Annotated in this window: 403 protein-coding genes, 4 tRNA genes, 6 pseudogenes and 1 riboswitch (2 of these 414 only partly in view); of the genes and pseudogenes, 223 read left to right on the forward strand and 190 right to left on the reverse strand. The window is 65.8% G+C overall.

Translation table 11 applies throughout. The features are described from left to right. The 3 genes from AC3WW4_RS02400 to AC3WW4_RS02410 form a co-directional block, all read right to left on the reverse strand. On the reverse strand, positions 1-6 hold the 5' end (the start) of the coding sequence (locus AC3WW4_RS02400) for a hypothetical protein (protein WP_488826800.1). It extends 576 nt beyond the left edge of the window; the window shows 6 of its 582 coding nt (coding positions 1-6); the start codon lies at positions 4-6; its stop codon lies beyond the left edge, outside the window. 342 nt (positions 7-348) lie between these two features. After that, positions 349-2,508, reverse strand: coding sequence for a KAP family P-loop NTPase fold protein (locus AC3WW4_RS02405; protein ID WP_488826801.1), 2,160 nt, complete (start codon positions 2,506-2,508; stop codon positions 349-351). A 302-nt stretch (positions 2,509-2,810) separates the two neighbouring features. After that, a complete protein-coding gene (locus AC3WW4_RS02410) occupies positions 2,811-3,773 on the reverse strand; it encodes a GlxA family transcriptional regulator (RefSeq protein WP_300155405.1) in 963 nt (320 codons plus the stop codon). Positions 3,774-3,889: 116 nt separating this feature from the next. Between AC3WW4_RS02410 and AC3WW4_RS02415 the strand changes: the two genes are divergently transcribed. After that, a complete protein-coding gene (locus tag AC3WW4_RS02415; RefSeq protein WP_020228489.1) occupies positions 3,890-4,192 on the forward strand; it encodes a putative quinol monooxygenase in 303 nt (100 codons plus the stop codon). A gap of 559 nt (positions 4,193-4,751) precedes the next feature. Here the strand turns inward: AC3WW4_RS02415 and AC3WW4_RS02420 are convergent. Beyond that, the gene (locus AC3WW4_RS02420; RefSeq protein ID WP_488826802.1) at positions 4,752-5,342 is read right to left on the reverse strand and encodes a hypothetical protein; all 591 of its coding nucleotides are present in this window, start codon (positions 5,340-5,342) and stop codon (positions 4,752-4,754) included. 260 nt (positions 5,343-5,602) lie between these two features. Here AC3WW4_RS02420 and istA (AC3WW4_RS02425) point away from each other — a divergent pair, with 260 nt between their 5' ends. Together istA (AC3WW4_RS02425) and istB (AC3WW4_RS02430) are read left to right on the forward strand one after the other, a co-directional pair. After that, complete coding sequence (gene istA, locus AC3WW4_RS02425) at positions 5,603-7,126, forward strand: IS21-like element ISJsp3 family transposase (protein WP_488826803.1); 1,524 nt, start codon at positions 5,603-5,605, stop codon at positions 7,124-7,126. Beyond that, the gene (gene istB / locus AC3WW4_RS02430) at positions 7,119-7,916 is read left to right on the forward strand and encodes an IS21-like element helper ATPase IstB (RefSeq protein WP_488826804.1); all 798 of its coding nucleotides are present in this window, start codon (positions 7,119-7,121) and stop codon (positions 7,914-7,916) included. The genes istA (AC3WW4_RS02425) and istB (AC3WW4_RS02430) overlap by 8 nt, the downstream gene beginning before the upstream one ends. Positions 7,917-8,529: 613 nt before the next feature. Here istB (AC3WW4_RS02430) and AC3WW4_RS02435 read toward each other — a convergent pair. The 3 genes from AC3WW4_RS02435 to AC3WW4_RS02445 all read right to left on the reverse strand — a co-directional run bounded on the left by AC3WW4_RS02435 (position 8,530) and on the right by AC3WW4_RS02445 (position 12,336). Further along, positions 8,530-9,489: a hypothetical protein gene (locus AC3WW4_RS02435; RefSeq protein ID WP_488826805.1), complete on the reverse strand. Its 960-nt coding sequence runs from the start codon at positions 9,487-9,489 to the stop codon at positions 8,530-8,532. Between the two features lie 5 nt (positions 9,490-9,494). Next, positions 9,495-11,114 carry a GIY-YIG nuclease family protein gene (locus AC3WW4_RS02440; protein ID WP_488826806.1) on the reverse strand — a complete coding sequence of 540 codons (1,620 nt, stop codon included), beginning with the start codon at positions 11,112-11,114 and terminating at the stop codon, positions 9,495-9,497. A 580-nt stretch (positions 11,115-11,694) separates the two neighbouring features. Then, complete coding sequence (locus tag AC3WW4_RS02445) at positions 11,695-12,336, reverse strand: SOS response-associated peptidase (RefSeq protein ID WP_488826807.1); 642 nt, start codon at positions 12,334-12,336, stop codon at positions 11,695-11,697. A gap of 33 nt (positions 12,337-12,369) precedes the next feature. Between AC3WW4_RS02445 and AC3WW4_RS02450 the strand changes: the two genes are divergently transcribed. The 4 genes from AC3WW4_RS02450 to AC3WW4_RS02465 all read left to right on the forward strand — a co-directional run bounded on the left by AC3WW4_RS02450 (position 12,370) and on the right by AC3WW4_RS02465 (position 17,197). Beyond that, complete coding sequence (locus AC3WW4_RS02450; protein ID WP_488826808.1) at positions 12,370-12,810, forward strand: LexA family protein; 441 nt, start codon at positions 12,370-12,372, stop codon at positions 12,808-12,810. An 11-nt stretch (positions 12,811-12,821) separates the two neighbouring features. Next, on the forward strand, positions 12,822-14,126 hold the full coding sequence (locus AC3WW4_RS02455) for a Y-family DNA polymerase (RefSeq protein ID WP_488826809.1): 1,305 nt from the start codon (positions 12,822-12,824) through the stop codon (positions 14,124-14,126). A gap of 202 nt (positions 14,127-14,328) precedes the next feature. Beyond that, positions 14,329-16,479: a DUF262 domain-containing protein gene (locus AC3WW4_RS02460; RefSeq protein ID WP_488826810.1), complete on the forward strand. Its 2,151-nt coding sequence runs from the start codon at positions 14,329-14,331 to the stop codon at positions 16,477-16,479. A gap of 115 nt (positions 16,480-16,594) precedes the next feature. Further along, positions 16,595-17,197 (forward strand): HAD domain-containing protein, encoded by a 603-nt coding sequence (locus AC3WW4_RS02465; RefSeq protein ID WP_488826811.1) that lies wholly within the window; start codon positions 16,595-16,597, stop codon positions 17,195-17,197. 734 nt (positions 17,198-17,931) lie between these two features. On the opposite strand, the gene istB (AC3WW4_RS02470) is transcribed toward AC3WW4_RS02465, so the two are convergent. Next, positions 17,932-18,729 carry an IS21-like element helper ATPase IstB gene (gene istB / locus AC3WW4_RS02470; RefSeq protein WP_488826812.1) on the reverse strand — a complete coding sequence of 266 codons (798 nt, stop codon included), beginning with the start codon at positions 18,727-18,729 and terminating at the stop codon, positions 17,932-17,934. Next, positions 18,722-20,245: pseudogene (gene istA, locus AC3WW4_RS02475) on the reverse strand (IS21 family transposase). Before istA (AC3WW4_RS02475) ends, istB (AC3WW4_RS02470) begins: the two are co-directional and overlap by 8 nt. A 540-nt stretch (positions 20,246-20,785) precedes the next feature. Between istA (AC3WW4_RS02475) and AC3WW4_RS02480 the strand changes: the two are divergent. After that, a complete protein-coding gene (locus AC3WW4_RS02480) occupies positions 20,786-21,328 on the forward strand; it encodes a flavin reductase family protein (RefSeq protein ID WP_488826813.1) in 543 nt (180 codons plus the stop codon). A gap of 18 nt (positions 21,329-21,346) precedes the next feature. On the opposite strand, the gene AC3WW4_RS02485 is transcribed toward AC3WW4_RS02480, so the two are convergent. The 9 genes from AC3WW4_RS02485 to wrbA all read right to left on the reverse strand — a co-directional run bounded on the left by AC3WW4_RS02485 (position 21,347) and on the right by wrbA (position 29,180). Further along, on the reverse strand, positions 21,347-21,544 hold the full coding sequence (locus tag AC3WW4_RS02485) for an oxidoreductase-like domain-containing protein (protein ID WP_488826814.1): 198 nt from the start codon (positions 21,542-21,544) through the stop codon (positions 21,347-21,349). 59 nt (positions 21,545-21,603) lie between these two features. Then, on the reverse strand, positions 21,604-22,863 hold the full coding sequence (locus AC3WW4_RS02490) for a putative Na+/H+ antiporter (protein ID WP_488826815.1): 1,260 nt from the start codon (positions 22,861-22,863) through the stop codon (positions 21,604-21,606). Between the two features lie 135 nt (positions 22,864-22,998). Further along, the gene (locus tag AC3WW4_RS02495; protein WP_488826816.1) at positions 22,999-24,048 is read right to left on the reverse strand and encodes a DMT family transporter; all 1,050 of its coding nucleotides are present in this window, start codon (positions 24,046-24,048) and stop codon (positions 22,999-23,001) included. 39 nt (positions 24,049-24,087) lie between these two features. Beyond that, positions 24,088-25,344 (reverse strand): DUF3443 family protein, encoded by a 1,257-nt coding sequence (locus AC3WW4_RS02500; protein WP_488826817.1) that lies wholly within the window; start codon positions 25,342-25,344, stop codon positions 24,088-24,090. Further along, positions 25,341-25,835, reverse strand: a complete 495-nt coding sequence (locus tag AC3WW4_RS02505; protein ID WP_488826818.1) for a DUF2844 domain-containing protein — start codon at positions 25,833-25,835, stop codon at positions 25,341-25,343. Before AC3WW4_RS02505 ends, AC3WW4_RS02500 begins: the two co-directional genes overlap by 4 nt. A gap of 69 nt (positions 25,836-25,904) precedes the next feature. Then, the gene (gene modC, locus AC3WW4_RS02510) at positions 25,905-26,972 is read right to left on the reverse strand and encodes a molybdenum ABC transporter ATP-binding protein (RefSeq protein WP_488826819.1); all 1,068 of its coding nucleotides are present in this window, start codon (positions 26,970-26,972) and stop codon (positions 25,905-25,907) included. Position 26,973: 1 nt separating this feature from the next. Continuing rightward, a complete protein-coding gene (gene modB, locus AC3WW4_RS02515) occupies positions 26,974-27,651 on the reverse strand; it encodes a molybdate ABC transporter permease subunit (protein ID WP_488826820.1) in 678 nt (225 codons plus the stop codon). A gap of 24 nt (positions 27,652-27,675) precedes the next feature. Beyond that, complete coding sequence (modA, locus tag AC3WW4_RS02520) at positions 27,676-28,449, reverse strand: molybdate ABC transporter substrate-binding protein (RefSeq protein ID WP_488826821.1); 774 nt, start codon at positions 28,447-28,449, stop codon at positions 27,676-27,678. Between the two features lie 131 nt (positions 28,450-28,580). After that, positions 28,581-29,180 (reverse strand): NAD(P)H:quinone oxidoreductase, encoded by a 600-nt coding sequence (wrbA, locus tag AC3WW4_RS02525; protein WP_488826822.1) that lies wholly within the window; start codon positions 29,178-29,180, stop codon positions 28,581-28,583. A 320-nt stretch (positions 29,181-29,500) separates the two neighbouring features. On the opposite strand from wrbA, the gene AC3WW4_RS02530 reads away from it, so the two are divergent. From AC3WW4_RS02530 to AC3WW4_RS02575, 10 genes are all read left to right on the forward strand, one after another. Next, positions 29,501-30,085, forward strand: a complete 585-nt coding sequence (locus tag AC3WW4_RS02530; protein ID WP_488826823.1) for an OsmC family protein — start codon at positions 29,501-29,503, stop codon at positions 30,083-30,085. A gap of 33 nt (positions 30,086-30,118) precedes the next feature. After that, positions 30,119-31,270, forward strand: a complete 1,152-nt coding sequence (locus AC3WW4_RS02535) for an acyl-CoA dehydrogenase family protein (protein WP_488826824.1) — start codon at positions 30,119-30,121, stop codon at positions 31,268-31,270. Continuing rightward, entirely contained in the window at positions 31,267-32,496 is a 1,230-nt protein-coding gene (locus AC3WW4_RS02540) for an FAD-dependent oxidoreductase (RefSeq protein WP_488826825.1), read from the forward strand. The genes AC3WW4_RS02535 and AC3WW4_RS02540 overlap by 4 nt, the downstream gene beginning before the upstream one ends. A 46-nt stretch (positions 32,497-32,542) precedes the next feature. After that, positions 32,543-33,934: a CmpA/NrtA family ABC transporter substrate-binding protein gene (locus AC3WW4_RS02545; protein WP_488826826.1), complete on the forward strand. Its 1,392-nt coding sequence runs from the start codon at positions 32,543-32,545 to the stop codon at positions 33,932-33,934. A 1-nt stretch (position 33,935) separates the two neighbouring features. After that, entirely contained in the window at positions 33,936-34,802 is an 867-nt protein-coding gene (gene ntrB / locus AC3WW4_RS02550) for a nitrate ABC transporter permease (protein WP_488826827.1), read from the forward strand. Then, positions 34,792-35,679, forward strand: coding sequence for an ABC transporter ATP-binding protein (locus tag AC3WW4_RS02555; protein ID WP_373691926.1), 888 nt, complete (start codon positions 34,792-34,794; stop codon positions 35,677-35,679). Before ntrB ends, AC3WW4_RS02555 begins: the two co-directional genes overlap by 11 nt. Before the next feature lie 54 nt (positions 35,680-35,733). After that, positions 35,734-36,177 (forward strand): cyanase, encoded by a 444-nt coding sequence (cynS, locus tag AC3WW4_RS02560; RefSeq protein ID WP_300155259.1) that lies wholly within the window; start codon positions 35,734-35,736, stop codon positions 36,175-36,177. Between the two features lie 15 nt (positions 36,178-36,192). After that, positions 36,193-37,881 carry a sigma 54-interacting transcriptional regulator gene (locus AC3WW4_RS02565; RefSeq protein ID WP_488826828.1) on the forward strand — a complete coding sequence of 563 codons (1,689 nt, stop codon included), beginning with the start codon at positions 36,193-36,195 and terminating at the stop codon, positions 37,879-37,881. Between the two features lie 66 nt (positions 37,882-37,947). Then, the gene (locus AC3WW4_RS02570; RefSeq protein ID WP_300155262.1) at positions 37,948-38,061 is read left to right on the forward strand and encodes a type II toxin-antitoxin system RelE/ParE family toxin; all 114 of its coding nucleotides are present in this window, start codon (positions 37,948-37,950) and stop codon (positions 38,059-38,061) included. Then, entirely contained in the window at positions 38,058-38,351 is a 294-nt protein-coding gene (locus AC3WW4_RS02575) for an addiction module antidote protein (protein WP_488826829.1), read from the forward strand. Before AC3WW4_RS02570 ends, AC3WW4_RS02575 begins: the two co-directional genes overlap by 4 nt. A 36-nt stretch (positions 38,352-38,387) precedes the next feature. On the opposite strand, the pseudogene AC3WW4_RS02580 reads toward AC3WW4_RS02575, so the two are convergent. The 4 genes and pseudogenes from AC3WW4_RS02580 to AC3WW4_RS02595 form a co-directional block, all read right to left on the reverse strand. Next, positions 38,388-38,618, reverse strand: a pseudogene (locus AC3WW4_RS02580) (class I SAM-dependent methyltransferase); the annotation flags it as partial. 130 nt (positions 38,619-38,748) lie between these two features. After that, on the reverse strand, positions 38,749-39,519 hold the full coding sequence (locus AC3WW4_RS02585) for a hypothetical protein (protein ID WP_488826830.1): 771 nt from the start codon (positions 39,517-39,519) through the stop codon (positions 38,749-38,751). Between the two features lie 48 nt (positions 39,520-39,567). Continuing rightward, the gene (locus tag AC3WW4_RS02590) at positions 39,568-40,569 is read right to left on the reverse strand and encodes a helix-turn-helix transcriptional regulator (RefSeq protein WP_488826831.1); all 1,002 of its coding nucleotides are present in this window, start codon (positions 40,567-40,569) and stop codon (positions 39,568-39,570) included. 41 nt (positions 40,570-40,610) lie between these two features. Further along, positions 40,611-40,844, reverse strand: a complete 234-nt coding sequence (locus AC3WW4_RS02595) for a hypothetical protein (RefSeq protein ID WP_488826832.1) — start codon at positions 40,842-40,844, stop codon at positions 40,611-40,613. A 320-nt stretch (positions 40,845-41,164) separates the two neighbouring features. Between AC3WW4_RS02595 and AC3WW4_RS02600 the strand changes: the two genes are divergently transcribed. Next, a complete protein-coding gene (locus AC3WW4_RS02600) occupies positions 41,165-42,217 on the forward strand; it encodes a sigma 54-interacting transcriptional regulator (protein ID WP_488826833.1) in 1,053 nt (350 codons plus the stop codon). 29 nt (positions 42,218-42,246) lie between these two features. Here the strand turns inward: AC3WW4_RS02600 and AC3WW4_RS02605 are convergent, their stop codons facing one another. From AC3WW4_RS02605 to AC3WW4_RS02615, 3 genes are all read right to left on the reverse strand, one after another. Further along, positions 42,247-43,149, reverse strand: a complete 903-nt coding sequence (locus AC3WW4_RS02605) for a class I SAM-dependent methyltransferase (RefSeq protein WP_488829680.1) — start codon at positions 43,147-43,149, stop codon at positions 42,247-42,249. Between the two features lie 77 nt (positions 43,150-43,226). Then, on the reverse strand, positions 43,227-43,991 hold the full coding sequence (locus AC3WW4_RS02610) for a hypothetical protein (protein WP_488826834.1): 765 nt from the start codon (positions 43,989-43,991) through the stop codon (positions 43,227-43,229). Between the two features lie 51 nt (positions 43,992-44,042). Beyond that, entirely contained in the window at positions 44,043-45,818 is a 1,776-nt protein-coding gene (locus AC3WW4_RS02615; protein ID WP_488826835.1) for a hypothetical protein, read from the reverse strand. 103 nt (positions 45,819-45,921) lie between these two features. On the opposite strand from AC3WW4_RS02615, the gene AC3WW4_RS02620 reads away from it, so the two are divergent. The 4 genes from AC3WW4_RS02620 to AC3WW4_RS02635 all read left to right on the forward strand — a co-directional run bounded on the left by AC3WW4_RS02620 (position 45,922) and on the right by AC3WW4_RS02635 (position 49,459). Then, complete coding sequence (locus AC3WW4_RS02620) at positions 45,922-46,944, forward strand: helix-turn-helix transcriptional regulator (RefSeq protein ID WP_488826836.1); 1,023 nt, start codon at positions 45,922-45,924, stop codon at positions 46,942-46,944. A 127-nt stretch (positions 46,945-47,071) separates the two neighbouring features. Further along, positions 47,072-47,944 carry a glutathione-dependent disulfide-bond oxidoreductase gene (gene yghU / locus AC3WW4_RS02625; RefSeq protein WP_488826837.1) on the forward strand — a complete coding sequence of 291 codons (873 nt, stop codon included), beginning with the start codon at positions 47,072-47,074 and terminating at the stop codon, positions 47,942-47,944. Continuing rightward, positions 47,935-48,570: a glutathione S-transferase family protein gene (locus tag AC3WW4_RS02630; protein WP_488826838.1), complete on the forward strand. Its 636-nt coding sequence runs from the start codon at positions 47,935-47,937 to the stop codon at positions 48,568-48,570. Before yghU ends, AC3WW4_RS02630 begins: the two co-directional genes overlap by 10 nt. A 52-nt stretch (positions 48,571-48,622) precedes the next feature. Beyond that, complete coding sequence (locus AC3WW4_RS02635; protein ID WP_488826839.1) at positions 48,623-49,459, forward strand: M90 family metallopeptidase; 837 nt, start codon at positions 48,623-48,625, stop codon at positions 49,457-49,459. Between the two features lie 7 nt (positions 49,460-49,466). Here AC3WW4_RS02635 and AC3WW4_RS02640 read toward each other — a convergent pair whose 3' ends face one another. From AC3WW4_RS02640 to AC3WW4_RS02650, 3 genes are all read right to left on the reverse strand, one after another. After that, positions 49,467-51,707, reverse strand: coding sequence for an NADP-dependent isocitrate dehydrogenase (locus AC3WW4_RS02640; protein WP_488826840.1), 2,241 nt, complete (start codon positions 51,705-51,707; stop codon positions 49,467-49,469). 223 nt (positions 51,708-51,930) lie between these two features. After that, positions 51,931-55,062, reverse strand: coding sequence for a bifunctional diguanylate cyclase/phosphodiesterase (locus AC3WW4_RS02645; protein ID WP_488826841.1), 3,132 nt, complete (start codon positions 55,060-55,062; stop codon positions 51,931-51,933). A 6-nt stretch (positions 55,063-55,068) separates the two neighbouring features. After that, positions 55,069-55,212 (reverse strand): hypothetical protein, encoded by a 144-nt coding sequence (locus AC3WW4_RS02650; RefSeq protein ID WP_488826842.1) that lies wholly within the window; start codon positions 55,210-55,212, stop codon positions 55,069-55,071. A 103-nt stretch (positions 55,213-55,315) separates the two neighbouring features. On the opposite strand from AC3WW4_RS02650, the gene AC3WW4_RS02655 reads away from it, so the two are divergent. Further along, a complete protein-coding gene (locus AC3WW4_RS02655; RefSeq protein WP_488826843.1) occupies positions 55,316-56,470 on the forward strand; it encodes a GGDEF domain-containing protein in 1,155 nt (384 codons plus the stop codon). A 10-nt stretch (positions 56,471-56,480) separates the two neighbouring features. Here AC3WW4_RS02655 and AC3WW4_RS02660 read toward each other — a convergent pair whose 3' ends face one another. From AC3WW4_RS02660 to AC3WW4_RS02690, 7 genes are all read right to left on the reverse strand, one after another. Next, positions 56,481-56,915 (reverse strand): Na+/H+ antiporter subunit G, encoded by a 435-nt coding sequence (locus AC3WW4_RS02660; RefSeq protein ID WP_488826844.1) that lies wholly within the window; start codon positions 56,913-56,915, stop codon positions 56,481-56,483. Further along, the gene (locus AC3WW4_RS02665) at positions 56,912-57,190 is read right to left on the reverse strand and encodes a K+/H+ antiporter subunit F (protein ID WP_488826845.1); all 279 of its coding nucleotides are present in this window, start codon (positions 57,188-57,190) and stop codon (positions 56,912-56,914) included. Before AC3WW4_RS02665 ends, AC3WW4_RS02660 begins: the two co-directional genes overlap by 4 nt. Then, entirely contained in the window at positions 57,187-57,678 is a 492-nt protein-coding gene (locus AC3WW4_RS02670) for a Na+/H+ antiporter subunit E (protein WP_488826846.1), read from the reverse strand. Before AC3WW4_RS02670 ends, AC3WW4_RS02665 begins: the two co-directional genes overlap by 4 nt. Further along, complete coding sequence (locus AC3WW4_RS02675) at positions 57,675-59,396, reverse strand: monovalent cation/H+ antiporter subunit D (RefSeq protein WP_488826847.1); 1,722 nt, start codon at positions 59,394-59,396, stop codon at positions 57,675-57,677. Before AC3WW4_RS02675 ends, AC3WW4_RS02670 begins: the two co-directional genes overlap by 4 nt. Next, entirely contained in the window at positions 59,393-59,737 is a 345-nt protein-coding gene (locus tag AC3WW4_RS02680; protein WP_290731369.1) for a Na+/H+ antiporter subunit C, read from the reverse strand. Before AC3WW4_RS02680 ends, AC3WW4_RS02675 begins: the two co-directional genes overlap by 4 nt. After that, positions 59,737-62,697 carry a monovalent cation/H+ antiporter subunit A gene (locus tag AC3WW4_RS02685; protein ID WP_488829681.1) on the reverse strand — a complete coding sequence of 987 codons (2,961 nt, stop codon included), beginning with the start codon at positions 62,695-62,697 and terminating at the stop codon, positions 59,737-59,739. The genes AC3WW4_RS02680 and AC3WW4_RS02685 overlap by 1 nt, the downstream gene beginning before the upstream one ends. Positions 62,698-62,762: 65 nt before the next feature. After that, positions 62,763-63,254 carry an Lrp/AsnC family transcriptional regulator gene (locus AC3WW4_RS02690; RefSeq protein ID WP_488826848.1) on the reverse strand — a complete coding sequence of 164 codons (492 nt, stop codon included), beginning with the start codon at positions 63,252-63,254 and terminating at the stop codon, positions 62,763-62,765. 112 nt (positions 63,255-63,366) lie between these two features. Here AC3WW4_RS02690 and leuA point away from each other — a divergent pair, with 112 nt between their 5' ends. Together leuA and AC3WW4_RS02700 are read left to right on the forward strand one after the other, a co-directional pair. Next, positions 63,367-65,046 carry a 2-isopropylmalate synthase gene (gene leuA / locus AC3WW4_RS02695; protein ID WP_488826849.1) on the forward strand — a complete coding sequence of 560 codons (1,680 nt, stop codon included), beginning with the start codon at positions 63,367-63,369 and terminating at the stop codon, positions 65,044-65,046. A 76-nt stretch (positions 65,047-65,122) separates the two neighbouring features. Beyond that, the gene (locus AC3WW4_RS02700; RefSeq protein ID WP_488826850.1) at positions 65,123-65,734 is read left to right on the forward strand and encodes a methyltransferase domain-containing protein; all 612 of its coding nucleotides are present in this window, start codon (positions 65,123-65,125) and stop codon (positions 65,732-65,734) included. A 59-nt stretch (positions 65,735-65,793) separates the two neighbouring features. Here the strand turns inward: AC3WW4_RS02700 and AC3WW4_RS02705 are convergent, their stop codons facing one another. Continuing rightward, positions 65,794-67,404: a methyl-accepting chemotaxis protein gene (locus tag AC3WW4_RS02705; protein WP_488826851.1), complete on the reverse strand. Its 1,611-nt coding sequence runs from the start codon at positions 67,402-67,404 to the stop codon at positions 65,794-65,796. A 198-nt stretch (positions 67,405-67,602) separates the two neighbouring features. Here AC3WW4_RS02705 and AC3WW4_RS02710 point away from each other — a divergent pair, with 198 nt between their 5' ends. After that, positions 67,603-70,176 carry a cation-translocating P-type ATPase gene (locus tag AC3WW4_RS02710; protein ID WP_488826852.1) on the forward strand — a complete coding sequence of 858 codons (2,574 nt, stop codon included), beginning with the start codon at positions 67,603-67,605 and terminating at the stop codon, positions 70,174-70,176. A 7-nt stretch (positions 70,177-70,183) separates the two neighbouring features. Here AC3WW4_RS02710 and AC3WW4_RS02715 read toward each other — a convergent pair whose 3' ends face one another. The 4 genes from AC3WW4_RS02715 to AC3WW4_RS02730 are packed head-to-tail and all read right to left on the reverse strand — an operon-like array spanning position 70,184 to position 74,219. Next, complete coding sequence (locus AC3WW4_RS02715) at positions 70,184-71,134, reverse strand: FAD:protein FMN transferase (RefSeq protein ID WP_488826853.1); 951 nt, start codon at positions 71,132-71,134, stop codon at positions 70,184-70,186. Continuing rightward, positions 71,115-73,322 (reverse strand): PepSY domain-containing protein, encoded by a 2,208-nt coding sequence (locus tag AC3WW4_RS02720; protein ID WP_488826854.1) that lies wholly within the window; start codon positions 73,320-73,322, stop codon positions 71,115-71,117. The genes AC3WW4_RS02715 and AC3WW4_RS02720 overlap by 20 nt, the downstream gene beginning before the upstream one ends. A gap of 21 nt (positions 73,323-73,343) precedes the next feature. Then, positions 73,344-73,814 carry a DUF2271 domain-containing protein gene (locus AC3WW4_RS02725; protein ID WP_488826855.1) on the reverse strand — a complete coding sequence of 157 codons (471 nt, stop codon included), beginning with the start codon at positions 73,812-73,814 and terminating at the stop codon, positions 73,344-73,346. Between the two features lie 51 nt (positions 73,815-73,865). Beyond that, a complete protein-coding gene (locus AC3WW4_RS02730) occupies positions 73,866-74,219 on the reverse strand; it encodes a PepSY domain-containing protein (RefSeq protein WP_488826856.1) in 354 nt (117 codons plus the stop codon). Between the two features lie 142 nt (positions 74,220-74,361). Between AC3WW4_RS02730 and AC3WW4_RS02735 the strand changes: the two genes are divergently transcribed. Together AC3WW4_RS02735 and AC3WW4_RS02740 are read left to right on the forward strand one after the other, a co-directional pair. Continuing rightward, on the forward strand, positions 74,362-75,021 hold the full coding sequence (locus AC3WW4_RS02735) for a response regulator transcription factor (RefSeq protein WP_488826857.1): 660 nt from the start codon (positions 74,362-74,364) through the stop codon (positions 75,019-75,021). Positions 75,022-75,023: 2 nt separating this feature from the next. Next, positions 75,024-76,352 (forward strand): ATP-binding protein, encoded by a 1,329-nt coding sequence (locus AC3WW4_RS02740; RefSeq protein ID WP_488829682.1) that lies wholly within the window; start codon positions 75,024-75,026, stop codon positions 76,350-76,352. A 7-nt stretch (positions 76,353-76,359) separates the two neighbouring features. Here the strand turns inward: AC3WW4_RS02740 and AC3WW4_RS02745 are convergent, their stop codons facing one another. Together AC3WW4_RS02745 and AC3WW4_RS02750 are read right to left on the reverse strand one after the other, a co-directional pair. Further along, positions 76,360-76,947, reverse strand: a complete 588-nt coding sequence (locus tag AC3WW4_RS02745) for a 4'-phosphopantetheinyl transferase family protein (protein ID WP_488826858.1) — start codon at positions 76,945-76,947, stop codon at positions 76,360-76,362. Continuing rightward, entirely contained in the window at positions 76,944-80,921 is a 3,978-nt protein-coding gene (locus tag AC3WW4_RS02750; RefSeq protein ID WP_488826859.1) for a Pls/PosA family non-ribosomal peptide synthetase, read from the reverse strand. Before AC3WW4_RS02750 ends, AC3WW4_RS02745 begins: the two co-directional genes overlap by 4 nt. Before the next feature lie 275 nt (positions 80,922-81,196). Between AC3WW4_RS02750 and AC3WW4_RS02755 the strand changes: the two genes are divergently transcribed. Then, positions 81,197-82,414 (forward strand): acetylornithine transaminase, encoded by a 1,218-nt coding sequence (locus AC3WW4_RS02755; protein WP_488826860.1) that lies wholly within the window; start codon positions 81,197-81,199, stop codon positions 82,412-82,414. Between the two features lie 26 nt (positions 82,415-82,440). On the opposite strand, the gene AC3WW4_RS02760 is transcribed toward AC3WW4_RS02755, so the two are convergent. From AC3WW4_RS02760 to AC3WW4_RS02775, 4 genes are all read right to left on the reverse strand, one after another. Further along, positions 82,441-83,352, reverse strand: coding sequence for a bifunctional GNAT family N-acetyltransferase/nucleoside diphosphate kinase regulator (locus tag AC3WW4_RS02760; protein ID WP_488826861.1), 912 nt, complete (start codon positions 83,350-83,352; stop codon positions 82,441-82,443). A 259-nt stretch (positions 83,353-83,611) separates the two neighbouring features. Then, the gene (locus AC3WW4_RS02765; RefSeq protein ID WP_488826862.1) at positions 83,612-84,133 is read right to left on the reverse strand and encodes a hypothetical protein; all 522 of its coding nucleotides are present in this window, start codon (positions 84,131-84,133) and stop codon (positions 83,612-83,614) included. Between the two features lie 21 nt (positions 84,134-84,154). Next, complete coding sequence (locus AC3WW4_RS02770; protein ID WP_488826863.1) at positions 84,155-84,493, reverse strand: hypothetical protein; 339 nt, start codon at positions 84,491-84,493, stop codon at positions 84,155-84,157. Between the two features lie 63 nt (positions 84,494-84,556). Further along, complete coding sequence (locus tag AC3WW4_RS02775) at positions 84,557-85,450, reverse strand: LysR family transcriptional regulator (protein ID WP_488826864.1); 894 nt, start codon at positions 85,448-85,450, stop codon at positions 84,557-84,559. Positions 85,451-85,554: 104 nt separating this feature from the next. Here AC3WW4_RS02775 and metE point away from each other — a divergent pair, with 104 nt between their 5' ends. Beyond that, the gene (metE, locus tag AC3WW4_RS02780) at positions 85,555-87,846 is read left to right on the forward strand and encodes a 5-methyltetrahydropteroyltriglutamate--homocysteine S-methyltransferase (protein ID WP_488826865.1); all 2,292 of its coding nucleotides are present in this window, start codon (positions 85,555-85,557) and stop codon (positions 87,844-87,846) included. 135 nt (positions 87,847-87,981) lie between these two features. Here the strand turns inward: metE and AC3WW4_RS02785 are convergent, their stop codons facing one another. Both AC3WW4_RS02785 and AC3WW4_RS02790 read right to left on the reverse strand, forming a co-directional pair. Further along, the gene (locus AC3WW4_RS02785; RefSeq protein WP_488826866.1) at positions 87,982-88,464 is read right to left on the reverse strand and encodes a VOC family protein; all 483 of its coding nucleotides are present in this window, start codon (positions 88,462-88,464) and stop codon (positions 87,982-87,984) included. A 350-nt stretch (positions 88,465-88,814) separates the two neighbouring features. Then, positions 88,815-89,248, reverse strand: a pseudogene (locus AC3WW4_RS02790) (GreA/GreB family elongation factor). Between the two features lie 259 nt (positions 89,249-89,507). On the opposite strand from AC3WW4_RS02790, the gene AC3WW4_RS02795 reads away from it, so the two are divergent. Next, complete coding sequence (locus AC3WW4_RS02795) at positions 89,508-90,308, forward strand: alpha/beta fold hydrolase (RefSeq protein WP_488826867.1); 801 nt, start codon at positions 89,508-89,510, stop codon at positions 90,306-90,308. Between the two features lie 6 nt (positions 90,309-90,314). Next, on the forward strand, positions 90,315-91,679 hold the full coding sequence (locus AC3WW4_RS02800; RefSeq protein WP_488826868.1) for a GGDEF domain-containing protein: 1,365 nt from the start codon (positions 90,315-90,317) through the stop codon (positions 91,677-91,679). Between the two features lie 102 nt (positions 91,680-91,781). Here the strand turns inward: AC3WW4_RS02800 and AC3WW4_RS02805 are convergent, their stop codons facing one another. The 7 genes from AC3WW4_RS02805 to AC3WW4_RS02835 all read right to left on the reverse strand — a co-directional run bounded on the left by AC3WW4_RS02805 (position 91,782) and on the right by AC3WW4_RS02835 (position 100,556). Further along, positions 91,782-92,261 (reverse strand): hypothetical protein, encoded by a 480-nt coding sequence (locus AC3WW4_RS02805; protein ID WP_488826869.1) that lies wholly within the window; start codon positions 92,259-92,261, stop codon positions 91,782-91,784. Between the two features lie 139 nt (positions 92,262-92,400). Next, positions 92,401-94,089, reverse strand: a complete 1,689-nt coding sequence (locus AC3WW4_RS02810) for a long-chain fatty acid--CoA ligase (protein ID WP_488826871.1) — start codon at positions 94,087-94,089, stop codon at positions 92,401-92,403. Positions 94,090-94,094: 5 nt separating this feature from the next. Beyond that, the gene (locus tag AC3WW4_RS02815; protein ID WP_488826872.1) at positions 94,095-95,318 is read right to left on the reverse strand and encodes an acyl-CoA dehydrogenase family protein; all 1,224 of its coding nucleotides are present in this window, start codon (positions 95,316-95,318) and stop codon (positions 94,095-94,097) included. Positions 95,319-95,373: 55 nt separating this feature from the next. Next, a complete protein-coding gene (locus AC3WW4_RS02820; RefSeq protein WP_488826873.1) occupies positions 95,374-96,459 on the reverse strand; it encodes a phosphotransferase in 1,086 nt (361 codons plus the stop codon). Positions 96,460-96,474: 15 nt separating this feature from the next. Beyond that, positions 96,475-97,248 carry an SDR family oxidoreductase gene (locus tag AC3WW4_RS02825; RefSeq protein ID WP_488826874.1) on the reverse strand — a complete coding sequence of 258 codons (774 nt, stop codon included), beginning with the start codon at positions 97,246-97,248 and terminating at the stop codon, positions 96,475-96,477. A gap of 16 nt (positions 97,249-97,264) precedes the next feature. After that, positions 97,265-98,443 (reverse strand): acetyl-CoA C-acyltransferase, encoded by a 1,179-nt coding sequence (locus tag AC3WW4_RS02830; RefSeq protein WP_488826875.1) that lies wholly within the window; start codon positions 98,441-98,443, stop codon positions 97,265-97,267. Between the two features lie 22 nt (positions 98,444-98,465). Further along, positions 98,466-100,556: a 3-hydroxyacyl-CoA dehydrogenase NAD-binding domain-containing protein gene (locus AC3WW4_RS02835; protein WP_488826876.1), complete on the reverse strand. Its 2,091-nt coding sequence runs from the start codon at positions 100,554-100,556 to the stop codon at positions 98,466-98,468. A 227-nt stretch (positions 100,557-100,783) separates the two neighbouring features. Between AC3WW4_RS02835 and AC3WW4_RS02840 the strand changes: the two genes are divergently transcribed. The 3 genes from AC3WW4_RS02840 to AC3WW4_RS02850 are packed head-to-tail and all read left to right on the forward strand — an operon-like array spanning position 100,784 to position 103,887. Continuing rightward, complete coding sequence (locus AC3WW4_RS02840) at positions 100,784-102,583, forward strand: acyl-CoA dehydrogenase (protein WP_488826877.1); 1,800 nt, start codon at positions 100,784-100,786, stop codon at positions 102,581-102,583. A gap of 5 nt (positions 102,584-102,588) precedes the next feature. Next, complete coding sequence (locus tag AC3WW4_RS02845) at positions 102,589-103,155, forward strand: PaaI family thioesterase (protein ID WP_488826878.1); 567 nt, start codon at positions 102,589-102,591, stop codon at positions 103,153-103,155. 6 nt (positions 103,156-103,161) lie between these two features. Then, entirely contained in the window at positions 103,162-103,887 is a 726-nt protein-coding gene (locus AC3WW4_RS02850) for a 2-phosphosulfolactate phosphatase (RefSeq protein ID WP_488826879.1), read from the forward strand. A 49-nt stretch (positions 103,888-103,936) separates the two neighbouring features. Here the strand turns inward: AC3WW4_RS02850 and AC3WW4_RS02855 are convergent, their stop codons facing one another. The 7 genes from AC3WW4_RS02855 to AC3WW4_RS02885 form a co-directional block, all read right to left on the reverse strand. Then, positions 103,937-105,103, reverse strand: coding sequence for a phospholipase A (locus tag AC3WW4_RS02855; protein ID WP_488826880.1), 1,167 nt, complete (start codon positions 105,101-105,103; stop codon positions 103,937-103,939). Positions 105,104-105,199: 96 nt separating this feature from the next. Next, positions 105,200-106,000, reverse strand: a complete 801-nt coding sequence (locus tag AC3WW4_RS02860; protein WP_488826881.1) for an IclR family transcriptional regulator — start codon at positions 105,998-106,000, stop codon at positions 105,200-105,202. A 222-nt stretch (positions 106,001-106,222) separates the two neighbouring features. Continuing rightward, positions 106,223-107,389 (reverse strand): ABC transporter substrate-binding protein, encoded by a 1,167-nt coding sequence (locus AC3WW4_RS02865; protein ID WP_488826882.1) that lies wholly within the window; start codon positions 107,387-107,389, stop codon positions 106,223-106,225. 59 nt (positions 107,390-107,448) lie between these two features. After that, positions 107,449-108,165 carry an ABC transporter ATP-binding protein gene (locus tag AC3WW4_RS02870; protein WP_488826883.1) on the reverse strand — a complete coding sequence of 239 codons (717 nt, stop codon included), beginning with the start codon at positions 108,163-108,165 and terminating at the stop codon, positions 107,449-107,451. Next, complete coding sequence (locus AC3WW4_RS02875) at positions 108,152-108,916, reverse strand: ABC transporter ATP-binding protein (protein ID WP_488826884.1); 765 nt, start codon at positions 108,914-108,916, stop codon at positions 108,152-108,154. The genes AC3WW4_RS02870 and AC3WW4_RS02875 overlap by 14 nt, the downstream gene beginning before the upstream one ends. Further along, the gene (locus tag AC3WW4_RS02880) at positions 108,909-109,928 is read right to left on the reverse strand and encodes a branched-chain amino acid ABC transporter permease (RefSeq protein ID WP_488826885.1); all 1,020 of its coding nucleotides are present in this window, start codon (positions 109,926-109,928) and stop codon (positions 108,909-108,911) included. Before AC3WW4_RS02880 ends, AC3WW4_RS02875 begins: the two co-directional genes overlap by 8 nt. 1 nt (position 109,929) lies before the next feature. Further along, on the reverse strand, positions 109,930-110,793 hold the full coding sequence (locus AC3WW4_RS02885) for a branched-chain amino acid ABC transporter permease (protein ID WP_488826886.1): 864 nt from the start codon (positions 110,791-110,793) through the stop codon (positions 109,930-109,932). A gap of 471 nt (positions 110,794-111,264) precedes the next feature. Here AC3WW4_RS02885 and AC3WW4_RS02890 point away from each other — a divergent pair, with 471 nt between their 5' ends. After that, positions 111,265-111,687 carry a GreA/GreB family elongation factor gene (locus AC3WW4_RS02890; protein ID WP_488826887.1) on the forward strand — a complete coding sequence of 141 codons (423 nt, stop codon included), beginning with the start codon at positions 111,265-111,267 and terminating at the stop codon, positions 111,685-111,687. A gap of 48 nt (positions 111,688-111,735) precedes the next feature. On the opposite strand, the gene AC3WW4_RS02895 is transcribed toward AC3WW4_RS02890, so the two are convergent. Beyond that, positions 111,736-112,545, reverse strand: a complete 810-nt coding sequence (locus AC3WW4_RS02895; RefSeq protein ID WP_488826888.1) for an acyl-CoA thioesterase — start codon at positions 112,543-112,545, stop codon at positions 111,736-111,738. A gap of 165 nt (positions 112,546-112,710) precedes the next feature. Between AC3WW4_RS02895 and AC3WW4_RS02900 the strand changes: the two genes are divergently transcribed. The 5 genes from AC3WW4_RS02900 (at position 112,711) to AC3WW4_RS02920 (ending at position 119,096) form a co-directional block, all read left to right on the forward strand. Continuing rightward, complete coding sequence (locus AC3WW4_RS02900) at positions 112,711-114,096, forward strand: response regulator (protein WP_488826889.1); 1,386 nt, start codon at positions 112,711-112,713, stop codon at positions 114,094-114,096. Positions 114,097-114,106: 10 nt separating this feature from the next. Then, positions 114,107-115,024: a YihY/virulence factor BrkB family protein gene (locus tag AC3WW4_RS02905; protein ID WP_488826890.1), complete on the forward strand. Its 918-nt coding sequence runs from the start codon at positions 114,107-114,109 to the stop codon at positions 115,022-115,024. Positions 115,025-115,064: 40 nt separating this feature from the next. Then, positions 115,065-116,744 (forward strand): GGDEF domain-containing response regulator, encoded by a 1,680-nt coding sequence (locus tag AC3WW4_RS02910; RefSeq protein ID WP_488826891.1) that lies wholly within the window; start codon positions 115,065-115,067, stop codon positions 116,742-116,744. A gap of 51 nt (positions 116,745-116,795) precedes the next feature. Continuing rightward, positions 116,796-117,926 (forward strand): HD-GYP domain-containing protein, encoded by a 1,131-nt coding sequence (locus AC3WW4_RS02915; protein WP_488826892.1) that lies wholly within the window; start codon positions 116,796-116,798, stop codon positions 117,924-117,926. A 222-nt stretch (positions 117,927-118,148) separates the two neighbouring features. Next, entirely contained in the window at positions 118,149-119,096 is a 948-nt protein-coding gene (locus tag AC3WW4_RS02920; RefSeq protein WP_488826893.1) for a sensor domain-containing diguanylate cyclase, read from the forward strand. Positions 119,097-119,204: 108 nt separating this feature from the next. Here the strand turns inward: AC3WW4_RS02920 and rbp are convergent, their stop codons facing one another. Beyond that, positions 119,205-119,555 carry an RNA-binding regulator gene (rbp, locus tag AC3WW4_RS02925; protein ID WP_488826894.1) on the reverse strand — a complete coding sequence of 117 codons (351 nt, stop codon included), beginning with the start codon at positions 119,553-119,555 and terminating at the stop codon, positions 119,205-119,207. Positions 119,556-119,658: 103 nt separating this feature from the next. Continuing rightward, a complete protein-coding gene (locus tag AC3WW4_RS02930; protein WP_488826895.1) occupies positions 119,659-119,868 on the reverse strand; it encodes a hypothetical protein in 210 nt (69 codons plus the stop codon). On the opposite strand from AC3WW4_RS02930, the gene AC3WW4_RS02935 reads away from it, so the two are divergent. Further along, the gene (locus AC3WW4_RS02935) at positions 119,867-120,106 is read left to right on the forward strand and encodes a hypothetical protein (protein ID WP_488826896.1); all 240 of its coding nucleotides are present in this window, start codon (positions 119,867-119,869) and stop codon (positions 120,104-120,106) included. The two genes, AC3WW4_RS02930 and AC3WW4_RS02935, sit on opposite strands and share 2 nt — an antisense overlap. A 52-nt stretch (positions 120,107-120,158) precedes the next feature. Here the strand turns inward: AC3WW4_RS02935 and AC3WW4_RS02940 are convergent, their stop codons facing one another. Then, positions 120,159-120,971 (reverse strand): exodeoxyribonuclease III, encoded by an 813-nt coding sequence (locus tag AC3WW4_RS02940; protein WP_488826897.1) that lies wholly within the window; start codon positions 120,969-120,971, stop codon positions 120,159-120,161. A gap of 15 nt (positions 120,972-120,986) precedes the next feature. On the opposite strand from AC3WW4_RS02940, the gene pyrE reads away from it, so the two are divergent. After that, positions 120,987-121,664 carry an orotate phosphoribosyltransferase gene (gene pyrE / locus AC3WW4_RS02945; protein ID WP_488826898.1) on the forward strand — a complete coding sequence of 226 codons (678 nt, stop codon included), beginning with the start codon at positions 120,987-120,989 and terminating at the stop codon, positions 121,662-121,664. A 56-nt stretch (positions 121,665-121,720) separates the two neighbouring features. Then, positions 121,721-122,479 (forward strand): hypothetical protein, encoded by a 759-nt coding sequence (locus AC3WW4_RS02950; RefSeq protein WP_488826899.1) that lies wholly within the window; start codon positions 121,721-121,723, stop codon positions 122,477-122,479. Here the strand turns inward: AC3WW4_RS02950 and gatB are convergent. From gatB to gatC, 3 genes are read right to left on the reverse strand one after another with little or no spacing between them, the layout of a single operon-like run. Continuing rightward, a complete protein-coding gene (gatB, locus tag AC3WW4_RS02955; RefSeq protein WP_488826900.1) occupies positions 122,445-123,923 on the reverse strand; it encodes an Asp-tRNA(Asn)/Glu-tRNA(Gln) amidotransferase subunit GatB in 1,479 nt (492 codons plus the stop codon). The two genes, AC3WW4_RS02950 and gatB, sit on opposite strands and share 35 nt — an antisense overlap. Before the next feature lie 23 nt (positions 123,924-123,946). Next, positions 123,947-125,437, reverse strand: coding sequence for an Asp-tRNA(Asn)/Glu-tRNA(Gln) amidotransferase subunit GatA (gatA, locus tag AC3WW4_RS02960; RefSeq protein ID WP_488826901.1), 1,491 nt, complete (start codon positions 125,435-125,437; stop codon positions 123,947-123,949). Continuing rightward, entirely contained in the window at positions 125,434-125,733 is a 300-nt protein-coding gene (gene gatC / locus AC3WW4_RS02965; RefSeq protein ID WP_306565663.1) for an Asp-tRNA(Asn)/Glu-tRNA(Gln) amidotransferase subunit GatC, read from the reverse strand. The genes gatA and gatC overlap by 4 nt, the downstream gene beginning before the upstream one ends. 293 nt (positions 125,734-126,026) lie before the next feature. Between gatC and AC3WW4_RS02970 the strand changes: the two genes are divergently transcribed. From AC3WW4_RS02970 to coq7, 6 genes are all read left to right on the forward strand, one after another. Then, on the forward strand, positions 126,027-127,070 hold the full coding sequence (locus AC3WW4_RS02970; RefSeq protein WP_488826902.1) for a rod shape-determining protein: 1,044 nt from the start codon (positions 126,027-126,029) through the stop codon (positions 127,068-127,070). A gap of 42 nt (positions 127,071-127,112) precedes the next feature. After that, positions 127,113-128,039, forward strand: a complete 927-nt coding sequence (mreC, locus tag AC3WW4_RS02975) for a rod shape-determining protein MreC (RefSeq protein WP_488826903.1) — start codon at positions 127,113-127,115, stop codon at positions 128,037-128,039. Continuing rightward, complete coding sequence (gene mreD / locus AC3WW4_RS02980) at positions 128,036-128,551, forward strand: rod shape-determining protein MreD (protein ID WP_488826904.1); 516 nt, start codon at positions 128,036-128,038, stop codon at positions 128,549-128,551. Before mreC ends, mreD begins: the two co-directional genes overlap by 4 nt. Positions 128,552-128,576: 25 nt before the next feature. Beyond that, a complete protein-coding gene (gene mrdA / locus AC3WW4_RS02985) occupies positions 128,577-130,715 on the forward strand; it encodes a penicillin-binding protein 2 (RefSeq protein WP_488826905.1) in 2,139 nt (712 codons plus the stop codon). Beyond that, entirely contained in the window at positions 130,712-131,866 is a 1,155-nt protein-coding gene (gene rodA, locus AC3WW4_RS02990; protein WP_488826906.1) for a rod shape-determining protein RodA, read from the forward strand. Before mrdA ends, rodA begins: the two co-directional genes overlap by 4 nt. Positions 131,867-131,933: 67 nt before the next feature. Next, positions 131,934-132,593 (forward strand): 2-polyprenyl-3-methyl-6-methoxy-1,4-benzoquinone monooxygenase, encoded by a 660-nt coding sequence (gene coq7, locus AC3WW4_RS02995; RefSeq protein WP_488826907.1) that lies wholly within the window; start codon positions 131,934-131,936, stop codon positions 132,591-132,593. Between the two features lie 22 nt (positions 132,594-132,615). Here coq7 and AC3WW4_RS03000 read toward each other — a convergent pair whose 3' ends face one another. Next, positions 132,616-133,038 carry an OsmC family protein gene (locus tag AC3WW4_RS03000; protein ID WP_488826908.1) on the reverse strand — a complete coding sequence of 141 codons (423 nt, stop codon included), beginning with the start codon at positions 133,036-133,038 and terminating at the stop codon, positions 132,616-132,618. A gap of 359 nt (positions 133,039-133,397) precedes the next feature. Between AC3WW4_RS03000 and AC3WW4_RS03005 the strand changes: the two genes are divergently transcribed. Continuing rightward, positions 133,398-134,030 (forward strand): PEP-CTERM sorting domain-containing protein, encoded by a 633-nt coding sequence (locus tag AC3WW4_RS03005; RefSeq protein ID WP_488826909.1) that lies wholly within the window; start codon positions 133,398-133,400, stop codon positions 134,028-134,030. 1 nt (position 134,031) lies between these two features. Here the strand turns inward: AC3WW4_RS03005 and AC3WW4_RS03010 are convergent, their stop codons facing one another. After that, entirely contained in the window at positions 134,032-136,143 is a 2,112-nt protein-coding gene (locus AC3WW4_RS03010) for a UvrD-helicase domain-containing protein (RefSeq protein ID WP_488826910.1), read from the reverse strand. A 234-nt stretch (positions 136,144-136,377) separates the two neighbouring features. Between AC3WW4_RS03010 and AC3WW4_RS03015 the strand changes: the two genes are divergently transcribed. Further along, positions 136,378-137,061 carry a PEP-CTERM sorting domain-containing protein gene (locus AC3WW4_RS03015; RefSeq protein WP_488826911.1) on the forward strand — a complete coding sequence of 228 codons (684 nt, stop codon included), beginning with the start codon at positions 136,378-136,380 and terminating at the stop codon, positions 137,059-137,061. Between the two features lie 147 nt (positions 137,062-137,208). Here the strand turns inward: AC3WW4_RS03015 and pcaCD are convergent, their stop codons facing one another. Continuing rightward, the gene (gene pcaCD / locus AC3WW4_RS03020) at positions 137,209-138,483 is read right to left on the reverse strand and encodes a bifunctional 4-carboxymuconolactone decarboxylase/3-oxoadipate enol-lactonase PcaCD (protein ID WP_488826912.1); all 1,275 of its coding nucleotides are present in this window, start codon (positions 138,481-138,483) and stop codon (positions 137,209-137,211) included. Positions 138,484-138,589: 106 nt separating this feature from the next. On the opposite strand from pcaCD, the gene AC3WW4_RS03025 reads away from it, so the two are divergent. After that, complete coding sequence (locus AC3WW4_RS03025) at positions 138,590-139,537, forward strand: septal ring lytic transglycosylase RlpA family protein (protein ID WP_488826913.1); 948 nt, start codon at positions 138,590-138,592, stop codon at positions 139,535-139,537. Between the two features lie 6 nt (positions 139,538-139,543). Then, entirely contained in the window at positions 139,544-140,398 is an 855-nt protein-coding gene (locus AC3WW4_RS03030) for a DMT family transporter (protein ID WP_488826914.1), read from the forward strand. Positions 140,399-140,410: 12 nt separating this feature from the next. Here the strand turns inward: AC3WW4_RS03030 and hemE are convergent, their stop codons facing one another. Then, on the reverse strand, positions 140,411-141,526 hold the full coding sequence (gene hemE, locus AC3WW4_RS03035) for a uroporphyrinogen decarboxylase (protein WP_488826915.1): 1,116 nt from the start codon (positions 141,524-141,526) through the stop codon (positions 140,411-140,413). Positions 141,527-141,670: 144 nt separating this feature from the next. Between hemE and AC3WW4_RS03040 the strand changes: the two genes are divergently transcribed. After that, the gene (locus AC3WW4_RS03040; protein ID WP_488826916.1) at positions 141,671-143,041 is read left to right on the forward strand and encodes a hypothetical protein; all 1,371 of its coding nucleotides are present in this window, start codon (positions 141,671-141,673) and stop codon (positions 143,039-143,041) included. A gap of 99 nt (positions 143,042-143,140) precedes the next feature. On the opposite strand, the gene AC3WW4_RS03045 is transcribed toward AC3WW4_RS03040, so the two are convergent. From AC3WW4_RS03045 to AC3WW4_RS03055, 3 genes are read right to left on the reverse strand one after another with little or no spacing between them, the layout of a single operon-like run. Continuing rightward, a complete protein-coding gene (locus tag AC3WW4_RS03045; RefSeq protein ID WP_488826917.1) occupies positions 143,141-144,238 on the reverse strand; it encodes a GNAT family N-acetyltransferase in 1,098 nt (365 codons plus the stop codon). A gap of 31 nt (positions 144,239-144,269) precedes the next feature. Further along, complete coding sequence (locus AC3WW4_RS03050) at positions 144,270-145,898, reverse strand: GH3 family acyl-acid amido synthetase (RefSeq protein WP_488826918.1); 1,629 nt, start codon at positions 145,896-145,898, stop codon at positions 144,270-144,272. 2 nt (positions 145,899-145,900) lie between these two features. Beyond that, positions 145,901-146,761 (reverse strand): hypothetical protein, encoded by an 861-nt coding sequence (locus AC3WW4_RS03055; protein ID WP_488826919.1) that lies wholly within the window; start codon positions 146,759-146,761, stop codon positions 145,901-145,903. Between the two features lie 298 nt (positions 146,762-147,059). On the opposite strand from AC3WW4_RS03055, the gene AC3WW4_RS03060 reads away from it, so the two are divergent. From AC3WW4_RS03060 to AC3WW4_RS03110, 11 genes are all read left to right on the forward strand, one after another. Beyond that, positions 147,060-147,572: an ATP synthase subunit I gene (locus AC3WW4_RS03060; RefSeq protein ID WP_488826920.1), complete on the forward strand. Its 513-nt coding sequence runs from the start codon at positions 147,060-147,062 to the stop codon at positions 147,570-147,572. Positions 147,573-147,587: 15 nt separating this feature from the next. Then, the gene (gene atpB, locus AC3WW4_RS03065) at positions 147,588-148,502 is read left to right on the forward strand and encodes a F0F1 ATP synthase subunit A (protein ID WP_488826921.1); all 915 of its coding nucleotides are present in this window, start codon (positions 147,588-147,590) and stop codon (positions 148,500-148,502) included. Positions 148,503-148,582: 80 nt separating this feature from the next. Beyond that, the gene (gene atpE, locus AC3WW4_RS03070) at positions 148,583-148,840 is read left to right on the forward strand and encodes a F0F1 ATP synthase subunit C (RefSeq protein WP_488826923.1); all 258 of its coding nucleotides are present in this window, start codon (positions 148,583-148,585) and stop codon (positions 148,838-148,840) included. A 50-nt stretch (positions 148,841-148,890) separates the two neighbouring features. After that, the gene (locus tag AC3WW4_RS03075) at positions 148,891-149,361 is read left to right on the forward strand and encodes a F0F1 ATP synthase subunit B (RefSeq protein WP_488826924.1); all 471 of its coding nucleotides are present in this window, start codon (positions 148,891-148,893) and stop codon (positions 149,359-149,361) included. Between the two features lie 2 nt (positions 149,362-149,363). Then, complete coding sequence (locus tag AC3WW4_RS03080) at positions 149,364-149,897, forward strand: F0F1 ATP synthase subunit delta (protein ID WP_488826925.1); 534 nt, start codon at positions 149,364-149,366, stop codon at positions 149,895-149,897. 120 nt (positions 149,898-150,017) lie between these two features. Then, positions 150,018-151,571: a F0F1 ATP synthase subunit alpha gene (gene atpA, locus AC3WW4_RS03085; protein ID WP_488826926.1), complete on the forward strand. Its 1,554-nt coding sequence runs from the start codon at positions 150,018-150,020 to the stop codon at positions 151,569-151,571. 11 nt (positions 151,572-151,582) lie between these two features. Then, positions 151,583-152,449 (forward strand): F0F1 ATP synthase subunit gamma, encoded by an 867-nt coding sequence (gene atpG / locus AC3WW4_RS03090; RefSeq protein WP_488826927.1) that lies wholly within the window; start codon positions 151,583-151,585, stop codon positions 152,447-152,449. A gap of 34 nt (positions 152,450-152,483) precedes the next feature. Then, the gene (gene atpD / locus AC3WW4_RS03095) at positions 152,484-153,896 is read left to right on the forward strand and encodes a F0F1 ATP synthase subunit beta (protein ID WP_488826928.1); all 1,413 of its coding nucleotides are present in this window, start codon (positions 152,484-152,486) and stop codon (positions 153,894-153,896) included. 173 nt (positions 153,897-154,069) lie between these two features. Further along, positions 154,070-154,489 carry a F0F1 ATP synthase subunit epsilon gene (locus tag AC3WW4_RS03100; protein WP_428020603.1) on the forward strand — a complete coding sequence of 140 codons (420 nt, stop codon included), beginning with the start codon at positions 154,070-154,072 and terminating at the stop codon, positions 154,487-154,489. A gap of 267 nt (positions 154,490-154,756) precedes the next feature. Further along, entirely contained in the window at positions 154,757-155,245 is a 489-nt protein-coding gene (locus AC3WW4_RS03105) for a hypothetical protein (RefSeq protein WP_488826929.1), read from the forward strand. A 1-nt stretch (position 155,246) separates the two neighbouring features. Next, positions 155,247-156,827, forward strand: coding sequence for a GMC oxidoreductase (locus AC3WW4_RS03110; protein WP_488826930.1), 1,581 nt, complete (start codon positions 155,247-155,249; stop codon positions 156,825-156,827). Positions 156,828-156,830: 3 nt separating this feature from the next. Here AC3WW4_RS03110 and AC3WW4_RS03115 read toward each other — a convergent pair whose 3' ends face one another. The 4 genes and pseudogenes from AC3WW4_RS03115 to AC3WW4_RS03130 form a co-directional block, all read right to left on the reverse strand. After that, positions 156,831-159,647, reverse strand: a complete 2,817-nt coding sequence (locus AC3WW4_RS03115; RefSeq protein WP_488826931.1) for an ATP-binding protein — start codon at positions 159,645-159,647, stop codon at positions 156,831-156,833. A gap of 218 nt (positions 159,648-159,865) precedes the next feature. Continuing rightward, positions 159,866-160,504, reverse strand: a pseudogene (locus AC3WW4_RS03120) (hypothetical protein); the annotation flags it as partial. Then, on the reverse strand, positions 160,501-161,901 hold the full coding sequence (locus tag AC3WW4_RS03125; protein ID WP_488826933.1) for a hypothetical protein: 1,401 nt from the start codon (positions 161,899-161,901) through the stop codon (positions 160,501-160,503). The gene AC3WW4_RS03125 and the pseudogene AC3WW4_RS03120, both read right to left, overlap by 4 nt. Before the next feature lie 100 nt (positions 161,902-162,001). Next, the gene (locus AC3WW4_RS03130; protein WP_488826934.1) at positions 162,002-164,527 is read right to left on the reverse strand and encodes a chemotaxis protein CheW; all 2,526 of its coding nucleotides are present in this window, start codon (positions 164,525-164,527) and stop codon (positions 162,002-162,004) included. A gap of 174 nt (positions 164,528-164,701) precedes the next feature. Here AC3WW4_RS03130 and AC3WW4_RS03135 point away from each other — a divergent pair, with 174 nt between their 5' ends. The 4 genes from AC3WW4_RS03135 (at position 164,702) to AC3WW4_RS03150 (ending at position 167,528) form a co-directional block, all read left to right on the forward strand. Beyond that, positions 164,702-165,640, forward strand: a complete 939-nt coding sequence (locus AC3WW4_RS03135; protein WP_488829683.1) for a 1-phosphofructokinase family hexose kinase — start codon at positions 164,702-164,704, stop codon at positions 165,638-165,640. A gap of 23 nt (positions 165,641-165,663) precedes the next feature. Further along, a complete protein-coding gene (locus tag AC3WW4_RS03140; protein WP_488826935.1) occupies positions 165,664-166,833 on the forward strand; it encodes a methyltransferase in 1,170 nt (389 codons plus the stop codon). 56 nt (positions 166,834-166,889) lie between these two features. After that, positions 166,890-167,204, forward strand: a complete 315-nt coding sequence (locus AC3WW4_RS03145) for a hypothetical protein (protein ID WP_428020612.1) — start codon at positions 166,890-166,892, stop codon at positions 167,202-167,204. Positions 167,205-167,333: 129 nt separating this feature from the next. Further along, the gene (locus tag AC3WW4_RS03150; protein ID WP_488826936.1) at positions 167,334-167,528 is read left to right on the forward strand and encodes a hypothetical protein; all 195 of its coding nucleotides are present in this window, start codon (positions 167,334-167,336) and stop codon (positions 167,526-167,528) included. A 34-nt stretch (positions 167,529-167,562) separates the two neighbouring features. On the opposite strand, the gene AC3WW4_RS03155 is transcribed toward AC3WW4_RS03150, so the two are convergent. Genes AC3WW4_RS03155 through AC3WW4_RS03165 form a run of 3 tightly spaced genes read right to left on the reverse strand, consistent with a single transcriptional unit; the run spans position 167,563 to position 172,403 of the window. Next, positions 167,563-170,256 carry a bifunctional acetate--CoA ligase family protein/GNAT family N-acetyltransferase gene (locus AC3WW4_RS03155; protein WP_488826937.1) on the reverse strand — a complete coding sequence of 898 codons (2,694 nt, stop codon included), beginning with the start codon at positions 170,254-170,256 and terminating at the stop codon, positions 167,563-167,565. A gap of 7 nt (positions 170,257-170,263) precedes the next feature. Then, entirely contained in the window at positions 170,264-171,190 is a 927-nt protein-coding gene (locus tag AC3WW4_RS03160; RefSeq protein ID WP_488826938.1) for a histone deacetylase family protein, read from the reverse strand. A gap of 37 nt (positions 171,191-171,227) precedes the next feature. After that, positions 171,228-172,403, reverse strand: a complete 1,176-nt coding sequence (locus tag AC3WW4_RS03165) for a cyanophycinase (protein ID WP_488826939.1) — start codon at positions 172,401-172,403, stop codon at positions 171,228-171,230. A 206-nt stretch (positions 172,404-172,609) separates the two neighbouring features. Here AC3WW4_RS03165 and AC3WW4_RS03170 point away from each other — a divergent pair, with 206 nt between their 5' ends. Then, a complete protein-coding gene (locus tag AC3WW4_RS03170; protein WP_488826940.1) occupies positions 172,610-173,890 on the forward strand; it encodes a sensor domain-containing diguanylate cyclase in 1,281 nt (426 codons plus the stop codon). Here AC3WW4_RS03170 and AC3WW4_RS03175 read toward each other — a convergent pair. The 3 genes from AC3WW4_RS03175 to AC3WW4_RS03185 all read right to left on the reverse strand — a co-directional run bounded on the left by AC3WW4_RS03175 (position 173,879) and on the right by AC3WW4_RS03185 (position 179,285). Continuing rightward, the gene (locus AC3WW4_RS03175) at positions 173,879-177,358 is read right to left on the reverse strand and encodes an MASE3 domain-containing protein (RefSeq protein ID WP_488826941.1); all 3,480 of its coding nucleotides are present in this window, start codon (positions 177,356-177,358) and stop codon (positions 173,879-173,881) included. The genes AC3WW4_RS03170 and AC3WW4_RS03175 overlap by 12 nt on opposite strands. 72 nt (positions 177,359-177,430) lie before the next feature. Next, complete coding sequence (locus AC3WW4_RS03180; protein ID WP_488826942.1) at positions 177,431-178,258, reverse strand: class I SAM-dependent methyltransferase; 828 nt, start codon at positions 178,256-178,258, stop codon at positions 177,431-177,433. 91 nt (positions 178,259-178,349) lie between these two features. Next, complete coding sequence (locus AC3WW4_RS03185; protein WP_488826944.1) at positions 178,350-179,285, reverse strand: histone deacetylase family protein; 936 nt, start codon at positions 179,283-179,285, stop codon at positions 178,350-178,352. 116 nt (positions 179,286-179,401) lie between these two features. Here AC3WW4_RS03185 and AC3WW4_RS03190 point away from each other — a divergent pair, with 116 nt between their 5' ends. Further along, the gene (locus AC3WW4_RS03190) at positions 179,402-180,283 is read left to right on the forward strand and encodes an acyl-CoA thioesterase (protein WP_488826945.1); all 882 of its coding nucleotides are present in this window, start codon (positions 179,402-179,404) and stop codon (positions 180,281-180,283) included. A 15-nt stretch (positions 180,284-180,298) separates the two neighbouring features. Here AC3WW4_RS03190 and AC3WW4_RS03195 read toward each other — a convergent pair whose 3' ends face one another. The 7 genes from AC3WW4_RS03195 to AC3WW4_RS03225 form a co-directional block, all read right to left on the reverse strand. Beyond that, on the reverse strand, positions 180,299-181,741 hold the full coding sequence (locus tag AC3WW4_RS03195; protein ID WP_488826947.1) for a GGDEF domain-containing protein: 1,443 nt from the start codon (positions 181,739-181,741) through the stop codon (positions 180,299-180,301). A gap of 189 nt (positions 181,742-181,930) precedes the next feature. Beyond that, the gene (locus AC3WW4_RS03200) at positions 181,931-183,124 is read right to left on the reverse strand and encodes an acyl-CoA dehydrogenase (RefSeq protein WP_488826948.1); all 1,194 of its coding nucleotides are present in this window, start codon (positions 183,122-183,124) and stop codon (positions 181,931-181,933) included. Between the two features lie 35 nt (positions 183,125-183,159). Beyond that, positions 183,160-184,863, reverse strand: coding sequence for a long-chain fatty acid--CoA ligase (locus AC3WW4_RS03205; RefSeq protein WP_488826949.1), 1,704 nt, complete (start codon positions 184,861-184,863; stop codon positions 183,160-183,162). A gap of 16 nt (positions 184,864-184,879) precedes the next feature. After that, the gene (locus AC3WW4_RS03210) at positions 184,880-186,016 is read right to left on the reverse strand and encodes an acyl-CoA dehydrogenase family protein (protein WP_488826950.1); all 1,137 of its coding nucleotides are present in this window, start codon (positions 186,014-186,016) and stop codon (positions 184,880-184,882) included. A 25-nt stretch (positions 186,017-186,041) separates the two neighbouring features. Continuing rightward, positions 186,042-187,238 (reverse strand): acyl-CoA dehydrogenase family protein, encoded by a 1,197-nt coding sequence (locus AC3WW4_RS03215; RefSeq protein WP_488826951.1) that lies wholly within the window; start codon positions 187,236-187,238, stop codon positions 186,042-186,044. Between the two features lie 21 nt (positions 187,239-187,259). Beyond that, the gene (locus AC3WW4_RS03220; protein ID WP_488826952.1) at positions 187,260-188,462 is read right to left on the reverse strand and encodes an acetyl-CoA C-acyltransferase; all 1,203 of its coding nucleotides are present in this window, start codon (positions 188,460-188,462) and stop codon (positions 187,260-187,262) included. 53 nt (positions 188,463-188,515) lie between these two features. Continuing rightward, positions 188,516-190,633: a 3-hydroxyacyl-CoA dehydrogenase NAD-binding domain-containing protein gene (locus AC3WW4_RS03225; protein WP_488826953.1), complete on the reverse strand. Its 2,118-nt coding sequence runs from the start codon at positions 190,631-190,633 to the stop codon at positions 188,516-188,518. 163 nt (positions 190,634-190,796) lie between these two features. On the opposite strand from AC3WW4_RS03225, the gene AC3WW4_RS03230 reads away from it, so the two are divergent. Then, positions 190,797-191,690 (forward strand): LysR family transcriptional regulator, encoded by an 894-nt coding sequence (locus AC3WW4_RS03230; RefSeq protein WP_488826954.1) that lies wholly within the window; start codon positions 190,797-190,799, stop codon positions 191,688-191,690. A 13-nt stretch (positions 191,691-191,703) separates the two neighbouring features. Here the strand turns inward: AC3WW4_RS03230 and AC3WW4_RS03235 are convergent, their stop codons facing one another. Beyond that, positions 191,704-192,654: a diguanylate cyclase domain-containing protein gene (locus tag AC3WW4_RS03235; protein WP_488826955.1), complete on the reverse strand. Its 951-nt coding sequence runs from the start codon at positions 192,652-192,654 to the stop codon at positions 191,704-191,706. A 5-nt stretch (positions 192,655-192,659) separates the two neighbouring features. Then, positions 192,660-196,946: a CHASE domain-containing protein gene (locus AC3WW4_RS03240; protein ID WP_488826957.1), complete on the reverse strand. Its 4,287-nt coding sequence runs from the start codon at positions 196,944-196,946 to the stop codon at positions 192,660-192,662. 213 nt (positions 196,947-197,159) lie between these two features. On the opposite strand from AC3WW4_RS03240, the gene AC3WW4_RS03245 reads away from it, so the two are divergent. From AC3WW4_RS03245 to AC3WW4_RS03265, 5 genes are all read left to right on the forward strand, one after another. After that, positions 197,160-197,528, forward strand: coding sequence for a hypothetical protein (locus AC3WW4_RS03245; RefSeq protein WP_488826958.1), 369 nt, complete (start codon positions 197,160-197,162; stop codon positions 197,526-197,528). A 133-nt stretch (positions 197,529-197,661) separates the two neighbouring features. Next, positions 197,662-198,591, forward strand: a complete 930-nt coding sequence (locus AC3WW4_RS03250) for a ParB N-terminal domain-containing protein (protein WP_488826959.1) — start codon at positions 197,662-197,664, stop codon at positions 198,589-198,591. A gap of 82 nt (positions 198,592-198,673) precedes the next feature. Next, entirely contained in the window at positions 198,674-200,011 is a 1,338-nt protein-coding gene (locus tag AC3WW4_RS03255) for an efflux RND transporter periplasmic adaptor subunit (protein ID WP_488826960.1), read from the forward strand. A 13-nt stretch (positions 200,012-200,024) separates the two neighbouring features. Next, entirely contained in the window at positions 200,025-201,263 is a 1,239-nt protein-coding gene (locus tag AC3WW4_RS03260; protein ID WP_488826961.1) for an ABC transporter permease, read from the forward strand. 10 nt (positions 201,264-201,273) lie between these two features. Then, positions 201,274-202,077 carry an ABC transporter ATP-binding protein gene (locus AC3WW4_RS03265; protein WP_488826962.1) on the forward strand — a complete coding sequence of 268 codons (804 nt, stop codon included), beginning with the start codon at positions 201,274-201,276 and terminating at the stop codon, positions 202,075-202,077. Positions 202,078-202,080: 3 nt separating this feature from the next. Here the strand turns inward: AC3WW4_RS03265 and pap are convergent, their stop codons facing one another. The 4 genes from pap to ppk2 all read right to left on the reverse strand — a co-directional run bounded on the left by pap (position 202,081) and on the right by ppk2 (position 207,365). Further along, positions 202,081-203,718 (reverse strand): polyphosphate:AMP phosphotransferase, encoded by a 1,638-nt coding sequence (pap, locus tag AC3WW4_RS03270; protein ID WP_488826963.1) that lies wholly within the window; start codon positions 203,716-203,718, stop codon positions 202,081-202,083. Next, complete coding sequence (locus tag AC3WW4_RS03275) at positions 203,711-205,288, reverse strand: NYN domain-containing protein (protein WP_488826964.1); 1,578 nt, start codon at positions 205,286-205,288, stop codon at positions 203,711-203,713. Before AC3WW4_RS03275 ends, pap begins: the two co-directional genes overlap by 8 nt. Then, positions 205,285-206,142 (reverse strand): universal stress protein, encoded by an 858-nt coding sequence (locus tag AC3WW4_RS03280; protein WP_488826965.1) that lies wholly within the window; start codon positions 206,140-206,142, stop codon positions 205,285-205,287. Before AC3WW4_RS03280 ends, AC3WW4_RS03275 begins: the two co-directional genes overlap by 4 nt. A gap of 89 nt (positions 206,143-206,231) precedes the next feature. Continuing rightward, complete coding sequence (ppk2, locus tag AC3WW4_RS03285; protein WP_488826966.1) at positions 206,232-207,365, reverse strand: polyphosphate kinase 2; 1,134 nt, start codon at positions 207,363-207,365, stop codon at positions 206,232-206,234. 229 nt (positions 207,366-207,594) lie between these two features. Here ppk2 and AC3WW4_RS03290 point away from each other — a divergent pair, with 229 nt between their 5' ends. After that, positions 207,595-208,824: an SGNH/GDSL hydrolase family protein gene (locus AC3WW4_RS03290; RefSeq protein WP_488826967.1), complete on the forward strand. Its 1,230-nt coding sequence runs from the start codon at positions 207,595-207,597 to the stop codon at positions 208,822-208,824. An 84-nt stretch (positions 208,825-208,908) separates the two neighbouring features. Here AC3WW4_RS03290 and bioB read toward each other — a convergent pair whose 3' ends face one another. Then, positions 208,909-210,006 (reverse strand): biotin synthase BioB, encoded by a 1,098-nt coding sequence (gene bioB, locus AC3WW4_RS03295; RefSeq protein ID WP_488826968.1) that lies wholly within the window; start codon positions 210,004-210,006, stop codon positions 208,909-208,911. A gap of 140 nt (positions 210,007-210,146) precedes the next feature. Here bioB and AC3WW4_RS03300 point away from each other — a divergent pair, with 140 nt between their 5' ends. Beyond that, positions 210,147-210,617 (forward strand): AtaL-like protein, encoded by a 471-nt coding sequence (locus AC3WW4_RS03300; protein WP_488826969.1) that lies wholly within the window; start codon positions 210,147-210,149, stop codon positions 210,615-210,617. A 14-nt stretch (positions 210,618-210,631) separates the two neighbouring features. Here AC3WW4_RS03300 and AC3WW4_RS03305 read toward each other — a convergent pair whose 3' ends face one another. The 9 genes from AC3WW4_RS03305 to AC3WW4_RS03345 all read right to left on the reverse strand — a co-directional run bounded on the left by AC3WW4_RS03305 (position 210,632) and on the right by AC3WW4_RS03345 (position 221,396). Next, entirely contained in the window at positions 210,632-212,461 is a 1,830-nt protein-coding gene (locus AC3WW4_RS03305; RefSeq protein ID WP_488826970.1) for a sensor histidine kinase, read from the reverse strand. Between the two features lie 129 nt (positions 212,462-212,590). After that, entirely contained in the window at positions 212,591-214,342 is a 1,752-nt protein-coding gene (locus AC3WW4_RS03310) for a bifunctional hydroxymethylpyrimidine kinase/phosphomethylpyrimidine kinase (protein WP_488826971.1), read from the reverse strand. Continuing rightward, positions 214,339-215,160: a thiazole synthase gene (locus AC3WW4_RS03315; protein ID WP_488826972.1), complete on the reverse strand. Its 822-nt coding sequence runs from the start codon at positions 215,158-215,160 to the stop codon at positions 214,339-214,341. Before AC3WW4_RS03315 ends, AC3WW4_RS03310 begins: the two co-directional genes overlap by 4 nt. A gap of 4 nt (positions 215,161-215,164) precedes the next feature. Further along, positions 215,165-215,389 (reverse strand): sulfur carrier protein ThiS, encoded by a 225-nt coding sequence (gene thiS, locus AC3WW4_RS03320; protein WP_488826973.1) that lies wholly within the window; start codon positions 215,387-215,389, stop codon positions 215,165-215,167. A gap of 4 nt (positions 215,390-215,393) precedes the next feature. Beyond that, positions 215,394-216,554 carry an FAD-dependent oxidoreductase gene (locus AC3WW4_RS03325; RefSeq protein WP_488826974.1) on the reverse strand — a complete coding sequence of 387 codons (1,161 nt, stop codon included), beginning with the start codon at positions 216,552-216,554 and terminating at the stop codon, positions 215,394-215,396. Positions 216,555-216,572: 18 nt separating this feature from the next. Continuing rightward, entirely contained in the window at positions 216,573-218,498 is a 1,926-nt protein-coding gene (thiC, locus tag AC3WW4_RS03330; RefSeq protein WP_488826975.1) for a phosphomethylpyrimidine synthase ThiC, read from the reverse strand. 162 nt (positions 218,499-218,660) lie between these two features. Further along, positions 218,661-218,776: riboswitch (TPP riboswitch) on the reverse strand. Between the two features lie 128 nt (positions 218,777-218,904). After that, positions 218,905-219,177: a hypothetical protein gene (locus AC3WW4_RS03335; protein ID WP_488826977.1), complete on the reverse strand. Its 273-nt coding sequence runs from the start codon at positions 219,175-219,177 to the stop codon at positions 218,905-218,907. Position 219,178: 1 nt separating this feature from the next. Further along, complete coding sequence (gene feoB / locus AC3WW4_RS03340; RefSeq protein ID WP_488826978.1) at positions 219,179-221,068, reverse strand: ferrous iron transporter B; 1,890 nt, start codon at positions 221,066-221,068, stop codon at positions 219,179-219,181. A 49-nt stretch (positions 221,069-221,117) separates the two neighbouring features. After that, positions 221,118-221,396: a FeoA family protein gene (locus AC3WW4_RS03345; RefSeq protein ID WP_488826980.1), complete on the reverse strand. Its 279-nt coding sequence runs from the start codon at positions 221,394-221,396 to the stop codon at positions 221,118-221,120. Between the two features lie 307 nt (positions 221,397-221,703). Here AC3WW4_RS03345 and mraZ point away from each other — a divergent pair, with 307 nt between their 5' ends. The 15 genes and pseudogenes from mraZ to ftsZ all read left to right on the forward strand — a co-directional run bounded on the left by mraZ (position 221,704) and on the right by ftsZ (position 239,551). Further along, on the forward strand, positions 221,704-222,135 hold the full coding sequence (mraZ, locus tag AC3WW4_RS03350; RefSeq protein ID WP_488829684.1) for a division/cell wall cluster transcriptional repressor MraZ: 432 nt from the start codon (positions 221,704-221,706) through the stop codon (positions 222,133-222,135). Between the two features lie 4 nt (positions 222,136-222,139). Beyond that, positions 222,140-223,099 (forward strand): annotated as a pseudogene (rsmH, locus tag AC3WW4_RS03355) (16S rRNA (cytosine(1402)-N(4))-methyltransferase RsmH); the annotation flags it as partial. 101 nt (positions 223,100-223,200) lie between these two features. Beyond that, the gene (gene ftsL / locus AC3WW4_RS03360) at positions 223,201-223,521 is read left to right on the forward strand and encodes a cell division protein FtsL (RefSeq protein WP_488826981.1); all 321 of its coding nucleotides are present in this window, start codon (positions 223,201-223,203) and stop codon (positions 223,519-223,521) included. A 62-nt stretch (positions 223,522-223,583) separates the two neighbouring features. Then, positions 223,584-225,446, forward strand: a complete 1,863-nt coding sequence (locus AC3WW4_RS03365) for a peptidoglycan D,D-transpeptidase FtsI family protein (protein WP_488829685.1) — start codon at positions 223,584-223,586, stop codon at positions 225,444-225,446. After that, positions 225,446-226,966: a UDP-N-acetylmuramoyl-L-alanyl-D-glutamate--2,6-diaminopimelate ligase gene (locus tag AC3WW4_RS03370; RefSeq protein ID WP_488826982.1), complete on the forward strand. Its 1,521-nt coding sequence runs from the start codon at positions 225,446-225,448 to the stop codon at positions 226,964-226,966. The genes AC3WW4_RS03365 and AC3WW4_RS03370 overlap by 1 nt, the downstream gene beginning before the upstream one ends. Next, positions 226,963-228,381: a UDP-N-acetylmuramoyl-tripeptide--D-alanyl-D-alanine ligase gene (locus AC3WW4_RS03375; RefSeq protein WP_488826983.1), complete on the forward strand. Its 1,419-nt coding sequence runs from the start codon at positions 226,963-226,965 to the stop codon at positions 228,379-228,381. Before AC3WW4_RS03370 ends, AC3WW4_RS03375 begins: the two co-directional genes overlap by 4 nt. Beyond that, entirely contained in the window at positions 228,371-229,549 is a 1,179-nt protein-coding gene (gene mraY, locus AC3WW4_RS03380; protein WP_488826984.1) for a phospho-N-acetylmuramoyl-pentapeptide-transferase, read from the forward strand. Before AC3WW4_RS03375 ends, mraY begins: the two co-directional genes overlap by 11 nt. 9 nt (positions 229,550-229,558) lie before the next feature. Then, positions 229,559-231,394, forward strand: a complete 1,836-nt coding sequence (gene murD / locus AC3WW4_RS03385) for a UDP-N-acetylmuramoyl-L-alanine--D-glutamate ligase (RefSeq protein WP_488826985.1) — start codon at positions 229,559-229,561, stop codon at positions 231,392-231,394. 38 nt (positions 231,395-231,432) lie between these two features. After that, positions 231,433-232,668, forward strand: a complete 1,236-nt coding sequence (gene ftsW / locus AC3WW4_RS03390; protein WP_488829686.1) for a putative lipid II flippase FtsW — start codon at positions 231,433-231,435, stop codon at positions 232,666-232,668. Beyond that, positions 232,665-233,780: an undecaprenyldiphospho-muramoylpentapeptide beta-N-acetylglucosaminyltransferase gene (murG, locus tag AC3WW4_RS03395; protein ID WP_488826986.1), complete on the forward strand. Its 1,116-nt coding sequence runs from the start codon at positions 232,665-232,667 to the stop codon at positions 233,778-233,780. The genes ftsW and murG overlap by 4 nt, the downstream gene beginning before the upstream one ends. Continuing rightward, positions 233,777-235,186 carry a UDP-N-acetylmuramate--L-alanine ligase gene (gene murC, locus AC3WW4_RS03400; RefSeq protein ID WP_488826987.1) on the forward strand — a complete coding sequence of 470 codons (1,410 nt, stop codon included), beginning with the start codon at positions 233,777-233,779 and terminating at the stop codon, positions 235,184-235,186. The genes murG and murC overlap by 4 nt, the downstream gene beginning before the upstream one ends. Positions 235,187-235,188: 2 nt before the next feature. After that, positions 235,189-236,163 carry a D-alanine--D-alanine ligase gene (locus AC3WW4_RS03405; protein ID WP_488826988.1) on the forward strand — a complete coding sequence of 325 codons (975 nt, stop codon included), beginning with the start codon at positions 235,189-235,191 and terminating at the stop codon, positions 236,161-236,163. 29 nt (positions 236,164-236,192) lie between these two features. After that, complete coding sequence (locus tag AC3WW4_RS03410) at positions 236,193-237,032, forward strand: cell division protein FtsQ/DivIB (protein WP_488826989.1); 840 nt, start codon at positions 236,193-236,195, stop codon at positions 237,030-237,032. Between the two features lie 12 nt (positions 237,033-237,044). Further along, on the forward strand, positions 237,045-238,274 hold the full coding sequence (gene ftsA, locus AC3WW4_RS03415) for a cell division protein FtsA (RefSeq protein ID WP_488826990.1): 1,230 nt from the start codon (positions 237,045-237,047) through the stop codon (positions 238,272-238,274). Positions 238,275-238,330: 56 nt separating this feature from the next. Beyond that, on the forward strand, positions 238,331-239,551 hold the full coding sequence (gene ftsZ / locus AC3WW4_RS03420; protein ID WP_488826991.1) for a cell division protein FtsZ: 1,221 nt from the start codon (positions 238,331-238,333) through the stop codon (positions 239,549-239,551). An 82-nt stretch (positions 239,552-239,633) separates the two neighbouring features. Here ftsZ and AC3WW4_RS03425 read toward each other — a convergent pair whose 3' ends face one another. The 5 genes from AC3WW4_RS03425 to AC3WW4_RS03445 all read right to left on the reverse strand — a co-directional run bounded on the left by AC3WW4_RS03425 (position 239,634) and on the right by AC3WW4_RS03445 (position 247,714). Next, complete coding sequence (locus AC3WW4_RS03425; protein ID WP_488826992.1) at positions 239,634-241,475, reverse strand: long-chain-acyl-CoA synthetase; 1,842 nt, start codon at positions 241,473-241,475, stop codon at positions 239,634-239,636. 108 nt (positions 241,476-241,583) lie between these two features. Beyond that, complete coding sequence (locus AC3WW4_RS03430; RefSeq protein WP_488826993.1) at positions 241,584-242,831, reverse strand: multifunctional CCA addition/repair protein; 1,248 nt, start codon at positions 242,829-242,831, stop codon at positions 241,584-241,586. A gap of 99 nt (positions 242,832-242,930) precedes the next feature. Further along, positions 242,931-243,770 carry a 16S rRNA (adenine(1518)-N(6)/adenine(1519)-N(6))-dimethyltransferase RsmA gene (rsmA, locus tag AC3WW4_RS03435; protein WP_488826994.1) on the reverse strand — a complete coding sequence of 280 codons (840 nt, stop codon included), beginning with the start codon at positions 243,768-243,770 and terminating at the stop codon, positions 242,931-242,933. Then, a complete protein-coding gene (locus AC3WW4_RS03440; RefSeq protein ID WP_488826995.1) occupies positions 243,760-245,157 on the reverse strand; it encodes a peptidylprolyl isomerase in 1,398 nt (465 codons plus the stop codon). Before AC3WW4_RS03440 ends, rsmA begins: the two co-directional genes overlap by 11 nt. Further along, complete coding sequence (locus AC3WW4_RS03445; RefSeq protein WP_488826996.1) at positions 245,138-247,714, reverse strand: LPS-assembly protein LptD; 2,577 nt, start codon at positions 247,712-247,714, stop codon at positions 245,138-245,140. Before AC3WW4_RS03445 ends, AC3WW4_RS03440 begins: the two co-directional genes overlap by 20 nt. 116 nt (positions 247,715-247,830) lie before the next feature. Between AC3WW4_RS03445 and AC3WW4_RS03450 the strand changes: the two genes are divergently transcribed. Both AC3WW4_RS03450 and AC3WW4_RS03455 read left to right on the forward strand, forming a co-directional pair. Then, the gene (locus AC3WW4_RS03450; protein WP_488826997.1) at positions 247,831-248,949 is read left to right on the forward strand and encodes an aminoglycoside phosphotransferase family protein; all 1,119 of its coding nucleotides are present in this window, start codon (positions 247,831-247,833) and stop codon (positions 248,947-248,949) included. Between the two features lie 58 nt (positions 248,950-249,007). Beyond that, positions 249,008-250,555: a DEAD/DEAH box helicase gene (locus AC3WW4_RS03455; protein WP_488826998.1), complete on the forward strand. Its 1,548-nt coding sequence runs from the start codon at positions 249,008-249,010 to the stop codon at positions 250,553-250,555. A 75-nt stretch (positions 250,556-250,630) separates the two neighbouring features. Here AC3WW4_RS03455 and AC3WW4_RS03460 read toward each other — a convergent pair whose 3' ends face one another. From AC3WW4_RS03460 to AC3WW4_RS03480, 5 genes are all read right to left on the reverse strand, one after another. Then, positions 250,631-251,440, reverse strand: a complete 810-nt coding sequence (locus AC3WW4_RS03460; protein ID WP_488826999.1) for a transglycosylase domain-containing protein — start codon at positions 251,438-251,440, stop codon at positions 250,631-250,633. A gap of 26 nt (positions 251,441-251,466) precedes the next feature. Beyond that, positions 251,467-252,333 carry a shikimate dehydrogenase gene (gene aroE, locus AC3WW4_RS03465; RefSeq protein ID WP_488827000.1) on the reverse strand — a complete coding sequence of 289 codons (867 nt, stop codon included), beginning with the start codon at positions 252,331-252,333 and terminating at the stop codon, positions 251,467-251,469. Between the two features lie 18 nt (positions 252,334-252,351). Further along, positions 252,352-253,242 (reverse strand): TonB family protein, encoded by an 891-nt coding sequence (locus AC3WW4_RS03470; protein ID WP_488827001.1) that lies wholly within the window; start codon positions 253,240-253,242, stop codon positions 252,352-252,354. A gap of 39 nt (positions 253,243-253,281) precedes the next feature. Continuing rightward, positions 253,282-255,345: a ribonuclease catalytic domain-containing protein gene (locus AC3WW4_RS03475; protein WP_488827002.1), complete on the reverse strand. Its 2,064-nt coding sequence runs from the start codon at positions 255,343-255,345 to the stop codon at positions 253,282-253,284. Between the two features lie 117 nt (positions 255,346-255,462). Beyond that, entirely contained in the window at positions 255,463-256,071 is a 609-nt protein-coding gene (locus tag AC3WW4_RS03480) for a YqiA/YcfP family alpha/beta fold hydrolase (RefSeq protein ID WP_488827003.1), read from the reverse strand. A gap of 157 nt (positions 256,072-256,228) precedes the next feature. On the opposite strand from AC3WW4_RS03480, the gene AC3WW4_RS03485 reads away from it, so the two are divergent. Beyond that, positions 256,229-256,585 (forward strand): DUF1840 domain-containing protein, encoded by a 357-nt coding sequence (locus AC3WW4_RS03485; protein ID WP_488827004.1) that lies wholly within the window; start codon positions 256,229-256,231, stop codon positions 256,583-256,585. 78 nt (positions 256,586-256,663) lie between these two features. Beyond that, the gene (locus tag AC3WW4_RS03490) at positions 256,664-257,323 is read left to right on the forward strand and encodes a histidine phosphatase family protein (RefSeq protein ID WP_488827005.1); all 660 of its coding nucleotides are present in this window, start codon (positions 256,664-256,666) and stop codon (positions 257,321-257,323) included. A 17-nt stretch (positions 257,324-257,340) separates the two neighbouring features. On the opposite strand, the gene AC3WW4_RS03495 is transcribed toward AC3WW4_RS03490, so the two are convergent. Continuing rightward, positions 257,341-257,976 carry a TetR family transcriptional regulator gene (locus tag AC3WW4_RS03495; RefSeq protein WP_488827006.1) on the reverse strand — a complete coding sequence of 212 codons (636 nt, stop codon included), beginning with the start codon at positions 257,974-257,976 and terminating at the stop codon, positions 257,341-257,343. A gap of 126 nt (positions 257,977-258,102) precedes the next feature. Here AC3WW4_RS03495 and AC3WW4_RS03500 point away from each other — a divergent pair, with 126 nt between their 5' ends. Genes AC3WW4_RS03500 through ubiA form a run of 4 tightly spaced genes read left to right on the forward strand, consistent with a single transcriptional unit; the run spans position 258,103 to position 264,920 of the window. After that, a complete protein-coding gene (locus tag AC3WW4_RS03500) occupies positions 258,103-259,374 on the forward strand; it encodes an efflux RND transporter periplasmic adaptor subunit (protein WP_488827007.1) in 1,272 nt (423 codons plus the stop codon). A 12-nt stretch (positions 259,375-259,386) separates the two neighbouring features. After that, positions 259,387-262,521 (forward strand): efflux RND transporter permease subunit, encoded by a 3,135-nt coding sequence (locus AC3WW4_RS03505; protein ID WP_488827008.1) that lies wholly within the window; start codon positions 259,387-259,389, stop codon positions 262,519-262,521. Beyond that, positions 262,514-264,028, forward strand: coding sequence for an efflux transporter outer membrane subunit (locus AC3WW4_RS03510; protein ID WP_488827009.1), 1,515 nt, complete (start codon positions 262,514-262,516; stop codon positions 264,026-264,028). Before AC3WW4_RS03505 ends, AC3WW4_RS03510 begins: the two co-directional genes overlap by 8 nt. A 7-nt stretch (positions 264,029-264,035) precedes the next feature. Then, on the forward strand, positions 264,036-264,920 hold the full coding sequence (gene ubiA, locus AC3WW4_RS03515; protein ID WP_488827010.1) for a 4-hydroxybenzoate octaprenyltransferase: 885 nt from the start codon (positions 264,036-264,038) through the stop codon (positions 264,918-264,920). Between the two features lie 114 nt (positions 264,921-265,034). Here ubiA and proC read toward each other — a convergent pair whose 3' ends face one another. Both proC and AC3WW4_RS03525 read right to left on the reverse strand, forming a co-directional pair. After that, on the reverse strand, positions 265,035-265,853 hold the full coding sequence (gene proC, locus AC3WW4_RS03520; RefSeq protein ID WP_488827011.1) for a pyrroline-5-carboxylate reductase: 819 nt from the start codon (positions 265,851-265,853) through the stop codon (positions 265,035-265,037). Between the two features lie 51 nt (positions 265,854-265,904). After that, positions 265,905-266,591, reverse strand: coding sequence for a YggS family pyridoxal phosphate-dependent enzyme (locus AC3WW4_RS03525; RefSeq protein ID WP_488827012.1), 687 nt, complete (start codon positions 266,589-266,591; stop codon positions 265,905-265,907). A 36-nt stretch (positions 266,592-266,627) separates the two neighbouring features. On the opposite strand from AC3WW4_RS03525, the gene AC3WW4_RS03530 reads away from it, so the two are divergent. The 3 genes from AC3WW4_RS03530 to AC3WW4_RS03540 all read left to right on the forward strand — a co-directional run bounded on the left by AC3WW4_RS03530 (position 266,628) and on the right by AC3WW4_RS03540 (position 269,830). Continuing rightward, positions 266,628-267,671 carry a type IV pilus twitching motility protein PilT gene (locus AC3WW4_RS03530; protein WP_488827013.1) on the forward strand — a complete coding sequence of 348 codons (1,044 nt, stop codon included), beginning with the start codon at positions 266,628-266,630 and terminating at the stop codon, positions 267,669-267,671. A 60-nt stretch (positions 267,672-267,731) separates the two neighbouring features. After that, a complete protein-coding gene (locus AC3WW4_RS03535) occupies positions 267,732-268,868 on the forward strand; it encodes a PilT/PilU family type 4a pilus ATPase (protein ID WP_488827014.1) in 1,137 nt (378 codons plus the stop codon). 62 nt (positions 268,869-268,930) lie between these two features. Then, positions 268,931-269,830, forward strand: coding sequence for an NAD(P)-dependent oxidoreductase (locus AC3WW4_RS03540; protein ID WP_488827015.1), 900 nt, complete (start codon positions 268,931-268,933; stop codon positions 269,828-269,830). An 87-nt stretch (positions 269,831-269,917) separates the two neighbouring features. Here AC3WW4_RS03540 and AC3WW4_RS03545 read toward each other — a convergent pair whose 3' ends face one another. Genes AC3WW4_RS03545 through AC3WW4_RS03555 form a run of 3 tightly spaced genes read right to left on the reverse strand, consistent with a single transcriptional unit; the run spans position 269,918 to position 271,564 of the window. Next, on the reverse strand, positions 269,918-270,574 hold the full coding sequence (locus AC3WW4_RS03545; protein ID WP_488827016.1) for a BON domain-containing protein: 657 nt from the start codon (positions 270,572-270,574) through the stop codon (positions 269,918-269,920). Next, positions 270,574-271,152, reverse strand: coding sequence for an SIS domain-containing protein (locus AC3WW4_RS03550; protein ID WP_488827017.1), 579 nt, complete (start codon positions 271,150-271,152; stop codon positions 270,574-270,576). Before AC3WW4_RS03550 ends, AC3WW4_RS03545 begins: the two co-directional genes overlap by 1 nt. 37 nt (positions 271,153-271,189) lie before the next feature. Then, positions 271,190-271,564: a YraN family protein gene (locus AC3WW4_RS03555; protein ID WP_488827018.1), complete on the reverse strand. Its 375-nt coding sequence runs from the start codon at positions 271,562-271,564 to the stop codon at positions 271,190-271,192. On the opposite strand from AC3WW4_RS03555, the gene rsmI reads away from it, so the two are divergent. The 23 genes from rsmI (at position 271,557) to AC3WW4_RS03670 (ending at position 286,181) form a co-directional block, all read left to right on the forward strand. Next, complete coding sequence (rsmI, locus tag AC3WW4_RS03560) at positions 271,557-272,474, forward strand: 16S rRNA (cytidine(1402)-2'-O)-methyltransferase (protein WP_488827019.1); 918 nt, start codon at positions 271,557-271,559, stop codon at positions 272,472-272,474. The genes AC3WW4_RS03555 and rsmI overlap by 8 nt on opposite strands. Positions 272,475-272,617: 143 nt before the next feature. Beyond that, entirely contained in the window at positions 272,618-273,550 is a 933-nt protein-coding gene (locus AC3WW4_RS03565; protein ID WP_488827020.1) for an esterase/lipase family protein, read from the forward strand. Between the two features lie 48 nt (positions 273,551-273,598). After that, a complete protein-coding gene (locus AC3WW4_RS03570; RefSeq protein ID WP_488827021.1) occupies positions 273,599-274,576 on the forward strand; it encodes a lipase secretion chaperone in 978 nt (325 codons plus the stop codon). Between the two features lie 68 nt (positions 274,577-274,644). Next, positions 274,645-276,105: a metalloprotease TldD gene (gene tldD, locus AC3WW4_RS03575; RefSeq protein ID WP_488827022.1), complete on the forward strand. Its 1,461-nt coding sequence runs from the start codon at positions 274,645-274,647 to the stop codon at positions 276,103-276,105. A gap of 305 nt (positions 276,106-276,410) precedes the next feature. Continuing rightward, positions 276,411-276,779, forward strand: a complete 369-nt coding sequence (gene rplN / locus AC3WW4_RS03580; protein ID WP_290727977.1) for a 50S ribosomal protein L14 — start codon at positions 276,411-276,413, stop codon at positions 276,777-276,779. 30 nt (positions 276,780-276,809) lie between these two features. After that, positions 276,810-277,127, forward strand: coding sequence for a 50S ribosomal protein L24 (gene rplX / locus AC3WW4_RS03585; protein ID WP_300157563.1), 318 nt, complete (start codon positions 276,810-276,812; stop codon positions 277,125-277,127). Between the two features lie 8 nt (positions 277,128-277,135). Next, positions 277,136-277,687: a 50S ribosomal protein L5 gene (gene rplE, locus AC3WW4_RS03590; RefSeq protein ID WP_300157561.1), complete on the forward strand. Its 552-nt coding sequence runs from the start codon at positions 277,136-277,138 to the stop codon at positions 277,685-277,687. An 8-nt stretch (positions 277,688-277,695) separates the two neighbouring features. After that, positions 277,696-278,001, forward strand: a complete 306-nt coding sequence (rpsN, locus tag AC3WW4_RS03595) for a 30S ribosomal protein S14 (RefSeq protein WP_300157559.1) — start codon at positions 277,696-277,698, stop codon at positions 277,999-278,001. 30 nt (positions 278,002-278,031) lie between these two features. After that, a complete protein-coding gene (gene rpsH, locus AC3WW4_RS03600; RefSeq protein ID WP_300157557.1) occupies positions 278,032-278,427 on the forward strand; it encodes a 30S ribosomal protein S8 in 396 nt (131 codons plus the stop codon). Positions 278,428-278,443: 16 nt separating this feature from the next. Next, positions 278,444-278,977: a 50S ribosomal protein L6 gene (rplF, locus tag AC3WW4_RS03605; protein ID WP_488827023.1), complete on the forward strand. Its 534-nt coding sequence runs from the start codon at positions 278,444-278,446 to the stop codon at positions 278,975-278,977. 14 nt (positions 278,978-278,991) lie between these two features. Then, positions 278,992-279,354 carry a 50S ribosomal protein L18 gene (gene rplR, locus AC3WW4_RS03610; RefSeq protein ID WP_488827024.1) on the forward strand — a complete coding sequence of 121 codons (363 nt, stop codon included), beginning with the start codon at positions 278,992-278,994 and terminating at the stop codon, positions 279,352-279,354. A gap of 29 nt (positions 279,355-279,383) precedes the next feature. Further along, complete coding sequence (gene rpsE / locus AC3WW4_RS03615; RefSeq protein ID WP_300157552.1) at positions 279,384-279,902, forward strand: 30S ribosomal protein S5; 519 nt, start codon at positions 279,384-279,386, stop codon at positions 279,900-279,902. Between the two features lie 16 nt (positions 279,903-279,918). Beyond that, positions 279,919-280,101: a 50S ribosomal protein L30 gene (rpmD, locus tag AC3WW4_RS03620; protein WP_306563604.1), complete on the forward strand. Its 183-nt coding sequence runs from the start codon at positions 279,919-279,921 to the stop codon at positions 280,099-280,101. Positions 280,102-280,124: 23 nt separating this feature from the next. Continuing rightward, positions 280,125-280,559, forward strand: coding sequence for a 50S ribosomal protein L15 (gene rplO / locus AC3WW4_RS03625; RefSeq protein ID WP_488827025.1), 435 nt, complete (start codon positions 280,125-280,127; stop codon positions 280,557-280,559). 44 nt (positions 280,560-280,603) lie between these two features. Then, on the forward strand, positions 280,604-281,914 hold the full coding sequence (gene secY, locus AC3WW4_RS03630; protein ID WP_488827026.1) for a preprotein translocase subunit SecY: 1,311 nt from the start codon (positions 280,604-280,606) through the stop codon (positions 281,912-281,914). Between the two features lie 313 nt (positions 281,915-282,227). After that, positions 282,228-282,341, forward strand: a complete 114-nt coding sequence (rpmJ, locus tag AC3WW4_RS03635) for a 50S ribosomal protein L36 (RefSeq protein WP_035036301.1) — start codon at positions 282,228-282,230, stop codon at positions 282,339-282,341. 41 nt (positions 282,342-282,382) lie between these two features. Continuing rightward, a complete protein-coding gene (rpsM, locus tag AC3WW4_RS03640; RefSeq protein WP_300157544.1) occupies positions 282,383-282,745 on the forward strand; it encodes a 30S ribosomal protein S13 in 363 nt (120 codons plus the stop codon). A gap of 35 nt (positions 282,746-282,780) precedes the next feature. Then, positions 282,781-283,185 carry a 30S ribosomal protein S11 gene (gene rpsK / locus AC3WW4_RS03645; RefSeq protein ID WP_320362193.1) on the forward strand — a complete coding sequence of 135 codons (405 nt, stop codon included), beginning with the start codon at positions 282,781-282,783 and terminating at the stop codon, positions 283,183-283,185. Positions 283,186-283,467: 282 nt separating this feature from the next. Continuing rightward, positions 283,468-284,091 carry a 30S ribosomal protein S4 gene (rpsD, locus tag AC3WW4_RS03650; protein WP_488827027.1) on the forward strand — a complete coding sequence of 208 codons (624 nt, stop codon included), beginning with the start codon at positions 283,468-283,470 and terminating at the stop codon, positions 284,089-284,091. A 142-nt stretch (positions 284,092-284,233) separates the two neighbouring features. Further along, complete coding sequence (locus AC3WW4_RS03655; RefSeq protein ID WP_488827028.1) at positions 284,234-285,220, forward strand: DNA-directed RNA polymerase subunit alpha; 987 nt, start codon at positions 284,234-284,236, stop codon at positions 285,218-285,220. A gap of 96 nt (positions 285,221-285,316) precedes the next feature. Further along, positions 285,317-285,706, forward strand: coding sequence for a 50S ribosomal protein L17 (gene rplQ, locus AC3WW4_RS03660; protein ID WP_320362190.1), 390 nt, complete (start codon positions 285,317-285,319; stop codon positions 285,704-285,706). A gap of 200 nt (positions 285,707-285,906) precedes the next feature. Beyond that, a tRNA-Met gene (locus AC3WW4_RS03665) sits at positions 285,907-285,983 on the forward strand. Between the two features lie 121 nt (positions 285,984-286,104). Continuing rightward, positions 286,105-286,181, forward strand: a tRNA-Met gene (locus AC3WW4_RS03670). 71 nt (positions 286,182-286,252) lie between these two features. Here the strand turns inward: AC3WW4_RS03670 and AC3WW4_RS03675 are convergent. The 13 genes from AC3WW4_RS03675 to AC3WW4_RS03735 form a co-directional block, all read right to left on the reverse strand. Continuing rightward, a complete protein-coding gene (locus AC3WW4_RS03675; RefSeq protein WP_488827029.1) occupies positions 286,253-287,392 on the reverse strand; it encodes an acyl-CoA dehydrogenase family protein in 1,140 nt (379 codons plus the stop codon). Positions 287,393-287,405: 13 nt separating this feature from the next. After that, the gene (locus AC3WW4_RS03680; protein WP_488827030.1) at positions 287,406-288,617 is read right to left on the reverse strand and encodes an acetyl-CoA C-acyltransferase; all 1,212 of its coding nucleotides are present in this window, start codon (positions 288,615-288,617) and stop codon (positions 287,406-287,408) included. A 103-nt stretch (positions 288,618-288,720) separates the two neighbouring features. Then, on the reverse strand, positions 288,721-289,143 hold the full coding sequence (locus AC3WW4_RS03685; protein WP_488827031.1) for a DUF6691 family protein: 423 nt from the start codon (positions 289,141-289,143) through the stop codon (positions 288,721-288,723). A 20-nt stretch (positions 289,144-289,163) separates the two neighbouring features. Beyond that, positions 289,164-289,604: a YeeE/YedE family protein gene (locus AC3WW4_RS03690; protein WP_488827032.1), complete on the reverse strand. Its 441-nt coding sequence runs from the start codon at positions 289,602-289,604 to the stop codon at positions 289,164-289,166. 85 nt (positions 289,605-289,689) lie between these two features. Then, the gene (locus tag AC3WW4_RS03695) at positions 289,690-290,997 is read right to left on the reverse strand and encodes an OmpP1/FadL family transporter (protein WP_488827033.1); all 1,308 of its coding nucleotides are present in this window, start codon (positions 290,995-290,997) and stop codon (positions 289,690-289,692) included. A gap of 147 nt (positions 290,998-291,144) precedes the next feature. Then, on the reverse strand, positions 291,145-291,594 hold the full coding sequence (locus tag AC3WW4_RS03700) for a hypothetical protein (protein ID WP_488827034.1): 450 nt from the start codon (positions 291,592-291,594) through the stop codon (positions 291,145-291,147). Between the two features lie 75 nt (positions 291,595-291,669). Further along, a complete protein-coding gene (locus tag AC3WW4_RS03705) occupies positions 291,670-292,902 on the reverse strand; it encodes a hypothetical protein (protein ID WP_488827035.1) in 1,233 nt (410 codons plus the stop codon). After that, on the reverse strand, positions 292,902-293,654 hold the full coding sequence (locus AC3WW4_RS03710) for a hypothetical protein (RefSeq protein WP_488827036.1): 753 nt from the start codon (positions 293,652-293,654) through the stop codon (positions 292,902-292,904). Before AC3WW4_RS03710 ends, AC3WW4_RS03705 begins: the two co-directional genes overlap by 1 nt. 3 nt (positions 293,655-293,657) lie before the next feature. Continuing rightward, the gene (locus AC3WW4_RS03715; RefSeq protein ID WP_488827037.1) at positions 293,658-294,203 is read right to left on the reverse strand and encodes a hypothetical protein; all 546 of its coding nucleotides are present in this window, start codon (positions 294,201-294,203) and stop codon (positions 293,658-293,660) included. A 7-nt stretch (positions 294,204-294,210) separates the two neighbouring features. Beyond that, positions 294,211-294,486, reverse strand: a complete 276-nt coding sequence (locus tag AC3WW4_RS03720) for a DnaJ domain-containing protein (RefSeq protein ID WP_422198855.1) — start codon at positions 294,484-294,486, stop codon at positions 294,211-294,213. Then, positions 294,483-294,848 (reverse strand): HPF/RaiA family ribosome-associated protein, encoded by a 366-nt coding sequence (locus AC3WW4_RS03725; RefSeq protein WP_488827038.1) that lies wholly within the window; start codon positions 294,846-294,848, stop codon positions 294,483-294,485. The genes AC3WW4_RS03720 and AC3WW4_RS03725 overlap by 4 nt, the downstream gene beginning before the upstream one ends. 126 nt (positions 294,849-294,974) lie before the next feature. Further along, positions 294,975-297,959, reverse strand: coding sequence for an ATP-binding protein (locus AC3WW4_RS03730; protein WP_488827039.1), 2,985 nt, complete (start codon positions 297,957-297,959; stop codon positions 294,975-294,977). 47 nt (positions 297,960-298,006) lie between these two features. Continuing rightward, complete coding sequence (locus AC3WW4_RS03735; protein WP_488827040.1) at positions 298,007-298,351, reverse strand: winged helix-turn-helix domain-containing protein; 345 nt, start codon at positions 298,349-298,351, stop codon at positions 298,007-298,009. Between the two features lie 44 nt (positions 298,352-298,395). Between AC3WW4_RS03735 and AC3WW4_RS03740 the strand changes: the two genes are divergently transcribed. After that, positions 298,396-299,001, forward strand: a complete 606-nt coding sequence (locus tag AC3WW4_RS03740) for a hypothetical protein (RefSeq protein WP_488827041.1) — start codon at positions 298,396-298,398, stop codon at positions 298,999-299,001. A gap of 81 nt (positions 299,002-299,082) precedes the next feature. Here AC3WW4_RS03740 and AC3WW4_RS03745 read toward each other — a convergent pair whose 3' ends face one another. Both AC3WW4_RS03745 and AC3WW4_RS03750 read right to left on the reverse strand, forming a co-directional pair. Beyond that, the gene (locus tag AC3WW4_RS03745) at positions 299,083-300,168 is read right to left on the reverse strand and encodes an alkene reductase (protein ID WP_488827042.1); all 1,086 of its coding nucleotides are present in this window, start codon (positions 300,166-300,168) and stop codon (positions 299,083-299,085) included. Positions 300,169-300,193: 25 nt separating this feature from the next. Continuing rightward, on the reverse strand, positions 300,194-300,787 hold the full coding sequence (locus AC3WW4_RS03750) for a TetR/AcrR family transcriptional regulator (protein ID WP_488827043.1): 594 nt from the start codon (positions 300,785-300,787) through the stop codon (positions 300,194-300,196). Positions 300,788-300,931: 144 nt separating this feature from the next. On the opposite strand from AC3WW4_RS03750, the gene AC3WW4_RS03755 reads away from it, so the two are divergent. The 9 genes from AC3WW4_RS03755 to AC3WW4_RS03795 all read left to right on the forward strand — a co-directional run bounded on the left by AC3WW4_RS03755 (position 300,932) and on the right by AC3WW4_RS03795 (position 309,364). Next, entirely contained in the window at positions 300,932-301,927 is a 996-nt protein-coding gene (locus AC3WW4_RS03755) for a bifunctional enoyl-CoA hydratase/phosphate acetyltransferase (protein WP_488827044.1), read from the forward strand. Positions 301,928-301,943: 16 nt separating this feature from the next. Further along, positions 301,944-303,194 carry an acetate/propionate family kinase gene (locus AC3WW4_RS03760; protein ID WP_488827045.1) on the forward strand — a complete coding sequence of 417 codons (1,251 nt, stop codon included), beginning with the start codon at positions 301,944-301,946 and terminating at the stop codon, positions 303,192-303,194. Positions 303,195-303,267: 73 nt separating this feature from the next. Continuing rightward, complete coding sequence (locus AC3WW4_RS03765) at positions 303,268-304,191, forward strand: branched-chain amino acid transaminase (RefSeq protein ID WP_488827046.1); 924 nt, start codon at positions 303,268-303,270, stop codon at positions 304,189-304,191. Positions 304,192-304,209: 18 nt separating this feature from the next. Then, complete coding sequence (locus AC3WW4_RS03770; RefSeq protein WP_488827047.1) at positions 304,210-304,425, forward strand: zinc-finger domain-containing protein; 216 nt, start codon at positions 304,210-304,212, stop codon at positions 304,423-304,425. A gap of 113 nt (positions 304,426-304,538) precedes the next feature. Beyond that, the gene (locus AC3WW4_RS03775) at positions 304,539-306,368 is read left to right on the forward strand and encodes an AMP-dependent synthetase/ligase (RefSeq protein ID WP_488827048.1); all 1,830 of its coding nucleotides are present in this window, start codon (positions 304,539-304,541) and stop codon (positions 306,366-306,368) included. A 57-nt stretch (positions 306,369-306,425) separates the two neighbouring features. Then, positions 306,426-307,310: a formyltetrahydrofolate deformylase gene (gene purU, locus AC3WW4_RS03780; RefSeq protein WP_488827049.1), complete on the forward strand. Its 885-nt coding sequence runs from the start codon at positions 306,426-306,428 to the stop codon at positions 307,308-307,310. 11 nt (positions 307,311-307,321) lie between these two features. Then, complete coding sequence (locus AC3WW4_RS03785) at positions 307,322-307,777, forward strand: YybH family protein (protein WP_488827050.1); 456 nt, start codon at positions 307,322-307,324, stop codon at positions 307,775-307,777. 7 nt (positions 307,778-307,784) lie between these two features. Further along, positions 307,785-308,789 (forward strand): YheT family hydrolase, encoded by a 1,005-nt coding sequence (locus tag AC3WW4_RS03790; protein WP_488827051.1) that lies wholly within the window; start codon positions 307,785-307,787, stop codon positions 308,787-308,789. 8 nt (positions 308,790-308,797) lie between these two features. Next, entirely contained in the window at positions 308,798-309,364 is a 567-nt protein-coding gene (locus AC3WW4_RS03795; RefSeq protein ID WP_488827052.1) for a DUF2946 family protein, read from the forward strand. 90 nt (positions 309,365-309,454) lie between these two features. On the opposite strand, the gene AC3WW4_RS03800 is transcribed toward AC3WW4_RS03795, so the two are convergent. Then, entirely contained in the window at positions 309,455-309,991 is a 537-nt protein-coding gene (locus AC3WW4_RS03800) for a c-type cytochrome (protein WP_488827053.1), read from the reverse strand. A gap of 138 nt (positions 309,992-310,129) precedes the next feature. Between AC3WW4_RS03800 and AC3WW4_RS03805 the strand changes: the two genes are divergently transcribed. The 3 genes from AC3WW4_RS03805 to mnmH all read left to right on the forward strand — a co-directional run bounded on the left by AC3WW4_RS03805 (position 310,130) and on the right by mnmH (position 312,499). Next, positions 310,130-310,205, forward strand: a tRNA-Arg gene (locus tag AC3WW4_RS03805). Between the two features lie 156 nt (positions 310,206-310,361). Then, positions 310,362-311,396 carry a selenide, water dikinase SelD gene (gene selD / locus AC3WW4_RS03810; protein WP_488827054.1) on the forward strand — a complete coding sequence of 345 codons (1,035 nt, stop codon included), beginning with the start codon at positions 310,362-310,364 and terminating at the stop codon, positions 311,394-311,396. Next, a complete protein-coding gene (gene mnmH, locus AC3WW4_RS03815) occupies positions 311,396-312,499 on the forward strand; it encodes a tRNA 2-selenouridine(34) synthase MnmH (protein WP_488827055.1) in 1,104 nt (367 codons plus the stop codon). The genes selD and mnmH overlap by 1 nt, the downstream gene beginning before the upstream one ends. A 29-nt stretch (positions 312,500-312,528) precedes the next feature. Here the strand turns inward: mnmH and AC3WW4_RS03820 are convergent, their stop codons facing one another. Next, positions 312,529-314,223: an alkaline phosphatase D family protein gene (locus tag AC3WW4_RS03820; protein WP_488827056.1), complete on the reverse strand. Its 1,695-nt coding sequence runs from the start codon at positions 314,221-314,223 to the stop codon at positions 312,529-312,531. A 105-nt stretch (positions 314,224-314,328) separates the two neighbouring features. On the opposite strand from AC3WW4_RS03820, the gene AC3WW4_RS03825 reads away from it, so the two are divergent. The 3 genes from AC3WW4_RS03825 (at position 314,329) to trmL (ending at position 319,396) form a co-directional block, all read left to right on the forward strand. After that, entirely contained in the window at positions 314,329-315,954 is a 1,626-nt protein-coding gene (locus AC3WW4_RS03825; protein WP_488827057.1) for an HDOD domain-containing protein, read from the forward strand. 176 nt (positions 315,955-316,130) lie between these two features. Beyond that, positions 316,131-318,917, forward strand: a complete 2,787-nt coding sequence (locus AC3WW4_RS03830) for a bifunctional diguanylate cyclase/phosphodiesterase (protein WP_488827058.1) — start codon at positions 316,131-316,133, stop codon at positions 318,915-318,917. An 8-nt stretch (positions 318,918-318,925) separates the two neighbouring features. Further along, positions 318,926-319,396, forward strand: coding sequence for a tRNA (uridine(34)/cytosine(34)/5-carboxymethylaminomethyluridine(34)-2'-O)-methyltransferase TrmL (trmL, locus tag AC3WW4_RS03835; protein ID WP_488827059.1), 471 nt, complete (start codon positions 318,926-318,928; stop codon positions 319,394-319,396). A 27-nt stretch (positions 319,397-319,423) separates the two neighbouring features. On the opposite strand, the gene AC3WW4_RS03840 is transcribed toward trmL, so the two are convergent. From AC3WW4_RS03840 to AC3WW4_RS03855, 4 genes are all read right to left on the reverse strand, one after another. Next, the gene (locus tag AC3WW4_RS03840; RefSeq protein ID WP_488827060.1) at positions 319,424-320,428 is read right to left on the reverse strand and encodes an NAD(P)H-dependent glycerol-3-phosphate dehydrogenase; all 1,005 of its coding nucleotides are present in this window, start codon (positions 320,426-320,428) and stop codon (positions 319,424-319,426) included. A gap of 4 nt (positions 320,429-320,432) precedes the next feature. Next, the gene (secB, locus tag AC3WW4_RS03845; RefSeq protein WP_488827061.1) at positions 320,433-320,888 is read right to left on the reverse strand and encodes a protein-export chaperone SecB; all 456 of its coding nucleotides are present in this window, start codon (positions 320,886-320,888) and stop codon (positions 320,433-320,435) included. 198 nt (positions 320,889-321,086) lie between these two features. Then, on the reverse strand, positions 321,087-321,347 hold the full coding sequence (grxC, locus tag AC3WW4_RS03850; RefSeq protein ID WP_488827062.1) for a glutaredoxin 3: 261 nt from the start codon (positions 321,345-321,347) through the stop codon (positions 321,087-321,089). A 136-nt stretch (positions 321,348-321,483) separates the two neighbouring features. After that, entirely contained in the window at positions 321,484-321,900 is a 417-nt protein-coding gene (locus AC3WW4_RS03855) for a rhodanese-like domain-containing protein (RefSeq protein ID WP_488827063.1), read from the reverse strand. A gap of 116 nt (positions 321,901-322,016) precedes the next feature. On the opposite strand from AC3WW4_RS03855, the gene gpmA reads away from it, so the two are divergent. Continuing rightward, the gene (gene gpmA, locus AC3WW4_RS03860) at positions 322,017-322,760 is read left to right on the forward strand and encodes a 2,3-diphosphoglycerate-dependent phosphoglycerate mutase (protein ID WP_488827064.1); all 744 of its coding nucleotides are present in this window, start codon (positions 322,017-322,019) and stop codon (positions 322,758-322,760) included. Between the two features lie 19 nt (positions 322,761-322,779). On the opposite strand, the gene AC3WW4_RS03865 is transcribed toward gpmA, so the two are convergent. The 10 genes from AC3WW4_RS03865 to lysS all read right to left on the reverse strand — a co-directional run bounded on the left by AC3WW4_RS03865 (position 322,780) and on the right by lysS (position 332,558). Then, entirely contained in the window at positions 322,780-323,820 is a 1,041-nt protein-coding gene (locus AC3WW4_RS03865; RefSeq protein ID WP_488827065.1) for an endonuclease/exonuclease/phosphatase family protein, read from the reverse strand. Between the two features lie 15 nt (positions 323,821-323,835). Continuing rightward, complete coding sequence (locus AC3WW4_RS03870) at positions 323,836-324,741, reverse strand: carbohydrate kinase family protein (protein ID WP_488827066.1); 906 nt, start codon at positions 324,739-324,741, stop codon at positions 323,836-323,838. Positions 324,742-324,762: 21 nt separating this feature from the next. Further along, on the reverse strand, positions 324,763-326,142 hold the full coding sequence (locus AC3WW4_RS03875; RefSeq protein WP_488827067.1) for a zinc-ribbon and DUF3426 domain-containing protein: 1,380 nt from the start codon (positions 326,140-326,142) through the stop codon (positions 324,763-324,765). A gap of 9 nt (positions 326,143-326,151) precedes the next feature. Then, positions 326,152-327,096 (reverse strand): 50S ribosomal protein L11 methyltransferase, encoded by a 945-nt coding sequence (gene prmA / locus AC3WW4_RS03880; RefSeq protein WP_488829687.1) that lies wholly within the window; start codon positions 327,094-327,096, stop codon positions 326,152-326,154. Positions 327,097-327,115: 19 nt separating this feature from the next. Then, positions 327,116-328,465: an acetyl-CoA carboxylase biotin carboxylase subunit gene (gene accC, locus AC3WW4_RS03885; protein ID WP_488827068.1), complete on the reverse strand. Its 1,350-nt coding sequence runs from the start codon at positions 328,463-328,465 to the stop codon at positions 327,116-327,118. A 15-nt stretch (positions 328,466-328,480) separates the two neighbouring features. Next, positions 328,481-328,936 carry an acetyl-CoA carboxylase biotin carboxyl carrier protein gene (gene accB, locus AC3WW4_RS03890; protein WP_488827069.1) on the reverse strand — a complete coding sequence of 152 codons (456 nt, stop codon included), beginning with the start codon at positions 328,934-328,936 and terminating at the stop codon, positions 328,481-328,483. Positions 328,937-329,015: 79 nt separating this feature from the next. Continuing rightward, positions 329,016-329,465 (reverse strand): type II 3-dehydroquinate dehydratase, encoded by a 450-nt coding sequence (aroQ, locus tag AC3WW4_RS03895; protein WP_488827070.1) that lies wholly within the window; start codon positions 329,463-329,465, stop codon positions 329,016-329,018. A gap of 140 nt (positions 329,466-329,605) precedes the next feature. Further along, a complete protein-coding gene (locus tag AC3WW4_RS03900; protein WP_488827071.1) occupies positions 329,606-330,268 on the reverse strand; it encodes a TlpA family protein disulfide reductase in 663 nt (220 codons plus the stop codon). A gap of 48 nt (positions 330,269-330,316) precedes the next feature. Beyond that, positions 330,317-330,907 (reverse strand): hypothetical protein, encoded by a 591-nt coding sequence (locus tag AC3WW4_RS03905; RefSeq protein WP_488827072.1) that lies wholly within the window; start codon positions 330,905-330,907, stop codon positions 330,317-330,319. A 124-nt stretch (positions 330,908-331,031) separates the two neighbouring features. Next, positions 331,032-332,558: a lysine--tRNA ligase gene (lysS, locus tag AC3WW4_RS03910; RefSeq protein WP_488827074.1), complete on the reverse strand. Its 1,527-nt coding sequence runs from the start codon at positions 332,556-332,558 to the stop codon at positions 331,032-331,034. Between the two features lie 64 nt (positions 332,559-332,622). Between lysS and AC3WW4_RS03915 the strand changes: the two genes are divergently transcribed. From AC3WW4_RS03915 to AC3WW4_RS03940, 6 genes are all read left to right on the forward strand, one after another. Next, positions 332,623-333,999 (forward strand): polysaccharide biosynthesis C-terminal domain-containing protein, encoded by a 1,377-nt coding sequence (locus AC3WW4_RS03915; RefSeq protein WP_488827075.1) that lies wholly within the window; start codon positions 332,623-332,625, stop codon positions 333,997-333,999. Between the two features lie 123 nt (positions 334,000-334,122). Continuing rightward, positions 334,123-334,782, forward strand: a complete 660-nt coding sequence (locus AC3WW4_RS03920; RefSeq protein WP_488827076.1) for an acyltransferase — start codon at positions 334,123-334,125, stop codon at positions 334,780-334,782. Further along, positions 334,779-335,954 carry a glycosyltransferase gene (locus AC3WW4_RS03925; protein WP_488827077.1) on the forward strand — a complete coding sequence of 392 codons (1,176 nt, stop codon included), beginning with the start codon at positions 334,779-334,781 and terminating at the stop codon, positions 335,952-335,954. Before AC3WW4_RS03920 ends, AC3WW4_RS03925 begins: the two co-directional genes overlap by 4 nt. A 46-nt stretch (positions 335,955-336,000) precedes the next feature. Further along, the gene (locus tag AC3WW4_RS03930; RefSeq protein WP_488827078.1) at positions 336,001-337,101 is read left to right on the forward strand and encodes a glycosyltransferase family 2 protein; all 1,101 of its coding nucleotides are present in this window, start codon (positions 336,001-336,003) and stop codon (positions 337,099-337,101) included. A 21-nt stretch (positions 337,102-337,122) separates the two neighbouring features. Next, positions 337,123-338,301, forward strand: a complete 1,179-nt coding sequence (locus tag AC3WW4_RS03935) for a DegT/DnrJ/EryC1/StrS family aminotransferase (RefSeq protein ID WP_488827079.1) — start codon at positions 337,123-337,125, stop codon at positions 338,299-338,301. A gap of 30 nt (positions 338,302-338,331) precedes the next feature. Further along, complete coding sequence (locus AC3WW4_RS03940) at positions 338,332-338,928, forward strand: sugar transferase (RefSeq protein WP_488827080.1); 597 nt, start codon at positions 338,332-338,334, stop codon at positions 338,926-338,928. Here AC3WW4_RS03940 and AC3WW4_RS03945 read toward each other — a convergent pair. After that, positions 338,885-339,679, reverse strand: coding sequence for a PEP-CTERM sorting domain-containing protein (locus AC3WW4_RS03945; RefSeq protein ID WP_488827081.1), 795 nt, complete (start codon positions 339,677-339,679; stop codon positions 338,885-338,887). The genes AC3WW4_RS03940 and AC3WW4_RS03945 overlap by 44 nt on opposite strands. Positions 339,680-339,830: 151 nt before the next feature. Beyond that, the gene (locus AC3WW4_RS03950) at positions 339,831-340,712 is read right to left on the reverse strand and encodes a metal-dependent hydrolase (RefSeq protein ID WP_488827082.1); all 882 of its coding nucleotides are present in this window, start codon (positions 340,710-340,712) and stop codon (positions 339,831-339,833) included. A 210-nt stretch (positions 340,713-340,922) separates the two neighbouring features. On the opposite strand from AC3WW4_RS03950, the gene AC3WW4_RS03955 reads away from it, so the two are divergent. The 7 genes from AC3WW4_RS03955 to AC3WW4_RS03985 all read left to right on the forward strand — a co-directional run bounded on the left by AC3WW4_RS03955 (position 340,923) and on the right by AC3WW4_RS03985 (position 348,081). After that, complete coding sequence (locus AC3WW4_RS03955) at positions 340,923-341,867, forward strand: SDR family NAD(P)-dependent oxidoreductase (protein ID WP_488827083.1); 945 nt, start codon at positions 340,923-340,925, stop codon at positions 341,865-341,867. 151 nt (positions 341,868-342,018) lie between these two features. Further along, complete coding sequence (locus tag AC3WW4_RS03960) at positions 342,019-343,065, forward strand: sulfate ABC transporter substrate-binding protein (RefSeq protein WP_488827084.1); 1,047 nt, start codon at positions 342,019-342,021, stop codon at positions 343,063-343,065. A gap of 197 nt (positions 343,066-343,262) precedes the next feature. Continuing rightward, positions 343,263-344,288: a sulfate ABC transporter substrate-binding protein gene (locus tag AC3WW4_RS03965; protein ID WP_488827085.1), complete on the forward strand. Its 1,026-nt coding sequence runs from the start codon at positions 343,263-343,265 to the stop codon at positions 344,286-344,288. Between the two features lie 33 nt (positions 344,289-344,321). Further along, positions 344,322-345,164 carry a sulfate ABC transporter permease subunit CysT gene (gene cysT / locus AC3WW4_RS03970; protein WP_488827086.1) on the forward strand — a complete coding sequence of 281 codons (843 nt, stop codon included), beginning with the start codon at positions 344,322-344,324 and terminating at the stop codon, positions 345,162-345,164. Positions 345,165-345,179: 15 nt separating this feature from the next. Next, complete coding sequence (gene cysW, locus AC3WW4_RS03975; protein ID WP_488827087.1) at positions 345,180-346,088, forward strand: sulfate ABC transporter permease subunit CysW; 909 nt, start codon at positions 345,180-345,182, stop codon at positions 346,086-346,088. Further along, positions 346,085-347,143 (forward strand): sulfate/molybdate ABC transporter ATP-binding protein, encoded by a 1,059-nt coding sequence (locus AC3WW4_RS03980; RefSeq protein WP_488827088.1) that lies wholly within the window; start codon positions 346,085-346,087, stop codon positions 347,141-347,143. The genes cysW and AC3WW4_RS03980 overlap by 4 nt, the downstream gene beginning before the upstream one ends. Beyond that, positions 347,140-348,081, forward strand: coding sequence for a CysB family HTH-type transcriptional regulator (locus AC3WW4_RS03985; RefSeq protein ID WP_488827089.1), 942 nt, complete (start codon positions 347,140-347,142; stop codon positions 348,079-348,081). The genes AC3WW4_RS03980 and AC3WW4_RS03985 overlap by 4 nt, the downstream gene beginning before the upstream one ends. A gap of 13 nt (positions 348,082-348,094) precedes the next feature. On the opposite strand, the gene AC3WW4_RS03990 is transcribed toward AC3WW4_RS03985, so the two are convergent. Beyond that, positions 348,095-348,787 (reverse strand): class I SAM-dependent methyltransferase, encoded by a 693-nt coding sequence (locus AC3WW4_RS03990; protein ID WP_488827090.1) that lies wholly within the window; start codon positions 348,785-348,787, stop codon positions 348,095-348,097. A 390-nt stretch (positions 348,788-349,177) separates the two neighbouring features. Then, positions 349,178-349,984 carry a PEP-CTERM sorting domain-containing protein gene (locus tag AC3WW4_RS03995; protein ID WP_488827091.1) on the reverse strand — a complete coding sequence of 269 codons (807 nt, stop codon included), beginning with the start codon at positions 349,982-349,984 and terminating at the stop codon, positions 349,178-349,180. Positions 349,985-350,462: 478 nt separating this feature from the next. Here AC3WW4_RS03995 and AC3WW4_RS04000 point away from each other — a divergent pair, with 478 nt between their 5' ends. Together AC3WW4_RS04000 and groL are read left to right on the forward strand one after the other, a co-directional pair. After that, positions 350,463-350,753 carry a co-chaperone GroES gene (locus AC3WW4_RS04000; protein ID WP_488827092.1) on the forward strand — a complete coding sequence of 97 codons (291 nt, stop codon included), beginning with the start codon at positions 350,463-350,465 and terminating at the stop codon, positions 350,751-350,753. Between the two features lie 83 nt (positions 350,754-350,836). Then, positions 350,837-352,489 carry a chaperonin GroEL gene (gene groL, locus AC3WW4_RS04005; RefSeq protein ID WP_488827093.1) on the forward strand — a complete coding sequence of 551 codons (1,653 nt, stop codon included), beginning with the start codon at positions 350,837-350,839 and terminating at the stop codon, positions 352,487-352,489. A 114-nt stretch (positions 352,490-352,603) separates the two neighbouring features. Here the strand turns inward: groL and AC3WW4_RS04010 are convergent, their stop codons facing one another. After that, positions 352,604-352,771, reverse strand: a complete 168-nt coding sequence (locus AC3WW4_RS04010; RefSeq protein ID WP_373691869.1) for a DUF3149 domain-containing protein — start codon at positions 352,769-352,771, stop codon at positions 352,604-352,606. Between the two features lie 130 nt (positions 352,772-352,901). On the opposite strand from AC3WW4_RS04010, the gene AC3WW4_RS04015 reads away from it, so the two are divergent. Then, complete coding sequence (locus tag AC3WW4_RS04015) at positions 352,902-355,157, forward strand: patatin-like phospholipase family protein (protein ID WP_488827094.1); 2,256 nt, start codon at positions 352,902-352,904, stop codon at positions 355,155-355,157. Between the two features lie 15 nt (positions 355,158-355,172). Here the strand turns inward: AC3WW4_RS04015 and AC3WW4_RS04020 are convergent, their stop codons facing one another. The 3 genes from AC3WW4_RS04020 to AC3WW4_RS04030 are packed head-to-tail and all read right to left on the reverse strand — an operon-like array spanning position 355,173 to position 357,916. Then, positions 355,173-356,312: a protein-glutamate methylesterase/protein-glutamine glutaminase gene (locus AC3WW4_RS04020; protein WP_488827095.1), complete on the reverse strand. Its 1,140-nt coding sequence runs from the start codon at positions 356,310-356,312 to the stop codon at positions 355,173-355,175. 15 nt (positions 356,313-356,327) lie between these two features. Continuing rightward, positions 356,328-357,062 carry a chemoreceptor glutamine deamidase CheD gene (gene cheD / locus AC3WW4_RS04025; RefSeq protein ID WP_488827096.1) on the reverse strand — a complete coding sequence of 245 codons (735 nt, stop codon included), beginning with the start codon at positions 357,060-357,062 and terminating at the stop codon, positions 356,328-356,330. Positions 357,063-357,088: 26 nt separating this feature from the next. Beyond that, positions 357,089-357,916: a CheR family methyltransferase gene (locus AC3WW4_RS04030; RefSeq protein ID WP_488827097.1), complete on the reverse strand. Its 828-nt coding sequence runs from the start codon at positions 357,914-357,916 to the stop codon at positions 357,089-357,091. A 308-nt stretch (positions 357,917-358,224) separates the two neighbouring features. Between AC3WW4_RS04030 and AC3WW4_RS04035 the strand changes: the two genes are divergently transcribed. Genes AC3WW4_RS04035 through AC3WW4_RS04045 form a run of 3 tightly spaced genes read left to right on the forward strand, consistent with a single transcriptional unit; the run spans position 358,225 to position 360,197 of the window. Continuing rightward, entirely contained in the window at positions 358,225-358,935 is a 711-nt protein-coding gene (locus AC3WW4_RS04035; RefSeq protein WP_488827098.1) for a GGDEF domain-containing protein, read from the forward strand. Further along, complete coding sequence (locus tag AC3WW4_RS04040; protein ID WP_488829688.1) at positions 358,935-359,744, forward strand: MinD/ParA family protein; 810 nt, start codon at positions 358,935-358,937, stop codon at positions 359,742-359,744. The genes AC3WW4_RS04035 and AC3WW4_RS04040 overlap by 1 nt, the downstream gene beginning before the upstream one ends. 33 nt (positions 359,745-359,777) lie before the next feature. Then, complete coding sequence (locus tag AC3WW4_RS04045) at positions 359,778-360,197, forward strand: group II truncated hemoglobin (RefSeq protein ID WP_488827099.1); 420 nt, start codon at positions 359,778-359,780, stop codon at positions 360,195-360,197. 4 nt (positions 360,198-360,201) lie between these two features. Here AC3WW4_RS04045 and AC3WW4_RS04050 read toward each other — a convergent pair whose 3' ends face one another. Together AC3WW4_RS04050 and radC are read right to left on the reverse strand one after the other, a co-directional pair. Next, on the reverse strand, positions 360,202-360,903 hold the full coding sequence (locus AC3WW4_RS04050) for a Smr/MutS family protein (RefSeq protein WP_488827100.1): 702 nt from the start codon (positions 360,901-360,903) through the stop codon (positions 360,202-360,204). Between the two features lie 21 nt (positions 360,904-360,924). After that, positions 360,925-361,593, reverse strand: coding sequence for a RadC family protein (radC, locus tag AC3WW4_RS04055; protein WP_488827101.1), 669 nt, complete (start codon positions 361,591-361,593; stop codon positions 360,925-360,927). A gap of 210 nt (positions 361,594-361,803) precedes the next feature. Between radC and AC3WW4_RS04060 the strand changes: the two genes are divergently transcribed. The 7 genes from AC3WW4_RS04060 to AC3WW4_RS04090 all read left to right on the forward strand — a co-directional run bounded on the left by AC3WW4_RS04060 (position 361,804) and on the right by AC3WW4_RS04090 (position 369,302). Next, positions 361,804-362,265 carry an FKBP-type peptidyl-prolyl cis-trans isomerase gene (locus AC3WW4_RS04060; RefSeq protein WP_488827102.1) on the forward strand — a complete coding sequence of 154 codons (462 nt, stop codon included), beginning with the start codon at positions 361,804-361,806 and terminating at the stop codon, positions 362,263-362,265. Between the two features lies 1 nt (position 362,266). Further along, positions 362,267-363,253 carry a 4-hydroxy-3-methylbut-2-enyl diphosphate reductase gene (gene ispH / locus AC3WW4_RS04065; RefSeq protein ID WP_488827103.1) on the forward strand — a complete coding sequence of 329 codons (987 nt, stop codon included), beginning with the start codon at positions 362,267-362,269 and terminating at the stop codon, positions 363,251-363,253. A 32-nt stretch (positions 363,254-363,285) separates the two neighbouring features. After that, the gene (gene serS / locus AC3WW4_RS04070; protein WP_488827104.1) at positions 363,286-364,587 is read left to right on the forward strand and encodes a serine--tRNA ligase; all 1,302 of its coding nucleotides are present in this window, start codon (positions 363,286-363,288) and stop codon (positions 364,585-364,587) included. A 73-nt stretch (positions 364,588-364,660) separates the two neighbouring features. Next, positions 364,661-364,751: transfer RNA gene (locus tag AC3WW4_RS04075), tRNA-Ser, on the forward strand. Positions 364,752-365,292: 541 nt separating this feature from the next. Next, positions 365,293-366,816: an IS21-like element ISJsp3 family transposase gene (istA, locus tag AC3WW4_RS04080; protein WP_488827105.1), complete on the forward strand. Its 1,524-nt coding sequence runs from the start codon at positions 365,293-365,295 to the stop codon at positions 366,814-366,816. Beyond that, positions 366,809-367,606: an IS21-like element helper ATPase IstB gene (istB, locus tag AC3WW4_RS04085; RefSeq protein ID WP_488826812.1), complete on the forward strand. Its 798-nt coding sequence runs from the start codon at positions 366,809-366,811 to the stop codon at positions 367,604-367,606. The genes istA (AC3WW4_RS04080) and istB (AC3WW4_RS04085) overlap by 8 nt, the downstream gene beginning before the upstream one ends. 976 nt (positions 367,607-368,582) lie before the next feature. Next, positions 368,583-369,302, forward strand: coding sequence for a hypothetical protein (locus AC3WW4_RS04090; protein ID WP_488827106.1), 720 nt, complete (start codon positions 368,583-368,585; stop codon positions 369,300-369,302). Between the two features lie 191 nt (positions 369,303-369,493). On the opposite strand, the gene AC3WW4_RS04095 is transcribed toward AC3WW4_RS04090, so the two are convergent. Continuing rightward, entirely contained in the window at positions 369,494-370,396 is a 903-nt protein-coding gene (locus AC3WW4_RS04095; RefSeq protein WP_488827107.1) for a LysR family transcriptional regulator, read from the reverse strand. Between the two features lie 99 nt (positions 370,397-370,495). Between AC3WW4_RS04095 and AC3WW4_RS04100 the strand changes: the two genes are divergently transcribed. Further along, complete coding sequence (locus AC3WW4_RS04100; RefSeq protein WP_488827108.1) at positions 370,496-371,185, forward strand: nitroreductase; 690 nt, start codon at positions 370,496-370,498, stop codon at positions 371,183-371,185. Between the two features lie 449 nt (positions 371,186-371,634). Here AC3WW4_RS04100 and AC3WW4_RS04105 read toward each other — a convergent pair whose 3' ends face one another. Together AC3WW4_RS04105 and AC3WW4_RS04110 are read right to left on the reverse strand one after the other, a co-directional pair. Next, complete coding sequence (locus AC3WW4_RS04105; protein ID WP_488827109.1) at positions 371,635-372,258, reverse strand: tyrosine-type recombinase/integrase; 624 nt, start codon at positions 372,256-372,258, stop codon at positions 371,635-371,637. A 481-nt stretch (positions 372,259-372,739) separates the two neighbouring features. Beyond that, positions 372,740-373,069: pseudogene (locus AC3WW4_RS04110) on the reverse strand (integrase core domain-containing protein); the annotation flags it as partial. Positions 373,070-373,197: 128 nt separating this feature from the next. Here AC3WW4_RS04110 and istA (AC3WW4_RS04115) point away from each other — a divergent pair. Beyond that, a complete protein-coding gene (gene istA / locus AC3WW4_RS04115) occupies positions 373,198-374,730 on the forward strand; it encodes an IS21-like element ISPa65 family transposase (protein WP_086558084.1) in 1,533 nt (510 codons plus the stop codon). Continuing rightward, entirely contained in the window at positions 374,720-375,550 is an 831-nt protein-coding gene (gene istB / locus AC3WW4_RS04120) for an IS21-like element helper ATPase IstB (protein WP_488827110.1), read from the forward strand. Before istA (AC3WW4_RS04115) ends, istB (AC3WW4_RS04120) begins: the two co-directional genes overlap by 11 nt. Before the next feature lie 789 nt (positions 375,551-376,339). On the opposite strand, the gene AC3WW4_RS04125 is transcribed toward istB (AC3WW4_RS04120), so the two are convergent. From AC3WW4_RS04125 to AC3WW4_RS04170, 10 genes are all read right to left on the reverse strand, one after another. After that, positions 376,340-377,032, reverse strand: coding sequence for an SDR family oxidoreductase (locus AC3WW4_RS04125; protein ID WP_488827111.1), 693 nt, complete (start codon positions 377,030-377,032; stop codon positions 376,340-376,342). A 12-nt stretch (positions 377,033-377,044) separates the two neighbouring features. Next, a complete protein-coding gene (locus AC3WW4_RS04130; RefSeq protein WP_488827112.1) occupies positions 377,045-378,271 on the reverse strand; it encodes an MFS transporter in 1,227 nt (408 codons plus the stop codon). Positions 378,272-378,273: 2 nt separating this feature from the next. Next, positions 378,274-381,729 (reverse strand): pyruvate carboxylase, encoded by a 3,456-nt coding sequence (locus AC3WW4_RS04135; protein ID WP_488827113.1) that lies wholly within the window; start codon positions 381,727-381,729, stop codon positions 378,274-378,276. Positions 381,730-381,870: 141 nt separating this feature from the next. Then, positions 381,871-383,076 (reverse strand): multidrug effflux MFS transporter, encoded by a 1,206-nt coding sequence (locus AC3WW4_RS04140; protein ID WP_488827114.1) that lies wholly within the window; start codon positions 383,074-383,076, stop codon positions 381,871-381,873. Positions 383,077-383,082: 6 nt separating this feature from the next. After that, on the reverse strand, positions 383,083-384,030 hold the full coding sequence (locus tag AC3WW4_RS04145; RefSeq protein WP_488827115.1) for a LysR substrate-binding domain-containing protein: 948 nt from the start codon (positions 384,028-384,030) through the stop codon (positions 383,083-383,085). A gap of 61 nt (positions 384,031-384,091) precedes the next feature. Then, entirely contained in the window at positions 384,092-384,964 is an 873-nt protein-coding gene (locus AC3WW4_RS04150; RefSeq protein ID WP_488827116.1) for an HpcH/HpaI aldolase/citrate lyase family protein, read from the reverse strand. Beyond that, on the reverse strand, positions 384,961-386,349 hold the full coding sequence (locus tag AC3WW4_RS04155) for an MmgE/PrpD family protein (protein ID WP_488827117.1): 1,389 nt from the start codon (positions 386,347-386,349) through the stop codon (positions 384,961-384,963). The genes AC3WW4_RS04150 and AC3WW4_RS04155 overlap by 4 nt, the downstream gene beginning before the upstream one ends. A gap of 46 nt (positions 386,350-386,395) precedes the next feature. Beyond that, complete coding sequence (locus AC3WW4_RS04160) at positions 386,396-387,580, reverse strand: CaiB/BaiF CoA transferase family protein (RefSeq protein ID WP_488827118.1); 1,185 nt, start codon at positions 387,578-387,580, stop codon at positions 386,396-386,398. Between the two features lie 18 nt (positions 387,581-387,598). Beyond that, entirely contained in the window at positions 387,599-388,759 is a 1,161-nt protein-coding gene (locus tag AC3WW4_RS04165) for an acyl-CoA dehydrogenase family protein (RefSeq protein WP_488827119.1), read from the reverse strand. Between the two features lie 46 nt (positions 388,760-388,805). Beyond that, on the reverse strand, positions 388,806-389,684 hold the full coding sequence (locus AC3WW4_RS04170; RefSeq protein WP_488827120.1) for an HTD2 family dehydratase: 879 nt from the start codon (positions 389,682-389,684) through the stop codon (positions 388,806-388,808). Between the two features lie 130 nt (positions 389,685-389,814). Between AC3WW4_RS04170 and AC3WW4_RS04175 the strand changes: the two genes are divergently transcribed. Continuing rightward, positions 389,815-390,711: a LysR substrate-binding domain-containing protein gene (locus AC3WW4_RS04175; RefSeq protein WP_488827121.1), complete on the forward strand. Its 897-nt coding sequence runs from the start codon at positions 389,815-389,817 to the stop codon at positions 390,709-390,711. Here AC3WW4_RS04175 and AC3WW4_RS04180 read toward each other — a convergent pair. Further along, positions 390,696-391,709 carry a LysR substrate-binding domain-containing protein gene (locus AC3WW4_RS04180; RefSeq protein WP_488827122.1) on the reverse strand — a complete coding sequence of 338 codons (1,014 nt, stop codon included), beginning with the start codon at positions 391,707-391,709 and terminating at the stop codon, positions 390,696-390,698. The two genes, AC3WW4_RS04175 and AC3WW4_RS04180, sit on opposite strands and share 16 nt — an antisense overlap. Before the next feature lie 226 nt (positions 391,710-391,935). On the opposite strand from AC3WW4_RS04180, the gene torT (AC3WW4_RS04185) reads away from it, so the two are divergent. From torT (AC3WW4_RS04185) to AC3WW4_RS04255, 15 genes are all read left to right on the forward strand, one after another. Continuing rightward, positions 391,936-393,009, forward strand: a complete 1,074-nt coding sequence (gene torT, locus AC3WW4_RS04185) for a TMAO reductase system periplasmic protein TorT (RefSeq protein ID WP_488827123.1) — start codon at positions 391,936-391,938, stop codon at positions 393,007-393,009. A gap of 44 nt (positions 393,010-393,053) precedes the next feature. Continuing rightward, positions 393,054-394,577, forward strand: a complete 1,524-nt coding sequence (locus tag AC3WW4_RS04190) for a sugar ABC transporter ATP-binding protein (protein ID WP_488827124.1) — start codon at positions 393,054-393,056, stop codon at positions 394,575-394,577. A gap of 18 nt (positions 394,578-394,595) precedes the next feature. Beyond that, the gene (locus AC3WW4_RS04195) at positions 394,596-395,612 is read left to right on the forward strand and encodes an ABC transporter permease (RefSeq protein ID WP_488827125.1); all 1,017 of its coding nucleotides are present in this window, start codon (positions 394,596-394,598) and stop codon (positions 395,610-395,612) included. 82 nt (positions 395,613-395,694) lie between these two features. Further along, positions 395,695-397,230, forward strand: coding sequence for a 4-hydroxyphenylacetate 3-hydroxylase N-terminal domain-containing protein (locus AC3WW4_RS04200; RefSeq protein WP_488827126.1), 1,536 nt, complete (start codon positions 395,695-395,697; stop codon positions 397,228-397,230). Between the two features lie 33 nt (positions 397,231-397,263). Beyond that, entirely contained in the window at positions 397,264-398,208 is a 945-nt protein-coding gene (locus AC3WW4_RS04205; RefSeq protein WP_488827127.1) for a VOC family protein, read from the forward strand. Positions 398,209-398,252: 44 nt separating this feature from the next. Further along, the gene (locus tag AC3WW4_RS04210) at positions 398,253-398,666 is read left to right on the forward strand and encodes a RidA family protein (protein WP_488827128.1); all 414 of its coding nucleotides are present in this window, start codon (positions 398,253-398,255) and stop codon (positions 398,664-398,666) included. Positions 398,667-398,703: 37 nt separating this feature from the next. Continuing rightward, positions 398,704-399,237, forward strand: a complete 534-nt coding sequence (locus tag AC3WW4_RS04215; RefSeq protein WP_488827129.1) for a flavin reductase family protein — start codon at positions 398,704-398,706, stop codon at positions 399,235-399,237. Between the two features lie 7 nt (positions 399,238-399,244). Continuing rightward, on the forward strand, positions 399,245-401,617 hold the full coding sequence (locus AC3WW4_RS04220; RefSeq protein WP_488827130.1) for a xanthine dehydrogenase family protein molybdopterin-binding subunit: 2,373 nt from the start codon (positions 399,245-399,247) through the stop codon (positions 401,615-401,617). Beyond that, on the forward strand, positions 401,614-401,922 hold the full coding sequence (locus tag AC3WW4_RS04225) for a YciI family protein (protein ID WP_488827131.1): 309 nt from the start codon (positions 401,614-401,616) through the stop codon (positions 401,920-401,922). Before AC3WW4_RS04220 ends, AC3WW4_RS04225 begins: the two co-directional genes overlap by 4 nt. Before the next feature lie 27 nt (positions 401,923-401,949). Next, complete coding sequence (locus AC3WW4_RS04230) at positions 401,950-402,612, forward strand: SRPBCC family protein (protein ID WP_488827132.1); 663 nt, start codon at positions 401,950-401,952, stop codon at positions 402,610-402,612. Positions 402,613-402,666: 54 nt separating this feature from the next. Further along, positions 402,667-403,170, forward strand: a complete 504-nt coding sequence (locus AC3WW4_RS04235) for a (2Fe-2S)-binding protein (RefSeq protein ID WP_488827133.1) — start codon at positions 402,667-402,669, stop codon at positions 403,168-403,170. 2 nt (positions 403,171-403,172) lie between these two features. Beyond that, positions 403,173-403,982, forward strand: coding sequence for an FAD binding domain-containing protein (locus tag AC3WW4_RS04240; RefSeq protein WP_488827134.1), 810 nt, complete (start codon positions 403,173-403,175; stop codon positions 403,980-403,982). 15 nt (positions 403,983-403,997) lie between these two features. Then, positions 403,998-404,855, forward strand: a complete 858-nt coding sequence (locus AC3WW4_RS04245; protein WP_488827135.1) for a fumarylacetoacetate hydrolase family protein — start codon at positions 403,998-404,000, stop codon at positions 404,853-404,855. Beyond that, a complete protein-coding gene (locus tag AC3WW4_RS04250) occupies positions 404,852-405,595 on the forward strand; it encodes an RraA family protein (RefSeq protein WP_488827136.1) in 744 nt (247 codons plus the stop codon). Before AC3WW4_RS04245 ends, AC3WW4_RS04250 begins: the two co-directional genes overlap by 4 nt. 477 nt (positions 405,596-406,072) lie before the next feature. After that, positions 406,073-407,083 carry a porin gene (locus tag AC3WW4_RS04255; RefSeq protein WP_488827137.1) on the forward strand — a complete coding sequence of 337 codons (1,011 nt, stop codon included), beginning with the start codon at positions 406,073-406,075 and terminating at the stop codon, positions 407,081-407,083. Positions 407,084-407,207: 124 nt separating this feature from the next. On the opposite strand, the gene AC3WW4_RS04260 is transcribed toward AC3WW4_RS04255, so the two are convergent. Both AC3WW4_RS04260 and AC3WW4_RS04265 read right to left on the reverse strand, forming a co-directional pair. Further along, positions 407,208-408,254 (reverse strand): XdhC family protein, encoded by a 1,047-nt coding sequence (locus AC3WW4_RS04260; RefSeq protein ID WP_488827138.1) that lies wholly within the window; start codon positions 408,252-408,254, stop codon positions 407,208-407,210. Between the two features lie 29 nt (positions 408,255-408,283). Beyond that, entirely contained in the window at positions 408,284-409,282 is a 999-nt protein-coding gene (locus AC3WW4_RS04265; RefSeq protein ID WP_488827139.1) for a LysR substrate-binding domain-containing protein, read from the reverse strand. 378 nt (positions 409,283-409,660) lie between these two features. Between AC3WW4_RS04265 and torT (AC3WW4_RS04270) the strand changes: the two genes are divergently transcribed. The 14 genes from torT (AC3WW4_RS04270) to AC3WW4_RS04335 all read left to right on the forward strand — a co-directional run bounded on the left by torT (AC3WW4_RS04270) (position 409,661) and on the right by AC3WW4_RS04335 (position 424,371). Continuing rightward, positions 409,661-410,728, forward strand: coding sequence for a TMAO reductase system periplasmic protein TorT (torT, locus tag AC3WW4_RS04270; RefSeq protein WP_488827140.1), 1,068 nt, complete (start codon positions 409,661-409,663; stop codon positions 410,726-410,728). Continuing rightward, positions 410,725-412,257, forward strand: coding sequence for a sugar ABC transporter ATP-binding protein (locus tag AC3WW4_RS04275; RefSeq protein ID WP_488827141.1), 1,533 nt, complete (start codon positions 410,725-410,727; stop codon positions 412,255-412,257). Before torT (AC3WW4_RS04270) ends, AC3WW4_RS04275 begins: the two co-directional genes overlap by 4 nt. Before the next feature lie 8 nt (positions 412,258-412,265). Then, positions 412,266-413,291, forward strand: coding sequence for an ABC transporter permease (locus AC3WW4_RS04280; protein ID WP_488827142.1), 1,026 nt, complete (start codon positions 412,266-412,268; stop codon positions 413,289-413,291). 202 nt (positions 413,292-413,493) lie between these two features. Next, on the forward strand, positions 413,494-415,035 hold the full coding sequence (locus tag AC3WW4_RS04285) for a 4-hydroxyphenylacetate 3-hydroxylase N-terminal domain-containing protein (RefSeq protein ID WP_488827143.1): 1,542 nt from the start codon (positions 413,494-413,496) through the stop codon (positions 415,033-415,035). 23 nt (positions 415,036-415,058) lie between these two features. Then, entirely contained in the window at positions 415,059-415,607 is a 549-nt protein-coding gene (locus AC3WW4_RS04290) for a flavin reductase family protein (protein ID WP_488827144.1), read from the forward strand. A 50-nt stretch (positions 415,608-415,657) separates the two neighbouring features. After that, on the forward strand, positions 415,658-416,590 hold the full coding sequence (locus AC3WW4_RS04295; RefSeq protein WP_488827145.1) for a VOC family protein: 933 nt from the start codon (positions 415,658-415,660) through the stop codon (positions 416,588-416,590). 13 nt (positions 416,591-416,603) lie between these two features. Continuing rightward, positions 416,604-417,359, forward strand: a complete 756-nt coding sequence (locus AC3WW4_RS04300; RefSeq protein WP_488827146.1) for a ribonuclease activity regulator RraA — start codon at positions 416,604-416,606, stop codon at positions 417,357-417,359. Beyond that, positions 417,356-417,778: a cupin domain-containing protein gene (locus tag AC3WW4_RS04305; RefSeq protein WP_488827147.1), complete on the forward strand. Its 423-nt coding sequence runs from the start codon at positions 417,356-417,358 to the stop codon at positions 417,776-417,778. The genes AC3WW4_RS04300 and AC3WW4_RS04305 overlap by 4 nt, the downstream gene beginning before the upstream one ends. A 35-nt stretch (positions 417,779-417,813) precedes the next feature. Continuing rightward, a complete protein-coding gene (locus AC3WW4_RS04310) occupies positions 417,814-419,343 on the forward strand; it encodes an aldehyde dehydrogenase family protein (protein WP_488827148.1) in 1,530 nt (509 codons plus the stop codon). A 25-nt stretch (positions 419,344-419,368) separates the two neighbouring features. Beyond that, complete coding sequence (locus tag AC3WW4_RS04315) at positions 419,369-419,797, forward strand: RidA family protein (RefSeq protein WP_488827149.1); 429 nt, start codon at positions 419,369-419,371, stop codon at positions 419,795-419,797. Continuing rightward, on the forward strand, positions 419,794-420,648 hold the full coding sequence (locus AC3WW4_RS04320) for a fumarylacetoacetate hydrolase family protein (RefSeq protein WP_488827150.1): 855 nt from the start codon (positions 419,794-419,796) through the stop codon (positions 420,646-420,648). Before AC3WW4_RS04315 ends, AC3WW4_RS04320 begins: the two co-directional genes overlap by 4 nt. A gap of 55 nt (positions 420,649-420,703) precedes the next feature. Then, positions 420,704-422,203, forward strand: coding sequence for a Trk system potassium transporter TrkA (gene trkA, locus AC3WW4_RS04325; RefSeq protein WP_488827151.1), 1,500 nt, complete (start codon positions 420,704-420,706; stop codon positions 422,201-422,203). A gap of 5 nt (positions 422,204-422,208) precedes the next feature. Then, complete coding sequence (locus AC3WW4_RS04330) at positions 422,209-423,669, forward strand: TrkH family potassium uptake protein (protein WP_488827152.1); 1,461 nt, start codon at positions 422,209-422,211, stop codon at positions 423,667-423,669. Between the two features lie 87 nt (positions 423,670-423,756). After that, complete coding sequence (locus AC3WW4_RS04335; RefSeq protein ID WP_488827153.1) at positions 423,757-424,371, forward strand: trimeric intracellular cation channel family protein; 615 nt, start codon at positions 423,757-423,759, stop codon at positions 424,369-424,371. A 30-nt stretch (positions 424,372-424,401) separates the two neighbouring features. On the opposite strand, the gene AC3WW4_RS04340 is transcribed toward AC3WW4_RS04335, so the two are convergent. Continuing rightward, positions 424,402-425,037, reverse strand: coding sequence for a CatA-like O-acetyltransferase (locus AC3WW4_RS04340; RefSeq protein ID WP_488827154.1), 636 nt, complete (start codon positions 425,035-425,037; stop codon positions 424,402-424,404). A 138-nt stretch (positions 425,038-425,175) separates the two neighbouring features. Here AC3WW4_RS04340 and AC3WW4_RS04345 point away from each other — a divergent pair, with 138 nt between their 5' ends. Next, the gene (locus AC3WW4_RS04345; RefSeq protein ID WP_488827155.1) at positions 425,176-425,514 is read left to right on the forward strand and encodes a hypothetical protein; all 339 of its coding nucleotides are present in this window, start codon (positions 425,176-425,178) and stop codon (positions 425,512-425,514) included. 127 nt (positions 425,515-425,641) lie between these two features. After that, entirely contained in the window at positions 425,642-426,031 is a 390-nt protein-coding gene (locus tag AC3WW4_RS04350; protein WP_488827156.1) for a COG4315 family predicted lipoprotein, read from the forward strand. Between the two features lie 21 nt (positions 426,032-426,052). Here the strand turns inward: AC3WW4_RS04350 and AC3WW4_RS04355 are convergent, their stop codons facing one another. Both AC3WW4_RS04355 and AC3WW4_RS04360 read right to left on the reverse strand, forming a co-directional pair. Next, on the reverse strand, positions 426,053-428,863 hold the full coding sequence (locus AC3WW4_RS04355; protein ID WP_488827157.1) for a cation-translocating P-type ATPase: 2,811 nt from the start codon (positions 428,861-428,863) through the stop codon (positions 426,053-426,055). A 66-nt stretch (positions 428,864-428,929) separates the two neighbouring features. Then, positions 428,930-429,385 (reverse strand): Rrf2 family transcriptional regulator, encoded by a 456-nt coding sequence (locus AC3WW4_RS04360; RefSeq protein WP_488827158.1) that lies wholly within the window; start codon positions 429,383-429,385, stop codon positions 428,930-428,932. Positions 429,386-429,475: 90 nt separating this feature from the next. On the opposite strand from AC3WW4_RS04360, the gene ytfE reads away from it, so the two are divergent. From ytfE to AC3WW4_RS04390, 6 genes are all read left to right on the forward strand, one after another. Further along, positions 429,476-430,177, forward strand: a complete 702-nt coding sequence (gene ytfE, locus AC3WW4_RS04365) for an iron-sulfur cluster repair protein YtfE (RefSeq protein WP_488827159.1) — start codon at positions 429,476-429,478, stop codon at positions 430,175-430,177. Between the two features lie 147 nt (positions 430,178-430,324). Continuing rightward, on the forward strand, positions 430,325-430,972 hold the full coding sequence (locus tag AC3WW4_RS04370; RefSeq protein ID WP_488827160.1) for a DUF47 domain-containing protein: 648 nt from the start codon (positions 430,325-430,327) through the stop codon (positions 430,970-430,972). Between the two features lie 16 nt (positions 430,973-430,988). Further along, a complete protein-coding gene (locus tag AC3WW4_RS04375) occupies positions 430,989-431,999 on the forward strand; it encodes an inorganic phosphate transporter (protein ID WP_488827161.1) in 1,011 nt (336 codons plus the stop codon). A 189-nt stretch (positions 432,000-432,188) separates the two neighbouring features. Then, positions 432,189-432,827 carry a Spy/CpxP family protein refolding chaperone gene (locus AC3WW4_RS04380; protein WP_488827162.1) on the forward strand — a complete coding sequence of 213 codons (639 nt, stop codon included), beginning with the start codon at positions 432,189-432,191 and terminating at the stop codon, positions 432,825-432,827. Between the two features lie 44 nt (positions 432,828-432,871). Continuing rightward, complete coding sequence (locus AC3WW4_RS04385; protein WP_488827163.1) at positions 432,872-433,594, forward strand: response regulator; 723 nt, start codon at positions 432,872-432,874, stop codon at positions 433,592-433,594. Next, complete coding sequence (locus tag AC3WW4_RS04390) at positions 433,591-434,985, forward strand: sensor histidine kinase (protein ID WP_488827164.1); 1,395 nt, start codon at positions 433,591-433,593, stop codon at positions 434,983-434,985. Before AC3WW4_RS04385 ends, AC3WW4_RS04390 begins: the two co-directional genes overlap by 4 nt. A 10-nt stretch (positions 434,986-434,995) precedes the next feature. On the opposite strand, the gene AC3WW4_RS04395 is transcribed toward AC3WW4_RS04390, so the two are convergent. From AC3WW4_RS04395 to AC3WW4_RS04405, 3 genes are read right to left on the reverse strand one after another with little or no spacing between them, the layout of a single operon-like run. Continuing rightward, positions 434,996-436,321 carry a UDP-glucose dehydrogenase family protein gene (locus tag AC3WW4_RS04395; protein ID WP_488827165.1) on the reverse strand — a complete coding sequence of 442 codons (1,326 nt, stop codon included), beginning with the start codon at positions 436,319-436,321 and terminating at the stop codon, positions 434,996-434,998. Positions 436,322-436,358: 37 nt separating this feature from the next. After that, complete coding sequence (locus AC3WW4_RS04400) at positions 436,359-437,375, reverse strand: NAD-dependent epimerase (RefSeq protein WP_488827166.1); 1,017 nt, start codon at positions 437,373-437,375, stop codon at positions 436,359-436,361. 15 nt (positions 437,376-437,390) lie between these two features. Then, positions 437,391-438,494, reverse strand: a complete 1,104-nt coding sequence (locus AC3WW4_RS04405) for a nucleotidyltransferase family protein (RefSeq protein ID WP_488827167.1) — start codon at positions 438,492-438,494, stop codon at positions 437,391-437,393. Between the two features lie 185 nt (positions 438,495-438,679). Here AC3WW4_RS04405 and rfbB point away from each other — a divergent pair, with 185 nt between their 5' ends. From rfbB to AC3WW4_RS04445, 8 genes are read left to right on the forward strand one after another with little or no spacing between them, the layout of a single operon-like run. Then, a complete protein-coding gene (gene rfbB, locus AC3WW4_RS04410) occupies positions 438,680-439,762 on the forward strand; it encodes a dTDP-glucose 4,6-dehydratase (protein ID WP_488827168.1) in 1,083 nt (360 codons plus the stop codon). Next, complete coding sequence (rfbD, locus tag AC3WW4_RS04415) at positions 439,759-440,682, forward strand: dTDP-4-dehydrorhamnose reductase (protein WP_488827169.1); 924 nt, start codon at positions 439,759-439,761, stop codon at positions 440,680-440,682. Before rfbB ends, rfbD begins: the two co-directional genes overlap by 4 nt. Before the next feature lie 7 nt (positions 440,683-440,689). Further along, positions 440,690-441,571 (forward strand): glucose-1-phosphate thymidylyltransferase RfbA, encoded by an 882-nt coding sequence (rfbA, locus tag AC3WW4_RS04420; protein WP_488827170.1) that lies wholly within the window; start codon positions 440,690-440,692, stop codon positions 441,569-441,571. Positions 441,572-441,576: 5 nt separating this feature from the next. Continuing rightward, positions 441,577-442,140, forward strand: coding sequence for a dTDP-4-dehydrorhamnose 3,5-epimerase (rfbC, locus tag AC3WW4_RS04425; RefSeq protein WP_488827171.1), 564 nt, complete (start codon positions 441,577-441,579; stop codon positions 442,138-442,140). 36 nt (positions 442,141-442,176) lie between these two features. Continuing rightward, the gene (locus AC3WW4_RS04430) at positions 442,177-443,148 is read left to right on the forward strand and encodes a lysylphosphatidylglycerol synthase transmembrane domain-containing protein (protein WP_488827172.1); all 972 of its coding nucleotides are present in this window, start codon (positions 442,177-442,179) and stop codon (positions 443,146-443,148) included. Between the two features lie 15 nt (positions 443,149-443,163). Beyond that, on the forward strand, positions 443,164-444,582 hold the full coding sequence (locus AC3WW4_RS04435) for a UbiA family prenyltransferase (protein ID WP_488827174.1): 1,419 nt from the start codon (positions 443,164-443,166) through the stop codon (positions 444,580-444,582). 7 nt (positions 444,583-444,589) lie between these two features. After that, complete coding sequence (locus AC3WW4_RS04440; protein ID WP_488827175.1) at positions 444,590-445,942, forward strand: FAD-binding oxidoreductase; 1,353 nt, start codon at positions 444,590-444,592, stop codon at positions 445,940-445,942. Then, positions 445,939-446,676 carry an SDR family oxidoreductase gene (locus tag AC3WW4_RS04445; RefSeq protein ID WP_488827176.1) on the forward strand — a complete coding sequence of 246 codons (738 nt, stop codon included), beginning with the start codon at positions 445,939-445,941 and terminating at the stop codon, positions 446,674-446,676. Before AC3WW4_RS04440 ends, AC3WW4_RS04445 begins: the two co-directional genes overlap by 4 nt. A gap of 22 nt (positions 446,677-446,698) precedes the next feature. On the opposite strand, the gene fcl is transcribed toward AC3WW4_RS04445, so the two are convergent. Both fcl and AC3WW4_RS04455 read right to left on the reverse strand, forming a co-directional pair. Then, a complete protein-coding gene (gene fcl, locus AC3WW4_RS04450) occupies positions 446,699-447,628 on the reverse strand; it encodes a GDP-L-fucose synthase (protein WP_488827177.1) in 930 nt (309 codons plus the stop codon). Positions 447,629-447,696: 68 nt separating this feature from the next. Beyond that, entirely contained in the window at positions 447,697-448,509 is an 813-nt protein-coding gene (locus tag AC3WW4_RS04455; RefSeq protein WP_488827178.1) for a WecB/TagA/CpsF family glycosyltransferase, read from the reverse strand. Positions 448,510-448,921: 412 nt separating this feature from the next. On the opposite strand from AC3WW4_RS04455, the gene xrtB reads away from it, so the two are divergent. After that, positions 448,922-449,803: the 5' portion of an exosortase B gene (xrtB, locus tag AC3WW4_RS04460; RefSeq protein WP_488827179.1), read on the forward strand. Its footprint extends 105 nt past the window's final position; only the first 882 of its 987 coding nucleotides appear in the window; the start codon lies at positions 448,922-448,924; the stop codon falls past the right edge of the window.

Below are 449,803 nucleotides of genomic sequence, written 5' to 3' on the forward strand. Positions count from 1 at the left end.
TGACATGTCAGTGATCCGATGAAGAAGACCTAGTTTCGAGGCGGCGGAAGATGGCACTCTTTCCAGCGGATATATGCTGCCCACTATACCGGCGGGCTACAAAGCTGACGAAGCGCTGCTGCCGTCAACCTGCGGGAGGCTCTAAGCGCGGTGCCCATGATCTCTCTTCGCCGAACCCAATTAACGATTTCGCCCCTGAACTGACGATCCCCCATGCGACGCTGACCGACCGGGAACACGTAGCCTAGAGTCGTCGTTGCCTGGCGAGCAGCAGTTATGCAGCGATAGCGGTCAGTGAGATAAGTGGGTAGCCTTGCCCATCCTTTCAGGTTGAGGCAGCTGCGTCGCTCAATGCTCGGTTACTGAACCATCTCTTGCATAGAGGGAGCGCTCCTCTACCACGGCTCGCCAAGCAGCGCGCGCGGGATACACCAGCGCGTCGTCCTTCAACCGTTGAGCCCCAAACTTCTTGAGCGTTGCAACATCCACGTACTTCTCCAGTACGTCACGCTCTTTCGGTAAAGCATAGGTCTGCCCCTTATGGCTGTCGAACGAGTGTTGAACTATGGCTTCCACAAACTGGTCGAGCCTCTGCTGATGTGGGGCTATCGCCTGGAACACAGCCTTGCATTGCGCAGGCACGAGACGCGCCACAGCCCAAAGCAGGCTGCCGCCGCCGACCTTTTCCAGAAGCTCACCGCGCTCTGCAGCACGCAGGATGTTCCGACCAAATATTGCGAGCGTCCGGTCGCGGCTCGCTTCAGGCGCCTTGAGTTGGCATCCTCGCTCGCGTTTATGAGCACCAAAGTTCATCACTGCCAAGTCAGCGGCAACAGAGAGGCCAACTTCATCGCCGATGAGCCGTTCTGCCAAGGCTTGCGCATTTGCCTCATCCATTCGCTGCGCAATCTGTCCGATGGTCCGGGCCGCCGCGCTCTCCCCACGGAGATGCCAAACCTCGTGACGCTCTCTGGCCCGGCGAACGAAAGGCTCGCGGTCGACCAGCCTTGCAACAGCAATCGCTAGATCTGCAGAGTCGATTGTGATGTCTGCCCCTAGACCCTCTACCCAATCGCCGACATTGACAACGAAATCAATGCTGTTCTCAGCATCAAGACCTGCCGCAAGTCCTTCTCGCTTTTCTGGCTGCAGCACAAACTGCCGCACCCGGACCAAGCTCAAGTCTCCCGGCCGCGTGCTGAGCTGCAGTGCGACGAGCAAACGGTCGGGATGAGCGAGATGTCCCTCCGAGAACACCACACGGTCAAACATGAATGCCTCGTCGGCTTTTGCCGTCGCTGGGAACAGCCAATGGACCACCCTCCGGACGGCTCTCGAATGGCGGCATGTGTCAATCGCGGCATCGCGCTCAGTCGCGTGTTCCTCAATCACCTCATCGGATTGCTTGAAGTCCGAGCGTGCCCCCGGCCTGCGCCCAACAAAGGCCTGAGGCGCACGACAGAGAAGTTCGTAGACCGATGGCGCCTTGGTCATCAAGCTGGCCAAACCGATGATGTCGGCCAGGTGAATCTCACCCCTCAGGCCGGGCTCGATTGATTGGACGACATCGAAAAGACGAACCACATCGCGCGGATGCTCAATCAGTTCACTCAAGCCGTAGTGAAAAAGTGAGCCGTTGCGCTCATCGCGATTGGGAAAGTATTCGGTGTGCGCAGCGCCGGGCAACTCATTCAGTGCACTGTTCATGAGCTTCAAGCGCTGAGGAAATGACAGCGGCGGAACGGGCAAGCGCACCTGCACGACCTTGTCCAGATAGCTCCCCGCGTGAGGTACGTTCAACTTCTCAAGTGCGGCGCTGATGTACCTCTCGTCCCAGGCTAGCACGTAGCCCACGTTAGGCAAATCGCCAACGGCTTTCACGATGCGCACCATTTCGTACGCTTCGGCCGGATACAAACGGTCAAGGTCGTCAAGAAGAACGACTATGCGACGCGGGAACTTGCGAAGAGCGGCCTCCAGCGACTGCTTGCTCGCCTCCACGTCTGGCGTCTTGTAGTCGAAGACCGCCTCGCTGGCGTTCCCCATGGACTCCACCACGGACTTCACGATGCTGGCCCAGGGCTCGGCCCCAGGGATGAGCTTCAGGACATCGAATGCCTTGGAGTAGGTCTTGAGCTCCTTGGCAACCCGCTTGCCCTCCTTGGCATGCTCCGTCAGCTTGACGGCCTTGGCCATGCTGGCCAGAAACTGGCGCAGCAGGGCATCCCGGTCGCCAATCAGCCAAGGGTTAAAGTGGACAACGACGGGGCGCTCGTCTTTTGTAGCCTCATTCAACAACTCCTCGACCATCGCGAGTAGCGAAGTCTTGCCGCTGCCCCAGGCGCCCTCCACCGAGACCACCAAGCCGTCTGTGGACGTGACGCGCCGCAAGACTTCAGTCACGCGGGTCGCAAATGCGCGGCGGTCCAGCGCGTCCGCTTTCAGCGCCGAGCCCACTTTTAATGGATGGTCCAGGCGGAGGTCCGCCGTTTCCTCTAGCTCTGTCATATCTCTCCCAGAGAAGTCACACGCCAATAGTCGGCAAGATGACGCTTACGTATTGACCAGGCGGTGCTCAAAAAATAACCAAGCGGCGCAAGCATACCCGGGGCAAAGTCTCGAAAGACTGCCTCGCGTCGGTATCGCGCTTTGCGATCAATACTCTCCAGCGATCGCCTTTGAGCAGCCTGAGCCCTCAGGTGTAAACGCTTGCGCGCCGCTTGAGCCAGATGTCTGCAATCAGCCTGGAGCCGCTGCAACCGACCGTTTTCCGGCGGCATCGGGCTGCTAATAGCACCAAAGACACGTGTTCATGCCCCCCGCCGCAACTCCCTGACTCCACGCCCCAGTTTGCGACGTAAGAGGGCCCGCAAGGTGACCCCATCCGAGTACCCGACCTGGGCGGCAACCTGGTCGACACTTGCATTCCCGGTGCGCAGCAGATGGACGGCATGCTCGACGCGCAGGTCCTGAAAGTACGAGAGTGGCGTCTTTCCCAACACGCTTTGTAGCCGCCTCGCCAAAGTCCGTTCGCTTGTACCCGCGGCGCTGGCCGCCTCGGCCAGCGAGAAACCACACGCTAACCGACGTCTGGACCAGCACTCGAAGCGCTCAACGATCGGGTCTGCATGCGCCAGGTGGTCGGGAATCACGAACTCGGCTTGCGAGCTGCGTGTCTCAACCAGCAGGTAACGCGCCACCAGGGCCGCCAGCGATGGACTGTGTCCTCGGATGATGCGCAAAGCCAAGTCGACGTGGGCCAAAGCGGCACCCGCTGTGGTGAAGCGTGTCGTGTTCACGATCATGCGGGACTCATCCAGCGTGACGTTTGGATAGCGCTGCCGAAACATTGGCCCCAGCCACCATGACGTGGTCGCCTGGTGGCCGTCGAGCAGGCCACTCTCTGCGAGCAAAAAACCACCAGAGCAGGCGGTGCCGAGGTGTGCGCCAGCGGTGGACCACTGCTGCAAGGCCGCGACCGCGTCAGGCACGTCGGGTCGTGCGAGTCGCGCAGCGAGTGTGTCAGGCATCTTGTCGCCAAACGCGGGCATGAGCACGACGTCAGGTTCAGGCACATCGCGCGCAGGGACGACGGGGACCGTCAATCCTTGCGCAGTCCGGATGCGACGCCGCACGGCCACCAGCGTGATCTCGATGGGTGCGGGAGCCTGTGGCAGCGAACCCGCCATGGCGTTGGCCAAGCCGAGGGTGTCAGTCAGCGCGGCAAGCCCCAGATCAAACACACCATCAGAAACAAGCAAATGCACCTTCATGGCAGAAATGATATCAATATTGTCATTCCTGCCGATAGATAGAAATACCAGCCAGGCCTAGACTGCACACCAATCCATTCCTTCACCCACGTTCCCATTGACCAAAGGATCACACCATGACCAAGCTCGCCCTATTTGTTCGCCTCGAAGCCAAACCCGGACAGGAGGCTGCGCTGGCCGACTTCCTAGCCAGCGCACTTCCGCTCGCTAACGCCGAGTCCGGCACCACCGCTTGGTTCGCATTGAAGTTTGGCCCTTCGACCTTCGGTGTGTTCGATGCCTTCGCCGATGAGGCAGGTCGCCAGGCACACCTTGACGGTCAGATCGCAGCGGCCTTGATGGCCAATGCAGCGACCTTGCTCAGTTCTCCACCCAACATCGAGAAGGTCGAACTGCTTGCCGTCAAGCTGCCTGCGTGATGACAACCCACTTTGACCGCATCAGGGCGCGCTGAATGTTTCAGCTGAGCGTTGAAGCGCGCGCGCGCGCGGGACATCATTCGGTGATTGACCGCAAGTGGCCGAGAGCCGACCTTTGTAGCGAGTTAGCTGACCGTCTCCAACCGCTGCAAAGCCGTCAGCCGGATTGGTGGCACTAGGCCGAGAGCTGACCTTCTCTGTGCACGTCTCACTGACTGGAACCGCTGCATAGTCGCTATTCGACTTGATGTAGCGAACGGCAGGTCTGCAGCGGTTGCAGACGTCCGGCGCGCACGCGTCCGTGGTCGGCTCCCGGCAACAGTTGCCGTTCGCGACTTTTCAAAAGTAGCCACCTGCATGACCGCTGTGCCCTGAAAACGGCCGGAAAGCCAATTCGTGCTCTTCGGCCCCTGCCGCCGTTCAGTTTGAAGTACAGCTCGGTCAGCGATGTGCCGGAAAACTGCCATTCAGGGAGCGAACGCGATCAATGAACTGCTTACCAGTGCGGATTCAATTGGCCATCGCAACGCGACTCGCAAACGAGTTATTCAGACCATTCCTAGCAAATATTCTCCATTGCATACCGACGCAACATACTTATTTGCTCAGAAGTAAACCTCTTTTCGCCATCACCCCAGCCATTTCTACCCGCCGCAAAATGAACTCGCGGTGTGATGTCATAGGTGGCCCCAGCCTTGTCGGTCACGATAATATAGTATCGTTCAGATCTATGCCCCCTCCCCGAATCTTCTTTTGGACAATGAACGGCCACCGTCTCCATGGAAGACTCCAAGAATACTGAATTGCCTTTCCGCCTAGGATTAGAATCAGTGTCAGGGCCGTTTTGGGATTTCACTTGCTCAATAGCTCTAGAAAGTTGAGCGGCATTCCGTCTTCTTTTTTCTTCCTCTGCCCCCCCAAATCTCTCGCCGTTATATTTGCTCTCACGCTCTTCTTCAATGCCTACCCACTCCCCCCGTTCCTGCTTATACCCAACGGAGCACTTCTTATCTGTGAGATAAGTTGATTCACCATTTCTACACTTATAGACCTTTGCAGCAGTCGAATTATTTACACCCACACCATCTACAGCAATAGCTGGAAAAAAAATCGCCGACAACACAAAGGTGCACACTATCTCTTTTTTCATTGCAATAATCCAGTAGACTGGAGGACAGGCCCAAACAAAATAAAACTGCACTCACTCTACCGGTCTCAATGCTCTAATGCAATCGTCTCAGTAGGGGGTGCGAGGACTGTATCGGCATATCTTTACGCAATTTGCCATAACGCTGTTGGCGCCGACCGAAAACTGAGCCACTTATGAGGGGTGTGCCGATCTAAAACTGAGCCAGGTGTTCAACCTACCCTGCTGCTTTTTGATGCAGCGGGGTTCGAGGAGTGATCACCATGGACATGATCGGCAGAATCCGGCGGCTGCACAGCCGAGGCAAGAAGTCAGAGCGGGAGATCTCGCGGATGACGGGGCTGTCGCGCAACACGATAGCCAAGTGGCTCAAGGCGCCATTGGATGGCGAGCCCAAGTACCGGCGAGGCGAGCAACCGGGCAAATTGACGGCCTTCCACGAGGTTCTCAAGCAGGCACTCAAGGCCGATGCCCATCGGCCCAAGCACGAGCGCCGCACGGCGCGGGCGCTGTACAGCGAGCTCAAATCGGCAGGTTATGGAGGCGGCTACAGCCGCGTGACGGACTTCATCCGCCAGTGGCGCCAAGGCGAGGGCCAAGCGGCAGCGACGCGAGCCTTCGTGCCCTTGTCGTTCGAGCTGGGCGAGGCATTCCAGTTTGACTGGAGCGAAGAAGGCCTGGTGGTGGGCGGCATTTACTACCGCCTGCAGGTCTCGCACATGAAGCTGTGTGCCAGCCGTGCGTTCTGGCTGGTGGCGTATCCCAGCCAGGGGCACGAGATGCTGTTCGATGCGCACACGCGCAGCTTTGCGGCGCTGGGCGGGGTGGCCCGTCGGGGCATCTACGACAACATGAAGACGGCCGTGGACCAGGTCAAGAAGGGCAAGGGCCGAGTGGTCAACGCCCGCTTTGCGGTGATGTGTGCGCACTACCTGTTCGACGCCGACTTCTGCAACGTGGCCAGTGGTTGGGAGAAGGGCGTCGTCGAGAAGAACGTGCAAGACAGCAGGCGGCGCATCTGGATCGATGCTGCCAAGCAGCGCTTTGGCTCCTTTGCCGAGCTCAATGCCTGGTTGGGCGAGCGCTGCCGCAGCCTGTGGGCCGAAGTTCGCCATCCAGAGCACCAGCAGTTCAGCGTGGCCGAGATGCTGGAGCATGAACGTGCCCACTTGATGTCGATGCCTCAGCCCTTTGACGGCTATGTGGAACGCCCGGCGAGGGTGACCAGCACCTGCCTGGTCTCAGTGGCACGCAACCGCTACTCTGTGCCCTGCGAGTTGGCCGGGCAGATGGTCAGCACCCGGCTGTACCCGACGCGGGTGGTCGTGGTTGCCAACGATGAGGTGGTGGCGCAGCACGAGCGATTGACTGACCGAGGCCAGACCCGCTACGACTGGCAGCACTACATCCCGCTGGTGCAAAGAAAGCCCGGTGCGCTGCGCAATGGCGCCCCCTTCGCCGACCTCCCTCCGGCCTTGCAGCAGTTACGCAGAGGGCTGCTGCGCCAGGCTGGTGGCGACCGGGTCATGGCGCAGGTGCTGGCCATTGTGAGCACGGCGGGCCTGGATGCGGTGCTGGTGGCAGTGGAGTTGGCGCTGGAGAGCGCGCCACCGTCTGGCAAGGTCAGCGTCGAGCATGTGATCAATGTCCTGAGCAGGCTCAATCCTGCGCCCACGCCAGAGGATGCACAGACCTGTCTGCAGACGACAGTGGCCCCACTGGCCAATACAGCGCGCTACGACAGCTTGCGCGGGCAAGGCGGCACGGAGGAGATCAACCATGCGTGATATCGCCGCAGAGCTCAAACAACTGCGCCTGCACGGCATGGCGGGCGCTTGGGCTGACCTGATCGAACAAGGGGCCAGTACGGGCTCGGAGGAGGCACGGTGGTTGATTGAACACCTGCTGCAGGCCGAGGCCACAGACCGAGCCATGCGCTCGGTGAGCCATCAGATGCATGCAGCCAAGTTCCCTGTGCACCGAGACTTGGCTGGGTTCGACTTCGCTGTGTCCCCCGTTGACAGCAAGCTGGTTCACACGCTGGCAGAGACAGGCTTCACAGAAGTGGCGCACAACGTGGTGTTGGTGGGAGGGCCTGGCACCGGCAAGACCCACCTGGCCACAGCCATTGGCGTGGCCGGCATCACCAAGCATGGCAGGCGCGTGCGGTTTTACTCCACGGTGGATCTGGTCAACGCGCTGGAGCAAGAGAAGGCACAAGGCAAGGCCGGACGCATCGCGACGAGCTTGTTGCGCCTGGACCTGGTGATTCTCGATGAGTTGGGCTACCTGCCGTTCAGCCAGGCAGGCGGTGCGCTGCTGTTCCACTTGCTCAGCCGGTTGTATGAGCACACCAGCGTGATGATCACGACGAACTTGGACTTCGCGGAATGGTCGCGTGTCTTTGGTGATGCCAAGATGACAACGGCACTGCTGGACCGGCTCACGCATCACTGCCACATTCTGGAGACGGGCAACGAGTCACATCGGTTCCTGCACAGCTCCAGCACGGCCAAGAGGCGCATCAAGGCACGCGAGCAGTCTCGGATGCAGGCTGCAGCAGAGGGCAAGGCCTGACACTCAAAGCAAAGGGGGAAGCCGCTGCGCGGCCTCCCCCTTGATGATCAACCAAGCCAGCCGAAGGGATCAAAACCCGGCAAGGCTCTACACTTATCCACAGCTGACCACCCTTTGGTCGGCTACCAGCCCTGGCTCAATATTGGATCGGCACGGTGGCTCAGATTTGGATCGGCGCGCACAGTGAAGGCCCGCTTTGTGTCGATCGCCGCCCTCAGCGGGATAGGTGCGACCGACCGCAACCAGCCTTGAGCAGCCCTTGCATGGTGAGTCACTGTATACAGCGGGTGCAGCCTTTCGCGGTCGACTTGCGCACTCACGGTCAGCGCGCAGAAGCCGACCTTCAGTTCGGCCGCAAGTACGGGCCCGAGCGACCGTAATGTGAGGTGCTGCAGACAACGCCAGCGCCAGCATGGGGCCGGCACCGGTGCAACCCGGTCAATGACCGCTGTTCACTGCGCCGACCTCACGCGGCCGACCAAGTACCGTCGGCCGTGCCAGTCATTTCAACGACTCTGGAGTTGTCAGCAAACTGCGGGCCGCACACAGCCGTCAAGTCGGGCCAACAAGGAGCGCAGGGCACATCCCAGAGTCAGGCGCCTACGGGCTGGCCTCAGCCCTTCATGGTCATAAACAGAGCTGCGAACGCGATCAGCGACGCGACTAGGGGCACCAGGTTGTGCAAGAGGACGGACTTCGGTGAGCGCAGACGCTGATTCTCCGACGCCAGCGCAACGACTTGCTGCCGCAGCTCGGCGATCTCGGCAACTTCCTTTTCAAGGGCGGCCACTCGCTGTTGTTCGCCCAGCACCATGGCCTGCAGATGCTCGGTGCGGTTCACGAGGTCGGCGTGCGCTTGGATCTGACCATGACGCCATTGCGCGTGGTCCTGAAGCGCTGCCTCGTGACTGTCGACTTCATTCTCAAGGGCGACCACGCGCTGTTGTTCGTCCAGCGCCACGGCCTGCAGATGCTCGGTGCGGTTCACGAGGTCGGCGTGCGCTTGGATCTGACCATGACGCCATTGCGCGTGGTCCTGAAGCGCTGCCTCGTGACTGTCGACCAGATCCTGCTGGCGGATCTGGTCGTCGATCTGCGTCTGCAGTTCCTCAAGGAAATTTAGGGCGGCCGCCTTCTGATTGCCGTCCAGCGTGTTGGTGTCCTGCTGGATCTTGAACATCTTATTGACCAAGGCGTCGCTGAAGTCACGCAGCATCCGGTTTTTTTGGGTCTGGACTTTCAAGATCACGCGCAAAACGCTTTGGGTCAGTCCAAGACTCGAGCCCAGATCTTCCACCATCATGGCCAGGCCCTTGTCGGCCTCGCCGGTAAAGCTGGATTTCAGCGTACCCCACCAATTCTGGCCATTGAGGTCCTCCTTGAGTTGCTTGACCTTCTCGGCAGTCAGCTTACGATCCTTGACGGACTTTTCTAGATCGCGGAGCGCTGCTTCCAGATCGTTCGAGAAGTCAGCCAGCGCCTGCTCGTCTCGCAGCTGAAGCCCGCTGGAGGTAGCAACGAGTGAACTCTTCGGTTCGATTCGGATGGATGTGGTCGTGGGCACAGTTTCCATGATGTTTAGCGACGGCGAAGAAGAAGCACGGGGGCAGTTTGCGCCTCGATGAATTGATGGGTTGAGAGTGTCGCAGTATGAGCCTGAAGTTGCGTCATCAGCTCCTTCGAACTGGTTAGGTAATCCCGAAGATCGGACATCAATGCTAGTTCCCGCTCTGCATTGCTGATCAACTGCGCACAGACGGCCTTGGCGGCATCGAGCGATTCCTGCAGGCCCATCTTGAAGGCGATAACGGCATCGATGGCCGTGTTGACGATGTGCTGAAGGTAGTGGCTCGAAATACCGAATCCGATCGCGACAATCATTGAGGACAGATAGGGCGCGAAGACGCCAGCGAAGGGCGTCAGTTTGGCTTCGATGACCGGGTCCAGTCCGTCCCACAGTACGAGCGAGCCGCTGACGATGACGGTTTCGCTGATCTTACGGACCAGCTCCTCGCGCGACAGGGTGTCCGCGCCGCGGTACAGATTCCAGGCGTTGCTGGCGAGATCGAAGATGTTGTTGGCCAGGTTGTAGATCTGGCCAATCGACTTCGACAGCGCGTTCACGATGAATTGGACGATGCCGCGTGCCAGCTGCATGGGCTTTTCGAAGAAGCCCTTGATCACCGCGACCAACTTCTTCAGCACGCGTCTGATGCGCACGACGATGGGTGTCGGCGCGCCTTGCAGATGAAAGATGTCGACCAGTTCGTCCCTGACAGCCTTGATGGCGGTAGTCGTCACGCGATGGAGAACATCGAATCCAGCGTTCTTGAATGCCTCGCCAGCCGCACCCTTCAGCAGTGCTGTTGTGTTCTCCAGCCGGTCCTTCATCTTCTTCGCTTCGATGTTGGACCGCTTGCCTTGCTCTGTGGCCAACTCCTCACGCTGATTCTTCAGCATGCCTTGGTCAAGCGCCTCGGCACGCTCCTTGGCCTCTTCCTCAGACAAAGGTTTATCGGCGCGGCCTGACTTCTTGGCGATGTCTTTGAAATCAGAGAAGTTCTCCTTGATCAGGTGCGCCTCCAGCGCTGCGGCGCTTTCCACCGAATCCATCTGGATGAACTTGACGGTGCATCCTTTAGACAACTCTTCATCCAGCTTGTAGGGGTTGCCGCTGCGCTGGCCTTGCCTGTGCTCATTGAGGTGCCCGGCATGCCACCGCTTCTGCATCTTGCCGCTGTCACCGACGTAGACAGGCTTGGGCGGGTTGCCTTGATCGAACACCACATACACGCCGGGCGTATTGGGCAGGCTCTTGAAGTCCTGATCCGGGATTCCGTCCTTGATCGTGAAGCTGCCATCGAACTGCATCGTGGCAATGGAAGAGATCCCGGCCGTCAGGCTCTTCGTGATCAGCTCCTTCCAGGCCTGACCGCGGTTGGCGACGTCCATCACCGATTGGGCGGAGGTGGCCTTCACGGCCTCCATCGCCTCCGCGCCGACGTCGACCTTCTTCGCATTCGGTTTGGCCACGGACTTGTTGCGATAGCCCGCGATAAGCTTGCGGGTCATGTTATCGATCGCAGTATCGACGATCGTGTTGGCCAGAGGAGGGAGGGCAATCAATGCGGCTTCGGTAGCTTCCGGAATGCCCGGGGTCGATCCGTCATCGAAATTCAAGTCGTCTTTTCCGTTCATTGCCATTTCTCGATTAATTGATTCGATTTTGCGCACTGATTGCCACTTCTACGCTTCGCGGACCAAGGATTTTTGGGGCGGCGTGAAGTCATTAACGGAAGCGCCAATCCACGTCGGCATCACGCTTCGCGCGGTGCTGGAGCCAACGCGGATACAGGGCGATGGATACTGTTGCGGTGACGCCGAGCGCGACGCTGGTTACCGTGGAGACCAGGTGCTCAAGCGGGGAGTTGTTGCCATTCATTTGCAGCCTTTCAGTCTTCAGCGTGGGAGACAGAGTGATCGTACAGATCGACTAGCTCACCAAGTGATCCAGCAACCGCGATAGTGGGCGGGAGACTGCAACGGGTCGGCATGAGTCTAATGGGGCACGCAACATCGGTCGTTTGAACCGGTACGCGGCGGGCATCGAACTGTAGTGCCTGCGCCGAAGGTGAAGCGGCCGGTCAGGTGAGGCTGCACTCAACGACCGGTGTATATGGATGCTGGCGTTCAGGCACTGGGCCGTGAACGACTCAGATCAGCCTGTACCTGCCCATCACCGTGGATGGGCCGTCGGGTGCTCGTGGCCGACGGCAGATCAAAACGAAGCTGCCAATTTGGCGGGGTCGAGCTGCCTCAGCAGTTCATGTGGCTCACCATTTCGCTCGTCGAGCCAGGCGTCGTACTCCGCCTCATCCAAGATCACCACCATCCGCTTCTCATCCTCCGGTCGGTGAAAGTTGCGCATCAGCGGATGGTCGTCAGCATTGACCGTCAACATGCTCATGCTGCGGATGATCGTGCCATCAGGCGCACGCCAGCCTGTCCAGATGCCGGCGATCCCCATGGGCTGACCGTCAGTTCGTGCAATCCGCGTGGGCACTGCGCGCCCTGACCGCCAGTCAGGCTCGTAGAACGCCTCTGCCGGAATGATGCAGCGCCGTCCCAAGCGCCAGGCATCCCGGTAACTGGGCTTGGTCGCCACCGTCTCACTGCGTGCGTTGTAGGTGCGCTTGGCAATCGTGGTGTCTTTGGACCAGTGCGGAATCAAACCGAACGAGCCGACCATCGCTTCACGCCACGGCGCTACACCTGCGTCTTGCATGGCTTCCTTCGGACGTCGGATGAACAGCCCCGTGTAGCCAGGCCAAACATCGGCCTTCGCCCCCTCGGGCATCGTCACCTGGAACGCCTGCTTCAGACGCTCGGGTTTGGTCACGGCTTCGTAGTGGGCGCACATGGACAAAATGGTAGGTCACCTTATACTGGACGGATGTACAGTGTTTTTGATTTCAGCCAGCCCGTCCCGCTTGCAGATTCTGGACTGACGCTGCCCTTGGCGGGCGACAAGGTGTGCGCGGGCTTCCCGTCACCGGCTGAGGACTTTGCTGTCAAACGCATCGACCTGACTCAGGAACTGGTCACCCATCCCCAGGCCACCTTCCTGCTGCGGGTTAGCGGCGAATCCATGCGCGAAGCGGGCATCTTCGATGGCGACATGCTGGTGGTCAACAAGGCGCTCAAGCCTCGTCACGGCCAGGTGGTCGTGGCCGTGGTGGACGGCGAGTTCACCGTCAAGTACCTGTACCAACGCTCCGGTCGTGTGAAGCTGAAAGCTGCCAACGCCACCTATCCCGACATCACCCCCAAGGACGGCCAGACGCTGGAGGTGTGGGGCGTCGTCACTGCCAGCATCAAGCGTTTTCCAGCCTGAAGAGGTGAGCGATGTACGCGCTGGTCGATGGCAACAACTTCTACGTGAGTTGCGAGCGGGTGTTTCGGCCCAGCCTAAATGACAGGCCTGTGGTCGTGCTGTCGAACAACGACGGCTGCGCCATTGCACGCTCCAACGAGGCCAAGGCACTCGGCATCAAGATGGGTGAGCCCTGGTTCAAGATCCGCCATCTGGAGGAGCAAGCCGGGCTGGTCGCCTTGTCGGCCAACTTCACGCTCTACGGAGATATGAGCGACCGCATGATGAGCCTGGCTGCAGGGCTGGGTCCCACTCAGGAGATCTACAGCATCGATGAGTCTTTCATCGGTTTGCATGGCGTGCGGGGTGGCTTGGTCGAGAGAGCCTGGAAGATCCGCGCCCGCATCAACCAATGGATCGGCATTCCCTGCGGCATCGGGATCGCCCACACCAAGACCCTCGCAAAGCTGGCCAACTTCATCGCCAAGACGGCTGAGCGTAAGGCCGGCAGCTACCCTGATGAGCTCGCGACGGTGTGCGACCTGTCTCGACTCGGAGTAGATCAACTGCGGGAGGTCATGGCTTCCACCGACGTTGGCGAGGTATGGGGCATCGGCCGACAGATCAACACCCAACTCAAGGAGCGCGGTGTGAAGTCCGTGCAGGACTTCGTTGACCTTCCCTGCTCGGTGGTGCGGGGCACCTGGGGCTTGGTGCTGGAGCGCACCTGGCGCGAGCTCAAGGGCGAGGCCTGTATTGAGTTTGCGGACATGCCCGTACCCAAGAAGCAGATCGCCTGTACCCGCAGCTTTGGCCAACCCGTCACCGGGCTGGACGAGTTGCGGGAGGCGATCAGTGAGTTCACGTCACGGGCAGCCGAGAAGCTGCGCAAGCAACGCCATCTGGCTGGGCAGGTGCTCGTGTTTGCGAGGACCTCACCGTTCAGGGATGGGCCACGGTTCTCTAAGAGCGTGGTCGTGCCGTTGGTGCGGCCCAGTGCCGACACCTCAGCGCTTGCCAACGCAGCGGTGAAAGGGCTGCGGAGCATCTACGCGCCAGGCTTCCAACTGGCCAAGGCCGGGGTGATGTTGCTTGACCTGGTGCCGGACACCTTTGTCCAGGAAGAGTTGGACTGGGAGGCGCCATCGCCCGAACAGCGAGACCGTTCCAAGTTGATGCGCGCGATGGACGACGTCAATGACCGGTTTGGCAAGCGGACGGTTCTGTTGGGCAGTTCGGGCTTCACCCAAGGGGCTGACACCTGGGGTATGCGTCAAGTTCGGCGAACTCCCTGCTACACCACTCGGTGGAATGAGGTGCCGACGGTGAGAGCTTGATTGGCATGTTTCGGCTAAGAGCCGACGGTTGACAACGACTGCTTCCGGACAACGAGGCTTCTCCGCCTAAGAATTTTCTGCCCCAAGCTCGATGAGAAAACTATCGCATTGGAGCGCCCCTCGTGTGTTCCGCTGGTACGCTTCATTCGGTTTGATGACCAACTCGAACGCGTCTCCTCAATATCTCGGATCTCGCTGAACCATGAAACCATTCACCCGGTCGATCATCGATTTGTTCGACGGTAAGCGTCGCTACTTGATTCCGCTCTACCAGCGTCAGTATTCATGGCGCGAGACCCCGCAGATCGGGCTTCTTTGGGAAGACATTGAGCGTGCCGTCAAGCGAATTGAGGTGGACAGATCTAGTTTGATCCCGCATTTCATGGGCGCCATTGTCATCAGCCAGGTCAAGACCTTTGGAAAGCAGGTTCAAGCCTTCGAAGTCATTGATGGCCAGCAACGATTGACAACCTTCCAGTTGTTGCTCGTTGCCCTGCGCGATGTGGCCGAGAGCCAAGGATCCAACTACGCCAGGGAAATTGGCAAGTACCTCCTGAATGACGGCGTCATGGAAAAGGAGGAAGAGCGATACAAGCTGTGGCCTTCGATCACGGATCGACGCGCATTTGTGAAGCTCCTCGATTCCACCGCAGACCTCACAGGTGTCGCAGGGCTTGCTGAAGACGACGAGCTAGTCGGCAAAGCGGCGACCGCTGCATATGACGCATTTCGCAAACGCATCGATGTTCACGTCAACGTTGGCGGCGCCTACCAGGAAAGCAGGCTCGAAATTCTCTTTGAGGCGCTGAAGTCCGGGTTGGCCGTTGTGTCGATCGAGCTAGAGGGTGGCGACGATCCCCAGACCATCTTCGAGACGCTGAACAGCCGGGGCATGCCACTATCCCCCGCTGATCTACTGAGAAATTTCATATTCCAGCGAGCTAAGGATCTGGGCCAGAGCAATGGCAGCCTCAACGTCGACAAACTCTATGAGAAGCACTGGCTGCCTCTCGATAGGAACATCTGGAGACTTCAGGAGTCGCGAGGCCGTCAGACCCGTTCGCGCCTTGACTGGATGCTGACTGATCACCTCGCGATGCATATCGGTGACATCGTGTCGATTGAGAATCTTTTCTCTGGCTACCGGAAGTGGACCCTGGACAAGGCGCCCTTTGCGTTGGTGACGGATGAACTCGAGGCAATCTCAACAACCGCTGCGGTCGAGCAACGCCTCTTCGCTCCCTGCGAAGACGATCCAGTCGGACGGTTCGGGCGAGTCGCGAACGCGTTCGACGTTTCGACCGCGATGCCCTTGGCGATCTACCTCGCGACGGAGCCATCTGTCGCTCCGCGGCTCACCGAAGCTTTCAGCGCACTGGAGAGCTACATCCTTCGCCGCGACATCTGTGGCCTGACGACGAAGAACTACAACCGCTTCTTCGCTTCGTTGATTCCTAGACTCCGAACGTGCGACGGTGACAAGGTCGATGAATTGATCGTGTACTTGTCCAGCCGCCTCGCTGACATTGATAGATGGCCCGACGATGCGGAGTGGCAACGCAGTTGGGTCATGCGCGAGCAGTACCGACCCACCCGCCAGCCGCGGTTGCGCTACATCTTGGAAACTATCGAGCGTGCAAAGCACACGGCGATGACGGAGGACCTTCAGATTCGTTCAACGCTGACCATCGAGCACATCATGCCGCAGAAGTGGCAAACGAAATGGGCTCTGCCCGGCATGGACGGGGTGGCCGAAGCTGATTACGGGCCAGATCTTTCGGAGAGGGTTCGCGCTCGAAACAGCATCGTCAACACCATCGGCAACCTCACTCTGGTCACCGGTGCGCTTAACACGGCGGTGTCAAACGGGCCTTTCTCAGTGAAGATGCCAGCGGTTCGGGCATTTGCCGCACTCGCCCTGAACCGTGAGCTCAATGAGTTCGAACTATGGGACGAGTCCACCATCCGTCGACGAGGTACTGCGTTGTTTGAATTGGCTCGCGCAATCTGGTCGTCACCGAAACGCACCCGTTCTGCAACGCAGGGGCTCGATGCAGATTTTGATCTGACTTCTGGCACCAACGTGTTTCCTGCGAACGGATCGGCGTGTCGCTTCACCTATGCAGGGAACGATTACGCAGCAACCGTCGTCGACCGTGCCATCGTCATCTCCGGTATAGAGGGGAGGCACGGCTCGTTCTCCGCAGCGTCGAAAGCGGTGACTGGGACGAGCAGGAATGGCTGGAACGACTGGTACATCTATCAGCAGGAACGCGGCTGGGTACTTGCGAACGACTGGCGCAAGGAATCCGGGGCAGGACAGCTGTCAGGGGATACTGGTGGATCCCATTGAGGAGACATGAGTGTTGATGACTGCGACGCGAAGATTCGTTCACGGCAGTCTCCTTCTGCAATGGGTCGCTATGGGACGGTAGCGTCTGGTGACTACCCGCCAGGAGCATGGCGTCGTGTATCCGCTTGATGAGCTTCCTCTCCGCAGCCGTTCAAGTCCGAACACGGAAATGACTTTTATAGGCGAGGTTATGAACCACACCCGCACACTGTTCCTTGATTACGATGGGGTATTGCACCCGGATGCAGCCTACATGGTTGAGGGACGGCCAGTACTGCGTGCCGACGGGACTTTGTTCATGTGGGCAGAACATTTGGTCTCAGCGTTGGCCGACCACCCTGATGTGCAGATTGTTCTGAGCACCAGTTGGGCTAGAGAGTTGCGGTTTGCACGTGCTCGCAACTACCTCCCTGACCCTTTGAAGGAAAGAGTTATCGGGGCCACTTGGCACTCGGGGATGAAGATGAGCGAAGAGTTTCGCCCACTTGGTCGCTTTACCTGGTGGGACCTTTCTCCTCGCTATCAACAGATCAAAAGATATGTTGATCGAGCCCGGCTAACGAAGTGGCTTGCAATCGACGACAAGCCTGAAGGATGGTTGGATGTGGATCGGCATCATTTGGTGAGAACAGATGGTGACAAAGGACTTTCTGACCCTGTTGTACAACTCCAGATCAAAAATTGGATGGACTCACATCAACGACCCTGCCGCAGCTGATTCCGGCACCAGCGCTCGGCCGCGACCGCAAGCAAGCAGCATTTTTTAGTTGCAACCTAGAAGTTAAGTTGCAACCTTCTACATCACCGATCGTCAAAACGCTGAGTGATGCGATGCACTCTTTGCAGGCAGCGGTAATCGGCTGAACTTAATGCTTGCGTATTGAATATTTGCTCCGCGAAAAGGCCGCGTTGACACCCGTGTTCGGATGTGTTGCTCGATGGTCAATCATCTCTCTGAGACATCAAGATGACGCTTGCATGATCGCTTGCGAACCCAGTAGCATTGCGCTAAGGAGGTTGCTCTCCGACAGTCCATGCAGGGCTTGAACCGCAACCATTGTTCTACCCAGGAGGTGCAACATGGAAGCGGCAGACGGCCAAACCAAAGACTTTTCCTTTCTCGAACAGCACTCGTTCACACACATCTTGCTCGCAGCTATGCCCTATCCAGAGGGCGCTCATGAGCGACTGCTGCAACTGCAGAGGGCTGTGACCGATGTGCTTGACCCGCGGCGATCCGCAGAGGAGCGAACCGGTGCGGTCAGAGCGTGTCCGCGCCGATCCAAATCTGAGCCACCGTGCCGATCCAATATTGAGCCAGGGCTGGTAGCCGACCAAAGGGTGGTCAGCTGTGGATAAGTGTAGAGCCTTGCCGGGTTTTGAGCCCTTCGGCTGGCTTGGTTGATCATCAAGGGGGAGGCCGCGCAGCGGCTTCCCCCTTTGCTTTGCGTGTCAGGCCTTGCCCTCTGCCGCCGCCTGCATCCGAGACTGCTCTCGTGCCTTGATGCGCCTCTTGGCCGTGCTGGAACTGTGCAGGAACCGATGTGACTCGTTACCCGTCTCCAGGATGTGGCAGTGGTGCGTGAGCCGGTCCAGCAGCGCCGTGGTCATCTTGGCATCTCCAAAGACGCGCGACCATTCCGCGAAGTCCAGGTTCGTCGTGATCATCACGCTGGTGTGCTCGTATAGCCGGCTGAGCAGGTGGAACAGCAGCGCACCGCCGGCCTGGCTGAACGGCAGGTAGCCCAGCTCATCGAGGATCACCAGGTCCAGGCGCAGCAAGCTCGTCGCGATGCGTCCGGCCTTGCCTTGTGCCTTCTCTTGCTCTAGCGCGTTGACCAGATCCACCGTGGAGTAAAAGCGCACGCGCCTGCCATGCTTGGTGATGCCGGACACACCGATGGCCGTGGCCAGGTGGGTCTTGCCGGTGCCAGGCCCGCCCACCAACACCACGTTGTGCGCCACTTCTGTGAAGCCTGTCTCTGCCAGCGTGTGAACCAGCTTGCTGTCAACGGGTGACACAGCGAAGTCGAACCCAGCCAGGTCTCGATGCACAGGGAACTTGGCTGCATGCATCTGATGGCTCACCGAGCGCATGGCTCGGTCTGTGGCCTCGGCCTGCAGCAGGTGTTCAATCAACCACCGTGCCTCCTCTGAGCCCGTACTGGCCCCTTGTTCGATCAGGTCCAGCCAGGCGCCCGCCATGCCGTGCAGGCGCAGTTGCTTAAGCTCTGCGGCGATATCACGCATGGTTGATCTCCTCCGTGCCGCCTTGCCCGCGCAAGCTGTCGTAGCGCGCCGTATTGGCCAGTGGTGCCACTGTCGCCTGCAGACAGGTCTGCGCATCCTCTGGCGTGGGCGCAGGATTGAGCCTGCTCAGGACATTGATCACATGCTCGACGCTGACCTTGCCAGACGGTGGCGCGCTCTCCAGCGCCAACTCCACTGCTACCAGCACCGCATCCAGGCCAGCTGTGCTCACAATGGCCAGTACCTGCGCCATGACACGGTCGCCACCAGCCTGGCGCAGCAACCCTCTGCGTAACTGCTGCAAGGCCGGAGGGAGGTCGGCGAAGGGGGCACCATTGCGCAGCGCACCGGGCTTTCTTTGCACCAGCGGGATGTAGTGCTGCCAGTCATAACGGGTCTGGCCTCGGTCAGTCAATCGCTCGTGCTGCGCCACCACCTCATCGTTGGCCACCACGACCACCCGCGTCGGGTACAGCCGGGTGCTGACCATCTGCCCGGCCAACTCGCAGGGCACAGAGTAGCGGTTGCGTGCCACTGAGACCAGGCAGGTGCTGGTCACCCTCGCCGGGCGTTCCACATAGCCGTCAAAGGGCTGAGGCATCGACATCAAGTGGGCACGTTCATGCTCCAGCATCTCGGCCACGCTGAACTGCTGGTGCTCTGGATGGCGAACTTCGGCCCACAGGCTGCGGCAGCGCTCGCCCAACCAGGCATTGAGCTCGGCAAAGGAGCCAAAGCGCTGCTTGGCTGCATCGATCCAGATGCGCCGCCTGCTGTCTTGCACGTTCTTCTCGACGACGCCCTTCTCCCAACCACTGGCCACGTTGCAGAAGTCGGCGTCGAACAGGTAGTGCGCACACATCACCGCAAAGCGGGCGTTGACCACTCGGCCCTTGCCCTTCTTGACCTGGTCCACGGCCGTCTTCATGTTGTCGTAGATGCCCCGACGGGCCACCCCGCCCAGCGCCGCAAAGCTGCGCGTGTGCGCATCGAACAGCATCTCGTGGCCCTGGCTTGGATACGCCACCAGCCAGAACGCACGGCTGGCACACAGCTTCATGTGCGAGACCTGCAGCCGGTAGTAAATGCCGCCCACCACCAGGCCTTCTTCGCTCCAGTCAAACTGGAATGCCTCGCCCAGCTCGAACGACAAGGGCACGAAGGCTCGCGTCGCTGCCGCTTGGCCCTCGCCTTGGCGCCACTGGCGGATGAAGTCCGTCACGCGGCTGTAGCCGCCTTCATAACCTGCCGATTTGAGCTCGCTGTACAGCGCCCGCGCCGTTCGGCGCTCGTGCTTGGGCCGATGGGCATCGGCCTTGAGCGCCTACTTGATGCCCTCGTGGAAGGCCGTCAATTTGCCCGGTTGCTCGCTTCGCCGGTACTGGGGCTCGCCATCCAATGGCGCCTTGAGCCACTTGGCTATCGTGTTGCGCGACAGCCCCGTCATCCGCGAGATCTCCCGCTCTGACTTCTTGCCTCGGCTGTGCAGCCGCCGGATTCTGCCGATCATGTCCATGGTGATCACTCCTCGAACCCCGCTGCATCAAAAAGCAGCAGGGTAGGTTGAACACCTGGCTCAGTTTTAGATCGGCACACACCTCATAAGTGGCTCAGTTTTCGGTCGGCGCCAACAAAGACGCATGCGCTTGAGCATTCAGGGCTTTCCAAGATGAGTGTGTTCAGAAGAGGCTTTGACAGCACTATCGCGAGGCGGACGGGCTCCAGCAAGTGCCGTTTCGCCATTTCTTCTATGAGAGAGATGCATAGCTGGTCGTGTGAATTTTCAAACCTCGTGCATCGTGGCCGGCCAGGCATCGCAAGCCCGGCTGCCCGTCGTGACCCATGCGCGCGAACGCCCACTCATCACGCCGCTGGAACAGGCCCTTCTGCAAACCACCATTCGAGCCGGCATGTTGCATGCCTGTCAAAGACGGCGCTCGGCAATACACCCTAGGCTTCACGCACAGCATGCTGCTGCGTGGCGTGGTGAAAGCCTTGGCCCATGGCTTGCGCAGCGAACCGGGCTCGCCGCATACTCTCGTGCATGGTCACGCACATGCATCCGTTGAACCTGAACCAGGCGTTCACGCTGATGGAATCAGGGCCTGTGGTGCTGGTCACCACCCGTGACGGAGACCGCGCCAACGTCATGACCATCTCCTGGACCATGGTGGTGGACTTCACGCCGGTGTTTGCGATCACCACGGGGGAGTGGAATCACTCCTTCGCGGCATTGCGCAAGCATCGGGAGTGCGTCATTGCCATCCCCGCCGTGGACCTGCTCGACAAGGTGGTGGGCATCGGGACGTGCACGGGGGCCGACACCGACAAGTTTGCCAAGTTCGCGCTCACCCCGTTGCCGGGCAAGCTCGTTGGCGCGCCCTTGATCCAGGAGTGCCTCGCCAACATCGAGTGCAAGGTCATCGACGTCATCGAGAAGCACCACATCGTGGTGTTGAGCGGGGTGGCCGCCTACGTTGATGCCGCGCGCAAGGAGCGGCGCATGGTGCACGCCGTCGGGGATGGCACCTTCATCGTTGATGGACGCAAGCTGGACCGCCGGGCGATGATGGCCGCCAAGCTGCCACCTGGCGTCTAGGTCGGGCTGGCCACCGCCTCAGGGATGCTCTGACTGGGTGGCGTCTTGGCGGGCCTGCCACGCCCGCAGGGCCTGGCGGTATTCGTCCATCGCCAGGTCATGCAAGTCAAAAATGCAGGGGTCGCAGCCGTTGCCGCAGCAGGCATCAAGGTCGGGCGGCTCGGGCGCTTGTGGCTTCGGATCTGGGTCGGTGGCAGGTGGGTGCGCGGAGGTCATGCCCACCATTTTCGCGCAGACGCCATGTCAATGCACGAGGTAGGGGCCACCATCGCGACTCACAACACCCGGAAAGCCAGCACGGCCACCAGAGTCGGTGGCAGGGCCGCAATCAGCAAGCCCAGCGGCTGGATGGCGTGGTCCGAGAACTTGTCCTTGAGGATGGCGGCACCCGCCGGGTTGGGGGCGTTGGCGATCAGGGTCAGCCCCCCCCCGGTCACGGCCCCGGCCACCAGGGCGGTCTTGAAGTCGAGGCTCAGCCCTTCCACCAGCGAGCCCAGGTAGGTCAGCGCCGCGTTGTCCGTGATGGCCGTCAGCGCGGTGGCGCCAAAGTACACGGCGTTGGCGTCCATGCTCATCAGCACGGGCTCCAGCCACCATTGCTGCAGGCCGCCCAGCACCACCAGGCCAGACAGGAAGAAGGCTACCAGCAGGGCTTCGCGCAAAATCAGCGGGTTCTGGTGACGCTGGTAGGCGGTGGCAAAACCCAGGAAGAACAGGAACAGGCCGAGGAAGACGGCCGGGTGGTGGGCAAACACCACGACCAGTGCCAGGAAGGCGATGTGCACGGCCACGACGGCCAGGGGCACCGAGGGTGCCGCCTCCTTGGGGCGTGCCGCCATGTGGCCGAGCTCCTTGCGGAACAGCAGCATGGCGCAGCCGGCGTTGATCAGCACCGCCACGCCGGCCTTCCAGCCGAAGTTGGCGATCATGAACCAGATGTCCCAGTTCCATTTGGTTGCCACCATCAGCACGGGCGGGGCGGCAAACGGTGTCAAGGTGCCACCGATCGAGATGTTCACAAACAGCACGCCCAGGGTGACGTACTTGAGCTTGGTGGACACCTCACGGGAGAACAGCGTGTCGCGCAGCATCAGGGCGGCCAGCGTCATGGCCGCCGGCTCGGTGATGAAGGAGCCCAGCAGGGGCACGATGGACAGGATCAGGAAGTACAGCGCCATGCCCTGGGGCAGCGGCACATAGCGGGCCACGAAGCGCACCAGTGCCCCCGCAAACTGCAGGATGGGCCGCGTGGCCGCGATCACCATGATGGCGAAGACAAACAGCGGTTCGGTGAAATTGCGGCTGTCGAGGTAGGCCGTGGCCTCGGTCTTGCCGAGGATGCCGAACATGAAGAGCATCAGCACCAGGGCCCAGAAGCCGAAGACGACTTCCACCTCACCGAGCAGGTGCCAGATGCCGGCATGGCGCGGTTGGGTGTGCGCGAGGCGCTCGAAGAACTTGGTGGAGAACGTGTGAAGGACGGCCACGCCAAACAGGGTGGCGCCGATGATCTGGATCAGGGTCGGTTCGGTCATGATGGGGCCGCAACAAAGCCGCGAGGCGGCCCGACCATCGCATGAACCTGCCGCACCGCCCGAATCCGCTTCGGGGGTGGCGACACCCGTGGTGATTGTAAGGGGCGGCGGCGCAGGCTTCAGGCCTGGATGACCTCAGTGCCGGTGGGTGTGGTGCAGGTCGGGCACATGCGGGTGGGTGTGCTGCATGGGCTCGTGGTGGTGAAGATGGCTGTGTGATCCGGTGGGCATCGGGTCGTGGGTGTGCAGGTGGTGCCTGTCGTCATGGCGATGGGCATGTTCATGCGTCATCGCCTCGTGTGTGTGGGCATGGCTGTGCGCCTCCATCAGGTGCAGCACCACGCCAGCGAGCATGAGGAGGCCGCCCACCGCCAGCCACAGGCTCCAGGCCTTGTCGCCCAGGGATACCGCCATCGCCGCACCAATGAAGGGGGCGAAGGCAAACACGGAGCCGGTGCGCGCGCTGCCGAAGGTGCGCTGCGCGAGCAGGTAAAAGCGCAGGCTCAGGCCATAGCCCGAAGCGCCGATCAGCAGCAGGGACAGCGCAGGCAGTGCCGCGGGCGCGGCCTCTCCTGCCAGCCAGCCGGTGAGCCCCGTGAGGCTGGCCCCCAGCACGGCCTTGCCGAACACCACTTGGCCGGGATCGCGGTCCGCCAGCCCTCGGGACAAGGCGTTGTCCAGCCCCCAGGCCAGCGTGGCAGCCATCACGGCGAGCAGGCCCCACAGTTGTGCCTGGCTGGCTTGCCCCTGTTCCAGCACCAGCGCGATGCCCCCGGCCAGCAGCAACAAGACGGCGGCCCAGACCCGAGGGCCCAGGCTTTCGCCATACAGGGCACGGGCCAGCATGGCGGTGAACACGGCTTCCAGCGTCAGCAGCAGAGAGGCGCTGGCGCCACTGGTGTGTTGCAGGCCCCAGGCCAGGGCCACCGGCCCGATGCCCGCACCGACCAGGGCCATGGCCGACAGGCGCGGCAGATCGGTCAAGCGCAGCCGGGCTTCCTGATGGGGGGGCCGGCGCGTCAGCAGGCCGACCAGGGCGGCACCCGCATACAGCAAGGCCGCCGTGCTGAACGCCCCGATGCTGTGGCCCGCGCGCTGCACCAGCGGGGTGCTGATGCCAAACAACACGGCCGCCAGCAAGGCCAGTGCGCCACCGCGGATGGCTGGCCACTGTGCGGCGCTCATGTCGTGGCACCGTGGGTGGGGGCGATCATGGCCGCGGCATCAGAAGGCCACAAACGGGCCGCTGCCCAATCCCGTGATGGCTTCTCCTTCGATGGCGGTGTACACCGTGCGCCCGTAGAAGAAGGGGAGGCCGAAGTCGAAGGCGGTGTCGTCGCCGATGGGGCCTGCCAGGTTGCTGTAGGCATGAACCGCGGTATTGCGGAACAGTTGATCGGCATTGGCCACCGAGAAATTGACGGTGCTGGTCTGGCCGCCGCTGTTGGCAATGGCCTGCGCGGTCTGGGTGCTGGTGGGGCAATACCATTGCGGCGCGAGGCTGCAGGTGGGGTAGCTGGGGGTGCCTGGGGCATTGAAGAACCAGCCATTGGAGCCCGAGTCCACGAAGCCCTTGGTCAGCATGCGTCCTTGGAAGGTGGTGGTGAAGTAGCGACCGCCCGTCAGGGCCATCACCCGAACCCCACTGCTGGGCTGGTTGTTGCTGGCCGTGCCGATGCCGAAAATCAGGTAGCCCGATGCAGACGCCGAGCCGGTGCTCACCACCTCGGGCAAGGTGATGATCACGCCGTTGTTGTCGGCGCTGAACTGGCTGACGGGTTGCCGCAGTTGCTCCGCCAAGGTGACCGTGGTGCCCGTGGCAGTGCCACCGTTGTTGACGTGGTAGTAGGCGTTGTTGGGGTTGGTGACGCAAGCGTCGCCGCAGTCCTCTCGCTCGGTGCCGACGCCGAGAATGCCATTGGCGCCCAGATCGTTGATGGTGAGGTTGGGCGTGAAGCCGCTGGCCGCGCATGCCGCGGGTGCACTGGGGCTGCCTGGCACGCCTGCCAACTGGACGCGCAGGTTGGCCGCGCGCTGGCCATTGAGCTCCGCGCCGCCCAGGTAGACATCGGCGACGGCCACGGGGCCCCACATGTAGCTGTTGTCAATGAACTGCACGCAGTTGTAGAGCGACTTGCCGCCGGCCTGAGCGCTAGGCAGGGGCAAGCTGACGGCCGAGTTCAGCAGGCGCAGCCCGGTGGAGCCGGTGTCCACCAGCACATGGTCGATGGTCTGGCAGGTGGTGGTGCCCGGCAGGCACAGGCGCACGCTGGTGTACAGCAGGTTGGCCACCCGCACAGTCAAACCTGCGGGCCCTGGGCCCACGCGCACGGCTTGCACGTTCGTGCCCGTGATGGGGGGCACGGACACCGACGATGAACTGGACGAGCCACCCCCACCACCACCGCAGCTGGCGAGCAAGCCCAACAAGGCGCACGCCAGCCAGCGGCGCCCCCAAGAGGAAAAGAGGGGATGGCTCATGGCAGCAGGGTCGTGATGTCGATGCCGGGGGGGACCTGTGCCGGGAGGTAGGCGTAGCCTTCGAAGTGGCCCATGCGGCCCCGTGACAGGATCACCAGGTTGCTCTGACGTGATTGCACGGCGCCCCCACGCTGACCTGCCGCACGCTTTTGCTGAACGGCTTGTTGGTATGCGGTGGCATGTTCCCCAAAGAACGCGGCCAGATCGGGCAGTACCGGGCCTTGCCACACCACGGCAAACACCAGCTGCTGTGTGTTGACGAACTCGCGCACCACGGTGCCCGAGGGCAAGGTGGTGGTGGCGACGGTGTAGGCCGCGCTGGGAGGCACGGCGCGCAATTGCCGGGCGCCGGGGACGCCAGAACTGGCCTCGGTGGCGCTGGCGCTGGGCTGCGGTGCCTGCCCCAGCGCAGCGAAGGCATTCGCGCACAGCAGCAAGGCGACGGTGGCCCCGCTGAGGATGCGCCAGACGTGGGAGGTCGGGTGGGTCATAGGACGATGGCCCTCATGATCAAAGAGCTGAGATTTGGGGACACAGCGTACCGCAGCTTGGCGCCTCGTTCACTCCATCAAGGCCACCGACTTCATCTGGACCCAGATCTCCTGCCCCAGCGCCACACCCAGGTCGGCGGCGGCCCGTCGGGTGAGCTGGGCCAGCACGCTCGCCTGACCGATGTGCAACCGTACCAGCATCAGGCCAGGGTGGGTGTCGTCGCCAATGGCGTCCACCTGCCCTCGCATCACGTTCTGGATGCTGGTGTGGCCCGGCTGCACGGCCAGGCTCACATCGCGAGCCAGTACGCGCACGCGCACCCGCTGGCCCACTTGCAGGGCATGGTCGCGGATCCACAACTGGCCGCCACCAAAGTCCACGCGGGCGAGGTGCCAGGCTGAATCCAGCTCGCTGACCGTGGCGGTCAGGATGACCCCAGCGTCTTCGCCCAGGCGGATGGGCGCCTCCACCCGGCTCAGGATCTCGCCCAAGGCGCCGCTGGCGGTCACGCGGCCCTGGTCCAGCATCACCAACTGGTCGGCCAGGCGCGTCACCTCATCGGGCGCGTGGCTGACGTAGAGCATGGGGATGTCGAGCTCATCGCGCAGGCGCTCCAGGTAGGGCAGGATTTCCTGCTTGCGACGCAGGTCGAGCGCGGCCAGGGGCTCGTCCATCAGCAGCACGCGCGGGGCGACGGCCAGGGCGCGGGCGATGCCGACGCGCTGACGCTCGCCCCCCGACAGGCGATCGGGCTGACGGTCGAGCAGGGGGCGGATGCCCAGCAGGTCGATGATGTGGTCCAGGTGCACCGGGGGCGCGTCGGCGTTGCGGCGCTGGCCATAGCGCAGGTTGCCCAGCACGCTGAGGTGGGGGAAGAGGCTGGCCTCTTGGAAGACGTAACCGATGGGGCGGCAATGGGGGGGCAGCCACTGGCGGCCGTCTTGCCAGGTCTGGCCTTGCACGCGCAAGCGTCCTTGCGGCGCGCGCTCCAGCCCGGCGATGCAGCGCAACAGGGTCGTCTTGCCCGAACCCGAGGGGCCAAACAGCGCCGTGACGCCGCGACCGGGCAGGCGCAGATCGACGTCGAGCGTGAATCCGGGCCAGTCGAGCTGAAACCGTGCCTCGATGTCGCTCATCTCAGCGTCTCCGGCCGGGTTGGGCGCGCCAGGCATACAGGCTCAGCAAGACCACGAAGGAGAACACCAGCATCACCGCAGCGAGGCGGTGGGCCTGTCCGTAGTCCAGCGATTCGACGTGGTCGTAGATCTGCACCGAGGCGACGCGGCTGATGCCAGGTAGGTTGCCCCCGATCATCAGCACCACGCCGAACTCGCCCACCGTGTGCGCAAAAGTCAGGATGGAGGCGGTCAGGAAGCCGGGCGCGGCCAGCGGCACGGCCACGGTGAAGAAGGCATCCAGCGGCGAGGCGCGCAAGGTGGCGGCCACTTCCATGGGGCGCTCGCCCATGGCCTCGAAGGCACTTTGCAGGGGTTGCACCATGAAGGGCAGGGAGTAAAACACCGAGGCCACCACCAGCCCTGTGAAGGTGAAGGGCAGGGGAGGCAGGCCCAGCGCCTGGGTCAATTGTCCGAGGGGGCCGTTGGGCCCCATGGCCAGCAGCAGGTAAAAGCCCAGCACCGAGGGGGGCAGCACCAGCGGCAGGGCCACCACGGCGCCGATGGGCGCCTTCCAGCGCGAGCGGCTGCGCGCCAGCCACCAGGCCAGCGGAGTGCCCAGCACCAGCAAGATCAGCGTCACCACGCCGGCCAGGCGGGCGGTCAGCCACAGGGCCTGCCAGTCACTGCCAGAGAGCATGGGGCGTCTTTCGGGGCACGGGCGTCACTTCCCTGTTGCTTCACCCGGCAGGACGAAGCCGTAGCGGGTCATCACGGCGCGTGCCTGGGGACTGCGCATGTGGTCCGCGAAGCGCTGGGCGAGTGCCTTGCCTTGTGCGCGCTTCGTGATGATGAAGCCTTGCTCCAGCGGGGTGTGGAGATGGTCGGGAATCAGCCAGTAGCCGCCCTGGCGCGACAGTGCCGGGTTCACGGCCAGCGCCAGCGCGATGATGCCGACCTGGGCATTACCGGTTTGGACGAACTGGGCGGTTTGCGCGATGTTATCGCCGTAGACGAGTTTGGGTTCGACCTGGGACCAGACCCCGGCGGCCCGCAAGGCCTCCACCGCGCGCTGGCCATACGGGGCGTGCTTGGGGTTGGCCATCGCGATGCGGGTGATCGTCGGATCGGTGAGGTGGCTCAGGCGCAGCTGGCGGGCATCGCGCGTCGTGCTCCACAGCACGAGGCGGCCCACGGCGTACGGCTGGACCGGCGAGGCTGCAAAACCCGCCTGGGCCAGCGCACGCGGGTAGGCGATGTCGGCCGAGAAGTACAGGTCGTAGGGGGCGCCTTGCTGGATCTGGGTGTGGAACTTGCCTGACGAGCCATAGACGACATGGACCTCATGACCGGGCTCGCGGGCCTGGAAGGCGGTCACGATCTCGTCCAGGGCGAACTTGAGATCGGCCGCTGCGGCCACCATGATCTTGTCGGCATGGGCACTGGGGCCGGCAAGCAGCAGACCGAGGCAGAGCAGGTGGGCGAACAGGCGTGTCATGGCAGGGGTTTCGCGGTGTCGCAAGCGACTCAGCGGGGAGCATACCCCACCCCGCTCAGCACGCTGATCGCACCCCTGATCACATCCGGTTTGTCCCGCGCCGATACACGATTGCGGTGCCGTCGCAGGGCTCAGCCGAACAGCTTGTTGGCGGTCTCGGCCACCGTCTTGCCCTGGAAGCGCGCGCCATCCAGCTCGATCGCGCTGGGCTTGCGCTCGCCCTTGCCGCCGGCAATCGTGGTCGCGCCATAGGGGCTGCCGCCGACGATCTCATCGAGCGTCATCTGGCCTGCAAAGCTGTAGGGCAGCCCCACGATGACCATGCCAAAGTGCATCAGGTTGGTGATGATGGAGAACAGCGTCACCTCCTGACCGCCGTGCTGCGTGGCGGTGGAGGTGAAGGCCGCGCCCACCTTGCCGTTGAGGGCCCCGCGTGCCCACAGCCCGCCCGTCTGGTCGAGGAAGGCGGCCATCTGCCCCGGCATGCGCCCGTAGCGGGTGGGGGCGCCCACGATGATGGCGTCGTAGTTGACCAGCTCGGCCACCGTGGCGATGGGTGCGGCCTGGTCGAGCTTGAAGTGCGCCGACTGGGCGATCTCCTGCGGGACGGTTTCCGGCACACGCTTGACATCGACGCTGGCGCCGGCGCTGCGTGCGCCCTCCGCCACGGCCTGGGCCATGGTTTCAATGTGACCGTAGCTTGAGTAGTACAGGACGAGGACTTTGGACATGGGAGCTCCTGGTGGGTGACAAGGATGTGGCGAGGGCTCACTGCTCAGCCCGGGGAAGTCCATTCTGCGCGGGTGAGGGGGTGTTGGCAATGTGGCGCGAGGCTCAGCACACTTTGTGAACAAAGTGTTCACGTTTGTCTGCGCTCATGGGTTGCCCATCGGGCGGGGGTGATCGCTCAACCCGTGGGTGGGTACTGAAAAAGCACTTCTGAATCAATGGTTTGAGAAAAGTTTGAGGGGCGATTGCGCATCTGGCACACCCCTTGCAATGTAGACATTGCCAAGCCGACATTCTTTCTTCCCCTTGTTCAGGAGCTTTCATGTCCACCGTCATCGCCCCAGCCACGGCCCCTTCGACTGCCGCCGCCCCCACCACCGTGAAGGCCTATCTGCGTCCCATCGATCGCGGTGGGCTCATGGCCTTTGCGGACAAGGGGCGCAATAACCCGTCCTCTCGCGGCACCAACAAAGTGCACACCGTGATGGAGGGGCAATACCGCTCGCTCAGCTATGTGGGCAATCACGCGCCGGTGGTGGTCGATGAGCCGCTGCACCTGTTCGGGCAGGACACTGCCCCCGCCCCCGGGGAGATCGTGCTGTCCGGCCTGGGTGGCTGCCTTGCCGTGGGCATCACCGCGGTCGCCACCTGGAAGCAGGTCAAGCTGACCCGCCTGGAGGTGTTCATGGAGGGCGACATCGGCAACCCCGCCGCCTGGGGCGCCGATGGCGCTTTGCAGAAGACGCCACCCGAGATGGGCTTTCAGGCCATCCGCGTGAAGGTGCTGGTGGAAGGCGATGCGCCGCGTGAGGTGCTCGACGAGATCGTGCAACACGCGAACTACTACTCGCCAGTGGCCAACACCATGCGCAACCCCATCCCCTTCACGATCAGCCTGGCTGACTGAAGCCGAGTGCTGGCTGCCTCAAGGAGTGCCCACATGAACCACGCTGACATGCCTCAGGACCTTGCCTCGCTCCCTGCAGAGGTCCCCTCCGCCTTGATGGCTGCCGTGCAGGCCATTGCCCAAGGCCCCTTGAAGCAGCAGGTCGAGGCCATCGACCGTGGCCTGTATCCGCAAGCGATCTTGCGCGATCTCGCCAGAGTGGGGGCCATGAGTGCTCACCTCGATACCGACACGCAGCCCGCCGACTATGGCTTGGCGATCCAGGCGATGGCCGAGGTGTCCCGCGTGTGCGGGGCCACCGGCTTCATGATGTGGTGCCAGGCCGTGTGCGGGCTGTACCTGCAGCACAGCGGCAACCCCGCCTTGACCGGCCGCGTGCTGCAGGCGCACCTCAGCGGGGAGGGGCTGGGCGGCACCGCGCTGTCCAACCCCATGAAGAGCTACGCCCAGATTGAAGGCATGCTTTTGCGTGCCCGTGCGGTGGAGGGGGGCTATCGTGTCAGCGGCACGCTCCCCTGGGTGAGCAACCTGGGTCCCAAGCAATACTGCGGTGCCATTGCCAGTTTGGAATCAGACTCATCCAGTGAGCCTCATGAAGTCATGTTCCTGCTGCAATGTGATGCACCGGGCGTGGAGATGCGCGAGTGCCCCAGCTTCTCGGGCATGGAGGGCACGGGCACCTATGCCCTGCGCTTGAGCGATCACTTTGTGGGTGCCGATCAGCTCATTGCCGACCCGACGCGCCCCTTCATCGCCAGCATCCGGGCGGCCTTCGTGATGCTGCAATGTGGCATGGCGGTGGGCGTGACCCAGGGCGCCATCGACTCGATGTGGGCCGTGGAGGGGCCGCTGGGCCATGTGAACCAGTTCCTCGAAGACCGACCCGATGCTTTGCAGGCCGAGCTGGACGAGTTGTCGGCGCGGGTCATGAAGCTGGCCGAGACCCCGTTTGACACCAGCAAGGAGTTATTCATCGACGTGCTGGATGCGCGGGCGCATGGTGCCGAGCTGTGTCTGCGGGCCGCGCAGTCGGCCCTGATGCACCAGGGCGCACGCGGCTATCTGCTCAGCTCGGATGTGCAACGCCGCGTGCGGGAGTCGCACTTCGTCGCGATCGTGACCCCCGCCATCAAGCACCTGCGCAAGGAGATCGCGCGCTTGAGCACCGAGGAGATGCCCGCATGAGTGCCATCTTGCCGTTTCAGCAGTACATCTGCGAGGCCTGCGGCTACGTCTACGACGAGGCCCAGGGCGATCCGGACGGAGGGCTGCCCCCCGGCACCCGCCTGGCTGACATCCCTGATGACTGGGCCTGCCCCCTGTGCGGGGTCAGCAAGCAGGACTTCGTGCCCTACACCGCCCCCTGTCTGGACACGCTGCGTGCGCAAGCCGGCCGTGCATCGGTGGTGTGCACGCGCCGTGCGGGCGAAGCCGGTGTGGTCATCGTGGGCGCCGGTCGCGCAGGCTGGCAGATGGCCGAGGCCTTGCGGGCTCGCGATGCCGATCTGCCCATCACCCTGGTGAGTGCGTGCGCCGGCGATGTGTATGACAAACCGCTGCTGTCCGTGGCCATGGCCCGTGGCTTGGCGCCCGAGCAACTGGTCAAGGAGACCGGTGTGCAGGCGGCACGTCGGCTGGGCGTGACCCTGATGGCGCACACCCATGCGGTGCGCGTGTGCGAGGCCACGCACCAATTGCGCACCACACGGGGGCCGATTCCGTACACCCATCTCATCCTGGCGCATGGCGCGCAGCCGGTGTTGCCCGACACGCTGCCGGCCACCTTGTGCTGGCGCATCAACCACCTGGCGGCGTATCAGAAACTGCGCGCCGCGATGGAAGGCTCATCATGTGAGCTTGTCATCGTCGGGGCCGGCCTGATTGGCAGCGAGCTGGCCAATGACCTGGCTTTGGGCGGGCACCGCATCACCTTGCTGGACACCCAGAGCGAGCCGCTGGCACGCTGGCAGGCCGAGCAAGCGGGGCAGCAGGTGTTGCAAGCCTGGCAAGACCTGCCCATCCGCTTTGTGGGCGGCGTGCAGGTGGCCTCGGCCGAGCGGGTGCAGGGCCGCATCCGCGTGCGCACCCGTTGTGGTCAGGTGTTCGAGGCCGATCAGCTGATTGCGGCCACGGGCTTGCACACACCCTCACGCCTGGCCCGCACGGCGGGCTTGCGCTGGGACCAAGGTGTGGCCGTGGAGGCACGAACCTTGCGTACCAGTCAGGCAGGCATCTACGCACTGGGCGACTGCATCACGGTGGATGGCCAGGCCAGCCGCTACATCGAGCCGATTGCGCGTCAAGCCAAAGCCATCGCCGCACAAATCTGCGCGGGTGAGCCGGAGCCCTATCAGGTCCGCCCCATGGTGGTGCGGGTCAAGACCACGTCGATGCCGCTGACCCTGCACTGAGCAGGACGCCGCGCCCCCTTTCATCACTTCTGACCGAGGCCACGCCATGACGAACTCTGACGACAACATCTATCGCCCGTATTCGCCGCTTGCCCGACTGGGCGGTTGCACCTGCGGACAACACGCCAGCAGTGCCGAGCATGACGCCGCCACGCTGGCCGCGACCGAGGCCCGCGCCACCGATGTGGACACCCTGTCGCGCGATTTCATCGAAGCGGCCGCGGTGAAAGCCCTCTTCCCGGTGGAAGCCACCCGCCGCGCCTTCATCAATGCCGTCGGGCAACGCACGGCCATGGCGGCGATCGCCAGCGTGCTGCCCCTGGCCAGCCTGCAGGCCATGGCGCAGGACAAGGGCGCGCTGGAGAAGACCAACCTGAAAATCGGCTTCATCCCCATCACCTGTGCCACGCCGCTGATCATGGCGCACCCCCTGGGGTTTTACAAACAGCAAGGGCTGAATGTGGAACTCAGCAAGACGGCAGGCTGGGCGCTGGTGCGCGACAAGATGCTCAACAACGAGTACGACGCCTCGCACTTCCTGAGCCCGATGCCGCTGGCCATCACGCTGGGCCTGGGCTCAAGCGCCAAGGCCATGCAGGTGGCGACGATCCAGAACGTCAACGGCCAGGCCATCACCCTGGCGCTCAAGCACAAGAACAACCGCGACCCGAAGAACTGGAAGGGCTTCAAGTTCGCCATCCCCTTCGAGTTCAGCATGCACAACTTCCTGTTGCGCTACTACCTGGCCGAGGCGGGCCTGAACCCCGATACCGATGTGCAGCTGCGCGTGGTGCCCCCGGCCGAGATGGTGGCCAACCTGCGTGCGGGCAACATCGACGGCTTCCTGGGCCCCGATCCCTTCAATCAGCGCGCGGTCTACGAAGAGGTGGGCTTCATCCACCTGCTCACCAAGGACATCTGGGACGGCCACCCGTGCTGCGCCTTCGGTACCAGCGCCGAGTTCGTGCAGAAGAACCCCAACACCTTTGCCGCGCTCTACCGCGCCGTGTTGACCGCTGCGGCCATGGCGCGCGGCCCGAAGAACCGGGACCTGATCGCGGGTGTCATCTCCAAGCCGCAGTACCTGAATCAGCCCGAGGTGGTGGTCAAGCAGGTGCTCACCGGGCGCTTTGCCGATGGCCTGGGCAATGTGAAGAACGTGCCCTCGCGTGCGGACTTCGACCCGATGCCCTGGGACAGCATGGCCGTGTGGATGCTCACGCAGATGCAGCGCTGGGGCTACCTCAAGGGCGATGTGAACTACCGCCAGATTGCCGAGAAGGTGTTCCTGATGACCGATGCCCGCAAGCACATGAAGGCGCTGGGCCAGCCGGCCCCGGCGGCCGCCTCGCCCAAGTTCAAGGTGATGGGCAAGGAGTTCGATGCCGCCAAGGCCGATGCCTACCTGAAGAGCTTTGCCATCCGAAAGGAGGTGTGAGATGAGTGTCGCCAAGAACCTGAAAGTGCGCGCCGGTTTGCTGTCGGGCCTGATCCTCGTGGCCATCCTCGGCATCTGGTACGTCGCCACCGCGAGCGCGGGCGGCGCCGTCGCCGGGGCCGGCCTGACGCCCGAGCAGATCGAGTACGCGCAGATGATGGGGCAGGACCCCTCGGCCAAGAAAGCCGATGGCTTCCCCACGCTGGGCCAGATGGGTGAGACGGTGTGGTCGCATCTCTCGCAGCCCTTCTATGACAACGGCCCCAACGACAAGGGCGTGGGCATCCAGCTGGCGCACTCGCTGGGTCGTGTGGCGTTGGGCTTTGGCCTGGCCTGCCTGGTCGCGATCCCGCTGGGTTTCGTGATCGGGATGTCGCCTCTGCTGAACCGGGCGCTGGACCCCTTCATCCAGGTCCTCAAGCCGATCAGCCCCCTGGCCTGGATGCCGCTGGCGCTTTACACCATCAAGGACTCGACCCTCAGCGGGATCTTCGTGATCTTCATCTGCTCGATCTGGCCGATGCTGGTGAACACCGCCTTTGGCGTGGCGGCGGTCAAGAAGGAATGGCTCAACGTGGCGGCCACGCTGGAGGTCAGCCCCTTGCGCAAGGCGCTGCAGGTGATCCTGCCGGCCGCGGCCCCCACCATCCTCACCGGCATGCGCATCAGCATGGGCATTGCCTGGCTGGTGATCGTGGCCGCCGAGATGCTGGTGGGCGGCACGGGCATCGGCTACTTCGTCTGGAACGAGTGGAACAACCTCTCCCTGAGCAATGTGATCTTTGCCGTGCTTGTCATCGGCGTGGTGGGCATGTTGCTGGACCTGGCCTTTGGCCGACTGCAGAAGGCGGTGACCTATGTGGATTGACACCTCGGCCCTCGGTGGCCTCAAGACCGCACCGCCGGCGCCCGCGCCCGACCTCACAGCATCCGCAGGAAAGGCTCCCGTGAAGACCCCTCTGCTTCAGATTGAACGTCTCGGCAAGGCCTATGTGGCCGACAAGCCCGTGTTTGCCGATGTCTCCTTCACGCTGGACCGCGGCGAGTTTGTCTGCGTCATCGGCCACTCGGGCTGCGGCAAGACCACCATCTTGAACGTGCTGGCCGGGCTGGACACCGCCACCGCAGGCCATGTGTTCATGGAGTCGCGGGAGATGGTCGGGCCCAGCCTGGAGCGCGGGGTGGTGTTCCAGGGGCATGCCCTGATGCCGTGGCTGACGGTGCGCCAGAACATCGCCTTTGCCGTCAAGTCTCGCTGGCCGGATTGGTCGGCAGCGCAGATAAACGCGCATGTCGAGAAGTTCGTGCAGTTGGTGGGCCTGACGCCAGCGATCGACAAGAAGCCCAGCCAGTTGTCCGGCGGCATGAAGCAGCGGGTGGGCATTGCCCGGGCCTTCTCCATCCAGCCCAAGATGCTCTTGCTCGACGAGCCCTTTGGCGCCCTGGATGCGCTGACGCGCGGCACCATCCAGGACGAGCTGATGGGCATCGTGCGCGAGACCCATCAGACGGTGTTCATGATCACCCACGATGTGGACGAAGCCATCTTGCTGGCCGATCGCATCTTGCTGATGAGCAACGGCGCCGAGACCGACCAAGGCTACAAGCCCGGCGGCATCGCCGAGGTGGTGGTCAACCCACTGCCCCGCGAGCGCACCCGCGCCACCTTGCATCACCTCGATGGCTATTACGACCTGCGCAACCACATCGTCGACTTTCTGGTGTCGCGCGCCAAGGCTCACTGAGCGAGCCTGATTTTTCTCAACCCTTTTCTTCCTCACATCAAGATTGGAGTTCTCATGAACCGCATGGACGTCACCGAAAAAATCATCAGCACCAAGGTGTCCAAAGGCATCAAGTGGGAAGAGGTCGCCCACAAGCTCGGCCTCTCCAAGGAGTGGACGACAGCCGGCTGCCTGGGCCAGATGACCTTTGATGCTGCCCAGGCCGCCATCGTGGGCGACATCTTCGACCTCAGCGACGAGGAGCGCAAATGGCTGCAGGTGGTGCCCTACAAGGGCTCGCTGCCCACGCCGGTGCCCACCGACCCGCTGATCTACCGTTGGTACGAAGTGGTGAGTGTCTACGGCAGCACGATCAAGGAGCTGATCCACGAGGAGTTCGGTGACGGCATCATGAGCGCCATCGACTTCAGCATGGACATCCAGCGTCAGGCCGACCCCAAGGGCGACCGCGTCAATGTGGTGCTGTCCGGCAAGTTCCTGCCCTACAAGCAGTACTGATCGGTACAGGCGCGCATGCACACCTCTCCCGCGACCCCTGATTTGCCGGGTGCGCCCGGGGCCGATCTTGCCCCGGGCGCCGGCAACTGGCACGCGCAGGAAATGCTCCTGATGCGGGAGGTGATGAAGCACATCGGCAAGAGCCTGGCGCCGGACGTGGTGCTGCGCGAGATGCTGCACCTGTGCTCCGAACTGCTCGGTCTGAACCGGGGGCGGATCGTGCTGGCCGACAACCTCGAAGCCCTCATGGACCTGCCGCCCGGCAGCAGCCTGAAGGTCGCGTCGGCCAGCATCCGCTATGCCTACGGGCTGACGCGGGACGAGCGCGAACGGGGGCACTTTCGGCGCGGCGAGGGCGTCACAGGCCGTGTGCTGGCCACGGGGCAGCTCATCATCGTGCAGGACATCGACCGCGAGCCGACCTTCCTGTGCCGCACGGTGCAGCGGGACGACCTGCCGCCGGGGCCGGTATCCTTTATCGCCATGCCGGTGCGGGTCGGGCTGTCCACCGTCGGGGTGCTGGCCTGCCATCGCATCCGCCATCGCTATCGCTCGCTGGCCGATGACCTGACCATCCTGGGCATCCTCGCCACGCTGATCGGCCAGTTGCTGGAGCTGCGCTTCACAGTGGAGCAGCGCACCCGCACGCTGGAGGCGCACAACATGGCGCTCACGCAGGCGCTGGAGGCCTCGCCCGCGCGCTACGGCATTGTGGGCACCTCGCCGGTGTTGCTGCGCTCGATCGCCGAACTGGAGCAGGTGGCCGCCACCAAGGCCAGTGTGCTGCTGCTGGGCGAGTCGGGCACCGGCAAGGAGATGTTCGCCCGCGCGCTGCACCTAGCCAGCCCGCGCCGAGATCACCCCTTCATCAAGGTCAATTGCGCGGCCATTCCCGAAACCCTGTTCGAGTCGGAGCTGTTCGGCTACGAGAAGGGCGCCTTCACCGGGGCCGTGGGTTCGCGCGCCGGTCTGTTCGAGCAGGCGCACGGCGGCACCATTTTTCTGGACGAGATTGGCGAGCTGCCGCTGTCCATGCAGACCAAGCTCTTGCGCACCTTGCAGGAGGGCACCATCGTGCGCCTGGGCGGCAAGCGCGAGGTGCACATCGATGCCCGGCTGGTGGCCGCCACCAACCGCGATCTGGCTCACGAAGTGACCCTGGGCGCCTTCCGCGAAGACCTGTTCTACCGGCTCAATGTGATCCCCATCCGGCTGCCCGCCTTGCGTGAGCGCAGCGCCGATGTGCATGAGCTGGCGATTCACTTTCTCAACCGCTTCAACCAGGCCAACCAGCGCAACGTCAACCTCAGCCCGGGCGCCCTGCAGCGCCTGCAGGCGCACGCCTGGCCCGGCAACATCCGCGAGCTGGCCAACCTGATCGAGCGCATGGTGTTGCTGGGTGACCAGAGCGTGCTGGAGGCGGCCGACATCGAGCGCTTTCTGCCGCGCACCTCGCTGGCGGACGCGATGCGCGCGCGCTTCACGGCGGACGACCGCGTCCCGCGTCCCGCGGCAATGGACGTGACCCTGGTCCGGCCATACCTGCCCGCAGCCTCCCATGCACTGGCCGATTTGACGGAGGCCTTGCGGCAACAAGGCGGCAACCGCTCCCGTGCCGCGCAGGCCCTGGGGCTGACCTTGCGGCAGTTCAATTACCGGATGGTCAAGCTGAAGGGTGTGGGGGCAAGGGATTCTGGACTTTGACGCGTTGACTTGCTAGGTTGTATCCGTGTGGCTACAGTTGGGAGGTGTTTCGGCCCGGGCTGGCGCATGTACTACGTGGAGCGATCGGGAGCCATCGTGATCATGCTGGGCGGCGGAGACAAAGCCAGTCAGCAGCGCGACATTGAAATGGCCATGGACATGGCCAAGGAGTTGCCATGAGCAAGATCAAGCTGAAGGCGTTTGACGCTGCCGATTACCTCAGTAGCGAAGAAGACATGCAGGCCTATCTTCAGGTGGCGCTGGAAGATGGGGATCCCAAGCTTCTGGCGGCGGCGCTGGGTGACATCGCCAAGGCACGCGGCATGGCGCAACTGGCCGCCGACACCGGGTTGTCCAGAGAAAGCCTTTACAAGAGTTTGTCGGGCGAGCGTGCGCCCAGTTCAGAGACGCTGTTCAAGGTCATGAAGGGCCTGGGCTTCAAGTTGTCAGTGCAGAAAACGCAAGGTTGACCGTGCGCACGCCAAGGTCAAAACGGTTTCAGCCCCTCAATCCGGCGCCCGGTACACCAGCACCTTCAACGCGCGGTCTTCGGCCACATCCGCAAACGCCGCCGGATTCGCCACACGCTCCACAAAGCGCAACTCCGGCGCCTCCACCGCCATCAGATCCTGCAAAAAGCCCGGCCCCAGTTTGGGCGAGTTCAGGCACAGCAGCGCGTGCCCACCGGGCATCAGCAGGTCGGCATGCTTCATCAAATGGGCAACCCGCTCGGTCGAAGAGATCACGGCGTGATTTATTCATGCGATGCTTCCTTTTGGCTCAGATGGTGCCGTGGCGCACTCAATGAACTGCTCGTTAGCAGCCTTGGCCTCGGGCCCGCTCTCTTTGTGAGTGGGTGGAACTAAATTAACGGGCACCATTTTGAGCCCACCAATAATAGGCCGCCATTTCGACGTCAGCAGGGCGCCATGGCTTACGAGCTTTTGTTTCTGAGCAGGTGTAAAAATTATGCGTGCTATTGAGGTGGGTGGCAATGTCCGCCAGTGTTGGCAAATAATTTTCTATGTATTCGTTGAGGTTCTGTTTGAGTTTGCTTTGTGAGTAGATCGCAAGTCGAGACGCGCGATGCTTGCTATTGCTCCACTCTCTCAGGAACTCTGTGGTTCGGACTCCTTGGTTGGAGTATAGGGAGTTGGTGAAGTAGGAAGCGTGTCGATCAACTGCAGCGCCATGCTGAGGATCGCAGAATCGATAGATTTTTGATGCGATGACAAGACTGATGCCAGGGACGGCACAAAGTCCCAGTAGGCCCTGATGCACCGTGCTGGGGGCGATAAGACTCAAAATGCTTGTATGGATTGCAGATTTTATGTGGGGCGACGACATCACGATCTGGTCGTGAGATTTCTTATTGTTGCCAGCCCAAGATGATACCTTTACCGCTATCGTGTGGGTATTTTCGGGTGAGGGGGATTTCAAAAGTTGTGCGACATCGTTCTCAAGGTCTATTATGATATTTTGACTCTTGGCTGCGCCGGTCCCTGATGGCCAGTCATAATTGTTGCGTGCGGTAAGTAGCAGTGAAGTCAAGCTAGGCGAAGCTTTCCATCTGTTATTCTGCCCCATGGACAGATTTGCGGCTTCTGGCAGGCTGGCTGCAAAAATAGGCTGTGACATGTGGTTGCTCCAGTCTCGTAGCGACAATCAAGTGTTGGGTTGATATTTCTAGGTGTAGCGGTTCGCTGCGTCGCGAAGTGTGGAGCTAATTTCACCTCTGAGAGTTGAGGGCTCAATAACCTCGATATCTCCAGATTTCGATAGTATCCACCATTTCAGCCGCCAAGTATTGGGCAGGGTGGCGGTGAGGGTATGGCCATCACTGACGGGCTGCATTTTCTGATCTTTGCTCAAGGGTGTCTCGGCCAAAGATCTACCCAAAACACGGGATACCCACAGTTTCAGCGAGATGGTCCCCTTGCTGCCAAACTGAACGCCTCCTTCTGCCACAAATGCGTCCAGTGAAAACCCAGAAGGTTTGATGAGTGGCGTGTAGGATCTTTTTGCTTGAGAGATCCGGTGCAGGGCAAATGTCAATGGCTGCTCCGTCCCTGAAGGAGTAGCGACCAGATAAGTGATGGGTCCAACCTGCACCAAACCCAGGGGATTCAAGACGTGCTTCTTGGCGTCAACTTCAGGGTTGCTTTGGTAGTCGATCTCGATCTGCTCTTCGGACAGCAGGCACTCTTGAACCACCTTGACGACTTCAGGTTTGACTTTGGCTGGAAGCGTAGGCAGGGTCGCCGGCTCGACAGCCACTTTGCCCACCCATTGGCTCAGCCGGTTTTGCTCTCTGATGCTCTCCAGTTTGTTGGCCGCTTTGTCGAACAGCGCCCTGAACTCATCCGTGAGGGCATTCGGAAGGACGTGGCTCACGTAGCGGTCCATCAAGCATAGCGTCAATGCCGCACTGGTGGTTATTCCCACTGCATCCAGTGTCTTTGGCTTGCCCTTGCACCAACGCTGAGGCCGTGCACCGTCATGTTCGACCCACAGTCGGTCAGCCATCTTGACCAAGTCGCGTTCAACGGTTCGAGTTGTGATCGCGGATCCATTGTTTTCAAGCGCTTCGGCAAGTTCGTTCGCCGTGCGTCCCGGCTGTGAGTTGGGTAGCAACTCGAGCAAGTCCCATAGGCGTTCCAGCGTGTCATGTGGCGATTGTTTGGACATTTGTGCCTTGGTGGGTATGGGTTTCAGGGGGCAAATGTGAGTCAGTCGCAGTCGATCAGGTCGTCCGCTGTCATGGCCGCGATGGGCTTGTAGGTCGTGAGTCCGAGGTTCCAGATCTGCAGATGGCAAGGCTCCTTGATGTCTGCCAGGAAGCGTGTTCTCTCCGTTGGAGTCCATAGACTCACTGAGCCGGTAATGAAGACTTGGTCGATGCGGCTGAACAGTTCATCCCACCGCGCTTGTACGCTGGCCAGAGCTTCAGAAGATGTGTTCATCTTGCGCCCCTCATCAAGACGCCACCCATGCGGCGTTGTGGTGATTGTGTGTCCAGTTGCGACAACATGTGTCGCAACTGTCGATGTACCTGCCGAATGCGTCTTGCGACACATGTCGTCGCGTCCATCGCTATGGTTGCGGTGCTGGTCTGTGGTGACGGCGGCTACCGATTTTGAGTGGGGCAGTCCCGACGTTTGGAATGACCTCTTGGGCTGATGCGGACTTCACGGCAATCTGGATGGTCGTTCTCACCAGCAGGTGTGCAGCGGCGATGGTGCTACGCGGTGATCTGACTGATTGTTGACGAGGGAGGTGAAGGATGGTGGATGCGCTCAAGAAGCCGGCGTCATGGCAGAAGGAGTATTTCGTGGCGTGGATAGGCGCAGCGGATCATGCGGCCGTCCTGGCTTCTGGAGATGGTGGTTTGGGACCGATTGCCGACACCTTGAAGGTGCAGGGCCACTACGCGCAGGTCTCCCTCTTGTGTGGTGCGGACACTCACGCCGCAGAGCGATACCGCGAATGGTTACTGGCGCACACCACCTATCCCGCTGACAGGATTGAGATCAGGCCGTTGTCGTTCACCGATCAAGACGATATCGCGGCGTTGGACCGGGAAGTGGCATCGTGGATGGTGGGCCGACAGTTGCCGTATGGGTCTGTGGTGACGCGCTTGCTGTCGTCGTGCCCGCCCGCCCTGGTCGCGGTCTGGACGGCGCGCGCGGTTCTTGGCTATGGAGGGCGGGTGGTTCGCGTAACCAGCAATGGGGGATTGGAGTCTGTGTCGCGCAGGATTGAGTTGCTCAATGAGACCCTGCCACCGTGGTGGCGACAGGGGGCAGTCGTGCGACACGCGAGAACGCCGTGGAGATGGCCGCAGGAGTCGTTTCTGGCGCCGGAGACATTGCCGATCAACAACTTCTTGCATGAAAGCAAAAAACGAGGTGTGCGCCCCTCGGGCTTGAATGTTCACCTGCTTCTGATCGCCGATTCAAATGAGCATGAGCAGGTGCAATCCTTGGCACAGGTTGTGCACGCACGCAGTGCCTTGGCCGAAGGTCCGCTGGTGAGCCTTGATTGCCGATCGGTGCCACGTGGAGAGCTTCGAGCACGCATCTTTGGCTCGGAGTCCGAAGATGGGCGATTCACCTCAGGTGCGATCGCTCAGGCGTGGGGTGGGACGTTGATTCTGCGTGACCTGGGTGTTTTGTCCGAGGTCGATCAGCGGATGCTGTTGAACACCCTTGAGGTGCATGCGGGCGAGTTTCGCCTGATTGGCACGCTGAGCAAGGACCCGCGCCGAGACACTGGGCCGGTTACCTTGTGCGAGGCTCTTTTTGAGAAGCTGGTCGAAGGCATCTTGGTGGGCTGATCCCTCTGGGGGCTGGCCGATCCAAGCATTCAATCCGGCGCCCGATACACCAACACCTTCAACGCCCGCTCTGGCGCCACATCCGCAAACGCCGCCGGATTCGCCACGCGCTCCACAAAGCGCAGCTCCGGAGCCTCCACCGCCATCAAGTCCTGCAAAAAGCCAGGCCCCAGTTTGGGCGAGTTCAGGCACAGCAGCGCATGGCCACCCGGCATCAGCAAGTCGGGCAGACGGCGCATGAGACGCGCGTAGTCCTTCTCGGCCACAAAGCTGCCCTTTTGGTAAGTAGGCGGGTCGAGGATGATGAGGTCGTAGGGGCCGCTGCGGTTGATCTTGCCCCAGGAGCTGAAGATGTCGTGCGGCAGGAAGCTCACGTCCGACGTGATGCCGTTGAGGTGGTGGTTCTGCTTGCCAATCGACAGCGTCCCGCCGGCCATGTCCACGTTGATGACCTGACGCGCGCCGGCCTGCATCGCCACCACCGAGAAGGCGCAGGTGTAGGCAAACAGGTTGAGGACCTTGTAGCGGTGGCTCGCAGCGCTGGCCTGGGCCACGTGCTCGCGCACCCAGCGGCGGCCCTCGCCCATGTCCAGAAACAGGCCGTGGTTGAAGCCGCGCAGCAGGTGCACCTTGAACTGCGCGCCTTGCTCACTGACCACATGCGGGTCGGGCACCGCGCCGCTGAGCACACGGGTGTCGGCGCGCACCTCGTCGCGGTGCTGGAACACCAGGTTCAAAGGCTGATCGGGCATCAGTTCCGCCCAGCGGGCCGCGAGCGCAGCCTGGATGGGCGCCAGCGCATCGTCGCTCACCGGCTGGTAGCTGGTCAGCAGCAGGACCGGCGGATACCAGTCCAGCGCCCATTGCTCGCAACCAGGGTACAGACCGCCGCGGCCGTGAAAGAGGCGTTGGGCATCCAGGGGCAGCGTCATCGTGGCGATGGCGTCGAGCAAGGCTTGTGGGATCACGGGGCAGGAGGGGGCGGGATGAGGCAGGCGTGCATTGTCGGTTAAGTGTTTGTCGTAGCCGTGCAGCTTGCGCTGGCGCGTGGAGTTTCGTTTTGCAGTAACGACTGACGGATGAAGCTGCCGACCTGTTGAATAGACTCGTTGCTGTTCAAGCCGTTTGCGCCCGCAAAGTGTGGGATGACCACAAGTCTGCGCCAACCGTCAATACGGTAATAGATGTTCTTTTTGGCGTTGTTGACCGAAAATTGATGATGGCTCAATGGTGCGCGCTCTCCAAAGACCGCCTCAGCGAAGTCGTTTACGTGCCGGATGCCCACTCCAATAAAAAGTCGTGGTTGGTACTCATTGATCCATGCATGAATTGTGGGGATTCGTTGTGAGTTACACCATGACTGATATTCTGATTTGCTTGTGAATCCTGTTTCCGATATGGATTGATCAGTCCAGCTGTCAATGGAGCGGCAAGCCATGGGATATAGATTACCCTTGAAGTATCCGTGGCTTCCCTTTACGAAAGGTTGCTTGGTTTGAGAAAAGCTTAAATAATCTGAGCAAGGGCGGCCGTCTATGGCGGAGAGCAGTTTGAAAGCCTTTTGGTTGTACGGCCACTTCAATTGTGTGGCGACAGAGTATTTGTCGTCGGTAACATCGTGCTTGTATGTTTCGTCATGAATACTTCTGAATGTGCCGTGCTCAATCCCGAATAGCCATATCGATGGGTTGGAGGGGGTGCCCGCAGACTGCTCGTCGCAGTCACAGCCAGAGAACTTCTCTAGCGCGTATTGGGAGAATTTTGATTCGCTCATTGATGGGTCCTTCGTGCATTTTTTGCTGAATGGCAGTCGCCTGAGGTAGGGTTACTTCATGTTTTCAATAAGTGTTCTTGAGATGTTGTAGCCGAGGTGCAGGCGTCGCTGAATCAGGGAAATGCTACATGAGTTATGCGCCTTTGCTACGTGGCGTGCACTTGAAAGTAGAGATTCCCATTTTGCAATGTCGTGCGCCGCTTCCTCAAAGCGATGCCAATCAGATTCGCACGTTTCCATGGCCTTGAGTACGGCCTCGCCGACTTTCTTGGCGTCGGGGCCTGGTGAAGCGTTCGCCCGCTCGGCAAAATCCGCGTACTTCAGCTTGAATGCGCAGGAAGTCTCTCGATTGCGCTGGATGGCAAGGGCCGCTAAGGGCGTGCCATGACGGGATATGAGGTAAAGCGCCGCGGCACGTGTCAAGCCTTTGAGCACAGTTTCCGTAGAGGCTAGGCAGTTTCGGAGTTGCCGCCCGACGGTGTGGATGTCATCAAGATGATTGAGACAACGCACCGACAGATGAGCCGGCAGAACCAGTTGTTCGGGGATCTCTGGTTGCAGATGCAGCAAGTCATTGATCCGTTCGGTGACCTCATGGATACCAAGGTCTGAGAGCAGTGACAACAGCAACGGTACGTTGGCAGATGGCTTGCACATCAGCGTGATGACCTGATGACGGCGTGAAGGGGAGGCTTGTCTCAGCTTGTGCATGACTTGCGCCCAGCGCTGCGGGCGTCCAATCGGACCGTCGATTTGTAAGGCAGGGCTGGACAAGTTGCTTGCCAAGCCAAGCAGGTCGTCATGAAGCGTCTTGGTTAGACGGCCTAAACGCCAGACCATTTCGATCATTTGCTCATAGTCCGCCAACCCTATGGCGTGCCGTCGTTCGATCTGCGCCCAGGCATGGGCAATTTGCTGGAGGACGAAGCGGTCTGTGACCATCAGTCTGCCCAGCAACCGCAGCAAAGCGAGCCAGCTTTCATATGGAAGGGGAGAAGCAGACAAGGCGGACACGCTTCGCCAAGCCAGTTTTCTTAGCCAAGACGGCACACATTCGGCGTTCCAGTGATCTTTTGCGCGCCGGGTGCCCAGCACCACAGCTCTGAGTGATGTGTTGGTGTCATGACGAGGGTCTGAGGCCAGGTGCTTGAGCACAGGCATGGGTTCAGTCCTAAGTGCTTGCAGGATGTAAGCACGCTCGTCCTGACGCTTATTTGGGGCAAGCGCCATGAGGCGGCAGACCATGCTCCATGACAGGTTTCGGCGCTCCTCCAAAATCTGACGAACGTCTCGGGGCATCAGTGACACCAGGGTTGTCAATTCCTGTGTCACACAGGACATGTGCTGTTCGAGGATGTTGAGAGCGACAGACTCTGTCCGACTGCCCCATGTTTCCGATTGCACCTGTCCTTGAGTGTTGAGGCTGACCAACCCTGATTGACACGCCTGCCAGACCAGATCATGGGGGGCAGGCGTCCACCAGGCAGGATCTAGCCAGTCAAGAAAGCTCGGGTGCTCGTCCAAGTCATGGATGCGCTGTTCGGACTGCAGGTGTGTGAGGGCTTGAGTCAGTCTGTCGGTGGCACGTGTCCAGAGCACATCAGGGCTCTCTAGGCAGGCATAAGGCATGCGGAATCGCAATGCCAAGGGTGTGTGCACATCGACGAGCGCGCACCAAACGCCTGTTAGGCGATCTGCGGGCGCAAGCCCATGGCAGCCGACACAGGGCAGAACCACATGCAGATGCCGCAGCTCAGGATGTGGTGCGACGACCATGCCACGTGTGCGGCCCCATGAATCCAGGTCGAACAATTCGGTTTGATACATGGCCGCAGTGTCTGCAAACTCAATCCGGACACGGGACGAATTTTGTCTCTTAGTGCGCTGGAGCTCGCGTAAAGTGAGGTTCAACTAACCGCCTGATTGAGAGATGCCTGTCCACCGTCTGTTTGCCTTGCTTCAGTGCATTCCGCGCCTCCCCGATGCCATCAGTCCTCGGTATTTGGCGCAACGTGTATCGGATCGGTTCGAGATTGATGCTTACCTGCCGATCGAGGTATCCGCCGATACCGCCAAGAAGCGCATGCAAAGAGATCTGGCTCATTTGCAGCAACTACTCGGGCCAGAGGTCTTGCACTGTGACCGTACCCAGAGGCAACGTCCCTTGTATGCCCTGGATGCCGATCTGGTGCTGCCTGGCCAGGATCCGGATCTGGCGGTGATCTGGCAGACGCTGTCTCAACTAGGGGCGTTGGCAGCCCCACCCGTCGTGGTCAATGATGCGGAGCGTCGCACCAAGCGCGCAGCGCGACAACTTACGAGTGCTCAGGGACACTGGCAAGACAAAGTCCGATTGCGTTCGCGACTCTGGCTACCGGAGCCGCCAGAGATCGACCGAACTGTATTGAGAACGGTGCAGCAGGCGCTGTTTGAGGACCGGCAGTTGTTGCTGGGTTACATGCCTCGCGGTACGTCAGAGGCCAAGACCTATGGCTATCTGCATCCTCTGATGCTACTGATTCGTGATGGCGTTGTTTACCTTGTCGCTCGACATGAGCAGACCGTCAAACAGTTTGCCTTGCATCGCATGTGTTCTGTGGAGGTGCTACCAGACCCTTGTCATCGGCTCGCTTTTCATCCGGACGAGTGGCTGGCTGCACATGCGGATCCGGGAGACGAGCCGGGGCTGTTGCGATGGGTCTTGAGGGTGTCAGATGATCTTGCTGATCACCTTTGCGAGCAACCTGTCGGGACTAGCGATCAGTGGAGCGAATGCGATGCATCGGGGTGCCGCACGTTGATCACACAAATGCCCTACAGCGAGCGGCTCGTCTGGTGGCTGCTTGGGCTCGGCGCGAATATTGAGGTGATCGAGCCTGTCGAAGTGAGGGATGAGATGAGGCAGAGACTGGAGCAGGCATTGAGTCACTATCAGGCTGACGCAGCTCGGTAGGAGTAACGCCATGCGTGTGTTTCTGATGATCGGTAGCTGGCGCCACAACCGTGGGCTGCACAGAGGCTTTTGTTCAGTGCCATAGTGTGCTCCTGCGAAGAAAGCACACTGCACAGGAGCACAAAGCATGTCGGATCAGCAGGACTACATCCCCCCCGCCGTCTGGACCTGGACCCCAGGCCACGGCGGCCGCTTCGCCAACATCAACCGCCCCATCGCCGGCCCGACCCACGAACAGGCCCTGCCCGTGGGCAAGCACCCGCTGCAGCTGTACTCGCTGGGCACGCCCAATGGCGTGAAGGTGACGGTGATGCTCGAAGAGCTGCTGCAAGCCGGGCACACCGGCGCCGAGTACGACGCCTGGCTGGTCCGTATCAACGAGGGCGCGCAGTTCGGCTCGGGCTTTGTCGAGGTCAACCCCAACTCCAAGATCCCCGCGCTGATGGACCGCAGCGGCCCCGAGCCCATCCGCGTGTTCGAGTCCGGTGCCATCCTGATCTACCTGGCCGAGAAGTTCGGCGCCTTCCTGCCCACCGAGCCCGCCCAGCGGGCCGAGTGCCTGTCGTGGCTGTTCTGGCAGGTGGGCAGCGCGCCCTTCCTGGGCGGCGGCTTCGGGCACTTCTATGCCTATGCCCCGGTCAAGCTCGAATACGCCATCGACCGCTACGCCATGGAGGTCAAGCGCCAGATGGACGTGCTCAACCGTCACCTGGCCGAGCACCGCTACATGGTGGGCGACACCTACACCATCGCCGACATGGCCATCTGGCCCTGGTACGGCGCCTTGTCCAAGGGGCAGCTGTACGAAGCTGGGGAATTCCTGCAGGTGCACGAGTACACCCATGTCGTACGCTGGGCAGAGGAGATCGCGCAGCGTCCGGGCGCCCGGCGCGGGCGCATGGTCAACCGCGTGGTGGGCGACCCGGCTAGCCAGTTGCATGAACGCCATGACGCCAGCGATTTCGAGACGAACACCCAGGACAAGTTGGCATGCCCCTGACCCTTTACGACTGCGCCACCGCCCCCAGCCCGCGCCGCGCCCGCATCCTGCTGGCCGAAAAAGGCATCCCCCATGAGACCGTGCAGGTGGATCTGCGCACCGGCGAGCAACTCAGCGAGGCCTTCCGCGCGGTGAACCCGCTGTGCACGGTGCCGGTCTTGCGCACCGAGAGCGGCCTGCTGCTGACCGACAACGCCGCGATCGCGGCCTACGTCGAGGCGCAGTACCCCCAGCACCGCCTGCTGGGCGTCTCGCCCGCCGAGAAGGCCGAGGTGGCCAGCTGGAACTGGCGCATGGAGTTCGAAGGCCTGATGGCCGTGGCCGAGGCCTTTCGCAACGGCAACCCGGCGATGGCCAACCGCGCCTTGCCGGGCCCGCAGGACCACCCGCAGATCCCGGCGCTGGCCGAGCGCGGCCTGTTGCGCACGCAGCAGTTCTTCGACATGCTCAACGCGCGCCTGGCCGACCGTGACTTCATCGCCACCGACCGCTTCAGCATCGCCGACATCACGGCGGTGGTGGTGGTGGACTTTGCGCGCGTGGTCAAGGTGCGCGTCACCGAGGCGCACCCGCACCTGATGCGATGGCGTGCGGCGATGGCCGAGCGACCGTCCATGTCGCTGTGAGGGCACAATGGGCACGGAGTCGGTTGCGGTGCCGCAAGGCCTTGTTTGAGACGTGAGTGTTGCCAGTCCCCTTCCCTTGTTGATCGTGGTGGTGATGGCCGGGCTGTGGGTGGCCTGGTTGCTGACGCAGCCCCGACGCCTGGCGCAGCGCCGCCGGCGTCTGCAGGCCGCTGCGTTTCCCCAGGCCTGGGAGCGCATCCTGCGTCGTCGCGTGCCCTTGGTGCGCCGCATGCCGGCCGACTTGCAGGCCCAGCTCAAGGGCCACATCCAGGTCTTCGTCGCCGAAAAGGCCTTCATCGGCTGTGAAGGTCAGGCGATCACCGACGAGGTGCGCATCACGGTGGCGGCTCAGGCTTGCCTGCTGCTGCTCAACCGCCCCACCGACTACTATCCCCGCCTGCGCCAGATCCTGGTCTACCCCCGGGCCTTCTGGGTGCAGCACACGCAGCCCGACGAGCACGGCCTGGTGCACGCCCATGACGAGTTGCGGGCGGGTGAATCGTGGGATGAGGGGCAGGTGATCCTGGCCTGGGATGAGGCGCGGGACAGCGCCCGCATCCCGGACGATGCCTTCAATGTGGTGTTGCACGAGTTTGCGCACCAGCTCGATGCCGAAAATGGCCTGAGCAATGGCGCCCCCGAGCTGGGCAGCCCGCAGCGCCATGCCCGCTGGGCCGCGGTGATGCAGGCGGCGTTCGCGCAGTTGCAGGCCCAGGTGGCCCAAGGCGAGCACACGGTGCTGGACCCCTACGGGGCGAGCGAGCCGGTGGAGTTCTTTGCCGTGGCGACCGAGGCCTTTTTCGAGCGTGGCGCCGATCTGGCCCAGGAGGCGCCGGCCCTCTATGCCGAGCTGGCCGGCTTCTATCAGGTGGACCCGGCGGCCTGGTGAGCGCCGATCAGGCTGCCAGCACGCTGGCCAGGGCGGCGTTCAGCGTGGCGCTGGGGCGCATGACGGCTTCCAGCTTGGCTGCATCGGGCATGTAGTAGCCACCGATGTCGGCGGGCTTGCCTTGCACGGCGGCCAGCTCGGCCACGATGGTGGCTTCCTGCGCGCTCAGGGCCTGGGCCAGCGGGGCGAACTTGGCGGCCAGGGCGGCGTCGTCGGTTTGCGCCGCCAGCTCCTGGGCCCAGTACAGTGCCAGGTAGAACTGGCTGCCGCGGTTGTCGAGCTGGCCGGTCTTGGGCGACGGGTTCTTGTTGTTCTCCAGCAGGGTGCCCGTGGCGGCGTCCAGCGTCTTGGCCAGGATCTTGGCCTGCATGTTGCCGGTCTTCAGGCCCAGGTCTTCCAGCGACACGGCCAGGGCCAGGAACTCACCGAGCGAGTCCCAGCGCAGGTGGTTTTCTTCGACCAGTTGCTTGACGTGCTTGGGGGCCGAGCCGCCCGCGCCGGTTTCGTACATGCCGCCACCGGCCATCAGCGGGACGATGGACAGCATCTTGGCGCTGGTGCCCAGTTCCATGATGGGGAACAGGTCGGTCAGGTAGTCGCGCAGGATGTTGCCGGTCACCGAAATGGTGTCCTTGCTGCGGATCACGCGCTCGAGCGTGTAGCGCATCGCGCGCACCTGCGACATGATCTGGATGTCCAGGCCGGTCGTGTCGTGGTCCTTCAGGTAGGCCACGACCTTCTTGCGCAGCTCGGCCTCGTGCGGGCGGTAGGAGTCCAGCCAGAACACGGCGGGCATGCCCGAGTGGCGGGCGCGGGTCACGGCCAGCTTGACCCAGTCGCGGATCGGGGCGTCCTTGACCTGGCACATGCGCCAGATGTCGCCTTCTTCCACGTTCTGCGACAGCAGGATCTCGCCGGTGGCGATGTCCACGATGTTGGCCACGCCGGCTTCCGGGATCTCGAAAGTCTTGTCGTGCGAGCCGTACTCTTCGGCCTGCTGGGCCATCAGGCCGACGTTGGGCACGGTGCCCATGGTGCGCGGGTCGAAGTTGCCGTTGGTCTTGCAGAAGTTGATCATCTCCTGGTAGATGCGGGCAAAGGTCGACTCGGGGATCACGGCCTTGGTGTCCTTCGGACGGCCGTCGGCACCCCACATCTTGCCGCCGATGCGGATCATGGCGGGCATCGAGGCGTCCACGATCACGTCGTTGGGGGCGTGCAGGTTGGAGATGCCCTTGGCCGAGTCCACCATGGCCAGCTCGGGGCGGTGCTCGTGGCAGGCGTGCATGTCCTGGATGATCTCGTCGCGCTGCGAGCTGGGCAGGGTGGCCAGCTTGTCGTACAGGTTGACCAGGCCGTTGTTGACGTTGACGCCCAGCTCGTCGAACAGCTTGCCGTGCTTCTCGAAGGCTTCCTTGTAGAAGATGCGCACGGCGTGGCCGAACACGATGGGGTGCGAGACCTTCATCATCGTGGCCTTGACGTGCAGCGACAGCATCACGCCGGTCTTGCGCGCATCTTCGAACTGCTCTTCGTAGAAGGCGCACAGGGCCTTCTTGCTCATGAACATGCTGTCGATGATCTCGCCTTCGAGCAGCGACACCTTCGGTTTCAGCACGATGGTCTGGCCGCTGGCGGTGACCAGCTCCATCTTCACGTCACGGGCCTTGTCCAGGGTCAGGGATTTTTCGCCATGGTAGAAGTCGCCGTGCTTCATGGTGGCCACGTGGGTGCGCGAGGCCTGGCTCCACTCGCCCATGCTGTGCGGGTTCTTGCGCGCGTAGTTCTTGACGGCGGCGGGGGCGCGGCGGTCGGAGTTGCCTTCACGCAGCACGGGGTTCACGGCGCTGCCCAGGCACTTGGCGTAGCGCGCGCGGATGGCCTGCTCTTCGTCCGTCTTGGGGTCTTCCGGGTAGTCGGGGACGGCGTAGCCCTTGCCTTGCAGTTCCTTGATGGCGCTGACCAGCTGGTGCACCGAGGCACTGATGTTGGGCAGCTTGATGATGTTGGTGTCGGGCTGCAGGGTCAGGCGGCCGAGTTCGGCCAGGTTGTCGGGCACGCGCTGCGCTTCGCTCAGGAAGTCGGGGAACTCGCCCAGGATGCGGGCGGCCACCGAGATGTCGCTGGTGGTGACGTTGATGCCGGCCGGGGCGGCAAAGGTGCGCACGATCGGCAGGAAGGAACTCGTCGCCAGCAGCGGGGCCTCGTCAGTCAAGGTGTAGATGATGGTGGGCTGCTGGGTACTCATAACGTTCTTTCCGGATAGGGATAATGGAAATGCCGCCGGCTGGATCGCAGCAACGGCGGGCATCACAGGGCCATGGTTTTGGCAAAGGCGTAACGATAGCGCTACTTGGGTCAGATTGTGGGCTTCAGGGCCATAAGTCGACTGATGGCCTCGGCCGTTGCAGGGGCAAGCAGGGGGCGTGCCTGGCCGGTGGCGGGCCGGGTGGCCGCATGGCGGTGCGCGCTCAGGCTCGGTCCAGCAGGGTCTGGCAGGCCTCGGCCGGCACGGGGCGGCCGATCAGGTAGCCCTGGGCCTCGTCGCAGCCGATCTCGGCCAGGGCCAGACGCTGCGCCTCGGTCTCCACCCCTTCGGCGATCACCGTCAGCTGCAGGGTGTGGCCCAGCTGGACGATGGCCTTGACGATGGAGGCGCCGTCCGCGTCGGTGAGCATGTCGCGCACGAAGGACTGGTCGATTTTCAGCTTGTCGACCGCCAGCCGCTTCAGATACGACAGGCTGGAGTAGCCGGTGCCGAAATCGTCGATCGAGAGCTTGACGCCCAGGGCCTTGAGCCCCTGCAAGGTGGCAATGGTGCTGTCCACGTCCTGCAGCAGGATGGATTCGGTCAGCTCGAGCTCCAGCAGGTGGCCGGGCAGGCCGGAAGACCGCAGGGCATCGTCCACCAGGGCCAGCACGTCGCCGCGCTTGAACTGCAGGGCCGAGAGGTTGACGGCCACCACCGGCGGCTGGGCCAGGGCGTCGGCCCACAGGCGGCCCTGGCGGCAGGCCTCGCGCAGCACCCACTCGCCCATCGGGATGATGTGGCCGCTGCGCTCGGCCAGCGCGATGAACTGGCCCGGAGGCAGCAGGCCGGCTTCGGGGTGCTGCCAGCGCACCAGGGCTTCCACGCCGACGATGCGGCCGCTGCGCAGGTCCAGCTGGGGCTGGTAGTGCAGGCGGAATTCCTGGCGGCGCACGGCCTGCGCCAGCGCCCCGGTCAGGCGGATCTGGTCGACCAGGCCGGCGTTCATCTCGTGCGAGAAGAAGCGGTAGGCGTTGCGACCGGCCTCCTTGGCGCTGTTGACGGCGGTGTGGGCGTGGCGGAACAGGGTGTCAAAGTCGTCCCCGTCGCTGGGGAAGAGGGCGATGCCGATGGAGCAGGAGGCGTTGAGCGCGTGCTCGCCGACCAGGAAGGGCTCGTTGAAGGCCTTGCTGATGCTGTCGGCCAGGCCGGCGATGCGGGCGAGGTCGTCCGGGCCGGTGAGCAGCACCACGAACTCGTCGCCGCTCATGCGGCTGATGGTGGCACTGGGCGGCAGGCACTGGCGCAGGCGCTCCACACACAGCACCAGCACCTGGTCGCCCACCGCGTAGCCCAGGCTGTCGTTGATGTGCTTGAAGTGGTCCAGGTCGAGGTAGAGCAGGGTCAGCGTGCGCTGCTCGCTGCGGGCCACGTTGGCGGCGTGCGCAAAGCGGTCGCCCAGCAGCAGGCGGTTGGGCAGGTGGGTCAGCGGGTCGTAGTGCGAGAGGAAGTCCACCCGGGCCTTGGCCTCGGCGTGTTCGGCACGGGCGCGCAAGGCGCTGATGCCGTAGGCCAGGTCGTTGGCCAACTCCAGCAGCAGGTTCAGCTCGTTGGTGTCGAAGGCGTCGCGCTCACTGGCGTACAGCGTCAGGGTGCCCAGCACGCGCGCGTCGCAGATCAGGGGCAGGGCCAGGCACGACTGCAGCGCCAACTCGGCCGCCTTGGCCGCCCAGGGCTGCATGCGTGGGTCGCGCGGGATGTCGGTCACCAGGCAGGGCTGGCCGGTGCGGATGGCCGTGCCCACCACGCCGCGGCCCCGGGCCGTGTCGGCCCAGCTGATGTGGACCTGCGCCAGGTAGCCGCTGTGGTCGCCACATTCGGCTGCCACGCTCACGCTGCGCTCCTCGTCCTGCTGGGCAAAGCCGACCCAGGCCAGGCTGTAGCCGCCGCTCTCCACGCTGAGGCGGCAGATCTCGCGCAGCAAGGTGGGCTCGTCCTGGGCGTGGACCAGGGCGGTGTTGCAGTCGCTCAGCAGTCGCAGGTCGCGGTTGAGGCGCTGCAGCGCGTGCTCGGTCTGCTTGCTGTGGCTCACATCCTGCATCGTGCCGATGATCTGGGTGGCCTGCCCCTGTTCGTCGAGCAGGGGCTCGCAGCGCTGGTGGATGAACTTCACGCGCCCGTCCGGGCAGGGCAGGCGGTAGGCGATCTCGCAGGGCGTGACGCTGCGCAGGGCGGCCTGGAAGTCGCGGTCCACGCGCTCGCGGTCGTCGGGGTGGATGAGGGCGAGGAGGGCCTCGCAGCTGGGCACGAAGCGCGCCGGGTCCTGCTCGAAGATGCGGTAGACCTCGTGGGACCACTGCATGGCGTGCGTGCGCAGGTCGAGCTCCCAGTGGCCCAGCTGGGCCAGGCGCTGGGCTTCGAGCAAACGGGTTTCGCTGCGGTGCAGTTCGGCCTGGGTGCGTTCGCGCTCGGCGCTCAGGTCCTGCAGCTTGCGCTGGGTGTCGATCAGGCGGGCCAGCAGCGAGCCGGCCGGCGCATGCTGGGCCGAGCGCGTGGGCGTGAAGTTGCCCTGGCCGATGCGGGCGATCTGCGCGTGCACGTCGTCGACCGAGCCGCCCAGCACGCGGCGCAGCATCTGGGCCGCGCGAAACAGCATGGCCATCAGGATGAGGCCGCAGGCGATCAGGGCGATGCGGGCGTACAGCGCATGGCGTTCGGCCTGGGCCACGGCCCTTTGGGTGCGCTCGCGCATCAGGGTGTGGACCCGGTCGATCGGCGCCAGGATGGCAGCCTTGGCGGCCAGGTAGCGCGCATCGTGCAGCATCTGCAGGGCCTGCGCCCGGCGCATCTCCGCACCGGGACCTTGGAGGTCGCGCAAGGTCATGGCCTCGCGCTCGATCTGGGTGAGTCGGTCGGAGTGCGCCTTGGCCTGGACCAGGATGTCAAGCTCTTCGGGCGGGAAACCGGCCTGGCGCATCAGCTCCATCAGGGGGATGCGCTGCGCGCTGTCGGGGCGCGGGGGCTGGCCATCGACCAGCACCAGGTCCCAGTAGATGCCGCTGTAGCCCCGCGGGCGAGGATGGAGTCCGTCACGGATGTCGAGGATGCGCTGGTAATGCTGGCGCGCCTGGGGGTGATGGCCCACCACGTAGAGGCGGGCCATGCGGGTGAGGTCGTCCGAGGACTGGTGCAGCTCGTCGGCCAGCAGGAAGGCGCGCAGGCGGGCCTCGTTGGCGCCATCGATGGCCTTCTCGGCGATCGTGTAGAACACGAAGGCCACGATCATCGCGCTGAGGGTGGCCAGGGTGTAGCTGATCTGGCGTGCGAAGGAGCGGGGGGCGCGGGCGTGTGGCATCTCAGCTCAGCAGGTCGCGGATGAGAAGGCGCATACGAGGTCGGGGGCGATGCCCGCCCGCTTCAGCACGCGGATCACCCCGATGAGCGGCCAGCCGCGCGCCGAGCCACTGCCCAGGGCCAGGCCAATGCGGGGAGGTCGGGGTGTCATGAGAGGGGGCGTGTGGAAAGTTCACCATTTGCAATGCGCAAACATAACATGTCGCATTCACCCTCAGGACGCTTGTCCGAAGTTCGCATACCATAGGTGCGATATGCACAGCCCCACCTTGTTCGTCCTCGCGGCCCTCCTCATGGGGATCATGGGGGCTGTCTTCCAGGCGGTCTGGCGGTTCAATCGCGACATCCCTGGTTTGCGTGAGTGGACGTGGGCGTACACCGTCGGGTTCCTGTTCTGTCTGGGGCTCCTGCTCAGGCCGCAGGCGCCCGGCCCGGTGTCGGTGCTGCTGGCTCAGGGGGGCATCCTTCTGATGTCTTATTGCTGCATGCGGGGCTGCCATGCCTATGTCGGGCGCCCCCCGGCGGGGCCGCGCGGGGTCGGGCTGTTCATCGTGGGATGGCTGCTGCTGGCCCTGTACTTCACCGTGGTGCAGCCAGACCAGCGCATCCGTTTTCTGCTGGGCAGCGTGGGGCCGGGGGTGTTCTTCCTGCTGGGCGCTCGCGCCATGGGGGCACACCGGGAGCCGGGCCATCCGGCACGCCTGCTGTTTGCCTGGGTGTGCGGTGGACATGGGGTGTTCTTGCTGGTGCGCCCCGGTTTGTTCCACGTCGGTTCGGATCACCTCTCGATGGTGTCCGTCCCGGTGCTGGTCGAGTCCATCGCGGCGCTCAACCTCCTGGGCTTTTGCATGCTCATGCTGGTCAACGAGCACGTCACCTCGGCCTTGCGGCGCCTGGCCGAGAGCGACGCGCTCACCGGGGTCTTCAATCACCGCGCCTTTTTAACCTTGCTGGGCAAGGCGATGAGCGTGGAAGCGCGCCTGGGCCAGCATCTGCAGGTGATGCTGCTCGACCTCGACCATTTCAAGCAGGTCAATGACACCTGGGGACATCAAACCGGCGATGAGGTGCTGCGCCATTTTGTGAGCGTGGCCAACGCCTGCCTGCGCCAGGGGGACGTGCTGGGTCGGCTGGGCGGCGAGGAGTTTGCCGTGTTCTTGCCGCAGGCGAGCGGCGACGAAGCCTTGCTGGTGGCGGAGCGGCTGCGCGCGCAGATCGAGGGCCAGCCTTTTCAGGCGGCCCGCGGCCTCATTCCCTTGTCGGTGAGCATCGGCGTGACGCAGTGCCGGCACGGTGAACGGCCTGAAGCAGCCTTGGGACGCGCCGACCAGGCCATGTACCAGGCCAAGGCGAGCGGGCGCAACCGGGTGGCCAAGCTGGCACCGGGCTGGGCGCCCGCACTGGGCTGAACGCCGCAGCTCAGCGGTCGGTTCGGGCCGTCGAGCCCGTCATCGCAGCGGAGGGCTCATCGGTGCTGCCGGCGTCGCCCTGGGGTGAGGGCAGCACATGGCTGAGTGCCGGCGGGATGTCGGCGCTGGGGGCATCGTGGGTGCGGCGGCGGAACAGCTCGGTGCGCGACAGCAGGATGGTGGTCACTGGCACCGTGATCGACAGCAAGATGATGATCAGCCAGGCGTGCAGGGCCAACTGCTCCTTGCGCGCCGAGAAGTACAGGATGGTGGCCAGGGTGACGCACCACGACGAGAGGCTGAAGGCCAGCGCGGGCGGGTGCATGCGCTGAAAAAAGGTCTGAAAGCGCACGATGCCCACGGCCGCCGCCAGCGTGAAGATGCCGCTGAGTACCAGCAGCAGCGCCACGATGAACTCGACCCCGCCGAACAGTTCGGGGTTCATTCGATCACCTCCCCGCGCAGCAGGAACTTGGCCATCGCCATCGAGCTGACAAAGCCGAACAGGGCGATCAGCAAGGCCGCCTCGAAGTACATCGAGCTGCGGTAGCGGATGGCCAGCACCATCAGCACCAGCATGCCGATGGTGTAGATCAGGTCCATCGCCAGCACGCGGTCTTGCGCCGAGGGGCCGCGGTACAGTCGCAGCAGGGCCAGCGCCATGGCCAGCACATAGCAGCCCAGGGTGAACACGATGGCGCCAAACAGGAAGGGGCTCATTCGAAAATCTCCATCAGGGGACGCTCGTAGCGGTCCTTGATCAGGCGGATCTCTTCCTCCGGGTCGTCCAGGTCGAAGATGTGGACCAGCAGGGCGCTGCGGTCCAGGGCCATCTCCGACCAGATGGTGCCGGGGATCACACACATGATGGCGGCCAGCACGGCCAGCCCGTTGGGGTCGCGCAGGTCGAGCGGCACGGTCACGAAGCCGCCGCGCGGTTGTTTCGCCGACGAGGCCAGGGTGCCGCGCAGCACCCGCCAGTTCCATACGATCACATCCCAGCCCACCATCATGAACAGGCGCAAGGCCACGTCCAGGCGGCGGATGCGCACCGGGGTCGGGCGCAGCGACTGGGTCATCAAGGGCACGATGGCGGCCACGATGGCCCCCAGCAACCATTGGCCGACGCTGTAGTCGCGGTTGAGCACCAGCCACATCGCCAGCAGGGCCAGGGACAGCAGCGGGGCAGGAAACAGGCGTCGCATCATGGCAGGAGCGGGGCAGTGGGCGCGCGCAGGCGCTCGGCATTGGTGGGGGTGAGGCGGGGCTGGGCCGACAGCACGGCGTCGATGTAGCCCTGAGGCTGGTAGAGCGCCTGGGCGGTGTCGCGGGCGTAGCGCATCAGGGGCTCGGCGCGCAGGGTGAAGAACACGCACAGGCCCACCAGCACGGCCACGGGCAGGTACTCCACGCTGCTGAGCATCGGGGCTGCTCGCCCCACCGGCGCCCAGAAGAAGCGGATGCCGGTGCGCGACAGCGCGATCATGGCAAACAGGCCCGAGAGCACGACCAGGGTCAGCAGCATCCAGGTGATGTGGGAGAGTGCGCCGCCGGTGTCGGGCGTGCTCAACAGCGCCGACAGCATGGCGAACTTGCCCACAAAGCCCGACAGCGGCGGCAGCCCCGCCACCAGCAGGGTGCAGCAGATGAAGGCCAGGCCCAGCAGGGCGATGGACGCCGGCATGGGGCGGCCCACCAGCAGCTCTTCGTCGTCATCGAGGTTGCTGCCTTCTTGCAGCTCCAGGTCGGCCAGGGCAAAGGGCAGGTGGTCTTCCTCGTCCTCGGGGCGTCGCTGCGCGCTGGGGTCGGCGCTGCGTGAGCGGTCCATCAGCTCGGTCAGAAAGAAGAAGGCGGCGATGGCAAAGGTGGAGGTGGGCAGGTAGTACAGCGCCCCGGCCGTGACCTCGGGGCGACCCAGGCCGATCATCGCCATCAAGGTGCCCGAGGACACGATGACCGCATAGCCGGCCAGGCGCGCGGGCCGCTGCGAGGCCAGCATGCCCAACGCGCCAAAGGCCAGCGTGGCCATGCCGCCCCACACCAGCCAGGCACTGCCAAAGCCGGCCGACTCGCCCGCCTGCGGCGAGAACCACAGCGTGGACAGGCGCAGCAGCACATAGATGCCCACCTTGGTGAGCAACGCAAAGATGGCGCCCGAGGGGGCGCTGGCGCTGGAGTAGGCAGGGACCAGCCAGAAGTTGAGCGGCCACATGGCGGCCTTGGCCAGGAAGGCCACGCCCAGGATGGCGCAGCCGGCGTGCAGCAGCGGCCGGTCGATGGCGGACACCTGCGGGATCTTGGCGGCCAGGTCGGCCATGTTGAGCGTGCCCACCACGCCATAGATCATGGCCGCGCCGACCAGGAACAGCGAGGAGGCCACCAGGTTGATGCTCAGGTAGTGCAGGCCGGCTTTCACGCGCGCCGGGCCCGAGCCGTGCAACAGCAGGCCATACGAGGCCGCCAGCATCACCTCGAAGAACACGAACAGGTTGAACAGATCGCCCGTGAGGAAGGCCCCGTTGAGCCCCATCAGCTGGATCTGGAACAGCGGGTGGAAGTGCGCCCCGGCCTTGTGCCAGCGCGCCACCGCAAACAGCAGGGCCATCATGCCCACCACGCCCACCAGCAGCAGCATCAGGGCGGAGAGGCGGTCCAGCACCATCACGATGCCAAAAGGCACGTCCCAGTTCGAGGGCAGGTAGACGCTGTAGGTGCCCTGCACATCACCGCGTGCCGTCCACTGGAACAGCAGCACCGCCAGGATCAGGTTGAGCAGGGTGGCGAACAGGCTGACCGCGGTTTTGGTGCGCAGCCGGTGCTCGCTCAGGAAGAGCATCACACAGGCAGACAGCAGCGGCAGCAGGATGGGGGCCAGGCTCAGGTGAGGCATCAGGGCCTCGGTGAGCGGGAAGGTCGACCACCTCATTCGGCATCTCCCTGACCGTCCACATGGTCATTGCCCCAGAAGCCCCGTTGCGCCAGCAGCACCACCAGGAAGAGCGCGGTCATGGCAAAGCCGATCACGATGGCGGTCAGCACCAGGGCCTGGGGCATGGGGTCGGTGTAGTTCTGCAGGGTTTCGGGCACGCCGGGGATCAGCACGGGCTCGCTGTCCACGGCCAGGCGGCCAGTGCTGAAGATGAACAGGTTGACCCCGTAGCCCAGCAGGCACAGGCCCATGATGACCTGGTAGGTTCGCGGGCGCAGCAGCAGCCAGACGCCGCAGGCGGTCAGCACCCCGATGGCGATGGCCAGGACGATCTCCATCAGTGTTCTCCTTGTGACGCGGTGGCGGACGCGCTGGGGGCGGGGGCCGGTGTGCTGCGTGGACGGCGGTGGCCGCGCACCGACTGGTGGCCCAGGGCCGTCAGGATCAGCAGCGTGGCGCCCACCACCAGCGCGAACACGCCGATGTCATAAAACAGCGCGCTGGCCACGTGGAAGTCCCCGATCAGCGGCAGATGCACATGCGCGGTGTGCGTGGTCAGGAAGGGGTAGCCCAGCACCAGGGCCCCCAGGCCGGTGGCCGTGGCAATCAGCAGGCCGCTGGCGATCCAGCGCTGCGGGCGCAGGTGCATGTGCGCCTCCACCCACTGCGTGCCCGAGACGATGTACTGCAAGATGAAGGCCGTGGACAGCACCAGGCCGGCCACAAAGCCCCCGCCCGGCGCGTTGTGCCCGCGCATGAACAGGTACACGGCCACGACGGCGGCCAGCGGCAGCACCAGGCGCACCAGCACGGCGGGCACCATCAGGTAGCCTTGCGCTGGGTCTTTCACCATGTGGGGGTTGATCAGGTCGGTGGCGATGTCGGCCGGCAGCGCCTGCTGCTGCAGCGGCAACACGGTGCTTTCGGGGGCGGGGCGGAAGCGGCGCAGCAGGGCGTAGACCGTCAGCGCCACCCCGCCCAGCACGGTGATCTCGCCCAGCGTGTCAAAGCCGCGGAAGTCCACCAGCATCACGTTGACGACGTTGCGGCCCCCGCCCTCGGGCAGCGCGCGCGCCAGGAAGAAGGGTGAGATGGTCTGCTCGAAAGGCCGTGTCATCAGCGCATACGACAGGGCCGCCATGCCGGTGCCGGCCAGCAGGGCCAGCAGCAGGTCGCGGGCGCGGCGGGCTCGCACCTTGGTGCGTCCCCACCAGTTGCGGCGCGGCACCTGTTCCTCCAGCCGCTTGGGCAGCCAGCGCAGCCCCAGCAGGATCAGCACCGTGGTGACGGCCTCGACCGAAAGCTGGGTGAGCGCCAGGTCGGGCGCCGAGAACCAGGCAAAGGTCACCACCGTCACCAGGCCCGACACGCTCATCAGCGCCAAGGCGGTGAGCCGGTGGTACTTGGCCTGCCACACGGCACCCAGCGAGGCGCCGATGCCCACCAGCCACAGCAGCGCGAACATGGGCGAGAAGGTCAGCAGCGGACGGGTGCCGGTGCTCACCACCGGGCCCAGGCCACGCAGCCACAGGGTGGCCGCCGCACTGCCCACCGTCACACCCAGCAGCAGCAGCAACTGCGGCTGCAGGCGACGGGTGCCGAAGGCACGCAGGCCGCGGCGGCTCAAGGCCGTGAGCCAGGCCAGCACGCTCTGGAAGATCTGCTTGCTGCGGATCTGGCTGAGCAGCGGCGTGCGCTGCAGGTGGCCGCCGTGCATGGGGCCACGCAGCAGCACGTAGAGCACGATGCCGCCGATCAGGGCCACGAAGCTCATCATCAGCGGCAGGTTGAAGCCGTGCCACACGGCCAGGTCGAAGGCCGGCAGGTGCCCGCCCACCACCGGCGTCGCGGCGGCGTTGAGGATGTCCTGCACGGCCCACTGTGGCGCCACGCCCACCAGCAGGCAGGCCAGCACCAGCACCTCGATGGGCACGCGCATCCAGTGCGGCGGCTCGTGCGGTGGCTTGGGCAGGGTGCTGCAGGTGTCACGGCCGAAAAACACATCGGCGGTGAAGCGCAGCGAGTAGACCACGCTGAACATGCCCGCCACCGTGGCGACGATGGGCAGCAGGCGCTCGAACATGGGCGTGGCGGTGACGAACACCGCCTCGGTGAAGAACATCTCTTTGGAGATGAAGCCGTTGAGCAGGGGCACGCCGGCCATGGCCGCACTGGCCACGCAGGCCAGTGTGGCCGTGATGGGCATGGCCCGTCTCAGGCCGCTCAGGCGGCGGATGTCGCGCGTGCCGGTTTCGTGGTCGATGATGCCCACCGCCATGAAGAGCGAGGCCTTGAAGGTGGCGTGGTTGAGGATGTGAAAGACCGCGGCCACGGCCGCCAGCGGGCTGTTGAGGCCCAGCAGCGTGGTGATCAGGCCCAGGTGCGACAAGGTCGAATAGGCCAGCAGCCCCTTGAGGTCGTGCTGGAAGATGGCGGCAAAGCCCCCGATCAGCAGCGTGGCCAACCCGGCGCTGGTCACCAGCCAGAACCATTCGTCGGTGCCCGCCAGCACCGGCCACAGGCGCGCCATCAGGAAGACGCCGGCTTTGACCATGGTGGCCGAGTGCAGGTAGGCCGACACGGGGGTGGGCGCGGCCATCGCGTGCGGCAACCAGAAATGGAAGGGGAACTGCGCGCTCTTGGTCAGCGCGCCCAGCAGCACCAGCACCAGCACCACGGTGTAGAGCGGGTGGGTGCGCACCAGCACACCCGAGGCCAGCACCACGTCCAGGTCGTAGCTGCCCACGATGTGGCCCAGCACCAGCATGCCCGCCAGCAGGCACAGGCCCCCGGCCCCGGTCACTGTCAAGGCCATGCGGGCGCCGCGGCGCGCATCGCGGCGGTGGTGCCAGTAGCCGATCAGCAGGAAGGAGAACAGGCTGGTCAACTCCCAGAACAGCACGATCTGGATCAGGTTGCCCGACAGCACCACCCCGCTCATGGCCCCCATGAAGGCCAGCAGAAAGGAGAAAAAGCGCGGCACCGGGTCGGCCGGCGACATGTAGTAGCGCGCGTACAGGATCACCAGCGCGCCGATGCCCAGCACCAGCATGGAGAACATCCACGCATAGCCGTCCATGCGCAGCACGAAGTTCAGGCCCAGGCTGGGCAGCCAGTTGAACTCCTGGCGGATCACGCCACCGGCGGCCACCTCGGGGAAATACAGCGCGGCCTGCACCGCGCAGACCAGCGCGATCAAGCCCGCGAGGGTCGATTCCGCGTTGCGAGCGTTCGCCGGCAGGCACGCCGCCAGCAGGCTGCCGAGAAAGGGCAGGGCGACCAGAGTGAGAAGAGGCAAGGTCATACCCGGTCAAGTTTAATCGGTATCAAATTTGGGCAAATGTGATGGCGCCGTGGCACCCCTCAGGGGTGGCCCACCGGCAGCGCCGTGCGGTCAACCACCCGGCGCAGAACGAAGCTGGTGTGCACCCCCGTCACGCCGGGGATGCTGGTGATCTTGTTGAGCAGCAGGTCCTGGTAGGCGTCCATGTCGGCCACCACCACCTTGAGCTGGTAGTCGGACTGCTGACCGGTAATCAGCAGGCATTCGAGCACCTCGGGCAGCGCGGTGATGGCCTGCTCCAGGCTGGCGAAACGCTCGGGGGTGTGCTGGTCCATCGAGATGCCAATGAGCGCCATCAGCGACAGGCCCAGCTTTTTGGCGTCCAGCAGGGCGCGGTAGGCGCGGATCAGCCCGGCGTCTTCGAGGGCGCGCACACGGCGCAGGCAGGGTGAGGGCGACAGGCCAATGCGGTCGGCCAGGTCCTGGTTGCTGATGCGCCCGTCTTCCTGCAAGACGGCCAGAATTTGCCGGTCGTAGCGGTCCAGTTCAATGAGATTGCCAGTCGGATTCATGTTTGCGCAACTTTCTGCCAAATGGATGCCAAATCATGGCACACAACGCAAGCACCTGCCAGCCCTTCTTTCATAAGATAGGGGCATTGAGATTCACACCGAGATGCCCACCATGTCCGCTGCCTCCCACGACAAGTACCGCGCTTTTGCCCCGATCGCCCTCACCGATCGCCAGTGGCCCAACCGCGTGATCGACCGCGCGCCGATCTGGATGAGCACCGACCTGCGTGACGGCAACCAGGCTTTGTTCGAGCCGATGAACGTCGACAAGAAGATGCGCATGTTTCAGATGCTCTGCGACATCGGCTTCCAGGAGATCGAGGTGGGCTTCCCCTCGGCCTCGCAGACAGAGTTCGACTTCGTGCGCAGCCTCATCGAAGAAGACCGCATCCCCGAAGGCGTGAGCATCGAGGTGCTCACCCAAGCTCGCGAGCCCCTCATCCGCCGCACCTTCGAGTCGATCAAAGGCGCCAAGCAGGCCATCGTGCATTTCTACGCCGCCACCGACGATTCTTTCCGCGAGACCGTGTTCAACATGGACCGCGCCGAGGTCTTGAAGATGACGGTGGAAGCCGTCGAGTTGATCAAGTCACTCGCCGCCGCCATGCCCGAGACCCGCGTGACGCTCGAATTCAGCCCCGAGCACTTCTCGTCCACCGACCTCGACTTTGCCCGCGAGGTCTGCGATGCCGTGACCGCCACCTGGGGGGCCACGCCCGAGCGCAAGGTCATCCTCAACTTGCCCGCCACCGTCGAGGTGGCCTCGCCCAATGTCTACGCCGACCAGATCGAGTGGATGCACCGCCACGTGGCCCGCCGCGACAGCGTGATCATCAGCTTGCACCCGCACAACGACCGCGGCACCGCCGTGGCCGCCGCCGAGTTGGGCTTGATGGCCGGCGCCGACCGCGTGGAAGGCTGCTTGTTCGGCAACGGCGAGCGCACCGGCAACGTCGACCTCGTCACCTTGGCGCTCAACATGCACACGCAAGGCGTCGAGTCCGGTTTGGACTTCGGCGACATCAATGCGGTGGCCCGCACCTACGAGTACTGTACCCAGCTCCCGATCCACCCACGCCAACCCTATGTGGGGGATCTCGTGTTCACGGCCTTCTCCGGCTCCCACCAGGATGCCATCAAGAAGGGGTTTGCTGCCCACAAGGCAGATGAGCGTTGGGCGGTGCCCTATCTCCCGATCGACCCGGCCGATGTGGGCCGCACCTACGACTCGGTCATCCGCGTCAACAGCCAGTCGGGCAAGGGTGGCATCGCCTACTTGATGGAGACCGAGCACGGCGTGGTCATGCCGCGTCGCTTGCAGGTCGAGTTCTCGGGCGTGGTGCAGCAGCACACCGACACGCACGGCGGCGAGGTCACGGCCGATGCCATCTGGGGCTTGTTCGCCCAGACCTACATCGAGCCGGCCACGCCCGTGCGCTACCGCGAACACCACCTCTATGAGAACGGCGACGCCCAAGGCATCCGCCTCACGGTGGACATCCATGGCCAGACCCACATCCTCACCGGTGAGGGCAATGGCCCGATCCACGCGGCGGTGAACGCCTTCGAGAGCGCGGGCATTGCCATCGAGGTGCGCAGCTACGAAGAGCGCTCGATGACGGGCAACCGGGTCGATGGCAGCGCCCAGGCCTGCGCCATCATCGAGGCGGCGGTCAATGGCAAGGAGCACTTCGGCGTGGGCATCGACGGCCACATCGTGACCGCCTCGCTCAAGGCCTTGGTCAGCAGCCTCAACCGGGCCGGCGCCGTGCCGATGCGCAACGCGGCCTGAGTCTGAGGCACACCACGGGGGGCGCTGCGGTCACGCAGGCCCCCATTTCTTCATTGGATCTGGAAACGAGCACCGCATGGCCGGCCCCAACGCAGACTTCTGGCAAGACAAATTCAACAAGAACGAGATCGCCTGGGACCGTGGCGCAGCCAGCCCGCAACTGCTGGCCTGGCTGGACAGCGGTGCGCTGCAACCCTGCCGCATCCTGGTGCCGGGTTGTGGCAGCGGCTGGGAAGTGGCCGAACTGGCACGCCGTGGCTTTGAGGTCGTGGGGCTGGACTACACCGAAGCGGCCGTGGCCCTGACCCAGGCCTTGTGCGCCCAGCAAGGCGTGAGCGCCGAGGTGGTGCAGGCCGATGCGCTCACGTACGAGCCCAGCGCGCCGTTTGACGCCATCTACGAGCAGACCTGCCTGTGCGCCATCCACCCGGACCACTGGCAGACCTACGCCGCGCAACTGCACCGCTGGCTCCAGCCCGGCGGCCAGCTGTGGGTGCTGTTCATGCAGATGCTGCGCCCCGCGGCCAGCCAGGAAGGCGTGGTGCAAGGCCCGCCTTACCACTGCGACATCAATGCGATGCGCGCGCTCTTGCCGGCAACGCTGTGGGACTGGCCCAAGCCGCCTTACGCCAAGGTGCCGCATCCCTCGTTGCAGCACGAACTGGCGCTGACCTTGGCGCGGCGCTGATACGGCGCTGAAGCCCGCAGGTGCGGGCTCGGCCCGTCGCAGCGGCCCGCCGAGCGGGCTCAGTGCCCCTTGTTCTGACGGCGCAGCTCGACCGCATCCATTTCGGAGAGCGTGCGCTCGCCCGGCTGCAGGCGGAACAGGCGCATCGAGTGGCTCACGCCCTGAACCTGTCCGGTCAGTGATCGAGCGGCCGAAGCCAGCTCTTCCACCAGCGCGGCGTTCTGCTGCGTGATCGAGTCCATGTGAGACACGGCCTCGTTGATCTGGCCGATCCCCAGCTGCTGCTCGCGCGAGGCGCCGCTGATGGCGTCGAGCACGCCACTGACCTTCTGCACCGCGCCGATGGCCTCTTGCATGCGGGCGCGGGCCTCGTCGGTGCGCTCGCCGCCTTCGCGCACCCGGTCGGCCGATTCCTGGATGAGCTGCTTGATCTCGCGCGCGGCCTCGCTGGTGCGGTGGGCCAGCGAGCGCACCTCGGAGGCGACCACGGCAAAGCCGCGCCCAGCCTCGCCGGCTCGGGCGGCTTCCACGGCCGCGTTGAGCGCCAGGATGTTGGTCTGGAAGGCCACGCCTTCGATCAGGTGGATGATCTCGCCAATGCGCGATGACGACTCGGCGATGCCGCCCATGGTCTGCGTCACGGCCAGCACCGCCTCATTGCTGCGCTGCGTGATGTGCGAGGTTTCCTGGGCCAGATGGGCGCCTTGCTGGGCCGCGTCAGCACTGTGCTGCACCGTGCCGTTGATCTCTTCCATCGAGGCGGCGGTCTGCTCCAGGCTGCTGGCTTGCGACTCGGTGCGCGAGGCCAGGTCCTGGTTGCCGGTCGCGATCTGGGCCACGGCGATGCTGAGCTGGTCGACCTCCGTGCGCACGTCCTGCACCACGGTGCGCAGGCTCTGCGACATCTGCTGCAGGGCTTGCTGCAACTGGCCTGAGGCGCCGCTCGCGCCGGTGGTGATCTCGTGCGTGAGGTCGCCCGCCGCCAGGTGGTTGGCATCGGCCACCAGGCGGTGGATGGGGGTGATGGCCAGGGCGCGCGTGCTCAGGTAGGCCATGACGCCCGACAGCAAGGCCACCCCGACCGTCACCAGCGCGGGCAGGCCGGCCAGCGCCGTGCCGCCGGTGGCCGCGGCACCCAGCAGCTGCACGCTCAGCAGACGGGTGCGCGTGCTGGGTTGGGTCAGCAGCTGAAGTCGGCCGTGCCAACCGTTGCGGCGCACGCGACCGCCCTTGAGTACATGCTGCAGCCGGCCTTGCGTGGCCTCGGCCTGCATGGTGGCGTACAGGGCCTCAGCGCCCTGGATGGCCTCGCGGCTGGGCTGGTTGCGCACCGACAGGTAACCGGTGATGCGCCCGCCGTCCATCATCGGGGTCGCGTTGGCCACCACCCAGTAGTGGTCGCCGTTCTTGCGCCGGTTTTTCACCACGCCGGCCCAGGGACGTCCAGACTCGATGGTGGCCCACATGTCGCGGAAAGCCTCGGACGGCATGTCGGGGTGACGCACGAGGTTGTGCGGCTGGCCCAGCAGCTCGTCACGGCTGTACCCGCTGACCTCGATGAATGCCGGGTTGCAGTAGGTGATGCGGCCTTTCAGGTCGGTCACCGACACCAGCGTGCGGTTCGGTGGAAACGGGTACTCGCGTTGGGTAATGGGCAGGTTCTGTCGCATGTCGGGAGAGGGCCGCAGGCGCGGTGGGCGGCAGCCAAAGGAGCGTGGAATTGATGTAGCGCATGAAATTGAGCCACATTCCGAGGCGCGAGCTTGGCACAGCGCGCGCGTTTGTGCCCAGAAGTGCCGCATTGGCCGCGTTTTCCGGTCGGATAGGATGGCGGCAGACCCACTGTGCAGATTGGTTTCATGGCGCCGATGTCCTCTTTTGACGATGCAGGCCTGAGCGAGCAGGTCGCGGGCGAGCTGTTGCGCACGCACGGTCCCAACGAGTTGCCGCAGGCGCGCCCTCGCTCCGTCTGGCGCATCGCAGCCGAGGTGGTGCGCGAGCCCATGCTGCAACTGCTGATCGCCGCCGGGCTGATCTACCTGGTGCTGGGCGATGTGGCCGAGGCGCTGGCGCTGCTGGCCTTTGTGGTGCTGTCCCTGTCCATCAGCCTGGTGCAGGAGACGCGCACCGAGCGCGTCATGGAGGCGCTGCGCGACCTCAGCAGCCCGCGTGCGCTGGTGATCCGCGATGGGCGTCGGCGGCGCGTGGCCGGGCGCGAGGTGGTGCCGGGTGACCTGATCGTGCTGGCCGAAGGTGACCGCGTGCCGGCCGATGCCGTGCTGCGCGAGGCGCACGAGCTGCACACCGACGAGTCGCTGCTCACGGGCGAATCGGTGCCGGTGCGCAAGCAGGCCTGCCCCCCGCAGGCCTGGACCGAATTGGGGGAGTGCACCCCCGGGGGCGATGACCTGCCCTGGGTGTACTCCGGTGCGCTGGTGGTGCGGGGCCAGGGGCTGGCCCAGGTGCGCCGTACGGGCGCGCAGACCCAGATCGGTCGCATCGGGCAGGCGCTCAGCCAACTCGAAACCACCCCGTCGGCCTTGCAACGCCAGACCCGCCAGTGGGTGCGCGCGTTTGCCGTGGTCGGCGTGGCCCTGAGTGTGGGGGTGGCCGTGCTGTACGCCTACGTGCGCGGCGATGTGCTGGGCGCGGTGCTGGCCGGCATCACCCTGGCCATGTCGATGCTGCCTCAGGAGTTCCCGCTGATCCTGACCGTGTTCATGGCCATGGGCGCCTGGCGCATTGCCCACCAGCGCGTGCTGGTGCGCCGGGCCAGCGCCATCGAAACCCTGGGCTCGGCCACCGTGCTGTGCACCGACAAGACCGGCACGCTCACGCAAAACCGCATGACGGTGGCGGCGCTGCAGGTGGGCGAGCAGGGCTGGACCGTCGGTAATCCGGTGCTGCCCGAGGCCTTCCACGCGGTGCTGGAGTACGCCATTTTGGCCAGCCAGCGCGACCCCTTCGACCCGATGGAAAAGGCCTTCTGGGACCTGGCCGAGAGCCACCTGACCGCACAGGATCGCGAGCACCTGCACCCGGACTGGACCCTGGCCCACGCCTACGCGCTCAGCCCCGACCTGCTGGCCATGTCGCACGTGTGGCAGCGCCCCAGCCACCGCAGCCAGGTGGTCGCCGCCAAGGGCGCGCCGGAGGCGGTGGCCGACCTGTGTCACCTGCCTGAGGCGCAGGTGGCCGAGATCCGTCGCGAGGTGGAGGCGCTGGCGGCGCGGGGCCTGCGGGTGCTGGGCGTGGCGCGCGGCGTGCTGCGCGGGCACGAGCCTGGAGGCGACTGGCCGCCCCTGCAGCACGACCTGGACTTCGAGTTCCTGGGCCTGATCGGCTTGATGGACCCGCTGCGTCCGTCGGTGGTGGACGCGGTGCAGATGTGCCGCCAGGCCGGCATCCGCATCGCGATGATCACCGGCGATTACCCGGCCACGGCGCTGGCGATTGCCACCCAGGCCGGCCTGGACACGGCCGGCGGCGCCTTGCGCGGTGAAGAGATCGCGGCCTTGTCCGACGAGGCCTTGCGTGAGCGCGTGCGCCACACTGGCGTGTTTGCCCGCGTCACGCCCGAGCAGAAGTGGCGCATCGTGCGCGCCTGCCAGGCCAACGGCGAGGTGGTGGCCATGACCGGCGACGGCGTCAACGACGCGCCCTCGCTGAAAGCGGCCGACATCGGCGTGGCCATGGGTGCGCGCGGCACCGACGTGGCCCGCGAGGCGGCCTCGCTCGTGCTGCTGGACGACGACTTTGGCGCCATCGCGCAGGCGGTGCGCCTGGGCCGGCGCATCAACGACAACCTGCGCAAAGGCATGGCCTTTGTGCTGGCCGTGCATGTGCCGATTGCGGGCTTGTCCTTGCTGCCGCTGCTGTTTGGCCTGCCCCTGCTGTTCGTGCCGGTGCATATCGCGTTTCTGGAATTGATCATCGACCCGGTGTGCTCGGTGGTGTTCGAGGCCGAGCCGGAGGAGGGCGATGTGATGCAGCGTCCACCGCGACCGCCCGGCGCGCCTTTGCTGAGCGCCGACCTGCTGTGGGGCAGCCTGCTGCAAGGTGGGTTGGTGATGGGGGTGATCGGCGGCTTCTACATGTGGCTGCTGAACCTGGCCACGCCCGAAGCGGCGGCCCGCACGGCGGCCTTTGTCGCGCTGGTGGGGGCGAACGTGGCCCTGATTGTGAGCAACCGCTCGGTGGGCAACCACCTGCTGGAAAGCCTGCGGCGACCGAACCGCGCGCTGTGGACCATGTTGGGTGTGACCACCGCCTTGCTGACCCTGGTGCTGGGCTGGCCGGCGCTGCGCGCGCTGTTCCAGTTTCAGCCCTTGACGGTCGAGCTGGCCGCGCAGGCCGCTGGTGTGGCCGTGGTGACGCTGGCGCTGCTGGAGGTGCTGAAGGCCATGCGTCTGCGTTGGCAGGGGCGACGCGGGACGCTGTGAGCGCGGCTCAGACCGTGTCGAACAGCGGGCCGCAGCCGCGCGCCTGTACCGCGCCCGCTTCATCGCGCATCAGGAACAAGGCACTCAGCCCCTGACGAAGCGCCAGGGCCGACCCGGCGTCGGGGCCGAGCACCATGAGCGCAGTGGCCCAGGCGTCGGCCTCGGCGCAGGTGGGGGCCACCACGGTGACCGAGGCTGGCGACGACCGCAGCGGCGCGCCCCGACGCGGGTCCATGGTGTGAGACAGGTGGCGGCCCTGCACGGTCACCCAGTGCCGGTAGTCGCCCGAGGTGGCGACGGCCGCATCCTGCAAGGCCAGCACCGAATGGGGCGCGCGGCGTTCGGTGTCGGGCGCTTCGACCGCGACGGACCAGGCGGTGCCATCGGGGCGCAGGCCCAGCGCGCGCATCTCGCCGTCGATGCCGACCAGGGCCGCGTCAATGCCGAAGCGGCGCAGCGTGTCGGCCAGGCGGTCCACGCCATACCCCTTGGCGATGCCGTTCAGGTCCAGCGTGAGCGCGCCTTGCTTGCGCACCAGCTGGCCCGTGATCTGCAGCACTTCATGCGCCGGACGTCGGGGCGCTGCCATGGCGCGGCGGATGCTGTCCACATCGGCCGCCTGTGGGCCAAAGCCCCAGGCCTGCACCGCATCGCCCTGGCCGATATCGAAGGCGCCGCCGGATGCGCGACCGATGTGCAAGCCAAGGCTCAACACATGAGCCAGGTGTTCAGGCACCTCGACCAGGGTGTTCACCGGCGCCCGGTTCAGGCGCATCAGGTCGCTGCCGGGCTGCCAGGTGGACATCTGTGCGTCCACCTCGTCCACGGCCTCCTGCAAGGCTGATTGGATCGGGGCGACCTCCAGATCGGGCGCGCTGAAGAACACCGCCGACCAGCGCGTGCCCATGGTGGGGCCGTTCAGCGCGTGGCGTGTCGGCTCAGTAGACGTCTTCGACATAGCGGTCTCCGGCTTTCAGCATCGCGGGCGTCAGCCCGGCAGGTTGGAGGATGTCGGTCAAGGCTTCGGCCACGCCGCGCGCCATGTCCCGGCCGCCGCACACCATGACGTTGGCACCTTGTCGGATGGCCTCGACCACTTGAGGGGCGGCTTGGCGCAGCGCATCCTGCACGTACTGCGGGTGCTCGCTGCGCGACACGGCGAGAGACAAGGCGGTCAGCTTGCCTTCGGCCTGCCAGCGCGACAGTTCGGGGTGGTAGAGAAAGTCGCTGTCGGGGTGGCGCAGCCCGAAGAACAGGTGGATCGGGCGAGCGGGCGTGTTGTGGCGGATGAAGCCGGCCAAGGGACCCACGCCGGTGCCCGCGCCGATCAGGATCAGCGGGGTGCGGTCGTGGTCGGCATGGAAGCCCGGATGGGGGCGCACAAAGGCGCGCACCGTCTGCTCTGGCTCCAGGGAGGTCAACTGCGTTGAGGCCAGACCGCCGACGTGACGCCGCACGACGATTTCGACGAAGCCGTCCCGCGAGCCCGAGGCCAGCGAGTAGAGGCGGGGCACGGTCGAGCCTTCGGGCACGATGCCCAGAAGGTCGCCGGGCTCGAAGCGGGCGAAGCCCTGGCCGGTCAGGCGTTGCCAGCGCGAGGATGGCGGCAGCGCAAAGCGCAGGATGGACATCGGCACCTGCACGGCGCTGCCGTAGTCGCGACGCGCCACCAGGGTCAGCGTTTCGGTGGCGGGCGGCGTGGGCTGGTGGGCGAGGTCCAGGGGCGTGCCCAAGGCTTCGCCCAGCGCACGGCCCCAGCGGGCGAAGTCCTGTGGCGACTGGCGGTCGATGGTGTCGAACGGGAGCAAGGTGGGCCAGCCCTTGGCGCGGGCGGCCGCGTCCACGGCGGCGGCATAGGCGCAGAAGGCCGGGAAGCTCCGGTCGCCAAAGCCGAGTACGGCCAGCGGCGCGGTGGTCGGTGCGTCCAGGGCTTGGAGGCGCTCAAGGAAGCCTTGGGCCGAGGCCGGGGCATCGCCCTCGCCATAGGTGGCGGCGAGGATCAGGTAGCGTTGCGCTTGGCGGTGGCGGGTCGGGGCAAAGCCGCGCAGGGGCGCCACATGCACCGAGTGGCCAGCGCGGCGCAGCGCCTCGGCCAGCGTCGCGGCAAAGCCCCAGGTGCTGCCGCCTTCGGAGCCCACCAAGACCACGGTGTCGGCCTGAGCGGCCGGTGCGTTGCCACGCAGGGTCGGACGGGCGCGCCGACCGGCCAGCCAGACGCACACGCCGGTCACGGCCAGCACGGGCACGCCCAGGGCCATCACGCCCAGGATGAGGCCCAGCACGGCAGCGCCTTGGCCGGTGTGCAGCATGGCGACCGTGTCTGACACGCGCTGGCCCAGGCTCAGGCCTTGCCACGCCAGCAGGGTGCCGGTGCCCGCGTCCACATGGCCCATGCCCTGGGTGGTGCGCAGCGTGAACACATCTTGCGGATCTCCCTGTACGGGAAAGCTCAGCTCGCGCAGGTCGGCCACCGGGGTGGCGCGCAGGGTGTCCATCCGGGCCAGTGCCAGGCCAGTGTGCCCACTGACCGTGGCCGGGGCATTCAGGCTGGCTGACTCCACCGTGATGAGCTCGAAGGTTTCGGCCGACATCCACAGCGCGGTCACCGACGACCACAGCAGGCCCAGCACGGCCACGCGGGCGATTTCGGTGTGCAGCCGGCCGGCCCAAGGTCCGCGCAGGCGGGTGAACCAGCGTCGCCAGCCGCCTGTGCGCCGGGCCACCAGCCAGGCCCCCGTGATGGCCAGTCCCAGCATGGCCAGGGCGCCCGCTGCAGCGAGCAGGCGGCCGCCATCGCCCAGAAAGAGTGAGCGGTGCAAGGTGGTCAGCCAGCGCTGCACCGCGTTCGGGTCGGCGCTGGCCACGTCGCGGCCGGTGGCCGGATCGATCACGGCCGAGCCGGGCTGGTCTCCGTCAAACCACCAGGCGGTGATCCGTCCCGAGGGCGCGCGTTTGATCTGCTCCAGGCCGGGATGGGTCGCCTGCACGCGCGTTGCCAATTCGGCCACGGTCAGCGTGTCCGCCTGCGAGGGGGCCTGCACGGCCTCCAGCGCGGGAAACAGCGACAGGGCGGCGCCGCTCAAGGCCGTCACGAACAGCAGGGCCGCCATCACCAGGCCGGGCCAGCGGTGCAGGGTGCGCATCATGCTTCGGATCTCCGGTTCAGATCACAGTCCGTAGGTGAAGCCGGCGACGTAGCGACGGCCTGCGGTGGGCTTGCCCGCGCCGGCCTTGGTCAGCGGCACCGAGACATCACGCGGGCTGTCGCGCATGTCTTCGGCGGCGGCGTCCACGTTCAGCGTGTAGCCGGCGTCGAACAGGGCGTCGGCCAGTTCCACCGTCACCTTCAGGCTGCGGCCTTCGCCCACGCTGGCGCCGGTGATGCCGTCGATCTGCTTGCGGCCACCGCCGGTGGCGCGGTACCAGTCCGTCAGGTGCTTGTGGTACTTCGACTTTTCACCCGCGACCCACAGGGTGCGCACATGGGCGCCCGAGGGATCGGTGAGGTACAGCGCCAGGTAAGCGCCATCGCCGCCATAGTGCTTGAGCGTGGTGGTCAGGGTGACCGGGCGGGCCGAGGCCAGACCGGGCAGGGCAAGGGCCGTGGTCAAGGCCAGGCCAGAGACGAGTGTTTTCATGATGCTTCCTCAGGAGGGGAGGGAGGCTGGTGCGGCGGCCAGGGCCGGGGCTCAGCGCGCTGCGGGGGCGGGCTTGGTGGCTTTGGCGGCCTGGCCGCGCCCGGCGGGCAGGTAGCGTGCGGTGTCGGCGCCGGGGCGGAAGCGCACCTCCAACTCGATGATGGCGAGCGAGGCCGGGTCGATCTTCAGTTCAACCTGGTTGCCGTCGCCATCGCGGCCACGGACCTCGTAGCAGCCGTCGTCGATGCGCAGGCGCTCGGTCGTGATGCCACGGTCGGCGACATGGGCGGTGACGCTCTCGCGGGACTGCCATTCGGCCATGGGGCGACGGCAATCGTCGCTGGCCAGGGCGGCGCCCGAAGCGGTCAGGGCGATCACGAGGGCGATGGGAAAGCGTGCTTTCATGGTGTGGCTCCTTTATCCTTGATGACGTGAGGATGCTCCGCCAAGCTGATCGCAACCTGAACGAGGCGAGCGGATGCGCTTCAGCTTCCCGTCAGGTTTGTCGTGGCGTGGGCGCGTGCCTGGACGATGGGGGAGGGTGTGAATGCGGATTCTGCTGATTGAAGACGACGCGGTGCTGGGCGCCGCGGTGCGCGACCAGATTGCGGGCGATGGCCATGGCGTGGACTGGGTGCAGCGTCTGGACGCCGCCGACACGGCGATCGCGGGTGTGCCTTACGACCTCGTCCTGCTCGACCTGATGCTCCCCGATGGCCGCGGCCTGCCCTTCCTGCGACGCCTGCGCGCGCGCGGCGAGGCCACACCGGTCATCATCCTGACGGCGCTCGATCAGGTGTCCGACCGGATCGAGGGGCTCAATGCCGGCGCTGACGACTACCTCGTGAAGCCTTTCGATCTGGCCGAACTGTCGGCCCGCATCGGCTCGGTGGCGCGCCGCTATGGCGGCAACCCCAACCCCCTCATCACTCATGGGCCCTTGCAGATCGACCTGGCTGCACACCGCATCCACCGCGATGGCCAGCCGGTGCCGCTGACGGCCCGCGAGTGGGCCTTGCTCGAAGCCTTCCTGGCCCGACCTGGGCAGCTGCTCTCGAAAGCGCAGTTGGAGGACAAGCTCTACGCCTTCGATGCCGAGGTGGAGAGCAACACCATCGAGGTGCATGTCAGCCGCCTGCGAAAGAAGCTGGGCGCCGAGCTCATCGTGACCGAACGGGGGCTGGGCTACCGCCTGGGGCCCGCATGAAGATGCCCCGCAGCCTGCAGCGGCGCCTGGCCCTGTCGCTGGGGGCCCTGCTGACGGTGCTCTGGCTCGGCGCGGCGTCGGTGACGGCGGTGCGGGCGCGCCAGGCCATCGAGGAGGTGTTCGACGCCGCCCTGCAGGAGACGGCGCAGCGCATCCTGCCGCTGGCCGTGGCCGACGTGCTGGGACGCGATGAAGCCGACCCGACCCAGCGCCTGGCGCAGTCCCGCGAGCACGACGAGATCCTGAGCTATGCCGTGCGCGATGCGCAGGGGCGCCTGCTGCTGCTCTCGCATGATGCCGACCCGGCGATCTTTCCGCCTTGGCACGGCGTCGGTTTTGGCCAGTCCGCCACCCACCGCTTCTACAGCGAAGAGGCGCTGCAAGGCTCGGTGCGGCTCACCGTGGCCGAGCCGCTGGCTCATCGCTCGGGGGTGGGGCGCGAGATCCTGATGGGCCTGGCCTTGCCCTTGCTGATTGTCCTGCCTGTGGCGCTGCTGGCCATTGTGCTGGCCGTGCGCGCGAGCCTGGACCCCTTGCGGCGCTTTCGCGAGCGGCTGGCCGCGCGGGGCGCGCGCGACCTGTCGCAGCTGCCGTTAGACGATCTGCCGCCCGAGGTGGCGCCCGTGGCCGACACCCTGAACGAGCTGCTCGCACGGCTGGCGGCGGCCTTCGAGGCCGAGCGCAGCTTTGCCGCCAATGCCGCCCATGAACTGCGCACGCCCCTGGCCGGTGCCATCGCGCAGGCGCAGCGCCTGCAGGCTGAAACGCGCGACGCTGCCGCCCAGGCCCGCGCGGCCGACATCGAGGCGACGCTCAAGCGCCTGACGCGGCTGTCCGAGCGCCTGATGCAGCTGGCGCGCGCCGAAGGCGGCCGGCTGCGCCTGGACCACGCCTCCGACCTGCGCATGGTGGCGCGCATCCTGACCGACGAGCTGGCCCGCCAGGCCAGCGCGGGGCGACTGGCCCTGGTGCTGCCGCCCGGGCCCGTGATGTCCGACCTGGACCCGGACGTGTTCGCGATCCTCTTGCGCAACCTGGTCGAAAACGCGCTGCGACACGGCACGGACGGCACGCCCATCGAGGTGTCCCTGAGCCGCGAGGGCGTGCTGACAGTCGCCAACGGCGGGCCGGTGGTGCCGAGCGAGGCCCTGTCTCGCTTGGTGGACCGCTTCGAGCGGGCAGGCACGCAAGCCGAGGGCAGTGGCCTGGGGCTGGCCATCGTGCAGGCCATCGCTCAGCGCATCGGCAGTGCGCTGGTGATTCGCTCGCCACGGCCTGGGCAGGCCTCGGGCTTCGAGGCGTCCCTGGCGCTGCCGCTGTCGCGCTCGTGACGATGCGTCACGGCGTTGCCTCCCACGCCACGGCCACCACACAGCGTTGACCGGATCCTGCGCCTGCCACCTCGCACGTGCTCAGCTGCATGGTGCGCCCTTGCAAGCGCTGCTGCCGCGCTGCTGACCACTCCTGCAAGCCCAGTCCCAGGCATTTGGAGCGGGCTTCCATCTCCGCCCAGGCCAATGCAAACATCTGGTCGCGCCCCACATCGTCGATCGCGGTGAGGTGTGACAGCGATTCAGGGCCGAGATACAGCCGGGCCACCTGCGCCCAATCGGGCATGGGCGCCACGGTGGTCACGTCGATGCCGATGCGTGCGCCAGGGCAGAGGGCGATCAGGGCCACGTCCGTGCTGTAGCTCATGCTGATCGACAAGCGTGTGCCTTGCCAGCTCGCCGCGACGGACGGTGCCTCACCGGGAGAGAAGCGCAAGGGCACCTGTTCGGGCGCGGTCCGCAAATAGCCCGCCAGCAGCTCCCGCAAGAACGCGCGGGCCTCGCGGCGGAGATGCTGCCCCTGGCCCTGCAGCATCCACATGGCGGGGTGACCCACGCGCCATGCCGGACGCTGGGCAGGGTGCATCGGGGTCATGCGCCTGAACCGCGCCATGACTGGGCTGGCGAGCCAGACCAGGCACTCTCGGCGGGCAGCTTTTCGCCCTTCATGACCAAGGTGAGAGGCCCCAGCAGCACGCCATCGCCGATCACGGTGTCGTACAGAACGGTGCTTCGGATGCCGAGGGTCACCCGCTCGCCGATCTGGATGCGGCCGATCTTCATGACGCGGTCCTCAAACAAATGAGTCTGGGGGCCAGACCAGGCGTTGAGTTCACTGCGATCGCCGATCTGAACGCAATCGAACTCGGTGATGTCGGTCGTGTCCATGTAAACATCGTGGCCGATTTTCACGCCCATCAGGCGCAGCATCGACGGCAACATCGGCGTCCCGCGCAGGTACTCCAGGAAGTTGGGCACGGCGATCGACTCATACACGCTGGTCAGCGCTTCGCTCGTCCAGACGAACGGCGTCCACATCGGCGTCGCCCGGGGCCGGTAGCGCCCGATCAGCAGCCACTTCAACGCCACCACGAACAGGAAGCACCCGACGCCGTAGTAGATGCCAGCCACGCCCAGATCAAACGCCAACGCAAGCCATGCTTCGGCCGCGGCCACCGGCATGAGGTTCTGGACAATCACGTAGCCGGCGCCAATGATGAGCGACAGCGGCATCACGATGCGCATCGCTTCCACCAGCGCCCGGCCGATCCACCGCCAGGTCGAGGGGTGGAAGGTCATCGACTCCGGGAAGCCCGTCAGGATTTCACGCGAGGGCAGGCTGATCGCCGGCGAGCCCACCCAGGTCTGTCCGGGTTGCATCATCTCGGTCTGGGGGGCCTTGGACTGGACGCCAATCAGCACGTCCGATGGCAAGGTGGTGCCGTCCGGCACATAGGCGCCGTTGCCCACAAAGCTGCGCCGGCCAATGACCGTGTAGTCAATCGACATCCAGCCGCCATCCACCTCCTCGTCGCCCAGCATCACCGCATCGGCGATGAAGGACTCGTCGCCCAGCGTCAGCATGTCGGGGATCAGGCCCATGGCGGTCGAGATTTCGGCGTGGCGCCCGATCTTTGCGCCGAGCAGGCGATACCAGATCGGCGCAAACACCGTGGCATACACGCCATGCAGCACATGCAGGCTGGCCACCTGAATCTGGTTGGCCAACCACTTGCGGCAGTACAGGTTGCTGTGCACCGGCCAGGTGCCGGGGCGCAGCTTGGGCAGGACGGCCCAGCGGATCGCGGCCGCAATCAGGGCCGTCCCCAGGATCAGCACGGCACTGGCGGGCAGGGCCAGCAAGGCGTATTGGAAGACCGCGAGCACATAGCCATGCACTTCGAGCGAGGGCGCCAGCACCTGGCCCTCCAAGGCATCGATCAACGCAAATGCCGGAAAAATGGGCAGAAAGAACAACACCGAGGTCAGCGCGGCACCGCCCGCGAAGAACACCGCCTCGCCGATGCGTCGGGCCTGGGTGACCGGCGGTCGCGCCGGGCGCTCGTCGCCCTTCAGGTGCCCGACACACCGCGCGGGCGAGCCATCCCAGACTTCCCGCTCGGCGATGCGTCCGCCACGTGCGAGCGCGGCCAAGCCTTCGAGCCGGCCATCGGGGGCGATGGCGGTGTCGCCCTCCATGACCGCATACGAGCCCACGTAGCCTTCACGGCCGATGTCGATGGCGCCCACCACCAGTTCACCGCGCTCGACGCGCACGTTCTCCAGGTTGACGTTCGAGCCGATGCTGACACCATCACCGATCCGCAGCAAATGCGGCTGTCGGATCGTGACCGAACCGATCACCACATCCGAACCCACTTGCGCCCCCATGGCGCGCAGGTAGCCGTTGTACAGCGACGATCCCGAGAGCAGGTAGGCCGGGGCGATCTGGTGCAGCCGGTCCGCCAGCCACCAACGGAAATAGGTCAGGCCCCACAAGGAGTAGCGTCCGGCCTTGAGCCCTCGCAGCAGCAGCCGGCTGCTGGTGACCGCCACCGCCAGACTGACGAGGTGACTGGCCAGGAAGACCAGCACCGAGGCCAGCACGGCGATGGCAATGCTGTCACCCGGATCGCCGGTGAAATAGTGATACGTGAAGAAGGGCGCCAGCCAGTTCATGACATTGAGGCTGATCATGAAGGGCAGCGTCAGCAACTGTGCCGCGCCGCAGAGCAGCCGGCGCGACCTGGGAACCTCGGCAAACGCGGGCAAGGCGGCGGCGCCCAGCTGCGCCATGCCGGCTTGCATGGCCTCGCTGATGGCGGCAAGGCGCCGGTTGCGGTAGACGTCGTTGACCGTCATGTGCACGAAACGCGCATCTTCCCGCATGGTCGACACCAGGCGCGCGGCCAACAAGGAATGTCCGCCGAGGTCATCGAAGAAGTCCGCCGTCCGGCGGATGGCCTGGCCAGGGAACAGGCGTGCCAGCCCCGCAAACAGGGCCGCCTCCACGTCGTTCTCGGCTTCATCCGATTCGGCGGGCTCGCTGGTCTCGCTCATCGGCAAGGCACGCAAAGCCTTGCGATCGATCTTGCCCGAGGTCAGGCGAGGGATGTCGGGCACCACCTCAAAGTGGCTCGGCACCATGTAAGGTGGCAAGACTTCGCGCAAACCGGCGCGCAGCTCGCCCGGCGTGGGCGCCGTGTCGCTCCCGGGCACGACATAGGCCACCAGCTGGTCCATGTCATGGACAGGCTTGAGCACGACGGCGGCCGTGCCATTGCTCAGCAGCTGGCTCAGCTTGGCCTCGATCTCGCCCAGTTCGACGCGAAACCCACGCACCTTGACCTGATCGTCGGCGCGTCCCAGGCAATGAACCTGCCCCTGCGCATCGATGCGCGCCAGATCGCCCGTTCGGTAAAGGCGCGGCTCGCCCGGGTGCGCCATCCACGGGTTGGCGACGAACTTCTCGGCCGTGAGGTCCGGGCGCCCCAGATAGCCTTGTGCGACACCGGGGCCGATGATGCACAGCTCCCCCGTTTCGCCGGCGCCGAGCAATTTCAGATCCGCATCCACCACCAGCAGACCATAGTTCGGCAGGGGCGCACCGATCGTCACCGCTTGCCCGGCGTGGAGCTCGGCAATGCTGGCGGACACGGTGGCCTCGGTCGGCCCATAGGTGTTGAACACCCGGCGCGCTGGCGTCGCCCAGCGGTCCACCACCGCCTGTGGGCACATTTCCCCACCCAGGTTGATCAGCCGCAAGCCAGGAACATCGATGCTGAAGAGTGCCAACAAGGTCGGCACGGCGTGCAGCACGGTGACGCCGTTGTCGGCCAGCGCGCGCGGCAGGGCATCGGGATCGGCCGTGATGTCACGCGGTGCAATCCACAAGGAGGCGCCCACGAGATAGGAGATCCAGATCTCTTCGAAGGACATGTCGAAGGCCGCCGAGAAGCCTTGGTACACGACGTCGTCCGCACGCACGCCCAGGACGGCGTTTTCGCTGCGCAGGAAATGGCAGATGGCGCCCTGGCTGATGGGCACCCCCTTGGGCTTGCCGGTCGAGCCCGAGGTGTAGATGACATAAGCCGGGTGCTCGGGTCTGGCCCCGCGGCGCCGCAACAAGGGCTCCGACGTCTTGGCGAGCAGGTCGGCCTGATCCCACACGGGACACGCCGCACCATGCAGCTGCTGGTTCAAGCAGTGGCCTGTGACGATCCCCACCGCCTGCGCATCTTCCAGGCAAATGGCCACCCGCTCGGCAGGCGTATCGGCATCGAACGGCAACCAGGCTGCGCCGGTCTTGGCGATGGCCAGTTGGCTGGCGAGCAGGTCCATGCCCCTCGGCACCCACAGGCCCACGATGTCGCCAGGTTTCACGCCTTTCGCCATCAGGTGGTGCGCCATCAAATTGGCGCGCTCATCCAGATCGCGGTAGCTGAGCTGAAGCCCGCCGAAGATGAGGGCCGTTTGCTCCGGTCGTCGTGCCACCGTGGCCTCGAAGATGTCGGCCAGTACTTCGTCGAGCAGAAGGTCAGGGCGAGATGAGCCTCTTGATATCGTCATGAAAAATGGCCGTCTTTGCCGGGGGGGCGGTGGGTTCGTTTCTGTGACTGTACATGCTGCGTCGCAGCACTCTTTCTTGTACGATGTCAGACATGCATCACCTCTCTCGCCCCATCGCCGCCGCCCGAGCCGCACGAGCCCGTCGCTCGTTGCCGTGTCCTGCGCGCGAGGTTGAGATGGTGAAGATGTAAACGAACCACCACTTTCCTCCCCAAAGGCCACGGCTCACCCCCGTGGCCTTTTTCTTTGTCCCTCCGCATGAAAGGCCCTTGACCATGACCACGCTCCAGCCCCACCACCCACCGCAGTGCCAGCATCTGATGTCCGTGACCGCCCGCCCCGCCGACGTTTTCGTGCGCGGCGAAGGCGCCTGGTTGTGGGACCAGGCCGGCCGGCGCTATCTGGACTGGTTGCAAGGCTGGGCCGTCAACGCGCTGGGGCACTGTCCAGCGGTCATCACGCAGGCGCTGCAGGCGCAGGCCACCCAACTGCTCACGCCCAGTCCGGCGCTGTACAACCTGCCGTCGCTGGCGTTGGCTGAGCGCCTGTGTGCGCTCAGCGGGTTCGATCAGGTCTTCTTTGGCAGCACGGGGGCGGAGGCCAACGAAGGGGCGATCAAACTGGCGCGCAAGTGGGGGCGCAGCGGGGGACGTGCGGCCAGACGAGGGGCGGGAGCGGGGGCGTTCGAGATCATCACCTTCGACAACGCGTTTCACGGGCGGAACCTGGCGACCATGGCGGCCAGCGGCAAAGCCGGGTGGGACGCCTTGTTTCCGCCCAACCTGCCGGGCTTTGCCAAGGCCACGCTCAACGATCTGGACTCCGTCCACCGGGTGTTGAGCGACCGCACGGTGGCCATCATGCTGGAGCCGGTGCAGGGCGAAGCCGGGGTGCGCCCGGCCACGCGCGCCTTCTTGCAAGCCCTGCGCCAGTTGTGCGACGAACGCGGCCTGCTGCTGATCTTTGACGAGGTGCAGACTGGCTGCGGCCGCCTGGGCGAGCTGTTTGGCTTTCAGTCCTACGGCGTCAAACCCGACATCCTGACCCTGGGCAAGGGGCTGGGAGGCGGCGTGCCCATCTCTGCGGTGCTGGCCCAACAGCATTGCAGCGTGTTCGAGCATGGCGACCAGGGTGGCACCTATGCCGGCAACCCACTGATGTGCGCGGTCAGCCTGGCCGTGTTGCAGGAACTGAGTCAGCCGGATTTTCTGGCGCAGGTGCGTGAGCGGGGGCAGCAGTTGCAAGCAGGGTTGTTGCAACTGGCGCAGCAGCACGGCCTGGGCGAGGTGCGTGGCGCCGGCTTGTTGTGGGCGCTGGAGCTGGGCTGCGACAACGCCGCCGCGGTGGTCCACGCTTGCCGTGAACAAGGGCTGCTGGTGAACGCCGCGCGGCCACACTGCTTGCGCTTCATGCCTCGACTCAACAGCACGGCGCAGGAGATTCAGACCGGCTTGAGCATCTTGGACGAGGTCATGCGCCAATCCGCTGTCTGAACTCAAGGACAGCGCTGCGGGTGAACCTACAGGTGGAAATGGCCCGCCGCTTCGGGCTGGTACAGCACCTTGTCGATCCGGATCTGGCGGGTGCGATGGCGCATCCGCCAGTTGAAGGCATCGCCCGCCTTGTAGCCCAGGATGGCCGTGCCGATGCCGGAGCACACCGAGAGCTTGCCGGCCTGCTCGTCCGCATCCTCTGGGTACACCAGTGCCACTTCCATCTCTTCGTCGTCCACCTGCAGCAAGGCCTTGGAGTTCATGGTGATGACATCCTCCGCCACGTGCCGTGGATCGACGACGATGGCGCGCTCGAGCTCATGTTCCAGCTCAAAAATGTCCGAGCCCGGTTCGAGCTCGACCAGACTCCTGAGCCGGGCCTGGTCGATTTCGGTGATGTAGATGTTGGAGGTGTGGGCGGCAGGCCTTTCGCGCAAGAGGCGGAGATAGCGCTCCGAGCTCATGACAAACGACTTCATGGCCGGCGTTTCGCTGTCCAGCAAGAAGCCGCTGCGCAGGAAGGCCTTCAGCGAGCGCACGTTGTCCGCGTCGATCTTGGCAATGAGCTTGTCGGCCCGCATGTCGAAGAAGGCGAGCTTCATGCCTTCGCGCAGGGCGCTGGCGCCGAGCTTGCGGCCCCAGTTCTCGCGGTTGCCGATGACCAGGACCATCTCACAGTCCGGGCCCTTCTTGACGAGCCGGACGAAGCCCACGGGCACGTCGTGTCGGTCGTAGGCCATGAAGAAGCGGCCACCCTGGTTGAACAGATGGGTCAGGATCGGCAATTGGACCCGATCCACAACCTGCTCAATGAACCGGGAGACATGGCGTGAATCGCTCAGGTAGCGGGTCACGCACTCGTCTTCCAACCAATCCATGAGAGTCAGCGCGTCTGCCCGAGTGATCTCGGGACACAGCGAAATGAAAGGCTTGTTCATCTTCACCACACTTGGTTGCAAGAATGAAAGCCCTTCATGGCCCCGGCCATGACGGTTCTTTCGAGAGAGTGCTCATTGTAAGGCGGTGCGCGCGCGCGGATGTGCCGCGCTTTGCCAAGCCCTTACGTGACGTGCAGCAGGCAGGGCCCGCCCGTTCCCGGCCAGGAGCTGACCGCGCGACCTGTCATCCATGACTCTCCGCTCAGCGCCTGACTGCGGCCAGCCCTGAGCCGACGTCGCCGCCAAGGTGGCGCACCCGTCAGAAGTTGACCGTCAGCGTAAGGCGCGCGGTGCGCGGTTCAGCCGGGTGGCTGTGGATGCCGCCCACGCCGGCGGCCGGCTCGCCTGGCAGGCGCGAGACATAGTAATAGTCGATGTCGCTGGCTTTGCGGTTGAACAGGTTGAAGATGTCCAGCGACAGCTTGGTGTGGGCATTGATTCGATAGCCTGCGCGCAGATAGGCCAGGGTGGTGCCTTTGGAGCGCTGGCTGTTGTCTTCGATCAGTGGGCGGGGGCCAAAGTAGCGCAGCTGGAATTGCCCGAACCAGGGCCACCACTGGGTCCCACCCTCTGCGCGGCGCAGCCCCACCGGGGCGAGGCGGTCGTGGCGGACCTGCGCGCCGACCTTGTTCGTCATCTCCAGGCCGCCCCAGTCGGCACTCCAGTTGCGTGCCGTATGGGCGCCGTAGGTCTGTCGGCGCTCGGCTTGCTCGAACTGGTCACCCCGGACCGGATCGTCCAGGTAGTAGGTGAAGTTGGAGAACAGGTTCAGAAGCGACACAATCGCGTAGGCGTTGAACTGTCAGTCGCCATCCGGGAGCGCCTGGGTCCGTTGGTAGGACAGGCTGCTGCGTTGCGTGCGGCCGTGGTCGGATGGGTCGATGGCGCCAAAGCGCCCAATCAGGCACGCATCGACGGCGTGCTGCGGCACCTGGTCCGTTGTGTCCCACTGGGCGGTGTAGGCCATGGCCGTGAGCGACTGGCGCACACCGCCTTCGTTCAGGCTGTAGCGCAGCACGCCATTGAGGCGCTTGAAATGCTGAGGGTGCTCCCAGGGGCCGTTGTTGTGGGCCGCTTCGACGGCATACAGCAGGTGGCCGGCTGCCGATTCAGGAATCGAACTCCTGGGCCAGATGGTCATCGATGGAGATGGTGAAGCGTTCCATGCTTGTCGCCTGAACAATGGTGGGGGATGGCCTGCGGCTCAAGCCAGGTGGGCCGAGCGACGGGCCAACTCGACGAAGGCCTTGACGTAATCGATCTCGGTGTCGGCCTCGCGGATGCCGAGGTGAATCTGCTTGGCAATGCCCTTGGCACCCAGTCGCACCGGCACCACGTTCATCCTCTGCGCGTACTCCTGCACCAGCCAGCGGGGCAGGGCAGCCACGCCCCGCTGGCTGGCCACCATCTGCAGCATGATGTCTGTGGTTTCGATGACCTTGTGGCGCTTGGGCGCAATGCCGGCCGGCATCAGGAACTGGGTGTAGATGTCCAGCCGATCGGTGGGTACCGGGTAGGTGATCAGCACCTCGTTCGCCAAGTGTCTGGGATTGACCTGTTTGGCACCCGCCAGAGCGTGGTCGGTGCTGACCACGAGCACCTGTTCGTAGTCGAACACCGGCTCGAAGTGCAGACCGGGTTTGTACAGCGGGTCCGGAGTCACCAGCATGTCGATCTCGTAGCCGAACAGCGCGCCGATGCCGCCAAACTGGAACTTCTGTTTCACGTCCACATCGACATCGGGCCAGGCGGCCAGATAGGGCGAGACGATCTTGAGCAGCCATTGGTAGCACGGGTGGCACTCCATGCCGATGCGCAAGGTGCCGCGCTCTCCCTGCGCGAACTGACGCAGACGCTCTTCGGCCAAAGTCAGTTGTGGCAGCACCCGATTGGCCACGGCCAGCACGTACTGCCCCGCCTGCGTCAGCCGCAGGCTGCGGCCTTCGCGCAACCAGATGTCGGTGCCGAGTTGCTGCTCCAGTTTCTTCATCGAGTGGCTGAGGGCCGACTGTGTGACGCACAGCACCTCGGCAGCAGCTGTCAGCGAGCCTTGCTTTTCAACCTCCTGGACGATGGCCAGGTGCATTCGTTCCAACATGATGGATGAGTGAATCTCATGGATCTGTGAATTAATACCATTTTACTTCATCATCCTGAATCCTTAACCTTGCGGCCATTGTTGAACCCACCCCCGAATTGATCATGGCCATCACACACAACCTGGGCTTTCCTCGCATCGGCGCCAAGCGCGAGCTGAAGTTCGCACTCGAGTCCTACTGGAAGGGCGAATCGTCGCGCGACGCCCTCCAGGAGTTGGGGGCGCAACTGCGTCGCCGCCACTGGGGTCACCAGTCCGCGCTGGACTTCGTGCCCGTGGGCGACTTCTCTTTCTACGACCAGATGCTGGACTTGAGCTTCACGCTGGGCAACCTGCCTGAGCGCGTGCAAGGCTTCCAGGGGGATGCCCTGGACAACTACTTCCGCGTGGCCCGCGGGCGCTCGGCACACAGCGCCGAGCACGCCGGTTGTTGCGGTGGCGGTGTGGCCGCGGGCGAGATGACCAAGTGGTTTGACACCAACTACCACTACATCGTCCCGGAGTTCACCTCGGCCACCACCTTCAAGCTCGACGCTTCGCGCCTGTTGGCGCAACTGGCTGAAGCGCGTCAACTGGGGCTCCAAACCAAGCCCGTGATCGTTGGCCCGGTGACGTATCTGGCGCTGGGCAAGGCCAAGGACGCCTCCGACAAGCTGACCTTGCTGGAGCGCATCTTGCCGGTGTACGCCGAACTGCTGGACACGCTGGCCGCGCAAGGCGTGGAATGGGTGCAGATCGACGAGCCCATCCTGGTGACCGAGCTCGATGCCGAGTGGAAGCACGCCTTCAACACCGCCTACCACCAGCTCAAGGCCTGCAAGGTGAAGCTGCTCCTGGCCACTTACTTCGGTCAACTGGCCGAGAACCTGCACCTGGCGGTGAACCTCCCTGTGGCCGGTCTGCACATTGATGCCATCAACGGGCGTGAGGATGTCCAGCCCATGCTGAACCTGCTGCCGTCTCACAAGGTGCTGTCGCTGGGGGTCGTCAACGGCCGCAACATCTGGAAGACGGACCTTGCGGCAGTGCTGGACTGGCTCGAACCGATTGCCCTGCGCCTGGGTGATCGCCTGTGGATCGCACCAACGTGTTCGCTGCTGCACGTGCCGGTGGACCTGGACAGCGAGCAACAACTCGATGCCGAGGTGAAGGCGTGGCTGGCCTTTGCCCTGCAAAAACTCGATGAACTGCGCGTGCTGGCCAATGCCCTGAACAACGGTCGCGCCTCGGTCAAGGCCGTGCTGGCGGTCAACCAGGCGGCCATCGATGCCCGCCGCGCCTCACCGCGCGTGAACAACCCGGCGGTCAAGGCCGCGCTGCTCAGCATCACGCCGGAGTTGGGTGAGCGCAAGAGCCCGTATGCCGTGCGTGCGCCCAAGCAGGCGGCGCGCTTGAAGCTGCCTGTCTACCCGACCACCACCATCGGCTCCTTCCCGCAGACCGCCGACATCCGCCGCGCCCGCAGCGAGTACAAGGCGGGGCGACTGGACGAAGCCGGCTACCAGGCCGCGATGCGCAAGGAGATCGAACGCGCTGTGCGGGAGCAAGAGGCGCTGGATCTGGATGTGTTGGTGCACGGCGAAGCCGAGCGCAACGACATGGTCGAGTATTTTGGCGAGCAGCTTGAAGGCTACGCCTTCAGCCAGTTCGGCTGGGTGCAGTCTTACGGTTCACGCTGCGTGAAGCCGCCCATCCTCTTTGGCGACATCAGCCGCCCCAAGGCCATGACGGTCGAGTGGATCCGCTACGCGCAGTCGCTGACCAACCGGCCCATGAAGGGCATGCTGACCGGCCCGGTCACCATCTTGAACTGGTCCTTCGTGCGGGACGACCAGCCCCGTTCGGTGTCCTGCTACCAACTGGCCTTGGCCATTCGCGAAGAAGTGCTGGACCTGGAGCAGGCCGGCGTGCGCATCATCCAGATCGACGAGGCCGCCCTGCGCGAAGGCCTGCCGCTGCGCAAGTCCCAGTGGCAGACCTACCTGGACTGGGCGGTGGAATCGTTCCGCATCACCGCCAACGGCGTGGACGACGAAACGCAGATCCACACCCACATGTGCTACTCCGAGTTCAACGACATCATCCAGGCCATTGCCGCCATGGATGCCGATGTGATCACCATCGAGACCTCGCGTTCGGACATGGAGTTGCTGGACGCCTTCGAGAACTTCCAGTATCCCAACGAGATCGGGCCCGGCGTGTACGACATCCACTCGCCCAACATCCCGACGCAGGCGCACATCGTGCAACTGATGCAGAAGGCGGCGGAGCGTGTGCCGGCGGAGCGCCTGTGGGTGAATCCGGACTGTGGCCTCAAGACGCGCCAGTGGCCGGAGGTGATTCCCGCGTTGGCCCACATGGTTGCCGCAGCCAAGGCCCTGCGCCAGGCGGCCTGAGCGACCTCAGCTTCGCAACCCCCGTCGAGGGCGAGCGCCTTGTACTGCGTGCCCGACGTACTTGTCAGGGTGTCACCAGTAGCTTGGGCAGACGGATGAACAGCAGGCACTCACGCTCAGGCTCTGGCCGGCACGTCATGGGCCCCGCCGTGCCGCCTCGATCGTGGCGATGTCGATCTTGCTCATCGTCATCATCGCGTTGAACGCGCGCTTGGCCGCTGCGCGATCAGGGTCGATGACCGCCGCCGTGAGGGCGCGTGGGGTGATCTGCCACGACAGGCCCCAACGGTCCTTGCACCAGCCGCACGCGCTTTCCTGCCCGCCATGGCCGATGATCGCGTTCCACAGGCGGTCGGTTTCGGCCTGGTCGTCGGTGGCGATTTGAAAGGAGAAGGCCTCGCTGTGCTTGAACTGCGGACCGCCGTTCAGTCCGATGCAGGGGATGCCGCAGACGGTGAACTCGACGATCAGGACATCGCCCAGCTTGCCGTCGGGAAAATCGCCCGGTGCGCGGTGGACGGCGCCGACCGCGCTGTCGGGAAAGGTCTCTGCATAGAAGGTGGCGGCGTCAACGGCATCGCCGTCGAACCACAGGCAGACGGTGTTCTTGCTGCTCATGTCGTGTCTCCTCAAGAGTGGGGTGCCCTCCGTCCGCCACTGCCCAGGCAGCGCCAGACGGCCTGATCAAGGGCGTCGTTCTGTCAGATGGGACGGAACGCAGACTGCTTGAAAAACGGCGCTGTACCCCCTGGACTTCAGTGTTCGATCGGCTGGAAGTCCGGATCGTCGAAATGCGTGCCATAGGCATGGAGAGCGCCGATCACCTTGACGGCCCCGTCCACGCGTGGGGAGCCTTTGGATGGGAGGCGGACTGGTTCACCTTACTGCATCCTGTCAGGCATTGCCAATGCGCAGATCACGGTGGGGGCATTCCCACCGGCGCTTGTGCCTGGCCTGGGCGTGTGAGCCTACAGGTGGAAATGGCCCGCCGCTTCGGGCTGGTACAGCACCTTGTCGATCCGGATCTGGCGGGTGCGATGGCGCATCCGCCAGTTGAAGGCATCGCCCGCCTTGTCGCCCAGGATCGCCGTACCCATGTCCGAGCACACCGAAAGTTTGCCGGCATGCTCGTCGGCATCTTCCGGGTACACCAGCACCACCTCCACCTCCCGTGGATCGACGACGATGGCGCGCTCGAGTTCATGCAGAAACGGCCGCTCTGGTTGAACAGATGGGTCAGGATCGGCAACTTGACCCGATCGACAACCTGCTCAATGAACCGGGAGACGTGGCGTGAGCCGCTCAGGTCGCAGGTCACGTCCTCGTCGGTCAACCAATCCATGAGAGTCAGTGCGTCTGCCCGGGTGATCTCTGGGCACCGCGAACTGAAAGGCTTGTTCATCTTCACCACACTTGGTTGCAAGAATGAAAGCCCTTTATGGCCGCGGGCATGACGGTTCTATCGGGCGGATTCTCATTTCAAGGCGGCGCGCGAGGAAGGGGCGCGACGCTTTGCCAAGCCCTGACGTTGCGAGATGCAGGGAGTCCGGATCCCAGTCATCAGTGTCTGACGTGGGGGCGCGTGCGATCCGACCGCTTGCCCGGTGCGCGAAGCCGTCATAATTGATCGCGATAACTTGCTTGAATTGTCTTCTGTCGCGATGACTGCTTCTGAACGTCTGCAGGCCACCTGGAGTGGCACCGGAGATCGAGTGATTTTGCTCAGCCACGGCTTTGGCTCGGACCAGACGTCGTGGGACCACATCCGCCCTGCGCTGGACGCGCATTACCGTGTGCTGTCGTACAACTTGGCCGGCTGTGGTGATGACGGTGCGCACAGCTATGACCCGGATGTGCATGGTTCGCTGTTTGGTTATGCCGACGACTTGTTGGCGCTCCTCGCTGAGCAAGCACTCCAGCGCGTCAGCTATGTCGGTCATTCGGTCAGCGGCATGATTGGCATGATTGCCGCCACAGCACGGCCCGAGTTGTTTGAGCGCCTGGTGCTCTTGCAGCCCTCGCCGCGCTACCTCAACGATGCCGCGACAGGCTATGTCGGCGGTTTTGAGCAAGATGACCTGAACACGCTCTACAACGCCATGGCCACGAACTATCAGAGTTGGGCGGCCGGCTTTGTGCCCATGGTCATGGGCGTGGACGATCAGCATGTGCTGGCCCGTTTCAGCGCCACCCTGTTCAAGATTCGCCCCGACATCGCGCGCCACATTCTGCGCATGATCTTTCAGGCCGACCACCGTGGCGTGGTGCCTCGCCTGCGCACGCCCACCCACTTTGTCCACAGCCGCAAGGACGTGGCCGTGCCGATCGAGGTCGCGCAGTGGTTGCATGAGCAGACGACCGGCAGCGTGTCGGAAATCCTGGAGCTGGAGGGCCACCTGCCCCACCTGACCCAGCCCGAGGTCGTGGCCGCGGCCGTGCTGCGTCATTTGCGGGCCACCTGACACGTCATGCAGATCTCCCCTCACGCGGACGCCCTGCTGGCGATGTTGACGCTGGCACGTCAGCTTTCCCAGGCGAGCATGACGGTCGCACTGCTGCGGCGCGCACCGGATGAGTTGGTGCCGCTCCTCGGCGAGCCGCCGCTGGAGTGGCCCGCCAGCACGGCCTGGCGCTGGCGGATCCCGAGGCGACAGGACGAAGAGCCCGGTGGGTTGCAGTGGCTGCCGCTCTCCAACTTGCCCAGCATGGTGACCGCCGGTTTGCCCTTCGTCCCGGTCGCCGTGGCCTATCTGGACAGCGCCGCCTTGGGCGATCAGCTGGCCGGGGGGGTGCTCTTTTTGTGGGACGCGGCCCAGGCGCACCACGTGACGATGCTCACCGGCAAGGATGCCGGGGCGCATCCGGTCCTGCTGCTGCGGACGATCTATGCACGCTTGCTCGACGGGCGTGATCTGGTGGGGCAGAAGATCGAAGCGGACGCTCAGTTCCATGACATCTTCAACAGCGTGCCGCAGGGCATCGTGGTGGTGACGGGGCAAGGCGCCCATGCTCAGGTGAACAGGGTCATGTCGGAGGTGCTGCAGATGCCGCACGGACAGGTGCCGGTGGACGTGCTGGCCCAGGCCATGCAGGCTGCCCGTTGCCGTTGCAGTAACGCGGCAGAGCTGGACGTGGCCTACCAGCCCCTGCAGCACGTGCTGGATGCGGAGGTGGTTGTCCATTGGGAGCTGGATGAGCGCGTCTGGCGTGTGGACACCCACCCCATCCTCAACAGTGGGCACAACGGCCGTGTCTGGCTGTTCCAGGACGTCACGGCCTCCATCCGGCTTGAACGGATGTTGCGACGCGACGCCTCGTACGATGCCCTGACCGGCCTGTTCAACCGTCGCGCCTTCTTTGACCAGGCTCAAGCCCATTACCAGGCGCAGAGCCCGGCCCGTGCCCTGTCTCCCGATGGCGATGCCGCGCAGCAGCTGGCCTTGCTGCTGTTCGACATCGACCATTTCAAGCAGATCAACGACAGTTTTGGTCACCCGGTCGGCGACCGGGTGATCCAGGAAGTCGCGCGCCGCGCCCAGGCCCAACTGCGCGACGGCGATGTGCTGGCGCGCTATGGGGGTGAAGAGTTCATCGTCTTGCTCTGCGGGAGCAATCAGGCCATTGCGCGTGCAGTGGCCGAGCGGCTGCGCGTGGCCATGGCGGAGCAGCCCGTTCAGATCGATGGCGGTACGGTCAGCGTCCGCATCAGCGTGGGCCTCGCATTGCGGCACGACGCAGACGAAACGCTGGCGCGCACCATTGAACGTGCCGACAGCAATTTGTATCGCGCCAAGCGCGAAGGCCGCAACCGCGTGGTGGACGCCACCGATTGACGCCAGACAAGACGCCCCCTTTTGGCGTGAGCATCGCGTCTTCCTTGCCCACGGGTTCCCCAGGGCCCCGTGTGCTGGCCCTGGGGCAGCATGTCGACAGCCTCAGTGTTCGATCGCGTGGAAGTCCGGGTCGTCGAAATGCTGGCCGTAGGCATCGAGGGCGCCGATCACCTTGACGGCCCCGTCCACGCGTGGGGTGACTTTGACCTTGCCGGCCATCTGATCGGCACCGACCAGCAGCTCGGCGATGACGATGTGCAACTGGGCATCGGCGGCGGGGGGCAGTTTGCAATGGGCCACGATCTTGCCGACCGAAGCTTGCACCTGCTTGGCCAGCTTACCGTAGGCCTGGGCCGACATCTTGCTCTCGTGGATCGCCTGCAGTGAGGCCGCCATCACCTGACGGATCTCGCCCATGCCCGCGCGCAACGGCGCATCGGTTGCCCACTTTTGGCCGGCATTGAGCTGCAGGGTGACCGCTGACGCGCCATGACCATGGTCGTGTGCGTTGCGGGCGGCCAGAGCGGGGCCGGCAGCGGCCAAGCCCAACACGGCAAGGGCAATGAGGAGATGCTGCTTCATGGATACGACGCTCCAGGACGATGAGGGGCAGGAGGGGTCGACTGAGGCTGTCCACCTTACTGCAACAGGCAGGGCATTGCCAATGCGCCAGATCATGGTGAAGGGAGATCCGACCTCCTGCTGCCCCTGCCCCCAAGCCTCAGACTTCCTGCGCCTGCAACTCCCGCCACATCACCTTGCCCGCCGCCGACTTGGGCAAAGACTCGGCAAAGCTGACGATGCGCGGGCTTTTGTAGGCGGCCATGTGGTCGTGGGCCCAGTCCACGATCTCCTGCTCGCTGACCTGGCCACGGAACGCCGGCTTGAGCACCACCACGGCCTTCACCGTTTCGCCGCGCCGCGCGTCCTTGGCCGCGATCACGCACACTTCCTGGATGGCGGGGTGGTTGTACATCAGCGCCTCCACTTCCGCCGGCCAGACCTTGAAGCCCGACGCATTGATCATGCGCTTGAGGCGGTCGACCATGTAGAAGTAGCCGTGTTCATCGGTGCGGGCCAGGTCGCCGGTGCGCAGGAAGCGCTTGCCGTCGATCGTGACGAAGGCCGACTCGGTGGCCGCAGGGTTCTTCCAGTAACCCTGCATGACCTGCGGGCCGTGCACGATGATCTCGCCCACCTCGCCGGGGGGCAGCTCGGCAAAGGTGGTCGGGTCCACCACGCGCGCATCCACATCAAAAATGGGGATGCCCAGGCACTGCTTCATCGGCCGCTCCAGCGGGTTGATGTGCGTGGGGGCGATGGTCTCCGACATGCCGTAGCCCTCCAGGTAGTCCAGGTTGCAGACTTCCTTGAGTTTGGTGGCGATCGCCTCGGGCATGGCCGCACCGCCGCCACTCAGGCGTTTGATGCTGGAGAGGTCGTACTCGCCCAGGCGCGGGTTGGACAGCAGGTCCACCACCATGGTCACGATCATCTGCGTGCCCGTGACCTTGTAGCGCTGGATCAGCTGCGCGGCGGCATCACGGTCCCAGCGTGGCAGCAGCAGAATGCTGGCCCCCACGAAGAGGGTGCCGTTCATGCCGTTTTGCATGCCCGTCACGTGGAAGAGCGGCAGCACCGCCAGCGAGACACCGTCCAGCGGGGTGCCGATCCACTGCGTGCCGGCCACGGTGTTGTACATCACGCTGCGGTGCGTGTGCATGCAGCCCTTGGGGTGGCCGGTGGTGCCCGAGGTGTAGGGCATCACCGCCAGGTCGTCCGGGCCGGTGGTCAGCGGGCCGGGGCGGTGGTTCGCGGCCAGTGCATCGGTCCATGGCACCACGCCCGCATCGCCGATGGCCTGACGCGGCTCGCTCACGAAGGCGGGCACGCGCAGGTCGGTCTCGGCGGGCAGGTAGTCGCTGTAGGCGGCCACGATGGCGTGGCGCAGGCCGGGTGCTTCGGGTTGGCTCGTTGATTGAGCCAGGCCTTCGGCCAGCAGCGGCTGAACCTGCTTGTACAGATCCTGCGGGGCGATGATGACGCGGGCGTCGGCGTCGCTCACATAGTGGCGCAGCTCCTCGGTCATGTTCATCGGGTTGACGGGCACCACCACGGCGTCCGCCCGCAAGATGGCGTAGTAGGCGATGACGAACTGCGGGCTGTTCTGCATGTAGAGCAGCACGCGGTCGCCGCAGGCCACGCCGCAGTCCTGCTGCAGGTAGCCGGCCAGGCGCTGGATCTGGTCGTCGAACTCACGGTAGGTCGTGATGCCGTCGTAGAAGATCAGGGCGGCTTTGTCCGGGTAGCGCGCCGCCGAGAACTCGACGTTGCGGTACAGGTTGGTGGCCGGGACGGTCAGGTGGCGCGGCAGGTTGCTGGGCCAATGGGCGAAGTGACGGTCGGACATGGTGTTCAAGCCTTGTTCTGATAGCGGGCCAGCTCCATCTTGCCGATCTGGTTGCGGTGGACTTCGTCCGGGCCGTCGGCAAAGCGCAGGGTGCGGGCGTTGGCATAGGCTGCGGCCAGGGGGAAGTCGTCGGACACGCCACCGCCACCGTGCACCTGCATGGCCCAGTCGATCACCTGGCAGGCCATGGTGGGCGCGGCCACCTTGATCATCGCGATCTCCTTCTTGGCGACCTTGTTGCCCACGGTGTCCATCATGTAGGCGGCGTTGAGCACCAGGAAGCGCGCCTGGTCGATCAGGATGCGGGCGTTGGCAATGCGCTCGCGCGTCACGCCCTGGTCGGCGATGGGGCGGTGGAAGGCGACGCGGCTGAGCGCGCGCTTGCACATCAATTCCAGCGCACGTTCGGCCAGGCCGATCAGGCGCATGCAGTGGTGGATGCGGCCCGGGCCGAGGCGACCTTGGGCGATCTCGAAACCCCGGCCCTCGCCCAGCAGCACATTGCTCACCGGCACACGCACGTTGTCGAAGCTGACTTCACCGTGGCCGTGCGGCGCGTGGTCGTAGCCGAACACCGGCAGCGGGCGCTCCATCTTGACGCCGGGAGTGGCCATGGGCACCAAGATCATGGATTGCTGCTGGTGGGGGCTGGCGGTGGGATCGGTCTTGCCCATGAAGATCAGGATCTCGCAGCGGGGGTCGGGCGCGCCCGAGGTCCACCACTTGCGGCCGTTGATCACGTACTCGTCGCCGTCGCGCACGATGCTCGCTTCGATGTTGGTGGCGTCCGACGAGGCCACATCGGGCTCGGTCATGGCAAACGCCGAGCGGATCTTGCCGTCCAGCAAGGGCAGCAGCCATTGTTGTTGCTGTGCTTCGCTGGCGTAGCGCACCAGCGTTTCCATGTTGCCGGTGTCCGGGGCGGAGCAGTTGAAGGCTTCCGGTGCAATGTGGGAGCGGCCCATGATCTCGCACAGGGGCGCGTACTCCAGGTTGGTCAGGCCGGCGCCGTACTTGGACTCGGGCAGGAACAGGTTCCACAGGCCGGCGGCGCGGGCCTTGGCCTTGAGCTCTTCCATCACCTTGGTGGGCAGCCAGGCATTGCCGGCGGCGCGGTTGGCGTCCACCTCCGCGTGGTACACGCTTTCGGCCGGGTAGATGTGCTCGTCCATGAAGGCCGTCAGGCGCTGTTGCAGGTCGATGACTTTGGGGGAGTAGGAAAAGTCCATCAGGGATCTCCGGTATGAGGTGGGGGAGTCAGGGGAGGGCGCTCAGGCTCGGCACTCAGGCCTGGCGCATCTGTTCGACCATGCGCCATGCCTGCTCGGCCAGGGGGCGGGCGCGCTTGCCGGTGGCAATGGCTTCGGCGCTGGCGGCGTTGCCCTGCAGGGCGCGCTTCATCACGCCTTGCAGGATGCCGGTGAGGCGGAAGAGGTTGAAGACCATGTAGTACGACCAGTCGCGCTCGGGGATGCCATCGCGGCCGGTGCGCGCGCAGTAGCGCTTCACATAGTCCGATTCAGCGGGGATCATCATCTGAGCCAGTTGCTCTGCACTCAGATCACCCAGGCCGCGGCCGGTGGAGCCGTCCATGCGCCAGGTCATGCAGTGGTAGGCGAAGTCCACCAGGGGGTGACCCAGGGTGGACAGCTCCCAGTCCAGCACGGCCAGGATGCGCGGTTCGGTGGGGTGGAAGATGACGTTGTCGAAGCGGTAGTCACCGTGCACGATGGCGGTCTCGTCCCCGGCGGGCAGGTGCGCGGGCAGCCACTCGATCAGGTTCTCGACGGCCTCGATGCGCTCGGTCTCGGCCGCGCGGTACTGCTTGGTCCAGCGCGCCACCTGGCGCGCCAGGTACTCGCCGGGCTTGCCGTAGTCGCCCAGGCCCGCGGCCTGGTAGTCCACGCGGTGCAGCGCGGCGATCACGCGGTTGAGTTCGTCATACAGGGCGGGGCGATCGGCCGCCGCCACGTCCGGCAGCTTCGGGTCCCAGAAGATGCGGCCCTGCACATAGTCCATCAGGTAGAAGTCGGTGCCGATGACCTCGGGGTCCTGGCACAGGGCGTGGGCCTTGGCCACCGGCACATCGGTGCCCGCCAGCGCACTGATGACCTTGAACTCACGGTCCACCGCATGGGCCGAGGGCAGCAGCACCCCGGGCGGCTTGCGCCGCAGCACATACTGCTGCGAGCCGGCCTGCACCAGGAAGGTCGGGTTGGACTGCCCGCCCTTGAACTGCGCCACCTGCAGGTCGCCACGGAAATCGGCAACGTGGGCGCGGATGTAGGCGGCCAGCTTGCCTTCGTCAAAGGCATGCTGGGGCGAGACCGGACGGGTGCCCGAAAAGGCGCTGTCTGCCGAAGAGCTCATCGCGTGATCCCGTCCTCAGATGACGCTGGCGCCGCCGTCTACCACAATGGCCTGGCCGGTGATGTGGCGCGAGGCGTTGGAGGCCAGGAAGGCCACCGTGCCCTTGAGGTCTTCGTCGCCCCCGAGGCGGCGCAGCGGGGTGCGCGCCACCAGGGCATCGCCCAGCTTGTCGATCAAGCCGCTGGCCAGCTTGGTGGGAAAGAAACCCGGGCAGATGGCGTTGACGCGGATGCCGTAGTGGCCCCACTCGGAGGCCAGCGTCTTGGCAAAGTGGATGGCCGCCGCCTTGGAGGTGTTGTAGGCGATGGTGTTCATGCCCGGGGGCGTGCCCTTGAGGCCGGCCACCGAGGCGGTGACGATGATGTTGCCGCGCCCCTGCGGGATCATGCAGCGGCGGCCCACCTCGCGTGAGAGGAAGAAGGGGGCATCGACGTTCAGGCCCATGACCTTGTGCCAGGCTTCGTCCGGGTACTCCTCGGCCTTGGCGCCCCAGGTGGCGCCGGCGTTGTTGACCAGGATGTCGATGGTGCCGTAGTGGCTCACCACCTGGTCCACCATGCCCGGGATCTGGTCGAGTTTCTGCAGGTCGTTGACGACGGTCAGCACCTCGTAGCCCAGGCCTTCGAGGTGGGCCTTGGCTTCGGCCAGCTCATCGGCCTTGCGGGCGGTGATGGCCAGCTTGGCGCCGAGCTCGCCCAGCGCCTCGGCCATCTGCAGGCCCAGGCCACGCGAGCCGCCGGTGATCAGGGCCACCTGGCCCGTCAGGTCAAACAATGCTTTCACGCTCATGGTGTGATCCTTTGATTCAGCAGACTTCGAACAGGCCGGCGGCGCCCTGGCCCCCGCCAATGCACATGGTCACGACCACATACTTCACGCCGCGGCGCTTGCCTTCAATCAGGGCATGTCCGGTCAGGCGCGAGCCCGAAACGCCATAGGGGTGGCCCACGGCGATGGCGCCGCCGTTGACGTTCAGGCGCTCATCGGGGATGCCCAGCTTGTCACGGCAGTACAGCACCTGCACGGCAAAGGCTTCGTTCAGCTCCCACAGGCCGATGTCCTCGACCTTCAGGCCGGCCTTCTTGAGCAGCTTGGGGATGGCGAACACCGGGCCGATGCCCATTTCATCGGGCTCGCAGCCGGCCACGGCAAAGCCGCGGAAGATGCCCAGCGGTTGCAGGCCGCGCACCTCGGCCAGCTTGCGGTCCATCAGCACGCAGGCCGATGAGCCGTCCGAGAACTGGCTGGCGTTGCCCGCTGTCACCACCCCACCGGGCAGGGCGGCGCGGATCTTGGCCACGGCTTCCAGCGTGGTGTCGGGGCGGATGCCTTCGTCGCGGTCGATCGTCACCTCGCGGGTGGTGAGGCGGCCGCTGGCCTTGTCCACCACGCCCATGGTGGTGGTCATCGGCACGATCTCATCGTTGAACAGGCCGGCGGCCTGGGCGGCTGCGGCACGCAGCTGGCTGCGCACGCCATACTCGTCCTGCACGTCCTTGCCGATGTTGTATCGCTTGGCCACCTGCTCGGCGGTCTGCAGCATGTTCCAGTAGATCTCGGGCTTGTGCTCGACCAGCCAGGGGTCGCGGCGCATGTGGGTGTTGGCCTCGTTCTGCACGCATGAGATGCTTTCGACGCCACCGGCCACATACACCTGGCCTTCGCCCGCGATGATGCGTTGCGCGGCCAGGGCAATCGTTTGCAGGCCCGAAGAGCAGAAGCGGTTGACGGTCATGCCCGCGGTGGTGACGGGCAGGCCGGCACGCAGCGCGATCTGGCGGGCGACGTTGCCGCCGGTGGTGCCTTCGCCGAAGGTGCCGCCCATGATGACGTCTTCCACTTCGGCCGGGTCGATGCCGGCGCGCGCCACGGCGTGCTGCACGGCGTGGGCCCCGAGGGTGGGCCCGTAGGTCATGTTGAAAGCGCCCTTCCAGGATTTGGCCAGGCCGGTGCGCGCGGTGGAAACAATGACGGCTTCAGTCACGTGAATGTCCATAGTCAGTGCATCAGTTGAAGGTCTCGTTGGCCGCAGCCAGACGGGACAGGAGCGCGGCCGGGGTCCAGAAGGCCACATCGGCGCCGGGCTCGGCGGCAAAGCGCTTGAGTGCGCGTTCCACATTGACCAGGCCTACCTGGTCGGCGTACAGCATCGGGCCACCGCGGTGCAGCGGGAAGCCGTAGCCATTGAGGTAGACGATGTCCACGTCGGAGGCACGCTGGGCGATGCCTTCTTCGACGATGCGGGCGCCTTCGTTGACCAGGGCATAGACGCAGCGTTCGATGATTTCCTCGTCGCTGATCTTGCGGGGCGTGACGCCGTGCGCGGCGCGGAAGGCCACGATGGTCTCTTCGACCACGGGGTCAGGCTGGGCCACGCGGTTGCCGGGGATGTAGCGGTACCAGCCCGAGCCGGTCTTCTGGCCGAAGCGGCCGGCTTCGCACAGCGCGTCGGCCACATTGGGCTTGGCCTCAGCGGGGTTCTCGGCATTGCGACGCTTGCGGATCGCCCAGCCAATGTCCAGACCGGCCAGGTCGCCCATGCGGAAGGGGCCCATGGCGAAACCGAACTTCTCCAGGGCCTTGTCCACCTGCTGGGGCAGGGCCCCGGCCACGATCAGGTCGTGCGCGGCCTGGCCATAGCGGGCCACCATGCGGTTGCCGATGAAGCCATCGCACACGCCCGACACCACGGCCTGCTTCTTGATGGTCTTGGCCAGCGCCATCGAGGTGGCCAGCACGTCGTTCGCGGTGGCGTCGCCGCGCACCACTTCCAGCAGGCGCATCACGTTGGCCGGGCTGAAGAAGTGCAGGCCCACCACGTCTTGCGGGCGCTTGGTGAAGGCGGCGATCTGGTTGAGGTCCAGCGTCGAGGTGTTGGAGGCCAGGATCGCACCGGGCTTGCAGACGCTGTCGAGCTTCTCGAACACCTGCTGCTTGACGCCCATGTCTTCGAACACGGCTTCGATCACCAGGTCCACCTCGGCCAGGTCGGCGTAGTCCAAGGTGCCTTGGAGCAGCGCCATGCGGGCATCGAGCTTGTCCTGCGTGAGCTTGCCCTTTTTCAGCGAGTTCTCGTAGTTCTTGCGGATGGTGCCAATGCCGCGCTCCAGCGCCTCGGCCTTGGTCTCCAGCATGACGACGGGGATGCCGGCGTTGAGGAAGTTCATCGCGATGCCCCCCCCCATGGTGCCCGCGCCGATGACGCCGACTTTGGCGATGGCGCGCGTGGGGGTGTCGGCCGGCACGTCGCTGATCTTGCTGGCGGCCCGCTCGGCGGCAAACACATGGCGCAGCGCGCGCGATTCGGGCGTCTGCATCAGGGCCAGGAAGCCTTCGCGCTCGATCTTCTGGCCGGCGTCAAACGGCTGGCTCACGGCTGCGGCCACGGCCTCCAGGCACTTCAGCGGCGCCGGGAAGTTCTTGGACATGGCCGCCACGTTGTTGCGGGCGAATTGCAGGAAAGCTTCGGCAGTCGGCTCGTTCACCTTGCGGTCGCGCACGCGCGGCAGACCGCGGCCCTCGCTCACCACCTGGTGGGCCAGCGCCAGGGCGGCGGGCAGCAGTTCGCTGTCCACCACCTCGTCAAACAGCGCGGTGGCTTTCAGCTGCGCCGCGGGCACCTGAGCGCCCGAGACGATCATGTTCAAAGCTGCTTCCAGGCCGACCACGCGGGGCAGACGTTGCGTGCCGCCGGCACCAGGCAGCAGGCCCAGCTTCACTTCAGGCAGGGCCACGGTGGCGTCGCTGCGGGCGATGCGGAAGTGGCAGCCCAGGGCCAGCTCCAGCCCCCCGCCCATGCACACGCCGCTGATGGCGGCGATCACGGGCTTGGTGCTGCGCTCGACGGTGGCGATGACCGTCAACAGCGTGGGCTCCTGCATCGCCTTGGGCGTGCCGAACTCGCGCACATCGGCGCCACCGGAGAAGAAACGCTCATTGCCGATCAGCACCACGGCTTGCACAGCCGGATCGGCCGCGGCCGCGTCGATGCCGGCCACGATGGCCTGACGCACGGCCAAGCCCAGGCCGTTGACGGGCGGGTTGTCGAGGGTGATCACGGCCACGGGGCCGTGCAGTGAATAGGACGCGCTGCTCATGCTCGCTGAACTCCTGCTTCGGTTGTCGATCAAGTTCCGCATGGCAGAACATCATATTGAAAATCAGAATCAGATTACTGCGCGATATCGCCCCTGTAATTAGGGGTTTCCCATTGGTTGACGCCCAAGGGGCGGACAAGGGATCATGCGCTGACAAATTCTGAATTGCGATCATGTGTTCTGCATTGCAGAATATTGATGCGTGATCCTTGACGAGGACACCCCGTATGAGCGAGAGCATCATCAACCGCCGCCACCTTGACTTCCTGGTGTTCGAATGGCTGCAGGCCGCCAACCTGGTTGAGCGTCCGCGCTATGCCGATCACAGCGTCGAAACCTTCACCGCCACGCTCGACACCGCGCAGGCCATTGCCACCGATCTGTTCGCTCCGCACAACCGCAAGTCCGACGAGCACGAGCCGCAGTTCGACGGCCAGCGCGTCACCCTGATCCCCGAGGTGAGGACTGCCTTGCTGGCCTACTGCGAAGCCGGCTTGCTGGCGGCCAGCCACGATGCCGAGGTGGGCGGCATGCAACTGCCCTCCCTGATCTCGCAAGCCTGCGGCTCGCTGTTCAAGAGCGCCAACATCGCCACTACGTCCTATGTCGGCCTCACCCAGGGCAACGCCAACGTCATCCGCCGTTTCGGCACGCCCGCGCAGCAGCGCAAGTACCTCACCCACCTGCTGACCGGCCGCTTCTTCGGCACCATGGCCCTGACCGAGCCCCAGGCCGGCTCCAGCCTGGCCGACATCACCACCACGGCCGTGCCGCAGCCTGACGGCAGCTACCGCCTCAGCGGCAACAAGATCTTCATCTCCGGCGGCGACCACGAGCTCAGCGAGAACATCGTGCACCTGGTGCTGGCGCGCATCCAGGGTGCCCCTGCCGGCGTCAAGGGCATTTCGCTGTTCATCGTGCCCAAGTACCGCGTGAACGACGACGGCAGCCTGGGCGCGCACAACGACGTCAACCTCGCCGGTCTCATCCACAAGATGGGTTGGCGTGGCACGACCTCGACCATGCTGTCTTTCGGCGAAAAGGGTGAGTGCCTGGGCGAGTTGGTGGGCGAGCCGCACCAGGGCCTGAGCTACATGTTCCAGATGATGAACGAGGCGCGCATCGGCGTGGGCATGGGCGCGGTGATGCTGGGCTGGCGCGGCTACCTGGCTTCGCTGGCCTATGCACAAGACCGCCCGCAAGGCCGCCTGCCCGACTCGAAGAACCCCACCGAGCCACAGCGCAAGCTGATCGAACACGCCGATGTGCGCCGCATGCTGCTGGCCCAGAAAGCCTATGTGGAGGGCGCTTACGGCCTGGTGATGTACGCCGCCCGTCTGGTCGACGAGCACAAGACCCATCCTGACGCCACCGCGCGTGAAGAAGCCGCGCTGCTGCTCGACACGCTCACGCCCATCGTCAAGTCATGGCCCTCGCAGTGGTGCCTGGCGGCCAACGACCTGGCCATCCAGATCCACGGCGGCTATGGCTTCACGCGCGAGTACCCGGTCGAGCAGTTCTACCGCGACAACCGCCTCAACCCCATCCACGAAGGCACGCACGGCATCCAGGCCATGGACCTGCTGGGGCGCAAGGCCGTGATGCGCGGCGGGGCGGGCATCGAACTACTGGCGCGCAAGGTGGCCGACACGATCGCACAGGCGCAGACCATCGAGACCTTGCAACCCCACGCGCGGGCCTTGCAAATGGCCTGGGCCGAGGTCGAAGAGACCCTGCAGGTGTTGCGCCCGGTGCTGGCCACCAACCCCACCTGGGCCCTGGCCAACGCCAGCGTCTTCCTCGAAGCCTGCGGCCACACGGTGCTGGCCTGGATCTGGCTGGAGCAGGCCCTGGTGGCCGCGCGCGCGCTACCGACCGCACAAGGCAGCGATGTCGCGTTTTATCAGGGCACACTGCACACCTGCCAGTGGTTCTACCGCTGGGAGCTGCCGCGCACCCGGCCGCAGCACGACCTGCTGCGCAGCCTGGATGACACCACCCTGACCGCCTCGCCCGACTGGTTCTGACCCGCATGAGCACGCCCGCCGATCTTTCCCAGACTCCTTCGCACGCTTCCTCGCACACCACGTCCTCCGCTGCGACACACGAGGTGCCCGCGGGCTTCGTGCCATTCCATGTGGATTCCGACACCTTCATCGGCCTGTGCGGTCCGATCTACTGGAAAGACGTGCCCGGCGGCACGCCGATCCTGGGCATGCGCTTGCAGTCTCCGCACATGAACCTGCGCGGCCACCCGCACGGCGGCCTGCTGGTGACGCTGGCCGATTCGGGCCTGGGCTATGCCGTCAACCACGTGCGGGGCGGCCCGCTGGCGGTGGTCACGGCCAGCCTGAGCACCGACTTCATCGGCATCGCGCACCTGGGCGACTGGATCGAGTGCCATGTGGACATCGACCGCATTGGCGCGCGCATGGCCTTTGCCAGCTGCCACCTCAAGGTGGGCGAGCGCAAGATCCTGCGCGCCAGCGGCGTGTTCGCCATCGTCAAGCCGGTCGAACCGCCTCCGGGTGGCCATGTGCACGGGCGCCTGCCGGGCCATGCCCCGGAGACCGATGCGCCCACCAACACCTCAGCCTGAAGCCGCATGCGCAAACTCCACGTCCTGATGAAGAAGGAAGAGCTTGACGGCCAACGCCTGGACGGCAAGGTGGTCATCGTGCTCGATATCCTGTTTGCCACCACCACGATCGTGGCGGCCCTGTCAGTTGGGGCCACCGAGGTGTGGCCGGCACTTGATGGCGATGCGGCCCGTGCCTTGGCGGCGCAGCAGGGCGATCAGCCGCACCTGCTGGCCGGAGAGCTGTATGCCGAGACGCTGAGTGGTTTTGCCCCGGCCACGCCCCTGGCCGTGCTGGCGCGCCTGCCTATGCAAGGCCGGCTGATCTACGCCACCACCAACGGCACCGTGGCGCTGACCCGCGCGCAGGGCGCAGCCCATGTGTACGCCGCGGCGCTGCTCAACGCCCAGGCCGTGGTGGACCACATCGCGCACCAGCACCCCGACGACACCCTCGTGATCGTGTGCTCGGGCTCGGCCGATCGCTTCAACCTCGAAGACTTCTACGGCGCCGGCTACCTCGTGTCGCTGTTCCGCCAGGCCGGTGTGCGCGACTTCACCGATGCGGCTCGGGCGGCCGAATGGATGCATGCCGCCACCGACGCCCGCGCCTGCTTTGACGCAGCCCGTGTGGGCCGTCGCATGCTGGAAAAGGGCCTGCCCGATGAGCTGGACTACGCCGCGCAACGCAGCGTCAGCGGCGTCGTCCCGTATCTGGTTGAGGGTGTGTTGCGCCCGGTCGTCCGCGTCTGAGGCGCCCGCCGCAAGCTGACGCGCTCAAGCGGCGCGCACGCTGCGGGCGTCAGAACTGGAACAAGGTCAGGCCCAGCCCCAGGCTGGTCTGGCGGTGGTTGTAGTCCAGCAGCGATTCGCCATAGCCGCTGAACAGCTGCAGGTACCAGCGCAAGCCCAGTGGCTGACTGCTGTCTACCGGATAAGTCCAGTCCAGCTGCACCGAACCGTTTTTCAGCTCCTTGGGGTGCAGGCGCCAGGTGAGTGAGGCGGTGGACTGCCCCGGCAGCCACGAGGCCTGGATCTCGGTGTTGCCGATGTAGCGGGTCAGGTCGGGGTTGTCGTCCTTCGAGCCTTCGCGTGGGCGGCGGTTGAAGCGCATCTGCACCGCCAGCTCGCCGCGCTCGAACGCCGCGCCCGCATACAGCCGGTTCCAGCTGCGCGACAGCGGCTCGCTCTGCCCGTTGGACTGATGGGCAAAGCCCGCCTCGACCATGCGCCACGACCAGCCACCCGGCAGCACGCTCAGGCCATCGGGCACCGGCACCACGTACTTCAGCTCGGGCTGGTAATCGGAGTTGCGAAAGGGGGCCGAGTCGGCCTGGTTCCACACCTGCCACATCGAGCGCTGCGTGTAGGTGGCCCACAGGTCGGCCCGCGGCAGCAGCAGGTCCTCGGCCACCTTCACCCGCAGCGAAATCTGCATCTTCGCCTCCACCGCCTTGTAGTTCGGCTTGAGCGGGGCGGCCCCGCGCGTGGGGCTGGCCGGCTGGCGGTTGATGCTGCTGGTGAGGTGCAGCGGCAGCAGGTAGTTGGGATAGAAGGTGCGCACGACAAAGGCCTTGCGCTTGTCGCTGCGGCCCAGCTCCCAGAAGGTGGACAGGGCGCTGCCCGGTGGCAGCATGGCCGGCGCCGTCGAGGCCTCGTTCGGGGTGATGGCCACGCGCTCGGTCTCGCTCGCTGGTGCGGCCGACGCGTCTGACGCGGACAGGGCCGTTGCGGGCTGGGTCACCGAGCGGGCCGGTGCACTCAGCGGATCGGGCGCCCGCGGGCGAAATACCGCGTCATAGCAGGCCAGCCGCAAGGCGGCATCGGTGTGTGCCGCGCAGTGCTGACCTGCCCGCTCAGTGGCCGGGGCGGCGCCCGGCGCGGTCTGGGCCAGGGCCGCAGGCGCCAGCCACAGGCCCCCGGCACTCAGGGCCAGCCAGCAGGGAAGGGGGGCGGGGGGACGCATCATGGGCAGGGCAGGCAGGCGCCCGCAGGCGAGCCGTCAGGCAATCGGGCGCTTCAGCTTATCAGAAGCCCGTGACCGACGCGGCCCGATGCGCCGCGCTCAGGTACGGCCCGCCGAGGCTTGCAACTTGCGCGCCATCTCGATCAGACGCGGGCGCACCTCGTTGAGCAGAAACTCCTGCGACAGGCTGAAGGCCGGACCGGCGCAGCTGATCGCCATCACCGGCAAGCCGCCACCGGGGTTGAAGGCCACGGCGATGCCGTTGACGTGCGCCTGCAGATCGCCGAAAGAGCGGGTGCAGCCCAGGGCGCGGTAGTCCTCCAGCGCGGTGTTGATCGAGGCCTGAATGCTCGGCCAGGCCTGCTCGTCGTACTCACGGAAGCGCTCGAGCAACTCCACGCGCTCGGACGGGCTGATCTCGGCCAGGTAGGCACGCCCCAGCGCCGAGCTGAGCAGCGGGATGCGCGAGCCCACGTCCACGCTCAAGGTCAAGGCCGCCGAGCTGCGGCAGTTCTCCACATACAGCATCGCCAGCCGGTCGCGCGTGCCCAGCGACACCGTGGCCTTGGCGAACTCGGCCAGCTCCTGCATCATCGGCTTGGCCATCTGCTTGACGTCCAGGCGGGCCATCATGTAGCTTCCCAGCGCCAGGGTCGAGGTGCCCAGGCGGTACTTGCCGTTTTCTTCCAGTTGGATCAGGTAGCCCAGCTTGGTCAGTGTGTACGTCAGGCGCGACACGGTGGACTTGGGCAGCTTGCAGCGCTTGGCAATCTCCTGATTGCCCAGGGCTTTGTCCCCCGTGCGGAAGCACGACAACACCTCCAGGCCGCGCGCCAGGGCGGTCACAAAGTGTCGGTCTTCCTTGCCATCTTCGAGCGCGGTGGCTTGTAGGGTCTGCATGATGGAATAGCGGTTTGTTTGTGGAATCTTGCCACGTTGGCGAGCCGTCCACGAAGGACTGGGTGCCCGCCCGTGCCAGATACCGGGCAAGCCTGGGTAGGCTTGCATCGTGAAATCGGAAATGGGTGTGCGGCGCAGCGGTCTGCGCGCAAAAAAAGCGGGTCACCCCAGCAGGGGGCCCGCCTGAGGCACCGTCCACCGCGTGCGGCGGACGGTTCAGGATCACAGGTCCTTCAGGCGCACGCCCTTGAGCTTGCCACCCTCGACCACGCCGATCACGGTGTTGAGCACCGATCCGCCGTTGGCGTCCACGCCATTGAAGTCGTTGGGGTTGATGGCGTCCGGCAGCTCCTTGGCGGCCTGGTCCAGCTTGGCGCGGATGGCGACAGGGTCGCTCACCGAGCCGGCCAGCTTCATCGCATTGGCCACGATGTGCAGCGACGAGTAGTTCAGCGACGATTCCGACGAGGGGTTGGCGGTCGCCCCATAGGCGGCGCGGTAGGCGGCCACGAAGGTCTTGGCGCCCGGACGCTCGTCGGCCGTCAGCGGCAGGGTGCCGATCGAGCCTTCCAGCATCTGCAGGCCGCCGGTCACCTTGGCCATCTCGTCCATCTTGGCCTGGTCCATGATGATGAAGGAGCCCTTGAAGCCCAGCTCGCGCGCCTGCTTGGCCACCAGGCCGGTCGGCTCGGAGGGGCCGCCGATGAACATCACGTCAGGCTTGGTTTCCAGCACGCGGCTCACGCCGGTGTAGAAGTCGGCCGACTTGTTGTACGACATCGGGTTCTTCGACACCACGGTGCCGCCCGCCTTGGTCCAGGCCGGCTCGAACGCGGCCACCCAGGCCTTGGCGTAGTCGTGATCGGCCGGCGCCATGCCCAGCTTCTTGCCCTTCTTCATCTCGTAGCGGATGAAGGGCTCGATGTAGGTCATGAAGTTCGGCGGAATGCGCATCGTCAGCTTGTTGCCCTTTTCCGTGATGGTGGGCACGCTGGTGTAGGCCATCAGCAGGAAGTTTTCTTGCTGGTTGAAGGCCTGCAGGGCAAAGGCGCCACCGGAGTGGGGCACGTAGACCACGGCGGTTTCATGCTGCTGCTTGAGGCGGCGGGCGTTGATGGCGGCTTCGGCGGGCGAGTACTTGTCGTCCAGCGCGACGATCTCGACCTGGTACTTCTTGCCGGCCACGGTCAGGCCCTTGGCATTGATTTCCTTGGCGGCCAGGTTCAGGCCGTTGAGCACGTTCTTGCCATACAGGGCGGCGCCGCCGCTCAGCGGGGCGGTCAGACCGATCTTGATCACTTCCTGGGCCCAGGCACCGCTGGCGCTGAAGGCCAGGGCCACGGTGGCTGCCAGAGGGGCGAGCTTGAGCGCTTTGGGGATGAATCGCATGGTGAGATCTCCTTGTGAGGGGTGGGGAACGGGAGCAAAAGGGGAGAAACGGTGCGCCTTCAGGCGCCGATGTAGGCCTTGCGGATGCCTTCGTCGTGCAGCATCTCTTCGGGCTTGCCTTCCATGACGATGCGACCGCGTTCGAGCACATAGGCCCGGTGCGCGATGCGCAGCGCCGAGTAGGCGTTCTGTTCAGCCAGCAGCACGGTCACGCCGGTCTGGTTGATCTTCTGGATGATCTCGAACATCTGCTTGACCACCAAGGGGGCCAGGCCGAGCGAGGGCTCATCCAGCAGCAGCGCCTTGGGCCGGCCCATCAGGGCGCGGCCAATGGCCACCATCTGCTGCTGACCGCCCGACAGTGAGCCCGCCGGGTCATGGCGCTTTTGCAGCAGGATGGGGAAGAGCTCGTAGATGTGATCGAGGATCTGCTTGGACGTGGCCTTGGTGTCGGGCGCCTTGCGGTGCACGTAGGCGCCCAGCAGCAGGTTCTGCTCCACCGACATCTGCGGGAACAGCTTGCGGCCTTCGGGGCAGTGCACCACACCGTGCTCGACGATGCCCGAGGGCTTCATGCCCACCAACTCCTGGCCCTCGAACGAGATCGAGCCGCTGCTCGTCTTGTTGATGCCCGAGATCGCCATGAAGATCGAGCTCTTGCCCGCGCCATTGGCGCCCAGCAGCACCACCAGCTCGCCCTTGTTGGCGTGCAGGCTCACATTGTCCAGGGCGCGAAAGCTGCCGTACGACAGCGAAACGCCTTCAAGCTTCAGCATGTTCGGCTCCCAGGTAGGCGTCGATCACCAGCGGGTTGCTGCGGATCTCGGCAGGTGTGCCCTCGGCGATCTTCTCGCCGTAGTTCAGCACGATGATCTTGTCGGCCAGGCTCATGATCATGTCCATCTTGTGCTCGATCAGGCACACGGTCTTGCCGTGGTCCACGAGCTTGCGGATCAGATCGGCCAGGCCCCAGGTTTCTTCCGGGTTCACGCCGCCGGCGGGCTCGTCCAGCAGCAGCAGGTCGGGCTCGGTGGCCAGCGCCAGGGCGAAGGCCACGCGCTTGCGCTCTTCCTGCGTGATGTCACCGGCCAGGCGGTGCGCCACGTGGTTCAGGCCCACGAACTCCAGCGCGGCCTCGGCCTTTTCGCGGCACAGCTTTTCTTCGCGTTTTTGCAGCGGGGTGTGCAGGATCACGTCCCACAGGCCCGAGCGGGTGCGCAGGCGGTGTCCCACGATCAGGTTGTCCAGCACCGAAGCCTGGTCGAACAGGTTGGTGGCCTGGAAGGTGCGCGCCACGCCCAGGCGGGCGATCTGGTCGGCGCGCATGCCGGTCACGTCCTCACCCTTGACGATGATCTGGCCCGACGACGGGGCATGCGTGCCCGCGATCAGGTTGAAGAAGGTCGTCTTGCCGGCGCCGTTGGGGCCGATGATGGCGTTGATGCGACCGGCCTCAAAGTGGGCCGTCACGTTGTTGACAGCCGTCAGGCCGCCGAAGCGTTTGGTCAGTCCGCGGATCTCAAGCATGGCGGGCTCCGTTGGGGGTGGACGAGGCAGCAGCCGGGGTCGCGGCGGCCTGGGCTTGCTCGCGCTGGGCCGCAGCGCGGCGGGCGCGGCGATGCAAGATGGTGCCGACGATGCCGCTGGGCACGAAGATCAGCAGCAGGATCAGCACCGGGCCGAAGACGACCATTCGGTAGTCCTGCAGGAATTGCAGCGACTGCGTCAGCCAGGGCACCAGGATCGAACCCAGGATCGGGCCCAGGATGGTGCCGATGCCGCCCACCAGCATGAACATCACCAGCTCGAAGGTGTGGTGCGTGGCCGCCAACTCAGGGCCCAGAAAACGCACCACGCCGGCATACAGGCCACCGGCGAAGCCCGCGTAGATCACCGACAGCACGAAGGCCAGACGCTTGGTGCGCGCCAGCGGAATGCCCAGTGCTTCGGCCAGGGCCTCGCTGTTACGCACGGCCACGAAACTGCGGCCCAGCAGCGAATGCACGATGCGGTGCATGACGTAGGCGCCGACGATCAGGAAGACCAGCACCAGGTAGTACTGCCCCTTGGCCGATTCGAACTCCAGACCGCCAAAGCCCGTGGGGGCGGGGATGCCCATCACGCCGACGGCGCCGTGGGTCACGTCTTCCCACTTTTCGATCAGCAGGTAGATGATGTAGCCCACGCACAGCGTGAAGATCGAGAACACGTGGCCGGTCATGCGCAGCGACAGCACGCCCACCAGGTAGCCGATCACGCCGCAGACCACGCCCGCGGCCGCAAACGCGGTCCAGAAGCCCCACTGATAGTCGGTGGTCAGCAGGCCGACCGCGTAGGCGCCGATGGCCATGAAGCCGCCGTGCGCCAGGTTGAACTGCCCGGTGTAGCCGGTGATCAGGTTCAGGCCCAGGGCCGCAATCGCGAAGATGTACGACTGCGTCATCACCGACAGAAAGTAGGTGTTGGAGACCATGTAGGGGAACACGAGGGCCAGGGCGATGAGCAGGGCCCAGCCCGCCTTACCTTGAAGGAGCTTCATGTCAGTGCGCGCCTTTCGAAAACAGACCTTGGGGGCGAACCGACAAGATGACCACCAGCAGCACGAAGGCGATCAGGTCCTTGTAGTCCGTCGAGAAATAGAAGCCGCCGAAGGCCTCGGCCAGACCGATGATCAGACCGCCCACGATGGCGCCAGGGAAGCTGCCCATGCCGCCCAGGATGATGATCACGAAGGCCTTGGTGATGACCAAGTGGCCCATCGCCGGGTAGACCAGGTTGATCGGGCTGTAGAGCACCGCGGCCACCGCGGCCAGGGCGCCGGAGATGGCGAACACCAGCAGCGTCACGCGGGTGGCGTCGATGCCGACCAAGGCGGCGCCGTCCCGGTTCTGCGCCATCGCGATGATGGTCAGGCCCGTGGTCGTGCGGGTCAGGAACAGGTGCAGCACCGTCACCAGCACCACGGCGCCGGCGATGATCAGCAGACGCTGGGCCACGGTGGTCAGGCCGAAGATCTCGACCAGCTGGCCGTAGGGCGACTGCATGCGGTGGAAGTCGGCGCCCCAGATGGCCTGCGCACCGGCCTCCAGGAACAGCAAGATGCCGATCGCGGCGATCATGTCGTGCAGCGGCGGGGCATTGCGCAGCTTGTGGAACACCAGCCGCTCGGCCAGCATCGACAGCACGGCCACCACGGCCGCCGAGCCCAGCATCGCCAGCCAGTAGTTCAGGCCCAGCGACTCCATGAAATAGAAGGCCACGAAGGCGCCGGCCATGTACAGCGCGCCATGGGCGAAGTTCGGGACGTGCAAGATCCCGTAAACCAGCGTCAGGCCCAGCGCGACCAGGCTGTACACCCCGCCGATCGTCAGGCCATTCAGCAGTTGCTGAAAGAACAAGTCCAAGATGCGCTCCTCAAACGGTGCTCGGCGCCCCCGATGGGCATGGCCGATGAATGAGAAGCAGTGTGCCCATCACCTGTTTGAGGGGTCAAGTCTATTTCGGGATTGAATTCTGCACACCGGAACATTCGAGGGTAACCTCTAACAGGGATAACCGCATGATGGCGGTTTTGGGGTCCAGGGTTTCCTTTTTGGCAGAACCTGGTTTTGCTTTGCGGAACATTTCAGGGTGGGTTTTGGGCTTTGCGAGGCAGGGTTTGCCGAATGGGTCGGTCCGGGCTAGACTCTCCCTATGTTCTCCGCAGGATGCCTCGCACGCCCACCCCGCGCCTTCCAAGGCTGCGGGGCCTGTCAGCGCGTGCGTCGATCGCTGGCCGCACTTTCCTGAGCCCGGCGATCTCCTGCTTCCTTCCTTTGCGCTTTTTTGAGATCTCCGGGCCTGCTCTGCCGCGCAGCTTTTGCCTGGAGACTCCCATGTCCGTTGCCCCCCGTCCTGTGGACGAGCGCATCCTCACCGAACTCGATCACGCCCGCATCCTGGGCCTCATGCGCCGCACTGCCTTGAGCGAGGCCCAGAAGCACGCCCTCGACGCCTTGCTGGACGCCGCCGACGTCGTCCCCGCCCGCGAGGTCCCGCCCGATGTCGTCACCATGAATTCGCGCCTGCGCCTGCAGGCCGAGGGCGAACCGGCGCCGCGCGACATCACCTTGTGCTATCCGGAGGATGCGAATGCCGAAGCCGGCTTGGTGTCGCTGCTCTCGCCCATGGGCGCCAGCGTGCTGGGGCACCGGGTGGGCGGCGAGGCCGAGTGGCTTTTGCCTACCGGTGCGCTGCGCACCGCCCGCATCCTGGCCTTGCACTTTCAGCCCGAGGCCGCCGGGCAGTACACGACCTGAGACCGGTGGCGCCGGGAGGGCGTGTACGCCCGGCCTCGCTGGCCCAGCTCACTCTTTAAAGTACACCACCTGGTGCCCCACCGCCAGCAGTTCGCCGCGGGGGCTCCAGACCTCGGCCGTCTGGTCGTGGAAGCCCTGGCTGTAGCGCAGGCCCCGGGCACAACCCAGCACGTGCGCGCTGCCCTGGGCGGCCAGCAACGGCGCATCGGCGTGGAAGTAGATGGTCAGCGTGACGGTGCCGGCCGGCACGATGCGCGGGCGACGCACGAAGATGCGCGGAAAGAACGCGTCACAGATCGCACTCAGCGCGAGGAAATCGAGCGGTCGCGGGGGCTCATCGCGGATCCACACACGGGTCAAGGCATGGTCGCGCTCGACACTGCCCAGCGGCTGCTCGCCATCGACAAAGCGCATGTCGTACGCCTGTGGCCAAGCCGTGCGAAACAGGCTGGTGGTGCGCGGCAGTTGATCGGCTGGGGGGACCTGTGGGAACACCGCGTCGGTGGCGCTCCAGGTGTCGCGGCGGATGGCAGTGAGGGCGGTGGCGAACGCGGCCACCTCCCCGTCCTGGTGCAACTCGACCAGCCAGTGCTGGGTGGAGCGGTTGGTGCGCATGGGGCGCGCCTGCACCTCGAAGGCGCCATCGGTGATGGGGGCCGCGTAGTGCACCGTGAGCGACAGCGGGTCGCCCAGGCGCTCCGGGTGGCTCAGCACGCCATTGAGCAAGGTGGCGGCGATGGTGCCACCAAAGGGCCCCACCATGTTGCCGTAGGCCGGATGCGTGTGGCCGGTGAACCGGTGCTCGCCCGCAGGCGTGAGCGCGACCGCGGCATCCAGGGCGTGTAGAGAAACAGTCATGGCAGGCAACTCCTTGTGCGCCGATGGTAGCGCGCATGGCGATTTGTCGCCTTTTGCCCCTGTGGCATCTTCGCCGATTGCGGGAATGAGCGGACCCTGCCCCCCCGTTTCGGCGGGTTAGACTGGTGCGCAAGGCCGCAGGTGGGCGTGGCAATGGAGAGTTCCGTGCTGGTTTATGTTCTGTTGGGTGTGCTGGTTCTCGTCCTCCTGTTCTGGGGATTCGGTGCGTTGCGCCGACCGGGGCGACGCCCTGAGGCACCGGCGCCCGAGACGCTGCAACCGGCATCGCCGGAGGAGCCCCCGGCGACGCTTCCCAGCCCCCCACCGGCCGGGCTGTCCTCCGAGCCTGAGCCCGAGGGTGAGATCACCCAGCCCGCGCTCCTGCCTGATTTCGTCGATCGCGCCACCGAGCCTCTGCCCCTGGACGAGCTGCCGCCGTCGGCCCTGAGCTCGGCGCCGCAAGAGGTTTTGCATGAGGCGTCGGACGTTGAGTTGGCCGTTGTCGAGCCTGAGGTGGATGTCGAGCTGGAGGTGGCGCCCCCACCCGCGCCGAGTGAGCTGGACTCCGCCGAGCCCGTCATCGCGTTGCTGGCCGAACCGGTGGTGGCGCCTGCGACGATCGAGGCGGAGCCGATTCCCGCGATCGACCTCGACCTTGAGCTGGAGGCCGTCGCGCCGCTGCCTGAGCCTGTGTTGCCGGTGATGGAGCCTGCGCCTGCAGAGGAGCCGACACCTGAGGCCGTGCCCGAGGTGCCCGTGATCGAACCGGTCCCGGCCCCTGTCGAGCCGGGGATCGAGCCAGTCATAGAGCCTGAGCCGGAGATTGCTCCGGTGATCGAACCCGAGCCGGCCATCGAGCCCGAGTTGCCGGAGATTGAGCTGGCGCTGGCACCTGAGCCCGTGAGCGAGCCCGACCTCGTGCTTGAGGCGCCCGAGCCTGCGCCTGCGCCGGCCCCCGAACCCGAACCCGAACCCGAACCCGAACCCGATCTGCCCGAGGTCGAGTCGGTCCCGGCGCCGGTCGAGCCGACCGTGATCCCATCGGTGCCGGTGGTCGCGCCCGTCACTGAACCGGTCGCTGCCGCTGTCGTCGAGCCAGAACCCGTCCCCGTCGCGGCGCCCCCTGCGCCAGTGATGCCGATGCCACCGGTCAGCCCGACGGTCTCGGCCGAGCCACCACTGATCCTGGTGGTCGATGACTCGGCGGTCGTGCGCGCCAAGATGGTCAAGCTGCTCAAGTCGGTCCACTACCGCGTCGAGATCGCCAAGAACGGCGTGCAGGCACTGCACTTGTTGCCCCAACTCCAGCCGGCCGTGGTGATCACCGACATCGAAATGCCCGAGATGGATGGCTACGAGCTGATCGCGCGGCTGGACGCCGATCCTGTCCTGCGTACCCTCCCGGTCTTTGCCGTCTCCAGCTTCGAAGACCTGGCCGAGCGCCTCGCGCCGCACGCCAACGTCAAGGGCTGTTTCGGCAAGCCCTGGGACGAGCCGCTGGTCCTGGCGACCCTGTCCAGTCTCCTGGGGACTCCTTCTGCGATCGCGTGAGGTGTGAGCCATGTGGCGTCAACGCAGCCTGTACTGGTGGCGCATCAACCGTGATGCCCTGAACCTCTGGCTCGGCAGCAATGCCTTCAGCCACGCGGCCGCCTTGGCGTTCTACACCCTGTTTTCGCTGGCGCCGGTGGTCATCATCGCCGTGGCCGTGATCGGCCTGGTGCTGGGCGAGCAGGCGGCCCAGGGTCAGATCGTCGGCCAGTTGCGCGGCGTCATGGGGCTGGAGGCCGCGCAGGCCATCGAGCAGGCCGTGGCCCGCTCCCGCCTGTCCGAGGCCGGCTGGATGCCCTCGGTGCTCGGCGTTGCCGCCTTGCTGGCCGGTGCCACCACGGTGTTCGGTCAGATGCAGGTTTCGCTCAACGACATCTGGGGCGTGGCCGCGCGCCCCGACCGCAGCAGCCTCTTCATGTTCGTCAAGAGCCGCATCCTGTCTCTCACCGTGGTGCTGGCCATCGGCTTTGTGCTGCTGGTGTCGCTGCTGCTGGGCGTCGTGTTGCGCACCGTGCTCCACTTCGCCGATCAGTTCGTGCCGGCCGTTGCCGCCTTGCTGACCAGCGCCGAGATGCTGGTGTCCCTGCTGGTTTCGGCCCTGCTGTTTGGCACCATCTTCAAGGTGCTGCCTGACGTGGTGCTCAAATGGCGTGACGTGGTCGTGGGCGCGCTGCTCACCGCCGTGCTGTTTGCCATCGGGCGCGACGCCATCGCCCTGTACCTGGCGCAAACCGCCACAGCCTCCACCTACGGGGCTGCCGGCTCGGTGGTTCTGATCCTGCTCTGGGTTTACTATTCTTCGCTGATCCTGCTGTTCGGTGCGGCCTTCACCAAAACCCACCTGCTCGCACGCGGTCGCGCGGTGGTGCCGCGCAACTCGGCGGTGCTGGTGCACCGCGAACTGGTGATCGAGTCCCCCCGTGCCTGACCGACCCCAGATCACGCCCCTTAGCTGTCCTCGCAACGTCATGACCGATTCCCCGCCGAGTTCCATTGATGACCGTCTCTACGTGCTGCGGACGCGCTGGGAGTGCTACGTCGCCGAAGGGCGTTTCGAGCAGTTCATCGAGTTTGCGGTGGCGGTCAACAGCCTGGCCGAACACCTCAACCGCATGCGCCTGCCAGGCCTGGTGCGCGTGTGCGAGGGCCTGGAAAACGCCGCGCTGGCGCGACTCGGCCAAGACGACACCCATCCGCTGAGCGAGCAGGACATCTCGGCCCTGCAGCGTCAGCTCGACACCCTGATGGGCGCCGTGGCCAGTGCCAAGCCGCACGTGCCCGACCGGGAGCGCCGCAGCGAGGGCGCCAAGGGCGTCAGTGCGCCCGAGATCGACTGGATCAAACCGCGCGCCGTCTGGCTGATCAGCGCCCCTGAGCAGCGCGACCTGGTCGAGGCGCTGGGGCACCAACTGCGCTACTTCGGCTTCCAGACGATTGAGCTGGCGTGGGGCGACGCACCGCCGGCCGGCGATCGCCCGCTGGCTGTGCTCTTCATCCCGGCCCCTGGCGGCATGCCGGCCTCGGCGCTGCAGTTCGTCACCACCGTCCGTGGCACCTGCCCGGCCAGCCAGCTGTTCTACCTCGGGGTGGCCTCGGCCATCGAGCCCATCGTCGAGCTGATGCGCGCCGGCATCGACGTCGCGATCCCGGCCGAAGAACAATCCGCCCGCGTGCTCGACCGCATCCTGGACCTGGTGCAGAACATCGAGCAGGAGAAATATCGCGTCCTGGTGGTGGAGGACTCGCGCGTGGCCGTGGCCCTGATCCAGCGCACGCTGGCCGAGCACGGCATCGACAGCCATGCCATCCGCGACCCCGGCACCCTGTTCGATGTGCTCGAATCGTACCGCCCCGACCTCGTGCTGATGGACATGTTCATGCCGCGCTTCAATGGCGTCGAGGCCACCCGCGTGCTGCGCCAGATGTCGGCCTACAGCACGCTGCCCATCGTCTATCTGTCCGGCGCCACCGATGTCGGCATGCAGGTCGAGGCCCTGCGTCTGGGCGGTGACCAGTTCCTCACCAAGCCCTTCAACCCGGTGCTGCTCGCGGCCGTGGTCAAGACCAAGATCGAACGCTTCCGCGAAACTCAGCGCTCGACCCGGCTTGACGGCCTCACGGGGCTGCTCAACCACACCGCCGCCAAGTCCCGCCTGGTCAGCCTGGTGCAGCAACTGGGCCCTTGCCGCGCCGACGGTGAGTCGGGCGCGCCCGTCGGGCAGGGGGCCTTGACCGTGGCCATGATCGACATCGACCACTTCAAGGCCATCAACGACACCTACGGCCACCCGGTGGGCGACCAGGTGATCCGCGCCCTGGCCTGGCTGCTCAAGGGCCGTCTGCGCGCCAGCGACCTCATCGGGCGCTACGGCGGTGAAGAATTCCTCATCGCGCTGCCGGGGGTGGGTCTGGAGCAGGCCATCGCCGTCATCGATCGCATCCGCAGCGACTTCGGGGCCTTGCCCCATGCGCACCCGGGCGGGGCGCTCCACGCCACCTTCAGCGCGGGCGTGGCGTCCTTCCCCATGTTCGATGCGGCCGCCGCCCTCACCGAAGCGGCCGACGGCGCCTTGCTGCACGCCAAGCGCCTCGGGCGCAACCGCGTCGAGGCGGCGGCGCTGGCGTCCCACCTGCACAGCGTGGCCTGAGCGGCCCTGCCCGCCCGTTCGCACGGTTGACCTTCTTGTCGTTGTTTGCTCATGCGCGTCTGCTCCCTCGCCTCCGTCTTGAACCAGATCGTGCTCGGTGAGCCCCTGCCGTTCAGCGTGCGCGACGCCCAACGGCTGCTGCTGACCCGCGGCGAGGTCATCGCCGATGAGACGCAGTTGCAAAGCTTGCTTCAGCTGGGTGCCGTGGTCGAGTTTGACGAGGTGGCCGACGCCTTGGCGCTGGCGCAGCGCGAGCCGCCCGCCCGGCGGTGGGTCCGCTTGCCCGCCGAGTGGCACCGCGTGACGGGCGAGGTTAAGCAGGCCCTGTGCGGCCCCCCCTCGCAGCTGGTGGGCGCGCTCGACAGCGTCACCGAACAGTTGCTGGTCCTCATCGACCTGTCGCCTGAGCTCGCGCTCTCACAGGTGGTGCGCCAGCCCGTGACCGGCTCCGGGCATTACGGGGTGAACCACTCGATCCATGCCGCCACGGCGTGTCACGCGGCCGCGCGTCAGCTCGGCTGGCCGCCGCACCAGCAACGCCAGGCCTTCCAGGTGGCCTTGACGATGAACCTGTCCATCCTCGACCTGCAGGCCCGCCTGGCCGACCAGGTCTCGCCGTTGACCGCCAAGCAGCGCGAGGTCATCCATGCGCACCCGATCCGCAGCGCCGAGATGCTGAGCGCGGTCGGTATCGCCGACACGGACTGGCTGGAGGCCGTGCGCACCCACCACGAAGTGCCCGGTGGTTCGGGCTACCCCTGCGGCATGACGGACGTGGGTGAGTTGGCCGAGCTGCTGCGTTTTGCCGATGTGTACACGGCGCAGCTCAGTCGCCGCGCGAACCGGGCGGCAATGAGCCCGCACCAGGCCGGTCGCCGGCTCCACCAGATGTCCGCCTCCAGCCCGCTGACCCTCGCGCTCATCAAGGCCTTCGGCGTCTACCCTCCGGGCAGCATGGTCCGCCTGGCCTCGGGCGAGCTGGGCGTGGTGGTCCGCAGCGGCGAGAAAGCACACCTGCCGCTGGTGGCCACGCTGACGAACGCCGCCGGCGAGTCGACGCCCAAATCGGTGCTGCGTGACAGTGCCCGCGATGAGCATGCAGTGGTGGCCCTGCTCTCGCCCCAGGCGATGCCGCTGTGGCTCTCCGACGAGCGGCTCGCCGAGTTGATTGGCAGCATGTGAGCAAGATGCAGGCGCCGCATGCCTGAACCCGAGCGTGGCTCAGGGGCGGTGGCGCCATCCTCTCCCTAGGGTTAACGTGACATGTGACCGTCTGTGCAGCTTGGCGCGATGCGGCAGTGATGGGTGGGCCCGGGGCGCTGCTAGCATGACCGACGACCAGCCCAACCCGCATCATCCGGCGGGCGATGCTGTTCATCCACCTTGAACAGCGAGAGACAGGCCATGTCCGACGAGAATGAGCTCAGCAACGACAGCGCGGTGTACCGCACCCTCCTGGAATCGACCCAGGCCATTCCCTGGAAGATCGACTGGGCGACCAAGCGGTTTACCTACATCGGCCCGCAGATCGAGGCGCTGCTGGGCTGGCGCCCGGAGAGTTGGGTGAGCGTCGAAGACTGGGCGGCGCGCATGCACCCGGACGACCGTGAGTACGTGGTGAACTTCTGCGTCGCGCAATCCCAGGCGGGGGTCGATCACGAAGCCGACTACCGTGCCCTGACCCGGGACAACGGCTACGTCTGGATCCGCGACGTGGTGCACGTGGTGCGCAGCGAGCAGGGCGAGGTCGAGGCGCTGATCGGTTTCATGTTCGACATCAGCGAGCGCAAGAAGACCGAAGAAAAGCTGCTTGCCCTGCAGAAGGAGCTGGAGGCCTTGTCCTTCAAGGACGGCCTGACCCACATCGCCAACCGGCGCCGCTTTGATGCCAGCCTCGAACTGGAGTGGGACAGTGCCCACCGCCTGGGCCTGCCGCTGTCCGTCCTGCTGTTCGACATCGACTTTTTCAAGCAGTACAACGACCTCTATGGCCACATGCGTGGCGACCGCTGCCTGGTGGACATTGCGCAGACACTCGGCCTCGCGCTCGACGGCCCGCGCGATCTGGTCGCGCGTTTCGGCGGCGAAGAGTTCATCGTCCTGTTGCCCGGTGCCGATGCGCCCGTGGCGCGCAAGGTCGCTGAGCGCTGCCAGCGCCTGATTCAGAAGCAGGCGATCCCGCACGCTCACTCGCCACATGACCAGCGCGTCACCGTCAGCGTCGGCGTGGGCACCGTCATTCCCGACGACCACATCAAACCCTCGCAATTTCTGGAGCTGGTCGATCAGCGGCTGTACCTTGCCAAGCAAACCGGCAAGAACCGTCTGGAGGCCGGGCCGGTGACCGGTTGAGCGAGCAGCCGCCCCCCTGCGTGCCCTGCGCACGCCAGGCCCCCCGCCTCCGCACAGGCGAAAAAAAACCGACTCCGAAGAGCCGGTTTTCACAGGAAGCACCTGGGGTCAGTAGCGACCACCGCCGTAGCCACCCGTGCCATAGCCGATGTCCGAGCGCTTGGTGGCGCTGTAGCCCGCCGCGCTGTAACCACCCGAGCCGCCACCCTCTTCACGGGGGCGCGCCAGGCTGACGACAATCGAGCGTCCATCGACGGACATGCCGTGCAAGGCGGTGATGGCGGCCTGGGCCACTTCGGCCGAAGCCATTTCCACGAAGCCGAAGCCCTTGGAGTTGCCGGTTTCACGGTCCATCATGACCTTGGCAGAGGACACGTTGCCAAACTCGGCAAAGTTGCTGCGCAGGCTGGCGTCGGTCACGGAGTAGGGCAGGTTGCCCACGTAGATTTTGCTGCTCATGGAAGAGCCTTTCTGAATGAGGGGGCACCGTGAGGATGCGGGTGTGCGAAGCGGAGTCCGCAGCGACTGGGAGGTGGGGAGGGGATCTGCTGTGAGCAGACCATCAGCACGCGGGCGGGTGTGGCATGCACGTTTGCAGCCAGCCCTGGGTGACAGCAAGGAGCCGGGCGGCGTCGCGCGAGGCAAAGGTCTTGTCCAAACGGAACACACGGGCATCACTGCCGTTGCCCTGTGAGCGTTGGACCGAGAAGGAGGCGCGGAAGCGGCCGCAATCGGTCGGGTGTGTCGCGGGCGAAACGACGTACTTGCCCATGGGAATGGTGGTGTTTGAAATCTTGATCAATCAGGACCGCAGGCATGAATCAACCTGCGTGAGCATCGAGTGGCTCGGTTGGCCGCAGCTCGGCAGGCCAAAAGGGCGACAAAGGTCGCTGAATGCGGTCAGCGTGGGCGGCTTGCTGCCTTTGAGAGGGTCGCCGCCGTCACTGCGCAATGACGCTTTATATCACCCGAAGAATATGTCCGTCAATCAATATTATTTCTGGTTTTGAGTGGCGCCGGGGGGTATCCTGCCCCACGCCAACGCACCCGCCCCCCAGTGGCTCACAAACTGAAGTCGTAATCAATGGTCAATGGGGCATGGTCGCTGAACCACTGATCCTTGAACACCGCCGCCTGCCGGGCCGTTTCGGCCAGGCTTGGCGTCGCCAGGTGATAGTCAATGCGCCAGCCCACGTTCTTGGCGCGGGCCTGACCTCGGTTGCTCCACCACGTGTAGCACGCGTCGGTGGTGTCGGGATGCAGGTGTCGGTACACGTCCACCAGCCGGGTGCTGCCAGCCGGATCCAGCAGACGCGTCATCCACGCCCGCTCCTCGGGCAGGAAGCCGCTGTTCTTCAGATTGCCCTTCCAGTTCTTCAGGTCGGCTTCCTGGTGCGCGATGTTCACATCCCCGATCAGGATGAACTCGCGCTCCTCGCGCAGGTGCGCCAGGTGCGGCTCGATCATGTCCAGGAAACGGAACTTGGCCTGCTGGCGCTCGTCGCTGCTGGAGCCGCTGGGAAAGTAGCAGCTGATCAGCGACAGTTTGCGCCCCGGCTTGTCAAAGCGCAGCTCCACATAGCGGCCCTCGGGGTCGAACTCGCCGCTCGGGTCGGCCTTGCCCAGGCCGATGATCACATCCGAGGGTTCGTGCTTCGTGTACATCCCCACCCCGGAATAGCCCTTCTTCTCGGCGTGATGAAAATGTCCATTCATACCGGCAAAGGCCTTCAGCGGTGCGGGCATGTCATCGACATGCACCTTCAACTCCTGCACACCCATACAATCGGCTGAAACACTTTCAGCCCAGGGCACCAGCCCTTTGCTTGCGGCCGAGCGGACGCCGTTGAGGTTGAGAGAGACCAGACGAAACACGAGACACCATTCATCATGAGCAACACCCCTGCCAACGACACACTCGCTCAGGACTTCGTGGCCTTTGCGGTGCAATCCCAGGTGCTGCGGTTTGGAGAGTTCAAGACCAAGGCCGGGCGCTTGTCGCCCTATTTCTTCAATGCCGGCTTGTTCGACGACGGCGCCAAACTGGGCCGCCTGGCTGAATTCTATGCACGTCGGCTGATCGAGTCCGGTTTGCAGTTCGACATGCTGTTCGGCCCGGCCTACAAAGGCATCACGCTGGCCGCCGCCGTGTCGATCGAATTGGCCCGTCTGGGGCACAACAAGCCCTTCGCCTACAACCGCAAAGAAGCCAAGGACCACGGCGAAGGCGGCACCCTGGTCGGTGCGCCGGTGCAGGGCCGTGTGCTCATCATCGACGACGTCATCTCGGCCGGCACCTCGGTGCGCGAGTCCATCGAACTGATTAAGGCGGCCGGCGCCACCCCCTGTGGCGTCACCATCGCGCTCGACCGCCAGGAAAAAGCCACCGCCAACGGCCAGGATGCCGCCGAGAGCGCCGTCCAGCAGGTCGAGCAGCATTACGGCCTGCCCGTGGTGGCCATCGCCACCCTGGGCGACCTCTTGCGCTATCTGGAAACCCAGTCGGCCCCGGCCTTGACGGCCTTCCACCCCGCGGTGCTCGCCTACCGGCAACAATACGGGGTCTGACACGTTCTATCATGAGGATGGTGGTGCTGCGTGCACCCCACTTTGCCGGAGTTGCCATGTTCAAGTGCCCCTCGATTGCCTCTTGTTCCTCCCGTCGCTCGATCGCTTGGTCGACGCTGGCGCTGGCTGGGCTGGTGGTCTGGGGGGGCGGCATGGGCAGCGCGTTGGCGCAGACGAAGTCCAGCACTGGGGCCATTTACACCTGCACCGACAGCAGCGGCAAGCGTCTGACCTCCGACCGCCTGATCGCCGAGTGTCTGGACCGCGAGCAGCGCGTGCTCAACCGGGACGGCTCCGTGCGCACCGTGATCCCACCGCGCATGAGCGCCGAGGAGCGGGCGGCCGCCGAAGAGCGTAAGCGCGAGCGCATCCAGGCTGAGGCCGCGCAGAAAGACGCGATCCGCCGCGACCGCAACCTGCTGATGCGCTATCCGGACGAGGCGAGCCACCACAAGGCGCGCCAGTCGGCCATGGACGATCTGCACAAGGGCATTTCCCTGTCCGACAAGCGCCTGCAGGAATTGCGCGCCGAACGCCAACCGCTCGACGCCGAGACCGAGTTCTACAAAGGCAAGCGCCTGCCCGGCAAGCTGCGCACGCAGATCGAGGCCAGCGATGCACAGCAGCAGGCCCAACGCGACATCATCCAGCAGCAGCGGACCGAGATGGTGCGCCTGAATGCCCTGTACGACGCAGAACTGGCACGTTTGCGCCAGATGTGGGCCGGGGCCGCGCCCGGTACGGTGCCGGTGGCGACCGTGCCGAGCGCCCCCACCGTCGTCAGCCGACCAGCTTCTTCTTCAGCAGCTCGTTGACCGTGGCCGGGTTGGCCTTGCCCTTGGTGGCCTTCATGGCCTGACCCACGAGGGCATTGAAGGCCTTCTCCTTGCCGGCGCGGAATTCCTCCACCGACTTGGCGTTGGCCGCCAGGATGTCGTCGAGGATCTTCTCCAGCTCGCCGGTGTCGCTCATCTGCTTGAGGCCCTTGGCGGCGATGACGGCATCCACGCGCGCCTGATCGGCGCCGCTGCCCTCACCACTCCACAGCGCCTCGAACACCTGCTTGGCGCCGTTGTTCGAGATGGTGCCGTCGGCAATGCGCGAGATCATCGCGGCCAGCAGTGTGGCGCTGATCGGCGATTGTTCGATGGTCTGCTCGGCCGCGTTCAGTCGGCGTGACACCTCACCCATCAGCCAGTTCGACACCAGCTTGGGTTGCTGGCACGCCTGTGCGGTCGTCTCGAAGAAGGCGGCAAAGGCCTTCGACTGAGTCATCATCGTCGCGTCGTATTCGGGCAGGCCGTAGCCGCTCACGAAGCGCTCGGCCATCACGCGCGGCAGCTCTGGCATGCGGCCCCGCACACGCTCGATCCACTCGGGCGAGATCACCAGCGGCGGCAGATCGGGGTCGGGGAAGTAGCGGTAGTCGTGCGCGTCTTCCTTGGTGCGCATCGCGCGCGTCTCGCCCGTGTCCGGGTTGAACAAGATGGTGGCCTGCTCGATGGCGCGGCCGTCTTCCAGCTCGTCGATCTGCCAGTTGATCTCGTAGTCGGCCGCCTGCACGATGTGCTTGAAGCTGTTGAGGTTCTTGATCTCGCGGCGCGTGCCCAGCGGCGCACCCGGGCGGCGCACCGACACGTTCACGTCGCAGCGGAACGAGCCTTCCTGCATGTTGCCGTCGCAGATGCCCAGCCACACCACCAGGGTGTGCAGCGCGCGCGCGTACTCGGCCGCTTCCTTGCTGGAGCGGATGTCCGGCTCGGTCACGATCTCCAGCAGCGGGGTGCCCGCGCGGTTCAGGTCGATGCCCGACGACTTCTCGCCATTGAAGCCCTCGAAGTCATCGTGCAGCGATTTGCCGGCATCTTCTTCCAAATGGGCGCGCACCAGGCGCACCGTGAAGGGCGTGTCATCGACGAAGAAGCTCACCGTGCCGCCTTGCACGACCGGGATCTCGTACTGGCTGATCTGGTAGCCCTTGGGCAGGTCGGGGTAGAAGTAGTTCTTGCGCGCAAAAATCGAGCGCGGGGCCACATGGGCGCCCACGGCCAGGCCGAACTCGATGGCGCGCTCGACCGCGCCTTCGTTCATCACCGGCAACGTGCCCGGCAAGGCCAGGTCCACCGGGCAGGACTGGGTGTTGGGCGCCGCGCCGAACTGGGTGGACGCGCCCGAGAAAATCTTCGACTGGGTCGACAGTTGCACGTGGGTTTCCAGGCCGATGACGACCTCGTAGCCACGGATCAGGGTGGAGCTCATGGTGTGTCTCTCGTCTCGGTGAATCAGCCCAGGGTGGCGGGCGCGCGCTGGTGCCAGTCGGTCGCCTGCTGGAAGGCGTGCGCCGTGTGCAGCAGCTGCGCTTCTTGCCAGTAGTTGCCAATCAGCTGCAGGCCCACGGGCATCTGGTGTTCGCCGAAACCGCAGGGCACGCTCATGCCGGGCAGGCCAGCCAGCGAGGCGGGCAGGGTGAAGATGTCGGCGAGGTACTCTTGCACTGGATCGGTGGAGGAGCCAATCGGGCGCGCCACCGTGGGCGAAACCGGGCCGGCGATCACATCACACACCTGGAAGGCGGCCTGGAAGTCGTCGGCGATCATGCGGCGCAGTTTTTGAGCCTGCAGATAGTAGGCGTCGTAATAGCCGTGCGACAGCACATAGGTGCCGATCATGATCCGGCGCTTGACCTCGGGGCCGAAGCCTTCGGCGCGCGTCTTGCGGTACATGTCGTTCAGATCGCCGTACTTGGCCGCACGATGGCCGAACTTGACGCCGTCAAAGCGACTCAGGTTGGACGAGGCCTCGGCCGGCGCGATGATGTAGTACACCGGGATCGACAGCTCGGTGCGCGGCAGGCTGATGTCCACCAAGGTGGCTCCCAGGCTCTCCAATTGAGCCAGTGCGGCCCGGTTGGCGGCCAGCACATCGGCGCTCACGCCTTCGCCGAAGAATTCCTTGGGCACGCCCACGCGCAGGCCTTGCAAGGGCTGCGCGGCGGTGGCGCCAGCGCGCGGCGTGGTCAGGGCGGCCACAAAGTCGGGCACGGGCTGCTGGGCGCTGGTGGCATCGCGCTCGTCAAAGCCGCTCATGGCCTGCAGCAGCATGGCGCAGTCTTCGGCAGTGCGGGCCATCGGGCCGGCCTGGTCCAGCGACGAGGCAAACGCGATCATGCCAAAGCGCGAGCAGCGGCCATACGTGGGCTTGATGCCGGTGATGCCGGTCAGGGCCGCCGGTTGACGGATCGAGCCGCCGGTGTCGGTGCCGGTGGTCGCCGCCACCAGGCGTGCCGCCACAGCCACGGCCGACGCGCCCGACGAGCCCCCCGGAATGCGGGTGGTGTCCCAGGGGTTGCGGGCCACGCTGTAGGCCGAGTTTTCGTTGGCGCCGCCCATGGCGAACTCGTCGCAGTTGAGCTTGCCCACCGAGACCACACCGGCGGCCTTGAGCTTGGCCACCACGGTGGCATCAAATGGGCTCTGGTAGCCCTGGAGCATCTTCGAGGCGGCCGTGGTCGGCTGGCCTTGCGTGACGAAGATGTCCTTGTGGGCAATGGGCAGGCCGTCCAGCGGCCCCAGGCTCTGGCCCGCGGCGCGGCGGGCGTCCGAGGCGGCGGCCGTGGCCAGCGCGCCTGCGGCGTCCACATGCAGGAAGGCCCCCAATTCGGGGTGGGCGGCCATGCGGTCCAGTGCATGCTGGGTCAGGGCGACGGAGGTGGTCTGGCCGGCGGCCAGGGCCTGGCTCTGCTGGGCCAGGGTCAGATCATGCAGCGCGCTCATTCGATCACCTTGGGCACCAGGAACAGGCCGCCATCCTGGGCGGGGGCGTTGGCCATGTTGGCCTCACGGTTGTTGGGTTCGGTGACAGCGTCTGCGCGCAGGCGCAGGGTCACGTCCTCGATGGCCGACAGCGGGGTGTAGAGCGGCTCGACGCCGGAGGTATCGACAGCACGCATTTTCTCGACGATGTCGAAAAACTCGTTGAGCTGGGTCAGCATCGCAGCCTGTTCGTCGTCGCGCAGTTCAAGGCGGGCGAGTTGGGCAATGCGGCTGACGTCTTGAGGGGTCAGGGCCATGGTTTTTCCAGGGGTAACAGACGGTTGCACTGCCCGTGAAAGGGCAGCCCATGGGGTATTATCTTAGGTTATCCACAAACCACATTTGTCCAGGGTTGGTCAAGGTGGTTTGAAGGGATGTTTGCCAGATTTTCGGACAGGCGGCCAGGTGTGTCGCGAACCTTGCACAGGTCGCCACCGGGCCGCAGGTCTCACCCATCAGCGGGTCACCGCAACCAGTCTGTGCTGCCTCGTGCGTGAGTCACCCGCATGAGGGTTGGCTGTTTGCGTGGGGCCCAATCGGAGTTCACCGCATGTACGGCATGTTTCGCAAGTATTTTTCCACCGACCTGGCCATTGACCTGGGCACCGCCAACACGCTGATCTACGTGCGTGACAAGGGCATCGTGCTCGACGAGCCGTCGGTCGTCTCCATCCGCCACGAAGGTGGCCCCAACGGCAAGAAGACCATCCAGGCCGTCGGCGCCGAGGCCAAGGCCATGCTGGGCAAGGTGCCCGGCAACATCGAGGCCATCCGCCCGATGAAGGACGGCGTGATCGCCGACTTCACCGTCACCGAGCAGATGCTCAAGCAGTTCATCAAGATGGTGCACCCGCGCTCGGTCCTCAAGCCGTCGCCCCGCATCATCATCTGCGTGCCCTGCGGCTCCACCCAGGTCGAGCGCCGTGCCATCCGTGAGTCGGCGCTGGGTGCCGGTGCCTCCGAGGTCTACCTGATCGAAGAGCCCATGGCCGCCGCCATCGGGGCCGGACTGCCGGTCTCCGAAGCCTCAGGTTCCATGGTTGTTGACATCGGTGGCGGCACCACCGAGGTGGGCGTGATCTCGCTGGGCGGCATGGTCTACAAGGGCAGCGTGCGCGTCGGCGGCGACCGTTTCGACGAGCACATCATCAGCTACATCCGCCGCAACTACGGCATGCTGATCGGTGAGCCCACCGCCGAAGCCATCAAGAAGCACATCGGCAGCGCCTTCCCCGGCTCCGAAGTCAAGGAGATGGAAGTCAAGGGTCGCAACCTCTCTGAAGGCGTGCCGCGCAGCTTCACCATCTCGTCCAACGAAATCCTCGAAGCGCTGACCGATCCGCTCAACCAGATCGTCTCGGCCGTCAAGAACGCGCTGGAGCAGACCCCTCCCGAGCTGGGCGCCGACATCGCCGAGCGCGGCATGATGCTGACCGGTGGTGGCGCGCTGTTGCGCGACCTCGACCGCCTGCTGGCCGAAGAAACCGGCCTGCCGGTGCACGTGGCCGAAGACCCGCTGACCTGCGTGGTGCGCGGCTGTGGCATGGCCCTGGAGCGCATGGACCGCCTGGGCAGCATCTTCACCTCCGAATAACCCCTTCGACCGTTGTACGGGCCTGCGGGCCCGCTTGCCTTCATGCCGCTGGCCACGCTGGATCGCACCCCGCCTGCTTTTTTCAAGCAGGGTCCTTCGGCCTTCACACGTCTGCTGTTTTTCTCGGCCCTGGCCATTCTCCTGATGGTCGCGGATGCCCGCTGGAAGATGACGCAGCCTCTGAGGGCCGCTGCCGCCACCTTGCTGCAGCCCGTGCAGCGCGTGTTGTTGGCGCCGGTGCGGGGCTGGGAGATGGCGGGGCACTATGTGTCGGGCGTGGAAGAGGCGCGGGCCTTGCAAGCCCGCACCCAGCAGCAACTGGCCGCGCAGTCTGAGCGGGTGACCCGCATGGTCCAGTTGGAGCGCGAGAACGACCGTTTGCGCGCCTTGCTGGCGCTGCGCCCCCGCATCGAAGTGGGCACGCTGGCCGCCGAGGTGCTCTACGACGCGCCCGATCCTTACACCCGCAAGGTCGTGATTGACCAGGGTCGTCGCCATGGCGTGACCTTGGGCTCTCCCGTGATCGACGAGCGCGGGGTGGTGGGCCAGGTCACGCGGGTCTATCCGGTCACCGCCGAGGTGACCCTGGTCACCGACAAGGACGCGGCCGTGCCCGTGGTCAATGTGCGCACCCAGCACCGGGGTGTGGCCTATGGCTTGCCCCAGGCCACGGGCATGGAGCTGCGCTTCATGGCCGGCAATGCCGATGTGCAACCGGGTGACGAGTTGCAGACCTCCGGTCTGGATGGCATCTATCCGGCCGGTGTCCCGGTGGCCAAGGTGGTGCGCGTGGACCGCCGGGCCGATTCGGCCTTTGCGCGCATCGTCCTGCTGCCGCTGGCCCAACCCGACAGTTCCCGCCACGTGCTGCTCTTGCAGCCCATGTCGGCACGCCTGCCACCGCGGCCCGAGGCCACTGCGGCCGATGCCGCCGCCGAGGCGGTCAGCGTCTCCAGGAGTCAGCCATGATGCCCCGCGGCAGCACCTTGCTGCTCCCGGTCAACCCGGCTTTCATCTGGTTCTCCTTGCTGGTGGCCTTCCTGCTCAACCTCCTGCCTTGGGGGCGTTGGGCCGGCATGCCTGATCTGCTGGCCGTCACCCTGGTGTTCTGGAACGTGCACCAGCCCCGTCGCGTGGGCGTGGGCGCTGCCTTCGTGTTCGGTTTGTTCATGGACGTGCATCAGGGCGCCTTGCTCGGTCAGCACGCCCTGGCCTACACCCTGCTGAGCTTTTTTGCCATCACGGTGCACCGCCGCCTGCTGTGGTTCACGGTGCCCTCGCAGGCCGCGCAGATCCTGCCCCTGTTTGTGGCTGCGCACGCCGTGTCTCTGCTGGCGCGCCTGATCGCAGGAGCGGCTTTTCCTGGCTGGTCGCTGTTCATTGCGCCGGTGCTGGAGTCGGCCTTGTGGCCGCTGGCGTCCATCGTGCTGCTGGCGCCCCAGCGCCGTGCGCCGGACCGTGACAAGAACCGTCCGCTGTGACCGGTCTGGCCCGACCTGAGCCCGCATGACCGAAATCAAGAACATCGATGCCGAGCTGAGTCAGTTCCGCGGCCGTTTGTGGGCAGCGGTGGCGTTCGTGCTGTGCTGTTTCGGCATCCTGGTGTTCCGTCTCACGGTGCTGCAGATCGATCGCCACGACGACCTGGCCAGCCGCGCCGAAAACAACCGCATCGCGGTGGTGCCGGTGGTGCCCAACCGGGGCTTGATCGTCGACCGCAACGGGGTGGTGCTGGCCAACAACTACTCGGCCTACACGCTCGAGATCACGCCGTCTCAGGTGGGCGATGTCGAGGCCACCATCGATGCGCTGTCCGAGGTCGTCGAGATCCAGGCGCGCGATCGGCGCCGCTTCAAGCGCCTGCGGGAGGAGTCCAAGCGCTTCGAGTCCATCCCGATCCGCACCCGTCTGAGCGACGAAGAGGTGGCCCGCTTCACGGCCCAGCGCTTCCGCTTCCCCGGCGTCGACATCCAGGCGCGCCTGTTTCGCCACTACCCTTATGGCGAGCTGGCCAGCCATGCGCTGGGCTACATCGGCCGCATCAACCAGCGCGAGGCCGAGGCCATGCTCGACTGGCCCGATGAGGAGCAGGCCAACTACCGCGGCACCGAGCGCATCGGCAAGCTGGGCATCGAGCAGAGCTACGAGCGCGAGCTGCATGGCATCACCGGATTTGAGGAGGTGGAGACCAGTGCGGGGGGGCGGGCGGTGCGGCTGCTGCGCTCACACGCCGCCACGCCGGGCAACACCGTGCACCTGGCCATCGACATCAAATTGCAGGGCCTGATCGAGCGCCTGTTTGGCAGCCGTCGTGGCGCCTTGGTGGCCATCGACCCGCGCAACGGCGAGGTGCTGGCCTTCGTGTCCAAGCCCACCTTTGATCCCAATTTGTTCGTCGATGGCATCGACTCCGAAAGCTGGAAGGCGCTCAACGAATCGCCGGACAAGCCGCTGCTGAACCGGGCGCTGCGGGGCACCTACCCGCCGGGCTCGACCTACAAGCCCTTCATGGCGCTGGCTGCTCTGCACACCGGCAAGCGGGCGGCCAGCACCGTGATCATGGACAACGGCGTGTTCGTGTTCGGTGGCAACCGCTTCCGCAGCCCCGCCGGCGAGCGGGGCGGCCCGATGAACATGCGCCGCGCCATCGTCGAGTCCAGCAACGTCTACTTCTACTCGCTGGCCAACGAGATGGGCGTCGACCTGATCCACCAGGAGATGTCGGCCCTGGGCTTTGGCCGGCACACCGGCATCGACCTGCAGGGCGAGGTCACGGGCATCCTGCCCTCGACGGAATGGAAGCGCAAGGCCTACCGCCGCCCTGAGCAAAAGCGCTGGTATGCCGGGGAGACCATCTCCCTGGGCATTGGCCAGGGCTACAACACCTTCACCATGCTGCAGATGGCGACGGCCCTGTCCACCGTGGTGAGCGACGGGCAGCGCTTCGAGCCGCGCCTGGTGCGTCAGATCGAGAACGTCGTGACCCGGGAGCGCCGTGTGCCCGATCGGGAGCCCCAGACCCCTCTGGCCTTCCAGCCCGGCCACACGGCCTTGATCCGTGAGGCCATGTATGGCGTGACCCAGGAGGGCACCTCCACGCGGGTGTTCGCCGGGGCCGACTACACCAGCGGCGGCAAGACCGGGACGGCGCAGGCGGTGGGCTTGCGCCAGAACGAAAAGTACGTGGCCTCGCGGGTGGAAGAGTACCGCCGCGATCATTCGCTCTACGAAGCCTTCGCGCCCGTCGACAACCCGCGTGTGGCCCTGGCCATCATCGTGGAGAACGCAGGCTTTGGGTCGGCGGCGGCCGCGCCGATCGCCCGTCGCGTGCTCGACTACCTGCTGCTGGGACTCTATCCCAGCGAGGAAGACATCGTGGCCGTGCAGCAGGCCCGGGCCGCAGCGCCCATCGGGCAGCGGCGCCCGGTGTCCGAGGTGCCTTTGCCGCCGCGCCGCAATGCCTTCGATGGCGAGGACGGGGCGGCCGCCGCCGCATCGGCATCGTCGGCATCGGCGGCGCTGCATGCGTCGCCCCCGCTGGTGCCCCCTTCGGCCCCTTCTCAACCTGAGCCACCGCAGCCCACGGCGCCCGCGCCTTCGGGTGCCGTGGGGGTGGCGCCCGCCGCGTCCAGGGAGCAACCGTGAACGTCGCCTTTGCCAAACCGTCGTGGTGGCAGCGCCTGGCGCCCATCTTCCAGGGCTTCGACCTGCCATTTCTGGCCATCATCCTGCTCATGTGCGCCCTGGGCCTGGTCAATATGTACTCGGTGGGCTTCGACCACGGCACCCGTTTCGTCGAACATGGACGCAACATGCTGCTGGGCGCCATGATCCTGTTCGTGGTGGCCCAGGTGCCCCCGCAGCGTCTGATGGCGTTGGCGGTGCCGCTCTACACCGTGGGGGTGGTGCTCCTGGTGGCCACGGCGCTGTTTGGCATCACCAAGAAGGGCGCCACGCGCTGGCTCAACATCGGCATCGTCATCCAGCCGTCTGAACTGCTCAAGATCGCCACCCCGTTGATGCTGGCCTGGTGGTTCCAGCGTCGGGAGGGGCAGTTGCGCGGGCTGGATTACGCCGCAGCGGGCGGCTTGCTGCTCCTGCCTGTGGCCCTGGTGCTCAAACAGCCCGACCTGGGCACCTCCCTGCTGGTCCTGTCCGGCGGGCTGTATGTCATCTTCTTTGCCGGTCTGAGCTGGCGCCTGATCCTGCCGGTGCTGATTGCCGGGGTGGTGGGGATCAGCTTCATCGTGGGCTATCAGGACACCTTGTGCGAAGGCGACAAGGACTGGGTGGTGCTGCACGGCTATCAGAAGCAGCGGGTGTGCACCCTGCTGAATCCGACGGCCGACCCCTTGGGCAAGGGCTTTCACATCATCCAGGGCATGATCGCCATTGGCTCGGGCGGCGTCACCGGCAAGGGTTTCATGCAGGGCACGCAGACCCATCTGGAGTTCATCCCCGAGCGCACCACCGACTTTGCCTTTGCCGGCTACGCCGAAGAGCATGGCCTGATCGGCGCCTTGGTGCTGATGGGGGGCTTTCTGGCCTTGATCTTCCGCGGGCTCTACATCGCCTCCCAGGCGCCCACGCTGTTCTCACGTCTGCTGGCGGGCAGCCTGGCGCTGAGCTTTTTCACCTACGCCTTCGTCAACCTGGGCATGGTCAGCGGCATCTTGCCGGTGGTGGGCGTGCCTTTGCCTTTCATCAGCTATGGCGGCACGGCCATGGTCACGCTGGGGCTGGCGCTGGGCCTGCTGCTGTCGATCTCGCGCAGCCGTGGTCTGATGCAACGCTGAGTCAGGGCGGACGCATCGCTGATGCATCGCAAGCAGGGGCCGGGCGCGCGGCGTTAACATCATGGCCATGAACACGACCACGTCTGCTTCGCCCATTCGCCACGACGGCATGGACCGTCTGATCATGTCCTTCGACACGGCCTTGCGCACGGTGTTTGCCGAGCATCAGGCGGCGCGCCCCTGTCCGCAGGCGGCGCAGCCCGATGGTGAGTTGAGCGCCGAAGACAAGCGCCTGTCGGCCGCGCTGATGCGGGTGAACCATGTGGGGGAGGTGTGCGCGCAGGCGCTGTATGCCTCGCAGGCCTGGGGCACCAACGATCCGGTGCTCAAAGCCCAGTTCGACGAAGCTGCCCGCGAAGAGACCGATCACCTGGCTTGGACCGAGCAGCGTCTGAAGCAGTTGGGCAGCCGCACCAGCTTGCTCAACCCGCTGTGGTACGCCGGCGCGTTTGGCATCGGCCTGCTGGCCGCCAAGGCCGGCGACAAGATCAGCCTGGGCTTCGTGGTCGAAACCGAGCGCCAGGTGGAGCACCACCTCAACAGCCACATGGACCGTCTGCCCGCAGGCGACCAGTCCTCGCGCGCCATCGTGGCGCAGATGCGCGACGACGAGGTGCAGCATGCCGATGCGGCCGAGCGCGCCGGCGGTGTGCCACTGCCCAAGCCCGTGCAAGGCTTGATGCGTCTGGCCGCCAAGGTCATGACGACGGTCTCGCATCGGATCTGACCTCGGGCGGGGCGCAGCCTGTTCAGGCGGCGACGATCTCGAAGCTGGTCGTGATTTCGGCGGTCTTGCCGATCATGATCGAGGCCGAACAGTACTTCTCGTGCGACATCTGGATGGCGCGGGCCACGGCGGTCTCCGTCAGATTCACGCCGGTCACCACAAAGTGCATGTTGATCTTGGTGAACACCTTGGGGTCGGTGTCGGCGCGGTCGGCGGTGAGCTTGAGCTGGCAGCCGCGCACATCGTGGCGGCCGCGCTTGAGGATCAGCACCACGTCATAGGCTGTGCAGCCCCCCGTGCCGGCCAGCACGGTTTCCATCGGGCGCGGGGCCAAATTGCGGCCACCGCCCTCGGGGGCGCCGTCCATGTTGAGGATGTGGCCGCTGCCGGTTTCCGCCATGAAAGCCATGCCGGAGGCGGGTTGCCAGTTGATCGTGCATTCCATTGAAATCAGTCCTTTGAGGTGTGCCCGAGGGGCGCCGCTGTATACAGTTGCGCCACTATTTCACACTTGATACACTTCGTCACAGCAGTGTGGAACTTTTCGAAACGAAAAGCCTCACACCACTGCTTGTTTCTTTTGTCTCTCCACTTTACCGTTCAAACGGATTCCGAACCCGAGATTGCGATCTCGGGTTTTTTTTTGCCTGCACACGCCATGTTGCGTCATGGCTGGACAGGGCCTTGGTCTGAGGGGGCGCAAGGGATTGCACGCAGAAGCCGCGCCAGGGGGCGCCCTTATAAGGGGCGCACGGGCAGAAATATGACCCGTTTAACGAATGAAACCATTACAGGGAGAATGAGATGCACTTTTTGCGTACGTTGACCGCCTGCGCGGGTCTGTGGTCGATGGCCGTGGTCCATGCCGCCACGACGGCACCCACGGTCGATCTGGGAACGTTGGCCACCTTTGCCACCTACACTGACACGGACGCTCGCAGCTTCAACCAGTTGTACGACCGGCAGTTCAACTTCACGCTGGCCAGCGACGCCACCGTCCGCATCGACACGCGCCAGATCGGCAACAGCCACTGGCTGGGCAGCTACTACGCCGCTGGTCTGACCGATGTGAGCCTGAGCCTGCTGGATGCCAACAGCCAGGTGATCGGCACGGCGAACCTGGATGCCACCTTCGATGCCACTTCCGCGTCGTGCCTGTCGGGGGGGAAGTGCCGCGTCGAGTTCGCGCGCGGCTACACCTTGACCGCGGCGCTCACTGCGGGTACCTACACGATGGAACTGACGGGTCGTGCCCTGGGCAGCGGCCCGGGCTCGGTGCTCAACCTTGGGGCGCTGGTGGTGGGGGCTGGAGACCAGGCCGCCTACCTGAGCGCGCTCACGCCGGCCACCAATCTGCCGGAACCCGGCTCCTGGGCGATGATGGGCCTGGGCCTGCTGGGGGTGGCGGCCGTGGCTAGGACCAAGCGCCTGACCTGAATCAGACGGGCTTGCTGAGCGTCTGCGCAGAGGCCTTGGCCTTGGCCGCCATTTCCTCGCGCAGGCGCTTGAGCTTTTCGCGCGGGTCTTCCTTCGGGCCGCCACCTTCGTCGAGTTTCATCTCGGCGATGAAGCGGCTGGGCGTGGCCTGCACGTACTCGCGTCCCTTTTTGCGGCGTTTCAGCACGCTCACGCCCAAGGTCAGGCGCGCGCGGGTGATGCCCACGTACATCAGGCGGCGCTCCTCCTCCACCTGCTGCGGTGTGATGTCGCCTTCCTCGCGCGAGAAGGGCAGGGAGCCTTCGTTGACCCCGGCCAGCACCACGTGCGGCCACTCCAAGCCCTTCGAGGCGTGCAGGGTCGAGAGCGTCACCACGTTCTGGTCGGCGTTGCGCTCGGCCAGGCTGGTGATCAGCGAGATCAGCTGGGCGATCTCCAGCACGCTTTTCTTTTCGGCCTCGACCGACATCCCGCCGTCGTTCTCGATCTGCCCGCCGCAGCGCTTGGCCACCCATTCGATGAAGTCGAGCACATTGGTCCAGCGCGCGGCGGCCACCTTCTCGTTTTCTTCGTTGTCGTAAAGGTGCTGTTCGTAGCCGATGTCCTTGAGCCACTCCAGCAGCAGCACCTTGGCCTCTTCACTGCCGTAGGCATGGCGGGCGCGGTACTCCAGGTCGTTCACATAACGGCCAAACTCGTGCAGGCCGTCGAGCGCGCGCTTGTTGAGCGCCGCGTGCAGCGAGTCCGAGAACAGGGCCTCGAACAGGCTGACCTTCCACTTGCCGGCGAACTCGCCCAAGGCGCCCAGCGTCTGGTGACCGATGCCGCGCTTGGGCGTGGTCACCGCGCGCAGGAATGCCGGATCGTCGTCGTTGTTGAGCAGCAGGCGCAGCCAGGCACACAGGTCCTTGATCTCGGACTTGTCGAAAAAGCTCTGGCCGCCCGAGACCTTGTAGGGGATGTTGGCCTTGCGCAGCGCCTGCTCGAAGGGGCGAGACTGGTGGTTGGCGCGGTACAGGATGGCGAAGTTGGACCAGTCCGTCTTGCTGGGGTCGCCCGGATGCCGCTCCAGCAGGCCGCTGCGCAACAGCTGGAAGTGCGCCACCGTGCGCTCGGCCTCGTGCTCCTCGTTGTCGCACATCATCAGTTTGACGGGCTCGCCCTCGCCCAGGTCCGACCACAGCGTCTTTTGAAACAGCTTGGGGTTGGTGGCGATGACGTGGTTGGCCGCGCGCAAGATGGCCGAGGTGGAGCGGTAGTTCTGCTCCAGAGGGATGACCTTGAGGTTGGGGTAGTCCTGCGGCAGGCGCTTGAGGTTGTCCAGCGTCGCGCCACGCCAGCCGTAGATGGACTGGTCGTCGTCGCCCACGGCGGTGAAGATGCCTTCAGGGCCCAGCAGCAGCTTGAGCAGTTCGTACTGGGTGGCGTTGGTGTCCTGGTACTCGTCGATCAGCACATGGCGCAGCTGGCGCTGCCACTTGGTGCGCACCTGCTCGTGTTCGGCCAGCAACTTCATGGGCAGGCCGATCAGGTCGTCGAAGTCCACCGCTTGGTAGGCCAGCAGGCGCTCTTCGTACAGTTTCATCACCCGCGCGGCGATCTGTTCCTCGTCGTCCTGGGCCTGGGCCAGCGCCTGGGCACTGTTGAGGCCCATGTTCTTCCACAGGCTGATCGTCCATTGCCAGCTGCGCGCCAGCTTGGCGTCGGTGGTGTCCCCGGCGTCGCGCAGGATGCTGGTCACATCGTCGCTGTCCATGATCGAGAACGCGGGCTTGAGGCCCAGGGCCTCCCCGTCTTCGCGCAGCAGCTTGACGCCCAGCGAGTGGAAGGTGCACACCAGCAGCTTGCCCGCCGCCCGTGGCCCGATCAGCCCCTTGACCCGCTCGCGCATCTCCGCCGCGGCCTTGTTGGTGAAGGTGATGGCGCCGATTTCGGCGGGCCTCAGGTCCGCCCCCGGGCCCGGTTGCAGCAGGCGCGCGATCTTGTGCGTGATCACGCGCGTCTTGCCCGAGCCCGCGCCCGCCAGCACCAGGCAGGGGCTGTCCAGGTGCTGAACGGCGGCCATCTGGGCCGGGTTCATGGTGGGGGCGGCGGAATCGGCTTGGGAGGACATCAGGGTGGGCGAGGCAGTCGAACGGGCGGGCAGGGGTGCAAGGATAGTGCACGGCACGCGCCGAGGTTTGTCGCGGGATGTTCCATGTGGCAACGATGGGGTGCCCCCCGATCAAGGGTTTCAAGGGTGAACCCGTGACACAACTCTGTTGCGCTTGCTTACCATCGCCTGACGTAATGATCCTGTGGCGTCACCGGCTGTTCTGGTGATGCGGCTTATTCTGAAGGAGTGCACATGAACCAACTTTGCCGTCAGACCCTGGTGGCTGCCGCGTTGGCCGTGCTGGGTTCGGTGTCCTCATCGGCCTGGGCCGATAGCTACACCATCGATTTCAAGACCTTCTTCAACACCGCAACGCCGGACAACGCCTTCGACACCAAGACGCTGAACTACAGCGTGGCCAAGCTGACCATCAGCGACTTGGCGGGGGGCAATGGCGTGCAGCTGACGCTGCAGCAGAACAATCACACCTTTGCGGCCCTGTCGGGGGCCGGCAATTTCGTGGACGCCCTGTGGATCAAGGGGCCCGGCGGCACCTTGGCCAGCCAGTCGGGTGCGGCGCTGGTGGCTGGTGCCGGCTATAACGCGACACCTGCGACCAAAGACCTCGGCTACGCCTACACCTGGAACATCGATTTCAATGGCGCGAGCTTTGCCGAAGGCCAGTCGGCGGTGTTGACCCTCACGGGCGCGGGCCTGAGCGCCGCCACCTTGACCACCATTGCGCAGCAAACGCCCATCATGCTCAGCCTGGGCAATGTCGGGGGTACGTATGGCCTGGCCTCCATGGGCAACACCGTGCACTTCGTGGGGACGCCCCCCGTGCTGGTCACGGCCGTGCCCGAGCCCGCCACCTACGCCCTGATGGGCCTGGGCCTGGTCGGGCTGAGCTGGGCGCGTCGCCGTCACGTGGCCTGAGTGAAGGGCCGTCCGGTGCACGCCCTTGCCGCACCGCTGTGAAAAAACCCGCCTCGGCGGGTTTTTTTGTGGCCGCATGGGCCGGGCATGGGCATGGGCATGCGCCCGGCTGGTGCCGGGCTCCGCGCCATCAGGCCGCCGTTCGGGTCAGCCGAGCTGGTCGACGAAGGCCTGCAGCAGGTCGGTGAACGCCCAGGGTTGTTCCACGGCGCTCAGGTGGGCACAACCGGGCAGGGTCACGCATTCCGCATGGGGCATTGCCGCGGCCATGGCCTGCATGCCGGCGGGCGGGGTGCTGCTGTCTTCGCCACCGGCCAACAACAGGGTCGGTACGCGGATCTGGCCCAGGTGGGCCGTCAGGTCCGCCTCGCCCAAGGCGGCGGCGCAGGCGGTGTAGCCCTCCGGGTCGGTGGCGAGCAGCAGGCGCTGGTGGCGTTGCACGGCCGCGGTCTGGCTGGCGCGGAAAGCTTCGCTGAAAAAGCGCGCCATCGTGCCTTCGGCCACGGCCTCCAGACCCTCTTGCGCCACCGTCCGGATGCGCTGCTGCAAGGCCGCACGGCCGGCCGCGTCGTAGCCGCTGGTGGTGTTGGCCAGCACCAGGGCTTTCACCTTGCCGGGGTGGCGCAGGGCCAGGGCCTGGCCGATCAGGCCGCCCATCGACAGGCCCACCCAGATCACCGGCTCGCCACCGGCCACCTCGTCGATCAGGCGGGCGGCGTCATCGGCGAGGTCGTCCAGGCTCAAGGCGCCGGTGGGCAGGGCCGAGCGGCCATGTCCGCGCGTGTCCGGGCAGATCACGCGGCAGGTGGCCGCCAGCTCGTTGGCCACCAGGTCCCACATGGCGCTGTCTTGGCCGAGGGCGTGGCTGAGGATCACGGTGTGGCGCGGCGTGTCGCTGCGGGCGTCGCGCACGGTGGCGTGCAGCTTGGGGCGGCTGCGCGTGAACACCGAGCGGCCCACGCCGGGGTGCCAGGACTGGTCGGCCGGGTGCGGCGGGGGCTCAATGCCGAGCTCGCGCATGATGCCCAGAGCCTTCGAAAAGCCCGTGTTGGCGGCCGGCACGCCCGCGTAGATGGCGATCTGGAACAGGGCTTCGCGCACCTCGGCCGGGCTCAGGGGGTGGGCGTTGCCCGGCGTCAGCGAGCCGCGCATGTGGATCTCGAACTCGTCCCAGCGGCCCAGGGCGCAGGTCACGGCCATCACCAGCACACGGCGGGTCTTCCAGTCCAGACCGGGCCGACCCCAGACGCCATGCCAGGCGTAATCGGTGATGAAGTGCTGGAAGCCAGCGTTGAAGGCATTGGCCTTGGCCACGGACTTGTCCACCCAGGCATCGCCCAGGGCCGCGCGGCGGTTGCGCATGCCGCGCTCGAAAGGATGGTCGAAAGGGTGGTCGACGAGGCGGTCCGTTGGCTCTGACATGGCGTGTTTTCCCGAAAGATCGATGACGGCGACATTGTGCCGCGTGGCACTGGGTCGCTGACGGGACGCAGGGCATGTGACGCCCAGATCGGTTATCGTGCGAACCATGCAACGTTCCACCGCTCACATCCTGACCTGGGGGTTGCCACTGTGCGTGGCCGCCCTGCTGGCCGGGTGCGCCAGTGGCCCCGGGCCCCGCACGGCCACCCCGTCCCAGCGCGACGGGGCGCCCACCCAGGCCCCTTCCGACCTGGCGGCGCTGCCCGATCCGGTGCCGCGCATCGAGCCCATCCGCAAGGGCGGGCCAAACAAGCCTTACGAGGTCTTGGGGCAGTCGTACGAGCCGATCGCCGAGGACGTGCCGTGGCGCGAGCAGGGCGTGGCCTCCTGGTATGGCACCAAGTTCCACGGGCGGCGCACGGCCAGTGGCGAGCTGTTCAGCATGTATGGCCTGACCGCGGCCCACCGCACTCTGCCCATCCCGAGTTACGCGCGGGTGCGCCATGTGAAAACCGGCAAGTCGGTGATCGTGCGCATCAATGACCGCGGGCCCTTTCACTCCTCGCGGGTGATCGACCTGAGCTATGCCGCGGCGGTCAAGCTGGGCATGGCCTCAGCCGGCAATGCGCAGGTTGAGGTGACGCGCCTGACCTTCGATGACATCCGCCGTGGCGTGTGGGACACCGATGCCACGCCGGGCCGTGAGGGCGCGCCTGAAGTGGCGGCGGTGGTGGCCCCGGCGGACATCGTGTCGGAGCGGGTGAGTCCTCCCGCCCCGTCCACCACGTCACTGCCCTCTCGCGCTTACACGTCAACCCAACGCGGGTTTTATGTGCAGCTGGCCGCCATGCGCCAGCGCGAGGGCGTCGATCGCCTGCAGCAGCGCGTGTCCAACGAGCTGGCGGGGCTGATGCCGATGTTGGCCGTGTTCCACGAGGCCTCTCTGTACAAGCTGAAGGTGGGGCCGTATGCCACCCGCCAGGACGCGGTGCTGGCTGCCGATCAGGCGCGGGACGCGCTTCAAGTCACGCCCATGGTGGTGGAGCGCCGCTGAGCCCGCATGCCGTATCTGGGTTTGTTGTTCAACGCCCTCGTCTGGGGGCTGTCGTGGTGGCCGCTGCGCCATCTGCAGGCCCAGGGTCTGCACCCCTTGTGGGCCACGCTGCTGTTTTTCCTGCTCGGTGGGGTGCTGATCGGCGTGACGCGGCCGCAGGCGTGGGCGACAGTGTGGCGCACGCCTGCCTTGTGGGTGCTGGCGCTGGCCTCCGGCGCGACCAATGCCGCCTTCAACTGGGGCGTGAGCACCGGTGAAGTGGTGCGCGTGGTGCTGCTGTTCTATCTCATGCCCTTGTGGGCGGTGGGTCTGGCCTGGTGGCTGCTGGGTGAGCGCATCACCCGCATGGCCCTGGTGCGGGTCAGCCTGGCCCTGTGCGGTGCTTTGCTGGTGCTGCGGCCTGCGGAGGGCGGCTGGCCCGCCTTCCATGGTCTGGCCGACTGGCTGGGTCTGCTGGGCGGCATGGGCTTTGCCATCACCAACGTGATGCTGCGGCGTCAGGCCGCGCAGCCGGCGTCGGCACGTGCCTTGGCGATGTTCCTCGGTGGCATCACCTTGCCGGCGGCGCTCGGGGCCGTGCTGGCATCGCAAGCTCTGATCCCGCACTGGCCGCCGTTGCAGGCGGCCTGGCTGGTGCCGGCGTTGGCGCTCGGGGCGCTGTTTTTTGCCGGCAACATGGCCTTGCAGTACGGGGCGTCCCGCTTGCCGGTGCACATCACCTCGGTGGTCATGCTCACCGAGGTCGTGGTTGCGGCCAGCTCGGCGGTTTGGCTGGGCGGCGAGGTGTTGCGCCCGACCATCCTGGCCGGTGGCGCCTTGATCATGGCGGCGGCCCTGATGGCCTCCCGTGATCAGGCCTGAGGCGCGTGCAGGTCAGCCGCGCAGCTGACGGCTGTGCGCGTGCACCGTGTCCACCAGCACCTTCACGTTGTCGGGCGGCGTGAACTGGCTGATACCGTGGCCCAGGTTGAAGATGTGGCCGGACGTGGCCGAAGGCTTGCCAAAGCTGTCCAGCGTCTTGATGACCTCGGCTTGCACCTGCTCGGGCTGGGCGAACAGCACGTTCGGGTCCAGGTTGCCTTGCAGGGCCACGCGGTCGCCGACGCGGGCACGGGCCTTGCCCAGGTTCATCGTCCAGTCCAGGCCGACCACGTCACAGCCGCTGTCGGCGATCTCGTCCAGCCAGATGCCGCCGCCCTTGGTGAAGACGATGTGCGGGATGCGGTAGCCGTTGTGCTCCTTCTTCAGCTGCGACAGCACGCGCTTCGTGTAGGCCAGGCTGAATTCCTGGAAGGCGCCATCGGCCAGCACGCCGCCCCACGAATCAAAAATCATCGCGGCCTGTGCGCCTGCTTCGATCTGGGTGTTCAGGTACAGCGCCACGGCATCGGCGTTCACGCTCAGGATGCGGTGCATCAGGTCGGGGCGCTGGTACATCAGCGTCTTGACTGCGCGGTAGTCGTCCGAGCCGCCACCTTCGACCATGTAGCAGGCCAGTGTCCAGGGGCTGCCTGAAAAACCGATCAGCGGCACCTTGCCCACGCCGTTCTCATCGGCCAGGGCCTTGCGGATGGTGCCGACCGCATCGAACACATAGCGCAGCTTGTCCATGTCGGGCACGGCCAGCTCGGCCACGGCGGCCTCGTCGCGCACGACCTTGGCGAACTTCGGGCCTTCTCCGGCGGCAAAGCTCAGGCCCAGACCCATGGCGTCGGGCACGGTCAGGATGTCGCTGAACAGGATCGCGGCGTCGAGCTCATAGCGGCGCAGCGGCTGCAGCGTCACCTCGCAGGCCAGCTCCGGGTTCGTGGCCAGTCCCATGAAGCTGCCGGCTACATCGCGCGTGGCGCGGTACTCGGGCAGGTAGCGGCCGGCCTGGCGCATCAGCCACACGGGCGTGCAGTCGGTGGGCAGGCGCAGGCAGGCCCGCAGGAAGCGGTCGTTGGCCAGGGGCGGGAGCGAAATCGCAGGGGTGTGGGCAGCAGTCATCCCCAGATTGTAGGCAGTCCCCACGCCAGCGATCTCCGGGCGATGTCCAGGCCTGCGGGCTGCTCAAGCTGCCTGCTCATTCAGGGGGGCTCTCCGCACAAGCCATGAGCCGCACGTCCGCCGGCTTCTGCCAGCATCGAGCGCATGGCATTCCTCACTGGCGACATCGTTCCCCTCAACCGCACCGAGCACGGCTACGCTGCCATCGAAGGGCTGGCGGCCACCATGGTCCAGCCCTACCTGATCCGGCTCGATGGCCCCGTGGACGCGGCCGAGGTGCGCCGTGTGATGCGCGAGCTGGTCACGGCCTACCCCAAGCTGCGCGCCAAGCTGGAGCCGGGCTGGCACCGCTACCACCTGCGCATCCTGCCCGATGACGACATCGTCGATCAGCTCTTCGACTGGGCCTTCCGCATCGACACCCAGGTGAACCTGGACGACCCCGAGCAGGTGGAGGCCTGGCAGCGCCAACTCATCAACGAGGTGCTGCCGCTGGAGCGTGGCCTGGGCCTGCGCGTGCGTTTTGCCCCGCACCCGCAGCAGCCTGCCTTGCTGTTCGGCGTGCCCCACATTCTGGCCGATGGCATGACCATGGTGCAGCTGGTGCGCCAGATCCTGCGCGGGCTTAATGGTCAGCCGCTGGAGGCCATGCCGCTGGAGGCCCCGGCCATGATCGGCTCGATCGCGCCGCATCGCTGGTGGCAGTGGCCGCGCCAGCTGCTGAAGGCACGCCAGCACAAGGTGGCCGAATCGCGTCGGCTCGCCACCTTGCACATCCAGCAGGTGCCCACGCGCCTAGGGCTGCACTATTCCACCACCGGTTTGCGCCTGTATGAGGCCTCAACCGGCACCGCCCCCTTGCGCGCCCTGGCTCGCCAGTCCGGCGTCTCGCTCAACACTTTGCTGATTGCCGCCCTGGCCCAGACCTTTCTGGAGCAGGCCCCCGACGACCCGCAGGCTGCCGCCGTCATCCGCATCTCGGTCAACCTGCGACGTTTCTATCCACCGGAGGCGGGCCACGGCCCGCTGTGGGGCAACCATGTCGGCGCTTGCCTGGTCATCGAGCAGGACGCGCACAAGCCCTGGCCCGAGCGGTTGCGCTCGGTGGACGCCAGCATCCGCGAAGGGCAGGCGCGCTACGAGCGCCGCGAGATGTGCTGGACCTATCTGTGGGACGAACTGGTGCCCTGGCTGGGCCGCACCCTCATTGGGCACATCGGTGTGCAACTCAAGCGTGCGCAGCGTTTCCCCGTCATCAGCTGTCATGCCACCAGCCTGGGCGATGCCAACGCCGTCAACGAGCCCGGCGCGCGCCTGCGTGCCGCACAGCTGTTCGGCGTGGTCAACAGCATCTCGCCGTTGCCCGTGCTCACCGAGATGAATGGCCGTCTGTTCGTGCCCACCGCCTGGCAGCTGTCGGAAACCACCTGTGCCGAGATGAGCGACTTCTTGCAGCGCTTCGACCGGACCTTGGCGGGCCTGGTGTCCGAAGCGGCTCCCCCTGCGCAGCCTTGAGGCGCCGCAGATCGCACCCTGGCGTTGCAAGAGGCGCCATGTCTTGCGACACTCACCCGGTGCCGGCGCGCGGGCGCGCCGTTGGCGCCAGGCGTGTTTTTACAGTCGACCCAATTCCGCGTACAGCGGTCGCGCGTCCATGCCGGGGCGCGGGTCCTCGCCGTAGCTCATCCAGAAGTTCTCCGATAGCAGCTTCTGGCGCTTGTAGCCGCGCGGTACCTCCACCAGCGGGTCGCCATGCACCACGGCCGTGGCCAGCGCGTCATAGCGCTGCCCCTGGTGGGTCATCACCCAGTCGATCAGCGCCTGGTACACAGCCGGGTCATCGCCCGCGATCAGCACGTTGTACAGCGTCAGGTAGTTCAGCGCGCCCCCAACGGGCGGTAGCTTGAAGCCCCCCACCAGCCCCACATACAGGTTGTAGAGCGGACGCAGGGCCTGCACCACCGGCTTGAAGCCCATCACCCGTGTCTGCTTGTAGGCCTTCTGGTCCCAGCCGGCCAGCATGCCGATCAGGGTGTCGCCGCGCCAGGCCAGCGCATAGTCGCTGATGCGCAGCCCCGCGTAATACGGGTCACCCGCCATCAGCTTCTGGAAATCGTAGACCGGGTAGCCGTGGCGACGCGGGGCCTCGCGGTCCTGAAAGGCCTGCATCTGCGGCGCATCGGCGGCCGTGGCCGCGCGGATCGTCACCCCGGCCGGGATGCGCGGCGCCTGCTTGCGCACAAAGAGGAAACTCGTCTCGATGGTGTGCGTCACCCAGTACTGAAACAGGATGCCATCGGCCATGTTGGCGGCCGCATCCAGCGGCGCCGTGTTGCCCTTGATGACCACGCCCTGCAGCAGATCATCGGTGTTGCGATGGCGCTTCTGCTCGGTGAACAACTGCCCCGCAATGCCGCGGCGCCGGTAAGCCGGGTCCACCCGCGTGTCGCCAGAGTAGTACACCCGCCTGGCTTGGCCACTGATGTAGAGCGTGCGCCCCGAGATCATCGTCAGGCCGGCCAGCACCTCCGGGCGTTCCGAGTCTTCGGCCACGGCCAGCACCTGCTCGTCACCGATCACCTGGGCGCCGACAAAGAAGTCGGGCTGGCGCTGAAAGCACAGCTCGGCCGGCCCGGGCATCGTGATCTTGCTGATGAGGTCGTGGATACGCGGGTTGTCCGACGGGGTGCCGAGGCGGATGGTGATGCTCATGAGGCGTGGGGGTGCAGCAAAAGGGAGAGGGTCAGACCATGTCCAGGGCTTGCCTCAAGGCGGCGGGGGCAGCGCCAGACCAGTGCCGCAGCGGCTCGATCTTGATGTTGCCCTCGATCATCCCGCGCTCACGGCATTGCGCCAGGTACAGGTCGCGCATGCGCGGCAGGGCCACGCAGGCGGCCGGTTGCAACTGGCCCAGGTCGCGGGCCAGCTTGTAGTGAAAGTGCTGTTGCAGCGCCTTCTCCACCTGATCGGCCAGGTCACGCTGCAAAGCCCCACGGGGCGCATCGGCCTGACACTCGACCAGCAAGGCGTAGCCGGGCGTGCGTCCACGCGCTTCGTCCAGCGCCAACAGCGTCACCGGCAAGGTCCCTTGCAGATTCAGCTCATCGATCACGGCCTGCGCGGTAGTGGCGCTGGTCTTCTCGCCCACCAGATCGACCCCATCGTTGCGCCCGAGGAAGGTGAAGCAAGGCACCTGGCCTAGCGGGGCTTCCACGCGCAACACGTCGCTCATCTGATACCGGGCCAGACCGCTGCCCGTGGTCAGCAGCGGGATCACGTCCTGCCCCTCGCGCAGCGCCCAAGGCGGCAGCACCCGGCCATCGTGGGCATCGATGAACTCGTAGACATGGCTCAGGTAGGCCAAGGGGTAGCGCCCCTGAAACGGAAACGTCACCACCCCTTCGGTGGCCCACAGCCCCTTGCCCTGGAAGCCCGCCTGCGGCAGTTGCGCCTGCAACTGGCGCGCCCACGGCGCAGCTGCTGCGGTGTCCCATGCGCTGATCACGTTCAGATTGGGCCACAGCTGCTGAAAGAAGTCGGGGTCCAGCCGGCCATCCCAGCCCTTCAGCAAACGGGCGGCACGCGCCGACGTCGGGCAGGGCAGGCCCGCCATCCGGGGCGCGCGCGCGCCCCAGTCGCCGCGCGACAAAGCGCTTGCCAGCTCCTCGCGCCAAGTCGCCATCTGCTCCAGCAAACCCAGGCCGAAGGTCGGGCTCCACACCGAGATGAAGCCCAGCGAGGCGTCCGAGGTCAGCCAGGCGATCGTGGCAAACAGCGAGTCCTCGGACGTCTCGGCCAGCGCGATCTCCTGCGGCGCCGCCTGCGTCAGATACGCCAGCAGGCGCTTGCCCCAGGACAGGATCTGCATGTCGTCATTGAGGTCGCCCGTGGTCTGGGCGCGCATCTCGGTGGGCACCCACGACAGCGACCAATAGTGCGTGCCGCTCCCTTGTCGCGGAAACTGCCGGTACAGATCGCTCACCCAGGCGCTGATGACCTCATCGAGCTCTTCCAGAAACAGCTTCGTGTACGGCACCCACTTCACCGCCGACGTCGAACCGCTCGTGGGCTGGTAGCGCATCACCGGCGAGTCGATCAGCAGGGCCTGCTGCGTCTCACGCTGGCGCGTGATTGTCGCGGCATGATCCGCGTAGTTGCTCACCGGCAGTTCGCGCGCGAACGTTTCCCAGGACCAGTCGGCACGGATGCCCCGCCGCTGCCCCTCGGGCGAGCGGGCCGCAGCGGCCAGCCAGCGTGTCAGCCGGGCGCGCTGCACGCCCTCCAGATCATGCAGGTGGCGCTCGAAGCGCCGACGTCCCGGTGCGACAAGTTGGCGCAGCAGCAGATGTCCAAGGGTGGTCCCGATCCCCATGCTCAGGATGCCCGCTGGCCATCCAGGGCGTCGTGCATCACGTCCGTGTCCTGCCAGGGCGTGGCCCTGGGCGAGGACGGCGCCAGATCCAGGCCGGCTGGCCGGTGCGTTCTCAGCACATGCTTGCGGAACCACTTCAGCGGCATGTCCACGCACGAGCGCAGCACGCTCTCGTAGTCACACGACCCCACGCAAGGCAACTCGGTGCCGCGGCGCCACTCCGGGTTGACCTGCTCGAAGAATGCAATGTGCGGGTTGGCGGCCTTCAACTCCGGTGTGATCTCGGCCACATCGCCCTTCAGCCGCACATAGTCATGGCCAAAGTCCAGCACCATCCGCTGACGGTCGAAGGCCTCCGGGAACAAGGCCTCGCAATACGCTTCGGTCACGTGGCGATAGCGCTCGTCGCCCCCCCGCACGTTCGGGTAATAGTTGTAGAAGTTGTTGGTCAGCAGCAGATAGGTCTTGTAGCCCTTGGAGATCAGGAACCAGTAGAAGGGCGTGAGCGGCTTCTTCAGTCGCTCGATCATGACGCGGCGGTGGAAGGTGGCTGCCAGCGCGTTGTTGCCCCAATACGCGGGCTCGATGATGGTGTCGCCGCTGAAGATGCCTCGCACGGCCCTGCCCTCCACCTGCAGATCGAAGCAGGTGAGTGTCGAAAAACCAACAACCTTGTCGTCCGACTTGCGCGTCACCAGAATCACGCCCGACTTCTGGCTCAGGTCATGCATGAACACATCCAGCGCCGTGTTCTCGTAGAACGAGGCATACAGGTCGTACATCTGCTTGATGTGCGTGACCGTGATGCCTTGTATCGGGCGGTAGAAGGTGTTGACGATTTCTTTGCGGGTTGTCGAAGACATGTCGGGATCTCCAGCTGGGTGCTGACATCGAGGGCGCCGGCAGAGGCCATCGACAGGGTTGCACTCAGCATGACGATCCCGCTTCGCGTCAGCCATCGGGCTTGCCCCAGGGCTTCCCCCGGATGGGGGGATCGCGGAACAGCCGCATTCGTGGGGCTGGCAGCAGCAAATCGGACGGGGCACTTGGAACCGTGCGGGTTACTGCGTATAATCTTTAGGTTTTGCCGACACCAGGGTCGGTGTGTTTGTGCCAGGTCGGTGCCAAAAGCGCCCCACCATCAGCTGTAGAGCGAGCGACATGTCAACGCCTCAAAGTCCCAGGCCACGAGGCGGCGAGAAAGCGGTACACGATACCGACTTCGATGTGTCCGACTGGTCCAAAGACATCGATCCACCTGTTGAGCCGCTGACGCGAGAAGAGGCGCAAGCCTTGCTCGCCAAGCACCCGTCAATGTCTGTGTGGCAGGTTCTGGCCGCGCAAACGCTGTTCGGTGTGTTGGTCGCGCTCATCTGGGGTGGGTTGTCGCGCGATGTGTCCGCCTTCTGGTCCTCGCTGTATGCGACGGCCGTGGTCGTGGTGCCCGGTCTGCTGATGGCGCGCGGGGTGTTCGGACGCAATGCGCGACGCGGGGTGGGGCGCCTTCTGATCTGGGAGGTGCTCAAGCTGGGCCTGATCTGTGCTCTGCTGGCCATGGCGCCTCAAGTGGTTCAGCCACTGAACTGGGCGGCGCTGCTGGTGACCTTGGTGCTGGTTTTGAAAGTTGTTGGGGTGGTGCTGCTCGTCGGGCAGCGCCGCTGTGAAAAATCTTGATTACGAGAGTTGCTGATGTCTGCTGACGCTGTCGCCGCTACGGCTGAACAAGCGGCCCACCACGGGCCAACCGCTCCGGAATACATCGGGCACCACTTGCGCCATCTGCAGAACCATGCAGAAGCGCAGTCTATTGTGGACTGGTCGTACATCAACCTCGACTCCATCTTCTGGGCTGCGGTCCTGGGGCTGTTGGCAGTCTTCGTGCTGTGGAAAGCGGCCAGCCGTGCCACCTCCGGCGTGCCGGGGCGTTTCCAGGCAGCGGTTGAAATGCTCGTCGAGTTGGTCGATACGCAAGCCAAGGGCATCGTTCCGAATGCCACCTCTCGCAAGGCCGTGGCCCCTGTGGCCCTGACTGTGTTCGTGTGGATCTTCTTCATGAACGCGATGGACTTGCTGCCCGTTGACCTGCTCCCCCGTCTGTGGGAAGAGTATTACAAGGTTTCCGGCCATGACCCGCACCACGCTTACATGCGTGTGGTGCCCACCGCCGACCTGTCCATCACCCTGGGCATGTCGATCTCCGTCCTGCTGATCTGCCTGTACTACAACATGAAGATCAAGGGCGTGGGCGGCTTCATCAAGGAACTGTTCACGGCGCCTTTCCATGCACACGGCGTGGGTGGCACGATCGCGCTGGCCTTGCCCAACTTCTTCCTCAATCTGGTGGAATTCGGTGCCAAGACGATCTCTCACGGCATGCGACTGTGGGGCAACATGTACGCTGGCGAATTGGTCTTCATGCTGATCGCCTTGCTGGGTGGCGCTGTTGGCGCGGCCCTGACCATGGGTGGCGCCGGCCTGTGGATCCTGGGTGTCCTGGCAGGCTCGGCCTGGGCCATCTTCCACATCCTGATCATTGCCCTCCAGGCCTTCATCTTCATGATGTTGACCCTGGTGTACATCGGTCAGGCACATCAAGGTCACTGATTTCGATCGGTGTGACCTGAACGAGTTTTTCTTTCCCTTTCCCTTTCCTTTCTTAACTTACCTTTCTTTTAGGAGCAATCATGGAACTGGTGTTGGCTAACGTCGCTATCGCTTGTGGTCTGATCATCGCACTGGGCGCCATCGGTGCTTGTATCGGTATCGCCCTGATGGGTGGCAAGTATTTCGAAGCAACCGCTCGTCAGCCTGAACTGATGAACGAACTGCAAACCAAGATGTTCCTGTTGGCCGGTCTGATCGACGCTGCCTTCCTGATCGGCGTGGGTATCGCCATGCTGTTCGCTTTCGCGAACCCGTTCATCGCCCCCCTGGCCAAGTAATCGGTCCCTTCTCGACTGAACATTTCAATTAACCGAGAAAGGTCCGAGCCGTGAATCTGAACGCAACATTGTTCGCGCAGATCGTGGTTTTCGGGATCCTGTGGTGGTTCACGATGAAATTCGTGTGGCCCCCGATCACGAAGGCACTCGACGAGCGCGCAACCAAGATCGCGGACGGTCTGGCTGCGGCTGACAAGGCAAAGCTGGAACTGGCGAACGCTAACAAAAGCGTCCAGGAACAGCTCAGCCAGTCCCGCGACGAAATCGCTCAACGCATTGCTGACGCTGAAAAGCGCGCAGCCACCATCGTCGACGACGCCAAAAAGCGTGCTGGCGACGAAGGTGCCAAGATCGTGGCTGATGCCAAGGCAGAAGCCGATCAACTGGCGACCCAAGCCCGTGAAGCCTTGCGTGAGCAAGTCGCTGGCCTGGCCGTCAAGGGTGCCGAGCAGATTCTGCGTCGTGAGGTCTCAGCCGAGGTCCATGCCGACCTGCTGAGCCGCCTGAAGTCGGAGCTGTGATCATGGCCGAGCTTGCCACCATCGCCCGTCCCTACGCCGAAGCCTTGTACAAGGCCACCTCCGAGGCTGAGCAATCAGTTTTGGTCGAGCAAGTGGGCGCGCTGGCTCAGATCGCTAGCGATCCTGAACTGCGTACCTTTGCTGACAACCCCCGTGCCACCGTGGACCAAATCTACGGCGTGATCACTGGGGCGGCCAAGGTGGCTTTGGCTCCGGCTGTGGCCAACTTCCTGCGTACCGTGCTGGACAACGGTCGTCTGGCGGCTTTGCCGCTGATGGCCGAGATGTTCCAGGCCCTCGTGCATGCCCGCCAGGGCGTGGCCGAAGCCCGCGTTTACAGCGCCTTCCCGATCTCCGAGGCCCAGTTGGCCGAGATCGTCGGGCCGCTGGAAAAGCGTTTCGGTCGCAAGCTGGAAGCCAAAGTTGAGGTCGATGCCGGCCTCATCGGCGGTGTGCGCGTGGTGGTCGGCGACGAGGTGCTCGACACCTCTGTCAAGGCCCGCCTCGAACGCATGAAGTCGGCTCTTCTGGCCTGATCCAGAGCCCCGGCCTCCATCCGAATAGTCGCTCAACCCTCTACCGGTGGTATTGCGCCACCGGTTGTTGTCAACGAGGTTTGCCTTCGTGCAGCCCTTGACCAGCCTGGGAGCAAAGCAATGCAACTGAATCCCGCAGAAATTTCCGAACTGATCAAGAGCCGCATCGAAGGTCTCGGCGCGGCTGCCGACATTCGCAACCAAGGTACCGTCATCTCCGTGACCGACGGTATCGTCCGCGTGCACGGCTTGTCCGATGCCATGCAAGGCGAAATGTTGGAGTTCCCCGCGGATGCCTCCGGCGTCCCCACCTACGGCCTGGCCCTGAACCTCGAGCGCGACTCTGTCGGCGCCGTGATTCTGGGGGCCTACGAGCACATCTCTGAAGGCGACGTCGTCAAGACGACCGGTCGCATCCTGGAAGTGCCCGTCGGCCCTGAGCTGATTGGTCGCGTGGTGAACCCTCTGGGTCAGCCCATCGACGGCAAGGGCCCGATCAACGCCAAGCTGACTTCTCCCATCGAGAAGATCGCTCCGGGCGTGATCGCGCGTCAATCCGTGGATCAACCCCTGCAGACCGGCATCAAGTCCATCGACTCGATGGTGCCCGTCGGCCGTGGTCAGCGCGAGCTGATCATTGGTGACCGCCAGACTGGCAAGACCGCTGTCGCCATCGACGCGATCATCAACCAGAAGGGCCAAGGCGTCACCTGTATCTACGTCGCTATCGGTCAGAAGGCTTCGTCGATCAAGAACGTCGTGCGTGCTCTGGAGCAAGCCGGCGCCATGGAATACACCATCGTCGTCGCCGCCACGGCCTCTGACTCGGCTGCCATGCAGTTCGTGTCGGCCTACTCCGGTTGCGCCATGGGCGAGTACTTCCGCGACCGCGGTCAAGACGCCCTGATCGTGTACGACGACCTGTCCAAGCAAGCCGTTGCCTACCGTCAAGTCTCGCTGTTGCTGCGTCGTCCGCCCGGCCGCGAAGCTTTCCCTGGCGACGTGTTCTATCTCCACAGCCGCCTGCTGGAGCGTGCCGCTCGCGTGAACGCCGACTACGTCGAAGCGTTCACCAACGGCGAAGTGAAGGGCAAGACCGGTTCCTTGACCGCCCTGCCTATCATTGAAACGCAAGCCGGTGACGTGTCCGCTTTCGTTCCGACCAACGTGATCTCGATCACCGACGGTCAGATCTTCCTGGAAACCAACCTGTTCAACGCTGGTATCCGTCCTGCGATCAACGCCGGTATCTCGGTGTCTCGCGTGGGTGGTGCCGCTCAGACCAAGGTCATCAAGAGCCTGTCCGGCGGTATCCGTACCGACCTGGCTCAGTACCGTGAACTGGCTGCGTTCGCGCAGTTCGCTTCCGATCTGGACGCTGCAACCCGCAAGCAACTGGACCGTGGTGCCCGTGTGACCGAGCTGCTGAAGCAGGCTCAGTACCAGCCTCTGTCGATTTCCCTGATGGGCGCAACGCTGTTTGCCGTCAACAAGGGTTACATGGACGACATCGAAGTCAAGCAAGTGCTGCCTTTCGAAGCTGGTCTGCACCAGTTCCTCAAGACCAGCCACGCCGCTTTGCTCGCCAAGATCGAAGAGAAGAAGGCCCTGGACAAGGACGCTGAAGCCGAACTGCAATCGGCCATCGTCGCGTTCAAGAAGACCTTCGCCTAAAGGAGCGCACCATGGCCGTAGGCAAGGAAATTCGCAACCAGATCAAGAGCGTCGAGAACACCAAGAAGATCACCAAGGCCATGGAAATGGTCGCGGCTTCGAAGATGCGCAAGGCGCAAGATCGCATGCTTGCGGCTCGTCCCTACGCTGAAAAGGTGCGCAACATCACGGCAAACTTGGCCAAGGCCAACCCCGAGTATGTCCACCCCTTCATGCTGCCCTCTGCGGGCGGCAAGAAGGTGGGCTTCATCGTGGTGAGCACAGACAAGGGTCTGTGCGGTGGCTTGAACACCAACGTCTTGCGTGCCGTGACCACCAAGCTCAAAGAGCTGGACGGTCAAGGCATCAAGGCGGACGTGGTCTCCATCGGCAACAAGGCCACGGGCTTTTTCAACCGCATTGGCGCCAACGTGGTCGCTCAAGTGGTCGGTCTGGGCGATACGCCCCACCTGGAAAAGCTCATTGGCCCGGTCAAGGTGCTGCTCGACGCTTACACCGCAGGCGAGTTGAGCGCTGTCTACCTGTGCTACACCCGCTTCATCAACACGATGAAGCAAGAAGCTCAGGTTCAACAGCTGCTGCCTTTGGCAGCCGACGAATTCGCGGGCGAAACGACTCATGCATGGGAATACATCTATGAGCCGGACGCCAAGCTGGTGATCGACGAGCTGATGACCCGTTTCGTTGAGGCGCTGGTGTACCAGGCAGTGGCAGAGAACATGGCTTCGGAGCAGTCGGCGCGCATGGTGGCCATGAAGGCCGCCACCGACAACGCTGGCAATGTGATCAAGGAACTGAAGCTGGTCTACAACAAGACCCGCCAAGCAGCGATCACGACCGAGCTGTCCGAGATCGTTGCCGGTGCGGCCGCGGTCTGATCCGAAGATTTTGAATTGATTGAAGGAACGAATAATGGCTGACACGCAAACAGTGGGCAAGATCGTTCAGTGCATTGGCGCCGTGGTGGACGTGGAGTTCCCGCGCGACCAGATGCCCAAGGTGTACGACGCCCTGAAGATGGACGGCTCCGCGCTGACCCTCGAAGTGCAACAGCAGTTGGGTGACGGCATCGTCCGTACCATCGCGCTGGGTTCGTCTGACGGCCTGCGCCGCGGCATGCAGGTGTTCAACACCAACGCTCAGATCACAGTGCCTGTGGGCACTGCGACCCTGGGCCGCATCATGGACGTCTTGGGTAACCCCATCGACGAACGTGGCCCCGTGGACCAGACTCAAACGGCTCAAATTCACCGTAAGGCTCCGGCCTACGACGAACTGTCGCCTTCGACCGAGCTGCTGGAAACCGGCATCAAGGTGATCGACCTGATCTCGCCTTTCGCCAAGGGCGGCAAGGTGGGTCTGTTCGGTGGCGCCGGTGTGGGCAAGACCGTGAACATGATGGAACTCATCAACAACATCGCGAAGGGCCACGGCGGTCTGTCGGTGTTCGCTGGTGTGGGTGAGCGTACCCGTGAAGGGAACGACTTCTATCATGAAATGTCGGACGCTGGCGTGGTGAAGCAGGACAACCTGTCTGAATCCAAGGTTGCCATGGTCTACGGCCAGATGAACGAGCCACCAGGAAACCGTCTGCGCGTGGCCCTGACCGGTCTGACGATGGCCGAAGCCTTCCGTGACGAAGGCAAGGACGTGCTGTTCTTCGTGGACAACATCTACCGCTACACCCTGGCCGGTACCGAAGTGTCCGCGCTGCTGGGTCGTATGCCTTCGGCTGTGGGCTATCAGCCGACGCTGGCCGAGGAAATGGGCCGTCTGCAAGAGCGCATCACCTCGACCAAGGTGGGCTCGATCACCTCGATCCAGGCCGTCTACGTCCCTGCGGACGACTTGACCGACCCGTCGCCTGCCACGACCTTTGCTCACTTGGACTCCACCGTCGTGTTGTCGCGTGACATCGCTTCGCTGGGTATCTACCCCGCTGTGGACCCGCTGGACTCGACCTCGCGTCAGCTGGACCCGCACGTGGTGGGTGAAGAGCACTACCAAGTGGCCCGCGCCGTGCAAAATACGCTGCAGCGCTACAAGGAACTGCGCGACATCATCGCCATTCTGGGCATGGACGAACTTGCTCCGGAAGACAAGCAACTGGTGGCCCGCGCTCGCAAGATCCAGCGCTTCCTGTCGCAGCCTTTCCACGTTGCCGAAGTGTTCACTGGCGCGCCTGGCAAGTATGTGCCTCTGAAGGAAACCATCCGTGGCTTCAAGATGATTGTGAACGGCGAGTGCGATGCACTGCCTGAGCAAGCGTTCTACATGGTCGGCACCATCGACGAAGCCTTCGAAAAGGCCAAGACGATCCAATAAGCGGCGCGTTTGGTCCTGACTCGGCGTTGCCGTGCTCGCCGTAGCCACGCTACGGCTGTGCGCGGCGCCTTGATTCAGAGCCAACCGCTTGCTTCTTGCACCGTTTTTGTTGGCCGTGTGAAAACTGTCTGTCAAGACGGTGCAAATCGTTGAACCTCATTTGAAAGCTCGATATGTCCACCATTCACGTTGATGTGGTTTCTGCCGAAGAGTTGATCTTTTCGGGCGAAGCCACGCTGGTGTCCCTGCCGGGTGAGGTGGGTGAGCTTGGCATCCTGCCGCGTCACACTCCGCTGATCACCCGTATCAAGCCGGGCGCCGTGCGCATCCAGCGCGCTGACAACAACGAAGAAGAGTTCGTCTTCGTGGCTGGCGGCATTCTGGAAGTGCAGCCTCATTGCGTGACCGTTCTGGCCGACACCGCCATCCGTGGCGCCGACCTGGACGAGGCCAAGGCCTCCGAAGCCAAGCGTTTGGCCGAAGAAGCCGTGCAGAACGCCAAGGGCGAACTGGACCTGGCCCGCGCGCAAAGCGAGTTGGCCGAACTGGTGGCTCAGTTGGCTGCCATCCGCCGCCTGCAACACAAGAAGTGATCCGCCGATGGGCCGGCTCTCCAGCTGCCCTCCGCACCGAAGCCCGCAGCTCATCCCTGCGGGCTTTTTTTGCATTCAGGGCTGGCGAGGGTGGCCATCCATGGCTTCGCGCGTGAGGTGCGCGGCTCGGTTTCTTGTGCAGCGCCTTGCCCTGCGCTTGGGGTGCGGCAAGGGGGTGACGAGGGTTATCCATTCGGGGCTTGATCCGATGGCCGATGACGCCTGGGCCTCTAAGCTGGGGTCAGGCAGGAATCGGAGGGTGTCAGCATGGCCGCGGTATTCATGGATGGGGCGTCGGAGCGCGTGCGCCGGTTGGGGTGGTTGCAGTACCCCGCGGTGTTTGCCGCCTTGCCATCGCCGTCGGCGATCCCGGCCGAGGTGGATTTTGGGGCGGAGTTTGTCGGCCCCGCGTGGCTGCGCCTGAGCGCAGGTCCGTCACTGAAGCTGACGGCTTTGGCAGGGTGGTGTGGCAAGCGGTTTGCCGACGGTCGGGCGGTGAACCTGTTGCGACCGCATCGCAACGGCCCCCTCCTGGTGTCGCTGGCCATGCAATCGGCACTGGCACCGTCGACCATCGATGGCCGGACCACCTTGCGACTTCAGTATCCCCGTGAGGCCGGTGTGCCGTGGCGATGGGCGGTGGACGAGTTGCGTCCCTTGGCCGATGGCGGCTGGTTGGGGATGATGCACCTGGAGTTGCCTTTGCTGCGGCGTCTGCATTTTCCGTTCTTGCTGACCCCCACCGAGCGGGCGTGACATGCAAGAGGTGGATTGCGTGGTGATTGGCTCGGGCTTTGGCGGGGCCGTGAGCGCCTTGCGCATGGCCGAGAAGGGCTATGGCGTGGTCCTGCTGGAGCAAGGCCGGCGCTTGCAGCGTGAAGACATCGAGGCCGGTGGCCGCAGCGTGCGTCGCCTGATCTGGGAGCCAGCGCTGGGTTTGAGGGGCTATTTTCGGCAGTGGATCTTCTCAGACGTGGCGGTGGTGGGTGGGGTGGCAGTGGGTGGCGGCAGTCAGGTGTTTGCCGGGGTGTTGCTGCGCCCGTCGTCGGCCACGTTTGCGTCGGTCGACTGGCCTCGGGCGGAGTCGAATTGGCTCAACGCCTTGGCGCCCCACTACGCGAGCGCCGAGCGGATGCTGGGGGCTGCGGCCAATCCGGCGCGCGGTCTGCAGGATCGGTGGTTGGATGAGACGGCCCAGGCCATGAAGGCCGGCGGCAGTTTTGGCGGGATCGCGTCACAGGCCATCTACTTTGGACAGCGTGGCGAAGGGGTGGACCCCTTCTTTGGTGGCGAGGGGCCCCAGCGGACGGGGTGCCAGCATTGCGGCGAGTGCCTGTCGGCATGCCGGCATGGCGCCAAGAACAGCCTGGACCTGAACTACCTGTATCTGGCGGAGAAGAAGGGCGCGCGCGTCGTGCCAGAGACGATGGTCACCGACATCGTGCCGCTGGCCGATGGGCGTTATCGGGTGCTTGTGCGGTCCAGTTTCGGCGGCGAGGCGCTGCCTGCCTATGTGGCCCGCAAGGTGATTGTGGCGGCAGGTGTCATCGGGACGGTGGACTTGCTGTCGCACTGCCGGGAGGTGTCGAAGTCCTTGCCCCGGCTCTCGGCGACGCTGGGACAGCGGGTGCGCACGAACAGCGAGTCGATCGTGGGCGTGTTGTTGCCACCGGGACAGGTGGCCAATGCGGATGGGGCGGCGATCACTTCGCACTTCTATCCGGATGTGGCCACGCACATCACGCAGAACCGCTTTCCGGCCAGCTTTGCCTACATGCGCTGGACCTGTGGGCCGCTGGTGGCGGCGACCACGCCCACGGCACGGCGTTGGCAGACGCTGGGGGCCATGCTGCGCCAGCCCGGACGGGTCTGGCGCAACTGGGCGGCCCGCGACTGGCCCGCACGGGCGGTGATGCTGACGGTGATGCAGAACGTGGACACGCAACTGGCGCTGGTGCGGGCGCGTCACCCCTTGCTGCCTTGGCGAACCCGTTTGACGACCCGTCGCCCAGCGGGGGCGCACTCCCTGGCCTTCATCCCGCAGGCTTTGCAGGCGGCGCAGCAGCTGGCGCAGGTCACGGGCGGGGAGGCGATCTGTCCTTTGCTGGAGAGTGTCGGCAACAAGGCGGTGACCGCGCACGTCCTCGGTGGGGCGGTGGTGGCCGACAGCCCGGCGCAGGGCGTGATCGACCATCGTCACGAGGTCTTTGGTTATCCCGGGCTGTATGTGGTCGATGGCTCAGCGGTGCCGGCCAACCTGGGCGTGAACCCAAGTTTGACGATCACGGCGCTGGCGGAGCGGGCGATGAGCCTGATGCCGGCGCGCGAGCGCCACTGAGTCTCAGATCACGTCGGGCGGTGGGCGGCGTTGCAGCACGCCAATCGGCGGGGCCCAGCGTGCGCCCTTGGGCTTCTTGGCCGTGACAAGGGTGACGTCGGCTGGCTCGAACACCTCGACGTTGTGCGTGATGGGTGTGGTGAGCACGTACTGCGCGCGCGTGGAGCGCAGGAAGTGGCCGACGAGCTGGATGTTGCGCACGTCCAGGTGGGCGAAGGGTTCATCGATGAAGACGAAGCCGCCGGTGCTTTCGTCGTCCTTCATCAGGCCCACGAGCAGGATCAGGGACTTGATGACCTGTTGGCCGCCGGACGCTTCGCCGTCGTTGAGGCCGATGCTGCCTTTGCCGTCGAAGTTGAAGTGCACCTTGAGTTCGGCCTGGCGCAGCAGACCGTCGTCGCCATCGAGGTGCGGCATCTCGGCGTTGACCTCGACGCCGGCGAGGTGGCCCAGTTCGATGATGTTCTTGCGGTAGCGGCGCACGGTGACCTTGAGCACGTCGGTGTAGCGCGCGCGGGCGTTGTCGACGGCGATGGCGGCAGCGGCGTTGCTGGCCTTGCGCTGGTTGAGCTCGTCTTCCTGGCGCAGCACGTTGGCGTTCATCAGCGTGAGTTGCTCCAGCACGGTGGGGTCGGTTTCCCATTGGCCTTCGTTGAGCTCGCGGTCGACCGCCTCAGCGCGCAGGCGGGCCTGGGTGACGTTGCCGTACTTGCCTTGCATCTCGGTGATGCGGGCCGGTTCACGCCAGCGGCGGGGCAATTGCAGCTTGACTTCGCGCGACATGAGGGCCTGGGCCATGATGTCGTCAAAGCGGATCTGCCAGTCGCGTTCGTGCTGGGCGCTGCGGCTCTCCAGGTGAGCCAGTCGCTCTTGCGCCTGCTTGTAGGCGTGCTGGGCGTTGGTCTGCGACACCACCGCGTGCTTGAGCTGGGCTTCGGCCTGTTGCCAGCGCTCGCCGGCTTGCATGCGGGCATGTTTGAGCGTGGGCAGTTGTTCGCGGGCCTCGTGGAACTCGGCGGCACGGTCGGCCAGTTCGGCCGCAGCGGTGAAGCCCTGCGCAGCCTTGCGGGCGTCCTGCAGCTGGCGGTCGAAGAAGGCCTGGTCGCGCACCAGGCGGGTCATCTCTTCGTCGAGCTGGGCCAGGCGGGCTTCGATGGACTGGCGACGGCCCGCGATGGCTGCGGCGCCGAACTGGTGCTGACCGGGATCGACCCAGACCGAGCGGCCGCCGCGGTTGTCGCGGTGGTAGGCCTCGGGGGTGATCCATTCGCCACCGACCTTGACGCCGGCTTCGGTGCTGGCGACGCGGCGGATGTTCGACAGCTGGCGCAGCAGCCAGCGCGGTGCGGGCGCCGAGAATTTCAGGACGGCCAGCAGGCTGTCGGGATCAGGTTGGGCGGGCGCGTCTTCGGCGTCGGCGACGATGTAGTGGCGGAAGCGCTCTTTCTCGGCCAGGGCCATGGCCTGGGCTTCGTGGCCCGGCTTGGCCAGCACCACGACCCAGCGGCTGCCACGCAGCACGCCTTCGGCCGCGGCGCGCCATTTCTCGTCGCTGATCTCGATGATGTCGGCGATGAGGTGGTGGGCGATGCCAGCCTCCGCAAGGGTGCGGGTGAAGCGGGCCACCTCGGGGGGCGGCGGGGCCTGGCGCTGGCCTTTGAGGGCGTCGTAGGCGCGCTGGGCGTCGTCACGCTGGTCCTTGAGGCGCTGCCACTGGGTGGCGAGCTTTTGCTTGTGTTCGCTGAGCTCGGTGATGCGGGTGGTGAGCTTGTCGGCGTCGCCTTCGACCACGGCCAGGCCTTGCAGCTCGTCGGCGCGTTTGACCAGGGTTTCGACGGGGCGCTCGGCGTCGCGGGCTTCTTCCTGCAGGCGGCGGGCGGTGCGGACCTGGGCTTCGAGCTCTTCGACGCGGGCGGCGGCATCGGTCTGGTCCTGCAGGCGTTGCAGCAGCTCGGCCTTGACCTGGGCGTGCTGGCGTCGGTCGTCTTGCGATTGCAGGCGCTGGCGGTGCAGTTCACGCAGTTTGCCCGCGAGCACCCGGCGGGTCTCGTGGCTGCTCAGCACGGGCACGACCTCGGTGGCGAGGGTTTCGCGCTCCTGGCACTTGAGCTCGTACTGGCGATAGGAGTTGACGCGGATTTCAAGCTCGGCGCGCTGGGCCTTGCCGTGCGAGAGTTCGCGCTCGGCGGCTTCGACCTCTTGGCTGAGCTGACGCTGGTGGTTGCGCGCTTCGTCGTAGCGGTCGAGCACGTCCTGGTCACCGAAGACGTCGAAGACCAGCTTGAGCAGCTCCTTGGGGCTGTATTCGCACAGGCGGTCGGTCTGGCCTTGCTCGAGCGCGAGGACCTTGGCGATGGCCCGCGACAGGCCCGCGCCTTCGAGGCGTTTGCGCCAGTTGTCGATGCCCAGCCAGTCTTTGTCGTTGCGCTCGATCAGCTGTTCGATCGAGACATCGCCTTCGACCATGATGTAGCGGCGCGTCCAGTCGCCGCCGTTGCGGTCGATGCGGCAGACGAGGGTGACGACGTCGCTGTAGAGCAGGCAGCGGGCAAACGGGCGGTTGGAGGACTGGCGGTTGCGCGGTCGGTTGTCGACGGTGGCGCGCAGCCAGGCGCTGTCGGCGTTGGCGTGGCGGGCGTAGGTCTTGTAGTTGCGCCCGCCCGAGCAGTCCAGGCCCAGCAGGGTGCGCATGGCGTCGAGCAGGGTGGTCTTGCCCGAGCCGTTGGGGCCGGCGACGGTGATGATGCTGCCGTCGAGCGGCAGGGTCAGGCGCTGGCAGTAGTCCCAGTGCAGCAGTTCGAGGCTTTGCAGGTGAAACATTCGGGTCAGGCCTCGTCGGGGTCGGCAGATTTCAAGGGCTCAGTGGGTGAGCCTGTGGTGGCGCGCGTGTCGGGATGGTCGGCGTGGGCGTCGTCGTGATCGCTACCATTGCCTGCATCGTCGGCCAGCAGAGCGGCGTCTTCGGCGAGCTCGTCGTCGGTGGGCAGCTCTTCCAGCGGGGGCTGGGTGAGGGCCAGGGGCAGGTTGCCGGCGAGCTGTTTGGCCTGCGCCAGCACGTCGCCCAGGGCGCCTTGCAGGATGCGCTGGGCGAGGGCGTCGTAGTCGAGCAGCAGGTCGAGCAGGGGGCCTTCGGCGATGTCTTCGCCCTTGCGGACGATGAAGCCGTGGTTTTCCAGGCGTTTGAGGTTGGCGTCCAGGCGGGTTTTCTTGCCGAGTTGCACGCCGAAGTCTGCGAGCAGGGCGCGGTAGGAGACCAGCGGGCTGACGCTGGCAGCGGTGGGCAGCGGGCGGTCCTTGCCGAACATGTCGTTCTGGTCGTCACCCTGGGCGTTGGCGGCGCGGGCGGCCTGGCGTTCGCGCTTGGGCAGCACGATGAGGGACCACAGCACCACGAGCAGCGAGACGGCGTCGCGCGGCAGGTCGATGTTGTTGTGGCTGTTGAGGCCGGCTTCGCCGAACACGGCCGTTTCAGCTGGGCGCAGCAGGGCGACGCTGACGTGGTCGGCGTAGAGGTTGTCGATCAGGCGCAGGCCGACCTGGGCCAGGCGGTCTTGGGTGGCAGCCCACAGGTCGGCGTCGATCAGGGCGCGCTTGACCTTGGGGTGCTGGCGGGGGAGCCAGCGGCGGGCCAGCAGTTCGGCGGCCAGCAGGGCCGCGTCGTCCAGTTGAGAGCTCATGGGGGCGTGGGGGTGTCGTCAACGGGGCGGGGGCAGATCAGGCCTTCGCTGATCAGGGCCACGGCCTCGTCTTGGGTCGGGAGGTGGCGGGGGCTGGCCTGCCACTGCCAGGGGGCGCGGGCGAGGTCGCCGGTGGCGCCTTTGAGGGTCTGGGCTTGCGCATCGCCGAGCAGGGGCATGAGCTGCAGGCGGTAGGCGGCCTGGGCGAAACGGCCGCCCAGGATGGCCTCGTGCAGCGGGCGGGTACCGGGCGGGGGCGCGTTCTCGTCGGTGGGGTCGCTCTGCGGGGGCAGTTCGCTGAGCTGTTCGGACCAGCGGTCCAGCAGGTGGATGAGGCCGTTGAGTTCGGGTGGCAGGCTGAGGGTGTCGAGCGTGCCAGCGGCGGCCTCGGCGGGCGGGGGCAGGCCCACGCTGCGCTCGGGGTCGGGGCGGTCGCGCTCGAATTCGCCTTCGGCCACGTCGATGAGGTCGTGCGGGCTGACGAAGACCGGGCGCACGGGCACGGCCAGGGCTTCGCCCATCAGCTCGTGGAGCGCGGGGTGGGCGCGCAGCCACGCACGCACGTCCGACGTGGTCAGGCCGGTGGAGCCGAGGGTGACGCGCTGGCGGTCGGCCTGTTGCAGGGCGCGCGTGAACTGGCTGGCCATGGACAGCAGGCGGGCCTGCTCCTGCCCGATGGCGCGGGCTTCGCGTTCCAGGCGCGGGTCTTCGTGGTCGGCGCGGATCAGGGCGGTGAGGGCCTGGCCGGCGCGGTCGACCAGTTGCAGGGCGCGGTCAAAGCGCGGCTGGGCGGTGCGCAGCTGGGCTTCGGAGCCACTGGCGATGGCCTCGGCGAACTCGTCGTGCAGGCGGGCCAGCGAGGCGTGCAGGTGGCGCAGCTGGTTGGCGTTGACCAGGCCGAGTTGCTGGGCGCCGGCGACCTGGGCCAGCAGGGGGGCCATCTCGTCGTCCTCGTCCGCCGTGGGCGGGGTGGTCAGCGGCGCGAGCAGACCCTGAACCTGCTGGGCCAGCGGGGGCAGTTGGTAGTCTTGCGCGGTGGCGTCCCAGGCCAGCAGGTGCAGGTCGCGCAGGCGCTTGAGCACGGTCTCCAGCGCCTCGGGCCAGACGGCGTGGAAGAGCTGCTGGATGTCTTCGCGCGAGAGGCGGGCCTGGGGTTGGCTGCACAGCTCCATGAGGCACCACAGGCGCAGCTGGACCATGGCGGCGGGGCCGTGAAAGAGGCCGCGCAGGGCGTCGAGCAGCTCGGTGCGCGCGCCCAGCGCCCAGGCCAGAGGCTGGCTGGGGGGGAAGTCGGGGTCGCGGAAGTAGCTCTCGAAGCTGGGGCTGTCGGGCGACTCGGCGTGCGGAGGGCCTGCACGCTCGGGGCGCAGCACGTCGGGAAGGGGCGCTTCGGTCATCCTGCCATTTTGCCGGATGGGAAGGCCCCCGCCATCCGGCACCGCCCACCCCTTGGTAAGGGGACGTCACACCGCTGTGGGGCGGGGCGACGTGACGGGCTCAGCGCACCGCCAGCGTGGCTTCGGGCTTCAGCCGGGCGGCCAGCGCGTTGGGGTCCAGCAGCTGGATCAGCAGCTTGCCCTGGTTGGCGCGGATCAGGTGGCTGATGACCTGGCCCGCGCTGCCGGGCAGGGCGGGGGCCTGGGAGATCTGCTGGGCCTCGAAGGCGGGGACCGCGTGCAGGTCGCCCACCAGCAGCCCGACTTCGACGCCCTGGTGCTGGAACACGATGACCTGGCTGCCGAGCTGGTCGCTTTCGGGCAGGCCGAGCAGGCCGAACAGGTCGAATACCCACAGGTATTTGACGATGCGGCCGTCGCGGTGGCGGGCCAGCAGGCCGACACGGTGCCGGGCCGGGTCGGCCGAGACGCGCTTGAGCTGGGTGGCCGGCAGGGCTTCGAGCACGGCGGTGGCGGGCAGGGCAAAGAGGCCGTCGTCCACGAAGAAGGTGGCGAACTGCTCGCAGTGGGGCAGCACCTTGCGCTCGAGCAGCGCGGCTTCGCGGCGATGGGCGGGGTCCCGCTGCAGGGAGCGGACTTCGCCCAGCGGCCAGTAGCACACGGCCAGCACATCGTCTTGGTAGCCGTCGCTGACCTTGAACTCGCGGTAGCCGCTGGAGACACAGGCGGCCATCACGACGTACTGGCCATCGCGCACGACGATGCGGGCGCGGGACTCGCCGCGCTGGAGTTGGTGGAACTCGGCGGGCAAGGCAAAGCGGGTGCCGGTGGCGACCTCGTTCAGGGTGCTGGCGAGGACGAGGCCGTTGCGGTCGACATAGACCGCCTGGGCCTGGGCCATGAGCGGCAGGCCACCCTGGAGCATGGCGTGCAACTCGACGGCCGAGTCGAACACGATGCCGATGCCCCCGACGACCTGGCTGGGGTCGTCCAGATCGCGGATGGCGGCGTGATAGGTGTAGGTGCGCCGGCCCTGGTAGAGCGGCGAGGGCTCGAAGCCGCTGACGTGGTACTGCTGGGCGTGGCTGAGGGACAGCGTGGCGGCGAGGGCCGTGGCATCGATGCTCGACCCGATGACCGGGTGGCCATCGGGTGTGGTGGGGCGTGAGGAGGCGACGACGCGGCCGTGCTGGTCGTAAACGACCAGCTGGGTGTAGACGGTGTAGAGGCCGTTGATGTGCGCCAGGATGGCGTTGAGCTGCTGCAGGTCAGCCGCCGTGGGGTGGGCTTGCGCCAGCGTGCGGCGCAGCTCGGGCGTCATCGCCCACCAGCGGCAGTCGTTGGCGCGCTCGTACAGGTTGCGGTCGAGCAGGTCGACCATCAGGCGGGTGGTGAAGTCGGCCGCTTCCAGGTTGGAGGCCAGCGCCGCGTCGTAGAGGTCGCGGATGGCGCCCGAGAACAGCTGGTTGCTGCGCGCGCCGTTGTCGCTGATTTGGGCCAGCACCGATTTGAGCTGGCGCAGGTCGCGCTGGTCACCGGCGGCCATCACCTCGCCGTTCCAGACCACGCGGCGCACGGTGTCGGCGGCCTGGATGATTTCGTAGAGCGGCGGGCAAAAGGAGGCAGCGTGCGACAGCAGGCCCTCGGCGATGGCCTCGTCGAGCTGATCAAGGATGCCCGCGCCGCTCTGGGTGAAGGCCACGTCCAGTGGCACCATCACCTGGCCTTGCCAGCCCGGCGGGCCGGGGTAGCCCTGGTAGCCCTGGGTGGCAAAGGTTTGCGTCAGGTACTTGCGCCCGCCGTGGATGCACAGCTCAGGCTGGCCCGAGCGGTTGACGGGCACGCGCACCCCGCGCGGAATCCAGGCCTCGTCGGCGCTGGCCAGCACGCGGTTGGCGCCATCGAGCAGCAGGATGTTGTAGCGCGCATCGTCGCGGTGGCGGGCCTCGAAGATGCCGCGCATCTCGTCTTCAAAATGGAAGACCAGGCACAGCACGCCGACCACGGCCTGGGTCTGCGGGTGCAGCATGCGCTGGGAATAGACCAGCGCGGGGCCGGCGCCGGGGCGCAGGTCGGTGGCACGGAAGGTTTCGACGTGGGTCTCGCTGGCCAGCGTGGCGGGGATCAGCGGGTCGCGGCTGCCCTCGATGGGCGAGAGCGGGTCGATGTGGGCGAGCACGGCGCCCTGGGTGTCCAGCAGGATGATCTCCTGGTACACGGTGTACTTGTCGCGGTAGGCGCGCAGGCGCTCCACGGCACTGTCGCGGTCGGTGCGCAGGCCGGCGACGTACTCGCACAGCTCGCGGTCGGTGGCCAGAAAGCCGACGTCGGCGGTGCGCTCGTAGAGGTTGCGCACGACGATGTCGATGACGTCGCGCGCCTGGGTGCCGACCTCGGCCATGACGTTGTCCACGCGCTGGCGCACCAGGCTGTCGACGAGGTCGCGCTCCAGGCGCTCGAAACCTTGGCGGGTGGCCGCGATCATGGGCAGCAGGCCGCTGGCGTCGTCGCCGCAGTTCATCTCGGCCATGGCCTCGATCACGCGCCACATCAGGTTGAGCTCGCGCAGCGAGGCTTCGCAGCGCACCACATCGCGCATGTAGGGCAGGTAGTCGTCCAGGTTCATGCTCGGCGCTTTCTCATGGGTCGGTGCCCATGTTCTTGTGTCAGACATGAGCGGGGACGCACGCAAGAGGCGGGCCAGCTGTGCACCCATCTTGTGCATCCGGACCGATGAGGTGTGATCTTTTGCCGCTGCTCGCTTTAGGATGGCGGTTGCCTTGTGACCTTTCCTTTGCGCATGTCCGACATCCTCACCCTCACCATGAATCCGGCCCTGGACATCTCCACGGCCATCGACCGGGTCGAGCCGGTGCACAAGCTGCGTTGTGGTGCGCCCCAGACCCATCCGGGCGGCGGCGGCATCAATGTGGCGCGGGTGATGCACCGTCTGGGCAGCCGGGTGACGGCGATCTACACCGCTGGCGGCCCGCTGGGTCGGGAGCTCAGCACCTTGCTGGACGCCGAGGGCGTGCCCTCGCAGGTCGTGCCCATTGCAGGCGAAACCCGCGAGAGTTTTTCGGTGCATGAGCTGAGTTCAGGGCAGGACTACCGCTTCGTGCTGCCCGGCCCGACGCTGAGCGAGCCCGAGTGGACGGCCTGCCTGGACGCGGTGGTGGCGGGCCTGGCGCAGGCGCGCTATGTGGTGGTCAGCGGGGGCTTGCCGGCGGGCGTGCCGCTGGACTTCTATGCCCGCCTGGCGCGGCGTGTGCGCGAGGTGGGCGGCTGGCTGGTGCTGGACTCCAACGGGGCGGCGCTGGCCGAGACGCTGGCCGCGGGCGTCTACCTCGTCAAGCCCAGCCTGCGTGAGCTGCGCGAGCTGACCGGCCAGCCCTTGCCGGACGAGGCTTCGTGGCGTGATGCCGCGCGCCAGATCATCGCGCAGGGACAGGCCCAGATCGTGGCCTTGTCCTTGGGCGAGGACGGGGCCTTGCTGGTGACCGCTGACCAGGCTTGGCGGGCACGCAGCCTGAAGGTGAGTTTGGCCAGCACGATTGGCGCGGGCGACAGCTTCGTGGGCGGTCTGGTGTGGGCGCTCAGCGAAGGCAAGGCCCTGGACGAGGCCTTCCGCTACGCGATGGCGTCGGGGGCGGCGGCCTTGCTGTCGCCGGGCACGAACCTGTGCGATCCGGCCGATGTGGCGCGCCTGCGCCATGAGGTGGTGGTGACTGCGGCCTGAGGACGGGCTACCATCGCCCCCTCATGAGCGACCACCCCACCCTGACCTGGACCGACGCGAGCGGCCTGACCCACACCGCCCGCTGGCGCAGCGAATCGGGCGTGCCCGCGCCGCGTCGCGTGGTGGTGGCCGACGACCAGACCCCGGCTGACCGCGCCTACCGCCTGGCCTGCGAGGGCACGGCCCTGCTGTGGCAGGGCGATTTCCACAACGCGCGCCAGCTGCTGCAGGCGCTGGTGCGCCGCCTCGACAAGCGCGAGACACGGGGCCGTGAGGGGGCCCCTGACCCGGCGCAGGCCTTTCACCTGCACCGCAAGCGCCAGGCCGAGCGCGCGCGCATTTTGGGGCAGGTGCTGATCCCGGTGGAAGCCGGCCACCGCATCGCCTTGCGCCGTGCGCCGGACGTGGCCGCGGCCTGCACCGAAGCCGATGGCCCGGCCGACGAGGCCTATGTGCTGTCGCTGCGCGAGCTGCAGGGCCTGATTGGCGCCCACGAGTGGCGCAAGAAAGGCGTGGCCATCCCGGCGCTGCAGGCCGCCATCCACCCGCACTACGGTGTGTTTTCACCGCTGCGTGGCGAGTACCTGGACCTGGTGGCCAATGCCCCTTTGCCGGCCGCGCTGCAGCCCCACAGCGAAGCCTGGGACATCGGCACCGGCACCGGCGTGCTGGCGGCCGTGCTGGCGCGCCGTGGCATCCAACGTGTGCGCGCCACCGACCTGGCCCCGCGCGCCTTGGCCTGCGCCCGCGAGAACCTGCAACGCCTGGGCGTGCTGCCCCAGGTCGAGTTGCTGCAGACCGATCTGTTCCCAAGCGGCCGCGTGCCCCTGGTGGTGTGCAACCCGCCCTGGGTTCCGGCGCGGCCCCATTCGTCCGTCGAGCAAGCCGTCTACGACCCTGACAGCCAGATGCTGCGCGGTTTCCTGCAAGGCCTGGCGCCGCATCTCGCCCCGGGCGGCGAAGGCTGGCTGATCCTGTCGGACTTGGCCGAGCACCTGGGCCTGCGCAGTCGCGCCGAGCTGCTGGGCTGGATCGAGGCCGCCGGCCTGCAGGTGCTGGGCCGTCTGGACATCCGCCCCCGCCATGGCAAGGCCAGCGACCCCGCCGACCCGCTGCACGCCGCCCGCGCCGCCGAGGTCACGTCCCTGTGGCGGCTGGGCCTGGCGGTGGCGGCCGCTGCCCCAGCTGCCTGATCCATGCCAGAATCCGCCCCCCTGCCCCTCATTTTTCTCCCCCAAAAGGTATCCCCGTGGACTTGAAAGTGCCCATCAACATCGTCGAAGAGTTCAGCGAAGACGACGAGGTCCATGCGACCGGCCTGCTGGACATGGCCAGTGGCGATATCAGCCGCGTCGACTACGAAGACTACGACGTGGACACCCAGGGCCTGCCCTGCGACCGCGAGGACTACGAGTTCAGCGTCGGCATCCTGCGCAACCGCGGCAAGGAAGTCGAGTTCCGCGTCGACGTCAACAAGACCACCGGCCAGTACTCCGTGAGCGTCAACGAGCTGCTGGAAATCAAGACCCGCGCTGCCGCGCTGTTCGCGGCCGGCCCGAACTGAGACCGTGATCCACGTTCCCTGTGACATGGGTCACAGGGTGGCCCCCTCGTCTCGTGGGGGCGCTCTTGTTTTGGCGCCACGTCAGCCCCACCTGTGCGATAGTGGAATCACATCGGAAAGGAGGGTGCCATGATGTTGCTCGACGAGATGCTCGCACTGAACCTGCTCACCGCAGACCAGCACACCGAAATCGGTGCCTGGGTGCGCCAGGCCCGCACCCCCGATCGCATCCTGCAGATGCCCACCCACCTGTGGAAGGTGCTCGAAGGCGCCAGCGTGCTGATGGATTTCGATCCGGACGGTGCGACCGCCACGCTGCACTGAACGACCAGGGGGCCTCACGCCCCCTTTTTTCGCCTCACAGCGTGTGGGTGACCAGGCGGAAGTCCGGGTCCTCCGGATTGGGCTTGACCGTGAAGCCCAGGCTGCGCATCAACTTCAGCATGTTGCCGTTGTTGACCAGCACCAGGCCGATGATCTCGCTCAGGCCCTTTTCGCGGGCCACGTCCATGACGCTCTCCATCAGGCGTGAGCCCAGGCCCTTGCCGGCAAAGTCGTCGGCCACCACCAGCGAGAACTCGCAGGTCGACTGGTCCGGGTTGGTGATGTAGCGCGACACGCCCACCACACGTTCGGTTTCGGTGATCTCGCCCTCGGCGTCGGCGTGGCGCTCCTTGACCACGGCCACCAGGGCCATCTCGCGGTCGTAGTCGATCAGCGTGAAGCGCGAGAGCATGTTGGCCGGCAGCTCCGTCATGGCCGAGGCAAAGCGGAAGTAACGGCTCTCCGACGACAGGCCCTTGGCAAAGGTCTGCAGCATCTGCGCGTCATCCGGGTGGATGGGCCGGATCGTGTACTCGCCCCCGCCCCGCAGCGGCCAGACCTGTTCGTAGCGCGCCGGGTAGGGCAGGATGGACAGGTGCTGGTAACTGTTGGGACGCCCGGTCAGGTTCTGCGGTGCATGGTCGATGACGATGCGCGCGTCCACCGCCACGGCGCCATCCTCGTCGATGATGATGGGGTTGATGTCCATCTGGCGCAGCTGCGGCAGCTCACACACCATCTCGGAGACGCGCAGCAGCAACTGCTCGAGCGCCTCCATGTTCACGGCATTGGCGCCGCGCCAGTCGCCCAGGGTCTCGGCCACGCGGGCTCGGTTGATCAGGTGGCGGGCCAGGAACTGGTTGAGCGGCGGTAGCTCCATCGCGCGGTCGTTGATCAGCTCGATCATGGTGCCGCCCGCACCGAACACGATCACCGGGCCGAAGGGGTCGTCGGTCACCACGCCGATGTGCACCTCGCGGCCACGGCGGTTGCGCGCCATTTTCTGCACCGTCACGCCATTGATGCGCGCGGTCGGCTGCGCGCGGCGCACGCGCTCAACCATGTCGGTGAAGGTGTCACGCGCCTGGGTGCCGTTCATCACGTTGAGCACCACGCCTTGCACGTCGGATTTGTGGGTGATGTCGGGCGAGTCGATCTTGAGTGCCACCGGGAAGCCCAGCTGCATCGCGATCATCATGGCCTCGGGCGCGGTGCGCGCCAGGATGGTTTCGGTGACCGGGATGTGGAAGGACGCCAGCAGCGTCTTGGACTCCATCTCGGTGAGCACCTTGCGGCGCTCGGTCAGCACGCTCTCGATGACCAGGCGCGCGCCTTCGATGTCGGGCTCGGCCAACGTGGAGGCGGGCGGCGGCGTCTGCTGCAGCAGCAGCTGGTTTTGCGCGAAATTGGCGATGTTGCCAAAGGCGCCCACGGCCGCTTCCGGCGTGCGGAAGGTCGGGATGGCGGCGCTCTTGAGCACGGCGCGGCCTTCGCCCACCGAGGCCTCGCCCATCCAGCAGGTCAGCAGGGGCTTGCCCATGGTGCGGTGGACGTCGGCCAGCACCTTGGCGACCTCGGCCGCGTCCACCCCGATCTTGGGCGAGAAGATGACCAGCACGCCGTCGATCTGGCGGTCTTTGGCTGCAGCTTGCAGGGCGACGCGGTAATGCTCGGGGCCGGCCGTTTGCGACAGGTCGATCAGGTCGGTCAGCGAGGCGCCTGTCGGCAGTTGCGGCAGCAGCGCAGCAGCCGAGTCGGGGGACAGGCGGCCCAGTTCCAGCGAGATCTCGGTGACCCAGTCGGCCGCCAGCACGCCGGGGCCACCGCCATTGGTGATGATGGCGAGGTGGCGGCCCACCGGGCGGTAGCGCGAGGCCAGGCACTTGGCGGCCGAGAACAGCGCCACGAAGGACTGCACGCGCACGGCGCCCGCACGGCGCAGGGCCGCATCGAACACATCGTCGCTGCCGACGATGGCGCTGCTGTGCGTTTGCGCCGCCTCATTGCCGGCCTGCTTGCGGCCCGCCTTGAGGATGACCACCGGTTTGGCGGTGGCGGCCGAGCGCAGTGCGCTCATGAAGCGGCGGGCGTTGGAGATGCCCTCCATGTAGATGATGATGCTGTGGGTCTGGCGGTCGGCGGCCAGGAAGTCGAGCACGTCGGCGATGTCGAGGGCCGAATGCGGGCCCAGGGACACCACGGACGAGAAGCCTACGGCGTTGCTGGCCGCCCAGTCGAGCATGGACGAGGTGAGCGAGCCCGACTGCGACACCAGCGCCAGGCTGCCGCTGCGCGCCAGGGGGCCGGCCACGCTGGCGTTGAGCTGCGAGGGCGGGCGCTGGATGCCCAGGCCGTTGGGGCCCAGCAGGTGCACACCAGCCTGTTGCGCGACCTTGTGCAGCCCCTCGGCCTGCTCGGCGTTGATGCCCGAGGACAGCACCATCACGGCTGTGCAGTCCATGCGGCTGGCCAGCTCGATGGCGGGTGCGATGTCGGCAAACGGCAGCGCGATGATGGCCAGGTCGGCCTTGGCCGAGGCCAGGTCGGCCAGGGTGCCGCTGGTGGCGCGGATGTCGATGAAGCGGTAGGTGCCGGTGAAGCGCTGAGCCCGCAAGGCCGGGTGCAGCAGGCGAGCTTGTTCGGTCAGTTGCTCGGGGTCATCGGACGGGCCGGCAAAGATGGCGACCGTGCTGGGGGCGAACAGGGGGGTGAGGAAATGTTGGTCCATGGGGGGGTCAGTCGGCGCCGATGAGTGAACGGACGTGGGCTGCGGTACTGCGAGCGAGGGCGCTGAGGGCATAGCCGCCCTCCAGGCAGGAGATGACCCGACCGCGGCAGTGGCGGTCGGCCAGGCGCATGATCTGCTGGGTCACCCAGGCGTAGTCGGCCTCGACCAGGGCCAGGTTGCCCATGTCATCTTCGCGGTGCGCATCGAAGCCAGCGGAAATGTAGATCAGTTCGGGCTGGAACGCCTCCAGCCGAGGCAGCCATTGCATGAGCACGGCCTCACGGAACGCGTCGCTGCCCACACGTGCGGGCAGGCCCACGTTGACCATGTTGGGGCCGTCATGGGCCTCGCCCGAGTCAGGGAACAGGCCTCGCTCGTAGATGGAGCACATCAGCACGCGCTCGTCGCCGCGCAGGATGTCTTCGCTGCCGTTGCCGTGGTGCACGTCAAAGTCGATCAGGGCCACGCGCGACAGGCCATGCACGTCCAGCGCGTGGCGGATGCCCACGGCCACGTTGTTGAAGAAACAGAATCCCTGGGCCGAGGCGCGCTCGGCATGGTGACCGGGCGGGCGCACATTGCAAAAGGCCGACGGGGCCTTGCCGCCCAGCACCAGGTCGGTGGCCTGCACCACGGCGCCTGCGGCGTGCAGGGCGGCCTGCAGCGTGTGCGGGTTCATGCTGGTGTCAGGGTCGACGTGGTGGTAGCCCTCGGTGGGGGAGGCGGCAAACAGCTCCTGCACATACAGGGCGGCGTGGGCACGCTCCAGATTGGCCACTGTGGCCGGTTCGGCGTCGTAGGGGGCCATGTAGTCGAGCAAGCCCTTGGTCAGCAGCATGTCGTTGATCGCGCCCAGGCGCTCGGGGCACTCTGGGTGGTGCGGGCCCATTTCGTGCCGGGCGCACGCGGGGTGGGTGATGTAGGCGGACAGCAAAGGCAACTCCTGTCAGGAGGTCGGGGGGCCGGCGGGGTCAGTAAGGATTGCTGCTCAGCAAGCCGGAGATTGCATCCACGTAATACGGGCTGGCGCCGCTCCAGGTGCCGAGGTCGAACACGCTGTCGTCGGCGAGCTTGCGGATCTCGACCGTGGACATGCTCAAGGGCGAGCCCGAAGCGCAGGTGGTGGGTCCTTGCAAGGGGCGCAGGAAGTAGACGGCGCTTTCGGTGGTCGTGGAGGGGTTGGTCACGCGTCGAGCCACATAACTGCTGCGTTGACCTTCGACCAACAAGGCGGTTTCCACGCCGATGCCGATGGCGCGGGCGTTGTGGGCCGCCACAATGCCACCGGGGCAGCCCGTGCCGCTGGCCGGGGCCACCAGGCGGGCCATGAAGGTGATGAGCCGCCCCATGCGGTCACGGGAGTCGAGGTGCGAGTCAAGGATGGTGTGACGCAGCGCCGGGGGCGCGATGAAGCCGCCGTTCAGGCTCAGCGGGGAGGGGTCGAGGGTGACATAGCGGTTGTAGGGATTGGCCAGGGCATCGTCCGAGGTGACGGTCCCTTTGAGGGCCGCAAAGTCGAACTGACCCAGCACGGCCAAGCCGGCGCTGGTGCCGCCCAGCGGGGCGTTGCGGGCCAGCAAGGCCTGCAGGGTGCGGTCCAGGGCCGTGCCTTTCCAGTACTTGATGTAGTCGCTTTGGTTCCCGCCGCCAATGAACACCGCGTCGGCGCGCGCCACCACGGCATTGACGAACGGGTCGTTGGCCGCGGCCATGCTCGGGATCACCAGGGTTTCGACCGCGCTGAGGCCAAGGGCTGCACCACCCACCCAGCCATCGGCCGGCTGGCTCGATGTGCCGTTGGCCGCGTCGCTGTAATAGATATAGGGGTTGTAGGCCTCGGTGCCGGTGGCACGGATCACGACCAGGCGACCGCCCGTGCCAGGGCGCACCCCGGCACGCTGGATCATCCAGCGAAAGGCGGGGTCCACGTCAGGCCCGCCGCCCATCAGGACCAGCGAGGGGGTGTCTGGAGGGACACTCACGTTGACCGGCGCGTCGGCATTGCCGGTGATGAAGTAGCTGTAGGGCTTCTTGCCCGCGTGGGCCACGCTGAGCAGGGCGCACAGTGCCAGGCCCAGCAGCCAGCGCGCCAGCCAGAGGCGGGACGAGGGCACCCGTGCGGCGCCAACGAGCAGGGGCAGGGTCATGGCAGCTCCTTCGCGAAATCGGACAGCGTGATGTTGCCACGGTAAGCCGCTGCCCGTCGAGGGGCTTGCGCGATATCAAGGGCGGTGTGGGTTGTGCCGGTTTCTCGGGCACGGCGGATGCCCTAGACTGCCACTTTCGGCTGCTGACCAGGCGCGCCGTGTGGCGCAGGCAGTTTCGGACAGGGGCCATGACAACAAGGCGGCAGATGGGTGTTCAGGATGAGGCGGCGGGGCTGGAGGCAGAGTTGCTCCGCCTGGCCATGGCGCAGTCGTTCAACGCGGTGATGATCACCGATGCGCTGCCGGGTCCGCAGGGTCCGCGCATCGTGTACGCCAACCCCGCGCTGTGCCAGATGACGGGTTACAGCGAGGCGGAGTTGCTCGGGCAGACGCCCCGGATGCTGCAAGGCCCCTTGACCAGCCCCGAAGTGATCCAGACCCTGCGGGAGTGCCTGCAGGCGCAGCGCTTCTTTCGGGGCGCGACGGTCAACTACCGCAAGGATGGCAGTCCCTACACGGTGGAGTGGAACATTTCGCCCGTCAAGGACGAGCAGGGCGTGGTCACCCATTACGTGTCGGTGCAGCAAGACATCAGCGCGGTGACCGACGCATGGGCGACCAGCGAGTTGCTGGCCAAGGCGCTGGACGCGGCCCAGGATGCGGCCCAGGATGCGGTGATGATTGCCAATGCCCAGGGCGAGATCGAATTCGTCAACCAGGGCTTCGAGCAGATCACCGGCTTCAGCCGGGTCGAAGCCCTGGGACAGAGCCCGGCCATCCTGAAATCCGGTGAGCACAACGAAGCCTTCTACGCACGGCTGTGGCAGGCGATTCAGGCCGGCCAGACCTTCCGGGCGGTGTTCATCAATCGGCACAAGCAGGGGCACCTGATCCATTGCGAGGAGACCGTCTCCCCGGTTCGAGGCCCCGACGGGACGGTCACGCACTTTGTCAGCCTGATCCGCGATCAGACCGCCCGTGCGCGCACCGAACAGACCTTGCGGGAGCAGGCCACGCGCGATGCGCTGACCCAGTTGCTGAACCGCCGCGCGGGGGAGTGGGCGCTGGAGCGGGCCTTCCTGTCCGCCCGCGAAGGGCACAAGCGGTGTTGCGTGATCCTGGCCGACATCGATCACTTCAAGCAGATCAACGACACCTGGGGGCACCCGGTGGGCGACCAGGTCTTGCAGCGCGTGGCCGCGGTGTTGCGGGCCGGCGTGCGCGCCTCCGACAGCGTGGTGCGCTGGGGCGGCGAGGAGTTCTTGCTGGTGTTGCCCTACTGTGAGGCGGTGGCGGCCCAGTTGCAGGCCGAGCGCCTGCGCGAGCGGCTGGCCCAGGTCGCGCACGCGGAGGTCGGCCGCGTGACGGTGTCCATGGGCGTGGCCGAGTTGCAGTCGCACGAAACCCTGGCCAGCCTCATCGAGCGCGTTGACCAGGCGCTCTACAGCGCCAAGCATGCCGGGCGCAACCAGATCTCACTGAGGTAAGCGGTAGCCGCGCTCGCGCATCAGGCGCACGGTGGCGGCAACCACCTCAGGGTCATACCGTTGCCCCTGGTGGCTCTCCAGCTCGGCCAGGGCGGCGTCGAGGCCCACGGCGGGGCGATAGGGCCGGTGTGAGGACATGGACTCCAGCACATCGGCCACGGCCAGCACCCGCGCTTCGGGCAGGATCTCGTCGCCCTGCAGGCCACGTGGGTAGCCGCTGCCATCGAGCCGCTCGTGGTGCTGGCGGATGATCTCGGCCACCGGGGTGCGGAAGGGCACGTCCTTGAGGATCTCGTAGCCCGCCTGGGCGTGGCCCTTCATCAGCTCCATTTCGAGCTGGGTCAGGCGCGTGGGTTTGGTCAGGATCTCCGAGGGCACGGCGATCTTGCCGATGTCGTGCACCAGGCCGATCAGCTCCAGGTCCTTGCAGCGGGCCTCGTCCCAGCCCAGCTCGCGGGCGATGGCCGCGGCGATCAGTCCCACGTGACGTTCGTGCCCGGCGGTGTAGGGGTCGCGCATCTCGACCATGTTGGAGACCGCCTGCAGGGTGCCCCGCATGGCCGCTTCGAGCTGCTGCACATAGCCGGCGATCTGGTCATCGGCCTGCTTGCGGTCGGTGATGTCCTGCGCCATCACGATGGTCGCCGGCAGACCGTCGTCCCAGACGATGCGCTTGGCGTGCAGACCCAGCTCGATCACGCGACCGTCCTTGCGACGCACCGGCACGCTGGTGCTGTCGTTGGGCAAGGTGCCATCGTCGACCTGGTTTTGGCGCGCGCGCAGGTGGTCCGCGGAGTTCGCCCCCTCATCGAGCACGACGAAACGCAGCGCGTCCTGCCCGATGAGTTCGTCGGGTGTGTAGCCCAGGATCTCGGCAAAGCGTGGGTTGACGTAGATGAAATGGCTCTGGCGGCGCACGAAGATGCCGCTGATGGTCTGCTCCACCATGCTGCGGAAGCGCTGTTCGCTGTCGCGCAGCGCCTGTTCGCTGCGGCGGATGTCGGTCAGGTCGGTCCAGGCCACGATCACGTCGTTGTCGGCCACCGAAAAGGTGCCGCGAGCGATCCGGACGCTGCCGTCCTTGCAGTGCAGGGTCAGCTCGGGCGAGGTGCCGGATTGGCCATCCTGGCAGCGCGCGAGGTTGTCATGCCAATGGCGTTGCAGGTGCTTGCGCTCCATCGGGTCGGGGAGCACCAGCTCGAACCAGTGGTCTTCGTTGCGGATGTCGGACAAGGCGTAGCCCAGCCACCGCTGGTGGGCGGCGTTCAGCGCGAGGATCTTCAGGTCCGAGCGGCGGTGCAGCTGCATCGGCACCGGGGTGGCCTGGAACACCTGCTCGAAGCGCCGTGCCATCTGCTCGGCGGTCTCTTCGGCGCTGGCGCTGCGGGCCTGGGAGGCGGCGCGCTCCAGCGTGGCCTGGACTTCGTTGGCGATGTCTTCGAGCAGGCGGGTCTGTTCTGCATCGAAGTCGCTCAGGCCGCGTGCGTACAGGGCCACAAAGCCCACGAGTAGACCTTCACAGCGCAGGGCCACGCAGGCCTGGTGGCTCAGGCCCTGGTTCAGCAGGCTGTGGTGCCAGACATCGGTGGGCGAGGGCGGCAGGAGGGCGCCGACGGGGCGCGGGGCGGGCAAGGGCACCCTCTGGGTGGTGACCGGGCTCTGCCTCAGGTCGGCCTGAACCGCCTCGAAGGGGCCCATCGCCTGCGTCAGCAGGCCGCTCAGCGTCTCGGTTTGCTCGGGCGCCAAACCGTGATGCAGGTACAGCGTCGGGCCGGGGGTGTCGCTCAGGGCCATGAACAGCGCGGGAAAGGCGCCATGGCTGCGCAGGACGCCAAGCAGGGCGGCCAGGATCTCTTCTCGGGTGTGGCGCCGCGTCACCTCGCGGTTGGTGGCGCTCAGCATCTCGTACAGGGAAGTCAGGCGCTGGACGCGTTCGGCAGCCTGCATGCGCTGCAGGGTTTCGTTGAGTTGGGCGGCCACGCTGACGAGGAGGTCCCGTTCTTCGGGCAGGAAGAAGGCCAGGGGAGCGTCGAGTTCGTCGGGGTACCAGGCGTGCAGGTGGCCCACCAGAACCCCGTTGCGCTCGATGCTGGCCTGCAGGTGGCGGCGTGGCCGCGGGCTGGGCAGGGTGCTGCCGAAATGCCCCCAGCTGCTGTCGATGCAGATCTGAGCCTGATCGGGCAAGACAAAGCAGGGCGGCAGAAGGTCCACCAGCTTGGCCAGCTTGCCGGGCAGGTCGAGGTGTGGGGCCTTGAGCAGGTCAGCCACGCCGTGCAGGCCGCGCAACTCCTTGACGCGTTCGTTGAGCTCATGCACCAGGCTCTCGCGCTCGCGGCTCAGGCGCTCGCGCTCGGTGACGTCCCGCAGCACCTGGACCCAGGCCGTGTGCAGCCCCTCGCCTTGCAGCGGGGCCATGTGGTATTCCACGGTGCGTTGCCCGGGCAGCTCCTGAGTGATCAGGAAGCTGGTGTGGGTCTGCTGCATGCGCTGGCAGACCGGGCAAGTGCCGGTGGCGTCGTGGGGCGCGTGCAGCAGGGTGTGAACCGATTGGCCGACCAGGGCTTCGGCGGACTGGCCCAACCACGTTGCCGTGGCCTGGTTGGCCTGCACGATGGAGCCGTCTTCGGCCACGATCACGGTCGGATCGGGGACGGCATCGTAGCGGCTGGCCGTGCGGGCCAGCATGTCGAAGGGCGCCTGCAGGGTGTGCTGCACCAGGGCGTCGTACACGAACCAGTAGGCGTAGATCTTGAGCAGGTGGCCCACCAGGTTGGCGTTGGCGTACACGCTGACGTAGCGGGTGAAGGCGAATTCGGCGGCCATCATGACCAGGGCGGCGGCCAGCAGTCGGTGCAGCAGGTGTGCCGGCATCAGCGCCCGTCGGCGCCAGAACAGTGCAGCCGCCACGCCCATCATGGCGATGATGAGGTACTCGGCGTAGATCTTGAACGGCGTCAGGCCCTGGCCGTCGATGTAGGCCGTGGGGAAGTGGCCCGTGGTGATCAGCAGCACACACAACACCGTCCAGCTGCCGAACGCCAGGTGCAGCGGCAGCACGGGCAGCATGCGGCGCAGCATCAGGGGGGCGAGCAGCAAGGTGGCCGCTTGCAGGAAGCGCGCGGCGACCCAGAACTGGGTGGCGGGGTTGGCGCTGTCCACGGGCAGCAGCTGCATGCCCTTGAAGGTCAGGCTGTGCAGCAGGTCGAGCCCCGCACACCAGCCGATGCCCACAGCGATGAACACCACGAAGTGGTTGCGGGTGAACTGCACCGAAGTGGTGGCCACGGCCAAGGCGGTCCAGGCCACCACGGCCGAGATCAGTTCGGCCAGCATGTGCCCCAGGAGATAGCCGTGCTGGCTGGCCCACCAGGTGGCCAGGGCCATGAGGGTGGGGGGCAGCAGGGCGCGCAGCGGCCCGCGTGTGGACGTCGACCAGGCGGTGTCAGGCAAGGGAGAGGGGACGGTCACGATGGGGCGCACAAGCAGATGCCGGGATGGATCTCAGTCTAGCGGGTTGTGGTGTGCGGAACGTGACGGGCGTCAGACCGACAGCGTGGTCATGGCGTACATGGGCGTGCCGGTCCAGGGCATCCAGCAGGCCTCGGTGACCGCGCCCAGCCAGCCATAGCACTCGGCCACGCTGCGACGGCTGTGCAGGCGCAGCCGGGGGTGGGGGCGGGTGAGTTCGGCCTGGCTGGCCGGGCACCACAAGAACTGCGCGCCGGTGGGGCCCACCGTGGGGTGGAGGCGGGCCATGCCGCGCCCCACCTGGGACATGGTGTCGAGCATCATCTGTGAGCCGGGGGGCGCCTGCTCGGCAAACTCGGCCAGCACGGCTTGCACCTGGGCCGGGCTCAGGTACATCAGCACGCCTTCGCACAGCACGAACACGGGCTTGTGGGCGGGGCCGCTGGGCAGGCCCAGGCGCTGCCACCAGCCGGGCGTGCGCAGGTCGAGTTCGGCGTGGTGCTGGCGCGGGCTGTCCGGGTTGAGGCAGCGGGTCCGCAGGGCCATGACCTCGGGCAGGTCGGTGTCGAGCCAGTGGTTGTGGCCCTGGTCCAGCCACTGGAAGTGCTGCGACAGGCCGCAGCCCAGGTTCACGCCCAGGCTGTCCGGGTGTTCGCGGAAAAAGGCCTGGCCGGCTTGCTGGATGACCCGGGTGCGCCACAGGATGTTCTGCACCGTGGCGCGGTCTTGCAGGTAGGGCTGCAGGTCCAGCTTGAGCTGGCCGAGGAGCTGCACGGCCGCGGCATCTTCGCAGGCCAGCGCAGGGAAGCATTCGCCGCCGCATGCACGGGCCACCAGCGGGATGAGCAAGGTGCGGCACACCGGGGGCAAGGCGTCTTGCAGGCCATCGACCGATCTCAAAACTGCGCCCCCTTGGTGTGTAGGTCAGCGCTTCAGTTTATCGGACAGGGGTGGCACGGGGGCGCGGATGGGCCTGGGGTTTGCCCGAAGGTCAACTCCGCCAGCGCGCCCACGCCGCCAGGGCAATGCGGTAGGTGTTCAGTTGCACCTGCACCGTGGTGCGAATGTCATGCCCATAGCCGCCGGCCATCGCCATGGCCACAGGCAGGTGGTGCTGCCAGGCCCAGTCGAACACGCGCTGGTCGCGGGTGGCCAGGCCGGCATCGCTCAGGCGCAGGCGGCCCAGGCGGTCGCCTTCGTGCGGGTCGGCGCCAGCGAGGTAGATCAGCAGACCGGGCTCGCAGCGTCGTTCGACCTCGGCCAGGCCCTGCTCGAGCGCGGCAAGGTAGGGCTCGTCGGTGCAGCCGTCGGGCAGCTCGATGTCGCAGTCGCTGGGTTCCTTGCGAAAGGGAAAGTTCTTGGCGCCGTGCAGCGACAGGGTGAAGACGCTGGGGTCGCCGCGAAAGATTTTGGCGCTGCCATTGCCCTGGTGCACGTCCAGGTCGATGATGGCCACCTGCAGAGGGCGCGAGGGCGGGTCGATGCCGGCGCGCAAGCGCTCGATCTGCATCAGGCGGGCGGCCACGGCCGCGTCGTTGAACACGCAAAAGCCGCTCCCCTTGTCGGCATAGGCGTGGTGGGTGCCACCGGCCAGATTGGCCGCCACGCCCTCGCCCGACAGCGCCACGCGGCAGGCTTGCACGGTGGCTCCCACGGAGCGGCGGGCGCGCTCGTTCATGCCGGGGCTCCAGGGAAAGCCGATTTCGCGTTGCTGCGCGGGGCTCAGCGTGCCCTCGCGCACCGCGTCGATGTAGGCGGGGTCGTGGACCAGGGCCAGGGCGGCCTCGTCGGCCGGCTCGGCCTGTTGCAGCGTGACCTCGGGCAGGTGCTGCGTGATCTGGTCGCGCAGCATCTCGTACTTCGCCATCGGGAAGCTGTGCCCATCGGGCAGGGGCAGGACGAAATGGTCGGCGTAGAAGGCTTGCACGGAAATGATTGTGCGGCTTGCGCGTCGGTTCTGCGAGGCGGGCCGGTGGGCTGCAGCCGATTCGTCCTCGGTACATACTCATGACCTTGCACAACTGACGTTGTATGAAGGCTGACATGAGCGATTTGCTGCCCCATCACCCCGACGTGGACCGCCTGGTGGAACTGATGCGCCTGGCACCCCAGGGCGATGACCATTTTCTGGCGCAAAGCGATGACATCGGCACGCCCGCGCTGTTTGGCGGGCAGGCGCTGGGCCAGGCCTTGATGGCCGCCAGCCTGACGGTGCCCGCCGACCGCATGGTGCACTCGCTGCACGCCTACTTTCTGCTGCCCGGCGAACACGCGCCGGTGACCTACGAGGTGGACCGCGTGCGCGATGGGCGTAGCTTCAGCATGCGCAGCGTGGTGGCGCGCCAGAGCGACAAGATCATTTTCGAGCTGACGGCCTCCTTCCAGACGGCCGACGAGGGCCCGGAGCACCAGGTGCCGATGCCGACGCACCCAGGTCCTGAGGGCCTGGTGCCCGAGAGCGTGGGGCGTGATGCCATTCGCCACCTGTTGCCGATGCCCTACCGCGAAAAGCTGCTGGGCCCGCGTGGGCTGGAGTTGCGCCGCATCTCGCCGCTGCATCCGATGAACCCGCAGCCTCGCACGGGGGGCTCAGCCATGTGGGTGCGCTCGCTGGCCCGCTTGCCCGACGATCCGCTGGTGCACCGCGCCCTGCTGGCCTATGTGTCCGACCACGGCCTGTTGCTGGCCGCCACCGAGCCGCATGGCCTGAGCCTGCTGCGCGGCGATGTGCGCCTGGCCAGCCTGGACCACGCGATGTGGTTCCACCGTGATTTCCGTCTGGATGACTGGCTGCTGTACGTGATCGACTCGCCGAGCGCCGGTGGCGCGCGCGGGCTGTGCTCGGGTCGCTACTATTCGCGCGATGGTCGCCTGGTCGCCTCGGTCATGCAGGAAGGCATGATGCGCCAGATCAGGAAGGGCTGAGGCGCCCTGCGTGGTTCACCCGTGCGCCAGGACGCGGTGTACCACGCGGTTGCGGCCACCCTGTTTGGCGGCATACAGGCGTGCGTCGGCCATCTGGACGGGGGCGTCCTGGTCGTCCTGTGTGGGCTCGGCCATCGCCAGGCCCACGCTGATGGTGACCAGTCCGGCGGTGGGATCGGGCGCGCTCTCGACCGCTTGGCGCAGTTTCTCGGCCACCATGCAGGCGCCCGCCTCATCGGTGTGGGGCAGCAGGACGAGGAACTCCTCGCCGCCGAAACGTGAGACGAAGTCGCTCTCCCGCAAGGGGCCGCGCAGGCATTGCGACACCCGCTGCAGCACCTGGTCGCCCACGGCATGGCCATGCTGGTCGTTGACCCGTTTGAAGTGGTCGACGTCGATCATGAGCACGGCGTAGGGCAGGTGGCTGCGCCTCATGCGCAACCACTCTTCGCGCAGGCGCTCGTTGGCCGCCAGGCGGTTGGGCAGGCCGGTGAGCACATCGTGGCGGGCCAGGCGGTGCAGCGCCGCATTGGCGTACGCCAGTTCGGCGGTGCGGGCCTCGACCTTGGATTCCAGCTCGGCGTTGAGCTGGCGGATCTGTGCTTCGGCGTGGTGACGCAAGGTGGCGTCGATGCACAGGCCGGTGAAGTGCAGGGGGGAGCCGTCGGCGTCGTAGCGGACCTGTCCGTAGGCGTCGATCCAGCGCATCTCGCCCGTGTTGCGCACGATGCGGTAAGAGGCGACGAACGGACGGCGATCGCGGATGGACTCTTCGAGGGCGCGCTCGGCGTCGGGCAGATCGTCGGGGTGGACCAGGGCGCGCCAGGTGTCGAAGTGGGCCCGATCGTGCTGTGGGTCGAGGCCAAACAGCTGGAGCATGGCCGGCGACCAGTTGAGGCGTTCGGTGCGCATGTCCCAATCCCAGGCCCCGGCCCCCGCAGCGCGCTCGGCCATGTGGAGCAACTCCTGCGTCTGGCGCAGGGCGCGTTCCTGTTCCTGGCGTGCGGCCGCTTCACGTTCGGCGCGCAGCGCCATGCGGGTCTGGCGTGGCTCGGTGACGTCTTCCACCATGGCCAGAAAGCACGGGGGCTCGCCTTCGGCCACGGTCACGCGGGTTTCGTTGACGTGTACCCACAGCACGCTGCCGTCGGGGTGCACATAGCGCTTGTCGCGCAGGAAGCAGGCGATGCGGCCTTCGCGCAACTGGGTCTTGTGCGTGACCTCATGGGCGAGGTCATCGGGGTGGGTCAGGTGCATCCAGTCCTGTCCGCGCAGCGCCTCACGCGAGCGGCCGGCCAGGTCGGCGAAGCGCTGGTTGAGGTCGATGATGCGGTCGGTGGCCGGATCGATCAGCACGATGCCCAGGTGGGATTGCTCGAACACCGCGCGCCAGAGCGTTTCAGGCTTGGCCGTGACCAAGGGCCGAAGCGAGGCGGGTGGCTGCAGTTGAGCGGACATGGCGTGTCAGGGGCGCCGACAGGGGGCAAAAATCAACGACGAACCATTGTGAGGGGTGATGCCGGCGTTCAACATGTGAAAACTACCCGGAGTGACCGGGATTTTCCACGATGACCTCGGTTTGGCGCGTGCAACGCACACAGCCCCTCGCAAGGGGCTGTGGGGCGGGTCGGGGCGGTCAGCGCGCGATCAGAAAGCGGCCGAGCCGGTGATCGCACGGCCCAGGATCAGGGCGTGGATGTCGTGCGTGCCTTCGTAGGTGTTGACCACCTCGAGGTTGACCAGGTGACGGGCCACGCCGAATTCGTCGGAGATGCCGTTGCCACCCATCATGTCGCGCGCCATGCGGGCGATGTCCAGCGACTTGCCGCAGTTGTTGCGCTTCATGATCGAGGTCACTTCGACCGGGGCCTTGCCGGCGTCTTTCAGGCGACCCAGGGCCAAGCTGCCTTGGAGGCCCAGCGTGATCTCGGTGAGCATGTCGGCCAGCTTCTTCTGGATCAGCTGGTTGGCCGCCAGGGGCTTGCCGAACTGCTTGCGGTCCATCACGTACTGGCGGGCGCGGGCGTAGCAGTCCTCGGCCGCACCCAGGGCGCCCCAGGAGATGCCATAGCGGGCGCTGTTCAGGCAGGTGAAGGGGCCCTTCAGACCACGCACTTCGGGGAAAGCGTTTTCTTCCGGCACGAACACTTCGTCCATCACGATCTCACCGGTGATGGAGGCACGCAGGCCGACCTTGCCGTGGATGGCGGGGGCGCTCAGACCCTTCCAGCCCTTCTCCAGCACGAAGCCGCGGATGGCGTCCTTGCCGTTCTCGTTGCACTGCGCCCAGACCACGAACACGTCGGCGATCGGCGAGTTCGAGATCCACATCTTCGAGCCGCTGAGCTTGTAGCCACCTTCCACCTTGGTGGCGCGGGTGATCATGCTGCCGGGGTCGGAGCCGTGGTTGGGTTCGGTCAGGCCGAAGCAGCCGATGTACTCGCCGGTGCACAGCTTGGGCAGGTACTTGCGCTTGGTCGCTTCGGTGCCGAATTCGTTGATGGGCACCATGACCAGCGAGTGCTGCACGCTCATCATCGAGCGGTAGCCCGAGTCCACGCGCTCGACTTCGCGGGCCACCAGGCCGTAAGAGACGTAGTTCAGACCGGAGCCACCGTACTCGGTGGGGATGGTCACGCCCAGCAGGCCCAGCTCGCCCATCTCGCGGAAGATGGACGGGTCGGTCTTCTCGTGACGGAAAGCTTCCAGCACGCGCGGGGCCAGCTTGTCCTGGCAGTAGGCGCGGGCGGCGTCGCGCACGGCGCGTTCGTCATCGGTCAACTGCTGGTCCAGCAGCAGGGCGTCATCCCATTGGAAAGTGGCTTTGGCGTGTGCAGACATGAGGGGTTCCTTGGGGTGGTGGCAGGGCAGAGGGTTCAGGCTTGAGCGGCCGAAGGGGGGCTGAGCTCGCGGTCTTGCAGCTCACGCCACTGGATCTTGCCCGAAGCGGACTTGGGCAGGTGGTCGACGATGCTGACAATGCGGGGGCTCTTGTAGGCGGCCATGTGGTCATGGGCCCATTCAACGATCTCTTGCTCGGTGACGGTGCCGACGTGATCGGGCTTGAGCACGACGACGGCCTTGACGGTTTCACCGCGGCGCGGGTCTTGCGCCGCGATCACGCAGGCTTCCTGGATGGCCGGGTGGTGATACAGCATGGCTTCGACTTCGGCGGGCCAGACCTTGAAGCCCGAGGCATTGATCATGCGCTTGAGGCGGTCGACCATGAAGAAATAGCCGTGCTCGTCGGCATAGGCCAAGTCGCCCGTGCGCAGGAAGCGCTTGCCGTCGATCTCGACGAAGCTGTCGCGGTTGGCGTCAGGGGCGCGCCAGTACTCGCGCATGACCTGGGGGCCGTGGACGATGATCTCGCCGATCTCGCCGGCGGGCAGTTCGGCAAAGGTGGATGGGTCCACCACGCGCGCATCCACATCGAAAATGGGGATGCCCAGGCACTGCTTCATCGGGCGCTGGGTGGGGTTGATGTGGGTGGCCGCCATGGTCTCGGACATGCCGTAACCCTCGATGTAATCGGCCCCCACCAGGTTCTTGAGCTTTTGCGCGATGGCTTCGGGCATGGCCGCGCCGCCACCGCCCACGCTGTTCAGGCTGGACAGATCGAACGCATCGAGATTCGGGTGGGACAGCATGTCCACCACCATGGTCGAGATCAGCTGGGCGGCCGTCACCTTGTAGCGGCCGATGCACTGCAGCGCCACGTCGCGGTCCCAGCGCGGGATCACGATGGCGGTGGCGCCTAGGTAGATCGCGCCATTGAGCGCGTTCTGCATGCCCGTCACGTGGAAGAAGGGCAGCACCGCGAGCATCACGGTGTCAGCGCTGGACTTGAGCCACACGTGGCGCGCGATGGTGTTGTACATCACGCTGCGGTGCGTGTGCACGCAACCCTTGGGATGGCCGGTGGTGCCTGATGTGTAGGGCATCACGGCCATGTCGTCGGGGCCGGCCGTCATGGGGCTGGGCGACAGGTTGGCGGCCAGGGCGTCCATCCAGGCCACGGCACCCGCATCGCTGAAGCTGCGACGCGGTTCGGTCACGAAGGGCGGCACGCGCAGGTCGGTCGGCTCGGTCAGGTAGTCGCTGTAGGTGGCGACGATGGCGTGGCGCAGGCCTTCGCTGTCCGGCGCCTCGTGCACGCCTTCGTTGAGCAGGGGCTGCACGTGGTGGTACAGGTCCTGCGGCACGAAGATGGTGGTGGCCTGGGCATCTCTGACGTAGTGACGGAGTTCGTCCGTCAGGTTCATCGGGTTGACCGGCACCACCACCGCATCAGCCCTCAAGATGGCGTAGTACGCGAGTGCGTACTGCGGGCTGTTTTGCATGTAGAGCAGCACGCGATCGCCCTTGCGCACGCCGCAGACTTGCTGCAGGTAGCCGGCCAGCCGCTCGGTCTCGACATGGAACTGCCCGTAGCTCAGGGGCGTGTCGTAGAAGATGAAGTACGGCTTGTCGGGGTGCTGCGCGGCAGCACGCTCGACGTTGGCGTACAGGTGCGTGGCGGGGACGTCCAGGTGCCGGGGCACTTGGTCGGGCCAGTGAGCAAGGTGGCGATCGGACATGCTGTCAGTCTGAGGCTCAGGCCTGACCCAGCGCGATGAAGCGCTGCAGGTGGTGGTCTTCGTCGCCCAGCACATGGTCGATCATGATCAGGCGCTTGGCGTAGTGCGGCATGGGCAGCTCCCAGGTCACCCCGATGCCACCGTGCAGCTGGATGGACTCTTCGGCCACCAGGGCGCCGGTCTTGCCCACCGTGTACTTGGCGGCCGACAGGGCACGCTCACGGGCGATGCGGTCGCTGCCGTCCAGGGCCGAGGCGGCGTTGATGACGGCCGAGCGGGCCTGCTCGATTTCGAGCAGCACGGTGGCCATGCGGTGTTGCAGGGCCTGGAAGCTGCCGATGACCTTGCCGAACTGCTTGCGGGTCTGCAGGTACTCGATGGTGGCCTTCTTGCACACTTCCATCGCACCCAGCGACTCGGCCGCCAGGGCCAGCAGGCCACGACCGACGGCGTGCTCCAGCGTGGCGTGGCCTTGGCCTTCGGCGCCCAGCAGGGCCGAGGCGGGCACACGTACCTGGCTGAACGTGATTTCACCCGCGCGGGTGCCGTCCACATTGCCGTAGGCACGGATGCTCAGGCCGGCGGTACCCGCGGGCACGACGAACAGCGAGAGGCCGGCTTCGTCGTCCACATTGCCGCTGGTGCGGGCCGAGACCACGATCTGCTGGGCCTGGTCGGCGAAGGGCACGACGGCCTTGGCGCCGTCGATCACGTAGTGGTCGCCGTCACGGGTGGCACGGGTGCTGACGCGGTTCAGCGCGTAGTGGGCATCGGCTTCTTCGTGGGCCAGCGTGGCGATCAGGCCACCGCCGATGATCTCTTCGATCAGGGCCTTCTGGGCGTCGTTGCCTGCATGGGCAATGGCCGAGCCGGCCAGCACGGCCGTGGCCAGCACGGGCTCGACCACCAGGCCGCGGCCCAGGGATTCGAACACGGTGGCGATGTCAAAGCCGGTGCCGCCAAAGCCACCTTGCTCTTCGGTGAACAGGGCGCCGATCAGGCCCAGCTCGGCGAACTGGGCCCACTGCTCGGCGCTGTAGCCGGTGGCCGACTTGCTGATGGCGTGACGGGTTTCGATGCTGTACTGCTCGGCCAGGTAGCGGTCGAGCGAATCAGCCAGCATGCGACGGTCGTCGGATTGGTTGAAGTTCATGGTTGTGTTCCTCGCCAGTCGATGCTTACAGACCCAGGATCATCTTGGAGATGATGTTCTTCTGGATTTCGTTGGAGCCGCCGTAGATCGACAGCTTGCGATAGTTGAAGTAGTGCGATGCCGCAAAGGCCGATTCCTGCGGGCCGATGGGCGCCTCGGTGTAGGCCTCGTCCAGCGCTTCCTGGATGTAAGGCAGGGCGTAGGGGCCCAGGGCGCGACGGGTCAGCGACAGGATTTCCTGACGGATCTCGGTGCCCTTGATCTTGAGCATCGAGCTCTCCGCACCGGGCACGCCACCACCGGCCACGGCGGCGATCACGCGCAGGTTGGTGGTCTTCATGTTTTCCAGGTCGATCTCGACCTTGGCGATGCGGGCGGCGAACAGCGGGTCTTGGTCCAGCGGCTTGCCGTTCTTCTGCACGCGCGAGGCCAGGGCTTTGAGGCGCTCCAGGCCGGCCACCGAGTGACCGACGCCAGCGATGTTGGTGCGTTCGTGCGTCAGCAGGTACTTGGCGCAGTCCCAGCCCTTGTTCTCTTCGCCCACCAGGTTGGCCACCGGCACGCGCACGTCGGTGAAGAAGACTTCGTTGATCTCGTGCTCGCCGTCGAGCATGATGATGGGGCGGATCTCGATGCCGGGGGTGGCCATGTCGACCAGCACGAAGCTGATGCCCTGCTGGGGCTTGGCATCACGGTCGGTGCGCACCAGGCAGAAGATCATGTTGGCGTGCTGCCCCAGGGTGGTCCAGGTCTTTTGGCCGTTGATGACGTAGTGGTCGCCATCGCGCACGGCGGTGGTCTTGACCGAGGCCAGGTCGGAGCCGGCACCGGGTTCAGAGTAACCCTGGCACCACCAGTCCTGACCGTTGAGGATGCGCGGCAACCAGTAGCGCTTTTGCGCTTCGCTGCCGTACTTGATGATGACGGGGGCCACCATGGCCACGCCGAAAGGCTGGATGCGGGGCGTGTGGGCCAGCGCGCACTCGTTGTCGAAAATGAACTTCTCGACGACGCTCCAGCCCGTGCCGCCGTACTCGACCGGCCAGCCCGAGGCCAGCCAGCCCTTCTGGTTCAGCAGCGCGTGCCATTCTTCAAAGTCGGCCTTGGTGAAGCGCTTGCCTGCGTCGCCCTTTTGCTTGAGGCGCGCGGGCACGTCGTCGTTCAGGAAGCGTTGCACCTCGGCGCGGAAGGCTTCTTCCTGAGGGGTGAAATTCAGGTCCATGTTGGTGCTCCTCGGGGCGTTTTAGAAAATTTCGAACAGACCGGCGGCGCCCATGCCACCAGCAATGCACATGGTCACGACGGCCCACTTGACCTTGGGGTCCTGGGCCTTGCGGCGACGGCCTTCCAGTAGCACGTGGCCGACCATGCGGGCGCCGCTCATGCCAAAGGGGTGGCCGATCGAGATGGCGCCACCGTTGACGTTGAGGCGCTCTTCGGGGATGCCCAGCTGTTGCTGGCAGTAGATGGACTGCGAGGCGAAGGCTTCGTTGACTTCCCACAGGTCGATGTCTTCGACCTTCAGGCCGTGGCGCGCCAGCAGCTTCGGGACCGCGAACACCGGGCCGATGCCCATTTCATCGGGCTCGCAGCCGGCCACGGCAAAGCCGCGGAAGGCACCCAGCGGCTGCAGGCCCAGGCGCTCTGCTTCCTGGCTGTCCATCAGCACGCAGGCCGAAGCCCCGTCCGACAGCTGCGAGGCATTGCCGGCGGTGATGAACTGGTCGGGGCCACGCACCGGGGCCAGCTTGGCCAGGCCTTCGTAGGTGGTGTCGGCACGGTTGCAGGTGTCGTGGTCGATCGAGACTTCCTGGTAGGAGACCGCTTTGGTCTCCTTGTCGGTCACGCCCATGGTGGTCGTCACCGAGATGATCTCGTCCTTGAAGATGCCGGCGGCCTGGGCCGCGGCGGTCTTTTGCTGGCTGGCCAGCGAGAACTGGTCCTGGGCTTCGCGGCTGATCTGGTAGCGGCGGGCCACCACGTCAGCGGTCTCGATCATGGTCATGTACAGATCGGGCTTGTGCTCGAGCAGCCAGGGGTCGATGCCGGTTTCCAGGCCCGTGCCTTCCGGGCGACGCAGGCCGGAGATGCTCTCCATGCCGCCAGCGACCATGACGGGCGCGCCGTCCACGATGATGCGGCTGGCCGCGGTGGCCACGGCCATCAGGCCCGAGGCGCAAAAGCGGCTGACGGTGGCGCCGGCGATGGTGAGCGGCAGGCCGGCGCGCAAGGCGCTGTTGCGGCCCAGGTTGCGACCGCTGCGGCCTTCGGGGTAGCCGCAGCCGATGATGATGTCTTCGATCAGGGCCGGGTCCATGCCGGCGCGCTCGACCGCGGCCTTGACGGCAAAGGCCGTCAGCGTGGTGCCGGGGGTGACGTTGAACTCGCCCCGGTGGGCTTTGGTCATGGGGGTCCGTGCGGTGGACACGATGACGGCTTGACGCATGATGCGGGTCTCCTGGATGTTGGGCGGTGAGCGGCGGTTCAGGCCGAGCGGGATCAGGCCTGGTTCAGGCTGTCGAAGTTCTTGCCCTCTTGCACCAGCTTGACCAGCAGCGGGGCCGGTTGCCAGAACAGCGGGTCTTCCTTGGCGAAGGCCTCGATGTCGGCCAGGATCTGCGGCAGGCCGACCATGTCCGCGTACTTCATCGGGCCGCCCTTGTAGCGGGGGAAGCCGTAGCCATAGACCAGGGTCACGTCCACATCGAGCGGGCGCAGGGCGATGCCCTCGGCCACCACCTTGGCGCCCTCGTTGACCATGGCGGCCACGTAGCGGCGCTCCAGCTCTTCGCGGGTGAAGGTGCGCGGGGTCACGCCGGCCTTGGCACGCTCTTCGGCGATGATGGGCTCGACCGCCGGGTTGGGCTTGCCGCCGCGGCTGCCGGCTTCGTACACATACCAGCCCTGGCCGGTCTTCTGGCCGAACCAGCCGCGCTCGCACAGCTTGTCGGCGATGTGCACATAGCGGGCCTTGGGGTCACGGGTGGCGGCACGGCGCTTGCGCGTCGCCCAGCCGATGTCGCCACCGGCCAGGTCGCTCATCTCGTACGGGCCCATCGGGTAGCCGAAGGCGCGCACCATGGCGTCGATCTCGAAGGGCGAGGCGCCGTCTTCCATCATGTAGTCGGCGGCCTGGCGGTACACGGCCAGGATGCGGTTGCCAATGAAGCCGTCGCACACACCGGCACGCACGGGCACCTTCTTGAGCTTCTTGGCCAGCGCAAAGCCGGTGGCGACCACGTCGGCGCTCACCTTCGCGGGCACCACGATCTCCAGCAGCTTCATGATGTTGGCCGGCGAGAAGAAGTGCAGACCCACCACGTCCTGCGGACGCGAGACGCTGTTGGCGACTTCGTTGATGTCCAGATAGGAGGTGTTGGTGGCCAGCACGGCGCCGGGCTTGCAGACGCGGTCCAGCTCGGCGAACACGGCCTTCTTGACGCCCATGTCTTCGAACACGGCTTCGATGACGATGTCGGCATCGGCCAGCGCGTCGTAGCTCGTCGAGCCGTGGAAGCGCGCCAGGATGGCGGCCTTGCCTTCTTCGCTCAGGCGGCCCTTGGCGATGGCGCCGTCGTACACCTTGGCGACGCGCGACTGGCCCAGGGCCAGGGCGGCGTCATCGCGCTCGATCATGGTCACGCTCAAGCCGGCGTCCAGCAGGGACACGGCGATGCCGGCGCCCATGGTGCCGCCACCGATCACGCCCACCTTCTGGAAGGGGCGGGGCTGGGCGGACTGGGTCTCGGGCGACTTGGTGACCTCACGTTCGGCAAAGAACACGTGGACCAGACCGGCACGCTGCGGGCTGTGGAGGCACTGGGTGAACAGTTCGCGCTCGACGGCCAGGCCTTCGGCAAAGGGCAGGTCCAGGGCGGCTTGCACGCAGTCGACGATCTTGGCGGGCGAGAACAGGCCCTTCTTCTTGGCCACGTCGGCACGGGCGGCGTCGATGGCGGCTTGCTGCGCGGCGCGGTCGGCCAGGGCGGCGGTCTGCTCGCCGCTGCGGCGCACCGGGGCGCCATCGGCCAGCAGGCTGCGGGCGTAGGCGATGCCCTCGGCGGCGATGTCGTCGCTGGTGGCGAGGTGGTCGATCAGGCCCAGGCGCAGGGCTTCCTTGGCGCCGGCGTGGCGGCCGCTGAGCATCAGGTCCAGGGCGGCGGCGGCACCGATCAGGCGGGGCGTGCGTTGGGTGCCGCCCGCGCCGGGCAGCAGGCCCAGGTTCACTTCGGGCAGGCCCAGCTTGGCGGTTTCCACGGCCACGCGGTAGTGGGCCGACAGCGCGATCTCCAGGCCTCCACCGAGTGCGGCGCCGTGGATGGCCGCGATCACCAGCTTGTCGCAGGCTTCGATCTGCTGGCACACCTCGGGCAGCGAGGGGGCTTGCGGCGGCAGGCCGAACTCGCGGATGTCGGCGCCGGCAATGAAGTTGCTGCCCGAACCCGTGATCACGATGGCGTGCACGTCGGCGTTGGCGTTCAGTTCGGTGATCGCCTGTTGCAGACCTTGGCGCACCGCGGTGCTCAGCGCATTGACGGGCGGGTTGGAGAGGGTCACCAGGGCAATGTGGTTGCTCACGGTGGTCTGGACAACGGGCGCGGCAGCGGTGGGTTCCATGGTGTGTCTCTTTCTTGGGGCAGAAAACGACCCGGGCCGGATGGCCAGCAGGTTGACACGGATTGTTCGGCAGGGGCGCTGTCTTGACAATCCCATCAAGCATTGACAGACTGTCAAGCGAAATTTGACAGTTGGCCCGCTCAACGGGCCGCACTCTTGCGCTATGGAACTGCAGTCCCTGTCGATGTTGGTCGAAATCCTCGACGCTGGCAACCTTTCCGAGGCCGCCCGGCGCCTGAAGATGAGCCGCGCCAACGTCAGCTACCACCTCAACCAGTTCGAGCGCGCCGTGGGGCAGCAACTGGTGCGCCGCACCACCCGCCGCATCGAGCCCACCGAGATCGGCCTGCGCTTGTACGAGCACGGCCGCCAGATTCGCAACGAGCTGGAGGCGGCCCGCGAAACCGTCACCACCCTGGGCCAGACCCTGCAGGGGCGGGTGCGCCTGAGCGTGCCCAGCGGCTACGGCCAGTTGGTGATGGCGCCCTGGCTGATCGACTTCAAGCGCGCCTACCCCGGCATCGTGCTGGACGTGGTGTTTGAAAACCGCGTCGTCGACCTGATGCGCGACGAGGTGGACATTGCCGTGCGCGTGATGACCGACCCACCCGACAACCTGGTGGCCCGCGACATGGGCTCGGTGCGCTACGTGGCCTGTGCCACGCCCGGTTACGCCCAGGCCCAGGGCATGCCCGCCACGCTCGAAGACCTCTCGCGCGCGCCGCTGATCACCTCGGCGGTGGTGGGGCGCCAGCTGCGCCTGGCGGCCTATCTGGAAGGCGAGCGCCACGAGGTGCCGCTGTCGCCCACGCTCACCAGCGAGAACTTCCTGTTCCTGCGCGAGGCGATTGTGGCCGGCCTGGGCGTGGGCCTGGTGCCCGACTATGTGGTGCAGGACCTGGTCGAGCGCGGCGAGATGGTCACCGCGCTCGACAACTGGAAGCTCAGCATTTTCGGCACCAAGATGTACATGCTCTACATGCCCAACCGGCACCACACCCGGGCAGCGTCCACCTTCATCGACTTCATGCTCGAGCAGGCGCGCCGCGTGGCGTGAGCCTGGCCGGGACTCAGTCCAGCACCGCCTCGCAGGCCCGGGCCCGGCCCTCGGCCTTGGCGCGGTAGAGCTGGGCGTCGGCCAGGGCCAGCAAGGCGGCCGCATCCCCCTGGGAGGTCGGGGTGCGCACGGCCAGGCCCGCGCTGATGGTCAGGACCTCGGCCACGGTTGAGGCAGGGTGAGCGATGGCCAGCTCGCGCACGGCCAGCTTCATGCGCTGGGCCACCTGCCGGGCGCCGTCCAGGTCGGTGTCGGGCAGCAGGCAGGCGAACTCTTCGCCGCCGTAGCGGCACACCACATCGCCGGGGCGCAGGGCCGTCGCGGTCAGGGCGTGGGCGACCTGGCGCAGGGCCTCGTCGCCACGCTGGTGCCCGTGCACGTCGTTGTACTGCTTGAAAAAGTCCACATCGATCAGGATCAGGCTCAGGGGCTTGCCCGTGCGCTGCGCCCGGCCCCATTCGTCGCTCAGCCGCTCATCGAAGTAGCGGCGGTTGAAGACGTGGGTGAGCGCGTCGATGAAGACCAGGCGCTTGAGCAGGTCGGTCTGGCGCTTGAGGGTCAGGTGGGTGCGCACCCGCGCGCGCACCACCGACGGGTTGATGGGCTTGGTGATGAAGTCCACGGCCCCGGCGTCCAGGCCGCGGGTCTCTTCCTGGGCTTCGTGGTGGGCCGTGACGAAGAGCACGGGGATGTCGCGGGTGGCGCTGTCCTGTTTGAGCTGGCGGCAGACCTCGTAGCCGTCCAGGTCCGGCATCATCACGTCGAGCAGGATGACGTCGGGGCTTTCCTGTCGCGCCGTCTGCAGGGCCTGCGTGCCCGAGGTGGCCATGAAGACCTGGCAGTCGTCGGCAAAGACGCGGTAGAGCACCTGGATGTTGGTGGGCTGGTCATCGACCACCAGCAGCCGGGGCTTGCGCGCGGGCTCGTCGAGCAGATCGGCCAGGGCGGCATCGACAGGCAGCATCCGTGTCACTCCAGGGGCCAGGTGGTCAGCAGATGCTGACCGTGTTCGATGGCGCGGGCAAAGTCCAGCTGGGCCATCGCGTCGTTGAGGGGCGTCAATGCCTCGCCCAGGGCCGCGGCGTGGGCGGCCTGAAGGCGGGCGTGGCAGTCGAGCGCGGTCATGTCCGAGTGTTGCAGCAGTTTAATCAGCTCCTGTAACTGTGTGTGCAACAGAGTGCGGTCGAGGGGCGCCAAGGCGTCGGAGGAGGCCTGCGGGGGCGGGGCCAGGGCGGCCAGCAGCGCGGGCAGGCGGGCGTGGGCCGCGTCCATGGCGCTCAGCAGCGGCGCCAGCCAGGCGGGGAGGGGGCCTTCGGGCAGGGGCGCCGGGCAGGCCTGCTCGGCCGCCGCCGCCAGCGCTTGCAGCGGTTGCAGGCCCAGGGTGCCGGCCAGGCCCTTGAAGCCGTGCAGCCAGGCCCGCAAGGCGTGGGCGTCGCGCTGGGTCCAGTCCTGGCGGGCCTGCGCCGCCGCGCCGGGCAGCTCCTCGCAGAAGCGGGCGAGCAGGCGCAGGTACACGTCCTGGCGGTGGCCCAGGCGGGCCAAGGCGGCCTCCAGGGCCACGCCCTGAGCCTGGGCTTCGGCCTGGGCGAGTGCGGGCAAGGTCGGCGTCAGGCTGCGCACCGTCATGGCCAGGGGGCTGGCGGCCGAGGCCGGGGCACGCCGGCCGTGGGTCAGCACGGTCTCGACCAGGTGGTTCAGGTCGAAGGGCTTGCCGACGTGGGCCACCATGCCGGCTTCACGGCACGCGGCCAGGTCGGCGGGCAGGGCGTTGGCGGTCATGGCGATGACGGGGGGCGCGGCCTCGCCCAGGGCCTCACGCAAGGTCCGCGTGGCCGTCAGGCCGTCCATCACGGGCATCTGCACATCCATCAGCACCGCGTCGATCAGGTCCGGGGCGTTGAGCACGGCCTGCACGCCCTCGGCGCCGTTGTGGGCCATGCTGACCTCGGCGCCTTCGCCTTCCAGCAACTCGCTGGCCACCTGGCGGTTGTTGGGGTTGTCTTCCACCAGCAGCAGGTGCCAGCCGGCGAGGCGGCGGGGGTTGGTGAGCGCGTCCAGCGGCATCGGGGCGCTGGGGTCGGCGTCGGCGGCGGTGGGCAGGCGCAGCACGAGGTCAAACCAGAAGGTGCTGCCCTGTCCCGGCGCGCTGCGCACCAGCACCTGGCTGCCCATCAGCTGGATCAGGCGCCGGCTGATGGCCAGGCCCAGGCCGGTGCCGCCGTACTGGCGGGTGGTCGAGCCTTCGGCCTGCGAGAAGCCTTCGAAGATGCGCGAAAGCGCGTCCTGGCTCATGCCGATGCCGGTGTCCCGCACCGAAAAGCGCAGGCTCACCTGCTCCTCGTCTTGCGACAGCACATCCAGCGTCACGTCGACCTGGCCCTGGTGGGTGAACTTGATGGCGTTGCCGCCCAGGTTGATCAGCACCTGCAGCAGGCGCATGTCATCGCCAACCAGGCGGTCGGGCAGGGCCGGGTCGAGCACGAAATGCAGGGCCACGGGCTTGTCGCCCAGGTTGGCCGACATCACCACGTGCAGGTCGCTCAGCAGTCGGGCCACCGAGAAGGCGCGCGGGTGCAGGCTCATCTTGCCGGCTTCGATCTTGGAGAAGTCGAGGATGTCGTTGAGCAGGCCCAGCAGGGACTGCGCCGCCCGCTCGGCCTTGCTGGTGTAGTCGAGCTGACGCGCGTCCAGCGTTGTCTTGTGCAGCAGGCGCAGCATGCCCAGGATGGCGTTCATGGGCGTGCGGATCTCGTGGCTCATGTTGGCCAGGAACTGCCCCTTGGCCGCACTGGCCTGTTCGGCCACCTGCTTGGCCTGCTGCAGCGAGGTCTCGTACTCCAGGCTCTGGGTGCGGTCCTGGACGATGCCCAGGTAGCCCGTGAGCTCGCCCTGTTCGGAGCGCATCTCGGTGACCACGATCGACACCGGCACCAGGCTGGCATCCTGGCGGACATAGTTGAGATGGCGCACCTGGCCCAGCACGCCCGGCTCGATCAGGAGTTGTCGCGGCGTGGGCTCGGCACCGCCGAGTCGCGCGCGCAGGGCCTCGCGCCGCGCGGCGAGGCGGGCCGGGTCATGGAAGCGCACGGGCGTGGCCTGGCCGACGATCTCGCTGGCGGGGTAGCCCAGCAGGTGTTCGGCCCCGCTGTTGAACACGCGGATCACCAGGTCGGCATCCGTGGCGATCACCGCGATGCCGGACGCGGCATGGAGCACATTGGTCAGCAAGGTGCTGGTCTCGCGCAGCTGCTGCTCGGTCAGCTTGCGCAGGGTCACGTCGTGGCGGATGGCGACGAAGCGCTCGACCCGGCCGTCGGCATCGAGGAAGGGGGCGATCACGCTGTCCACCCAGTACAGCGAGCCGTCCTTGGCGCGGTTGCAGATCTCGCCGCGCCAGGGGCGGCCGGCCGTGACGGTGGCCCACAGGTTCGCCCAGAAAGCGCGGTCGTGCACGCCCGAGTTGTTGATGTGGTGGGTCTGGCCCGCCAGTTCGGCGCGGCTGTAGCCGCTCAGCGCGCAGAAGGCGTCGTTGACCTCGACGATGTGCCCGGTGCGGTCGGTGACCGAGATGACCGCGTGTGCATTGAGGGTGCGCAGCAAGGCGTCGGTTTCACGTTGGGCGGCCTCCAGCCGGTGGGTGGCCTCTTTCAAGTCGGAGATGTTCTGGGCGATCTCGATGAAGCCCAACAGCTCGCCTTGCGCGTTGCGGCGGGGCTGGATCTCGGTGTCGATCCAGAAGGTGTGGCCATCCTTGCCGCGGTTGAGCAGTTCCACCCGGCAGCCTTCACCGCGTGCCAGGGTGGTGTCGAGCTGTTCCAGCCGATCGGCCGGGCATTCGGGGGTGCCCACGAGCGTGCGCATCAGCTGGCCCTTGGCCTCGTCAAAGCTGTAGCCGTACAGGCGCGTGAAGCCTTCGTTGACCCAGCTGATCCGCATCTCTGGGTCGGTGATCATCACGGCATTGGAGGTGCGGCGGGCCACCTCGGCCAGGCGTTCGAGGTCGGCCGTCAGCCGGGCCGCATGGGCTTCGGTGCGGGCCCGGGCGCTGGCGAGCATCCAGGTGGCCAGGGCCAGCAAGGCGCTCAGCAGCGAGCCGCCCAGCACGATCCAGCTCGGGGTGCTGCGGTCCACGCGCTGCTCGAACGCGGCGTTGGCCTGGGTGCGCAGCACATACTGCCGCCCGGCGATCGACAGCGTGCGCTGGGCGGTGAAACGTTGGCCGAACTCGCTGGCGTCGGGGCCGTCGGCGCGGAACATCTCGACCGGGGCGACATCGGTTTCGTCGCTCAGGCTGATGTTGAGCTGTCGGTCGCTGGTGTCGAACAGACCCTGCATCAGCTCGTCGATCACGATGGGCGCGTAGTAGATGCCCACCAGCCGCTCGCGGCGCTGGGCCGCGTTCAGGGGCGGGGAGGCCCCGTGGTACAGCGCCAGCAGGTACAGCACGCCCGGGCGCTGTCGTTCGTCCTGCTTGAGCGTGATGGGCCCGGTCAGCGTGGGTTGTCCGCTGTCAATGGCGCTCAGCACCGCGGCCCGGCGCACCGGATCGGATCCCACGTCCAGCCCCAGGGCGGCCTGGTTGGTGGCCGAGGGCTCGAGCATCTTGATCACGTACAGATCGGGCGCGTCGCCCTGCGTGCTGACCGTGAAGGTCTCGGCGTGGTCGGCGCGTTCGGCGCGCTCGAACTCGCTCAGCTCGCTGCGCGGCACCTTGACGATGTAGCCAAAGCCACGCACGCCCGGGAACTGCTGATCGAGGTTGATGGCGTAGACATAGTTGCGAAACGAGGCCCGGTCGAGTTTCTCGCTGGCGTTGTGGGTGCCGTGCGCGCCGCGCAGGCCGAACAGGGGCATGGCAAAGCGCTGGTGGATGCTTTGCTCCAGGCGTGTGGAAATCCGTTCGAAACGCTCACGGGCCTGCGTTTCGATGGTGGCACCGGTGCGTTGGCCGGCCCACAGGCTCAGCAGCATGCCGGTGGTCAGCACGATCATGCTCAGGCCCAGGCTGCCGGCCGCATCGAGCGCGAGGGTCGGGTGCCCCCCCTGGCGGGCATGGCGCTGGAAGGCCCGCACGCTGCGCCACCACACGATGGGGGCCAGGGCGAGCACGAGCAGCACCGCATCGGCCACCGCTTCACGCCAGCCGCTGACGCCGGGCAGGCTCAGCGGCACCACCCGCATGATCACCAGCTCGATCAGGGCTGCCGCGAGGGTGATTTCCAGAACCAGGCGAATGTAGGGGGTCGAAAGCTTCATGTCGCGGGGCGGTGAACGTGCGGTGATTGTCACCCGGTCGGTGGCGGCGCGGGCGGCGTTTCGGCTTTTCGGTCACAGGGCTTGTGCGGACTCAGACCTCTCCACCATGGCGCGACCGGGGTGATGGGGCTAAGTTGCGACGATGGCCGGCGCCGGGCCTGTGCCCCCTGCCCCACACGCGGCACTGGCGAATTCGGCGTAAGCTCGGCGCGCATGACGCTGAACTACCTCGAATTTGACTACAGCGAAGACGCCGAGGGCATCGGCACCTTCGAAACCCTGGCCTCGGTGAGCCCCTCGCAGGTGGCCGCCGTGCACGCCGAGGTGGCCGAGGTGCTGGCCTGGGCCTTTCGCACCTTCCCCGATGGGCACGGCCCCGTGGCCGAAGGCTTCGAGTGGGACCACGACCTGCAAGGCCAGCGCGAGTTCACCGCCGCCGAGTCCCTGTGCTTTGACGAGCGCAGCGGCCGCATCACCGTCGAGCCCCAGCCGCCCGGCACGCCGCGCCACACCGTGAGCCTGTCGCTCAGCGGCACGCCCGCGTTCTGCGAGGCCCTGCGGACGCAGTTCGACCTGGGCTGAGCCGCCGGGACGGGGCCGGTCGTTCGCGGGGGGCTCACTACAATGGCGCCCCTTCGGCTGTGGCCCCTTTCGGTCACGTCGAGCCCCGCTTTCCCGGGCGCGTGTCGCCTCGTTACCTGTCTGTCTGCCCACCATGAACATCACCGTCCTTGAGGAACTGCGCGCCTACATCGATCCGCTGACCCCGGAGGAGCACGCTTCGCTGGAGCGCAGCATCCTGGCCGAAGGCTGCCGCGATGCCTTGGTGCTGTGGGGCGAGGTGCTGGTGGACGGGCACAACCGCTACGGCATCTGCCGCAAGCACGGCTTGCCGTTCCAGACCGTGCAAAACCCGCGCTTCACCTGCATGGAAGACGTGCACCTGTGGATGATCGATCAGCACCTGGGCCGGCGCAGCGTGTCCGACTTCCAGCGCGGCGTGCTGGCGCTGCGCAAGAAAGAGATCCTGAGCGCGCGCACCCAGGCCGTGCAGGCGGGCGTGGCCGCGGCCCAGGCCGAAGCCGCCGCGGCGCAAGCCGAGCGCGAGGCGGGTGAGGGCGGCGACGCTGACGTGCCCAAGGCCGCAGTGCCCAGCCGAGAAGAGCTCGCCCGCGTGGCCCGCCTGAGCAGCACCACCGTCGCCCAGATCGAGAAAATCCAGAAGGCCGCCGCCCCCGAGCTGGTCGAAGCGGTCAAGGCCGGCACCATCTCGATCAATGCCGCGGCCACTGTGGCCTCGCTGCCCGTCGAGCAGCAGGTGGCTGCCGTGGCTGGGGGCAAGAAAGAGTTGCAACAGGCGGCCCGCCAGGTGCGTGAGGCCCGTGCCGCCGCGCGCGTGGCCCGGGCTCCGCAATCGGACGATGGCCCCTCCGCAGATGCCGACACCGCACAGGGTCAGGGCGATGCCGACGACGACCCCCGCCCCGGCGAGACCCCGGACGCCACCATCGCCCGCCTGCTGCAGACGGTGGCCAGCCTGCGCGCCGAGAACGCCCGTTGGCAGGCACGCTGGCAAGCCGCCCAAGCGACCCAAGCGGGCGCCGGCGATGCCGCGTCGACTGACGCCGGATTGCCGCCGTTTTGACGCGATGGCCAGGGCGGTGATTTCGGGCACACTTTGAGTTCGGCCCCCCTCATCCCCGACTCACCCCCTTGACCGCCTTGACATGACCGCATCGTCTTCCTCCTGGTGGACCCGACCTCGCTGGTGGCTGATCGCCGCCGTGCTGCTGCTGGGGCTGATCGCCGCCGGACTGTGGAGCCGGGCCCAACCCGTTGCCGTGCTCACCGTGGCGTCCCAGCCCCTGGTGCGCACCCTGCAGTTCACCGGGCGGGTCAAGACCCCGGCCCGGGTCGATGTGGGCGTGACCCTGACCGGCCGGGTGCAACAGGTGCGCGTGCGCGAAGGCGACCTCGTCGCCCAGGGCGATGCCCTGATCGAGCTGGAGGCCGACGAATGGCGTGCCGCCTGGCAACAGGCCCAGGCCAGCTGGCAACAGGCCCAGGCGCGACTGGGCAGCGTGCAGGCTCTGGCCCTGCCGAGTGCCGAAGCCACTTTGGCGCAGACTGAGGCCACCGTGCTGCAGGCCGAGCGCGACCTGGCCCGCACCCGCGAGCTGGTCGCCCAGCAGTTTTACAGCCAGGCCCGCCTGGACGAAGCCCAGCGCAGCGTGGCCGTGGCCCGCGCCCAGCGCGACGCTGCCCGTGTGCAGGTGCAGGCCAACCGTCCGCAAGGCGCCGAGCGCGCCGGCAGCCAGGCCCAGTTGGCGGCCGCCAAAGCCGCCGTCGAAGTAGCGCGCGCCAAGCTGGACCAGGCCACCGTGCGCGCCCCCGGCCCGGGCCGCGTGCTGGTGCGCAGCGTCGAACCCGGCCAGATCGTGCAGGCCGGCAAAAGCCTGCTGACCCTGTCGGTCGACGGCCCCACCGAGCTGGTCGCCCAGGTGGACGAGCGCTACCTCGGCCAGTTGCAGGTCGGCCAACGCGCCGCCGTGCTGGCCGATGCCTACCCCCATCAGCCTTTCGAGGCCGTGGTCGACCGGCTCGCCCCGGCCGTCAATGCCCAAAGCGGCGCGGTCGAAGTGACGCTGCGGCTGCAGGGCGAGCGCCCCGCCTTCTTGCGCGAAGACATGACCCTGTCCATCGAGGTCGTCACCGCTCGGGAGGCCGCCGTGCTGGCGCTGCCCTTGCAGGCGGTGCGTGAGCCCGCTGACGGCGCGCCGACCCGTGCCGCCGACGCTCGGGCCACCGTGTTGGTGCTGGCCGAAGGGCGGGCGCAGCTGCGCACCGTGACGCTGGGCTTGCGCACCCTGGATCAGGTCGCAGTGCGCAGCGGTCTGAGCGCGGGGGAGCAGGTGCTACTCGACCCGACCGTGGCGCCGGGCACCCGGGTGCGTGCGCAGTCGCGCGCCGAGTCGGCCACGGCCAAGGCCGGTGCAGCCGCTGGCCATGACGGTGTCTCGCGTGACCGTGCCGAGGGCGGCATCTCGCAAACCTTCAGCCGCTGAAACGGACTTTGTCGTGCGCCTCCCGACCCTCTCTGCGCTGGGCTTCGAATGGCGGGTGGCCGTGCGCTTCCTCACCGAGGGGCGTTTCCAGAGCCTGCTCATCATCGTGGGCGTGGCCGCCGGCGTGGCCGTGGTGGCCTACATCTCGGCCCTCATCACCGGCCTGCAGCGCAACACCCTGGAAAAGACCCTGGGCGCGCAGGCCCACGTCAGCGTCTCCCCGCTCGACGAGCGCGTGACCCCGGCCCTGCCGCCGCAACCCGGTGCCTTGCGCTGGCGCGACACCCAGGCGCGCGCCCAGCGTCTGCAGACCATCACCAACTGGCAAGCGATTGCCGCCTTGCTGGCCCAGCGTCCAGGCGTCTCGGCCGTGTCCCCCATGACCTCGGGCGCGGCACTGGCCCAGCGTGGCGAGGCCACCCGCGCCATCGCCCTGTCCGGCGTCGAGCTCAGCCGCTACGACCGCATCGTCAACCTGCGCAGCAAACTGGTGGCGGGCCAACTCACCCTGGCGCCGGGCGAGGCCATCATCGGCCAGACCCTGGCCGACGACCTGGGCGTGCGCGTGGGCGACCGCATCACCGTGGTCATCAACGAGCGCCGCGACACCGTGCGCCTGACCGGCCTGGTGGACCTGGGCATCAAGGACCTCAACCGCCGCATGGTGCTGGTGCCGCTGCGCTCGGCGCAGACCCTGCTGAACCTGCCTGGCGGCGTGACCCAGATCGACCTGCGCCTGGACGACGTCTGGACCGCCCAGACCCTGGCCCAGGGCCTGGCGCGCGAGCTGCCCAACAAGGTCGAAAGCTGGCAGGAGGCCAATGCCCAGCTGGTCTCGGCCTTGCGTGCGCAGAGCGTCAGCACCGCCGTGATCCGCACGGTGGTGATGCTGGTGGTGGTGCTGGGCATCGCCAGCGTGCTGGTGGTGTCGGTGGTGCAAAAGCAGCGCGAAATCGGCATCTTGCGGGCCATGGGCACCACCCGCGGCCAGATCCTGCGCGTGTTCCTGCTGCAAGGCGTGCTGGTGGCCACGCTCGGTTCCTTGCTCGGCGTCTTGCTGGCGGCCGGCCTGATCGCCGGTTTCACCGCCTTCGTCAAAGGCTCGGACGGCCTGCCGCTGTTCGCCATCACCTTGCCGCCCGCCATGGCCGTGCAGATCGTGCTCGTGACCATTGTGGCCGGCGTGCTGGCGGCCGTGGCCCCGGCCCGCCGGGCCGCGCACATGGACCCGGCGCAGGCCATTCGGATGTGAGGCGCACGCCATGAGCCAGCTTCTCTCCACACAGCCTGCCATGCCCGCATCGCCGTCATCGCCCGCCCGGCCCGAGCCGTCTGCGGCAACGTCTTCCTCCCCGTCACAAGCGGGTCGCGACCTCGTGGTGCTTTCAGACCTGCGCAAGCGCTACAACGTCGGTCAGCCCAACGAAACCGAGGTGCTGCACGGCCTGAACCTGCGCCTGAACACCGGCGAGTTTGCCGCCCTGATCGGCCCCTCCGGCTCGGGCAAGAGCACCTTGCTCAACATCCTGGGCCTGCTGGAGCCAGCCACCGGGGGCCGCTACGTGCTCGACGGTGCGTCCGTGACCGCGCTCGACGACGAGGCCCTGACCCGCCTGCGCCGCGACACCCTGGGCTTTGTCTTCCAGTTCCACCACCTGCTGCCCGCCTTCACCGCGCTCGAAAACGTGCTGCTGCCGGTGCTGGCCCGCGACGGGCGCATTGGCGCGCAGGAACGCGAGCGCGCTCGCAGCCTGCTCGACGCCGTGGGCCTGGCACAGGCCATGGACCGCGTGCCCGGCGCCCTGTCAGGCGGTATGCAGCAACGGGTGGCCATGGCGCGCGCGCTCATGCTTGAGCCCAAGCTGGTGCTGGCCGACGAGCCCACCGGCAATCTCGACACGGCCTCGTCCAGCGAGGTGTTTGCGCTGATGCGGCGCATCCACGACCAGGTGGGCACCACCTTCCTCATCGTCACCCATGACCCTCGGCTGGCCGCCCGTTGCGACCGGGTGATCGAGCTTGTTGATGGCGCGGTGGCCCGCGATGGTGTGCCCGATCCGGCGTGAGCGTCAGGCGTCTTTGCGGGCCTTCTTTTTCTTGCCCTTGCCCTTGCCCTTGGACTTGTCCTTGCCGACGCTCTTGTGCGGCTTGTCGCCGGAGGGGCGTGGCGCACGGGCCTCGTCCCAGACGCCCGAGGGCAGCCCACCGGCCTTGCCGCCGGGGATGCCCCGCTCCAGTTCGGCCTCCAGGCGCTCGCACAGGGTGCGCAGGATTTTGACCCGCGCATAGCGCTTGTCGTCTGACTCGACCAGGGTCCAGGGCGCTTCGCCGGTGCTCGTGCGCTCGACCATGTCGCACACGGCCTGCTGGTAGGCATCCCATTTCTCGCGGTTGCGCCAGTCCTCTTCCGTGATCTTGAACTGCTTGAAGGGCACCTTGGCGCGCTCTTCAAAGCGGCGCAACTGCTCGTCGCGGCTGGTCTGCAGCCAGAACTTGACCACGATGATGCCGGCCGCGCTCAGCTCGTGCTCGAAGTCGTTGATCTCGTTGTAGGCGCGCAGCCAGTCGTTCTCGCTGCAAAAGCCTTCCACGCGCTCAACCAGCACGCGCCCATACCAGGTACGGTCAAAAATGGTCAGATGCCCGCGGCGCGGCAGGTGGTGCCAGAAGCGCCACAGATAGGGCTGCGCTTTTTCGGCCTCGGTGGGGGCGGCCACCGGCACGATCTGGTACTGCCTCGCGTCCAGCGCCGAGGAGATGCGCCGGATGGCGCCGCCCTTGCCCGCGGCATCGGCCCCTTCAAACGCACACACGAGGGCGCGGTCCTTGAAGCGCGGATCGCGCATCAGCTCGAACAGGCGGGCCTGCCAGCGTGACAGCTCGCTCTCGTACTGGCGTTCCTCCATCTTCAGGCTTAGGTCCAGCTCGGTCAGCACATTGCGCCCGTCGGTGTCCACGCGCACCATCGGGGCCACCGGCGGGCGGGGGGAATCGGGGCTGGCCAGGCGGGCGCGGATCGCGTCCAGCATCACCTTGCCCACCGTCAGGTTGCGGTAGCGGTCGTCGCTGCCGTCCAGCACCACCCACGGCGCTTGCGGCGTGTTGGTCATGCGCAGCATGTGGCCGGCGGCATCTTGCAGCTTGTCAAAGGTCTTGAGCCGGTCCCAGTTCCACTGCGTCACGCGCCAGGCGGTGCGCGGGTCGCTCGCCAGCGACTTCAGGCGCTGACGCTGCGCGTCCTTGGTCAGGTGGAACCAGAACTTCAGCACCAGCGCGCCCTCGTTGGCCAGCATGGCCTCGAAGCGGTTGATCTGGTCGGCGCGCGCGTCCAGCTCCTTGAGCGAAAGGTGGCCCAGCAGGCGCTCGCGGATCGGGTCCGAATACCAGGAGCCCGCGAAGATGCCGATGCGGCCCTTGGGCGGCAGCGAGCGCCAGTAACGCCACATCAGGGGGCGCTCGCGCTCCTCGTCGGTGGGGGCGGCAAACGCCAGGGTGGACAGGAAGCGCGGGTCCATCCATTCGTAGAGCAGGTTGATGGTTTCGCCCTTGCCCGAGCCATCCTGTCCGCTGATGAGCACCAGCACGGGCATCTTCTTGCGCTGGTACAGCTCGATCTGCGCGTCCAGCAGCGCGGCGCGCAAGGCCGGCACCTCGGCGCGGTACACGTCCTTGCTGATCTTGTGCCCGATGGCGGCCGATTCAAACATCGTGCTTCTCCTGCTCGCTCACCACCCAGCCCAGCAAGGCGGCCCGGTCGGCGTCGCTGATGGTCATGCCCTCGCGCTCGCACGCGGCCAGCGCCACCCCGCAGGTGGTGGCCACGAGGTCGTCAAACGCGGTTGGGGCGCTCGTCGGATCAAAGCCATTGAACAGCAACGCCCGCAGCAGCGCATGGATGTCGGGCCGGCTCACGCTCACCTGTGCGTCCAGGCACAGCTCGTGGATGCGCTTGCTGGTGCTGGCCAGGGCATAGGGGCCTTCGGCCAGGGCGGCGGACAGGGCCTGCAGCACGGCGCGGTACTTGTAGCCGGGCATGGCGGGCAGGTTGGCCACCTGCAGCATGGGCGCCACCTGCGGCCAACGCGGATCGAGCGAGGGCAGGTCGCCCGCCGTGGCGGCCGACTGGCTCAAAAAGTCAGGCGCGTGGCGCTGCGGGTCCAGTGCATGCCCGCCCAGGTGCGACCACGAGATCTCGACCCCCGGCGGGTGCAGGGTCTCCAGCAGGCGCTTGAAGGTGCCGTGTCCCAGCCAGTCGGTGTCGATGCCGGGCACGTGCTGGCGCACCAGATGCGCCAGTCGGGCCACGGCCACCGGGCGGGCCGAGCTGGCCACGGCGTCGACCAGCAGGCGCTCGATCTGCGCGCGCGGGTCGGACAGGGGGGCGGCGGCCGTCGATGCGGTCGCGATGGGGCTGTGCGGTGCTTCCGCCCGCGCGCTGCGAGGGGCCTCGGGGGGCACGGCACCACCGGCCCCCCGCAGGCGGCGCGGGTCATACAGCCAGTTGTTCTCGCGGTCGATGCGCAGCGGGTCCAGCGTCAGGTCGCGCAGAAAGCCCGTGAAGGTGCCGCGCCCGGCCCAGCGCGAATCGGTCAGACCCGGCACCTGGGTGGCCAGGATGCGCGTGAGCGCGGGCAGCATGATGGGCTCGGGCGATTTGTCCATCACTGACCAGATCAGGGCCTCGGCCTGGGCCAGCAAGCTCTCGAAGTCCGGGGGGGCGGTGGGGGTGCTGTCTTCGTCGCCAAAGCCCAGGGCCTCGCTGACGAAGGCGTCCGGGTCGATGATCAGGTCGGACGAGGCGTCGTAGGACGCCGAGGTGGCCCCCGCCGCGAAGATGGTGGTGCGGCGGTCGTCGCGGCGCAGCTTGCGCAGAACGGGCGTGAAATCGGCATCGGCCGAGAACACGATGAACTCGTCGTAGTGCGTGGGGCTTTGCAGCACGTCCACCATGTCCAGCACCATGTGGATGTCGGTGCTGGTCTTGCCCGCCGAGGTCATGGGCGGGCAGTCGATGATCTCGAAGCCCGCCTTGCTGAAACCAAAGCGAAAGCGCTGGTACATCACCGGGTTGAGGTAGCAGCGCCGCACCAGGATGCGCCGCTGCACCGGCGCCTCGGGGGCCAGTGGCATCGCCAGCTGGGTGGTGACCCAGTTGAGCCAGCGCAGCGGGTCGCTGGCGAAAGCCTCGGCATAGGCCACGTCCAGGCGGCGCAGCCCGGAGTACACATTGTCAAAGTCGACAAACAGCGCCGATTTCAAAGCGGGCACCGTGCTCATCGCAGCACCATCACCGGGACCGGGCTCAGGCGCAGCAGGGTGGTGGTCGTGCTGCCCACGATGAACTCGCGGATGCGCGAGTGTCCGTAGGCCCCCATCGCCAGCAGGCTGTGCGGCCGCTGGCCCAGCAAGGCCAGGATCTCGGTTTCCGGCACGCCGGGCGACAGCAGGGACTCGACGCGGCGGCCGTCGGCTTCCAGCTTCTGGCGCGCGGTCAGCAAGGTGGCGCGGTGATCCGGCGTGTCGGTGCCCACCATCAGCAAAGTGACTGGCAGGCCGGTGAGGATGGGGCTGGCGGCGAGGCGCTCGACCACGCGCTGAGCGGTGGGGCTGCCGTCGTAGGCGACCACGATCTGGTCGGGGGCGGTGAAAGTCTCGCTGGGCACCACCAGCACCGTGCGGCTGACGCTGCGCACCAAGCGCTCGATGTGGTGATCGAGGTGGCGGCGACCGCGCGTGGTCGGCTGGCGGTTCTGGCCCAGCACAAACAGGCGCGCATCGTTCTGCCAGGCCAGTGCGGCCTCGCTCAGTTCGTCCTGGCGCACCACGCTGTCCACCTCGCGCACCCCGGCTTCGCTGGCGTGCGCCTGCGCGGCGCTGACCATGCGGCGGCCGGCTTCCTGGGCGATCTGGCTGCGTTGGGCGTCGAGTTCGCCGAGTTGCTGCAACAAGACGTCGGGCGCCCCCAGGCCAATGGCGCCGTTCGCATCGGTGCCCAGGGACAGGCTGACCTGCGGCTCGACCACATGGGCCAGCACCAGGGGCAGGGACAGCCGGCGGGCCGACCAGGCGGCCGCATCGATCACGGCAGGGGTGTTGGTGTGACCGTCAATGCAGGCGTAGACCTTGTTCATGTGTGCTCTTTGTCTGTGGGGGCGTCGAAATTCTATGTGGTGTCTCGCCTGTGCCCCCAGGCCAGCATGGCGTGGTCTTGGGGATGGGCTCAGGCCTTGTCGGGCGAGTCGCTGTCGTGTTCGCCCTCTTCATAGACCACATTGGCGCGGCCCACCAGCAGTGGGTCGGGCATGGGCACATGGCTCATGTCCTTGTTGGTGTAAGGCAGCTTGTGCAGCACATAGCGCATGCCATTGAGGCGTGCGCGCTTCTTGCAATCGCTCTTGATCACCGTCCAGGGGGCATCGGCCGTGTCGGTGTGGAAGAACATGGCTTCCTTGGCGCGGGTGTAGTCGTCCCACTTGTCGAGCGAGGCCAGGTCCACGGGCGAGAGCTTCCACTGCTTGAGCGGGTGGGTCTCGCGTTCCTTGAAACGGCGGCGTTGCTCGTCGCGGCTCACCGAGAACCAGAACTTGATCAGGTGCACGCCCGAGCGCACGAGGTTGCGCTCGAACTCGGGCGCCTGGCGCATGAACTCCTTGTACTCGGCATCCGAGCAAAAGCCCATCACCTTTTCCACGCCTGCGCGGTTGTACCAGCTGCGGTCGAACAGCACGATCTCGCCGGCGGTAGGCAGGTGCTGCACATAGCGTTGGAAGTACCACTGACCGCGCTCGACGTCGCTGGGCTTTTCCAGCGCGACCACGCGGGCGCCACGCGGGTTGAGGTGCTCCATCATGCGTTTGATGGTGCCACCCTTGCCCGCCGCATCGCGCCCTTCAAACAGGATCACGACCTTCTGCCCCGTGGTCTTCACCCAGGCCTGCAGCTTGAGCAGTTCGACCTGCAGGCGGTATTTTTGCTTCTCATAGCTCTTGCGGGCCATCAGGTTGCGATAGGGGTAGGCCGTCGCATCGCGCCATTGCGGGCTGAGCGCCTCATCGGGGTGCACCGTCACCTCGGGCTCGTCCAGCATGCCCTTGAGGGCGGCGCGCAGCACCTCGGCGTCGTCGGGCGAGGCGCCTTTCAGCACCGACTCCAAGGCCTGGGCCAGGGTGGCGGGGGGCGTTTGCGTGACGATGTCACGCAAGGCCTCGACCTGGGCGATCTGCCTCGCTTCGGTGGCCTGGGCGGCCACCTGCAGTGCCAGACCCTCAGGGGTCAGCGCGGTGCTGATGTCGCCGGCCGTGGCGCGACGTGATGAGGGGCGGCGTGAGCGAGGCGAGGAAGTGGGCGCGGCCATCGAGGAACGTCTCCGTGTGGTCTGGGTGAAACAAAAAGCAAGCGTACTCCGATGCCCTCTGAATGAACGGGATGGCTGCCTGGATTGCTCATTTATTCCACCTCGGGGGCGAAACAAAAAGAGGGCAGATCCTGGGGCATGGCTGCTCTGAACGTTTTCCCTGATGCCTTGGGGGGGGCGGGTCCTGAGAATCCCTGATGACCTTCGCAGAGCCAACAAGGGAGACAAAATGAAGCGTTTCATGATTGCCGCGCTGGCGGCCGCCAGCCTTCTGGCCGCCTGTGGCGGCGGCGACAGCGGGACCAACCGCGTGACCGCGCTCAAGGTGGTGGGGGCCAGCCTGGCGGACTCGGGCACCTTTGGGTTCAAGTTCACCGTGCAGGCGGCGGGGGGCACACCCTATCAGGTGTACCCGGAGCGGGTGGCGACTGCCTACGGCCTGCCGGCGCTGTGCGCGGCCTACCGCTTCACTGCCCCCAGCACCTTCACGCCCCAAGCCGGGTGCACCAACCATGCGGTGGCCGGGGCGGGCATCAACTACGGTGTGTTTTCGGACACGAACAGCGACAGCGTCAACGACCTGTTCACCGCGGCGCCCTCGGTGCCCGCGTCTCAACTGCGTCAGTTGGTGAACCTGGGAAGTCAGGGCTTTGCCTGGGGTGATCTCTTGATCGTGGGCGAAGGCTCGGCCAATGACACCGCCACCCTGGCGACGGCCTACCTGACCGATGCGCAAACGGCGGTCACCTTGAGCCCGACGACGCTGTTCAAACAGGTCATCACCGCGCTTCTGAACGATGGCGGCGCCGTGGCCGGTGCTGGGGTTCTGGCCACCGACGGCGGTCTGGCGGCCGGGACGGCCTACATGCAGCAGCTCGCCAGGACGCTGGTGGCCTCGGTGCGGACGAACGCCATCCAACGGGGTGCACGCCGCGTCTTGATCCTCAACACCCTGGATGTCACCCTCACGCCGCGCTTTGAGGCCACGTTGGCGCAGATCGCGGCAGGCCCCGGTGGGGCGACGCAGGCCACCAATGTGCGCACACTGGTCCGCGCCTGGATCAACGCCTACAACACCACCCTGGCCCAGGAGGTTCAGCAACTGGCGGGGCAGGTGGTGGTGGCCGACTTCTATGCGGCCTTCAATGCGCAGATGGCACAGCCCGCGCAATATGGGCTGACCAACATCACCCACACGGTGTGTGATGAGACGTATGCCCGGTCCACGGCGTATACACCCACTCCGGCAACGGCAGGCAGCACCTCGCTGAACACGCCTGCGGTGGTGCAGGCCTGCAACGACAGCTACGCCGCCACCATCACGCCCTCGGCCAATGCCACCGGCACCACCTGGTGGACCACCTACCTGTTCGCCGACAACTTCCACCCGACACCCCGTGGCCACGAGTTGCTGGCCGATGTCGTGACCCAGCGCCTGCGTACCGCTGGTTGGCTGTGAGCACGTGATCCAGCGCCTGCTCGGCGTCTCAGAAACACCAACGGGGCCCAAGGGCCCCGTCGTCACGTCAAGGACTCCTCAGACTCAGGCCGCCTGTGCCTTGGCTGTCACGGCCTTGCCGCTCTTGAGGCCCAGCTTGGCCATCAGCGCCTGGTCCTTGTCGAACTCGGGGTTGCCGGTGGTCAGCAGCTTGTCGCCGTAAAAGATGGAGTTGGCGCCCGCCAGGAAGCACATGGCCTGCACAGCCTCGCTCATGGCCTGGCGACCCGCCGACAGGCGCACGCGCGCCGTGGGCATGGTGATGCGGGCTACCGCGATGGTGCGCACGAACTCCAGCGGGTCGAGCTGCGGGGTTTCGGCCAGCGGGGTGCCGGGCACGCGCACCAGGTCGTTGATGGGCACCGACTCGGGGAACACCGGCAGGTTGGCCAGCTGGGCGATCAGGCCGGCGCGGCCTTCACGTGTCTCGCCCATGCCGACGATGCCGCCGCTGCACACCTTCAGGTTGGCCTTGCGCACATGTGCCAGCGTGTCCAGGCGGTCTTCCAGGTCCCGCGTGGTGATGATGTCGCCGTACAGCTCGGGGGCGGTGTCGAGGTTGTGGTTGTAATAGTCGAGGCCAGCGTCTTTCAGAGATTGGGCTTGGGTGTCGGTCAGCATGCCCAGCGTGCAGCAGGCTTCCAGGCCTTCTTGCTTGATCACGCCGATCAGTTCGGCCACCTTCTCGATGTCGCGGTCTTTCGGGGCACGCCAGGCGGCACCCATGCAGAAGCGGCTGGCGCCGGCGTCACGCGCGGCCACGACGGCCTCGCGCACTTCGTCGGGGGACATCAGCTTGCTGGCCTCCACGCCGGTGTCGTAGGACGCCGATTGCGGGCAGTAGCCGCAGTCTTCCGGGCAGCCGCCGGTTTTCACCGACAGCAGGGTGGCGTGTTCGATCTCGTTGGCGTCCCAATGGGCGCGGTGCACCTGCTGGGCCTGCCAGAGCAGGTCGTTGAACGGCAGGTTGAACAACGCCAGCACCTTCGCACGCGGCCATCGGCCATCGGCGAAATCCGGGTCGGTACAGTCACCGCCACAGCCGTGGCTGTTGAGCACGGACTTCTTGGGCACCAGCTGGATGGGCTTGGCCGAGGTGTCGGAGGCCGGGGCAGCAGAAGACGGGGTCGTGCACTGGGACATGGCGAGGTCCGCGCCTGAACGCGGCTGGAGTTGAAACACAAGCGGGTGCCAGTTTAGTCTCCTTGGTAGGTGACTGTGTTGACGTCATTCGCAACACGTTGACGTGAGTGGGTATTCGCGTCAGGGGTAAGCTTCGCCCCATGCGTTTTGAACACCTCATCGAAGTCAATGCTCCCGCCGAGAGCCTGCAGCTCGTGGCGCCCACGTTCACGCGCGAACAGCTTTGGCAGGGCCTGATGCTGCGCGTTCAGCAGCCGCAGCGTTTCCCCATGGGGCCGGAGTCCTGCACCTGGCGCGAAACCGAGCCAGGGGTCTATGCGCGCACCGTGGTGTTCGGCCCGCACATCCTCAACGATGTGGTGGTGACCCAGCCTCACGCCGAACTGGTGTTCACACCCGAGGCCCACGGCGGCACCGCCCCGATCCGCCTGACCATCCGCATCGAAGAGCCGCAGCCGGGGCGAATGCTCCTGCGCTTCATCTACGAAGCATTGGCCGAACAGAGCGACGAAGAGCGCTACTACAACGACTACCGTCACAACGCGTGGCTGCACAGCGACCGCGACATGGTGCGCACGCTGCGTCAGTGGCTGTCGGACGAGGGGCTGTGAGCCCGCGTTGAGCGTCAGGCTGCTGGCAGGCGCACGGTGAAGCGGGTGCCCACGCCCGGCTCGCTCACCACGCTCACGCTGCCTTGCATGCGCTCCACCAGTTGCTTGACGATGTAGAGCCCCAGGCCGGTGCCCTCGGCGTGGTTCATGGCCGAGGGCAAGCGTTTGAAGGGCTGAAAGAGCTGGGCCGCGTCTTCGGCGCACATGCCGATGCCGTCGTCTCCGATGTCGATCACGATGTCGTCGCCCTCCTGCCGGGTGTCGATCGTGGCATGCCCCCGGGTGCGGTTGTACTTGCAGGCATTGCTCAGCAGGTTGATGACGATCTGGCGCAGGCGCTGGGGGTCGACCTGTGCGCACAAGGGGGTGTCGGCCGCCCGGTTCAGGATGGTGACCTGGTGCGCTTGGCGCGCGGCATCGAGCAGGGGCAGACACTCGCGTACCAGGGCGTTCACGTCCACGCTGCTCAGGTGCAGGGTGATCTCGCCCGCCTCCACTTTCGAGAGGTCGAGCACGTCTTCGATCAGGGCCAGCAACTGCTGACCGGCCGTCAAAATCCAGTGCACCTGCTGGCGCTGGGCCTCGGCCAAGGCGGGGCGCTCAGCGAGTCCCAGCAGTTGCGCAAAGCCCAGGATCGCGTTCAGTGGCGTGCGCAACTCGTGGCTCAGGCGTGAGAGGAAGGCCCGCTGCGCCTGGGCCACCCGCTCGGCGGCTTCGCGTTTCAAGGCCTGCTCGGCCTGGTGTGCGGCGTCGGTCACATCCCTCAGCACGCCGATCAGGGCGGCACTGCTGCCGCTGTCCGGCGAGAGGCGTCGGCCACAGGCTTCCAGCGTGCGCACCGGGCCATCCGGGTGGCGCACACGGTAGGTGATCCGGTAGTCCTGCCCGTCCCGCAAGACCTCATCCACCTCGTTCTGGGTGCGCTGGGTGTCCTCTTCCACGATGAGGGTGCGCAGCGCGGCCCGCGTCAAGGAGACGGCCTGGGGGCCCAGCCCGTGCATGGCCGCCGCCGCGCCGTCGAGCTGGATGGTGCCGGTGGCGGCGTCCATCTGGTAGAGGCCCAGCCCGGCCGCACTGGAGGCCAGCTCCCAGCGCCGGCGTGCCTCGGTCAGCGAGCGGGTGTGGCGACTTTGCTGCTGGAGGGTGCGCCAGATCAGCAGCGCACTGCCGAGGGCCAGGACGGTGGTGATGAGCGCGATGCCGGTCAGCAGCACGGTGGTGGTCGTGCGCGAGGCCTTGGCCCACGAGAGGGCGAGGCGGCGGGCCGTGTCGTGCATGCTCACCTCCAGCACGTCGATGCGTCGCAGGGTGGTGTCGATGTCGTCGGGGCTGGCGTCATGCTGGGCAAGCACGCGCAGGCGCAGGGCCTCCTGGTCCAGTTGCCGCATCTGCGCGTCGGTCTGGCGCCAGGCGTCACGGGTGGTGGGGTTCATGAAGCGTGTGCCGAACCAGCGGTACAGCCTGAGCATGGCTGCCACGTCGTCCGGATGGCGGCCGGCCTCGACCATCAGTGTTTCAACCTGCGGCAGACCCTCCGGGCCGTACTGGCGCAGCAGATCACGGGTCTGGCGTGCGCTGTCGGGCAGGCGCATGGCCTCGCGGTAGCGGGCCCAGTCGGCCTCGGTGTGGCTGCGGGCGTAGCGCAGCAGGGCGCTGATGGCCTGGGCTTGGGCGCTGGCCGTCTGGTTGGTGCTGAGTTCGTAGGCCCGGACGGCAGCCTGGATCTGCACGGCCGCCATCGCCAGCGCACCCACCATCACGAGGACGAGCAGCGGGAGCCCGAACAGCGTGAGGTGGCTCCATCGAATGGCGTGGGGACGGACTGATGGCGAGCGTGAGGTCATGCAGCGGAGGCGGGCAGGCCCAGACACGGGGCTCGCGCAAGCAGGCCGAGGGTCTCGGGTGGGTTCATTGAGTGTATGCACAGTCCGCCCGCTTGGGCACCCTCCAAGCTCAGGGATTGTCCGATTTTCTCAGGCGGTTGGCAGGCAGGCATGGGGGAGGCTGGTCCAGAAGGGGGGCAAGCGCTGGGCGGCTTGCCAGGCCTGCTGCAGGCGGGGCACCTGGTCCTGCATGGCGGCCCGGTCAGGCCCCAGGCCCCGGACCACGCAGACGGCCGCCGGGCGGCAACGGCCGGCGGCCTGCACATCGTCGGGGCTCAGCAGCCCGCCAATGGCCACCACCGGGGCGGGGCTGTGGCGCACCCACCAGCTCAGGTTCTCGGGGCCTTGGGGCACCCAGGGCATGTCCTTGGTGGTGGTGGGCTTGACCGGCCCACAGGCGATCAGGCTGGCGCCGCAGCCGGCCGCGCGGGCCAGCTCCCACAGGCTGTGCGAGCTCAGGCCCAGCATGAGGTGCTGGCGTGCGTCCAGCAGGGTGCGGTGGTCGGCGGCATCCAGGGCCAGCAGGTCTTCCTGGCCGAGGTGCAGGCCCACGGACGCTGGGGGCGCGATGGGGCGGCGCGCCCAGGCCTGCAGGGCTTCCCGCCAATGGTCGTTGATGAAGAGCTGGGCCCCCACCGCCAGGCAGCGCGCCAGGCTGTCGTGCAGATGGGGCAACAAGCCGGCGCGGGCCTTGTGGCGCAGCTGCACGCAGCGCAAGCCCGCCTGCAGCGCGTGGCCCAGGTGCGCGCTGTCCGGCAGGATACCGTAGAGCCCATCGGGTGGCGGGGCAAAGGGCTGGAACAGCGGGGCCGGGGCGCATGCGGCGGGGCGGCCCAGCGTCAGTTGCCAGGGCAGCGCCTCCCCCAGTCCCAGCCAGGGCAGGGGGGCGCCGCCGGCCTGCACGCCGGCGGCAAAGTCGGCGTGGGCTTTCACGGGGCCGGCGCCCTGGCCGGCGGCGTGCGAGCGCATCAGCGCGTGGTGGGTGAGCATCTTGGCCAGCACGATGGCATCGGCCTCGACGTGGCCGAGCGCCCAGGCCGCCGCCACCGCGCTGGCGAAGGTGCAGCCGGTACCGTGGGTGTGGGGCGTGGGCACGCGGGGGGCGCTCAACCAGCCGTGGGCGTGGGGCGTGTCCAGCCAGTCCAGGCTGTGCGCCGCCGCGGCACCACACGGGCGCGTCGGGGCATCTCCTCCGGTGATCACCACGCTGCGTGCCCCGAGGCCCCGCAGGGCGCGGGCCAGCGCCGGGATGGCCTCGGCCGGGCCACCGTGTTCGGCGGGCTCGCCCAGCAGGCACCGGGCTTCGGCCCGGTTGGGCGTGATCACGGTGGCGCGGGGCAGCAACAGCGTGCGGTAGGCGGCCACGATGGCCTCGTCGCTGAAGGTGGCGCCGCCCGCGCTGGCCCCCAGCACCGGGTCCACGATCAGGGCCAGCTGGCGGTGCGGATCGACGCCCGCCGGGGTCTGAGCGCGCCCCTGGTCCACCCAGCGTGCCACCGCTTCGATGGCCGCCACACTGCCCAGCAGCCCGGTCTTGATGGCACGGGGAGGCAGATCGCCGGTCAGCGCGTGCAGCTGGCTGGCCAGCTGGTCGGCGGGCACCGGCCATACGGCGTCGACCCCGCATGAATGTTGGGCGGTCAAGGCGCTCACGACCGGGCACAGGTGCACCCCCAGGGCATCGGCGGCGCGTTGGTCCGCACTCAGTCCGGCGCCGCCGGAGGTGTCCTGGCCCGCGATGCTCCAGATCACCGGCGGGCGTTCACGGGGTTCGGTGGGCGGGGCAGTCGCCGGGGTGGCGCGTGGGGCTGTCTGCTGCGTGGCGTGCAGGTCGGGCTTCATGGCAGCACAAAGGGTTGGCCGCCCACTGGGGTGGAGGCAATGGCGACGTCGCTGGTGGGCATCAGGCCGGCGCGATGGCCGTCCCGTCCCGCTTGCACCGCATGACGGAAGGCGCGGGCCATGCGCACCGGATCGTGCGCCTGCGACACCGCCGAGTTCAGCAGCACTGCGTCCATGCCCAGCTCCATCGCCGCGGCGGCGTGCGAGGGTGCGCCCAGGCCGGCGTCGACGATCAGGGTGACGTCAGGCAGGCGGGCGCGCAAGGTGCGCAGCGCCCAGGGGTTGAGCAGGCCCAGGCCCGAGCCGATGGGCGCCGCCCAGGGCATGAGAATGCGGCAGCCCGCATCGACCAGGCGGCGCGCGCTCACCAGGTCATCGGTGCAGTAGGGCAGCACCTCGAAGCCATCGCGGGTGAGCTGTGCGGCGGCCGCGACCAGCTCGAACGGGTCGGGCTGCAGGGTCTGCTCGTCGCCGATCACCTCCAGCTTGATCCAGTGGGTGCCCAGCAGCTCCCGTGCCATGTGGGCCAGGGTGATGGCTTCGTGGGCGCTGCGGCAACCGGCGGTGTTGGGCAGCAGGTGGGCGCCGTGATCGCGGGCGGTGTCGCGGATGATCTGCACAAAGCCGTTGTCGCCGCCACCGGGCACGGCCAGGGTGCGCTTGAGGCCCAAGGTCAGCACCTGGCTGCCCGAGGCCAGGATGGCCAGGCGCAGGGCGTCCGGGGACGGGTAGCCGGCCGTGCCCAACAGGAAGCGGCTGCTCAGCGTGGTCTCGCCGATCTGCCAGGTGTCGTCGACGGGGTGGGTTGGGGATGACATCGGTTCAGCCTCCGGTGATGGGTGAAAAACACAGCACCGCATCGCCATCGGCCAGCGGGTAGCTGGCGCGTGCGGCGCGGGCCACGAACTGGCCATTGACGGCGGTCGCGACGCTGTGGTCGTCCTGGTTTGTCTGGCTCAGGATGTGAGCCAGGGCGCTGGCCAGCGTGCTGCCGATGGGCAACTGCACGGGGCCGTGGTCGCTCTGGATGGTGATCAGCTCGGTCATGGCATCAAACAGCAAGAGGAGCAACAGGGTGGGGGCGCCGCGCGGTGGCGCCGGTAATGTCCAGCGTCGTGCCCAGGCCGATGCGCGCCAGGGCCTCATCGACCACCGAGGGGGCCAGCAGCCAGCCGTGGCGGTACAGGCCGTTGAGGCGCACCAGGCCGGCTTCGGTGTGGATCTCGGGGTGGTTGTCGGGCAGGGCCGGGCGCAGGTTGGTGTCCAGGCGCACGATGCGGGCCTCGGCCAAGGCGGGCAGCACACTGTGGGCGGCTGCCATCAGTTCCACCGCGCTGCGCAGGGACATGGGCGAGCGGTCTTCACTTTCGAGCTCGCTGGCCCCCACCAGCACGAGGTCGCCCGGGCGCGGGACGATGTAGACCCGGTGGCGGGGGTGCAGCAGACGCACCGGACGGTGTAGTCCCGCCCCCGGCGCATGCAGCCAGACAAGTTCACCGCGCACGCCGCGCACCGGCGCATCGGGGCGGGCACCCACGCCGCGGGTGTCAAACACCCAGTCGAACCCCCGCAGCGTGGTTTCACCCTTCACGCCCAGCGCGCCGGGCTTCACGGTGGCGACGGGTGCCTGCCAGTGCCACTGCACGCCGGGCGCGTCGGCGTGCAGGGTCTGCATCGCCTGCACGGCATCGATCTGGCCTTCGCCGGGCAGCATCCAGGCATGCAGTGGCCCCAGGCTGCTGTGCAAGCCGGGCTCGGCTTCGCGCAAGCCGCTCGCGTCCAGCGCCTGAGGCTGCTGCGGCCAGGCCGCCTCCTGCGCCAAGGCGGCCAGGCGGTTCAGTACGCGGTGGGCCGCACCCAGGTCCGGCCGGTGCGCCACCATCAGGCTGCCCCGGCGGGCAAAGTACGGCGGCACGACGCGGCGTTGCGCCCATCCGGCACACAGCGCCTCCCAATGTGCCAGGCTGTCCCAGCCACGGGCGGCCAGGTCCGGCTCGGCGGTCTCCAGCTCGGCCAGCGGGCTGAGCATGCCGGCCGCGGTGAAGCCGGCCGCGCCCTGCCCGTCAAAGCCGGGCGCCGGGCCCGGTGCCGGATCGAACACGCTGACGGCATGGCCGCGCTGGGCCAGGGCCCAGGCCAGCAGGCGCCCCAGCAGGCCCGCACCGGCAATGCCGATGCGGGGCAGCGAGGAGGTCAAGGTCTCGCAAGACATGGCAGGCTCCCCGTACGGTCAGGACCGCGTGTCGGCGGGGTGGATCGGGATGTAGAGCTCCCCGCCCACCTGCTTGAACTCCTCGGACTTGGCGGCCATGCCCTGTGCGAGGGCCTCGCCATCGGCCACGCCTTGCTGCGCCGCAAACTCCCGCACCTCCTGCGTGATCTTCATCGAGCAGAACTTGGGGCCGCACATCGAGCAAAAGTGCGCCACCTTGGCCGCGTCCTTGGGCAGCGTCTCGTCGTGAAAGTCGCGCGCCGTCTCGGGGTCCAGACCCAGGTTGAACTGGTCCTGCCAGCGGAAGTCAAAGCGCGCCTGCGAGAGCGCGTCGTCGCGCGCCCGCGCCCCCGGGTGGCCCTTGGCGATGTCGGCCGCGTGCGCGGCGATCTTGTAGGCGATCAGCCCCTGCTTGACGTCGTCGCGGTTGGGCAGGCCCAGGTGTTCCTTCGGCGTCACGTAGCACAGCATGGCCGTGCCCATCCAGCCGATCATGGCCGCGCCAATGGCCGAGGCAATGTGGTCGTAGCCTGGCGCGATGTCGATGGTCAGCGGGCCCAGGGTGTAGAAGGGCGCCTCGTGGCAGTGTTTGAGCTGCTCGTCCATGTTGGCCTGGATCAGGTGCATGGGCACATGGCCAGGGCCTTCGATGATCGTTTGCACATCGTGTTTCCACGCGATCTGCGTGAGCTCGCCCAGCGTGTGCAGCTCGGCAAACTGGGCCTCGTCGTTGGCGTCCGACAGGCACCCCGGGCGCAGGCCATCGCCCAGCGAGAAGGTCACGTCGTACGCCTTCATGATCTCGCAGATGTCTTCGAAGTGCGTGTACAGGAAGTTCTCCCGGTGGTGCGCAATGCACCACTTGGCCAGGATCGAGCCGCCGCGCGAGACGATGCCCGTGCGGCGCTGCGCCGTCATCGGGATGAAGGGCAGGCGCAGGCCCGCATGGATGGTGAAGTAGTCCACCCCTTGCTCGGCCTGCTCGATCAGCGTGTCGCGGAAGATCGCCCAGGTCAGGTCCTCGGCCACGCCGCCCACTTTTTCCAGCGCCTGATAGATGGGCACGGTGCCAATGGGCACGGGGCTGTTGCGCATGATCCAGTCGCGTGTGGTGTGGATGTGCTTGCCGGTGGACAGGTCCATCACCGTGTCGGCGCCCCAGCGGATCGACCACACCAGCTTTTCCACCTCCTCTTCGATCGACGAGGTCACCGCCGAGTTGCCGATGTTGGCATTGACCTTGACCAGGAAGTTGCGGCCAATGGCCATCGGCTCCAGCTCGGTGTGGTTGATGTTGGCGGGGATCACGGCACGACCACGGGCCACCTCGTCGCGCACGAACTCGGGCGTGATCTCGCGCGGGATCATCGCGCCCATCGGGTGGCCACGCAGCCGCGCTTCGCGCTCGGCGTCCTGGCTGTACTTGCTGCGCCAGTCTTCGGCCAGGTCCAGGCGGCGCTGGTTCTCGCGCAGCGCCACAAATTCCATCTCGGGCGTGATGATGCCGCGGCGGGCGTAATGCATCTGCGTCACGTTGGCGCCGACCTGGGCGCGGCGGGGTTGGCGCTGCAGTCCTTGAGCGGCGGCACGCAAGGCGGCCATGCGCACGTCATGGCGCTCGCCGGGCTGCAGGCCGTCGTCCATCGCTTGCACGCTGCGGCCTGCATAGGTCTCGGTGTCGCCGCGTGCCACCACGGCAGCCTCGCGCACCGGCGGCAGGCCGCAGGTCACGTCGATCTCGACATTCGGGTCGGTGTAGGGGCCCGAGCAGTCGTACAGGGTGACGCATTCCCCGTTGGTCAGCGCCACCTCGCGCATCGGCACGCGCACGCCGTCGTGGCTGCCCTCCACATAGACCTTGCGGGAGGCGGGCAGGGGCTCGCGCGTCAGGCGGGTCAACTCGGCCAGCGCCTGCTGGGCAACGATCGGGTCGGGGGCATTCATGGGCGTCTCTCCTTGGCAGCAAGTGGGGCAACACAAGCTCCGAGGGACGCCGCAAGGGGCCGTCAACGGGCAGACGAGGGTGGGGTGCGCAAACAGGCCTGGCCAGTGGCGGCGTGCCGCGCACTGGAAGGGCGGCACCCACCTTCGGCACCGGGTCGGGCCTCTGGCAGAGACGGCTCTTCTTTCGCCGGTATGAACCGGATCAAGTTCAGCGGGTTCGGCACGATGCCATCTCAGCGCCCACACACTTCATGTGCGGCACACCCCGGAGCAGCGCACAGTGTACGTCGGGGACGCCGCCGCCGGCAAGGGGAGTGTCATGGGGCCCGTCACGCGCCCGCAGACCGACGTGCGCGTGTGCGTGGACGGGGCGAGGTGCACGCGGCGTGCACTCAGGGCGCGGTTTTCAGCGGGTCTTCGCGCGCTGCACCGTGATGCGGTGATCACGCTGCGGCGTGACTGCGGACCCGCAGCTGCCACAGCCGCCTCCGCAGGCCGCGGTGGGCGCCTGGGCCCCGGGCATGGCACGTTCGCAAGGCGTACCCTCGGCGCTCACCGGGCGCTGCCACAGCCCCCGCCACGTCGGCCACCAGCGCCGCACCAGATACGCCAGCGCGACCAGCCCGATGCCCAGCGTCACCCAGTTTTGCCAGTCGAAGAAGAAGGCGGCGGCAGGCATGTCAGGCACTCCACTGCAGGGCGAGCCGGTACACGACCCACGACATCGCATACGCCAGCGAGAACAGGTAAGCCGCCATGATCAGCGGCACCCGCCAGCCATTGGTCTCGCGCCGCACGGCAATCAGGGTGGGCAGGCACTGCGGCGCATACACATACCAGGTCATCAGCGACAGGGCGGTGGGCAGGGACCAGGCCTGAGCCAGCACGCCTTGCAAGGCGGTGTGCAGGTCATCGCCAGTCTGGGCAATGGCATAGACCGTGCCCAGCCCCGCCACGGCCACTTCGCGTGCGGCCATGCCCGGGATCAGCGCGATGCAGATCTGCCAGGTGAAGCCAATGGGCTCGAACACCACCGCCATCGCGCGCCCGATCATGCCGGCCAGGCTGTACTCGATCGCTGGCGCCGTGGCCCCTGCAGGCGCGCCGGGAAAGTTCGCCAGGAACCACAGCATCACCATCAGCGACAGGATGATGGTGCCCACGCGGGTGACGAACACCTTCGCCCGCTCCCACAGCCCCACCGCCAGGTTGCGCAGATGCGGCCAGTGGTAATCGGGCAGCTCCATCAGCAGCGGCTGGGCTTCAGACTGTTTGAACACCCGCCTCAGCACGAGCGCCACGATCAGGGCCGAGACGATGCCCGCCATGTACAGCCCGAACAGCACCAGGCCCTGCAGGTTGAACAGGCCACCCACCGTGCGATCCGGGATGAAGGCCGCGATCAGCAGCGCATACACCGGCAGCCGCGCCGAGCAGGTCATCAGCGGCGCGATCAGGATGGTCTTGAGCCGGTCGTGCGGATCGCCAATGGTGCGCGTGGCCATGATGCCGGGGATGGCGCAGGCAAAGCTCGACAACAGCGGGATGAAGGCGCGGCCCGACAGTCCCACGCTGCCCATGATGCGGTCGAGCAAAAAGGCCGCACGCGGCAGGTAGCCCGAATCTTCCAGCACCAGGATGAAGCCGAACAGGATCAGGATCTGCGGCAGGAACACCAGCACCCCGCCGGCCCCACCGATCACCCCCTCCACCAGCAGCTTGCGCAGCATCCCGTCGGGCATGTGCGCCTGCACCCAGGCGCCGATCTGACCCACGCCGGTGTCGATCAGGTCCATGGGCCCCGCCGCCCAGCTGAACACCGCCTGAAACACCAGGAACATCAGCGCGGCCAGGATCACCGGGCCGAGTACCGGGTGCAGCACCCAGTGGTCCAGCCGGGCGGTCAGCGGATTGCCTTCTTCGGGCATGTGCACGCAGGCAGCAAGCAACTCACCCACGCGGCGGTGGCTCTGCTCCACCGGCGTGGCGGCCACGCGCGCCATCTCGCGGGGCCGTGTGGGGGCGGGCAACTGCGCCCAGCCCGTCTGGTCCAGCGTTGCCAGCAAGGCCTGCTCGCCGCCGCTGCGCACCGCCACCGCTTCGACCACCGGGATGCCGAGTTCGGCCTGCAGGCGGGCCACGTCGATGTGGATGCCGCGTTGCGTCGCTTGGTCCATCATGTTGAGCACCAGCACCATGGGCACGTCCAGCGTCTGCAACTCCAGCACCATGCGCAGGTTCAGGCGCAGGTTGGTGGCGTCCACCACGCAGACCAGGCCCATCGGCGCTGACTCCCCGGCGCGCACCCCGGCGATCACATCGCGGGTGATGGCCTCATCGGGCGTGGCCGCCAGCAGGCTGTAGGCGCCAGGCAGGTCCAGCAAACGCCAGGCCTGGCCGGCCGGCGAGACAAACTGCCCCTCCTTGCGTTCCACCGTCACGCCAGCATAGTTGCCGACCTTCTGGCGTGCCCCCGTGAGGCGGTTGAACAAGGCGGTCTTGCCGCAATTGGGGTTGCCAACCAGCGCGATCAGCGGGGTGGTTGACACAGGGGGTGTCGCAGCCGCCATGACCGTCGCTCCTGCAAACTACAAAGAATAAAATAGGTCACCGTGGGGCTCAGCCCGGCAGCACCTCGATCAACGAGGACTCCATCCGGCGCATCGCAAACGTGCTCGTGCCCACCCGCACGGCCAGGGGCCCGTGACCGTGGAACACCCGTCGCAGCACCTGCACGCGCTCGCCCGGGACGAAACCCAGCTCCATCAAGCGCCGCTTCAGAGCCCCGCCATCGTGGTGGCTGCTGCGCACCTCCCGGATCGTGGCAAAGGTGCACACCGGCAACTGGTCCAAGGTGGTGGCCAGCAGGGTGGGCGAGGGAGCGCGGTGTGCCGTCATACCCCATTCTATGAACAAATGCGAACCATTCGCAACAAGGGGCCTTGATTCACATCAGCTCAGCGCGCTTGACAGAACATGTTCATGGGGGGTGTTTACCCCACACTGACGGGGGATGTTTCTCAAGCAGCACTTCCAGACCCATCCGCAGGTTGTTGATTCATAACGACTTTTCCTTTGCAATTTTGCCCTCGAATCGGTTGTAAGTCTTTGATTTCATTGGAATTTTTTCGCTTGCCGGCTGTTCGGGAGCGTCGCCATCGGGTAAAGTGGGATTTAGTGCAAATTCGTGGGGTTTTGTGTGAGTCTGGTCTTTCAGGGAGCATCAGCGCTGTCGCTGGACGCAAAGGGACGCATGGCCGTTCCGGTGCGCCATCGCGACGCCCTGCAAGCCCTGTGCAGCGGCCAACTCACCGTCACCAAACACCCTGAAGGCTGCCTGATGGTCTTTCCGCGCCCCGCGTGGGAGATCTTCCGCGACAAGGTGGCCGCCTTGCCCATGTCCGCCTCGGGCTGGAAGCGCATCTTTCTGGGCAACGCCCAGGACGTCGAGATCGACAGTGCGGCCCGCGTGCTGGTGGCGCCCGAGTTGCGCGCCGCTGCCGGCCTCACCAAGGACGTGATGTTGCTGGGCATGGGCAGCCACTTCGAGTTGTGGGATGCGCAGCGCTACGCCGCGCACGAGGCCGAAGTCATGGCGCAAGCCATGCCCGACGCGCTTCAGGACTTCACCTTCTGACGCGATGCAACAGGCCACATCACCTTTGCAGCATCGCACCGTCCTGCTGCACGAGGCAGTCGATGGTTTGTGGGATCCGGCCGTGGGTCCGCATCCGCAGGGCGTCTACGTGGACGCCACCTTTGGCCGTGGTGGCCACTCGCGCCTGATCCTGTCCAAGCTGGGCCCTGAGGCTCGCCTGATCGCCCTCGATCGCGACCCGGATGCCATCGCGCACGCCACGCAAGGGCCGGACGCCATCACCGATCCGCGCTTCCAGATCGTGCACGCGCCGTTTTCTTCTTGGGCCGAGGTCATCGCCGACCTGGGTCTGGGCCCGGTGCACGGCCTGCTGATGGACATCGGCGTGTCCTCGCCCCAGATCGACAACCCGGAGCGCGGCTTCAGTTTCCGTTTCGATGCGCCGCTCGACATGCGCATGGACACCACCCAGGGCGAGAGCGCGGCCGATTTCCTGGCCCACGCCTCGGTCGACGAACTGACGGAAGTGATTCGCACCTATGGAGAAGAACGGTTTGCTTGGCCCATTGCAAAGGCGCTTGTCGCTCGTCGCGATGAAGGCCAGCCTGTGCGCACCACAGGCGAGCTGTCCGCGGTCGTGGCTCGTACGGTCAAAACCCGTGAAGTCGGTCAAGATCCCGCCACCCGCACCTTCCAGGCTCTTCGGATTCACGTCAACCGCGAGCTCGGCGAGCTCGAAGATGCGCTGGCCTCTGCCCTGACGATGCTGGCGCCCGGCGGGCGTCTGGCGGTCATCAGCTTCCACTCGCTGGAAGACCGCATCGTCAAGACCTTCATTGCCAAACACAGCAAGGAAGAGGTCGATCGCCGTGTGCCGTTTGCGGCCCCGAAGCCGCTGATGCTGCACGCCATCGGGCGTGTCAAGCCGTCTGAAGCTGAGGTGGCGGGCAACCCGCGCTCGCGCTCGGCGGTGCTGCGTGTGGCCGAGCGCACCGAGGTGCCCTGGTCGCCGGAGCCTGAGGCAGGGGCTGGTCGCGCGCCGCGTGGCAAGGCCGGGGGCACCAAAGGGGGCGGCGCGAAGGCCGGTGGGCGAGGGGCGCGTAGATGACCCAGCGCCTCAACATCGCCCTGGCCGTGGCCCTGTTGCTGAGCAGCTTCTGGCTCATCGGCAGCAGCCATGAGTCGCGCGGCCTGTTCGTGGCGCTCGACAAGGCCCGCGCCCAGGCCAGCGAGTTGCAGATCGAGTTCGAGCGACTGCAGGTGGACAAGCGTGCGCAGGCCACGCCGCTGCGCGTGGAAAAACTCGCGCGCGACAAGCTCAAGATGTTCGACAACTCGCCAGCGCGCACTCACTATGTGGCGCTGTCCGAGTCGGGCAAGGTGCTGTCGTCCTCGCCCGCCAAGGTGCAGGAGGTGGCCCCATGAGCCGCCTGGCCGATGTCTGGCGTCGCCTGTTCCGCCGTCCGCGCAAGCAGGGCCCGGCGGCCATGCCCACCATGCGCTACGCGACCAGCCCGCTGCTGGCCTCGCGCACGCCCGTGTGGCGCGTGAAGTTCCTCATCGGCGGCATTGGCCTGGGCTTTGCGGTGCTGATCGGTCGCGCCGCCTGGATCCAGATCATCCACAACGACTTTTTCCAGCAGCAAGGCGCCAACCGCTACGAGCGACGCATCGAGCTGCAGGCCAACCGCGGCCGCATCCTCGACCGCAATGGTGAGCTGCTCGCGTCCAGCGTGCCTTCGCCGTCGCTGTGGGCCATCCCTAAAGACCTGAAAGCCAGCCCGGAGCAGGTCCGTGAGCTGGCTCGCCTGCTGAACATGCCGCAGGCCGATCTGGACAAGCGCCTCAAGTCCAACCCCAACTTCGTTTGGTTGCGTCGCAAGGTGGACGACGAGGTCGCGCAGTCCGTGGCCGCACTCAAGATCAAGGGCGTGTACGAGCTGCGCGAGTGGAAGCGCCAGTATCCCGAAGGCGAAGCCGCAGCCCATGTGGTCGGCTTCACCAACATCGAAGACGAGGGCCAGGAAGGCATCGAGCTGGCCTACCAGAACCAGCTGGCCGGCCGCGACGGCTCACGCCACGTCATCAAGGACCGCCTGGGCCGTGCGGTGGAGTCGGTGGGCGAGTTGGTGCCGGCCGAAAACGGCCAGGCCGTACAGCTCTCGCTCGACGCCAAGATTCAGTTCTACGCCTACCAAAGCATCCGCGATGCCGTGAAGGCCCACAAGGCCAAGGCCGGCAGCGTGGTCGTACTCGATGCCGTGCGCGGCGAGGTGCTGGCGCTGGCCAACGTGCCCAGCTACACCCCCGAAGACCGCCGCAACCTGACGGGCGCGCAGTTGCGCAACCGCGCCCTCACCGACACTTTCGAGCCAGGCTCGACCATGAAGCCCATCACCGTGGCCCTGGCACTGGAAACCCGTCGCGTGCGGCCCACCACCGTGTTGGACACGGCCTCGGGGCGCTTCACCATCGACGGCTCGACCATCTCGGACACCCACCCCAAGGGGGACCTCACGGTGGCCCAGGTCATCCAGAAGTCCAGCAACGTGGGCACGGCCAAGATGGCCTTGATGATGCAGCCCCGCGAAATGTGGGAAATGTTCTCGGCCGTGGGCCTGGGCAAGAAACCGCAGTTGGGTTTCCCGGGCGCGGTCACCGGCCGTCTGCGCCCTTACAAATCGTGGCGCCGCATCGAGCAGGTCACGATGAGCTACGGCTACGGCCTGTCGTCCAGCCTGTTCCAGATTGCGCAGGCTTACAGCATCTTTGCCACCGATGGCGAGCTGGTTCCGATGAGCATGATCAAACGGGATCAGGGGGAGGGTGAGCGGCCGCCGCTCATGGCTGAGGGCGACGACCCTCGCCCCACGTTGGCCTTCAAGACCGCTTTCCGCCCGGAGGCGGTCGCGTCACATCCGGCGTCGGCCGCGCAGGCCGAGCCGGTGCAGGTGCGTGGCACCCGGGTGATCTCGCCCGAAACGGCCCGTGCCGTGCGCGAGATGCTGCAGTTGTCGACCGGCCCGGGCGGGACCGCGCCCCGCGCGCAGGCCATGGGCTACAGCGTCGGCGGCAAGACCGGCACGGCGCACAAGCAGGAAGGCCGTGGCTACGCGAGCAACAAGTACCGCTCCTGGTTCGTGGGCATCGCGCCCATCAGCAAGCCGCGCATCATCGTGGCGGTGATGGTGGACGAGCCCGGCAACGGCCAGTACTACGGCGGGCTGGTGGCCGCACCCGTGTTCAGCCAGGTGGTGCAGCAGACGCTCAAGCGTCTGGGTGTGTTGCCGGACATCGAGGTCCAGTCCCAGATCATTTCGAACGAGCCCGGCGAAGTGGAGAGTTTCTGATGAGTCAACCTCTTCTTCATCTTGCAGACACCGCCCAGGCCTTGGCCTGGTTGCGTGCCCAGGGCGTGACCACCTTGACCGTGGACAGCCGTCAGGTGGCAGCCGGCGCCGCCAATGGCCTGGGCTTCATTGCCTGGCCGGGCGCTGCGCGCGACGGTCGCGCCTTTGTGGCGCAGGCGCTGGGCGATGGTGCCCGTGCCTGCCTGGTCGAGGCCGAAGGCGTCGAGGCCTTTGGCTTTGCCGATGCCCGTGTGGCCGCCGTGCCCGGACTCAAGGCCCGCAGTGCCGAGATCGCTCACGGTTTCTATGGCGAGCCCAGTGCCTCGCTGCAAGTGGTCGCCGTCACCGGCACCAATGGCAAGACCTCGACCTCGTGGTGGACGGCCCAGGCCTTGTCCGCGCTGGGGCGCCCCTGCGGCGTCGTCGGCACGCTGGGCGTGGGCGAAGTGGGTGCGGTCGTGTCCACCGGCCTGACCACGCCCGACCCGATCACCCTGCACGCCACCTTCCGCTGCTTCGTAGATCAGGGCCTGCAGGCTGCGGCCATCGAGGCCTCGTCCATCGGCATCGAAGAGCTGCGCCTGCACGCCACCCACATCGCCGTCGCCCAGTTCACCAACTTCACGCAGGACCACCTCGACTACCACGAGAGCATGGAGGCCTACTGGCTGGCCAAGCGCGCGCTGTTCGACTGGCCGGGCCTGAAGGCCGCCGTCATCAACCAGGACGACCCGATGGGCCAGGGCCTGGCCGACCATGCCCGCAGCCGCCACCTCGATGTCTGGACCTATGGCCTGCAAGGCCCGGTGCGACTGCAGGCTCAAGATCTGAGCTACGAGGTGCAAGGCGTGCGCTTCACGGTTGTCGAGCGCTCGGAGTCCCTGCACGATGTGGTCGCGCGGGGCGTGGTGCACGCGCCGGTCATCGGCAGTTTCAATGTGTCCAATCTGCTGGCCGTGCTGGGCGCCTTGCGCGCCCAGGGCGTGTCGCTGGCCGACGCGGCGCAGGCCTGCAGCGGGCTGCAACCGGTACCCGGGCGCATGCAGCTGGTACCGGCGCACGCGCATCAGCCGCTGGTGCTGGTGGATTACGCCCACACGCCGGACGCCCTGCTCAAGGCGCTGAATGCCCTGCGGCCTGTCGCCGAAGCACGTGGCGGCAAGCTGTGGTGCGTGTTCGGCTGCGGCGGTGACCGCGACCCGGTCAAGCGCCCAATGATGGGCGCCGTCGCCGAGCAGTACGCCGACCAGGTCGTGCTGACCAGCGACAACCCGCGCAGCGAGTCGCCGGCTTTCATCCTGTCGCAGATCCTGGCGGGCGTGGCCGGTCGTGACCATGTGGACGTGATCGACGACCGCCGCGAGGCCATCCGCCATGCCGTGCGCGATGCGGCGGCCACCGATGTGGTGCTGTTGGCTGGCAAGGGCCACGAAGCCACGCAGGAGATCGCCGGGGTCAAGACCCCGTTCAGCGATGTGGACGAGGCCGTGGCCGCCCTGGCGCAGCGAGGTGAAGCATGAGCGCACCGATGATGACGCTGGGCTTGGCTCACAAGCTCTTGCCTGATGCGGTGTTGACGGGGGCGTCGGCCACGCCGATCGCCCGCGTGCACACCGACACCCGCACCCTGCAGGCCGGCGATCTGTTCGTCGCCCTGTGCGGTGAGCGCTACGACGCGCACGATTTCCTGCCGCAGGTGGCGCAGTCTGGCGCCGTCGCCGTGATCGGCCAGCGTGGTGTGACCGACTGCGGCCTGCCCGGCCTGACCGTCGCTGACACCCGTGCCGCGCTGGGCTGGCTGGCTGCCGGCTGGCGCGCCCGTTTCGACCTGCCTCTCATCGGCGTCACCGGCAGCAACGGCAAGACCACGGTCACCCAGATGATCGCCGCCATCCTGCGCACCTGGATGGCCTCCCAAGGCGATGCCGACGCGGCCTTGGCCACGGCGGGCAACTTCAACAACGACATCGGTGTGCCGTTGACCCTGCTGCGTCTGCGCGAAGGCGCACACCGTTGTGCCGTGGTCGAGCTGGGCATGAACCACCCAGGCGAGATTGCGCAACTGGCTGCTTTGGCCGCGCCCACCGTGGGCCTGGTCAACAATGCACAGCGCGAGCACCAGGAATTCATGCACACGGTCGAGGCCGTGGCGCGTGAAAACGGTGCCGTACTGCAGTCCTTGTCGCGCGACGGCGTGGCGGTCTTCCCGGCCGACGACACCTACACCCCGATCTGGCGCGAGCTGGCACAGGGCCACCGCGTCATCGATTTCGCTACCGAAGGCCAGGCCGCGGTCACGCTGGCGGCCGCCGACTGGGTGGCCGAGCCGACCCCGCATTGGCAGCTGCGCGTGCACACGCCCATGGGCGAGGCCTCGTTCAGCCTGCACATGGCTGGCCAGCATAACGTCCGCAACGCCCTGGCCGCCACGGCCGCAGCGCTGGGGGCGGGCGTGCCTCTGACCCTCATCGCCCAGGGCCTGCAGGCTTTCGAGCCCGTCAAGGGCCGCTCGCAGCTGCGCTCGCTCACGCTGCATGGCCGTGCGCTCACCCTGGTGGATGACAGCTACAACGCCAACCCCGACTCCGTGCGCGCCGCCATCGACATGCTGGCTGGCCTGCCCGGTCCGCACTGGCTGGTGTTGGGTGACATGGGCGAGGTGGGCTCACAAGGCCCCGCCTTCCACGCCGAAGTGGGCCACTACGCCCGCGCGCGCGGCATCGAACACGTCTGGACGGCCGGTGAGCTGTGTGCCCATGCGGCGCAGGCTTACGGTCCGTCCGCCCGTCATTTCCGCAGTGGCGCCGACATCGTCGCGGCGCTGCCGACCCCAGACCAGGCCCCGATGGTGGGCTCGGTGCTGGTCAAAGGTTCTCGATTCATGAAGATGGAACAAGTTGTCGCCACCCTGACCGGAGGTGCCCATGCTGCTTAACCTGGCCATGTGGCTGCAAGGCCTCAACCCCGAGTGGGGCTTCCTGCGGGTCTTTCAGTACCTGACGTTCCGCGCCGTGATGGCGGCGGTGACCGCCTTGCTGATCGGCCTGGCGCTCGGCCCGATGGTGATCCGCAGGCTCACCGCGCTGAAGATCGGCCAGCCCATCCGCGAGTACGGGATGCAGAGCCACCTCGCCAAGCGCGGCACACCCACGATGGGCGGGGTGTTGATCTTGCTGTCCATCGGGCTGTCCACCCTGTTGTGGTTCGACTGGGCCAACCGCTTCGTCTGGATCGTGATGATCGTGACCACGGGCTTTGGTGCCATCGGCTGGGTCGATGACTGGCGCAAGGTCGTGCTCAAGGACCCCGAGGGCATGCGTTCGCGCGAGAAGTACTTCTGGCAGTCGGTGATCGGTCTGATTGCCGCCATCTATCTGGCGTTCAGCGTCTCCGAGGTCAATGCCCTGCGCGTGCTCGAACTGTTCGGCAACTGGGTGGCTTCGGGCTTCTCCAACGAGTTGCCGCCCAAGGCTGACCTGATCGTGCCCTTCTTCAAGACCATCAGCTACCCGCTCGGTGTGTGGGGCTTCATGGTGCTGACCTACATCGTCATCGTGGGCACCAGCAACGCGGTCAACCTGACCGACGGTCTGGACGGCCTGGCCATCATGCCGGTGGTCATGGTCTCGGGCGCTTTGGGCATCTTTGCCTACGTCACCGGCAATGCGGTGTTTGCCAAGTACCTGCAACTGCCGCACATCCCCGGCGCGGGTGAGCTGCTGGTGTTCTGCGCAGCCCTGTCGGGGGCGGGCCTGGCCTTCCTGTGGTTCAACGCCTACCCGGCCCAGGTCTTCATGGGGGACGTGGGCGCGCTGGCCTTGGGCGGCGCCCTGGGCACCATCGCCGTCATCGTGCGCCAGGAAATCGTGCTGGCCTTCATGGGTGGCGTCTTCGTGGTCGAGGCCCTGTCGGTCATGGCCCAGGTCGCCTACTTCAAGTACACGAAGAAGAAATACGGCGAAGGCCGCCGCATCCTGCTGATGGCGCCGCTGCACCACCACTTCGAGAAATCCGGCTGGAAAGAAACGCAGGTCGTGGTCCGCTTCTGGATCATCACGATGCTGCTGTGCCTGCTGGGCCTGTCCACCCTCAAGCTGCGCTGAGCGAACGCCATGCACTACCTTCGTGACCTCACCGTGCTGATCCTGGGTCTGGGTGACTCAGGCCTGGCCATGGCGCGCTGGTGCGCCCGGTGCGGCGCCCACGTGCGCGTGGCCGACACGCGCGCAACGCCCCCGCAAGCGGGCACCCTGGCCGCCGACGTGCCCGCTGCCACGTTGCACCAGGGGCTGGATGAGGCCTTGCTCGACGGCGTGAACCTGGTGCTCAAGAGCCCAGGCCTGATGCCCAATGATCCGGCGGTGTCCGCCCTGACCGCCCGCGCCGACGCGCTGGGCATCCCGGTGCGCGGTGAGCTGTCGCTGTTCGCCTCGGCCCTGGCCGACCTGAAGACCGATCTGGGCTATGCGCCCAAGGTGCTGGCCATCACCGGCACCAATGGCAAGACCACGACCACCTCGCTGACCGCCCAGCTCGTTGAGCGTGCCGGTCTGCGCGTGGGCCTGGCCGGTAACATTGGCCCGACCTTGCTGGACACCTTGCGCATCGCGCTGGACGCCGAGCCGACCCGTGAGCCCGCTGGCGAGCAGACCGCGTTGGCTGTCGAGGGCCGCGAGCCCTTGTTGCCCGCCGAGGCCGAATCGGGTGCCGCCGAGGGGCAGATCGAGCACGATCTCGGTGAGGGCGAGGCGCCGTCTGCGACAGAGGCTTCGGCCGAGGCTGCCACGACGCAGGTCGAGGCCTTGGTATCGACCGACGAGGAGGCTCCCGCCGCAGCACCTCTGAGCGATGACGCCGATGCCCCTCTGATCGAGCTGGCCCCTCCCGCGCCCGCCGCCCCGACCTTCGAGGTCCTGCCCGAAGCCTGGGTGCTGGAGTTGTCGAGCTTCCAGCTGGACGGCGTGAGCAACTTCGAGCCCGATGCCGCCGTGGTGCTCAACATCACCCAGGACCACCTGGACTGGCACGGTTCCATGGCCGCCTATGCCGCCGCCAAGGCCCGCATCTACGGCAAGCAGGCCGTGATGGTGATCAACCGCGACGACCCCGAAGTGGCCGCCATGGTGCCGCCCCCCGAGGTCATCAAGTCCGGTGTGCGCGGCCGCCCAGCCAAGCTGGTGCACCGCCAGGTGGTGCGCTTCGGGCTGGACACCCCCCATCATCCGGGCGATTTCGGCCTGGTGACCGAGGGCGGCATGGCCTGGCTGGTCCGCGCGCGTGAAGCCGACCCGACCGTCAAGCTCAAGAAGGGCGAGGCGCACGAGATCCTGCTGCAGCGCCTGATGCCAGCCGATGCGCTGCGCATCCGTGGCCGTCACAACGCCTCCAATGCGCTGGCGGCCCTGGCGTTGGCCACCGCGATTGGCTGCCCGCTGGCGCCGATGCTGCATGGCCTGCGCGAGTACCGGGGCGAGCCGCACCGCGTCGAGCATGTCACCACCGTGGGGGGCGTGGACGCGATCGACGACTCCAAGGGCACCAATGTGGGCGCCACCGTGGCGGCCTTGCTGGGCCTGGGCGCCGACCTGTCGCCGGGCAAGCTGGTCATCATCCTGGGCGGCGACGGCAAGGGCCAGGACTTTGCGCCGCTGGCCGAGCCGGTGGGCCGCTTTGCCCGCGCCGTGGCCCTGATCGGCCAGGATGCGGCTGCGCTGCACTCGGTGCTGGCCGAGGTCCGCACCCCGGCGGGCGAGGCACTGCCGATGGTCCGCCATGACAGTCTGGAGGCCGCCACGCGCTGGGCCTTCGCACAGGCCCAGTCGGGCGATGCCGTGCTGCTGAGCCCGGCCTGTGCCAGCCTCGACATGTTCCGCAACTATGCCCACCGCGCCGAGGTGTTCGTGAGCACCGTGCGCGAGCTGGCCATCGAGCGGGGAGACATGGCATGAGCCAAGCCCGCACCCGCCGCCTGCCTTGGACCGCCCTGATGGACGCCGTGCGCGCCCGTCTGGGCCGGGGCACGGGCGATGTGGTGGGTAGCTTGCCGGTGCGTGACCATGTCAACGTCAACGCCGGTCAGCCGACGCGCATGATGGGCTTTGACCAGGCCCTGGTCTGGGTGACCTTGTCGCTGATGCTGCTCGGGCTGGTGATGGTCTACTCCGCCACCATTGCCTTGCCGGACAGCCCGCGCTTTGCCAATTACACGCCCACCTTCTTCCTGCAACGCCACTTGATCTCGTTGATCATGGCCGTGGCCCTGGCGGCCGTTGTCACGCAAATCCCGATGGCCAGTTGGGAACGCTTGGCGCGCCCCTTGTTCCTGGTCTCGTTGCTGCTCTTGGTGATGGTGTTGATTCCCGGCATTGGCAAGGTGGTGTACGGCGCGCGGCGCTGGCTGCCGCTGGGCATCATGAACTTCCAGCCCTCCGAGCTGGCCAAGCTGGCCATCGTCCTGTACGCCTCCGACTACATGGTGCGCAAGATGGACGTCAAGGAGCGCTTCGTGCAGGCTGTCTACCCGATGGCCTTGGCCGTGGGCTTTGTGGGCATGCTGCTGCTGGCCGAGCCTGACATGGGGGCTTTCATGGTGATCGCCACCATCGCCATGGCCATCCTCTTCCTGGGGGGCGTCAATGGCCGCATGTTCGCGCTGATCACCGCGGTGCTGATCGGGGCCTTCGGCCTGATGGTGGGCCTGAGCCCATGGCGGCGTGAGCGCATCTTCGCCTACCTCGACCCCTGGTCGGAGCAGAACGCGCTGGGCAAGGCCTACCAGCTCACCCACTCGCTGATCGCTTTCGGGCGCGGCGAGATCTTTGGCGAAGGCCTGGGCTCCAGCCTGGAGAAGCTGCACTACCTGCCTGAAGCCCACACCGACTTCCTGCTCGCCGTGATCGGCGAAGAGCTGGGCTTTGTGGGTGTCTCGGCCGTGATCCTGACCTTCTTCTGGCTGGTCGTTCGCCTGTTCAACATCGGCCGTCAGGCCATCGCGCTCGACCGTGTCTTTGCGGGCCTGGTCTCGCAAGGCGTGGCGGTGTGGATGGGCGGCCAGGGCTTCATCAACATGGGCGTGAACCTGGGTGTGCTGCCCACCAAGGGCCTGACCCTGCCGTTGATGAGCTTTGGTGGCTCGGGCCTGTTGCTCAACGCCATTGCGCTGGCCATCTGCTTGAGGGTGGACATGGAAAACAGACAGTTGATGCGAGGGGGGCGCGCATGAGCACCTCACCTCGTCACCTCGTCATCATGGCGGCCGGCACCGGCGGGCACATCATGCCTGGCTTGGCGGTGGCCGATGAAATGAAGCGTCGCGGCTGGACCGTGAGCTGGCTGGGCACCGAAGGCGGCATGGAAAACCGCCTGGTGCCGCCCACCGGCATCCCGCTGGACACCATCTCCTTCAACGGCTTGCGCGGCAAGGGTGCCAAGGGCGCGCTGCTGGGTGGCGTCAAGCTGCTCAAGGGCTTTGCCGAGTGCGCCCGCATCCTCAAAGCTCGCCAGGCCACGGCCGTGCTGGGCATGGGCGGCTATGTCTGCTTCCCTGGTGGCCTGATGGCCAAGGCCCGAGGCCTGCCGCTGGTGATGGTGAACGCCGATGCGGCGCTGCTGCTGAGCAACCAGGCCTTGCTGCCGCTGACCAATGTGCTGGCCTGCGGCTTCGACGGTCCGGCCGCCCGCCACAAGGTGGCCCGCGTCACCGGCAACCCCGTGCGCGCCGAAATCGAGGCCATCGCGCCGCCGAGCGAGCGCTTTGCCGGACGCACCGGCCCGCTGCGCGTGCTGATCGTCGGGGGCAGCCTGGGCGCCCGCGCGCTCAACGAGGTCGTCCCGCAGGCGCTGGCCCTGATCCCGGCCGAGCTGCGCCCCCGCATCACCCACCAGACGGGCATGGCCAACCTCGACGCCGTCAAGGCCAGCTACGTGCAGGCCGGCCTTCATCCGGCCACCGATGCCGAGGTGCTGCCCTTCATCAACAACATGGCCCAGCGCCTGACCGAGTGCGACGTCATCATCTGTCGCGCCGGGGCCATCACCGTCAGTGAGTTGTGTGCCGCTGGCGTCCCCAGCGTGCTGATCCCGCTGGTGGTGTCGACCACCGCCCACCAGCGCGACAACGCCGTCTACATGGCCGAGCATGGCGCCGCCGTGCACCTGCCGCAATCCGAACTGTCGCCCACCTCGCTGGCCCAGCGCTTGCAAGGCCTGCAGCGGCCTGACCTGCTGGCCATGGCCGAGAAAGCGCATGGCCTGGCCCGTCTCCAATCGGCCGCCGCCGTGGCCGATGCCATCGAAGAAAACGTGAAACCCTCTAACGCAAAGGCGTCCCCATGAAGCACGCCGTCAAGAACATCCATTTCGTGGGCATCGGGGGCGCCGGCATGAGCGGCATCGCCGAGATCCTGCACAACCTCGGCTACACCGTGTCGGGCTCCGACCAGGCCGACAGCGCCACCTCGCGCCGCCTGGCCTCGCTGGGCATCCGCGTCCATGTGGGCCACGATGCGGCGAACATCGCCGGGGCTGAGGCCGTGGTCACCTCCACCGCCGTGAAGGGCGACAACCCCGAGGTCATCGCCGCCCGCGCCAAGCGCATCCCCGTGGTGCCGCGCGCCGTGATGCTGGCCGAGCTGATGCGTCTGCGCAAGGGCATCGCGATCGCCGGCACGCATGGCAAGACCACCACCACCTCGCTGGTGACCGACATCCTGACCGCAGCCGGGGTCGACCCGACCTTCGTGATCGGCGGCAAGCTGCACAGCGCTGGCGCCAATTCGGCCTTGGGCAAGGGCGAGTTCATCGTGGTCGAGGCCGACGAGTCGGACGCCTCCTTCCTGAACCTGATGCCGGTGCTGGCGGTGGTGACGAACATCGACGCCGACCACATGGAGACCTACGGCCACGACTTCGCCCGCCTCAAGCAGGCTTTCGTGGACTTCCTGCACCGCATGCCGTTTTACGGCTCGGCCATCTTGTGCGGCGACGACCCCGGCGTGCGCTCGATCATCCCGATGGTGTCGCGTCCCGTGATCACCTATGGCTTTGGTGAAGACGCCCAGGTGCGCGCGGTCGATGTCGAGGCCTTGCCCGGCGGCCAGATGCGTTTCACCGTGCAACGTCGCAATGGCATCGTCATGCCCGACATGCAGGTGACCCTGAATCTGCCTGGCGTGCACAACGTGCTCAACGCCCTGGCAGCCATTGCCGTGGCCACCGAGATCGAAGTGTCCGATGAGCCCATCATCCGTGCCTTGGGCGCCTTCACGGGTGTGGGTCGCCGCTTCCAGCGTTATGGCGAGCACCCCGCCGCCGATGGTGGACGCTTCACCCTGATCGATGACTACGGTCACCACCCGGTCGAGATGGCTGCGGTCATTGCGGCGGCGCGCGGGGCCTTCCCCGACCAGCGCCTGGTGCTGGCCTTCCAGCCGCACCGCTACACCCGCACGCGCGACTGCTTTGAAGATTTCGTCAAGGTGCTGGGCACCGCCGATGCCGTGCTGCTCACCGACGTCTATGCCGCAGGCGAAGCCCCCATCGTCGCCGCCGATGCGCGTGCCCTGACCCGGGCCGTGCGCGTGGCTGGCAAGGTCGAGCCCGTGTTCGTCGATGACGTGAACGACATGCCCCAGGCGATTGCCGCCAACACCCGCGACGGCGATGTGGTGATCTGCATGGGCGCCGGCTCGATCGGCACCGTGGCGGGCAAGACGGCCGAACTGTTGAAGGATGCAAACTGATCATGAGCCCCATTCACCTCACAGCCCCGACGGTGAACCCCGCTGACCTGGGCAAGGTCGCCGTCCTGATGGGCGGCACCTCGGCCGAGCGCGACGTCTCGCTGATGTCGGGCGCCGGCGTGCTGCAAGCCCTGCAATCGCAAGGCGTCAACGCCTTTGCCTTCGACCCGGCCGAGCGTCCGCTGCAAGAACTGCAAGCCGAAGGCGTGGCCCGTTGCTTCATCGCCCTGCATGGGCGCGGTGGGGAAGATGGCACCGTGCAAGGTGCGCTGGAACTGCTGAAGATCCCCTACACCGGCTCCGGCGTGATGGCCTCGTCCATCGCCATGGACAAGGTGATGACCAAGCGCATCTGGCGTTTCGAGGGCCTGCCCACGCCGGAGTGGCGCCTGGTGGCCAACGCCCACGAGTGCGAGCAGGCCCTGATCGCCCTGGGCGCACCGATGATCGTCAAGCCCGCCCGCGAAGGCTCGTCCATCGGACTGACCAAGGTGACCGATGTGTCGCAATGCGCAGCCGCCTATGCCGCCGCTGCCCAGCACGACCCCGAGGTGCTGTGCGAGCAGTTCATCGAAGGTGAGGAAACCACCTGCCCGGTGCTGATCGTCAACGGCGTGGCCCAGGCCCTGCCGGTGATCCGCATCGTCGCGCCCGGTGGCAACTACGACTACCAGAACAAGTACTTCAGCGATGACGTGAAGTACCTGTGCCCCAGCCAGCTCGACGCGGGCGAAGAAGCCGAGATCCAGCGCGAAGTCGTGCGGGCCTTCAAGACCCTGGGTTGCCGGGGCTGGGCGCGTGCCGACGTGATGATCCGCCAGTCCGACCGTCAGCCCTTCCTGCTCGAAATCAACACCTCACCGGGCATGACCGGACACTCGCTGGTGCCCATGTCGGCCAAGGTGGCGGGCCTGAGCTACGAGCAGCTGTGCTTGCACCTGCTGGCATCGGCCAGCCTGGACACCCAGATCCGCTGACCCGCCCTTCACCACACACGCCCACCACCATGTTGGCCGCCGCCGCCCTCAACCGCTACAGCTCACCCGATGAGACGCCGCAAGACGTCCGCTGGATGAACGCGGCCGCCATCGCGCTGGCGGTCGTGGCGGTGCTGATGGTGATGGCCGCGGGCCTGATCAAGCTGGGGCGTCTGCCGTACTTCGAGCTGCAGCGCGTGCAGATCGAGGGGGACCTGCAGCGCAACAACCTGGCCACCGTGCGGGCCAACACCGTGCCGCGTCTGTACGGGGGCTTTTTCCAGGCCGATCTGGTGCGTAGCCGCGCCATCTTCGAGTCCGTGCCCTGGGTGCGCAAGGCGGTCGTGCGCCGGGTCTGGCCCAACGAGCTGCGCGTCACGCTGGAGGAGCACCAGCCCGTTGCCTACTGGCGTCAGGCCCACAGCGAAGACCAGCTCGTCAACACCTTTGGCGAGGTCTTCGATGCCAACCTGGGTGACGTCGAAGACGAGCGCCTGCCCACGCTCGAAGCGCCGGCCAGCCCCGACGGCAGCCAGTCGCGCCACATGCTGGACATGCTGAAACGCCTGCAGGCGGTGTTCAAGCCCCTGGGCGAGGTGCTCACGCTCAAGCTGAGCGACCGGGGCTCCTGGTCGCTGCAACTCGATGACGAGGCGCAGGTCGTGTTGGGCCGCGGCAGCGATGAAGAGATCCTCGTGCGCGCCGAACGCTTCGTGGCGACTTTGCCTGAATTGCGCCGCTACTACCCGGCGCCCCTGTCTCAAGCCGATCTGCGCTATCCGCAGGGGTATGCCGTCAAGCTCCGTGGCCTGACGACCCTGCAGGACGGCGCGGCTCCTCCCAAGAAACCTCTGTCTTCAACCCGTTAACGCAAACACACCATGGCCAAGGAATACAAGGATCTGGTTGTCGGACTCGACATCGGCACTGCCAAGGTGATGGCGGTCGTGGCCGAAGTCATGCCCGGCGGTGACCTGCGCCTCGCAGGCCTGGGCATGGCGCCCAGCCACGGCCTCAAGCGCGGCGTGGTCGTCAACATCGACGCCACGGTGCAGTCCATCCAGCAAGCCCTCAAAGAGGCCGAGCTGATGGCCGACTGCAAGATCGCCCGCGTCTGGACCGGCATCACCGGCAGCCACATCCGCGGCCAGAACAGCACCGGCATGGTCATCGTGCGCGACAAGGAAGTTGCGCCCATCGACGTGCAGCGTGTGGTCGAGACGGCCAAGGCCATCAACATCCCCAACGACCAGCGTCTGCTGCTGGTCGAGCCGCAAGAGTTCATCATCGACGGGCACGAGGTCAAAGAGCCCATCGGCATGAGCGGTGGCCGCCTGGAGGTCAAGGTCCACATCGTGACCGGCGCCCAGAGCGCCGCCGAAAACATCGTCAAGTGCGTGCGCCGCTGCGGCCTGGAAGCCGAGCAGCTGGTGCTCAACCCCAGCGCGTCGAGCTCGGCCGTGCTGACCGAGGACGAAAAATCCCTGGGCGTGGCCATGGTCGACATTGGCGCGGGCACCACCGACGTGTCCATCTTCACCGATGGCTCGGTGCGCCACACGGCCGTCATCCCCATTGCCGGTGACCTGATCACCAGCGACATTGCGATGGCGCTGCGCACACCCACGAAGGACGCCGAAGACATCAAGGTGGACTACGGCGTGGCCAAGCAACTGCTGGCCGACCCGAACGAACACGTCGAGGTCCCCGGTCTGGGCGACCGCGCCCCGCGCATGCTCTCGCGTCAGGCCCTGGCCGGCGTGATCGAGCCGCGCGTCGAAGAAATTTTCTCGCTGGTTCACCAGGTGATCCGCGAGTCTGGTTACGAGGAACTGTTGTCGTCGGGCATTGTCCTGACGGGCGGCTCAGCGGTCATGCCTGGCATGGTCGAACTGGCCGAAGACATCTTCCTCAAGCCCGTGCGCAAGGGGACGCCCTTGTACGCGGGCCCCCTCCACGACATGGTGGCCAGCCCGCGCTCGGCCACCGTCATGGGCTTGCTCGAAGAGGCAAGGCTCGCGCGTTCGCGCGGGATGAAAGCGGCGCAGCAGGTGGGGTCGGTTCAGTCCCTGTTCGGCCGCGTGCGCGACTGGTTTGTAGGCAGTTTTTAAAAAATAGTTTTCACACGATTTCAACCGGCAACCGTTAAACAAGAGAGAGGTACGACATGGCCATCGAGATGATCGACAACTTTGACATGGGTACACAGATCAAGGTGATCGGGGTGGGCGGCGGTGGCGGCAACGCCGTCGAGCACATGATCAGCGAGAGTGTGCAGGGCGTGCAGTTCATCTGCGCGAACACCGATTCGCAAGCTCTGAACCGCTCCAGCGCCGAAGTGCTGCTGCAACTGGGCAATTCGGGTCTGGGCGCTGGCGCCAAGCCGGAAGCGGGCAAGGCCGCGGCTGAAGAGGCCGTCGAGCAGATCCGCAATGCGCTGGACGGCTCGCACATGGTGTTCATCACCGCCGGCATGGGCGGCGGCACCGGCACCGGCGCGGCCCCCGTGATCGCGCGCGTCGCCAAGGAAATGGGCATCCTGACCGTGGGCGTGGTGACCAAGCCTTTCGAATTCGAAGGCAACCGCCGCCTGAAGCAGGCCGATGCCGGCCTGGCCGAACTCGAAGCCAATGTCGACTCGCTGATCGTTGTGCTCAACGAGAAGCTGCTCGAAGTCATGGGCGACGACGTCACCCAGGAAGAAGCCTTCGGCAAGGCCAATGACGTGCTCAAGAACGCCGTCGGTGGCATCTCCGACATCATCCACATCCCTGGTCTGGTGAACGTCGACTTTGAAGACGTCAAGACCGTGATGAGCGAGCCCGGCAAGGCCATGATGGGCACGGCCACCGCCGGCGGCCCGGACCGCGCCACCAAGGCGGCTGAAGCCGCCGTGGCTTGCCCGCTGCTGGAGGGCATCGACCTGTCAGGCGCCCGTGGCGTGCTGGTGCTGATCGCCGCCTCGAAGGCCACCTTCAAGCTGGCCGAGTCGCGCAATGCGATGAACACCATCCGTCGTTATGCTGCCGATGATGCGCACGTGATCTACGGCACGGCCTACGACGAAAGCCTGGGCGACCAGCTGCGCGTGACCGTGATCGCCACGGGCCTGTGTTCGGCCAAGCGGGCTGCCGCCCCGATGACCGTGGTGCACAGCGCCCTGCGCACCGGCACGGACAACATCCCCGTGCTGACCGACCCGGTGGCCCCGCACCCCAGTGGCCTGGGCATGGGCCGTGCCACCGCCGGTGGTGACTTCAGTGGCCTGAACACCCCGAGCGTGTGGCGCAGTGGCCGCACGCAAGCGGCAGCGAAGGTCGACGCTCTGGCCAGCAACGGCATGGACGAGATCGAAATCCCGGCCTTCCTGCGTCGTCAGGCCGACTGATTTCGCCCTCTCTCTCGTTGTTGCCTCTTTCCCCCTGCGCCGTGCCGGTCGCAGGGGGCTTTTGGCCGTTTGTTGTTCTCTCTCAGTCGAAACGATGCGTGCCTGCTGACAAGGCTCGCCAGATCGCGTCCGTCATCCGCACATAGCCGTCGGGTGTCAGCACATACAAGGCATCGTGGACCACGGCCGGGTCAAAGCCCTCCCGTTTGAGCGCCACCTTGCTGTACTTGAACGTCGCGGTGACCGCATGGTCGTCGCGCAGCCGCAGAAACAGCGGCACCGCGTAGCGCGGAAGTTGCTCGCCCAGTGTCCGGGCCAACGCCGCCCCATCAAGCGGGCCCGCGCCATCGCTCAGCGTGATCGCCGCCATGCCGGCACGCCCGTCCGCCCCCGGCACCGTCACCCCGTAGACCACCGCTTCGGCCACCTCTGGCTGATGCGCGAGCACGCCTTCCACCTCGGTGGTGGCCACGTTCTCGCCCTTCCAGCGGAAGGTGTCGCCCAGGCGGTCGACGAACTGCATGTGGTGCAGCCCCTGGTGGCGCACCAGGTCGCCAGTGTTGAACCAGGCGTCCCCCTGTTTGAACACGTTGCGCAGCACCTTGGCTTCGGTGGCTTTGGCATCGGTGTAGCCGTCCAGTGGCGCGCGGGGGGTGATCTCGGTGATGAGCAGGCCCACCTCACCTCGGTTGACCCGGCTCATGTGCTGGCGTCGGCCGCTGCGCACAGGCAGTTCGGTGTCCAGGTCCATGCGCACGATGGCAAACGACAAGGGGCACAGACCGGTCGTGCGAGGCAGGCCCAGGGCGTTGATGAAGGCCAGGTTGCACTCGCTGGCGGTGTAGAACTCGGCGATGTGGGCCACCCCGAAGCGCTGCTGGAAAGCATTCCAGATTTCGGGGCGCAGCCCGTTGCCGATCATGGCCCGCACAGCATGCTGGCGATCGTCCGTGCGGGCGGGCTGGTTGAGCAGGTAGCGGCACAGCTCCCCGATGTAGCAAAAGGACGTGGCCTGATAGCGCCGCACGTCGTCCCAGAAGCGCGAGGCGCTGAACTTGGGCACGAGCACCAGGCTGGCACCGGCCCCCACCACGGCGCCCCAGGACACTGTCAGGGCGTTGTTGTGATACAGCGGCAGGGGGCAGTACAGCACGTCGTCGGGCCGCAGTCGCAGGCCCATGATGCCCATGCCCGACATGCAGCGGTGCCAGCGGTAGTGCGACATCACCGAGGCCTTGGGCAGACCGGTGGTGCCCGAGGTGTAGATGTGAAACGCCGGTTGGTGCAGGCGGATGGCGGCGGTTTCGGGTGGGTTGTGGCTGGGGGCCAGGGCCAGGCGCTCCTGCGCCCAGGCGAGCTCGTCGGGCGGGGGCGTTTCGCCTTCCCACCACCAGCGTTCGCACAAGGTAGCGCGCTCGGCGGAGGGCAGGCTGTGCAGGGCCTCGGCACAGGCCTCGCCCACCACCACCAGGGTCGGGTGGCTGAGGCGCAGGCTGTGCGCGAGCACCTCGCCGCGCTGCTGGTTGTTCAGCAAGGTGGCCACTGCGCCCAGCTTGACGGTGCCCAGCACCCAGGCCAGCACCTCGGCGCGGTTGTCGAGCAGCACACCCACGCTGTCGCCCTGGCGCACGCCTGCAGCCTGCAGGGCGTGGGCGCAGCGGTTGGCCCAGGCATTGAACTCGGCATAGGTCCAGCGCCGGTTGCCGCAGACCACGGCCGGTCGATCGGGGTGGCGGGCCGCCTGCTGGGCGAAGGTCTGGCCGATGGAGCCCAGGCGGGTCGGGCGCAGCCGCAGCAGGCCGATCAGGCCTTTGAGCAGCAGGCGCAGATCGGTGCGGACGGTGCGCCAGGCGGCCGGAATCCAGTCGGTGAGGCGAACGAGTTGGGGCGCGGCCGGCGCCCGGTCGGATGCGGGAGGGGTCATCGGTCCAGTCTAGGCGGCACCATGGCCCGACCTGGACAGCGGGCCGCATCGACCCCCTGTGTGGGGGTGAATATGCGACAGGTGCGCCGAGTCCGACGGCGTGCGGCGTCAGTCCTGGCGTGCTGCCCAGCCGTCGTCCAGGCCCGCGGCCAGCGCGGCCTCGCGGGCGGCCTCAATGGCCTGTCCGATGGCCGGCCCCTTGAGACCACGCGCCAAGGCTTCGGCCGAGACGCGGGCGGTGTCCACAGCCTGCCCCAGGGCCAGCGCTTTGTTCAGCCGCACGCCTTGCGGGTAGGGCTGGTCGGCATAACCCAGGCGTCCGCGGGCGTCGCACTCGCAGGCCAGCAGCACCTCGGCAAAGCGTTGCGGCTTGCGCCAGGCGTCGCAGCGCCCGAGCAGGCGCAGCACCGCGGCGGCGCCAAAGTTCAGGCTGCCGTGGAGGTTGCCGTGCTCGCGCGCCACCACCTCGGCCAGTTCGCGGCACTCGTTGGGCACGCGCAGCCGTTCGTTGACGGCGCGCAGCAGTTGCACGCTGCGGCCTTCGTGCCCCAGGTGGCGCGGCAGGATGTCGGCCGGGGTGGTGCCCTTGCCCAGATCGTGGCCCAGACAGGCGTAGCGCACGCTCAAGGGCGCCTGCAGACGTGCGCTCATGTCCAGCACCATCATCACGTGCACGCCGGTGTCGATCTCGGGGTGGTAGTCCGCGCGCTGGGGCACGCCCCACAGGCGGTCCAGCTCGGGCAGCAGTCGCGCCAGCGCGCCACAGTCGCGCAGCACCTCGAACATGCGCGAGGGACGGTCCTCCATCAGGCCGCGGGCCAGCTCCTGCCACACGCGCTCGGCCACCAGGTGGTCCACCTCGCCAGCGTCCACCATCTGGCGCATCAGGGCCTGGGTCTCGTCGGCCACGGTGAAGTCGGGGAAGCGGGCGGCAAAGCGCGCCACGCGCAGGATGCGCACCGGGTCCTCGGCAAAAGCGGATGAGACATGGCGCATCACCCGGTCGCTGAGGTCGCGCTGGCCGCCATGCGGGTCGATGACGCGGCCTTCGGCATCTTCGGCCATCGCGTTGATGGTCAGGTCGCGACGAACGAGGTCGTCTTCGAGCGTGACGTCGGGGGCGGCGTAGACCTGGAAGCCATGGTAGCCATGGCCGTGCTTGCGCTCGGTGCGCGCCAGCGCGTATTCCTCTTGGGTGTCAGGGTGCAGGAAGACCGGGAAGTCTTTGCCCACCGGACGGAAGCCGGCCGCCACCATGGCGTCGGGCGTGCTGCCCACCACCACCCAGTCACGGTCACCGCCCGGGCGGCCCAGCAAGCGGTCGCGCACGGCGCCGCCAACGAGATAGATCTGCATGGATGGCAGTGTAGCGAGGCTGGCCGTGTGGGGCCGCTGCCGCCACCCCGTGCACACGGCTGGTGCGTTCAGCCTGGCACGGTTGATGCAGAACTGACGTCAGGCGGAGACGCCTTTCGCTTTCTTCAGCGCCGCCAGAGCGAGGTAGTCGGCCACCGGCACTTCCTCTGCGCGGCGTTGCAGATCGAACTCGGTCTCGATGCCGTGCTCGCTCATCCAGGCGCCCAGCGTGTGGCGCAGGATCTTGCGGCGCTGCGAAAAGGCCACGGCCACCATCTTGGCGAACTCGGGCAGATCCACGTCAGGCGGTGTGGCCAGCGGGATCATGCGCACCACGGCCGAGTCCACCTTGGGCGGCGGGTCGAACGAGCCGGGCGGCACGTCCACCACACACTCCATGCGGTAGCGCCACTGCAGCATCACGCTCAGGCGGCTGTAGTCCTTGTTGCCCGGCGTGGCCACCATGCGGTCCACCACCTCCTTTTGCAGCATGAAGTGCTGGTCCACCACCTGGTCGGCCCAGGGCAGCAGGTGGAACAAGATGGGGCTGGAGATGTTGTAAGGCAGGTTGCCAATCAGTCGCAGCTTTTGGCCGCAGGCCTGGGCCAGGGCGCCAAAATCCACCTTCAGGACATCGGACTCGATGACGTTCAACTCGGGGCGCTTGCGCAAGCGCGCGGCCAGGTCGCGGTCGAGCTCGACCACGGTGAGCTGGCCACTGCGCTCGACCACCGGGTTGGTCAGGGCGCCCAGGCCCGGGCCGATTTCGACCAGGGCCTGGCCGGGTTGCGGCGCGATCGCGCGCACGATCTCGTCGATCACGCCGTGGTCGACGAGGAAGTTTTGGCCAAAGCGCTTGCGGGCAATGTGGCCGCCACCGCCTTGCACGGCGCGCTGGCCGCCCGGACGGGCGGGCTTGGAGCGGGAATCAGGGCGCATCGCGCATTTCCACCCAGGCGGCGGCACGCAGCTCGCGGGCCCAGTCTTCGTAGGTCGATTCAAAGCGCCGTTCGCGCAGCACCGCGCGGGCGGCTTCGCGCTTTTGGGCGTCGGTGAGCTTGACCTCGCGGCGTTCCAGGAGCTGGATCAGGTGGACCCCGAAGCGGCTGACGATGGGCTGCGAGATTTCGCCGGCTTGCAGGGCGGTCAGCGCTTGTTCGAACTCCGGCACGAACTGGCCGGGCGAGGCCCAGCCCAGGTCGCCCCCGTTGGCGGCGCTGCCGTCTTGCGAGTTCTGGCGGGCCATTTGCGCGAAGCTGCCGCCCCCGGTCACGATTTCCTTGCGGATTTCGGCCAGGCGGGCCACCTGGGCCTGCGTGGACTCCTTGGGGTTGCTGCGCAGCAGGATGTGGCGGCTGCGTTGCTGGGTGTAGGTCGCTTCGGCGCTGTTTTCGCGCTCGATCAGCTTGAGGATGTGGAAGCCGGCGTTGGAGCGCACCACCGGTGCCACCTCGCCCACCTTCAGCTCGCGCACGGCCGAGACGAACAGGTCGGGCAGGCGGCTGATCGGCATCATGCCAAACGCGCCGCCCTGTTCCTTGGTCTGGGTGTCGGCCGAGTGCGTGCGCACCAGTTGGTTGAAGTTGCCGCCGCTGCGGGCCTGCTCCTGCACCTGACGGGCCTTGGCAAGCAGCGCCTCGACCTGGGCGGGCGTCGCCCCCTCGGGCACGGGGATCAGGATGTGAGCCAGGTTGAGCGCCACCTCGGCCTGGGCGGTCGGGTCGGTGGCCAGGAAGGCGTCGATGTCGCTGTCGCTGATCTGGATGCGGGCGTTGACCTCGCGGTCACGCAGGCGCTGCAGCACGATCTGCTCGCGCAGGCTGGCGCGGTAGCGCGGGTAGTCCAGGCCGTCGGCCTCCATGCGGCGCTGCATCTCGCGCAGACTCAGCTTGTTCTGGGCGGCGATGTTCTCGATGGCCGCGTCAACCTCGGCGTCCGAGACGCCCAAGCCCACGGTGCGCGCGTACGAGATCTGCACCTTCTCGTCGATCAGCGCATCGAGCACCTGGCGGCGCAGCTCGTCCGGAGGGGGCAGGCGGCTGCCCGCTGGCGCTGTTTCCTGGATGCGGGCCACCCGCTTGTCGACGTCGATGTGGGTGATGGGCTCCTGGTCCACCACGGCCACGATGTAGTCCGCCGTGGTCGGCTTGCCGGCGAGCTGGAGGCCAGTGCTCAACTGGCGGGTGCCGGGAATGCGCGGCACCACCGAAGGGGCGTCCGGGTTGCGCAGCTGAGCCTGGGCCGGCGTCAGGCTGGTGAGCAACAGGCTCAGGCACAGACCCTGGACCAGGGGGCGCAGACGGGGCTTACGGAAGGGGTGTGTCATCGTCGAGGAAAGGCTGGGGGGCAAGGGCCGGAGGCTGCGGCGCTTCGTCGCGCAGCAGGCGGTAGCCCGGGATGCTGGTCTGCAAGGTGCGCAGCGGGTTGGAGCCCAGGGCCAGCCGGGACAGGCCGATGAGCTCCAGCTGGAACATGAGGCGGGTGGTGGCTTCGCTCTGGCCGATGGCCACGCGCTCCATCACGAAACGGCCGATCCAACAGCCCGCATCGTATTCGAAACCCGCCAGGGTGTTGGTGAAGCGGTGGTCACGCTTGTCGTAGATCACCCGGCCCACGGTGTACCAGGCGCCACCGCACTGGTTGCCGCCACTCAGGAGCTGGCCGGGTTTGGGAACATCGGGCGAGCTGGCCTTGGCCATCACCTCTTGCAGCGGCGGCTTGCGTCCGCTCAGCGGCCATTGCCAGCCCACTTCCAGCTGCTCGCTGTTGTTGCGGTTGTAGCGGTAGGTGGCCCCGATGGTGCGCCAGGCCCCCGGCGAATAGCGCACGCCCAGGGTGGCCTGCTGGGTGGCCTGGTTGTCGGCGCCCAGCTGGGTGGTGCCGTCGAGGTACCAGCTCGGGAAGACCGAGGTCGAGCCCAGCAACAGCGTGTCGGACAGCCCGGCCTTGATGGGGTCGGCGCCGTAGGGGTTGAGGCGCTGTTCGGACAGCAGCCACTTTTGCACGATCCCCAAGCGCAGGGTCTCGGCGCCACGTTCGTCGAGCAGGCGCGAGGTGGCGCCCATCGTGATCTCGTTGGCGTCGGAGATGCGGTCCACGCCGGTGTAGGCGTTGTCGTTGTTGTCGCTGCTGAAAATGGCGTACTGGTTGAAGTCTCGCGGTGCGCTGTCAAACAGCGGCAGCATGCTCTGGTCGCGGTAGGGCGTGCGCACGTAGCGCACACGCGGCTCCAGGGTCTGCGTCAACTGGCGGCCAAACAGTTCGACCGGGCGCTCCAGCTCGGTGCGTGCGTCCAGGCTGACGGTGGGGACGGTGCGGGTGAGGCTGCGCTGGTTGCTGCCCTGCACCTTGTCCAGATCGTAGCTGGTGCTGTGCAGGGCCAGACGCGGTGTGAGCGTGAGCGGGCCCAGGTCGAACGACTGGTCCAGCTGCCCGACGGCGTGCACGCGGTTGCCAGAGACCTTCTGTGCGTCCGGGTGGGTGAAACGGTTGAACTCACCCTGGAGCTGCCAGTTCAGGGCCTGGTTCACGCCGCTGCGGCTGCGGATGCCGACCTGGGGCGTGCGCCGGTAGGGCGCCTCGATGGCGCTCAGTGTCGGGTCGGAGGCCGGGTCCAGGTCTCTCAGGGTCTGCCAGCTCTGCACCCCGGCATACAAACTGGTCTGGCTGTCGCCCAAGCCCCAGTTGCGTTCATTGAGCACCTGCTCGACACGCAGGTGGCTGTCGTACAGGCGAGGCGTCTTGTTCTTCAGGTTGTGGGTGAAGTCGCGCCAGTAGTCGTCGTCGGACACGCGCAGCAGTTGGAGGTCGTAGACGGTTTGTGAGGGCGAATCTCCCATGCGCAAGCTGCCCTGGTGGATGTAGTCCACCAAGCCGCGTGCGCGACCGGCCACGCGGTCGTCCGGCAGGCCAATCAGATTGAGTGTGCCCTTGTCGTTGGGGGCCAGGTAGCGGTACTCCAGGTCCAGGCCCAGCCCGCGGCGGGTGGACAGCAGCGGCGCAATGGTGGCGTCCTGGTCGGGCGCGATGTTCCAGTAATACGGCAGCGAGAACTCGAAACCGCTCTTGCTGTCGAAGTAGAAGCTGGGCGGCAGCAGGCCGGACTTGCGCTCATCGCTCAGCGGGAAGCTCAGGTAGGGCGTCGCCAGGATGGGCACGCCCTTGAACCAGATCACGGCATTGCGCGCGATGCCCTCGTTGGCCTCCATGTCCATGTAGACACTGCTGGTTTGCAGCGACCAGTCGGGCTCAGCCGGCAGACCTTCGGCCGTGTTGGCCGGGGTGCAGCTGCTGTAGGTGGTGCGGGTGGCGCGCAGGCGTTTTTCGCCCAGGAACTCGACCAGCTCGGCTTGGCCGCCGGCCTGTGGACGCGCAAACCAGAAGCGCGGGCGCACGAATTCGCCTTCGAGGCGGTCGAGCTGCAGCGACAGCTCCGGGCCCAGGAAGATGTTGCCCTGGCGCTCGATGCGCACCTTGCCCACGGCCCGGGCCGTGTTGTCGGCCTGAGTGTGGGTCAGTTCATCGGCCTGCAGCGACAGGTCGCCTTGGCGCAGGCGCACCTTGCCGGTGGCGCGGGTGCGCTCGCCGGCTTCGCCTTCCAGGTGGTCGGCCTCGAAATACATCGGCTCCTTGCCCTGCTTGCCGCCCGTGACGACTTGGGGCAGCGAGAAGGGCAGGGCCGTGGGGGTCGACGCCCCCGAGGCGGGAGGCATCGCCTGCGCCAGCAAATTGGGTGGCGATGGGTCCACCGCCTGGGCGCGGGCGGGCACCGTCAGGGCGAGGCTCACCAGCGCCAGGCCGGCCGCGTAAGCGGTCGGGGTCCAGCGGGTGGGCAGGACGCCAGGGCGTCGAGGGGGGCAGGCCAGGAGGGAATTCACGGTCACGATGGCGCGTCGCTAAAGGGGCGGCGGCGGGGCCTGCGCAGGTGCAGGCTGGCCTTGCCTAAAATCGGTGCATTATTTCATGTCCCTCTGCCTTCTGACCGTTCCCTGACTCCGCCATGACCTCCTCGTCGTCCACACCGGCTTCGGCCTCGCCTGCTTCCGACATCCACTGGGCCGATCTGGCCCGTCAGCAGGCCTTCGGGATCTGGCTGGCCGCGCAGGCGGGCCGCCATGGTGTGCAGCCCGACAGCCTGCGCTCGGCCAGCGCCGATGCGAGCTTCCGCCGCTATTTCCGGGTGGACGCCCCCATGGCCCCGCGCGGCACGTTGATCATCATGGACGCGCCCCCCGAGAAGGAAGACTGCCACCCCTTCGTGGCCGTGGCCCGCCTGCTGGAGGCCGGCGGAGTGGGCGTGCCCCACATCCTGGAATGGGACGAGGCCCAGGGCTTCATGCTGCTGTCCGACCTGGGCCAGCACACCTTCCTGGCCACACTGGAGGCCACCGACTACGACCACGGTCCTGCCTCTCACAACCGCGCCCTGTACATGAGTGCGATCGACGAGCTGGTGCGCCTGCAGGGTGTGCCCGCCGACAGCCTGCCGCCCTATGACGACGCCCTGCTGCAGCGCGAACTCGACCTCCTGCCCGACTGGTACCTGACCCAGCTGCGCGGTCTGACGCTGGACGAGGCCGCGCGCACCATGCTGGCCCAGACCTTCGCCCTCATCAAGGCCGAGGTGCTGGCCCAGCCCACCGGCTTCGTGCACCGCGACTTCCACAGCCGCAACTTGATGGCCGACCCGGCCGATCCCAAGGCGCGTCTGGGCGTGATCGACTTCCAGGACGCCGTGCGCGGCCCCCTGACGTACGACCTGGTCTCGCTGCTGCGCGACGCCTACGTGATCTGGGACGAGGACATCCAGCTGGACTACGCCGTGCGTTTCTGGGAAAAGGCCCGCAAAGCCGGTTTGCCCGTGGCGCAGGACTTTGCCGATTTCTGGCGTCAGTTCGAGTGGATGGGCCTGCAGCGCCACCTCAAAGTGCTGGGCATCTTCGCCCGTCTGGGCCTGCGCGATGGCAAGCGCCAGTACCTCGACGACATCCCCCGCGTGTGGACCTACGCCCACCGCGTGGCCTCGCGCTACCAGGGCCTGGGCCCGCTCGCGCGCCTGCTGGAGCAGGCCGAAGCGGCCCACGGCGGCATCCAGACGCAGGTCGGTTACACGTTCTGAGGGGCGTTCGCAAGAAAACTGCGCAAAAAAGCAGCAAGAAGCGGATAATCCGGCCTCGATGAATGAAAATCTCCCCCAAGACGCGGCCGTGACGGCCGAGGTGAGCGCCGCCCCCGAGGCCGCGCCCGAAGCCCCCGCCCGGTTTGACACGCTGCCCCTGGATCCCAAGATCCTCAGCGCCATTGCCTACCCCACGATGACGCCGATCCAGGCCAAGGCCATTCCCTTGGTCCTGGCCGGTCGCGACGTGATGGGCGCTGCCCAGACCGGCACCGGCAAAACCGCCGCCTTCTCGATCCCGCTGCTTCAGAAAATGATGAAGCACGAGAACGCCAGCATGTCGCCGGCGCGCCACCCCGTGCGCGCCATCGTGTTGGCGCCCACGCGCGAGTTGGCGATCCAGGTGGCCGACAACGTCAAGACCTACGCCAGCAAGTGCAACCTGCGCTCGGCGGTGGTGTTTGGCGGCATGAACATGAAAGAGCAGACAATCGAGCTCAAGGCCGGCGTCGAGGTGCTGATCGCCACCCCGGGCCGCCTGATCGACCACATTGAGGCCAAGAACTGCAACCTCTCGCAGGTGGAGTACGTGGTCCTCGACGAAGCCGACCGCATGCTCGACATCGGCTTCCTGCCCGACCTGCAGCGCATCCTGAGCTACCTGCCCAAGACGCGCCAGACCCTGCTGTTCTCGGCCACCTTCTCGCCCGAGATCAAGAAGCTGGCGCAAAGCTACCTGCAAGACCCGGTGCTGGTCGAGGTGGCCCGTCCGAACCAGACGGCCACCAATGTCGAGCAGCGCTTCTACCGCGTCGATGACGACGACAAGCGCCACGTGATCCGCCAGATCCTGCGCGACCGCGACATCAAGCAGTCCATCGTCTTCGTCAACTCCAAGCTGGGCGCCGCCCGCCTGGCCCGCACCTTCGAGCGCGATGGCCTGCGCACCACGGCCCTGCACGGCGACAAGTCGCAAGACGAGCGCATGAAGGCCCTGGACGCCTTCAAGCGCGGCGAGTTCGACCTGCTGGTGGCCACCGACGTGGCCGCGCGCGGCATCGACATCGCGGCCCTGCCGGCGGTGTTCAACTACGACATCCCCTTCAACGCCGAAGACTATGTCCACCGCATTGGCCGCACCGGCCGTGCGGGTGCCAGTGGTCTGGCTGTGTCGCTGGTGACGAGCTCCGATGCGCGCCTGATGGGCGACATCGAAAAGCTGATCAAGAAAAAGCCCGAGGTCGAGCCCTTCGAGCTGGAGCGCAACCGTCGCAGCGACCGGGGTGAGCGCAGCGAGCGTGGGGACCGTGATGGTTACCGTCGCGAAGCCCGCGAGGGGGATGTTGAGAGCCGTCCGCGTGCCAGCGAAGGCCGTGAGGAGCGCGAGCCACGCCCCGTGCGCGCCGCACCGCAGCGTCGCCCATCGTCCGACCCCTTCTTCGACAAGCCCTACGAAGCCGATCCGTCGGCCGATCCGGCCTGGGAAACCAAGAGTGCAGCGGGACAAGCCGCCCCCGCAGGCGGTGGTTCGGGCCTGTCGCGCTTCCTCAAGCCCAAGCGCAAGGTCGCGGCCTTGCTGGGCGGCACGGGCACGAACCGCCGTTGAGCGGCGGCCTGCGGGTCCCTGCCAACAAACACGCCAGCGGCTGCCTTACGGGCAGCCGTTTGTCCTTCCGGGCTCTCAGGGCAGCTCCACGTCCCGCATGCGCGCGGCGATCGTGCCCGCGCGGCCCATGACATAGCCTGAGCTGGGCTGCTTCTCGAAGCGCTTGGGCGCGGGCAGCATCACCGCCAGTCGGGCGGCCTGGATCGGGGCGAGCTGAGCGGCGCCGACGTGGAAGTAGTGGTTTGCCGCGGCCTCGGCGCCGAACACGCCTTCGCCCCATTCCACGTTGTTGAGGTAGAGGGTGAGGATGCGCTCCTTGCTGAGCAGGCCTTCGAGCATGAAGGTGATCAGCACTTCCTGGCCTTTGCGCAGGAAGTTGCGCTCCTTGCTCAAGAACAGGTTCTTGGCCAGCTGCTGGGTGATGGTGGAGCCCCCGATCACCTTGGGCACCGCCTGCGCGGCCGCCGGGGGCAGCGGTGGGGTGCGCCCGCGTTTCACCGCCCGTGCTACCGCACGCTCATGGCGGGCCAGCGCCGCCTGACGGGCGCGCTCGGCCCTTTCCTCGGCCCGGTTGTTCTTCTTCCAGGCGTTTTGCAGGGCCTCGAACTCGATGCCGGCGTGGTCCACGAAGTTTGCGTCCTCTGACGCGATCACGGCGCGCTTGAGGTGATCCGAGATCTGATCGGCATCGCGCCAAGTCTGGCTCCACATCAGGGTGCCACTGTCGGCGACGATGCGGCGCATTTCACTGCGCTGGAAGGTTGTGGACTCGGGCGCGAGCACGGCCATCAGCGCCACGCGGGCCACAAAGTAGAGCTGCAGGCTCAGGCCGGCCAGCACGATGAGGGCCAGGATGCGCCAGACGGCGCGCACCGGGGAGGTCATGGGGTGGGCTTGGGTGGCGTGAAGGTTCAGTGGCTGGCCGGGCCGTCCACCAGCGCGCGCATGGCCGTCAGCACCGGGGCGGTGTCCGGGCGCACGCCGCGCCACAGCGCGAAGGATTCGGCGGCTTGTTCGACCAGCATGCCCAGGCCATCGCGGGCGACAGCACCGTGGGCGCGGGCCCAGTCCAGGAAGGCCTGCGCAGCCGGCCCGTACATCATGTCCAGCGCGAGGCTACCGGGGTGGAGCACCTCGGGGCCGACCGGGATGCCGCCCCCCGACAGGCTGGCGGCCGTGCCGTTGATGAGCACGTCATACGCCTGGCCCGGCTCATTCAGTGAGCGGGCGCTCAGCGTGACGCCATGTTCGCAGGCCCAGCCGGCATGGCGATCGACCAGCACCTGGGCCTTGTCGGTCGTGCGGTTGGCCACCACGATCTCGGCCGGACGCGCCTCGATCAGGGGGCCGAGCACGCCGGCACTGGCGCCCCCGGCACCGAGCAGCAGCACGCGCGCGCCGGCCAGTGTCACCCCGGCATTGACGGTGATGTCGCGCACCAGGCCCACGCCGTCGGTGTTGTCGGCCACCCAGCCGCCGTTGGCTTGGGCATCAAAGCGCAGGGTGTTGGCAGCCTGGGCCAGCTCGGCACGCGGGGTGCGACGCGCGGCCATCTCGAAGGCCTCGAACTTGAAGGGCACGGTGACGTTGCAGCCCTTGGCGCCTTCGTCGGCAAAGTGGCGCAAGGTGGCGGCGAAGGCGTCCAGCGGGCACAGCAGGCGCTCGTAGACCATGGCCTGGCCGGTTTGCTGTGCAAACTGCGTGTGGATCAGCGGCGAGCGGCTGTGGGCGATCGGGTTGCCCGCCACAGCGTAGCGGTCAGGGGCGGAGGCGGTCATCGTGATCAGGCAAAGGGTTCAGGGCGCCGCGCTGGGGGCGGCCTTTTCAGTGGTGGCTTCCATGCCGGCGTCGCGCGTGAAGCGAAAGCGCGAGGAAATCAGCAGCAGGTCATTGCCCGCGCTCACCTCGGCGGGAACCATGCCAAAGGGGCCGGCCTGCATGACGATGGCGCGGGCACGCTTGTCGAGCAGGGCATTGCCCGAGCTTTGCAGCACGATGGCGTCCACCACCTTGCCTTGGCGGTTGAGCCACACTTCCATCACCAGTTCGCCATAGAGCTTTTGCCCCTTTTCCATGGGGAAGTAGGTGGTGCCCGCGCGTTCGACCTGGGTGCGGAAGGCGCTGTAGTACAGCGCATCCACCGAGCGCAGCGTGGCGGGACTCAGGTAGCGCTTCTTGGGGCGGGCGTTCTCGTCGTGGATGCGCTTGTCGATTTCGGCCAGCAGCTTGGTCAGCTGTCGGCGGCGCTCTTCTTCGGCGCGGCTTTGGGCGGTGTCGGCCTTGTCGCGTGGCTGAGGGGGGGGCAGGGCGGCCAGCTCGTTGCGCACCTGCGTCAGCAGGTTCTGCTGCTCTCGCTGCATCTGCTGGATCATGCGCGTGGTGTCTTCCATCGCGTCGCCCATCGTCGCGTCTTGCGAGGGAGGCAGAGGCGAGGTGGCGCGCCCCTTGTCGGCTTCCCCGCCGCCGCTGAGGTTCTGCTGCGCCAGCGCCTGGGCCTTCTCGGGGGCCTCTTCGCTGGCCGCGTTCACCAGGATCACCTCCAGCGGGGTGTCCTTGAAGGTGCGGTTGAACCCGTCTGGGTCCACGAAGCGAAAACCCAACAGGGCCACGTGCACCGCCACCGAGATCCCCAGGCAGATCTGCAGCAGGGTCAGGCGGCTCCACAGAGAGCGAAGGCGGTCCAGCATCCGGGGCACGTCCAATCGTCAGCGTTCAGTCAAAGGGCCTCAGGCCGCCGGTGCGTCGCCCGTCGGGGCATCGGCATCGCTCACGTCAATGGCCAGGGTCAGCGGTCCTGCATTGTCGAGCACCTCTTCGTCGCCTTCGCCCTCGGAGTCACCCTCATCCGTGGTGCTGCCAGCCTCGTCCAGGCGGGCGATCACGCTGGCGTGCACGTCCAGGGTCAGCAGGTCCACGCCGGTGATGCGCACGCGCACGCGGGCATGGCGCGGCAGGCTGTCGGCGCCAATGGCCTTGAAGACCAGCGGCAGGCTGTCGGCGCGCACCAGGCCGTTGACCATGACGGCGCAGTCGAGCTCGCTGAGGTCTTGCTGGCTCAGGTATTTCAACGTCCAATAGCGCTCCATCGCCGACTGGAAGCCGTTGTAGGTGCTGTAGGCCGTGTCGAAGTTGGAGATGACGGCAAACAGCTCGGCATCCTTGGGCTTGAAGGGCGCGGCCAGCGCGGCGGTGCGGCCATTCTTGGCGCAGGCGACGATCTGCCACTGGTTGACCAGGTCGACATAGCGGCGCAGTGGCGAGGTGGCCCAGGTGTACTGCGCCACGCCCATGCCGGCGTGCGGCGCGGGCTTGGTGCTCATGCGCACCTTGATGCCGGGCTGCAGGCTGGCCTGGCTGCGGTAGATGCCGGGCACGCCCAGCTCGGCCAGCCAGCCGCCCCAGGTGCTGTTGGCCAAAATCATGGCCTCGGCCACGATCAAGTCCAGCGGGGCACCGCGTTGGCGCGTGCCGATCAGCACCTGTTCGATGCCGGTGGGCTCGATGCCGTCGTGCATCGTGTTGGTACCGGCCTCGCTCACCAGCTTGAAGGTGTAGTCGGGGCGGTTGAAATTCTCGGGCTTGCCGCGCACGACTTCGCGCTGGGCCTTGAGGTGCTTGGCCAGACGGAAGGCAAAGGCCAGCTCGGCCGCATGCGCATAGGTCGCGGGGGCTTCGCCGGTCAGTGTGGGCTCGGTGATGACGCCGTCGAGCTGATCGTGGCGCAGGTTCGAAACGATGGGCACGCGCTCGAGCTTGGTCTCGGTGGCTGTGACGGCCAGCGTGGCCTCGTCGAAGGTGACGTACAGCGAGACGGCCGGGCAGTCGCGCCCTTCCTGCAGCGTGTAGGTCTGCACCACGTCGTCGGGCAGCATCGTGATTTTGTGGCCCGGCATGTAGACGGTGGACATGCGCCCGCGCGCCACGCCGTCGATCGGGCTGCCCGGCAGGATGGCCAGGCTGGGCGCCGCAATGTGGATGCCGAACACCACGGTGCCACTGCCCAGGCCCTGCACGGACAGGGCATCGTCGATCTCGGTGGTCATCGAGTCGTCGATGGAGAAGGCCTGTGCGGCCGACACGGGCAGCTCGTCCTTGATCGGGGGCGCTTCCAGGGCCGGGAAGCCGGTGCCCTTGGGGAAGTTCTCGAACAGGAAGCGCTTCCAGTGGAACTGGTAGGGACTGTCGATGGCGCCCGCGTCCTTGAGCAGGTCCAGCGGGGCGCGCTGCGCCTGCTTGGCGGCCTCGACCACGGCCTTGTACTCGGCGCCGTTCTTGTCGGGCTTGAACAGGATCTTGTAGAGCTGGTCCTTGATGGGGGCGGGGCATTGGCCGCTGGCTAGCTCTTGCGCCCATTGCTCGATCTGCAGCGCGATCTGCTTCTTGCGCTCGATGGCCATCAAGGCCTGCTTGAGGATGTCCTCCGGCGCCTTCTTGAAGCGGCCCTTGCCGCGGCGGTGGAAGTAGTGCGGGGTCTCGAACAGGCGCATCAGCATGGCGGCCTGCTGGACGGCGTCGGCGTTGTCGCTGAAGTACTCGCGGGCCAGTTCGTCAAAACCGAAGTCTTCTTCGGGGGCCACTTCCCAGACCAGGTCCGTGTCGATGTCGGTCGCTTGCGCGGCGGCCTGGGCGATCAGTTCAGCCGGGCTGGGCTTGGCGAACTTGAGCAGCACGTTGGCGGCTTTCACCTTCACGCGCTTGCCCGAATCGAGCTCGATCTGCATCGAACTGTCGGCTTCGGACATCACACGACCGGCCAGGAACTTGCCGGCGTCATCAAAAAGGGCAAACATCGAAATGGAATCTCGCGAGGGTGGAAGCGTGATTGTCCCATCCCGAGGGCCCCTGGCGCTTGCCCAGATGCATGAGGCGCGTCTGTGGGTTCAGCGGCACAGCCGGGCCAGGGGTGCTCAGGCGACGGGCACGGGCAGGCCGAGCCAGCCCAGCACCGTGGGCAGGTGGGTGGCGAAGTCGCTGAGGGCGTGGTCGTTGCCCGGCAGCACGGTGAGCTGGGTGCCCAGGTAATGGGCCACCATCTCGCGCCAGTCCAGCACCTCGTCGCCCTCGGCCACCAGCACGTGGTAGCGCTCCGGGCGGGTGATGGGGTAGGGGTCCATCGCCTCGAACTCGCCGATGAATTCGGGGCGGAAGAAAAAGTGGTCGGCCGGGTTGTGAAAGTTGCTCTGTTCGCCGATGTGGCGCGCCAGATCGCGTGCCGGGGCCACGGCGGGGTTGATGAGCAGCGCACGGCAATCGAACTCCTCGGCCATCACGGTGGCATAAAAGCCGCCCAGCGAGGAGCCGATCACCACCGTGCGCTCGCGGGGCCAGTCGAGGACGAGCGCCATCAGCTCGGCGATGGCCTCAGCAGGGGAGGGCGGCAGCTGTGGGCACAGCCAGGTCAGGTTGTGGCCTTGCTGCTGCAGGTGGGCGATGGCGGCGCCCAGTTGGCGCGCCTTGGCCGACTGGGGCGAGGAGCGAAACCCGTGCAGGTACAGCAGGTGAGTCGGCGTGGACATGGCAGGTGACTTTCTGGCAGACACAGGGGCTGCGCCGTGATACGGTGCAGGCGTGCACCGGTCAGTATGCCGCGTGCAGGCGTTGCCGCATCATGGGGTGTGTCTGCCCCAGTGCGTCGCCGCCGTCGTTCAGACAATGCCAGAAGGGGCGTACACCATGTCCATCACGTTCAAATCCCAGGCCACGGGCGACCTGTTCATGGTCCAGGCCCATGCCGAATCCTTGTTGAAGCTGCTGGGCAAGGCGCCGGCGGCGAAGGGCATCATCGAGCCGAAAGACATGCCGGCCGCCTTGCAGATCCTGCGCGCGCTGGGTGATGAGGCGTCCGAGGACGAAGGGGCCCACGCCGCAGATCATGCGCGAGGCGCAGACCATGACGAGCGCGACGAGGGTGATCAGCGTGAGCCGGACTTCCTGGGGGAGCGGGTCAGCCTGCGTCTGCGGGCCTGGCCGCTGATCCAGATGCTGGAGAAAGCCCACGCGGCCGACAAGCCCATCGTGTGGGGCGTGTGACCCGGGGCGTGTCAGCCGGGTCACTCTGAGCAACCAGGGGGATTGTGCGCTGCAGCACGATTGAGGCATCATGGACGCATGCTTGAGCACGCCACCCGCATCCTCGCCATTCGCCATGGTGAAACCGCCTGGAACACCGAAAGCCGCATCCAGGGCCACACCGACATTCCCTTGAACGACACCGGTCTGTGGCAGGCCGAACGGGTGGCGCAGGCCTTGCGGGGCGAGTCCCTGCAGGCGGTCTACAGCAGTGACCTGCAGCGTGCGAGCACCACGGCCGAAGCCATTGCCCAGGTGCAACAACTGACCTTGAGCCTGGATGCGGGCTTGCGCGAGCGGCATTTCGGTCACCTGGAGGGGCTGACGCACCAGGAGATCACGTCTCGCTGGCCCGAGCAGGCCCGTCGCTGGCGAGAGCGCGACCCCGCTTTCGGGCCCGATGGCGGCGAAGCCCTGCAGGCTTTCTACGATCGGGTGGTGGGCACCTTGGCCCGGCTCGCGCGGCGCCATCCTGGCGGGTGCATTGCCGTGGTGGCCCATGGTGGGGTGCTGGATTGTTTCTACCGCGCGGCCAACCGCCTGCCGCTGGACGCGCCACGCGCCTGGAAGGTGGGCAACGCGGCCATCAACCGCCTGCTTTACAGCCCCGAGGGGTTCACCATGGTGGGCTGGGCCGATGACCAGCACCTGGGTGAGACGCTGGACGAACACAGCGACGGGGCCGTGCGCGCGGCGTAAGACGCGTCTGGCGTGCTTCAGCCCGCCGAGGGCGTGGCTGGCGGCTGTTGCCGCAAGCCGTTCATGAACAGGTCCAGGCTCTGCTCGCCGCAGCTCACCAGGTCGAAGGCGTCGGGGTCGAGCATCCAGTGGTTGATCAGGCCGTTGAGCATGGCCTGATAGCTCATCGTGATCACCTGCGCATTCAGGTGTGCCGAGACGTGGCCCAGCGATTGCGCCCGCTCGACCGCCGTTCGCACGCACAGCTGGCAAGTCTGGTGGATTTCCAGGTGGCGCTCGCGTATCCCCATCAGGTCGTCCACGTACTCCACCTTCTGGGTCGCGATGCCGAACACCCGGCGCGTGCGGGGGTCGTGGGCGATGCGGGTCAGCGCGTCCATGGCCGTGCGCTTGAGTTCGGCCAGCGGGGGCAAGGGAGTGTCCAACAGCGTCTGCGCGGCCTCTTCCATGGGTGAGGCGGTCCGTGCCATCATGGCATTGAACAGTTCCGCCTTGTCCTTGAAGTGCCAGTACACGGCGCCTCGGGTCATCCCTGCAGCCTTGGCAATTTCCTGCAGTGAGGTGCGCGACACCCCGCGCTGCGCAAACAGCACCTCCGCGGCGTCCAGCAGGACCTCGCGGGTGTGTTGTGCATCTTCTTTGGTGCCGCGCATGGGGGTGACACAAAATCAGTGGAGAGTGTGGGGATTATCGTTCAATCGGACACATACATACATACAAGAATGTATGTATATTTCGGTCTTGTATTGTCGACAAGATCCGTCTTCCAAGAGGTGCCCATGGTCAGCCAAGATCCCACAGCGTTTTCTCAATTGCAACCCGATGCCACGGCGCCGCGCTGGCGTGGTCGTTCGAAGGCCGGGTTGGCGCTGTGTGCCGTGACGGTGGCCTTGCTGGCAGGCTGCGGCGATGACAAGGCCGCTGCGCCGGCAGGCGCGCCGGGCGGCGGCATGCCTCCAGCCCAGGTGGGCGTGGTCACCGTGCAGCCGCACAGCGTGCCGGTGATGAGCGAATTGCCGGGCCGCCTGGAGGCCGTGCGCACCGCGCAGGTCCGTGCCCGCGTGGCCGGCATCCTGCAAAAGCGCCTGTTCACCGAAGGCGCCGATGTGAAGGCGGGTCAGCCCCTGTTCCAGATCGATCCGGCCACGTTCCAGGCCGCGTTTGACAGCGCCCAGGCCACCCAGGCCAAGGCCGAGGCCAACTTGGCGCAGGCCAGTGCCCTGGTCCAGCGCTACGAGCCGCTGCAGGCCGCCAAGGCCATCAGCCCGCAGGAATTCCTCAATGCCCAGGTGGCGCAACGCCAGGCGCAGGCCGACGTGGCCGCCGCCAAGGCCGCCGTGCAGACCGCGCGCATCAACCTGGGTTACGCCGCCGTGACCGCCCCGATTTCGGGCCGCATCGGCCGCGCCCTGGTCACCGAAGGTGCGCTGGTGGGGCAGGGCGAGGCCACCCAGCTGGCGCTGATCCAGCAGGTCAACCCGCTGTACGTCAACTTCACCCAGCCGGCCAACGAGGTCATCAAGCTGAGGGCAGCCCTGAAATCTGGCGCTCTGCAGCGCGCCGGGGCCGATGCGGCCGAGATTCGCGTGGTGCTGGACGATGGCAAGGAATACCCGCTGCCGGGCAAGTTGCTGTTCTCGGACCTGAGTGTGGACGCCACCTCCGGTCAGGTGTCGCTGCGCGCCGAGCTGCCCAACCCCGATGGCTTGCTGCTGCCGGGCATGTATGTGCGGGTGCGCCTGTCCCAGGCTCAGGTCGAGGGCGGCATCCTGTTGCCCCAGCAGGCCGTCACCCGTGGCGCGCAGGCTGACACCGTGATGGTGGTCGACGACAAGGGCATGGTCTCGTCCCGTCAGATCAAGCTCGGTGGCGCCAAGGGCAACGACTGGGTCGTGCTCGGCGGTCTCAAGACCGGGGAGCAGGTCATGGTCGATGGCTTCCAGAAGATGATGAACCCCAAGGCGCCCGTCAAGGCGGTGCCGTGGCAGCAGCCGAGCGCGCAAGCCGGCATGGGTGCAGCCCCGGCTGCTTCCGCTGCGGCATCGAAGTAAAGGGGCGCGAGCATGTCACGTTTCTTCATTGATCGGCCCATCTTTGCGTGGGTGATCGCCCTGTTCATCCTGGTCTTCGGCGCGGTGTCCATCACCAAGTTGCCGATCGCCCAGTACCCCACGGTGGCGCCGCCGTCCGTGGTCATCAACGCCACCTACCCAGGCGCCTCGGCCAAGACGCTGGACGAGGCCGTGGTCAACGTCATCGAGCAAGAGCTCAATGGCGCGCCCGGTCTGGCCTACATGGAGTCGGTCAGCCAGGCCAACGGCACCGCGTCCATCACGGTCACGTTCGAGACGGGCACCAACATCGACCTGGCCCAGGTCGAGGTACAAAACCGCCTGTCGCGCGCCACGCCGCGTCTGCCCAGCGCCGTGACGCAGCAAGGCGTGCGGGTTGAAAAATCGCGCAGCAACATCCTGATGTTCGCGATGCTGTCGTCCTCCAACCCAGCCTACGACCCCGTGGCGCTGGGGGACTACGCCTCGCGCAACCTCGTGCCCGAGATGCTGCGTGTGCCCGGCGTCGGCCAGGTCACCATGTTCGGCACCGAGCGTGCCATGCGCATCTGGGTGGACCCAGCCAAGCTGGTGTCCTTTGGCCTGAGCGTGACCGATGTCAACAACGCCATCCGCGCGCAGAACGCGCTGGTGCCGGCTGGCGGCCTGGGTGAGTTGCCCAATCTGAGCAAGCAGACGATCTCGGCCACCGTGGTGGTGTCCGGTCAGCTCAGCAACGCCGATCAGTTCGGCAACATCGTGCTGCGCGCCAAGGCAGACGGCTCGACCGTGCGCCTCAAGGACGTCGCCCGCATCGAGCTGGGCGCCCAGACCTACAGCGCCTACGCCCGCCTCAACGGCAAGCCCGCCCTGGGCATGGCCATCCAGCTCTCGCCCACCGGCAATGCCCTGGCCACGGCCACGGCCGCCAAGGCGCGCCTGGAAGAGCTGCGCAAGTACTTCCCCACGGGCGTGGACTACTCCGTGCCCTATGACACCTCGGGCTTCATCAAGCTGTCCATCACCCAGGTCGTGCAGACCCTGGTGGAGGCCGTGATCCTGGTGTTCCTGGTGATGTTCCTGTTCCTGCAGAACTGGCGCTACACCCTGATCCCGACCCTGGTCGTGCCGATTGCGCTGCTGGGCACCTTCGGGGTGATGTCGGTGTTCGGCTTCTCCATCAACGTGCTGACCATGTTCGGCATGGTGCTGGCCATCGGCATCCTGGTCGACGATGCCATCGTCGTGGTCGAGAACGTCGAGCGCATCATGGTCGAAGAGGGCTTGGCCCCGCTGGCCGCCACCCGCAAGGCGATGGGCCAGATCAGTGGCGCCATCGTCGGCATCACCGTGGTGCTGGTGTCGGTGTTCATCCCCATGGCCTTCTTTGCGGGCTCGGTGGGCAACATCTACCGCCAGTTCTCGCTGTCGATGGTGGCCTCCATCCTGTTCTCGGCCTTCCTGGCCCTGACCCTGACCCCGGCCCTGTGCGCCACCCTGCTCAAGCCGGCCGCCGACGATCACCACGAGAAGAAGGGCTTCTTTGGCTGGTTCAACCGCGCCTTCAGCTCCACCACCCATGGCTACGAAAGCTGGGCGGCCCGCCTGGTCAAGCGTGGTGGCCGCACCCTGGTCATCTACGCCGTCATCGTCGGGGCCGTGGGCTGGATGTACGTCCGCATGCCCACCTCGTTCCTGCCCGATGAAGATCAGGGCAGCCTGATCACGCTGGTGCAGTTGCCCGCCGGTGCCACGGCCCAGCGCACCGAGACGGTGATGAAGCAGGTGGAAGACTTCTACCTCAAGCAATCCGAGGTCAAGTCCGTCGTGGGCGTGATCGGCTTCAGCTTCTCGGGCTCCGGGCAGAACGCCGGCCTGGCCTTCGTGACCCTGAAGGATCACCACGAGCGTGTCGGTGCCGAGCACAGCGCACAGGCCCTGGCCAAGCGTGCCTTTGGCGCCTTGATGGGCGTGCGCGATGCCTTCATCTACCCGCTGGTGCCGCCCCCGATCATGGAGCTGGGCAACGCCACCGGTTTCGCCGTGCACGTGCAAGACCGTGCCTCGCTGGGCCATGACACCCTGCTGGCCGCTCGCAACCAGCTGCTGGGCATGGCGATGCAAAGCCCCATCCTGACGGGCCTGCGCCCGGAAGGTCTGGAAGACGCGCCGCAGTTGCAGATCGACATCGACCGCGACAAGGCCAACGCCCTGGGCGTGGACTTTGCCGTGATCAGCGCCTCGCTGTCGTCCTCGCTGGGCTCGGCCTACATCAACGACTTCCCCAACTCCGGGCGCATGCAGCGCGTCATCGTCCAGGCCGATGCCAAGGACCGCATGCAGGCTGAAGACCTGCTGCGCATCAACGTGGTCAACAGCAGTGGCCAGAATGTGCCGCTGTCGGCCTTTGCCACCACCCGCTGGGTGACCGGGCAGATGCAGGCGGTGCGCTACAACGGCTACCCGTCGATGCGGATTTCGGGCGCGGCCGCGCCGGGCTACAGCTCGGGCGACGCCATGGCCGAGCTGCAACGTCTGGCCGAGCAGTTGCCGCCGGGCGTGGGCATCGAGTGGACGGGCTTGTCGCGTGAAGAGCGCCTGTCGGGCTCGCAAGCCACCATCTTGCTGGTCTTCTCGCTGCTGGCCGTGTTCCTGTGTCTGGCTGCCTTGTACGAAAGCTGGACCATTCCGGTGGCCGTGCTGCTCGTGGTGCCCCTGGGCATCCTGGGCTCGCTGTTGGGTGCCAACCTGCGTGACATGCCCAACGACGTCTACTTCAAGGTCGGTCTGATCACCATCATCGGTCTGTCGGCCAAGAACGCCATCCTGATCATCGAGTTCGCCAAGGAACTCCATGAGCAGGGCATGAGCCTGATCGAAGCCACGCTGCGTGCCTGCCACCTGCGTTTCCGCCCGATCATCATGACCTCGCTGGCCTTCATCCTGGGCGTGCTGCCCCTGGTGCTGTCGTCGGGCCCTGGCTCGGCCAGCCAGCGCGCCATCGGGACCGGCGTGATGGGTGGCATGATCGCCGCCACCGTGCTGGCCGTGTTCTTCGTGCCGGTGTTCTTTGTGGTGGTGCGCCGCCTCTTCCCGGGCAAGCCTGCCGCTGCCCCCGCTTCCGATGTGGAGACCGCTCATGACTAAGACCACCCGCCTGCTGCGCCCGGTCATTGCCGTGGCCGCGCTGTTGAGCGTGGCCGCCTGCTCGCTCACGCCCGAGTACCAGCGCCCGGCCCTGGCCGTGCCCGATCAGCTGCCTGTGACGTCAGCGGCTTCGGCGGCCTCGGCCGTGTCGTCGCTCTCCCAGGTGGCCGAGCTGCCCTGGGCCAGCTACTTTCCTGACCCCCGGCTGCAGGGCCTGATCCGTCAGGCCCTGGACCAGAACCGGGACCTGCGCGTCGCCATGCTCAACATCGAGCAGCTGCGCGCCGCCTACCAGATCCAGAACGCCGACCGCTTCCCCACGCTCAGCGGGGCCGTCAGCGGTTCGCGGGGTCCGTCGTCGACGCCCCCCAACGACCTCACCACCTCCGTCACCGGTGGCGTGACCGTCGCGGCGTACGAGCTTGACCTGTTCGGCCGCGTCAAGGCCCTCAGCGAAGCCGCTGCCGCTCAGGTGCTGGCCTCGGAAGAGGCCCGCAAATCCGCGCACATCAGCCTGGTCGCGGCCGTGGCCAATGCCTACTACGCGCTGTGGGCCGACCGCTGGCAAGTGGCCCTGGCCGAACAGACCTTGAGGACGCGTGAAGAGTCCTTCAAGCTGCTCAAGCTTAAGTTCGACCACGGCGTGCTCAACGAGCTGGACCTGAGCTCCTCGCAGTCCCTGGTCGAGGCCGCCCGCGTGACCCGGGCCCAGTCGCAGCGTCAATGGGCGCAAGACCTGAACGCGCTGAACCTGCTGCTGGGTTCGACCGCCCCAGCCGATTTACTGCCCCCCGTGCCGCAGCTCGATGCCCAGGCCGTGGGCCGCAGTGCCGACTCGAAGGCCGCCAGCCAGGCCGTGCTGGCCGCGCTGTGGCCGGGCCTGAGCGAGCTGCCCGTGGGCCTGTCGTCCGAGGTGCTGCTGCAGCGCCCGGACATCGCCCAGGCCGAGCAACAGCTCATCGCCGCCAACGCCAACATCGGCGCGGCCCGCGCCGCCCGCTTCCCACGCATCAGCCTGACGGCCAGCGCGGGCGTCGTCAGCGACTCGCTGTCGGGCCTGTTCAACGACGGCCGCACCGCCTGGAGCTTTGCGCCCTCGCTGAGCGTGCCGATCTTCGACGCCGGCCGCGCCAAGGCGGGGGTGGCCGTCGCCGAAGTCAAGCGCGACATCGCCGTGGCCCAGTATGACAAGGCCGTGCAGACCGCGTTCAAGGAAGTGGCCGACGCCCTCGTCGCCCGTCGCAGCTACGCCGAACAGGCCGAGGCCCAGCTGGCGCAAGCGCAAGCCGAAGCCACGCGCCTGCGCCTGTCCACCTTGCGCTACGACACCGGCGTGGCCAGCCAGCTTGATCTGCTCGATGCCCAGCGCGCGCTGTTCAATACGCAGCAGGCGCTGATCGCGGCCCAACTGGCGCGCCAGCAGGCCCACATCGGCGTCTACAAGGCCCTGGGTGGCGGCTGGGTGGCGCAGCCCGCCGCGTCCGCGACCCAGCCCGTCGCGCCATAATTCCGGTGTGAACACCACCGCCACCCTGACCCTGCGCGACCGCTGGTCGCTCTACCTCGACCTGATCCGCTGGGACCGCCCCCAGGGCTGGCTGCTGCTGCTGTGGCCCACCCTGGCGGCCCTGTGGATGGCGGCGGATGGGTTCCCGGGCTGGCACCTGCTGACGGTCTTCACCCTGGGCACCATCCTGATGCGCAGCGCCGGCTGTGCCGTCAACGACTTTGCGGACAAGGACTTCGACCGCCACGTCGAGCGCACCGCGCAGCGCCCGCTCACCAGCGGCCGCATCTCCGTCAAGGAAGTGGTGCTCATCGGCGTGGTGCTGGCGCTGATTTCGTTCGCGCTGGTGCTCACCACCAACGCCAATACCGTGGCGCTGTCTTTCGGGGCGCTGGCGGTCACGATCGTCTACCCCTTCACCAAGCGCTTCTTCGCGATGCCGCAGGCGGTGCTGGGCGTGGCCTATGCCTTTGGGATCCCGATGGCTTTCACGGCCGTCCTCAACGAGATCCCGCCTGTGGTGGGGTGGTTGCTGGCTGGCAAGCTGGCCTGGGTGATCGCCTACGACACCGAATACGCCATGGTCGACCGCGAGGACGACCTCAAGATCGGCATCCGCACCTCGGCCATCACCCTGGGGCGCTTCGATGTGGCGGGGGTCATGACGCTGTACGCGCTCTGCATCGCCTGCTGGTGGCAGGCCGGTCAACTGGCCGGCATGGGCTGGGTGTTCCAACTCTCCCTGCTGGTGGCCGCGGCCCAGGCCCTGTATCACTACACCCTGATCAAGGGCCGCGAACGCCTGGCCTGTTTCAAGGCGTTCCGCCTCAACCACTGGCTGGGTTTCAGCGTGTGGGTCGGCGTGGCAGCCGATCTGGCGCTGCGGGGTTGATCAGGGTGGGCTGAAGTGGGCTGAACTCGGCCGCTGGCGCGGGCTCATGCGCCAGCGAGGTGGCCGTGGGCGACATGCCACCCACGGACGGTGGGCGCCCACGTCGCGTTGAGGTCAGCGCCCGAACTCGTCGCCCAACTCGGCCGCCCGCTGTTGCGCGGCCCGCATCGCCGCCACGAACGCATCCTTCACGCCGTTGGACTCCAGATGGGTCAGCGCCGCATACGTGGTGCCGCCCTTGGACGTCACGCGCTCGCGTAACACCGCCGGGCTCACGTCCGACTGCTGCGCCAAGGCGGTGGAGCCCGCAAAGGTGGCCTGGGCCAGCAGGCGACCTTGCTCGGCGCTCAGGCCCATGTCCTGCGCGGCTTGCATCATCGCTTCGATGAAATAGAACACATAGGCCGGGCCTGAGCCGGACAAGGCCGTCACGGCGTCCAGATCGGCTTCCTGCGTCACCCACAGGTGCGCTCCGGTGGCGCTTACCATGCCTTGGATGGCGGCACGCTCGTCGGCGGTCACTTCGGCGCGGGCAAACAAACCGGTCATGCCCTGGCCCACCAGCGCCGGCGTGTTCGGCATGGCACGCACGATGCGCGGCGTGCCCAGCAAGCGGGCGATGTCGTCGGTGCGCAGGCCGGCCATCACGCTGTAGTGCAGGGCCTGCGCCGTCAGCGGCGCGTAACTTTGCGCCGCGTCCTTGAACTGCTGGGGCTTGACCGCCCACACCACGGTGCGCGCCGTGTGCAGGGCGTCGTCCGGGCCGGCGGCGGTCTGCACCCCCAGGGTGTCGGTCAGACGCTGACGCTGCTCGGGCACCGGGTCAATGACCAGGATGCGGGCCGGGGCGGTGCCCTGACGCAAGAGGCCGCCAATGATGGCGGTGGCCATATTGCCGCCGCCGATGAATGCGATGTCGATGGGAGTGCTCATGGGCGTCATCATGCCGCAATCGCGCTGGGCCGCTGACGGCCCGCACCCGCCTCAACGCTGGCCAAACAGCGCCGTGCCCACCCGCACCATCGTCGAGCCCTGCGCCACGGCTGCTTCCAGGTCGGCGCTCATGCCCATCGACAGCACATCCAACGGCAGCCCGGCGGCGCGCAGTTGCTCGAACACCACACGCACCTGCGCCAAAGCCTCGGCCTGCACGGCCGGATCGGGGGAGGGCGCGGGCAAGGCCATCACGCCCCGCAACTGCAAGCGGGGCAGGGCGGCCACCGCCTGCGCCAGCGCCAGCGCTTCGCTGGGCGCCACGCCGCTCTTGCTGTCCTCACCGCTGGTGTTGACCTGGATGCACACCTGCAGGGGCGGCAGGTGTGCCGGCCGCTGCTCGCTCAGGCGCTGCGCAATCTTGAGTCGGTCCACGCTCTGCACCCAGTCAAAGTGCTCGGACACCACGCGGGTCTTGTTGCTCTGCAGCGGGCCGATCAGGTGCCAGGTGATCTGGTCGCGCAGGTCTGCCAGCTCAGCCATCTTGTCGAGGGCCTCTTGCACGTAGTTTTCGCCAAACCAACGCTGCCCGGCGTGAAATGCGTCGCGCACCGTTACAGCTGGAAACGTTTTGCTGACCGCCAGCAACGTGACACTGTTGGGTGAACGCCCATGTTGCGCACACGCCGCCTCAATCCGGTTTCGTACGAGTTGCAGGTTGTTTGCGATCGTCGCCATAATGGGTCTGTAACAAATGACAGGTCGACATCATCCATGGATATCACGCAACTGCTGGCCTTCTCGGTCAAAAACAAGGCCTCTGACCTTCACTTGTCGGCCGGCCTGCCTCCGATGATCCGGGTGAACGGCGACGTGCGTCGCATCAACGTCGATGCGCTGGACCACAAGCAGGTCCACGAGATGATGTACGACATCATGAACGACGCCCAGCGCAAGCACTTCGAAGAAACGCTGGAGTGCGACTTCTCGTTCGAAATCCAGGGCCTGGCGCGTTTCCGCGTCAACGCCTTCAACCAGAACCGCGGCGCCGGCGCCGTGTTCCGGACCATTCCATCCAAGATTCTGACCTTGGAGCAACTCAACTGCCCCAAGATCTTCGGCGACCTCGCCCTCAAACCACGCGGCTTGGTGCTGGTCACCGGCCCCACCGGCTCGGGTAAGTCCACCACGTTGGCGGCCATGGTGAACCACCTCAACGAAACCGAATACGGTCACATCCTCACGGTGGAAGACCCGATCGAATTCGTGCATGACGCCAAGAAGTGCCTGATCAACCAGCGCGAGGTCGGCCCGCACACCATGAGCTTCTCGAACGCGTTGCGGTCGGCGCTGCGTGAAGACCCCGACTGCATCCTGGTGGGTGAATTGCGCGACTTGGAAACCATCCGTTTGGCCCTGACCGCCGCCGAAACCGGTCACTTGGTCTTTGGCACCCTGCACACCTCCAGCGCCGCCAAGACCATCGACCGCGTGGTTGACGTCTTCCCCGCCGCCGAAAAGGAAATGGTGCGCGCCATGCTGTCCGAGTCGCTGCAGGCCGTCATCTCGCAAACGCTGTGCAAGATCAAGGACGGCAGCGGCCGCGTCGCCGCGCACGAGATCATGATCGGCACGTCGGCCATCCGCAACCTGATCCGCGAAAACAAGATCGCCCAGATGTACTCGGCCATCCAGACCGGCAGCGGCCAGGGCATGCAGACGCTGGACCAGAACCTCGCCGACTTGGTGCGTCGCAACATCATCTCGCCGGCCGAGGCCCGCTCCAAGGCCAAGATCCCCGAGAACTTCCCGGGTTGATCCCCAGGCGAACCACACGCACGCGGCCTTTCACCGACCCCACAAAATCAGGACATCACCATGGAACGCGACCAGGCATCCAAATTCATCAACGACCTGCTCAAACTCCTGATTTCGCGGGGCGGCTCTGACCTCTTCCTCACCGCCGAATTCCCGCCCGCCATCAAGGTCGACGGCAAGATCAACAAGGTCTCGCCCCAGCCTCTGAGTGGCTCGCACACCATGGCGCTGGCGCGCGCCATCATGAACGACAAGCAAGCCGCCGAGTTCGAACGCACCAAGGAGTGCAACTTCGCGATCGCTCCCACGGGCATCGGCCGTTTCCGCGTCAACACCTACATCCAGCAAGGCCAGGTCGGCATCGTGCTGCGGGTCATCCCGGCGCACCTGCCCACCATCGACGGCCTGGGTCTGCCCCTGATCCTCAAGGACGTGGCCATGGCCAAGCGCGGCCTGGTCATCTTCGTGGGCGGTACCGGCTCCGGTAAGTCCACTTCGCTGGCCGCCATGGTGGACCACCGCAACGAGAACTCCTACGGCCACATCATCACCGTTGAAGACCCGATCGAATTCGTGCACCCGCACAAGAACTGCATCGTCTCGCAGCGCGAAATCGGCATCGACACCGAGGGTTGGGAGCAGGCGCTCAAGAACACCCTGCGCCAGGCCCCCGACGTCATCCTGATGGGTGAAATCCGCGACCGCGAGACCATGGAGCACGCCATCCAGTTCTCCGAAACGGGTCACCTGTGCATGGCCACCCTGCACGCCAACAGCGCCAACCAGGCCCTCGACCGCATCATCAACTTCTTCCCCGAAGACCGCCGCGACCAGTTGCTGATGGACCTGTCGCTGAACCTGCGTTCGCTGGTGTCGCAGCGCCTGCTGCCGCGCGAAGCCGGCAAGGGCCGGATCGCCGCCGTGGAAGTGATGCTGAACTCGCCGTTGATCGCCGACCTGATCTTCAAGGGTTCGGTGGGCGAGATCAAGGAGATCATGAAGAAGTCGCGCGAGCTGGGCATGCAGACTTTCGACCAGGCGCTGTTCGACCTCTACGAGGGCAACTACGTCACCTACGAAGACGCGCTGCGCAACGCCGACTCGCTCAACGACCTGCGCCTGCAGATCAAGCTGCACAGCCAGCGCGCCCGCAACCAGGACCTGTCGGCCGGTACCGAGCACTTCCAGATCGTCTGATCCCGGGCCAAGGCGAGACGGCCCCCGTCTGACACAATCGGCTCTCCATCCCGGAGAGCCCGATGAACGTCGCCGACAAGACCTACGAGCCCACGCCTGCCCGCCGCATCGCCTGCATCGGTCTGGGCACCATGGGCGCCCCCATGGCCGTCCACCTCCAGCGCGCTGGCCACACCGTCACCGTCTACAACCGCACTGCGGCCAAGGCCGCCGCCTGGGTGCAGGCGCATGGCGGTCAATCCGCCCCCACGCCGCGTGAAGCCGCCCAGGGCGCCGACATCGTTGTCACCTGCGTCGGCAACGACGACGACCTGCGCGAAGTCTGCACCGGCCCGCAAGGCGGGTTCCACAGCCTGGCGCCCGGCGCCGTCGTCGTCGACCACACCAGCACCTCGGCCGAAGTCGCCCGCGAACTGGCGCAGGCTGCCCGCGAACGCGGCTTCAGTTTCATCGACGCCCCCGTCTCGGGCGGGAACCTCGGCGCCCTCAACGGCGTGCTCACCGTCATGTGCGGTGGCGATGCCGAGGCCTATGCCCGCGTCCAACCCGTCATCGCCGCCTACGCGCGCGCCGTCACCCACCTGGGCGACAGCGGCGCGGGCCAGTTGGCCAAGATGGTCAACCAGATCGCCGTGGCCGGCCTGCTGCAAGGCCTGGCCGAGGCCCTGGCCTTCGGCCAGAAAGCCGGGCTGGACATGAGCCAGGTGCTGAACGTGATCTCGCAAGGCGCCGCCAGCAGCTGGCAGATGGTCAACCGCGGCCCCACCATGATCGCCGACCAGTTCGACTTCGGCTTTGCCGTCGACTGGATGCGCAAGGACCTGGGCCTGGTGCTCGACGAAGGCCGACGCCTGGGCGCGCGCCTGCCCGCCACCGCCCTGGTCGACCAGTTCTATGCCGACGTGCAGGCCATGGGCGGCGGTCGGCTGGACACCTCCAGCCTGATCAAACGCTTGCGCTGAGTCCTGGCCACCGACGCACGCTTCCCGCGTGCGATCCGTGCAATCCGTGCGACCGGGCCCGGGCCTCACCAGTCCGGCCGAGCCCTCTCAAGGCTGGGGGCTGCTCTCGCTGGCCGTCGGGCTGGCCGGGCGCGGCAGCTTGCGAGCCAGTTCATCCTCGCTGATGATCTGGAACACCTTGACCACCCGACGCACCCCGGAGATGGTCGCTACCAGCTCGGCGGCCCGGTTGGCCTCGCGCTCGGTCACCATGCCCATCAGGTAGACGTCCCCGCGCTCGACCACCACATCGAAGGCATTGCTCATCAGGTCGCGTGCGTCCACCAGCGTGGCGCGCACCTTGGTAGCCACCAACAGGTCGTTCGAGCGCGACGAGATCGTGCTGTTCAGGCTCACGATCAGCTCATTGACCACGCCCGACACATTCTCGGTCTGCCCGGCCGCCACCGCAGCGGCGGCACGGTCGGCCTCGGTCGGCACCTCACCGGTCAGCAGCACCATGCGGTTGTACGCGTTCACACTCACATTTCCGCGGTCCTTCAGTACGTCGCGGATGCGGTTGCTCGCCTTGACCTTGATGCCCTGATCTTCCAGCTGCATGCCCGAGGTGCGGCGGTCGGTGGCCACAAAAGCGCCGCCCACAGCGGTGCCCAGCACCAGCGGCGCGCAGGCCGACAGGCTCAGCGCAGCGGCCAGGGCTGCGGTCCAGCGCAACACAGCGGGGGTGAAAGTCGAACGGGTCATCAGGCATCCTCTCCAAGCAGGTGGGTGTCCACGGCCGCACACAGGCCTTCCAGGGCCAGCCAGGCGATCGCAAACAAGGTGGATTCGCGCGTGCCCGGCAGGGGCACCCACACATCCGTGTCACGCAACTGCGGCCCCAGCGTGCGGGCCGCCTCTCCTGTGAAGATCACCAAAGTCAGGTCGAGTTCCGCGGCCGCTTCCGTGGCCGCCAGCAGATCCGGGTCATCGCGCTCCAGCGAAAACGCCAGCCACACATCGCCAGGGTGCCCCAGCGCGCGCACCTGTTGCGTCAAGGTGGACTGCACCGGGCCAGCCGGCGGCACCAGGGCCACGGCCGACAGGGGAGGGCGCTCGCGCCCGGTGCCCCGCACCAGCCAGGTGGCGGCCTGCTGGGCCAGCCAGGCCGCTTCACCTTCGCCGGCGCACAGCACCTTGCCGCCCGAGGTGATGGTGTGCATGAGGGCCAGGGCCGCGTAGTTCAACTGCTGGGCCAGCCGCTCGGACGACTGATACAGCCAGTCGGCGGTTTCCAACAAGGGTTGCTGCAGATAAGACTGCTGAAAGGAGGATTCCGGCATGGCGCGGATGATACGGCAGCGTGGGCGCCCTCCGGTGTCAGGACGCATCAAAGGCCGCAGGCAGCCAGGTCACTTCCTCGCCATCGATCGCCACCACGTCGAAGCGACAAGGCGGCCATGCCTTCAGGTTCGACAGGTAAAACTGCGCCCCCAGGATGCAGCGTCGCTGCTTGCCCCGTGTCACGGTCGCCGCCGCCCCCCCGTGTGTGCGCGCACTGCGCTGACGCACCTCCACGAACACCAGCGTGCCCTCCGGGTCCGGGGCGCGCATGATCAGGTCCACCTCGGCGCCGCGCGCACTCGGGCCGCGCGCCACCCGATAATTGCGTTCCACCAGCGTCAGGCCCTGCGCCAGCAAATGTTGCAGCGCCCGCTCCTCCGCCTCATCTCCCCGGGACTTTGTTGTGACCATCGATGCCAATCTGCTGCTCCAGGCGGCCCAACACGTGGCCGGCGGCCAACAGTATCCCAAAGGCGCGCTCTACCTCATCGCCACCCCCATCGGCAACCTGGCCGACATCACCTTGCGCGCCGTCCAGGCCCTTACCCTGGCCGACGTCGTGGCCTGTGAAGACACCCGCGTCACCGGCGGCTTCCTGCGCCACCTGGGCATGGACAAACGCCTCGTGCCCCTGCACCAGCACAACGAAGTCGGCGGCGCCCAGGCCCTGATCGAGCTCATGCAGGCCGGCCAGCGCGTCGCCTACGTCAGCGATGCCGGCACCCCCGCCGTGTCCGACCCCGGCGCCCACCTCGTGCAAGCCGCCCAAGCCGCCGGCCTCACCGTCGTGCCCCTGCCGGGCGCCAGCAGCGTCACCACCGCCATGAGCGTGGCCGGTGACACCGTCGCCCAGGGCTTTCGCTTCCTCGGTTTCCTGCCCTCCAAAGGCGCCGCCCGCCAGACCCTCTTGCGCGAAGTGGCCGGCCAGTCCTGCAGCCTGGTGCTCTTCGAAGCCCCGCACCGCATCGAAGCTCTGGCCCGCGACTTGGTTGAGGTCCTGCCCCAGGGGCGCCTCACCCTCTGCCGCGAACTCACCAAGCAGTTTGAAGAGATCGCCACCTTGCCCGTGGCCGACTTCCCCGCCTGGCTCACGGCCGAACCGCACCGCCAGCGCGGCGAATTCGTCATCGTCGTGCACGCCCAGCCCGAAGCCGCCGTGGAGACCCTGCTCACCCCCGCCCAGGCCGAGCTCCTGCGCGCACTTGTCCAGCACATCCCGGTCAAACAGGCAGCCGGTCTGCTCTCTGACGTCACCGGCCTGCCGCGCAAGGCCTTGTACGAGCAAGCCCTGACGTTCCGCCAAGCCGACGCCGCCGAGTGACACAGGCAGTGGCGCTGGTCCCGTGAGCAAGGGGCGGGGGTAACCCGCGAAGTCAGGGTTCACCACTTGTGACATTGCCCGTATCCCGAATGACAGTAGAGGCTACCGTACATCGGATACGGCGCACTCACCGGGAGCCCTCCATGATCTTGTCCCTCGTCCGTCGTGGCCTGACCGCCCTGATGCTAATTGCGACCCTGTCTGTCGCCCATGCCGGCACGACCGCCCAGACCCGCTACCCCATCGTGCTGGTCCACGGCTTCATGGGCTTCAACACCGTCCTGGGCATTCCCTACTGGTACAAGATCCCCGAAGCCCTGCGCAAAGAGGGCGCCACCGTCTACATCGCCTCCGTCAACCCCTCGCAGACCACCGAATACCGTGGTGAAGAGCTGATCCGGCAGATGCAGCAATGGGCTGCCCGAGACGGTGTGCAGAAGTTCAACCTCATCGGCCACAGCCACGGCGGCCCCACCGTGCGTTACGCCGCTGGCGTCATGCCCGCCATGGTCGCCAGCGTCACCACCGTCGCAGGCGCCAACTTTGGCTCCCAAGTGGCCGACCAGCTCGAAGCCAACATGACCCCGGGCGCCCTGTTCGAGAAAACTGCCACCGGCCTGGCCAAGCTGATCTCCTTCCTGAACGGCACCCCCAGCACCTCCGACGTCAACCTGCGCGTTGCGGTCGAATCGCTCAGCGCCGCCGGCCTGGCCAAGTTCAACGCCCGCTTCCCCGCTGGCGCCCCGACCACCCCCTGCGGCAGTGGCCCCGAGGTCGCCGCAGTCGATGGGTACCCGATCCGCTGGTACTCCGTCTCCGGCACCTCCGTCAAAACCAATTTCTGGGACATCTCCGACGCGCTGCTTGACACCTTCGCCTCGCAGTATTTCACCGAGGCGCACGACGGTCTGGTGGGGCGCTGTGCCAGCCACTGGGGCAAAGTCCTGAAAGACAACTACGACTGGAACCACCTCGACGAGATCAACCAAGTCTTCGGCCTGGTCGGTCGCAACGCCCCCAGCCCGTTGGCCTTCTACGTCCAACACGCCAACCGCCTCAAGCAGGTCGGCCTGTAAGCAGCCCCCTCAGACCTGACGCGCCTGCTCGTCCCTCCACCGTTGGCTGTGAGCCCCATCCGTCCCCTGTTGCTGACACGTCGGTGCATCCCGACGGCCTGGGTGCTGGCGGGCGCGGGGGCTCTCGTGGCCCTGGCCTTGGCCTGGGGGCCTCTCAGCGGCTCCCGCGAGGCGGCACCGTCAGCGCACGCGGATCACACGATGTCGCCCGGCACCCCGGCCGGCATGGGTCACCTCATCACGTCATCCGCCGCCACCGCCCCGCCGTTGCCGTCCGGCCTCACGCTGGCCCAAACGCGTGAGCGTCTGTTTCGCCACGGCTCCCTGGCCGGCACCAGCCCCACTGGCGACTGGTGCGTTCGCGGCACGCAACTCCAGCCCTGTGAGGCCCTGCGTCACCGCTTCGAGTACTACCTGCTCGCACAAGGAGAGGTCGAGCCTGCCGATCTGCGCGCCCTCGTGGCCGACGAGCTCGCCCGCGCACACGGCCCCGGGCCCGTGGCCGAGGTCCTGGCCTTGTGGGGCCGCTATGTGACCCTGCGCGCCCACCCCTACCGCACAGTCTTCGACCCCCACAACCTGGCGACCTGGCGCACCCTGCTCGACGAACAACAGCGCGCCCGTCGCCAGATCCTGGGCCAATCCTGGGCTCAGGCCTTCTTCGCCGCCGAAGAGGCCGAGGCCCGAAGCGATCTGGTCCAGCTCGAACGCGGCGCCCCCTTGCCGGCCGACCCCGGCCTGCCCGTCCCGTCCGCCGCTCCGGACGCCTCCGCCGGCAACACCACCGCCGTGCACACCGAGCGCGTCGCCCGCTACGGCGCCGCCGCCGCCGACCGCCTCGCCCAGGCGGACGCCCAATGGGCCGACTGGACCCGCCGCCTGCAAACGGCCCAAAGCGAATGGAGCCGACTGCAGTCCGCACCCGAGCTGTCGCCCTCGCAGCGCCGTCAGGCCATCGACGCGCACATCCAATCCCACTTCCGCCCAGACGAACGGCGCCGCGTCGAGGCCCTGCTCGCACTCTGACCTGCTGGACGCAGGGCTTCGCGTCCGCCCCGCGCAGCCTTACGCCGCCATGCCTACAATGCGCCCATATGATCGCCGTTGACGCCACCATCGCCCGCCTCCAGACTGCCCGCGAGCTGCTGCTTGCGCCTTACCAGCTGGACGAGTCCACCCTGCTCAAAGCCCTGCGGGTCATCACCGACCACCGCGTGGACGATGCCGACCTCTACTTCCAGTACACCCGCAGCGAAGGCTGGAGCCTGGAAGAGGGCATCGTCAAGTCCGGCAGCTTCGGCATCGACCAGGGCGTCGGCGTGCGCGCCATCTCCGGCGAGAAGACCGCCTTCGCCTACTCCGACGACATCTCCGAAGCCGCGCTGCTCGACGCCGCCCGCACCGTGCGCACCATCGCCGCTGCCGGCCAGAGCCGCAAGGTGAAAGTGGGCGAGCCCCGCATCGCCCCCAGCCGCACCCTCTACCCGTCCTTCGACCCCATCGCCTCGCTCGACAGCGCCGCCAAGGTCGCCCTCCTCGAAGACGTCGAGCGCCGCGCCCGCGCCAAGGACCCCCGCATCGTGCAGGTCATGGCCGGTCTCGGCTGTGAATACGACGTCGTCATGGTCGCCCGTGCCGACGGCACCCTGGCCGCCGACGTGCGCCCCCTGATCCGCCTGTCCCTCACCGTCATCGCCGAACAGCATGGCCGCCGCGAAGTCGGCTCCGCCGGTGGCGGTGGCCGCTACGACCTCAGCTACTTCAGCCAGGCCGTCACCCAAACCTATGTGGACCAGGCCGTGCACGCCGCACTGGTCAACCTCGAAGCCCGCCCCGCGCCGGCTGGCGAGATGACCGTGGTCCTGGGCAACGGCTGGCCCGGCATCCTGCTGCACGAAGCCGTCGGCCACGGCCTGGAGGGCGACTTCAACCGCAAGGGCTCCAGCGTCTTCTCCGGTCGCATCGGCCAGCGCGTCGCGGCCAAGGGCGTCACCATCCTGGATGACGGCACGCTCCCGGACCGCCGTGGCTCGCTCAACATCGACGACGAAGGCCACGCTACCCAGCGCACTGTCCTCATCGAAGACGGCATCCTGCGCAACTACATGCAGGACGCCACCAACGCCCGCCTGATGAAGACCGCGCCCACCGGCAACGGTCGCCGTGAAAGCTACGCCCACCTGCCCATGCCGCGCATGACCAACACCTACATGCTGGCCGGCGACAAGGACCCGCAGGAAATCGTCGCCTCCATCGACCGGGGTCTGTACGCCGTCAATTTCGGCGGCGGCCAGGTCGACATCACCAGCGGCAAGTTCGTCTTCTCCGCCTCCGAGGCCTACTGGGTCGAAAACGGCAAGATCCAGTACCCCGTCAAGGGCGCCACCCTCATCGGCAACGGCCCCGACGCCATGACCCGCGTCAGCATGATCGGCAACGACCTCGCCCTGGACCCCGGCGTGGGCACCTGCGGCAAGGAAGGGCAGAGCGTGCCGGTCGGCGTCGGTCAGCCCACCCTGCGCATCGACGGTCTGACGGTGGGCGGCACCGCCTGAGTTTTCCCATCCCGGCGCCGTGTGGCGCGGGGGTGTTTCGCCCTTGTGATTTTTTATGCGAGAAGTACTTGACCCCTCGTCACGGCTTCAGGCATAATGCAAGGCTTCGCTGTTCAAGCGATCAATTCTGGCCTGGTTACCCTCGCTGGCTTGCTGCAAGACTCAAATTGCAACTGGCACGCGCTGCGGCAGGACTCTCGGAGTTGTTTGCTTGTTCAGATCCGCCCGTTCTACGGGCCCAAGACTGACCGTTCGTTGTTGCGTAAGTGGTTTGCGCAGCCGATCGGGCCAAGTTGGGGTACACCATGATCCAAATGCAATCGCGACTTGACGTCGCTGACAACACGGGTGCTAAGAGCGTCATGTGCATCAAGGTGCTCGGTGGCTCAAAGCGTCGTTACGCCGGTATTGGCGACATCATCAAGGTCAGCATCAAAGAAGCTGCTCCGCGTGGTCGCGTCAAAAAAGGCGAGGTTTACAGCGCTGTGGTCGTCCGCACTGCCAAGGGTGTCCGTCGTCCTGACGGCTCCCTGGTGAAGTTTGATGGCAATGCCGCCGTGCTGCTGAACGCCAAGCTGGAGCCGATCGGCACCCGCATCTTCGGCCCCGTGACGCGTGAACTGCGTAGCGAGCGCTTCATGAAGATCGTGTCGCTGGCTCCCGAGGTTCTGTAACCCCTCGGCGTAACGCAAAGGACCGCTTTTATGAACAAGCTCAAGACAGGCGACCAGGTCATTGTTCTGACCGGCCGTGACAAAGGCAAGCGTGGCACCGTCTCCGCTCGCGTGGATGTCGACCATCTGTTGGTCGAAGGTGTGAACGTTGCCAAAAAGCACGTCAAGCCGAACCCTCTGAAGGGCACCACCGGCGGCATCGTTGACAAGACCATGCCCATTCATCAGTCCAACGTGGCAATTTTCAACCCTGCTTCTGGCAAGGCTGACCGCGTCGGTATCAAGCTCCTGGCTGACGGCAAGAAAGTGCGCGTCTTCAAGTCCAGCGGCGAAGAAATCAAGGCTTGAGGTCAAACATGGCTCAAACACAAGCTCGCCTGCAGCAGTTTTACCGCGAAAAGGTCGTTCCCGACCTGATGGCCAAGTTCGGCTACAAGTCGATCATGGAAGTGCCGCGTCTGTCCAAGATCACCCTGAACATGGGTGTCTCGGAAGCCGTGTCGGACAAGAAGGTCATGGAACACGCCGTCGGCGACCTGACCAAGATCGCTGGCCAAAAGCCCGTGGTCACCATGTCGCGCAAGCCCATCGCCGGTTTCAAGATCCGCGAAAACATGCCCATCGGCTGCATGGTCACCCTGCGCGGTGCCACCATGTTCGAATTCCTGGACCGTTTCGTCACCATCTCGCTGCCTCGCGTTCGTGACTTCCGCGGTATCTCGGGTCGTTCCTTCGACGGTCGTGGTAACTACAACGTCGGTGTCAAGGAACAGATCATTTTCCCGGAAATCGAATACGACAAGATCGATGCCATCCGTGGTCTGAACATCAGCATCACGACGACGGCCAAGTCCGACGACGAAGCGAAGGCTCTGCTGGCTGCTTTCAAGTTCCCGTTCAAGAACTGAGGTACATCGTGGCTAAAGTATCCCTCAAGCAGCGCGAAGCAAAACGCGAACAACTGGTTGCCAAGTACGCTCAGAAGTACGCCGAACTGAAGGCCATCAGCAATGATGCCAAGAAGTCCGACGAAGAGCGTTACCTCGCCCGTCTGGAACTGCAAAAGCTGCCCCGCAATGCCAACCCGACCCGTCTGCGCGCTCGTTGCGGTCTGACTGGTCGCCCACGTGGCACCTTCCGTCAATTTGGTCTGGGTCGCAGCAAGATCCGTGAATTGGCTTTCGCTGGCGACATCCCCGGTGTCACCAAGGCGAGCTGGTAATCCCAGCAGGTCACGAACAGGAGTTATCCCATGAGCATGAGTGATCCCATCGCCGACATGCTGACACGCATTCGCAACGCCCAAATGGTCTCCAAGACCGGCGTGGCCATGCCGTCGTCAAAGCTGAAAGTCGCGATTGCCCAGGTCCTGAAGGACGAAGGCTACATCGACGGTTTCGCCGTCACCGGTGAGGCTGCAAAGCCCACGTTGGAAATTTCGCTGAAGTACTACGCTGGCCGTCCGGTCATCGAGCGCATCGAGCGTGTGTCCCGCCCCGGTCTGCGCATCTACAAGGGCCGTCACGCCATCCCTCAGGTCATGAATGGCCTGGGTGTTGCGATCGTGACCACCCCCAAGGGTGTCATGACCGACCGCAAGGCTCGCGCTGCCGGCATCGGTGGCGAAGTGCTCTGCTACGTCGCCTAATCGAGGAGGAATCGCAATGTCCCGCGTTGGAAAAATGCCGATCTCCGTCCCTCAAGGTGTGGACGTCCAGATCACCCCAGCTGCAGTCACCGTCAAAGGCAGCCTCGGTACGCTGAGCCTGCCCTCCAACAGCCTGGTTGTCGTGACAAACGACGCCGGTGTGTTGAAGGTGGCGCCTGCCAATGATTCCGTGGCCGCTAACGCCATGTCCGGCACGATCCGTGCCCTGCTGAACAACACCGTCAACGGTGTCAGCAAGGGTTTCGAGAAGAAGCTGAACCTGGTTGGCGTGGGCTTCCGTGCCCAGGCCCAGGGCCAAAAACTGAACCTGCAAATCGGTTTCTCTCACCCTGTGGTGAAAGACATGCCTGCAGGCATCAAGGTTGAGACGCCCACCCCGACCGAAATCCTGATCAAGGGTTCCGATCGTCAAGTGGTTGGTCAGATTGCCGCCGAAATTCGTGCCTTCCGTCCGCCTGAGCCCTACAAGGGCAAGGGTATTCGGTACGCAGAAGAGCGTGTGGTCATCAAAGAGACCAAGAAGAAGTAAGGAGCTGATTCATCATGGCAACAAGCAAGAAGGAACAGCGCCTGCGTCGCGCACGCCAGACGCGTGCCCGCATCGCCCTGCAAGGCGCAGTGCGTCTGACGGTCTTCCGCACCAACCTGCACATCTACGCCAGCGTGATTTCTGGCGACGGCAGCAAGGTCCTGGCCACCGCCTCGACCGCCGAAAAGGAAGTGCGCGAACAACTCAAGGCTGCTGGCAGCAACACCGCTGCAGCGACCTTGATTGGCAAGCGCATCGCCGAGAAGGCCAAGGCTGCTGGCGTCGAGAAGGTCGCTTTCGACCGCGCTGGATACCAGTATCACGGTCGTGTGAAGGCCTTGGCTGAAGCCGCGCGTGAAGCCGGTCTTCAGTTCTAAGCCGCGTCTGCAACCGGAAGGAATTTCAAATGGCTAAGTTTCAACCCAAGGTAGCGGACGAAGGTCGCGACGACGGTCTGCGCGAGAAAATGATCCAGGTGAACCGCGTGACCAAAGTGGTCAAGGGCGGTCGGATCATGGGCTTCGCAGCTCTGACCGTGGTCGGCGACGGCGATGGCCGCGTTGGCATGGGCAAGGGTAAGGCGCGTGAAGTGCCTCTGGCCGTGCAAAAAGCGATGGACCAAGCCCGTCGCAACATGGTCAAGGTCTCGCTCAAGAACGGTTCCGTGCACCACAACATCCGTGGCGAACACGGTGCAGCCAAGGTGCTGCTGGCTCCGGCTCCCGCCGGTACCGGCATCATCGCTGGCGGCCCGATGCGCGCTGTGTTTGAAGTGATGGGCGTGACCGACATCGTGGCCAAGAGCCTCGGTTCGAGCAACCCTTACAACATGGTTCGCGCCACGTTCGACGCCCTCAACAAGGCGACGACCCCGGCCGAAGTCGCTGCCAAGCGCGGTCTGAACGTTGAAGACATCTTCAACTGATCGCGGGAGAGCTGAGATGAGCGAAAAGAAAACTGTCACCGTCAAGCTGGTGCGTAGCCCGATCGGCACCCGTGCCGATCACCGCGCCACTGTGCGTGGTCTGGGTCTGCGTGGCATGAACAGCACGTCTGTCCTGGAAGACACGCCTGCTGTCCGCGGCATGATCAACAAGATCAGCTACATGGTCGTGGTGCTGTAAGCACTTTGACACTGGGGAACACCATGGAACTCAATAGCATCAAGCCCTCCGCAGGTGCCAAGCATGCCAAGCGCCGTGTCGGTCGTGGCATCGGCTCTGGCCTGGGCAAGACCGCTGGTCGCGGTCACAAGGGTCAGAAGTCGCGTTCGGGCGGCTACCACAAGGTCGGTTTCGAAGGCGGTCAAATGCCTTTGCAACGTCGCCTGCCCAAGCGTGGCTTCAAGTCGCATCTGCTGAAGTACAACGCCGAAATCACCCTGTCCGAGCTGCAAGCTCTGGGCGCGGCTGAAGTCGACGTCCTGTCGCTCAAGCAAGCTGGCCTGATCCCCCAGATCGCCAAGGTGGTCAAGGTGATCAAGTCGGGCGAACTGTCGTCCAAGGTTGTGCTCAAGGGTATCGGCGCTACCGCCGGCGCCAAGGTTGCAATCGAAGCTGCAGGTGGCTCGCTGGCTGAATAAGCCAACGAACACTGCGCGAACTTAAGACAGAGAACGGACTCAGCGTGGCAACTTCTCCCACACAACTGGCTCAAAGCGGTAAGTACGGCGACCTGCAACGTCGCTTGGTCTTCCTGCTGCTCGCCTTGGTTGTCTACCGTATCGGGGCGCATATCCCCGTGCCCGGTATCGACCCGGCGCAGCTGCAACAGTTGTTCAAGGGCCAGCAAGGCGGCATCCTGAGTCTGTTCAACATGTTCTCGGGCGGTGCGCTTTCGCGCTTCACCGTGTTCGCGCTGGGCATCATGCCCTACATTTCCGCGTCCATCATCATGCAGATGATGGGCTATGTGGTGCCGACCCTCGAAGCCTTGAAAAAGGAAGGTGAGGCCGGTCGCCGCAAGATCACCCAGTACACGCGTTTTGCGACGCTGGGCTTGGCCTTGTTCCAGTCCTTCGGCATTGCCGTCGCCCTGGAAGGCACAGCCGGTCTGGTGATCGATCCTGGTTTTGGTTTCCGCATGACTGCGGTGATCAGCCTGACTGCGGGCACCATGTTCCTCATGTGGCTGGGTGAGCAAATCACCGAACGCGGTCTGGGCAACGGTATTTCGATCCTGATTTTTGGCGGTATCGCTGCGGGCCTGCCCTCTGCCATGGGTGGTCTGTTCGAGCTGATCCGCACCGGTGCCATGAGCATCCCGGCAGCCATCTTCATCCTGGCGCTGGTGGTTCTGGTCACCTATCTGGTGGTGTTCGTCGAGCGGGGTCAGCGCAAGATCCTGGTCAACTACGCCAAGCGTCAGGTTGGCAACCGTGTGTACGGTGGTCAGTCTTCGCACCTGCCTTTGAAGATCAACATGGCTGGCGTGATCCCACCGATCTTCGCTTCTTCGATCATCCTCTTGCCGACGACGGCTGTGGGCTGGTTCGCCACCGGCGACAGCATGCGCTGGTTGAAGGACATCGCCGGGATGTTGTCGCCAGGCCAGCCGATCTACGTTCTTTTGTATTCTGTTGCGATCGTCTTCTTCTGCTTCTTCTACACGGCGCTGGTGTTCAACAGCCGTGAAACCGCAGACAACCTGAAGAAGAGCGGTGCTTTCATTCCTGGTATCCGCCCCGGTGACCAGACTGCCCGATACATCGACAAGATCCTCGGCCGTCTGACTCTGGTGGGTGCGGTGTACATCACGGCCGTGTGTCTGCTGCCCGAGTTCCTCGTGCTCAAGTACAACGTTCCGTTCTATTTTGGTGGCACCTCGCTGCTCATCATCGTGGTCGTCACGATGGATTTCTGGGCGCAGGTTCAGTCCTATGTCATGTCTCAGCAGTATGACTCGCTGCTGAAGAAGGCAAGTTTCAAGTCGAACTGAACCGCATCAGCTGGTCTGGTGCGATGAAGGGCCAGGTGACCGGTTCACCTGGTTGAGTCAGGGTTGCGACACCTCAATCAGGTGGACGTGCTCTTTCAACACAGTTTTGATGAGGCCAGCAGGCTGCATCACTTCCAAGCGTCGCGCTTTTGCATTACAATCGCGGATTGCTCTGGCCAAAAGTGACGTTGACTGCTTGCCGTGCGTTTTGAGTCGTGCTCGCATCGTGTTCCGGGCGAAGTGAGCTTGAATTAGTTGACCCCGGAAACGTGGGCGAATTTCCGTTGAGAGATCAACGGTTCAGGAGAAGACCATGAAAGTCTCGGCATCCGTCAAGAAGATGTGCCGTAATTGCAAAATCATCCGCCGCAAGGGCGTGGTTCGCGTGATTTGCACCGACCCGCGTCACAAGCAGCGTCAAGGCTAACCGCCTGACCTGGCGACGACACAAGCGTTCAGAGGACAGTTATGGCACGTATTGCTGGCATCAACATTCCGCCGCACAAGCATACCGAAATCGGTCTGACTTCGATCTACGGCATTGGTCGCACCACCGCGCAGAAAATCTGCTCGGCGGCCGGCATTCCCTTCAACAAGAAGATCAAGGAATTGACCGACGGCGACCTGGAAAAGATTCGGGAAGAAGTGGGCAAGCTCACCATTGAAGGTGACCTGCGCCGCGAGCTCTCGATGAACATCAAGCGACTGATGGATCTGGGCTGCTATCGCGGCTTCCGTCACCGTCGTGGTCTGCCCCTTCGTGGCCAACGCACTCGCACTAACGCTCGCACTCGCAAGGGTCCGCGTAAGGCGATCGCTGGCAAGAAGTGATCAGGCTAAGCGACTGAGTTCAAGAGAGATAAATCATGGCTAAAGCACCTGCGAACAGCGCTGCACGTCGTGTGAGCAAGAAGGTCCGCAAGAACATTGCTGACGGTATTGCCCACGTGCACGCATCCTTCAACAACACCATCATCACCATCACGGACCGTCAGGGGAACTCCCTGTCTTGGGCTTCGTCTGGTGGTCAAGGCTTCAAGGGCTCGCGTAAGTCCACGCCGTTCGCTGCCCAGGTGGCTGCTGAAGTGGCAGGTCGCGCAGCTCAGGAGCAAGGCATCAAGAACCTCGATGTCGAGATCAAGGGCCCCGGTCCTGGTCGCGAATCGTCGGTGCGCGCCCTGGCATCGCTGGGCATCCGCATCGCTTCGATCTCTGACGTGACGCCCGTGCCGCACAACGGCTGCCGTCCTCAGAAGCGTCGTCGCATCTGATGTGATTTGCAGGCTTGCCTTGTCGGCAGGCCGCTCCACACCTCGCAGGTCATGGTGACATGGTCGGCGAGGTTGTTTCGTTGCGTATTTCTGACGCGCCGTTCGGTGTGTTCGGAGATGACAGCTCGCTTGCTATAATGGCAGGCTCTTTGCGGTTGCGCGGTCGTGGCGTTTTGGCGCCCGGGCCGTAGCCGATAAGCCCACCGTCTGTGCTGGTGTACATCGCCGCCAGACTCGCGTCGGCCCTTCGCTGACGTCAGACAGATTACAAGGACACCTAAAGTGGCACGTTACCTCGGACCCAAGGCCAAGCTGGCCCGCCGTGAAGGCACCGACCTATTTTTGAAGAGCGCCCGTCGCCCCATCAGCGACAAGGCCAAGTTCGACACCAAGCCCGGTCAACACGGTCGCACCTCTGGTTCGCGCACCTCCGACTTCGGTCTGCAATTGCGCGAAAAGCAGAAGGTCAAGCGCATGTATGGCGTGCTGGAAAAGCAATTCCGCCGCTACTTCGCTGAAGCCGAGCGCCGCAAGGGCAACACCGGTGCCAACCTGCTGGGCCTGCTGGAATCGCGTCTCGACAACGTCGTCTATCGCATGGGCTTTGCCTCCACCCGCGCCGAAGCTCGCCAGTTGGTGGGCCACAAGGGTGTGGTCGTGAACGGTCAAGTCGTGAACATCCCGTCCTTCCTGGTCAAGACCGGTGACGTGGTTGCCGTGCGCGAAAAGGCCAAGAAGCAAGTTCGCGTTCAGGAAGCATTCAAGCTGGCCGAGTCCATCGGCATGCCCGGCTGGGTTCAGGTCGACGGCACCAAGCTCGAAGGTGTGTTCAAGAAGAGCCCGGACCGTGACGAGTTCGGCTCTGACATCAACGAATCGTTGATCGTCGAACTGTATTCTCGTTAATGCACGCCACAGGCTGCACTGCACGGCATTGCGTCGTGTTGTGCGGCCTTGTGCATTTGTATTTCAGGGCCGGAGCAGCCGCTCCGGTTGGTCCAGCGGCCTTATCGGTGTAACGAGCCGAGGGTATTGACAGGAAGACCTCATGCAAACCAATTTGCTGAAACCCAAAGCCATTCAGGTGGAACCGCTGGGCGGTAACCGTGCCAAGGTCACGCTCGAACCGTTCGAGCGCGGCTATGGTCACACCCTGGGCAACGCGCTGCGTCGCGTGCTGCTGTCGTCGATGGTCGGTTTCGCGCCTACGGAAGTCACGATCGCTGGCGTCCTGCACGAGTACTCCGCCATTGATGGCGTTCAGGAAGATGTGGTTCACATCATGCTGAACCTCAAGGGTGTGGTGTTCCGTCTGCACAACCGTGACGAAGTCACGCTGGTGCTGCGCAAGGATGGCGAAGGTCCGGTGACGGCCGCCGACATCCAGACGCCGCACGACGTCGAGATCATCAACCCGGGTCACGTGATTGCCCACCTGTCGCAAGGTGGCAAGCTCGACATGCAGATCAAGGTCGAAAAGGGCCGTGGTTATGTGCCGGGTAACATCCGTCGCTATGGCGAGGAAAGCAGCAAGGCCATCGGCCGCATCGTGCTGGATGCCTCGTTCTCGCCGGTTCGCCGCGTGAGCTACACGGTCGAAAGCGCCCGTGTGGAACAGCGTACCGACCTGGACAAGCTGGTCATGGAAATCGAAACCAACGGCGCCATCACGCCGGAAGAGTCGATCCGTGCTTCGGCCAAGATCTTGGTGGAGCAGTTGGCTGCGTTCGCACACCTGGAAGGCAACGATCTGCAGACGCTGATCGATGCGCCGAAGTCCAGCGCCGTGTTCGATCCGATCCTGCTGCGTCCGGTGGACGAGCTGGAGTTGACCGTGCGTTCGGCCAACTGCCTGAAGGCCGAGAACATCTACTACATCGGCGACCTGATCCAGCGTACCGAGACCGAGCTGCTCAAGACCCCGAACCTGGGTCGCAAGTCGCTCAACGAGATCAAGGAAGTGCTGGCCTCGCGTGGTCTGGCCCTGGGCTCGCGCCTGGAAGCCTGGCCTCCTCAAGGCCTGGACAAGCGTTGATTTTTGAAAGTGCGTGATCCATCTTGGGTCACGCGGTGCACCCGGCGGTACCTTGAAACGGCCGTCGGTTTTTATAAGTAAGAAAGGACTAGCACCATGCGTCATGGACACGGACTCCGTAAACTCAACCGCACTTCGTCGCACCGTCTGGCGATGCTGCGCAACATGGCCAACTCGCTCATCGAGCACGAAGCCATCAAGACCACCGTCCCCAAGGCCAAGGAACTGCGCCGCGTTGTCGAGCCGCTGATCACCCTGGCCAAGGAGCCGACCGTCGCCAACAAGCGTCTGGCGTTTGACCGTCTGCGTAACCGCGACAACGTCGTCAAGCTGTTCAACGTGCTGGGCCCGCGCTTTGCCAAGCGTCCTGGCGGCTACACCCGCATCCTGAAGATGGGCTTCCGCGTGGGCGACAACGCTCCGATGGCCTACATGGAGCTGGTTGAGCGCACCGAAGAAGCTGCTGTCGAAGCCGCTGCTGAATAAGCACGCTGGCGTTTGACGCCCTGAAGCCCGTCACGTGCAAGCGTGGCGGGTTTTTTCTTGGCTCAACGGTTTTCACCGCAGCGACGGGTGCATCAGGGCACGAGTGAAGGTTCGGTTTGAACGCGGCGCGAGACCTTTCGACCTTTTTTCGGGCGCTGCTGGTCAAACGGGATAAGTTGTGCCATAATAGCTTTCTCTGTCGCGGGGTGGAGCAGTCTGGTAGCTCGTTGGGCTCATAACCCAAAGGTCGTTGGTTCAAATCCGGCCCCCGCAACCAAAATTTGGCGAAAGCCTTGAGAAGTTGTTTGATCAAAACAGCTTTTCACAATCCAGTGCATGGTGCGGCCCCCGGGCTCGCATCGTGAAGTCAGAAGTTGCTTCTGGCGCGTCACCTCTGTCGCGGGGTGGAGCAGTCTGGTAGCTCGTTGGGCTCATAACCCAAAGGTCGTCGGTTCAAATCCGGCCCCCGCAACCAAGTTCAAAGGCCCTCTCAAGAGGGCCTTTTTTCGTTGGCACAGCATCGTTGGTGCTGTGCTGGGGCGGCGTTCAGCCTGCTTGGGCCAGGGCCCGCCCGATCACGAGGCGCTGGATGTCGCTGGCGCCTTCGTAGATTTGGCAGACGCGCACGTCCCGGTAAATGCGCTCGACCGGAAAGTCACTCACATAGCCATAGCCGCCATGAATCTGGATGGCGTCGGACGCCACTTTCTCGGCCATCTCGGACGCAAACAGCTTGGCCATCGAGGCTTCGGTCAGACAGGGCAGGCCGGCATCTTTCAGTTGCGCGGCGCGCCAGACCATCAGGCGCGCGGCATCGACCTGGGTGGCCATGTCGGCGAGGCGGAAGCTGACGGCCTGATGTTCGATGAGCGGCTTGCCGAAGGACTCGCGTTGGCGTGCGTAGGCGAGTGCGGCGTCCAGCGCGGCACGGGCCATGCCGATGCACTGCGCGGCAATCCCGATGCGCCCGGCTTCGACTTGGGACAGGGCGATGCGGTAGCCTTCGCCGGGGGCACCGACGATCGCGTCGAGCGGGACACGGCAGTTCTCGAAGATGATCTGCGCGGTGTCGCTGGCGCGCTGGCCGAGTTTGTCTTCGATGCGGGCGACGATGTAGCCGGGGGTGGCGGTGGGCACGAGGAAACAGGAGATGCCCTTTTTGCCGGCGCTCTTGTCGGTCACGGCCAACACGATGGCGACATCGGCGTGCTTGCCGGTAGTGATGAACTGTTTGACGCCGTTGAGCACCCAGTGATCACCGTCCAGGGTGGCGCTGGTGCGGATGGCCGAGGCGTCGGAGCCCACGTGAGGTTCGGTCAGGCAGAAGCAGCCCAGGGCCTCGCCCTTGGCGAGCGGGACCAGCCAGCGCTGCTTTTGGGCTTCGCTGCCGTACTTGGCGGTGATGCCACATGGCAGCGAGTTCTGGACGCTGACGATGGTGGAGGTGGCGCCATCACCGGCGGCGATCTCTTCAATGGCCAGCACGAGGCTCATGTAGTCCAGGGCGGCGCCACCATAGGCCTCGGGCACGGTCATGCCCATGACGCCCAGAGTGCCGAGTTCCTTCAGGGCGTCGGTGGGAAAGGTGTGGTGGCGGTCCCAGTCGGCGGCGTGGGGGGCTAGGCGCTCGCGGGCGAAGGCGCGCAGGGTGTCGCGCAGCAGGGTCTGTTCATGGTTGAGGATCATGCGGTGGTGCCTTTCACAGGCGCTCGATGGCGATGGCCGTGGCCTCGCCGCCGCCGATGCACAGGCTGGCCACGCCGCGCTGCAGGCCCCGTTGGCGCAGGGCGCCCAGGAGTGTCACCAGGATGCGCGCACCCGAGGCGCCGATGGGGTGACCGAGGGCGCAGGCACCGCCGTGGACATTGACCCGCTCGTGAGGCAGTTGCAGCTCGTGCATGGCGGCCATGGTGACCACCGCAAAGGCTTCGTTGATTTCCCAGAGGTCCACGTCTTGGGTGGTCCAGTTCAGACGGTTGAGCAGGGCGCGCATGGCGCCCACCGGGGCCGTGGTGAACCAGGCAGGCTCTTGCGCGTGGGTGGCGTGGCCACGGATCACGGCCAGCGGCGTGAGGCCCTGAGATTGGGCTGCAGACTGGCGCATCAGCACCAGGGCGGCGGCGCCGTCGGAGATGGAGCTGGAGTTGGCGGCAGTGACGGTGCCATCCTTGGCGAAAGCCGGCTTGAGCTGGGCGATTTTGTCGATCTGGGCCTTGGGCGGTTGTTCGTCTTGCTGCACCACGGTGTCACCTTGGCGTCCGGTCACGGTGACCGGTGTGGTCTCCCACTCGAAATGACCGTCACGGAGGGCGGCTTGGGCCCGGGTGGTGGAGGTCACGGCGTAGGCGTCCTGGGCTTCGCGGGTGAAGCCGTAGTGGCGCGCGCAGTCTTCGGCAAAGGTGCCCATCAGGCGACCTCGGGTGACGGCGCTGTAGTGGTCTTCCAGTCCATCGAAGAACATGTGGTCGATCATCTGGCCGTGGCCCAGGCGCTGGCCGCTGCGCGCCTTGAGGAGCAGGTAGGGCGCGTTGCTCATGGATTCCATGCCGCCGACCACGACGGCCTGGGCGCTGCCGGCCAGGAGCAGGTCGTGGCCGAGCATGGTGGCCTTCATGCCGGAGCCGCAGACCTTGCTGATGGTGGTGCAGCCGGTGGACAGGGGCAGGCCGGCATCGAGCGAGGCCTGACGGGCGGGCGCCTGGCCGAGTCCGGCGGGGAGCACGCAGCCCATCAGCACTTCGTCGATGGCCTGCGGGGGCAGGCAGCTGCGGGTAAGGGCGGCGGCGATGGCCTGGGCGCCGAGTTGCGGGGCACTCAGGCTGGCGAGGCTGCCTTGAAACGCACCCAAGGGCGTGCGGGCAGCACTGACGATGACGATGGGGTCGACGGTGGGGCTGAGGGTGGCGGGCATGAGCGTCTCCTGGGTGTGGATGTGACGAGGCGCCCCGGAGGGCGCCTGTCGACGAGGATGTCTGCCAGTATGTCAGCCTGTGAGGGTCTGTGAAACCCGGTGCTCAGCCCTCGCTGCGCCGGCTTTGCCAACGCTGCAGGGCACCGCCCACCAGCATGGCGGGGACGAACAACCAGGTTTCGCTGTTGCCGGACAGGAGGGTGGCCAGGGCGGGGCCGGGGCAGTAGCCGACCAGTCCCCAACCGATGCCGAACAGTGCGGCGCCGCCGAGCAACTTGCGGTCGAGCTGGGTCAACGTGGGCAGGTGAAAGCGGTCGCCGTACAGGGGCACTGGACGGCGCAGGACGAAGCGAAAAGACACCAAGGTCATCAGCACCGCGCCACCCATGACAAAGGCTAGGCTGGGGTCCCAGTTGCCGGCCAGATCGAGGAAGTCGAGCACCTTCAAGGGGTTGGTCATCTCGGCGACGGCCAGGCCCAGGCCGAACACGACACCGGCCACCAGGCTCACAAGGGGTTGCATCATGATGAGGTTCTCCGGACGGCTCACAGGCCGAGCAGGTGGCGGGTGACAAAGACGGTGGCGACACCGGTGACCATGAAGACGCCGGTTGCGGCCAGCGAGCGCAGCGACAGGCGGCCCAGGCCGCACACGCCATGGCCGCTGGTGCAGCCGTTGCCCAGCGAGGTGCCATAGCCGACCAGCAGGCCGGCCACGATCAGCAGCACGGGGGAGATGTCCGCACGAGGGTTGGCTGTGCGGCCGGTGAAGGCGAACCAGGCCCAGCTGCCGCCGACCATGCCGAGCAGGAACAGCAGGCGCCACAGCCAGACGCGGCGGGCCTGATGGGTGCGCCAGGCATCGACCAGGCCGTGCGCGATGTTGCTGATGCCGGCGATGCGGCCTGTGCCCGCCAGCAGCACCACGGCCGAAGCACCGATCAGCAGGCCGCCGATCAGTCCCGAGACAGGGGTGAATGAACTCATGAATGGACTCCAGAAATGCAGGACACCGGCAGACCGCGGGGGCGGTCTGCCGGTGTGTCAGAGGGCGTGGCTCAGAAGATGAGCTTCAGAACTTCCAGCCGTACGATACACCGATGATGTCTTCCTTAAGGCGGATGTTGGCATCACCTCCACCAAAATTGGCGGGGATTGCGCCGGGCCCCTTGACGGCCTTCTCGAAGGCGTGGCTGTAGTGCGCGCTCCACTCGCTGTTGGCGCTGGCCTTCCAGGTGAAGCCGGCGGTCAGGTGGTCTTGCACCACGCCCGGGGCGAGGATGTTGAAGAAGGTCTCGCTCTTGGGGATGGGCTGGGTGGCGTGGCTGTAGCCGGCGCGCAGGGTCCAGGCATCGTTGAGCTGATGGATGACGCCGAGCTTGACGACCTTGACGTCCTTCCAGCCGAAACCAGGGCCGTCGCTGCCACCAAGTTGCTGTGTGGCGAACTTGCTCAGCGGGTGACCGATGGACTTCACATCGCTCAGCTCGATCACCTGGTAGTCGAGGCCGAGGGTCCAGTCTTGAGTGGGCTGCCACGACACACCGACACCGTAGTTGGCAGGGATGTCGAAGCCACCTTGCTCGGCGAACAGGCCTTTGTACTTGTCGAAGCGACCCTGGATCTTGGAGGCCCAGGTGGCGCCCAAGCGCCATTGCGGGGCAATCTGGCCGATCCAGCCCAGCCGCACGCCGACGCCGTTGGAGGTGTCGGTGCCCTGATTGTGGACATTGCCGGAGGACTCGCTGTACCCCGGTTGGGTGAAGGGGCTGAGGCCTCGGATCGAGAAGCGTTGATGGGCCAGGTTCAAGGCAGCCCCGAACACGTGATCGGGCGTGGCCTTCCAGGCCACCGAAGGCGAGATGAACAGCTGCTCCAGGTTCATCTTGGTGGGGCCTTGCTCACCGAACCCGGTGAATGGACTGGTGTTGTAGCTGGTGTTCATGCCGCCGTTGCCGTACACGGCCAGACCCACGCTCAGTTGCGGGTTGATCTGGCGGGTGTAGCCGAACTCGGGGATCAGGAAGAAGTCGCGGCCGTCGGCGCTGTACTTGCCATCCAAGCTCGTCGTGAAAGAACCGCCACTTCCATCAGGGAACGTGGCAGAGTTGCCGGTGATCTCCGCACTCCGGCTCGGGTTGAACAGGTTCACGCCCACGTCGAGACGGTCACCCGTGAAGGCCGTGCCGGCTGGGTTGGTAGCGGCGGTCAGTCCGTCTTGCGGCAGGGCGATGCCCACGCCAGCGATCGCTTGCGATTTGACGCCGTAGCCGTGCGAGAAGTAGCCGTTGGTGGCCAGGGCCGATTGCGGCAGGGCGGCCGCGCACAGGGCGGCGAGGGTGGCGGCGCGCAAGGGCGAAGCGGAGAAGAGCTGGGACATGAACGTCATCCTCTAAAGCTTGTACGGGTACGGGTTGGGGTGTCGAGGCCCGACTGTACCGACAATGCGTCATGTCACAAACGACGATTTCGCAATGTCTTTATGCGTTTGGCGCATAAAGAATGCGTTGAGCGAGGAGGGAATGTTTCAAGGCGCCTTGGCACGCTGTTCCTTGGCCAGCAGTTTGTCCACGCGGGCCTGGGCGCGGTTGCGCACCAGGAAGCGCTCCAGCCCGGACACGTCGGCCATCAGCTGATCGGCCTGCTGGGTGCAGCGGGCCAGGCGGCTGCTTTGCAGGGCGGGGGCGAGCTGGCTCCAGCGGGCTTCCGCGGCCTTGAGCATCTGGTCGGCCTCGGGGTTGCGCAGGCCCTTCTTGTAGGCCACGCCGATGAACACGAAACCGTGTTCGGTGTCTCTCATGATGGCCTGGTTGCGTTTGTCCGAGGGGGGCTGCTTGAGGTGTTGCACCACGCGGTCCTTGAAACCGGCCGTGCAGTCCGAGGCTTCGAGGTAGAAGGCGGTATCGCTGGACGGCTGCGCGGCAAGGGCGCTGCCGGTCAAGGTCAGGCTGGCAAGGAGCAGGCTCAGGAGGCGCATGGCAGGTGGGGGAGCAATGTGAGGCACATGATCTTCAACGCGCACCCTGGGCTCCCGGTGGACATCCGCAGAACGCTAGCTGACCTTGACGTGGCATTCGCGCCGCAACAGCGCCAGGGCGCTTTGCAGGGATCCCTCCGCGTCGCTGGTCAGTGTGGCACGGGCCTCGTCGAGGAAACTTTGCCACAGCTTGAGGTAGTCGGCCTGGTAGGCAGCCGGGGCGTGGGCCTGAATGTACTGGCTGGCCAGTTCCGGGCTCAGCCCCGTCTTGCGGATCTTGCGGATCAGGGTGCCAGCGGTGCGGTCGGTCAGCAGGGTCTTGGGCGGGCTGCCAGCGGCGACACACAAGAAGAGGGTGAGCAGCGCGGCTTCGTCGTCGTTGCCGGCGGTGACCTTCTTCCAGGTGGCCGATGCGCTGCGCTCGTGCTGGTCGACCTCGGCCAGGCCGCTGTTGAGCCAGAAATAGCGACCCATGAAGGCTGGGGTCTGCTGGAAGAGCTTGCGGATGGGCGTGGCCGCGTCGAGCATTTTCGGCAGGTCGGCCAGCAGGCTTTGGCGCACTTCTTCCACGACCGCGTGCAGCGGGACGGGCAGTTCGGGCGGCAGGGTGATGCGGATGGCGCTGCCATCGCTGCCATGGCGTTGGCGCAGTTGGAGCACGATGTGGCCCAGGGCGCGCCAGTCAGGCATCTCTGTGTGGCCGGTGCTGAGCACCAGCAAGGCGGTGCGGATGACAGCTTCGGCCTCGGGGCCGGCGTCGCTCAGCTCATCCTCGTCCAGGCCCAGGTCTTCGGCCAGCCACTCGGCGGCGGCCATCAGCGCGGCGGCGTGGCTGCGGCGTGCCAGCTCGGCCCGGTAGTCGGCCAGGGGGCGCAGCGTCCACTTGGCCAGTTGCGGGATGTGAACGTCGGAGAAGTCCTGGCGCTCGTTCATGCCGAAGTGACTGGTCTGCGGCATGACGATGAGCCGCTTGAGCATGTCGGAGCCGCCCTTGGAGCGCGACAGGAAGCTGTGGTCGCGCAGCGATTCGGCGGCACGGCGCAGGTCGCCCTGGCAGCTGTCTTCCAGGTACAGGCTCACCAGGTTGACGATGCGGTCGCGGGCACGCTCGAGCTCGGGGCGCAGGAACTCGCTGCCGAAGTAGGCGGCGATCTGCACCATGCCTTTGGGCGCGCTGCGGCCGATCTCGTCGAGCTTGGCCTGGTTGATCAGGCCGTGCTGCATGCCGTACTGCAGGGCCTTTTCGAAGAACGGCCGGGCGTCATACAGCGAGACGCCAGCGGGTGGGGCGAGCGGGGCGTCCGACATCAGATGGCCGATTCGTCGTCCGAGTCCAGCACCACGGTGGTGACGCGACCGAAATCGGTCTCGCTGGTTTCCACCTTGTTGCGGTCTTCGTCCTCGTCGTCTTCGAACTCGGGGCGACCGGATTCGAAGGCGCGCACCTTGGCGCGCAGCACCAGCAGCATCTCGGTGAACAGGTCGGGGCACTCGTAGCGCATCAGCCAGGCCAGCTCCATCCAGTCCTGGTCGGCGACTTCGTCGTGGTCGAGCACGGGGCGGGCGTAGGCCGAGGCCATCAGGTCGCTCTCGCTGAGGATCTCGCCATCGTCGTCGACCGCGTCAAAGCGGCCGGTGCGGGCGAAGGCCTCGATGCGGCTCCACTTTTCGGAGAAGTAGTTGGCCAGGGCCTCGGCACCGCCTTCGATGGCGGCCAGGGCGTTGAGGAAGGCGAGCGCGTCGGCGTCTTCACGGAAGATGACCGAGTTGACCATGCCGCGCAGGTGGGTGTGGCTGAGGTCCTTGTAGCGCTTTTCGATCACGACGGCGCGGGCGAACTGCTCGGGCGTGATGACGAGGTTGACGACCGATTCTTTGGAGGTGTCGAACTCGCGGATCACGGCCAGCACGTCCTTGGGGGGCAGCTGGTCGAGCACGACCATCAGCGCGCCGTCGCCTTCGGTGTCGGCCAGTTCGGACAGCGCCGATTCGGCGCCGACGATGTCACCGGCGGCGATCAGGCTCTGGGTTTTCGTGATGAGGGCAAGGTGTTGGCTCATGTCTCAGTCTTTGCGGTCGAAGCCTTGGTCGGACAGCCAGTCGGCGCCGGCTTCGTCGCGGGCGCGCTGGTCGGCGTCGTCGCCATCATCGTCGCGGTCTTCGTCGGCGTCTTCACGGTCTTCATCGTCCGTGTCGTCGCCGCCCTCGTCGCTGGCGCGGCCCGGGCGGGCGTGCATGTACTCCAGCGCGGCGGCCAGGGTCATGAACCAGGGGCCGGCGGGCTCGGTCAGGATGGTGTCAACCAGTTCCTGGGCCCAGGGGGCCAGCTCGACGGCGTCGGCGATGGCGTCCCAGTCGGGCAGGTCATCGGCGTCCTGGCAGATCAGGTGTTCGAGCACGGCTGGTTGCACGAAGCGGAAGGCCTGGTGGAAGACCACGGCCACCATCTCGGGGCTGATCTCGATCATCTTGACCAGAAAGCCCAGCTCCTGGCGCTTCTCGGCCAGACGTTGGCGCAGCACGCCACGTCCCTCCGAGTCGGAGGTGAGGTCATCGAGTTCAGCCTGGTAGGCCGAGCGCAGTTGCAGGAAGAAGGGGGAGAGGCTCACGTCGGGGTCAGATCAGGGTGCGGAAATAGGCTTGCCAGATGTCCTGCGCGGTTTCGAGCGGGTCATCAAGCAGGTTGCGACGCCGATTGTCGTCGTAGGCCTGGCGCTTGTCCGGGTCGGACAGCACGTCGTAGGCCTGTTGCACGGCCCGGAAACGGGCTGGTGCATCGGGCGAGGGATTGCGGTCAGGGTGGTACAGCGCCGCCTGCTGGCGAAAGGCCTTCTTGATCTCGGCCAGCGGGGCGCTGGGCGCCACCCCGAGGGCGGCGTAGTGGTCGCTCATGCGTTGGCGGTGTCGTCCGCATCCGGCGCGGCCAGGGTGGCGTCACGGCGGGGAGCGTGTTTCTCCAGGGCGGTGCCCACGGCGCGCTTGAGCTTGTCCATGGCGCCGTGGATGGCCTGGTGGGCGTTGGCGGCGTGGTCCTTCACGACGACGGGCTGCAGGCCCTTGACGTGGGCTTCCAGTGTGCAGTGGATGTCGTCCTTGTTGGCCTTGGCGTGGCTGTTGGCGTCGGCCAGATGGGCTTCCAGGCGGGTGATGTGTTCGCCGAAACGGTGCAGTTCGTCCTGGGCCAGGGTTTCGAGGTATTCGGCCGTGCGGACGCCGCCGTCGATGTTCTTGTCGGTGTGCAGCAAAACTTGCATGGTAGGACTCACTGGTTCAAGAAAAGGAAACCCTGGGCCAAGGGCCTGGGGTTGCGCGCGCCGCAGCGTCTGCAACAACTCAAGTATGGGCCAAATGCGGGACTGCAAGCCCAGGGGTGGGCCGCATCAGCGCCAGGGGGCGCTGGCGTCCAGCAGCAAACTCAGGGTGCGCGCCAACTCGGCCAAGGCGGGCGCCAAGCTGTCATCTTCCGCGCCGATAGCGTCTTCGACGTCGCCGGCGGCGTCCATCACGTCCAGGGCGCACAGAAAGCCTGCGCTGCTGCGCATGGTGTGCATGCGCCGGGCGGCTTGCACGCGCTCGCCCGCATCCAGATCGGCGCGGGTGCGGGGCACGGCGTCGGCGTATTCGGCCACGAACATCTTGAGCAGGTCGATGAACATGTCGCGGTCGCCGCCCAGGCGCTGCGAGGCACGCTTGCGGTCGATGCCTTCGATGTCCGGGAATTCGTGGTCGCTGTCGAGAGGGAGGTCCGGGGGCGGCGTGGGCACGGCGGCGGTCTGTGTGGGTGGCGGAGCGATCCAGGCGGCCAGCACGAGGGCCATCTGATCCAGGTCCATGGGCTTGGGCAGCACGTCGTTGGCGCCGGCCGCACGGGCGGCGGCCTGCTGGTCGTCGCGCACGCCGGCGGTGAAGGCGATGATGGGCAAGGTGTGTTGGCCCAACTCGTCGCGGATCAGGCGCGTGGCGGTCAGGCCGTCCATCACGGGCATCTGCACGTCCATGAGCACGGCGTCGAAGCCTTGCGGGCGGGTGCGCAGGATCTGCACGGCCTGCTGGCCATCGGCCGCGAGGGTGGCGGTGGCCCCTTCCAGGCGCAGGGCGCGTTCGACCAGGTCGCGGTTCATGGCACTGTCGTCCACCACCAGCACCTGGGCGCCGACCAGGCGCGGGCCCGAGGCGGCCGCCACCGTGGTCGGTGCGTGTAGGGCTTCGACGACGTCGGCGCTGGCGCGCGGCAGCGGCAGCGAGAACCAGAAGGTGCTGCCGCGGCCCGCTTCACTGTGCACGCCGATCTCGCCGTCCATCAGCTCGACCAGGCGTTTGCAGATGGACAGGCCCAGGCCAGTGCCGCCAAAGCGCCGGCCAATGCCGCCGTCGGCCTGGGTGAACGGTGCAAACAGACGGTCGATGGCCTGCGGGGTGATGCCGATGCCGGTGTCGCTCACTTCGAAGCACAGGCGCAGCTGCTGGTCCGTTGCGTCGCTGACGCGCACGGTGACGGTGACCTCGCCGTGCTCGGTGAACTTGATGGCGTTGCCAGTGAGGTTGAAGAGCACCTGTTCCAGGCGCAGACCATCGCCCAGCAGGGGGCCCAGGGGCGTGGCGGGCGCGATCAGGCGCAGCGTCAGGCCCTTGGCGCGAGCGAGCTGGCCCATCAGGCTGTCCAGGCTGGCCAGCAGGCTGGACAGGTCGAAGGGGCGTGGTTCCAGGCGCAGCTGACCGGCCTCGATCTTGGAGAGGTCGAGCACGTCATTGAGGAGGGCCAGCAGCGACTGGCCTGCCGTGCGGATGCGGGCCACCATGTCGCGCTGGTGCTCGGGCAGGGGCTCGCGCTCCAGCACCTGGGCCAGGCCCAGTACCGCGTTCATGGGTGTGCGGATCTCGTGGCTCATGTGCGCCAGGAACTCGCTCTTGGCGGCATTGGCCGCTTCGGCGGCTTCGGTCGCCTCGCGCAGCTCACGCTCGTGGCGTTTGCGCTCGCTGATGTCTTCGACGATGAAGAGGTGGCGCGGCGCATCCGAGGCGTCCACCTGGATCGGGGCACCGGTCACGCTGGCCCACACCACTGTGCCCTCGGGGCGCACATAGCGCTTGGTGAAGGTGTGGCTGGCCAGCCCTCCCGCTTTCAAGGCCGCGATGTGGGCCTGGGAGATCTGCTGGTCGTCGGGATGGGTGTAGCGCTGCGGATCAACGCCGATCAGGTCCTCGGGGGCGACGCCGATGATGTCGGACAGGCGGCGGTTGACCTCCAGCAGCAGGCCGCTCAGGGAATCGACCAGGGCCACGCCCAGCGGGGCCTGCTCGAAGATGACGCGAAAACGCGATTCCGCCAGTTGGCGGGCCTGCAGCGTCTGCAACTCCTGCTGTTGGCGGGAGCGGCGCCAAGCCTGGAAGGCCACCGAGTACACCAGCAACAGGCCCAGACCCATCACGATGCTGGTGGCCCACGCCATGTTGCGGATGCCGGCATAGGCCTCGCGCTCATCGATCTCGGCCAGCATCAGCCAAGGGGTGCCTTGCACGGCCGAAGCGTAGGCCAGCACGGGCACGTCGCGGTAGTCCCGCCCGCCCGACAGGATGCCGCGCTCGCCTTGCGCGGCCCGGCCAGCTGGCAGCGCGGGGGTGTTCAAGGGTTCGGTGAGGGACAGCTCGGCTTGCGGGCGATGGCGCAGCGGCGTCACGAAGCGCACCTGCGCGTCCTCACGCTGCACCAGATAGGTTTCGGCCGTGCGGGTGGGCACGGGCCAGGTGCTCACCAAGGGGTAGAGGGTCTGGGCGGCGCTCCAGCTCAGGTAGGCCACCCCCAGGGTGCCTTGCGCGCCCGAGCCGATGGGGGCGAGCACGCCGAACTGCACACCGCCCTGTGCGGTGCGGTGCAGGTTGACCAGTTCGATGCGGGGGCGCCGCAGGATGTCGGCGATCAGTGCGGTGTGGGGGGTGAGGTCGGCCTGGCCGGCGACAAAGGCCGGGCGCCCTTGGGCGTCGAGCACCGCCAAGCCTTGCCAGCCTTTGACGCGCACCCCCTCGCGGGCCAAGGCCTGCATCTCGGTGAGCAGGGCCGGGTTGCGACGTCCGCTGGACAGCCACTGTGCGAACAGGTCTTCCAGCCGCGAACGCCCGGCGAAATTCACGCGCGCATCGGCACGGATCTCGTCGAGCAGGTCCTCGATCTGCAGGGTTTTCTGCTCGGCGATGACGGTGAGGGTGCGGTGGGTTTCGCTGCGGATCTCATCGGCCAGCGACCGATAGGCGAACACCCCCATGACCGCGATCAGCCCGGTGAGCAGCAGCAAAGGCAGCGCCAAGCGCAGGCGCTGCCGCAGGGTGTCGGTGACGAAGGGCTCGGAGGTGGCGCGGGCAGGGCTCATGGGCGCCGAAGCGATCCGGTCGGGGGCGCCAGGGGGCGCCAACCGCTTCACGGGCGCGTGGCCTGCACCAGGCACTCTGACAGCTTGTCGAAGTGCGTCAGGGCCGCGGAGGTCAGCTCCACCTGCTTGCGGCGGGCGTCTTCGGTGTCGGCCAGGGTGATCCAGCCCTTGGCGCGCATGGACTTCAGGCGCGAATGCAAGGTGGCAGGCGAGCCCAGTTCGGCCGTGCCGATCAGGTCGCGTACGCACAGACGCTCCTGGGCCTGGTTGGTGCGGGCCACCAACTGCAGGATCTGCTCTTCCAGGGGGTCCAGCGGCGGCAGGCTGGGCAGGCCGCGCACGGCTTCAGCCAGCTTCAGAAAACGCAGGTAGATGTCGGCAGGGCGGGTCACGGCGGGGGGGCTTCCTTGTGGGAGGGGTCTGGAGGGCTTGACTTATGATGGATACCCTGGAACGTATATATTTTATGACAATCCTGTCGCGGCTCGGTCTTTACCTGGGCATGATCATGGTTACCTTTGTCGCCTTCTTGACGATGGTGGGGGTGAACCATGCCCTTTTCAAGACGCTCGAGTTCATCCCCGGCATCAACTGGGTTTATCTGCCCGCTGGGGTGCGCCTGCTGGCAACCTTGCTGTTTGGGTTCTCGGGGGCCATCGGCTTGTTGCTGTCCGCCTGGTGCGTCAATTTCTCGCTTTTCTTCCCGGATGATTTTCCCCGCTCTTTCGTGGGCGGGATCATCGCGGCCGTGGCGCCTTACAGCGTGTACATCATGGCGCGGCGCTTTTTTGGCCTGCAAGGCAACCTGATCAACCTGACGGCCGGCAAGCTGTTGATCTGCATTGTCGTGTATTCGCTGGCCAGTCCCTTGATGCACCACGTCTGGTTTCATTTGCGTGATCCGGTGGGGCATGACTGGTCAGGCTTCTGGGTCATGGCAACCGGCGATTTCCTGGGCTCGGTCGTGGTGTTTTACACCCTCAAATTCGCGCTCAATCGCTGGTTACCGCCCCGGGCCGCGGGCACGCTGCCTCCTCATTGACGGGAAGCGTGCCCGCGAAGGGGCGATGACAGCGCACGCTTCATTATAGAAACTGGAGCGACGATGTCCAACGCCTTGGCGTCACGCAGGCAGGAAAGGGTAGTCGGTGTAGCCGTGCGGGCCACTGCCGCCGTAGAAGCCGGTGTCGGCAAACGGCTCGTTGAGCAGCGCGTTTTCCTTCAGGCGGCGCACCAGATCGGGGTTGCACAGGGCGGGGCGACCGAAGGACACCAGATCGCCGTGGCCACTGGCCACCGCCTCTTGGGCCATCACGTTGGAGTAGCCGTTGTTGACCATCCAGACGCCGCTGTAGAGCTTGCGCAGGGCGTCGTAGTCGAACGGGGCGTTGTCACGCGGGCCACCGGTGTGGCCTTCGACCACGTGCAGGAAGACCGGGTGCAGCTTTTCCAGCTCGCGCACCACGTACTCGAACAGCGGCTGCGGGTTGCTCTCGCTGGAGTCATTGACGGGCGAGACGGGCGAGAGGCGGATGCCCACGCGGTCGGCGCCGATCTCGGCGGTGACGGCGGTCATCACTTCCAGCAGGAAGCGGGCGCGGTTTTCGATGCTGCCACCGTACTGGTCGGTGCGCTGGTTCGAGCCGTCGCGCAGGAAGGCGTCCAGCAGGTAGCCGTGGGCGCCATGGATTTCCACGCCGTCAAAGCCGGCTTCGATGGCGTTGCGTGCCGCGGTACGGAAGTCCTTGACCACGCCAGCGATCTCGGCCGTTCTCAGCGCACGCGGGGTGGAGCAATCGACCATGCCCTGGCCGGGCACGAAGGTCTTGGCCTTGGCGGCAATGGCCGAGGGGGCCACGGGGGCCTGGCCGTCGGGCTGGTAGGCGGTGTGCGACATGCGGCCGACGTGCCACAGTTGCACGAAAATCTTGCCGCCCTGGGCGTGAACGGCGTCGGTCACCTTGCGCCAGCCGGCCACCTGTTCGGCGGTGTGCAGGCCGGGGGTGTTGGGATAGCCCTGGGCCGTGGCCGACACCTGGGTGGCTTCGGCAATGATCAGGCCCATGGTGGCGCGCTGGGTGTAGTACTCGACCGTCAGCGGGCCGGGCACGTTGCCGGCTTCGGCGCGGCTGCGGGTCAGGGGGGCCATGACCACGCGGTTGGCCAGGGTGATGGGGCCCAGTTGGAAGGGCTGGAACAAGTTGCTCATGTAAAGGTCTCCGTGGAAGAAAAAATCAAGGACGCAGCAGGTGGTCGAGCATCAGCGCGACCGTGTCCTTGAGGGCTTGGGTGTGGTGTTCGATCTTCATGCGCAGCAAGGCCCCTTCCCAGGCGTCCCAGAAGAAGGTGGCCAGGGTGTCGGCATCGACGTCGGTGCGCACGCTGCCTTCGGCCTGGGCGCGGCGCAGCAGCTCGGCCAGGCGCGTGCGCCAGCCCGACAGCGCGGTGTTCAGGACGCCGCAGCACAGGGCGCTGGTTTCGGCCACTTCGGCGGCGAAATTGCCCACCAGACAGCCCTGGCAGCCTTGCTGCTCGTGGTGCGCGATGAAGCGGGTGAAGACGTGGCGCACCGCATCGTGGGCGCCAGGTGGCGCGTCGCTCAGGCAGCGCTCCCAGGCCTCGTCCACCCACCGCGCGTAGTGCGCAATGATGGCTGCAGCGAAGGCTTCCTTGCTCTCGAAGTGGTTGTAGAAGGAGCCTTTGGGCACGCCCGCCTGGTCGGTGATCTGCTGGATGCCGGTGGCGTGGTAGCCGCAGCGCGTGAACAGCGTATGGCCGGCCTCGGTGAGGCGGCGGGGGATGTCGGTTTTGTCAGCGGTGCGGGCCATGGTGTAAATAATATGACCAGTCGTCTTAAATTGCAAATGAGGGCCTGAAGCCCGTGTCGGCGCAGGGTTTCCGAGGGATTCCGACCTATGCTTGTCATCCTGACCCCGGAACATCTGACTTCTTTGGCCCCAACGACCTCTGCAATGACGAATCTCTCCCTGCCTACCGCCCAGCCCGACGCGCTCACCGGCGACGTCCAACATCCCAACGACGTGTTCGGGCGCCTGTTCCGTGCGTGCGAGCATCTGCCGGCCGTACGCTGCGCGGTGGTCCATCCTTGTGATGCGGACTCCTTGGGCGGCGCGGTGGCTGCGGCTCAGCGTGGGCTGATCGAGCCTGTGCTGGTGGGGCCGCAGGCCAAGATCCGTGCGGTGGCGCAGGCGGGCGGCTGGGATCTGTCACCCTGGCGCCTCGTTGACACCGAGCACAGCCATGAGGCGGCCGATGTGGCCGTGGCGCTGGCGCGCTCGGGTGAGGTCCAGGCTTTGATGAAAGGCAGCTTGCACACCGACGAGCTGATGGCGGCGGTCGTGGCCTCGGCCACCGGCCTGCGTACCGCGCGGCGCATCAGCCATGTGTTCGTGATGGACGTGCCGGCTTACCCGCGCATGCTGCTGGTGACGGATGCGGCGGTCAACATTGCCCCCACCATCCGCGACAAGGTCGACATCGTGCAAAACGCCATCGACCTGGCGCAGGTGCTGGGTGTGCCCGAGCCCAAGGTGGCCATCCTGGCCGCGGTGGAAATGGTCAATCCCGAGATGCAGGCCACCATCGATGCGGCCATGCTGTGCAAGATGGCCGATCGCGGCCAGATCACGGGCGGTCTCATCGACGGGCCGCTGGCCTTTGACAATGCCGTGAGCGTGGAAGCGGCGCGCACCAAGCACATCAAGTCCCAGGTTGCGGGGCTGGCCGACATCCTGGTGGTGCCCAACATCGAGGCGGGCAACATGGTGGCCAAGCAGTTGCAATACCTGGCTGGGGCCGACAGTGCCGGCATCGTGTTGGGTGCGCGGGTGCCCATCGTGCTGACCAGCCGGGCCGACTCGGTGCGCATGCGCCTGGCATCGACCGCCGTGCTCAAGCTGGTGGCGCACGCGCGTGCGCAAGCTGCCGCCGCGGCCTTGGCCTCATAAGGGGAGGGCACGCACGATGACGACCGACGCCATTGCAGTGCTCAACGCAGGCTCGTCAAGCCTGAAGTTCTCGGTGTTCACGGCACGGATCTTTCGCCACCTGTTCCATGGGCAGATCGAGGGCATCGGCACGGCGCCACGTCTGAAGGTGTGCAATGTGCGCGGTGAGGTGATGCTCGACCAGCAGTGGTCCGGGGATGCTGGTTTTGACCACGAGGCCGCCCTGGCCCATCTCTTGAAAATCATGCCGCAGTTCCTGCACCGCATCCAGGTGGTGGCGGTGGGGCATCGGATCGTGCATGGCGGCGTGGCCTTCCAGGAGCCAGTGGTGCTGACGCCGGCGGTGGTCGAGCAACTGGCCGAGCTGGTGCCACTGGCGCCGCTGCATCAGCCTCACAACCTGGCGCCGGTGCGCGCCTTGATGAAGCTGGCGCCGCGCATCCCTCAGGTGGGCTGTTTCGACACGGCTTTCCACACCAGCGCGCCCGAGGTGTCGCAACGCTTTGCGCTGCCGCGCGAGTTCCACCACGCGGGCGTGCAGCGCTATGGCTTTCATGGCCTGTCGTATGAGTACATTGCCTCGCAGTTGCCGCAGGTGGACCGTCATGCGGCCAAGGGCCGCACCGTGGTGCTGCACCTGGGCAATGGGGCCAGCATGTGTGCCTTGCAGCACGGGCGCAGCGTGGCCAGCACCATGGGTTTTACCGCGCTGGACGGCCTGCCCATGGGCACCCGCTGCGGCAACATCGACCCCGGCGTGCTGCTGTGGCTGATGGACGAGCGGGGCCTGGACGCCCGCCAGATTGAAACCCTGCTCTACAAGCAGTCAGGCCTGTTGGGGGTCTCGGGCCTGTCGTCGGACATGCGCACCTTGCTGGCCAGCGACCACGCGGCGGCGCACGAGGCCGTCGATTTGTACGTGTACCGCATCCAGCGCGAGCTGGGCTCGCTGGCGGCTGCGCTGGGCGGTCTGGACAGTCTGGTCTTCACCGCCGGCATTGGCGAGCATGCGCCGGCCATCCGGGCGCGCATCTGCCACGACGCGGCTTGGCTGGGGGTGAAGCTGAACGAGGCGGCCAACACGGCCGGGCCCGCCGAGCCGGGACAGCCGCACCGCATCAGCCTGCCCGACAGCCCGGTCAGCGTGTGGGTGATCCCGACCAACGAGGAGCTCATGATTGCGCGCCACACCCGCCTGCGGGTGCCTGACTTCCGGCAGCGGGGCAGCGAACGCCTGATTCAGCCTGCGGAAGCCACCTCCGCCTGACCCCCAGGCGCTACAATTTAAAGTTCGATGAGCGCCACACGGGTGGCGACACCTTTGAGAAGGATTCCCCCCCATGTCGATGGACGATCGCGACGGCAAGATCTGGATGGACGGCAAACTGGTGGAGTGGCGCGACGCCAAAGTCCACGTGCTGACCCACACGCTGCACTATGGCTGCGGCGCTTTCGAAGGCGTGCGCGCCTACAAGACCGCCAAGGGCACCGCGATTTTCCGTCTGCGTGAGCACACCGAGCGCCTGTTCAACAGCGCCAAGATCCTGCGCATGCCCATGCCCTTCACGCTCGATGAGGTCATGCAGGCCCAGATCGACGTGATCAAGGCCAACAACCTGGAAAGCGGCTACCTGCGTCCGCTGGTGTGGCTGGGTTCCGAGAAAATGGGCGTCAGCCCCAAGGGTGCCAAGGTGCACCTGATGGTGGCGGCCTGGCCTTGGGGCGCCTACCTGGGCGAAGACGGCATGAATCGCGGCATCCGCGTCAAGACCTCCAGCTTCACCCGTCACCACGTCAACATCACGATGACGCAGGCCAAGTCGGTGAGCAATTACACCAACTCCATCCTGGCCAACCTCGAAGCCACCGAAGACGGCTACGACGAAGCCCTGCTGCTGGACACGGCCGGTTTCGTCTCCGAAGGCTCGGGCGAGAACGTGTTTGTGGTCAAGGAAGGCGTGGTTTACACCCCCGACCTGTCGGCTGGCGCCTTGAACGGCATCACCCGCAAGACCGTGACCGCGATCTGCAAGGACCTGGGCCTGGAGCTCAAGGAAAAGCGCATCACCCGCGATGAGATCTACATCGCCGACGAGGCCTTCTTCACCGGCACAGCCGCTGAAGTGACCCCGATCCGCGAACTCGATCGTGTCCAGATCGGTGCCGGCTCGCGTGGCCCCATCACCGAGAAGATCCAGTCGGCCTATTTCGACGTGGTCTATGGCCGCAACGACAAGTACGCCGACTGGCTGACCCTGGTCTGATTGCCGAGGACTTGGAACATGAGCTCGAACGCACAATCTCCCAAAGCCGTGGTGGAAGTGGGCGCGGCCGACCTGCAAGGGCCGGGCGTGGTGTTTTGCCCGAACCCCAAGCAGGCGCTGTGGAGCAACCACCCTCGCGTCTACATTGACGTGGTGGCCACCGGCGAAGGCAAGTGCCCTTACTGTGGCACCGTCTACAAGCTCAAAGACGGCGAGCACGTGCACGCGCACTGAGGTGCTGGGCCGCTGATTGCGCTGGTGCAAGCCCGGGTTCGCCCGGGCTTTGTCTTTTCTGATTCCTTGTGTCCCTTTTTGGTGACCGTTTTCGATCCTGTCTGGAGCCGATCATGCCCGAGGTGCTCTCCGATCTGTACGCCTTGCAAACCCTGCCCGACCTGTTGGCCTGGCGGGTGAGGCTCACGCCGCAGGCCGCGGCCTACCGTCATTTCGACCCCGCCAGCCAGGCCTGGGTGACGCTGGACTGGGCCCAGGTGGCGCAGCGGGTGAGCCTGTGGTCGTCGGCCTTGCAGGCGATGGACCTGCCGCAGGGTGCGCGCGTGTCCATCTTGCTGCCCAACGGGCTGGACGCCGTCAGCATCGACCTGGCCACCTTGGCGCAGGGCGGGGCGCCGGTGCCCCTGCACGCGATCGACAACCCGGCCAGCATTGCCTACATCCTGTCGGACAGCGCCGTGTCGCTGTTGGTGGTGCAAAGCGTGGACCAGTGGCAGGCGATTGCCGGCGTCGGTGCCGACCTGCCGGCGCTGCGCGCGGTGGTGGTGTGTGACAACGCCGTGCCGGATGCGCCGGCCGTGTCCGGCCCGCGTTTGCTGAGTCTGCGCGACTGGCTGGCAGCGGGACAGACGGGGGCGGGGACGCCCGCACGTGGCGCCGTGACGCCTGGTGCCGATGACCTGGCGGCCATCGTCTACACCTCGGGTACCACCGGCAAGCCCAAGGGCGTGATGCTCACGCACCGCAATGTGATGAGCAACGTCAAGGCGGTGATGTCGGTGATCCAGCCGCGCGCCGACGATGTGTTTCTGTCCTTCCTGCCGCTGTCGCACACCTTCGAGCGCACCGCGGGCTACTACCTGCCGATGGCAGCCGGTGCCTGCGTGGTGTATGCGCGCTCGGTGGCGCTGTTGAGCGAAGACCTGCGCAAGGTGCGCCCCACCGTGCTGATCTCGGTGCCGCGCATCTATGAGCGGGTGCAGGCGCGCCTGCAGGAGGTGCTGGCCACATCGCCCCTGAAAGCCCGCCTGTTTGCCTGGACCGAGGCCGTGGGCTGGCGGCGGTTCTGTCGTCAGCAGGGCCTGACGGTGCCGTCTTCCCCCTGGTCGATGTTCGATGGTTTGGTATGGCCGCTGCTGGACAAGCTGGCCGCGCGGCCCTTGCTGGCCCAGTTTGGCGGGCGCCTGCGCGTGGCCGTGAGCGGCGGCGCGCCTTTGTCGCCCGCCGTGGCGCGCTGCTTCCTGGGCGTGGGCATGCCGCTGGTACAGGGCTATGGCATGACCGAGACCTCGCCTGTGGTGGCCTGCAACCTGCCGACCGACAACGACCCGTCCTCGGTGGGGCGCGCCTTGCCGGGCGTCGAGGTGCGCATTGGCGAAAACCGCGAGTTGCAGGTGCGCGGTCCCAGCGTGATGAAGGGCTACCTGAACCGCCCCGAGGACACGGCCAAGGTCCTGTCGCCCGAGGGCTGGCTGGGCACGGGCGACCAGGCGGCCATCGAGCAGGGCCGCATCCGCATCTTGGGCCGCATCAAGGAGATCATCGTCACCTCGACCGGCGAGAAGGTGCCACCGGGTGACCTGGAGCAGGCCCTGACGGGCGATCCGCTGTTCGAGCAGGCCTTTGTGCTGGGTGAGCAGCGTCCCTTCATTGCCGCCGTGGTGGTGATGAACCCGCAGGTGTGGGCCCAGCTGGCGCAGAGCCTGCAACTGGACCCGAAGGACCCAGCCAACCTGCAGGCGCCCGCGGCCGTGAAGGCGGCCCTGGCGCGCATCCAGCAGGCCGCGTCGAGCTTCCCGCACTACGCGGTGCCCCGCAAGGTGTGCTTGACGCTGGAGCCCTGGACCATTGAGAACACGATGATGACGCCCACCCTCAAACTCAAGCGCAACAACCTCATGAGCCGCTTTGCGGCCGAAATCGAGCGCCTGTATGCGCGCTGAGCGCACCCGGTGTGCACCAGCAACCGTCATGTGCCCGGCCTACAATCGTTCTCCATCATGAAGACCACGCACGAATTCGTTCTGACCCTGTCCTGCCGGGACGCCACCGGCATCGTTCACGCGGTGTCGGGTCTGCTGTATCAGGCCGGCTGCAACATCATCGACTCGCAGCAGTTTGGCGATGTGCAAAGCGAGGACAGCACCGGGCTGTTCTTCATGCGCGTGCACTTTGCCGCGCCCGACCACCTGGCCGATGCCCGCACGCTGGAGAGCCTGTTCTCGCACGTGCGCGAGCAGTTCCAGATGACGGCCGCCATCCACGCCCTGGCCCGCAAGCCCCGCGTCCTGATCATGGTCAGCAAGCACGGGCACTGCCTCAACGACCTGCTGTTCCGCTGGCGTTCGGGCTGGTTGCCAATCGACATCCCGGCCATCGTCTCCAACCATCCGGACTACGCCGAGCTGGCGGCCAGCTATGGCATCCCTTTCCACCACCTGCCGCTGCCCACCGGTTCGAGCGCCGAGGTCAAACGCGCCCAGGAGCAGCAGGTCGAAGCCCTGGTCAGCCAGGAAGGCATCGACCTGGTCGTGCTGGCGCGCTACATGCAGATCCTCAGTGCCGAGTTCTGCGGTTTCCTCAAGGGGCGGGCCATCAACATCCATCACAGCTTCTTGCCGAGTTTCAAGGGTGCCAAGCCTTACTATCAGGCGCATGATCGGGGCGTGAAGCTGATTGGCGCCACCGCGCACTATGTGACGGCCGATCTGGACGAAGGCCCGATCATCGAGCAGGACGTGGAGCGGGTGGATCACACCCTGACCCCGGAAGACTTCACCGCCGTAGGGCGGGATGTGGAATGTGTCGTGCTGGCGCGTGCCGTGAAGTGGCATGCCGAGCGCCGTGTGCTGATGAACGGTCACAAGACCGTGGTGTTCAAGTAAGGACGCTTGCCATGAAAGATCCGCGCGCACTCAAGGCGACCCAGGCCCTGATGACCTCGGCCGACGACACCGAAGCCTCGTTTTACGACGCCATGCGCCATGGTGACGTGGACAAGGTGATGGCGTGCTGGGCCGAGGACGAGGAGATCGCTTGTGTCTCGCCCGGTGGGCCGCGCACGGTGGGCACGGTGGCAGTGCGGGCGGCCTTTGCGGCCACGCTGGCGACCGGGCCGGTGCACATCACCATCGAGCATGTGCGCCGCATGGAGACGGCGGTGTGCGCTGTGCACCACGTGACCGAGAAGGTGCAGGCCATGACGTCCGAGGGCTTGCAGACGGCCTTCGTGATCGCCACCAATGTGTACCTGCGCACGCCGCAGGGCTGGCGTATGGTGGCGCACCACGCCAGCGCCGGCATGCCGCAGGATCTGCCGGACATCTCCGAGCCACGCTCGACCTTGCACTGAGCAGGCCATGCTGCACTACCAGGCGCCGCGCTGGTTGATGGGGACAGGTTCCCTGGGCGGCAACGTCCAGACCATCTGGCCTGCGCTCTACAGCCACCCGCGCGCCGATCAGATCACGGCCACGGTGAGCTACCAGCGCGAACGCTGGAACACGCCCGATGGGGATTTCATTGATGTGGACTGGCTGGCGGCCCCCGCAGGGGCGCCGGCGCCTCGCCCTTTGCTGGTGCTCTTCCATGGGCTGGAGGGCTCGTCGCAAAGCCATTACGCACGGGCCTTTGCCCACTGGGCCCAATCGCAAGGCTGGGACTATGTGGTGCCGCATTTTCGGGGCTGCTCCGGGGAGATGAACCGCACCGTGCGGGCGTACCACTCGGGCGATCACGAGGAGCTGGACTGGGTGCTGCGCCGGCTGGCCCTGCGCCACACCGGCCCGATGCTGGCCGTGGGCGTGTCGCTGGGGGGCAATGCCCTGCTGCGCTGGGCTCAGGAAGCAGGCAGCCAGGCTGGGGCGGTGGTGAAGGCGGTGGTGGCGATTTCGTCACCCGTGGATCTGACCGCGGCCGGGCAGGCGCTGGGGCGCGGCTTCAACCGCCATGTCTACACGCGCATGTTCCTGCGCACGCTCAAGCCCAAGGCGCTGGCCAAGGCGCGGGCGCACCCTGGCGTGGTGAAGGTCGATGCCCTGCTGGCCGCGCGGGATCTGTACGAGTACGACAATGCCTACACGGCCCCGGTGCATGGTTTTGCCAGCACCGAGGACTACTGGCAACGTGCGTCTGCCAAACCCGGTTTGCGTGCCATGCGTCATGTGCCGGCGTTGGTGCTCAATGCCCGCAATGACCCTTTTGTGCCGGCCGAGAGCCTGCCGCGCCTTGAGGACGTGGGGCCGGCCGTGACCCTGTGGCAGCCGGACGAGGGCGGGCATGTCGGTTTTCCGCAAGGGCGCTTTCCGGGGCATGTGGCCGACCTGCCGCGTGCGGTGGGCCGCTGGCTCGCACAACATTTGTGAGGACTGTCATGGACGACATCGTCAAAGCCGCCATCAAGAAGTGGCCCAATGTGCCCCACTGCTACGGTTGGCTGGCGCTGGATGCACGCGGCGACTGGTATCTGCGCGATGAGCCCACGCAGGCGGCTGGGCCGTTTCCGCAGCTCAAGGGCAGCCTGATCAAGCACGACAAGCTCAAGGCCTTCATTCACCGTAACTACGCTGCCGATGAGCGGGGCGCCTGGTTTTTCCAGAACGGCCCGCAGCGGGTGTACCTGCAGCTGGAGCTGGCGCCGTGGGTGCTGGGCGTGCGCCGCCGCCATGCAGACGAAGGCGTGTGCGGGCAGGCCGCCAGGTTCGAGGTGCAGGCGCACACCGGTCAGGACGTGGGCGAGGTGCGCTCGTGCTGGCTGGACGAGCAGGGGCGGCTCTATTTGCTCACCGAGATGGGGCTGGGCGTGGTGCGCTCGATGGACATGGACGCGGCCGCGGATGCGGTGGCCTCGGGCGTGTGGGGCGAGCCTCAGGAGATTGCGTTCGCCGACATGCCCTCGCGGTTTGGCTTTGTGCGCGAGCCGGTGCCGGCGGCGGGGTGATCTGTCAGGCTGGATCGCGTCATCGGTGGTGCCATGAAAAAAGCCGGCTGCAAGAGCCGGCTTTTTCGATAGCGATCCGTGAGCGAGGGCTCAGGGTGCCGATGCGGCCTCGGCAGCGGGGGCTGCGGGCTCTTCGAACTTGGCACCACCGGCGTTGGCCATGAAGGCGGCGGCACGGGTGATTTCCAGGTCGCTCATGTCGCCACCGCCTTGTGCGGGCATGGCCTTGAAGCCCTGGAGAGCGTGGCTGGCCAGCGTGGTCAGACCTTGGCCAATGCGAGGGCCCCAAGCCGCGGCATCGCCAAACTTGGGCGAACCCAGCATGCCCGCGTCGTGGCAGGCAGCGCACTGAGCCTTGTAAGCCTCTTCACCCTTGCGTGGGCCGGTGTTGGCCGATGCCAGTTTGATCTGCACAGTGCCCACGGGCATGATGCGGTCGGCGGTGGCCTGGGCGCTGAGGGCGTTGGTGCCGGCGGCCTTCTGGCTGTGCGACGAGACGTACATCACCAACAGCACGATGATGATCACCGGGATGATGAACGCGGCTGCCACGGCAACCATCAGTTGCTGGGGGGTGCTGATCGGGCCTTGATGACCGGACTCTTGGGTTTGGGGCGCTTGGCTCATGGGGTGTTCAGGAGGCGCTGGTTGGTGAGGGGGTGACATCGGACCGGCAAGACCGGCCGTCTGAAAGGGACATTATAGGTCGAGCGTCGCCTTGTATGAAACGCATGCGCACAGAGCCCTGCTAGAATCCGCGCTGCTGCGCCCGTAGCTCAATGGATAGAGTACTGCCCTCCGAAGGCAGGGGTTGCTGGTTCGATCCCAGCCGGGCGCACCATACCGATTCAGCATGTCAGCCACCTTCAGGGTGGTTTTTTTGTGTCTGGTGGGGCCCAAGTAGGCCACACAGCGATCGGCGGCCGGAGCGGGCCAGGCTTGTCCGGAGCCCTGTTGCTACAGTACGCGGCTGTTCTCCTTTTCCAGAAAGCCGCCGATGTCCGAGCCCATTCGCCTGACCCAATACAGCCACGGAGCCGGTTGCGGCTGCAAGATCAGCCCCAAGGTGCTGGACGTGATCCTGGCGGGCAGCGGCGCCCAGCACCTCGACCCCAAGCTGTGGGTGGGCAATGCCTCGCGTGACGATGCGGCGGTGTATGCGCTGGACGACGAGCGCGGCGTGGTCTCCACCACCGATTTCTTCATGCCCATCGTCGACGATCCGTTTGACTTTGGCCGCATCGCCGCCACCAACGCGATCAGCGACATCTACGCCATGGGCGGCGACCCCTTGATGGCGATTGCCATCCTGGGCTGGCCCGTCAATGTACTGCCACCCGAGGTGGCGCGCGAGGTGGTGCGTGGCGGCCGCTCCATCTGCGACGAGGCGGGCATCCCGCTGGCCGGCGGCCATTCGATCGACGCGCCCGAGCCGATTTTTGGTCTGGCGGTGACCGGCGTGGTCGAGAAGCGCCACCTCAAGCGCAATGACACGGCCACGGCAGGCTGCCGCCTGTATCTGACCAAGCCACTGGGCATCGGCATCCTGACCACGGCCGAGAAGAAGGCCAAGCTGCGGCCGCAGGATGTGGGCCTGGCGCGCGACTGGATGTGCACGCTCAACCGCGCGGGCAGCCGTTTCGGCAAGCTCGCGGGCGTGACAGCCATGACCGATGTGACGGGCTTTGGCCTGCTCGGCCATCTGGTGGAGATGGCTGATGGCAGCGGGCTCAGCGCCTGGGTGGACGATGCGGCCGTGCCGCGTCTGCCGGGCGTCGAACACTATCTGTCCGAGGGCTGTGTGCCGGGCGGCACCGGCCGCAATTTCGACAGCTATGGCGACAAGGTGGCACCGATCACCGAGGTGCAAAAGCAGCTGCTGTGCGATCCGCAGACCAGTGGCGGGCTGCTGGTGGCCGTCACGCCAGACGGGGAGGCCGAGTTCCTCACGGTGGCGGCCGAGCTGGGGCTGAAGCTCCAGCCCATCGGGCAGCTCATCGAGCGACAGACCTTCGCGGTCGAGGTGCGTTGATGACGAGCAGCACGGCGCTCAACCGGGACGACTACCGCGCCATCTTCCTCAACGACGTCCCGATGATGGACGTGCGCGCGCCGGTGGAGTTCGACAAGGGCGCGTTCCCCGGCGTGGTCAACCTGCCGCTGATGAACGACGCCGAGCGCCAGGCCGTGGGCACCTGCTACAAGCAGCAAGGTCAGCAGGCGGCGATCGAGCTGGGGCATCGCCTGGTGTCGGGCGCGCTCAAGGCCGAGCGCATCGCGGCTTGGGCGCAGTTTGCTCAGGCGCATCCCGATGGCTTGCTGTACTGCTTCCGCGGTGGCCTGCGTTCGCAGATCGTGCAGCAATGGCTGGAGACCGAGGCGGGCATCGTGTACCCGCGGGTGGTCGGCGGCTACAAGGCAATGCGCGGCTTCCTGATCGAGACGTTGCAGCAGGATGTCACGCAGTCCCGTTTCGTGGTCCTGGGCGGCCTGACGGGCTCGGGCAAGACCGAGTTGCTGAACGAGCTACCGCATAGCGTGGACTTGGAGGGGCTCGCTAACCACCGTGGCTCGGGCTTTGGCAGCCGCCCCACCGGGCAGCCGGGGCAAATCGATTTCGAGAACGTGCTGGCGATTGACGTGCTCAAAAAGCGTGCGCGGGGGCATGACTGCTTCGTGGTCGAGGACGAGGGCACCCACATTGGCCGCTGCTCGGTGCCGCTGGCGTTGCGGCAGACCATGGCGCAGGCCCCGTTGGTGTGGCTGGAGGTGCCGTTTGCCGAGCGCGTCGAGCGCATCCTCAGCGACTACGTGGTGGCGCAGCAGGCTGACTTCGCGGCGGTGTATGGCGAGGGGCCGGGTGAGCTGGCCTTCCGTGAACACCTGCTGGGCAGTCTGGCGAAGATCGCGCAGCGGCTGGGCGGTGAGCGCTACCAGCGTTTGCAAGTCATCATGCAGGCTGCCTTGGCAGCGCCGGGCGCGGGCGATGTGGGCCTGCACCGTGAGTGGATCGAGGCCCTGCTGCACGGCTATTACGATCCGATGTACGCCTTCCAGCGACAAAAGCATGCGGCGCGCATCGTGTTTGCGGGCGGTGCATCGGACGTGCTGGCCTACTTGCGCGCGCAGGGCTGACAGTCGCAGCCCTCGTCGTGCACGTTTGATCAGACTGGCGCAGCCGGGTAGCTGTGGCGGACGGTCTCCAGGACCGTGTAGCTGCGTGCGCTGATCGTGCTGATGAAGATCCAGTCACCGGTGACGGTGGTCGGGGTGAAGGTCATCTTCAGGAAGCCCCGCCGCGACGGGTCCATCCACTTCAGGTCATCCACCACGTTCTCGAAGATGAATTTGACCTGAGCTGACGGAATGGCCGCCAGGTACTCTTCGAGACCGGGTGAGCTGACGCTGGAGGTGGCGAATTCCGCGCCCACTTGAGCCCCAGGCACACTGACTGGCTTGAGGTTCGAGAACCAGGCGTTGTGCGTGTCGCCCGCCAGCGTGATCAGCTTTTTGCCCATCTGGTAAGCAGTCATCAACACGGTCTCGCGCGCAACCGGGTACCCATCCCACGCGTCCAGGTTGTAGCCCAGCTTGGTCTGGCTTATCAAGCCATCCTGCTCAGGGGTGCGCAGGTTGGCTGGGGTGGCTTTGGCGCTCAGGTACGCGGTGACGGCGGCCTGCGCAGCGCTCACATCGCCCCCTTCCAAGGTGCTCAACACAGACACCGGGAACGCCATGTTGCCCATCAGCACCTGTTGCCCCAGCACCTGCCAGGTGGCGGTCGAGGCCTGCATCTGCCCTTGCAGCCAGCCCAGTTGCGTGTTGCCCAGCAGCTGACGCGTCCCTGACGTCAGGGTGTCCTTGGCTGCAGACGCGGTGGCCGGATTGAGCAGCTCACCAAAGCTCACCTGCTTGTCGCGGCCGATCAGCCGCGTGTCGAGCATGTGCAGGCTGAGCAACTGGCCGAAGTCAAAGCTGCGGTAGATGACGCTGGGGTCGCTGCCTGTGCGAATCGGCATCCACTCGTGATACGCCTGCAAGGCCGCCTGCTTGCGCGCCGCAAAACTGCCTTCGGTGATCGGGTCGTGGTTCTCCGCTCCATCCTTGTAGCTGTCATTGGCGATCTCGTGGTCGTCCCACACCGCAATCATCGGCATGCGCGCGTGCAGGTCCTTGCTGTCCGGATCTGACTTGTATTGCGCGTGACGTTGGCGGTAATGGCTCAACAGCGTCAGTTCTTGCGTCGGTTGTGAGACCCGGCCCAAAGCCGCGGCATTGGCAGAAGCATAGGCCGGGCTGCCATCGGCTTTCGTTGCGCCGTACTCATAGATGTAGTCCCCCAGATGCACCGCGAACTGCGCATCCGAGCGCGCTGCTTCGGCGTAGACGTTAAAGAACCCCGCAGGGTAGTTGGCGCACGAGAACACCGCCAGCTTGACCTCGCTCACGTTGCCCGTGGGCAAGGTGCGTGTGCGGCCCACCGGGGACAGGTGGCGACCTTGGCGGAAGCGGAAGTGGTAAGCGGTGTTGGCCGAAAGGCCGGTCACATCGACCTTCACCGTAAAGTCGGTGCTGGCACTGGCCTGGGCCTGCCCCTGGCGCACGATCTGGGTGAAGGCATTGTCGGTGGCGATCTCCCAGCTCAAGGCCACGGCATCGTTGCGATCCGGATAGCGGGCATGCGTCCAGAGGATCACCCGATCCGCCAGAGGATCCCCGCTGGCCACGCCATAGTTGAAGGCCGGCGGAGCACCATCGTCCCCACCTCCGCAAGCCGACAGGGTCAGGCCCGAGGTGCCCGCTGCCGAGAGGGCAGCCAGCTTGATGACGAAATGGCGACGTGAAGAAGAGTGAGACATGGGCAGGCACAGTCAAGTCGAAGACGCCCAGCTTGCTTGATGGGCGTGACGGTGCCATGACGCCTTCCGATTGAGGTCTAATTGGGGATCGAGGACATTCTCACCATGCCGGTCAGCCCGCCCCCCCCATCTCCTGCCGCCGCCGCCGAAGCCCATCTGACGCTGGACTACCTCCTGCGTCGCATGCGCTTCAAGAGCGACTTTCCGGCGCTGGGCACGTCCATCACGCGCATCCAATCCCTGTCCGGTTCCGAGAGCGATAGCCTGCACACCCTGTGCGACGAGATCCTCAAGGACGTCGCCCTGACCCAGAAGCTCTTGCGTGTGGTCAACACCGCACACTACCGCCGTGCGGGCACCGATCCCATCAGCACCGTCTCGCGCGCCGTGAGCCTGATCGGCCTGGCGGGGGTGCGCAACCTGGCCTTGTCCCTGATGCTGCTGGAGCACATGGAAGACAAGGTCCATGCGCAGCAACTCAAGGTCGAGTTCCTGCGCACCGTGATGGCTGGCACCCTGGCCAGCGAGCTGTCGCACCAGTCACGCGACGCCGAAGAGGCGTTCCTGGGCGCCTTGTTCCGCAACCTCGGCCGCTTGCTGGTCGCCTTTTACCTGCCGGAAGACGCCGAGCAGATCCGCGCGTTGACCACGGTCAGTGAGGAACAGCCCGAGCCCCTGAGCGATGCCCAGGCCTCGGTGAAGGTGCTGGGCGTCAGCCACGAACAACTGGCGGGGCACATTGGCCAGAGCTGGGGCTTGCCTGAGGGCTTGCTGGCCTGCATGCGCAGCCCCGAGGGGCGGGTGCCGACACGCTCCCTGGCCGCGCGTCCGGAGCGCCTGTGGTGGCTGGCGAGCATGGCCAACCAGATGGCGCAGACCATGCTCGACACCGAGCCCGTCAAACTGGGCGATGCCCTGACGAAGCTGGCGCGCACCTATGCCACCTCGCTCGACCTCACGTCGGACGACGTCAGCCAAGCCGCCGCGCGCGCCCGCAAGCGCCTCACCGAGCTGACCCAGGCCCTCAACCTGACTGTGCCCGCGCACTCACCCGGCGAGCGCCTGCTCGACACCTTTTATGTGGATGCCCCCAACAGCGGGCAAACCGATGGGCCCACGCCCGACGCCCTCGGGCTGGGCGATGACACCGGCACGCTCGCGCCCGATCTGCCACCGCCCGCCGTCGACGCCACCAGCATCCTCACCAACGGCATCCAGGACATCACCAACTCCCTGGTCGAGTCCTTCCGCCTCAACGACGTGCTGCAGATGATTCTGGAGACCATGCTGCGGGCGCTCAACTGCCGCCGCGTGGTGTTCTGCCTGCGCGATGCCCGCACCGGTCAGCTCACCGGTCGCCTCGGCCTGGGTGAGGGCGCCGATGTCGTCCGCGACCTCTTCAAGGTGCCGCTCGTGCTGCGGCCCGGTGAAAATCCGGAGCTGTTCACGGCCGTCTGCCTCAAGCAGGTCGACACCCTGATCGCCGACGCCAGCGCCCCCAACATCGTCAACCGCCTGCCCACCTGGTTCCGCGATCGGGTGCAGGCCCCCACCTTCCTCGTGCTGCCCCTGGTGATGAAGCGGGCCGGCCAAGCCGACATGGTGCTGGGCCTGATCTACGCCGACAAGGGCCAGGCCGACAGCCTGCAGATCAGCGAGAAGGAGCTGTCCTTGCTGCGCACCCTGCGCAACCAAGCCGTCATGGCCTTCCGTCAGGCGGCCAGCGGCTGAGGTCAGCGCCCGTTCCACCCGTTTTCCTTGTGCCAGATCAAATCCAGCAGATTGCATTCCGTTACGATCCACTCCCTCTTCTGGGGGTTCCCGGGCTGTGTTGGGCGTCTCCACGGGGCTGATCTTGCGGTTTGGTTTGTTTGAGTGTCAGTGTGTGCGTTGTGCCCGAGGACGTCATGGGTGACGTTGCTTGGCGCTGGCAGCGCGCTGCCCGGGGGGTGGCCCCTTTCCTCACGGTCGACGATGGCCGCACATCCACGTCGCTCCCGGCCCCCAGCACCCAGCCTGTGCGCCTGATCATGCAGGTCCTGCGCCCCGCAGCGCTGGCCTTGATGGTGGTGGTCCTGCTGTTCTTGTTTGGCGTGTCGCGTTACCTGCACAGCGTCGAGGTGCGGCGCACCGAAGCGTTCGCGCAGCACGCGGTCGCCATGTGGCAACACCTGCGTGAGCAGCAACTCGGGCAACTGCGCCTGCTGACGGCCTCCTTGGCCGAAGACCGGGCGCTCGCGCAGGCCATGCAACAAGGCGACGGGGGGCGTCTGCAAGCCCTGGCCCGCGAGCGCTTCGACAAGCTCCGCCAGACCCATGGCGTCTCGCACGGCTACTTCATCAACCCGCAACGCCAGGTGCTGCTGCGCGCGCACGACCCCGCCCACCGGGGCGACCTGATCGAGCGGCGCACCTTGCTCGATGCCATGTCCACCGGCCTGCCCGTGGGCGGCATGGAACTGGGCGCCCTGTCCACCTTCACCCTGCGCCACGTTCAGCCCTGGTATCTCGACGGCGAACTCATCGGCTACCTGGAGCTGGGCTCGGACGCAGACTGGTTCATCCACGAACTCAAGCGCCTGCTCAAGCAGGACATGGCCTTGCTCATCAACAAGCGCTACACCAGCGAAGCGCGCTACAAAGCCGGCCAGAGGGTGTTTCACCTGCCCGGCCATTGGGGTGACGATGCCAAGGTGGTGGTGCTGGGGCAGACCCTGCCGCATCTGCCCGGCGGCCTGCTCCCCGCTTGGCGTGACCTGGCCTTGCGGGGGGGCAGCGGGGTGTTGGACCTCAGCGACGCCAGCCAGGCCTGGTCGGTGGCCCTCCGTCCGCTCACCGATCACAGCGGGCGCGAGATGGCCTCGCTGGCCGTGCTGCGCGACGTCGCGGCCGAGCGGGCCGACGAAGCGCACCAGCGCCTCAATCTCGCGGCGGCTGGCGCGGCCGTGGTGGCCTTGCTCATGTGCGTGCTCTTCCTGCGCGTGCGCGCCGCCGAAGACTGGATCCGGCAGTCCGACGCCGCCTTGCGTCTGGCCGCCACCGCGTTCGAGTCGCAGGAGGGCATCATGGTGCTCGACGAGCGCGGCACCATCCTGCGCGTCAATCAGGCCTTCACCGACATCACGGGCTACGCGCTCGACGAAGTGCAGGACAAACGGGTCGACGCCTTGCGTGCCCCCGACTGTCCGGCGCCGCTGGCCACCCACATTCAGCAGCAGTTGCGGCAGCACGGCCATTGGTTGGGCGAGGTGCGCAGCCAGCGCCACAACGGCGAGGTCTACGACCTGCGCCTGAGCCTCACCCTGGTGCGGGGGCAAGGCCGAGAGCCCACCCTGTGCGTGGGCAGTTTCTCCGACGTCACCGAACACAAGGCCGCCGAGGCCCGCATCGAGCAGCTCGCCTTCTTCGACACCCTCACGGGCCTGCCCAACCGACGCCTCTTGCAAGACCAGCTCCAGCAGGTGCTGACTGGCAGCCCCCGACACGGCCAGGCCGGCGCCGTGCTGCTGATTGATCTGGACGACTTCAAGACCCTCAACGACACCCTGGGTCATGACATGGGCGACTTGCTGCTTCAGCACATGACGGCCCGCCTGCAGACCTGTCTGGGCGCGCAAGACACCCTGGCGCGCTGGGGCGGCGACGAGTTCGTGGTCGTCATGCAGGGCTTGAGCCCTGTGCCCGCCGAGGCTGCTGCCCAAGCGCGTTCGCTTGCGGCGCGTTGCCTCAGTCTCTTGTCCCAGTCCTGCGACCTGGCCGGGCAGGAGTACCACATCAGCTGCAGCATTGGTGTCACTCTGTTTGGTACGCCGCCGCCCGTCAGCCTCGACGAGCTGATGCGGCAGGCCGACCTGGCCATGTCCGAGGCCAAGACCGCAGGCCGCCACACCCTGCGCTTCTTCGACCCCGAGATGCAGGCCGCCCTGAGCCGCCGCTCCGCCTTGGAGGCCGACATGCGGCGCGGCTTGCAGCGCCAGGAGTTTCAGCTCCATTACCAGCCCCAGGTCGACGCCAGCGGGCGCGTGTTTGGCGCCGAAGCCCTGGTGCGCTGGCAGCACCCGGAGCGCGGCATGATCTCACCTGCCGAGTTCATCCCGGTGGCCGAGCACGCCGGCCTGATCCTGCCGCTTGGCGCCTGGGTGCTGGAGACCGCCTGCCAGCAACTGGTGGCCTGGTCTCTCCAGCCCGCACTGGCCCACCTCACCGTGTCGGTCAATGTCAGCGTGCGCCAGTTCCGCCTGCCCGACTTTGTGGACCTGGTGCTGGGCATTCTGGCGCGCACCGGCGCCAACTCGCAGCGCCTTAAGCTGGAGCTGACCGAGAGTGTCCTGATCGACGACATGGAGGCGGTCGTCGCGCGCATGGACACCTTGAAAGGCCACGGCGTGGGTTTCTCGCTCGACGACTTTGGCACTGGCTATTCGTCCCTGAGCTACCTCAAGCGCCTGCCGCTCGACCAGCTCAAGATCGACCAGTCCTTCGTACGCCACGTGCTGACCGATCCGCACGATGCCTCCATCGCCCGCACCATCGTCGCTTTGGCCGATGCCATGGGCCTGGCCGTGATTGCCGAAGGCGTCGAGACCGAGGCACAGCGCGACTTCCTGCACCAGCACGGCTGCCGGTCCTACCAGGGCTACCTCTTTGGTCGCCCGATGCCGGCAGAGGCTTTCGAGCAGTTCGTGCAGGGATAATGCGGGCCATGTTCCGCATCGTCCTCGTCGAACCCGAAATCCCGCCCAACACGGGCAACGTCATCCGCCTGGCGGCCAACACCGGCTGCGAGCTGCACCTGATCGAGCCCCTGGGTTTTTCGATGGACGACAAGCTGCTGCGCCGCGCCGGGCTCGACTATCACGAGTACGCGCCGGTGCGCCGTCACGCCAACTGGCAGGCGTTCATCGACACCATGCAACCGGACCCGAGCCGCCTGTTCGCCTTCACCACACGGGGCAGTCGCCCCTTTGGCGAGGTCACCTGGCAACCCGGTGACTGGTTCGTGTTCGGTTGCGAAACCCGCGGGCTCGATCCGGCCCTGCGCGACGGCTTTCCGCTGTCGCAACGCGTGCGCCTGCCGATGCGCCCGGAGCAGCGCAGCCTGAACTTGAGCAATGCCGTGGCCGTGGCCGTGTTCGAAGCCTGGCGCCAGAACGGCTACGCGGGCAGCGTCTGAGCTGACCCGCGTTGCACTGACAGGCGCTCAGAACGCGCTGCCTTCGGCCTTGGCCTCACGGCCCATCAAGGCGCCCACGGCCTGCGCCGGGCTCAGGCGGTCGTCCAGCACAGCCACCACCGCTTCGGTGATGGGCATGGACACCCCCAGGCTTTGCGCACGCTGCAGCACCGTGGCGGCGCTGTAGACCCCTTCGGCCACATGGCCCAGGTCCTGCAGGATCTGCGCGAGCTTCTTGCCCGAGGCCAGTTGCAGTCCCACCGTGCGGTTGCGCGACAGGTTGCCGGTGGCCGTCAGCACCAGATCTCCCAGTCCCGACAGCCCCATGAAGGTGTCGGGGCGGGCGCCCAAGGCCACACCCAGCCGGGTCATCTCGGCCAGGCCGCGCGTGATCAGCGCAGCGCGGGCGTTCAGGCCCAGACTCAAGCCATCGGCAATGCCGGTGGCAATCGCCAGCACGTTCTTTACCGCGCCGCCCACCTCCACCCCGATCGGGTCGGTCGAGGTGTAGACACGCAGGCTGTCGGAGTGGAAGGCGGCCACGGCCTGTTCGGCCAGGGCGGTGTCGGTGCTGGCCGCCACCAGGGCGGTGGGCTGGCCCAGCGCCACTTCGTGGGCAAAGCTGGGGCCGGACAACACCCCGTTGCGGGCCTGCGGGCGCAGCGCCTGCGCGATCTCGTTGCCCAGGCGGCCCGAGCCCTTTTCGAAGCCCTTGCACAGCCACAGTGCGGCAGCATCGTCGGGCAGGCTTTGCAGCATGCTGCCCAGCGCCGCCATCGGCGTGCCAATGATGACCAATCCTTCGGGGCCGCGCGCATACGCCACGGCTTCGTCGAAGTCGTGGGTCAGGCGCAGCGCCTCAGGAAAGGGTGCGTCGGGCAGGTAGCGTGCATTGCAGCGCGTCGCCTGCATGTCGGCGACCTGCGCGGCGTCGCGGGCCCACAGCAGCACCTCGCGGTGGTGCCGCGCGGCGCTGATGGCCAGCGCCGTGCCCCACGCGCCCGCTCCCAGAATGGCGAGCCGGGTGCCCATCCGCTCAGGCGTGGCCGGCGGCAGCGGCTTGCTGCAGCTGCGATTCGTACATGGCCTGGAAGTTGACTTCGGTCAGGTGCACAGGCGGGAAGCCGGTGCGGTTGATCACGTCGGCCACGGTGGCGCGCAGATAGGGGTAGACGATCTGCGGGCAGGCGATGGCGATGATCGGCTGCATCTGGTCTTCCGGCACGTTGCGGATCTCGAACAGACCGGCTTGCTTGGCTTCGACCAGGAACAGCGTCTTGTCATTGACCTTGGTGGTCACGGTGGCCGTCACAGACACTTCGTACAGGCCTTCTTGCACCGGCTCGGCGTGCAGGTTCAGCTGCACGTCCACCTGGGGCTGGCCTTGTTCCAGCAGGATCTGGGGCGCGTTCGGCAGCTCCAGGGACAGATCCTTCAGGTAGATGCGCTGAATGCTGAAAGAAGGTTGGTTGGCTTGGTCTTGGTCGCTCATGAGAAATCCTTTGTATGCGGGTGATCAATCCAGGGCGCTGCGCATGGCGCAAGTAGTTCAGGCCAGCCAGGCAATCGCAGAGGATTATGAACCAGCCCGATGACACCGCTTCTGTCGAAGCAGCCCCGCATACACGGAAGTCGCAGCGCAGCCCCCAAACAGGCGGGGGCCGACGCCGGGCACTTCACCCAGCCGGGGTCAGGCGCCGTTGAGCAGCGGCAGCAGGCCGCCTTGCTGGTCCAGCGCGATCAGGTCGTCGCAGCCGCCCACATGGGTCTCGCCGATGAAGATTTGCGGCACGGTGCGGCGGCCGGTGGTGGTCATCATGTGCTCGCGCTGTTCCGGGTCCAGGTCGATGCGGATCTCTTCGATGGCCTCGACACCACGCTGCTTGAGCAGCATCTTGGCCCGCTGGCAGTAGGGGCAGACCAGGGTGGTGTACATCTTGACGGCTTGCATGGTGTCGTGGATCCGTTGGAATCAAAAAAATGGGACAGCAGGGGCATTGTCCCCGCGGTCCCAAGTCCGCCTGATCTGTGTGGAGATCGGCGCGTGGTGTATGGCCCGTTGCAGCCCGACGGCTCAGGCCGACCGATCAGGCTTTCTCGGTGGGCAGGTTCGCCTCGCGCCAGGCCTTGAGGCCACCGGCCAGCGACTGGGCGTTCTCGTAGCCCATCGTCTTCAACTGTGCCACGGCGCGCGCCGAGCGGCTGCCGGCGGCGCACATCACCACCAGCGGGATGGCCTTGTTGGAGGGCAGGCCCTTGCCTTCGGCCAGCTGGCCCAGCGGGACGTTCTTGGCGCCGCTCACGTGGGCGGCCGCGAACTCAGCGGGTTCGCACACATCGATCACCTGCGCCTTTTGCTTGTTGATGAGCTGGACAGCCTGTGCCGGGGTGACGCCGCCACCCACACCGCCCGACTTGACCTGCTGCCACAGCAGCATGCCGCCCGATGCGGCTGCGGCCACGATCCAGTACCAGTTGTCAGCGATGAAGCTCGAAGAATTCATGCAAGTGCTCTCTCGTATGCCCGCGATCAGGAAGCCACGGGTCGGGGGATTATAAAATCGCTGGTTGCCCGGCTGGTCTCGACTGGCCCACTTTCACCTCGATGGGATCGCACGTCATGTACAAACTCGTCCTGATTCGCCACGGCGAATCCACCTGGAACCTGGAAAACCGCTTCACTGGCTGGGTCGACGTCGATCTGACGCCCACTGGCGTGTCGCAGGCCATGTCGGCCGGCCAGCTGCTCAAGGCCGAAGGCTACGAGTTCGACATCGCCTACACCTCGGTGCTCAAGCGTGCCATCCACACCCTGAACTACTGCCTCGACGAGATGGACCGCATCTGGTTGCCGGTGGTCAAGAGCTGGCGCCTCAACGAGCGTCACTACGGTGGCCTGCAGGGCCTGAACAAGGCCGAGACTGCCAAGAAGCACGGCGACGAGCAGGTGCTGGTGTGGCGCCGCAGCTATGACACCCCGCCGCCTGCCCTGGACGCCAACGACCCGATGGGCCAGCGCCAGGACCTGCGCTACGCCGGCCTGCCCGTTGATCAGGTGCCGCTGACCGAGTGCTTGAAAGACACCGTGGCCCGCGTGCTGCCGTACTGGAACGAAGAGATCGCCCCGACCATCCAGGCGGGCAAGCGCGTCGTGATCGCTGCCCACGGCAACTCCATCCGCGCTCTGGTCAAGTACCTGGACAACATCAGCGACGACGACATCGTCGGGTTGAACATCCCCAACGGCATCCCCCTGGTGTACGAGCTGGACGCCGACCTCAAGCCCATCAAGCGCTACTACCTGGGTGACGCCGAAGCCGCTGCCAAGGCGGCGGCCGCGGTGGCCACGCAAGGCAAGGCCTGATCAGGCTTTCTGGTCAGCCTCAGGGGGCTGACCAGATCAAGGGACAGTGGTCGGAGAGTTGCCGACCCAGGTCCTGAGGTCCATACGGCAGGCGCGTCAACCGCAAGGTGGCGCGCCTGTTGTCATATCGGGCCTTGAGGCTGTCGCTGAACAGGATGTCGTCGATGTAGCGGTTGTGGCGGTCATCGGCGTCGCAGGGCCAATAGGGCTGGCCGGCGGTGGCACGGTGCAGCACGGCACCGCGGGGCTGGTCATCGCTCCAGGCGGGCAGCAGGTTGAGCGGCGCGCTTTCGTCGGGACCGGCGGTGCGGCGTTCGTCCTGGTCCAGGTGGCGGTTGAAGTCCCCCAGGATGGCAAAGGCCACACCGTCGCGCACGCGCTGGTCGATCCAGGCCTCCACCACTGGCGCCTGGCGTTGCAGCCCGCGGCAGGGGCTGAACGACCGGTCCAGATCGCCGCGGAAGCAGCCGCTCTTCAAGTGCACATTGAGCAGGCGTACCTCCTGTGCCGTGCCCGGGTAGAGCGTCAGGTCGGCGCCGGCGCGCGAGCCGCCGTCCACATCCAGGGCGCTCAGCTCGCCGTTGCAGCGGTAGGGCACGCCATCGCGGATGGCAAAACCCACCTTCTGCGGGTGCGCGCGGCGCTCGAAGCAGTCCAGCTTCCAGCCCTGGCGAAACACCTGACGGGCGGCCTCGGGGCCGTCCACCTCTTGCAGGGCCACCACGTCCACGCGGTGGGCGCTGTGCAGGGCCTGGGCCGTGCGCGCCAGGGCATCGAAGTCTGCCTGGGTGCGTGCGGGCGGCGGGGTGCGGCCCGGCGTGCAGGGCAGGGCCCGTTCATGGCTGCGGGGTTGCTGGCGCTGGCAGCGGGCGCTCAGCTCTGCCTGGGTGGCCGGTGTCATCAGCCACTCCAGGTTCCAGGTGGCCAGGCTCAGGCTGGCGCCGGTGGCCGCTGGGCGGCCCCGGTCAAACCAGCCGGCCTGGGCTGACCAGGCGCCCAGAGCCGCGAGGCCCAGCGCAGCGATCCAGCGGCGGGTGCGAGACCCGCGTGTGCGACGCACGTTGGCGGCTCAGACTCAGACGCCGAGCGCGGCGCGGTCGAGCGTGTAGTTCTGCGGGCCGGCCACGGCAATCTTGATGGCGCCGATGCGGTTGGCCAATGCCACCGACTTGACCAGGTCCCAACCTTGCGACAGACCGAACAGCAGGCCGCCGCGGAAGGCGTCGCCACAACCGGTCGGGTCGACCACGGCCGCGGCCTTCACGCCGGGCACATGGGTGACTTCGCCTTGCACGTACACATTGCAGCCTTCGGCGCCCAGGGTTTCGATCAGGCCACGCAGGTGACCGCGCGACAGCTCGGCCAGGCTCTGGCCGGTGCGTTCGGCCAGCATCTTGCCTTCGTAGTCGTTGACGGCCACCCAGCTGGCTTGGCTGACGAAGCGCTTGAGCTCGTCACCGTTGAACATCGGCAGGCCCTGGCCCGGGTCAAACACGAAGGGGATGCAGGCGGCCTGCAGCTGCTCGGCGTGCTGGATCATGGCATCGCGCCCGTCCGGGGCCACGATGGCCATCTGGATGCTGGGGTCGGCCTCAATGCGCTGGATGTGGGCCTGGCCCATGGCGCCCGGGTGGAAGGCCGTGATCTGGTTGTTGTCCTGGTCGGTGATGATGATGGCTTGGGCGGTGTAGTCGTCGTCCACAGTGTGGACGCGCGCCAGGCTGATGCCGAGGCTCTCCAGGTGATTGCGGTAGAGCACACCGTCCTTGCCCAGCGTGGCCATGATCAGCGGGTCGCCGCCGAGCTGCTGCAGGCTGTAGGCGATGTTGCCGGCACAGCCCCCGAACTCCTTGCGCATCGAGGGCACGAGGAAGGACACGTTCAGGATGTGCACCTGATCGGGCAGGATCTGCTGCGCGAAGCGACCGGGGAAGGTCGTGATGGTGTCAAAGGCCAGGGAGCCGCAGATCAGAACGGACATGGTGAGTCTCGGGTGAGGGATTCAGGGGTAGAACAGCTCGGCGGTGTAGCCGGCGGGCTGCAAGGTCGGGGCGCGCAACTGCCACACCAGGGTGCTGCTGTGCTGCGGTGGCACGGCGGCCGGGCGCGGCGCGAAGCGGGTCGAGGGTTCGCTGCCATCGGCCCATTGGGCATCGGCGGGCGAGAAGCTGCGGCGGGCCACCACCGCGCCGGAGGTGTCAGTCAGGGTCAGGTCGACATGGGGCCAGGCCAGTTCGATGGCGGCGCGGTTGCGCACGACCACGGCGAGGCGGTAGCGGTCAGGACCTGCCGAGTCGGCGCGCAGCAAGGTGGCGCTGTCGACCTGCAGGTCATCGATGCGCAAGGGGGGCTGCAAGGTGCAGTGCGCCAGTTCGCACCACTGGGCCAGCCCGGCGCGCCAGCTCGGTTGCTGGGCCGCCAGGGCGTCGCGGAATTGGTGCACCACCTGCACGCCCAGCGTGAGCACGAGGGCCAGCGCCAGGCCGGTGAGCACGCCGCGCACGGAGGGCTGGCGCCAGAAAGCCTGTCGCTGAGCCCGGCGGATGAAGTCCGGGGTGGCCGGGGCGGCGGTCTTCTTGCTTGGCTTCTTGGTGGGCGCGGGGGGGCGTGAGGCCGCGGCGGGCGAGGGCCCCGCGCGGTCGGCCGCTGGGGCCGTCGAGGGCGATGGCTCGGTCGACGGGGCGGTGAAGCGCGGCGTGGCGCGCGCCTCGGTGGCAGGCGCGGAGAGCGGCGCGGCCAAACCGAGTTCATCGGCTTCCGCATCCAGCAGGGCATCGGTGGGGAATTCGGCGTCGGCGAACTCCGGGCCGTGGCTGCGGCGGCGTGGAGCCGGGCGCTCCCGGTCCGAGGGCATCAGGTAGCGCGAATCGAGTGCATCGGCCTCGTCGGTGCTGGGCAGCTCGGCCTCGGGCAGTGGCGGGGGCGCCAGCGGAGAGGGGGCAGGCACGATCGGTGCGGAGCGGACGGGCACAGGTGGCTCGTCAAAGGGCGTCGGCGGGGGGCGTCGTCCCCAGCTCATCTCTGCCGCCGGCACGCGGGTGTCGAGTTCGAAGTCGGTGGTGGCCGGCACGGGCCGGGGCGGCTCGGACGGCAACTCGTCTTCGGTCAGGCGGCCGAAGGCGGGAGGCGGTGGGGCCGGTCGTGGCGGAGGCGTCGGTGCTGCGGGGGCAGCACGCGGTGCGCTCACCTCAGGTTCGGGGGCAGGCGGTGCCGACGTGCGGCGCGGTGGGGGCGCCTCGCTGTCCATGTCGAACAGGGTCGGGAGGGCGTTGAACACCTCCTGACAGCGGCCACAACGCACCCAGCCTTCAGAGACCTTCAGTTGGTCTTCGACGATCTTGAAGATCGTGCCACAGTGGATGCATCGGGTCGCCAGGCTCATAAGGCCCGTTTATGCCATTGATTTGGCTGGTTTTTGCGCCGTCATGAGGATCCACCCCTCTTCGGCGTTGGCGACCTGCAACTGCAGGCCCACTTCCGCATAGGCATCTTTGAGCTCTTGCTCCTGGCGAGCCAGGATGCCGGCGAGCACCAGATGGCCTCCGGGCGCCACATGACCGGCCAGCAGCGGCGACAGCATCTTCAACGGCGTGGCCAGGATGTTGGCCAGCACCACCGGGTAGGTGGCCTGGGCCTCGCCCACCACGTCGGGCAGGCCGGCCACGATGGGCAGGCTGCCGTCCGCGGCCTTCAGATGGGCCAGATTGGCTTCAGCATTGGCCTCGGTGGACTCCACCGCCGCCGGGTCGATGTCGACCGCGTCCACGATGCCCGAGCCATGCAAGGCCGCGCCAATGGCCAGGATGCCCGAGCCACAGCCGTAGTCCAGCACGCGCTGACCCCGGTAAGCGGCCGCGTTTTGCGCGATCCACTTCAGGCACATGCGCGTGGTGGGGTGGGTGCCGGTGCCAAAGGCCAGACCCGGGTCCAGACGCATCACCGTCTTCGCTTCAGGGGGGATCTCGTGCCAGGTCGGCACGATCCAGAAACTGTCGGTGATGGGCACGGGCTTGAACTGGGACTGCGTCAGGCGCACCCAGTCCTGCTCGTCCACCGGCTGGATGCCCTGGACGTGGATGTCCGTGGCCCAGTCCTGCGACAGGATCAGGGTGGCGGCCTCCAGGGCCTCGGCCTCGCTCGGGAAGAGGCACTTGAGGGTCGAGCGCTGCCAGGCCTCGCGGGCCACCTGCATGCCGGGCTCGCCCCAAAGGGCCTCTTCGTGCTCGGTGTCGGCGTCGGCGTCTTCCACCGACACGGACAGGGCGTCGATCTCCATGAGCGCATCGCTCAGGGTTTCGACTTCGGCCTCTTTGGCCAGCAGGGTCAGTTCAAACAATGCCATGTGCGATCCGACCTCAGCGCTTGCGCGCAGCCATCCAGTTTTCGAGATAGTGGATGTCGGTGCCGCCTTCGACGAACTTGGCGTCCACCATCAGCTCGCGGTGCAGCGGGATGTTGGTGTTGATGCCTTCGACCACGGTTTCCGACAGGGCGGTGCGCATGCGGGCCAGGGCCTGGGCACGCGTGTCGCCGTGCACGATGATCTTGCCGATCATCGAGTCGTAGTTGGGCGGCACGAAGTAGTTCGTGTAGATGTGCGAGTCCACGCGCACGCCGGGGCCACCGGGGGCGTGCCAGGTCGTGATGCGACCGGGCGAGGGGATGAACTTCACCGGGTCTTCGGCGTTGATGCGGCACTCGATGGAGTGGCCACGCAGCTCGATCTGGCGTTGCGTGAAGGGCAGCTTTTCGCCGGCCGCCACGCGGATCTGCATCTGCACGATGTCCACGCCGCTGACCTGTTCGGTCACCGGGTGTTCCACCTGCACGCGGGTGTTCATTTCAATGAAGTAGAACTCGCCGTTTTCGTACAGGAACTCGAAGGTGCCTGCACCGCGGTAGCCGATCTTCTTGCAGGCGGCGGCGCAGCGGTCGCCCACCTTCTCGATCAGGCGGCGGGGGATGCCCGGGGCCGGCGCTTCTTCGATGATCTTCTGGTGGCGGCGCTGCATGGAGCAGTCGCGCTCGCCCAGCCACACGGCGTTCTTGTGCTGGTCGGCCAGGATCTGGATCTCGATGTGACGCGGGTGCTCCAGGAACTTTTCCATGTAGACCTGCGGGTTGCCGAAGGCGGCACCGGCTTCGGTCTGCGTGGTCTGCACCGCGTGCAGCAGCGCGGCTTCGGTGTGCACCACGCGCATGCCGCGGCCACCGCCGCCACCGGCGGCCTTGATGATGACCGGGTAGCCCACCGTGCGGGCAATGCGGATGATCTCCTTGGGGTCGTCGGGCAGGGCGCCTTCGGAGCCAGGCACGCAGGGCACGCCGGACTTGATCATGGCCTGCTTGGCCGAGACCTTGTCACCCATGATGCGGATGGACTCGGGCGTCGGGCCGATGAAGGTGAAGCCGGACTGTTCGACGCGCTCGGCGAAGTCGGCGTTCTCGGACAGGAAGCCATAGCCGGGGTGGATGGCCTCGGCGTCGGTCACTTCGGCGGCCGAGATGATGGCCGGCATGTGCAGATAGCTCTGGGCCGAGGGGGCTGGGCCGATGCACACGGCCTCGTCAGCCAGCTTGACGTACTTGGCGTCGCGGTCGGCCTCGGAGTAGACGACGACGGACTGGATGCCCATCTCACGGCAGGCGCGCTGAATCCGCAGGGCGATCTCGCCGCGGTTGGCGATCAGGATTTTCTTGAACATGGCGAAGCCTCCGCCTTATTCAATGACGAACAGAGGCTGGCCGTATTCGACAGGCTGGCCGTTCTCGACCAGGATCTTGGTGATGGTGCCGTCCTTGTCTGCCTCGATCTCGTTCATGATCTTCATGGCTTCGATGATGCAGACAGCCTGGCCTTCCTTGACCACGTCGCCGACTTCGGCAAAGGACTTGGCGCCGGGGCTGGAGGCGCGGTAGAAGGTGCCGACCATGGGCGAGGTCACGACGTGACCGGTTTCCACGGCCGGTGCGGGGGCCGCAGCGGGCGTGGCTTCGGCGGCCGGTGCCGCAGGGGCGGCGACGGGGGCGGCTTGCGGCGCAGCCTGCATCATGACCACGGGGGCGGCGCCGGCCTTGACGATGCGGACTTTGCCATCGGCCTCGGTGATCTCGAGTTCAGAGACGTTGGACTCGGAGACGAGGTCAATCAGGGTTTTGAGTTTACGCAGGTCCATGGTGTGTGACTCCAGCAAAGCAGCGAGCGGTTGACGCTCAGAAAAGGGAGGGCGGTGAGCCGGATCCGTGTGGGATCGGTCAGCCGCGTGACGGGGCGCCCAGGCGGTCCAGGGCGGCGTCCAAGGCATGGCGATAGCCCGATGCACCCAGCCCCACGATCACGCCTTCGGCGAGGTCGGAGAAGTAAGAGTGGTGCCGGAAGGGCTCGCGCCGGTGAACATTCGACAAATGCACTTCGATGAAAGGCAGGGCCACGCCGGCCAAGGCATCGCGCAGGGCCACGCTGGTGTGCGTGAAGGCCCCAGGATTGATGACGATGAAGGCCGTGCCGTCGGTGCGAGCCGCGTGCACACGGTCGATCAGGGCACCTTCATGGTTGCTCTGAAAGGACGTGAGCGTGGCGCCGCGCCGGGCGGCATGCTCGGCCAGGCCACTGTCAATCTGCGCCAAGGTGGTGGCCCCGTAAACCTCAGGTTCGCGGGTGCCCAACAGGTTGAGATTGGGGCCGTGAAGGACAAGAATCTGCATGTGCCTCTGGCAAACCCTTACACCGATACTGCAATGGTGTGCGAAGTTAGGCCAAGAAAATCAAAGTAGGCGGATTTTAGCCACAAATGTCTTGGCGACCAGATATTTCTTAAGTGATGACCCCATGATGGGGTTTTCGGTCAGCCGGGCTGGATGCGCCGGGCCTGTTCGCGCAGTTGCGTCAGATCGGTGGCACCCATCAGGCGATGCCGCACGCGGCCCTGGGCGTCGATCAAGACCGTGAAGGGCAGCCCGCCCACGGTGTTGCCCAGGGTCTGGGCGAGCTCGGTGCCGCCGAAGCCGGCGAGCCCGATGTCGAATCCTACCTGTACTTTGGCCAGAAATTCGCGCACTGGGGTGGGGCCATCAATGGCCAGTCCCACGACTTTCCAGCCTTTTGCGGCGAATTCACGCTGAAAGTGGTCCAGCTCTGGCATTTCCTTGACGCAGGGCGGGCACCAGGTGGCCCAAAAATTTAGCACGAGCGGGCGCCCTTTCAGGGTTGACCAAGCCAGCGGGGTGCCCTGCGGGGTGTCGAATTGCTGCCGCCAAAAGGCCGCCGTGAGCTGGTCGCCCTCGATCAGGGGTGCGCTGGCGGCCGCTTCGGCGGGGAGGCGCACCTCCGGATGGGCGTCGAGGGCAGCGGTCTGCGCGGGCGCAGGAGTGCTCCGTCGCCAGGCGAGCCATCCGCCCGCCAAGGCGGCGCCCAGTCCGGCCGCGATCAGCAGCGTGCGGCGCGCCTGACCCTGCTGGGTCGAGGCGGATGAGGGCGAGGCGGTGAGCTGGGGGCGGCGTGAGGGCATCGGAGGCAGAGTGGGCGATGTCGGGGAGGGGGCTGAGGTGCGAGGAGGTCAGGCCAGTGTGCCCAGCAGTCTGCGCAAGGCCTGGAGGTCGCCTCGTTCGGTGCGTCCTTGGACATCGGGTTTGAGGGCACCGCGCAGGTCGTCGGCATCCAGAATGGTCAGGTGCAGGCCGATGGGCTCGTTCAGCGCGGGACAGGGGATGGTCAAGCTCAGGCGGTCCACTGGCTGGCCGCGCGGACCGGGGGCGCTGCTGACGTCGAAGTCCACACCCTGATTGAGCAGCAGGATCTCGGCCGACTTGCTGTCGTCGCAATACAGCTGCAGGTGGATGTCGTTGAGGCGAGTGGCCGTGCCGCGCCAGACGGCGCCAGTGAGGTGGGGGCGGAACTCGGCCAAGCGCTCCATCCAGAGTGCTGCCAGTTCGCGCAAGGCGCGCAGCTCGGCGGGCTGGGTGTCGGCGCAGAACAGCGAAAGGTACTCGAACACGGCGGCCTCGACCTGGTCGTTGTCAGGCAGGTCGCCCCGGCCGGTCAGGCCCAGTTGTTTGGCCGCACGGCGCTTGGCGGGGCCGTACTCCATGCCTTCTTCCACCACGATGCGGGCTGCGGTCTGGGCGATTTCGTTGCTGGCGCTGCTCATGGCTGGCATTGTGACCGCTCTGGCGGCAGGTGGGCGAGGGGCGCAAAAAAGCCCGGCCTGCGCGAGGGCGGCAGCCGGGCTGAGCGGGGGGGGGCATCCCAGGCCGCAGGCCGCGGCCAGGTGATCAGCTCTCGCGGCGCAGGGCCGGGAACAGGATCACGTCGCGGATGTTGGGCGCGTCGGTCAGCAGCATCATCAGGCGGTCGATGCCGATGCCGCAGCCACCCGTGGGAGGCAGGCCGTATTCCAGGGCGCGGATGTAGTCGGCGTCGAAGTACATGGCTTCTTCGTCGCCGGCATCCTTGGCGCTGGCTTGCGCGGCAAAGCGGGCGGCCTGCTCTTCGGGGTCGTTCAGCTCGCTGAAGCCGTTGCCGTATTCGCGGCCGGTGATGAACAGCTCAAAGCGCTCGGTGATGCTGGGGTTGGTGTCTGAGGCGCGTGCCAGCGGCGAGACCTCGACCGGGTAGTCGATGATGAAAGTGGGCTGCCAGAGTTTTTCTTCCACCACGGCTTCGAACATGCCGAACTGCAGCTCGGCCAGGTTCCAGCGAGCGGGCGGCTCTTCGCCCAGGCTCTTGAGCTTGTCGTGCAGGAAGGCGGCGTTGTCGGCCTCCTCCGGCGTCAGCCCGGCGAACTGGATCAGCGAGTCACGCACCGTCAGGCGAGCGAAGGGCGACTCCAGGTCGACTTCCTTGCCGCCGTAGGTGACCTTGGCGGTGCCGACGGCCGAGTGGGCCGCATGGCGCAGGATGGACTCGGTGAAGTCCATCAGGTCGTGGTGGTTCCACCAAGCCGCGTAGAACTCCATCATGGTGAACTCGGGGTTGTGTCGCACGGACACCCCTTCGTTGCGGAAGTTGCGGTTGATTTCGAACACGCGCTCGAAACCGCCCACCACCAGGCGCTTCAGATACAGCTCGGGCGCGATGCGCAGGAACATCTCCTGGTCGAGTGCGTTGTGGTGGGTGGTGAAGGGCTTGGCATTGGCGCCGCCGGGGATGGGGTGCATCATCGGCGTCTCGACTTCCAGGAACTGGTGGTCGACCATGAAGGCGCGGATCGAGGCGATGGCCTTGGAGCGGGCGATGAAGCGTGCGCGCGACTCTTCGTCGACGATCAGGTCGACGTAGCGCTGGCGGTACTTCTGTTCCTGGTCAGTCATGCCGTGGAACTTGTCGGGCAGCGGACGCAGGGCCTTGGTCAGCAGGCGGATGGACGTGACCTTGATCGACAGCTCGCCGGTCTTGGTCTTGAACAGGGTGCCTTCGGCGCCCAGGATGTCGCCCAGGTCCCAGTGCTTGAAGGCCTGCAGGGCGTCGGGGCCGATGGCGTCCAGCGTCACGTAGACCTGGATGCGGCCGGTGGCGTCTTGCAGCGTGCCGAAGCAGGCCTTGCCCATGACGCGCTTGAGCATCAGGCGCCCGCCCACGCTGGCGGTGATGCCCTGGGCTTCCAACTCCGGCGCTTCGGTGCCGTCGTGGGCCGCGTGCAGCTGGGCGGCGCGGTCAGCCGGCTTGAAATCGTTGGGGAAGGCCACGCCCTGGGCACGGATGGCAGCCAGTTTCTCGCGGCGCTCGGCCACCAGTTTGTTGGTGTCGATCGTGGGTTCCGGAGCCGTTTCGTGCGGGAGATGGGTGTGCGACGTGGTCATGGGGCGGCAAAAGTGGAGTCGGCCAAACCTTCGATTGTATGAAACCGTGGGCACAATGACAGTCATGTCTGTGCAAGATTCCGATTCCCGCGCCTCTGGGGCTGCCTGGCGCAGGCTCTGGCAGGCCTTGCCGAAGGCGGCGCTGGGCAATCTGGTGGCGAAGTTGCTGATCGTCAGCCTGGGGCTGGCGATCACAGTGATGGTGGCGCGCCAGGGGCCGCGGGTGCAGGGCGCTTTTGCGCTGTTCGTGGCGGTTGAGGCTGGGCTGCTGACGCTGTTTTCAGGTCTGGGCCTGTGGCTGGCGCGGCAGATGTCGCAGCAGGTCGATGCGCGGTCGGCGCGCACCCTGCCGATGTTGCGGGGGGTGCTGCGGGCGGCGGTGGGCTTGGGCGCGCTGGCGTCTTTGGGTTTGCTGGCCGTGTCCTGGGGCGCTGAGAACCTGCCCTATTCCCAATTGTGGTTGCTGGCGCTGGCGGCGCCGTTCCTCTTGTTGGTGCCCACGGCCACGGGCCTGTGGTTGGGCGAGGGGCGCATGTGGCCCATCAATCTGGCCCAGGTGGCAGCCCCAGCCTTGGTGCTGGCGGGCTTGGCGGGTGTGGCCTGGATTGGCGAGGGGACAACGCGCTCGGCGTCCATGATTGTGCTGGTGCTCACCGCCTGGGTGAGTGGCAAGTCGCTGGTGGCGGTGCTCACCGCCATCTATGCGCTGCGCAATGCCAGCCAGCGTGACGAGGATCTGGTCGAGCACCTGCGCCTGTCGGCACAACCACCCCTGGGCGACATCCACCCGGTGTGGTGGCAGCAGTGGCCTTTTGTGGCGACCATCGGCATCACCAATGTTGTCAGCCTGCTCAATTACCGGGCGTCGCTGTTCCTGGTCGAGCATTTTCAGGGCTTGAGCACGGTGGGCACTTACTCGGTGGCGGTGACGGTGGCCGAGTTGCTGTGGTTGCTGTCTTCCTCGGTGACGGTGTCGCTGTATGCCCGCATCGGGCATCCGGATGGGCGGGTGGCGGCGAGCATGACGGTGCAGGCGGTGCGCATCAATGTGCTGGCCACGCTGGCGGCGGCGCCGGTGTTGCTGGGCCTGGCCTGGTGGGGCCTGCCGTGGGTGATGGGCGAGGTGTACGCCGCGTCCTTGTGGCCGCTGGCGGCGCTGCTGCCGGGGGTGGCGGCGTATGCGGCGGCGTCCAGCCTGTCGGCGTTCTACACCAATCACCTGGGGCGGCCGCAGTTGTCGGGCGGGATTGCGGGTTTGTCCTTGCTGGTGAGTTTTGGGCTGGGGTGGCTGCTGGTGCCGCGCTGGGGCGCCTTGGGTGCGGCCGTGTCGTCCAGCCTGGGCTACATCGTGGCCATTGCGGTGGCGTATGGGGTGTTCCTGCGACATGCCAGGCTGCCGGTGCGGGCCCTGTGGCGGCCCGCCTTGACGCGTCTGCCTTGACCCTGGTTCGGCGCGGCCCGCTCTCGAGAGGGCTGGCCGGTCGGGGCGGGCTCGGATCGGGGACAATAGGAGGTTGACAGGCTCCAGGGCCTTGTCTTGCCCGCGGCCTTTTTCATCCTACCCATGTCGGTCCTGATCCAGCGACTCAAACACCCTGTCGTGCGTGTGCTTGCGGCCTTCACCGGCCCGCGCATCGTCTACGGTTGGCGCAACGCCGATGGCAGTTGGCGTGAGCACACCCGGGTCAGCACGCACAGTTGCATCGAGGGGCGCGACAAGCTCATGCTGCAGGACCACGTGTTCATTGGCCACTTCAACCGCATCGATGGCTCCAACGGCTTGCTGATCGAAGAGGGCGTGCAGGTGAGCAATTACGCGTCCATCCTCAGCCACTCCAGCCACCAGGCGGTGCGGGTGATGGGGCGCCGCTATGTGAACGACCCCAATCCGCTGGGTTATGTGCGCAAGGCCACCCGCATCGGGGCTTACAGCTTTATCGGGCCACACAGCGTGATTGCCCCGGGTGCCCAGGTGGGCAAGGGCGTGATCGTGCAGGGTTTCAGCTTCGTGTCGGGCAGCGTGCCGGACTTTGCCATCGTGGCCACGCGTGAGCAGGGCAAGCGCGCCGAGGTGGTGGGCGACACCCGTGAGCTGGACCGGGCACTGTTGCAGCGTCATCCCGAGCTGCAGGCGCTGTATGCGCAGTGGGCCGGCAAGGACCATTTGCGCCGGGTGCTGAACGGTGGCGCCGAAGCCAGCACTGCGCTGAAGGAGCAGGCATGAGGGCCAAGGTGAGCTCGGTGGGCAAGGCGAGCCCGGCGTTGGCAGCAGGTCAAGGGGGGGAGGGGATGCGCATCCTGTTCTTTGCCGATGCGTCCAGCGTGCACACCCGCCGCTGGGTGGCCGCCGTGGTCGAGCGCGGGGCGCGGGCCGTGGTCATCACCCGCCAGCCGGCAGAGGTGCCGGGGGCCGAAGAAGTGATCGCCGTGGTGCCGGGCTCGGACAAGCTGAGCTGGTTTACCGCGCTGCCGCAGGTGCGCCGGGTGGCGCGCGAGGTGGCGGCACGCTTCCAGCCGGATCTGGTCCATGGTCACTATGTGACGTCCTACGGCCTGTGGGCCACGGCCTGCGGACTGAGCGTGCCCAAGGTGCTGACGGCCTGGGGCAGCGACATCCTGGTCACGCCGCGTCAGAGCCGCCTGATGCGCATGGTGGTGGCCTGGTCCATGCACCACGCCGACCTGGTCACGGCCGATTCGATGGACATGATCGACGAGATCGCGCGCTATCACCCCGCCGGTCCCTGCCATCAGATCCTGTGGGGCGCCGACACCGCCAAGTTCGTGCCGGCCACGCCCGCCGACGGCTTCGAGGTGGTCAGCTTGCGCACCTGGGAGCCGAACTACAACATCGACGTCATCATCGAAGCGATGGCGCGCGTGGTGGCCGAGCGGCCAGACACGAAGGTGATGCTGCACCTGCTGGGTGGCGGGCTGCAACAGGCCGAGCTGATGCAGCGGGTCAAGCACCTGGGCATGCAGGACCATGTGCAGTTTCATGGCCGGGTGGGCGATGCCGAGATGGTGGCCGCCATCCAGCGCAGTCGCGTGTCGGTGTCCGTGCCCACCAGCGATGCCACCTCGGTGTCGGTGCTCGAGTCCATGGCCTGCGGCCTGCCCATCATTGCCTCTGACCTGCCGGCCAACCGCCAGTGGATCGACGAACAAGGCGGCTGGATCGTGCCGGTGCGCGACGTGGACGCCTTGACCCAGGCCTTGCTGCAAGCCCATGACCACCCTGAGCTGGCCGCGCAGAGGGGCCTCCACAACCATGCCCGCATCGAGCGCGAGGGTTCGCGCCGCGGGCAGATGGACGCGATGTGGCGCCTGTACCAGCGCGTGCTGCACCCGCTGACGCCGCGCCTGGCGCGCCGCCGTCCGGCCGAGCGCAACTGATCTGCCTGCCGACCCCATCCTGCCACCTTTGACGCCCCCGCCGCCCATGTCTGATGCCCGCATCGTCTCCGTCATCGTGCCGTGCCGCAACGAGCGCGACCACATTGAGGCCTTTTGCCGCAGCGTGGCCGCGCAGCAGGTGCCCGAGGGCTGGACGCTGGAAGTGTGGGTGGCCGACGGTCTGAGCGACGACGGCACGCGCGAGCGCCTGAGCGCCTGGTGTGCGCAGGACACGCGCTTTCACATGATCGACAACCCCGGGCGCATCGTCTCGTGCGGTCTGAACCGCTGCATCGAGGCCAGCCAGGGCGAGTTCATCGTGCGCCTGGACGTGCACACGGTGTACGCCCCCGACTACATCGCGCGCTGCCTGGCCGTGTGGCAGGAAACCGGTGCCGACAACGTGGGCGGGCCGTGGCGTGCGCAGGGCGAGAGCGGCCCGGTGGCGGTCGTGCAGCGTGCGGTGGCCGCGGCCTTCCAATCCCGTCTGGTCGCGGGTGGCGCGCTGTCGCGTGACTTGGCTTACAACGGCGAGGTGGACACGGTGTACCTCGGATCGTGGCCGCGCGCCACCTTCGAACGTTTCGGCGGTTTCGACGAGAACCTGGTGCGCAACCAGGACGACGAGCACAACCTGCGCATTCACAAAGGCGGCGGGCGCATCTGGCAATCGTCGTCCATCCACTCGACCTACTTCCCGCGGGCCAGCAAGATGGATGTGTTCCGCCAGTACCGCCAGTACGGTTACTGGAAGCCGTTTGTGATGCTCAAGCATGGGCAGGCGGCGGCCTTGCGTCACCTGATTCCCGGCCTGTTTGTGGCCGCGCTGATCCTGCTCTTGTTGGTGACCCTGATCGGGGTGCCGACCTTGCTGTGTGCGCCGCTGTCACCGGGGCTGCGCGAGGGCCTGACCCTGGCGGTCACCGCAGCTGCCACGCTGGCCTTGTTGCAAGGCTGGCTCTATGGCACGGCGGTGTTCTGGATCAGCTGGCGCATCGCCCGCGAGCAGGGGCGCGATCTGCGCTGGCAGCTGCCCGATGTCATCGCCGCCTATCATTTTGGTTACGGTCTGGGTTCGATCCGCGGCTGGTGGGACGCCCTCGTGCGCCGCCGCCCCGATCCGGCTTTTGGCCGCCTGACGCGTTGACCTGTTTTCAGTGAGATTCCCATGAGTTCAGTTTCTGCCTCGCAGCCCTTCCTGCCCTTTGCCTTGCCCGAAATCGGCGAGGAGGAAATCGCGGAAGTGGTGGACACCTTGCGCTCTGGCTGGGTCACCACCGGCCCCAAGGCACGCCTGTTCGAGCAGGCCTTTGTCGATTACCTGGGCGATGCCAGCCTGCAGGCGATCGCCGTCAACTCGGCCACGGCCGGGCTGCACCTGGCCTTGGAGGCGCTGGGCATCGGTCCCGGTGACGAGGTGATCACCACCACGCACACCTTCACCGCCACGGCCGAGGTGGTGCGCTACCTGGGCGCGGACGTGAAGCTGGTGGACATCGACCCGGCCACGATCAACATCGACCCCGCTGCCATCGAGGCGGCCATCACGCCGCGCACCAAAGCACTGATGCCGGTGCACTACGCCGGCCTGTCGGTGGACATGGATGCCATCCACACCATCGCGCAAAAGCACGGCCTGAAGGTGGTGGAAGACGCGGCCCACGCGCTGCCAACCACCTGGAAGGGCCAACGCATTGGCACCTTGCGCAGCGATGCCGTGGTGTTCAGCTTCTACGCCAACAAGACCATGACCACGGGCGAGGGCGGCATGCTGGTGACGCGCGATGCGGCTCTGGCGGCCCGCGCCAAGGTCATGCGCCTGCACGGCATCAACCGCGATGCCTTCGACCGCTTCACGGCCAAGGTGCCGAGCTGGTACTACGAAATTGTCGCGCCCGGCTTCAAGTACAACCTGACCGACATTGCCGCGGCCATGGGCCTGCACCAGCTCAAGCGGCTGCCCGGTTTCCAGACCCGCCGCGAGCAAATTGCCGCGCGCTATGACGCCGCCTTGGCCGACCTGCCCCTGATCCTGCCGCCGCGCCCGGTGCATGCGGGCGATCTGCACTCGTGGCACCTGTACGTGGTGCGCCTGAGTGATGAGGCCACGCTCAACCGCGACCAGCTGATCGAGAGCCTGTTTGCCGATGGCATTGGCGTGAGCGTGCACTACATCCCGCTGCACCTGCACCCCTACTGGAAAGAGCGCTACGACCTGAAGCCTGAGCAGTTCCCGCACAGCCAAAAGGCCTACGAGCGCATGGTGACCCTGCCGCTGTACACGCGCATGACGGACGACGATGTCGAGCGCGTCATCTCCGCAGTGCGCAAAGCCTGTGGCCGTTGAGGTTGATGTGACGTTGAACTTGACTGCGCGATGAGCAAGCGGCTGTTCGACCTGTTGATGTCGTCCCTGGGCCTGCTGGCGCTGGGGCCGCTGCTGATCTTGATCGCGCTGGCGGTCAAGCTGGACTCGCCCGGGCCGGTGTTTTTCCGGCAGGAGCGGGTGGGGCGCTTTGGGGTGCCGTTTCGCATCCACAAGTTCCGCACCATGCGCCACGACCCGGCGGGCAGCGGCTTGCAAATCACCGTGGGGGCCGACCGTCGCATCACGCAGGTGGGGCAGTTCCTGCGCGCCAGCAAGCTCGACGAGCTGCCGCAGTTGATCGACGTGTGGCAGGGCACCATGAGCCTGGTCGGCCCGCGCCCCGAGGTGCCACGCTATGTGGCGCATTACCCGGCTGCGCTGCGCGACAAGGTGCTGTCGGTGCGCCCGGGCATCACCGACATCGCCTCGATCGAGTACCGCGACGAGAGCACCGTGCTGGCGCGTGCTGCGGACCCGGAACAGGCCTATATCAACGAGGTGCTGCCCCACAAGCTGGCGCTGGCGGCCAGCTATGTGGATCAGGCCTCGGTGTGGCTGGACATCAGACTGATTCTGCGCACGCTTGGCGCGATCGCGCGCGGCTGAGGCCTGCCAGGCCGACGAGGCCCAAGCCCATCAGGGTCCAGGTGGCAGGTTCGGGGACGGCCGCGATGACCGTGCCGTCTGAGACGGACACCATGAAGCGGGTGCTCAGGTTCAGGGCTGCGTAGTTGCTGGCGATTCCCTGGGCAGCGGTTTTGGCAAAGGGGGTGAGTTGCAGTCCGCTGCTGACCAGATTGAAACCTTCTTGGGTGAAGCTCAATTGAGGCAGGCTGAGGGTGAAATTGCTGTATTGGGCATCACCATCCCACGGGGTGTATGTCGTTTGGGTCTGGATTTGTTGCCCGTTGAACTGCCAGATCGCCGCACGTGTCACCGCCCCATCGAGGCTGGTTTGCACATCGGCCGAGATGTTACCGGCCAGCAGATCAATGTGCAGGTTATCCAGAATCAGGGTGCCTGCTTGGAGGGTGACGCCGGCCACCTTGGGGAAGTCATAGCGGAAGCCATTGACACCTTGCCAGCCCAGGATCGTGTCGCCTTGCATGACGGGCGTGCCGCCGCTCAGGTACATGGGGTTCGGAGTGCCGGGCTCTGGAACGATCGGGGTCGGAATGACGCCGTCCGGGGGCAGTGCCGTCAGGTTCGTGCCAATGAGGTTGTGCACATCGACGGCGCCGCTGCTCCAGTTCAGCTGCGCAGAGGTGGGATCGATATTGTAGATAGTGGCCTGTGCGCTGGCGCCCGACACGGCCAGCAGTCCCAGGCAGCTGAACTTCGCGAATGTGGATGTCATGTGTGCTCCCTGATGTGTGTAAGTGGACCCGAACGGCGGCAGGCACGACTCGGAGTCGGATTCATCTTACGAACGATCAGGGAATCAGAACGCCCCCCGTTAAGGTGGATGAGGGATCGCCTGGGGCGATGGGGCGACGTCGGGCTGCACCTCAATGCGCCGCCTGAAACATCGCCTCCCCCGCTTCCATCGGGTTGCCGGTGCGCTCATAGGTCTGGCACCAGAGCGGATAGCTGTGGATGACCTGATGCTGCCAGGGGTGGAAGCCCGGCTTGTAGTAGCTCAGCATGGCGCCGGTGTTGCGCGCGAACAGGCCCTTGTAGCCGTAAAGCCACCACGCGCCCTTCACACACAGCCACAGGCGTTGGCCACGTGAGAAGCCATCGCCTTTGAGCAGGCGGTTGGTCAGGCGCATGCTGTCGGTCAGCACCTTGTAGAGGGCATGGGTCATGGCCACACAGCGCATCACATAGCCCACCTGGGCCACCTTCTGCATCACATCGAAGGCCACCGCCTTGTGTTCCATCTCTTCGATGGCGTGCCAGGCCCACAGGGCGCGCACCTTCGGGTCGGCGGGGCCCATGGCATCGCGGGTGGCAAACAGCATCTGCGCCATCATGGCCGTGAAGTGCTCGAACGCGGCGGTCAGCGCCAGGTTGTACTTCGCCGAGTAGCGCCGGGTATAGCCATCGAACAAGGCCTTGGCTTCAACCAGGATGCCGTCGACATCGCAGCCCTGCTGCCGCAGCAGGTCGTTGTAGTGCGTGTGGGCGATGCCATGCTGGCCTTCCTGGCGGATGAAGTTCTTCACGTCCTCGGCCAGTTTCGGGTCGGTGATCTGGTGGCGAAAGGCACGCACGCTGGTGATGAAGTAGCGCTCGCCATCCGGAAACGCAGCCTGCATGCCGTCGAACACGCGGGTCTGGAACGGTCGGTTGCCGTACCACCAGCGCGGGGTCTGGGCGTCCAGCCCGAAGTCGAGCTTTTCACGCGGCACGATGTGCTCGGGGCCTTGGTTTTTGATGTGGCTCATGTCCAGTCTCCTTTTTGCCTGTGAGGGCAGTCTAGGAAGGGGCCATGGCCTTCCCAATCTGCGCGCACGACAGCAAGGCATCGCCGGCGACAAACGGGCCGATTTCTCATCCAGATTCCAGTGTGCGGAATCCGGGTTTGCGCGAAGGCTGGGCTGGGTGATGATGTGCCCCTTGCATTCGTTTCCAACCGTCACCCCATCGAGATTCCCATGAGCACTCTGTCTTCTTCCACTTCGCAGGATGGCCTGCGTTTTGATGGCCGTGTGGCCATCGTGACTGGCGCCGGTGGCGGCCTGGGCCGCAGCCACGCCCTGCAACTGGCCGCGCGCGGCGCCAAGGTGCTGGTCAACGACCTGGGCTCGGCCCGTGATGGCAGTGGCGGCAGCAGCGCCGCAGCCGAGGCGGTGGTGGCCGAGATCCGCGCATCCGGTGGCGTGGCCATGGCCAATGGCGCCTCGGTGACCGACCCGGCGGGCGTGCAGGCCATGGTCGAGCAGGTGATGGCCGAATGGGGCCGCATCGACATCCTGGTCAATAACGCCGGCATCTTGCGCGACAAGAGCTTCTCGAAGATGACGCTGGACGACTTCCGGCTGGTGGTCGATGTGCATCTGATGGGCAGCTTCTACACGACCAAGGCGGTGTGGGACATCATGAAGGCGCAGGGCTATGGGCGCATCATCTTCACGACCTCGTCCTCGGGCTTGTTCGGCAACTTCGGCCAGGCCAACTACGGGGCTGCCAAGATGGCCGTGGTGGGCCTGATGCAGACCCTGTCGCTGGAAGGCGAGAAGTACAACGTGCGCGTCAACTGCCTGGCGCCCACCGCGGCCACGCGCATGACCGAAGACCTGATGCCGCCGGCCGTGCTGGCGCTGCTGACACCCGAGAGCGTGTCGCCGGGCGTGGTGTTCCTCGCCAGCGAAGGAGCCCCGTCCCGCACCATCTTGTGCGCGGGCGCGGGCGGGTTTGCCGCTTCGCACATCACCCTGACCGAAGGCACAGTGGTGCTGGAAGGCACCGATGCGGCCGAGCAGGTGGCCGCCCGCTTTGCGCAGATTGATGACCGCGCGGGCGAGATCGTGCCGGCCAGTGGCTCGGCCCAGTCACAGAGCCAGTTGGCCAAGGTCATGGCCGTGCGTTCGCTGGGTTGACCGCACGGCGGAGCGCGGCCGTTTGATCGAACGGTGCATATGCAGGCGCGCAAAGTCGTTGCCTGCATATGGATGGGCGATTTGCTTCGTTCACGACAGATCGGTGTTTTTCTACAGTGAACTCACTGATTCACAACACACCGCTGTCACCATGTCGAACTCTGTCAAACACCCCTCTACCCGTCGTCACCTGCTGAGCGTCGTCAGTTCTCTGGCGCTCACCGCCACGGTGGCCCTCGGTTCCCTGGCGCCTGTGGCCGCCCACGCCAAGGACATCGAACTGCTCAACGTGTCGTACGACCCGACCCGCGAGCTCTACGCCGAGTACAACAAAGCCTTCTCGGCTTACTGGAAGACCAAGACCGGTGACAACGTCACTGTGAAGGCCTCGCACGGCGGCTCGGGCAAGCAAGCCCGCTCGGTCATCGACGGCCTGGACGCCGACGTCGTCACCCTGGCTCTGGCTTACGACATCGACGCTGTCGCTGAGAAGGGCCTGATCAAGAGCGACTGGCAAAAGCGCCTGAAGCTCAACAGCTCGCCCTACACCTCGACCATCGTGTTCCTGGTGCGCAAGGGCAACCCCAAGGGCATCAAGACCTGGGACGATCTGGTCAAGCCCGGTGTCTCGGTCATCACGCCCAACCCCAAGACCTCCGGCGGCGCCCGCTGGAACTACCTGGCCGCCTATGGCTACGAGCTGAAGAAGACCAAGTCTGAAGCCAAGGCCAAGGAATTCCTGGGCAAGCTGTTCGCCAACGTCCCGGTGCTGGACTCGGGTGCCCGTGGCTCCACCACCACCTTCGTCGAGCGCGGCATTGGTGACGTGCTGCTGGCCTGGGAAAACGAAGCCCTGCTGGCCATCAAGGAGCTGGGTCCGGACAAGTTTGACGTGATCGCCCCGCCGCTGAGCATCCTGGCCGAGCCGCCGGTGGCCGTGGTCGACAAGGTGGTGGACAAGAAGGGCACCCGTGCCGTGGCCCAGGCCTACCTGGAATACCTGTACTCGCCGCAAGGTCAGGACATCGCTGCCCAGAACTACTACCGCCCGACCGATCCGAAGGTGGCTGCCAAATACGCCGCGCAGTACCCCAAGGTCAATCTGTTCAAGATCGACGAACTGGGTGGTTGGACCAAGGTGCAAAAGGAGCACTTCGGTGACGGTGGCGTCTTTGACCAGATCTACGTGAAAAAGTGAGGACGCCGAACACGCACGATCATTAAGTGGGGTGGTGCCGGCGCCGGGAGGGGATCTCGCGCCGCTGCATCTTCAGGGCTGCTTCGCATCGAGGCAGCCCTTTTTTGTTTATTGCATAAGCAAGTAAGAAATCAGTTGTTTGTCGAATGAGGTCCGTTCTTTAACATGCTTTCATTGCATCTAGAAAGGGCTTTGTCATGCTGTTTTCTTTGAAGACCTCCTTGCTTCGTCTGACCGCTGTGGCGGTGGTGGCCTCGGGCCTGAGCGCCGCGGCCCACGCCGACGTCACCTTGCTGAACGTCAGTTACGACGTCACCCGCGAGTTCTACAAGGACTACAACGCGGCCTTCATCAAGCACTGGAAGCAAACGGCCGGTGAGACCCTGACTGTCAACCAGTCGCATGGCGGCTCCAGCAAGCAGGCGGGCAGCGTTGTGGCGGGCCTGGCGGCTGACGTCATCACCATGAACCAGGCGACCGACATCGACATCCTGGCCGACCGTGGCGGCCTGGTGCCGGCCAACTGGGCCAAGCGCCTGCCGCACAACAGCTCGCCCACCGCCTCGGTGAGCGTGATCCTGGTGCGCAAGGGCAACCCCAAGGCCATCAAGGACTGGGCAGACCTGGCCAAGCCGGGCGTCTCGGTGGTGGTGCCGAACCCCAAGCTGTCGGGCAATGGCCGTTACACCTACCTGGCTGCCTGGGGCTCGGTGATCAAGTCGGGCGGCACGCCGGCGCAGGCCCGTGCCGTGGTCGAGAAACTGTTTGCCAACGTGCCGGTCTTTGATGGCGGTGGGCGTGCGGCCACCACCACCTTTGCTCAGCGCAACATCGGCGATGCCTTGGCCACCTTCGAGAGCGAAGTGCCTTTGATCAAGGCCGAGTTCGGTGGCGACTATCAGGTGGTCTACCCCAAGAGCACCATCCTGGCCGAGAACCCGGTGAGCGTGGTCGACAAGGTGGTCGACAAGAAAGGCACCCGCAAGCAGGCCGAGGCCTACCTGAACTACCTCTACTCGGAAGAAGGCCAGACCATCGCGGCCAAGCACAACCTGCGTCCGCGTTCGCCCCAGGTGCTGGCCAAGTACAAGTCGGCCTTCATCAACATCCCGACCTTCACTGTGGACGAGGTGTTCGGTGGCTGGCGCAAGGCCCAGAACGACCACTTCAAGGACGGTGGCATCTACGACCAGATCACCGCCAGCGGTCGCCGCAACCAGTAAGCGTTCGCTCCGAAGTCTCCCAAGCGAGTTGTCATGATTTTCTCCAAAACCCTGCTGCGGCGGCACACCGTGCTGCCCGGCTTCGATCTGGCACTGGGGCTCACGCTCACCTACCTGTGCCTGATCGTGCTCATTCCCTTGAGCGCCACCTTCCTGCGCAGCACCGAGCTGACCTGGGACCAGTTTGTCGAAGTGGTCACCTCACCCCGCGTGATGGCTTCTTACAAGCTGACCTTCGGGGCCTCCTTGCTCGCGGCGGTGATCAATGGCGTGTTCGGGCTGCTGGTGGCCTGGGTGCTGGTGCGTTATGACTTCTTCGGTCGCCGCATCATCGATGCCCTGGTGGACCTGCCCTTTGCCCTGCCCACCGCCGTGGCGGGCATCACGCTGACGGGCCTGTATTCGGCCAACGGCTGGATCGGGCAGTACCTGGAGCCGCTGGGCTTCAAGGTGGCGTTCACCCCGGTGGGTGTGTTCGTGGCGATGACCTTCATCGGCTTGCCGTTTGTGGTGCGCACCGTGCAGCCCGTGCTGGAAGACATGGCCTCCGAGCTGGAAGAGGCGGCCGCCACCCTGGGCGCCAGCCGCTGGCAGAGCTTCACCAAGGTGATCCTGCCCATCCTGATGCCGGCTTTGCTGACGGGCTTTGCGCTGGCCTTTGCGCGGGCGCTGGGCGAGTACGGCTCCATCATCTTCATCGCCGGCAACATGCCGATGGTGTCCGAGATCACGCCACTGCTGATCATCACCAAGCTGGAGCAATACGACTACGCCGGGGCGACATCGATCGCCGTGGTGATGCTGGTGATGTCCTTCATCATGCTGCTGGCCATCAACGGTCTGCAGGCCTGGACGCGCAAGCGTCAGGGCAAGTAAAGAGGTGCCTGGATCATGAGTGCTGTTTCTTTGGCCCAGCCCGCACCGGTGCAGAGCGTGGCCCCACCCAACGTGGCACACGCCACCACCGAGCCGGTGTGGGTGCGTCGCGTGCTGATCGGCGTGGCGCTGGTGTTTTTGTCGCTGTTCCTGTTTGTGCCGCTGGTGTCGGTGTTCTTCGAGGCCTTCAAGAAAGGCTGGGAGGTCTACGTGGCCGCCATCACCGAAGCCGATGCGGTCTCGGCCATGTGGCTGACCCTGATCGCGGCAGCGATCTCGGTGCCGCTGAACCTGGTGTTCGGGGTGTCCGCCGCCTGGGCGATCGCCAAGTTCGACTTCCGCGGCAAGAGCGTGGTGCTGACCTTGATCGACCTGCCGTTCTCGGTCTCGCCCGTGATCGCCGGTCTGATCTATGTGCTGGTGTTCGGCCTGCAAGGCTGGTTCGGCGAATGGCTGATGGACCACGACATGAAGGTGATTTTCGCGGTGCCGGGCATCGTGCTGGCCACCATCTTCGTGACTTTCCCTTTCGTGGCGCGTGAGCTGATCCCGCTGATGCAGGCGCAAGGGCAGGAGCAGGAAGAGGCGGCCCGCGTGCTGGGGGCTTCCGGTTGGCAAACCTTCTGGAAGGTGACCCTGCCCAATGTCAAGTGGGGCCTGCTGTACGGCGTGATCCTGTGTAACGCCCGCGCCATGGGTGAATTCGGCGCCGTGTCGGTGGTGTCGGGTCACATCCGGGGGCAGACCAACACCTTGCCTTTGCACATTGAAATTCTCTACAACGAGTACCAGTTCGCCGCGTCGTTCGCCGTCGCGTCCCTGCTGGCCAGCCTGGCGCTGGTCACCCTGGTTCTCAAATACATCGTTGAACGCCGGGTCCATCAGCAGATGGCCCAGGCCCAGCAAGCCGGAGCGGCAGCATGAGCATTGAAGTCAAGAACCTGGCCAAGCGTTTCGGCCAGACTGTGGTGTGTGACAACCTGAACCTGAACATCCCCTCGGGGGAGCTGGTGGCCTTGTTGGGCCCTTCGGGCTCGGGCAAAACCTCCTTGCTGCGCATCATTGCCGGCCTGGAAACGCCAGACAGCGGCACCGTGCTGTTCAACGGTGAAGACACCACCCACGTGGCCGTGCGTGAGCGCAATGTGGGCTTCGTGTTCCAGCATTACGCGCTGTTTGGCCACATGACCATCTTCGAGAACGTGGCCTTCGGCTTGCGCGTGCGCCCCAAGGCCACCCGCCCGCCCGAAGCCGAGATCAAGAAGAAAGTCACCGAGCTGCTCAAGCTGGTGCAACTGGACTGGATCGCCGACCGCTACCCGCATCAGTTGTCCGGGGGGCAGCGTCAGCGCATCGCCCTGGCCCGCGCTTTGGCGGTGGAGCCCCAGGTGCTGCTGCTCGACGAGCCTTTCGGCGCGCTCGACGCCAAGGTGCGCAAGGAGCTGCGCCGTTGGCTGCGCCGTCTGCACGACGAGATGCACATCACCAGCGTGTTCGTGACCCACGACCAGGAAGAAGCCATGGAAGTGGCCGACCGCATCGTGGTGATGAACCAGGGCCGCATCGAACAGGTGGGGGCCCCCGACGAGGTCTACGACCACCCGGCCACACCCTTCGTGCTCAAGTTCCTGGGCGACGTCAACCTGTTTCATGGTCGTGCTCATGCCCAAGGTGAGGTCGGACAGGTGGCACAGGAGGCTCAGTCGGTGAGCTATGTGCGCCCGCACGAAATCCAGGTGCTGGCCCAGCCCGTTGAGGACAGTGTGGCGGCCACGCTGATCGATGTGCTGACTGTGGGCCCCAACACCCGATTGGCCTTCGAGCGCGGCGATGGCAAGGGTGAAATCGAGGTCGAGCTCACGCGTGACGAATACGCCGCCCTGCGTGATGCTGGCGTGCTGGTCGTCGGCCAGGTGGCGCACCTCAAGGCCCGTCGTGTGCGCCACTTTGAAGCGCCAGCGCAGGCGGGGACGGTATGAACTTTCAGCAATTGCGCTCGGTCCGCGAAGCGGTGCGCCGAGGCTTCAACCTGACGGAGGTGGCGGCGGCGCTGCATACCTCGCAGCCGGGTGTCAGCCGCCAGATCCGTGAGCTGGAAGACGAACTGGGCGTGGAGCTGTTCTTGCGCGTGGGCAAGCGCCTGACCGGCATGACCCCCCCAGGTCAGCAACTGCTGCCCACGGTGGAGCGCCTGCTGCGCGAGGCGGAGAACCTGCGCCAGGCGGCACGCGACTGTGCCTCGCACGATGTCGGGCCGCTCTCGCTGGCCGCCACCCACTCGCAGGCCCGCTACGCGCTGCCCGGTGCAGTGAAAGATTTTCGGCAACTTTATCCGCAGGTCACCTTGAGTCTGCACCAGGGCTCACCGCGTCAGATTGCCCAGATGCTGCTCAACGGCGAGGCCGACATCGGCATCGCCACCGAGGCGCTGGACCAGTACGAACAGCTGGTGACCTTGCCGTGCTACAGCTGGACGCACAGCGTCGTGGTGCCGCCCGAACACCCGCTGCTCGACGGTGAACCGCTGACGCTGGCGCGCCTGGCGCGCTTCCCGATGGTCACCTATGACGAAGGGTTCACGGGGCGCTCCCACATTGACGAGGCCTTCGCCAAAGAGGGGCTCAAGCCCAGCATCGTGCTGTCCGCCATGGACGCCGATGTGATCAAGACCTATGTGGAGCTGGGCATGGGCGTGGGCGTGGTGGCGTCGATCGCGTTCGATCCGGATCGTGACCGCAACCTGCGGGCGATCGATGCCGGACACCTGTTTGCGATCAACATGACGCGGCTGGCCTTTCGCCGCGGCGCGTTCCTGCGCGGCTACGCCTACGGTTTCATGGAAACGTTTGCGCCGCCCTTGACCCGCGAGGTGGTGGAGCAGGCCGTGCGGCAGTCCACCGAGGTTGTGGCCGCTTGACTGACGTCTGGGCTCAGGCGTGCCCGCGCTGGTAGCGCAGCATGCGGCCCTTGTAGGGCGTGCCCTGGGCGTCACGGCCGCTGAGGTCGATTTCTTCCAGCGTGAAGCCGACCTGGGCCATGCGCTTGTTGAAGGCAGAGCGGTTGCCCCGGTTGGGGTCCACGATCAGCACCTCGGCGCAGGGCAGGGCATGCAGGGCGATGAAGCCCGACAGCTTGCCTGACTCGTCGCGCTCATAGAGCACGTCACTGCCGATGATCAGGTCGAAGCGCCCCGACACGGCCGGGTGACCGGGGCGCTCTACCGTGTCGGCGTCGTCGCCCCAGTTGCCATGGCGGTACGGCAGGGGCGACAGGTCGTTGAGGTCGATGTTGCGGTTCAGGAAGGTCTCGGTCAGCGGGTGGCAGTCGGAGGCGGTCACGTCGGCCCCCTGACGGTGCGCCACCATGCTGGCCAGCGCCAGGCCGCAACCCACTTCCAAAATGCGCTCACCGGGCACCAGGGGCCGCTCGGCCATCCAGCTGGCCAGTTGCAGCGACGAAGGCCACAGCAGCCCGAACAGCGGCCACGCCGCGCTGGAGATGCCCAGGGCTTCGGCTTCCCCCAGCGGGTCGGCGTACTGCTGGCGGTCGAGCAGGGATTGGATGTGCAGGTCGTGGGCGCCAGGGATGGCGATGCACTCTTGTTTGGTCTGATAGCCCGGCATGTGCTGCGGTGCCCTTCGAGGGAGAGCGACCCCGTCGGACGACGGCGCTCTCGGCGTGAATCGGCGCAATGCGGCGGGCTCATGGGCCACTCGGGCGATAGCGGTGCGGCGCAGGGCGGCAGGCTGTCGGGCCGAAGGGGCATTCACGCGGGGCAAGACGAGGTGGCTGGGCGCGCCGGGTCAGGCGTCCCCGCTCCAGTTTAGCCGAAGACTGTAGAGGGCAACGCAACGCAGCACTTGTCCAGGCGGCCGCTCAAGAACATCCCTGATCACCCGCTTGGGCTGACTGGGGCCGCCCAAAGATTGGTTTGCCTGGCGGCCAGATTGCGGTTTGGCCTCCACTGGTCGAAGCGACACGGCCCGGCCTTCTTCATGCCGAGGCCCGAGTGTTCACTTCGCTGTGCGACGACGAGCCAGAGCCAGCCCGACCAAGCCCAACCCCATCAGCGCATAGGTTGAGGGCTCTGGGATGGGTGGAATCGGAGGGGAAAGGAAGCCGGTGGACAGCGACAAACGCATCGTACCAAAGTCAGCAGAAGCGCCTTGCAGGGCAATCAGCCCGATCGAGTACAGCCCCAGACCGGCCTTGAGGTTGTTGAACCCTGCGGTGGTCAGAGCCAAACCAGATAGGTTGATGTCAAAGGTGCCTGGCGAAGTCAGCGATGTCGGGCCAGCGATGTCGGTGAAGGACCAGGCCAGCACATTGGCGGCGTTAACGTTGACCGTTGTGCCAGTGCTAGTCTTGCCGGCCCCCACGAAGTCAGCGTAGATGTTCTTGTTGACCATGTCGATCTTCAAGTTCGTCACGCTGACGGTGCCGCCGTACGATACACCCTTGACCGCAGCTGCGATCTGGGTGGCGCCACCCACGCTGGTGGCTGTATTAATCAAGCCATTGGCAGCGACGTCCAGTTGGGTCACCGGTGCAGCCACACCCACTGCGGTGTAGTCACCGGGGACACCGGCGATGTTGGAGGTGGCAGGGGCAGCAGCGACCACCTGCACGCCACCGGTGTTCAGAGCATCAATCAGCGTCTGGCTGAAAGTCAACGCGCCCGAACCGCTTATGAAGGGCAAACCATTGACAGACTGTGATGGGTTTCCAGCAGTCAGCGTGACGGCGCTGGCGGAGCCCGCAGCAACGAAAGCCGCAGCTACAACACTGCTCTTGAATGCAAATTTCATGTATTTCTCCACTGGTTTGAATGTCGGCCTTGGTGTTCACGCGTTCGCGGAGCCCAAGCGTCCAGATCGATTCTGATCAAGTCAGTGTTATGGCATAGGCCACCCCGCTTTGACGTGCGCGCCCCCCGCTTGCTCAGGTGTCGGGCTTACCCTGCCCATCTTGGCGATGGGCTTCGGCAAGTGTTTGGCGCCGTTGGCGGGACGCTGTCGGCAAGCTGCCAAATTGATCTCTTTTCAGGGGGGGACGCAAAGTGCCACCATGAGCGGTTCATCGCTTCCAGTGCAACGACGTTCGACACAAACGCACGAAGCGCGCATCGCCCCCTTGAAACTCCGCACGCCGTCCCTATAATCTATTAGCACTCACCACTGGCGAGTGCTAACGGTTGGGTCGCGTTGGTGACCAAGCCCCTCATTCGTACCGCTGATGTGAGCATTCACTCACGTCGCATCCATTGTCAAACCGATGTCTCAACAGACAGGAGAAGTCATGAAACTGCGTCCTCTGCACGATCGCGTGATCGTCAAGCGCTTGGAACAAGAAACCAAGACCGCCCTGGGCATCATCATTCCCGACAACGCCGCCGAAAAGCCTGACCAAGGCGAAGTGCTGGCCGTCGGTCCTGGCAAGCGCAATGACAAGGGCGAATTCGTTGCCCTGAACGTGGCTGTGGGCGATCGCGTCCTGTTCGGCAAGTACTCGGGCCAGACCGTCAAGGTCGATGGCGAAGAGCTGCTGGTCATGCGTGAAGAAGACCTCTTCGCCGTCGTCGCCAAGTAAAGCACTGACGCTTTCCTCGGCGCAGACTGAGCGCGAGGCAAGCGTGGCTTACCACCCCATTTACTGAATTCGGAGAAATACACATGGCAGCAAAAGACGTCATCTTCGGCGGCGAAGCACGTGCTCGCATGGTCGAAGGCGTGAACATCCTGGCCAATGCGGTCAAGGTCACCCTGGGCCCCAAGGGCCGCAACGTGGTGCTCGAGCGCTCGTTTGGCGCCCCCACCGTGACCAAGGACGGTGTGTCCGTGGCCAAGGAAATCGAACTCAAGGACAAGCTGCAGAACATGGGCGCGCAGATGGTCAAGGAAGTTGCTTCCAAGACCTCTGACAACGCTGGCGACGGCACCACCACCGCCACCGTGCTGGCCCAAGCCATCGTGCGCGAAGGCATGAAGTACGTGGCCGCCGGCATGAACCCGATGGACCTGAAGCGCGGCATCGACAAGGCGGTTGCCGCCCTGATCGTCGAGCTGAAGAAGCAATCCAAGGCCACCACCACGACCAAGGAAATCGCTCAAGTTGGCACCATCTCCGCCAACTCGGACGCTGACGTCGGCGAAATCATCGCCAACGCCATGGACAAGGTCGGCAAGGAAGGCGTCATCACCGTTGAAGACGGCAAGAGCCTGAACAACGAGCTGGAAGTCGTCGAAGGCATGCAGTTCGACCGCGGCTACCTGTCGCCTTACTTCATCAACAACCCTGAAAAGCAAGCTGCCTTGCTGGACAACCCCTTCGTGCTGCTGTACGACAAGAAGGTGTCCAACATCCGTGACCTGCTGCCCACCCTGGAGCAAGTTGCCAAGGCTGGCCGTCCGCTGCTGATCATTGCTGAAGACGTCGATGGCGAAGCCCTGGCCACCCTGGTGGTCAACACCATCCGCGGCATCCTGAAGGTCGTGGCTGTCAAGGCCCCTGGCTTCGGCGACCGTCGCAAGGCCATGCTGGAAGACATCGCCATCCTGACCGGCGGCAAGGTCATCGCTGAAGAAGTCGGCATGGCCCTGGACAAGGTCACCCTGGCTGACCTGGGTCAGGCCAAGCGCATCGAAGTGGGCAAGGAAAACACGACCATCATCGACGGCGTGGGCGAAGCTGCTGACATCGAAGCACGCGTCAAGCAAATCCGCATCCAGATCGAAGAAGCGACCAGCGACTACGACCGCGAAAAGATGCAGGAACGCGTGGCCAAGCTGGCTGGCGGCGTGGCCGTGATCAAGGTTGGCGCTGCCACCGAAGTCGAAATGAAGGAAAAGAAGGCCCGCGTTGAAGACGCCCTGCACGCCACCCGTGCAGCCGTCGAAGAAGGCGTGGTCGCTGGTGGTGGCGTCGCTCTGCTGCGCGCCAAGCAAGCAGCTGGCAACGTGCACGGCGACAACGCTGACCAGGAAGCCGGCATCAAGCTGGTCCTGAAGGCTGTTGAAGCGCCTCTGCGCGAGATCGTGGCCAACGCCGGTGGCGAACCCTCCGTGGTCGTCAACGCCGTGCTGGCGGGTTCGGGCACCTACGGCTTCAACGCTGCCAATGACACCTACGGTGACATGATCGAAATGGGCATCCTGGATCCCACGAAGGTCACCCGTACGGCTCTGCAGAACGCCGCCTCCGTGGCCTCGCTGATGCTGACCACCGAGTGCATGATCTCCGAGGCTCCTAAGGACGAAGCCGCCGGTGGCATGCCCGACATGGGTGGCATGGGCGGTATGGGCGGTATGGGTGGCATGGGCATGTAATGCCCTGGGGTGCGGTTCGCCGCACCCGCCGTACCTGCTGCCTGGCAACCTTGCCAGACAAGAAAAAGGCCGCTGGGTTCAGCGGCCTTTTTTCATGTGCTCACCGATCGCAGATCAGGTGGCACGGCCCTCGCGCACTGCGCGGTCGTGGGCCTCGGTGTCTTCCTTGATGTGGCGCGCCACAAAGCGGCCGATGTAGGCACCCATGATCAGGGTGAAGGCAATCACGCCCAAGCTCATCAGGCCATAGTCGGTGGTCAGGAAGTCGGTCAATGCTTGCATGATGGTTCTCCGTTGTGCTTTCTTGGAGCTATCAAACCGCGGATCGAGCCAGAGCGTTCTGACTTACATCAAGTTTGTATGCGCACCCAGCCGGATTGGCAAGCGGGTTTGACACGGCACAATCTTGCGCATGTCTTCGCCTGCACGCCTGTCCCTTCGCCGCACCGTGTGTGCCTTGCTCCTGAGTGGGCTCGCGTGCCTGCCTGCGTGGGCCGATCGCCCCAAGGTGGGCCTGGTGCTGTCGGGCGGTGGTGCCCGGGGACTGGCCCATGTGGGTGTGCTCAAGGTGCTGGAGCGCGAACGCATCCCGGTGGATGTGATTGCCGGCACCTCCATGGGCGCCATCGTGGGTGGCCTGTATGCCAGTGGCCTGTCTGCGCTGGAGGTCGAGCGCGAAGTTCAGCGCCTGGATTGGGACAACGTCTTTGCCAGTCGCGTGGAGCGTCGCGAGCTGTCCCAGCGCCGCAAGGAGCACGACTTCGAGGTCTCGCCCTTGCTGGAAATCGGCATTGGCAGCGATGGCTTGAAGGCACCCCTGGGGTCTTTGTCCAGCCGCGTGCTGGAGGCCCACCTGCGCCGCCTGACCCTGTCGGCCAGCCAGATCCGCCATTTCGACCAGTTGCCCACGCCGTTTCGCGCGGTGGCCACCGACATGGAGACCGGTCAGCCCGTGATCCTGGCCGAGGGCGATCTGGCCACGGCCTTGCGCAGCAGCATGTCGGTCCCGGGCATCTTCGCGCCGCTGGAAGTGAGCGGCCGCATCCTGGGCGATGGCGGCCTGGTCAACAACACGCCGGTGGACGTGGCCCGCGCGATGGGGGCCGATCGGCTCATCGTCGTCAACATCGGCACCTCGCTGGCGCCGCGCGAGACCCTGTCCACCCTGACCGGGGTGACCGCGCAGATGATCAACATCCTGACCGAGCAGAACGTGCAGCAAAGCCTGCGCACGCTGACGCCGCAGGATGTGCTGATCGCGCCCCGGCTTGAGGGCCTGACCTCGGCCGATTTCAACCGGGCCCGTGAGTTCATGGACCAGGGTGAGGTGCAGGCCGAGGCCATGGTGCTGCGCATGCAGGACCTGCAACTGTCCGAAGCCGACTACGCCGCCTGGAAGGCCGCGCGCCAGCGCCGTCAGCCGCCCCCACCGACCCTGCAGTTCGTGCGCACCGAGGGGTCCGAGCTGACCCGCCCCGACCTGCGCGCCGACATGTTCGCGAGCCAGCCTGGCCAGGTGTTCGACGTGGCCAAGGCCGAGCGCGACATCAACCTGTTGGCCGCCTCGGGCGATTACCTGCGTACCGACTACCGACTGTCGCGCACGCCCGAAGGCGAGGCCGGTCTGGTGTACGACCTGGAGGACAAGCCCTGGGGGCCGAACTACCTGCAGATGGGGCTGGACTTCAGTGCCGACAACCGGGGACGCAGCGCGTTCAACCTCAAGCTGGTGCACAACCGCCATTGGCTCGACAGTGCGGGCAGCGAGTGGCGCAACATCCTGCGTCTGGGCACCAGCCCGCTGGTGGGCACCGAGTGGTACCGGCCGATGGCGTGGCACCTGCCCGATGGCCTGAGCGGCTTTGTCGCCGCAGCGGCCAGCGCCCAGCGCCGCACCTTCGACGTCTACCGCGACCCGGATGGCCCCGAGGACGCACGCAACGAGCGTGGCCAGACCCAGATCGCGCTGGAGGCGGGGCTGAACTGGCGCGAGTTGGGCGAATGGCGGCTGGGCTGGGTCGAGCAAATCGGGCGCGACAAGCCCTCGCTGGCCACGGCCGACTACCGCCTCTCACGCCCGACGGCCGCCTTGACCGAGCGCTGGCGCGAAAGCGGCTGGCGCCTCAAGGCCGTGTTCGACCAGTTGGACCACGCCTACTTCCCGTCCAAGGGCTGGCGCGTGGAGGGTCAATGGTTCCAGGGGCAGGGCCGCAATCGCCAGGACAGCAGCTATGTGGCGGGCTATCTGCGAACCTTCGACGTGCAGGGCCAGTGGGTGAACTCCTGGGGGCCGCACACACTGAGCCTGATGGGGCGGCTGGCCCTGTCGGAAGGGGCGCAACCGGCCATAGGCCGCTTCGGGCTGGGCGGGTTCCAGCAGCTCTCCGGGTACGCGCCGTTCCAGGTGGCCGGGCCGCAAGTGGGCTTGCTGCGTCTGGGCTACCACGTGCGCCTGAGTGACATGCTGCTCACCCGGGGGCTGTTTGCCGGCACCAGTCTGGAAGTGGGCAATGCCTGGCAGCGCCCGCGGGACGTCTGGCTGGGGGCCAAGAAGACCGGGCTGAGCCTGTACCTGGGGGCTGACACGGCCATCGGGCCGGTCTACACCGCCATCCTGCACAGCCCGGGTGTGGGGCCCACCCTCATGCTCTTCGTGGGTCGGCCTTGAGGACGGTGGCGGGGGTCAGACGCGGCTGAGCGCCTGGCCCACGGTGGCGCGCAGGTGATCGAGCACATGCTGCGCCACCTTGTTGAGCGGCAACACCTCCTGCACCGCACCGGCCGCAATCGCCTCGCGCGGCATGCCGAAAACGACACAGCTGGCCTCGTCCTGCGCCACACAGTAGGCGCCCGCGTCGCGCATCTCGCGCATCGCCTTGGCCCCGTCGGCGCCCATGCCGGTCAGCATGATGCCGATGGCGTTGGGGCCGGCCACGCGCGCCGCCGACTTGAACAGCACTTCCACACTGGGCTTGTGGCGGTTGACCGGGTCACCGTCCTGCACGCGCGCAATGTAGTTGGCGCCCGAGCGCTCCACGCTCAGGTGCAGACCGCCGGGGGCGATGTAGGCGTGACCGGGTAGGATGCGCTCGCCATCACTGGCTTCCTTCACGCGGATCTTGCACAGGCCGTCCAGGCGTGCAGCGTAGTTGCGGGTGAAGCCCGGGGGCATGTGCTGGGTGATGACCACGCCCGGTGAGTCCGCGGGCAGGGCGGTCAGTACTTCCTTGGTGGCCTCGGTGCCGCCGGTGGAGGCGCCGATGAAGATCAGCTTTTCGGTGGACAGACGACCCAGGCTGTAGGAGCCCGTGTTCAGCGGCTTGGCCGCGACGGTCGGCGTGCTCGCCGCCGTGCGGACGCCGCTCGCAGGTGCGGTCGCGGTCGACGTTGCGGGAGGCGCGGCCGGCGTCAGGCGGTGAATGCGCGCCTTCGAAGCCACCCGGATCTTGTCTGTGATGTCGTCCGACAACTGACGCAGGCCATCGACCACGCCAATCTTGGGCTTGGAGACGAAGTCCACCGCGCCCAGCTCCAGTGCCTTGAGCGTCACCTCGGCGCCGCGCTCGGTCAGCGTGGACACCATCACCACCGGCATGGGCCGCAAACGCATCAGCTTGGAGAGAAAGTCCAGGCCATCCATGCGCGGCATCTCCACGTCCAGCGTGATCACGTCGGGGTTGAGGTTGCGGATCATCTCGCGGGCCACGAACGGGTCGGCCGCCGCACCGATGCACTCCATGTCGGCTTGTCGGTTGATGATCTCCGTCAGCATGCTGCGAACCAGCGCCGAGTCGTCCACCACCACCACAGAAATCTTGGGCATGTCGTTCTCCACCTGTCAGAACAGGTCGATCGAGCCGCCGCCCGTCGAGACGGGGGCCACTTTTTGCGCCGCCAGGCGCTCTTGTTGAAGGATGGCTTCCGGGTTGCTGGGCGTCAGGCGCTTGACCATGGCCTTGCCACTGAAGGGCAGGAAGCAGACCTTGCGCGGGTAGATGTCGAGGACGTCCTTGGACACCACCGGGATGCGCTCGGTCTTGAGATAGTCCATCACGAAGGCGGTGTTGCGCTCGCCCACGTTGATGGTGTTCATGCCACTGATGACGGCCCCGCCGCCAAACACCTTGGCCTCCATCGTCATCCGCGAGGCGCCCAGCTTCATCAGCTCGTTGATGAGCAGTTCCATCGCATACGAGCCGTAGCGCCCGGAGTCCTGGCCGTTGCCGCCGCTGTCGGGCAGCATGAAATGGTTCATGCCCCCGACCTTGGCCTGGCGGTCCCACAGGCACACGGCGATGCACGAGCCCAGCGTCGTCATGATCAGCAGGTCTTCGTGGTAGACAAAGTACTCGCCTGGCAGGATCTTGACGGCCTCGGCCTTGAAGTGGGCGTCGAAATAGAAGAAGGAGGCTTCACCCGGCTTGGGAGAGCGGGCTTTGAGGCGCGCCAGACGTTCCGTGCGCGGCCCAGGCACTTGGTGGAGCGCGGCCGCTGCGGAGGCAAGCGACCCTGGCCGGGCCGGTGTCCCTGTAGCGGCGCCGCGCGCGCTCCCGAAGGGTGGAATGCTGGACATGAGGGGAATCCTTGTGGCGACGCGGCTCAGACTCGGTCGTAGACCGTCTTGCCCTTGAGGACGAAGATGTCGCGCGATTCGGTGAAGTTTTCGGAGTGACCGACAAACAGCAGCCCCTTGGGCCTCATGACGCCATGGATGCGCTCCAGCACCTTGCGCTGCGTCGGCCCATCGAAGTAGATCATCACATTGCGGCAGAACACCACGTCAAAAGGCTCGCCCAGTTGCCATTGCGTCTGCATCAGGTTGAAGGGGCGGAACTCCACCATCCGCGTCAACTCCGGCTTGACCCGGATGTAGCCGCTGTTGTTGCCCTTGCCCCGCAAGAAGAACTGCTTGAGCCGCTGCGGGCTCAGGCCGCGGGCCCCCGCGTCGTACACCGCGCGGGAAGCCGTTTGCAGCACGTTGGTGTCGATGTCGCTGGCCAGGATCTTGACCGGGGCGTTCAGCCCGACGGTTTCGGCCACCGTCATTGCCAGCGAATACGGCTCCTCCCCCGTGGAGGCGGCGCAACACCAGATGCGCGTGGGCTGGGGGCCGCGGGCCTTGAGCCAGTCGGTCAGGGTGTGGAAGTGGTGCTCTTCGCGGAAAAACGAAGTCAAATTGGTGGTCAGGCAGTTGACGAACTCCTGCCACTCCTGCTGCGCCTGGGCGCCGGAGGCACTTTCCAGCCATTGCAGGTAGCCCTCGAAGGAGGGGTGACCGGTTTCGCGCAGGCGCCGCGACAGGCGGCTGTAGACCATGGCCTGTTTGCCCTCGTGCAGGCTGATGCCGGCGCGGTCGTAGATGAGGGCGCGCACCCGCGCGAAGTCGCGGGCATGGAAGTTGAACTCGCGGTCGGCAACGATGTCCATGAAGGAGGGGCGTCAGGCGCCAAAGCGGAGGCAGGTGGCAAGGTGCACCGATGGTTACACCTTACCCTGAAATGGGTCAATCGGACGCGATGCGCGCGGCTTGAATCTGCTTTGCCGCTTGCGCCACAACGTTCGCTGAACCTTGCTATTAGGCCCTTCATCTGGGGGCTTGGGTGCGTCCTGCCCTGCTAGACTTGCGGACAATTGACGAATTTGTCGTGGAGTGAGCCATCGCATCCCCCAACTGTCACCCTGCCGTCCCTGACACGAGGCTGATTCCGGAAGGCCTGCTTGATCTGAGCAATGCTGTGGCCTTGCTGACCCAGGCGGGCTGGCGTGTGCCGGTGGGCTGCCGCGTCGGTGAATGGCCGTGGGTGCAGGCCATCGTCGAGGGGCTGTGCGACCTGTCCAGCCGTGACCCGCTCACTGGCCTGGCCAACCGTCGGCAGTTCGAGGCCTCCCTGGCCCGCGAGATCGACCGGGTGGCCCGCGTGGGCGAGCCCTCGCTGCTGCTCGTGGCCGACATCGATCACTTCAAGGCCATCAACGACACCCATGGACACGTGTCCGGAGATGCCGTCATCCGCGCGGTGGCGGAGTGTCTGCAGGAGTGCGTGCGGCCCATGGACATGGTGGCCCGCGTTGGGGGCGAAGAGTTCGCCATCATCCTGCCCAATTGCCCGCCTGCCTTCGGGCAGACGGTGGCCGAGCGCATTCGCCATCGGATCGCGCAACGGCAGATCACCTTGCTGGGCGGCGCCACCACCTCGGTGACGGTGAGCATCGGCGGGGCCTTTGCGCCGCAGTGGGTGCGCTCCTCCGTCATCCTCTGGTCCGAGCGTGCCGACCAGCAGCTCTACCGCGCCAAGGCGCAGGGCCGCAACCGCACCTGCCTGGACACGCCGCCCCTGACGGTGGTCAGTGCCGAGGAAAAAAGCTTCCTGTTCAGCAGTCTTGCGCAATCTGACACCCTCTCGGCCTCAGAAATTCTTGAGGAACACCCGAAAACGACCTCATGATGGTGCCCATGCCAGTTTCCGAGACAAATCCTTCCAAACCGTCCACCCGGCTTGCCCGCACGGTGGCCGTCACCAGCGGCAAGGGCGGGGTGGGCAAGACCTTTTTCAGCGCCAACCTGGCCACGGCGCTGAGCCGTCAGGGCCTCAAGGTGCTGGTGCTGGACGCCGACCTGGGCTTGGCCAACCTCGACGTGGTGCTCAACCTCTACCCCAAGATCACGCTGCACGACGTGTTCACCGGCAAGGCGCAGCTGGACGAGGCCATCTTGCCGGCCCCCGGCGGTTTCCATGTGCTGCTGGCTGGCTCGGGCCTGGTCGAGTACTCGCGCCTGACGCCCGAGGTGCGTGAGAAGCTGTTGGAGATCTTCGAGGCCGTCAAGCCGCGTTTCGATGTGATCCTGATCGATACGGGCGCTGGCATCTCCGATGTGGTGCTCTATGCCGTCTCGATGGCCGGCGAGGTCATTGTGGTGGCCACGCCCGAGCCCACGTCCATGACCGACGCCTACGCCACCATCAAGGTGCTGTCGGCACAGCAGTCGCGCGAAAAACTGCACCTGGTCGTCAACCAGGTGGCGCGTCCGGGTGATGGGCGCACCATCTGCCAGCAACTGCAGCAGGTGGTCGACCGCTTCGTGGTCAGCCCCACGGGGGTGGTGCCCAAGTTGCAGTTCCTGGGCGACATCCCGTTTGACACCAGCGTGCGCGAGGCCGTGCGCAAGCGTCAGTTGTTGCTGGAACTGCACCCTGGCAGCCCCGCCGCCCTGGGCGTCAGCCAGGTGGCCGTGCGTCTGCTGGGTCGCGCCTGATCGTCCATTCCGTCCTGTTCCTGTTGTTTGCCCATGCACGATCCTGCCCAGGACGATGATCCCGCCGAGGCCCTGCCGGCCCCCACTGCGTACACCTTGCTCGGCGGCGATGCCCGGGTGCGCGAACTGGTCGACCGCTTCTACGACCTGATGGACCTGGAGCCGGCCTACACCGAGCTGCGGGCCGCTCACGGCACCACGCTCGACGATGCCCGCGACAAGCTGTACTGGTTCCTGAGCGGCTGGCTGGGTGGGCCGAGCCTGTACATCGAGCGGTTCGGCCATCCACGACTGCGTGCCCGGCATCTGCCGTTTGCCATCGGCATCAAGGAGCGTGACCAGTGGGTCGCCTGCATGAGCCAGGCCATGGTCGATGTGCAGGTGCCCGACGAGCTGGTGCTGCGTCTGCAGCAGGCCTTCATGCAGACCGCCGACTGGATGCGCAACAAGTAAGGCGTCAGTAGCTGGCCTGACCCTTGGTTTTGCCGGGCTTGAGCAACACCACCAGCGCACCCACGCCCCCTTCGTCGGCCCGCGCCTGCACGAAGGCGAGCACCCGCTCACTTTGCACCAGCCAGCGCCGTGTCTTGTCCTTGAGGACAGGTTGCTTGCCGGGCGAGCCCAGGCCTTTGCCATGCACCACGCGCACGCACCGCCAGCCTTTCAGGTGGGCCTGGCGCAGGAACTCGCTGAGCGCTTCGCGGGCCTCGTCGGTGCGCAGGCCGTGCAGGTCGAGTTCGCCTTGCAGCGCCCACACGCCCCGGCGCAGTTTGCGCACCACGTCAATGCCCAGCTCGGGCCGCCGCCACGACAGCGTCTCGTCGGTGTCCAGCAGGCTTTCTACATCGAACTCGTCCGACAGGGATTCGCGCAGCGCGGCTTGCTCGTCGAGCTGACGGCGCGCGGGGATGGGCTGAGGGCGCGGCGGGGGGAGGTGGGCGCGGCCCGTGTGGGGCAGGCCGTGAACGGCACCGACCATGCGCTTGAACAGAGCCGCATCGGCCTCCTGGCTGCGCTGAGTGGCCTCGCGACGCGCTTGCTCGGCGCGCTCCTGCTCACGGCGTGCCGCAGCCTCTTTCGCGGCCTTGCCCAGGGCGCGTTTGAGGTCGGCGAAATCACGCAGCGTGGTGTTGAGGGGGGGCTTGTTGGTGGGGCTCACAAGGCGCAAGCCTACAACAACTTAGATCAGGCCTTTTTCGGCGAAGGACAGGGCGCCGCCCCGCCCGACCACCAGGTGATCGAGCACTCGCACATCGACCAACTGCAGGCTGCTTTTGAGCGTCTGGGTGAGCAACTCGTCGGCTCGCGAGGGCTCCAGCACGCCGGACGGGTGGTTGTGCGCCAGGATCAGGCTGGCCGCGTTGAGCTCGAGCGTGCGCTTGAGCACCTCACGGGGGTAAACCGAGGTTTGCGTGAGCGTGCCCCGAAACAGCTCCTCGCAGGCAATCAGGCGGTGCTGGGCATCGAGAAACAGCACGGCGAAGACCTCGTGGGGCAGGGCGCCCAGGCGCATCTGCAGGTAGTCCTTGACGAGCTGCGGCGAGGAGAACACCGGCTGGCTTTGCAGCGTGCCCGAGAGGCTGCGCCGCGCCATCTCCATCACGGCCATCAGCTCGGCCCGCTTGGCCGGCCCCAGGCCCTTGACGCGGGTCAGTTGCGCTGGCTGCGCGGACAGCAGGCCGGCGAGGCCCCCCAAGTCGGTGAGTACCTTTTCGGCCAGTTGCAGCACGCCCAGGCCTTTCATGCCGGTGCGCAGCAGCAGGGCCAGCAGTTCGGCATCGGCCAGCGCGGCGGGGCCGTGCGTCAGCAGCTTTTCGCGGGGCCGAAGTGCGGCGGGCAGGTCTTTCATCGGGGCGGTGGCAGGCGGTGGATGGAGCGGCACATTCTCGGGTGGGTCGAGTCGGGTGCCTATCCTTCGGAAGAACGCCCTCGGATGGGTGGGCCTGATGCGGAACAAGTCTTTCGCAGATGCGCCTGCGCAAACGGCTTCTGAAACCTAAAATCAGCGTTTTCTTATCCGGAGCCCCGCTGCCGCGTCTGTCGCGCGGGAGACACCCCCATGACCTCTGCTGCCCCCCTGGTGACCCCTGGCGCTTTCCTGACCCTGCACTACCGCCTGGCGGGGCCGGATGGCGGTGACGTGATCAACACCTTCAACGACAAGCCCGCCACCTTGTCGCTGGGCTCGGGCGAGCTGGCACCGGCGCTGGAAGCGCGCCTGATGGGCTTGGCCGAAGGCACCCGCACCGTCATCGATCTGGCCCCGGGCGAAGCCTTTGGTCCGCGCAACCCGGAGATGATCCAGCGCGTGGCCCTGTCCTTGCTGCGCCAGTTGGGCGACCTCGACGAGACCTGGGATGTCGGCGATGTGGTGCAGTTCCCGACGCCCGATGGCAAGGGGGCCTTCGCCGGGGTCGTGCGCGAGATGGACTCCGCTGGGGAGTGGGCCTTGTTTGACTTCAACCACCCCCTGGCCGGCGAGTCGTGCACGTTCGAAGTGCAGCTGATCGGCGTGCTCTGACATGACCCAAGTCCAAGATGTTTTGCTGGCCGAGCCGCGTGGCTTTTGCGCCGGCGTCGACCGTGCCATCGAGATCGTCGAGCGCGCGCTGGCGCAGTTCGGTGCGCCCATCTACGTGCGCCACGAGATCGTGCACAACACCTATGTGGTCAACGACCTCAAGGCCAAGGGCGCCATCTTCATCGAAGACCTGGCCGAGGTGCCGCCCGGCGCCACGCTGATCTTCAGCGCCCACGGCGTCAGCCAGGAAGTGCGCCGTGAGGCCGATGCCCGTGGTTTTCAGGTGTTTGACGCCACCTGCCCGCTGGTCACCAAGGTCCACGTGGAAGTGGCCAAGCTGCACCGCGAGGGCTATGAGTTCATCATGATCGGCCACAAGGGGCACCCCGAGGTCGAAGGCACGATGGGCCAGGTCAGCGAAGGCATCTATCTGGTGGAGGACGAGGATGACGTCGCCACGGTGCAGGTGCGCCACCCCGAGAAGCTGGCCGTGGTCACGCAGACCACGCTGTCGGTGGACGATGCGGCGGGCATCCTGGCCGCCATCAAGCAGCGCTTTCCGCACATCCGCGAGCCCAAACAGCAAGACATCTGCTATGCCACGCAGAACCGCCAGGATGCGGTCAAGATCATGGCGCCGCAGGTGGACGTGGTCATCGTGGTGGGCAGCCCCACCAGCTCCAACAGCAACCGCCTGCGCGAACTGGCCGAGCGCCTGGGCACCCCGTCCTACATGATCGACAGTCCCGATGACCTGCAAGAGGGGTGGTTCGACGCGCACCCGCGTGTGGGCCTGACCGCGGGCGCTTCGGCCCCGGACGTGCTGGTGCAGCAGGTGATTGCCCGCCTGCATGCGCTGGGTGCTGTGGGCGTGCGCCGCATGCAGGGTGTGGAAGAGCATGTGCGCTTTCCACTGCCCAAGGGGCTGGGTGGCACGGGGCTGGACCGACCGCTGCCGACCGAGCGCAACACCGACAATAGCCGCTAAGCTAGATCCACATTCCAACCTGATTCCTCACCATGCTTGACATTGCCCTGCTGCGCAAAGACCTCGACAGCGTGCTGGCCCGCCTGGCCAAGCGCAAGAACCCGCAGCCCTTCCTGGACGAGGCCGCCTACCGCGCGCTCGAAGCCGAACGCAAGACCATCCAGAGCCGCACCGAAGAGCTGCAGTCCCAGCGCAACAGCCTGTCCAAGCAGATCGGCATGCTCAAAGGCAAGGGCGAAGACGTGTCGGCCGTGATGGCGCAAGTGGGCGGGATCGGCGACGAGCTCAAGGCCAGTGCCGACCGCCTGGAGGTCATCCAGACCGAGATCGCGGCCATGCTGTTGGCCGTGCCCAACCTGCCGCACGACAGCGTGCCGGTGGGTGCGGACGAGTCGGGCAACGTGGAAGTGCGCCGCTGGGGCACGCCCGCTACATACAGCTTCGAGGTCAAGGACCACGTGGACGTGGGCGCGCCACTGGGGCTGGACTTCGAGACGGGTGCGAAGCTGTCGGGCTCGCGCTTCAGCTTCCTGAAGGGGCCTGCCGCACGCCTGCACCGCGCGCTCGCCCAGTTCATGCTGGACCTGCAGACGCAGGAGCACGGCTACACCGAGTGCTACACGCCATATCTGGTGCAGGCCAAGGCGCTGCAAGGCACCGGCCAGTTGCCCAAGTTCGAGCAGGACCTGTTCCATGTCACGTCGGGCGACGGTGAGGCGTCTGACAGCAAGTGGTACCTGATCCCGACCTCGGAGGTGACGCTGACCAACTCGGTGGCCGACACCATCGTGCCGTTGGACCAGTTGCCCATCAAGCTCACGGCGCACAGCCCATGTTTCCGCTCGGAGGCGGGCAGTGCTGGACGTGACACGCGCGGCATGATCCGCCAGCACCAGTTCGACAAGGTGGAGATGGTGCAGATCACCACGCCCGAGCAGAGCTATGAGGCCCTCGAAGAGATGGTGGGCCACGCCGAGGCCGTGCTGCAAAAGCTGGAGCTGCCGTACCGCGTGATGTCGCTGTGCACCGGCGACATGGGCTTTGGCGCGACCAAGACCTATGACCTGGAAGTGTGGCTGCCCGCGCAAAGCGCTTACCGCGAGATCAGCTCTGTGTCGAACTGCGAGGCCTTCCAGGCCCGCCGCATGCAGGCCCGCTTCAAGACCGCGCAAGGCAAGAACGAACTGGTGCACACCTTGAATGGCTCGGGCCTGGCGGTGGGCCGTGCCATGGTGGCGGTGCTGGAGAACCACCAGCAGGCCGATGGCTCGGTGTACGTGCCGGTGGCCCTGCGTCCCTACCTGGGTGGTGCCGAGTTCATCCGCATGGCGTGACGACGCCTGCAACGCCAAAAACTGGTGCTATACTTGCGGGCTACACACCGTTGACCACGGGTGCACCAGTTTAGGAGAGGTGGCAGAGTGGTCGAATGTACCTGACTCGAAATCAGGCGTAGGTGTATAACCTACCGTGGGTTCGAATCCCACCCTCTCCGCCAAGCATAAAGCCCAAGTGATTGATTCACTTGGGCTTTTTTGTTTTTTGTTGAGTTCGCTCTACCATCGTTTCCACCTTTGAGTTACGGATGGGGTTGGATCGCTTTGAACGTCTTTGTAGGTAGGTTGGGTAGTCGATGGTTGGGCCGGTGGAGGATGGGGCTGGCATCGGGCGGCCAACTCCCTGACGGCCAACCCGGCGGCAACGCTTCCGGCACTAGGCGTCCCCGCCTTGGTTCACGACAGCCGCATCGGCGCGATCTTTGTGAACTAAGCGTAGCGATCCATGAACTGTCACTTAATCCCATAACCTATTGTCATCAAAGGGATTTGTTGGCAAAATTGGTTTTAAGTCCTGCACCTATATCTAGATAAGAGATCGCAAGATCAATAAATTCTGGTTCATCGGCTGTTGGCCGTAAGAAATGTTGGCGCCGACCGAAAACTGAGCCACTTATGAGGGGTGTGCCGATCTAAAACTGAGCCAGGTGTTCAACCTACCCTGCTGCTTTTTGATGCAGCGGGGTTCGAGGAGTGATCACCATGGACATGATCGGCAGAATCCGGCGGCTGCACAGCCGAGGCAAGAAGTCAGAGCGGGAGATCTCGCGGATGACGGGGCTGTCGCGCAACACGATAGCCAAGTGGCTCAAGGCGCCATTGGATGGCGAGCCCAAGTACCGGCGAGGCGAGCAACCGGGCAAATTGACGGCCTTCCACGAGGTTCTCAAGCAGGCACTCAAGGCCGATGCCCATCGGCCCAAGCACGAGCGCCGCACGGCGCGGGCGCTGTACAGCGAGCTCAAATCGGCAGGTTATGAAGGCGGCTACAGCCGCGTGACGGACTTCATCCGCCAGTGGCGCCAAGGCGAGGGCCAAGCGGCAGCGACGCGAGCCTTCGTGCCCTTGTCGTTCGAGCTGGGCGAGGCATTCCAGTTTGACTGGAGCGAAGAAGGCCTGGTGGTGGGCGGCATTTACTACCGCCTGCAGGTCTCGCACATGAAGCTGTGTGCCAGCCGTGCGTTCTGGCTGGTGGCGTATCCCAGCCAGGGGCACGAGATGCTGTTCGATGCGCACACGCGCAGCTTTGCGGCGCTGGGCGGGGTGGCCCGTCGGGGCATCTACGACAACATGAAGACGGCCGTGGACCAGGTCAAGAAGGGCAAGGGCCGAGTGGTCAACGCCCGCTTTGCGGTGATGTGTGCGCACTACCTGTTCGACGCCGACTTCTGCAACGTGGCCAGTGGTTGGGAGAAGGGCGTCGTCGAGAAGAACGTGCAAGACAGCAGGCGGCGCATCTGGATCGATGCAGCCAAGCAGCGCTTTGGCTCCTTTGCCGAGCTCAATGCCTGGTTGGGCGAGCGCTGCCGCAGCCTGTGGGCCGAAGTTCGCCATCCAGAGCACCAGCAGTTCAGCGTGGCCGAGATGCTGGAGCATGAACGTGCCCACTTGATGTCGATGCCTCAGCCCTTTGACGGCTATGTGGAACGCCCGGCGAGGGTGACCAGCACCTGCCTGGTCTCAGTGGCACGCAACCGCTACTCTGTGCCCTGCGAGTTGGCCGGGCAGATGGTCAGCACCCGGCTGTACCCGACGCGGGTGGTCGTGGTGGCCAACGATGAGGTGGTGGCGCAGCACGAGCGATTGACTGACCGAGGCCAGACCCGTTATGACTGGCAGCACTACATCCCGCTGGTGCAAAGAAAGCCCGGTGCGCTGCGCAATGGTGCCCCCTTCGCCGACCTCCCTCCGGCCTTGCAGCAGTTACGCAGAGGGTTGCTGCGCCAGGCTGGTGGCGACCGTGTCATGGCGCAGGTACTGGCCATTGTGAGCACAGCTGGCCTGGATGCGGTGCTGGTAGCAGTGGAGTTGGCGCTGGAGAGCGCGCCACCGTCTGGCAAGGTCAGCGTCGAGCATGTGATCAATGTCCTGAGCAGGCTCAATCCTGCGCCCACGCCAGAGGATGCGCAGACCTGTCTGCAGGCGACAGTGGCACCACTGGCCAATACGGCGCGCTACGACAGCTTGCGCGGGCAAGGCGGCACGGAGGAGATCAACCATGCGTGATATCGCCGCAGAGCTTAAGCAACTGCGCCTGCACGGCATGGCGGGCGCCTGGCTGGACCTGATCGAACAAGGGGCCAGTACGGGCTCAGAGGAGGCACGGTGGTTGATTGAACACCTGCTGCAGGCCGAGGCCACAGACCGAGCCATGCGCTCGGTGAGCCATCAGATGCATGCAGCCAAGTTCCCTGTGCATCGAGACCTGGCTGGGTTCGACTTCGCTGTGTCACCCGTTGACAGCAAGCTGGTTCACACGCTGGCAGAGACAGGCTTCACAGAAGTGGCGCACAACGTGGTGTTGGTGGGAGGGCCTGGCACCGGCAAGACCCACCTGGCCACGGCCATCGGTGTGTCCGGCATCACCAAGCATGGCAGGCGCGTGCGCTTTTACTCCACGGTGGATCTGGTCAACGCGCTAGAGCAAGAGAAGGCACAAGGCAAGGCCGGACGCATCGCGACGAGCTTGCTGCGCCTGGACCTGGTGATCCTCGATGAGCTGGGCTACCTGCCGTTCAGCCAGGCCGGCGGTGCGCTGCTGTTCCACCTGCTCAGCCGGCTATACGAGCACACCAGCGTGATGATCACGACGAACCTGGACTTCGCGGAATGGTCGCGCGTCTTTGGAGATGCCAAGATGACCACGGCGCTGCTGGACCGGCTCACGCACCACTGCCACATCCTGGAGACGGGTAACGAGTCACATCGGTTCCTGCACAGTTCCAGCACGGCCAAGAGGCGCATCAAGGCACGAGAGCAGTCTCGGATGCAGGCGGCGGCAGAGGGCAAGGCCTGACACGCAAAGCAAAGGGGGAAGCCGCTGCGCGGCCTCCCCCTTGATGATCAACCAAGCCAGCCGAAGGGATCAAAACCCGGCAAGGCTCTACACTTATCCACAGCTGACCACCCTTTGGTCGGCTACCAGCCCTGGCTCAATATTGGATCGGCACGGTGGCTCAGATTTGGATCGGCGCGCACATTGCTATCTTCAAATGCAAAGGTAAAGCGAGTGCCAAAGGTGGGTTGGCTGGATTTGGGGACAGGGGAGGTCTACGAATCTCCATGGCTATGGTCACCGAGAGGTTGCAGACTCAAAGTCCAAGCAGCAAGTACCCAGTAATTTCATCTACGATGCTGGCCTAGCTATCAGGCTGCAGCCTAGATCAGGATGCAGGCACGCTGAAGGTGTGTCCTGGGCGTCAACCCATTCAACATGCATTTGAAGTCAGGCAGCTTCAACTTTATGCCAGCACGCGATACAGAGTGGTGCGCCGACTTGCTGCTCACCACGGAGCGTCCCCGAAAGGAGTGTTGAGAAAAGCGCCGTATCGTGAGCGCAAAAAAGCCCGGGAATGAACCCGGGCCAAACGTGGAAACAACTACGAAACTTTGAGCCATTTGAGACCTTTGTTCGTCAAGCGTTGACCTCTGCCAAACATTGCTCTCATTCATGTATAGCTTGTGCAGTGATCGATGATGGACTGTTGAGGCAAATATTTATATTCCTATACATCCCATTGTGACGCCCTAGCATTCGCAGAGAGATGTCCTAGAGTTATTGAAGGTGCTGGCCATCGTTGACCGTCAGTCCGTTCGGTGCTGACCTGAATTTTTGAACTGACCCACGGCAGCATTCGACCCGCTGCGGTCAATCAACGCTAGGATTTAAGCGTACTGAATCACTTGAATGCCGACCGAAGATGCCAGGTTTGTGTGCGAGCCAACAAACGACCAGTAGGATGCCCGAGCATGTACACCCCTATGAAATGCGTATGACAACACTGAGCCCCGAACTTCGCGACATGCTGCACGCGTTGACTTGGTACATGACGGCACGGAAGACCGCGCTGCGCGCAGCTTTGTCGTTCCGCACACCACTCACAACGATCATGCACACTGATATGCGCGTCCAGTACAGCGCCTATTTCCAGAATCTGTTGTCCGCAACTGAGCTAATGCGCGAACAGACGCTGCTACCTCCAAAGTCTTTTGAGACGGAGCTGTATGCGCGGTTCGTCTTCCCTGGATTTCAGGACGGCGAGTCGAACTACGAATACATCAAGTACCTGAGAAACGCCATCGTCCATCGCGGATACGACATCACGTCGGCCGCGCACGTTGCCGGTGATTTCCTAATGCTCGTCGCGGAACCGAGTTTTCAAAACAATGCTAAGAACCCTGCAAAGATCAAGACTTTCCATACCTTCGACAAATACTTGCTGAATATCATCACAAAGTGTGAGTCGGTTATTGGTGGCGTGATATTCGATACTTTGAACAAAGCTGGCGTCTTCCAGGCAACCATAGATCCGCAAGCCGCAATTGCTGAAACTCGCACCGCTATTCAGAACTCGCACGTGATGCCAGATTGGGTCAAAGCGATGGCTTCAGCGACGGAACTCAAACCCGAGTGGTTCGTCGATATGCACAGTTCAATGCATGGCCAGCTACGCGAAGCACTAGCACCGCTCGAGATCTCGAATCCGGTCTAAAGAGCCGATCGCCAGCGGCTGCAAATGGCCGGTTGCGGCTGTCGCAGTTCGACCCTAAGAGCGGCTAACACCACCCAGAAAATCGAAGATTTTCGGTTGAGACGAGGCGCGAAGCCGCAGCCAGTACAAGCTAAGCAACGACGTATCAAGGGTTGTGTTATCGGCTCTAACAGCTACTTATTTAGCACCACCTACACCCCGAACGCCTGCATGGCCTCGTCCACAAAGCAGCGTAGCTTGGCGGTGCGCTGGCGGTCGGCGGCGTAGATCAGGTGCATGGGGCGCGACGGCCCTTCAAACGCGGGCAGCACCCGCTGCAGGCGGCCGGCGTGCAGATCGGCCTGCACCAGGTCTTCGGCCGCCAGCAAGATGCCCGCGCCTTGCAGCGCGGCCCGCAGCTGGGCCTGGCCGCTGTTGACCTGCAGAGGGCAATTCACCCGCACGGCAAAGCGCTGGCCGCCCTGGGTGAACCCCCATTCGTTGAAGACCTTGCGGTTCCAGAACACAAAGCCGATGCACGGGTGCTTAACCAGATCGGCCGGCTGCTGCGGCTGGCCAGCGCTGGCCAGGTAGGCCGGCGACGCGCACGCCACCATGCGGTAGGGGCGCAGCGGCCGCGCCACCAGGCTGCTGCTGTCGCCCACGGCCGCGTCGCCAATGCGAAACGCGGCTTCCATGCCCTCTTCCAGCAGGTTCACCACCTGGTCGGACAGGCGCAGATCCACCTCCACCTGGGGGTAGCGCTGCATAAAGCCCACGGCAAAGTCCACCAGCGACTGCGCACCAAACTGGTGGGGCGCGCTGATGCGCAGCTGACCCTGGGGCGCACTGCCTGCCTGCAGCGCCAGCGCGTCGGCGGCATCGGCCTGCTGCAGCAGCTGCACGCAGCGCTCGTAGTACAGCTGGCCCAGCTCGGTGAGGCTCTGGCGGCGCGTGGTGCGGGTCAGCAAGGTGGTGTGCAGCCGCGCCTCCAGCGCTTGCACGTAGCGGGCCACCATCTGCGGCGTCAGGCCCAGCCGGGGTGCGGCAGCGGCAAACGAGCCGGCATCCACCACGGCCACCAGCACTTCCATGGAGCGAAAACGGTCCAGCATTCACTACCTTCAGTTGTTAAACATCCATTTACCAGTGTATTTATCCAACTGATAGTTGTCATTACGCTCAGGGCTTTCCACGTTTGAAGCCTTGTTGCCATGTCTGCGCCTGTTTCCGATGCCGCTGCTTTCTCCACCCTGGTGCGCCGCCGCCGCGCCACCCGCCAGTTTTTGCCCACGCCGCTGACGCCCGCGCAGCTGCAGGCCGTGCTGGCCGATGCGCAGCACGCCCCGTCCAACTGCAACACCCAGCCCTGGCAGGTACACATCGTCTCCGGTGCGCAGCGCGCCGCGCTGTCTGCCGCGCTGCAGCAAGCCGCCATCCAGGGCGATGCCGCGCCCGACTTTTCCTTCGACATGGCAGCCTTCCACGGCGTGCATGCCCAGCGCAGCCAGGCCAGCGGCAAAGCGCATTACGAGTTGCTGCAGATCGCCCGCCACGACACCGCTGCCCGCCAGGCCGAGGGCCTGAAGAACTTCGACTTTTTTGGCGCACCGCATGTGGCGCTGTTGTTCATGCCCGAGATTGGCGACAACGTGCGCACCGCCGGCGATCTGGGCATGTACGGCCAGACGCTGCTGCTGTCGCTTACCGCTCACGGGCTGGCGGGCATTCCGCAGACTTCGGTATCGATGTTCGCCCCCACCATCCGCCGCGTGCTGGGCCTGGGCGCAAAGCACAAGCTGCTGTTTGCCATCTCCTTCGGCCATGCCGACCCGGCGGCTGCCGTCAACCAGCTGGACGTGGGCCGAGCGCGGGTGGAAGACAGCGTGGTGTTCCACAGCTGATGGCGAGTTTATCGGCCAAATCAGCACCTAACGCACTATAAGAGCGCTCTAGCAGCTATGGAATCCAGAGTAAAACTGGTAGCTGCCATCCGGCGGCACCTCGCCTGCACCGACACACCACCATTCGGTTGTCTTTGGCGGTGGCTCCGGGCTGTCCTGCCTGGCCAGGTAGCAGGTCTTTGATGCGCTCCCAGTGCCCGTCACTGAGGGCGTATCTTTTACTCATTCTTCCACTTGGTGCTGGAGCCGCAACTTTCAACCGCAAGGGTATTAATTGATGACACGCCCTAATCATATTGATCGAATTTCCATCCATCACCATGGCTTCTATATGGAACAACGAGTCTCTGCTTCTGGCCGAGTGTGTGATTTCGAGCCTGCGCCGTAAAGAAGCCGCTCAAGTCGTGCTGCCTAGTCCCTGACAAGAGCAGCACGACCGTAAGCTTGGTTCAGATTTCGGTTTGTTCGGAAATCTCCAGTGCATCGTCAACCTCTATGCCGAGATACCGGACGGTCGACTCCAGCTTGGAGTGTCCAAGCAGCAACTGGACGGCACGCAGGTTTTTGGTTCGTCGATAGATCAGCGTGGGCTTGGTTCTTCGTATCGAATGGGTACCATAGCTTGCGCGCTCCAGCCCTAGCTCATCCACCCAGTGGGCTAGGATACGGGCGTACTGACGTGTTCCCAGATGAGGGGATCTGTGGATCCTGCTTGGGAACAAAAAGCTATCGGATTTCAGCTCCGCATGCCTGATCCATGCCTGCAGGGCATCTCGTGTCGTTGATGTGATTTCAAATTGCACAGGCCGCTGCGTTTTGTGTTGCATAACGATGGCGCGTGTCGCCATCTGATCACCGTGGCAAACGTCCCTGACCTTCAAAGCAACCAGGTCACAGCCTCGCAATTTGCTGTCGATACCCAGGTTGAAAAGTGCAAGCTCCCGGATTCGGTGCTCCATTTGCAGGCGCACGCGAAGTGCCCAGATGTCTTTGACCTTGAAAGGGGCCTTTTGGCCCACGATTTTTCCCTTGTTCCACGGCTCATGATGGATAGCGCTGGCGACGGATTCCATGATGGTCTCCCATCGAGTTGAGGGAGACCATCAATACGCTTGATTGGCCAGGAAGTCGATGCACTGATCCAGCATCAGCTCAATGAATTCGCAGTCGAATGGCAGCTAACTGGCGTATCTTTGAAGTACCGTAGTCGGCCAGTTGCAGTCCAAGGCGAGAAAGCGGTCCTGGGCTGCTTCTTGCCAAACTCAGCCAGTCACGACCAGCTGCCTAGTCAGTCGTAACCGGCACAGGGGCAGTTCAACCGGAATACGCATTATCGAACTAGCCTACTGCCTCCTCTGCTTCAGAGCTACAAGCAAAGCTCCGCTAGCATCAAAGTATCTTGATCGAGCACTGAGACTTTGATGTGCTTCGCAAGAATGCGTGCATCAAGTGCACGTACAGGTGCAGACCAACCCGATTCCGGACCGTGCGTAAGCTTCTTTTTTAACCGCTTGCTGAAGCGCCCCGGGTTTCGCGGAGGCCAGTTGGTTTAAGTCAGACGGTCACGGCCTGACCAGCGCGTTGTTGGTGGTAGTTTGCCTCGAACTCGGCGGGCGGGACATTGCCCAGTGGCCCCATCAATCGATGGTGATTGAACCAAGAGACCCATTCCAGCGTTGCGAGCTCGACGGCCTGCTTGGTCTTCCACGGGCCACGGCGGTGGATCACCTCGGCCTTGTACAAGCCGTTGATGGTCTCAGCCAGGGCGTTGTCATAGCTGTCTCCCTTCGAGCCCACGGAGGGCTCGATCCCGGCCTCAGCCAGGCGTTCGCTGTAGCGAATGGAAAGGTATTGCGAGCCCCTATCGGAATGGTGAATCAGGCCATCGTCCTGTGATGTTGAATCACGAGCAAAACTGAGCCACTGAAGGGTCTCCGTCACGTCCAATTTTGAGCCACGTTATCCACCTACCCTGCTGCTTTTTGCAGCAGCGGGGGACAGGAGTGATCAACGTGAGCACATTGAGCAAATTGCGCCGCATGGTCCACCGTGACCACCTGAGCGTGCGCGAAGCCAGCCGCAGGCTTGGCATCTCCCGCAACACGGCCACCAAGTGGCTTGAAGCCGATGAGATGGTCGAACCCCGTTATCCCAAGCGGGCGGCCATCCCGAGCGTTCTAGATCCTTACAAGGAACAGCTGTCCACCTGGCTGAAGGCCGACAGCCACCGCAACAAGCGCGAGCGCCGTGGCATCAAGGCCATGTTCCGGGCATTGCGGGCCATGGGCTATCCGGGCAGCCGAGGCCCGGTCTATGAGTTCGCCAAGCGCTGGCAGCAGGCGCAGTCCGATGCGCCCACGCGCATGGCCTTCGTGCCCATGAGTTTCGAGATGGGCGAGGCCTTCCAGTTCGACTGGAGCTGCGAGTACCTGTTCGTGGGCGGCATGCGCAAACGCCTGGAGGCCGCGCACACCAAGCTGGCGGCCAGCCGCGCCTTCATGCTCACCGCCTACTTCAGCCAGGCCCACGAGATGCTGTTTGATGCCCACGCGCGGGCCTTTGCTGCCTTCGGTGGCGTGCCCCGCCGGGGCATCTACGACAACATGAAGACCGCTGTCGACAAGGTTGGCCAGGGCAAGAGCCGCACGGTCAACGCCCGCTTCGAGGCCATGACGGGCCACTACCTGTTCGAGCCTGAGTTCTGCAACCGCGCCGCCGGCTGGGAGAAGGGCATTGTCGAGAAGAACGTGCAGGATCGCCGTCGCGGCATCTGGCTGGAGGCGGCCGAACGCCGCTGGCCTGACCTGGAGAGCCTCAATGCGTGGCTGCACCAGGCCTGCCTGGACGCCTGGCATGAACTGCCGCACCCCGAGTGGCCCGAGCTGACCATTGCCGACGTCTGGCAGCAAGAGCAGACGCACCTGATGCCCAACCCTGCGCCATTCGATGGCTATGTCGAGCAGGTGGCACGGGTAACGGCCACCTCGCTGATCCACTATCAGCGCAACCGCTACAGCGTGCCTTGCGAGTGGGCGCACGCAACGGTGAGCCTGCGCGCCTATCCTGACCGCTTGGTGGTGGTCGGCCCCAGCACCGATGCGCCCGAGCCGCCAGTGAGCCTGCCACGCAGTTTTGAGCGTGGGCAGACCTTGTACGACTGGCGCCATTACATCAGCCTGCTCGAACGCAAGCCCGGGGCCTTGCGCAACGGCGCGCCCTTCAAGACCATGCCCGAGCCCCTGCAACATCTTCAGGCGCACCTGCTGCGCCACCCTGGCGGCGACCGCGTGATGGCCCAGGTGCTCATGGCGATTACCTTGCACGGGCTCGATGACGTGCTCGTTGCCGTCGAGTTGGCGCTGCAATCCGGCCGCGTGAGCGCCGACCATGTGCTCAACGTACTGGCCAGGCTCAAGGAACCCGAAGCTGTGCACAGCTTGCCCGAAGCCGCCTTGACTTCACTGACGTTGCAGGAGCCGCCTCAGGCCGATGTGTCGCGCTATGACCGCCTGCGCCAGATCCAGGAGGGTGACCATGTCCAATGACATCGCCGCTGGCCTCAAGGGCTTGAGCCTGCACGGTATGGCCAGTGCCTGGCCTGAACTGCTGGGTATCGCGCGGCTCAAGTCGCTCGACCATGAAGCCTTGCTGCATCAGCTCATCAAGGCCGAGGGAGCGCACCGGGAAGTGCGCTCCATGGCCTATCAGATGCGCGCTGCCCGATTTCCCCATCACCGCGACCTGGCTGGCTTTGCCTTCGAGCAGGCCCAGGTGGATGAGGCGCTGGTGCGCCAGCTCCACGAGCTCAAGTTCATCGACTCAGCCCACAACGTGGTGTTCGTGGGTGGACCGGGTACCGGCAAGACTCACCTGGCCACCAGCCTTGGCATTCACGCCATCCGTGCACATGGCAAGCGGGTGCGCTTCTTCTCCACAGTGGAGCTGGTCAACATGCTGGAGTCCGAGAAAGCACTGGGCAAGGCCGGGCAACTGGCGCATCGGCTCATGTACGTCGATCTCGTCATCCTCGACGAGATGGGCTATCTACCCTTCAGTCAGGCCGGTGGCGCCTTGCTGTTCCACCTGCTGTCCAAGCTCTATGAGCGCACCAGCGTGGTCGTCACCACCAACCTGTCGTTCTCGGAGTGGGCCAGCGTGTTTGGCGACGCCAAGATGACCACGGCGCTACTGGACCGGCTCACCCATCACTGCCACATCGTCGAGACCGGCAATCAGAGCTGGCGATTCAGGCACTCGACGGCACAACCGGCCGCCAGCAAGTCCAACCGCATTAAAACACCCAAAGGAGCAGACCAGACAGTAGACTTATCCACATCCGAGCAGTCCATTTCTTCGTCAACCTAGTGGCTCAGTTTTGGACGTGACGCCTGGCTCAGTTTTGCTCGTGATTCAACAATCAGGGCTTTACCCTGATTGGCCAACGTACCGGGCTTCACGGCCTGAACGGCCTACCCGGTACTCATCGGCTAGGGCCGACGTGTCCAGCGCGGTCCTCGCTGCGCTCGGGCAAACGCCTTCTCCGTGCGCTTTTAGCGCACCGCACTTTGCACCGACTACGACGGTGCTTGTTGCTCTCCGAACGCATTTGCCCGAGTGCTTCGGGACCGGGGCTGTACGCCCCCGGATCTACGGCAACGCGGCTGGGGCCTCTCTCGGCTAGGGCCTCGTCCCTTGCCCGGCTCCCCTGCTAGTGCACGTCCCGCCTTGGGGGGCTGGACGCTGCTCCGGGCGCCTGCCCTGTGCAGCCGTGCCGGTGCTCTCCGGCCCTGGGGGGCCTGCGCGGAGCGTCCGCCGATCCCCGGCATCCTTGCTCCTTGCCCGCATCCTGCCGCACTCGTACAGCGGTCGTTATGTCTGCTTAACGATGCCCGAAAACTGTCTTAAGGCTGCCTCCAAGACACATTTTTGGTGGGTTGCATGGGCCCTGACGCAGGCACGAAGATGCGGAAAATTTTCTACACAGAGCTTCTACACAGAAGCATTTCATTTGAGCCATAAGGTTTTGATATACAATGAGGGAATCGAGAGGGTACCGAATCCCACCCTCTCCGCCAAAACAAGAAAAGCCTTGTAAGTCAATGACTTGCGAGGCTTTTTCTTTTTTCAGATCACGCTCCGTGCCGCCCTGCAAGCTCACCAGGGAAGGGGGTGGCCTTCATGATCAAAGAAGTCGCAGCCAGCTTGCCCGGCGGCCTGTTCGATGACGCGCACCAAGCCGCTCACGCTCTCTTCGACACTGAGGGTGGCGTTGGGGCCGCCCATGTCGGTGCGGACCCATCCGGGGTGCTGGGCCAGCAGGTGGATGTCCAGCGCGTCGCCCTGTTCAGTGGCCCACTTGCGGATCAGGCTGTTGAGCGCGGCCTTGCTGGCGCCATACAAGCCCAACTCCGGCGACAGCCCCAGTTCGACGCTGCCCAGGATGGAGCTGGTGAAAGCCAGCACGCCGCCACTGGGGACGAGCGGTCGTAGCGTCCGCGCAAGGCGCAGCGGCGCGACGGCGTTGGTGAGGAACACGTCGGTGATGTCCGCCGGGGCGAGATGCGCGACGGCCTGGTCTTCGGGGCCGGAGACGCCGGCGTTCAGGATGACCCGGTCAAGGGGCCTGTGCGAGAGCGCCTGCACGATGGTGGTGCCAGCGTCCGGGTCGTTGAGGTCACACGCGATGGTGTGCAAGCGTGTGGGGTACTGGGTCTGCAGGGCGTTCAGACCGGTGGCTGCCTGGGGGTGGCGGGCAATGGCGGTGACATGGTCGCCGCGGGCGAGGTAGGCCTGGGTGAGGCCCAGACCGATGCCGCGCGAGGCGCCGGCGATGAGGACATGGGACATGTGGACTCCGATTCAGCTCACGTTGTGTGAAGGCGGGGTGGCAGCGGGCACACGGCCCTGAACGCCGCGCGAGACCGCGAAGCCGGTCACGCAGAGCAAGGCGGCGATGGCACTGAACGACGTCAGCAGGCCGCCTTGATCGACGAAGAGGCCGACCACCAGCACGCCCAGGGCCTGCCCCAGGAAGAGGCTGCAGGCGAAGAGGGTCATGCCGGTGCCGCGGGCTTCGGGGGCCATCTGGGTGGCCTGGGTCTGCAAGGTGCTGTGGAGCATGTAAAAGCCCAGGCCCGCGAGACCGCAGCCGCTGATGGCAAAGGTCGCGATGGGAGACCAGGCGATGCCGATGACGCTGGCGGCCAGCAGCAGGCCGCCGCCCAGGGCCAAGCCGCGCTCACCCAGGAGCGTGATCCAGCGGCGCGCAAACTGGCTGTAAAGCAGGCCGCCCACGCCGTAGAGCACCATGATGGCAGCCGCCGTCGAGATGGAGAAGCCGAACTGGCTGACCAGCCAGGCGGGCGCGAACGGCAGCCAGCCATAGGCCAGCGCCCCTTCGATCAAGGCGAAGCCCAGGACCCAGCGCACGCGCGGAATGTGTAAGAGCGCCTTGGTGCGGGCGATGGAGGCGCGGGCACTGAGCGGGACGGCCGATGCCGCAGAAGCGGCAGGAGCATGGCGCCGCAGCAGGCTGATGGCGGCGACGAGAAAGCCCAGCCCGAGAGCGAGGAAAGCGCTCTGCCAGCCCCACATCTCGGAGGCGAAGCCGCCGAACCACTGGCCTGCCATCATCCCGAGCACGATGGACCCCAGCAGGCGCGCCAGCGTTTCCTGTCGCTGTTCGTAAGACACCTGATCGCCCACCCAAGCCAGGGACAAGGGGATGACGGCGGCCGCGGTGGCGCCCATCAGGGCGCGGGCGATCACCAAGGTGCTGAAGTTGGGCGACAGCGCCGTGAGCAGGCAGATGAAGGCGCTGGCCAGGCAGGCCCAGGTGATCACCTTGAGCTTGCCCATCGTGTCGCCCAGGGGGCCGTAGAACAGTTGCAGCACGCCGTACGCGAGGGCGAACGAGGAGACCACCCAGGCCGCATCCCCTGTGGAGACCTGGAAGCTGTGCACCAGCGAAGGCAGCATGGCGTCGCAGATGCGCAGGGCGGCCATGGCCGAGAAGCTCGCCAGGCCCAGCAGCCGGAGCGTGGCGGCGTGGTCAGGGTGTGCGGTGTGGGAGGCAGAAGGGGTCATGGTCAGGCGGCCCACTCCATGAGCAGACCCTTGGCGGGAACGCTGTCCCCTTGTTGAACGCAGAGGCTTTGCACGACGCCCTCGCGCTCGGCCACCACCAGGCTTTCCATTTTCATGGCCTCGATGATGGCGAGCACATCCCCCTGGTTGACGCGCTGGCCCGCCTGGACCGCGACGCGGGTGACGGTGCCGGGCATGGGGGCGGCGATGTGGCGGGGGTTGTCCTCGTCGGCGAGGCGATGGCGGCGGTGCGAGGTGCCGGCACCGGCCTGCGGAACGCGTACCAGGCGGGGTTGGCCATTGAGTTCAAAGAAGAGGCGGCATTGGCCATCGGGATCCGCCGGCGTGCGGCCTTGCAGTTGCACGTGCAGGATCTTGCCGGGCTCGATCGGCACGGCGATCTCTTCGTGCTCTGGCAGGCCGTAGAAGTAGGTGGGGGTGGGGATGGCGCTGACGTCACCGTACTGCTTCTGGTGGCGCGTGTAGGCGAGGAAAACCTGGGGGTACATCAGGTAGGACGCCAGGTCGGTGTCGCTGAGCTTGTGGCCCACGAGCTGTTCAGCACGTTGGCGCTCGGCTTCCAGGTCCACGGGGGGCAGGTGCTCGCCGGGGCGGCCGGTCAGCGGGGCCGCGCCTTTGAGGACCTTGTGCTGCAGGGCTGCGGGGAAGCCATCGGTGGGGAAGCCCAGTTCGCCCTTGAACAGCGAGACGACCGATTCGGGGAAGGCGAGGTCCTTGGCGGGATCGAGCACGTCAGCGGGTTGCAGACCGTTGGCGACCATGAACAGCGCCATGTCGCCCACGACCTTGGAGGTGGGGGTGACCTTGATGATGTCTCCGAACAGCAGGTTCACCTGGGCATAGGCTTCGGCGATGTCGGGCCAGCGCGAGGACAGGCCCATCGAGCGCGCCTGTTCGCGCAGGTTGGTGTACTGGCCGCCGGGCATCTCGTGGCGATACACGTCGGAGGTGCCGCTGCGGATGTCGCTCTCAAAGGGGCTGTAGGCGCGGCGCACGTCTTCCCAGTAATGGGACAGGTCGCGCAGGGCGGCGAGGCTGACCTGGGGCTCACGCGGTGCGCCTTCGAGGGCGGCCACGAGGCTACCCAGGTTGGGCTGGGAGGTCAGGCCGCTCATGGCGTCGAGTGCGCCGTCCACGATGTCGCAGCCGGCTTCGATGGCCGCCATGACGCTGGCGCCCGCGAGGCCGCTGGTGTCGTGGGTGTGGAAGTGAATCGGCAGGCCGGTTTCTTCCTTGAGTGCCTTGACCAGGGCGTAGGCAGCGCGGGGGCGGCAGACGCCGGCCATGTCCTTGATGGCCAGGATGTGGGCGCCGGCTTGCTTGAGCGCCTTGCCCATGCGCACGTAGTAGTCCAGGTTGTACTTGCTGCGCCGCGCATCGAACAGGTCACCGCTGTAGCAGATGGCCGCCTCGCACAGGGCACCGGTTTCGCGCACCGCGTCGATGGCGACGCGCATGTTGTCCACGGCATTGAGTGAGTCGAAGACGCGGAAGATGTCCACGCCGCCCTGGGCCGCTTGCTGTACGAAGTAGCGCACCACGTTGTCGGGGTAGTTGGTGTAGCCGACGGCGTTGGAGGCGCGCAGCAGCATCTGCAGCGGGAGGTTGGGGGCGGCCTCACGCAACTGGGCCAGGCGCTGCCATGGGTCTTCGTTGAGGAAGCGCATGGCGACGTCGAAGGTGGCGCCGCCCCAGCATTCGAGCGAGAACAGGTGCGGGGTCAGACGGGCGTAGTGCGGGGCCACCTTGACCATGTCGTGGGTGCGCATGCGCGTGGCCAGCAGGGACTGGTGGGCATCGCGCATGGTGGTGTCGGTGAGCAGCACCTGGGGTTGCGCCAGCACCCATTGGGCGAAGCCCTCGGGGCCGAGTTCGCGCAGGCGGTCGCGGGTGCCGGCGGGCACCGGCTGGCGCAGGTCGCAGTGGGGCAGGGTGGGCTGCGGCAGGGGCAGCGCGGGGAGCGTGCGGCCCTTCATCTCCGGGTGGCCGTTGACGCTGATCTCGCCGAGGAAGCGCAGCAGCTTGGTGGCGCGGTCGCGGCGCGGGTGGACGCGCAGCAGCTCGGGCGTCTGGTCGATGAAGCGGGTGGTGCACTGGCCGTTGCGGAACAGGGGGTGGCCGATGACGTTTTCAAGGAAGGCCAGGTTGGTGGCGACGCCGCGGATGCGGAATTCGCGCAGGGCGCGGTCCATGCGGGCGGTGGCGTCGTCGGCGGTGGCGCCCCAGGCGGTGACCTTGACGAGCAGGGAGTCGAAGTAGGGCGTGATGACCGCGCCGGAGTAGGCGGTGCCGCTGTCCAGGCGCAGACCGAAGCCGCCGCTGGAGCGGTAGGTGCTCAGTCGCCCATAGTCGGGCACGAAGTTGCGCTCGGGGTCTTCTGTGGTGACGCGGCATTGCAGCGCGTGGCCGTTGACGCAGATCTGGTCTTGCGGCGGCACGATGCTGCCGGGCGTGCCGATGGTGGCACCCTGGGTGATGGCGATCTGGGCCTTGACCAGGTCGATGCCGGTGACCTGTTCGGTGACGGTGTGCTCGACCTGGATGCGCGGGTTGACCTCGATGAAGTAGAAGGCGCCAGTGTCGGCGTCCATCAGGAACTCGACGGTGCCGGCGTGGGTGTACTGGACGGCGCGGCCGATGCGCAGGGCGGCGTCGCACAGAGCTTGGCGTTGGGTGTCGTCGAGGTAGGGGGCGGGGGCGCGTTCGACCACCTTCTGGTTGCGGCGCTGAACCGAGCAGTCGCGCTCGAACAGGTGCAGCAGGTGGCCGTGGGTGTCGCCCAGGATCTGCACTTCAACGTGGCGGGCGCGTTGCACGAGCTTTTCGAGGTAGATCTCGTCGTTGCCGAAGGCAGACAGGGCTTCGCTGCGGGCCACGGGCATTTGCGTGAGCAGGTCTTGTGCGCTTTCAATGATGCGCATGCCCCGGCCACCACCGCCCCAGCTGGCTTTGAGCATGACGGGGTAGCCGATGCGATCGGCGGCGGCAAGCGCTTCATCCGGATCGCGCGACAGCGGTGGCGTGGCCGGCATGACGGGGACGCCAGCGGCCTCGGCCAGGTTGCGGGCGGACACCTTGTTGCCGAGCGCGCGCATCACGTCGCTGGTGGGGCCGATGAAGGCGATGCCGGCGGCCGCACAGGCGTCGGCGAACTCGGGGTTCTCGGAGAGGAAGCCGTAGCCGGGGTGAATGGCGTCGACACCTGCTGCCTTGGCCACGCGGATGATCTCGGCGATGTCGAGGTAGGCGGCGATGGGCTTTTGGCCGACGCCGATGGGGTAGCTCTCGTCGGCCTTGAAGCGGTGCAGGGCGAAGCGGTCTTCGGTGGCGTAGACGGCGACGGTGCGGATGCCCATCTCGGTGGCGGCGCGCATGACGCGGATGGCGATTTCACCGCGGTTGGCGACCAGAAGGGACTGGATGGGGGCTCGGTTCATGGTGGGACGTCCAGGCTAGGCGGGGGCAATGAGAGTCTGAGTGGTGGCGCCAGGGTGAGGGGCGCCACGCCCGCCCGTCGACAAGGACGGGCAGCGAGCAAGGTGAGGGGCGTTGGCAGGCGGGTGTGGCGGGGCGCGGGGTCAGTCCGGGACGGGGCAGGGCTGGGGCGCGGTGGCCTGGTTGGCGACAAAGGCCCAACCGAAGCCGACCGCCAGCGCCACACCGACGACCAGGCCTGCGGCCAGGTGCAGGGCGCTGCCGAACAGTGCGGGAGCGACGAAGCCGCTGATGAGGGCGAAGATCAGCATCTGCACGAAGTTCTGCACGGAGGCGGCCAAGCCGCGCATGGTGGGCAACAGGCCTTGGGTGGCCACCGACAGCACCGGCATCACCAGGGCCACGCCGAAGGTGTAGATGAAGATGGGCAGCACCGCCCAGGGCACGGTGGCGGGATAGAGGGCGCAGTAGCCGAGGTTGACGAGGGCGGCGAGGGCCATCAGACCCATGCCCAGCGTCAGCTGGGCGTTCGGGGACAGACGATGGGCGAGGTGGCCTCCGAGGCCCGAGCCGACCACCATACCGCCGATCATGGGCACGAACAGCCAGGCAAAGGCGGTTTCGGGCAGGTGCAGCACGTCCATCACGAAGTGGGCGGCGGACGAGATGTAGAGCGCGAAGCCGCTGAAGGCAAAGCCGGCCGAGAGCACGCCCAGCATGTAGGGGCGAAAGGTCAGGGCGTGTTGGTAGCTGTGCAGCAGCCGCACCGGATGCAGGGTGTGGCGTTCGTTGCGCGGCAGGCTTTCCGGCAGCCACAGCAGCGTCAGGCCGATCAGCACCAGGCCAATGACGCACAGCAGCGCGAAGTTGGCCTGCCAGCCCAGGTAGACGTTGAGGTAGCCGCCGATGACCGGGGCGATGGCGGGTGCCACGCCAAAGACCATCATGATGTGGGACATCATGCGCTGCGCCGCCGCGCCGTGGAGCAGGTCACGCACGATGGCCTGGCCCACGACCATGCCAGCGCCGGCCGAGATGCCTTGCAGCAAGCGAAAGAGCAGCAGCCAGTTCAGGCTGGGCGCCAGGGCCGCACCGATGGACGCCAGGGTGAACAGCAGCAGCGAGGCCAGGATCACCGGCCGGCGGCCGAAGGCATCGGACAGCGGGCCGTAGAACAGGTTCATCACCGCATAGCCGAAGAGGTAGATGCTCAGTGTCTGCTGGACGGCGACGTCGCCCACACCGTAGTGCGCAGCGATGCTGGGGAAGGACGGCAGGTAGGTGTCGGTGGCGAACGGGCCGAGCATGGCCAGACCGCCGAGGACCAAGGTGAGGGCAAGCGTGTGCATCGCAATTCAGGCGCGGAGGCTGAGGTGGGTGGTGACGATGTCGTCGAAGACTGCGCAGACGCGTCGCATCAGGTCTTCACGAGCGCGACCGGGTTGCCAGATGAGGCCCATCTGCAAGGAGATGTTGGGCAGCACGAAGGGCAGCTTGGCGAGCAGCTTGAGATCGACGAAACGGTTGGCCAGGGCGTTGGACAGCACCCCCACGGCATCGGTGCCGCGCAGGATGCCGATGTTGCTCATGTTGGAGACCGAGTCGATGTGGCGACGGGGCAGGGTGATGTCGTGCTGTGCGAAGAACTCGTCGATGGCCGCGCGGGTGATGGTGCGAGGCGGGGGCAGCAGCAACGGGTACTGGGCGACGTCTTCCCAGGTGATGCGGGCGCGGCGCAGCAAGGGGTGATCGACGCGCACGACCGAGGTGATGGGGTCTTCGTAGAGCGCGCGGGTGGTGAGGTCGGACGCGGTGTTGGAGTGCGAGAGGTTGCCGATGATGAAGTCGAGTTCACCCGAGCGCAGCTTGGGCAGCAGGGTGCTGGTGGTGCCTTCTTCGACGCGGATGGAGGCGCCGACGGAGGTGGCCTCGATGCGCTGGATGAACTGCGGCACGAGGATGGCGGCCGCAGCCGGCAGTACACCCATCGAGAGCTTGGCAACGCGGCCTTCGCGGATGTGTTGCAGCTCGTCGTGCGCTTTGTTCATCTCGTTGAGGATGTCGCGGGCGTGGCTGATGAGGCTGGAGCCGCGCACCGTGGGCTCCATGCCGCGGATGGTGCGTTTGAACAGCTCGACGTTCAGCTCGGCTTCGAGCGCGGTGAGCGCCTTGGAGACGGCCGGCTGGCTGACATTGAGGTGCTCCGCAACTTTGCTGACGCTGCGGTGTTCGTCCAGCGCCACCAGCATCTGCAGGTGACGGAACTCGAGTTTGGCGACGAGGTTGCCGTGGGGGAAGGTCATGGAAATGCGGCCTGGTACTGCTCTGAGGCGACGATCTCAGCAACACGTCGAGTGTAGTGAGTCATGGGGTGGCCTGGGCACGCTGCAAGATCCGTTCCGCCAGACGAATCACCGGTGCATCGACCATGGCACCGTCCACACGGATGGCGCCGCCGCTGGCCTGCTGGACGGCGGTGAGCACGCGCTGGGCCCAGGCCGTTTCCTCGGGGCTGGCGCGGAAGGCGCGGTGCACGGTCTCGATCTGTTTGGGGTGGATGCACATCTTGGCACCGAAGCCAAAGCGGCGGCTGCGCTGGGTGTCGCGCGTGAGGGCCTCGGTGTCGTCGACCGCGGCGGTCACACCGTCGACCGGGGACGGCAGCTGATGGCAGCGCGAGGTGGTGAGCAGGGCCCAGCGGGCGGGCGCGAGCTCGGCCTCATCGGGGCCGCAGGCCATGCCGAGGTCGGCTTGCAGATCAAGGTGGCCGAGGGCCAGGCGGGCGACCTGGGGGGCCGCGGCGATGGCGTCGAGCTGGGCAAAGCCCTGGGCGCTTTCGATCAGGGGCAGCAGGGCCAGGCCGGGCAGTTGCGTGGCGACCTCGTGCAGCGCCGTGCCGGATTCGGCCTTGGGCAGCATCAGGGCCAGCAGGCCGGGAGCGTGCGAGGGTGATTGCAGATCGCGCAGCAGGTGTAGGTCGGCGGCCCACTCGCGGGTGCCATGGGGGTTGCTGCGCAGCAGCAGGCGAGCGCGGTCATCGGCGCTCAGACTTGGCCAGGCGGCCAGCAGGGCCTCGCGGGCGCTGGCCTTGCGTTCGGGCGCGACGGCATCTTCGAGGTCGATGATGACGAGGTCGGCGCCGCTGGCCAGGGCCTTGGCCCAGCGCTCGGGGCGGTCACCGGGCACGAACAGGAAGCTGCGCGCCCAGCCGAGGCGTGAGGTGGGGGAGTGGCTCATGCGGTGCGCTCCGGCAGTAAGCGATCTACGGTGGGCCAGGTGGCGATCTGCCACAGGCGGTCGACAGCAGCGGCCATCTCGGCGGCGCTGGCGCCTTGGCTGAAGGCGGCCAGGCGCAGGGCCTTGGCTGTCAACTCCTCGCGACAGAGGGTGTTACCGGGGTCACCCTTGGGTTCGTCCACGCGACCTTCGAAAACGCGGCCATCGTGGGTGGTCACGGTGACCTTGCCGATCCAACGGCGTGGGTAGGCCCGGTCCACCTCTTCGTCGAGCACCATGGTGACGCGGTCTCGCAAGGCCTGGGTGACCTCGTCCTGGAAGTGGTGTTCGAACTCGACCAGGCCGGCGTGGCCATACTGCGCCACCAGGGCGAGCACCGTACCCATCGAGAACTTGCTTTGGTGCACGGTGACCGGTTTGACCACGGGGCCGAGCACGTCGATGGCACCTTGGTGCACCCGGGTGGTGATCTGGGCCAGATCCTGGTGGCTCAAACCGTGCGCCTGCATCACGGCCAGCAGAGCATCGGCCGCCGGGTGGGTGTGGCGGCAGGAGGCGTGGTACTTGAACGAGGTCTCGACGGTGGTCCAGCGGGTGACGGGGCCACCGCTCAGGACCTGGTCGAGGCCATCGGTCAGGCGTGCCGGGTCGGCGTCGGTGGACATGCCCACGCCCATGCCTTGTGGGCCCTCGAAGATCTCGGCTGCGCCGGTGAAGCCTTGTTGGGCCAAGGCGGCAGACATCAGCCCAGCGGCGGCCGCGTGGGCGGTATGGAGTTGCTTGCTGTCGGCAGCGGTGCGCAGGAACTCCCACAGGCCGGCCGACTGGGTGCCGGCCGAGCCGAGGGCGTGCTGCATCTGCTTGGCGTCGAGTCTGAGCAGGTGGCCCACCGCGGCGGCCGCGGCCAGGGTGCCGGCGGTGCCGGTGGTGTGGAAGACGCGGTAGTGTGAGCGGCCCAGGAACTCGCCGACACGGATGCCCACTTCGTAGCCGGTGACGCAGGCGGTCAGCAGGTCACGACCGGAGGCGCCCAGGGCCTGCGCCATGGCCACCGCAGCGGGGAAGACGACCGTGGCCGGATGGAAGACCGAGCCGTTGTGCACGTCGTCCTGCTCAGCCACGTGCGAGGCGGCCGCGTTGGCCATGGCGGCCATGTAGGGGCTGGTGCTGGCGCGGGTGGTGATCACTTCAGCGGGGCCGCTGGCCGGCCCCATCAGCTGGGCGAACTGGGTGATGGTGGCCACGGGGCGGGAGCCATGGCCGGCCACGGCCGAGCCGAACCAGTCGATGAGCAGGTCTTCGATCTTGTGGACGACGCTGGCGGGCAGGTCGTCAAAGCGGAGTTGGGCGGCAAAGGTGGCCAGGGTGGCGCTGGGGGTGCTCATCGCAGAGGGGTCCTTGACAGGGTCAAAACGGTGACAATCAAGTCGGTCAGATCGCGGATGCGTCGCGCAGGCGGGCGACGGTGGTGTCGTCGCGACCGAGGCTGCTCAAGATGGCATCGGTGTGCTCGCCCAGACGCGGCACAGCGTCCATGCGGTAGTCGAAGCTGCTGTGGCGTCCGGGGGGCAGCAGCGCGGGGATGGTGCCGGCGGGCGAGCCCACCTCGGTCCAGCGTTCGCGGGCTTTCAGCTGCGGGTGGGCCCACAAGCCGGCCATGTCGTTCATCTGGGCGTTGGCGATCTGCGCCTCGTCGAGGCGGGCCAGCACCTGTTCGGCCGTGAGGCTGGCGAAGGTGTCGAGAATGATGGTGCGCAGGGCCTGGCGGTTCTGGTTGCGGCGCGCGTTGGCGTCGAAGCGCGGATCGCTGGCCAGCGTGGGGTTCTTCAGCACGGCACTGCAGAAGACCTTCCACTCGCGCTCGTTTTGCAGACCCAGCATCACGACCTTGCCGTCGCCGGCCTCGAAGGGGCCATAGGGGTAGATGGTGGCGTGGGCGGCGGCGGCGCGGGCCGGGGGCGTGGCGCCTTCGAAGGCGTAGTACATGGGGTAGCCCATCCACTCGCCCAGGGCTTCGAGCATGGACACGTCGATGTGGCTGCCCACCCCGGTGCGCTGGCGCTGCAGGAGGGCGGCCAGGATGCTGGTGTAGGCGTACATGCCTGCGGCGATGTCGGCAATCGAGTTGCCGGCCTTGCAGGGTTCATCCGGTGTGCCTGTGACCGACAGGAAGCCCGCTTCGCTCTGGATCAGGAGGTCGTAGGCCTTCTTGTCGCGGTAGGGGCCGTCGTCGCCGTAGCCGGTGATGTCGCAGCAGATGAGCTGAGGGTGGCTCTCTTTGAGCGATTCATAGCCCAGACCCATGCGTGCGGCAGCACCGGGCGCGAGGTTCTGCACCAGCACGTCGGCATCGCGCAGCAGGTCTTTCAAGACCGCCAGCGCTTCCGGGTGCTTCAGGTCCAGCGTGAGGCTTTCCTTGGAGCGGTTGACCCACACGAAGTGCGAGGCTTCGCCGCGCACGCGCTGGTCGTAGGCACGGGCGAAGTCGCCCACGCCCGGGCGCTCGACCTTGATCACGCGCGCGCCCAGGTCGGCGAGCTGGCGGGTGCAGAACGGCGCCGCGATGGCGTGCTCCAGGGAGATGACGGTGATGCCGTCCAGCGGGCGGGTGCGCATGGTGGGGACTCCCTGCAATCAGAAGGACCTGGGCAGGCCCAGGATGTGCTCGGCCACGTAGGACAGGATCAGGTTGGTCGAGATCGGGGCCACCTGATAGAGACGGGTCTCGCGGAACTTACGTTCGATGTCGTACTCGCAGGCGAAGCCGAAGCCGCCGTGGTACTGCAGGCAGACGTTGGCCGCTTCCCAGCTGGCCTTGGCGGCCAGGTACTTGGCCATGTTGGCTTGCGGGCCGCAGGCTTCGTGGGCGTCGAAGCGGCGGCAGGCTTCGTAGCGCATCAGGTTGGCGGCCTCGATCTCGATGTAGGACTCGGCGATCGGGAACTGCACGCCCTGGTTCTGGCCGATAGGACGCCCGAAGACCTCGCGGTCTTTCGCGTAGCGGCTGACGCGGTCGATGAACCAGTAGCCGTCGCCGATGCACTCGGCAGCGATCAGGGTGCGTTCGGCGTTCAGGCCGTCGAGGATGTACTTGAAGCCCTGGCCTTCTTCCCCGATCAGGTTCTCGGCCGGGATCTCGAGGTTCTCGAAGAACAGCTCGTTGGTCTCGTGGTTGACCATGTTGGGGATGGGGCGCACGGTCAGGCCGGACTTCTCGGCCTCGCGCAGGTCCACCATGAAGATGGACATGCCTTCGGACTTGCGCTTGACCTCGCTGAGCGGTGTGGTGCGCGCCAGCAGGATCATCCAGTCGGAGTGCTGCACGCGCGAGATCCAGACCTTCTGGCCGTTGATCACGTAGCGGTCGCCACGCTTGACGGCGGTGGTCTTGATCTTGGTGGTGTCGGTGCCGGTGGTGGGCTCGGTCACGCCCATGGACTGCAGGCGCCATTCGCCGCTGGCGATCTTGGGCAGGTAGAACTGCTTCTGGGCTTCGGAGCCGTGGCGCAGCAGGGTGCCCATGTTGTACATCTGGCCATGGCAGGCGCCCGAGTTGCCGCCGCTGCGGTTGATCTCTTCCATGATGACCGAGGCCTCGGTCAGGCCCAGGCCGGAGCCGCCGTATTCCTGCGGGATCATGGCGGCCAGCCAGCCGGCTTCGGTCAGTGCGTTGACGAAGGCTTCGGGGTAGGTGCGTTGCTCGTCGATCTTGCGGTGGTACTCGTCGGGGAACTGGGCACACAGGTCACGGACGGCTTCGCGGATGTCGGGGAAGGTTTGGTCGGCAGGAGACATGGGAGGGGCAAATCGAAAGAGGACGAAAGAGAGGGGGCTGAGGCGTTCAGGCCAGTTCGGCACTGGCCTGCATGGTCAGCCAGCCTTCGTGGTCATGGGCCCAGAGCTGGACATGTCGACCGTCGGCCGAGGGACGGCCGCACACGGTGAAGGCATGGATGTCGAAAATCGGGCGCACCGCCTTGAAATGGAAGCTCAGAACATGAGCCTGTGGAGCATGACGACGGACCAGGTCCAGCAGCAGGGTGGCGATCAGGGGGCCGTGCACGACCAGACCGGGATAGCCTTCGACCTCGGTGGCGTAGGGGCGGTCGTAGTGGATGCGGTGGCCGATGAAGGTGAGGGCCGAGTAGCGAAAGAGCAGGGCGTCGTCGGCGCGGATGTCACGCTGCCACGGGGCGCCGCGCTCCGCTGCCGTGGGGGCGGGTACGGGGTCGCCGGCTTGTGGCGCAGCGCGGTACACCAGGTCCTGGGTTTCGGTGAGCGCAAGACCGCGGGCGTTGTGCACTTCGTGGACCACCTGCACGAACACCAGGTCGCCGCTGCGACCCGCCTTGTGCTGGACCGAAGCGATGCGCGACTGGCGCTGCACCGCGTCACCCACCTGCACGGGGTTGGCGGGCTCCCAGCGCACTTGGCTGCCTGCCCACATGCGGCGGGGCAGGGGCACAGGGGGGAGGAAGCCGCCGGTGCGGGCGTGGCCATCGGACCCGACCTCGCTTTGCAGGTGCTGGGGCAGGAAATACAGCCAGTGGCTCAGGGGTGGCAGGTGGGTGCCCGCGGTCACGGAGGCGTCGGCATGGTCGAGCGTGGCGTGCCAGCGGCGCAGGGCCGAGGCCTGCACGTCGTCGGTGAGAAGCTCGGTCTTGCCCAGCCAGGTCTGCAGGTGCGTGAGGGTGGCCGGGGCCAGCGTGCGGTCGTTCATGGCGTGATGACAGGAAAGGATGGGTCCATCATGCAAGCCCCGTCCTGCGTGCACAATCACGGATTTGTGGAGCGAGCCTTCGGATAATCTGAAGGCTTTTGGTCTGAAGATGATCTGAAGGGAAGCGCCGGTGCATTTCGATCTACAGGATCTGAGGCTGTTTGTGCGGGTGGCCGAATCGGGCAGCTTGACCCGGGCGGCCAGCTTGCAGCATGCATCGCTGGCGGCCGTGAGTGCCCGCATCAAGTCCCTGGAAGAGCAGGTGGGCATGGACCTGCTGGTGCGCCAGGCCCGCGGTGTCAAGCTGACGCCACCGGGGGAGGCCTTCCTGCACCACGCCCGGGTGATGCTGCGTCAACTGGAGTCCATGCGCTCGGACTTGCAGGAGTACGGCGGCGGTCTGAGAGGGCACTTGCGGGTGCATGCCAACACGACAGCCGTGTCGGACATCCTGCCCGACGTGCTGGCAGGTTACCTGGCTGAGCACCCCAGGGTGAACGTCGACCTTCAAGAAAAACCGAATGCTGAGATTGCGAGAGGGGTGCTGGACGGTCGCTGTGACCTGGGCATCGTGGCCGGTCAGGTGAACCCACTGGGGTTGCAGGCGATCCACTTCAGTACCGATCAGCTGGTACTGGCTGCTTCACGCAAGCACCCGCTGGCGAGACGCAAGGCAGTGAGCTTTGCCGAGGTGATCAACGAGGACATGGTGGGCATGCACCAGGGCAGCACCTTGCAGAATTTTCTGGAAGGCGAGGCCCACCGCCTGGGCAAGTCGCTCAAGTTGCGGATTCAGCTGAGCAGCTTCGATGCCATGTGCCGCATGATTGGCGCGGGCGTGTGTGTGGGCGTGGTGCCCGAGAGCACGGCGCTGCGCAATCAGGACAGCTTGCGCATCGCGCTGGTGCGCTTAACGGACCCCTGGAGTGTGCGCGAGCGCTTCATCCTGGTGCGAGACCGCGCCAGCTTGCCGGGCTATGCACAGGACCTGATCACCGCCCTGGAGCGCCGTTACCAGAACTCGTGATGGTGCAAAGGCTGAGGGTCGAACTGCATCGGCCAGCTTGGGGGCTTGGCTTCGGTTGCATCTGTGGTGATCATCTGGGTGCACTCGCGCAGCACCATGTGAACGAGCTTGAGCTCCATCGCCATGTGGCGCTCGCGCATCCAGATGGCGCCAATGCGCATGCGTGTGTCGCCCAGGCTCAGCGGCAGGCGTGCAAGCAGGCCATCTTTGGCGAACTGATCGGCCACATCGCGCGACAGGAAAGCGATCGAGTCGGTGGCTTGCAGCACCCCTACATTGGTCATGATGGACGACGAATCGACCTGCAGGCGTGAGATCTGGATGGCGTTCTGGGTCAGGAAGGCATCAATGTGCTGGCGGATCTGGGTGCCCTGTGGTGACAGGATCACGGGGTAGTCTTCCAGCGCGCTCCAGTCGAGCAGGCGCCGCTGGGTGAGGGGGTGATCGCGGCGCACGGCCAGCACCAGCTCCTCTTCGTACAGCATCTCGTGCATGAGGTCTTCGCTCAGCGGGCGACGCGGCAGGATGCTGATGGCCAGGTCGAGGCTGCCGACGCGCAGGTCATGCACCAGGCTGGAGATGGTGCCTTCGCGCACAGATATGGCCAGCGGCATGGCCTCCGCGTCGAGTTTGGCCACGAAGCGTGGCAACAGCGCTGCTGTGACCGAGGGGCTCACACCCAGGCTCACCCGCGGCACACGCCCCTCTTGCAGGTCTCGCAGTTCTTCCTGCGCATTGAGCAGTCGGTTGAGCACCTGCCGGCCGTGACGGATCAGGCAGGCACCGTGTTCGGTGGGCTCGATGCCGTGGGCGTTCGTGACGAAGAGTGGCGCTTCCAGCGAGTCTTCCAGGCCGCTCAGCACCTTGAGCAGTTGTGCCTCCTTGAGGCCCAGGAACATCGCCGCACGAGAGACCGAACGAAAGTCTTCGAGCGCGACCAGCACCTGGAAATGTCGGATCTTGAGGTTGGCGCGGATGTACCAGTCGAGTAAAGCCATGGGTCTTCCGTGTTGAAGGGGGCGAGGTTACTTGCGCAAGTTCCGTGCCGCATTGGGGATACCCCCCGGTCGATATAACTGCCTCCGATTTTTTGGGCATCAACGATTCATTAGACGTTGATGACACCGGCTGACACCATGCGACCACGCACTGAGAACAACCACTTCATTGCGTTGAATGCCCCATCCCTATTGGTTCTGTAATGGTTTCTCTACTTCCGGGAACATGACGATGCTGAATGCCAAGATGATTTTGAAGGGTGCTGCTTTGGGCAGCTTGCTGGCTTGTGCCGTGAGCGCTCAAGCGGCCAACTGGTACCCCCTGACCTTGAACTCGACCAAGGACGGCAAGACCACGCAGGTGCCTTATTCGCCGCTCGCCAAGGCCTCCAAGCCCTGGATGGTGTGCGTGTCCTTCCCGCACATGAAGGATCCCTTCTTCCTGGCCGCCAATTACGGCATCGTTGAAGAAGCCAAGCGCCTGGGTGTGCGCGTTCAGGTGATGGATGCCGGTGGCTACACCCAGGTGAGCAACCAGATTTCGCAAATTGAAAACTGCGCCGCCGGTGGCGCCGATGCCGTGGTGATGGTGGCGATCGCCGCAGACGGCATGAACAACGTGCTGGCCAACCTGAAGAAGAAGAACATCCCCGTGGTGGACGCCATCAACGGCGTGACCTCCAAGGACACCGGCGTGCGCGTGCTGACCAGCCCGCGTGACGAAGGTTTGCGTGCCGGCCAGTACCTGGCCAAGAAGTATCCGAAGGGTGGCAAGGCTGTGAAGGTGGCCTGGCTGCCAGGTCCAGCCGGTGCCGGTTTCGTCGAGGCCTTCAACGCCGGCTTCCACGAAGGCATCAAGGACAGCGCCGTGGTCGTGGTCGAAACCAAGAACGGCGACGTGGGCAAGGAAGTCCAGGCCCGCCTGGTGGAAGACCTGCTGCAGACCCACAAGGATCTGGACTATCTGGTGGGCACCGCCGTGATGGCCGAGTCGGCTGTGCCGCTGCTGCGCGCCCGCAACCTGCAAGACAAGGTCAAGCTGCTGTCGGTCTACATGACCCCGGGCGTCTACCAGGGCCTCAAGAGCAAGTCGATCGAAGCGGCCGGTAGCGCGCCTGTGGTGCTGACGGCTCGGATCATGCTGGACTCCGCCGTGCGCCTGCTGGAGAACAAGGTCGAGCACACCGACATCGGCACGCTGGGCAGCGTGTTCACGCAGAGCGAAGTCTCGAAGCTGCAGCCGGACACCGTGCTGGCGCCGGCCTCGTTCAAGCCTGTCTTCCGCTTTGGTGGCAAGTGAGTTGCTGAACGTGGACCGCTGAACCCTCTGAGAGACCTGTCACCATGCTTCATCCCACCCGCGTCGATGTGGTCGAGCAGCCCGTGCTGCAAGCCCATGGCCTGAGCAAGCGCTACGGCCAGCATCTGGCACTCCATGACGTCAGCTTCAGCGTGCGCGCCGGCCAGGTGCACGTGCTGTTCGGCGAGAACGGGGCTGGCAAGTCCACCCTGATCTCGATGCTGGCGGGCGCCCGTGAGCCCAGCGAAGGGGAGATCGAGGTGGCAGGTTTCCGGGGCGCGTTTCGCTCCGTGTCCGAGTCCCGGCAACACGGCGTGCGCGCCGTGTTCCAGGAGTTCTCGTTGATCCCGATGTTGAGTGTGGCCGACAACATCACCCTGGGTGAGGAGCCTTTGACGGTGGGAGTGATCCTGTCGCCGAGCAAGGCACGGGAAGAGGCTCAACGTTTGATCCAGGTGCTGGGCTTCGACCTGGACCCTGACACCCGTGTCGAGACCTTGCCGCGTGGCAAGCAGCAGATGGTCGAGATCTGCAAAGCGCTGCGCCACCGTCCAAAGGTGCTGATCCTGGACGAGCCCACAGCGTCACTGTCCGAGCACGATGCACAGTCCCTGTTCAAGCTGGTGCGCCAGCTCAAGGACCAGGGCACCGCCATCGTCTACATCACCCACCGCATGCACGAGATCCCGCTGCTGGGTGACGAGGTGACGGTGTTGCGCGATGGCCGTCTGGTGGCCACGGTGCCGGCGAGCACGCCGGAGAGCAAGCTCATTGAGCTGATGACCGGCCGCACGATGGCCAAGATCTACCCGGTGCTGCGCGACGAGTTTGGGCCGGAGCGCCTGGTCATGGACCATGTGACCCTGCGTCACCAGGTGGGTCAGGTCGCGGTGCGCGATGCCAGCCTGCAGGTACGCGCCGGTGAGATCGTCGGCATCGCCGGCCTGGTGGGATGTGGCAAGAGCGAGTTGGCGCAGGCCTGCTTCGGTCTGCACCGCCTGCAAAAGGGCGAGATCCGTCTGGATGGTCAGGCGCTGCGCTTGCGCCGCCCGGCCGATGCAATCGCCAGCAAGATCTGGTACAGCCCGTCCGACCGAAAGAACGAAGGTTTGGCGCTCGGCCGCCCGGCGCGCGAGAACATGTCGCTGTCGGGGCTGGTGTGGGGCTCGTTTGCGAGCCGCTGGCTCAAGCCCAAGCGTGAACGCGCCATGCTGCACGACGTGGCAGGCCGTGTGGAGTTTCCCAAGCAACGCCTCAGTGAGCCGGTGGGCAACTTCTCCGGTGGCAACCAGCAAAAGGTGCTGTTGGCCAAGGGCCTGGCGCAGGACATTGAGGTGTACCTGTTCGACGAGCCCACGGTGGGGGTCGACATCGGGGCCCGCCTGGCGATCTACCAGTGCCTGGGCGAGCTGAGCGCCGCCGGGGCCGCCATCGTGATGGTGTCGTCCGACCTGCCCGAGTTGATGGGCATGACGCACCGGATGCTGGTGATGAACGAGGGCCGCATCGTGGCCGAGTTCCAGCGCGCCGAGTACGACGAGCACCGCATTCTCGAAAAGTTTTTTTGATTCTTCCAAGGACTTGCCATGCAATCCCCTCCCACCGCTGCCCTGTCTGTGACGCCGGAACCCGTCGCGCCCTCTTTCAAGCTGCTGCCCTGGCTGCAGCGCAACCGCCAGCAACTGGCGCTGCCCGTGATGTTCGTGGCCGCCTTGATCTGGTTCTCGTGGCAGGCCCCCGGCTTCCTGTCGAGCGACAACCTGACCAATGTGTCGCGCCAGTCGGTGTACCTGTTGATCGTGGCGCTGGGCCAGCTCATTGTGCTGATCTGCGGCGGGCTGGACCTGTCGGTCGGCGCGGTGGTGTCACTGACCTCGGTTGTGAGTGCCACGGTGATGGCCGCGGTGTACGCCGCTATGCCGGATTCACCGGGTCTGGCCATCGCGGCGGGCCTGGCCTCGGGAATCGTCATCGCCCTGCTCGTGGGTGTCATCAACGGTATCGGCTCCACCTGGTTCAAGATCCCGCCGTTCATGATGACGCTGGGCCTGTCGTCGGTGCTGTTTGGCATCACCTTGCTGGTCAGCGGTGGCGTGCCCATCTACGGTCTGCCGCCTGAGCTGGGTCAGATCTTCGGCTACGGCCAGTTTGCCGGCATGCCCATCCCGTCGCTGGTGGCCCTGCTGCTGGTGGTGTTGACCTATGTGCTGCTGGAGTGGTCGCGCTTTGGTCGCCACCTGTATGCCACGGGCGGCAATGCCCGCGCCGCCGAGCTGTCCGGGGTCAACACCACCCGCGTCACCATCATCGCCTTCATCCTGTCGAGCCTGATGGCCATGCTGGCCGGCATCTTGTTGACCGCCCGCCTGGACACCGGTGAGTCGAACATCGGCGCCAGCCTGCCCCTCGAATCAATTGCCGCCTGCGTGATTGCCGGCGTGAGCTTGGCCGGTGGCCAGGGACGCACCTTCACCGTGCTGATCGGCACCCTGCTGATCATGCTGGTCCAGAACGGCCTGAACCTGATGCAGGTCGGCGCCTATGCCCAAACCATGTCCATCGGCGCGATCCTGATCTTCGCCATGGCCCTGTCCCGTCATTGACCCCAAGGTCACCGACCTTCCTTCTCAACCCCCTGTCTGTTCCTACTGACTTTACCGAGCGAGACACATCATGAATGCACCCATGAACAAAGCTGCGCTGATTCCTTACACCGGCAAGGAATACCTCGAGAGCCTCAACGACGGCCGCGAGGTCTGGATCTACGGCGAGCGCGTCAAGAACATTGCCGAGCACCCGGCCTTCCGCAACTCGGCCCGCATGGTCGCGCGCTTCTACGATTCGCTGCATGACCCGGCCCGCCGCGACGTGCTGACGACTGAAACCGAATGGGGTGGCTACACCCACCGTTACTTCCGCGCTCCGATGAACGTGGCCGAGCAAGTTGCCGCCCGTGACGCCGTGGCCGAGTCGCAGCGCATCTCCTACGGTTGGATGGGCCGTTCGCCGGACTACAAGGGCTCGTTCCTGGCTACGCTGGGTGCCAACGCCGCCTTCTACAAGGGCTATGAGGCCAACGCCACGGCCTGGTACCGCAAGGCCCAGGAACGTACCGCCTACATCAACCACGCGATCATGAACCCGCCGGTGGACCGCGACAAGCCGACGGCCGACACCAATGACGTGTTCATCCGCGTCGTGCGTGAAACCGATGCCGGCATCTATGTGAGCGGCGCCAAGGTGGTGGCCACGGCCTCGGCCCTGACCCACTTCACCTTCGTGGCCCACGCCGGCCAGATTCCCATCAAGGACGGCTCCTACGCCCCCGTGTTCATCGTGCCGACCGGTGCGCCCGGCGTGAAGATGATCTCGCGCATGTCCAACGAGCAGCGTGCCGCGGTGATGGGCAGCCCGTTCGACTACCCGCTGTCCTCGCGCATGGACGAGAACGACGCCATCCTGGTGCTGGACAACGTGTTCGTACCCTGGGAAGACGTGTTCATGCACAACAACGTTGACCTGGCCAACCGCTTCGCGCCGGACTCCGGCTTCAATGCCCGCGCCGCCATGCACGGTTGCACCCGTCTGGCCGTTAAGCTGGACTTCATGACCGGCGTGCTGTCCAAGGCGCTGAGCATCACCGGCAGCAAGAGCTTCCACGGCGTGCAGTCGCGCTTCGGTGAAGTGGTCGCCTGGCGCAACACCATGTGGGGTCTGTCCGACGCCATGGCCAAGAGCAACATCCCTTGGAATGGCATGGTGCAGCCGGACGCTCGCTACGGTGCAGCCTACCGCACGATCTCGCAGATCGCTTTCCCGATGATCAAGCAGATCATCGAAGCCAGCGTGTCGAGCGGCCTGATCTACCTGCCTTCGCACGCCGACGACTTCAAGCAGCCTGAGCTGCGTGGCTACCTGGACCGCTTCGTGCGCGGCTCGGGCGGTGTGGACGCCGAACAGCGTGTCAAGGTCATGAAGCTGCTGTGGGACTGCATCGGCACCGAGTTCGGTGGCCGCAGCGAGCTGTACGAAATCAACTACCTGGGCTCCAACGACGTGACCCGCCTGGCCAACCTGTGGGAAGCCCAGGGCAGCGGCGACATGGCCAACATGGAGGCGCTGGTGGACCGCTGCATGGGCGAGTACGACCTCAACGGCTGGACCACGCCTGACCTCATCAACAACGATGACGTGAGCTACCTGCGCAACAAGAAGGCCTGATCGACGGCTGCACCCACACAAGGAGCTTTGACGATGCCCACCGCCATCGACGTCGCCTACGTCGTTTACCAGGCCACCGATCTTGACCGCATGGAAAGCTTCATGCAGGAATTCGGTCTGGTCACCGCCGAGAGGCGTGGTGACGCGCTGTTCATGCGCGGCGCCTCCTCGGCCCCTTTCATCCATGTGACGCGCAAGGGGGCGGAGAACCGCTTCGTGGGCGGTGCGATGCAGATGGCCTCGAAGGCCGATCTGGAGGCACTGGCAGCCTTGCCGGGTTCGTCGGCGGTGGAGCCCATCACCGACATGCCTGGTGGCGGTTGGCGCGTGCGCATGCACACCCCGGACGGCGTGCCGCTCGATGGGGTGTGGGGTCAGACGCCTGCTCAGGCGCTGCTCTTGCGTGAGCCCAATGCCTTCAATGCGGGCACGGTGAAAACGCGCGTCAACTACTCCTTGCGTCCCAAGCGTGAGCCCGGACTGGTACTGCGCATTGGCCACTTCGGTTTGCGCTGCGCCAGCCACGACGACACGCTGCTCTGGTTCCGTGAACGCTTTGGCGTGCTGGATTCGGACTACCTGTGCGTGCCGGGCGACGAGAGCAAGGTGATCGGCACCTTCCTGCGCTTCAACCAGGGCGAAACGCCGGTGGACCACCACTTCATGCTCATCACCCAGTCGCGCAACCCCGCCGATACGGGCGTGCACCACTGCAGCTTCGAGATGCAGGACATCGACGCGCTGATGGGGGCGCACGACTACCTGCTGGAGCGTGGCCATGAGTTGGAATGCGGCGTCGGCCGCCACCTGGTGGGCAGCCAGATCTTCGACTACTGGAAGGATTCCTTTGGCTTCCGTGTCGAGCACTACACCGATGGGGACGTCTCCAACATCCACTACCAGCCGGTGCGCTATGCCGTGGCGGCGGACGAGACGACCCAGTGGGGCATGCAGCCCCCCAAGACGTTCTTTGACTGAGTTTTCCCTTCCCCTTGACTTCAATCCTTGTTGAAAGGTTTCCCATGTCTTTGAAAAAGCAACGTTTCATCTCCCCGGATGTCGCCGAATACCCTCCCGGCCACTGGTCCAACTGCATCCGTGTTGGCGACCAGATCTGGCTGTCGGGCTTCACCTCCCGCGCCAATGACCTGAAGACCATTCAAGGCGAAGGCAGTGCTTACGAACAAGCCAAGATCATCTTCCAGAAGATCAAGAGCTGCCTGGAAGCGGCGGGCTCTGGCATGGAAGATGTGGTCAACATGACCATCTTCGTGGTCAACATGGCCGACAACAAGGAAATCTGGCGTGCTCGCCAGGAGTTCTTCACAGGCGACTTCCCTTGCTCGACCCTGATCCAAGTTTCGAGCTTGGCCCAAGGCGACATCAAGCTGGAAATTCAGGCTGTGGCCATGGCCGGCAGCGGTACCAAGGCCTGAGCCACCTGATTGATTGCCATTGCGTTTGGAGCTTGTCATGCCCCCCATCGAACTGAAACACACAGAAGCCAGTGCGACCGTCGCGCCAGCCTCTCCGTTCACGTCCAGAGACTTTCGGGATGCGATGGGGCGGTTTGCCGCCGGCGTGGTGGTGATCACGACCAAAGTGGGCGAGGATGCCCACGCCATGACGGCCACGGCCTTCATGTCCGGCTCGCTGGAGCCGCCTCTGGTCATTGTCTCCATCGCGCACACCGCGCGCATGCACGACAAGATCAAGGACTCCAGCGTGTTCGGGGTCAGCATCCTGGGCAGCCGCCAACAGTCGGCGAGCAACCATTTTTCGGGCCGGGGCGTGGAAGGCTACGCCCCCCAATTTGAATTCCTGGGCGGCGTGCCTGTGCTGGCCGAGGCCGACGTGCAACTGACCGCCGATGTGCGTCACAGCTATGCCTGTGGCGACCACACGCTGTATGTGGGCGAGGTGCGCCAGCTGATCAATGCGCCGGTCGAGCCTCAACCGTTGGTTTATCACAAGGGCCGCTACGTCCAGGTGCAGGCTGCGGCGTGAGGCACGGATGAACGCTGTTTCCCAGTCTCCTTCGTCTTGCGGGATCGGCGCGCCCCTGCCGCGCCGTGAAGATGTGAGGATGGTGACCGGTCGCGGTCGCTATGCCGACGATGTGCGCATGCACGGCCAGGCCTATGGCCATGTGCTGCGCTCGGATGTGGCCCATGCCCGCATCCGTCGCATCGATGTCAGCGGGGCCCTGACGGTGCCCGGCATCCTGGCGGTGTTGACCGCCGACGATTACGCGCAAGATGGCTGGGGCGACATCCCCTGCCTGAGCATCCCGCCCACCATCACGGGCAAGACTTACCATGCCACGCCGTTTCCGCCCCTGGCTCAGGACCGTGTCCTGGCCATTGGCTCGGGCGTGGCCTTTGTCGTGGCGGAGACGCTTGCAGCGGCCATGGACGCGGCCGAGCGCATCGTCGTCGAGTACGAAGCGCTGCCCGCTGCGCCCACCGTGGAAGACGCCATCGCGCCGGGGGCCCCGCTGGTGTGGCCGCAGGCCGAGGGCAACCGCTGCTTCGTGCACGAACTGGGCGATGCCGTCCAAACCGATGCCGCGTTCGCGCAGGCCGATCGCGTGGTGTGCGCCCGCATCCGCAGCCAGCGCGTGGCCGGCAACCCGCTGGAGCCGCGCACCTGCCTGGGCCATTACGACCAGGGCACGCAGCGCTGGCACCTGACCAGCTCCACCGCCAACCCGCACCGCATCCGCCTGCTGCTGGCCGAGCACATCATCCGTGTGCCCGCACACCGCGTGCACGTGGTTGCCGGCGATGTGGGCGGCGGCTTCGGCACCAAGGGAGGTCTCTACCCGGAAGAGATCCTGGTGGTGTGGGCCGCGCAGCGTGTCGGCCGCCCGGTCAAATGGGTGTGCGACCGCAGCGAAGCCTTCCTGTCCGACTTCAACGGCCGCGACCAGATCGCAGATGCCGAGATGGCCTTGCGCGCCGATGGCACCGTGCTGGGCCTGCGCGTGGTGCTGAACCACAACCTGGGGTGCCAGCTCGGGCCCTCGACCGCGCACCCGCCGCTGGTCGGCTCACGCATGTTGTCGGGCGTGTACGCCTTCCCGGCCATGCACGTCACCATCCAGGGCATCTTCACGCACAGCCGCACGCTGACCACCTACCGAGGCGCCGGACGTCCGGAATCGACCCTGGTGGTCGAACGCATGATGGAGCTGGCCGCGGCCGAGCTGGGCATGGACCCGATCGAGATCCGCCGCCGCAACTTCATCCGCCCCGAGCAGATGCCTTACCGCACGGCCATCGCCGAAACCTACGACTGTGGCGAGTTCGAGGCCATCCTCGACAAGGCCCTGGTGCTGGCTGACTGGGATGGCTTTGAGGCGCGCCGCCGCGCCAGCGAGGCCAAGGGCCTGCTGCGCGGCCGTGGCCTGTCGATGTACATCGAGGTGTGCGCCACCATCAGTGACCGCATGGAGATCCGTTTCGACGCCACAGGCGGCCTGACCATCCTGGCCGGCACCTTCTCGTATGGACAGGGTCACGAAACGAGCTACCCCCAGATGATCCACGAGTGGCTGGGCGTGCCGATCGAGCGCATCCACTTCCTACAGGGCGACACCGACAAGATCGCCAACGGACGCGGCAGTTTTGGCTCACGCAGCATGACCGTGGGCGGCTCGGCCCTGAAAGCCGCGTGTGACGAGGTCATCGAGAAGGGGCGCCGTGTGGCGGCCATCTTGCTCGACGTGCCCGAGACGGCCTTGCGCTTTGAGCGCGGCGTGTACCACGTCGAGGGCAGCGACCAGCAGATCACCCTCGACCGTGTGGCACGCACCACCTACGCCTGGGGCACGCCCAAGCCCTTGCCGGCCGATCTGTGGAACGGCCTGGAGGGCCGCGGCTACTTCAACGCCAACCCGCAGAACTACCCGAACGGCTGTTACCTGGCCGAGGTCGAGGTCGACCCCGAGACCGGGGTGGTGACGCTGGACGCCGTGTCCGCCGTGGACGACGTCGGCACGGTCATCAACCCACTGGTGCTGGAAGGGCAGATCCATGGCGGCATCGCACAAGCCGCCGGGCAGGTGCTCAAGGAAAAGATCGTGCATGCGCCCGACGGGCAGCTGCTGACCGGCTCCTTCACCGACTACGCCATGCCCCACGCGGCCGACTTCCCGCGCTTCAAGCTGGCCATGCACCCGGTGCCCACGCGCACCAACCCCCTCGGGGTCAAGGGCGGCGCCGAGACCGGCACCGTGGGCCTGCCGCCCGCGATCGTGACCGCCATCGTCGACGCGCTCAAACCTCTGGGCATCACCGACATCGAAACGCCCGCCACGCCGCTGGTGGTGTGGCAAGCCATCCAGGCGGCACGTGCCGCCCGGGCTGTGGAGAACACGCAATGAATCTGTACATGGTCTACCGACTGGACCGCACCGACGGCCAGGCCCCTGCCATCCGCGAGGCCGTGCGCCCCGCCCACCGCGCCTACATGGACCGCTTCAGCGCCCGCGTGCGCCTGGGTGGCCCGGTGCTGGATGCCAACGGCCAAGGCTGTGGCGGCCTGATGGTCATCGAAGCCGAGAACGAAGACGATGTCCGCGCCATGGTGCAGGACGACCCCTTCGAGCACGCTGGCCTGTCTGCCCACATCGATATCCGACCCTTCCGCTGGCAGACCAAGCGACCGGCCGATTTGCCCCCCCTGTGAAGCACGCGTAGAGAGAGGACCACCGCCATGGAGCTGAGTGGAGCACAAGTCATTCCCCAGTCGCGCGAGCGTGTCTGGGCCGCCCTGATGAACCCGGCCATCTTGCAAGCCGCCATCCCCGGGTGCGAAGCCATTGAAGACCAGGGACAGGGGGTGTTCGCGGTCACCGTGATGGCCGCCGTGGGGCCCGTCAAGGCTCGCTTCAAAGGCCGCCTGCAACAGCTGGACCTGCAAGCGCCCACGCGCTACACGCTGAGCTTTGAAGGGCATGGCGGCATGGCCGGCTTTGCCAAGGGCAGTGCCGAGGTCGACCTGGAGGCTGTCTCCGAATCGGAGACCCGCCTGGTCTACCGCACCCAGGCCGAGATCGGGGGCCGTCTGGCGCAGATCGGCTCACGCTTGGTAGACGCCGCGGCCGCCCACATGTCCAAGCAGTTCTTCGAGCGCCTGGTGCAGGCCATGCAGGCGCCGGCCCCTCAGGCGGTCGCCTCGGTGGCGTCGGCTGCCACCACGCCGGCCAGCGTCGGGTCCGCCCCGATTGCGGCCCCTGCCGCTGCGGCAGCGATGGCCCCGGTGGCCGTGGGGGGCGTCGGACTGGGTTCGGTCGTCAGCGTGCAGATGCCAGCGTGGACCTGGGCGTTCACCGTCAGCGTCATCGCCTTGCTGGCGGCCTACCTGGGCACGCACTGAGGCCCACGCCTCAGGTCCTTCTTGCCCGACCGACACGCAGACAACAGGTTTCCCATGCCCCAGATCTCCCTCACCGTCAACGGCATCGTGCAGACGCACGAGGTCGAGCCCCGCACCTTGCTGGTGAAGTTCCTGCGCGAGCACTGCGGCCTCACCGGCGCCCACGTGGGCTGTGACACCACGCAATGCGGCTGCTGCACCGTGCACCTCGATGGCCGTGCCGTGAAGTCCTGCACCATGCTGGCCGTGCAGGCCGATGGCGGCCAGGTCACCACCATCGAAGGCCTGGGCTCGCCCACGCAGATGCACCCCATGCAGCAGGCCTTCCAGACCCACCATGCGCTGCAATGCGGCTACTGCACCCCCGGCATGATCATGCAGGGTGTCGACATCGTCCGCCGCGGCAAGGCGTGCGACGAGCGCACCATCCGCCATGAGCTGGAAGGCAATCTGTGCCGCTGCACGGGCTACCAGAACATCGTGGAAGCGATTGCCGATGTGGCCCAGCGTTGCCCCGAATCGTGCGGTGCACCGCGCGCCGCCTGCACCGGGGGCTGAGCATGGTGGATTTTGACTATGTGAAGCCCGCCACCCTGGCCGAGGCCCTGTCCGTGTTGCGCAGCGACCCGGAGGCCAAGCCCTTGTCGGGTGGCCAGACCCTGATCCCGACGCTCAAGCAGCGCCTGGCACGTCCCACGCTGCTGGTGGACCTGCAGGCCCTGCCCGAGCTGCGCGGCATCGAAGTGAACGACACGCACGTCAGCGTGGGCGCCATGACCCGCCACGCCGAGACCGCCTCACACCCAGGCATCGCCGCCGCCATCCCTGCCTTGACGCACCTGGCCAGCGGCATTGCCCACCCGCAGGTGCGCCACGTCGGCACCATGGGTGGCTCGATCGCCAACAACGACCCCGCCGCCGACTATCCAGCCGCCCTCGTGGGCCTGGGTGCCGAGGTGCAGACCACGGCGCGTGTGATCCCGGCCGATGACTTCTTCACCGGCCTGTACAGCACCGCGTTGGAACACGGCGAGCTGGTGCTGCGCATCCGCTTTCCGCGGCCACGCCGAGCCGGCTACTGCAAGATGCCCAACCTGGCCTCGGGCTATGTCACCACCGGCTGCTTCATCGCCGAGATGGCGCCCGGGGTGGTGCGCGTGGCCGTCAACGGCGCCGGTCCCTGCGTGTTCCGCCATCGCGAGATGGAAGCGGTCCTGTCTGCCGATTTCTTGCCGCAGGCCCTGAGCGCCTGCACCCAGTCGCCCGAAGGCCTCAATGGCGATCTGCACGCCACACCCGCTTACCGCGCCCAACTGGTGCGCGTGGCGGCCGGTCGTGCTCTTGCCATGGCCTTGCGCACCGAATCTTGAACAAGGAGCACCTGTATGAAATGGATGTCATTTGCCAGCCCCATGGGCAGCAGTTTCGGGGTCGTCCGGGGCGACCACATCATCGACGTGGGGATGCGCCTGGGCGCCACCTGTCCTGATCTGCGCACAGCCCTGCGCGGCGGCTCGCTCGACCGCTTCGCCCCGCTGGTTGAAGGCGCCACGCCCGACCATCACATCAACGACGTGATGTTCCTGCCCGTCATCCCCAACCCCGGCAAGATCCTGTGCGCCGGCCTGAACTACGTGGCCCACCGCCTCGAAGGCCAGCACAAGACCGAAGCCACCGTGCCCCCATTCTTCACCCGCTTTGCACAGTCGCAAGTGGGTCATGGCCAACCGATGGTCTGCCCGCGTGAGTCGAGCCAGTTCGACTACGAGGCCGAACTGGCCGTGGTCATCGGGCGCGCGGGCCGCCGCATTGCCGAGGCGGATGCCCTTAGCCACATCGCCGGCATCAGCTGCTACAACGACGGCTCGGTGCGCGATTGGCAGCTGGCTTCCGGCCAATGGACGCCGGGCAAGAACTTTCCCGCCACCGGCGCCTTTGGTCCCTGGATGGTGACGAGCGACGAGCTGGCGCCGGACAGCGTGCTCAGCCTGGTCTGCCGCCTCAATGGTGTCGAGATGCAGCGCACCACCACCGACCTGATGATGTTCAACATCCCGCAGCTCATCGCGTTTTGCTCCACCTTCACCACGCTGGAGCCTGGTGATGTCATCGTCACGGGCACCCCCGGTGGCGTGGGCCTGCGCCGTGATCCGCAGGTGTGGATGAAACACGGTGACGTTGTCGAGATCGAACTCGAAGGCGTCGGCATCTTGCGCAACCCCATCGTGAAGGAGGCCGCATGAGCCAGCCCGCCCCACACCAACCGATCTCCGACGAACTGCGTGCCAAGCTGTCGCGCTGTGGCGCGGCCACCCTCAGCAACGCCTTGCTCAAGCGCGGCTACCGCAACACCTTCCTGCTGGGTGTGCAAGGCGTGGCGGCCGACCAGACACCGATGGTGGGGCCGGCCTTCACCCTGCGCTTCATCCCCGCGCGCGAAGACAAGGACAGCATGGCGCTGTACGCGCGTGACGATGGCCTGCACCGCCGCGCCATCGAAGAATGCCCCCCCGGTGCGGTGCTGGTGATGGACGCCGGCGGCGATGCCCGCGCCTCGTGCATGGGTGACATGATGGCCCTGCGCTTGAAGATGCGCGGCGTGGCTGGCGTGGTCACCGACGGTGGCTTCCGGGACGTGCCGGGCATTGCTGCCACAGGGTTGCCGAGTTTTCAGCGCCAGGCTTCTGGCCCGGCCACACCGATTGCCTTGCACCCGGTGGAGTTTGACGCGCCGGTGGGGTGCGCCGGGGTGGCGATCTATCCCGGTGACGTGATCGTGGGCGATGGCGAGGGTGTGGTGGCCATTCCGCGTGAACTGGTGGAAGAAGTGGCCGACGAAGCCTTTGCGGCCGCCGAATATGAGGCATTTGCCGCTGCCCATATTGCCCGTGGACGTTCCATATTCGGATTGTTTCCGGCTACGCCTGAAAGTCGCGTTGAATATGAGCAATGGGTGGCAGCGGGTCGTCCTGCTCTGGTTTGAATATGGTCTGGTAACTGGTTGGATGCTTGGTGGTGTGGGTTGACAACAACGGCCGATGTCACCTGAATAATCAATTGCGAGCAGGTGTTGAAGCATGGTTTGAATATCTCGCACCAAATGGGTGAAATGCATTCACCATGACAGGGAAAACCCGCCCCATTGAGAGCCCGGTTGGCATATTGCCGCCGGGTTTTTTCCTTTTGGGTGAAAAGGGCGTGTGGGTTTGTCTGGATATAACTTATCGGAAATTTTGATGTTGTCTTAATTCATTGGTCATTCACTGTTTGTGTCGGAACAATGAAACCCACTTGTGACAAATCTTCTTCGTTGCAAGACGTCCCGATCGGATGTGCGCTCCATCGCATCTGAGCCGGCGCGGCCTGGCCCAGAAATATTGGCGGCCAGTCACCGCTCGGGACGCCACAAGAGTTTCAAGCCCCTTGGGGCCCTTCATTCACACGTACGGAAAGGTGATTCATGAAAAAGACAGTCATTGCGCTGGCAACCCTGGTGGCTTCGGCCGCATATGCCCAATCGAGCGTGACCTTCAGTGGCGCGGTGGACATGAGCATTGAAAAGTCCGGCTCGGGTCAGCCGGTCAAGCTCGAGTCCGGTCGCAGCAGCAACACCTTCTTCCGCATCGCCGGCGTCGAGGACCTGGGCGGTGGCTTGAAGGCCAACTTCTTCATCCAGACCGTGGTCTCGGCCGACACCGGCTTCAGCTCCAGCGTCGGCAACGACGGCTCCTTCGTGGGCCTGAGCGGCGGCTTCGGCGCCATCAACATTGGCAAGAGCCTCAACCCCATCTTCCTGCAGGCCCTGGCCTACACCGCCAACAACACCAAGGGTGTGAGCGGCTTCGCGACCCTGGGTGATGGTCTGGGTGACCAGCCGTTCCTGGCCGGTGACAAGGGCACGCTGAACAACGGCGGCGTGACCGTGAACAACCAGGTCACCTACAGCACGCCCAACTTCTCGGGCTTCAGCGCCACCGTGGGCTATGCGCCGTCGGAAATCAAGGGCAACAAGAACCACCAGGTCGTGACAGTGCAGTACGCCAATGGCCCGCTGATGGTTGCGCTGGGTCACGGCACCCGTCCTCGCTCATTGGTGCTGGATGCCACCAACGCTACCAACGTGCCCGACGAGATGATGAGCCAAGTGGGTCTGGCGTATGACTTCGGCGTTGCCCGTGCCACCTTGCTGTTCCAGAAGGACCGCAACTACGAAGACTCGAACGCCTACTCCCTGGGTGTGACCGTGCCGGTGAGCACCGGCAGCATCTGGGCTTCGTTTGACACGCGCCAGCTGGCCAACGACGAAAGCGTCAAGGTGCTGCAACTGGGCTACAAGCACTTCCTGAGCAAGCGCACCCACCTGTACGCGAACTTCGGCACGCGTGACAAGAGCTGGGATACGCCCACCAACTCCATGACCACCGACAAGCGTGTCACCGGTTACGGCTTCGGTATCAACCACACCTTCTGATCGCACGTCGATCAGGTCAGGCTGAATGCACTGATTCAGCCTGACACCCCTCGCTCTTTGGTCTTTACAGGGTTCTCCTTTCGGGTCGGCTGCAAAGTCCGACCCGTTTTTTTTGCGCAGGGTGTCAGTGCCGCGTGCAGGACGGCTCTAGCAGGGCCGGGTTGCGGTCCTGGGCGTTCTTGGCGTGGCCGACCTGCATCTGCGTGGGCAGCGCGATGCCGTTCTTCGCCGCCACGATCTCGGCCAGGATGGACAGCGCGATTTCCGCTGGTGTCTTGCTGCCGATGTACAAGCCGGCCGGGCCACGCAGGCGTTCAACCTCGGCCTCTGTCAGGTCGAAGTGCTCACGCAGGCGCTCACGGCGACGCTGGTTGTTCAGGCGCGAGCCAATGGCGCCCACGTAAAAAGCCTTTGTCTTCAAGGCGTCCATCAAGGCCAGATCGTCGAGCTTGGGGTCGTGGGTGAGGGCGATCACCGCCGTGCGTTCATCGGGGCGCAGGGTCTGCACCACGTCATCGGGCATCTCGCTCACCAAGGACACCCCACTCAGGGTCCAGCCTTGTCTGTGCTCGATGCGCGGGTCGCACACGGTGATGTCAAAGCCCAGGCCCAGGGCCGTGGTGCACAGGTACTGCGACAGGTCGCCTGCACCGATCACCAGCAAGCGGTAACGGGGGCCGAGCACCAGGCTGAGGCGTTCATCGCTCAGGCTGGGAACCGCATCGCTGTGGGGTGCAGCGTCCAGCGTCACTTCACCCGTGCGCAGGTCCAGATCGCGCTGCACCACCTCGCGGGCGCGCAGGGCGTCCAGCAAGGCGTGGATGCGGCTGCGTGCGGCCAAGGGCTCCAACACCAGTTCGATGGTGCCACCGCAAGGCAGGCCATAGCGGTGGGCCGTCTCCTCGTCGATGCCGTAGCGCAGCACCTGGGGCAGGCCGTCGGGGCACAAGGCCGCGGGGCCGGCTTCACGCAGGCGCGCCACCAGATCGTCTTCAATGCATCCGCCCGATACCGAGCCCACGGTCAGGCCATCGGGCCCCAGCACCATCAAGGCACCGGGTGGGCGGGGGGAGGAGCCCCAGGTCCTCGCCACGGTGACGAGGATCGCGCTGCGCCCCTCGTCGAGCAGGCGGGCGCAGGTTCTGAGAACGCGGGTGTCGAGGTCTTCCATGGGGTCTGTCGGTGGGGGCAGGGGCGGGCTCACAGCGTCAGAGCCAGGGCGGTGGCAGAGACCTGCGCGCCGGAGTGATGGGGATCGCGTTGGTGGAGCAGCTCATCGCGGATCTCGCGGAACAGCGCGCGCACCTGTTGCTGCGCCTTGGTCATCTTGCGCTCCACCATCCACACCAGGCCCACATGCATGTCGATGTTGGGCAGGGCCAGCGGCAGGATGCGCAACACCCCGGTGTTCTGGAAGTACTGTGCCACCTCGCGCGACAGGCAGCCGACCGAATCGGTGCGCTGCAGCACGCCCACGTTGGTCAGGGTCGAGACCGAATCGATGTGCCGGCGCGGCACGTTGACCTCGTGTTGCAGCATGAAGTCGTCGATCAGGTTGCGCGTGAACGTGCCGATGGGGGGCAGCACCATGGGGTAGTGCGACAGCATCGGCCAGCCGAGATGCGTTTCCTCGGTCAGCGGGTGGCCGGCCCGGGTCACGAGCACGACCGGGTCGCGGTACAGCAGCTCGGTGCCGAACTCGACGCCCATCGGGCGCGGTGGCAGGTTGCCCACGATCAGGTCCAGGTCGCCCGCGCGCAGCATGGGCAGCATCGACTCCATCGTGCCCTCGCGCACCGAGGCGGTCACGTCGGCAAAGTCGGCTTCCAGCCGGGCAATGAACTCGGGGACCAGCGAGGCCGTGGCCGCCGGCAGCACGCCCATGGTGACCTTGGTCACCCGGCCCTCGGTGATGTCCAGCAGCTCGGAGCGCAGCGAAACCATCTCGTCGAGGATGTTGCGCGCATGGCGGATCAGGCAGCTGCCGTGTTCGGTGGGCTCCATGCCGCGGGCGGTGCGCTCGAACAGCTTGACCTCCAGGCCGCTTTCCAGTCCCGCCAGGGTCTTGGAGATGGCCGGTTGCGTCACGTTGAGGTAGTCGGCCACGCGGCCGACGCTGCGCATGTCATCGAGGGCGACCAACAGCTGCAGGTGGCGCAGTTTGACGTTGGCGCGGAGATACCAGTCGAGTTGGGCCATGGGGTGTCCGGGCAAAGGGCGGAGAACGGCTCCACCCGATGGCATGAATAGATGTGTTTTTTAAGCACAAATCGTGCCTAGCATGATTTGATGCCGTTTGCGGGGTGATTTTGCGCACTGTCTGGCGGCGTGACGGGATTCTGCACCCTCTGAGTGCTGCTTCAGCATTGGGGAAAGCCCTTGCGCACCAAGGGAGGGCATGCAGAGAGGGTTTTCCCTTAAATGGTGCTCAGGGTTAGTACGGCATAACCAAACTGACATATAACCGAATGGAAATATTCAATAGACGTTAGGTCCCGGCATGGCCAACACTGTGACCGTCAACAGCGCATCTCGGCTGTTTTTTTCGGACCCTGTACCTGCCCTCTGGACGCGATCATGAAGACTCATTTCCCCCTCGCCAGATTCGTTGCCGCCACCGCCTTGGCCTGCGCCGCCGTCGGTGCTCAGGCGGCCGAGTGGTTCCCCTTGCCGGTCAACAGCACGGCTGCCAATGGCGCCACCAGCCAAGTTCAGTACCAGGCCTTGCCCAAGGCCGCTCAGCCCTGGAAGATCTGCGTTTCCTTCCCGCACATGAAGGACGCCTTCTGGCTGGCCGCCAACTACGGCGTGGTGGAAGAGGCCAAACGCCTGGGTGTGAAGCTCCAGGTGCTCGACGCCGGTGGCTACACCCAGCTGAGCAACCAGATCTCGCAGATCGAGAACTGCGCTGCCGGTGGTGCCAAGGCCGTGGTCATTGGCTCCATCTCGCAAGACGGCCTCAACAACCTGGTGGCCGAGCTCAAGAAGAAGAACATCCCCGTGGTGGACGCCTTCAACGGCATCGTCTCCAAGGACGTGGGCGCTCGCGTGCTGACCATTCCGCGTGAAGAGGGCGAGCGCGCCGGTCGCTACCTGGCCCAGAAGCACCCCGCTGGCAGCAAGCCCGTCAAGGTGGCCTGGTTGCCGGGCCCGGCGGGCGCCGGTTGGGTCGAGCTGTTCAACGCCGGCTTCACCTCGGCCATCAAGGGCAGCGCCGTGCAGATCGCCGAAACCAAGTACGGTGACACCGGCAAGGAAGTGCAGTCGCGCCTGATCGAGGACCTGCTGCAAACCCACAAGGACATCGACTACGTGGTCGGTACCGCCGTGACCGCCGAAGCCGCCGTGCCGGTGCTGCGCGCCCGCGGTGTGGCCGGCAAGGTCAAGGTCGTGTCGGTCTACATGACCCCCGGGGTCTACCAGGGCCTCAAGGCCAAGACGATCGACGCATCGGGCATGGCCCCGGTGGTGCTGACCGGCCGCATTGCCATCGACCAGGCCGTGCGCCTGATCGAGAAGAAGGACGTGCTGACCAACGTCGGCCCGGTGGGCAAGGTCTACACCCCTGCGGACATCGGCACCCTGAAGGTCGACACCGTGCTGGCGCCGGCCAACTTCCGTCCCACCTTCCGAGTCGGTCAATGAGTGCCGTGCCGGCTCATCTGGATGCGGCCCACGGCGTGAGCCAGGCCGAACCCCTGATGCGGGTTCGGGGCCTGAGCAAGCGCTACGGCACGCACCTGGCGCTCAAGGGCGTGGACCTGGACCTGATGCCCGGGCAGGTGCACATCCTGTTCGGTGAGAACGGCGCCGGCAAGTCCACGCTGATCTCGATGATCGCGGGAGCCAACCAGCCGACCGACGGTTGGCTGGCGGTGGCGGGCCACAAGGGCAGCTTCCGCTCGGTGGCCGAGGCACGCGCCCATGGCGTGCGCGCGGTGTTCCAGGAGTTCTCGCTGATCCCGCACTTGACGGTGGCCGACAACATCACCCTGGGTGAAGAGCCGGTGGCAGCGTTCGGTTTCCTGTCGCACGCCTCGGCACGTGAGCAGGCCGTGCGCCTGATCGCCGACCTGGGCTTCGACATCGATGCCGATGCCGTGGTGGCCGATCTGCCGCGCGGCAAGCAGCAGATGGTCGAGATCTGCAAGGCCGTGCGCCAGTCGCCCCGCGTGCTGATCCTGGACGAGCCGACGGCCTCGCTGTCCGAGCACGACACCCAGGCGCTGTTCGCGCTGGTGGCGCGACTCAAGGCGCAGGGCACGGCCATCATCTACATCACGCACCGCATGCACGAGATTCCCCTGATCGGGGACAGCCTCACCGTGTTGCGCGATGGTGCCCAGATCGCCACCGTCTCGGCGCAAACCCCCGAGTCGGACCTGATCGAGCTGATGACCGGTCGCACCGTGTCGGACATCTACCCCGCGCCGCGTGGCGAGCCGGGCCAGGTGCTGATGTCGCTGCGTGGCCTGAGCACCGCCGATGGCGCTGTCATCGAGGCCAGCCTGGATGTGCGCGCCGGTGAGATCCTGGGCGTGGCCGGCCTGGTGGGCTGCGGCAAGAGCGAGCTGGGTCAGGCCTGCTTCGGTTTGAGCCCGATTGCCGCTGGTCACCTGATGGTCGATGGCAAGCTGGCGCGCTTCAAGCACCCGGCCGATGCGATCGAGGCCGGTGTCTGGTACTCGCCGCCCGACCGCAAGCGCGACGGCCTGGCCCTGATGCGCCCCGCACGCGAGAACATGACCCTGTCCTCGCTGGCTTTCGGCAAGGCGCGTGGCGTGTGGCTGCGTGCCAAAGCCGAAGGTGAACTGCTGTCCCACCTGTCCTCGCAGGTCGACTTCCCCCAGCCGCGTCTGGGCGAGTCGGTGGCGAACTTCTCGGGGGGCAACCAGCAAAAGGCCTTGCTGGCCAAGGGCCTGGCCCAGGACGTCAAGGTCTACATCTTCGATGAGCCCACGGTGGGTGTCGACATCGGCGCACGCCAGGCCATCTACAAGTATCTGGGCGAGTTGAGCGCGGCCGGCGCCGCCATCGTGCTCATCTCCTCGGACCTGCCGGAGTTGCTCGGCATGTCGCACCGCCTGATGGTGATGCGTGGCGGGCGCCTGGTGAGCGAGTTTGCGCGTGCCGATTACGACCAGCACCGCATCCTTGAGCAGTTTTTTGAGTGAGTTCCATCATGTCCACAAGCACGACCCTTGCTGCCCCCGCTGTGGTGGCGAACGTTCCTGCCAGCGAGGCCCCGGCCGCCTGGCGCCAGTGGCTGGCCCGTCACCGTCAGGCGGCGGTGCTGCCGGTGCTGTTCATCGGTGCCATGGTCATCTTCACGGCCCTGGCCCCTGGCTTCCTCAGCCTGGACAACCTGACCAACGTCGCGCGTCAGTCGGTCTACCTGCTGATCGTGTCACTGGCTCAATTGTTGGTCCTCATCGGTGGCGGCCTGGACCTGTCGGTCGGTGCTGTCGTGGCCCTGTCCTCGGTGGTTGGTGCGTCGGTGATGGCCGCTGTGCTGCAAGCCATGCCCGACTCTCCCGGTCTGGCCATCCTGGCGGGTACCGCTGCCGGCCTGGCCTCGGGGGCGGTCATCGGTCTGATCAACGGCTGGGGCACCTCGACCCTGCGCATCCCGGCTTTCATGATGACGCTGGGCATGTCCTCGGTGGTGTTCGGCATCACCTTGCTGGTCAGCGGGGGCGTGCCCATCTATGGCCTGCCGCCTGAGTTCGGTCAGCTGTTTGGCTTTGGCTCGCTGTTGGGCGTGCCGACCCCGGTGTGGGCGGCCCTGGCAGTGGTGGTCGCGGTGTACGTCCTGCTGGAGCGCACCCGCTACGGTCGCCACCTGTACGCCACGGGGGGCAACCTGCGTGCGGCCGAGCTGTCCGGGGTGCGCACCCGTCGCGTCAGCATCATCGCCTTCGTGCTTTCCGGCGTGCTGTCGGCCCTGTGCGGCCTGCTCCTGACGGCCCGCCTGGACACCGGTGAATCGAACATCGGCGCCAGCATGCCGCTCGAATCCATCGCGGCCTGCGTGATCGCTGGTGTGGCCCTCGCCGGTGGCGTGGGACGCGCCCTCGCGGTGGTGGTGGGCACCTTGCTGATCGTGTTCGTGCAGAACGGCATGAACCTGATGCAGGTGGGGGCCTATGCTCAGACCATGGTCATCGGCGCGATCCTGATCACGGCCATGGCATTGTCGAGAAAGTAATAACGCAGGGCCTCATGCCTGGGAAATGGGCGGCAATGGGTTGTTCTACTCATGTCGCACAGGTTATGAGTGCCACTTGCAATCGTCATTAGACAAACCGGGCCCTGTCCCAGAACATGGGCCCGACAGCACCACAACAACAGCAGTTTGAGTGAGGCGCTCGGTACCCCCGAAGCCCTCTGTATCCCCAGGAGAACTTTCCATGTCAGCAGCAGAAGTCAACAAGGACCACATCCCCTTCACCGGCCAGGAATACCTGGACAGCCTGGACGATGGCCGTGAGGTCTGGATCTACGGCGAGCGCGTCAAGAAGATCACCGAGCACCCGGCCTTCCGCAACTCGGCCCGCATGATCGCCCGCATGTACGACGCGCTGCACGATCCGGCCAAGAAGGACATCCTGACCGTGCCGACCGAGTGGGGCGGTTTCACGCACCGCTTCTACCGCGCGGCCAACACCATCGAAGAACAGGTTGCGCAGCGTGACGCCATCGCCGAATGGCAGCGCATCTCCTGGGGCTGGATGGGCCGCTCGCCCGACTACAAGGGCTGCTTCCTGGGCACCCTGGGCGCCAACGCCGACTTCTACAAGGGCTTTGAAGAGAACGCCCGCCGCTGGTACCGCAAGGCGCAGGAAAAGACCTGGTACGTCAACCACGCCATCATGAACCCGCCCGTGGACCGCGACAAAGGTCCGGACGCCGGCAAGGACGTGTTCGTGCGCGTCACCAAGGAAACCGACAAGGGCATCTATGTCAGCGGCGCCAAGGTCGTGGCCACCGGTTCGGCCCTGACCCACTACACCTTCATCGGCCACGTCGGCCAGGTGGCGGTGCAGGACCCGGCCTACTGCCCGGTCTTCATCATGCCCACCAACGCCCCCGGCGTGAAGCTGCTGTGCCGCGTCTCCAACGAGTACCGCGCCGCCGCCCTGGGCAGCCCCTTTGACTACCCGCTCTCCAGCCGTCTGGACGAGAATGACGCCATCCTGGTGATGGACAACGTGTTCATCCCCTGGGAAGACGTGTTCCTGCATGGCGACCTGAAGCAGGCCAATGCCTACAACGTCGGCTCCGGCTACCTGGAGCGAGCCTCCATGCACGGCTGCACCCGCTTTGCCGTCAAGATGGACTTCCTGGTCGGCCTGCTGACCCGCGCGCTGGAGATCACCGGTGCCAGCACCTTCCACGGCGTGCAGTCGCAACTCGGTGAAGTCATCGCCTGGCGCAATGCCTTCTGGGCCTTGTCCGACGCCATGGCCAAGAGCGCCCAGCCCTGGAACGGCATGATCCGCCCGATGCCCGAGCCCGCCGGTGCCTACCGCGTGCTCAACCAGGAGGCGATGCCCAAGATCAAGAACATCATCGAGACCGTGGTGGCCTCGGGCCTGATCTACCTGAACTCGCACACCAGCGACTTCAAGTGCCCCGAGATCCGCCCCTACATCGACCAGTACGTGCGTGGCTCCGGCGGCGCTGATGCCGTCGAGCGCGTCAAGGTCATGAAGATGCTGTGGGACGCCATCGGCAGCGAGTTCGGCGCCCGCCATGAGCTGTACGAGATCAACTACATCGGCTCCAACGACGTGACCCGCCAGACCAACCTGTGGTCGGCCAAGGGCAATGGCCTGTTGGACCAGTGCAAGGCCTTTGCCCAGACCGCCATGGACGAGTACGACCTGGACGGCTGGACTGCGAAGGATCTGATCAACCCGGATGACGTGAGCATCCTGACCAAGCGTTGAGTGTCGCCATGAGGAATCTGTCCATGACCGCCCTTGCCATGATGGAAACCATGCCCCCTGCGGTGGCCACGCCCGCCTCGCAGCCCGCCACGCCGCCGTTCACCTCGCGCCAGTTCCGTGATGCGATGGGCCAGTTCGCCACCGGCGTGGTGGTCATCACCACCGAGGTGGATGGTGAGCCCCACGCCATGACGGCCAACGCCTTCATGTCGGGCTCCCTGGAGCCGCCGCTGGTGATCGTGTCGGTGGCCTGCACGGCCAAGATGCACGACAAGCTGCAACGCGCAGGCCGCTTCGGCGTCAGCGTGTTGGCCAAGCCCCAGCTGTCGGTCAGCAACCACTTTGCTGGCAAGCCATCGCCCGACTACGCCCCGACTTTCCAGTCGCTGTGCGAGATGCCCGTGATCGAGGGCGCGGCGGTGCAACTGGCCGCAGACCTGCAGCATGCCTACCCCTGCGGTGACCACACGCTGTTCATCGGTCGGGTGCAGGAGCTGTGCCTGGACGGCGAATGCGATGGCCCGCTGCTGTACCACGGTGGCCGCTACGCCGCCCTGAACCAGCTGAACTGAGCGCCCCGGGGCTGCGGCCCCCTCCAACGAATTGACTGTGAGTGAAGACCATGGCCCGAGCCATTGACATCGCCCAAGTGAGCTATGAAGCGCCTGACCTGGCCTTGATGGAGCGCTTCATGACCGACTTCGGTCTGCGTCGCGTGCCCAGTACCGATGGGGTGCTGTACATGCGCGGCAGCGGGCACCAGCATCACCTGCACGTGACCCGCCACGCCACGAAGCAACGCTTCATCGGCGCCACCCTGGAAGTGGCCAGCAAGGCGGACCTCGAAGAGCTGGCGGCCTTGGCAGGCTCGTCACCGATCGAGTGGTCCAACGAACCCGGTGGTGGCTGGCAGGTGCTCATGCACACACCGGACGGCATCGAGATCCGCGCCGTCTGGGGTCGTGAGCACGCCGCGCCGCTGCCCATCCGGGGCCCGCATGCCTTCAACGCCGGCCAGGCCAAGCACCGCGTCGGCTCGTCCATCCGCGTCAAGCGCGAACCGTGCGAGGCCATGCGCCTGGGCCACTTCGTGCTGCACGTGAGCAACCACGACGAGACCGTGAAGTGGTTCCGCGACCGCTTCGGCATGTTGCCCTCCGACTTCTTCGTGCCGCCCGGCACCGATGGCCCGCCCTACGGCACCTTCCTGCGCTTCGACCGCGGGGCCGAACTGGTGGACCACCACAGCCTGCTGATCCTGCAGTCGGACTGGGTGGGCGTGCACCACTGCTCCTTCGAGGTGCAGGACCTCGACGCCATCATGGGTGCGCACGACTACCTGGTCCAGCAAGGCTGGCAGCTCGACTGCGGCGTGGGTCGTCACCTGATGGGCAGCCAGGTCTTTGACTACTGGAAAGACCCGTTCGGCTTCCGCGTCGAGCACTACACCGATGGCGACGTGGTCGATGCCCGTCACCAGCCGGGCGTGTTCAACGGCACGGCGCCCGAAACCACCCAGTGGGGCATGGAGCCTCCCATGGAATTCTTCCAGTGACGAGGATCACCACATGAGCTACACCACTGAACCGATCTCCGACATCACGCGCGAACGCCTGATGAAGGTGGGCACGGCCAACGTGACCAATGCGCTGCTCAAACGGGGCTTTCGCAACGTTTACCTGCTGGGCCTGGCACCGCTCGATCCGGCACAAGGCCAGCTGGTCGGCCCCGCCTACACGCTGCGCTTCATGCCGGCCCGTGAAGACCTGGACACCATGGCGAACTATGGCAAACGCGACAACCTGCATCGCGTGGCGATCGAGCAGTGCCCACAAGGCGCTGTCCTCGTGATCGATGCCATGGGCTCCACCAAGGCCGCGGCCATGGGTGACATGATGGCCCTGCGCCTCAAGAACCGCGGCGTCAAAGGGGTGGTCACCGATGGGGGTTACCGTGACGCGCCGGCCATCCTGGCCACCGGTCTGCCGTGCTACCAGAAGCAGAGCGCGCCGCCGGCGACCGCCATTGCCATGCACCCCATCGAGCTGAACGGCCCGGTCGGTTGTGCCGGCGTGCCGGTCTACCCCGGTGACGTCATCGTTGGCGACGGCGAAGGGGTGGTCTGCATCCCGCGCCATCTGGTCGACGAGATCGCCATCGAAGCCCTCGACGCCTTCGAATACGAAGCCTATGCCGCCCAGCTCATCGAGCGCGGCACCTCCATCCTCGACTGCTTCCCGGCCACCCCCGAGAGCCGAGCAGCCTACGACCAATGGATGGCCGCCGGCCGTCCCGCCTTCCCACTTCTGGAGACCACACCATGAGCCCCGATGTCAACACCATGAAGACGCTGGAAATCCTCATCAACCGTGATGACCTGGATCCAGACCAGTGGATCAACTTCCCCGAGTACGGCTTCCGTCAGTACTTCCTGTTCAAGAACACCGAGACCGGCGCCTCCATCGCCATCCTGGAGTTCGACAAGGGCGGCCGCATCCCGGTCAAGCACGTGCACGCGTCCAACCAGTTCATGTACTGCCTGGAAGGGGACTACGAGTACACCGACGTGGCCCTGCGCCTCAAGCCCGGTTCCTTCTACATGAACCCGGTGGGCCAGGCCCACGGTCCGACCATCGCCCACGAGCGCAGCGTGCTGATCGAGATCTACGACGGCCCCCACTACAAGGAAAAGCCGGTCTTCCACACCGACGAGACCATCGGCGACTTCCTGGCCAAGCCCTGAGCCGCGCCACCCCCATTCAGATTGAGAGTTCATCCATGTTTGACACCCAAGACATCCTTCAGAAGGCCGGCATTGCTGCCGTCCAGTCCGGCTCTTATGGCGCCACCCTGGGCTGGGCACCGGTGGACGGCCGCAACACGTTCGATGCCATTTGTCCCGCTGACGGCAAGCTGAGCGCCCGCATCGCCGGCTCGACCGCTGAAGACTACGAAGCCATCGTCTCGGCCTCGCTCGACGCCCAGAAGCGCTGGCGCATGGTGCCGGCCCCCACCCGTGGCGAGTTCGTGCGTCGCATCGGTGAGCTGGTCGAAGAAAACATGGAGATGCTGGCCGCCGTGGTCATGCTCGACACCGGCAAGTCCCTCATGGAAGCCAAGGGCGAGCTCAAGGAAGTGGTCGACATGGCCACCCTGTCGGCTGGCCAGTCGCGCATGATGTACGGTTTCACCCAGCAGTCACAGCGTGCCAAGCACCGCATGTACGACCAGTGGCTGCCGTTGGGCGTGGTCGGCATCATCACCGCCTACAACTTCCCCGCCGCCGTGTGGGCGCAAAACGGCTTCCTGTCGGTCATCGGTGGCAACACCGTGATCTGGAAGCCCAGCCCCAAGGTGCCGCTCACGGCCATCGCCATGCAGAAGTTGGCCAACCAGGCCATGAAGGAGTTCAAGTGCGAGGGCGTGTTCTCGCTCTACACCCCGGCCGACAACCAGCTGGCCGAGCTGCTGCTGCGCGACACCCGCGTGCCGCTGATCTCCTTCACCGGCTCGTCGGGCGTGGGCCGCAAGGTCGCTGATCTGGTCGGCCAGACCCTGGGCCGTCGCTTCATGCTCGAATGCTCGGGCAACAACGGTTGCATCGTGGACGAAACCGCCGATCTGAAGCTGGCCGCCCGCGCCATCACCTTCGGTGCCGTCGGCACCACCGGCCAGCGCTGCACCAGCACGCGCCGCATCATCGCGCACCGCTCCATCGTCAACGAGCTGGTCGAACTGATGGCGTATTCCTTCGAGCAGATCACCATCGGTGACCCGCGCGAACCCGGTACCGTGGTGGGCCCGCTGATCGACGGTTCGGCCGTGGGTCAGTACGAAGCCGCACTGGCTCAGGCCGTGAGCCTGGGCGGCAAGATTGTGTACGGTGGTCAGCGCATCAACCGCCCCGGTCACTACGTGCAGGCCGCCATCGTCACCGACGTGAAGCCCGAGTGGGAGTGCGTGCAGCACGAGACCTTCGCGCCCATCGTCTACGTCATGCCCTACGACACCCTGGAAGAGGCCATCGCCATCCACAACGGCGTCCCCCAAGGTCTGGCCTCGGGCATGCACTCCACCAACCTCACCCACATCGAAACCTTCCTGTCGGCAGCAGGCAGTGACTGCGGCATCGTGCGCATCAACATGGGCACCACCGGCGCGGACGTCGGCGCTGCTTTCGGGGGCGAAAAGGAAACTGGCGGTGGTCGTACCGCGGGGTCCGACTCCTGGAAGGGCTACATGCGCCGTCAAAGCGTGTGTGTGAACTGGGGCGGCGAGTCCGCCTGGGACAGCCGCATCAAGCTGTGATCACCGATTTAGGAAGTTTTCAAACATGACCATTCTCAAAAAGCGTTCCTCCTCTCCCGCCGTGGCCGAGCCTGTCCCAGGCATGTGGACCAACTGCATGACCGTGGGCAACATCGCCTACATCTCGGGCATGACCGCCCGCGGCAACGACCGTGTGACCATCCAGGGCAAGGACGAGTACGAACAGTCTCGTGTGATCTTCCAGAAGATCAAGGACCTGACTGAAGCTGCCGGCGGCTCGATCAACGACGTCGTCAAGATGACCATCTTCGTCGTCAACATCGAGCACAACCACCTGGTGTGGAAGGCACGTCAGGAGTTCTTCAGCGGCGACTTTCCGGCCTGCACCCTGGTGGAAGTGAAGTCGCTGGCCAAGGGCGCCAGCGCCCAGATCCTGGTCGAGATCGAGGGCATTGCCCACATCGGCTGCAGCGGTGAAAAGGCCGTGGCATGAAGCTGATCTCTTTCCAGACCCGAACGGGCGACAGCTTTGGTCTGGTCGACGGTCAGGACGTGTACGACCTGGGCCGTCGCCTGGGTCCCGAATGTCCTGACCTGCGCACGGCCATCGCGCAGAACCAGTTGGCGCAGTTTGCCCAGTTGGCCGGCAGCGTGGCACCGGATCACCAACTGAGCCAGTTGACCTTGCTGCCGGTCATTCCCAATCCGGGCAAGATCGTGTGCGTGGGGCTCAACTACCACGCGCACCGCCTCGAAGGCGGGCATGGCGAGGTGGGGGATCCCACCTTGTTCTTGCGTGTGGCGGAGTCTCAGGTGGCCCATGGGCAGCCGATGATCTGCCCGAAGGAGTCGGACCAGTTCGATTATGAGTGCGAGATTGCTGTGGTGATCGGCCGGGGTGGCGATCGGATCACTGAGGCCGATGCACTCACCCATGTGGCCGGCATCTCGGCCTACAACGACGGCTCGGTGCGCGACTGGCAGATGGCCACGTCGCAGTGGACCGCCGGCAAGAACTTCCGCGCCACCGGGGCTTTCGGGCCCTGGCTGGTGACGACGGACGAATTGTCGCCGGATCGCGTGCTGAGCGTCGTCACCCGCCTCAACGGTGTGGAGATGCAGCGCAGCACGACCGACCTGTTGATCTTCTCGATTCCGCGCCTGATCAGCTACATCTCGTCCATCATGCCGCTGTCACCTGGTGACGTGATCGTGACCGGCACGCCCGGTGGCGTCGGCTTCCGGCGCTCGCCGCAGGTGTTCATGCACCATGGCGACGTGGTGGAGGTGGAGGTCGAAGGCGTGGGTGTCTTGCGCAATCCCATCGTCAAGGAAGGCGTTTGAGTGCTCAACGGAACTAAATGCACTGGCTCCGTTCACCTCTGAGTTCGACTGGCTGATGTCCTCAGGGGCATCGGCCTGCGGCCCCGTTTGGCCCCCAGGATCGGCGTTGCGGATTTTACGCAGCTGGTGCGCCACGGGTGCGGCGCAATGGCACAGTACGGCCATGCACATCATCATTTTGGGCGCCGGCCGGGTTGGCGAGAGCGTGGCCGAGAGTTTGGTCTCCGAGCAGAACGACATCACCGTGATCGATCAGGACCCGGTGCGCCTGAGGGTGCTGGAAGAGCGCCTGGATTTGCGCGGGGTCGTGGGCAATGGCATCCAGCCCTCGGTGTTGCGAGAGGCCGGAGCGCAGGACGCCGACATGGTCATCGGGTGCGCCACCTCGGACGAGTCCAACCTGGTGTTCTGCAAGGTGGCCTACAACGTGTTTCAGGTGCCCACCACCATCGCACGTCTGCGCTCACCCGAGTTCAAGGAGGGCGATGAGCTGTTGTCCAAGGCAGGATTTGCGGTCGACCAGGTCATCTGCCCGGAGGATTCGGTCACGCACTACATCAACAAGTTGCTTGCCTACCCCGAGGCCCTGCACGTGCTGGAGTTTGCGGGCGGTCGGGTGTGCCTGATCGGGGTGAAGGCCGTGGCGGGCAGTGCCTTGGCCGGACGCACGCTGGCGGAGGTCAGGCAGTGCTTCCCGAGCTTCGAGATGCGGGTGGTGGCGCTGTACCGTCAGGATGTGGGCATCGAGCCGACACGTGACACGGTGGTGCTGCCTGGCGACGAGGTGTTCGTGCTGGCCGCTCAGGAGCACATCCGGCAGGTGCTGCGCGCCATCCACAATGTGGACCAGCCGGTGCAGCGGGTGATGATCGGTGGCTGCGGCAAGGTGGGGCTGCGTCTGGCACGCAGCCTGATCGGGCAGTACCAGGTCAAACTCATCGAGCAAAAGCTCACCCGTTGCGAGTACCTGGCCAGCCAGCTGCCTTCGGATGTGCTGGTGCTGCACGGGGACACCGTCGACGAGGATCTGCTGGAGGAAGAGAACGTGGCCGACATGGACATGTTCCTGGCGCTGACGGATGACGACGAAGACAACATCATGGCCGCGATGTTGGCCAAGCGATTGGGGGCGCGCCGGGTGATGGCGCTGATCAACCGTCGCTCTTATGCCGACATGTTGAACGGCGGCATGATCGACATTGCGGTCTCGCCCGCCCAGACGGTGATCGGGGAACTGCTGACCCACATCCGCCGCGGTGACGTGGTGGGGGTGCACAGCCTGCGCCGCGGTGCGGCCGAGGCCCTGGAAGGGGTGGCGCGGGGAGATGTCAAAACGTCTCGGCTGGTGGGGCGGCGCATCGAGGACATCAAGTTGCCCGCCGGCGCGCGCTTCGGTGCGATCGTGCGAGGGGAGGGGCGACAGTCTCAGGTGCTGATGCCACACCACGACACGCTCATCGAGTCGGATGACCACATCATCATCTTCATCCCCCACAAGCGGCTGGTTCGTGCGGTAGAGAAGCTGTTCCAGGTCAGTGCCACCTTCTTTGGGTGAACGTCATGCAGTTGTTTGGTCCGGTTTTGGCCTTGCTGGCGCGCATCCTGATGGCGTTTGCCTTTGCCTTCTTTGTGCCTTTGGCCTGGGCCTGGTACGGAGATGCGATGGCCCTGCGCGCGGTATGGGGCGCGTCGTTCGGGCTGGCGTTTGGCAGCGGCTGGTTGCTGTTCATGGTCAGCCGCAGGTACCGACGGGAGCTGTTGCCGCGCGATGGTTTTTTGCTGGTCAACCTGGTGTGGGTGGTGCTGACCTTTTACGCGATGGTGCCCTTGCTGTTTGCGGTGCCGGGCATCACCTGGAGTCAGGCCTTTTTCGAGGCCATGAGTGCCTTGACGGCCACCGGGTCCACGGCTTTGTCAGGTCTGGATCATCTGCCGGTGTCGGTCAATGTGTGGCGCTGTTTCCTGCAACTGGTGGGCGGTTTGGGCATTGTGCTGCTGGTGGTGGCGGTGTTGCCGCTGTTGGGGCTGGGTGGCATGCAGCTCTACAAGGCCGAAACCCCGGGGCCCATGAAAGACGCCAAGTTCACGCCGCGCATTGCCGAGACGGCCCGTGGCCTGTGGGCGGTGTACTTTGTGCTGTCGGTTGCGTGCTTTTTTGCCTACCGCTGGGCGGGCATGAGCTGGGCCGATGCCTTCATGCACATGTGCACGACCATGGGCCTGGGCGGCCTGTCTTCGCACGACGACAGTTTTGGCTACTGGCATTCGCCGGCCATCGAGTGGGTGGCGACCCTGTTCATGACCCTGGCGGGCATCAGCTTCCTGCGCTATTTCATGGTGTGGCGCTCACGCTCGCTCAAGCCGGTCACCGACGACCGCGAGATCCGCATGTACATCGTGGTCTTGCTGGTGGCGACGCTGGTGGTGTTTGTGAGCCTGTTGGACCACCGGCCTCAGGCGACCGCGGGAGACACCCTTCGCACCGCGCTCTTCCATGTGGTGTCCGTGGCCACGACCACGGGCTACGCCTCGCAGGACTACACGCAGTGGCCCGTGGCTTTGCCGGTGTTGATGATGTTTCTGGGCTCGTTCGTCTCGTGCGCTGGCTCCACGGGGGGCGGCATCAAGATGGTCCGCATGGTCTTGCTGGTCAAGCAGGCGCGAAGGGAGCTGGTGCGCATCATCCATCCCCGGGTGGTGAACCCGGTGACGCTGGGCGGCCAGACGGTGCCCGCGCCGGTCATGCATGCGGTGCTGGGCTTCATGCTGATCTACGGCGGGGCCACGATGGGGTTGACCTTCCTGATGCTGCTGTCCGGGCTGGACATCGTGACCGCATTCTCGGCGGTGGTGGCCACGGTCAACAACATCGGTCCTGGGCTGGGGCAGGTGGGGCCGGCGGGCCATTTCGGGGGCTTGAGCGCCTTCCAGCTCTCGGTGCTCAGCTTTGCCATGCTGCTGGGGCGACTGGAGTTCCTGACGGTGCTGGTGCTGTTCACCCGGCATTTCTGGCGCCGCTGAGGCGGCCGGATGGCCGGTGCCCAGTGGTTCACTGGGAGATCGCCTCCGTCCGATAATGGCTGTTTACGCGATTGACGGAGACGGGCCGTGTTGACCTTCATCTACCTGGTGGCCATCACGGCCGAGGCCATGTCCGGTGCCTTGGCCGCCGGGCGTCGCAGCATGGACATCTTCGGGGTGGCGGTGGTGGCGTTTGTCACCGCGCTGGGCGGCGGCACGGTGCGCGACATGATCCTGGGGCACTATCCGATCGGCTGGACGCAGCACCCCACCTACATCTACCTGGTGATCGGGGCGGGCTTGTTGACCATCGTGGTCGCGCCTTATATGCACCACCTCAAGCGCACGTTCCTGGTGTTGGATGCGCTGGGGCTGGTGGCGTTCTCGCTGATCGGCTGCGATGTGGCGCTGCAGATGAACTATCCCGTGGCGGTGGTGATCATGGCCGGGATGATCACGGGGATCTTCGGGGGCATCTTGCGCGATGTGCTGTGCGCGCAGGTGCCGGTGGTGTTCCAGCGCGAGATCTACGCGATCGTGTCACTGGCGGTGTGCGGGCTGTTTCTGTCGCTCAGGGCGTTGGGGGTCGATCAGGAGCTCAACACCCTCATCAGCTTCGCGGCTGGCCTGTCGCTGCGGCTGGCAGCCATCTACTTCAGCTGGAGCCTGCCGACTTTTGCCTACGACCGCCGCTGGGATTGACGGCGTGCGTCTGACCTCGCTGGTGAGGCGTCAGGGCAAGCGCACCGCCCCCAAGGCTTCGTAAAACTGCGCCAGGTGGATGCCATCGACCACGCCGTGGTGCGCCTGCACCGCTACGGGCATCACCCAGGTGTCACCGCGGGCCGTGAACTTGCCCAGCGTGATCACAGGAATGTAGGCGTAGAGCGGGTCGTAGGGGTGCGTGAAGGCGGTGAACGACAGCCACGGCACCGTGGTGATGAAGAACATGTGGTGCTTGGCGCCCACCGACAGGTCGGGGGTGAGCTTCACCGCGTCCATGCGGGTCTGGTTCTCTCGGCAGTAGGCGCCAAAGTCGTCCAAGTGGATGCCGTCACAAAAGGAGAACAGCCCGCCTTCGCGCGCCACCGTGTAGCCGGGGTCGGTGCGGTCGCATTCGTACAGCACGCCGTCGATCACACGCTGGCGAAAGGCGGGCACGGCCTGCACTGCTCGGGACACCGCGTAGCTCATGCCCAGAAAGAACGAGACGCCCAGGGTCTGGCAGGCTTGCCGGATGGCCGTGATGTCGACCTCGCAGGTGACGCTGAGCTGCGGCATGCTCCGCTCGGCGAAGGCGCGCAGGATGTCGGCGCGCGGGTAGGTGTCGAGGTCGATCCGGCGGAACGTGGGGGGCGGGGTCGTCACGGTGAGGCCCTGGAGCGTGAAGGAAGTGGCATTACACCAGGGTTCACATCCCCGTCCGCCACCAGAGAAGCAGGGGTGCTGGCACGGTTTAAGGGTTTACCCTAGAATCGCGGCTGTTCTCATTCAAGCTTCCTCACCATGTCGACCGATCCGAACGTCAATCTGAACCTCATGCTGGGGCTGAGCGTGGCGCCTTTGAGCGTGGCCAATGCCTATCTCAGCCAGCTGGAGCGGGGTTCGATCCACTCCCTGCAATCGCATGACCGTGCGATGTCGCGGGCCCTCAACACCTTCAACACCCTTTGGTTCAACCTGGGGCTGGACGCCGTGAGCGCGTCCCGCAACGCGGTGCGCTGCGCCGAGGACCTGGGTGTGCCCAACCCGCTGTTGTCGGCGACCGATGAGGTGCTGTCGCAGCAAGAAGCTTCGCTGCGGGCCACCGCGCGCAAGGTGGTGCGCATCGCCTACGCTTACTGAATTGATCGCATCCGGGGCGCTGACACGGCGCTGTCAAATTCATTCTCTATAAAGCGATCCTTGCTGTTCCAACATGAGAACGGTCAACTGTAAGCACTGGAGATGGATGATGCGATCGCTTTTGAGCATGTCTGCCGCACTGGTTGTGGCGCTGTCCTTGACGGCCTGCGGCACGATGACGAATGAGGCTGCGGTGTCGGCCGAGGGCTTCCCGACGCGCACGGCCGACGGCCTGCTGGTCGGCCCCAATGGCATGACCGTGTACACCTTTGCCAAGGATGGCAAGAACTCCGGCATGTCGGAGTGCTACGACGCCTGCGCGACCAACTGGCCGCCGCTGACCGTGCCGACTGGCACCCTGGCCACCAAAGAGTATCCGCTGATCATCCGCATGGATGGCACGCGTCAGGTGACCCTGGATGGTCAGCCCCTGTACTACTTCGCCCAGGACGCCAAGCGCGGCGAGACCACCGGTGACGGCCGTGGCGACGGCGCCTGGAAAGCCATCCGCCGCTGAGCCTCCTCGCAGCAGGGGCGCTCACCGCGCTGTTTTCAGCATGGGTCGGGCCTGACGCTCGACCCATTTTTTCGTCTCGCTCACCCACAGCACTGCGCTGCCCATGCCGAGGCAGAGCCCCCACTGTGCCGCGCTCAAGGGCACGGTCCCGAACGCCACATTGAGCACCGGCAGGTGCACCACGGCCACCTGCAGCAGGGCGGACAGGCCCACTGCGCCCCACAGCCACGGGTTGACGAAACCCTGCTGGAATGCGCTGTGGGTGTCGGACCGGGCATTGAAGGCATTGAACAACTGCGCGAACACCAGCACGGTGAAGGCGGCCGTGCGAGCCAGGTCCAGTTGCGCCTGGCCTTCGATCAGCCCCCCCGGCAAATGCCAATCCAGCGTCAGCAGCGTACACACGGCGATGACCAGGCCGTTGAGCATCACGTTCGCCCACATGCGCAAGTCGATCACCCGGTCGCTCAGGCGGCGTGGTGGCCGCGCCATCACGTCGTCGGTGGGCGGGTCCATCCCCATCGCCAACGCCGGGCCGGAGTCGGTGATCAGGTTGACCCACAGCAGCTGGGTGGCGAGCAGGGGCAGGATCACCCCGTGCGCCTCGTCCAGCAGGCCCAGCCAGCGCGCCGCCACCACACCCAGGAACACCGTGAGCACCTCGCCCATGTTGGACGACAGCAGATAGCGCAGGAACTTGCGGATGTTGTCGAAAATGGCGCGTCCCTCGCGCACCGCCTCGACGATGGTGGCGAAGTTGTCATTGGCCAGGATCATCTTGGCCGCCTCCTTGCTCACCTCGGTGCCGGTGATGCCCATGGCGATGCCAATGTCGGCAGCCTTGAGCGCCGGGGCGTCGTTGACGCCATCGCCGGTCATCGCGACGATGTGGCCCTGGGCCTGCAAGGCATCGACGATGCGCAGCTTGTGCGCCGGGGCCACGCGGGCAAAGACCGAGGTGGTGCGCACGGCGTCGGCCCAGCCAGCATCATTGAGCGCATCGAGCTCGGTACCGGTGAGGGCGCGGGCGCCGGGTTCGACCAGGCCCAGATCGCTGGCGATGCGCTCGGCGGTGCGCGGGTGGTCGCCCGTGATCATGATGACCCGGATGCCGGCGCGCCGCGCCTGCGCGATGGCGTCGCCGGCTTCCTCGCGGGGCGGGTCGATGATGCCGGCGGTGCCCACGAAGATCAGCTGCTCTTCCAGCGCATGACCGGCCTGCAGGTCTTCATGCGCGGCGATGGGGCGGTAAGCGACGGCGAGCGTGCGCAAGGCGGCCTGGGACAGTTCCTCCACCTGCGCCAGGGCCTGGGCGCGTCGTTCGGGCGTCATCGGCTCGATCGCCTGGCCCACGCGCAGGTGCGTGCATCGCGCCAGCAGCACATCGGGCGCGCCCTTGCACACGATCACCGGGGCATTGCCCTGCTCTCGGTCGAGCGCCAGGACGGACATCATCTTGCGGTCCGAGGTGAAGGGTACCTCGCTGATGCGCTCGAAGCGGGCATCGCGCTGCGCCTGCGCGCCCAGTTTGTGTTCGGCCACCAGGAAGGCCGCCTCGGTGGGATCGCCCTGAATCTCCCACTCCCCGGTGGGCGTCTGGCGCAGGTCGGCGTTGCCGGCCAGGCTGCCCCCGCTGAGCAGGGCGATGTGTTCGCTGTGCACGTCCCCTCCGGTCAGGGCCTGCCCCTGGTGCTGCACCTCGCCGTTTGGCGCATAGCCCACGCCGGTGACCTGGGTGTGGCCCGAGGCGGTCATGCCGCGCTGCAGCGTCATCTCCGAGCGGGTGAGGGTGCCGGTCTTGTCCGTGCAGATGACGGAGGCCGAGCCCAGGGTCTCGACCGAGGACAGGTGCTTGACGATGGCCTGGCGGCGCGCCATGCGCTGCACGCCGATGGCCAGCACCATCGACAAGATGGCGGGCAGGCCTTCGGGCACGGCGGCCACGGCCAGCGACACGCCCAGCATCATCACCGAGATCAGCGAGGCCACACTGTGCACCTCGGTGACCAGCAGCACCGAGCCCACCACCAGGGCGCAGATCACGATCACCGCCAGGCCCAGCATCTGGCCGACCCGGCGGATCTCCTTTTGCAGCGGGGTGGCGTCCTGGCGGGTCTCGGCCAACAGGTGGGCGATGGCGCCCATTTGCGTGGCCATGCCGGTGGCGGTGACGATGGCCAGGCCGGTGCCTTGCGCCACGGCCGTGCCTTTGAAGACCATGTTGTGTTGATCGGCCACCGCTGCGGGGGCACTCAGGATGGTGGCGTCTTTCAGCACCGCTTCGCTCTCGCCGGTGAGCGAGGCTTCCTGCACACGCAACGAGGCGGCCCGCACCAGGCGCGCGTCGGCGCCCACGGCATCGCCTTCACCCAGCACCAGCAGGTCACCGCACACCAGGGCTGCGCTGGGCACCCGCGTCAGTTGGCCGTCTCGCATCACCGCCGAGGTGGCCTCAACCATGCGGGCCAGCGCCGCGGCGGCATCGGCAGCTTTGGCCTCCTGCACGTAGCCCAGGAGGGCGTTGAGCACCACGATCACCACGATGACCACGGCGTCGACCGGCCAGCCCACGCGCCCCTCGATGGCCCAGGCGAGCAGGGTCACCACCACCGCGGCCATCAGCAAGTAAATGAGCGGGTCCTGGAACTGCTTGAGCAGGCGGCGCCACGCCGGGGGAGGGGGCGTGGTTTGCAACTGGTTGGGGCCGTCCTGGGCGAGGCGGCGGGCGGCTTCTACAGCTGTCAAACCGACGACAGGGTCGGTCTGCAGGGTGGCCGCCACGGCGTCGGCTGTCTGCAAGGAGGCATTCAGGGGCAGGTCGGTGGTGGCCATGTCAGCGTATCGCGTAGAAAGGCCAGACGTTGCGCCTCACTGCGCACCATACAACCTTCTCGGGACTCAGGAACGTGGCACGAACGAGATCACCTGTCCACCCAGCGGCGGCTGGCCGGGCGTCACCAGATCGGCCAGCGTGACCCCGTCCAGCACTGCCAGGTACTGGGCCATCGCGTCTTTCAGGGTGCGCTTGAGCAGGCACAGGCCATCGAGCCGGCAGGTGTTCAAGCTCGCGTCAAAGCACTCCACCAGGTTGAAGTCCGTTTCCGTCTGCCGCACCACGGTGCCCAGCACGATCTGATCGGCGGGTTTGAGCAGGCGCAGGCCACCGCCACGTCCGCGGGTCGTCTCCAGCCAGCCATTGGCGGCCAAGGTCATGGCGATCTTGGTCAGATGGCTGCGCGAAATGCCATGCGCCTGCGCGATCTCGCTGATCGTGGGCGGGGTGGGGCGGCTTTCGGTGGCGGCGCAGTACATCAGCACCCGCAGGCTGTAGTCGGTCCACTGGGTCAATCGCATGGCGTGAGTGTGGCATCACAAAAAGATTCACACAACATGAATCTTCTGTGCTTAGAATATGCATACATTGTGAATCTTTAAGGAGTCCCCATGCACGCCCCCCATGCCCTTGCGCCCGCCGCCCCCACTTCGACCGATCTGGCCCAACAATCGCTGGGCGAGATCGCCGTGGCCCTGCCCGGTGCCACCGCCGTGTTCCGTCGCCTCAAGCTGGACTTTTGCTGCGGCGGTCAGGTGCGCCTGGTGGACGCCTGCGCCGCCAAGGGGCTGGACGCCGACGCCCTGGTGAGCGAGCTCAAGGCCTTGGTGCGCGACGATGTGGCCCCGGCCACCCCGGAGCCGAGCGCGCTGGTCGATCACATCGTCTCGCGCTATCACGAGGTACACCGCGCCCAGCTGCCCGAACTGATCCGCATGGCTCGCCGCGTGGAAGCCGTGCACCGCGACCACCCGCAGGTGCCAGCCGGTCTGGCCGATCACCTCGAGCGCATGGACGAAGAGTTGCGCGAGCACATGGCCAAGGAAGAGGGCGTGTTGTTCCCCATGCTCAAGGCCGGTGGCCACCCGATGGTGGGGCAGCCGATTGCCATGATGCGCCACGAGCACGTTGACCACGGTGAGCACCTCGCCCGCCTGGCCGAGTTGACGGGCGAGCACAACCCGCCGCCTGGCGCCTGCAACACCTGGCGCGCCCTGTTTGCCGGCACGGCCCAGTTGTCGGACGACCTCATCCAGCACATCCACCTGGAAAACAATGTGCTGTTCCCGGCGTTCGAAGGCGCAGCGCGCTGAGGGTGTGACACAGCTTGGTCAAGGGTGGGCGGCAGATTTCTCAGCTTTGCTCACCCCTGACCTTCTGGTTTTTCCGGGTGAAGGGTAAAATCTCGTTACCCCAAGTGTGTGTCAACTCCATGACCACGCAACACCCAAGAGAACACGATGATCTTTGGAAAGCTGCTGCCCCGTGAGGGCAATTTTTTTGAGCTGTTCAACCAGCACGCCCAGCACACTGTCACGGCGGTGCACGCTTTTGCCGACCTGGTCAAAAATTACGGTGATCCAGCCCTGCGCGAGCGCTACAACCGCGCCGTCGACGACGCCGAAGGGGCGGCCGATTCGGTGACACTGGAAGTCAACCGCCTGCTGCATCAAACCTTCATCACCCCGATCGACCGCGAGCAGATCCACTCGCTGATCAACACGATGGACGACGTGGCCGACCTGCTGCAGGACGCCGCCGAGGCGATGTCGCTGTACGACATCCGCGCCATGACCGAGCACATCGTGCGCCTGACCGACCTGTGCGTGCGCTGCGTCGAGCGTCAGAAAACCGCCCTGGGCATGTTGCATCAGGTGGGGCAGTCCCAGACGGCCGCCGCGGCGCTGAAGATCTGCGCTGAAATCGACCAGCTCGAAGGCGAGGCCGACAAGGTGCTGCACACGGCACTGAGCAAGCTGTTCCGTGAAGAACCCGATGTGCGTGAAGTGATCAAGCTCAAAGCCATCTATGAGTTGCTGGAAACCGTCACCGACAAGTGTGACAACGTGGCCAAGCTCATCGAGGGCGTGATCCTCGAGAACTCCTGATCCGAGGGGCCTGATCATGGCAACCATGCAGGTGGCCCTCTGGGTCATCATTTTCCTGGTAGCGCTGGCGCTGGTGTTCGATTTCATGAACGGCTTCCACGATGCCGCCAACTCGATCGCCACCGTCGTCTCCACCGGCGTGCTCCGGCCGGGGCAGGCGGTGGTCTTCGCCGCCTTCTTCAACTTCATCGCCATCTTCATCTTCCATCTCAGTGTGGCGGCCACGGTGGGCAAAGGCATCGCCGCGCCCGGGGTGGTCGACGTCTACGTGGTGTTCGGGGCCCTGTGCGGCGCCATCACCTGGAACGTCATCACCTGGTACTACGGCATTCCCAGCAGCTCCTCGCATGCGCTGATCGGCGGCATCGTGGGCGCCGTGTTGGCCAAGGCGGGACCCGGCGCGTTGATCTCCAGCGGCATCGTCCGCACGGTGGCTTTCATCTTCGTGTCGCCTCTGCTCGGCTTTGTGCTGGGTTCCTTGATGATGGTGCTGGTGGCCTGGATCTGCCGCCGCACCGCGCCGGCGCGGGTGGATCGCTGGTTCCGTCGCCTGCAACTGGTTTCCGCCGGGGCCTACAGCCTGGGTCACGGGGGCAACGACGCCCAGAAGACCATCGGCATCATCTGGATGCTGCTGCTGGCCACCGGCTATGCGTCCACATCCGACGCCATGCCGCCCACCTGGACCATCGTGTCCTGTTACCTGGCGATCGGCGTTGGCACGATGCTAGGGGGCTGGCGCATCGTCAAGACCATGGGCCAGCGCATCACCAAGCTCAAGCCGGTGGGCGGGTTCTGCGCCGAAACCGGTGGTGCGCTGACGCTGTTCATTGCCACGGCGCTGGGCATTCCCGTCTCAACCACCCACACCATCACCGGCGCCATCGTCGGTGTGGGTTCGGTGCAACGTGCCAGCGCGGTGCGCTGGGGCGTGGCCGGCAACATCGTCTGGGCGTGGGTGCTGACCATCCCCGCAGCGGCCACGGTGGCGGCCCTGGCCTATGGCGTGAGCCGGCTGCTGTTCTGATCTGATCCTCGTGGTCCCTCGGCATGACCGAGGGCCAGCCCCCAAGGCGCCCCATTTTGCAATGCGGGCGCCTTTTTCATGTTGCACAGGGTTGGGCCTGCTTCACACATATTTACCGCGGGCGCACACACAGTTCACGCCTCGGGCGCAAGATCACACCACCAACCACCCAAAGATGGAGTGATGATCATGACCCAACGTTCAAACACCACCACGGCGGCTCAACCCGTCCAGAGCCTCTGGATGCTCGGCAGCGTCCTGGTGATCGGTGCGGCCGCGGCCGCCTTCAGCGTCAGCGCCCTGGCTGGCGGACACCGTGGCCCACATGGTGGCCCTGGCGCTCAAGGCGGGCTTCATGGTGAAGCCTGCATGCACGAAGGCCGAGGTGGTCAACCCGCGGGCGGCATGATGGGTGACGCCCGTCACCTCGATCGACTGCTGGGTGACACCCACAAGCTCACCGACGCCCAGCGCACTCAGATCCGCGACATTCAGACCCAGGCTCGTGCCGACCTGAAGACGCTGCATGAGCAAGATCGCACACCGATGCACCATGGCATGTCCCTGTTGACCGAGGCCAAGCCCGATGCCGCCGCTGCCGAGAAGGCGCGCCAACAGATGCTGGCACGCCATGACAAGGTCAGCCAGCGCATGCTCAAGGCCCAACTGGACATCGCCAACGTGCTGACGCCTGCTCAGCGCGCCCAGCTTGCCACTGCGATGAAAGCGCGTCAGGAGCGCATGAATGAGCGCGCCGAGCATCGCGGCGCCCACCACGCCGAGCGTGCAGCCTCACAGCCTGTCGCCCGTCCGTCGGCCCCGCGCTGAGCGCCCCCCTTGAGACCGAGCCGGAGCACGCGACAATGGCAGACATGAGCAATGAGCACATCCTGTTGATCGATGACGACCTGCGCCTGAGCGCCATGGTGGGCGACTACCTGCGCAGCCATGGCTACGAGGTTTCCAACGCCCCCAGCCTGGCCGCCGGGCGGGAGCAGCTGGCCCGTCAGACCTTCGATGCGCTGGTGCTCGACCTCATGTTGCCCGATGGTGACGGCCTCGACCTCTGCAGGGAACTGCGCGCCTCACCGCGCCATCGGCATCTGCCCTTGCTGATGCTCAGTGCGCGCGGCGAGCCCACCGATCGCATCGTCGGCCTCGAAGTCGGCGCCGACGACTACCTGCCCAAGCCCTTCGAGCCGCGCGAGTTGCTCGCCCGCATCCGCGCCTTGCTGCGCCGCGCCGGGCAAGCGCCGGACGAGGGAGACGATGTGCTGCGTTTCGGTCGCCTGGAAGTCGACAACGGCCTGCGGCAGGCCCGGCTGGACGGCCAGTCCTGCGATCTGACGTCTTACCAGTTCGACCTGCTGCATGTGCTGGCCCAGCACCCCGGCCGGGTCATGAGCCGCGATCAGATCATGGACGCGCTCAAAGGCCATCCGCTGGAGGCCTTCGACCGCTCCATCGATGTGCACATCTCGCGCATCCGGGCGGCCATCGAGGCCGATCCCAAGGAGCCGCGTCGCATCCTCACGGTGCGCGGCGTGGGCTACGTTTTTGCCAAGAAGCAGGACGCCGACACCGGGGCCGCATGAAAACCCTGGCGCTGCGCATTTACCTGACCGTCGTCGCGGTCCTGCTGATCTTTGCGCTGGTCACAGGCTGGCTGGCCCAGCACAACCTCGAACACGAGCGCACGTTGGTCCAGAGCCAATCGGCGTGGACCGAACGGGCGGCCGCGTGGGGTGAGCTGCTGGAAAACAGCCTGCCGCCGGTCACCGCGCCCACGGAACTGCAAGCCCAGGTCTTCCTCGACTGGGCCGACAGGTTGCGCCTGCCGATGGCCCTGGAGTCGCCCGAGGGTGAGCGCATCGCCACGTCCATCTTGTTGCAAGAGCGCCTGCGTCTGGGCGGCGAGCTTCGCCCGGTGCTGCACCGCGTTCAACTCTCGGATGGGCGCAGTCTGTGGATGGCCAAACGCTTCAATGGTGGGCCGCGCATGCATCCCCGGGCCACCGCGTCGATGCCTGACGGCCCACCGCCGCCCGATGCGTCACAGTTGCCCATCCAGCCGTGGCTGGAGCCGCTGTCACCCATGCTGCCACCTTGGCTGGCACACGGCGCGCCTGCGCTGGCGCTGTCTTTGATCCTGCTTTTTGTGGCGGTGGCCGCGGGGGCGTGGCCGGTGGCCCACCACCTGACCCGTCGTTTGCAGGCCCTGCGCCGTGGGGTGGAGGTGTTCGGTGCGGGCGAGCTGCACCACCGCGTGGCCGTGGAAGGGCGCGACGAGGTGGCGACCCTGGCGCGCAGCTTCAACGAAGCGGCCCAGCGCATCGAAGACCTCATCACCTCGAATCGCAGCCTGCTGGCCAATGCCAGCCATGAGCTGCGCTCCCCCTTGGCCCGCCTGAAAATGGCGGTGTCCATCATGGCGGACTTGCCCCCTGAGCGCTCGGCGCAGATCAAGGACGAAATCCACCAAGACATCCGTGAGCTAGACGCCCTGGTCGAAGAGGTACTGCTGGCCAGTCGCATTGACGCCCGGCAGGACATCGACCGTGGGCCGGTGGACCTGGTGGGATTGGTGGCCGAAGAGGCAAGCCGTGTCGGGGCCGACATCGAGATTGAAGACGGTTTCCCAACGCAACCCTACTCAGGCGACGAGCGCCTGCTGCGCCGCGCCGCGCGCAACCTGCTGGAGAACGCACGCCGCTATGGCGGCCCTGACATCCGGGTACAGCTCACGCATGGGCCCGGATACACCAGCCTGCGGGTGAACGACCGCGGGCCCGGCGTGCCGGACGATCAGCGCGAGCGCATTTTCGAGCCCTTCTACCGCCTGCCCGGCCACGCCGAGCATGCTGGGGGCGTGGGGCTGGGGCTCAGCTTGGTCCGTCAGATCGCCCTGAAGCATGGCGGCCAGGCGCGCTGTGAAGCGCGTGAGGGAGGGGGGAGCTGTTTCGTGATCCAGCTGCCCGCCACCTGACGGGCTGAGCTCAGCCCTTGCGGCCGATGCTGTCGTAGGCCAGCCCGGCTTGCTGCACCAGGCTGGGCTCATACAGATTGCGACCGTCAAAGATGACTGGGGACTTCAGCGTGGCCTTGATGCGGTCGAAGTCCGGGCTGCGGAACTCCTTCCACTCGGTCACGATCACCAGGGCATCGGCGCCTTCCAGCGCGGCCATTGGGTTCTCGGCATAGCGCAGGCGCGGCTCATCACCAAAGATGCGACGGGCCTCTTCCATGGCCACCGGGTCATAGGCGGTCACGGTGGCGCCACGCTCGAACAGTTCGGCCAGCACCACACGGCTGGTGGCTTCACGCATGTCATCGGTGTTGGGCTTGAAGGCCAGGCCCCACAGTGCGAAATGCTTACCCTTCAGGTCTTCCCCAAAGCGGCGCGTCACCTTGTCGACCAGCACATGCTTCTGGCGGTCGTTGGCCGCTTCCACGGCCTTGAGTACCAGCAGTTCCTGTCCTTCGTCGCTGGCTGTCTTGATCAAGGCTTTGACGTCCTTGGGGAAGCAGCTGCCACCATAGCCGCAGCCGGCGTACAGGAAATGCGTGCCGATGCGCGGGTCCGAGCCAATGCCCAGGCGCACCGCTTCAATGTCAGCGCCCATTTTCTCGGCCAGCAGGGCCAGCTCGTTCATGAAGCTGATGCGGGTGGCCAGCATGGCGTTGGCGGCGTACTTGGTCAACTCGGCACTGCGCACGTCCATCACCACCAGGCGTTCGTGGTTCCGCTGGAAGGGCGCATACAGGGCGCGCATCAGCAAAATGGCCTGCTCGTCGTCGGCGCCCACCACGATGCGGTCGGGGCGCATGAAGTCGTCCACCGCCGCGCCCTCTTTCAGAAACTCGGGGTTGGACACCACCGCAAACTTGGCATCGCTGCCGCGCTTGGCCAACTCGTCGGCCACGGCGGCGCGCACCTTGTCGGCCGTGCCCACGGGCACCGTGCTCTTGTCCACGATGACCTTGTAGTCCGTCATCAGGCGCCCGATGTTGCGGGCCGCGGCCAGCACGTACTGCAGGTCGGCCGAGCCATCTTCATCTGGCGGGGTGCCCACGGCGATGAACTGGATGGTGCCGTGCGCCACCGCGCGGGCCACATCGGTGGTGAAGTGCAGGCGGCCGGCCTTGACGTTGCGAGCCACGACCAGGTCCAAGCCCGGTTCATGGATGGGGATGCCCCCGTTTTCCAGGATCTCGATCTTGCGCGGGTCGACGTCCAGGCACAGCACGTCATTGCCCATTTCGGCCAGACAGGCCCCCGTGACCAGGCCGACATAACCCGTGCCAACAACAGAAACTTTCATGATGGGATGCTTCTCTCGAATTGAATAGGAATGAGGGTCAGGCGTGGTAGCCGCGATACCAGTCCACAAAGCGGCGCACGCCTTCGCTCAGGTCCACCTGAGGCTGCTGACCGGTCCACTCGGCCAGGGCGCTGACGTCGGCATAAGTCGCGGCCACGTCACCGGGGGCCATGGGCTGCAGGTCCTTCTGCGCTTCAACGCCCAGGGCCTGCTCCAGCGTGCCAATGAAATCCAGCAGCGGCACCGGCTCGCTGCGACCGATGTTGAACACCTTGTACGGAGCCCACGACCCAGCGGCCGAAGGCTCGGCGCGGTTGAAGTCGGGGTCGGCCACCGGAGGGCGGTCCAGCGTGGCCACCACCCCGCGCACGATGTCGTCGATGTAGGTGAAGTCGCGCTTCATCTGCCCATGGTTGAACACCTTGATGGGCTCGCCCGCCAGGATGGCGCGGGTGAACAGCATCGGGGCCATATCCGGGCGCCCCCAGGGACCGTAGACCGTGAAAAAGCGCAAACCGGTGGTCGGCAGACCGTACAAATGGCTGTACGTGTGCGCCATCAGCTCGTTGGCCTTCTTGGTGGCCGCGTACAGGCTGACGGGGTGATCCACCGGGTCGGTCTCGGCAAACGGCATCTTGACGTTGCCGCCGTACACGCTGGAGCTGCTCGCATACACCAGATGCGCCGTGGTGTGGTGGCGGCACGCTTCCAGGATGTTCACAAAGCCCACCAAATTGGACTGGGCATAGGCGTGTGGGTTGGTCAGCGAGTAACGCACGCCTGCTTGCGCGGCGAGGTGCACCACGCCGTCGAAGCGCTCGCGGGTGAACAAAGCCTGCAGTGCGGCGTTGTCGGCCACGTCCATCCGCTCGAAACGCCAGTGCTCGGCCCCCGCCTGCTGTTGCAGATGGGCCAGCCGGTCTTGCTTGAGCTGCGGGCTGTAGTAATCGTTGAGGTTGTCGATGCCGACGACCTCGTCCCCCCGGGCCAACAGGGCCTGGGCCACGTGCATGCCGATGAAACCTGCGGCACCGGTGACAAGAAATTTGCGCATGGCCCGTATTGTCCGTCAGGCGCGGGCATCTCCCCAGCGCAGGCTGGTGCTTTCGTCACCCTGGTAGGTGGTGTGGCCGTGCCGGTTCACGCAATACTGAGACGAGGCCACCACTTCCTCGAACACCGTGCCTTCGTTGAGGCGGGTGTATTCAAACAGCACGCTGCGCACCACCTTGCTGCCTTGGCGCAGCAGACTGCCATGCCCAATCCAGGCGGGGCCTTCGATGGTGACGCCTGGCTCAATGAGGGTGCTCGAACCGATGTACACCGGCCCGGTGATGTGCACGGTGTCCCAGTCAATGCGGGTGTTCAAGCCCACCCAGACGCCAGGGCGAACCTCGGTGCCGGGCATGTGCATCTGGTTGACCTCACCGCGCAGCACCCGCTGGCACACCGCCCAGTAGTCGCTCACCCGGCCGATGTCGATCCAGTTGAAGAAGCGGCTCTGTGCGAAAAAGGGCAGTTGCTTCTCGACCAGCAGGGGGAAGAGCTGGCTGCCAATGTCGAACTCCTGCCCCGGCGGCACCAGATCGATCACGCTGGGCTCGAAGATGTAGATGCCGGTGCTGGCCAGGCGAGAGCGCGCTTCAGCGGGTTTCGGCTTTTCCTGGAAGGAGGTGATCCGGCCCTCGGCATCAGCCACAACGATGCCGTAGTTTTGCACCTGGTCTTCGGGCACCTCCAGTGCCACGACGCTGGCCATGGCTTGCTTGGCATGGTGCTCGGCCAGGGCGGCTTCGATGTCCAGGTCGATGATGGCGTCGCCGCACAGCACCAGGGTCGTTTCGTCAAAGAAGCCGCTGAAGTCCTGGATGCGCCGCATGCCGCCGGCAGAACCTACCGGGCGCGGCACGATTTCCCCGTGTTCACGCACGCCTTCGTAGGCATAGCCGATCTGTACGCCCCAGCGATGGCCGTCCCCAAAGTAGTTCTCGATCTTCCAGTGGTTGAACGCCACGTTGATCATGATCTCCCTGATGCCGTGGCGGGCCAGGTGCTCGATGATGTACTCGAGCACCGGCTTGCCGAGGATGGGCACCATCGGCTTGGGCGTCTGCTTGGTCAGGGGACGCACCCGGGTTCCTTGCCCGGCTGCCAGGATCATTGCTTTGGCCATGTGGTCTTCTTCGCGCCAGAGGCGTTGATGATGTTTGCCGCACATCATGCAACAAATGCATGTGCGCCAGATGGCGTGGTCACGACCTCCCCCCCCATTGGAGCGACATTCTGTATCGAGATGTCATCGGGGACAGCAAGGGTCTCCTTGCATAATCTGGCCTATTTCTCGTTCCAGGACTCAGGATGATCCTCATCACAGGCGGCGCCGGCTTCATCGGCGGCAATTTCGTGCACCATTGGTTCGAGCGCTGCGCGCGCCTGGGCTTGCCTGAAGAGCCTGTGGTGGTGTTCGACAAGCTGACCTACGCGGGCAACCCGCACACGATTGGCGAGCACCTGCAAGCCGGTCGCGCCACCCTGGTGCAGGCCGACATCGCCGACCGCGAGGCCGTGCGCCAGACGCTGGTCACCCACCGCCCGCGTGCCATCCTGCACTTCGCCGCAGAGAGCCATGTCGACCGCTCCATCCACGGCCCGGGCGAGTTCATCCACACCAATATGGTGGGCACCTTCAGCCTGCTGGAAGAGGCGCGGGCCTACTGGAACAGCCTCGAAGGGGCTGACAAGGATGCCTTCCGCTTCCTGCACGTTTCGACCGATGAGGTCTACGGTTCGCTCAGAGACACCGACCCGGCGTTCAGCGAAACCACCCCTTACGCGCCCAACAGTCCGTACTCGGCCAGCAAGGCCGGCAGCGACCACCTGGTGCGGGCTTACCACCACACCTATGGCTTCCCCACGCTGACCACCAACTGCAGCAACAACTACGGGCCGTATCACTTCCCGGAAAAGCTCATCCCGCTGATGATCCTCAACGCGCTGGATGACAAGCCGCTGCCGGTGTACGGCGACGGCCTCAACATCCGCGACTGGCTGTATGTGCGCGATCACTGCGAAGCGATCTGCCAGGTGCTGGAGAAGGGCCGTCTGGGCGAGACCTACAACGTGGGCGGCATCAACGAGATCAAGAACATCGACGTGGTGACCACCATCTGCCGCAAGCTCGACGCGCTGCGTCCGCGTGCCGATGGCCAGCCCTACGAGAGCCTGATCACCTATGTGAAGGACCGCCCGGGGCATGATCGTCGCTACGCGATCGACCCGACCAAGATCCAGAGCGAAATCGGCTGGAAGCCGGCCGAGACCTTCGAGTCGGGCATCAACAAGACGGTGCAATGGTTCCTGAACCACACCGATTGGATCGACACCGTGCGCTCGGGGGCCTACCGCGACTGGATCGACCAGAACTACGCGGAGCGCGCATGAACATCCTGCTGCTGGGCAAGAACGGCCAGGTCGGGTGGGAGTTGCAGCGGGCCTTGAGCCCGTTGGGCGTGGTGACCGCGCTCGGTCATGACAGTCCCGGGCCCGTCCAGTGCCCCGATCTGCGGGCCGACTTCAGCCAGCCCGAGCAGGTGGCCGCGCTGGTGCGCGCCGTGCGCCCGGACGTCATCGTCAATGCAGCGGCCCACACCGCGGTCGACAAGGCCGAGAGCGAGCCCGAACTGGCACGCGCCCTCAACGCCACCACGCCGGGCCTCATCGCCCAGGAAGCCGCCCAGCTGGGTGCGCTGTTGGTGCACTACAGCACCGACTATGTGTTCGATGGCAGCGGCGACCAGCCACGCAGTGAAGCAGCAGCCACCGCACCGCTGAGCGTGTACGGACAGACCAAGCTGACTGGCGAGCGGGCCATTCAGGCCAGCGGTTGCCGGCACCTGATCTTCCGCACCAGTTGGGTCTATGCCGCACGCGGCGGCAACTTTGCCAAGACCATGCTGCGTTTGGCGGCCGAGCGTGATCAGCTCAAGGTCATTGCTGATCAGATCGGCGCACCTACCGGCGCCGACCTGATCGCGGATGTCACAGCGCACGCCATCCGTGCCGTGCAGGCGCAGCCCACGCGCGCCGAGCTGCTGGGCCTGTACCACCTGGTGGCCAGTGGCCAGACACACTGGCATGACTACGCCCGCTTTGTCATCGAGTGGGCACGGGCGCACGGTCTGCCGATTCGGGTGGCCCCTGACGCGGTCTTGCCCATTCCCACTGCCGAGTATCCCACCCCCGCGCGGCGCCCGCTCAACTCGCGTCTGGACACCAGCAAGGTCTGCCAGGCCTTTGGCTTGACCTTGCCGCACTGGCAGCAGGGCGTCGAGCGCATGCTCATTGAAATCTCAGGGAAGTGATTCACACATGAACCGCAAAGGCATCATCCTCGCCGGAGGCTCCGGCACCCGTCTGCACCCCGCCACCCTGGCCATCAGCAAGCAGTTGCTGCCGGTGTATGACAAGCCCATGGTCTATTACCCGCTCAGCACCTTGATGCTGGCCGGCATCCGCGACATCCTGCTCATCAGCACCCCGCAAGACACGCCGCGTTTTCAGGCGCTGTTCGGTGATGGCAGCCAGTGGGGCCTGAACCTGAGCTACTGCGTGCAGCCCAGCCCGGACGGCTTGGCACAGGCCTTCATCCTGGGCAAGGACTTCGTCGGCAATCACCCCAGTGCCCTGGTGCTGGGCGACAACATCTACTACGGCCACGACCTGCAGGGCCTGCTGCACAACGCCAACAGCCAGCCGTCGGGCGCCAGCGTCTTTGCATACCACGTGCACGACCCCGAGCGCTATGGCGTGGTCGAGTTCGATGGCCAGCATCGGGCCCTGAGCATCGAAGAAAAGCCCAAGGCGCCCAAGAGCAACTACGCCGTCACCGGCCTGTATTTCTACGATCAGCAGGTGTGCGACATTGCCGCCCACATCCAGCCCAGCCCGCGGGGCGAGCTCGAGATCACCGACGTCAACGCCGTGTACCTGAAGCAGGGTCAGCTCAGCGTCGAGATCATGGGGCGTGGCTATGCCTGGCTCGACACCGGCACGCACGACAGCCTGCTGGAAGCCGGCCAGTTCATCGCCACGCTGGAAAAGCGCCAGGGCCTCAAGGTGGCCTGCCTGGAAGAAATCGCCTACCGCTCCGGCTGGATCACGGCCGACCAGCTCGAGAAGCTGGCGCAACCCATGCTCAAGAACGGCTACGGGCAGTACCTGCTCAAGGTCCTGCGTGACCAGGTTTTCTGAACACCATGAAACTCATTCCCACCCGCATTCCCGACGTCGTGATCGTCGAGCCCGCTGTGTTCGGCGACGACCGAGGCTGGTTCATGGAAAGCTACCACCACGGCAAGTTCGCGGCCGCGTTGGCCGAGCTGGGCCTGCCAGCGCCACGCCCCTTCGTGCAGGACAACCACTCGTGCAGCAAGGCGGGCGTGCTGCGCGGCCTGCATTATCAGCTGCCACCGCATCCGCAAGGCAAGCTCGTGCGTGTCACCCAGGGTGCGGCGTTTGATGTGGCCGTGGACATCCGCAAGGGGTCGCCCACCTTTGGTCAGTGGGTGGGGGTGGAGTTGTCGGCCGAGAACAAGCGTCAACTGTGGATTCCCGAAGGGTTTGCGCATGGCTTCGTGTCCCTGAAGGATGACACCCATTTCCTCTACAAGACCACCGATGTGTACGCCAAGGACTGTGAGCGCGCCATCTTGTGGAACGATCCGGACATTGGCATCGACTGGCCCTTGAACGGGCTGCAACCCGAGTTGGCAGCCAAGGATGCGCAGGCCCCGAAGCTCCGCGATGCCGAGACGTTCTGAGGTGTCCGTTGCCATGAGGACCCGAGGCGTGCATACATGACCGCGCCCATCCTGCCCCCCGAGATGACGGCGGCGGTCGTGCCCTGGTGGCGCCGTGTCTTGGTCTACGGGGTGTTTGCATTGTTCGCCGCATGGTGCATCAAGGCCTTCCACCATGACATCGTCCAGATCGATCTGAGCCCCTTGCGCGCAGGCTGGACGGCGGTCGCCATCGCAGCGGTGCTGTCCCTGTTCAACTACGCACTGCGCGTGTGGCGCTGGCGGATTTACCTGCAGCGACTCGGGCACGATCTGCCCTGGGGCTTTGTCTCGCTCACCTTCATGGCCGGTTTCGCATTCACGCTCTCACCGGGCAAGCTGGGCGAAATGGTGCGGGCACGTTATTACCAGCAGCATGGCATTCCCGTGTCGGCGGTGACCGGTGCGTTCTTTGTCGAGCGCCTGCTCGATCTGGCCGTGATGATCTTGCTGGCCGTGGCGGTGCTGGCCGAGTTGCAGGCCTACCGCGCCTTCCTGTGGGTGGCGGTCGGGCTGGTCGGTGCCTTGCTGGCCAGCGTCGCGTTGGTGCCCTGGACCCGGGTGGCTGCCCACCTGATGGTGGTGCCGCAGGGCAAGCTGGTGCTGGCGCTGCGGCCCGTGGTGAACATGCTGGTCAGCGCACGGCAGTTTCTGGCCCCCGGCCTGTTGCTGTCGGGCCTGTTGATGGGGCTGATGGCCTGGGGTGCGGAGGCCGTCGGCCTCAAGCTGGTGGCCGACGTGGTGGCCCCCATCGAGCTGTCCATTCCCGCGGCCATGGGCATCTATGCCATCGCCATCATCGTCGGAGCCTTGTCTTTTTTGCCGGGTGGCCTGGGCAGTACCGAGGCGGTCATGGCCGCTCTGCTGTTTGCCCATGGCTACACCATGCCCCAGGCCATCTTGTTGACCCTGGTGTGCCGTTTGTTGACCCTGTGGCTGGCCGTGGTGATCGGCTGGCTGTGCGTCTGGGCCCTGCGGGGCAAGACCTGATTGAGCGTGCGCGTGATGACCCAACCCCTTCCTTTGTGTGTGGACCTGGACGGCTCCCTCATCCACAGCGATCTGCTGCTGGAGTCGTTCCTGTTGCTCATCAAACGCAACCCCCTGTATCTGTTCCTTGCGCCGCTGTGGTTGCTGCGGGGCAAGGCCCATCTCAAGGCTGAGATCGCGCGCCGCGTCAGCCTGAATGGCGCCGCCTTGCCCTACACCCAGCCTTTCCTGGACTGGTTGCGCGAACAAAAGGCCACCGGGCGGCCGCTGTGGCTCTGCACGGCGTCGGACGCCCGTCTCGCGCAGGCCGTGGCCGACCACCTGGGGTTCTTCGATGGGGTGCTGGCCAGCAATGGGCAGACCAACCTCTCGGGGCGCCATAAGGCGGCCGAGTTGGTGGCGCGTTTTGGTGCCAAGCAGTTCGATTACTGCGGCAATCACCGCGTGGACCTGCCGATTTGGGCTCAGGCACGCTCGGCCATCGTGGTCAACGCGCCCGAATCGGTGCGCCAGGCCGCGGCAACGGTGGCTGAGGTCAGCCATGTGGTGCCAGCGCCGACGGTGGGGGCCAAGGTGGTCTTGAAGGCCCTGCGGGTGCACCAGTGGGCCAAGAACGCCCTGGTCTTTGTGCCGATGCTGGCAGCGCACCAGTTGAACCTGAGCACGCTGGTGGCCAGTCTGGTCGCTTTCATCGCCTTCAGCCTGTGTGCCTCGTCCGTGTACCTGCTCAATGACATGCTCGACCTGGAGGCCGACCGTCAGCACCACAGCAAGTGTCGACGGCCATTTGCCGCTGGGCAGCTGAGCCTGTTGTTTGGCCTCACGGCTGCGCCCTTGCTGTTGCTGGCGGCCTTGTTGCTGGCGCTGGCCTTGCCGACGGCTTTCTTTGGGGTGCTGGGTGCCTACTACGTGGCCACGCTTGCCTATTCCTTCGGCATCAAGAAAATCGTGATGGTGGACGTGCTGGCGCTGGCCGGGCTCTACACCATCCGCATCGTGGCGGGTTCGGCGGCTGCAGGCATCCCCTTGTCGTTCTGGCTATTGATCTTCGCCATCTTCATCTTCCTGAGCCTGGCCATCGTCAAACGCTATGCCGAACTGCATGCCATGCGGGAGCAGGGCAAGCTCGCCGCGCAGGGGCGGGGCTATCAGGTTGAAGACCTCAGCCTGCTGCAAAGCCTGGGCGCGTCGTCGGGCTACCTCAGCATCTTGGTGCTGGCGCTGTACTTGAACTCGCCCGATGTGGCACAGATGTACCACCAGCCCAAGTTCGCCTGGCTGTTGGTGCCCATCATGCTGTACTGGATCAGCCGCATCTGGATGCAGACCTACCGAGGTCGCATGCACGACGATCCCTTGGTCTACGCGCTCAAAGACCGCATCAGCCTGCTGACCGGTATGGCTGCGGCCATCGTGCTGTATCTGGCGGTGTGAGCCGGGCATGAGTCAAGCAACCCACCGGCGCGTTTTCACCTCCTGGGGGCGGGTGCAGCGTGTTCCGCATCTGGCGCTGGGCGTGAGCAGTCGTCATGCGCCCTTGTCCTTGACGGCTGATGTGCTAAGCATGTTGCCTTATGGCAATGGCCGCAGCTATGGCGACAGCAACCTCAACCCGGGGGGCGCCTTGCTGCTGGCCGGGCAACTGGATCGCTTCATCGACTTTGATCCGGCCACAGGCTTGCTGCGCTGCGAAGCCGGCGTGCTGTTGTCTACCGTCTTGCGCCTGGTGGTGCCCCAGGGCTGGTTTCTGCCCGTCACACCCGGTACACAGTTTGTGACCGTGGGCGGTGCCATCGCCAACGATGTGCATGGCAAGAACCACCATGTGGCAGGGTCCTTTGGCAACCATGTGACCCAGTTGGAGTTGTTGCGCTCGGACGGTACGCGCCGTGTGTGTTCTCCCACGCAGGATTCCGACTGGTTTGCGGCCACGATCGGCGGGCTGGGCCTGACGGGCTTGATCACCTGGGCCGAGATTCAGTTGCGCCGGGTGGCCAATCCCTACATGGACGCCGAGACCATCAGGTTTGGCAGTCTGGAAGCGTTTTTCGAACTGAGCCAGGCTTCTGAGCGTGACCATGAATACACGGTGTCATGGATCGACTGTGCGTTCACGGGCAAGCGACTCGGGCGAGGGCTGTTCAGCAGGGCCAACCATGCTCCCGCGATGATGGACCTGTCGCAGTTGCCTGCCGCCTTGCCCGTTGGGGTGAGCGAGACAAGCCGACGCGTGCCGATCACGCCGCCCCTCTCGCTGATCAACACGCTGTCCCTTAAAGCCTTCAACACCCTGTACTTCCACAAGCAACGGACCGAGTTGGTGCGCAGCGTGCAGCACTACCGGCCCTTTTTCTACCCCTTGGACGCCCTGCTGGAGTGGAATCGCATTTACGGCCCGAAGGGCTTTTACCAGTACCAGTGCGTGATCCCGCCTGACGAGGCCTTGCCAGTGACGCGGCGCCTGCTGCACACGATTGCCCACAGCGGCCAGGGTTCCTTCTTAGCCGTGCTCAAGCAATTTGGCACACCGGCCTCGCGCGGCATGCTGTCCTTTCCACAGCCCGGTACCACACTGGCGCTGGACTTCCCGAATGTCGGACCGCGATTGCATCGTCTGTTCGAGGAACTGGACCGCATCGTGCTGGCCGCAGGTGGGCGCCTGTACGCCGCCAAGGATGGGCGCATGGGGCCGGCATTGTTCCAGGCGGGCTACCCGCGCTGGCGTGAATTTGCAGATTATGTGGACCCGCGCTTCAGCTCCGGCTTGTGGCGTCGGGTCACGGAGACAACATGAGAAAAATCCTGATCGTCGGTGCCACCTCTGGCATGGCCGAAGCCTGTGCGCGCCTGTGGGCCCAGCGTGGCGACCACCTCTTCCTGGCGGCGCGCAACCCCAGCCAGTTGCAGTCGGTCTGTGACGACCTGCGTGCACGCGGGGCGGCCCGTGTGGGGCAGAGGGTGTTCGATGCCAACGACCTGACGGCGCACGCGGCCTTGCTGGCTGACGCGACACAGACCTTGGGGGGACTGGACACGGTGCTGATCGCCCACGGTACGCTCACTGACCAGGAGCGTGCGCAACAGGACGTGGCCTACGCCCTGCAAGAGATCCAGACCAATGGCACCTCGGTCGTGGCGCTGATGACGCTGGCGGGTGAGCAGTTCGCGCAACAAGGGCACGGCGCCATCGCAGTGATCTCATCGGTCGCGGGGGATCGCGGTCGTCAGAGCAACTACGTGTATGGCAGCGCGAAGGCCCTGGTGTCGGCCTTCGCCTCCGGTATGCGTCAGCGCCTGGCCAAGCAGGGCGTGCACGTCATCACCATCAAGCCCGGCTTCGTGAGCACGCCCATGACGGCGCATTTGAAGCAAGGCGCGCTGTGGGCCAAACCCGAGCAGGTGGCCAAGGACATTGCCCGCGCGATCGACCAAGGTCGGCGCGTGGTTTACACCCCCAGCTTCTGGCGCTGGATCATGCTGATCATCAAACACATCCCGGAGTTTGTGTTTGTGAAGCTCAAGTTGTGAGACGGTCTAGTCAGCGCGGCGTTCAGGCGTAGCGTTGGAGGAAGTCCTCATACGCCAACCGGATGCCCTCTTCCAGGCTGGTCGAGGCTTTCCAGCCCAGTTGCGCCAGGCGGGAGACATCCATCAACTTGCGCGGCGTGCCATCGGGTTTGCTGGCGTCGAACGTTAAGGTTCCCGTGAACCCTAAAACGCGCGTGACGGTTTCTGCCAACTCTCTGATCGTTACATCGGTGCCGGTGCCAATGTTCACCAAAGGGCCGCTGTAGCCTTGTTCCATCAGGTACACGCAGGCATCGGCCAAGTCGTCCGCATACAAGAACTCGCGCATCGGTGTACCCGTTCCCCAGACGCACAGCTCCTTGTCGCCGCGCACCTTGGCCTCGTGCGTCTTGCGAATCAAGGCCGGCAACACGTGGCTGTTGTTCAGGTCGTAGTTGTCATTGATGCCGTACAGATTGGTGGGCATCACGCTGATGTACTCGCGAACGTACTGTGCGTTGTAGGCCTCGCACATCTTGATGCCGGCGATCTTGGCGATGGCGTAGGGCTCGTTGGTCGGCTCCAGTGGCCCCGTCAACAAGGCGTCCTCACTCATGGGCTGAGGTGCCATCTTTGGGTAGATGCAGCTTGACCCCAGGAACATCAGTTTCTGAACCCCCGCCAGGTGTGCACCATGGATCAGGTTGGCTTCGATCATCAGGTTTTGATAGATGAAGTCAGCGCGGTAAATGTTGTTGGCCTGGATGCCCCCGACCTTGGCTGCGGCGATGAACAGGTAATCGGGCTCCTCTTCACGCAGGAAATCATGAACCGCTTGCTGGTTCAGCAAGTCGAGTTCTTGTCGGGAACGGGTGATCACATTCTGGTAACCCGCCTGCTGAAGGCGCCGGACGATGGCGGAGCCGACCATGCCACGGTGCCCGGCCACGAAAATTTTGGCGTTCTGATCCATGATGTGATGAGGAGAAGATTCAGTCAGGAGTGTGGCATGCGGCTGCATGACGGCGACGGTCGGTGCGATCAACGGTGGCCGTCTGGGTTCAGCTTGCCACGTTCAAACAGCATGGCTTTGAGGGTCCGGTACACGAACACCGTGTTGGTGACGGCGTATCGCTTGGCCAGACGACGAGGCTCGCTGCACAAACGGTGGAACCACTCCAGCCCGATCTTCTGCATCCAGACTGGGGCTCGCTGAATGGTGCCCGCGTGGTAGTCGAATGCCGCCCCCACGCCCAGCATCACAGCATTGATCTTGCCGCGATGCTGAGCCATCCAGATTTCTTGCTTGGGGCAGCCCAGACCGACAAAGACAACGTGCGCACCAGATTGGTTGATCTGGTCAATGTAGGCTTGGTCTTCGTCGGGTGTCAGCTCGCGGAAGGGGGGGGAGACCATGCCAACCACACTCAGCCGTGGGAACGATCCTCTGATGCGTTCCTTGAGCTTCATGAGTGTGTTCTCACTACTGCCAAAGAAAAACACGGACTGCCCCAGTTTCTCTGCGGATTCCAGGTAACGCCACGTCAAGTCGGGGCCATTGATTCGCTGCTGGTGGGGGTGGCCACTGTGTCGCATGACCCAGGCAACAGGCGCACCATCTGGCAGAGCCAGATCAGCTTGTGCCACCACCTCTTTGAACACGGGATCCTGGCTGGCCGTGACGACCGAGTGCACATTGCAAAGGGTGACATAACGGGATTGGTGCTGCCGGCCCCATTCGATGATGCACGTCAAGGCCGCGTCCCAACTCGTCGCATCTATGTGAGAGTCCAGTACAAGGGCGCCGTTCCGACCGATGGCGTGATCAGGGTGAGTGTGGATGTGTGTCGGCATGTGTGCGTGGTCAAGGGGCGATCGTCAGGAGGGGCTGTCGGCGACAGTCTGCCTGAGGCCACTCCTCACAGAGGATTCAAGCCGTGATCCCCCAGGCTCGGGTTGATTTTAGGAGTGAAGGGCCGATGCCACGCTCCGGGAATGTCACTGAATGAACTTCATACATGTGGCTCAGTGCCGTCGATGTACTGGATATGTCACCTCGTGCGAATGCCGTATGCCCCAGCGCCAGGGTATTAACCCGAAATGTGGAGCGTGAATGAGTCTCTGAGATCGTGCGTCCCTTTGATTGCGGGGTGGTGGTGAAAGGTGTTGGCCTCAGTGGTAACCATGGGGTGGGCGGGCTCGTTACCTCATATCTCTCGTGGTGCTGGTGTGATGAGGAGAGGGACCCGTCTTCAGGGGGGTATGGATGTCCCGTGGTGGAGGAACTTCTGCTCACTTATCGGTCACATTACGCTCTGTACATTTCATTTTTACCCGTCTGCCCATGGCTGCTCCCCCTACGTCTGTGCGTGAACCCGGATCAACAGGTCTGGCTATCGAGGTGACATATCCCGTACGCGCACTGCTGTGTCTTCTGCTTGGCATGGCCGTGATGTACGTGCCGACTTTCATGCGACTGGCTGAAACGGTGTGGGCCACGGATGAACAAGGCCATGGTCCCTTGATCTTGGCGGCTTGTGCCTGGTTGTTGTGGGACATGCGCGCCAGCTTGTTTGGCGGGCAGGCTCGTCCAGCGCCGATGGCAGGTTTTCTGTTGTTGACGGTAGCGGTGCTCACCTACGTCGTGGGGCGTTCCCAGCAGATCATCGAATTGGAGGCAGGATCGCTGCTTCTGACCCTACCGGCCTGCATGCTACTGATCGTTGGCGTGGCAGGCGTTCGGCGTGCCTGGTTTCCGTTGGCATTTCTGTTTTTCATGGTGCCCCTGCCAGGTGTGCTGGTGCAGGCCATGACCATGCCTCTCAAGAGTGCGGTGTCGGTGGTGGCAGAGCAGTTGATGTACTGGGCGGGTTACCCCATTGCGCGGACCGGCGTGACCTTGACGGTGGGGCAATACCAGTTGCTGGTGGCTGATGCCTGCTCAGGCTTGAACTCATTGTTCACCCTTGAAGCTTTGGGCTTTCTGTACATGCGCGTGATGAACTACACCTCCAAGGCTCGTAACGTGATCCTTGGTTTGGCGATCATTCCGATTTCGTTCATTTCCAACGTCACCCGCGTCATCATCTTGATCTTGGTGACTTATCACTTGGGTGACGAGGCGGGGCAGGGGTTCATGCATGGCTTT

The organism is Aquabacterium sp. TM01 (assembly GCF_057808345.1).

Excerpts from the sequence above, each read along its gene's own strand:
- AC3WW4_RS02785 (WP_488826866.1), bottom strand. The coding sequence starts at position 88,464 with ATGAGCAGCAAGAACACCGTCTGCCTGTGGTTCGACGGCGATGCCGTT.
- AC3WW4_RS02665 (WP_488826845.1), bottom strand. The coding sequence starts at position 57,190 with ATGAGCCCCTTCCTGTTTGGCGCCATCGTGTTCACCCTGGGCTGCTAT.
- gatB (WP_488826900.1), bottom strand. The coding sequence starts at position 123,923 with ATGAGCTCCACCCTGATCCGTGGCTACGAGGTCGTCATCGGCCTGGAA.
- AC3WW4_RS04330 (WP_488827152.1), top strand. The coding sequence starts at position 422,209 with ATGCAGTTGTTTGGTCCGGTTTTGGCCTTGCTGGCGCGCATCCTGATG.
- trkA (WP_488827151.1), top strand. The coding sequence starts at position 420,704 with ATGTCCTCAGGGGCATCGGCCTGCGGCCCCGTTTGGCCCCCAGGATCG.
- AC3WW4_RS04260 (WP_488827138.1), bottom strand. The coding sequence starts at position 408,254 with ATGGAAGACCTCGACACCCGCGTTCTCAGAACCTGCGCCCGCCTGCTC.
- AC3WW4_RS03905 (WP_488827072.1), bottom strand. The coding sequence starts at position 330,907 with ATGAGCAGCGCCAGCAACGAAATCGCCCAGACCGCAGCCCGCATCGTG.
- AC3WW4_RS04295 (WP_488827145.1), top strand. The coding sequence starts at position 415,658 with ATGGCCCGAGCCATTGACATCGCCCAAGTGAGCTATGAAGCGCCTGAC.
- AC3WW4_RS04225 (WP_488827131.1), top strand. The coding sequence starts at position 401,614 with ATGAATCTGTACATGGTCTACCGACTGGACCGCACCGACGGCCAGGCC.
- AC3WW4_RS02505 (WP_488826818.1), bottom strand. The coding sequence starts at position 25,835 with ATGACCCACCCGACCTCCCACGTCTGGCGCATCCTCAGCGGGGCCACC.
- AC3WW4_RS04400 (WP_488827166.1), bottom strand. The coding sequence starts at position 437,375 with ATGCGCAAATTTCTTGTCACCGGTGCCGCAGGTTTCATCGGCATGCAC.
- selD (WP_488827054.1), top strand. The coding sequence starts at position 310,362 with ATGTCCGAGCCCATTCGCCTGACCCAATACAGCCACGGAGCCGGTTGC.
- AC3WW4_RS04320 (WP_488827150.1), top strand. The coding sequence starts at position 419,794 with ATGAAGCTGATCTCTTTCCAGACCCGAACGGGCGACAGCTTTGGTCTG.
- AC3WW4_RS04165 (WP_488827119.1), bottom strand. The coding sequence starts at position 388,759 with ATGTCTCCTGCCGACCAAACCTTCCCCGACATCCGCGAAGCCGTCCGT.
- AC3WW4_RS04265 (WP_488827139.1), bottom strand. The coding sequence starts at position 409,282 with ATGGCCCAACTCGACTGGTATCTCCGCGCCAACGTCAAACTGCGCCAC.
- AC3WW4_RS02875 (WP_488826884.1), bottom strand. The coding sequence starts at position 108,916 with ATGCTTGAGATCCGCGGACTGACCAAACGCTTCGGCGGCCTGACGGCT.
- AC3WW4_RS03820 (WP_488827056.1), bottom strand. The coding sequence starts at position 314,223 with ATGTCTCACTCTTCTTCACGTCGCCATTTCGTCATCAAGCTGGCTGCC.
- trmL (WP_488827059.1), top strand. The coding sequence starts at position 318,926 with ATGTTCCGCATCGTCCTCGTCGAACCCGAAATCCCGCCCAACACGGGC.
- AC3WW4_RS04020 (WP_488827095.1), bottom strand. The coding sequence starts at position 356,312 with ATGCCCAAGATTTCTGTGGTGGTGGTGGACGACTCGGCGCTGGTTCGC.
- ftsA (WP_488826990.1), top strand. The coding sequence starts at position 237,045 with ATGGCCAAGGAATACAAGGATCTGGTTGTCGGACTCGACATCGGCACT.
- AC3WW4_RS03150 (WP_488826936.1), top strand. The coding sequence starts at position 167,334 with ATGATGTTGCTCGACGAGATGCTCGCACTGAACCTGCTCACCGCAGAC.
- atpD (WP_488826928.1), top strand. The coding sequence starts at position 152,484 with ATGGCTGACACGCAAACAGTGGGCAAGATCGTTCAGTGCATTGGCGCC.
- AC3WW4_RS03840 (WP_488827060.1), bottom strand. The coding sequence starts at position 320,428 with ATGGGCACCCGGCTCGCCATTCTGGGAGCGGGCGCGTGGGGCACGGCG.
- AC3WW4_RS03525 (WP_488827012.1), bottom strand. The coding sequence starts at position 266,591 with ATGGCGACGATCGCAAACAACCTGCAACTCGTACGAAACCGGATTGAG.
- AC3WW4_RS03455 (WP_488826998.1), top strand. The coding sequence starts at position 249,008 with ATGAATGAAAATCTCCCCCAAGACGCGGCCGTGACGGCCGAGGTGAGC.
- AC3WW4_RS03655 (WP_488827028.1), top strand. The coding sequence starts at position 284,234 with ATGCAAACCAATTTGCTGAAACCCAAAGCCATTCAGGTGGAACCGCTG.
- AC3WW4_RS04100 (WP_488827108.1), top strand. The coding sequence starts at position 370,496 with ATGTCTGCGCCTGTTTCCGATGCCGCTGCTTTCTCCACCCTGGTGCGC.
- AC3WW4_RS02670 (WP_488826846.1), bottom strand. The coding sequence starts at position 57,678 with ATGATGCGACGCCTGTTTCCTGCCCCGCTGCTGTCCCTGGCCCTGCTG.
- AC3WW4_RS02855 (WP_488826880.1), bottom strand. The coding sequence starts at position 105,103 with ATGATGCGTCCCCCCGCCCCCCTTCCCTGCTGGCTGGCCCTGAGTGCC.
- AC3WW4_RS02930 (WP_488826895.1), bottom strand. The coding sequence starts at position 119,868 with ATGGGCAAGTACGTCGTTTCGCCCGCGACACACCCGACCGATTGCGGC.
- AC3WW4_RS04300 (WP_488827146.1), top strand. The coding sequence starts at position 416,604 with ATGAGCTACACCACTGAACCGATCTCCGACATCACGCGCGAACGCCTG.
- AC3WW4_RS02740 (WP_488829682.1), top strand. The coding sequence starts at position 75,024 with ATGCCCCGCAGCCTGCAGCGGCGCCTGGCCCTGTCGCTGGGGGCCCTG.
- AC3WW4_RS03675 (WP_488827029.1), bottom strand. The coding sequence starts at position 287,392 with ATGATCCTCAACCATGAACAGACCCTGCTGCGCGACACCCTGCGCGCC.
- AC3WW4_RS03920 (WP_488827076.1), top strand. The coding sequence starts at position 334,123 with ATGTCGGTCCTGATCCAGCGACTCAAACACCCTGTCGTGCGTGTGCTT.
- istB (WP_488827110.1), top strand. The coding sequence starts at position 374,720 with ATGTCCAATGACATCGCCGCTGGCCTCAAGGGCTTGAGCCTGCACGGT.
- AC3WW4_RS04195 (WP_488827125.1), top strand. The coding sequence starts at position 394,596 with ATGCAATCCCCTCCCACCGCTGCCCTGTCTGTGACGCCGGAACCCGTC.
- gpmA (WP_488827064.1), top strand. The coding sequence starts at position 322,017 with ATGTACAAACTCGTCCTGATTCGCCACGGCGAATCCACCTGGAACCTG.
- AC3WW4_RS03490 (WP_488827005.1), top strand. The coding sequence starts at position 256,664 with ATGCTTGAGCACGCCACCCGCATCCTCGCCATTCGCCATGGTGAAACC.
- AC3WW4_RS02880 (WP_488826885.1), bottom strand. The coding sequence starts at position 109,928 with ATGAAGCTCCTTCAAGGTAAGGCGGGCTGGGCCCTGCTCATCGCCCTG.
- gatC (WP_306565663.1), bottom strand. The coding sequence starts at position 125,733 with ATGGCCCTGACCCCTCAAGACGTCAGCCGCATTGCCCAACTCGCCCGC.
- AC3WW4_RS03105 (WP_488826929.1), top strand. The coding sequence starts at position 154,757 with ATGGCCGCGGTATTCATGGATGGGGCGTCGGAGCGCGTGCGCCGGTTG.
- murC (WP_488826987.1), top strand. The coding sequence starts at position 233,777 with ATGAAGCACGCCGTCAAGAACATCCATTTCGTGGGCATCGGGGGCGCC.
- AC3WW4_RS04310 (WP_488827148.1), top strand. The coding sequence starts at position 417,814 with ATGTTTGACACCCAAGACATCCTTCAGAAGGCCGGCATTGCTGCCGTC.
- AC3WW4_RS03770 (WP_488827047.1), top strand. The coding sequence starts at position 304,210 with ATGAGCTCGAACGCACAATCTCCCAAAGCCGTGGTGGAAGTGGGCGCG.
- AC3WW4_RS02420 (WP_488826802.1), bottom strand. The coding sequence starts at position 5,342 with ATGAAAAAAGAGATAGTGTGCACCTTTGTGTTGTCGGCGATTTTTTTT.
- AC3WW4_RS04455 (WP_488827178.1), bottom strand. The coding sequence starts at position 448,509 with ATGCCGACACACATCCACACTCACCCTGATCACGCCATCGGTCGGAAC.
- ftsZ (WP_488826991.1), top strand. The coding sequence starts at position 238,331 with ATGGCCATCGAGATGATCGACAACTTTGACATGGGTACACAGATCAAG.
- AC3WW4_RS04290 (WP_488827144.1), top strand. The coding sequence starts at position 415,059 with ATGACCGCCCTTGCCATGATGGAAACCATGCCCCCTGCGGTGGCCACG.
- AC3WW4_RS03545 (WP_488827016.1), bottom strand. The coding sequence starts at position 270,574 with ATGACCCGTTCGACTTTCACCCCCGCTGTGTTGCGCTGGACCGCAGCC.
- rfbB (WP_488827168.1), top strand. The coding sequence starts at position 438,680 with ATGATCCTCATCACAGGCGGCGCCGGCTTCATCGGCGGCAATTTCGTG.
- AC3WW4_RS03135 (WP_488829683.1), top strand. The coding sequence starts at position 164,702 with ATGTCCGACATCCTCACCCTCACCATGAATCCGGCCCTGGACATCTCC.
- AC3WW4_RS03450 (WP_488826997.1), top strand. The coding sequence starts at position 247,831 with ATGACCTCCTCGTCGTCCACACCGGCTTCGGCCTCGCCTGCTTCCGAC.
- AC3WW4_RS02810 (WP_488826871.1), bottom strand. The coding sequence starts at position 94,089 with ATGTCCGACCGTCACTTCGCCCATTGGCCCAGCAACCTGCCGCGCCAC.
- AC3WW4_RS03100 (WP_428020603.1), top strand. The coding sequence starts at position 154,070 with ATGTCCACCATTCACGTTGATGTGGTTTCTGCCGAAGAGTTGATCTTT.
- AC3WW4_RS02870 (WP_488826883.1), bottom strand. The coding sequence starts at position 108,165 with ATGCTGAAGCTTGAAGGCGTTTCGCTGTCGTACGGCAGCTTTCGCGCC.
- rbp (WP_488826894.1), bottom strand. The coding sequence starts at position 119,555 with ATGAGCAGCAAAATCTACGTGGGCAACCTGCCCTACTCCGTGACCGAC.
- AC3WW4_RS03305 (WP_488826970.1), bottom strand. The coding sequence starts at position 212,461 with ATGACCTCACGCTCGCCATCAGTCCGTCCCCACGCCATTCGATGGAGC.
- cheD (WP_488827096.1), bottom strand. The coding sequence starts at position 357,062 with ATGTCCAGCATTCCACCCTTCGGGAGCGCGCGCGGCGCCGCTACAGGG.
- AC3WW4_RS02655 (WP_488826843.1), top strand. The coding sequence starts at position 55,316 with ATGCACAGCCCCACCTTGTTCGTCCTCGCGGCCCTCCTCATGGGGATC.
- AC3WW4_RS04305 (WP_488827147.1), top strand. The coding sequence starts at position 417,356 with ATGAGCCCCGATGTCAACACCATGAAGACGCTGGAAATCCTCATCAAC.
- wrbA (WP_488826822.1), bottom strand. The coding sequence starts at position 29,180 with ATGTCCAAAGTCCTCGTCCTGTACTACTCAAGCTACGGTCACATTGAA.
- AC3WW4_RS04285 (WP_488827143.1), top strand. The coding sequence starts at position 413,494 with ATGTCAGCAGCAGAAGTCAACAAGGACCACATCCCCTTCACCGGCCAG.
- AC3WW4_RS02415 (WP_020228489.1), top strand. The coding sequence starts at position 3,890 with ATGACCAAGCTCGCCCTATTTGTTCGCCTCGAAGCCAAACCCGGACAG.
- AC3WW4_RS03785 (WP_488827050.1), top strand. The coding sequence starts at position 307,322 with ATGAAAGATCCGCGCGCACTCAAGGCGACCCAGGCCCTGATGACCTCG.
- AC3WW4_RS04160 (WP_488827118.1), bottom strand. The coding sequence starts at position 387,580 with ATGCGCACCCGCCCGCTGGACGGCATCACCGTCATCTCCCTGGAGCAC.
- AC3WW4_RS04135 (WP_488827113.1), bottom strand. The coding sequence starts at position 381,729 with ATGAACCGAGCCCCCATCCAGTCCCTTCTGGTCGCCAACCGCGGTGAA.
- mnmH (WP_488827055.1), top strand. The coding sequence starts at position 311,396 with ATGACGAGCAGCACGGCGCTCAACCGGGACGACTACCGCGCCATCTTC.
- AC3WW4_RS03220 (WP_488826952.1), bottom strand. The coding sequence starts at position 188,462 with ATGCGTCAAGCCGTCATCGTGTCCACCGCACGGACCCCCATGACCAAA.
- AC3WW4_RS02760 (WP_488826861.1), bottom strand. The coding sequence starts at position 83,352 with ATGAACAAGCCTTTCATTTCGCTGTGTCCCGAGATCACTCGGGCAGAC.
- AC3WW4_RS02565 (WP_488826828.1), top strand. The coding sequence starts at position 36,193 with ATGCACACCTCTCCCGCGACCCCTGATTTGCCGGGTGCGCCCGGGGCC.
- rplX (WP_300157563.1), top strand. The coding sequence starts at position 276,810 with ATGAACAAGCTCAAGACAGGCGACCAGGTCATTGTTCTGACCGGCCGT.
- AC3WW4_RS02530 (WP_488826823.1), top strand. The coding sequence starts at position 29,501 with ATGTCCACCGTCATCGCCCCAGCCACGGCCCCTTCGACTGCCGCCGCC.
- AC3WW4_RS03045 (WP_488826917.1), bottom strand. The coding sequence starts at position 144,238 with ATGAGCATCACCATCCGCCTCGGCACCCCGTCGGACAACCCGCGTATC.
- AC3WW4_RS03960 (WP_488827084.1), top strand. The coding sequence starts at position 342,019 with ATGTCGAACTCTGTCAAACACCCCTCTACCCGTCGTCACCTGCTGAGC.
- AC3WW4_RS03915 (WP_488827075.1), top strand. The coding sequence starts at position 332,623 with ATGTCTGTGCAAGATTCCGATTCCCGCGCCTCTGGGGCTGCCTGGCGC.
- mreC (WP_488826903.1), top strand. The coding sequence starts at position 127,113 with ATGCCGCTGGCCACGCTGGATCGCACCCCGCCTGCTTTTTTCAAGCAG.
- AC3WW4_RS04060 (WP_488827102.1), top strand. The coding sequence starts at position 361,804 with ATGACCTCTGCTGCCCCCCTGGTGACCCCTGGCGCTTTCCTGACCCTG.
- modB (WP_488826820.1), bottom strand. The coding sequence starts at position 27,651 with ATGCTCTCTGGCAGTGACTGGCAGGCCCTGTGGCTGACCGCCCGCCTG.
- accC (WP_488827068.1), bottom strand. The coding sequence starts at position 328,465 with ATGTTCAAGAAAATCCTGATCGCCAACCGCGGCGAGATCGCCCTGCGG.
- rpmD (WP_306563604.1), top strand. The coding sequence starts at position 279,919 with ATGAGCGAAAAGAAAACTGTCACCGTCAAGCTGGTGCGTAGCCCGATC.
- mraY (WP_488826984.1), top strand. The coding sequence starts at position 228,371 with ATGCTGCTTAACCTGGCCATGTGGCTGCAAGGCCTCAACCCCGAGTGG.
- AC3WW4_RS03170 (WP_488826940.1), top strand. The coding sequence starts at position 172,610 with ATGGGTGTTCAGGATGAGGCGGCGGGGCTGGAGGCAGAGTTGCTCCGC.
- AC3WW4_RS02750 (WP_488826859.1), bottom strand. The coding sequence starts at position 80,921 with ATGACGATATCAAGAGGCTCATCTCGCCCTGACCTTCTGCTCGACGAA.
- AC3WW4_RS02615 (WP_488826835.1), bottom strand. The coding sequence starts at position 45,818 with ATGTATCAAACCGAATTGTTCGACCTGGATTCATGGGGCCGCACACGT.
- rplE (WP_300157561.1), top strand. The coding sequence starts at position 277,136 with ATGGCTCAAACACAAGCTCGCCTGCAGCAGTTTTACCGCGAAAAGGTC.
- murD (WP_488826985.1), top strand. The coding sequence starts at position 229,559 with ATGCACTACCTTCGTGACCTCACCGTGCTGATCCTGGGTCTGGGTGAC.
- rpsM (WP_300157544.1), top strand. The coding sequence starts at position 282,383 with ATGGCACGTATTGCTGGCATCAACATTCCGCCGCACAAGCATACCGAA.
- AC3WW4_RS03245 (WP_488826958.1), top strand. The coding sequence starts at position 197,160 with ATGACGCTGAACTACCTCGAATTTGACTACAGCGAAGACGCCGAGGGC.
- AC3WW4_RS02620 (WP_488826836.1), top strand. The coding sequence starts at position 45,922 with ATGCCTGTCCACCGTCTGTTTGCCTTGCTTCAGTGCATTCCGCGCCTC.
- atpB (WP_488826921.1), top strand. The coding sequence starts at position 147,588 with ATGTCTGCTGACGCTGTCGCCGCTACGGCTGAACAAGCGGCCCACCAC.
- AC3WW4_RS03930 (WP_488827078.1), top strand. The coding sequence starts at position 336,001 with ATGTCTGATGCCCGCATCGTCTCCGTCATCGTGCCGTGCCGCAACGAG.
- AC3WW4_RS02445 (WP_488826807.1), bottom strand. The coding sequence starts at position 12,336 with ATGTGCGCCCACTACGAAGCCGTGACCAAACCCGAGCGTCTGAAGCAG.
- AC3WW4_RS02485 (WP_488826814.1), bottom strand. The coding sequence starts at position 21,544 with ATGACCTCCGCGCACCCACCTGCCACCGACCCAGATCCGAAGCCACAA.
- AC3WW4_RS03795 (WP_488827052.1), top strand. The coding sequence starts at position 308,798 with ATGGACGACATCGTCAAAGCCGCCATCAAGAAGTGGCCCAATGTGCCC.
- AC3WW4_RS03130 (WP_488826934.1), bottom strand. The coding sequence starts at position 164,527 with ATGAACCTGGACGACTACCTGCCCTACATGCGCGATGTGGTGCGCTGC.
- AC3WW4_RS02920 (WP_488826893.1), top strand. The coding sequence starts at position 118,149 with ATGTCCGACGAGAATGAGCTCAGCAACGACAGCGCGGTGTACCGCACC.
- AC3WW4_RS03140 (WP_488826935.1), top strand. The coding sequence starts at position 165,664 with ATGAGCGACCACCCCACCCTGACCTGGACCGACGCGAGCGGCCTGACC.
- AC3WW4_RS04140 (WP_488827114.1), bottom strand. The coding sequence starts at position 383,076 with ATGCACACGCTTGCCCTCACCTTGGTCCTCGGCGGTCTGGCCATGCTC.
- AC3WW4_RS04000 (WP_488827092.1), top strand. The coding sequence starts at position 350,463 with ATGAAACTGCGTCCTCTGCACGATCGCGTGATCGTCAAGCGCTTGGAA.
- AC3WW4_RS03705 (WP_488827035.1), bottom strand. The coding sequence starts at position 292,902 with ATGTCGGACGCCCCGCTCGCCCCACCCGCTGGCGTCTCGCTGTATGAC.
- AC3WW4_RS03500 (WP_488827007.1), top strand. The coding sequence starts at position 258,103 with ATGGTCAGCCAAGATCCCACAGCGTTTTCTCAATTGCAACCCGATGCC.
- atpE (WP_488826923.1), top strand. The coding sequence starts at position 148,583 with ATGGAACTGGTGTTGGCTAACGTCGCTATCGCTTGTGGTCTGATCATC.
- AC3WW4_RS04235 (WP_488827133.1), top strand. The coding sequence starts at position 402,667 with ATGCCCCAGATCTCCCTCACCGTCAACGGCATCGTGCAGACGCACGAG.
- AC3WW4_RS02555 (WP_373691926.1), top strand. The coding sequence starts at position 34,792 with ATGTGGATTGACACCTCGGCCCTCGGTGGCCTCAAGACCGCACCGCCG.
- AC3WW4_RS02860 (WP_488826881.1), bottom strand. The coding sequence starts at position 106,000 with ATGCAGACCCTACAAGCCACCGCGCTCGAAGATGGCAAGGAAGACCGA.
- AC3WW4_RS02450 (WP_488826808.1), top strand. The coding sequence starts at position 12,370 with ATGTACAGTGTTTTTGATTTCAGCCAGCCCGTCCCGCTTGCAGATTCT.
- AC3WW4_RS02905 (WP_488826890.1), top strand. The coding sequence starts at position 114,107 with ATGTGGCGTCAACGCAGCCTGTACTGGTGGCGCATCAACCGTGATGCC.
- AC3WW4_RS04435 (WP_488827174.1), top strand. The coding sequence starts at position 443,164 with ATGACCCAACCCCTTCCTTTGTGTGTGGACCTGGACGGCTCCCTCATC.
- AC3WW4_RS03300 (WP_488826969.1), top strand. The coding sequence starts at position 210,147 with ATGCGTTTTGAACACCTCATCGAAGTCAATGCTCCCGCCGAGAGCCTG.
- AC3WW4_RS03925 (WP_488827077.1), top strand. The coding sequence starts at position 334,779 with ATGAGGGCCAAGGTGAGCTCGGTGGGCAAGGCGAGCCCGGCGTTGGCA.
- AC3WW4_RS03255 (WP_488826960.1), top strand. The coding sequence starts at position 198,674 with ATGACCGCATCGTCTTCCTCCTGGTGGACCCGACCTCGCTGGTGGCTG.
- AC3WW4_RS03370 (WP_488826982.1), top strand. The coding sequence starts at position 225,446 with ATGAGTCAACCTCTTCTTCATCTTGCAGACACCGCCCAGGCCTTGGCC.
- leuA (WP_488826849.1), top strand. The coding sequence starts at position 63,367 with ATGTCCGCTGCCTCCCACGACAAGTACCGCGCTTTTGCCCCGATCGCC.
- accB (WP_488827069.1), bottom strand. The coding sequence starts at position 328,936 with ATGGACCTGCGTAAACTCAAAACCCTGATTGACCTCGTCTCCGAGTCC.
- AC3WW4_RS04010 (WP_373691869.1), bottom strand. The coding sequence starts at position 352,771 with ATGCAAGCATTGACCGACTTCCTGACCACCGACTATGGCCTGATGAGC.
- AC3WW4_RS04090 (WP_488827106.1), top strand. The coding sequence starts at position 368,583 with ATGACAACACTGAGCCCCGAACTTCGCGACATGCTGCACGCGTTGACT.
- AC3WW4_RS03005 (WP_488826909.1), top strand. The coding sequence starts at position 133,398 with ATGCACTTTTTGCGTACGTTGACCGCCTGCGCGGGTCTGTGGTCGATG.
- AC3WW4_RS03945 (WP_488827081.1), bottom strand. The coding sequence starts at position 339,679 with ATGACATCCACATTCGCGAAGTTCAGCTGCCTGGGACTGCTGGCCGTG.
- AC3WW4_RS02745 (WP_488826858.1), bottom strand. The coding sequence starts at position 76,947 with ATGACCCCGATGCACCCTGCCCAGCGTCCGGCATGGCGCGTGGGTCAC.
- AC3WW4_RS03535 (WP_488827014.1), top strand. The coding sequence starts at position 267,732 with ATGGAACGCGACCAGGCATCCAAATTCATCAACGACCTGCTCAAACTC.
- ntrB (WP_488826827.1), top strand. The coding sequence starts at position 33,936 with ATGAGTGTCGCCAAGAACCTGAAAGTGCGCGCCGGTTTGCTGTCGGGC.
- AC3WW4_RS04360 (WP_488827158.1), bottom strand. The coding sequence starts at position 429,385 with ATGCGATTGACCCAGTGGACCGACTACAGCCTGCGGGTGCTGATGTAC.
- AC3WW4_RS04030 (WP_488827097.1), bottom strand. The coding sequence starts at position 357,916 with ATGGACATCGTTGCCGACCGCGAGTTCAACTTCCATGCCCGCGACTTC.
- pap (WP_488826963.1), bottom strand. The coding sequence starts at position 203,718 with ATGTTTGAATCGGCCGCCATCGGGCACAAGATCAGCAAGGACGTGTAC.
- AC3WW4_RS02970 (WP_488826902.1), top strand. The coding sequence starts at position 126,027 with ATGTACGGCATGTTTCGCAAGTATTTTTCCACCGACCTGGCCATTGAC.
- AC3WW4_RS02650 (WP_488826842.1), bottom strand. The coding sequence starts at position 55,212 with ATGACACCCCGACCTCCCCGCATTGGCCTGGCCCTGGGCAGTGGCTCG.
- AC3WW4_RS04180 (WP_488827122.1), bottom strand. The coding sequence starts at position 391,709 with ATGGCTTTACTCGACTGGTACATCCGCGCCAACCTCAAGATCCGACAT.
- AC3WW4_RS02710 (WP_488826852.1), top strand. The coding sequence starts at position 67,603 with ATGTCCTCTTTTGACGATGCAGGCCTGAGCGAGCAGGTCGCGGGCGAG.
- AC3WW4_RS02490 (WP_488826815.1), bottom strand. The coding sequence starts at position 22,863 with ATGACCGAACCGACCCTGATCCAGATCATCGGCGCCACCCTGTTTGGC.
- AC3WW4_RS03875 (WP_488827067.1), bottom strand. The coding sequence starts at position 326,142 with ATGAGCCTGGCGACCCGATGCATCCACTGTGGCACGATCTTCAAGATC.
- AC3WW4_RS03900 (WP_488827071.1), bottom strand. The coding sequence starts at position 330,268 with ATGCCCTCACGCCGCCCCCAGCTCACCGCCTCGCCCTCATCCGCCTCG.
- istB (WP_488826812.1), bottom strand. The coding sequence starts at position 18,729 with ATGCGTGATATCGCCGCAGAGCTTAAGCAACTGCGCCTGCACGGCATG.
- AC3WW4_RS03365 (WP_488829685.1), top strand. The coding sequence starts at position 223,584 with ATGCCCACCATGCGCTACGCGACCAGCCCGCTGCTGGCCTCGCGCACG.
- AC3WW4_RS03690 (WP_488827032.1), bottom strand. The coding sequence starts at position 289,604 with ATGAGTTCATTCACCCCTGTCTCGGGACTGATCGGCGGCCTGCTGATC.
- AC3WW4_RS02595 (WP_488826832.1), bottom strand. The coding sequence starts at position 40,844 with ATGAACACATCTTCTGAAGCTCTGGCCAGCGTACAAGCGCGGTGGGAT.
- AC3WW4_RS04205 (WP_488827127.1), top strand. The coding sequence starts at position 397,264 with ATGCCCACCGCCATCGACGTCGCCTACGTCGTTTACCAGGCCACCGAT.
- AC3WW4_RS03510 (WP_488827009.1), top strand. The coding sequence starts at position 262,514 with ATGACTAAGACCACCCGCCTGCTGCGCCCGGTCATTGCCGTGGCCGCG.
- AC3WW4_RS02845 (WP_488826878.1), top strand. The coding sequence starts at position 102,589 with ATGAGCACGCCCGCCGATCTTTCCCAGACTCCTTCGCACGCTTCCTCG.
- AC3WW4_RS03710 (WP_488827036.1), bottom strand. The coding sequence starts at position 293,654 with ATGAGCCAACACCTTGCCCTCATCACGAAAACCCAGAGCCTGATCGCC.
- AC3WW4_RS03110 (WP_488826930.1), top strand. The coding sequence starts at position 155,247 with ATGCAAGAGGTGGATTGCGTGGTGATTGGCTCGGGCTTTGGCGGGGCC.
- AC3WW4_RS03530 (WP_488827013.1), top strand. The coding sequence starts at position 266,628 with ATGGATATCACGCAACTGCTGGCCTTCTCGGTCAAAAACAAGGCCTCT.
- AC3WW4_RS04105 (WP_488827109.1), bottom strand. The coding sequence starts at position 372,258 with ATGGAATCCGTCGCCAGCGCTATCCATCATGAGCCGTGGAACAAGGGA.
- AC3WW4_RS02730 (WP_488826856.1), bottom strand. The coding sequence starts at position 74,219 with ATGAAAGCACGCTTTCCCATCGCCCTCGTGATCGCCCTGACCGCTTCG.
- hemE (WP_488826915.1), bottom strand. The coding sequence starts at position 141,526 with ATGACTGCTGCCCACACCCCTGCGATTTCGCTCCCGCCCCTGGCCAAC.
- AC3WW4_RS02610 (WP_488826834.1), bottom strand. The coding sequence starts at position 43,991 with ATGAGCGAATCAAAATTCTCCCAATACGCGCTAGAGAAGTTCTCTGGC.
- AC3WW4_RS03125 (WP_488826933.1), bottom strand. The coding sequence starts at position 161,901 with ATGACCGAAGCGCCCCTTCCCGACGTGCTGCGCCCCGAGCGTGCAGGC.
- AC3WW4_RS03335 (WP_488826977.1), bottom strand. The coding sequence starts at position 219,177 with ATGCCTGCCGCCGCCTTCTTCTTCGACTGGCAAAACTGGGTGACGCTG.
- AC3WW4_RS03540 (WP_488827015.1), top strand. The coding sequence starts at position 268,931 with ATGAACGTCGCCGACAAGACCTACGAGCCCACGCCTGCCCGCCGCATC.
- AC3WW4_RS03755 (WP_488827044.1), top strand. The coding sequence starts at position 300,932 with ATGACGAATCTCTCCCTGCCTACCGCCCAGCCCGACGCGCTCACCGGC.
- metE (WP_488826865.1), top strand. The coding sequence starts at position 85,555 with ATGGCCATCACACACAACCTGGGCTTTCCTCGCATCGGCGCCAAGCGC.
- AC3WW4_RS02645 (WP_488826841.1), bottom strand. The coding sequence starts at position 55,062 with ATGCCACACGCCCGCGCCCCCCGCTCCTTCGCACGCCAGATCAGCTAC.
- AC3WW4_RS03280 (WP_488826965.1), bottom strand. The coding sequence starts at position 206,142 with ATGAACAAGGTCTACGCCTGCATTGACGGTCACACCAACACCCCTGCC.
- AC3WW4_RS04315 (WP_488827149.1), top strand. The coding sequence starts at position 419,369 with ATGACCATTCTCAAAAAGCGTTCCTCCTCTCCCGCCGTGGCCGAGCCT.
- AC3WW4_RS04385 (WP_488827163.1), top strand. The coding sequence starts at position 432,872 with ATGAGCAATGAGCACATCCTGTTGATCGATGACGACCTGCGCCTGAGC.
- AC3WW4_RS02700 (WP_488826850.1), top strand. The coding sequence starts at position 65,123 with ATGGCCGGCCCCAACGCAGACTTCTGGCAAGACAAATTCAACAAGAAC.
- AC3WW4_RS03825 (WP_488827057.1), top strand. The coding sequence starts at position 314,329 with ATGCCGGTCAGCCCGCCCCCCCCATCTCCTGCCGCCGCCGCCGAAGCC.
- mrdA (WP_488826905.1), top strand. The coding sequence starts at position 128,577 with ATGACCGAAATCAAGAACATCGATGCCGAGCTGAGTCAGTTCCGCGGC.
- AC3WW4_RS04430 (WP_488827172.1), top strand. The coding sequence starts at position 442,177 with ATGACCGCGCCCATCCTGCCCCCCGAGATGACGGCGGCGGTCGTGCCC.
- AC3WW4_RS02660 (WP_488826844.1), bottom strand. The coding sequence starts at position 56,915 with ATGAACCCCGAACTGTTCGGCGGGGTCGAGTTCATCGTGGCGCTGCTG.
- AC3WW4_RS04210 (WP_488827128.1), top strand. The coding sequence starts at position 398,253 with ATGTCTTTGAAAAAGCAACGTTTCATCTCCCCGGATGTCGCCGAATAC.
- istB (WP_488826804.1), top strand. The coding sequence starts at position 7,119 with ATGCGTGATATCGCCGCAGAGCTCAAACAACTGCGCCTGCACGGCATG.
- AC3WW4_RS02575 (WP_488826829.1), top strand. The coding sequence starts at position 38,058 with ATGAGCAAGATCAAGCTGAAGGCGTTTGACGCTGCCGATTACCTCAGT.
- AC3WW4_RS02535 (WP_488826824.1), top strand. The coding sequence starts at position 30,119 with ATGAACCACGCTGACATGCCTCAGGACCTTGCCTCGCTCCCTGCAGAG.
- AC3WW4_RS02680 (WP_290731369.1), bottom strand. The coding sequence starts at position 59,737 with ATGGAGATCGTCCTGGCCATCGCCATCGGGGTGCTGACCGCCTGCGGC.
- AC3WW4_RS02815 (WP_488826872.1), bottom strand. The coding sequence starts at position 95,318 with ATGGACTTTTCCTACTCCCCCAAAGTCATCGACCTGCAACAGCGCCTG.
- AC3WW4_RS02435 (WP_488826805.1), bottom strand. The coding sequence starts at position 9,489 with ATGGAAACTGTGCCCACGACCACATCCATCCGAATCGAACCGAAGAGT.
- AC3WW4_RS04255 (WP_488827137.1), top strand. The coding sequence starts at position 406,073 with ATGAAAAAGACAGTCATTGCGCTGGCAACCCTGGTGGCTTCGGCCGCA.
- AC3WW4_RS02480 (WP_488826813.1), top strand. The coding sequence starts at position 20,786 with ATGCATCCGTTGAACCTGAACCAGGCGTTCACGCTGATGGAATCAGGG.
- AC3WW4_RS03230 (WP_488826954.1), top strand. The coding sequence starts at position 190,797 with ATGGAACTGCAGTCCCTGTCGATGTTGGTCGAAATCCTCGACGCTGGC.
- AC3WW4_RS03740 (WP_488827041.1), top strand. The coding sequence starts at position 298,396 with ATGATGGATACCCTGGAACGTATATATTTTATGACAATCCTGTCGCGG.
- ytfE (WP_488827159.1), top strand. The coding sequence starts at position 429,476 with ATGCACGCCCCCCATGCCCTTGCGCCCGCCGCCCCCACTTCGACCGAT.
- radC (WP_488827101.1), bottom strand. The coding sequence starts at position 361,593 with ATGAAAGACCTGCCCGCCGCACTTCGGCCCCGCGAAAAGCTGCTGACG.
- bioB (WP_488826968.1), bottom strand. The coding sequence starts at position 210,006 with ATGTCCCAGTGCACGACCCCGTCTTCTGCTGCCCCGGCCTCCGACACC.
- AC3WW4_RS04395 (WP_488827165.1), bottom strand. The coding sequence starts at position 436,321 with ATGAAAGTTTCTGTTGTTGGCACGGGTTATGTCGGCCTGGTCACGGGG.
- AC3WW4_RS03015 (WP_488826911.1), top strand. The coding sequence starts at position 136,378 with ATGAACCAACTTTGCCGTCAGACCCTGGTGGCTGCCGCGTTGGCCGTG.
- AC3WW4_RS02735 (WP_488826857.1), top strand. The coding sequence starts at position 74,362 with ATGCGGATTCTGCTGATTGAAGACGACGCGGTGCTGGGCGCCGCGGTG.
- AC3WW4_RS02455 (WP_488826809.1), top strand. The coding sequence starts at position 12,822 with ATGTACGCGCTGGTCGATGGCAACAACTTCTACGTGAGTTGCGAGCGG.
- cysT (WP_488827086.1), top strand. The coding sequence starts at position 344,322 with ATGATTTTCTCCAAAACCCTGCTGCGGCGGCACACCGTGCTGCCCGGC.
- AC3WW4_RS03315 (WP_488826972.1), bottom strand. The coding sequence starts at position 215,160 with ATGTCATCCCCAACCCACCCCGTCGACGACACCTGGCAGATCGGCGAG.
- AC3WW4_RS03165 (WP_488826939.1), bottom strand. The coding sequence starts at position 172,403 with ATGACCCTGCCCCTGCTCGTTGGCGCCGCACGGGTGCCCTCGTCCCGC.
- AC3WW4_RS03050 (WP_488826918.1), bottom strand. The coding sequence starts at position 145,898 with ATGGGGATCGGGACCACCCTTGGACATCTGCTGCTGCGCCAACTTGTC.
- AC3WW4_RS03225 (WP_488826953.1), bottom strand. The coding sequence starts at position 190,633 with ATGGAACCCACCGCTGCCGCGCCCGTTGTCCAGACCACCGTGAGCAAC.
- rpsH (WP_300157557.1), top strand. The coding sequence starts at position 278,032 with ATGAGCATGAGTGATCCCATCGCCGACATGCTGACACGCATTCGCAAC.
- AC3WW4_RS02410 (WP_300155405.1), bottom strand. The coding sequence starts at position 3,773 with ATGAAGGTGCATTTGCTTGTTTCTGATGGTGTGTTTGATCTGGGGCTT.
- AC3WW4_RS02725 (WP_488826855.1), bottom strand. The coding sequence starts at position 73,814 with ATGAAAACACTCGTCTCTGGCCTGGCCTTGACCACGGCCCTTGCCCTG.
- AC3WW4_RS02770 (WP_488826863.1), bottom strand. The coding sequence starts at position 84,493 with ATGACCATCTGGCCCAGGAGTTCGATTCCTGAATCGGCAGCCGGCCAC.
- AC3WW4_RS02895 (WP_488826888.1), bottom strand. The coding sequence starts at position 112,545 with ATGACTGTTTCTCTACACGCCCTGGATGCCGCGGTCGCGCTCACGCCT.
- AC3WW4_RS03800 (WP_488827053.1), bottom strand. The coding sequence starts at position 309,991 with ATGAGCCAAGCGCCCCAAACCCAAGAGTCCGGTCATCAAGGCCCGATC.
- ftsL (WP_488826981.1), top strand. The coding sequence starts at position 223,201 with ATGACCCAGCGCCTCAACATCGCCCTGGCCGTGGCCCTGTTGCTGAGC.
- AC3WW4_RS03195 (WP_488826947.1), bottom strand. The coding sequence starts at position 181,741 with ATGTCCGCTCAACTGCAGCCACCCGCCTCGCTTCGGCCCTTGGTCACG.
- lysS (WP_488827074.1), bottom strand. The coding sequence starts at position 332,558 with ATGACCACGTCGCACACCCATCTCCCGCACGAAACGGCTCCGGAACCC.
- AC3WW4_RS03215 (WP_488826951.1), bottom strand. The coding sequence starts at position 187,238 with ATGGACCTGAATTTCACCCCTCAGGAAGAAGCCTTCCGCGCCGAGGTG.
- fcl (WP_488827177.1), bottom strand. The coding sequence starts at position 447,628 with ATGGATCAGAACGCCAAAATTTTCGTGGCCGGGCACCGTGGCATGGTC.
- AC3WW4_RS04170 (WP_488827120.1), bottom strand. The coding sequence starts at position 389,684 with ATGAACGACCGCACGCTGGCCCCGGCCACCCTCACGCACCTGCAGACC.
- AC3WW4_RS02440 (WP_488826806.1), bottom strand. The coding sequence starts at position 11,114 with ATGAACGGAAAAGACGACTTGAATTTCGATGACGGATCGACCCCGGGC.
- AC3WW4_RS04015 (WP_488827094.1), top strand. The coding sequence starts at position 352,902 with ATGTCTTCGCCTGCACGCCTGTCCCTTCGCCGCACCGTGTGTGCCTTG.
- rfbD (WP_488827169.1), top strand. The coding sequence starts at position 439,759 with ATGAACATCCTGCTGCTGGGCAAGAACGGCCAGGTCGGGTGGGAGTTG.
- AC3WW4_RS02795 (WP_488826867.1), top strand. The coding sequence starts at position 89,508 with ATGACTGCTTCTGAACGTCTGCAGGCCACCTGGAGTGGCACCGGAGAT.
- AC3WW4_RS02850 (WP_488826879.1), top strand. The coding sequence starts at position 103,162 with ATGCGCAAACTCCACGTCCTGATGAAGAAGGAAGAGCTTGACGGCCAA.
- AC3WW4_RS03310 (WP_488826971.1), bottom strand. The coding sequence starts at position 214,342 with ATGAAGCCCGACCTGCACGCCACGCAGCAGACAGCCCCACGCGCCACC.
- pyrE (WP_488826898.1), top strand. The coding sequence starts at position 120,987 with ATGAGCAACACCCCTGCCAACGACACACTCGCTCAGGACTTCGTGGCC.
- AC3WW4_RS02755 (WP_488826860.1), top strand. The coding sequence starts at position 81,197 with ATGACCACGCTCCAGCCCCACCACCCACCGCAGTGCCAGCATCTGATG.
- AC3WW4_RS03550 (WP_488827017.1), bottom strand. The coding sequence starts at position 271,152 with ATGCCGGAATCCTCCTTTCAGCAGTCTTATCTGCAGCAACCCTTGTTG.
- AC3WW4_RS03200 (WP_488826948.1), bottom strand. The coding sequence starts at position 183,124 with ATGTCTGCACACGCCAAAGCCACTTTCCAATGGGATGACGCCCTGCTG.
- AC3WW4_RS03985 (WP_488827089.1), top strand. The coding sequence starts at position 347,140 with ATGAACTTTCAGCAATTGCGCTCGGTCCGCGAAGCGGTGCGCCGAGGC.
- AC3WW4_RS03680 (WP_488827030.1), bottom strand. The coding sequence starts at position 288,617 with ATGCCCGCCACCCTCAGCCCCACCGTCGACCCCATCGTCATCGTCAGT.
- AC3WW4_RS03700 (WP_488827034.1), bottom strand. The coding sequence starts at position 291,594 with ATGCGCCTCCTGAGCCTGCTCCTTGCCAGCCTGACCTTGACCGGCAGC.
- aroQ (WP_488827070.1), bottom strand. The coding sequence starts at position 329,465 with ATGCAGATTCTTGTCCTTCACGGCCCCAATCTCAACCTGTTGGGCACC.
- AC3WW4_RS02600 (WP_488826833.1), top strand. The coding sequence starts at position 41,165 with ATGGTGGATGCGCTCAAGAAGCCGGCGTCATGGCAGAAGGAGTATTTC.
- rplN (WP_290727977.1), top strand. The coding sequence starts at position 276,411 with ATGATCCAAATGCAATCGCGACTTGACGTCGCTGACAACACGGGTGCT.
- AC3WW4_RS03555 (WP_488827018.1), bottom strand. The coding sequence starts at position 271,564 with ATGGTCACAACAAAGTCCCGGGGAGATGAGGCGGAGGAGCGGGCGCTG.
- AC3WW4_RS03965 (WP_488827085.1), top strand. The coding sequence starts at position 343,263 with ATGCTGTTTTCTTTGAAGACCTCCTTGCTTCGTCTGACCGCTGTGGCG.
- AC3WW4_RS03855 (WP_488827063.1), bottom strand. The coding sequence starts at position 321,900 with ATGAATTCTTCGAGCTTCATCGCTGACAACTGGTACTGGATCGTGGCC.
- AC3WW4_RS03190 (WP_488826945.1), top strand. The coding sequence starts at position 179,402 with ATGAGCGATTTGCTGCCCCATCACCCCGACGTGGACCGCCTGGTGGAA.
- rsmA (WP_488826994.1), bottom strand. The coding sequence starts at position 243,770 with ATGCGCCCTGATTCCCGCTCCAAGCCCGCCCGTCCGGGCGGCCAGCGC.
- AC3WW4_RS04045 (WP_488827099.1), top strand. The coding sequence starts at position 359,778 with ATGCACGATCCTGCCCAGGACGATGATCCCGCCGAGGCCCTGCCGGCC.
- thiC (WP_488826975.1), bottom strand. The coding sequence starts at position 218,498 with ATGAATGCCCCCGACCCGATCGTTGCCCAGCAGGCGCTGGCCGAGTTG.
- torT (WP_488827140.1), top strand. The coding sequence starts at position 409,661 with ATGAAGACTCATTTCCCCCTCGCCAGATTCGTTGCCGCCACCGCCTTG.
- AC3WW4_RS02675 (WP_488826847.1), bottom strand. The coding sequence starts at position 59,396 with ATGAGGTGGTCGACCTTCCCGCTCACCGAGGCCCTGATGCCTCACCTG.
- AC3WW4_RS03030 (WP_488826914.1), top strand. The coding sequence starts at position 139,544 with ATGCCGTATCTGGGTTTGTTGTTCAACGCCCTCGTCTGGGGGCTGTCG.
- AC3WW4_RS03375 (WP_488826983.1), top strand. The coding sequence starts at position 226,963 with ATGAGCGCACCGATGATGACGCTGGGCTTGGCTCACAAGCTCTTGCCT.
- AC3WW4_RS02630 (WP_488826838.1), top strand. The coding sequence starts at position 47,935 with ATGCCCCTGACCCTTTACGACTGCGCCACCGCCCCCAGCCCGCGCCGC.
- AC3WW4_RS03115 (WP_488826931.1), bottom strand. The coding sequence starts at position 159,647 with ATGTTTCACCTGCAAAGCCTCGAACTGCTGCACTGGGACTACTGCCAG.
- rplQ (WP_320362190.1), top strand. The coding sequence starts at position 285,317 with ATGCGTCATGGACACGGACTCCGTAAACTCAACCGCACTTCGTCGCAC.
- AC3WW4_RS04190 (WP_488827124.1), top strand. The coding sequence starts at position 393,054 with ATGCTTCATCCCACCCGCGTCGATGTGGTCGAGCAGCCCGTGCTGCAA.
- AC3WW4_RS02935 (WP_488826896.1), top strand. The coding sequence starts at position 119,867 with ATGGGAATGGTGGTGTTTGAAATCTTGATCAATCAGGACCGCAGGCAT.
- AC3WW4_RS02495 (WP_488826816.1), bottom strand. The coding sequence starts at position 24,048 with ATGAGCGCCGCACAGTGGCCAGCCATCCGCGGTGGCGCACTGGCCTTG.
- AC3WW4_RS03955 (WP_488827083.1), top strand. The coding sequence starts at position 340,923 with ATGAGCACTCTGTCTTCTTCCACTTCGCAGGATGGCCTGCGTTTTGAT.
- AC3WW4_RS03055 (WP_488826919.1), bottom strand. The coding sequence starts at position 146,761 with ATGTCTTCGACAACCCGCAAAGAAATCGTCAACACCTTCTACCGCCCG.
- AC3WW4_RS03345 (WP_488826980.1), bottom strand. The coding sequence starts at position 221,396 with ATGACGGCACACCGCGCTCCCTCGCCCACCCTGCTGGCCACCACCTTG.
- AC3WW4_RS04380 (WP_488827162.1), top strand. The coding sequence starts at position 432,189 with ATGACCCAACGTTCAAACACCACCACGGCGGCTCAACCCGTCCAGAGC.
- AC3WW4_RS04150 (WP_488827116.1), bottom strand. The coding sequence starts at position 384,964 with ATGAGCCACTCCCCCACCTCACGCCTCGGCTGGGCGCGCAGCTTCCTG.
- AC3WW4_RS04375 (WP_488827161.1), top strand. The coding sequence starts at position 430,989 with ATGGCAACCATGCAGGTGGCCCTCTGGGTCATCATTTTCCTGGTAGCG.
- groL (WP_488827093.1), top strand. The coding sequence starts at position 350,837 with ATGGCAGCAAAAGACGTCATCTTCGGCGGCGAAGCACGTGCTCGCATG.
- atpA (WP_488826926.1), top strand. The coding sequence starts at position 150,018 with ATGCAACTGAATCCCGCAGAAATTTCCGAACTGATCAAGAGCCGCATC.
- AC3WW4_RS03495 (WP_488827006.1), bottom strand. The coding sequence starts at position 257,976 with ATGCGCGGCACCAAAGAAGATGCACAACACACCCGCGAGGTCCTGCTG.
- AC3WW4_RS03980 (WP_488827088.1), top strand. The coding sequence starts at position 346,085 with ATGAGCATTGAAGTCAAGAACCTGGCCAAGCGTTTCGGCCAGACTGTG.
- rpsE (WP_300157552.1), top strand. The coding sequence starts at position 279,384 with ATGGCTAAGTTTCAACCCAAGGTAGCGGACGAAGGTCGCGACGACGGT.
- AC3WW4_RS03460 (WP_488826999.1), bottom strand. The coding sequence starts at position 251,440 with ATGACCTCCCCGGTGCGCGCCGTCTGGCGCATCCTGGCCCTCATCGTG.
- AC3WW4_RS04440 (WP_488827175.1), top strand. The coding sequence starts at position 444,590 with ATGAGTCAAGCAACCCACCGGCGCGTTTTCACCTCCTGGGGGCGGGTG.
- AC3WW4_RS03040 (WP_488826916.1), top strand. The coding sequence starts at position 141,671 with ATGGCATTCCTCACTGGCGACATCGTTCCCCTCAACCGCACCGAGCAC.
- AC3WW4_RS03940 (WP_488827080.1), top strand. The coding sequence starts at position 338,332 with ATGAGCAAGCGGCTGTTCGACCTGTTGATGTCGTCCCTGGGCCTGCTG.
- purU (WP_488827049.1), top strand. The coding sequence starts at position 306,426 with ATGAAGACCACGCACGAATTCGTTCTGACCCTGTCCTGCCGGGACGCC.
- AC3WW4_RS03240 (WP_488826957.1), bottom strand. The coding sequence starts at position 196,946 with ATGAAGCTTTCGACCCCCTACATTCGCCTGGTTCTGGAAATCACCCTC.
- AC3WW4_RS02500 (WP_488826817.1), bottom strand. The coding sequence starts at position 25,344 with ATGAGCCATCCCCTCTTTTCCTCTTGGGGGCGCCGCTGGCTGGCGTGC.
- istA (WP_488826803.1), top strand. The coding sequence starts at position 5,603 with ATGGACATGATCGGCAGAATCCGGCGGCTGCACAGCCGAGGCAAGAAG.
- AC3WW4_RS03275 (WP_488826964.1), bottom strand. The coding sequence starts at position 205,288 with ATGAGCACGGTGCCCGCTTTGAAATCGGCGCTGTTTGTCGACTTTGAC.
- AC3WW4_RS03760 (WP_488827045.1), top strand. The coding sequence starts at position 301,944 with ATGACGACCGACGCCATTGCAGTGCTCAACGCAGGCTCGTCAAGCCTG.
- AC3WW4_RS03685 (WP_488827031.1), bottom strand. The coding sequence starts at position 289,143 with ATGATGCAACCCCTTGTGAGCCTGGTGGCCGGTGTCGTGTTCGGCCTG.
- AC3WW4_RS03790 (WP_488827051.1), top strand. The coding sequence starts at position 307,785 with ATGCTGCACTACCAGGCGCCGCGCTGGTTGATGGGGACAGGTTCCCTG.
- AC3WW4_RS02825 (WP_488826874.1), bottom strand. The coding sequence starts at position 97,248 with ATGAGCGTGAAAGCATTGTTTGACCTGACGGGCCAGGTGGCCCTGATC.
- AC3WW4_RS03485 (WP_488827004.1), top strand. The coding sequence starts at position 256,229 with ATGTCCATCACGTTCAAATCCCAGGCCACGGGCGACCTGTTCATGGTC.
- AC3WW4_RS02705 (WP_488826851.1), bottom strand. The coding sequence starts at position 67,404 with ATGCGACAGAACCTGCCCATTACCCAACGCGAGTACCCGTTTCCACCG.
- proC (WP_488827011.1), bottom strand. The coding sequence starts at position 265,853 with ATGAGCACTCCCATCGACATCGCATTCATCGGCGGCGGCAATATGGCC.
- AC3WW4_RS03720 (WP_422198855.1), bottom strand. The coding sequence starts at position 294,486 with ATGAGCGACCACTACGCCGCCCTCGGGGTGGCGCCCAGCGCCCCGCTG.
- AC3WW4_RS03480 (WP_488827003.1), bottom strand. The coding sequence starts at position 256,071 with ATGTCCACGCCGACTCACCTGCTGTACCTGCACGGGTTTCGCTCCTCG.
- AC3WW4_RS02570 (WP_300155262.1), top strand. The coding sequence starts at position 37,948 with ATGTACTACGTGGAGCGATCGGGAGCCATCGTGATCATGCTGGGCGGC.
- AC3WW4_RS03730 (WP_488827039.1), bottom strand. The coding sequence starts at position 297,959 with ATGAGCCCTGCCCGCGCCACCTCCGAGCCCTTCGTCACCGACACCCTG.
- AC3WW4_RS03405 (WP_488826988.1), top strand. The coding sequence starts at position 235,189 with ATGAGCCCCATTCACCTCACAGCCCCGACGGTGAACCCCGCTGACCTG.
- AC3WW4_RS04390 (WP_488827164.1), top strand. The coding sequence starts at position 433,591 with ATGAAAACCCTGGCGCTGCGCATTTACCTGACCGTCGTCGCGGTCCTG.
- AC3WW4_RS04220 (WP_488827130.1), top strand. The coding sequence starts at position 399,245 with ATGAACGCTGTTTCCCAGTCTCCTTCGTCTTGCGGGATCGGCGCGCCC.
- istB (WP_488826812.1), top strand. The coding sequence starts at position 366,809 with ATGCGTGATATCGCCGCAGAGCTTAAGCAACTGCGCCTGCACGGCATG.
- AC3WW4_RS04250 (WP_488827136.1), top strand. The coding sequence starts at position 404,852 with ATGAGCCAGCCCGCCCCACACCAACCGATCTCCGACGAACTGCGTGCC.
- AC3WW4_RS03935 (WP_488827079.1), top strand. The coding sequence starts at position 337,123 with ATGAGTTCAGTTTCTGCCTCGCAGCCCTTCCTGCCCTTTGCCTTGCCC.
- mreD (WP_488826904.1), top strand. The coding sequence starts at position 128,036 with ATGATGCCCCGCGGCAGCACCTTGCTGCTCCCGGTCAACCCGGCTTTC.
- AC3WW4_RS03410 (WP_488826989.1), top strand. The coding sequence starts at position 236,193 with ATGTTGGCCGCCGCCGCCCTCAACCGCTACAGCTCACCCGATGAGACG.
- AC3WW4_RS03990 (WP_488827090.1), bottom strand. The coding sequence starts at position 348,787 with ATGCCGGGCTATCAGACCAAACAAGAGTGCATCGCCATCCCTGGCGCC.
- AC3WW4_RS04200 (WP_488827126.1), top strand. The coding sequence starts at position 395,695 with ATGAACAAAGCTGCGCTGATTCCTTACACCGGCAAGGAATACCTCGAG.
- AC3WW4_RS02460 (WP_488826810.1), top strand. The coding sequence starts at position 14,329 with ATGAAACCATTCACCCGGTCGATCATCGATTTGTTCGACGGTAAGCGT.
- AC3WW4_RS04230 (WP_488827132.1), top strand. The coding sequence starts at position 401,950 with ATGGAGCTGAGTGGAGCACAAGTCATTCCCCAGTCGCGCGAGCGTGTC.
- AC3WW4_RS02820 (WP_488826873.1), bottom strand. The coding sequence starts at position 96,459 with ATGAGCTCTTCGGCAGACAGCGCCTTTTCGGGCACCCGTCCGGTCTCG.
- AC3WW4_RS03725 (WP_488827038.1), bottom strand. The coding sequence starts at position 294,848 with ATGCAAGTTTTGCTGCACACCGACAAGAACATCGACGGCGGCGTCCGC.
- AC3WW4_RS04095 (WP_488827107.1), bottom strand. The coding sequence starts at position 370,396 with ATGCTGGACCGTTTTCGCTCCATGGAAGTGCTGGTGGCCGTGGTGGAT.
- AC3WW4_RS03155 (WP_488826937.1), bottom strand. The coding sequence starts at position 170,256 with ATGGACCAACATTTCCTCACCCCCCTGTTCGCCCCCAGCACGGTCGCC.
- AC3WW4_RS02585 (WP_488826830.1), bottom strand. The coding sequence starts at position 39,519 with ATGTCACAGCCTATTTTTGCAGCCAGCCTGCCAGAAGCCGCAAATCTG.
- ftsW (WP_488829686.1), top strand. The coding sequence starts at position 231,433 with ATGGACGCCGTGCGCGCCCGTCTGGGCCGGGGCACGGGCGATGTGGTG.
- AC3WW4_RS04280 (WP_488827142.1), top strand. The coding sequence starts at position 412,266 with ATGTCCACAAGCACGACCCTTGCTGCCCCCGCTGTGGTGGCGAACGTT.
- rpsK (WP_320362193.1), top strand. The coding sequence starts at position 282,781 with ATGGCTAAAGCACCTGCGAACAGCGCTGCACGTCGTGTGAGCAAGAAG.
- AC3WW4_RS03265 (WP_488826962.1), top strand. The coding sequence starts at position 201,274 with ATGAGCCAGCTTCTCTCCACACAGCCTGCCATGCCCGCATCGCCGTCA.
- AC3WW4_RS02910 (WP_488826891.1), top strand. The coding sequence starts at position 115,065 with ATGACCGATTCCCCGCCGAGTTCCATTGATGACCGTCTCTACGTGCTG.
- AC3WW4_RS04130 (WP_488827112.1), bottom strand. The coding sequence starts at position 378,271 with ATGACCCCTTCTGCCTCCCACACCGCACACCCTGACCACGCCGCCACG.
- AC3WW4_RS03430 (WP_488826993.1), bottom strand. The coding sequence starts at position 242,831 with ATGCAGATCTATCTCGTTGGCGGCGCCGTGCGCGACCGCTTGCTGGGC.
- rplR (WP_488827024.1), top strand. The coding sequence starts at position 278,992 with ATGGCAACAAGCAAGAAGGAACAGCGCCTGCGTCGCGCACGCCAGACG.
- AC3WW4_RS03235 (WP_488826955.1), bottom strand. The coding sequence starts at position 192,654 with ATGCTGCCTGTCGATGCCGCCCTGGCCGATCTGCTCGACGAGCCCGCG.
- AC3WW4_RS03025 (WP_488826913.1), top strand. The coding sequence starts at position 138,590 with ATGCAACGTTCCACCGCTCACATCCTGACCTGGGGGTTGCCACTGTGC.
- AC3WW4_RS02890 (WP_488826887.1), top strand. The coding sequence starts at position 111,265 with ATGTCCGTTGCCCCCCGTCCTGTGGACGAGCGCATCCTCACCGAACTC.
- cynS (WP_300155259.1), top strand. The coding sequence starts at position 35,734 with ATGAACCGCATGGACGTCACCGAAAAAATCATCAGCACCAAGGTGTCC.
- atpG (WP_488826927.1), top strand. The coding sequence starts at position 151,583 with ATGGCCGTAGGCAAGGAAATTCGCAACCAGATCAAGAGCGTCGAGAAC.
- AC3WW4_RS04245 (WP_488827135.1), top strand. The coding sequence starts at position 403,998 with ATGAAATGGATGTCATTTGCCAGCCCCATGGGCAGCAGTTTCGGGGTC.
- gatA (WP_488826901.1), bottom strand. The coding sequence starts at position 125,437 with ATGAGCGCGCTGCATGATCTGACCCTGGCCCAGCAGAGCCAGGCCCTG.
- AC3WW4_RS04355 (WP_488827157.1), bottom strand. The coding sequence starts at position 428,863 with ATGGCCACCACCGACCTGCCCCTGAATGCCTCCTTGCAGACAGCCGAC.
- AC3WW4_RS03205 (WP_488826949.1), bottom strand. The coding sequence starts at position 184,863 with ATGTCCGATCGCCACCTTGCTCACTGGCCCGACCAAGTGCCCCGGCAC.
- feoB (WP_488826978.1), bottom strand. The coding sequence starts at position 221,068 with ATGGCGGCTGCGACACCCCCTGTGTCAACCACCCCGCTGATCGCGCTG.
- AC3WW4_RS03470 (WP_488827001.1), bottom strand. The coding sequence starts at position 253,242 with ATGCTGGACCGCCTTCGCTCTCTGTGGAGCCGCCTGACCCTGCTGCAG.
- AC3WW4_RS02605 (WP_488829680.1), bottom strand. The coding sequence starts at position 43,149 with ATGACGCTGCCCCTGGATGCCCAACGCCTCTTTCACGGCCGCGGCGGT.
- AC3WW4_RS04445 (WP_488827176.1), top strand. The coding sequence starts at position 445,939 with ATGAGAAAAATCCTGATCGTCGGTGCCACCTCTGGCATGGCCGAAGCC.
- AC3WW4_RS02540 (WP_488826825.1), top strand. The coding sequence starts at position 31,267 with ATGAGTGCCATCTTGCCGTTTCAGCAGTACATCTGCGAGGCCTGCGGC.
- AC3WW4_RS04125 (WP_488827111.1), bottom strand. The coding sequence starts at position 377,032 with ATGTCCCATGTCCTCATCGCCGGCGCCTCGCGCGGCATCGGTCTGGGC.
- AC3WW4_RS03080 (WP_488826925.1), top strand. The coding sequence starts at position 149,364 with ATGGCCGAGCTTGCCACCATCGCCCGTCCCTACGCCGAAGCCTTGTAC.
- rfbA (WP_488827170.1), top strand. The coding sequence starts at position 440,690 with ATGAACCGCAAAGGCATCATCCTCGCCGGAGGCTCCGGCACCCGTCTG.
- AC3WW4_RS03060 (WP_488826920.1), top strand. The coding sequence starts at position 147,060 with ATGTCAACGCCTCAAAGTCCCAGGCCACGAGGCGGCGAGAAAGCGGTA.
- AC3WW4_RS03290 (WP_488826967.1), top strand. The coding sequence starts at position 207,595 with ATGAAGCGTTTCATGATTGCCGCGCTGGCGGCCGCCAGCCTTCTGGCC.
- AC3WW4_RS04275 (WP_488827141.1), top strand. The coding sequence starts at position 410,725 with ATGAGTGCCGTGCCGGCTCATCTGGATGCGGCCCACGGCGTGAGCCAG.
- AC3WW4_RS03830 (WP_488827058.1), top strand. The coding sequence starts at position 316,131 with ATGGGTGACGTTGCTTGGCGCTGGCAGCGCGCTGCCCGGGGGGTGGCC.
- AC3WW4_RS03950 (WP_488827082.1), bottom strand. The coding sequence starts at position 340,712 with ATGAGCCACATCAAAAACCAAGGCCCCGAGCACATCGTGCCGCGTGAA.
- secB (WP_488827061.1), bottom strand. The coding sequence starts at position 320,888 with ATGAGCGACCAAGACCAAGCCAACCAACCTTCTTTCAGCATTCAGCGC.
- aroE (WP_488827000.1), bottom strand. The coding sequence starts at position 252,333 with ATGACCGCCTCCGCCCCTGACCGCTACGCTGTGGCGGGCAACCCGATC.
- AC3WW4_RS02775 (WP_488826864.1), bottom strand. The coding sequence starts at position 85,450 with ATGTTGGAACGAATGCACCTGGCCATCGTCCAGGAGGTTGAAAAGCAA.
- AC3WW4_RS04040 (WP_488829688.1), top strand. The coding sequence starts at position 358,935 with ATGGTGCCCATGCCAGTTTCCGAGACAAATCCTTCCAAACCGTCCACC.
- AC3WW4_RS03210 (WP_488826950.1), bottom strand. The coding sequence starts at position 186,016 with ATGAACTTCAACCAATCCGACGACCGTCGCATGCTGGCTGATTCGCTC.
- AC3WW4_RS03505 (WP_488827008.1), top strand. The coding sequence starts at position 259,387 with ATGTCACGTTTCTTCATTGATCGGCCCATCTTTGCGTGGGTGATCGCC.
- grxC (WP_488827062.1), bottom strand. The coding sequence starts at position 321,347 with ATGCAAGCCGTCAAGATGTACACCACCCTGGTCTGCCCCTACTGCCAG.
- pcaCD (WP_488826912.1), bottom strand. The coding sequence starts at position 138,483 with ATGTCAGAGCCAACGGACCGCCTCGTCGACCACCCTTTCGACCATCCT.
- AC3WW4_RS02865 (WP_488826882.1), bottom strand. The coding sequence starts at position 107,389 with ATGCGATTCATCCCCAAAGCGCTCAAGCTCGCCCCTCTGGCAGCCACC.
- AC3WW4_RS04215 (WP_488827129.1), top strand. The coding sequence starts at position 398,704 with ATGCCCCCCATCGAACTGAAACACACAGAAGCCAGTGCGACCGTCGCG.
- AC3WW4_RS03870 (WP_488827066.1), bottom strand. The coding sequence starts at position 324,741 with ATGTCCGTTCTGATCTGCGGCTCCCTGGCCTTTGACACCATCACGACC.
- AC3WW4_RS02545 (WP_488826826.1), top strand. The coding sequence starts at position 32,543 with ATGACGAACTCTGACGACAACATCTATCGCCCGTATTCGCCGCTTGCC.
- AC3WW4_RS03775 (WP_488827048.1), top strand. The coding sequence starts at position 304,539 with ATGCCCGAGGTGCTCTCCGATCTGTACGCCTTGCAAACCCTGCCCGAC.
- rplO (WP_488827025.1), top strand. The coding sequence starts at position 280,125 with ATGGAACTCAATAGCATCAAGCCCTCCGCAGGTGCCAAGCATGCCAAG.
- rplF (WP_488827023.1), top strand. The coding sequence starts at position 278,444 with ATGTCCCGCGTTGGAAAAATGCCGATCTCCGTCCCTCAAGGTGTGGAC.
- AC3WW4_RS03565 (WP_488827020.1), top strand. The coding sequence starts at position 272,618 with ATGATCTTGTCCCTCGTCCGTCGTGGCCTGACCGCCCTGATGCTAATT.
- rfbC (WP_488827171.1), top strand. The coding sequence starts at position 441,577 with ATGAAACTCATTCCCACCCGCATTCCCGACGTCGTGATCGTCGAGCCC.
- coq7 (WP_488826907.1), top strand. The coding sequence starts at position 131,934 with ATGAACACGACCACGTCTGCTTCGCCCATTCGCCACGACGGCATGGAC.
- AC3WW4_RS02640 (WP_488826840.1), bottom strand. The coding sequence starts at position 51,707 with ATGAGTACCCAGCAGCCCACCATCATCTACACCTTGACTGACGAGGCC.
- AC3WW4_RS04405 (WP_488827167.1), bottom strand. The coding sequence starts at position 438,494 with ATGGCCAAAGCAATGATCCTGGCAGCCGGGCAAGGAACCCGGGTGCGT.
- yghU (WP_488826837.1), top strand. The coding sequence starts at position 47,072 with ATGTCGGATCAGCAGGACTACATCCCCCCCGCCGTCTGGACCTGGACC.
- AC3WW4_RS04240 (WP_488827134.1), top strand. The coding sequence starts at position 403,173 with ATGGTGGATTTTGACTATGTGAAGCCCGCCACCCTGGCCGAGGCCCTG.
- AC3WW4_RS02950 (WP_488826899.1), top strand. The coding sequence starts at position 121,721 with ATGTTCAAGTGCCCCTCGATTGCCTCTTGTTCCTCCCGTCGCTCGATC.
- AC3WW4_RS02805 (WP_488826869.1), bottom strand. The coding sequence starts at position 92,261 with ATGAAGCAGCATCTCCTCATTGCCCTTGCCGTGTTGGGCTTGGCCGCT.
- serS (WP_488827104.1), top strand. The coding sequence starts at position 363,286 with ATGCTTGACATTGCCCTGCTGCGCAAAGACCTCGACAGCGTGCTGGCC.
- AC3WW4_RS02840 (WP_488826877.1), top strand. The coding sequence starts at position 100,784 with ATGAGCGAGAGCATCATCAACCGCCGCCACCTTGACTTCCTGGTGTTC.
- AC3WW4_RS02715 (WP_488826853.1), bottom strand. The coding sequence starts at position 71,134 with ATGTCGAAGACGTCTACTGAGCCGACACGCCACGCGCTGAACGGCCCC.
- AC3WW4_RS03440 (WP_488826995.1), bottom strand. The coding sequence starts at position 245,157 with ATGACACACCCCTTCCGTAAGCCCCGTCTGCGCCCCCTGGTCCAGGGT.
- AC3WW4_RS04370 (WP_488827160.1), top strand. The coding sequence starts at position 430,325 with ATGATCTTTGGAAAGCTGCTGCCCCGTGAGGGCAATTTTTTTGAGCTG.
- AC3WW4_RS02690 (WP_488826848.1), bottom strand. The coding sequence starts at position 63,254 with ATGAATCCGACTGGCAATCTCATTGAACTGGACCGCTACGACCGGCAA.
- torT (WP_488827123.1), top strand. The coding sequence starts at position 391,936 with ATGACGATGCTGAATGCCAAGATGATTTTGAAGGGTGCTGCTTTGGGC.
- AC3WW4_RS04345 (WP_488827155.1), top strand. The coding sequence starts at position 425,176 with ATGTCGACCGATCCGAACGTCAATCTGAACCTCATGCTGGGGCTGAGC.
- AC3WW4_RS03695 (WP_488827033.1), bottom strand. The coding sequence starts at position 290,997 with ATGTCCCAGCTCTTCTCCGCTTCGCCCTTGCGCGCCGCCACCCTCGCC.
- modA (WP_488826821.1), bottom strand. The coding sequence starts at position 28,449 with ATGACACGCCTGTTCGCCCACCTGCTCTGCCTCGGTCTGCTGCTTGCC.
- ppk2 (WP_488826966.1), bottom strand. The coding sequence starts at position 207,365 with ATGGCCGCGCCCACTTCCTCGCCTCGCTCACGCCGCCCCTCATCACGT.
- AC3WW4_RS04145 (WP_488827115.1), bottom strand. The coding sequence starts at position 384,030 with ATGACCTTCCCCCACGGCAACCTCGTCGCCAAACTCGAGTTCCGTCAC.
- rpmJ (WP_035036301.1), top strand. The coding sequence starts at position 282,228 with ATGAAAGTCTCGGCATCCGTCAAGAAGATGTGCCGTAATTGCAAAATC.
- AC3WW4_RS03325 (WP_488826974.1), bottom strand. The coding sequence starts at position 216,554 with ATGTCTTGCGAGACCTTGACCTCCTCGCTGCCCCGCATCGGCATTGCC.
- tldD (WP_488827022.1), top strand. The coding sequence starts at position 274,645 with ATGATCGCCGTTGACGCCACCATCGCCCGCCTCCAGACTGCCCGCGAG.
- AC3WW4_RS02915 (WP_488826892.1), top strand. The coding sequence starts at position 116,796 with ATGCGCGTCTGCTCCCTCGCCTCCGTCTTGAACCAGATCGTGCTCGGT.
- AC3WW4_RS03475 (WP_488827002.1), bottom strand. The coding sequence starts at position 255,345 with ATGTTTGCCCTTTTTGATGACGCCGGCAAGTTCCTGGCCGGTCGTGTG.
- AC3WW4_RS03250 (WP_488826959.1), top strand. The coding sequence starts at position 197,662 with ATGAACATCACCGTCCTTGAGGAACTGCGCGCCTACATCGATCCGCTG.
- AC3WW4_RS03765 (WP_488827046.1), top strand. The coding sequence starts at position 303,268 with ATGTCGATGGACGATCGCGACGGCAAGATCTGGATGGACGGCAAACTG.
- istA (WP_488827105.1), top strand. The coding sequence starts at position 365,293 with ATGGACATGATCGGCAGAATCCGGCGGCTGCACAGCCGAGGCAAGAAG.
- AC3WW4_RS03750 (WP_488827043.1), bottom strand. The coding sequence starts at position 300,787 with ATGGCCCGCACCGCTGACAAAACCGACATCCCCCGCCGCCTCACCGAG.
- AC3WW4_RS03010 (WP_488826910.1), bottom strand. The coding sequence starts at position 136,143 with ATGTCCTCCCAAGCCGATTCCGCCGCCCCCACCATGAACCCGGCCCAG.
- AC3WW4_RS03745 (WP_488827042.1), bottom strand. The coding sequence starts at position 300,168 with ATGAGCAACTTGTTCCAGCCCTTCCAACTGGGCCCCATCACCCTGGCC.
- cysW (WP_488827087.1), top strand. The coding sequence starts at position 345,180 with ATGAGTGCTGTTTCTTTGGCCCAGCCCGCACCGGTGCAGAGCGTGGCC.
- AC3WW4_RS02405 (WP_488826801.1), bottom strand. The coding sequence starts at position 2,508 with ATGACAGAGCTAGAGGAAACGGCGGACCTCCGCCTGGACCATCCATTA.
- AC3WW4_RS04350 (WP_488827156.1), top strand. The coding sequence starts at position 425,642 with ATGTCTGCCGCACTGGTTGTGGCGCTGTCCTTGACGGCCTGCGGCACG.
- AC3WW4_RS03000 (WP_488826908.1), bottom strand. The coding sequence starts at position 133,038 with ATGGAATGCACGATCAACTGGCAACCCGCCTCCGGCATGGCTTTCATG.
- AC3WW4_RS04155 (WP_488827117.1), bottom strand. The coding sequence starts at position 386,349 with ATGAGCACCCCCAGCGCCACCCTGGCCACCTTTGCCGCCCAACTCCGC.
- AC3WW4_RS02590 (WP_488826831.1), bottom strand. The coding sequence starts at position 40,569 with ATGTCCAAACAATCGCCACATGACACGCTGGAACGCCTATGGGACTTG.
- AC3WW4_RS02835 (WP_488826876.1), bottom strand. The coding sequence starts at position 100,556 with ATGAGCAGCGCGTCCTATTCACTGCACGGCCCCGTGGCCGTGATCACC.
- AC3WW4_RS02800 (WP_488826868.1), top strand. The coding sequence starts at position 90,315 with ATGCAGATCTCCCCTCACGCGGACGCCCTGCTGGCGATGTTGACGCTG.
- AC3WW4_RS03425 (WP_488826992.1), bottom strand. The coding sequence starts at position 241,475 with ATGACCCCTCCCGCATCCGACCGGGCGCCGGCCGCGCCCCAACTCGTT.
- thiS (WP_488826973.1), bottom strand. The coding sequence starts at position 215,389 with ATGACCGAGCTGATCACCATCCAGAGCGACCACGGCCCCGTGCAGTTG.
- murG (WP_488826986.1), top strand. The coding sequence starts at position 232,665 with ATGAGCACCTCACCTCGTCACCTCGTCATCATGGCGGCCGGCACCGGC.
- modC (WP_488826819.1), bottom strand. The coding sequence starts at position 26,972 with ATGAGCGACATCGAGGCACGGTTTCAGCTCGACTGGCCCGGATTCACG.
- AC3WW4_RS02720 (WP_488826854.1), bottom strand. The coding sequence starts at position 73,322 with ATGATGCGCACCCTGCACCGCTGGCCCGGCCTGGTGATGGCGGCCCTG.
- ispH (WP_488827103.1), top strand. The coding sequence starts at position 362,267 with ATGACCCAAGTCCAAGATGTTTTGCTGGCCGAGCCGCGTGGCTTTTGC.